This is a genomic window from Micromonospora sp. NPDC047467, assembly GCF_040643095.1.
Lineage (GTDB): Bacteria > Actinomycetota > Actinomycetes > Mycobacteriales > Micromonosporaceae > Micromonospora.
This window is the reverse complement of sequence record NZ_JBEYTO010000006.1, coordinates 114,141-472,033: the sequence shown is the minus strand read 5'-3', so window position 1 is coordinate 472,033 and position 357,893 is coordinate 114,141. Positions and strand designations below refer to the sequence as shown.

Genomic DNA, 357,893 nt, shown 5'->3' with positions numbered 1-357,893 from the left:
GGGGCGCCACAGCGGCTACTTTCATGTGTCGCGACGGCCCAAGCCCCCTCGCCCGCCGTGGTGGCGGTGGTGGGGTTACCCCCCGGCGGGCGGCGGGCCGGGCCCGCCGCCGACGACCAGTTAGATCTTGGCGACCTGGTTGAAGTTGAGCTCCACCGGGGTCTCGCGACCGAAGATCGACACCAGCACCTTGAGCTTCTGCTGGTCAGCGTTGATCTCGCTGATCGTGGCCGGCAGCGACGCGAACGCGCCGTCGGTGACGGTGACGGAGTCGCCGACCTCGAAGTCGAGGACCTTGATCTCCGGCTTCGCCTTCTTCTGCTCGGTCTCGACGGCCGGCGCCAGCCACTTCAGCACCTCGTCGAGGGAGAGCGGCGCGGGGCGGTCAGCCCGGTCGGTCGCTCCGACGAAACCGGTCACACCGGGGGTGTTACGGACACACGAGTACGACTCGGCGGTCAGCTCCATCCGGACCAGGATGTAGCCCGGGAAGACCTTGGCCTGGATCTGGGAACGCTTACCGTTCTTGACCTCGATCTCTTCCCGGGTCGGCACCTCGACCTGGTAGATGAAGTCCTCCATGTCGAGGCTCGTGATCCGGGTCTCGAGGTTGGTCTTCACCTTGTTCTCGTAGCCGGCGTACGAGTGCACCACGTACCAGTCACCCGGCGCGTAGCGCAGCTTCTGCCTCAGCTCGGCTACCGGGTCGTACTCCTCGTCCGGCGCAGGCTCGGTGGTGGGGAACTCCGGCTCGCTGGCGGCCTCAACCGACTCGTCACCAGCCGCCGTCGCGACGGTGGACTGCTCGTCCACCGGTCCGGCGGTCTCGTCGTACTCAGGCACGCTCGCTCACTTCCGTCACTATCGGCTCTGGAGGCAGCCGGTCAGTCCGAGTTGCCGAAGACAAACAGCACGACCTTGGCGAACCCGTAATCCAGCAGGGCAACGATCGTCAGCATTACCGCGACGAACGTCACCACGACCCCGGTGTAGGTCAGCAACTCCTTGCGCGTCGGCCAGATGACCTTACGCAGTTCGGCAACGACCTCGCGGAAAAACCGGGCGATGCGACCGAACACGCCCACCCGAGACGTTTCCGAGCGGGTGGTCGGCCGGCTGTCGGCCGACTCGGCCCGGGCGCGGGACCGCGTAGCGGTGCCCCCCCGGGAGACAGGCTCGTCCGCGCTGGAGTCGTCGTCGTCGTCGGCAACCTCGTCGACGATCTCGTCGTCCAGACGATCGTCGCCGTCGTCGTCGCCGCGCCGCTTGTTGTCGGCCACTTCGCCCTCCGTCGCGGAATCTCGGGTCGCACGCCGGGTGGCGTACGCGGCGCTGGTCACGCCGGCCGGGCCAAACCGTCCCGCGACGGGCCGCGGCCGGTGGATCAACCGGAGGGCCCGAATGCCTCGGAGCCACCCCGCCGATGCCACCACCACGGGCCGGACGCCGCCATCTCGGCGGCGCGACCCACGGGAACGGTCAGGCCTGAGGCGCAGGGGTGACAGGACTTGAACCTGCAGCCTGCGGTTTTGGAGACCGCTGCTCTGCCAATTGAGCTACACCCCTGTGCGGCAACACTCGCCCCACGCGGTCACAGACGACCGAGCAGGGGTCACTTGCCCCACGGCGGACCAGTGTACGGGTAGCCGCCCGACTTTCCCAACCGGTCTGCCCGCCACGCGTGGCGGACCAGAATCAGCGTGTCGTCCGGATGGTCGCCCGCGCCTGTGAGAGCACCTTCTCCCCCAGGCAGGTGGCCGTCACGTCGAGTCGGGTAAGGCCGTCCTCGGTCACCTCGCGGACCACCGCGGTCACCTCGATCTCGGTCCCCTCGTCGTCGTCGGGGACCACCACCGGCCGGGTGAACCGCACCCCGTACTCGACCACCGCGTCGGGCGCGCCGGCCCACTCGGCGACCGCCCGGCCGACCAGCGCCATCGTGAACATGCCGTGCGCGATCACCCCGGGCAGCCCCACCTTCGTGGCGACCCGGTCGCTCCAGTGGATCGGGTTGAAGTCACCCGAGGCACCCGCGTAGCGGACCAGATCCGCGCGGGTCACCCGGAACGTCTTGGCTGGCAGCTCCATCTCAGCCCTCCCCGCGTACGACGATCTTGGACCAGACGGCGACCACCGGCTCGCCGGCGACGGTGCTCACGTCGGTGCGGGTGGTCAGGAAGCCGTGCCCGCCCCGGGTGGTGACGTCCTCGACGGTGCTGACGCAGACCAGCTCGTCGCCGGCGACGACCGGCCGGGTGTACGCGAAACGCTGGTCACCGTGCACCACGCGGCTGTAGTCGACGCCCAGCGCCGGGTCCTCGACGATCTGCTGGCTCGCCGCCATCGTGATGAGCACCGGGAAGGTCGGCGGGGCGACCACGTCCGGGTGGCCCAGCGCCTGGGCCGCCGCCGGGTCATGGTGAGCCGGGTCGGTCGCGCCGATGGCGGTGGCGAACTCGCGGATCTTTTCTCGGCCCACCTGATAGGGGGCCGTCGGCGGATACGTCCGGCCGACGAAGGAAGGGTCCAGAGACATGCCGCGAACCTACACGCACAACACGATCGCCGACCTGGTCGGTCGACGACGGCAGAGCCGCGTCGTACCGGTCAGATCGGCGATCGGAAGAGCTTCGACGGTGGCCGGCGCGGAGCCGGCCACGGGTCAGCGGGTCTCGCGGTGAACGGTGTGCCGACCGTCGCGCGGGCAGAACTTCTTCAGCTCGATGCGGTCGGGGTCGTTCCGGCGGTTCTTGCGCGTGATGTAGTTGCGCTCCTTGCACTCCACACACGCCAAAGTGATCTTCGGCCGGACATCGGTAGCCTTCGCCACGGCGGAGTGCCTTCCTCGCTAACGGAAACAACTACGACGCGTCAGCCTAGACGCTGACAGCGCGGACATGCAAAGTGGGCGCCAGTGGCGCCCATCCCCACGACCACCGGGAACGAGCCCGGAAGACGAGAGTAGCGGTGGCCGGACTTGAACCGGCGACACAGCGATTATGAGCCGCTTGCTCTGCCATCTGAGCTACACCGCCGCGGTGGGTCCAGCTGAACCCTCGAGCCCCCTTACGGAATCGAACCGTAGACCTTCTCCTTACCATGGAGACGCTCTGCCGACTGAGCTAAGGGGGCCTGCGCGATATCCCCGTGGGGCGCGCAGAAGTAAGAGTACACGGCACCCGCCGGCAGGTGAAATCGGATCCCCGGTGATCCTCTACGCCCAGCTCAGGGCACGACACGAAGGCGCGGAAGCTCCGTGCCGGAGATCGTTTCCGGGTCGGCCTGGGCGCCGAACCAGGCCGCCAGCCGCTCGTACGGCAGCGGTCGGCTGAACAGGAAGCCCTGACCGATCTCACAGCCGATGTCCTGCAGAAGCTCCAGGGTCAGCTCGCTCTCCACGCCCTCGGCGACCACGGCCAGACCGAACTGCTGGGAGAGCGTCACCACCGCGTTGACGATCGCCAGGTCCCCCGGGTCGGTCGCCATGCCCTGCACGAAGGAACGGTCGACCTTCACCTCGTGCACCGGCAGCCGGCGCAGGTGGGCGAGCGACGAGTCACCGGTGCCGAAGTCGTCCACCGACAGCCGGACACCGAGATCGCGCAGCCGGTGCAGGGTCGGGATGGGCCGGTCGGTGCCGTCCAGCACCCCCGCCTCGGTGATCTCCAGTGTGAGGCGTTGCGCCGGCACCCCGTACTCGGTCAACAGCTCCTGCACCCGGTCCGGGAAGTGCTGGTCGGTGAGCGTACGGGCGGCGAGGTTGACCGCGATGTGCAGCGTCTGGTCGGCCTGGGCCCAGTCCCGGCTCCGCCGCAGCCCCTCGCGGAGCACCACCTCGGTGAGTCGGCTCAACTGGCCGGTGTGCTCGGCCACCGCGACGAAGTCCTCCGGAGCGACCGTGCCGTGCGTTGGATGCTCCCACCGGGCCAGGCACTCCACACCGACCAGTCGCCGGTCCCGCAAGGTCACCTTGGGCTGGAAGTAGACCTCCAGCTCGTCCTGGTCCAGTGCCCGGCGTAGGTCGCCGGCGAGGCCCAGCCGGCGCAACGACCGCGACTCCAGGGCAGGGTTGAACAGCTGCACGCTGCCCGGCACCGACTTGGCGGCGGTCGCCGCCAAATCGACCCGCAGCAACAGGGTCGCGGCATCGCTGCCATGATCCGGGTGTACGGCCACCCCGACGGCGGTGTTCACGTCGAGGGTGAGCGCGTCGAAGACCATTTCGTCGCGGATCTGGTCGCGCAGCTGGCCGGCCAGCTCCAACGCCGCCTCGGCGCTCTCCAGCCGCAGCGTCACCAGGAACTCGTCGCCGCCCACCCGACCGACCAGAGCCGACGACGGCGCGCTGGCCCGCAACCGGTTGGCGACCTCGACGAGGACCTTGTCACCGGCCGCGTGGCCGAGGGACTCGTTGACCTGGCGCAGCCCGTCGACGTCGAACAGTAGAAGCGCCACCACCTCGTCGGGCGCTCCGATCTTGACCGACTCGTCCAGCGCCCCGATGATCCGGCGCCGGTTGGGCAGCCGCGTCAGAGTGTCGTGGTACGCGTCGTGCCGCAGCCGGTCGACCAGCCGGGAATTCTCCAGCGCGACCGCCGCGTGCGCCGCCACCGTCTCGAAGATGGGGATGTCGCCGGGGGCGAAGTGCCCGATGTCGCTGAGCCGGTTCGCCACCTCCAGGGTGCCGATCACGGCCTGCCCGGAGCGCAGCGGCACCACGATCACGTCTTTGATCTCGCGGGCGCTGATCTCACGGCGTAGCGCGCTCTCGTCACCGAGCAGACGCCCCATCGACAACGTCTTCGCCAACTGCCGCGTCCGCTCCCGAAGGATCGCCGGGGTCGGAGCGACGTCCAGCAGCCCCGGCGTGTCGACCCGGGCCGTCAACAGCACCTCCGGATGCCGGCCCTGGGCGGGCAGCCAGAGGGTGGCCGACTCCGCCTGCATGAGGGCGCGTACCCGGTCGAGCAGAACGTCGGCCAGCGCCGCGTCGGCACCGCTGGTAGTGATCACTCGGGCCAGGTCGTACATCCCGGTCAGGGTGCGGTGCTGCCGGAAGAACTGGGCGTAGGACCGGTAGACCAGGGCGAGGGCGGCGAACAGCGCCCCCAGCAGCAACACCGACCACCAGGTGTTATGCAGTGCGATCAGCACGAGGAGACCAACAGACGCGTTGATCGAGGTGGTGAGGAACACCGACGGCGTGGTCCGCAGGGCCTCCCGGCCGGCCTGCCAGCCCTGCAGCAGGACATGGACGCCGACGACCGAGATGAGGCTGACCAGGGTGATGGTGTTGACCGCGAGGAAGAGGCTGCCCCACGTGCCGGGGCCGACGTCCTGCAGCGGCGGCAGCCGCAGGAGCAGCAGGCTCGCCAGCGACGTGGCGGCGGCGGCCTTGGCGACGTTGAACCAGAACTTCGCCGGTGGGAAGCGCTGCGAGGCGCTCCAGATCAACGAGGCGAGCGTGTAGATCAGGACCACGGTCAGCGGCGGCAGGAAGAACAACCCCACCACCAGTGGGATCTCGGTGAGCGTCACGCCCACCGACTGCCGGCGGACCACGAAGTTCAGCACCGGAATGCTGATGCCCGCCATCGCCAGGAATATCAGGAACGCCAGACCCCAGTCGCCGAACGGGTGGTCGGCGATGACGCTGATGGCGGTGCAGCAGAGGACGGCGATCAGAGCCAGCGGGCCAGTGATGAACCAAGCGTGGTCCGTGGACTTACGTCGTTGGTCACGCCTGGCCATACCGCTCCCTCGAAGAGACGCCGCCCGCTGGTGCTGCCCTCACGGGCGACGCCCTCGCGAGTTACCGGGAAGCGTCGACGCCCCAGACGACGTCACCCTGGCTCGCGCCCCAGACGACGTCACCCTGGCTCGCGCCCCAGACGACGTCACCGTCCTGGCCCACGCCCCAGACGACGTCACCGTCCTGGCCCGCGCCCCAGACGACGTCAGCCAACTGAGCCTTACCGCCGGACAACGAACCGGCGCCGAGTCCACCGAGGACGGCGGCGAGCAAGAGGAGCGAGCCGAGCAGCCGGCCCAGCCTTCGACCAGACATGTTTGCTCCTGTCGGGGAAGTGTCACAGGGATGGTGGAGATTCCACGATCGTGCCACACCGTCGGTACACAGAAAAGCGGTGAGGGCTGGACCGGTCCGAGCGTTTGCGAGGTTGCGACCTTCGGCCCACTCCACCTCGACAAGCTGGGCCAGATCAGGGCCCCTTCCTGCGACATCAGGGCTTCGCAGAGCGCTTGATGCGACCTTCGGCACAATTCGCCCGCACCACTGAGACACCCGCCAGCCTGATCGGACCGGGTTACTCTCCGTAGCTGTCGTGGCGGACTGGAAGCGCCCCGACGCGAACCCAGACATCGACCACCATACCTTCTATCCGGCTCGGCACAAGAAGACGAGAGTCCCCGGTTCAACCAGGGACGTGGATCTTGACAGCGACAGTCGCGGTGGCCTCAGTGGCAGTGGTGCTCGCCGCTGGCGGGCCCCGTGACACCCAGGTCGTCATCACGACCGGCCGCGAGGCGCGACCACTGCGACGTGGGCCGGCCGTCGAGCCGGAACTGGTCGCCGTCGGTCCGGAAGGGCTGCGGCCAGCCCTCCGGCGAGTCTTCCCAGACCTCCTGGCGACCGTAGACGGTCATATCGAGCAGGCCGTACGACGGCGCCATCGCCTCGACGCCCCGCCCGGTCGTCCAGTAGGTCTCGAACACCCGGTCGCCCTGGCGCAGGTAGCACACGTTCATACCGAAGCCACGCCCGGCGACGAGGGAGTCGAGCGACGCCTCGGGCACCGAATACCACGGCGCCTGCCAGCCCATGAAGTCCCGGTAGCGCAACGTCTCGTCGAACGGCCCCTGGCAGAAGACCGCGAACGTGACGTCGCGCGAGTGCAGGTAGGACAGTTCGTGCACGTGACCGGTGAAGAACGTGCAGCCCTCGCACTGGTCGGCGGCCGACCTGCCCGCGTGCCACATGTGGTACGTCGCGAGCAGTTGGGTCCTCCCCTCGAAGACGTCGAGCAGGGGCACCGGACCGTCGGCACCGGTCAGAAGGGCGGTCGGATCGACCTCGACCATCGGCAGCCGTCGGCGGGCCGCGGCGATGGCATCGCCCTCGCGCGTGTGCGCCCTCTCGCGGAGCCCGAGCTCGTCGAGCTGCTTCTGCCAGGTTTCGCGGTCGGTGAGCGGGGGTGTCGCAGGCTCGGTCATAGGGCCCCTCCTCGCATTTAAGGCTATGAGCCTAATAGCGACTGCTAGCATCGAGCAAGCAGGAAAGGGAGATGTCCCATGCCAATCCAGCGGGGCTATCGGCAGGCCTGCGGCGTCGCGCGCGGCCTCGACATCGTGGGCGAACGGTGGTCGCTGCTCGTGGTGCGCGAGCTGCTGCTCGGGCCGAAACGGTTCACCGACCTCCAGCAGGCGCTACCGCACGCCAGCCCGAACGCACTGTCCGACCGGCTGCGCGAGTTGGCCGACGCGGGCGTCCTACGCCGCCGGCAGCTACCTCCGCCCGGCAACGTGCGGGTCTACGAGCTGACCACCTGGGGTCGCGGTCTCGAGCCGATCGTGGTCGCGCTCGGCACCTGGGCACTGGCCGCTCCGCCCACCGCGGAACAGCTCTTCGTGAGCGCGGACAGCGCCATGCTGAGCATCCGCAGCTTTTATGTGCCAACGCCGGAGCAACCCGAGGTGACGCTCCGGATCGAACTTCGCGACCACGGTCCCGCCGGGGTGTTCGGCGTCCACCTCACATCGGCCGGCGCGGACATCACCGACGAGCCGCCCGACCAGCCGGGCGCCGCCCTGGCCACCACGACCGACGCACTCCTCGCCGCCTTCGGCAGCGACGACCTGGCCGGACTCGCCGCGGCCGGGGCCGTCATCAGCGGCGATCCCGAGGTCGTCCGCCGTCTCGTCGCGGGCATGCGTGTCCCGGCCCCGCAGAGACCGGCCGCCTGAGCGACTCCGCACAACTTGCCCCCCTCGCCGAGGGATTGAGCTGTCCATCGTCGCCGTGATCCTGGGATGGCTCGTCCTCCGCGAAGCCCGCACACCCGCGATCCTGGCCGGCGTCGTGCTGGTCCCGATCGGCGTCACACTCAACCGAAGGAGACCGGTCTGGGCGGCCCGTGCACACGCGGGCCGGCCAGGCCGGTTTCCTCCACCTGGTTGCCCCTCCTCCTACCAGGGGAGGTGACCCTCGGCGTCGAAGTAGCCACCGGTGGGGCCGTCGGGGCCAACCTGTGCCATGCGGACGATGATCTCGGCGCCCTGCTCAACGGTCTGGATGCCGGTGTTTCCGTTCAGGTCGGTCTTGGTGAAGCCGGGCTCGACCGCGTTGATCCGCATGTTCGGGAACGCCTTCGCGTACTGCACGGTGATCATGTTGACCGCGGTCTTCGACGCCGGGTAGGCGACCCCTGGGTAGGCGTACGTCGGGGTGCCCGCGTCGGTGACCCTGGCCAGCGAGGCCAAGCCGCTGCTGAGATTGACGATGACCGGGGCGGCCGAACGCCGCAGCAGCGGCAGGAACGCGTGGGTGACACGGACCGTGCCGAAGACGTTCGTCTCGAACGTCTCCCGCATCATGTCGGCGGTCACGTCCGCAGCGCCGATCACGACGTTGCCGGCACCCCTCCCCTCGATGCCCGCGTTGTTGATCAGTACGTCCAGCCCTCCATCAGCCTCGATGGCCTTCGCCGCGGCCTGCACGGACGCGTCGTCGGTGACGTCGAGCTGGACGGCCCGCGCGCCCAACTGCTCGGCGGCGCGGCGCCCGCGTTCCGCGTCCCGGCTGCCGACGTAGACGGTGTGACCCGCGGCGATGAGTCGACGGGCGGCCTCGAAGCCGAGTCCCTTGTTCGCTCCGGTGATCAGCGTTGTTGTCATGCCTCCAGGCTCCGGCCGGGCGGTGCGGTCGCCCAGTCGTCCCGTTTTCCTGGGACTGCCAGTACCAGGCAACACCACAACTGAACGGCGCACACTGGTGAGCATGACGGCGACGGAATTCGGGCAGGCGGTGCACCGCTGGCGCGACCGGGTCTCACCCGAGGCCGTCGGGCTGCCCGCTGGCGGGCACCGACGTACGGCCGGACTGCGCCGTGAGGAGTTTGCCCTGCTGGCCGGGATCTCCGTCGACTACATCACCCGCCTCGAACAGGGCCGCGCGTCCCATCCGTCGGCGCAGGTCGTCGAAGCCCTGGCCAGGGCCCTACGGCTGTCGGCAACCGAGCGCGCACACCTGTTTCGGCTGGCCGGACTGGCACCGCCGGGCCCGGAAACGGTGCCCGCCCACATCACCCCGAGCGTCCAGCGGCTGCTGGACAGGCTGACCGGGACACCCGTCGGCGTCTACGACGCGTCCTGGACGCTGCTGGTGGCCAATCCGCCGTACGCGGCGTTGATGGGCGATCCGTCCGGATGGCGTGGCAACGAACGCAACGCGGTGTGGCGGCATTTCCTCGGCCCGGGTACACGAGCCCGGCACACCCCGCAGTCCCTGCGAGCGTTCGAGACGGCGCTGGTTGCCGACCTACGTACGGCCGCGGGCAGCTATCCGGCCGACCAGCAGCTACGGCAACTGGTCGCGGAACTACGCGCGAACGACGACCGGTTCGCGACGTTGTGGGATTCCGGCACTGTCGGCCGTCACGAGGCCGCACGCAAGACCATCGACCATCCCCACGTCGGGCCCCTGACGCTGGACTGCGACGTGCTCACCGTCGCGAGCAGCGACCTGCGCATCATGATCTACACGGCCGAGCCCGACACCGAGGACGCCGACCGCCTCGCCCTGCTCACCGTGCTCGGCACCCAGGCACTGGTCGGATAGCTGCCCATGCGACCAGACCGCCGCTCTCTTCGGCGGGCTTCTCGGTTCAGAAGATGGCTGGCAGTGCCCGTTGCGCGGGAATACAACAATGGCCCTTAACTCGCGTTTCCGCAGGTCAAGGGCCTTGCCGTTCCCTGGTGGCGGGTAGAGGATTCGAACCTCTGAAGCTTTCGCGACGGATTTACAGTCCGCTCCCATTGGCCGCTCGGGCAACCCGCCAGGGCACCCCACCGCGTCGCAACGCGGCGGCGGAAGCAAGGATAGCGGCTCACCCCGGCACCGGTGCAACCGGGTACGGTCAGAGGGTCGTGCCGCTGGTCGGTGGCCGACGGCAGGCCCAGACCGCCGGACAGCAGGAGCAGACGAATGGCAGCGAACCCGTCTTTCGACATCGTGAGCAAGGTTGACCGCCAGGAGGTCGACAACGCCCTCCGTCAGGCGGAGAAGGAGCTCGCGACGCGGTTCGACTTCCGCGGCACGGGCGCGGAGATCTCCTGGTCGGGTGAGGAGGCGATCGGCCTTCAGGCGGAGACTGAGGAGCGGGTCCTCGCAGCCTTGGACGTGTTCAAGGAGAAGCTGGTCAAGCGGAACATCTCGTTGAAGTCGCTGGACGCTGGCGAGGCTCGCCCTTCCGGCAAGGTTTTCAAGATCGACTGCAAGGTGATCCAGGGCATCGAGACGGACAAGGCCAAAGCGATCGGCAAGAAGATCCGCGACGAGGGCCCGAAGGGCGTCCAGGCCCAGATCCAGGGCGACCAACTGCGGGTCACCGGCAAGAAGCGGGACGATCTCCAGGCGGTCATCTCGCTGCTCAAGGGCGAGGACTTCGGCGTCGCCCTCCAGTTCACCAACTACCGCTAGGCAGGTCGGCCGCCGTTTGCGGGCGGCCGACCCCCACGGTTCGATTCCCGACCGGGGCGGACTACAGCATGGTTGGAGCGGCGAGAGCGTCGCCGCACGGGCGAGACCGCACGGCACGCCGGCTCAACAATCCAGCGCCAGCATGATCGACAGTCGGCCAGGCTCGCTCAGTGGACGACCCGGTACCAGTGGGCGGTCTCGCCCGGGATCGGCACCAGTCGCACCTGGCCGCCGTCACCCGGATTGTCGAACATGTGCACTCCACCCCCGAGCAGCACTGGAGCGAAGAACACCAGGATCTCGTCGAGCAGCCCGGCCCGAAGGCACTGCATGCCGATGTCCGCGCCGAGGACGTTCACGTACCTGTCGCCGGCGGCCTCCTTGGCCTGTGCGACCGCGCTGTGCAGGTCGCCGACGAACGTGACGCCTGCGGGCGGCTCGACTGGCGGCCGGTGGGTGAGCACGAACACCGGCCCGTGGTACTGGCCGCCGAACGCGCCTTCACTGTCGGTGCCACGGTTCGGGTCGTCGCCGCCGAAGGTGCGGTTGCCGGCGAGGATCGCGCCGACGTTCGCCAGCAGTCGCTCCGCGGTCGGGTTCTCGCCCGCGAGGTGTTCGGTCAGCCACGACATGTCTCCGCCGGGGCCGGCGATGTAGCCGTCGAGCGACGCCGTCGCCGAGTACAGCAGCTTGGCCATGGTTCCCCCTTCGTCGGTGGCCAGTCTGGCGGACCGTCGACGGCCGGAGAAGTCGGAACAGGGGCACCGGGCACAGCGGCACCGACTGCGGTACGAGGCTTGCATCCGGTACCCGGGTACGGGCTTACCGTCGGATGGTGACCGACGAACACCCAGCGGCTAACGACTCGTGGGTTCCCGAGTCGTGCCGCCTACCCACCGTTGAGCGGCCCGTTCGCGTCGCCGAGTTCGATCGGTTCTTCACCACGGCCGTCCGGCGCGTCGACCGGCCGTCTGCACGGTGCCTGCGGCTACACCTGACCGGCACACCGGAGGTGGAACGCGTGGCGCGGGACCTGAGCGCCCGGGAGTCGGCGTGCTGCTCGTTCTTCACCTTCGAGATCACCCGGACCGCCCCGGACGCGGTGACCCTGGACGTGCGGGTGCCGGCGTCGCACGCCAGCATCCTCGACGCCCTCGCCAACCGCGTGCGACCCAACGGCACGGTCGACCCCAACGGCACCGTCGCGAAAACGGCAACATCGCGGATAACGGCACGGTCGCGCCCAACAGCACGCGCCCGCCCGACAGCACAGACGCAGCGGACCGGTCCTGGTTGCGGAGCGGCCAACTGGCCGACGCCGCGGGGGTCAACCCACAGACGCTGCGCTACTACGAGCGCCGTGGCCTGCTCCGAGCGCCACGGCGGTCGCCGGGCGGGCACCGGCTGTACCCGTCGGAGTCGGTCACCCGGCTGCGGGTCATCAAGACGGCACAACGGCTCGGCTTCACCCTCGACGAGGTGACCGACCTGCTCGACGCGGGCCGGCGTCGCCGTTCGGGTGCCGGCCTGTCGGCCCGTGTCACGGCGAAACTGGCCGAGGTGGAGGGCAGGTTGGCCGATCTCACGGCCGTCCGGGACACGCTGCGGGAGGCCATCTCGGCCGGCTGCGACGACCTGGTCGCCTGCGCCGGCAGCCCCTGCTGTCCGCTGCCCTTCGCAGAGGCCCTGCCAGCGGCCCTCGGGGGCGAGCCCAGGCGCGGCTGAGGTCGACTCGGGTTCCTGGATGTCGGGGCATCCCCGCGACGGGGACACCCCGACATCACGGACGTCGAGTCGATCAAGAGGCGGTCAGACGGTGACCGGCTCCTCGACGCGTACCGTCGAGGTTTCCGCGCGGGCGATCGGCCCGGCGGGCAGCGCGGCGACCGCGGCCGCGACGGCGACCGCCGCCCCGGCGAACACGAAGGCCCACGGCACGCCGCCGGCACCATCCACGATCAGGCCGGCCACCGCGCCGCCAGCGGCGCTCGCCGCCACGGCCACGGTGACCACCCAGGTGTACGCCTCGTTCAGCATGCCCGTCGGGGCGATCCGGCCGACCAGGGTGTTCTCCAGGGTCAGCGCGGGCGCGATGGTGGCCCCACCGACGACCAGCGCGACGCCCAGGGCCAGCGGCGTGGGCATCAGCGCGAACACCACGAACGAGCCGGCCACCGCGGCAAGCAGCAGCGCGAACTGTCGGGTCATGTTCGCCGCCGGCCGCCGGACGCCGAACCAGAACCCACCGACCGCGCTGCCGACCCCCCAGACCGCCAGCAGGATCCCGGCGAGGCTCTCCGGGTCGTCGGCGGTGGAGTTGCCGGCGTACGCCGGGACGGTCACACCGGCGGCGCCGAATGCGATGCCGAGGCCTGCCACGCAGAACAGCAGGGCCGGGAATCCGGCGACCCGCAGCGGGCCGAGCCCTCGGGCGTGGTGCTCGCGCGGGTGTGGGCGCCAGCCGCGCATGACCCGGCCCAGGGCCACGGCGGTGGTGCCCACCAGGGTGACCACTGCTGCCCCGATCAGCGCAGCGGCGGCGTCGGCGAAGATGACGAAACCGGCCACGAGCAGCGGGCCGAGCACGAAGACGATCTCGAACAGCGAGGTCTCGGCGGCCAGTGCGGTGTTGCGCAGGGCGTACCGGCCGGAGTTGACGCTGGTCAGCTCGTTCCAGGCGCCGCGGATGGCGGCGCTGAGCGGCGGGTACGTCGCACCGGCGATGCCAGCCGCCAGGTAGATGGCCGGTAGGGCGTCCTCGCCCGACCGGCTGGCCAGCAGCAGCCCGGTGAGCGCCAGCGGGTGGGCGACGGCGGTGACCAGCAGGACGGGGGTCGGGCCGACCCGGTCGGCGACCCGCCCGGCCACCGGGCTGAGCACGGCGCCGGCAATGGCGTAGGTCCCGCCCGCCACGGCGGCGAGGGCGTACCGCCCGGTCACCTGCTCGACCACCAGCAGCAGCGCCAGCGGCGTCATGCCGATCCCGAGCCGCCCGATGATGCCGGCGAGCAGCAGCATCGGCGCTCCGGGGATCCGCCAGACACCCAGGTACTGACGCAGCGCGGCCACCATGAACCTCCGAGGATGTAATGAGCGTAAGCCGTCATGACCCTAACGCCGCCGGTCGGCGGGCAGGAACCGGATATCGCCCGGGACACAGCACTCCGCCCGCGACCGGTGCGACCGGTCGCGGGCGGAGTACGGGAATCAGCGGGTCAGCGTTGGAACTGCACCGGCCCCGAGTTGGCGGCCATCTGCTCCAGCCGGGCGACCCGGTCCTCCATCTTCGGGTGGGTGGCGAAGAGCGCGGACATGCCACCACCCCGGAACGGGTTGGCGATCATGAGGTGCGCGGTGCTGGTGAGCTGGCCCTGGGCCGGCAACGGCCGACGTCGGGCCACCGCATCGATCTTGCGCAGGGCGCTGGCCAGGGCCAGCGGGTCACGGGTCAGCGCCGCACCCGAGGCGTCCGCCTGGAACTCGCGGCTCCGGCTGATCGCCAGCTGGATGATGCTGGCCGCGATCGGACCCAGGATCAGGGTGAGCAGCAACACAGCCGGGTTAGGTCGGTCCTCGTCGTCCCCGCCGCCCAGCGGAATGAAGAACGCGAGGTTCGCCAGCAGGGTGATGATGCTGGCCAGGCCGGCCGCCACGCTGGAGATCAGGATGTCCCGGTTGTAGACGTGTGACAGCTCGTGCCCGATCACACCGCGCAGCTCGCGGTAGTCGAGGATCTCGGTGATGCCCTGGGTCACGCAGACCGCCGCGTTCTGCGGGTTACGGCCCGTGGCGAACGCGTTGGGCTGCGCGGTCGGGCTGACGTACAGGCGCGGCATCGGCTGCTGCGCGTCGGCCGCCAGCTCCCGCACCATCCGGTACAGCTCGGGGAACTGCGCCTCGCTGACCGGTTGCGCCTTCATCGAGCGGAGTGCGAGCTTGTCGGAGTAGAAGTAGGAAACGCCGTTCATGGCCAAGGAAATGACGACAGCGATGACCAGGCCGCCACTGCCGCCGAACCAGTAGCCCACCACGAGGATCAGCGAGGTGAGCAGGCCGAGCAGCGCGGCGGTCTTCAGACGGTTGTGGTGCACGATCTCTCCTTCGGTGCACGGATCACCGGGATCCGCTGACCGGTTCAACAACCCGGTACCCACCAACCATCCATCTCAACGCTGAGAGTTCACTGAGACTGGATCCGCAGGTCAGGTCACCTGCCGGCCAGGTCGAGCACCAGTTGCGGTGCGACGCCGAGCACCACGGCGGCCACCGTCGTCACCGCCAGCACCACTGCCACCACACCCACCACCGGTACGGCCGCCGCGCCGCCACCGCTTGTCGGTGTGGCGAGGGGCGGCGGCGCCCAGAGCGCGGCGGTCACCCGCAGGTAGTAGGCCAACCCGATCACCGCGTTCAGCGCCACCACCAGCGCCAGCCAGGCAGCCCCGCCGTCCAGCAGCGACCGGACAACTGTCACCTTCGCGAACAGCCCGGCCAGGCCCGGCGGCAGGCCGGCCAGGCCCGCCAGCGCGAGACCGAGCGCCGCCCCCCGCCACGGGTGCCGGCGAGCCGCCCCGCGCAGGTCCTCCAGCGTGCCGCCGTCCGCCCCCACCGGGCGCAACGCGGTCACCGCGGCGAACGCCGCCAGCTCCAACACCACGAAGAAGACGGCGTACGCCATCGCGGCGGCGTACGCGGCGGACCGCGCCTCGTCCGTGCGGCCGGCGGCCAGCGCCAACGCGCCCAGCGGGGCGAGGATGTAGCCGGCCTGGGCCACCGACGACCAGGCGAGCAGCCGGACCGTACGCCTCTGGCGCAGCGCGACCAGGTTGCCGACGGTCATCGTGAGCACCGCCAGCAGGGCGAGCACCGGGCCGGTCTGGTCCGCCGGCAGCGCCCGCTGCACCACGGCCAGCAGCGCCACCAGGCCACCCAGCTTCGACGCCGTCGACAGGTACGCCGCCACCGGCAGCGGCGCCCCGTCGTAGGTGGCCGGGGCCCAGGCGTGGAACGGCACCGCCGCCACCTTGAACGCCAGCCCGAGCAGCAGCAACGCCACGGCGGCGGTGGTCAGCGGCAGCTCCCGCAGCTCCGACCGCTCGGCGAGCAGCGTGCCGAGCCGGTCCAGGTGCAGCCCGCCGGTCACCGCGTACAGCAGCGCCGCACCGAGCAGGGTCAGCGTGGTGGCCACCACACTGACCACGAAGAACGTCACCGCCGCCTCGGCACTGGCCAGGCTGCCCCGGCGCAGGCCGACCAGCACGTACAGCGGCAGGGTCAACGTCTCCAGGGCCACGATCAGGGTGATCAGGTCACCGGCCGCGCCGAGCACCACGCCACCGGTCATCGAGCAGGCGAGCAGGAAGCAGTACTCCCCCACCGGCGACCGCCCGGCCCGCAGCGCCGGCACCGACAACCCGAGCACACCGAGCGTGAGCAGCGCCACCGCCGCGCCGACCAGGGCCGCCCGCCCACCGAAGATCCAGGAGCAGTCGGCGCCGACACAGAACGTCTGCCGCTGCGCTCCCGCGCCGACCAGGGCCGAGCCGACGGCGGTGCCGGCCGCGCCGAGCGCGGCCACCACGATCGTCGCCGCCGGCCGGGCCAGCAGCAGGTCGATGACCAGCACGAGCACGGCGGTGCCAGCCGCCAGGTACGCCGGCAGCAGCGCCACGCTGTCCACGCTCTGCACGGCGGTCACTGAGCCACCTTCATTCGCGACTGCGGGGCTCGCAACACCGGCTCACTCCTCGCGCTCACGGGGAAACCACCGCGATCAGCGCGTCGACCGGCGCCTCGGCGACGCCCAGGACCAGCGCCGGGACCAGCCCGATGGCCAGCGCGAGCAGCACCAGCGGCGCCCACGCGGTCACCTCCGCGCCGGCCAGGCCGGGACCGACCCGGCCCACCGCCGGGCTCGGCCGGCCGTGGGTGACCTGACGCAACAACCGCAGGAAGTACGCGGCCGTGAGCGCGCCGCCGACCGCCGCCAGCACCCCGAGGGTGGTCCACAGCGGGCCGCCCACCTGCACCGCCGCGACCACCGCGAACGCCTCCCCCCAGAAGCCGGCCAGCCCCGGCAGGCCGAGCGAGGCGACCGCCGCGAACGCGAGCAGGCCAGCCAGCCGAGGTGCGGTCTCCCGTAGCCCGGACAACTCGGCGAGAGTGCCCGTGCCGGTACGGTCCTTCACCGCACCGGCCAGGAAGAACAACAGGCCGGTGATCACGCCGTGCGCGACGTTGCCGATCAACGCCGCCTGGATGCCGGTGGCGGTCAACGTGGCGACGCCCAGCAGCACGAAACCCATGTGCCCCACGCTGGAGTACGCGATGAGCCGCTTCACCTCCGTCTGCGCCAGGCAGACGAGCGAACCGACCAGGATGGCGGCGACGGCCAGCACGCCCAGCACGGGCGCCGCCCAGCGGGCACCCTCCGGCGCCACCCCCACCGCCACCCGGATCAGGCCGTAGGTGCCCATCTTCAGCAGCACCCCCGCCAGCACCACACTGCCCACGGTCGGGGCCTGCGTGTGCGCGTCGGGCAGCCACGAGTGCAACGGCCAGAGCGGGCTCTTCACCGCGAACGCCAGAGCGAGCAGCGTGAACGCCGCGAGCTGGGTGCCCCGGGACAGCCCGCCGCCACCGGTCAGCGCCACCACGTCGGCGGTGCCGGCGGCGGCGACCACGACGTACACGCCGACCAGCAGCAACACCGACCCGAACAGGGTGTAGAGCGCGAACTTGCGGGCCGCCCGACGCCGGTCCGCGCCACCCCAGCCGGCGATGATCGCGTACATCGGCAGCAGGACGACCTCGAAGAAGAGGAAGAACAGCACCAGGTCCAGAGCGAGGAAGGTGCCCAGGATGCCCACCTCGACCACCAGCAGCAACGCCACCAGCGCCCGACCGCTGCCGCCGTCGGGCACCCGCCACATCGTGTACCCGCAGCACAGCAGGGTGAGCAGCGCCGTCAACACCACCAGCGGCCAGGAGATGCCGTCGACGCCGAGGTGGAAGCGCAACTCCAGGCCGGGCACCCACGGCAGGTCCACCTGATGCCACGGGCGCACCGCGGGCGCGCCCGCCGACCAGGCGAACCACCCCCGCCCCCCGAAGACCAACGGCACCGCCGCCAGCAGGGTCAGCGCCGCCGCGACCGTGCCGACCAGCCGGGCCGCCCGGTCCCCAGGCGTCGCCGCCACCGCGACCGCGCCGAGCGCCGGCACCACCAGAACGGCGACCAGCAACACCTGCCCGAACGTCATCGGGTGACTCCAATCAGGGTCGCCGCCAGGCCGATCAGCAGCGCACCGGCCAGCACCCCGGCGGCGGCGCGGGGCAGCGCTGCGCGGTGCAGGGCTGCCAACCCGGCGCCCAGCCCGGACGCGACCCGCCCGCTGCCCTCGACCGCCCCGTCCACCACCGACTCGTCGCCGGTGCGCGCGGCGCGGGCGAGCGCCCGGATGGGGCGTACGACAAGGGTGTGTTGGACGTCGTCGAGCCGGAACGCGCGGGCGAAGACCGGCCGCAGCGGACCCAGCGCCGCCGCCGGGTCGGCGGCGGTGTCCCTCCGCCAGCCCAGCCAGACAAGCCCCGCCCCGACCAGCAGCAACACCAGCGGCAACAGCAGACCCGGCCCGATGTGGACCAGGCCGTCCTCGGCGCCCGCCACCGGCACGGTGGCGAAGCGCAGCCGGTTGGCGAACGCCCCGACGAACCCGGCCAGGCCGAGCAGCGCGGCCGGCACGGCCAGCAGCAGCACCGGCCACCGCATGACCGCCGGCGGGTCGTGTGGCCGGACCAGCGGCAGCCGCGGCTCGCCGAAGAAGGCCCGCAGCAGCAGCCGGCCGGCGTACCAGGCGGTGATCGCCACGCCGACCAGACCAGCCACCCAGACCAGCCAGCCCACCCACGACGGTGCCGGCCCGGTGCCCTCCCGGGCGGCCGACTCGGCGACCGCCAGCACGCCCTCCTTGCTCCAGAAACCGGCCAGCGGAGGCACCCCGACCAGCGCGCCCAGGCCCACCACCGTGCACCAGAACGTCACCGGCATGCTGCGACGCAGCCCGCCCATCTCCGACATCAGCGTGCTGCCCACCGCGTGGATCACCGCGCCGGCGGCGAGGAACAGCAGCGCCTTGAACGCCGCGTGGGTGAGCAGGTGGAACAGCGCCGCCGACGGCGAGCCGACCGCCAGCGCTCCAGTCATGTAGCCGAGTTGGGAGACGGTCGACCAGGCCAGCACACGCTTGAGGTCGTCCTGCGCGGTGGCGGCGAGCGCGCCGAGCAGCAGGGTGATCGAGCCGATGACCCCGAGCACGGTCAGCGTCACCGGCGCCGCCGTGAACAGCGGGTAGAGCCGGGTCACCGCGTACACCCCGGCGGCGACCATCGTCGCGGCATGGATCAACGCGGAGATCGGCGTCGGGCCGGCCATCGCGTCCGGCAGCCAGGTGTGCAGCGGGAACTGGGCGCTCTTGCCGGCCACCCCGGCGAGCAGCAGCAGACCGGCGGCGGTCAGGGTCGCGCCGCTGTGGTCGTGCGCGAGCACGTCGGCGATCCGGAAACTGCCCGCCGACACGCCGAGCAGCGCGATGCCGAGCAGGAAACCGACGTCACCGACCCGGGTCACGAGGAACGCCTTCATCGCGGCGGCCGGCGCGCCGGGCAGTCGGCGGTCGTGGGCGATGAGCAGGTACGAGCAGAGGCCCATCACCTCCCAGCCGACCAGCAGCATCACCAGGTCACCCGCGACCACCACCAGCAGCATGGCAGCGGTGAACAGGCTGATCTGCGCGGCGTACGGCGGGTAGCGGTGGTCGACGTCGATGTCGTCGTGTGGGCCTCGCCGCAGGTAGCCGATCGAGTAGACCTGCACGGCCAGGGCGACCGCGGTGACCGCGACGGCGACGAGCGCGGCGGCGCCGTCCAGCCGTACGCCGAGGGTCACCGTCAGCCCACCGAGGTCGATCCACGTCGTCGACGTCTCCGTCGGGGAGTCGACTGTGACGAGCAGCGCGACGGCCAGTGCCAGCGCGCCGGCAGCACCGGTCACGCCGAGCGCGACGGCCAACATCCGGGCGCGGTCGCCGCTCTCCGCACCGCCGGGATGACGCGGGGCCGGTGGCAGCAGCAGACCGACCAGACCGGCGACCAGCGGTACGGCGGGCAGCAGCGCCCCGAGCAGCCCGCTCACCGGCCCACCTCCGCGTCCCGGCCGGCGGTTGCCGGCTCCCGACCAGCGACGGCCTGCGGCGGGTCGGCGGGCTCGGACAGCGGCACCTCGTCCACCGCCACGGTCGTCCGCATCCGGTAGAGCTGTAGGACGATCGCCAACCCCACCCCGATCTCGGCGGCGGCGAGAACGATGACGAACAGCGCGAAGACCTGACCGGAGTGCGGCAGCACCGCGCGGGCCGTGGTGTCCGCGGTGACGAGGATGAGGTTCACCGCGTTGAGCATCAGCTCGACAGCCATCAGCACCAGCACGGCGTTGCGACGGCGCAGCACGCCGTACACGCCGAGACCGAACAGCAGCGCGGCGGTGACGTACGGGATGACCGGCCTCACCGGCGCCCCCCGGAGTCCACGTCGGCCGCCGTGCCGGTCGGCGCTGCCGTGCCATCGCGTTGCGGGCCCGGCCGGCCGATGTCCGGCCGGGACAGCACCACCGCACCGACCAGGGCTGACAGCAGCAGCACGGAGAGCACCTCGAACGGCAGCACCCAGGCCCCGAAGATCTGCTCCCCGAGCCGTTCTGCGGTGCCCGCGTCAGGCAGCGTGACGGTGCTCCAGCGGTACGCGTCGACCAACAGGACGGTCAGCCCCAGCCCCGCGCCACCACCGATCAACGCGGCCGGCCAGCCGGGCCGGTCCAGGTCGTCGGACGCGCCGATCGGAGCCCGGGTCAGCATCACCGCGAACAGCAGCAGCACCACCACCGCGCCCACGTAGATCAGCACCTGCACCCAGGCGACCAACTCGGCGCTGAGCACCAGGTAGTCGCCGGCCAACGCGCCCAGGCAGACCACCAGGTACAACCCGGCCCGGACGAGGTGTTTCGTGGTCACCACCAGCACGCCGGCACCGACCGCGACGGCGCCCAGGGCGAGCAGCAGCAGATCCGCGCCGGTCACCGAGCCGCCCTCCCGGCGCGATCCACCTTATGCGGTGTCACGACGCGGAGCCGGGCTCGGGGCGTACCGCCGGGGCGGTCGGACGCGCGGCGGCCTTGCGCGCGGCGGCGGTCTCCTCCTTGGCCGGCTCGCCGTTGGGGTCGTGCGCGGGCGGCGGCGGAACGGTGGCCATCCACTGGCCGAGGTGGTCCTTGTCGTGCAGCAGGTCCTTGATGTCGTACTCGGCGTACTCGAACTCGGGGGACCAGTAGAGCGCGTCGAACGGGCAGACCTCGATGCAGATGCCGCAGTACATGCAGAGGGAGAAGTCGATGTCGAACTTGTCGAGCACGTTGCGCTGGCGGGGGCGGGCGGCGCCGGGCACCGCCACCTCCTCCTTGTGCGAGTCGATGTAGATGCACCAGTCCGGACACTCGCGGGCGCAGAGCATGCAGACGGTGCAGTTCTCCTCCGACAACGCGATCACGCCGCGCGAACGGGGTGGCAACTCGGGGGCGACATCGGGGTACTGCTGGGTGGTCGAGCGGCTGGTCATCGTCTTGAGGGTGACCGCCAGCCCCTTTACCAGGCCAGAGCCGGGCAGGCCGCGCTCGCGGGCGTCACCGGCCGGGTCGCCGTGCTCGCTGGGGTCGGTCATGTCGACCATCCTGCCCTGTGGCCCCCGTGCGCGCGACCACCCCCCGCAGGTTGCGGCGGTACCGTGGTCGGTCGGGAGAACGAACGCGCTGGATCAGGCCCCGGGTCCGCTGACGACGGTCGGTGGGAGCATCTCGACGCCGAGCTGCTGGAGCAGCTGGAACAGCTCGTTGCAGCTCCACACCTCGACGATCCGGCCCGCCGTGTCGAAGCGCAGGAACGTCGCCCCGGAGTAGCTGACCACCTGCCCGGTCGGAGGCACCGGCCCGAACTGCCCCGCGTGGGTGCCGGCCGCCCGCCAGTGCACGGCCACCCGCTCACCCGCCGCCACCACGTCCACGATCTTGTAGCGCAGGTCCGGGAAGGCCGCCCGCCGCTCGCGGTGCCAGGCCAGGGTGGCCTCCGGGCCGGTGCCGCCCAGCCCCGGGCACTCGTCGGCGATCAACTCGTACGCCGACTCCTCCCGGCGGGCGTTCCACACATCGGCGATGAAGCGGCGCGCCGCCGCCTCCACATCCGTCATGACGGCAGGGTAGCCGGACTCAACGCATCAGCAGGTTGGAGATCAGCAAGGATGGGAACAGACACTGACTGACCAGGAGGGTGACGTGGGCGAGGAAGCAGGCGGCAAATACGTCGAGCCGGGCGGCGAGTTCACCCGGGACCAGCGGTACATCGCCACCCGGATCACCATGGACGGGCGGGACGGCTACCCGGTCGAGCCGGGCCGGTACCGGCTGGCCGTCAGCCGGGCCTGCCCATGGGCCAACCGCCTGATCATCGTGCGGCGGCTGCTCGGCCTGGAGGACGCCATCTCGATGGCGGTGGCCGGCCCGACCCACGACGCCCGGAGCTGGACCTTCGACCTCGACCCGGGCGGGCGCGACCCGGTGCTCGGCATCGAGCGCATCCAGGAGGCGTACTTCAATCGTTTCCCCGGCTACGAGCGCGGCATCACGGTGCCGGCGATCGTGGACGTGCCGACCGGGCAGGTGGTGACAAACGACTACGCGCAGATGAGCCTCGACCTGTCCACGCAGTGGACCGCGTACCACCGCGACGGCGCCCCGCAGCTCTACCCCGAGCACCTGCGGGCACAGATCGACGAGGTCAACGGCGTGGTGTTCGCCGACGTCAACAACGGCGTCTACCGGTGCGGCTTCGCCGGCAGCCAGGAGGCGTACGACAAGGCGTACCACCGGCTCTTCGACCGGCTGGACTGGTTGACCGCGCGGCTGACCGACCAGCGCTACCTGGTCGGCGACACCATCACCGAGGCCGACGTGCGGCTGTTCACCACCCTGGTCCGGTTCGACCCGGTCTACCACGGCCACTTCAAGTGCAACCGGCAGAAGCTGAACGAGATGCCGGTGCTGTGGGCGTACGCCCGGGACCTGTTCCAGACCCCCGGGTTCGGCGACACCATCGACTTCGACCACATCAAGCGGCACTACTACGAGGTGCACCGGGACATCAACCCGACCGGGATCGTCCCGCTCGGCCCCGACCTGTCCAACTGGCTCACCCCGCACGGTCGGGAAGCCCTCGGTGGCCGCCCCTTCGGTGACGGCACCCCGCCACCACCGCCGGCCGAGCCGGTCGACCCGGCGCACACCCCGCTGCGCTGAGCGGCAGGCGCACCCCGGCACCCCGAGCCCTCCCGCGATCTTGCACTTTGTGACGCCGATATGCCCTGTTGACCACATTCGTCGAGGCAGAAAGTGCAAGATCGACGCGGTGGGGGGTGGGTGGTGTGGGGCACGGGGCGCAGCGCGATCACCGGGCTCTACAGGGCGACGCGGACCGCCGCCGTGAGGACCAGCTGGGCGAGGGACGCCGGCACCAGCACCAGCCAGCAGAGCCGCTGGAGCTGGTCCTCACGCAGCCGGGGGTAGGACACCCGGAGCCAGATGATCACGAACGCCACGGCGAAGACCTTCAGCAGGGTCCAGAGCCAACCCAACTGATCGTCGGCGAACGGGCCGTGCCAGCCGCCGAGGAACAGCACGGTGGTCAACGCGGCGATCACCACGATGCCCACGTACTCGGCGAGCAGGAAGAACGCGAAGCGCAGACCCGTGTACTCGGTCATATACCCGAAGACCAGCTCCGAGTCGGCCACCGGCATGTCGAACGGCGGCCGACGGATCTCGGCCAGCCCGGCGACGAAGAAAATGATCATCGCGGGTGCCTGCCAGATGAGCCACCACGGCTGCCACGCCTCGACGATGCCGGACAGGCTGAGCGTGCCCGCCGCCATCGCCACCGACGCGGCGGCCAACACCAGCGGCAGCTCGTAGCCGAGCAACTGGGCGGCACCGCGCAGCCCACCGAGCAGGCTGTACTTGTTGGCCGACGCCCACGCCGACATGAGCACCGCCACCACACCGACGCCGACCACGGCCAGCACGAAGAACAGGCCGATGTCCAACGGTTGCCCGACCAGGTCGTTCGGGCCGAGCGGGATGACCAGCAGCACCAGCAGGTAGGGCACCAGCGCCACCGCCGGCGCCAGCCGGAACACCGCCCGGTCCGCCTCGCGCGGGGTGATGTCCTCCTTCTGCACGAACTTGACGCCGTCGGCCACGAGCTGCGCCCAGCCGTGGAAGCCGCCCGCGTACATCGGACCGAGCCGGCCCTGCATGTGCGCCATCACCTTGTGCTCGGCCTGGCCGACCAGCAGCGGCAGGGTGAGGAACGCGACCACCACGCCGCCGATCCGGAGCACCAACTCCACCCAGAGCGGCATCAGGCCGTACCCCCGTCGTGGTCGGTGCGGTCGTCGCGTCCCGCCGGGTCCGCGACCGGCTCGACGCCCGGCGCGGGCTTCTCGCCCGCGACCGCGCCGGACGCGGCCTTGTCGCTCGGGCCGGCGTCGAGGGCGGGCTTGTCAGGTGCGGCCGCGTCGGGCGCGGCCTTGTCGCTCGGGCCGGCGTCGAGGGCGGGCTTGTCGGCCGGGGCCGGGCCGTCGGCGGTGCCGGCGGCCCGGGGAGTACGCGCCGGACGGGCCCCCGGCGACGGCCGCGCGGGTCGCTCACCGGCGGGTCGGGCCGGGGTGCCGCCGCGCGGACCCTCCCCCACGCCGCCCGCGCCCGCAGGGGTGGGGACGGTCCCCCACTCGCCCGGAGCGGGCACGCCCGGCGGGCGGATCGGTCGACGGCCACCGCCGGCCTCCGACTCGCCCGGTTCCTTCGCACCCGGCCAGGGCTTGGCCACCCGGGAGGCGAGCACGAACTCCTTGCGCAGCGGATGACCCTCGAACTCCGGCGGCAGCAGCAGCGGTCGCAGCTCACCGTGGCCGTCGAAGCCGATGCCGAACATCTCGTGGGTCTCCCGCTCGTGCCACGAGGCACCCGGGTAGACGTCGACAACCGAGGCCACGATCGGCGCGCCGCGCGGCAACCGGGTGCGCAGCAGCACGCCGTGCCGCAGCCGGGTCGACCAGAGGTGCGCCACCACGTCGAAGCCCTCGGCCAGTTCGTCCACCGCCGACAGCCAGTCGAAGAAGTCGCAGGCCAGCTCGGTGTCGTCGCGTGCCGCGCGCACCGCGGCCAACCAGCTCGCCGGGGGTACGTCGACGGTGGCCCGGGCGTACCGCTGCCCGCCGGAGACCGACGGGGTCGCCTCGACCGGCGCGAGCAGCGCGACCAGCCGAGCGCCGAGGGCTTCGGGAGTCATGCCGCTGATCCTAGTGCGGGCTCGACCCACGCCGGTTGGTCGCCGATGCCCGACGATCTGCCGGCTTTGGGCGCGGCACAGCCCTCGGGCGGGAAGGATGGGGGCGTGCGCGCTGTGACTGTGAAACCCGGGGTCGCCAACTCGCTGCGCCTCGTCGAGGATCAGCCGGAGCCGGCTGCCGAGGAGGGCTCGGTCCTGGTCGAGGCGCTGGCGGTGGGGATCTGCGGCACCGACCACGAGATCATCTCCGGCGGGTACGGCGAGGCGCCGCCCGGCGCGGACCTCCTGGTCATCGGGCACGAGTCGCTGGGACGGGTGATCGAGGACCCGAGCGGCACCCTGCAAGCCGGTGACCTGGTGGCCGGAGTCGTCCGACACCCCGATCCGGTGCCCTGCCCGAACTGCGCAATCGGCGAGTGGGACATGTGCCGCAACGGGCAGTTCACCGAGCACGGCATCAAGGCGCTGCCCGGTTTCGCCCGCGACCGCTGGCGGATCGAACCCCGGTTCGCGGTCCGGCTCGACCCGGCGCTGGCCCAGGTCGGCGTGCTGCTGGAGCCGACAAGCGTGGTGGCCAAGGCGTGGGACCACATCGAGCGGATCGGGCACCGGGCCGAGTGGCAGCCGCAAACGGTCCTGGTGACCGGCGCCGGGCCGATCGGGCTGCTGGCCGCGCTGCTCGGCACGCAGCGCGGGCTCTCCGTCCACGTGTTGGACCGGGCGACGTCGGGGCCAAAGCCGCAGTTGGTCGCCGCGCTCGGCGCCACGTACCACACAGTGCCGGTCAACGATCTGCCCTTCGAGCCGGACGTCGTGGTCGAGTGCACCGGCGCGCCCACGGTGGTTCTCGACGTCATGTGCAAGGCGGCCCCGACAGGCATCGTCTGCCTGGCCGGGGTGTCCAGTGGTGGCCGGAAAATCGACTTCGACGCCGGGGCGCTCAATCGGGAGCTGGTGCTGGAGAACAACGTGGTGTTCGGCTCGGTGAACGCCAACCGGCGGCACTGGGACCTCGCCGCGCAGGCGCTCGCCCGCGCCGACCAGGTCTGGCTCAGCTCACTGATCACCCGTCGGGTGACGGTGGACAGGTACGCCGACGCGTACACCGCCGGTCCGGACGACATCAAGGTGGTGCTGGACTTCGCCTCCTGAACGGGCGGGCCGTCGGTCAGATGCCGGGCAGCCGCCCGTTGCGGAACAGGTCCACGAAGAGCTGGTGGTCCTGCCGGGCGCGCACCCCGTACGCGTGCGCGAAGTCCACCAGGTGGGTGACGAAGCCCGACTCGTCGGAGTCCACCGCGGCCACGATCGCCTCCTCGGTGGAGTAGTCCACCAGGTCGTGACTGGACTCGTCGTCGGCGACCGAGTGCATCCGGGCCACCGCCCGGCCCAGGTCGGCCAGGATTCCGGTCAGCTCCTCGGGCTCGTTGACGTCGGCCCAGTCCAGGTCGGCGGCGTACGGGGAGACCTCCGCGACGAGTTGGCCGGCCCCGTCCAACTCGGTGAAGCCCAGCCACGGGTCGGCGTGCGCCTGCAACGCCCGCTGCGACTCGGCGGTCCGGTGACCCTGGTGCCGGAAGTAGCCCCGCACCGACTCGTCGGTGCTGTACCGGGCCACCGCCGGCACCTGCGCCTGCTTCATGTAGATCACGACGTCGTTCTCCAGCGCCTGGGTGTGCCCCTCCAGCAGCAGGTTGTACGACGGCAGCCCGGCCGACCCGATGCCCACCCCCTTGCGCAGCACCACGTCCTTGATCCGCGCCGCCAGCGGGCGGGGCCGGCCCGAGGTGGCGGGCAGGGTGCCCAGATATTCCTCGAAGGCAGCGAGAACCTTGCTCCGGGTGTCACCGTCGACCTCGAAGACCCCGTCGCCGATCGAGAACCGGCGCTCGTAGTTGTCCACGGTGGTCTGCTCGGCGAGCAGGTCGACCCGCGTGTTGAGCCGGGCCTGCTGGAGTACCCGACGCAGCACTCCGTCGGCGTTGTCCAGGGTGATCGAGCCGATCGCGTCGTCCCCACCGGCGGCGATCGCCCGCAGTTCGGTCAGGTACGACCGGGCGAAGCCGGCCACCAGCTCACCGATCACCGTGTCGGAGAGCGCCTTGCTGTAGCCGAGCAACGCCACGCTGGCCGCGAACCGCCGCAGGTCCCAGGTGAACGGCCCGACGTACGCCTCGTCGAAGTCGTTGACGTTGAACACGAGCTGCCCGGAGGCGTTCATGTAGGTGCCGAAGTTCTCCGCGTGCAGGTCACCGTGGATCCACACCCGGCCGGTCCGCTCGTCGAGGAACCGGTCGTCGGCGAAGTCGCCGCGCTGGTCGGCGTAGAAGAGCGCGGCGCTGCCCCGGTAGAAGGCGAACGGCGACGCCGCCATCTTGCGGAACTTGCGGCGGAAGGCGGCCGGGTCCACCGCCATCGACGCCCCGAACTCCTCGGTGAGCACGTCGATGATGTGGGCGGACCGCTGGTCCACGGAGTTGCTCATGCTGCGCAGGCTAACCCCGCCCCGCCAGCCCGGGCGTCAACTCGCGGTGGGTGGGCGTACCGGCGGGGCGGTGAGCGAGTCGACGGAGCGCGGCGCGGCGGCTTCGCGGGGTGCGGTGTCCAGCGGCGCAGCGAGCACGTCGGGGCGGGCCACGCCACCGATGCCGGCCTGCTCCGCGGCGATCTTCTCCTGGAGGCGCAGGATGCCGTGCAGCAGCGCCTCCGGCCGGGGCGGGCAGCCGGGCACGTACACGTCGACCGGAATGAGCTGGTCGACGCCCTTGGTCACCGAGTACGAGTCCCAGTAGGGGCCACCGCAGTTGGAGCAGGCGCCGAAGGAGATGACGTACTTCGGCTCGGGCATCTGGTCGTAGAGCCGCTTGATCGCCGGGGCCATCTTGTCGGTGACCGTGCCGGAGACCACCATCAGGTCGGCCTGCCGGGGCCCGTGGGCGAACGGGATCACACCGAGCCGCATGAAGTCGTGCCGACCCATGCTGGTGGCGATGAACTCGATCGCGCAGCAGGCGAGACCAAAGTTGAACACCCAGAGCGAGTAGCGGCGCCCCCAGTTCAGCACGAACCGGATCGGCTCGCCGAGCACTGCCGGTAGCTGCACGACCGCCTCCCTCCTGTCCCCCACCGACAGTCAACCACAGCTCTCGGGCGCGACCCGGTGCCGGTGGGGACACGGACGTAAGCGGCGGAACAGTCGGATTCGCGGCAGGTCGGTGCGCAACCAGACCCGCTGCTGTGGAGTGTTACCGGCGCCCAGGGGCACCGGCCCGGGGGCGACGGGGAGGGGCAGTGACAGCAACGATGGGAGCCCGTGCCAACGAACCACCTGCGGCGCTGACCGCCAGGGGTCTGAACGCGGTGACGATCACCTTCGACGAGTTCTACCACGCGCACTTCCGGAGTATCACCGCCCAACTGTGCGCGTACACGGGGGATCTGGGTGGCGCTCAGGACCTGGCCCAGGAGGCGTTCTGTCGGGCGTTGGCCCGCTGGGACCGCCTCGTGCGGTACGACGATCCGGTGGCCTGGGTGCGGCGGGTCGCCTGGAACCTGGCCCGCAGCCGCTGGCGCCGGCTGCGTACCGCTCGCAACCACCTCATCCGGCAGCGACGGACCGAGGCCGAGGTGGACGGCCCCACACCGGACCGGGTGGCCATCGACGCGGCGCTCGCGAAGCTGCCCGCCAACCACCGTCGGGCCGTGATCCTGCACTACCTGGCCGACCTGTCGGTCCACCAGATCGCACTTCAGGAAGGCGTGGCCGAGGGCACCGTCAAGTCCTGGCTGCACCGTGGTCGGACCGCCCTGGCCGGACTGCTCGACGAGAACACCGAGGGGGTTTCCGATGTCTGATCTCGATCCTCGGCTGCGCGAGCGGTTCACCGTCTACCGCACCGATGTCACCACCCGCGTCGTCGGTCCCGGTCCCGACCAGGCCCGGCGCACCCTGCGCCGTCGTCGGCGGACGACGGCGGTGGCCGTTGCCGCGGCGGCCGTCGTCCTGGCGCTGGCACCGGTCGTCGCGAACGCCGCGCTCAACAGCGAGCGGAGGGCGCCGGTCCCGGCGGAGTCGGTCGACCCGACGGCCCCGCCGACGACGGAGCCGCTGCCGACGACGTCCCCCACCGAGTCACCGAGCTCGACACCCTCGACCGCTCCCAGCGCCCCGGACGGCCGGATCAGTCGGGCGCAACTGCTCGCCGCCCGCCTCGACCTGCCGGCCTGGCCGTCGGTCGCGCCGGACAGCTGCACCACCTCGAGGGTGCGACTGGCGACCAGTTCGAACAAGGACTACGTGCCGCTGCTCACCGACCTACCCGTGGGCCACGCCGACCTGGACGGTGACGGCGCCGACGAGACAGTCGCCGTCGTCGCCTGCCGCTACGGCGAGGCGTTGGCGAAGCAGGTCGTCGCCTTCGACCGAAACGACAGTGGGCAGATCGTGACACTCGGTCGCGTCGTCCGGACCACCGACGGGGTCGAGGACATCCGCGGCCTGAAGGTGAGCACCGCCGGTTCGATCGAGGTGCGGGTGGCCGATCTCCAACCGTGCTGTGACACCCCGGCGTACTGGGCCCAGGAACAGCTGCGCACGTACCGGTGGGAGGGTGACCGGTTCACCCAGACCGACGGTCCGACGAAGTTCGGAAAGGACCCCCGGCTCACCGACCTGCGATTGTCCATGACATACAAGCTGGGTGCGTTCGTCGAGTCCGACGCTCGGCAATATCTCACCACCGTCCTGACCGTCAAGAACGCCGGCTCCCACGACGCGGAGCGGATCATGCTCAGAGGATTGGGCCTGGGCGAGCCGACCGGCGGCGACTGGTCGACGTGTGGGAAGCCGCCGGCGTCGGACCCTGAGGGCTCCGGGTGCATGCTTCCCGGAGTACCTGCCGGTGAGAGTCGCCGGTACACGTTCCAGCAGTTGATTCCCGGAGGGGCGCGGCGGGAGGACATGGCGCCGCAGGTGGTCGCCGTCTCGCACTGGGACCGGCAGGACCGCAGGTGGCGCGACCTCGCACAGAACGACAACGGGGTGACCCTCGATCTCGGTTGAGAGCTGCTGGTGCCCCGCCCGTGAGGGCGGGGCACCGGCGGTTCGCGCGCCGGCCTACCAGGTGGGGCGTTGCAGCAACCCGACGAACTCCACAAGCAGCCGTTCGCGCAGCGCGGGCGCAGCGGCGTCGAGCAGGGTGTTCACCACAGCCATCCGGGCCGGCGTCGGCGCGTCCCCGGCACCGAGCCCGAGCCCGGCCGCGAGCCCGGCGACCACCTCGAGCGTGAGCGCGTCCGGTGTCAGCGACGTCGCAAGGGCCGTCAGTTCGGGCGGGAGCACGACCGGGCCCGCCGCACGGGCCGCGGCCACCGCGTCGGCCAGGTCCGGGCCGAACTCGGCCACCCGGGGAGCGACCGCGGCCGTCACCGTGAGGTGCACACTGGCCGGAAGGCCGGCGTACGACATCTGGGGCTGGGTGTGCCAGCCACGCGCGGTCAGCTCGTCGACCAGCACGAACAGGTCGGGGCCGCCCTCGGTCGCGGTGAAGCAGACCACGGTGGACTCCGGCTCGGCCATCAGCCGCAGGCCGTCGACGGCGCGGACGGCGTCGGCCAGGCCGGCGACCGCGTCCCGGGTGGCGGCGGTCAGTCGCAGGTAGCCGTCGTCGCCGAGGTGTCGCAGGGTGGCGTACGCGGCGGCGATCGGCCCGCCCGATCGAGTGGACGCGATCACCGGGTTGATCATGGTGTAGCCGGGCCAGTCGGCGTACGCGAAGTACTGCGGGGCGCGTAGCGCGGCGTCGCGGTGCAGCAGCACCGACACGCCCTTCGGCGCGTACGCGTACTTGTGCAGGTCCACCGAGATGGAGGTGACCCCGGGTACCGCGAAGTCGAACGCCGGCACCGGTGCGCCGAGGCGACGCAGGTACGGCAGGGTCCAGCCACCGAAGCACGCGTCGACGTGGCAGCGCACCCCGGCGTCGGCCGCCGCCGCCGCGATCTCCGCGACCGGGTCCACCACCCCGTGCGCGTACGACGGCGCGGAGCAGGCCACCAGCACCGTCTCCGGGCGGATCGCGGCGGCCATCGCGGCCGGGTCGGGGCGCAGCGTGTCCGGCGAGACGGGCACCACGTCCAGCGCCACCCGCAGGTAGTGCGCCGCCTTGGCGAATGCGGCGTGCCCGCTCGCCGGAACCACGATCCGGGGTGCGGTGATCTCCGAATGGGCGTCCCGGGCTGTCTTGACGGCGAGGATCAGTGACTCGGTGCCGCCGCTGGTGACGCTGCCGACCACGTCCGGCGCGGTCGTTCCCGGCCCGCCGCCGAGCACCCGCCCGGCAGCGCCGACCAGCGCGTTCTCCATGGCGAGCAGGGACGGGAACGCGGTCGGATCGAGCCCGTTGACGTGCGCGCTCTCCCGGTGCGCAGCCGCGGCGAGGTCGTCCAGCCCGGGCACCGCCGGGTCGTAGACGTACGCGAACAGCCGCCCCCCGTGCGTCGGCGCATCACCGGCCCGCAGTCCCCGAACCTCAGCAAGAGCAACCTCCGCAGCAACCCCGCCGGCGAACAAAGCCCCGCCCCCAACCCTGCTCTCGTCGATCATGGAGTCGTGGTGCCCTTCTTGTGATGGTCAGCGGCTTTCGTCCCCCACCACAACTCCTTGATCGACGCGGCGCTGGTTCGTGGCGGCGGCCAGGACGGCGGGGGTGAGGGTGTAGTGGCGTAGGAACAGGAGCGGCGGCGCTATCAGGAGGGCGGGCAGGATCGTGAAGCCGAGCAGGACGCCCAGCCTGGCCGTGTCGGACTGGGCCGCCGCCGTGCCGGTGTCGGAGGAGACATAGCCGGAGAGCTGGAGCACCAGCCCGTAGATGCCGGGGCCGAGGGCCAGGCCGAAGGTCTCCCCGGCGGTCCAGAGGCCGGTGAAGACACCGGCCTGCCGCCGGCCGGTGCGCGCCGTGTCGTACGCGATGCAGTCCGGCAGCATGGCAAGCGCGAACACCTGCTGACCGGCGTACCCGACGCCGATCACCGCGACCACCAGGTAGACGGCGACCGCTGGCAGCACCGGGGCGGCGACCAGGGCGAGCGCCCCGGCGGCGAGGATCAGCGCGGCGGCGATCAGCGCGGCCCGCTTGCCCAGCCGGGCGCCGACCCGGGACCAGAGCGGCATCACCAGCAGCGCCGGCCCGACGAAGCAGACGAACAGCAGGGTCGGGCCGCTCCGCTCGTCGCGCAGGATCTGCCCGGCGAAATAGTTGACCCCGGCGAGGATGGTCGCCACCCCGGCGGACTGCACCACGAAGCAGATCAGCAACGCCCGGAACGGCCGGTTGGCACTGGCCACGGCGAGTTGGGCGCGCAGTGTCGGCTCGCTGGCACCCACCACGCCGCCCGGCGCGGAGCGGGTGCCGAAGAACGCCCCGACGGCGCCGATGGCGATGAGCGCCGCCACGAACAGGCCCATCCACCGGTGCCCGGCCACCCCGTCCCCGCCGGCGGTCACCACCAGCGGGGCCACCGCGCCGGAGACCAGGATGGCCAGCGCCAGTACGGCGATCCGCCAGGTCATCAGCCGGGTGCGCTCGGTGTAGTCGTCGGTCATCTCGGCCGGCATCGCCACGTACGGCACCTGGAAGAAGGCGAACGCGGTGGCGGTCGCCAGGAAGGCGAACGCCACGTACGCGGCGGCAGCCGGGCCGTTGCCGAACGGCGCGGCGAAGATGGCCGCGAAGAGCACGGCGAGCGCGAGGCCCGCGACGAGCAGGTACGGCCGGCGGGCACCCCAGCGCGACCGGGTGCGGTCGGAGATCCGCCCGGCAACCGGGTTGACCAGAACGTCCCATGCCTTCGGCAGCAGCACCAGCAGGGCGGCCAGCCCGGCGGCCACGCCCAGCGTGTCGGTCAGGTAGGGCAACAGCAGCAGGCCGGGCACGGTGCCGAACGCACCGGTGGCCAGTGATCCGAGCGCGTAGCCGGCGTGCACCGGGCGGGGCAGCGGGCCACCGACCGGCGGGTCGACGGCTGGCGAGCCGGCAGCTTGCGGACCGACGGCGGGCGGGTCGACAGCACCCGGCGGCTGGTTCATGGGGCCGAATGTTACTCACGTTATGACGGTGGTCACATCCCCTCATCCGGCGACCAGCCCGCCGCCCGGATGTCCACGCCCTCGCCGCGCAACGGCGCTCCCTCGGCCCGCAGCCGCGCCCGCGCCTCCCGCTCGTGCCCCGGCGGCAGCCGGCCGGACGCGTTGACCACCCGGTGCCAGGGCACCGAGCCACCGTGCCGGGCCATGATGCTGCCCACCAGCCGGGGCGAGGTGCGTCCGGAGCGCTCGGCCAGGGCGTCGGCGACCCCGCCATACGACATCACCCGCCCCTGCGGGATCCGCTCAACCAGGTCGAGCACCGCCTCGACGTACTCGTCAGGTGTCACAATCGGCCACCATATGGGAAGGCCTCCGGGCGACGCGGCCGTGACCACGCAGAATGGTCGGGTGCGCGACGCAGTCACGACGGCCCGGCGGGTCGTCGTCAAGATCGGATCCTCCTCGTTGACCACCGCCACCGGCGGGCTGGCCGACGAGCGCGTCGACGCGTTGGTCGACACCCTCGGCCGGCTCACCGCCGAGGGGCGCGAGGTGGTGCTCGTGTCCTCCGGCGCGATCGCCGCCGGGCTCGCCCCACTCGGGCTGACCCGACGCCCGCGCGACCTGGCCACCCAGCAGGCCGCCGCCAGCGTCGGGCAGGGCCTGTTGATCGGCCGGTACGCCGCCAGCTTCGCCCGGCACGGCCGCACGGTCGGGCAGGTGCTGCTCACCGTCGACGACGTGACCCGGCGGGCGCACTACCGCAACGCGTACCGGACGCTGCGCAAGCTGCTCGACCTGCACGCGGTGCCGATCGTCAACGAGAACGACACGGTCGCCACCGACGAGATCCGGTTCGGCGACAACGACCGGCTGGCCGCCCTGGTGGCCGCGCTGGTGCACGCCGACCTGCTGCTGCTCCTCTCCGACGTGGACGCGCTCTGGACCGGCGACCCGGCCCGCCCGCAGTCGACCCGGATCACGGAGGTCCGCAGCGACGCGGACCTCGCCGGGGTCACCATCGGCGGCAGCGGCCGGTCCGGCGTCGGCACCGGTGGCATGGTGACCAAGGTCGAGGCGGCCCGGATCGCCACCGGCTTCGGCATCCCGGTGGTGCTCACCGCCGCCGACCTGGCCGCACCGGCGCTGGCCGGCGAACCGGTCGGCACCCTGTTCCACCCGCAGCGGCAGCGCCCGACGGCCCGGCTGTTCTGGCTGGCCCACGCCACCTCGCCACGGGGACGGCTGCACCTCGACCCGGGTGCGGTGGCCGCCGTCGTCGGTCGACGCAAGTCGCTGCTGCCCGCCGGCATCACCGCCGTGGACGGCACGTTCACCGCCGGCGACCCGGTGGACCTGGTCGACACCGCCGGCGCTCCGGTCGCCCGCGGGCTGGTCAACTACGACGCGGTGGAGCTGCCCGGGCTGCTCGGTCGCTCCACCTCCGAACTCGCCGCGGCGCTCGGCCCGGCGTACGAACGGGAGGTCGTCCACCGCGACGATCTCGTACTGCTGTAAGCAACGGCACACGTGAGGAGCGCAGGATGAGCGTCGTCGAGCAGGCGCGGCGAGCACGGGAAGCCGCCGCGACACTGGCCGTGTCCACCCGCACGGTCAAGGACGCCGCACTTGTCGCGATGGCCGACGCGCTTGTCACGCGTACCCCGGAGATCCTGACCGCGAACGAGTCGGACCTGGCGGCCGGTCGGGAGGCCGGGCTGAGCGCGGCCGTGTTGGACCGGCTCGCCCTCGACGCGGGCCGCGTGGCCGGCATCGCGGACGCGCTGCGCCAGATGGCCGCGCTGCCCGACCCGGTCGGCGAGGTGGTCCGGGGCTCGACCCTGCCCAACGGCCTGGAGCTGCGCCAGATCCGGGTGCCGTTCGGGGTGGTCGGCATCATCTACGAGGCACGCCCCAACGTGACAGTGGACGCCGCCGGGATCTGCCTGAAGTCCGGCAACGCGGCTCTGCTGCGCGGGTCGTCCTCGGCCGCGCACTCCAACGCCGCGCTGGTCGCGGTGCTGCGGGACGCCGTCGCCGGGGCCGGGCTGCCGGCCGACGCGGTGCAACTGCTCGACGCCAGCTCCCGCGAGTCGGTCAAGGAGCTGATGCGCGCCCGAGGGCTGGTCGACGTGTTGATCCCGCGCGGCGGCGCGTCGCTGATCCGCACGGTGGTCGAGGAGTCCACCGTGCCGGTGATCGAGACCGGGGTCGGCAACTGCCACGTCTACGTGGATGCCGCCGCCGACGTGGCGAAAGCCGTGGCGGTGACGCTGAACGCCAAGACCCAGCGGCTGTCCACCTGCAACACGGCCGAGTCGCTGCTGGTGCACGCCGGTGTCGCCGACGCGTTCCTGCCGCCGATGCTGGCCGCGTTCGCCGAGGCCGGGGTGACCGTGCACGGCTCCCCCGAGGTGGTCGCGTACTCCGCCGCCGTGGTGCTGGCCACCGACGAGGACTACGCCACCGAATACCTGTCCGCCGACATCTCCGTCGCGGTGGTCGACTCGCTGGACGCGGCGGTCGCACACATCCGGCGGTACGGCACCGGGCACACCGAGGCGATCCTCACCGACTCGGCGACCGCGGCCCGCGACTTCGTGGCCCGGGTGGACGCGGCGGCGGTGATGGTGAACGCCTCCACCCGGTTCACCGACGGGGGCGAGTTCGGGTTCGGCGCGGAGATCGGCATCTCCACGCAGAAGCTGCACGCCCGTGGCCCGATGGGCCTGCCCGAGCTGACCAGCACCAAGTACGTCGTCACCGGGGACGGTCACCTGCGCTAGCCGCAGCGGCGCACGTGCGGCCGGCTGCTCAGCCGGGCTCGGCGGCGGCTGCTCAGCCGGCGGTCTCGGCCAGCCCTGGCGGGCGCACGGCCTGGCGGGCGGGCGGCCCGGGGACCTGGCTGGCGGGTGGCCTGGCGACCTGGCTGGCGGGTGGCCTGGCGACTTGGCGGGGCGGCTTCTGGCCGGGCAGCGTCGCCGGGCGGCAGGCCCGGATCGCGGCCAGCGTGGAGTGCACGTCGAACTGGTGCCCGTCCGCGCTCTCCCAACCACCGTCGCTGCGCTGGGTCTCAGTCAGTCGCCGCAGGGCCCGCACCATGATCCAGTCCTGGAGGTCGATGCCGACCCGGCGCAGCGTTGCCGCCAGCCAGGCGACGTCGCCCGGTGACATCGTCGGCATGCGTTCGGCGAGCACCACCTGGATCCGCGCCGACTCCTGGAACATGTCCTGGCGGTGCAGGACGGCCGCGCTCAGCCAGCCGGCGGCGAGGAACGACGGCCAACTGCCGTCCGGTCGCAGCCGCGCGGCGATCGAATGGGCCGCCGCCTGCACCACTCCGGCGTACGCCCCGCCGACGCGGTAATCGAGCGGACCCGAGGCGCGGGCGTCCAGGCCGGCGACCGTGAGCCAGAAGCCGGCGTTGCCGGTGAGGAAGAGCTTGGCCTCCGGGTCGCCGGGGCGGGCCCACTCGGGAGCCGAGCCGACCAGCGAGGCATCCTCGTCCCAGCCGCCGTCGGCCTGCTGTCGGGACGCCAACCAGTCCAGTGCCCGGCGCGCGGCGGGACGGGCCAGCCCGCCCAGATCGTCCAACTCGGCGAGCCGGAAGCACGTGGCGTCGACCGAGGCGACCTCCCCGCCCCACGTCGCGGGCCAACCGCCGTCGGGCGCCTGGCCGACCTCAGCCGTCTCCAACACCTCCGGGGGCGGCGGCATACCGTTGCGCAGCCAGGAGAGGCGGGCGCGTTCCACCGCGTCCCCATGCGCCACGACGAACCCGATCGCGGCATTCAAGTCGACCACGGCAGTGACGCTACCTGCGCAGACGTCATACCGCCTCGGTGAATCGGCCAGCCCGGTATGGCTGCGACGCTTCGGTCACAGGGCTGCTCGGAGCCCTTCCGCGCCGATTTGCCGCGTTGTCGACGGCCCTGCCACGGCGACGCAGGCCGCCCGGTCGGTTTCGCCGTACCCGGGACCGCTCGGGGCGGCGGACACCACCGCCCCGAGCCAGCCGGTCAGTACGCGGGCAGCGCCGGGTCGATCTGCTTGATCCAGGAGAGCACGCCGCCCTGCACGTGCACGGCGTCGCGGAACCCGGCGGCCTTGAGCGCGGCGAGCGCCTCCGCCGAGCGGACACCGGACTTGCAGTGCAGCACGATCTGCCGGTCCTGCGGCAGCTTCGCCAGGGCCTCACCCGAGATGATGTCGCCCTTGGGGATCAGGGTGGCGCCGGGGATCCGGACGATCTCGTACTCGGCCGGCTCGCGCACGTCGACGAGGAAGATGTCCTTGCCGGCGTCCTGCCACTCCTTGAGCTCCAGGGCGGTGATGGTCGAGTCGACCGCCGCCTCCTGGGCCTCCTCGGAGACCGCGCCGCAGAAGTCCTCGTAGTCTTCCAGCAGGTCGGTGACCGTGGGGTTCTCGCCGCAGAGCGCGCAGTTCGGGTCCTTGCGGACCTTGATCTTGCGGTACTCCATCTCCAGGGCGTCGTAGACCATCAGGCGGCCGACCAGCGGTTCGCCGATGCCGGTGAGCAGCTTGATCGCCTCGTTCACCTGGATCGAACCGATCGACGCGCACAGCACACCGAGCACGCCGCCCTCGGCGCAGGAGGGGACCATGCCCGGCGGCGGCGGCTCCGGGTAGAGGCACCGGTAGCAGGGGCCGTGCTCGGCCCAGAACACCGACGCCTGGCCGTCGAAGCGGTAGATCGAGCCCCAGACGTACGGCTTGCCGAGCAGCACCGCCGCGTCGTTGACCATGTACCGGGTGGCGAAGTTGTCGGTGCCGTCCACGATCAGGTCGTACTGGGCGAAGATCTCCCGGACGTTCTCCCGGTCCAGCGAGGTGTTGTGGATCTCCACGTTGACCAGCGGGTTGATCTCGCGGATCGACGCGGCGGCGGACTCGGCCTTGGACCGGCCGATGTCGGACACACCGTGGATGACCTGGCGCTGCAGGTTCGATTCGTCGACGGTATCGAAGTCGATGATGCCGAGGGTGCCGACACCGGCTGCGGCGAGGTACAGCAGGGCGGGCGAGCCGAGGCCGCCAGCGCCGACACAGAGCACCCGGGCGTTCTTCAGCCGCTTCTGCCCGGCCACCCCGACGTCCGGGATGATCAGGTGGCGGGAGTAGCGGCGGATCTCGTCAACGGTCAGCTCGGCGGCGGGTTCGACGAGCGGGGGCAACGACACGGTGGACTCCCCGGAATCGGCGGCGTGAACCGCGCCATTGTTGCTCGCCGGACCCCCTCTCGGCCATGAGGGAGGACACGTGGCCCGCGATGCGGGAGCGGGAATAACCCAACCAGGTCGATCAGGGGACGATGTCGCCCCCATAGCGACGGCCGTCCACGTACGGCCAGGCGTTCGCCACGCAGCCCAGCAGCCCGTACGTCTGCTGCTGCATCACCGGGGCCGGCTCCCCCGGGCCCGGGCAGGCCTCGTGCTCCTCGCCGAACTCGTGGCCCACCTCGTGGTTGATCACATAGGTGCGGTACGTCTCCAGCGGGGCACCGTAGTCGGGCACCGCCTCCTGCCAGCGGGCAAGGTTGATGATGACCTGGCCCGGCAGCCGGCAGGACGTGTAGCGCTCGGTGGTCAACCCGCCCTCGGCGCACATCTGCTCGGAGGTGACCGGCGTGGCCAGGTAGATGGTGAAGTCGGCGGCGCCGGCGTCGGCCACCCGCTGCACCCGCAGCTCACCGGAGGCGATCCAGCTGCGCGGGTCGCCCAGCACCTCGTCGACCCTGGTGGCGAACGCGGCGGCGTCCTGGCCGGCGCCGCGTTCGACGACGACCCGGTAGCGGCGCAACGGCCCGTCCTCGCCGTGCACGGGCGTCTCGCCGTCGGCCGCGGTGAACCGGCCCGCGCCCACCGACGGATAACCGGTGGGTGCCGGATGGGCGCCCACCCCGCCGCCGTGGCCCATCCCGCCCTGGGTCTCCGCCGGCACCTCGGCCGGTGGCTCGCCGCCTCGGCCCAGTGTCACGCCGACCGCGGTGGCGAGCACGAGCACGCCGAGCAGCAGACTGCGGCGGCGTCGCCGACGCATACGGACGAGCGTGGGACGCACACTCCCGTACGCCGGTCGGCCCGATGGGTCGGGCGGCTCCGGTGGGCCGTAAGGGGACGACGGCGTCATGATGTCCAGCGTGCCAGATTATTCGGGCATTTCTCCGCTTTTACCGCTATTAACGCAAGACACCTGATGGAGGGCGATTTGCTAGCGGTTCAGAGTGGAGGGCCGGCGTAGCGCCGACCGTCGAGGTACGGCCACGGGTTGACCCGGCACCCCTTGAGGAAGAGCGTCTGCTGCATCATCACCGGCGCCGGTCGGCCCGCACCCGGGCAGCGCTCGTGCCGGTGGCCCAACTGGTGACCCACCTCGTGGTTGATTACGTACGTCCGATAGACCGAGAGCGGCACGCCCGCCGAGACGAAGTGCGGCACGGACAGCCGCCACCGATCCAGGTTGATGATCACCTGACCGGGCGCACGGCAGGACGTGTACGGCCGTCCGCCGACGGAGATGTTCACCCCACCGGCGGCACACATCCGGCCCGCCGTGCGGGCGGTCGCCAGATAGACCGTGAAGTCCCTGGCCGCGGCCCCCGGCACCTGCCGCAACCGCAGCCGGCCGCTGTCGACCCAACTGCCCGGACCGGTCAGCGCCGTCTCGACCGCCTGCCCGAACGCGGCAACGTCCTCGTTGCTGCCCGCCTCGACCGCCACCCGATAGGTGCGCAGCCCACCCGCACGACCCAGCACCGGGCCGGTGCGGTCGTCGTAACCGAACCGACCCGTCCCCGCGGTCGGCACCGCACCGGGCATCCGCAGCACCGGCGGCGGGCTCGACGGGGCCACGGCTGTCGCCGACGGTGACGGCTCCGCCGACGGTGACGGTGACGGCGGCAGCGGCCCGGCCACCAGCGGCGGCGGGCCGACCTCCTCGGCGGCCAGCCGATCGGGCTTCCTGCCCGGCCCCTCGGCGACCACGGTCACCGCAGCGACGACAGCCACCACCACCGCCACCAACTGGGCGATCAGCGCGAAGCGTCGGTGACGGCGAGCGGAACTGGGCATCCCGCTCAGCCTGCCAGATCAGGCCGCCGGCCGGCCTCCTCCGTTTCGGCGAGCAGACCGACCACCGCGCGGGCGACCAGCCGGGGCACCTCCAACTGCGCCACGTGGCCGACGCCGTTCAGCATCAGCAGCCGACTGTCCGGGATGACCCGGGCGGTCTGCGGCGCGACGCGCACGTCGACCAGGCGATCCTGCCGGCCACCCACCACCAGCGTCGGCGCGCGTACCGCCCCGGCGAGCCGCCACAGCGAGCCCGGCCCCGGCAGGTACGCCCGCAGGAAGCTGGAGACCAGCCCACGGAACGTCCGGACGTACGCGGCCGCGTAGTGCGCCGCCTGGTAGCGCACCCGGATCTCCTCCAACGCCTCGGCCCGGCGCTGGGCACAGATGCGGCTCAGGTCGGCGACGCACGCCTCCAACACCTGCTGGGCCATCACCTCGGGTGCGAGCTGGGTGAGGTGCCGCGCGACCAACCGCTCACCACCGGGAATGACCAGCACCGGCAGCATCCGACCCTGCAACGAACGCCGGAAGTCCAGAAACGGCAGCGCCGGAGAGATCAGGGTGAGCGTACGGACCAGGTCGGGCCGGAGCCCGGCCACCTGCACCGAGACAGCGCCGCCCAGCGAGTTGCCGAACAGGTGGACCGGCCCCCGACCGGAGTGCTCGATCCACCGGATGACCAGATCGGCGAAGGCCGGGATCGTGTAGCGGCGACCCGGTCCGCTACGACCGAACCCCGGCAGGTCGATGGCCTGACCGTCCAGACGGTCAGCGAGCAGCCCGGCCAGGTCCGTCCAGTTCTGTGACGAACCGCCCAGCCCGTGCACGTACAGCGCCGGCTCCGCGCCGACGGTCGTGGCGGGCGTGTCCCGCACGTACGTGACCACGCCGTCGAGGCGGACCTCCCGACCCGGCCACGGCGGCGGGACGGCGGCCTCGGGGAGGAGATGGTCCGGCCAGAGCGTCGCGCGCTTCATACCTCTAGTTTGCCCCGGACCACTCAGGACAGCAGCGCCTCCAGCCGACGGTTGACCGCCGCCAGCGTCGCCCGAACCACCGCCTGTCGCGGGTCGCCGGCGACCAGGGCCGAGCCGGCGAGCTGCTCGACCCAGCCCTCACAGACCAGCAGCACCACCACGGTGGCGACCTCGCAGTTGCCGAACGGCACCACCGCCGCGTGCTCGACGAAGCAGCGCCCGCGCTCGGCGTTCTCTGCGCCGCCGAGCAACTCGTCCACCGCTGCGGCGGCTGCTACCGCGCAGAGCCGCAGCACGTAGCCGTCCACCGCCGGCCCGGTCGCGTACCCGGCGGCGCTGTCGGCTCCGGCGAGCAGCCGGACCTCCACGTTGGCGTCCAGGCCAAAGGTGCTGACCTGCACATGGTCGATGACCACCCGCGGCCCCGGCGCGCCGCCGGTGTCCAGCGGGCGGGAGGGCGCCGACTCCGTCGTGGTCACCTGACCACCGGAGTACGACGTACCCGCCGTCGCCGGGCTGCCGGTGGCCGCACCGGCGGGCGCGGCCGAGACCGAGCCGGGCTCCTCCACTGTCGCCCGGCCCCGGTGCGGAGTGCCCGCCCGGCGTCGACGCGCGGCGTCCGACCCGGCCCACCGCTCCGGGTCAACCGGCGTGGCCTCGACCCGACCCCCCACCGGCCGACCGGCCGCCGATCCCTCGGTAGCCGGTCGCGCCTGCGCGGCGATGTCGCGAGGGTCGACGCCCGTGGGCACCGCGGCAGGCCGCTCGACGGAGCGGGGCTCGGCCGCGCGGCGGCGGATCGGTGGGGGCGGGGTGGTCGGCAGGCCGGGCACGTTCTGCGGGGCGGCGGCAAGCCCCATCCGCTCCTGGAGCAACCGCGCGACCTGCCGACTCACCTCGGCCGGGTCGGCCCCGTCAGCCAGGTCCAGTCGGAGGCTGTGCGCGCCGGCCGGGGTACGCCGCAGCGCGGCGTCGCGCACACCGGCCACCTCCCGTACGGCGTCCAGGATGGCGTTGACGTCGAACCCTTCGGGGCGCTCCCGCAGCGGTGCGGGTTCGTCGTCACGTCGCAGGTGGGTGGCGATGCGAGCGAGTTCGGGGGTTTCGGCGGGTGGCTCCACGGCTGGCGGCTCCGGCACGACGGGCACGTCCGGTTCCGCGGGGACGCGCTGCGGCAGCACCGCCGTCGTGTCCTGCCGTGGGCCGCCGTCGCTGGGGTCGGCCGGCGACGCCGGGTCGGGGGCGGACCGGCGAGCAGCGTAGGCGGGGGCGGACGCGGATGAGGGCCGGTCGTGACGCCCGGGCCCGCCGATGGCGGGAGCTGGGGCGGCACCGGCCAAGGGCGGCTGAGAGCCGGTGGGCAACGGACCGGTCGCCGAGGAGGCGGTGCGGGGCGGCTCGGCGAGGGGCGGACCGGGTGGCTCGGGAGTCGCCGGCCGGAGCCGGAACGGTGCGGCGGCCGGGCGCGCCTCCGGCCGGAGCGGGCCGGGCGACTCGCCGGCGTCGCTCGCGCGGGGGTCTGGCGGCCGGACAGCCGGCCAGGACGGCCGCTCGGTCGAGGTGGCGGGAATGCGCCCTTCAGACCAGTCGGGCCGCTCGGCACCCGAACTCGCCGGGGTCGTCGGCGATCCGCCTGCCCAGGAGGGCCGCTCCGCCGCTCGGACCGGCGGCGACGCGACCGGCGGCACGACCGGCGTCGGTGGCGCGTCGGTAAGCGTCGGGGGTGGGCCGGCGGGCGCCGGCGGCGGGTCGGTCGGCGCTGGCCTGTCGTCCGGCGCCGGGCCGGCCCAGGACGGCCGCATACCGGGAGGCGGGCTGATGGGCGTCGGGTCACCGGCCCAGGACGGCCGGGACGGCGGACCACTGATCGGCGCGGAGTCCGCACCCCCAGCCCACGACGGCCGAGACGGCGGGCCACTGGTCGGCGCCGAATCCGCGCCCCCAGCCCAGGAAGGTCGGGACGGCGGGCCACTGATCGGCGCCGAATCCGCACCCCCAGCCCAGGACGGCCGGTCGGCGGGTGGGCCGCTGGTGGGCGCGCGGCCGTCGGCCCAGGTGGGGCGCTCGGCGGCCGGCGACGGGCTGCGCGGCGACACGGGCGGGCCACTGGTCGGAGTGGGATCCGCGCCCTCTGCGCGGGGCGGCCGGTCGACCGGCGCGCTCGTCGGAGCCGGGGCGGCCCAGGACGGTCGCTCCCCGGGCGGCGCGCTGGTCCGTTCGGGTGCCGCCCCGCCGGCCCACGAGCGCCGCTCGACAGGCTCGGGTCGGGACGCTTGGGCAGGCGTGGTGGTCGCGGAGCCTTCGCCGGCCCAGGACGGCCGCGCGAGCGCGCCGGGCTCGGTCGCCGGGTCGTCCCGGGCCATGTCGTACGCCCGGTGCGGATCCACCCGCACCGGCTCGTACGGGCGGGGCTGGTCAGCCCGCACCGGCTCGTACGGCACGTTGGGCTCGGCGACCCATTCGGGCGTGGGCTCGTCCCGCGCCTGACGATCGGCCGGCTCACCATCCTGGCGAGACCAGGGCGGCGCCCATCCACTGCCCCGGCTCGGGTGGTTCCAGCTCGGCCCGGACCAGTCCGGTTCGATGGTCGCCGACTCCCCGGCCCGGTGCACGTCCCCGGCGGGGCGGTCGGGCACGGAGTCGTCGGCGTGCCCGGCTGACCGGTCCGGCTCGGCCGAAGCCTCGGGTGCCAGCGGCTCACGCCAGGCGCGCGGGGCGTCGGCGGCTGACCGTTCGCCGGTGGGCGCGCGGAGACCCGGCGGGACCTCGAAGCCCGAGGCGGCGGTGCCGACGGGCGGCACCTGGACGGCCGGCGGCGTCGAGGTGGGCAGCCCGGGATCGGCCCAGCGGGTGTTGCGCGGGCCGGCCGGATCGGCCGCGGAGTGCCGCGTCTGGTCGGTGTCGTCGGGTGCCTGCTCCGGCGGCGGTGCGGGCCGCTGGGCCGGCACCACCAGTCGGTCACCGGCCGCGTCGGGCCGGGCCTCGGCGGTCAGCCCGGGCGGCGCGCTCACCGGCGCGGGGCGGCCCGACGAAAGGTCGGCACCGGGATGGCGTACCCCATGGGTGTCGGCGTTGGCCTGCCCCACCCCGTTGGCCTCGGCGTCCGCGTGGACGCCGTTGGTGTGGTGGCCGTTGACGCGCGCCGGGGGCTCGGACTCGGCAGCGGACAAACCGCCCAGCGGGGCCGGCAGGTCGCCGTGCCTCGCGGAGGCGGCGCGCCAGCCGGACGCGGGGTCGGGCTGCCAGCGCGGCGCCTGCTCCCGGGCGTCCTCGCGCTCGGCGGCCCGGGACCACCCGCCCGCCGGGGGCACCCACCCGCCGCCGGAACGACCCGGGTCGTCGTGCTGACCCGTTCCGTCACCGTGCTCTCCCGGGATGGCGGCTCCGGGTTGCCCTGTTTCACTCACCGCGCGCTCCTTGGTCGCCCTCGCTGAGGCTACCGTGTGGGGAGAGTGGCGATAAGTTACAGCGGCGGGCCATTTCCACGACGCGGTCGCGGGCCGTCTCGGTCTGGGGGGAAAATGCCGGCTCGTACGGAGAACTCGGAGGATCCCATGACCGCAGTGGGGAACGGTGCACAAACCGCCGGCAGGCCCACCCGCCTGCCCCGCTCGGCGCGGCGTAAGCAGCTGCTCGCGGCCGCGCAGGAGGTGTTTGTCGCACAGGGCTACCACGCCGCGGCAATGGACGACATCGCCGAGCGGGCCGGGGTTTCCAAGCCGGTGCTCTACCAACACTTCCCGGGAAAGATGGAGCTCTACCTCGCCCTGCTGGACACGCACTGTGACGCGATCGTCGCCAAAGTGCAGGACGCGATGCACGGCACCAGCGACAACAAGGAGCGGGTCAGCGCGTCGGTTCGGGCGTACTTCGACTTCGTCGACCACGAGAGCGAGGCGTTCCGCCTCGTCTTCGAATCGGACCTGCGCAACGACCCGGCCGTGCGGCAGCGGGTCGAGCGGGTCGAGCAGGGCTGCATCGCGGCGATCACCGACACCATCATCTCGGACACCGGTGTGAGCCGGTCGCACGCCGAGCTGCTCGCCTCCGGCCTGGTGGGCGCGGCGGAGACGGCCGCGCAGTTCTGGCTGGCCCGGGGCCGGCAGGTGCCGAAGGCCGAGGCCGAGGCGTTGGTGGCGGCGTTGTCGTGGCGGGGCATCGCCAGCTTCCCGCTGCAAGGTGAGTCAGCCTGACCACTGCCCCGTTGATCGGATAGCCTTCGCAGGGCGGTTCTTTCGCCCCAGTTGAGGAGGCACAGTGGAGGTCAAGATCGGCGTGCAGTACGCGCCGCGCGAGCTGGTTCTGGACAGCGCGCAGTCGCCGGCCGAGATCGAGCAGATCGTGACCGACGCCTTCGCCGGCAATGGCGGCACGCTCTCCCTGACCGACGAGAAGGGCCGGCGGGTCATCGTTCCGGTCGAGAAGGTCGCCTACGTCGAGATCGCCGAGGCGTCGCCCCGATCGGTCGGTTTCACCGTCCGCTGACTGGTCCGGCCATCGCGGCAGGTCGGCGTCGCCCACCTGCCGCGGGCCGGGACCGCAGTGGTCAGTTGTTCAGCCCGGCGTTCGCCATCCGTGCGGTGTGCGCGGCGGTGAGTCTCCCGAAGAGCCCCGGCACGTCGACCCGGTCGCCGTGCGCGATCAGCGCGGTGAGTGCGGGCCGCTCGGCAGCGACGCGGCCAGCCTGGGACAACGCCTCACCGACCAGCCGCCGCGCCCACATGGAGAGCCGACCGGCCACCCGGGGGTCGGCGACTACGGCCACCCTGATCTCCGTGGCGGCGAACTCCGCATAGCGTGAGCCGTGCAGCACATCCAGCACCAGCGCCCGGTCGGGCTCGTCGAGGGCGTCAGCGATCTCCCGGATGAAGTCGTCGGTGATCGCGTCGCCGACGTACGCCTTGGTGACCGCCTCCGCCCAGTCCCGTGGCTCGGTCGAGTCGTGGTACGCCTGCAACGGCTCCACGTAGGGCGCCATCGCGTCCTGCGGTCGTACGCCGAGCGTGGTGAGCCGGTCGGCGAGCCGGCGGTAGTTGGCGATCTCGGCGGCTGCCATCTCGCTCAGCCCGGCACGGCGGTGCAGGTCAGGGGCCAGTCGGGCGTCGCCGGCCATCCGTTCGAAGGCGAGCAGTTCACCGAAGGCGACCAGGCCCAGCAGGTCGGCGACGGCGGGACCGGGGGTGGTCGGCGCGGACACGAGCGCAGGCTACCGTGCGGGCGCGGCCGGGTGGCCCGTGCGGGGCACGGAACGGCGTCGCAGAATGTGTGGCACAGGTCACAATTGTTGCCCCCGCGTGGCGGCTGGCCGCCCGGGAATCGGGACGTGAGGTTGCCTGTTCAGGTAGCATAGAGCAGTTGCCGTGGGCGCCGATCTGATCGAAGCTCAGCCCGCGGCGCGCGTGCGGCCCGGTCCGGCTCGGCAGTCTGCCCCCGACCGTGTGGCCCGCGTCATACCGAACGCGCCCTGAGGACATGACGGGGCGCACCCACGAGAGGGCACCCCCACATCCACATGAGCGAGCTGATTCAAGATCTGATGGACGGCCAGGAACTGGCACCCACCGCCCCGGTTCGGCCGGAGGCACCCACCTTCGCCGCACTCGGCGCCCGCGACGAGACCGTCGAGGCGCTGGCCGCGGCCGGCATCACCCGCGCGTTCGCCATCCAGGAGTACGCGATTCCGATCGCGCTGCGCGGCGTCGACCTCATCGGCCAGGCCCCCACCGGCACCGGCAAGACCCTCGGTTTCGGCGTCCCGCTGCTGGAGCGGGTCTTCGCGCCGAGCGAGGGCAGCGACGGCGTCCCCCAGGCGCTGGTCGTCGTTCCCACCCGTGAGCTGGGCATCCAGGTCGCCAAGGACCTGGCCGCCGCCGGCCGCACGCGCGGCGTCCGGGTGCTGCCGATCTACGGCGGCGTGGCGTACGAGCCGCAGATCGACGCGCTGCGCAAGGGCGTCGAGATCCTGGTCGGCACCCCCGGGCGACTGATGGACCTGCAGAAGCAGAAGCACCTCCGACTGGACCGGGTGCGCGCACTCGTCCTCGACGAGGCCGACCGGATGCTCGACCTGGGCTTCCTCGACGACGTCGAGAAGATCCTCGCGATGCTTCCGGAAGACCGGCAGACCATGCTCTTCTCGGCCACCATGCCGGACCCGATCGTCACCCTGTCCCGGCGCTTCCTGCGCCAGCCGATGACGATCCACGCCGGGCACACCGCCGAGACCGGCCCGTCGCCGCAGACCCAGCAGCTGGTCTACCGCACCCACTCGATGAACAAGGTCGAGGTGGTGGCGCGCATCCTCCAGGCGGAGGGGCGCGGGCTGACCATGATCTTCACGCGTACCAAGCGGGCCGCCGACCGGGTCGCCGAGGACCTCGACTTCCGCGGGTTCGCGGTCGCCGCGGTGCACGGCGACCTGGGCCAGGGCGCGCGGGAGCGGGCGCTGCGGGCCTTCCGGGCCGGCAAGATCGACATTCTGGTCGCCACCGACGTGGCAGCCCGAGGTCTGGACGTCACGGGCGTCACCCACGTGATCAACTACGACTGCCCGGAAGACCAGGACACCTACACCCACCGGATCGGCCGGACCGGCCGGGCCGGAGCGACGGGCGTCGCGGTGACCTTCGTCGACTGGGACGACATGCCCCGCTGGCGGATCATCGACAAGACCCTCGGTCTGGACATGCCCGAGCCGCCGGAGACGTACCACACGTCGCCGCACCTCTACACCGACCTGCACATCTCCACCGAGGTCAGCGGCACGCTGCCCACCGCCGAGCGCACCCGGGCCGGGCTGTCCGCCGAGATCGAGGAAGACCTGGGTGGGACGACCCGCTCCCGCCGGGGCGACAGCGGTGGTCGGGGGTCCCGACGCGGTGAGAGCCGGGGCGAGGGTCGGAGCGAGGGTCGGAGCGAGGGCCGAGGCGAGCGCCGTGGCCGGGGCGACGGCCGCCGCGACCGCACCGACGCCGGCACGCCGGCCGCCGAGGCACCCGTGGACACCGCCGGTGACGAAGCCACCCGTACCCCGCGCCGTCGGCGTCGCCGCCGGGCCGGCGAGCCGGTCGCAGGCGAGGCGACTGCGGTGATCTCCGCCGACACGGCACCGGCCGAGCCGGCGGCAGCCGCAGACGGCGAGCCGTCGAAGCCGCGTCGCCGCCGGCGCCGTCGTGCTGGCGGTTCCGGCGCGGGTACGCCGGCCGAGGCGACCGCAGACTGACACTCACCGATCCACTCGACATCCCCCGCACCGCCTGCGCGCGGTACGGGGGATGTTCCCTTCCCGCCCCACCTGCCGAAGATGGAACGATGCCGGAACCACTGGACGCCGCCCTGACCGAGGTCCGCACGCTGCTGCTCAACCCCACGCTGACCCGGGCAGTCGCCGCCGGGCGTCGACGGGGTCGCCGTCCCACGGTGATCCGGGCCGAGTTGCGGCCGGTGACGCTCAAGGCCGGGCCCCGGCTCCAGATCGCCACCACCGACGGCGCACGCCCGTACACCCGCAATGTCGCCCTCGGTCCGGAGTCGGCCGCGGCGGTCGACGAACTGCTGGCCGAGCCGTTCGGTAACTGGCACGTCGAGACGACCGACGCGACGCTCCAACTGCGAGTGACCAAGTCCGGCGAGGCGCAGGTGCACCGCGCGGCGACGGCCCGACCGGCGGAGACGCCGGGCGGGCACGACCGGGCGAAGGAGTACCTGCTGGACCCGGGCGATGCGATCTTCGCCGAGATCGGCGGCTCGGCGGCCAAGCGCCGCCAGGTGGACGCGTTCCTGCGGGCCCTGGCCGCGACCCTGCCCGACGAGCTGACCGGCCCGCTGCGGGTGGTGGACCTGGGCTGCGGCAACGCCTACCTGACCTTCGCCGCGTACCGCTACCTGTCCGGGCGAGGGCTCGACGTCGAGCTGATCGGTGTGGACGTCCGGGAGGACCAGCGACGGCGCAACACCGAACTGGCACAGCGACTGGGCTGGGCCGACAAGGTCAGCTTCGTGGCCGGGTCGATCGCCGACGCGGTCGTCGACCCCGCGCCGGATCTGGTGCTGGCGCTGCACGCCTGCGACACCGCCACCGACGAGGCGCTGGCCCGCGCGGTGCGCTGGGAGGCCCGCTGGGTGCTGGCCGCGCCGTGCTGCCATCACGACCTGGCGAAGCAGCTACGCGCCCAGCCCGCCCCGACGCCGTACGAGCTGCTGACCCGACAGGGCATCCTGCGCGAGCGCTTCGCCGACGTGCTCACCGACGCGCTGCGCGCCGGGCTGCTGCGGGTGCACGGCTACCGGGCCGAGGTGGTGGAGTTCGTGGACTCCCAGCACACCCCGCGCAACCTGCTGATCCGCGCCCGCCGCACCGGCACCGGCGCCACCGACCCCCAGCGTGCGGAGTACCGCGAGCTGGTCGACCAGTGGCGTGTCACACCCCGCCTGGAATCCCTGCTCGCTGCCGACGAGCCGCCCGTCGCCTAGCAGGTCCCGCGCACGACGGCTCAGCGTCGCCGGTCGCCGTTGCTGCTGCGACCGCCGGGGCCACGATCGAAGACCGACATTCGGTCCCCGGACCGCTGGCTGGCCCGGTCGTTCTCGGCCGGGATGGTCGGGAAGGGCACCACCTTGCCCGCGCTCTCGGCATTGCCAGCCGCAGCGAAGGCGTTCCACGAGATGTCGACGAGCAGCTTCTTCATCTCGGCGTGCCGGATGGCGGCGTTGTGCTGCAACGCCATCCGAGCGCCCAGCACCACTGCGACAAGCGTCGTGGTGATGGCGCCGGTGGCGGCCAGCACGTGTGCACCGGTCGCCGCGTCGGTGCGGAGCACCAGCAGCAGCAACCAGATCCAGAACCCGGCGGCGAAGACGCCGGCCTTGGCGACGAAGAAGAGACTCACCGCACCGGGTTGGTACGGCTGCGGGCGGCTCGGTTCAGCCATGGTGCTCCTCGGGCGGTGGTCCGATCGGAGGCGACAGGCGAACAAGCGCCCTGCCGGGACGGGCCCCGAGCCTAGTGGAGAACGACGATGATCGCTCGGTGCTGGCATCAGTACGGCGGGGCGACAGAGTCTCACCCATGGGACAGTTTGTGCGGTCAGTCAGTGGTTTCCGGCCGCGGGCGTATTACTCTCGTGAGGCACCATCCCAGTGCCCAGCCGGGAGGGAACAAACACACACGGATGGGATCCGCAGACGTCACACCGCAGATGGCCTTCGCCCGCTTCGTCCGTCGCGCTATCGATGACGCCCGCGACGAGCGCGGCTGGACCGTGACCGACCTCGCCTCGCACACGGGCGTGGGCCGATCGACCGTGTTCCGTTGGCTGGCCGGCGACTGGCAGGATTACCCCGAGCTGGCCAAGGTGCGCGGCTTCTGCGCCGCACTGGATCTGCCGGTGGCAGCCGCGTTCCGGGCGCTCGGGCTCCCCGACGCCGGGCCGGTGCCCCGACGACGCACCGACGACGGCCCGGTCGAGGCGGACGTCCGCGCCATCCTGGACCGGCTGGCCGACCCCACCGTCCCGGCCGAGGAGAAGCACCACATCCGCGACCTGCTCCGCTACCTAGCCCGCCGCCCCATCCGCCGCGCCGGCTAACCCCCCCCACCCCACCCCGCCTCACCCACCCTCACCGCGTCGATCATGAAGTTAGCGGCGGCGGTGTCGGCGAGTCGCGTCGCTAACTTCATGATCGACGCGGCGGGGGGCCCGGGAAGGCCTGGGGGTCAGGGGACTGTGAGGGTGAACTCTGCTGTGTGGACTTTGTTGGCTACCTGGAAGTCGAGGTAGAGGCGGTAGCGGCCGGGCCCGGGGGTGGTCAGCCAGAACTTCACCTGCCCGTCCACGAGTTCCGTTTCCGGGTGCACGTGCAGATAGCCGAGGTCACCCTCACGCAGCGCCACCAGGTGCCCGTACGCCCCGAGGTAGCGCTCCAGCGCCGCGACGCCGCCCGCACCCTCGATCCGGAAGGTGACCGGCACCGTCGCCCCGACCTGCGGGCTGCCCTGGTAGCCGACGGTGAACCCGTCCACCGTCGTCGAGGTGGCCGGCTCCGGCAGCGGACGCGGCTGGTAGCCGCCGGGCGCGACCAGATCCACGCCGAGGGTCACCGCAGCCTGGCCACCGTTGTCCGCGACCACGGTGAAATCGGCGTACGCCCGCCAGACGCCGGGCTGGGCGAGGGTCAACGGCACCGACCAGGTGCCGTCGGGCGCCATGGTCGGGTGCAGGTGCTGGTAGCCGGTGAGATCCCGGCGGACCACGATGAGGTGCATCGGCTTGTCGTGCACCACGGCGAAGCGGGTGACCGCTCGGCCCTGCGCATCCCGCACCTGGAAGCGCAGCCGCCCCTGCTGGCCGGCCGGGAACTCGCTGGCCAGCGGCGCGAACGTGTACCCGGCCGAGCTGATCGACAGGCCGGCGGGCTCGGTGCCCGCGCCCTGGTCGCTGCCCGTCACGGCACCGTGATCGTGGATGCCGGTGCCCGGCGGGTGGGTGTGGTCGGCGGTCGATGACATTCCGCCGGTGGCGACGGGGCTGTTGGTGTTCAGGCGACCGAGGCCGAAGCCGAGCAGCACGGCGAGCACCAGACCGCCGACCACCAGCGCCAGCCGGATCGTGCTCCGGTCCGGCGCGGCGGAGATCGAGTCAGGCACCGCCGTCGTCCAACACGCTGCCCGTCATGCCGGTGACGGCGTACGAGCGGGTGACGGAGTGCGGATCGGTCATGTCGCCCACGGTACCGCCGCTGCTGGCCAGCCCCGGTCGACGCCGCGACGGCGTGGCGACCGTCGCAATCCGCCCGCCCCGGGAACTTTTCCAGGATAGGGCTGCGACCCGTTCAGCCGGCCACCGCGAGGGCGAGGGGCAGCACGCCCGGCGCGCCGACCCGGCGCAGTGCCCGGCCCACCAGCGTCATCGTCCAGCCCGAGTCGACGAGGTCGTCGACGAGCAGCACCGGGCCGTCCAGCCCGGCCAGCGCGTCGGCCAGGTCGGCCGGCACGGTGAAGGTGTCGTGCAGCGCGCGTACCCGCTGGGCGCTGTTGCCGCGCGGCCCACCGGGGCCGCCCGGAGCAGCCGAGGCGACCTCGCCGAGCAGCGGCAGCCGACCCACGGCGGCGATCCGCTCGGCCAGCGAGCCGACCAGTTGGGGCCGTCGCCGGGATCCGACCGCGACCACCGCCACCGGACGGCGCGGCCACGGGTCGTCGCCGTGCGCCCACGCCTTGAGCACCTCCACCACGGCGCCGGCCACGTCGTCGGGCACCGGCGCGTCGGGCGCCTCCGGGCCGACCAGCTCGCGCAGCCGGCCACCCCAGCCCAGGTCGGAGAGACGCCCGACCGCGCGGCCCGGCAGTGCCTGCTCCGCCGGGGCGATCCGGCCCTTCAGGGGTACGCCCACCGCCTCCAAACCGGTCGGCCAGAGCTTCTTCGGCGCGATCTCCACGCCGGGGCGGCCCAGGAACGCCTGCGCGGCGGTGAGCGCGGCCGTCGACACGTCTGCGGAGAACAGCGGGTCGGCGCACCTGTCGCACCGGCCGCAGTCGGTCGCCCCGGTGTCGTCGAGGCGCTCCCGTAGATACCGCATCCGGCAGTCGGGCGTCGACGCGTACTCCCGCATGGCCTGTTGCTCGACGGTGCGCGCCTCGGCGACGCGGCGCAACCGGGCCTCGTCGTAGACCCAGGGCTCGCCGGTGGCGAGCCAGCCACCGCGCACCCGGCGGACCGCGCCGTCCACGTCGAGCACCTTGAGCATCAGCTCCAACCGGGCTCGGCGCAGGTCGACCAGGGGTTCGAGGGCCTGGGTGGAGAGCGGGCGGTCGGTGTGCAGGGCGGCCAGCACGGCCCGGACCTGCTGCTCGGGTGGGAACGCCAGCGAGGCGAAGTAGCGCCAGATCGCGGCGTCCTCGACGCCGGGCAGCAGCAGCACCTCGGCGTGCTCGACGGCGCGGCCGGCGCGGCCGACCTGCTGGTAGTACGCGATCGGGGACGGCGGCGCGCCGAGGTGGACGACGAAGCCCAGGTCGGGCTTGTCGAAGCCCATGCCCAGCGCGCTGGTGGCCACCAACGCCTTGATCTTGTTGTCGAGCAGGTCCTGCTCGGCGGCCCGCCGGTCGGCGTCGTCGGCCTGCCCGGTGTACGAGGCCACCGGGTAGCCCCGGGACCGCAGGAACTCGGTCGTCTCCCCCGCTGCCGCCACGGTCAGCGTGTAGACGATGCCCGAGCCGGGCAGCTCGTCCAGGTGGTCGGCGAGCCACGCCAGCCGGTGCGCCGGGGTGGGCAGGTCGAGGACACCGAGGCGCAGCGACTCGCGGTCCAGGGTGCCGCGCAGGACGAGGGCGTCGCCCAGCTGCTCGGCCACGTCCTGGGTGACCCGGGAGTTCGCGGTGGCGGTGGTGGCCAGCACCGGGGTGCGCTCCGGCAGCTCGGCGAGGAACGTGCGCAGCCGCCGGTAGTCCGGCCGGAAGTCATGCCCCCAGTCGGAGACGCAGTGCGCCTCGTCGACCACCAGCAGCCCGGTGGTCGCGGCCAGCTTCGGCAACACGCCGTCGCGGAAGTCCGGATTGTTGAGCCGCTCGGGGCTGATCAACAGCACGTCCACCGCGCCGGTCTGGATCTCGGCGGTGATGGCGTCCCACTCGTCGAGGTTCGCCGAGTTGATCGTGCGAGCGCGGATGCCGGCCCGCGCGGCCGCCTCCACCTGGTTACGCATCAGCGCCAGCAGCGGCGACACGATGACGGTCGGGCCGTGCTCGCCGCCGTGCTCGCTGTCGCGCAGCAGCGCGGTGGCCACGAAGTAGACCGCCGACTTGCCCCAACCGGTGCGCTGCACGCAGAGCACCCGCCGCCGGTCGACGACCAGCGCCTCGATGGCCCGCCACTGGTCCTCACGCAGCCGGGCGTGCTCACCGGCCAGCCGGCGCAGCACCGCCTCGGCCCGTTCCCGTACCGCCGCCCGCTCGTCGCCCATCCGGCATTTCTACCAGCGCCGTGCGTCAGAACCCCGGCCCGCACGGGAAGTGGCGGTCACGATCCGGTCGCTCGCGCCTCGTCGGCCAGCACGGCCGGGGGAAGGAAGAGCAGCAGGTCGCGCAGGGGTTCGGTGGCCGTGGGCGGCAGCAGGCAACGCGCGGCGAGTTCTTCCATCGAGGTGTACGGGCCGCGCAGCCACCGGTCCACCACGATCTGCCGGCACTGCTCGGGCGTCAGGCCGGGCAGGCCGGTGAGCACCTGCTCCGGAACCGCGTTGACGTCGACCAGGCCGCCGTCGTCGAAGGCCCGGGGAATGTCGGGCCGTCCGAGGCGCAGCTCACCGCGGGCCGCCGGGTGGTGGTAGAGCAGGTAGCGGGCGTGCTCACGACGGATGCGCCGCTCCTCCTCGGCGCGCTGCTTCGCGCTGCCGCCCAGGCTGCCGGTGATCGCCGCCCACAGCCCTCGGCTGAGCAGGATCACATGCACCGCGCCGAAGATCCAGGTGACGACGGCCAGCCCGAGGAACGTCACCGCCTCCAGGTCGGGCACCTCGGCGTCCGGGTGCTCGATGTCGAGCAGGGCCACCTCGATCACGAGAATCACCAGGTAGCCGATGCCGGCGACGGCGAGGCGCCAGCTACGCCGCCAGACCGCGTAGGCCAGGATCACCAGCCAGGTCAGGCAACCGAAGGAGAGCAGGACGAGCACCGTACCGGCGAGGGTGGCGATCCTGCTCGCCCAGCGCGGCGACTGCGGCCTCGGAGGCCGACCGTTGGCCACCGGCGGCGGGAGCAGGGCCGGCGGCGGATAGGTGACGCCGCTCGGGATGTGGCCCGACCCGGTCGGCGCTCCCCAGGCGACAGCGTTCGGAAACTGCGCCAACACGGTGTGCGGCCACACCGGCCCCGCCGCGGAGGGGGCGAACCCGCTGGCCGACGGGGCAGGCGACGTCGGCGGTTCCGAGGGCGGCTGCCGATCGTCCGACGACTTCGCCGGTGCCGTGAGCGTCGGATCGGAGCGGAGAATGCGCCGGTGCAGGTCCTGGAGGGCCTCGCCCGGCTCGATGCCGTACTCGTCCCGGAGCAGGCCGCCGAACTCCCGGTAGGCGGCGAGCGCCTCCGCCTGCCGGCCGCTGCGGTAAAGAGCGAGCATGAGCTGGCGCCGCAGCCGTTCCCGGACGGGGAATTCGGCCACCAACTCCCGCAGTTCCCCGATCATCTCGTGGTGCCGGCCGAGGTCCAGCGTCAGCTCGGCCCGGGTCTCCAGCGCCACGGCCCGCAACTCCACCAGCCGCTGCCGGGCGGCTTCGAAGGTCGGGCCGGTGAACCCGACGAACGGCTCCCCCTGCCACAGCTCCAGCGCTGCGGCCAACTCGCTCAGCGCCTCGACGGCACGCCCCTCGGCGCGCCACTGCCGGGCCCGGTGGATGCCCCGCTCGAAGCGGACGGCATCGAGCGCCTCCGGGCCGACCCGCAGCAGGTACCCGGCGTCGGTCAGGCTGAGCACCTGCCCCGGCGTACGCGGTGACCGGTCCGGCTCCAGCACCCTGCGCAACCCGGCGACGTACTTCTGCACCACGTTGGGGCCGTTCGCGGGTGGATCGTCCGGCCAGACCGCCTCGACGATCTGCCCCGTGGGCACCGGCCGGCCGGCGGAGAGCAGCAGCACGGCCAGCACCGCACGCTGCTTGCCGGGGCCGAGGTCGATCTCCCGGTCGGCGTACCAGGCCCGCTGAGGCCCGAGGATCTCGAAACGCAGCGTTCCTGACATGCGAGTTTCCGCTCCTGACACCCCCGTGAGCACCAGACGGCAGTGCCCGGCAGCCGGACGGCAGCATATCGGCAGCCGGGCCGCCGTGCCGGCGGGCAGCATCGGCGCCGGCAGAAGCCACGCATCGAGAAAGAGAAGTGTGATGACACAGGCAACGGGCACCGCCGGCACCATCCGACGGACGTTCGGCACGGTCGCCGCCGTGCTGGCCACGACCACCCTGCTCGCGGGTTGCGGGGCGAAGAGCGAGCCCGCAGCGGCGCCGCAGGACACCCCGGCCGCCAGCCCGAGTGCCAGCCCCAAGGAGGCGCTCCTGGAGGCCGTCCCCGACGGCACCGAAGGGACGTTCCGGTTCAGCGGCAAGGACGCGTCCAGCACGCTCACCGGTTTGATCGACCACGAGTCGAAGGCGTTCGAACTCAACACCACGCTGCCGCCGGACTCCGACGGTATCGCCGTGAAGATGTCGTTCCTCGTGATCGGGGACGAGACCTGGATGAAGGCGAAGTTCACCGGCCGTCCGGGCCTGCCGAAGCTCCCGGACAAGTGGATGAAGTTGGACCCCGCGAAGCTGACCGACGCCGCCTCCATCCCCACCTACGACGGCGCGGACCAGGGCAACGCCGGCCCGCTCATCCAGGCGGCCACGTCGGTGGAGGAGCAGAGCCCGGGACGGTACGTCGGGTTCATCGACGTGAGCGGCGGAGAGGCGGCGAAGGCGCTGGAGGACGATGCGGCGGCGGCGCTCGGCGAGGCGGCCAGGAAGGTGCCGTTCACCGCCGTGGTCGGCGCGGACAAGCACCTGGCCTCGCTGACGCTGAAGATCCCGGCCGCCGGCAAGGCGAAGGCGTACGACTACGTCGTCAACTACACCGACTACGGCAGCGCGCCGAAGATCAGCGTGCCGACCGGCGCCGCCACCACCAAGGCACCGGCCCTGGCGTACGAGTTGTTGAACGGCTGACCCACGACACAGGAGGGCGGCGGCCACACGGGGGGCCGCCGTCCCTGCGTCGTGTCTGGCGGGCTCAGCGGCCGAGGACCGAGCCCCCGTTGACGCCGAGGACCTGCCCGGTGACGTATCCGGCAGCCGGACTCGCCAGGTAGCGAACGGCCTCCGCGACATCGTCCGGCACTCCGGCCCGCCCGACCAGCGTCGCCGCCACCCGCTTCGCGTGCCCCTCGGCGGTCATCCGATCACCGAAGAACTCGGTCTCGGCGACGTACCCGGGGCTCACGACGTTGACCGTGATCTGCTCCGGGCCGAGCTGCGCCGCCAGGTCGTACGCCCAGCCGTGCAGTGCCGCCTTCGCCGCCGAGTACGGCCCACCACCGCCACGCTGGGCGGAGATCGAGCTGACCAGGATCACCCGGCCACCGGGTCGACGAAGGGCCGGCCGCAGCGCCTCGGTGAGCAGCACGGCGGTGAGGACGTTGGCGTCCAGGTTGGCCCTCCAGTACGCGGCGGTTCCGGCGAGCGTGCCGGTGTCCCCGGCGAGGTAGCCGCCGGCGTTGTTGACCACCACGTCGACCGGTCGGTCGCTGATCGCCGCGAGAACCCGACCGAGTTGGTCCGGGTCGGTCAGATCGGCGGTGACAGCGGAAACGGCGTCGGTACGACCACAGTCGACGGAGATCCGCGCAGCGGTATCCGTCAACACGTCCGCTCGCCGCCCGACGATCAGAACGTCGTACCCATCCCCCGCGAGCGCCCCCGCAACAGCCGCGCCAATCCCCGTCCCGCCCCCACTGACAACCGCAAGCCGCCCGCCCATCGCCCGCCCTCCCCATTGCCCGAAAACCCCATCGATCATGAAGTTATCGCCGTCGACGTCGGCGTGTCGCGGCTATAACTTCATGATCAACGGGGTTGGGGTGGGGGGCCTAGGGGCGGGGGGTTTGGCGGAGGGCGCGGGTTAGGTGGGTTAGGCGGGGGGTCAGGCTTGTCAGGCCGCCGGGGAAGAAGTAGACCGCCAGGATGAAGACCGTGCCGAGGACGAACAGCGGCTGGCTCAGCGGGCGGCTGAGGAAGGCCGGCAGGTTGTCCACCGCGTCGCTCGTGCCGAACGCGGTGAGCCGGTGGTCCAGGTACATGTAGAGGACGCCGCCGAGCACCGGCCCCCACCTGGTGCCCGGCCCGCCGAGCACCACCATGACCAGCAGCGACAGGGTCAGCTCGGAGGACGTGATGTGCGGCGACGCGCCGCCGACGATCAGGACGTAGACCACCCCGCCCGCCGACGCCAACCCGCCGGCCAGGGTGAACGCCACCAGCTTGTAGCGGTACGGGTCCAGCCCGAGCACCCCGATCCGCCGCTCGTCGTCACGCAGCCCGGCGAGCACCCTGCCGGTGGGTGAACCGCTCACCCTGTGCACCACGAAGACCGCCAGGGTCAGGTACGCGAGCGCCAGCCAGTACAGGTTGACCGTGTTGGTCACTCCCACCAGCCCGGCGGGCAGCCCGGACACGTCCAGTGGCAGGCCCTCCTCGCCGCCGGTGAGCCCGCCGAAGTCCCGCGCCACCAGGATCGCCCCGACCTGGGCGAAGGCCAGCGTCACCATGGCGAACGCGATGCCGACGGTACGCAGCGCCACCGCGCCGAGCAGCGCGGCGAGGATGGTGCCGCCGGTGACGGTCAGCAGCGCCGCCTGCCACAGCGGCAGGCCGGCCCGGGTGATGAGGATGTCGGTGCCGTACACACCGGCGGCGAAATAGAGCGCGTGCCCGAAGGAGAGCATCCCGGTCCGGCCGAAGAGCAGGTCGTACCCGGCGGCCAGCCCACCGAAGATCAGGCAGATGGCGAGGATCTGCAGGGTGCCGGGTGAGTTGACCGGCCCCTCGAAGATCCCCGGAAGGGAGATCGTCGAGTACGGCAGGATCGCCAGCACGACCAGCGCGACCAGCGGCAGGAACGGGCGGACCCGGTGCACACGGCTTGGTTTCGGCGCGGTGGGTGCCGGTGCCGGGGTTACGTCGAGGAGCGTCATGCCGTTGCCACCTTTCCGGCGATGCCCTGCGGGCGCAGCAGCAGCACCACGGCCAGCAGACCGACCACACAGATGTCGCCCAGCCCGGACGTGCCGTAGTAGTTGACGAACTGCTGCACCAGCCCGACGACGACCGCCGCGTACGCGGAGCCGACCACCGAGCCCATCCCGCCGATCACCACCACGATGAACGCGAAGATCAGCAACGAGCCGCCCTGCCCGGGCGAGACCGTGCCGAAGTAGACCCCGCCCAACGCACCGGCGAGCGCGGCAGCCGCCCCACCGATCGCGAAGACCAGGGTGAACGCCTTGCGGACGTCGATGCCCAGCGCGGTCACCATCTCCCGGTTCTCCACACCGGCCCGGATCACCAGGCCGTACCGGGTCCAGCGCAGGAACGCCAGGATCGCGCCGAGCACCAGCACCGCCGCGATGATCAGCAGCAGGCCGCCGTTGGGCACCTGCGCGCCGAGGATCCCGGTCACCTCCCGGGTCCAGTCCGGACGGGGGAACGGCCGGGCGTCCGCGCCCCAGGTGGCCTGCAACAGCGCCACCCCGGCCAGCGACAGGCCGACGGTGACCAGCACCTGTTCGATGGTGCGGGAGTAGAGCGGGCGGATCAGCACCAACTCGACCAGGATCGCCACCAGCGTGCCGGCGGCCACCCCGAAGGCGACCGCGAGCACGAAGCCGAACCCGTCGCCACCGGCACCCGGCAGATTGCCCGCCGCCCACCAGGTGCCGTACGCGCCCACACCGAGGAACAGCCCGTGCGCGAAGTTGAGCACGTCGGCCAGGCCGAAGACCAGGGACAACCCGGAGGCGACCAGGAAGTACAGCGCCGCCAGGCCGAGCCCGGTCAACGCCAACAGGATCACGGTCGCCATCAGCGTGCGTCCTTCCCGGCCACCGGGGCCCGGTCCGGCCCGGTCGGGCGGTGCGCCTCGCCGGCGCCCACCCCGAGCAGCGACTTCGTCAGCGCCGTCTCGAGCAGCAACTCGCGGGCGTCGCCGGTCCAGGCCACCTTGCCGGCGGCCAACACGACCGCGTCGCGGGCCAGCCGGCGTACCACTGCCAGGTTCTGCTCCACGAGCAGCACCGGCACCGACTCCGCGACCCGTTCCAGGACCTCGGCCACCTCGGTCACCACCTTCGGCGCCAACCCCTTGGTCGGCTCATCGACCAGCAGCAGCCGGTTGTCGTTGAGCAGCACCCGACCGATCGCGAGCATCTGCTGCTGGCCGCCGGAGAGCGAACCGGCCCGTTGCCGTCCGCGCCGGTCCAGCTCCGGAAAGAGCGCGAAAACCTTGTCGTACGCCGGGCTGGTGCCGCGCCGCTCGGCGAGCCGCAGGTTCTCGGCGACGGTGAGCCCGGCGAACACGCACCGGTCCTCGGGCACGTAGCCCAGCCCACCGCGGACCAGCCGGTGGGTGGGGCGGGACAGCAGGCTCTGCGCGCCCATCCGGATGACGCCGCGCACCTCCCCGGCGGGCGGGGTGAGGCCGACTATCGCGCGCAGCGTGGTGGTCTTGCCGACGCCGTTGCGGCCGAGCAGGACTGTCACGCCGGTCGGGGCGACCGTGAAGGACACCCCCTGGAGGATGTGCAGCCCGGAGATCCGGACCGACAGGTCCTCCACACTGAGAATCGGTTCCATCAGAGCGACTCCCCCAGATACGCCTCTTGGACCGTGGGGTTGGCCATCACCGTCTCCGGGGTGTCGCAGGCCAGCAGCGCGCCGTGGTGCATGACGGCGATGCGGTCAGCCAACTCCAGGATGACGTCCATGTGGTGTTCGACCATCAACACCGCCCGGCCGCTGTCCCCGGTCAACGACTTGATCACCGCGACCAGCTCGGGTACGTCCTCGGCACTGACACCGGCCATCGGCTCGTCCAGCAGCATCACCCGTGGTTCACCGGCGAGCAGCAGGGCGATCTCCAGCTTGCGTTTCTCGCCGTGGGCCAGGGTGCCGGCGAGCGCCGTACCCCGATGAGCGAGGCCGACCCGGTCGAGCGCCGCGTCGGCGGCGACGGCCACCTCTCGGTCGGCCGCCGCCCGCCGCCACAGTGCCATCGAGCCCCCGCGGTGCGCCTGCACAGCGAGCCGGACGTTCTCCCGCACGCTGAGCGAACCGAAGACCGAGGATGCCTGGAAGGTACGGCCCAGGCCGAGGCGTGCCCGCCGGTGCGGCGGGAGCGCCCCGATGTCCTGCCCGTCCAGGGTGATCCGGCCCTCCGTGGCCCGGCGCAGGCCAGTGATCAGGTTGAACAGTGAGGTCTTGCCGGCGCCGTTCGGCCCGATCACGCCCAGGAACTCCCCGGGCGCCAGGTCGAGGTAGACGCTGTCGACGATGGCGACCTCACCGATCCGCCAGGTCAGACCGCGGGTGGCGAGCATGGGTCAGCCCTTCATGGCCACGGCCGGCGGTGCCGACTCGTCACCGGTGAGGCTCTTCTGCGCGGTGGCCGTGAAGGCGGTGCCGCTGCCGGTCAGCTTGGCCTGGTACATCGGCTGGAGCAGTGCGTGGTCCGCCGCCCGGATGGTCATCTTGCCCTTGACCCCGTCGAAGCTCCAGCCCTCCAGGGCGGTCACCATCTTGTCGGCGTCGTCCCCGCCCTCCTGCACGGCGCGGACCACCATCTGGGCGGCGGCGAAGCCGTCCGGGTGGAACAGGTCGACGGTGCCGACCTTGGCCTTCAGCGCCTTGCTCGCCTCGGTGTCGCTGGCACCGTCGAAGTAGTGCGACAGGAAGGAGATCTTCGCGCCGGCCGCGCCGAACGTCGGCCAGGAGGCCCGGATGTCGAGGCCGGTGACGACCGTCGTGGACGAGAGCACGCCCTGCTGGTCGAGGGTCTGCCACATGGCCGGGGCGGTCGTGCCGGCCCAGGCGACGAAGAGCAGATCCGGCTTCGCGGTCTTGATCTGGCTGGCGAACGGCGTGAACTCGGTGGCACTGGCCGGCGCCCGGACGCTGCTGACGGTGGCGCCCGCGCCGCCGATGACCGCCTTGACGGCCGCCTCGTTGGCGTCGCCGAACGCGCCGTCCTGGGCGAAGACCACGACCTTCTTGCCGGTGGGGTCGCCGATGAACGACTTGGCGGTCACCACGTCCTGGTAGGACTGCCGGCCAGAGCGGAAGGTGTACTTGTTGGCGCCGGTCACCGCGTCGGTGGCGGCCGGCCCGGAGATGAACAGGACCTTGTTCTGCGCCGCGATCGGGGCGACCTGGAGCGCCACGCCGGAGGCGGTGGAACCGGCGATGATCTTCGTGCCCTTGCCGATCAGGTCCTTCGCGGCGGACACCGCCTTGGCGGGATCACCCGCGTCGTCGACCTCGGTCACCTCGATCGTGCGGTCACCGACCTTGCCGGTGCCCTGGGTGGCGAAGTCGAGCCCCGCCTTGAACCCTTCGATGTACTGCTTTCCGTAGCTGGCCAGTGCACCCGACTGGGAGTACACCAGGCCGACCTTGACCGGCGCGGCACTGTCGCCGCCGCCGGTGGCGGTGTCCTGCGGGCTGCCACAGGCCGTGGCGGCGAGCGCCGCGGCCATCATCGTGGCGGCGGAGAGGAACACCCGCCGCGTCGTCCGGACCGTCATTGCGACTCCACATGAGGACTCGGAGGGAGAGAACTTCTTCGTGACGGCTCACGCTAGAAGTGACGTCACCCACGAGCTATGTGGCGGAAACACACAAGTAACAGGAAGGGGGTGGCCGGCCCTGACAACACGGGCGCTGGGCACCGTGCCGCAGGGGGCCGCGATGGCCGCCACCTCCATGCTGGCGCGAATGCCGTGTCGCGTTCCGCCATCGCGTGCTCGATCGTGGATGTAGTGGCCTCGGGCGCACCCCGACACCGCTGTTTCCAGGATCGAGCGCGATCTTGAACCCGCTCGCGGACATGTCGCCGGCCCGGCGGACACCGGAATGAGCGTTCCCGCTCTCGGCGGGGTGCGGAAAAGGAAGATTGTCTGGTGCGCCGGTTCTTCCGCAACCCCGTGCGGCTGGTGCCGTTCGCCTTCCTGGTGCCGATCCTGCTCGGCACCGGGCTGCTGATGGCACGCTGGGCGACCGTCGACCACCAGCGACCGCCCCTGGTCACCGCGCTGTTCACCGCAACGTCGGCGGTGTCGGTCACCGGCATGGCGGTCACCGACACCCCCAACTACTGGTCCGGCTGGGGACTGCTGGTGATCACACTGCTCACCCAGCTCGGCGGTCTCGGCATCCTCACCGCAGCGGCGCTTGTCATCCTGGTGGTCTCCCGCCAGCTCGGGCTGCGCAACCGGCTGCTGGTGCAGGCCGAGACGGCGGAGTTCGGCATCGGTGACGTGGGCCGGTTGCTGCGCCGGATCGCGGTGACCGTCTTCGCCTGCGAGGCAGTGATGACCGCGGTGGTGGCCGGCCGGCTCTGGCTGGCCTACGACTACTCACCCGGGCGTGCCCTCTGGTCGGGCGTCTTCCATGCCGTCCAGGCGTTCAACAACGGGGGCTTCGCGCTCTACTCCGACGGCCTGCTGGCCTTCAGCCGCGACCCGTGGGTGTCGCTGCCGCTGGCGTTCGGCGCGATCGTCGGCGGGCTCGGGTTCCCGGCCCTGTTCGAGGCGGTCCGCGAGTGGCGTCAGCCGGCCCGCTGGGCGGTGGCGACCAAGCTGACCATCTGGGGCAGTGCCGTGCTGCTGCTGCTCGGCTTCGCCGGTCTGCTCGCCGCCGAGTGGACAAACGCCGAAACGATCGGCTCGTACGACGCCGGGGGCAAGGCGCTCGCGTCGTTCACCCAGATCGCGCTGAGCCGCACCGGCGGTTTCAGCGTGCTGGACATCAGCGCGTTGCAGGAGGAGAGCTACCCGCTGCTGATCGTGTTGATGTTCATCGGTGGTGGCAGCGCCAGCACGGCCGGCGGGATCAAGGTCTCCACCTTCTTCCTGCTCGGGTTCACCATCTGGGCGGAGCTGCGCGGCGAGCCCGACGTGACGGTCGGGCACCGCCGGGTGGCCACCGCCAGTCAGCGGCAGGCCATCACCGTGGCACTGCTCAGCGTCGCGCTGGTCACGGCCGGGACGATGGCGCTGCTGCTGCTCACCGAGGGCGTCCCCTTCGTCTCGGCCCTGTTCGAGATCACGTCCGCGTTCAGCACCACCGGTCTGACCGTCGGGCTGGCCGGCACGCTGCCGGCCAGCGGCCAACTGGCTCTGACCGTGCTGATGTTCATCGGTCGGGTCGGGCCGCTCACCCTCGGCTCGGCGATCGCCCTGAACACCCGGCATCGGCTCTACCGCTACCCCCAGGAGCAACCCGTTGTCGGCTAGCGATGAGGAGGGAACGAGGTGTCGGCTAGGCGTGCGGACGACGGCGGCGTCGTGGTGATCGGGCTGGGTCGGTTCGGCTCCCACCTGGCCGGGTCGCTGACCCGGATGAACCACGAGGTGCTGGCCATCGACCGGAGCCCGGAGCTGGTGCAGCGCTGGTCGGCGCAGCTCGACCGGGTGGTCCAGGCCGACGCGACCGAGCAGGGGGCGCTGGGGCAACTCGGCGTCGCCGGCTTCGGACGGGCCGTGGTGGCCATCGGGGCGTCGATGGAGGCCAGCGTGCTCACCGTGCTGGCGCTGGTCGAGCTGGGCGTGCCACAGGTCTGGGCGCGGGCCACCTCACAGAAGCACGCGAAGATCCTGTCATCGGTGGGCGCGCATCATGTGATCTTTCCGGAGGCGGAGACCGGCGAGCGGGTGGCGCACCTGATCGTCAGCCGGCTGCTCGACTTCGTCGAACTCGACGACGACTTCGCGATCGCCGCCGTCCGGGTGCCGGAGTCCCTGGTCGGTCGCACCCTGCTCGACCTGCGCCCGAACGACCGCTACGGCGTACGGGTGATCGGCGCCAAGATGCCGGGCGAGCGCTTCCAGTACGCGTCGGACAGCACCGCTCTCCCCCGGGACGGGGTGCTCGTCGTGGAGGGCGGGATCGACCAGGTGCAGCGGTTCGCAGGGCTCCGCTGAGGCTGCTCACTTCTTCCCGCCGCCCGGCCCCTTCCGTTCACCCTTTGTCACTTTTCCGCTTTTCCCGGGCCACCACCCGGCCCCTTCCCCTTGCCGGGCTTCTCGGGCTTCGGCGCGGCCTTCGGCGGCGCCTTGGGTGCGGTCTTCGTCGCGGCCTTCGCCGGAGTCTTCGCCTTGGGCGGCGACGTCTTGCTCGGCGGGGCGGTGGACGGTGCACTGCCGGCCACCCCGGAGACGCGTACCCCGCAGGTCGCGTCGCCGAGCCGGAACTCCACCGGCAGCGGGTTCGCCCCGCTGTACTTCCCCGTCAGGGTGAGCTTCTCGGCCGCACCCGGCGCCAGGGTGGCGCGCTGGGCCACGGGCCGGATCAGGACCGTGCTCCCCTGCTGGTCCACCGTGGTCGGCTCCGCCTTCGTCACCGTCTGCTGGCCCGGGAAGGTGAATTTCATCGTCCAGTCGCGCAGGTCGCGGTCGCCGGTGTTGGTCAGGGTCAGCTCGGCGGTGAAGTCCTTGCCGGAGTCCGTGCGCAGCGCGTACGCCACCTCGCACGGCGCGGCCTCCGGCAGGCCCATCCGAGCTTGGGTCGTGGGCCGCTCCTGCCCGTTGGCCGGGCTGCGCGAGGTGAGCCCCCACATCGCCCCGGTGACCGCGATCAGCCCGACGGCGGCCACCCCGGCCTCCACCCGCCGGCGCCGGCTCACCCGCCGGCCCCGGTTGCGGGTACGCGACAGCGGCAGCGCGTCCGTCTCCGCCGACCAGGGCAGGATCGTGGTGCCCGCGCTGGCCAGCGCGGCCGGATCCAGTGGGCCGGCCGGCGACACCGGCAGGGCCGCCAACATTCCGGCCGCCTCGGCCAGGGTCCGGGCCAGCTCGCCGGTGGCAGGCCGGTCGCCGGGCTGCTTGGCGAGGCAGCGGCGCACCAGGTCGGTCACCTCGTCGGGCAGCCCCGGCACCGTCGGCATCGGATCCGGGTCGCTGTACATGTGCGCCCGCAGCATCTGCGTGGTGGTGTTGGCCTCCCACGGCAGCCGGCCCGTGAGCATCCGGTAGAGCAGCAGCCCGACGGCGTACACGTCGGTGGCCGGGGAGACCTGGCCGTTGTCCAGCCGCTCCGGTGCGAGGTACGCGGGCGTGCCCAGCAGTGTGCCGTCCGGCCCCTTCTCGCTCTCCCCCACCAGCGCGGAGATGCCGAAGTCGACCACCTTGACGCCGGTAGGGGTGAGCATGACGTTGCCCGGTGTGACGTCGCGGTGCACCACGCCACGGCTGTGCGCGGTGGCCAGCGCCGAGCTGACCTCGGCACCGATGGTCACCGCCTCCCGCCACGGCAGCTGCCTCTCCCGGCCCAGCCGGGCGGCCAGCGAACCGCCGTCGACCAGCTCCATCACCACGTACGGCACGGTCAGCCCGACCTGCTGGGACTCGCCGTAGTCGTACACGTTGGTGATGTTCGGGTGGCACAGCCGCGCGGCGGCCTGCGCCTCGATCCGGATCCGGTGCCGGAAGGCCCGGTCGCTGGCCAGCCGGGAGGCCAGCACCTTCACCGCGACCTGGCGGCCGAGCACCTCGTCGTAGCCGCGCCAGACCACCGACATGCCGCCCGCGCCGAGCTGCTCGACCAGCCGGTACCGCTCATCGAGGAGTTGCGCACCGTTCCGATCCCCACCACCCATGGTGGCCGTTGTTGCCCGTACGCACCCGGACTACACCTGAAGGATCGGAATCGGTCACGAAGTTCACTCGTTCAGGCGGTCGCCAGCAGTTGGTCCACCGGGGCGTAGTCGTCGGTCAGCACGATCGCATCGCCGACGAAGTTCGTCAGCTCCGCGCCGGAGAGCAGGCTGACTGTCGGGTCAACCTGGTCCAGCCGGGCGCGGACGGCGGCCAGCGGCAGCGGCGCGTCGGAGCCGACGATGAGGAAGTTGCTGCCCCGCTCCTCGGCGAGCGCCTCCGGTGGGGCGATCAACGCGACGTGCGTGAACTCGGCGGCGACCGTGGCCAGTTCGGCGCGGATGAACCGCAGCGGCGGGTAGTCGATGACGTTCTGCACGTACACCCCGCCGGGGCGGGCCACCCGGCGGACCTCGGCGGCCATCTCCCGGGTGGCCAGGTGCCAGGGCACCACGAGGTGCCCGAACGCGTCGCCGACGACCAGGTCCCGGCTGTCCGACGGCTCGCCGGCCACCAGCATCCGGGCGTCACCCACCACCGCCCGCAGGTCCGGCCCTGGGCGTACGCCCAGTTCCCGCTCGCCCAGCTCGACGAGCCCGCCGTCGATCTCGAAGACGACGTTCTCGGTGCCCGGCCGGGTGGCGGTCAGGTAGGTCGGCACGGTGAACCCGCCGCCGCCCAGGTGCAGCGCGTCCAGCCGCTGCCCGGCCGGCGCGACCACGTCGGCGACCGCGCCGATCCACTTCGTGTACGCGTACTGCAGGTGTGTCGGGTCGGCCAGGTCCACGTACGAGTGCTGGGCCGAGTTGAGCAGCAGCGTCCGGCCGCTGGGCCGGTCCGGGTCCGCGGTCACCCGGGCGCAGTGGTACGCCGTCTCGATGTCGCACGGGTTCGGCGCGACGGTGCTCAGCCCCGCCCCGATCAGGCCGAGCACGGCCAGCGCGGCCCGGGTGCGGGCCGGGCCGGGCAGCTCGGTGGGCTCCTGCCGGCGCAGGTACCAGCCGAGGCCGAGGCCGACCAGCCCGAGCGCGATCGCCAGTGCCAGCAGGATGACCGTGCTGCGCAGTGCGGCGACCAGCACGAAGCCGGTGAGCAGGGTGGCGGTGATGCCGCCCAGGGTGCCGATGCCGGACAGCCGGCCGACCACCTGGCCGGTGCGGCGTAGGTCGGCGAGCTGGAGCTTCACGACCAGCGGGGTGACCGCGGCCAGCAGCGCCGCCGGCACGAACACGGCGAGCGCCACCAGGATCAGGATGCCGCTGGCCGCGCCGCCGCGCAGCACCTCACCGGCGTAGCGGACGACGGGCAGGGTGACCGCGGTGGCGATGCCGGCCAGCACCAGCGCCGGCGCCAGCAGACCACGTGGGTTGCGCCGGTCGGCCAGCCAACCACCGGACCACGCCCCGTACGCGATCGCGGCCAGCGCGATGCCGATGACCGAGCTGGTCACCTGGAGGGTCACCCCGACATAGGGGCCGACCAGGCGGAGTGCGACGGTTTCCAGCACCAGCACGGCGCCGCTGGAGAAGAAGACGAGGAACGCGGCCAGGCCGTTGGGCAGTGCCCGGCCGATGACCGGCGCAGACGGGGACGAGGGGGCCGGCGGGGCCGCTACGTCGGACGGTGGGGAGCTCATCGTCGCGATGGTACGCAGCGAAGCTGATGCTCCGGGTCAGTACATCGAGAGATGAACATGGTTCGTGTGGGACGCGGCGGGACTGCCGCTGCCACTGTAGGCACGCCACCCGGTGCCGGGATGCCAGATCTGCCTGTACCAGATCACGTAGAGCACGCCGAGCCGGTCGGCGTTGCGCACGTGCCAGGCGGCCAGGCTGTCCCCGTACGCCTTGTCGCCGCCTGTCGCGTTGCGATCCTCGAAGCCGTTCGTGGCTGCCGCGAAGTCGCAGGCCCGACCCTTCGGGTGCTCACCGCCGCCACCGCTGCGCTTGCAGGAGACGTGCCGCTTGTAGCCGGCGGCCTGGGTCTGCTTGAGCGCGTTGAGGGTGCGCGGGGTGATGCAGCCGGAGGTGGTCGGGTCCTTCACCGAGCAGGACTCCGACGGCCAGGATCCGTCGGAGTTGCGGGGCGCCGGCTTCGCCGAGGCGGAGCTGCCGCCGCTGAAACCGTTGCTGCTGCCCGAGCTGACCTCGGCGAGCGCCGCCTCGGCCTCCTTCTTCTTCTTCGCCATCACGGCGAGCTGTTTCTGCTGCTCGCGGACCTCGGTGTCGATGGCGACCTTGGCCTGCTGTGCCTGCTGCCGGGCGTCGACGAGATCACGCAGCCGCTTGCTGTCCCGCTGGGCCATCAGGTCGAGGTCGCTCGCGCGTTCCAGGAACGCCTGCGGCGTGGCGGTGTTGAGCAGCATCGACGCCGGGGTCAGCCGGCCGACACGGTACGACTGCGCGGCCACCTCGCCAACCTGGGCGGTGAGCCCGACCAGCCGAGCCTCGATCGTCGTCAGCTCACCGGTGAGCGCCGTCTGCCGGCGCTTGGAGTTGTCCAGTTTCGCCTTGGCCTCGATGTGCCCCTTGGCGGTCGACTCCAACGCGTCCCGCAGCTTCTTACTGCCGCCCTCGTCGGGCTCCGCGTACGCGGGCACGGCGGTGCCGCCGAGCAGCAGCGCGACGGCGGCGAGCATAGCGAGCAGGGCGCGGCGACCGAGCCGCGGGCTGAGCCTGGTCCTGGGCACCAAAGCGTCCTTCCGTCGACCGCCGGCCCCCGGTGAACCACTGTGCGGCGGCGTCCCCGCCGGCGCCGGTCGGCGGCCTGCTGGCGGAGACCGTCGGTCACGATACCGGACTGTAGGCCGGTGACCAGCCCCCGGAACTCCCTGCCGCACCGATGTCGACGGAGCGTCCCAACGCCGTCGCGCAGTGCGCGGATCAGGAGCCGAGAAGGGCTTCGTGGACCGCAGCCCAGACCTGCTCGTTCGCCGCGACGAGCAGACCCCGGCCGTCGTCGGCGGGGTGGTAGTCGACGCCGTCGAACCGGCGGGCGACGCCACCGGCCGCGCGGACCAGCAGGGTGCCCGGGGCATGGTCCCACGGCAGGGTGCGCCAGAAGAGGGCGAACTGCTGCTCACCGGTGAGGATGTCCAGATACTCCCGGCCGGCGCAGTGCTGGCCGGGCAGCAGCTCACCGAGCCGCCTGCCGCCGGCGCGGACCCGGTCCCGGGTCTCCGGCGGCAGGAACCGGGTCATCGCCGCGCCCCGCAGGTCGCCCACTTGTGGCACCGATGCGGCGCTGCCCACCGGCCGACCGTTGAGCAGGGTGCCGCCCTCGGCCCGGCCGGCGGCCAGCGTCTCGGCCAGCGGATCGAGGATCCAGCCGGCGGTCGGACGGCCGTCGGTCAGCAACGACACCATCAGGGCGAACGGGCGCCGACCGGCGGCGAAGTTGGCGGTGCCGTCGACCGGGTCGACCAGCCACACGTCCCCGCCGTCACGCAGGTGCCGCAGCAACCCCGGGTCGTCGGCGACGCCCTCCTCGCCGACGACCTTCGAGCCCGGCCGCAGCTGGCGCAGGCCGGCCGAGAGCAGTTCCTCGGCCCGGCGGTCGGCGACGGTGACGATCTCACCGGGCGCCTTCTCCGACACGTCAGACTCGTCAAGTTTGCGGAACAGCGGCAGCACGACCTGGTCGGCGGCCTCCAGGAGCAGGTCTCCGACGTCGTCGAGCAGGGTGTCAGCCACGCGGCGGCAACTTGACCACGCTGACGAAGAACTCGTCGATCTGGCGGACCACCGAGATGAAGCGTTCGAAATCCACCGGCTTGGTCACGTAGGCGTTGGCGTGCAGCTGGTAACTGCGCAGGATGTCCTCGTCGGCCTGCGAGGTGGTGAGCACGACCACCGGGATCCGGCGCAGTTCGTCGTCCTTCTTGATCTCTTCGAGCACCTCCCGGCCGTCCCGGCGGGGCAGGTTGAGGTCGAGCAGGATCAGGTCGGGCGCCACCGCGTCGGCGTACTGACCCTCCTGCCGCAGGTAGGCGAGCGCCTCGGCGCCGTCGGAGACGACGGTCAGCCGGTTGCGCAGCTTGTGCTCCTCGAACGCCTCCTGGGTCATCAACACGTCACCCGGATCGTCCTCCACGAGCAGGACCTCGATCGGGCTCTTGCCGTCCGCCGGCGCGGTCATCCCACCGTCTCCCTCATGTCACCCGTTCTACCGCTTTCCGGAGACCCGTCGGCCCGGTCCGGCCGGTCCGGCCCGGCGGACTGCTCCGGCGGGGCGGCCGGCGACTCGTCCGAGGGGGTCGTCTCCGCCGCGGCGATCGCCTCCGGCTGGTCCGCCGGGTCGGCGGCAACGGCCGCCTCCACGTCCTCGGGCCGCGCCGGCAGGGTGAACCGGATCGCCGTCCCCTCCGGCACATCGGTGTCCACCCACACCCGGCCACCGTGATATTCCACGATCTTCTTGACGATCGCCAACCCGATGCCGGTGCCCGGGTACGCGTCCTTCGAGTGCAGCCGCTGGAAGATCACGAAGATCTTGTCGGCGAACTCCGGCTCGATACCGATGCCGTTGTCCTGGCAGCTGACCTCCCACTCGCCGTCGACGAGGCGAGCCGAGATGTGCACCTTCGGCGGCACGTCCGGACGGCGGAACTTGATCGAGTTGCTGACCAGGTTCGCCAGCAGGTTGGTGAGCAGCGGCTCCTCACCCCGGATCACCGGCATCTCGGTCCAGGTCAGCTCGGCGTCGGCGTACTGCCGGGCAGCCTCGGTCTGACCGGCCACGTCACCCATCACCTTGTTCAGGTCGACGTCGACGAAGCCGGTGGTGAGCCGGCCGATCCGGGAGAACGCGAGCAGGTCGTTGATCAGGCGCTGCATCCGCTGCGCGCCGTCCACCGCGAAGGCGATGTACTGGTCGGCCCGCTCGTCGAGTTGCCCCGAGTAGCGGCGCTGGAGCAGTTGGCAGAAGCTGGCGACCTTTCGCAGCGGCTCCTGAAGGTCGTGCGAGGCCACGTACGCGAACTGCTCCAGGTCGCGGTTGGACCGGGTCAACTCCTCGGCCTGCTTCTGGAGCTGGCTGTTGACCCACTCGATGCGCTCGCGGGCCTCCCGCACCTCGGCCAGGTCGGAGGCGATCTTCTGGCGCATCGCGTCCACGTCCCTGCTGAGCTGGATGAACTCCGGCGGGCCGACGGCGGCGATGCGGTGCTGGTAGTCGCCCTCGGCGACCTCCCGGACCTGGCTGGCGAGCCCGATCAACGGCCGGATCACCATCCGGTCCAGGGACAGCAGCAGAATCGAGCCGGCGATGACCACCACCAGCGCGGCGACGATCAACAGCACGACCAGCAGGTTGCTGCTGCGGCGCACGTCTCCGGCGGACTGCTCCCGGGCGGTCAGGATCTCCTCCTGGAGATCGCCGACCGCGGACCGCAACTCGTCGAACTGCTGCCGGGCCTCGTCGGTGACCAACGCCTGGCCGGCGCTGGTGCCCCGCTCCTCGGTGGCGGTGATCACCGGCTCCGCCACCGACTGCCGCCACCGCTCGGTACGCTCCTCGACCACCCGCAGCTCCTGCCCGATCTGCGGGTAGTCGTCGAGCAGCGTCCGCATCGAGGCGATGGTGTCCCGCTCCTGGTCGAGCCCTTCCTGGTACGGGCCCAGGTCGGCCGGGTCACCGCTCACCGCGTACCCGCGGACTGCGGTCTCCTGGTCGAGCAGCGCGTTGAGCAGTTCCTGCGACTGCACCCGCAGCGGGGCGGTCTTGTTCAGGATCGCGTCGATCTGGGTGCGGTTGCGGGCGGCCACCGCCGCCTCCGCGCCGGCCAGGCCGATCAGCAGCAGGCCCACGACGACGAGCATGGTCATGACCCGGCGGCGCAGACTCCAGCCGCCGACCATCGGCTTCACCGGCCATCACCCCGGCTGACCAGCAGCATGGCCACGTCGTCGGCGAGCGGACCACCGTTGAGCTGCTCGGCCCGGCCCACCAGCCAGGCCGGCAGCTCGGGCAGCGGCACCTGGCGGTTGGCCGGCTCGTCGAGCAGCCCGCCCAGACCCGGCACGTCGAGCCGCTCGTCGCTCGCGCCCACCCGCCCCTCGATCAGGCCGTCGGTATACATCAACAGGGACCAGTCATCGGTGTCGAACTCCAGGTCGTAGGCGATCGGCCGGCGGGGGCGTACCCCCAGCAGCAGGCCACCGGGCGCGGGCACCGGGGTGACCCGGCCACCGGAGAGCAGCAGCGGCGGCGGGTGCCCGGCGAGCCGGACGGTGGCCCGGTTGGCGTCCAGGTCGAGCCGGGTGGTGGCCACCGTCGCGAAGATCTCCTGAAGCCGGCGCTCACTCATCAGCACCTGCTCCAGCGCGGGCAGCACCTCGTCGTCGGGCACCCCGGCGAGCACCAGGGCGCGCCAGGCAACCCGCAGCTCCACGCCGAGCGCGGCCTCGTCCACCCCGTGCCCGCAGACGTCCCCGACGATCAGGTCGAGACGGTCGGGATGGGTCTGCACCACATCGAAGAAGTCCCCACCGATCAGCGCGGCATGCCGGCCGGGTCGATAGAAGGTGTGCACGGCCACCTGGTCGGTCGTCATCAGCGGCTGGGGCAGCAGGCCACGTTCGAGTCGGGCCGACTCGGCCTGGCGCAGCTCGACCTCACGCAGCCGGCGGGCGTTGACGTCGGCGCGCTTGCGCTCCACCGCGTAGCGCAGCGCCCGGGTCAGCAGCACGCCGTCCACCTGACCCTTGACCAGGTAGTCCTGTGCGCCCTCGGCGACCGCCACGATGCCGAGATGTTCGTCGGAACGGCCGGTCAGGACGCAGACCGCCGCGCCGCTGGACATCTCCAGCACCTGGCGCAGCCCGTCCAGCCCCTGCGCGTCGGGCAGGCCCAGATCCAGCAGGACGCAGTCGACGTTCGTGATCTGCTGCCGCGCCTCGCTGAGGCTGGTGGCGACCAACAGGTCGATCATCGAGTTCGTCTCGGCGAGCAGCTCACCGACGAGGAAGGCGTCGCCCTCGTCGTCCTCCACCAGCAGCACCCGCAACCGCTCACCGGGCGGCAGGTTGGCGTGTCGCCCCAGGCCACCGTGCGGGTACGGCACGACGGGGGAACCGGCCAGGCCGGCTCCCCGCTGCGGCCGGGTCACCGCCGCGAGACGCGGGAGTTCGCTGGTGATGTCGGGCTCCTTCCGAGTGCCCCGCTGATCCTGTATTAGACAACGGTCGCACACAACACGACGGGCGCGGCACGGGCGGGGATGGGCCGGGTCACTGCTCGCCGACGGGCCGGCGATCGATGGACGTCCGGGTGTGCCGTCCCATGGTGGCGGAGGGCAGGATGGTGCCACCCCAGGCACCACCACCATCGAGGAGTTCCCGTGGGCGCACCCCCCACCCCTGCCACGGCGGGCACACCGGTCCGTCCGGGTCCGGGCGTACCCGCTGCCGATCGTGCGCTGGCCCGACCGCGCCGGCGGCTCGTGGCCGCCGCTGCGGCGCTGGTCGCGCTGGTCGCCGTCGGCGCCGGCAGCCTGCTCGACCTGCGCACCCCGGCCCCGGCGCCGGCCGACGCGCCGGCGGGTGAGTTCAGCGCCAGCCGGGCGTACGAGGACGTGCAGGTGATCGCCGCCCGGCCGCACGTCGCCGGCAGCCCGGCCAACGACCAGGTCCGCGCGCATCTTGAGCAGCGGCTACGCGGGCTGGGCCTGGAGACCGAGGTGCAGGACACCGTGGCACCGGAGGCGGGCCAGCTCAGCGGGGCGGCGGGCGGTGCGACCCTGGCCCGCGTCCGCAACGTGGTGGCCCGGCTGCCCGGCACCGACCCGACTGGCCGGGTCTTCCTGGTCTCGCACTACGACTCGGTGCAGACCGGGCCGGGTGGCAACGACGACGCGGCCGGCACCTCGACCATCCTGGAGGTGGCCCGCGCGCTGACCACCGGCCCCCGGCCCCGCAACGACATCGTCTTCGTGCTGACCGACGCCGAGGAGGCGTGCCTCTGCGGCGCGGCGGCGTTCGCCGCCAGCCATCCGCTCGCCGCCGACGGCGGGGTGGTGCTCAACCTGGAGGCGCGCGGGTCCACCGGGCCAGTGATCATGTTCGAGACGTCCCGGAACAACGCGAAGCTGGTGGACGTCTTCGGCCGGGCCGCCCCGCACCCGGTCGGCACCTCGTTCGCGGTGGAGATCTACCGGGCGCTGCCCAACGACACCGACTTCACCGCGTTCCTGGACCAGAAGTTCGTCGGGTTGAACTCGGCGTACATCGACGGCGGCGCGATCTACCACACGCCGCTGGACACCCCGGCGTCGATCGACCAGGGCAGCCTCCAGCAGCACGGGGACAACGCGCTGGGTCTGGCCCGGGAGTTCGGCCGCACCGACCTGACCGACCTGCGCTCCGGCCAGGACGCCACCTACTTCCCGGTCCCCGGCGGGCTGGTCCGCTATCCCGGCTGGCTCACCCTGCCGCTGGCCCTGCTGGCGGTGCTCGCGGTGGCCGCGCTGGGCTGGCTGACCCGCCGGAGTGGCCGGGCCAGCACCGGCCGGCTGGCCGCCGGGTTCGGGCTGGCCCTGGTGCCGATTGTGGCCGCGCCGGTCGCCGCGCAGCTGCTCTGGCTGGCGATCACCACGATCCGTCCGGGGTACGCCGAGCTGCTCGACCCGTACCGACCGATCTGGTATCGGTTGGCCGTGCTGGCGCTCGCCGCCGCCATCCTGTTCACCTGGTACGCGCTGACCCGCCGCCGGATCGGCCCGGCCGCGCTCGCGGTCGGCGGGCTGGCCTGGCTCGCCCTGCTCGGGGTGCTGCTCGCCGTGGCGGTGCCCGGCGGGGCGTACCTCACCACCCTGCCGGCCCTGGCCGGCGCCCTCGGCGGGCTGGTCGCGCTGCGGACCCGGCAGACCGGGCCGTGGCCCGTGGTGGCGGTGACCGCCGCCGCCGCAGTCGGTGTGGTCATCCTGCTGCCCACCGTGGTGCTGCTCTTCCCCGCGCTCGGCATGGCGATGGGCGGGGTCGCCGCGCTGGTCGCGGTGCTGCTCGGCCTGACCGCCCTGCCGGTGGTCGACCTGCTGCACCCGCAGGCCGGCGGCCAACGTGGGATGCGGGCGCTGCGGGCCCGGCGGCTCGCCGTGCTGCCGGCCGGTGCCGCCGCCCTGGCGGCGGTGGTGCTCGCCGGGGTCGGGCTGGTCGTGGACCGCTTCGACGCCGAGCACCCCGCGCCAACCCACCTGATGTACGCCATGGACGCCGGCACCGGCCAGGCCCGCTGGCTCAGCCACGAGAGCGGTCCGCAGCCGTGGACCGCCGGCTACGTGGACGGGTTGACAAGCGTCGAGGACGACTTCCCCGGGCTCGGCGACGGTGAGCTGCGGGCCGGGCCGGCGGCGGCGGCGAACCTGCCGGCGCCGAAGCTGGAGGTACTGGCCGACAGCACCTCCGGTGCCGAGCGCACGTTGCGGCTGCGGCTCACCCCGCAGCGGGCGGTCCGGCTCGCCACCCTGCACGTCGACGCGTCGACCGCCACGGTGCTGCGGGCCGAGGTCGCCGGCCGTTCGGTGCCGGTGGAGCCCCGGGAGGGGAAGTGGGGCTTCGGGCTGGTGTTCCACGCCCCACCGACAGAGGGCTTCGAGGTCACCCTGACCGTGCGCCCGAACGGCGGGCAGGTGGCGCTGCGGGCCATGGACGCGAGCGACGGGCTGGACGCGCTGCCCGGGTTCCGCCCCCGGCCGCCGGACGTCGGCGTCGTCGGGTCGCACAGCTCCGAGATGCTGGCCGTCGCCCGCACCTACCCCATCTGACGGACGGGCCGATGGTCCGGCGGGGGTTGCTCCCCGCCGGACCTGGTCAGTGCGGCGCGGCCGGGCCCAGGTCACTCGGGTCGGTGTTGCCACCGCAGATGATCACCGCCACCCGCTCCCCCGCCTGCGGCACGTACGCGCCACCGACCAACGCGGCCAGCGCGGTGGCACCGCCCAGCTCGGCGGCGACCCGCAGCTCCGACCAGAGCAGCCGGCGGGCCCGCACCAGATCCTCGTCGCGCACCAGGACCGACTCCACCGCGGTACGGCGAGCGGTGTCGAAGGCGATCTCGCCGATCCGCCGGGCACCCAACGAGTCCGTGGCGATGCCGCCCACCTCGATGTCGACCGGTCCGCCCGCCTTCAGAGCGGAGTGCAGCGTGGGGATCTGCTCGGGCTCGACGGCGACGACGCGTACCGACCCGTCGAACCAACTGGCGATGCCGGACACCAGACCGCCGCCGCCAACCGCCACCAGCACGGTGTCGATCCCGTCCACCTGCCGTTCCAGCTCCCGGCCGACGGTGCCCTGACCGGCCACCACCTCCGGCTGGTCGTACGCGTGCACGACCAACGCGCCGGTCTCGTCAGCCCGCTGGGTGCTCGCCGCCAACGCCTCGGCGTAGTGCTGACCCACCTGCCGCACCTGGGCACCCAGCCCAGCCAACCGCTGCACCTTGACCGGCGAGGAGGTCACCGGCACGAAGACCTCCGCCGGTACGCCCAGCGCGCGGGCCGCGTACGCGACCGCGAGGCCATGGTTGCCCCCAGAGGCGGCGATCACCCCCGCCGACGGCAGCGGCCCCTGGAGCATCCGGTTGAACGCGCCACGCGGCTTGAACGAGCCGGTGTGCTGGTGCAGCTCCAGCTTGAGGCTGAGCTGCCCGGGCACGCCCAGGTCAGCGCCGTCGACAGCGATCACCGGGGTTTCCCGGACCCGTCCCTGCACCAGCGCGGCAGCCGCCTCGACGTCGCTTCTGTTCACCATGGGAAACGCCCTTCACTACGACCGTCGTCGGTGATCATCCTAGGGAGCGTCGAGGAGGGCACCCTGGTCGGCGGCGCGCCGCAACCGGCGGTGCTCGGCGGTCACCACCCCCAACAGGGCCAGGTCGATCGCGACCACGGCGACCGCACTGAACTGGTTGACCGTGAAGTTGAAGATCTGCCCGAACAGCAGGTCGACGAGCAGGGCGAGCTTGAACAGTCGGAACGCGTCGAGCCGGCTCCGGCGCAGCAGCCACGCCGCCCGCAGACTGAGCACCGCTATGACCAGCGCGGTGGCGGTGACACCGACCACCGCGCCCCACTCGCGCTCCTGGTCCAGCTCTCCGGTCACTCCGTCCAGCAGCACCCCCACCACGATTAGCACCGGCTCCACCACCAGGTAGACCACCACCAGCCAGACCAGCCAGCGCTGCCGGGTCGCCCAGGCGGCGAGACGCCGGGCCCGGTCCGCCGCCCGCTGCCAGAACCGGACCGGGGGCGGCTCGCGTCGGGGCACCGCGTCCAGCAAATGCTCCACGGCCGCCTCGGCGGCAGGCCCGGTGCCCCGCACGAGACGCCGCACGTCCGCCCGGCGCCGGTCGGTCAGCCCGGCGGGCAGACCGCTGAGCACCACGTCCAGCGCGTTGGCCGTACGCTCGGCCGGGGTCAACTGCGATCGGCCGGTACGCCCACGTACCGCCTGGGTAAGCAGGACGAGCAGGGCGAACGCGACGTAGATGATGGCGGCGGCCGGAGCGTAGAAGTAGTCAGTGCCGGTGGTGACGAACTTGCCCACCTCGTCGATGAACAGGCCGAACCCGACGCCGCCGACGATCGCCCCGGCGGTGCGCGGCCCTTCGCCCAGAAAGACCAGCGGGATCCCCAGGCCGACCGCGAGCAGCAGGCCACCCCAGAGCACGTGCGCGATGTGCAGCCCGCCGCCGCCGAGCTGCGGATAGTCGGCAGCCTCCAGGTACGCCCGCACGGCCAGCACGGTGACCACGCCGGAGAGCACGAACGCCTGGAGATGGGACGCCGCCTCGACCGCCCGGGTCGGCAGCCGACGCACCAGCCAACCGACGCCGGGGCGGTGGCGCGAAGGTCCAGGAGACATGCTCCGAAACCTAGTAGCCACCCACTCCTCGCGGACGTGGTCCCGGTCGACCCGGCGACGCCAGCGCATCACGCCGAGGGCTGACGCTGCTCGCGCGATGTCGGATACTTCGGCCATGACGCTGTCAGCGCCACTCCCCGCCCTCGCCGAGACGGGCAGGGCCGACCCCGGCACCGCGTTCCTGGTGCTGGCCGGTCTCACGATGCTCACGGTGCTGGTGTCCCGCACCCGGATCCGCTCGTCGACCCTGGTGGGAACGCTGAGCGCGGTGCTGCCACTGGCCGTGTGCGACGTCCTCGCCGCGAGCCTCTGACCCCATCGGGTGGATGCTGGCCGTCAGCGCGATCAGGTAGCCACCTGACCACTGGCGGCGGAGAACGTCGCGCCCATCGCAACGTTCGCCAGCTCCGCGGGCAGACGAACGTCGACCCTCGGAAGCTAGATCGACTCTTACTTCGATCCGGTCTACGGAGATGGAAGATGGTGTCGCCGTCATGAACGCATTGCGCCTCCGGGGCTGGCTGTGGCCTACCCGGTGGCTAGCCGCCATGCCGCATAGGCAACCCCGATGAGCAGCGCGGCTGCTAACGCGAGCCGGAACAACGAAAGAGTTCCCGTCAACTCGCTATTCAGCGACTCCACCGTGCCGGGGAGCTCCGGTATCGAGGAAGGTCGGAATACCAACGCACCGACACGCCCCTCAGGCACCGGGAAGGAGTTCCGGACTCGTCGCCCCGAATTCCCGTTGCGACGCGGCACCCAAGCCACGACGTTAACGGCGCCGGCTGGAACTGCGACGTCGTACGGATCCCACCCAGGCAACCGATACTCGACGTCCTCCACTGCGACGATCGGCGCGACGTCGTCGGATAAGGCGTCGTCGTCGAGCCACCACTGCGGCTTGACCGGAATGACCCGCAGCACGCCTTGCCCCGATGCGATCGGAACCGTGACAGGAGCAGCCTCCTTCGCAGTCAGGTCGCGCACCACGTCCGGGCTGAGCGCCTTGTTGCGCACGAAGAACAACTTCGCGGCCAGGCTCGGCCCCAACACGGCCGTGAGAAGGAGCAGCGTGACGAGCAGCGCACCGCCGAACGCGAGATAGAACCCGATCATGGCCAACAGTCGGCCGACAAGCCAGCTATCGCGAAAGTGCTCGGCAAGCACCAAGAGGCCGATCGCCCACCCATCGAAGACGACGACAACGACCAGCATGTGGACGGCAGTGCTGGCGAGAGCCTTCGGATAGCGCCGGACGGCTTCCACGCCCTCGACCCTAACGACAGTCGACAACGCGCCCCGCGACCAGCAGCACAGTCGACCGCGGGCAGTAGGAGGCCAGGTCGAGCGAGTAGGGCACGAACTAATGCGCCGAGGTGTAGCTACTGTGCGCCTCCGGTGTTCTTCTTCTGCGCGGCCAGCAGCTCGCGGGCCTCGGCCAGCAGTTCGCGCAGCTCGTCGCGGTCGCGTCGGCTCCGCATGCGGCTGCGGTCCTGCGGGCTGGCGCGTCCCAGACCGAGAGCGTCGGCGGTCTCCTGAGACACACGCGTGCGGACCAGATTGCCGACGTGGTACCGGGTGGAGGTCTGGGTGGTCTTCCGCTCGTCGGGGCTGTAGCCAGCCTGGGCGTACAGCTCGCGTACGGCGTACCGGTACAACCCGGTGCGCCCGGTCCAGTCAGGGTCTCCGGACGTGGTCAGGTAGTGCTCGCGCAGGTCGACCATCTGCTCGGCGAGGTCGCGCAGCAGGATCGTGCGGCGCTCACCTGTGGTTTGACGCGCAGCACGGAGGATGCGCAGGATTTCGCGCTCGATCTGCTGCTTAGAGGCGGCCATATCGCTAGAATACGCGCGCGCGTGAGTGCAAAAGGCAACCGACAGCAGCGTAAACAGCCCCTGACCGCCTGCTGTCCCGGGGGTCACGTGGCAATGCGGGGCTGCTGCTGGACTCTCTGGTACTCCGCGAGGGTGCCGTCAGCGAGGGCCGCGCCGGCAATCCGCGGCTGTCATGGCCGGACACAGATCCGGCACAACCGAGCGCGAGTAGCGGCGCAATATGCCGGACGCTGACTCCGCTCGTGCGATGGCGGATACTTCCGCCATGACGCTGTCGCCCCCACGGTGGCCCGGCCTCGTTCGCATGGCCGACCCGCGCATCTCGTTCCTGGTTCTGATCGGCTGGTACGCGGCCGTCGTCGTGGCGTTCGGCCTGTTTCTCGGCACCCTTTCCGGGGCCGTCCCGGCGGACTGCGGCGAGGTGTGCGACTCGGAACGATCCCGGATGCTGCTCATCGGGCTCTACGTCGCCCTACCGGCGATGTTCCTCGCGTTGTTGGTCAGCCTGGCGTCGCTCGCGGTGCTCGCCTCCCGCACCCGGATCGGCTCGGCGGTCCTCGTGGGGACCCTGTCCGCAGTGGTGCCGCTGGCCGTGTGCGGACTCCTCACTTTCAGCCTCTGACCCGCCCGAGGTTCACGTCCGGTCGACAGGGCGTCGCTCCGTGGAGAGCGAGGTGGTGGGCCGCCTCGCGTCCTCCCCTCGGCGGTGCGCCTCCAAGTGCTCCCGTAACGCCGCCTGCCAGGCCTTACTCCCGGCCTCGTCGATCGGCCCGCCGCACCATCGGTGCGACCAGTCGGAGTAGTGCATGCCCTCATCGCCCGGGTGGATGCTGCCCATCAGCGCGTCCACGCCACGAACCGCTCGTACAACTCGGCCGGCGCCACCTCGGACAACTCCACAACGACGATGAAGAGCAGGCCACCGACGTACATGGAAAGGCCGATGCGGTCACGCGCGTACGCCTCGGCCAGGCGTACCCGCGCGGGGTGGCACGGCCAGGGCGGGTCAGCCGCACACGTCTGACAGTGCCACTGCGGCCGGCGCGGCAGGTGCTCCCCGTTCATCCGGCGATCCAGCGCTGACACCAACCGCTCAGCCTGGCTCGCACGTGCCATCTGGGGCACGCCGGCCATCACAGAGCTGCCCGCCCACCGGGACTGCCGTCCCGCGTCGTGATCCGACGCGCGCCGGACCTTTGCGGGTAGCAGGTCGCTGCTCCGGTTCGGTCCAACTGGACCAGATGCCGTCTGCGCCACCAGCGCTTGAATCGCTCCCGCATTGCCACCACGCCTCCCACCGATCACTGCGCGTGCTCGTCCCGTACACCGTGCGGCGGTACGCTCACATCGGTCGACGGGTTGCGCGTTGCCAGCCAGCGCCGGCAACCCGGCAACTCCGGCGGGAGGCGCGAGACATGCCAACATTCGGCGTCCGGATGCGGACAGCGCGGGAGGCGCGTGGGCTCAGCCTGGCCGCTCTTGCCGAGTTGCTGCCCGCCGACAAGGGGCACCTCTCCCGGCTTGAGAACGGCCGTCGCCGGCCCGGCGAGGATCTGGCCCGTCGGATCGACGACGTCCTCGCCGCTCGCGGGGAGCTGATCGCCTGCGCCGCCCTGGATGTCGCCGCCGCTACCGACACCAGGCCGTCGGAGACCGTCGAGCTGCTACATCGGATGCACGCCAGCGACACCGCCCCCGCCACCATCGAGACGTTGCAGGCGACCGTGACCGAGTTGTGCTGCCAGTACGGATGGCGCGACGCGAGGGAACTCCGCGCCGAAGGTCAGAGTTGGCTGCGTGAGGTCGCCCGGCTGCTGCAACGACCGACCGGCTTACGACAGCACCGCGAATTGCTGGTGTGCGCCGGCTGGTTGGCACTGTTGATCGGCTGTGTTGAATACGATCTCGGGATGCGCGCCAGCGCCGAGGCCACCCGTACTGCTGCCCGTCAACTCGGCGACGAAGCCGCTCACGCCGGCATCACCGGCTGGGCGTGGGAGATGACGGCCTGGTTCGCACTCACCCAGTCCCGCCACGAGGCGGCGTTGACCGCGGCCCGGGCCGGGCAGGAGGTTGCTGGGCGGCAGAGGGTGGCCGTGCAACTGGTCGCGCAGGAAGCCAAGGCGCTCGCACGGCTCGGCGATCTCCACGGTGCGCGGACGGCACTCGATTGTGGTCGGCGGCTCCTCGACGAACTCGGTGCACCAGAACGACCCGACAACCACTTCGAAGTCGATCCGGGCAAATGGTTGTTCTACGCGATGGACGCCTACCGGCTCGCTGAACACGACACTCTCGCCGAGCACTACGCCAACGAGGTCCTGCGTCTCGGCACCGGGCCGGACGGCATCGATCGGTCACCCATGCGGATGGCCGAAGCGAGGCTCACTCTCGCCGCCACAGCCCTGCGCGCTGGCGACCTGGACCGGGCCGTCGAGCAGGGGGTGACAGCGTTCGCCGCGTCTCGCCGGTCCCTGCCCTCGCTGCTGCTCGTCGCCGGCGAAGTGGACGTCGAACTCCACCGCCGTTACCCCCACGAGCAAGCCACCGCCGACTTCCACGACGCACTGAATGCTGTTCGATAGCCATTCGCTGATTCCACATCCGCCCGTTATGGTCCACGACATGCGGTTGGAGAAAGTCACGCCGAAAAACTACGAGGCGGCTCTCGAACTGTCGGTGCGCCCCGATCAGGAGGACCTCGTCGCGCCGGTGGTCAAGTCGCTCGCCGAGGCGTACGTCTTCGCATCGAACGCCTGGCCGAGGCTGATCTGTGACGGTGATCAGGTGGTCGGCTTTCTGATGGCCTTCCTGGACATCCAATGGAGCCACAATCCGGATGACCTGCGCTCCGGCCTCTGGCGGCTGAATATCGCGGCGGACGCCCAGGGAAAGGGTTACGGCCGATTCGCCGCCGAGGCCGTTTGCGCGGAGATCCGCGCGCGAGGCGGCACCCGCGCCTATGTCACCTGGGCTCCCCGGCCAGGAGGACCAGAGGAGTTCTACCTGAAACTGGGTTTCCGGCCGACCGGCGAGCAGAGCGGTGGTCAGACCGTCGGCGTGCTCGATCTATGACCTAAGCGGCAGTCCCGAGCCTGCGAACCGCAGCCCGACAGGGACCGCGGGACGTGGCGCGGCCGGGCAGAATGCCAGCCATGCGCCGCCTCGCAACCGTTCTCTGCCTGCTGACCGCCGCGGTGCCCACGGTGGCTGCCTGCGCGGAGCCACAGACCCGGCCCGGAGACGCCGCCCCGAGCGCGTCCGCCGTGTGGGGCACCTACGAGGCCGAGGTGAGCGGCGTGACGCCCGGTCCAGGTGCCCGGGAGGTGACCGTGCAGGTCAAGGCGCTCGCTGGTAACGATGGTTGCTCCCGCAACGTACGGGTCGGCTACCACACAGAAGAGAACGGCGTCATCTTCGCCAACATCGTGCAGGATTCGGCCGAGTCCGCCACCGTTGGCGCCTGCCCGACCTTCGAGCCCGCCGAGGTAACCCTCACGTCGGAGGAGCCGATCGGCAACCGCCCGCTCTCGCTCAACCAGAAGACGTGGGCGCTGAAGAACGGCGCCTACACCCGCTGTGACGAGAACCTGGGCTGCAACCCACCGAAGGACCGTTGCGATCCGACCTGGACGCGTGCGGCCGTACGGGGGATGGACGTGTCCCGCCACTCGCAGGGCCACGTCGAAGCCTGTGACGGAAACTGGTTGATCATGACCGTGCCCGACGACCCGACCGCGTGCGGCGCCGAGCCTCGCCCGGGGTGTGAGGCCAACACCGCCGTCCGGCGCTACTTCCTGCGCAACGAGCCGGCCGGATGGTCGACTGTCGCCCGGACCACGTCGGGTGGGTGCGACGCGGTCGTGAAAGCCGCACCCGCCTTCCCCCGGAAGCTCTGCGCCAACCTGGAACCGACGGCCCGGCTCGTCACCGTGGCACCGCCGCTGCCGTCAGGTCAGCCCGGCGGCTGAGTCCCTGATCGACACCGTCTCGCCGAGGCAGCCGCATCCGCGGCGCGACCGGTGGCACTCGTTGATCGGGTGGTTCATCAACCGATCAACGCGAGAGTGGTCGCCACCCCCGCCGCCGGGAGAGCTACTTCCAGCGGAAGTGGACGAAGAGGCGGCCGAAGTTCTTCGAATCCTTCTCCACCCGGTGGTAGAGCTGCTTGACGTCCTTCTGGTCGAGGAACCGCAGCACCCGCTTCTTGAGCTGGCCGGACCCCTTGCCAGGGATGATCTCGACGAGGGTGGCCTTCTTCGCCACCGCCTCGTCCATGATCCCGCGCAGCGCGCGGTCGATGTCCTGGCCCTTGTTGAAGATCTCGTGCAGGTCCAGCTTGAGCTTCATGCCGCAGCCCCCGGCCGGTCAGGTCCCATGCCCGCCATCCTAGGCATGCCCGGCGGGTGGCCCGCCGTACGACGAAGGGCGGCCCCGCAGGACCGCCCTTGTCGTCACCGTTTCACGCTCAGCGCGTGCCGCCCACGCGGGTCGACACCCGCTCCAGCGCGACCCGGTAGTCGTCGTTGGCCGCGTGCATCGCGGCGGCGATCCGCAGGTGCCGCAGCGCGTCCGAGTGCCGGTTCAGCCGCTCCAGCGTCCGGCCCAGCACGTGGTGCGCGTAGTGGTCGCTCGGGTCCCGGTCGACCAGCTCCCGGAGGTGCTCCTCGGCCCGGTTGAGCTGGGCCGATTGGAAGTACGCCCGGGCCAGCAGCTGCCGGACCGCCGCGTTGCCGGGTTCGGCGTCCACGATCGGCTCCAACAGTCGGGCCGCTCCGCTCGGGTCACCGGTCTCGAAGAACATGGTCGCCCGCCGGTAGTCCGCCAGAAGATCCATCTGCCCGCCTCCTCGGTCGCGCCGTCACCTTGTCCCGACGCTGGCACAACACCGGAGGTTTGGCGACTGTTCCCGGGGTCGAGATCCAGGCCACTTTGGCTCAGGTGCGGGCGTTGCGGCGGCCGGCGGACAGCTCCCAGGCACGGACGCCGCCGACGATCCCGGCGGTGTTCGGCACCACCACCACGTCATCACCCATCCGGGTCAACTGCTCGGGCCGGATCAGCCGCGAGTTGCCCCCGCCCAGATAGAGCCGGTCCCAGCGGAACACCGGGCGGAGCCCGTCCACCACCTGCCGGATGCGGCGGGACCAGAAGGCGTCGCCGAGCCGCCGGCGCTCCGGCTCACCCACGTACGTGTCGTAGGTGGTGCCCCACCGCACCGGCGCGTGGGACAGCTCCAGGTGCGGCGCGAGCAATCCTCCGTCGAAGAGGGCGCTGCCCAGCCCTGTCCCCAGGGTCAGCACCAGTTCGCAGCCGGTGCCGGCGACCACCCCGGCGCCGTGCACCTCGGCGTCGTTGAGCACCAGCGCCGGCACCCCGAACGCGTCGGCCAGCGCCCCTCGCGCGTCCCAGCCGGACCACTCGGCCAACAGGTCGGGGTCGACGCGGGTGCGAGGCCCGTTCCTGGTGACGTAGTGCGGGGTGGCCACCACCACTCCGTGCCGGATCATGCCGGGCATGCCGACGGTCAGGCGGTCCGCCGTCGGTAGCTGCCCGCCCAGGTCCAGCAGCGTCTGGACGAACAGCGCGGGCGGCAGCGGGTACGGGGTCGGCACCCGCAGCGGCCGTGCGCGCATCGTGCCGGCCTCGTCGAGTACGGACGCCTTGATGCCGCCGCCACCGCAGTCGATCGCCAGAGTGGTCACCACGCCGTTGAGTGTGCCCGCTGCCGTCGGTCCTCATGCGGGCAGCCGGATAGGCTGCCGTCCTGATGAGCGCCACGATGATCGTCAAGGACCTGGCCGCCGGGCACGGCGACCGCCCACTCTTCGCCGGACTGGACCTGGTGGTCGCCCCCGGCGACGTGGTCGGCCTGGTCGGGCCGAACGGCGCTGGCAAGTCGACGCTGCTGCGTACCCTCGCCGGGTTGTTGCCGGTGGAGGCCGGCAGCGTCCGACTCAGCCCGCCCACCGCGAGCGTCGGGCACCTGCCGCAGGAGCCGGAACGGCGACCGGGCGAGACGGTACGCGACTTCCTGGCCCGGCGGACCGGGGTGACCGCCGCGCAGGCCGCGTTGGACGCGGCGACCGAGGCGCTGACCGCCGGAGCCGCAGGTGCCGATGACGCGTACGCCGATGCCTTGGAGCGCTGGCTCGCCCTCGGCGGCGCGGATCTGGACGAACGCGCCGAGCAGGTCAGCGCCGACCTGGGGCTCGCGGTGGACCTGGACCACCCGACGACCGGGCTCTCCGGCGGTCAGGCCGCCCGCGCCGGGCTCGCGTCGCTGCTGCTCAGCCGCTACGACGTGTTCCTGCTCGACGAGCCGACCAACGACCTGGACCTGGCCGGGCTGGAACGGCTGGAGGAGTTCGTCACCGGGTTGCGCGCCGGCACGGTGCTGGTCAGCCACGACCGGGAGTTCCTGACCCGCACGGTGACCCGCGTGCTGGAGCTGGACCTGCCCCAGCAGCAGATCAACCAGTACGGCGGCGGCTACGCGGCCTACCTGGAGGAGCGCGAGGTGGCGCGCCGGCACGCCCGCGCGGACTTCGAGGAGTACGCCGACACCAAGGCCGGTCTGGAGGCGCGGGCCCGCACCCAGCGTGGCTGGATGGAGAAGGGCGTGAAGAACGCCCGGCGCAAGGCCACCGACAACGACAAGATCGGCCGCAAGTTCCGCAGCGAGGCCACCGAGAAGCAGGCCTCCAAGGCGAAGCAGACCGAGCGGCTGATCGAACGGCTCGACGTGGTCGAGGAGCCCCGCAAGGAGTGGGAGCTGCGCATGGAGATCGCCGCCGCGCCCCGCGCCGGCGCCGTCGTGGCCACGCTGCGAGGTGCGGTGGTACGTCGTGGCGGGTTCACCCTCGGCCCGATCGACCTCCAGATCGACTGGGCCGACCGGGTGGCGGTGACCGGGGCGAACGGCTCGGGCAAGTCCACCCTGCTGGCCGCGCTGCTGGGCCGGCTGCCGCTGGACGCGGGCACCGCCTCGCTCGGGCCGGGTGTGGTGGTCGGCGAGGTGGACCAGGCCCGAGGCCTGTTCCTCGGCGACGCGCCACTGATCGACGCGTTCCACGCGGCCGTACCCCACATGTCGCCGGCGGACGCGCGGACCCTGCTGGCCAAGTTCGGGCTGCGGGCGGCGCACGTGCCGCGCCCGGCGGCCACCCTCTCCCCCGGCGAGCGGACCCGGGCGGCGCTGGCCCTGCTCCAGGGCCGTGGGGTGAACCTGCTGGTGCTCGACGAGCCCACCAACCACCTGGACCTGCCCGCCATCGAGCAGCTCGAATCGGCGCTGGCCAGCTACCCCGGCACGCTGCTGTTGGTCACCCACGACCGGCGGATGCTGGCCGCCATCGAGACGAACCGCCGCCTGCGGGTCGACGCCGGGCGGATCGCCGAGGATTGATCCGTGCCCGCGGGCCAGCCCGGGGTGAGAATGACGCCATGCTCAAGTGGGAGTACGCGCTGCTGGTCCGCCGCCGTCAGGCCGCGACCACCGACCTCGGTTGGGAGGTCGTCTTCGTCTGGTACGGCCCGGACGGCTCGATGGTCGACGTGACGCCCTACGGCGACACCTCGCTGGCCCACCTGAACCGGGCCGGCGACCAGGGATGGGAACTGGTCGCCATGAGCGAGGACCCGTCCCTGCCCGGCAACCACGAACTGCACCGCTACCACCTCAAGCGGCCGAAGCCGGCCGACCCGCCGCCCCGGCAGCGAATGCGCGCCGGGGGCCGATCGGGCCGCCGCACCCTCTCCGGCTGACCTGCCGCACACCGTTCCGGCCGCCCGCCGAGCGCCCTGCCGCCCCGGCTCGATCCGCCGCACCCGGACGCGACTCACGGCTCACGGTTTGCGGCTCGTGGTTCACGGCTCGCGCCCAGGGCTCGGGGGTCGGGGGTCGGGGGTCGGGGGTCGGGGGTCGGGGGTCGGGGGTCGGGGGTCGGGGGTCATCGTCGGGCGTGATGTCTCTGAGACATTTTGATTACTCTCAGACATCACGCTCGCCGCAGTGTCCCCTCGGCCCTGCGACACGCCGACAGACCGGCACGCCGGCGCCGCGCACGAGTGGGGCATACCGGGCGCGGATGCGGGTAACGCGCGGCGGGAGGTGGCCCCAATGGTTGCATTGGCACAGACTCCGCCCTCGGCCGACCGGCTGCGGGCGATCGACGAGTTCCTCGCACAGGCGTGGGCGGACCAGGTCCGGAACGACGACCGGCTGCGCCCTCTGGCGGTCGAGGTGCGGTTCGACCGGGGGGTGGCCCACCTCAGTGGTGAGGTGGCCAAGCCCGACGACCTACGGCTGGTGCGGGATCTGGTGGGCCGGCTGGCCGGCGTCTACGGCGTCTGGTGTCGGGTCGGCGTCGGCGGGCGGGAGCCGGTGGTGGTGGACCTCGGCTGCGGGCCGACGAAGCAGTGGCAGGGCAACCTGGGGCTGGACATCTTCCCGGCGCCGGGCGTGGACGCGGTGGCGGACCTGTCCGGCTCTCTGCCGCTGGCCGACAACTCGGTGGACGTCCTCTTCGCCGTGCACATCCTGGAGCACCTGATCGACTTCCTGCCCCTCGTGGACGAGTGCCACCGGGTGCTTCGTCCGGGCGGCGTACTGCATGTGATGAGCCCGTGGTGGGGGCACGTCAACGCGGTGGCGGACCCGACCCACGTCCGGCTGATGGACGTGCAGACGTTCAAGGGGATCTGCCAGTTGAGGCCTCCGGGCACCCCGCGCTGGTATCCGCTGCACGCCGGCTGCGACGGCGCCTCCATCTTCGCCGACCTGACCCCGCTACCCCCCGACAAGGACCCGGCACCCCAGTCCCACCTGGCCCGCTTCTTCGACTAACCGCCGGCAGCGCGGTGGGTGGATTCGCGGATCTCCAGGCGGTACGGGGCTGACAGCTCCCGGGCGGGGGCGGCTCGGTCGCCGTCGAGGCGGTTGGCGAGCAGTTCGACGGCGAGACGCGCGATCCGCTCCTTGTCCGGCGCGATGGTGCTCAGCGTCGGAATCGAGAACCGGCCGTCCTCGATGTCGTCGAAGCCGACCACCGCCACGTCCCCGGGCACCCGCAGACCGGCCTCGTGCAGGGCGCGCAGGGCCCCCAGGGCGAGCGTGTCGTTGAAGCAGAACACGGCGTCGGGGCGTACCCCCGAGGTGAGCAGGCCGCGCATGGCGGCCGCGCCGTCCGCGCGGTGCCAGGCCGACGCGGGCGCCACCAGGGCTTCGTCGAAGTCGAGGCCGGCGGCGCGCAGCGCGTCGGCGTAGCCGGCGAGGCGCAGCCGGGCGCTGGCGCCCTCGTCGGTGCGCTGCGAGCCGATGGCCGCGATCCGGCGGTGGCCGAGCTGGATCAGGTGGTTGGTGATCTCCCGAGCGGCGGCCACGTTGTCGATGACCACGCGATCGGCCGGGCCGTGGTCGACCCGCTCGCCGAGCAGCACCATCGGGGCGCCGTCCAGGCCGGTCAGGTCCTCCGCGGTGAGCGCCAGCGGGCTGAAGATGAGCCCGTCGATGAGGTGATCGGTGATGCCGGAGGCGACCACCCGTTCCTGCTCGCGCCGGCCGCCGGTCTGGTCGATCAGCACCGTCCAGCCGTAGTCGGCGGCGGCGGTGACGACGTGGCGGGCCAGTTCGGCGAAGTACGGAATGTCCAGCTCCGGCACGGCCAGGGCGATGACACCCGTGCGCCCCTTGCGCAGGTGGCGAGCGGAGAGGTTCGGCCGGTAGTTGAGTTCGGCGATGGCCTGCTCGACCCTGGCCCGCGTGTCGGGCCGCACGTGGACATAGCCGTTCACCACGTTCGAGACGGTCTTCACCGACACGCCGGCCCGCTCGGCCACGTCCTTGAGCCTGTGTCGCACTCCGCAACCTCCCCGCTGTGACCCAGCGCACCATACCTGGGCACCAACCTCTTACAACGTTGCCTACAACGTTAAAAAGACGCCTGCGAGGGCACCTTCCCCACCGTCGGGATCGGCTGCCGGCGGCCGGCTCCCGGGAACCTCTTGCGCCGGCGACCCGGAGTGTGAAAATTTCCTTCCAGAGGCAAATAGGCAACGGCGAATCTTGCCGAACCTGTCGCCCAGAACACCGGGAGCCCCAACGAAGGGACACACCGCATGAAGGCACCTCGACTCGGAGCCGCCGGGCTGGTCGCGGCTCTGCTCGGCACGCTCGTCGCCGCCACCCCCGCCAGCGCCGCCACCCCCGCCAGCGCCGAGACCTCCACCGCCTGCGTCACCAACCCGGCCACGCCGAAACGGCAGTTCCGGGCGATGTGGATCTCGTCGGTCGTCAACATCGACTGGCCCAGCAAGGCATCTCAGAGCAGCCCGGACCGGATCGCCGCCCAGCAGACCGAGTACCGCGAACTGCTCGACCTCGCCGAGCGACTGCACCACAACGCCGTCGTGGTCCAGGTCCGGCCAACCGCGGACGCCCTCTGGCCCTCACCCCACGAGCCCTGGTCGGAGTACCTGACCGGCGTACGCGGACAGGACCCGGGCTGGGACCCGCTGGCCTTCCTCGTCGCCGAGGCACACCGCCGCAACCTGGAGTTCCACGCCTGGTTCAACCCGTACCGCGTCTCCATGCCGGCCCCCGGCGGTGCCGGCGCGGACCTCGCCCAACTCGCCCCGGGCCACCCGGCCCGACAGCATCCGGACTGGACCTTCGCGTACCCGCCGGCCGGCGTCGCCGGCAGCCGCCTCTACTACAACCCCGGCATTCCCGAGGTACGCGAGTTCGTCCAGACCGCGATGATGGACGCGGTTCGGCGGTACGACATCGACGGCGTGCACTTCGACGACTACTTCTACCCCTACCCCAGCGGCACCCACCAGGTGCCCGACGATGCCACGTTCGCCGCGTACAACCGGGGGTTCACCGACCGGGCGGACTGGCGGCGGGACAACATCAACCTGCTGATTCAGGAGATGAACGGCAAGATCAAGGCGGCGAAGCCGTGGGTGAAGTTCGGGGTCAGCCCGTTCGGCATCTGGCGCAACCAGACCGCCGACCCGCTCGGTTCGGACACCACCGGCAGCCAGTCGTACGACATCATCTCCGCCGACACCCGTAAGTGGATCAAGCAGGAGTGGATCGACTACGTGGTGCCGCAGCTCTACTGGTACATCGGCCAGTACCCGGCCGCCGACTACGCGCGACTGGTCCCGTGGTGGGCCGAGACGGTACGCGGCACCCGCGTGCAGCTCTACATCGGCCAGGCCGACTACAAGAGCGGCGACCCGGCGTACGGGCCGTTCTGGCAGAACCCACGCGAGCTGTCCGACCATCTGACGCTCAACCGGTCGTACCCCGAGGTGCAGGGCAACGTGCACTTCTCCGCCGTGCAGGTACGCGCCAACCGGCTCGGCGCCACCGACATCTACGCCGCCGAGCACTACTCCCGGCCGGCGCTGGTGCCGACCATGTCGCACCTGCCGGCCCGGCCACTGCTCTTCCCGGTGGTCACCAAGGCCGCCCGGGAGGCTGACGGCGTACGACTGACCTGGCGCCAGCCCGCCGACGGCGCCGGCCCACTGGGCACTGCCACCTCGTACGCGATCTACCGGTTCGACGGCACCACGCTGGCGGGCCGGTGCGGCATCGCCGACGCCGCGCACCTGATCGACACCGTTCGGGCCACGCCCGGGGCGCAGTCCTGGGTGGACACCTCGGCGGAGCCGGGCCGGCGCTACACCTACCAGGTGACCGCGCTGGACCGGTCCGCCAATGAGAGCCCGGCCAGCCCGCCGGCCTTCGTTCTGCGCTGACCGATCCGATCCTCGCCGGACTGCCCCGGGTGCCACGGCACCCGGGGCATTCGTCTGTTTCAACGCATGTCACCAATAGTTGGCGAGACGCATACCGACCAGTTGATCAGTTGATCGAAACTTATCGACACCCGGTAACCCGCCGGTAACTTCCCCGCTCACCCCCGCGGAGGTAACCCGTGCCCCGACGTCTCACCACCATGCTCGCCTCGGGCGCGCTCGCACTGCTCGCCACCATCGCCGTCGCCTCCCCCGCCGCCGCAGCCGTCACCCCCCAGCAGAAGCTGTCGGTGCTCTCCAGTTGGACGCAGACCAGCGCGTCCAGCTACAACTCGTGGAACAGCGCCCGGGTCAACCGGGCACCGTGGGCCGAGTACAACTTCAACTGGTCCACCGACTACTGCTCGTCCAGCCCGGACAACCCGCTCGGGTTCACCTTCAACCTGAGCTGCTACCGACACGACTTCGGCTACCGCAACTACAAGGCGGTCAGCCAGTTCCCCGCCAACAAGTCCCGCCTGGACAGCGCCTTCTACGAGGACCTGAAGCGGGTCTGCGCCACCTACAACGCGGTCGTCCGCCCGGCCTGCAACAGCCTGGCCTGGACCTACTACCAGGCGGTCAACATCTTCGGATCGGTGGCTGCCGTGCAGCAGGCCGACATCGACCGTGCCGCCCGGATGAAGGCCAAGGCCGAAGCCGCAGCCCGCGCCTAACCCCTTCGTCCGTTGATCATGAAGTTATTGCCCGTCCGCCCGGCGTGTCGCAGCAATAACTTCATGGTCAACGAGGGCGGGTGGGGATGGGCCGGGTTGGGATGGGTTGGGGTGGGGTGGGTTTGTTAGGCGCGCTCGGTTCTGGTGGCGGGGTGGCGGTCGGGGTCGGCGGGGCGGCGCGGTGTGGGCTGGGACAGGCCGGTGCTGAACCGGGTCGAATCCGCCGCCAGGTCCGGGTGTTCCACGTCGAGCGCCAGCGTGACCGCCTCGTCCAACCCCAACTCGGCACCCTCGCCGTACGCGTCGTCGAACGCCGCGTCACCCAACACCCCACGCAGCTCCGCCTGCTGGTCAGCCCAGTATTCGCCGTAAACTCCCGGCGTCCCCCGCATGCTCGACCGGGTCGCCTGCGCCGCCCCGAACAACCGGGCGGCGGTCGACCGTTCCCCGCTCAACGCACAGCGCACCGCGATCGCGTTCAACGTGTCGCAGGCTCGACCGTGGTAACCGTGGTACATCCGGGAACGCAACGCCACCAGCAGGTGCTCGTGCGCGGCGATCACGTCGCCCCGGGCCAACGCGACCATCCCCAGCAGCATGTCCACCGAACGCCGGCCCCGCTCCACCGGCCGCGCCGCCTCCACCGGGCGCGCCGCCCCCAGCAGTTCGGCGGCCTCCTCCAGCGCGCCGCGCCGCCACAGCAGCTGCGCCAGGCCGAACACCGCGAACAGCGCCTCGCCGACCACGTCCTGCTCGTGGGCCCAGTCGATGACCTCCCGGCACACCCGCTCGGCCTCGACGAACTGGCCCATGTCGACCAGCGGCGCCGCCCGGCCGGCGAGCACCCTCGCCAGCAGCCCGGCGTCACCAGCCTGCCGGGCCGCCGCCTCCGCCCGCTGTGAGTAGCGCAGTTCCTCGGCGAACTCCCCGTCGGCGCCCGCGTGCAGCGAATGCATGTGGTACGCCGCCGCCATCTCCGACTCCGGAATCCACTCGCCCGTCTCGGCGATCCGCCCGTACAGCCGGAACAGCCAGAGCCGACCCTCCCGGGCCAGCCCACGCTCGCGCCACCACTGGTCCAGGCCCCCGGCCAGCCGGAGACCGTCACGGGCGCTGCCACCGGTGGCGCACCACCGCAGCGCGGCCCGCAACTCGTCGGCCAGCGGGTCGAGGGTGTACAGCGACAGCGTCACCGGCCGACCGTCCGGCCCGAGGTGCGCGCGTTCAACCGCGTGCGCCGACCAGGCCACGTGCCGGTCCCGGGCCGCCTGTTCCTCACCCGCCTCGACCAGCCGCCGCGCGGCGTACGCCCGGATCGGATCGAGCATCCGGTACGAGCTGCCGGCGGCGCGCGGCTCGGCCAACACCATCGACTTGTCCACCAGCACCGACAGCGGATCCAGCGGGTCGTCGCCCAGCAGCCACTCCACCGTCGGCAAATCCACCGGCCCGGCGAACACCGCCAGCCACCGCAGCAGCCGCGCGGCCCGAGGGCCCAACGTCCGGTACGACCAGGTGACGGTGGCCTGCATGGTCAGGTGCCGTTCGGTGGCGGAGCGGTGCACCGCCCTGCTCGCCGGGGTGGGCGGTGGAGTCCCGATCGCCGCAGCCACCAGATCCACGGTGTCCTGCTGGTTACCCGACCAACCCCGCTCCACCGGCGGCGGCTCCGGGTCCGCACGGCCCGCGTCCAACGTTCCGAGCACGTCGTCCAGCCGCTCGGCGAGCTGACCCACGGAGAGCACCCGCAGCCGGGCCGCCGCCAACTCGATGGCGAGCGGCAACCCGTCCAACCGCTGCACCACCCGACGCAGATCGGCCGACTCGGACGCCTCCGGCTGCCGGCCGCCACGCGCCGCCGCCGTACGGTCCAGCAACAACGCCACCGCGTCGCTCTCCGCGCCGTCCGCCCGCGGGTCGACCGAGAGCGGCGGGATCCGCCACACGACCTCGCCGGGCAGGCTGAACGACTCGCGGCTGGTCGCCAGCACCCGCACGCCGCTCCCGCCGGAGAGCAACCGCGAGATGACCTCGGCGCAGGCGGACGGCTGCGTGTCGCAGGTGTCCAGCACGACGAGCATCCGGCGACCGGCCGCGTACTCGACCAGGGTGTCCAGCATGGGCCGGCCCGGCTCGGGCCGCAGGCCGAGCACCGCGGCGACGGCGAACGCCACCAACCCCGGGTCGGTCACCGTGGCGATGTCGACGAACCAGACCCCGTCCGGGTACGCCTCGACCACCCCACCAGCGACCTCCACGGCGAGCCGGGTCTTGCCCGCGCCGCCCGCACCCAGCACGGTGACCAGGCGGTGCTGCTCCACCAGCCGACCCAGCTCGGCCCGTTCGACCCTCCGGCCAACAAACGACGTCACCTGGGTCGGCAGGTTGTGCGCCACCGCGTCGGCGGTGCGAGGACGGGGGAACTGCCGCTCCAAGCCGGGCGCGACGAGCTGGAACAGCCGTTCCCGGTCGTCGAAGCCGCGCAGCCGGTGCAGGCCCAGGTCGAGCAGGGTGGCACCGGGCGGCAGCGGGTCGGCCCGGCGGGCGGTCGACGCCGAGCAGAGCACCTGCCCACCGTGCGCGGCTGCGGCCACCCGGGCAGCCCGGTGCACCTCGGGGCTGGCGTACTCACCGTCGCGCGGCTCGGCATAACCGGTGTGCAGGCCCATCCGCACCCGGGGGGCGGCCTCCTCGGTGGGCCAGTCGTGACTCGCCAACGCTCGCTGGGCGGTCAGGCACGCGGTCAGCGCCGCTGCCGCGTCGTCGAAGGCCAGGAAGAACGAGTCGCCCTCGGTCAGCAGCTCCGCGCCACCGGTGGCGGCCAGTGTGCGGCGCAGCAGCCGGCGGTGCTCGGCAAGCACCGGGCGGTAATCCGCGCCAAGCAGCTGGGCCAGTCGGGTCGAGCCCTCGATGTCGGTGAACACGAAGGTCACCCAACCGCTCGGGAGCTGGATCCGTGGCGACATGCGTGGAACCTCCGCCCGTGACGTCGGGTTCATGCTGCCTGAGTCCGAGCGGTCACGCATCGTGAGAACGGCCGGGCACGTGCCGCCTCAAGGTGCCACTCGGGCCCAATCCCGGCAAGGACAGGCCCACCTGTCGGCCGCGATCGGGGGAGATCAGCAGCCGCAGGCGCCGCCGCAGCAGCCACCACCGGCTGAAGCCGGTGCACCACCGGCGGGACCGCCGGCACCGCGGCCGGTGACTGAGACAGCAGAGAGCAGTTTGACCGTGTCGGCGTGACCCTGTGGGCAGGTCGCCGGCGCGCTGGCCGCCGCCATCGGGCGGTTGACCTCGAAAGTGTCGCCGCAGGCGCGGCAGCGGAACTCGTACCGGGGCATGACAACCAGGGTACGTGGACCTGACGCTCACCGGTGACATGAGTGATACTCGACGGGTGGTGGACGGCGAGGACAAGACGCGTGTGCAACCGCTGCGACCCGCCGCGCCGCTGGACGGACCGCTCCACGGTTCGGGAGCCGCACCGGATCCGGCAACCCGAAAGCTGCCCCGGCCTCGCCGACCCTGGTTGAGCGGCAGCAGAAAGGACGCGGCGGCCGGCCCGACCAGCGGGGCCGCCCCGACCGACGCCAGCGGGGCCGACACAACCGACGCCAACGTCGCCGGCTCCCCGACGGCCGACGCCCCTGCCGACGCTCCAAAGGCCGACCCGTCCGACAGCGGATCGGACGCCGCGACCCCGCCAACCATTCCGGGCGCCGAGACGTCAACCGCCGACACGAAGGCCGACGACGACAAGACGGCCGACACGAAAGCCAGTGACGCCAAGATGGGCGCCACGAAGGCTGCCGACGCCGAGAACAACGACGGGGCCGGCGAGGCGCGGGCTGTGCCTGCGGCGGGTGCCGCCGTGGCGGACCCTGCGGTGACCAAGGTGGACGGCGTCGCCGTCCCGGCAGCGCCCGCAGGCGGCCGGCGGCGGCGCGTGCCGTTCGCGCACGCGGTTCGCCTGCCACCGCCGCGCCAGGCAGCGGCGACCGCCGTCCGGGCGACCCGCGACTGGTCCCGCCGACCCAGCGGCCGACTCACCCTCCCCGGGCTCTTCCTGCTGGCTCTGGTAGCGGCGACCGCCGCGGCGGGTGCGCTACTCGTCCCGGCGACCATCCGCGCGCCCCGGCCCGTGGCGGCCGACGCCTCCGTCACGCCGACCGCACCCGTACCGCCGGCGATGCCGTCCGCGCTGCCCACCGGCCCACTGCCGACAGGGCCACTGCCGACCGCCCCGCTCCCCACCGGCCCGCTGCCAGGCGGCGGGCTGCCCACCGGTCCGGGCGCCGGGCTGCCGGGCGGCGGCGGTCGCCCCTCGGACGCCCTGGCAGGCTGGGCTCAGCAGGTCGGCGCCAAGGTCGGCATCCCCCCGGCCGCCATGCAGGCGTACGGGTACGCCGAGTGGGTGCTCGCCCAGACCAACCGCAGCTGCGCGCTGAGCTGGACCACGCTCGCCGCGATCGGCCAGGTCGAATCCGGGCACGGCTCGGCCAACGGCGCGCGGCTGGGACAGGACGGCAAGGCGCTGCCCGAAATCATCGGTCTTCCGCTGGACGGCAACGGCGGCCGGATGCGGATCATCGACACCGACCGCGGGTCCCTCGACAAGGACACCACCTACGACCGGGCGATCGGCCCGATGCAGTTCATCCCGACCACCTGGCAGGAAATCGGCGCGGACGCGGACAACGACGGCATCAAGGACCCGCACGACCTGGACGACGCCGCGCTGGCGGCCGGCAACTACCTGTGCAAGGGCGGCCGGAATCTCAGCATCCCGGGCGACTGGTGGAACGCGATCCTGTCGTACAACGACGTGCGCCGGTACGCCCAGGCCGTCTACGACACAGCGAACCGTTACGGACAGGCAAGCCGTACGTGAAGTGATCGTCCGCATACATTGGAGGTCTGGACACTTCCCCCCGGCAGCTGTTAGCGGCAAGCTAGACGGGTGATGGTGCGCGAGTGGGACCCTAGGACGGCGTCGTCCGCCGAGATCGCGTCGCTGCTGTCCACGCTGAACGCGGTTCTGGCGGCCGATCTTCCGCAGGACCCGCCGTGGCGGGAGACCTCCCTGCGGGAATACCTCGCCGAGGTGATGCCCGGTGAGCGACGGATCTCCTGGATCGCCCAGGCCGAGCCGACCGACCCGGACGATCCGGGCGCGGTCCTCGGGCAGGTCCACGTGCTGCTCCTCGGTGACATCGGCGTGATCGAAGTGCTGGTGCACCCGTCCGTGCGGCGCAGCGGTCTCGGCCGTGACCTGGTGTTGCGCGCCGCCCGCCGGGTCTACCAGGAGGGCTTCCAGTCGATCGGCGTCGAGGTGGTCGGTGACACGCCGGCGGTGGGCTTCTACGAGTCGCTCGGCTTCACCCGGGAGTACGTGGAGACGCGCAGCGTGCTCGACCTGGCTGCGGTCGACTGGGCCGAGTTGACCGAGATGGCCACCGGGATCGGGTCGGGCTACCAGCTGGAGTTCTTCCCCGGCGGGCCGCCGGACGACCTGATCGAGTCGTACGCGCGGGCCAAGGCCGAGGTGCGCGACGTGGACGACGGCGAGCTGCGCCCCAGTTCCTACGACCCCGAGCGGCTGCGGGACAGCCTGAACACCCTGCACCGCCGCGGCATGAAGCCGTACATCGTCCTGGCCCAGCACGAGCAGAGCGGCGAGGTGGCGGGCCTGACCGAGGTGGTGGTGCCGGCACAGCACCCGACCCGCGCCGACCAGTACGACACGATCGTCGTGCAGAGCCACCGGGGCTACGGCATCGACCGGGCGATCAAGGCACGGATGCTGCTGGAGCTGCGCTCCGCCGAGCCGGAGCTGGCCGAGGTGCAGACCTGGAACGCGCAGGCCAACGAGGCCATGCTCAAGGTCAACGCGGAGCTGGGCTACCGACCCGACCGGGACTGGTGTGAATACAGCGTCGACGTCGCGGAGCTGGTGCATCGGCTCGACCCGCCGCGCTGAGGAATTCACGAAACTGTCCAATGAGGGATGGACGGTGGACAGCCGCGCACCTTAACGTGCGTTGACTCCCATCCACCCATCGTGGAGGCCCTATGCGCCCGCGCCGCACCATAGCCGTGCTCGCGACCGCCACCGCCGCTGTGACCGTTTCGGCTCTCGGCGTCGCACCCACCGCGGCCAGCGCCGCGCCCACCGACCTTTTCATCTCCGAGTACGTCGAAGGCTCGTCGAACAACAAGGCGATCGAGCTGTTCAACGGCACCGGAGCCGCCGTCGACCTCACCGCTGGTGGCTACCAGCTCCAGCTCTACTTCAACGGCTCCACCACGGCCACCACCATCGCGTTGACCGGCAGCGTGGCCGCCGGGGACGCATTCGTGTTCGCCAGCGCCTCGGCCGGGGCCGCCATCCTCGCCCAGGCCGACCAGACCACCGGGGCGAGCCTGTTCAACGGTGACGACGCGATCGTGCTGCGGCGGGGCTCCACCGTGCTCGACTCGATCGGTCAGGTGGGCGTCGACCCGGGCACCGAATGGGGTGCCGGCGTCACCAGCACGGCCGACAACACCCTGCGCCGGCTGCCGACGGTGACCGCTGGTGACACCGACCCGTCGGACGCGTTCGACCCGCCCGCGCAGTGGGCCGGCTTCCCGGTCGACACGTTCGACGGGCTCGGCACGCACACCGTGGACGACGGTGGGCCGGTCGACGTGCCCGCCACGCTGACCTGCGGCGGGCCGCTGGTGACCGCCGCGGGAACGGCCGCGACCCGCGAGATCACCGCCACCGACCCCGACGACACGATCGTCGACCTGGCGGTGACCGCGGTCAGCCCGACCCCGGCCACCGGCTCGATCACCCGTACCGCGGTCACCCCGGCCGACGGGGTGGGCGGCACCGCCCGCGCCACGGTCGGCGCGAGCGCCGACCTCGCCGCCGGGGCGTACACCGTCACCGTCACCGCGACCGACGCGGGCGGCGGCAGCGCGAGCTGCGCGCTGGCCGTGCAGGTGACCCGGGAGTTGACCGTCGGCGAGGTGCAGGGCCCGACCACCGACGCCGAGTCCGGGCCGGCCGACCGGTCGCCGCTCGCGCCGGCGAGCGGCAACGGCACGAGCAGCACCATGTACGACGTACGCGGCGTGATCACCCAGTTGACCCTGGCGCGCACGTCGGCTGGGGCGGAGCAACACGGGTTCTTCCTGCAGAGCCGCACCGGTGACACCGACGGCGACCCGACCAGCTCCGACGGCATCTTCGTGTTCATGGGCACGTTCACGTCGTTGATCGGCGGCTACGTGCCGACGGTCGGCGACGAGGTGGTGCTGCGGGCCCGGGTGTCGGAGTATTTCAACTTCACCCAGCTCTCCGGGGCCTCGCTGGTCCGCAGGGTCGCCACCGGCCTGGACGTGGACTCCACGGTCGCGGTGACCGACGCGGTGCCGCCGGTCGAGCTGGCCGACGCGCAGCGCTTCTGGGAGCGGCACGAGGGCTCCCGGATGCGCGTACGCGCGGGCAGCGGCGCGGTGAGCGGCCGGGACGTCTTCTCGTCCACCGCCGACGCGGAGCTGTGGGTCGTCGACCGGGGCGACCCGCTGTTGGAGCGCACCGACCCGTACGCCCGGCGGGTCTTCCGGGACTCTCACCCGCTGGACAACGACCCGACCCGCCGTTTCGACGACGGCAACGGCCAGCGGGTGCTGCTGGGCAGCATGGGTGTGAAGGCCACCGCCGGGGACAGCACCGCGCTGCTCCCGCCGGCGCACACCTTCGACACGCTGCGCGCCGACGTGGTGGGCGGCGTCTACTACTCGTTCGAGAAGTACGGCGTGCAGGTCGAGCGGGCGGACTTCGCCGCCGGGGCCGACCCGTCGAAGAACAACCCTCCGAAGCCGGCCGACCGGTCGCAGGAGGTGGCGGTCGCCACCTACAACGTGGAGAACCTGTACGACTACCGCGACGACCCGTTCGACGGCTGCGACTTCGCCGGCAACTCCGGCTGCACCGGGGTCAGCCCGCCGTTCGACTACGTGCCGAGCAGCGAGGCGGACTATCGCGAGCACCTGGCCTCGCTCGCCGACCAGATCGCCAAGGACCTGCACGCACCCGATCTGATCCTGGTGCAGGAGGCCGAGGACCAGGACATCTGCACGGTGTCCGGGGCGGTGCTGGCCTGCGGTGACACCAACAACGCCGACGGCGCGCCGGACAGCGTCCAGGAGTTGGCGCTCGCGGTGGCGGCGGCCGGCGGGCCGGCGTACGCCGCCGCCTATGACCGGACCGGCGCGGACGCCCGCGGTATCACCTCGGCGTTCCTGTACCGCACCGACCGACTCTCGCTGGCGACCGCGACGGCGGGCGACCCGCTGCTGGGGTCGGCACCGACCGTCCAGTACCGCAGTGCGGGGCTGCCGGCCAACGCCGACGTGCAGAACCCGAAGGCGCTCAACGCGATGCTCCCCTCCGACGTGGACACCTCCACCGGCAAGGACGGGAACAACGTCTTCACCCGTGCTCCCCAGCTGGGCAAGTTCAGCGTGGCCGCGGCACCTGGCTCGACCGAGCGGTTCACCCTCTACGCGCTGAGCAACCACTACTCATCGGGCCCGGACAGCCGGATCGGGCAGCGTCGGGAGCAGGCGGCGTACGGTGCGGCGATCGTCACCGCCATCGAGGCGGCCGACGCACACGGGCGGGTGGTGTACGGCGGGGACCTGAACGTCTTCCCCCGTCCGGATGATCCGATCGCCACCGGTAGCCAGCCCACCCCGTCGGACCAACTCGCCCCGCTGTACGAGGCGGGTCTGCACAACCTGTGGGACAACCTCGTCGCTGACGTGCCGTCGTCCGCGTACTCGTACAGCTTCGAGGGGCAGGCGCAGACACTCGACCACCTGTTCGTGAACGACGCGCTCTACGGCGATCTGGTGCAGGTGCGGGCGGCGCACATCAACGCCGACTGGCCGGCGGAGTTCACCGGCGACGGGTCGCGCGGTTCCAGTGACCACGACCCGCAGGTGGCCCGGTTCCGGTCCCGAGCGTCGTTGACCGTTGCCGACGCGGCGGTGGTCGAGGGCAACCAGGGCACCCGGCAGCTCAATTTCACCGCCGCCGTGTCCCGGCCGCTGTCCCAGCCGGTGCTGCTCTGCGCCGCCACCGTCGGCCTGACGGCGCAGATCGGCTCGGACTTCGACCCGTACGCCGGTTGCCGGACCCTGGCCGCCGGGCAGACCTCGCTGACGTTCCCGGTGACCGTGCGCGGTGACCGGAAGCGGGAGTCGGACGAGAAGCTGACGCTGCTGGTGGCGGGTGTGCCCGGGTTGCGCCTGGCCGATCCGCTGGCGGTCGGCACCATCACCAACGACGACTGACCCTCAGGCACCGTGTCAGCGGCCCGTCGTCCAGGTTGACGCCTGCACGACGGGCCGCTCGCATGTGCCAGGTGAACCATGTCGGTCAGTAGTAGTCGTGGACTATCGGCGGAGGTGGTGCGCTGCGGTGCTGCGCCACCCGCACCTCCCACTGGCTGCGACGGCGTCGCGCCTCGCGATCCGCCGAGCTGCGGTGGTAGGTCTCCGGAGGTCGGGCCAGCCCGTAGATGTCCCCCCACCACTCCCCCGGCTCGGGGTCGAGGATGGTGTCGAGGTGCGAGGGATAACGGCGACCCGCGCCATCATGAACGTCCTCACGGTCGGCCATTGGTTGGATGATCCGGCCTTCCTGGTCCACGACGACCAGGTAGAGCCCGGCCGCGCCGAGGAGGCGCTCCAGCACGGCCAGGCTCGGCGTCAGGCTGCCCGCTTCGACCCGGCCCACCGTCGAGGGCGAGACCTTGGCGAAACGAGCCATCTGATGCTGACTCAGCCCCACGATTCGACGTGACCGGCGAACCAGACCGGCGATGGGAGACCGGCCGACGGTGGGACCGGGGGACGGAGGAGGATCGAGCGCCGACGCCATCCGCCCACCATGCCCGCGACGCCACCCGGGCTCAATCCCTGTGGATAAACCTGTGGACAACGTCCATGGGGTGCCGCGCCGGCCCGGGGCCAGTGCCACAGTTGGCGTCCTTTGCTCTGCTTCAACGGACGCAACAGTCCGATCCCAAAAGTGTTGCGTCCGTTGAAGCAGAGCAAAGGGGGCGCAACAGGGTACCGGGGTCTAGCGGGGTGGCCACTCGTGAGCGGCAGTCCGGGCCGAACCGTGCGGCCCTCTACCGGCTGCTCAGTAGCGCTGGCGGAGCAGACCGGCGGCCTCGACCGCCCAGTACGTGAGGGTGATCTGCGCGCCGGCCCGCTTGATCGAGGTGAGCGTCTCCAGCATCACCCGCTCCCGGTCGATCCAGCCGTTCGCGGCGGCTGCCTCGACCATCGCGTACTCCCCGGAGACCTGGTAGGCGGCGACCGGGACGTCCACCGCGGCCCGCACCGCCGACACCACGTCGAGGTACGGCAGCGCCGGCTTGACCATCACCAGGTCGGCGCCCTCGGCGACGTCCAGCGCCACCTCGCGCAGCGACTCGCGCAGGTTGGCCGGGTCCTGCTGGTAGGTGCGCCGGTCGCCCTCCAGCGCCGACTCCACCGCCTCCCGGAACGGGCCGTAGAAGGCCGAGGCGTACTTCGCGGCGTACGCCAGGACGGCCACGTCCTGGTGACCGGCCGCGTCGAGCGCCCGGCGGACCACGCCGACCTGGCCGTCCATCATCCCGGACGGCCCGACCATGCCGACCCCGGCGGCGGCCTGGGCCACCGCCATCTCGGCGTACGCGGCCAGGGTGGCGTCGTTGTCCACCTCACCGCCGGGGGTGAGCAGGCCGCAGTGCCCGTGCGAGGTGAACTCGTCCAGACACAGGTCGCTCATCACCACCGTGGCGTCGCCCACCTCGGCCACCACGTCTCGGATGGCGACGTTCAGGATGCCGTTCGGGTCGATGCCGCCGGAGCCGGTCGGATCACGCCGCTCGGGCACCCCGAAGAGCATGATCCCGCCGACACCGGCCTGGACCGCCTCGGTCGCCGCCTTGCGCAGCGAGTCCCGGGAGTGCTGGAGCACCCCCGGGAGCGATGCGATGGCCCGGGGCTCGGTCAGCCCCTCCTTGACGAACATCGGCACGACCAGCTCGGCCGGGTCGACCCGGGTCTCGGAGACCAGCCGGCGGATCGCCGGGGTGCGGCGCAGCCGGCGCGGCCGGATCTCGGGGTACGACATGGGAGGCCTCCTCGGACGGCTACCTGAAGCGCAGGGCGGTCGGCCCCTGCACCTTCGAGCCACGGCGCTGCTTGGCCGGCATGGCGGCCAGCTTCTCGCGCAACTCGACGGCGTAGGCGGCGAGCGCCTCCACCAGGTCGGGCACCGAGGCGTGCGGCGGCTGGACGTCGACCCGCAGGCCGAACTCCGTCGCGGTCTCCGCCGTCTTGGGCCCAATCACGGCAACAACGGTCCGCGCATGCGGCTTCCCGGCGATGCCGACCAGGTTCCGCACGGTGGAGGATGACGTGAACAGCACCGCGTCGAAACCGCCCGACTTGATGGCGTCCCGGATCTCGGCGGGCGGCGGCGCGGCCCGCACCGTCCGGTAGGCGGTCACGTCGTCGACCTCCCAGCCGCGCTCGGTGAGCCCGGCCGCGAGCGTCTCGGTGGCGATGTCGGCGCGCGGCAGCAGCACCCGGCCCACCGGGTCGAGGATCTCGTCGTGCGGCGAGAACTCGGCCAGCAGCCCCTCGGAGGACTGCTCCCCGGCGGGGATCAGCTCCGGCTGGATGCCGAACGCGCGGACCGCGTCCGCCGTGGCCTCACCGATGCAGGCGATCTTGACGCCACCGAAGTGCCGAGCGTCCAGCCCGTGCTCGGCGAACTTCTCCCAGACCGCGCGGACCGCGTTGACCGAGGTGAAGATCACCCAGGCGTACCGGCCGTCGACCAGACCCTTGACGGCCCGCTCCATCTGCGCCGGGGTGCGCGGCGGCTCGACCGCGATGGTCGGCACCTCACACGGGATCGCCCCGTACGCCCGCAGCCGGGCGCTCATCGCGCCGGCCTGCTCCTTGGTCCGCGGTACGAGCACCTTCCAGCCGTACAGCGGGCGGTTCTCCCACCAGCTCAGCTTGTCGCGCTGGCCCACGCCCACGCCCACGGTGAGCACGACCCGACCGGTGAAGCCGAGCGCGGCGGCCACGAAGCTGTCCACGGTCGACGTGGTCGTGTACTGGGTCTCGCCGGTGCCGTCGCCGGTCACCCCGACGCCCGTGGTGCCGTCGACCCCGGCGGCCAGCAGACCGTCCCGGACGGCGGCAAGGTCACCAGCGTCCACCGCGAGCGCGAGCGAGCCCCGGCCGACGGCTGCGGCCAGCGCCTCGAAGTCCAGCGCGGAGACGTCCTCGACGTCGGCGGCGGTACGCACGCCCGGCAGCGGAACACCCGCGTAGGTGGCCACGCCCTCGGCCTGGCCGACGCCGGGCACCACCTCGAAGTGGGCGGCAGTGCGGGCCACGGCCTGCACCTCCTTGACCACCGAGTCGTGGCCGAACGGGTCGCCGGCGACCAGGTGCACCGCGTTCAGCCCGGACCGGGCGGCGGAGATCAGCACCTTCGCCACGTCGCCCGGTGCGCCTTCGGCCGGCGTGAACTGGGCGTCCTCCCTGGCCTCGGCGCGGACGACGGCGAGCAGGGAATCTGGGACTCCCCGGTCGTAGATGACCTGGTCGGCGTCGACCAGGGCGTCGTGCGCCCGACGGGTCAGCAGGCCCGGGTCACCGGGGCCCGCCCCGACGAATGCGATACGGCCGACGGGCTTACGGGTGCGGGTCATTCTGTGCTCCCAAATTGCTGGGTCCCCGGGCCGGTGTGTCCTTCGTGGCCGAGGATCGAGTCGGCGCCGAGTTCGAGGAGTTCGGCGGCGAGTGCCTTACCGATCTCCGCCGCGTCGGCGGGCGTTCCGGTGCGGGACAGCCGAAGGTCACGAGTGCCATCCGGACTGATCACCGCCCCGCGCAGGTAAATCTCATCGCCGGCGTCACCTTCGGCGAGTTCCGCATAGGCGGCGACGGGTGCGCTGCACCCGGCCTCCAGCGTTGCCAGCAACGCGCGCTCCGCGATGACCGCGGCGTGCGACGGTGCGTGGTCGAGCAGCGCGAGCAACTCGACCAGGTCTTGATCGTCGACCCGGCACTCCACGGCCAGCGCGCCCTGGGCGGGTGCGGGCAGCATGAGCATCGGGTCCAACGTCTCGGTGATCACGTCGGCCCGGTCGAGGCGGGCCAGCCCGGCCCGCGCCAGTACGACGGCGTCGAGGTCGGCTTCGGGGCCGAGCACCCGGGACAGGCGGGTGTCCACGTTGCCGCGGATCGGGGTGACCTCCAGCTGCAGGCCGAGGGCGTGCAGTTGGGCGATGCGGCGCAGCGCGCCGGTGCCCACGGTGGCCCCGGGGGGCAACTCGGCGAGCGTCCGTCCGTCCCGGGCGATAAGCGCGTCGCGCGGATCCTGCCGGGCCGGCACCGCCGCGACGAGGAGCCCGCCGGGGACCGCGGTGGGCAGGTCCTTGTAGGAGTGCACCGCGAAGTCGATGGTCCGGGCGGTGAGCGCGTCGCGCAGCGCGGAGACGAACACCCCGACGCCGAGCCGGTGCACCGGCGCGTTGGACCGGTCGCCGGCGGTGACCACCTCGACCAGCTCGACCGGGCGGCCGGTGGCGGCGGTCAACGCCTCGGCGACCTGGCCGGACTGGGCCATCGCCAGGGCGCTGCCCCGGGTGCCGAGTCGCAGGGGGGCGGTCATCGGGCACCTCCGGTGGGCGGGGTGGGGTCGTCGGCGTCCACGCCGGCCGCCGGGTCGACGTTGGCGAACGTCACACCGAGGTCGGGGGTCATCACGTCGGGGACGGTGTCCACCGGTGAGGTCTGTGGCACCTGGAGGTCGAACAGCTCACGCAGCAGGGCCGCGTACTGGTCGCCGCCGGGCTCGGCGGCGAGCTGGCGGACCTTGACGGTGGGCTGGTGCAGCAGCCGCTGCACCACCCGGTGCACCGTGCGGGCCACCTCGGCCCGCAGGTCGTCGCCGAGGTCGGGGCGGCGCTGGGCCAGCCGGCGCAGCTCGGCGGTGACGACGTCGTCGGCCCTGCCGCGCAGCGCGGCCACGGTGGGTGCCACGTCGGCGCCGCGCAGCCAGGTGAGGAAGCTCTCCACCTCGCCGAGCACGATCCGCTCGACGGCGGCGGCGTCGGCCGCGGCCGGACCGTCGGCGAGCAGCGCCGCCATCCGGTCGATGTCGATCACCTCGACGCCGGGCAGCTCGGCGACGCCCTCCCCGACGTCACGCGGGACGGCCAGGTCGAGCAGGACCAGCGGGCCCCGGGCCGGGTCCCGCTCGGCCAGTGCGGCGCTGACCACCGCGCGGGTGAGGACCGGTTCGGTGGACGCGGTGGCGGCCACTACGATGTCCACTGTGGAGAGGGTGTCGGTCAGCTCGGCCATCGGCGCGGCGCCCGCCCCGTACGACTCGGCGAGCCGGACGGCCCGGTCGGCACCCCGGTTGGTGACCGTGAGCGGCCCGGCGCCCAGTCGCGACAGCGTGGCCACACCGAGCGATCCCATCGCGCCGGCACCGATCACCAGTGCGGGGCGGCCGGCGAGGTCGCCGTCGAAGTGCCCGGCGGCCAACTCCAGCGCGGCGGTGACCACGCTCTGGCCGGCCCGGTCGATGCCGGTCTCGGAGTGGGCCCGCTTGCCGACGCGCAGCGCCTGCTGCATCAGCTCGTGCAGCAGCCGGCCGGCCGAGTCGGCGCCGCTGGCCCAGTGGTACGCGTCACGCAACTGGCCGAGGATCTGCGCCTCGCCCACGACCATCGAGTCGAGCCCGCTGGCGACCCGGAAGACGTGGTCCACGGCGGCGGTGTCGTAGTGCACGTAGAGGTGGCTGGCGAGCGCCGACGGCGCGCTGCCGGCCTGCTCGGCCAGGACGGCGCAGATGTCGCCGAGCCCACCGTGGAAACCGGACACGGCGGCGTAGACCTCCACCCGGTTGCAGGTGGAGACGAGCACCGCCTCGCTCACGTACGGCTGGGCGACCAGGCGGTCGAGGGTTCGGGTGAGGTCGGCGGGGGGCACGGCCAGCTGCTCCAGCGTGGCGACCGGGGCGGTCCGGTAGGACGCGCCGACGACGAGCAGTTTCACGTGCCGATCGCCTCCTGGGTGTCGGTGGTCGCGAGCCCGCCCGGCAGGGCGGTGAGAGCGGACCCGCCGGTGGCGGGCAGCGCGGTCAGCGACGCCTTGCGGTGCTCGTGGAAAGACAAAATCTGCAGCTCGATGGCGAGGTCGACCTTGCGCACGTCGACCCCCTCCGGCACCGAGAGTACGCACGGCGCGAAGTTGAGGATGCTCGTCACGCCGACCGCGACCAGCTGGTCGGCGACGCTCTGTGCGGCGGCGGCCGGGGTGGCGATCACGCCGATCGCGACGGATTCCGCGGCGGCGACCGCCGGCAACTCGTCGACATGTCGGACAATCAGCCCGTTGATCTCTTCGCCGACGCGGGAGGGGTCGGCGTCGAGCAGCGCGACGATCCGGAAACCCCGGCCCGCGAAGCCGTCGTAGCCGGCCAGAGCGTGACCGAGATTACCCACGCCGACCAGGGCGACGGCACGACGTTGGGTGAGCCCGAGCACATACTCGATCTGCTCGATCAGCAGCGCGACGTCGTAGCCGACGCCCCGGGTGCCGTACGAGCCGAGGTGTGAGAGGTCCTTGCGGAGCTTGGCGGAGTTGACCCCGGCGGCGGCGGAGAGGCCCTCGCTGGAGACCGTCTCGTGGCCGGCGTCGGCGAGGTTGTGCAGCGCGCGCAGGTACTCCGGAAGCCGAGCGACGGTCGCCTCGGGGAGGTCCGGGAGCGTCGGTACGGCACCGGCGCGGCCGGACGCGCCTGGGTGACGGTGCTGACTCATGAGACTCCGTGCGGTGCGATCCTCGGCCAACGTCGCTGGTCGGCCGTTTGTGGACTCCCGCTGGCGACCGAGATTGCCGGCTGTGCTAGCAGGGCGCGTCGGAACTACAGAGTAGGCGCTTGTGAAGACGTGCACAAATCGCGATCTTGTCGCTCCGTGGCGCGACCCCACCAGCACCTCCTTTTCACAAGATCGATTCAGCAGCCGTCCGACCCTCGGCCGCCCGGGGCGATTATTGCTCAATCCCGACTTCTCTGACCAATCGCGCGCCGCGCGTCGCCAACCCGCTCGGACGCGTCGATCTTGCAGTTGCCGCCCCCGCATCATTCCCATACCGGGCGATTCGGCGACCACAAATGCAAGATCGACGCGTTGCGGGGGGTTGGGGTAGGGGCAGCACTACGGGAGAGAGGCGGGGTTTCGGGATGGGTGGGAGAACCCCAGATGCCTAGCCTTTTGGCATGACCACCGTTACTGCCACCAATGATCAACAAATGCTGGCGCCCAGCATCCCCCGGCAGCTGTTCGTCGACTCCCGGTACGTGCTGCTCGGTCTCCCCCTGGCGCTGGCCAGCTTCGTCGTCCTCGTCGTCGGCCTCGCGGTCGGCGTCGGCCTGGTGGTCACCGTGATCGGCCTGCCGATCCTCGCCGGCACCCTGTACGCCGCCCGCGGTCTGGCCGACATCGAGCGAATGCGGCTGTCCGCGGTGCTCCGGCAGCCCCGGATCCGGCCGCACTACCGGCAGCCCGAAGCGGGAGCGAACGCCTGGCGGCGAATCTTCGTACCGATCCGGGACGCCCAGTCCTGGCTCGACCTGGCACACGGCATCCTGCGCCTGATCGCGGCGTTGGGCACCTTCGTGGTGACCGTGGTCTGGTGGGCCGGAGCAATCGCCGGCTCGCTCTACTGGGCCTACGACTGGGCACTGCCCCGGGCGGACGCCGATGGCGACCAGGACCTGGCACAACTGCTCGGCCTGGGCGACTCGACCACCGCCCGGATCGGGCTGCACACCGCGCTCGGGGTGTTCTTCCTGATCACTTTGCCGATCGTGGTCCGGGGCTGCGCGCTGCTCCAGGCCAGCTTCGCCAAGGCCATGCTGACCGGGGTGGCCGAGATGCGCGACCGGATCACCGTGTTGGAGGAGCAAAAGCGGGCCGCCGTGTCCGCCGAGGCGTCCGCGCTGCGCCGGCTGGAACGTGACATCCACGACGGCCCCCAGCAGCGCCTGGTCCGGCTGGCGATGGACCTCAGCCGGGCTCGGATGCAGCTCGCCTCCGACCCGGAGGCCGCCGGCCGGACCATCGACGAGGCGGTCACCCAGACCCGGGACACCCTCGCCGAGCTGCGGGCGTTGTCCCGGGGCATCGCCCCGCCGATCCTGGTCGACCGTGGTCTGCCCAGCGCCCTGGCCGCGCTCGCCGGCCGCGGGCTGATCCCCATCGAGCTGGAGGTGGACCCGCAGCTCGGCACGGCGGGCGGGCGGCTCGACCCGGCGGTGGAGAACACCGCGTACTTCGTGGTGGCCGAGGCGCTGACCAACATCGCCAAGCACAGCCGGGCCACCGAGGCCGTGGTCGCCGTGACCCGGCAGGGCAGCCACCTCCAGGTGCGGGTGGGTGACGACGGACAGGGTGGCGCGCACCTGGCCAAGGGGCACGGGCTGGCCGGAATCGCCGACCGGGTGCGGGCTGCCGGCGGTGAGCTGGCCGTGGTCAGCCCGACCGGGGGGCCCACCGAGATCCGCGCGGAGCTGCCGCTGTGAGCGTGCCCGCACCGAGCCTGCGCGACAGGCCGGACATGGTAGACAGCACAACCATGCGCATTGTGATCGCCGACGACGCCGTCCTCCTCCGGGAAGGGCTGGTGCGGCTGCTGACTGAGAGCGGGCATCAGGTGGTGGCCGCCGTCGGGGATGGCGAGGCGCTGGTCGAGGCGGTGGTGGAGCACCGGCCGGACGTGTCGATCGTCGACGTCCGGATGCCGCCGACCCACACCGACGAGGGGCTGCGGGCGGCGGTGGAGGCCCGTCGGCTGGTGCCGCGTACGCCGATCCTGGTGCTCTCCCAGTACGTCGAGGTGTCGTACGCCGATGACCTGCTGGACACCACCGGCGGGTCCGGCGGCGGGATCGGCTACCTGCTCAAGGACCGGGTGGCCGCGATCGACGAGTTCCTGGACGCGCTGCGGCGGGTGGCGGCGGGCGGCACGGTGCTCGACCCGGAGGTGGTCGGCCAGCTCTTCGCCCGACGGCGCCGGGACGACCCGCTGCGCGAGCTGACGCCGCGCGAGCGGGAGGTGCTCTCCCTGATGGCCGAGGGGCGTTCGAACACGGCCATCGCCCGTGCCCTGGTGGTGAGCGACGGCGCGGTGGAGAAGCACGTGCGCAACATCTTCACCAAGCTCACGCTCCCACCGGACACCGAGCAGCACCGGCGGGTGCTGGCCGTCCTCACCTACCTGCGGAACTGACCTTCCCGGCGGCCAGGGCCACCGCGTCGGTGAGGGTGTCGGCGACCGGGTGGCCGGAGGCGCGCAGCCGCGCCGGGTCGGTGAAGCCGCCGGTGTAGAGCACCGCCCGGCCGCCGACCGCGAGGGCCGCGTCCGCGTCGTCGATGGAGTCGCCGATCAGCACCACCGATGCGCCGTCGACGCCCAGCTCGGTCAGGTGCCGCTGGAGCGACTCGGCCTTGGGTCCGCCGCCGACCGTGGCCCGCAGCCCGTCCACCCGGGTGAAGTGCCCGGTCAGCCCGTAGGTGTGCACGGTGGGCACCAGCTCCTCGTGGAACCACATGGACAGCAGGCTCTGGCTGCCCTCCCAGGTGGCCATCGCGGTCTGCGCGTCGGCGGCCAGCTCGCAGGTGGTCAGACCATTGCGGTACGCGTCGTGGAAGATCCGGTCCAGTCGGCCGAACGCCTCGGCGTCCACGGCCTTGCCGAGCACCTCGGCGTAGTAGTCGGCGATCGGGCGGCGGAACCGCGTCCGGTGCTCCTCGGGGGTGACCGTCGGCCCGCCGACGCTGGCGAACGCGGCGTTGGTGGCGGCCACCACCAGGCTGAGGTCGTTGAGCAGGGTGCCGTTCCAGTCCCACACCAGGTGGGGGTGCGCAGGGCTCATCCGAGCACCATAGGCACCATTCAGAGCTGAGGGGTGGTCAGGTCCCGCAGCAGTCGGTCCTCCTCCACCCGCCAGTAGCCGTGCTCCTTGCCGTCGAGCATCACCACCGGCAGCCGGTCGCCGTACTCCCGTTCCAGCTCCTGGTCGTCACTCACGTCCCACTCGACCCACTTGTCCCCGGTGACCGCCACCACCCGGTCGAGCGCCGCCTTGGCGTCGTCGCACAGGTGGCAGCCGGGCCGGGTGATCAGGGCGAGCCGGGCGTCAGTGGCCATCGGTTACCTCCGTGCGGGTGTCGGCGGATGCGGACGGGCCGGCTGGTGTCGCCGGCCGGAGCTGGGTCTTGCGTACCTTGCCGATCGCCGAGTGTGGCAGGGCATCGACGAACTCGACGGTGGTCGGGCACTTGAACCGGGCCAGGTTCCGTGCGCAGTGGGCGAGCAACTCCTCGCTTGTCACCGGTCGCCCCTGTGCCGGCACCACGTACGCCCGCACAGTCTCGCCGGTCCGCGGGTGCGGCACACCCAGTACCGCCGACTCGGCCACCCCGGGGTGCCCGGTGAGCACCAACTCGACCTCGTGCGGATAGACGTTGAACCCGTTGACCAGGATCAGCTCGCCGAGCCGGTCGACCAGGAAGAGGTCTCCGTCCTCGTCGGCGTACGCGATGTCGCCGGTGCTCCACCAGCCCTCGGCGTCCGGGCCGCCCCGACCGTCGGGCCAGTAGCCGGCGAAGAGGTTGGCGCCACGCACGACGATCTGCCCCGGGTCGGTGCCCGGCGCGACGTCGGAGATGTCCAGCTCATCCGGGTCGTCGTCGAGGACAGTCTGGCCGTCGCGCCACAGGTCCACCCCGTCCGGGCCGACCAGGCGCAGCCGCACGCCGGGCAGCGGCCGTCCGATCGAGCCGGCCTTGGTCTGCCCGCCGACCAGGGTCGAGGTGAGCACCGGCGCGGTCTCGGTGAGGCCGTACCCGATGTGCACCAGGTGGCCGGTGGCCTCGGCGAAGCGCGCCGCGACCGCGGGCTCCAGCGGCGCCGCGCCGCACACCGCCACCCGCACCGACGCGGTCGCCGCGCGGACCGTCGGCGCGTCGGCCCAGGTCAGAAACATCGACGGTACGCCCACCAGCACGCTCACCCGGTGTCGCGCGATCTCCTCCAGCCCCGCCTCCGGCCCCGGCTCGTCGAGCAGCACACCTGTCGCGCCATGGTGGACGACCGCGCCGAGCCCCGCGTTGAGCCCGTACGCGTGGAACAGCGGCAGGGCCAGCAGCACGGTGTCCGTGGAGCCGACGACCGGCGGGTCGATCCGGTCGACCTGTTCGTGGTTGGCCACCAGCGCGCCGTGGGAGAGCATCGCTCCCTTCGGGTGGCCCTCGGTGCCGGAGGTGTAGAGCAGTACGGCCAGGTCGCCGCCGCCTCGGTGTGGGCGCGACGGCGGTTCGGTCGCGTCGGCGGTGGGCGGTGTGCCGTACACGGCGGTGAGCGCGGGTAGCTCGGTGGCCACCTCGGCGACCAGGCTCCGGACCCGGTCGGTGCCGATCAGCACCGACGCGCCGGAGTCGGCCAGCACGTGGCGCAACTCCGGGGCGGTGAGGCCGGGGTTGACCGGGACAGCGACCAGCCCGGCCCGCAGGGCGCCGAGCCAGCCGATCACGAAGTCGGGGGTGTTGGGCAGCGCGATCGCGACGCGGGGCGGTGTGTCGCCCCGCTCGGTGTGCGGCGCGACGGCGGCCAGGCCGTGCGCGGCGGCGGTCACGGCAGCGTCCAGTTCGGACCAGCTGATGCTCCGGTCCCGCCAGTGCAGCGCGGGCCGGTCACCGTGGTCGTGGGCCGCCCGGTGGAGCCGGTCGGCGAGGTTCGGCGCGGAGTCTGCGGCTGCGTCCTGCACGGTGGTCGAGTCTGGCACAGCGGGCGGTGTCAGGCCACGCCCCGACAGGTGGGCGAAGGGCTGTCGCGAGTGCCGCTCAGGTCCCGCCAGCGGGACCACCCACTGTGCCGCCGGCGATGCGATCAAGTCCCCCTGATGGGACGATCGTCGACTCCGCCCGACGATTCGGCCGCGCCCTCGCCACCGCCAGGCGCGGAGGGTCAGGCGATCGGCCAATGTGCCCTCGAGCAGGGGATCATCGTGGAACACCGGCCCGACGGAAAGTCAACCGCACACGACGGACAACTGGTCCGCCGCCGGTGCGACACCGGCGGAAATACTTCCGCCCTGTGTAACGGACTTGCCACGCGCGGGTGACGTTGGCCCTATTATCACTCGGGTCGGCTCACCCCATTTGCCGTGAGTCGACACCCCTCAGCCCGAGGAGGCCCCCGTGCCTGTGAGCGCATTGGACCAGCACCTCAAGGGGAACTGCCGCCTGTCGGCACACCCCGGAACCGTCCTGCCCGACCGGATGCCCGGTCGGTCCACACTGATGGCCCGCAGACCGGCCCGTCCGGCGACCGACCGGACGGGGGCTGTGCGATGACCGCCTTCGGTTACGCGGAACGCCCGGTCGGCCTGACCGGTCAGACGACCCGCGCCCAGGTCAACGAACGTCCGGCGGCCCGCACGCCGCCGGACGACCAGCACAGCGCGGCCCAGCGGACCCGCAATCGCCCACACACCAACGAGCCGCCACCGAGACCGGCGGTTCCCGGCGGCAACGCGATGCCGACCGGTGGCCGGGTCGCCGCGCCGGCCCGCCCGACCATGCCGGCCCAGGGCCGTCGCGTCGGTGACACACCAGCGGTGACAAGCGATCCGGCGGCGGGCGAGACCGCGGTGATCCCGGCCGTCCAGGCCACCACCACGACCACCCCGACCACACCGACCGGCTTTCCCAGCCGACCGGACCCGTCCGACCCGGCCACCGAGGTCTGGACGCTGATCGAGCGGGCCCAGGCCGGCGAGTCCGAGGCGTTCGGCCTCATCTACGACCGGTACGTGGACACCGTGTTCCGGTTCGTCTACTTCCGGGTCGGCAACCGCCAACTCGCCGAGGACCTCACCTCGGACACCTTTCTGCGCGCTCTCAAGCGGATCGGCAGCTTCACCTGGCAGGGCCGCGACCTCGGCGCCTGGCTGGTGACCATCGCCCGCAACCTCGTCGCGGACCACTTCAAGTCCGGCCGGTACCGGCTGGAGGTCACCACCGGCGACGTGCTCGACGCCGACCGGGAGGACCGGGGTCCGGAGGGCAGCCCGGAGGCGGCGGTGGTCGAACACATCACCAACGTCGCGCTGCTCACCGCCGTGAAGCAGCTCAACCCGGAGCAGCAGGAGTGCATCGTGCTGCGGTTCCTCCAGGGCTTCTCGGTCGCCGAGACGGCACGTGCCATGGGCAAGAACGAGGGCGCCATCAAGGCACTCCAGTACCGGGCCGTACGGGCGCTGGCGCGGCTCCTGCCGGACGGCTTCCAGCCATAGGTTGTTCGGCGGGGCGGTCGGCACTGATCGGCGTTTGCGCAGCTCAGGGTTGGTCTCGTCCGGTGACGGCGATCACTTTCCGTGATTTCCGCCCCGCCCGGCCCGTAACCCGTGCCCGGTCCGCCGCGTTTCTCCGGGTGCGACCGGTGGTTGTCCCGGCAAGCCCGGGTCACCGAGGTCCGACCGGCACACCGGGCGGCACCTCACCTCCGTGGTGTCACACTGCCGCCCGGTCGCTGGCAACGACGGCGGCCGACCGGCCGTGACCAGCGAGAGGAGGTGCCAGCGGTGGACAACATCCTCTTCTCCCGCCGGCGCGCCGAGCGCTTCGCGCAGCTTCTCGACGAGGCCAACGGCGGCCGGCGGCACCACGTACGGTCCCGGGTGGACGGCCAACTGGCACCGCTCGTCGCGGTGGGCCAGCGGCTGAGCGTCGATCCGCCCACGACCGAGGTGGACCCTGACTTCCGCACCGGCCTGCGAGCGATGCTGCTCGCCACCGCCGAGCGCGAGGCGATGGCCACCGCCCCGGCGACCGCCGAGCCGGCCGCCAAGCGTCCCGCCGCCACGACCCGCGGGTCGCTGCTGCCGGCGGTCACCGCCCGACGCGCCCGCGCCCGGGGCGCGATCCTGATCGGCATCGCCGCTGGCGCCGTCGCCGTCTCCGGGATCTCCGCCGCCAGCGAGAACGCGGTGCCCGGCGACGCGCTCTACGGCATGAAGCGCTCGACCGAGCGAGCCCAGCTGGCCCTGGCCAGCTCGGACATCAGCCGGGGTCAGCTCTTCCTGGACTTCGCCCGGACCAGGCTCGGCGAGGCCGCCGAGCTGCGTGGCGACCCGATCGGCTACAGCGCCGTTCTCGACGACATGGACGCCGACACCCGGCAGGGCATCCGCCTGCTCACCACCGCCGCCGTGCAGCGCGCCGAGCCGAGCAGCCTGGACACCGTCAACGCCTTCGTCGCCAGCCAGCGCCGCGCGGTGAGCAACCTCCTCGACGGCGCTACCCGGGCAGACCGGGTCCGGACCCGGCGGTCATTGGAGCTGCTGGACACCGCCCGGGAGCGCTCGGACGCGCTGCGCGCCGCGATCGCCTGCGGCCTGCCTGCGCCGACCGGCAGCGACACACTCGGGCCCGCGCCGACCACCTGCCCCGGCGCCCGCTGATCCGCCGGAGCCCTCTACCGCACGTCCGACCGACCACGCCACAGTTCCCCGTGTGCGTGGTCGATCATCCGTGCCCGCCGGATACCCTCGCTGGAGGCATCCGTTGCACCTGGTCAGGAGGGGAGTCGCGTGGCGCGCAGCCGCAAGGTGACGGTCAGCACCGACGCCCAGGGTCACACCGCGGGTTGGGCGGAGACCGAACTGGCGCCGGTGACCCCACCCGCTCCGGACCCGACCGCCGCCGCCTTCTTCGACGTCGACAACACGATGATGCAGGGCGCGTCGATCTACTGGTTCGCTCGTGGGCTCGCCGCCCGGGACTACTTCACCACCGCCGACCTGGCGCGCTTCGCCTGGCAGCAGCTCCGGTTCCGGGTGCTCGCCCGGGAACACGCCGGTGACATGTCCCAGGCCAAGGAGGCCGCGCTGGCCTTCGTCGAGGGCTGGCGGGTCGACGACGTCGAACGGCTGTCGGAGGAGATCTTCGACGAGCTGATGGCACCTCGGATCTGGACCGGCACCCACCAGCTCGCCCAGCGCCACCTGGACGCCGGTCAGCGCGTCTGGCTGGTCAGCGCCGCCCCGGTGGAGATCGGCCGGGTGATCGCCACCCGGCTCGGCCTGACCGGTGCGATCGGCACGGTGGCCGAGGTGCGGGACGGGGCGTACACCGGGCGGTTGGTGGGCGACCTCATGCACGGGCCGGCGAAGGCCGAGGCGGTCACCCAGCTCGCCGCCGTTGAGGGGCTGGACCTGGCCCGCTGCGCGGCCTACAGCGACTCCGCGAACGACCTGCCCCTGCTCTCCGCGGTGGGCCGGGCGGTGGCGGTCAACCCGGACGGCACCCTGCTGCGGCAGGCCCGGCAGCACGGCTGGGAGGTACGGGACTTCCGCACCGGCCGCCGAGCCGTCAAGATCGCCGTGCCGTCGACGGCGGCAGCCGGCCTGGTCGCCGGGGCGGTGACCGCCGGCCTGGCGCTCCAGCGCCGCCGTCGCGCCGGCTGAGGCGTCGGCTCAGGGGCCGAACGGGTCGGGCCGCCGCTCCAACAGCGAGTGCAGCGTCTGCTGGATGGTCTCCCGCACCTGGTCGGCGAGGTTGAAGACCACCAGCGGGTCGTCCGCCGAGTCGGTCAGGTGCGCGGTCGGGATCGGCGGGCAGAACTCGATCAGCCACTTGCTGGGCAGCGGCACCATGCCCAGCGGCCCGAGCCACGGGAAGGTCGGCGTGACCGGGAAGTAGGGCAGCTTCAGCAGCCGCGCGAGGGGCTTGATGTCGGCGAGCATCGGATAGATCTCCTCGCCGCCGACGATGGCGACCGGCACGATCGGGGTGCCCGTCCGCAGCGCCGCCGAGACGAACCCGCCTCGACCGAACCGTTGCAGCTTGTACCGGTCGGCGTAGAGCTTGCCGATGCCCTTGAACCCCTCGGGGAACACGCCGACCAGGTCGCCGCCGCCGAGCAGCCGCTCGGCGTCCGGGTTGCAGGCCACCGTGCCGCCGGTCTTGCGGGCGATCTCCGACACCACCGGCATCCGGAAGACGAGGTCGGCGCCGAGCAGACGCAGGTAGCGGTGCGCCGGGTGCTTGTCGTGCAGCGCCGCAGAGAGGATCAGCGCGTCCAGCGCCACGGTGCCCGAATGGTTGCCGACCACCAGGCCCGGCCCGTCGACCGGCACGTGCTCCACACCGCTGACCTCGGTGCGGAACCAGTCCCGGTAGAGCAGCCGCAGCAGCGGGTGGAAGACCGCGTCGGTCAGCTCCGGGTCGAAGCCGAACTCGTCGACCTCGTACTCCCCGGACAGCCGGCGGCGCAGGAACGCCAGGCCGTTCGCGACCCGGCGGTCCCACGGGTCGCCCGGCCGGTCCGGCACCGCCGGACCGGTGCCCGGCGCGCCACCGACTGTCGTGCCGCTCTCGACCGAGGGCTCGTCGGTGGCTGCGGTGTCGACCTCGTCGGCCGGCGTCGAGGCCGGCGCGAACTGTGCCGCCGGTCGGTGCCCGTTGCGCCGCGCCGGCTCCACGTCCGGCACCAACCCCGGGGGTACGTCGAAACGCCCGTTGCCCGCCGGCTCGCGGCCCGTCTCCGGCCCGGTCACGACGACCGCTCCCGCACGGCGGCACGGACCTGCCGAATGCCGTCCAGGACGAACTGCTCGGCGGCGGCCAACTGATTCCGGCTGAGCACCACCCCGCCGTGGTGGGCGCGGATGAAGTCGTCGAACGCGGCGGCCGTGGAGCGGGGCGTGAAGCCGTACTCCTGCTCAAGCCGGGTGGTGTCGACGACCCGGCCGTGCACGAAGAGATCGACCTGGTCCAGGCCGTAGCCGCCGAAGCCCATGTTGCGCGCCAGCGCGGCGGCGCCGGATAGGCCCGGCTCCAGCACCGGCACGGCCACCCGGCCAGCCCGCCGGATCGCCTGGGACAGCGACAGCACACCCGGACCGGCGACGTTGTAGGTGCCCGGGTGGTCCTCGACGATCGACCGGTGCAGCACCTCCAACGCGTCGTCGAAGTGCAGGAACTGCAACCGGGGATCGCGGCCGAAGACGGTGGGCACGAACGGCTGCGAGAAGTAGCGGGTCAGCGTCGTGTCGGCGGTCGAGCCGATGAACGGGGCGAAGCGCAGCACCGTCGCGGTGACGTCGGGCCGGCGGCGCCGGAAGCCTCGGACGTACCCCTCAAGGTCGAGGATGTCGCGGCCGAAACCGCCGCGCGGCACCTCGCGCGGTTCGGTCTCCTCGGTGAAGACGGCCGGGTCCCGGAACGACACCCCGTACGCGGCGGTCGACGACCGGACCACGAGCTTGCGCAGCCGGGGCGCTCGCTGGCAGGCGGCGAGCAGTTGCATGGTGCCGATGACGTTCTGGTCCTTCATGGCCGACCGGCCACCGTGCTGCGGGTCCGGGGAACTGACCAGCGCGAGGTGCACCACCGCGTCGACGTCCAGGTCGGCGAGGAGCCCGCCGAGTGAGCCGGGATCGACGCGAACCCGTTCGACCCGGTCCAGCAGGTCGGTGAGTTCGGCGCCGGGCTCCGGCACGTCCACCCCGATGACCCGCTCGATACGCGGGTCGGCCGCCAGTCGCGCCGCCACGTGGGCGCCCAGGTACCGGCCGACGCCGGTGACGACGACAACCCCCGGAGCACCTGGGGTGCTACCGGGGGTCATCTGACGCACCTACGCCGGCAGGGGGGATCGAGCCGGGACGACCACGGCCTGATCACCTGAGCCTCCGGAAGTCGACAGTTAGGCAAGAGACGCCGAACGCCGGGCCGTGAGCCCGGCGGCGATCACTTGCCGAGACGGCGACGCTGGACGCGGGTCTTGCGCAGCAGCTTGCGGTGCTTCTTCTTAGCCATGCGCTTACGGCGCTTCTTGACCACCGAGCCCATACGACAGCCTTTCGATACAACGTGCGGGGCGGGCCGGATGACACCACGCAGGTGGCGACGGCGACCGCATGCGGACAACGGACCGGACCAGTCAGGGCGGCGGGGCGCACCGGTGGGTCTCGGTCGGGCTCCAGGGTAGCGGGAGAGCGTCAGCAGGACCAACGCGCCCCCGTCGACGCCCGTTACGTCGCACTCGATCAGGGAGCCGGTGGCTCAGGCGGTTTCCTGAAACGCGCCCCGGAGATATTCGTGCACGGCGTGCTCGGGCACCCGGAAGGACCGGCCGACCCGGACAGCGGTGAGCTCACCGCTGTGCACCAGGCGATAGACCGTCATCTTCGACACCCGCATGACCGTCGCGACCTCTGCGACGGTCAGGAACTTGACCTCCGACAGCCGTCCGTCGGACTGTGACCCGGCCATGGCTCACCGACCAATCCCATGCCCGGCGCGTGCCAACCCGACGGATGCTCCGGGCCGGGCGGCGACGCGCGTGTTATCAGTACGGTAGCGGGGCGGCTGTGACCGGCGCGATCCCTTCTTACAACTGATCATGTTTGGTTCGCCGGTTCACCCGATCCGTGCTCCCGGATTCTCCCCGCCTGGGTCCGTCGTCCGGTTGCGCCCGGGAGAGTCGTCCAAGGCGCTGGCCGGCGTTCCCGTCGCCGCTGTGTCGAGCGGCGGGCCGCGGAAGGCGCCCGGTGGCTCCGGCGGCGCCACCAGAGCCACCGGACGGGTGCCCCGGGCCGCTTCCGGACACGGACCGGGGCTCCGCGCTGGGAGCGGGGACCAGTGTCTCAGGTCGACCGTGATCAACGGACAGCGGTCGATCATGAAGCTCGACGGGGTCGTCGGCGACCGCCGCCGCCCGCTCGCGGCGCTGCCGGGCGGTCTCAGGCGGCGACAGCGCGCACGTACGCCACGCACTCGTCGTGCAACGTCGACCACGGCTCGTCGAACACCTGCTCGGCGGCGACGTCGAGGGCCTTGCGCTCGTGCACCACGGCCTTGAAGAAGGCGAGCAACTGGTCCGGCCCGAACCGGTCGACGAGGTGCCGGACGGCGAGATAGCCGACGCCGTAGCTGCCGCCGACCCGTTCGGCCGCGGCGTCGTCGGTGGGGGTGATCCCCTCCAACCGGCCGTCCCAGCTGCTACGGACCAGCTTGCGCACCTCGGCGAGCCCCTCGTACCGCTCGACCGGTTGACCTCCGGCACCGGCGAACTCGGCCAGGCCCTCGACCAGCCACCAGGTCGTCTTGCCCGGATAGCCACGCTCCGGCAGCGACGCGGCGTGGGTCAACTCGTGCCGGAGCAGGTCGTCGGTGCCGCTGCTCGGCAGACCGTCGGCGCTGAGCACCACCTCGTGGTGACCACCGCCGACGGTCACCGCGTAACCGCCAGTCCACTGTGGTCGGCCGCCGCCATACCAGCGCTGCCACTCGGTGCGGCCGGCGTAGAAGATGCGGTAGCGGTCCGGCGGCGAGCCCGCCACCGCGTACCCGTCGGCGACCCTGGCTGCCGCCTCGGCCTGGGCCAGCAGGCCGGGCAGCTTGCCGCGCAGCGCCGGTGTGGTGGCCACGATGGTCCGCTCGCCGACCGCCACGACCAGGTCGCTGATCTCCCACGGTCGGGTGCCGGTCTCGGCCGACTTGGACTCCTCCAGGGCGACCAGTCGGGGCTGGTCGCCGTTCTCCCGCCAGCGGGTGCCGATCAACACCGGGCTCGGCCGGCAGTCCGGCGCCACGAAGCAGTACTGGAAGCGCACCAGCAGCCGCCACTCGCCCGGCCGGCCGACGATCGGTGCGGGCAGGCCGCTCGGCTCGGCCCGCCAGACGGTGACCTTGAGTGCGCGCAGCGCGGCGAAGCGGCGGCGCAGGTCGGTGTGCGCGGCCGGGTCGGCGATGGCGAGGTAGGCATCCTGGTCACCACCGAGCAGCGCCGTGGACTGCCGCTGGAGCTGCGCGGTGATCCGGTCGGACAGCCCACGGGCGACAGCGGTCGCCGGGTCGTCGGTCGCCGAGGCGCCGGCCCGGCGGACGGTGGCCTGGTCGCCGGACTCCCGCACCACCCCGACGACCAGCAGCGCGGGCAGCCCGCAGCCCAGCAGCAGGACGACCACCACGAGCACCGTCCACAGCGGCCAGAGCCGCCGCGACGATGGCTGATGCACCCCGTCAGTCACCCGCCGAAGGTTACGACCATTCGGCCGATCGAACGAACCGCTACCAACCCCGACCCAACCCGTGGACCCCCCACCCCGCCTAGTCGCGCCGAACCCGGCTAGTCGTCACAGCCGTAGAGGGGGGGTTACTTCTTGGAGATCAGGGCACGGCCGAAGAAGACCAGGTTGGTCGGGCGCTCGGCGAGCCGGCGCATCAGGTAGCCGTACCACTGGTCGCCGTACGGGACGTACGTGCGCACGGTGTAGCCCTCGCCGGCCAACCGGGCCTGCTCCTCCGGGCGGATGCCGAAGAGCATCTGGAACTCGAAGCGCCCCGCCCCCCGGTCGAACCAGCGGGCCCGGTCCTCGCCGATCGCGATCATCCGGGGGTCGTGGGTGGCAAGCATCGGGTAGCCGTCGCCGGACATCAGGATGTTCATGCAGCGGACGTAGGACTTGTCCACCTCGCGAGCCGACTGGTACGCCACCGACTCCGGCTCCTTGTACGCGCCCTTGCACAGCCGCACCCGCGACCCCGCCGAGGACAGCTCCCGGCAGTCCGACTCGGTGCGACGCAGGTACGCCTGGAGGACCGCGCCGGTCGACGGGAAGTCCTTGCGCAGCTTGGCCAGCACCTCCAACGTCGAGTCGGTGGTGGTGTGGTCCTCCATGTCCAGGGTGACAGTGGTGCCCGCCGCGTCGGCCGCCGCGCAGATCGCCCGCGCGTTGTCGTACGCCAACTGCTCGTCGAACATCTGACCGAGGGCGGAGAGCTTCACGCTCACCTCGGCGGCCGGGGTGAGCCCCGCGCTGGCGAGCATCTTCAGCAGCTTGAGGTATTCGTCCCGGGTGGCGATGGCCTGCTCGGGGGTGACGGTGTCCTCGCCGAGGTGGTCGAGGGTGACAGCCAGGCCGTCGTCGATGAGCCCGCGGGTCGCGCGCAACGCATCGTCGGTGGCGGCGCCGGCGACGAACCGGCGAACGACATCCCGGGTGTACGGGGCGGTCGCGACGAGCCGCTCGACCTGGGATGACCGGGAGGCGGCGAGGATGACGGAACGGAGCATGAGCCGAGCGTATCGCCCCTGCCAGCACCCTCGCCGGGGGGCGGCCGAGGCCGCCGTTTCCCAGGTTGGGAGGGCCGTCGCGCGGCCGATCCGACAGCCGGGTGCTCAATCCGACGCCGGGGCGGGGTGACGCTGCTGGCGTCGATCGGCTACAACGATGCCGTGGACCAACGCCCCCGCCGCCGACTCCGGTCGGCCTCCGTGCAGCTTGGCGCCCTCACGGCCCTGGCGCTCGCCCTCTCCGGCTGCAACATGACCTCGGACGACGACGATGACGATGACTGCGCCCTCGGCCCGGTCGGCGGGGGCGGCACGGTCGCGCTGGCGATGCGCGTCCCCGACTCGGCCGCAGGTCGCACCGGCCCGGAGCCGACCACGACGGCCGTGCCCGAGCGCGGCGGCTTCGGCACCCACCTCGCCGCCTGCGGGGGTTGACGTGCGGCGCGTGTCCGTCACGCCACGGCCCGACTGGGACGCCACCATCCGGGCGCAAGGGCTGGTCTACGTCGACACCGAACTGCCCGACGGCGGGATCATGTCGTACTGGGACGAGACCGCCGCGTACGCCTTCGACCTCGACGAGGTGCTGCGCCTGGAGGAGGCCACCGAGGAACTGCACCGGATGTCGGTGGCCGCCGCCGAGCACGTGGTGGCGCAGCGCCGGTACGCCGAGTTCGGCATCCCGCAGTGGGCGGCCGAGGCGGTGGCCCGGTCCCTGCGCGAGGCGCCACCCACCCTCTACGGCCGTTTCGACCTGGCGTACGACGGCACCTGGCCCCCGAAGATGTTGGAGTACAACGCCGACACCCCCACCGCGCTGGTCGAGGCGAGCATCATCCAGTGGTTCTGGCTGGAGCAGACCCGCCCGGAGCTTGACCAGTGGAACAGCCTGCACGAGCGGCTGGTCGGCGCCTGGGCGAAGATCGGGGCCGGGCTGCACGAGCCCCGGGTCCACGTGCTCTGGTCGAACGAGGAGGAGTCCGGCGAGGACCACATGACCGCCGGTTACCTCGCCGAGACCGCCCGGCAGGCCGGCCTGAGCGTCGAGTTGCAGCCGATCCAGGAGATCGGCTGGGACGGCCGGCGCTTCGTCGACGCCGCGGACCGCCCGGTGACCACCTGCTTCAAGCTCTACCCGTGGGAGTGGATGCTGGCCGAGCCGTACGGGCCGCTGGCCCTTGCCCCGGGCACCCCGACCACCTGGATCGAGCCGGCCTGGAAGCTGCTGCTGTCCAACAAGGCGCTGCTCGCGGTCCTCTGGGAGCTGTACCCGGGTCACGACTACCTGCTCCCGGCGTACCTCGACTCGCCGCGCGGCATGACGGAGTACGTGGCGAAACCGCTGCTCGGCCGCGAGGGCGGATCGGTACGCATCGTGACGGCCGAAGAGGAGATCACCAACCCGGGGATCTACGGCGACGAGGGCTGGTGCTACCAGGAGTTCCGCGCGTTGCCGCAGTTCGCCGGTAATCGGATGGTGCTGGGCAGCTGGATCGTCGACGGCGAGTCGGCCGGTGTCGGGGTGCGGGAAAGCGCCAGCCTGATCACCGACGGTTACGCGCGGTTCCTGCCCCACTACATCGACGCGCCGCGCACCGCGTGAGTCGTCTACCGTTGGGGGCGTGAACTTCGACGCGTACGCCCGGACCGGCGTTGACCTGGTCAACGCCCGCCTGGACGACCTCGACGACCTGCGGGCCCTCTTCACCGACGACCATTCCTGGATGAGCGACGAGGTCGTGGAACGGGATGTGGCGATCTTCCGGCGGGCGCAGAAGCGGCTCCGGGACGTCTTCGAGTACGGCACCTCGGGGCGCGACGCCCAGGCGGTGACCGAACTGAACGCGCTGCTGGAGGCGTTCCCCGTCCAGCCGCGCATCTCCGGGCACGACTCCAGCGACTGGCACATGCACGTGACCAGCCGGGGCGCGTCGGTCAGCGCCGAATACCTGGCCGGCGCGGTCTGGGGGCTGTCGGTGTGGCTCTGCGAGTACGGCAGCGCCCGGTTCGGCGTCTGCGCCGACGAGCGGTGCGGCAACGTCTATCTGGACACGTCGTCCAACTGCTGCCGGCGGTTCTGCTCCGAGCGCTGCGCCACCCGCTCGCACGTGGCGGCGCACCGGGCTCGGAAGCGGGCCGCGATCGGCGAGCAGGTGACGGTCGCCCCGCAGCCGACGGCCGGCGCCGACTCGCTCACCCCGATCAGCTAGCCGCCGGCTGCCCGCCCCGGCCTACGCCGGGTCGGTGCGCCGACCGCGCGGACGCTCAGACGTCGACCGGGGACGGCGTGCTCAGGTGCTGGCGGGCGAACTCCAGCGCGGCGCGCAGATCCGCCTCGCGCACCGCGCGGCTCTTCGCGCCCCGCGTCGCCACCTCCACCGCCACCGAGCCGGTGAAGCCCCGCCCGGCCAGGGACGAGAGCAGCTCACCGCAGGGCTGGGTGCCACGCCCGGGCACCAGGTGCTCGTCGCGGCCCTCGCCGGTGCCGTCCCCGAGGTGCACGTGGACCAGACCGTCACCCATCCGGTCGGCCATCTCCAGCGGGTCGCTGTGCGAGGCCGCGCAGTGCGACAGATCCAGGGTGTACGACGCGTAGCCGGCGTCGGTGGGATCCCAGCCCGGCACGTACGGGACGAACTGACGACCCGCCATCCGTACCGGGTACATGTTCTCCACCGCGAGGTGCAGCCCGGTGAACTGGTCCGCGACCGTGGCGAGCCCGTCGACGAACCCGCGTGCGTAGTCGCGCTGCCAGGTGAACGGCGGGTGCACCACGACGGTCGGCGCCTCCAACGTCTCGGCCAGCTCGGCGGCCTTACGCAGTCGCTCCCACGGGTCCGGGCTCCACACCCGCTGGGTGACCAGCAGGCAGGGCGCGTGCACCGACAGCACCGGCACGCCGTAGTGCTCGGAGAGGCCGCGCAGCGCACCCGCGTCCTGGCTCACCACGTCGGTCCAGACCATCACCTCGACGCCGTCGTAGCCGAGCTGCGCGGCCAGTTGGAACGCCGCTGCGGTCGGCTCGGGAAAGACCGACGAGCTGGACAGGAGCACGGGAACGCGGGAAGTCACATCAGCCAGGGTAGCCCGGCTGTCACGGGACCATCAGGACGAGCATCGACAAAACGCCCGTAAGCAGACGCTGCCCTCACATCGGTGCGAGTTGATCGAGCCGGCGGAGGATGACGCCCTCGCGCAGGGCCCACGGGCAGATGTCCAGCGAGTCCAGGTCCAGCTTGCGCATCACCGCCTCGGCGACCACCGCGCCGGCCAACAACTGATGGGCCCGACCCGCGCTGACCCCCTCCAGCTCCATCAACTGGGCCGGCGGGATGTGCCGGATGAAGCCGATGACCTGCCGCAGCCCGGCGCGGGTCAGGCTGCGCCGCGCCCAGAGCCCGGCCCCCGACGGCGCCGCCCCGGCCAGTCGGGCCAGGGTGCGGAACGTCTTCGAGGTGGCCGCCGTCCGCTCCCAGCCCACCTGGGTCATCTGGTCGACCACCTTGTCCAGCCGGCCGTCCACGTACTCCCGCAGCTTGTCGACGGCCTCGGTGGTCGGCGGCGCCGCGCTGCCCGGGTCGACCCGGAGCCGCTCCCGGGTCAACCGGCCGGCCCCGAGCGGCAACGAGATCGCGACGTCCGGGTCCTCGTCGATCCCGGCGGCGATCTCCAGGGAGCCGCCGCCGATGTCGAGCACCAGCAGACGCCCGGCCGACCAGCCGAACCAACGCCGCACCGCCAGGAAGGTCATCCGCGCCTCGTCCGCGCCGGAGAGCACCTCCAGGCGTACGCCGGCCTCGTCGCGGACCCGGGCCAGGACGTCGGCGGCGTTGGTGGCGTCGCGGACCGCGGAGGTGGCGAACGCGATCAGGTCGTCGGCCTCCAGACCGGTGGCCGCAGCCCTGGCCATGCCGACCGCCTTGACCAGGCCGTCCGCACCCGCCTCGGTCAGCGCGCCGTCCGGGCCGATCTGCTCGGCGAGGCGGAGCACCACCTTCTCGGAGTGCGCCGGCCAGGGGTGCGCGCCGTGGTGCGCGTCGACCACCAGCAGGTGCACGGTGTTGGATCCGACGTCGAGGACACCCAGTCGCATGGTGAAGACACTAGGTGCAACATGTTTGCGCGGCTCGCCGGCCCATCAGGGACACCGGGCGTACGCTGGGCCGGGTGACGATGGAGCTCCGCGTGCTGGTGGACGATCCGGGCGACCCGCGCAGCCGCGAGGTGCCGCTGGACTTTCCCCGGGAGTGGATCGAGTTCGCCGATCCGGCCGACGACAACCACCTGATCCGGGCCGACCTGACCTGGCTGCTCTCCCGCTGGACCTGCATCTTCGGCCGGGGCTGCCACGGCATCATCGCCGGCCGGTCCGCCGACGGCTGCTGCTCGCACGGGGCGTTCTTCACCGACTCCGACGACGAGAAGCGCGTCCGCGCCGCCGTCAAGCTGCTCACCCCGTCGACCTGGCAGCATTTCCGGCGCGGGTTCAAGAACTGGACCGACGAGGACACGATCGACGGCAAGAACCCGGCGCGCCGCACCGCCACCCAGGGCGCGGACGGGCCGTGTGTCTTCCTCAACGACGCCGACTTTCCCGGCGGCGGTGGCTGCGCCCTGCACGGTCAGGCGCTGCGCGACGGGGTGCACCCGTTGGACTACAAGCCGGACGTCTGCTGGCAGTTGCCGATCCGGCGTGACCAGGACTGGGTCAAGCGGCCGGACAACTCGAAGGTGCTGGTCTCCACGCTCTCCGAGTTCGACCGGCGGGGCTGGGGTGCCGGCGGGCACGACCTGGACTGGTGGTGCACCTCCTCGACGGACGCGCACGTGGGCGCCGAGCCGATGTACCTGTCGTACGGGCCCGAGTTGACCGCGCTGATCGGTGCGGCGGCGTACGAGCGGCTGGCCGAGCTGTGCGCGGCCCGGGTGAAGCAGGGCATGATCGCCCCGCACCCCGCCGACGAACCCAGCTGAGGGCCGCCCGCGCGCGGCTGGAGGTAGGGGTCGTGAGCCTTTGGAGCTGAATCGCTGACGACATCAACGGATGATTCATCTGCGACATCAGCTCCAAAGACATCCCGCAAGCGCACGCCCCGCCGGTCGCACACGAACGGACGAGACCCCTGCGGATCACGGCTCGAACTTGTAGCCCAGCCCTCGGACGGTGACGATGAAGCGCGGCGCGGACGGCTCCGGCTCGATCTTGGAGCGCAGCCGCTTGACGTGCACGTCCAGCGTCTTGGTGTCACCGACGTAGTCGGCACCCCAGACCCGGTCGATGAGCTGGCCCCGGGTCAGCACCCGACCCGCGTTGCGCAGCAGCAGCTCCAGCAGCTCGAACTCCTTCAGCGGCAGCTGCACCGTCCCGCCCTCGACGGTGACCACGTGCCGCTCGATGTCCATCCGCACCGGGCCGGCGGCCAGCGTCGGGGTGCCGGAGTCGGCCACCTCCGGGCTCTGCCGTCGCAGCACCGCGCGGATCCGGGCGACCAGCTCCCGGGGCGAGTACGGCTTGGTGACGTAGTCGTCGGCACCGATCTCCAGGCCGACCACCTTGTCGATCTCGCTGTCCCTCGCGGTGACCATGATGATCGGCACGGCCGAACGCTGCCGGAGCTGCCGGCAGACCTCGGTCCCGGACATCTCGGGCAACATCAGGTCGAGCAGCACGATGTCGGCGCCGGTCCGGTCGAACTCGGTGAGGGCGTCGGTGCCGGTCGCGGCGACCGAAACCTCGAAGCCCTCCTTGCGGAGCATGTACGACAGGGCGTCGGAGAACGACTCCTCGTCCTCGACCACCAGAACGCGGCTCAACGGGGGGTTTCCTTTCATTGCTGTCAGACCTGCCGTAGCTCGGCCGGACCGGCCTCGATCCCAGCCGGCGGCAGTGTCGCCAGCAGGTCGTCCGGTGGACTTGCGGGCAGCCAGAGGGTGAACGTCGATCCACCCCCAAGAGTGCTCGACACCTCCACCCGACCGCCATGGTTGCTCGCGATGTGTTTCACGATGGCCAGGCCGAGCCCGGTGCCGCCGGTGGCACGCGAGCGGGCCTGGTCGGCCCGGTAGAACCGCTCGAACACCCGGCCCACGTCCGTCGGGGCGATACCGATGCCCTGGTCGGCGACCGCGATCTCGACGTGCTCGTCGCCACTGCGGAGGGTGACACGCACCGTGGTGCCCTCTTCCGAGTAGTTGATGGCGTTGTCCACCAGGTTCGCCACGGCCGTGGCGAGTTGGCTGTCGCTGCCGTAGGCGGTGAGCCCGCGCTCGCCGTCCACCGTCACCTCGACGTTCCGGGCGGCTGCCGTGGTGCGGGTCCGGTCGACCACCTCGGCGATCACCCAGTCGAGCGCGACGGGCTCCGGAGGCGGCTGCGGCTCGGCGCCCTGGAGCCGGGTCAGCTCCAGCAATTCCTGCACCAGTCGGCCCAGCCGGGTCGACTCGTGCTGGATCCGTTCGGCGAACCGGCGGGCGGCGACCAGGTCCTCGGAGAGGTCGGGCGCCGCGGCGCCGGCCGGCTCGGTGGCGTCCAGCAGCGCCTCGGCGAGCAGTTGGAGCGCCCCGATGGGGGTCTTCAACTCGTGGCTCACGTTTGCCACGAAGTCACGGCGTACCCGGGTCAGCCGGTGTGACTCGGTCACGTCGACAGCTTCCACCGCGATGAAGCCGTTGCCGATGCCCATGGCCCGCAGGTGCACGCCGAGCGGGTTCTCCCCCGCGCTGTCGCGGCCCCGGGGCAGGTCCAGCTCGATCTCGCGCCGCACGCCCGTGCGCCGCACCTGGCCGGCGAGGGTACGGATCAGCGGGTGAGCGGCGATCGAACCGGGGGCGCCGCCGGCACGCAGCAGACCCATCGCACGGGCCGCCGGGTTGATCAGCACGGGCACGTCGTTGTCGTCCAGGACCACGACACCGGCGCGGAGCGAATCGATCGTCCGTCGACCGAGCCCGGCCTGCTGCTCGTCGGTTATCGCGGGCCTCCCCCTGCTCCAGCGGGAGCTCACGCTCCCCGTCGACGTGGACCGGGCGTCACGCGCCGGCCGGATCCGGGGCAGCAGGAGGCCGGCGACCAGTCCGGCCACCAACACCACCGCCACCACGACCGCCACTGCCCACTCCACCCGGCGATCGTAGGGTCATTGTTAACCTGGCTACCACACATAACGGGACGAACCACCCTCACTTCCGAAACTGTTCACCCGCACGTCTGGCGTCGTTCATCGTGGTTCATCCGGGATCCGCCCACGCCCCCTACCGTTGGCGTCGCACCTGCTCAGCCCTCCCTGCTCAGCCCCCTGCGCCGGCACCCGTCGGCGGCGACCGACCACAGGACGTGATGATGCGCGACGAGTTCCGGGCCGACCTCCAGATCGTCAGCCAACTGCTGGTGGACATGGCGGAGGGCGTCCGCGCCGCCATGCGCCAGGCCACCCGGGCCCTGCTCACCGCCGACCGGCAGGCCGCCGAGACGGTCATCGAGCGGGACGCCGAGATCGACGACCTCTACCGGCACGTCGAGGAGCGGGTGTGTGACCTGCTCGCCCGGCAGGCACCGGTCGCCTCCGACCTGCGTGCCATGATCACCGCACTGCACGTGGCGGCCGACCTGGAGCGGATGGGCGACCTCGCCGAGCACGTGGCGAAGACCGCGCTGCGCCGGCACCCCTCCCCCGCCGTCCCGGCCGAGCTGCGGACGGTCTTCACCGAGATGTCCGAGATCGCCGACCGGATGGCCGTGAAGATCGGTTCGGTGCTGGCGAAGCCCGACGCCGACCTCGCCAGCGAACTGGACCACGACGACGACGCCATGGACGAGCTGCACAAGAACCTGTTCGCGGTGCTGCTCGGCGACGACTGGCCGTACGGGGTGGAGACCGCGATCGACGCCACCCTGCTGGGCCGCTACTACGAGCGCTTCGCCGACCACGCGGTCAACGCCGGCGAGCACGTGATCTACCTGATCACCGGCCAGAGCACCACCACCAGCTGATCCGCGTGCGAAAGGGCCCCCGGTCGACGCGTCACGCGATGACCGGGGGCCCTTTGCCGACGTGTCAGCGGCCCTGGTTGGCGACCGCCGCGGCGGCTTCCTTCGCTGCTGTGGGGTCGAGGTAGGTGCCGCCCAGGCTGAGCGGACGCAACTGCGGGTCGAGGTCGTAACGCAGCGGGATGCCGGTCGGGATGTTCAGCTTGGCGATCGCCTCGTCGGAGATCTGGTCGAGGTGCTTGACCAGGGCGCGCAGCGAGTTGCCGTGCGCGGCCACCAGCACCGTCCGGCCGGCCAGGATGTCCGGCACGATCGAGTCGTACCAGTAGGGCAGCATCCGGTGGACGACGTCCTTGAGGCACTCGGTGCGCGGCATCAGCTCGGTCGGCAGCAGCGCGTAGCGCGGGTCGCCCACCTGCGACCACTCGTCGCCGTCGGCGATCGGCGGCGGCGGGGTGTCGTACGACCGGCGCCAGAGCATGAACTGCTCCTCGCCGTACTCCTCCAGGGTCTGCTTCTTGTCCTTGCCCTGCAGTGCGCCGTAGTGCCGCTCGTTGAGCCGCCACGACCGGCGCACGGCGATCCAGTGCCGGTCGGCGGCGTTCAGCGCCAGCTCGGCGGTGCGGATCGCCCGGCGCATCACGCTGGTGTGCACGACGTCCGGCAGCAGGCTGTGCTCGCGCAGCAGCTCGCCGCCGCGCCGCGCCTCGCCCTCGCCCTTCTCGGTCAGGTCGACGTCGACCCAGCCGGTGAAGAGGTTCTTGGCGTTCCAGTCACTTTCGCCGTGCCGCAGCAGGACCAGCGTCCCGATGGTGGGCCCCTCGCTCGCAGTCATGCGGATCATCCTGCCTCAACCCGGCACCGGACACGCGGGCACCCGTCGTGACGACCGCCACGTGAAAAAGAAGGTGACCCGCCGATCGGGCCACCACTAGGGTCGTAAGGCGCAACAGTCACTTCGGTCATTACTTGCAAGCGGGGGCACGACGTGCGGACGATGCGGAACTGGTTCCGGGACACCACCGGCGGACTCCCCACCACCTTCTGGTACCTGTGGGCCGGCACCCTGATCAACCGGCTCGGCTCGTTCGTCCTCGTCTTCCTCGCCATCTACCTGACCCAGGAGCGCGGCTTCTCCGCCTCCCAGGCCGGCCTGGTGCTCGGGTTGTGGGGCGTCGGCGGCGCGGTCGGCACCACCGCCGGTGGCACCCTGGCCGACCGGTGGGGTCGCCGGCCGACGCTGCTCACCGCACATGTCGGCGCGGCCGTCATGATGGTCGCCCTCGGGTTGGCCCGGGACCTCTGGGCGGTGGCGCTGGGCGCGCTGCTGCTCGGCATGTTCGCCGAGGCGGCCCGGCCCGCGTTCGGGGCCATGATGATCGACGTGGTGCCGGCGAAGGACCGGCTGCGCGCGTTCTCGCTCAACTACTGGGCGATCAACCTGGGCTTCGCCTGCGCCGCCATCCTGGCCGGTCTCGCCGCGCAGGCCAACTACCTGCTGCTGTTCGTGGTCGACGCGGGGACCATGCTGGTCACCGCGCTGATCATCTTCGTCCGGGTGCCGGAGACCCGCCACGGCGGAGCGACAGTCGCGGCGGTCACGGCACCGCGCGGCGCCCTGCGCACGATCCTCAGCGACCGGGTCTTCCTCGGCTTCGTGGCCCTGAACCTGTTCGCCGCGCTGGTCTTCCTCCAGCACATTTCGATGCTGCCGATCGCCATGGGTGAGTCCGGCCTGAGCCCGGCCACCTACGGCTCGGTGATCGCGCTCAACGGCGTCCTGATCGTCGTCGGCCAACTCTTCGTGCCCCGGCTGATCCGGGGCCGGAGCCGCTCGCACGTGCTCGCGCTGGCCGCCGTGGTGATGGGGGTCGGGTTCGGGCTGACCGCATTCGCCGGCACCGCCTGGTTCTACGGGCTGACCGTGCTGATCTGGACGGTCGGCGAGATGCTGAACTCGCCGTCCAACTCCACCCTGATCGCCGAGTTGTCCCCGGCCGAGCTACGCGGCCGATACCAGGGCGTGTTCTCCCTGTCCTGGCAGATCGCCGGGGCCGGCGCGCCGATCCTCGGTGGCCTGGTCCGTGAGCACGCCGGCAACGCCTCCCTCTGGTTCGGCTGTGCCGCGCTCGGCGTGCTGACCGCGGTGGCCCACCTGGTGTCCGGCCCCGCCCGGGAGCGTCGGGCCGCCGAGCTACGCCGCTCCGGGGCGACGCTGGCACCGGTCGGCGCCCGGCCACCAGCACCACAGCCCGCCGAGTCGGCAGCCTGATCATGTGCGGCGCCGTGACGAACGGCCCATGATCAGGAAACCGACTGGCGCGACCGGGCCTGACTTCCTACCGTCCAGGGGAAACGGTTAGGAAGCTGAACTGTCGGGAGGTCGGGTGCGAGCCCTGCGGCACTGGTGGCACGACACCGCAGGCGGGCTCCCCGCCACCTTCTGGTACCTCTGGGCCGGCCTGCTCATCAACCGGGCCGGCGCGTTCGCGATGCTCTTCCTGCCGCTCTATCTCACCGACGCGCGGGGAGCCAGCGAGTCGCTGGCCGGCACGGTGGTCGGGGCGTACGGAGCGGGCGGCGCGGCCGGGGTGCTGCTCGGCGGGGTGCTGGCCGACCGCTGGGGCCGACGCGCCACCCTGCTCGCCGCCCACCTGGCCACCGCCGCCCTGATGGTGGCGCTCGCGTTCAGCCGCCCCCTGCTGCTGATCGCGGTGCTCTCCGCGCTGGTCGGCGTGGTGCACTCGATGCCCAGCCCGGCCTTTGTCGCGGCGATCGTCGACGTGGTGCCCGCAGAGCGTCGCTCGCGGGCGTTCAACCTCCAGTTCTGGGCGTTCAACCTGGGCATGGCGGTCGCCGCCCTGCTCGCCGGCGTCCTGGCCCAGGCGAGCTTCACCGCGCTGTTCCTCGTCGACGCGGGCGCCACACTGACCGCCGCCGCCGTCATCGGCTGGAAGGTTCCGGAGACGCTTCGCCGCACCGCTGACCTGCGCCCGCCCACCCCGTCGAGGGCGATCCGGCCCCGCCGGCCAGGCCTGCACACCGCGCTCACCGACCGGACCTTCCTGGTCTTCGTCGGGCTCACCTTCGTGCTGGCCGTCCTCACCATGCAGACGTCGACGATCATGCCGCTGGCCATGCGGGCGGACGGTCTGGGTCCCTCGGCGTACGGGGTGGTCGTGGCGCTCGGAGGCGCGATGATCGTGCTGGGGCAACTGTTCGTGCCCCGGCTGATCGACCGGCACCGCAAGCACGTCGTACTGGCGGTCTCCACGGCTCTGCTCGCGATCGGCTTCGGTGTGCTGGCCGTGGCCGACGGGCTGGGCGTCTATCTGGGCGCGGCAGTGGTCTGGACGGTCGGTTCGATGCTCGCCGCCCCACCCAACGCGCAGATCAACGCGGATCTGGCACCGCCGCAGCTACGCGCCCGGTACCAGTCGGTCTTCTACCTGACGTTCCCGGCGGCGGCGTTCGTCGCACCCACGCTGGGCGGAGTGAGCCTGCAACACCTCGGCCACCGGCACTGGCTGATCGTGGGCGGCCTGGGCCTGCTCGCCGCGCTCGGGCACCTGCTGGCCGGGCCGCCCCGGGAGCGGCACGTCGCCGCGCTGCGCCCGGTCGCCGACCGGGAGCCGGCGCCAGCCCTGGACCGGGTGCCGACCGCGTAAGCAAGGCGGTACGACACGCGCAAAGCGCCCACCATGTCCCTAAGGTCATGGTGGGCGCCCGCCGGTGGGGCCGGCGGCGGCGGGCAACACTCACCCCCGTAAGCATCGCCCGCTCACGCCGCCGGTCCAAACAGGTGGGCACCGTCCCCCAACGGTTAATCCACCCGTTCCCTCGCGCCTCGCCTGGTGCGCGGATCTGATCGATCCGCCGCTCCCCCGAACGTTTCCAAGCGTGGCGCGGTGCAATAAAGTTAGTTCGCCCGGATTCTGGGATCAACCCAAATGGGTTGTCTTGCCGATCACAACTGGCGAGTATCCCCAGTCAGGGCCTCGGTCGTTGGCAACAAGCGCGTACCCCTCCGGCATTCCCGTAAACACCTAGCCGTCCTCCCGATCGGGTGACTCGGTCCGGAAGAAGTTGCTCTGCCGGCCGTCGCGCATCTGCTCCTGATAGATCAGGTTCAGCCGCCGCAGATCGAACGTGTGGAACCACTGATCCCAGGTGATCTCACGAATCCGGCTGCTTTCGCGATATCCGGGGATGTTGAAGGTCAAAACACCCGCCCGACCGTCCCGCTCGGTGCCGGCGATGGTGGCAGGCTTCGCGCCACGCTCCCGAGCCCAGCGCTGGATCACCTCGTGGTTCGCGGTGATCAGACTCCGCCCCGGTCGCTCCGGCCGGTCCGCGATCGACGCGATCACCTGCGAACCGCTGACCGATCGCCCGGTGCCCCGTCCGGTCCGGATCCCACCGGCCGCCGTGCCACCGCTGGCCGGACGGCTCGCGGCAGCGCGCTTCGCGGGCGCCGCCCGCTTGGCCGCCGGCCGCGCCGGGGCCTTCTTCGCGGGTGCCTTCTTCGCCGGCGCCTTGCGCGCGGACGCGGTACGGGCCGTCGCCGTCGTACGCGCGGTGGCCGTCTTCTTCGCGGCGGTCGTCTTGCGCGCGGCGGTGGTCTTGCGCGCGGCGGTCGCCTTCGCCCCGGTCGTCGTCTTCCGGGCAGGAGCCGTCTTGCGCGCCGCCGTCGTCGTCTTCCGGGCGGCGACCGTCTTGCGCGCCGCCGTCGACTTACGCGCGGCGGTCGTCTTCTTCGCGGCGGCCCGCTTCGCGGGAGCGCTCTTGTTGGCCGGCGCGGCCTTCGCGCGGCTCGGCGCGGCCCTCGACGCCGACTTCTTCGTCGCGGCGGCACGACCGGCCGACGCCCTGCTGCCGGTGGCCCGACCGGCCGGGCCCGTGCTGCGCCGGCCCGCGCCGCCGCCCTCGGACCGCAGCGAGCGCACCAACTGTTTCACCAGGTCGGGCTTGCGCAGTGCGGAGATCCCGGAGACCCCGCGTTTGCGCAACTGACCGCGGATGTCGTCCACCCGCATCCGGGAGATCTCCGACTCGGAGACCCCGGGAGTACCCGGCGTCTGATTGCCGGCCTGCCGCTTGGTTGTGGTCGCAGTCCCGCCGCGACCTGAGCTGTTCCGCTGAGCCATGGGACGCTCCGCTCCTCGACACTCCGTCCTCGGCGCGCGGGGGTCCCTGTGCCGCACCGCGCGGTGCGGCATACCCGTCAGGAGCAGTCCGAACCACCGGCAACCGACCAGCTGGAATTTGAGCGGTCAGGCCGGGTCGGAGGCAGGCTTCAGGCCGGATCGGGACCGTTGCCGGACGGTTCGAAGAGGTGGGCGAAGGCGGCCAGGTTGGCGGTCGACTCGCCGCGCTTGACCCGCCACTCGTACTCCCGACGGATCGAGCTGCCGAAGCCGATCTCCAGCATCGTGTCGAAGGACTCGTCGGCGTACGTGAGAACGGCACCGAACAACCGGTCCAGCTCGTCGGCGTCCACACCAGCCGGGTTGACCCGCCCGGTCAGGTACACGTCGCCCACCGCGTCGGTGGAGAACGAGACGCCGTACATCCGGGCGTTGCGCTGCAACAGCCAGGCCCACAGTTCCTCGCGCCGCTCGTCGGGCTGGCGCATCACGAACGCCTCGATCCGCAGCGCGTGCTCCCCGACGATCAGATTGCAGATCGTCTTGAGCTTGTGAGTGCCCGGAAGGGTCACCGCGTACGAGCCGGGGCCGGTCGATTCCCAGGCCAGGTCACGCTCGGCACACACCGACTCGATCAGGGACGCGAGATCACTCTTCGGGCTCACCGGCCCCACTCTACGACCGGTCCGGTCGGCGCACCGGATGAGAAACCGGTGCCGTCGTCACCAGGAGCAGGACAGCGCGGGGTCGCCCGCCAGGTCGGCGGCGAGCCGTGCTCGGCGCGTGGCGATCGCCTCGCCGTAGACGTCGAGCAGGCCGGAGACGGTGCGGTCCCAGGAGAAGTGCCGGGCGTGCTGTTCGGCGCCCCGGGCCAGCACGGCCCTGCGGGCTCGGTCGGGAAGCAGGCGACCCAGAGCGCGGGCCCAGTCCACCGGGTCGTGCCCGTCGATGAGCACCCCGCTCACCTGGTCCCGCACGGCCGTGACCAGCCCGCCGACGGCGGCGGCCAGCACCGGCGTACCGCAGGCCTGTGCCTCCAGCGCGACCAGCCCGAAGGATTCGTTGTGCGACGGCACCGCGACCAGGTCGGCGGCCCGGTACAGGGCCGGCAGGTCGTCGCCGGTGCGCGGCGGCAGGAAGCGGACCCGGTCGGAGACCCCCAGCGTGCCGGCCAGCTCGATCAGTGCGGTCGGCCGGTCCAGGCCGCTGCCGCTCGGCCCACCACAGATCGCCACGGTCACCCGGTCGGCCAGGGCAGGGTCACGCTCGCGCAGCGCGGCGACCGCGCGGATCAGCACGTCCGGCGCCTTCAGCGGCTGGATCCGGCCGACGAAGGCCACCACGTACCCGTCGACCGGCAGCCCCAGCCGGCGACGGGCGGACCGGGCGGCCACGTACCTGTCACCCGGCGCGGGCCGGAACCGGGCCAGGTCGACGCCCGGCTGCACGACGGTGACCTGGGCGGGGTCGGCGTCGTACCGCTCGACCAGGTCGCGGGCCTCCACCCGGGTGTTGGCGACCAGCCGGTCCGCCTCCGCGACCACCTGCTCCTCGCCGATCACCCGGGCCTTGGGCTCCGGTCGGTCGTCGGCCGCGAGTTGGGCGTTCTTGACCTTCGCCAGGGTGTGCGCGGTGTGCACCAGCGGCACTCCCCAGCGCTCCTTGGCCAGCCAGCCGACCTGGCCGGAGAGCCAGTAGTGGGAGTGGATCAGGTCGTAGTGACCGGGCGGGCGGGAGGCCTCGGCGCGCAGCACCCCGGCGGTGAAGGCGCAGAGCTGGCCGGGCAACTCCTCCTTGGTCAGCCCTTCCAGAGGGCCGGAGGTGATGTGCCGAACCTGCACACCGGGAGCCATCTCGACCACCGGGGGGAGGTCACCGGAGGTGGCCCGGGTGAAGATCTCCACCTCGACGTTGGCCTCGGCGAGCCGCCGGGCGACTTCCAGGATGTAGACGTTCATCCCGCCGGCGTCGCCCGTGCCGGGCTGGTGCAGCGGGGACGTGTGCACCGACAGGGTGGCGATGCGGCGGGGCCGGGGCCACGGTTGGATACCTCGCTGACGACCGACACCGGTGTGCATTTCCGCCACGTCCGCTCCCTCTGCCACGGTTAATGCCGTCCCGCACGACCGGCGCTTCTCGGTCAACCGGTACGCCGGGTGTCATCTTCCCCACCGGACCACGGAAATTCGTCGGCGCGGGCCGCCGGGGTGACGGACCTCATCACGTCCGCCCCCGTCCTGCCCGTTCACGCTCACATCCACGCCCGCCCGGAACGAGTCGGACGGCCGAGACGACAATGATCCGATGACCTCTGTCGCCATCGTCACCGGAGCGTCCAGCGGGATCGGGGCGGCCACCGCTCGCCGGCTCGCCGCGGACGGTTTCCACGTACTCGCCGCCGCCCGCCGTACCGACCGGCTCGCCGATCTGGTCTCCGAGATCACCTCCGCCGGAGGTCAGGCCACCGCGGTGACCTGCGACGTCACCTCGGACGAGTCGGTGGCCGGGCTCGCCGAGGCGGCGGCGCGGGCACCCGGGCCGGTCACCCTGCTGGTCAACAACGCTGGCGGCGCTCGCGGCCTGGACCCGGTGGAGTCCGGTTCGATCGACGACTGGCAGTGGATGTACGACGTCAACGTGCTCGGCACGCTGCGGGTGACCCAGGCGCTGCTGCCCGCGCTGGAGGCGTCCGGCTCGGGGACCATCGTGGTGGTCTCCTCCACGGCCGGGCTGACCGTGTACGAGGGCGGCGGCGGTTACACCGCGGCGAAGCACGCGCAGACCGCCATCGCGGGAACGCTCCGGCTGGAGCTGTGCGGCCGGCCACTGCGGGTGATCGAGATCGACCCGGGCATGGTGAAGACCGACGAGTTCGGGCTGGTCCGGTTCGAGGGCGACGCGGACCGGGCCGCCGCCGTCTACGCCGGGGTGCCCGATCCGCTGGTCGCCGAGGACGTGGCGGACTGCATCGCCTGGTGCGCCACCCGGCCCGAGCATGTCAACGTGGACCGGCTGGTGGTCCGACCCCGGGCGCAGGCCGCGCAGCACAAGGTGCACCGCGTCAACCCGTGAGGCGTGGGCGGTGAGCCGGGACGGGAGGCCACGATGAGCGGGGCGGCGCGGCGTCGGCCACTCGGCGTGGTCACCCGGGGCACGACCAACCCGAACCGGCTCCGCCGGGTGGACAACTGGATCGTCGCCACCTGCGCCGACCGGCTGCGGGCCGCGGCGGACCCGCTGGTGGTCGATCTCGGCTTCGGTGCCACCCCGGTGACCGCCGTGGAGCTGCGGGCACGGTTGGCCGCCGGGGTCCGTCCGGACGTACGCCTGGTCGGGCTGGAGATCGACCCGGCCCGGGTGGCCGCCGCGACACCGGCCGCCGACCCGCCGGGCCTGACCTTCGCCCGGGGTGGCTTCGAGCTGGCCGGGCTCCGGCCGGTGCTGGTCCGCGCGTTCAACGTCCTGCGACAGTACGACGAGCGCGAGGTGCCCGACGCGTGGCGGACGATGACCGCCGCGCTCGCCCCGGGCGGTGCGCTCGTCGAGGGCACCTGTGACGAGCTGGGCCGGCTCGCGTGCTGGCTGCTGATCGACGCCAACGGTCCTCGGACGCTGACCCTGGCCGCGAAGCTCCCCACCCTGGGCAGCCCCGCCGAGCTGGCCGAACGGCTGCCGAAGGCACTGATCCACCGCAACGTTCCCGGTGAGCCGGTGTACGACCTGATCGGGGCGCTGGACGACGCCTGGCGGGCCGCCGCCCCCTACGCCCCCTTCGGTCCGCGCCAACGCTGGCTGAGATCGGTGACCCACCTGCGCGAGACGGGCTGGCCCATCCTCCACGGCCCGCGCCGCTGGCGTCACGGCGAGCTGACCCTCCCCTGGCCACCGTCCGGCTGACCGGACGGTCCCGCTGGCAAAGGCCGGCTGGTACGGCCCCGCTGGCACGGGTCGGCGGTGGTCAGAGGGCGCAGTTGATGAGGACCGGCTCGGGGTGCAGGGTCACGCCGAAGCGGGCGTGCACCGTGTCGCGGATGGTGTTGGCCAGGGTGAGCAGGTCGCTGGTGCTGGCCGTGCCGCTGCGGTTGGTGAGGGCGAGGGTGTGCTTGCCGGAGATGGCCGCGCCGCCTGGGCCGGGGTGCCCCTTCGTGAAGCCGGCCTTGTCGATCAGCCAGGCCGCGCTCACCTTGACCGTGTCGTCGCGCCCGGGCCAGGCGGGTGGCTCGCCCAGGTCGGTCGCGCGCTCCCGGAGCAGCTCGTACGTCGCCCGGTCGAGCACCGGGTTGGTGAAGAACGAGCCGACCGAGCGGGCGTCCGGATCGGTCGCGTCGAGCACCATGCCCTTGCCGGCGCGCAGTCGCAGCACCGCCGCCCGAGCGTCGGCCAGCGGCACCTGGTCGCCCACCTCGACACCGAGCGCCCGAGCCAGCTCGGCGTAGCGTACCGGCCCGGAGAGCGGTGACCTGGCCAGCCGGAAGTCGACCGACAGCACGATCCAGCGGGTCTGGTACTTGAAGATGCTGCCCCGGTAGGCGAACCCGCAGTCGACGGCCGGGATTGCCTGACGGGTGCCGGCGACCCGGTCGTACACCTCGACCCCGCTGATCGTCTCGGCGACCTCCTGGCCGTACGCGCCGACGTTCTGGATCGGGGTGGCGCCGGTCGAGCCGGGGATGCCGGAGAGGCATTCCAGACCGGCCCAGCCGTTGGCCACGGTGGCGGCGACCAGGTCGTCCCACGGCTCACCGGCTTCGACGCGTACCGTGACCGACCCGGCGTCCTCGGCGACGACCCGCAGGCCCCGGGAGCGCACCAGCACGACGGTGCCGGGAAAGCCGGCGTCACCGATCACCACGTTGCTGCCGCCGGCCAGGATCAGGACCGGCTCGCCCGCGAGCTGGACCGCCCGCACCAGCTCGTCGGCGTCGCTCGCTGCCACGATCCGCCGGGCCGGGCCGCCCATCCGCAGCGTGGTGTGGTTGGCCAGTGGACCAGGGATGGCACGATCGGCTTCGGTTGTCTGCTGGGCATGGGCGTCTGACACGTATCTCACCTTAGGCTGATGTGCAGCCGCAGCACCCACTGGTCGCTCGGCACCCCCGGGAGGATGGCGATGAGCAGACTGCAGGGCAGCAAGGATTTCTGGATCGGGGCGCTCCGGACCGAGGGTCCGGCCTTCGCCGCGGCGGTCGCCGAGGCACCGCCGGAGACACCCGTGCTGTCCTGTCCCGGCTGGACGGTCAATGATCTCACTCTGCACCTTGCCGGCATCTACCACTGGGTGTGTTCGTTTGCCGGGTCCGGCGAGACGAGCGCGCCGCCGGCCCGCCCGCAGCCGCCGGAGGTGGCGCCAGGGCTGAGCTCTCTCCAGTTCTGGCAGCAGGGGTACGACAAGCTGCTGACGCTCTTCGACGGGCTCGACCCGGAGGCGCCGGCGTGGAACTGGGCACCGCAGCCGAAGAGGGCGGGCTTCTGGCCGCGCCGGATGGCGCACGAGACGGCGGTGCACCGCTGGGACGCCCAGCTCGCCATCGGCGCTGGCGACCCGATCGAGGCCAAGCTGGCGGCCGACGGGGTGAGTGAGGTGCTGGACACCTGGCTGCCGTCGGGCCGGGGTCGGGTGCCGGGCGGCCAGTGGCACGGGGTGGTGCAGCTCGCGTCGACCGACGCGGACCAGCAGTGGTTCCTGCGGCTGCGCGGCGAGGGGGTGGCGCTGCTCGACACGGCGACCATCTTCGACCACGACGACCACCACGCCCGAGCGCAGGCCAGCGGCACCGCGAGCGACCTGCTGCTGGCGCTCTGGGGCCGGGTCAGCTTCGAGACGCTCGACGTGACCGGCGATTGCGCTCTGCTCGACGGCCTGCGTACCCGCTGACCTGGTAACGGGCCGATCCGGCTCGACGAGGGCGTCACCCCGACGGGGTGGCGCCCTCGTCGCGTATCCGGGGGTTGGTCAGAAGCCGAGAGAGCGCTCTCTTGACAGAGGGTCGAGGAGACACCACCCTGTCGTGAGAGCGCTCTCTTGGCTATCTGCCATCACCTGACCACCTTGAGAGAGGTCCATATCCCATGGCTGTCTTCCCACGCCGCCGCCTCGCCGCGGTGGCCGTCGCCGCCGCAACCGCCCTGCTCGTCACCGCCGGCTGCGGCGGTGGCGACGACGCCGAAGGAGACGGGCCGGTCACGCTGACCGTCGACGTCTTCGGCCAGTTCGGTTACGAAGAGCTCTACCAGGAGTACATGGCCGCGAACCCCGGCGTGAAGATCGTCGAGCGGGGCACCGGCACCAACCTCGACGAATACTCACCGAAGCTGACCCAGTGGCTCGCCGCCGGCCGGGGCGCCGGTGACGTGGTGGCCATCGAGGAAGGCCTCCTGGTCGAGTACAAGGCGAACCCCAACAACTTCGTCAACCTGCTGGACCACGGCGCCGCCGACCTCAAGGGCAACTTCCTGGAGTGGAAGTGGAACGCCGGCCTGACCGCCGACGGCAAGCAGCTCATCGGCCTCGGCACCGACGTCGGCGGCATCGCCATGTGCTACCGCAAGGACCTCTTCGAAAAGGCCGGCCTGCCCACCGCGCGGGACGAGGTCTCCAAGCTCTGGCCGACCTGGCAGGACTACATCGCCACCGGCGAACGGTTCGTCGCGGCCAAGACCGGGGCGTCCTTCCTCGACGCGGCCACCAACACGTTCAACACCATCCTGCTCCAGACCGCCGGTAACACCACCGGCTACAGCTACTACGACACCAGCGGCAACCTGGTCGTCGACAGCAACCCGGCCGTGCGGCAGGCCTGGGACACCACCATGGACATCGTCGACTCGGGCCTCTCCGGCAAGTACGGCTCCTGGTCGGAGGAGTGGGTGTCCGCCTTCAAGCAGTCGAAGTTCGCCACCATCGCCTGCCCCGCCTGGATGACCGGGGTCATCGAGAGCAACGCCGGCGCGGGCGCCCAGGGCAAGTGGGACATCGCCCAGGTGCCCGGCAACGGCGGCAACTGGGGCGGCTCGCACCTCGCCGTGCCCAAGCAGAGCAAGCACCAGGCCGAGGCGATCGAGCTGGCCAAGTTCCTGACCAGCGCCAAGGGCCAGATCGGCGCGTTCAAGGCGAAGGGTCCGCTGCCCTCCTCGCCGCAGGCGCTCGACGACCCGGCGATCTCGGGCGCGACCAACGCGTACTTCTCCGGTGCGCCGGTCGGCACGATCTTCGGCGCCGGCGCGAAGAGCCTCAAGCCGGTCTACATGGGCCCCAAGAACCAGGCCGTCCGTACCGAGGTGGAGAACGCCGTGCGGACCGTGGAGCTGGGCCAGCGCAACCCCGGGCAGGGCTGGACGGACGCGGTGACCAACGCCAAGAAGGCCGCCGCCAAGTAGCCCGAGCGTGCGGGCGGGCCCCCGGCCGCCGGAGGCCCGCCCGCACCGTGAGAGGAGTTCCCGGGCATGACCGTCCAGCTCGATCCCCGCCCGCCAGCCGTACCGGCAACCGGGCCCCACCGCCGATCGACGGGTCGGCTCAGCCGGCTCGACACCCGCTACTCGCCGTACCTCTACATCGCCCCGTTCTTCCTGCTCTTCGCGGTCTTCGGGGTCTACCCACTGGCGTACACCTTCTGGGTGTCGCTGCACGACTGGGACCTGCTCGGTTCCGACCACCCGTTCGTCGGCATGGAGAACTACACCCGGCTGCTCGCCGACGTCGACTTCTGGCACGCGCTGGTCAACACGCTGGGCATCTTCGTGATCTCCACCGTCCCGCAGTTGCTCGCCGCGCTCTGGCTGGCCAACCTGCTGAACCGGGGACTGCGCGCCCGCACCGGCTGGCGGATGGCGGTGCTCGTCCCGAACGTCACCTCCACCGCCGCCGTGGCGATCGTCTTCGGGGTGCTCTTCGGCCGCGAGTTCGGCATGATCAACTGGATGCTCGACCTGGTCGGGATCGACGCGATTGAGTGGAAATCCAACCGGTTCGCCTCCTGGGTGGCCATCTCCGCCATGGTCGACTGGCGGTGGACCGGCTACAACGCGCTGATCCTGCTCGCCGCGATGCAGGCCATCCCCCGCGACCTGTACGAGGCGGCGGCGATCGACGGCGCCAGCCGGGCCCGACAGTTCTGGTCGGTCACCGTGCCGATGCTCAAACCGACGATCCTCTTCTGCACCATCATCGCCACCATCGGCGGGTTGCAGCTCTTCACCGAGCCCCGAATGTTCAACTCCGGCACCAACCCGATCCGGGGCGGACCGCTGCGCGAGTCGCAGACCCTGACCATGTACATGTTCGAGAACGCCTTCGCGCCGCACTACAACTTCGGCTACGGCTCGGCGGTCGCCTGGCTGCTCTTCGCGCTCATAGCGGTCGTCGCGGCGGTCAACGTGCTGGTGCTGCGCCGGCTGGGCGGTTCCCGGCCGGGAGCCCGGAAGGGAGCCACCCGATGAGCCGACTCTGGCGGGCCAGCCCGCTCACCTACCTGGCCCTGGTGGTCGCCGCCGGCCTGTCGATCTTTCCGATCTGGTGGATGTTCGTCGTCGCCAGCCGCACCAACGACGCGATGGGCCAACTCCCACCCCCGATCACCCCCGGCGGCAACCTCGGCGCGAACATCTCCCGCCTCTTCGACAACACCGACGCGTACTTCCTTACCGGCCTGATCAACTCGACGGTCGTGGCCACCACCGTGACCGTATCCGTGGTGTTCTTCTCCAGCCTGGCCGGTTTCGCCTTCGCGAAGCTGCGGTTCCGGGGTCGCAACGCGCTGCTGCTGGTCATCATCGCGACGATGATGGTGCCGACCCAGCTCGGCGTGATTCCGCTCTACATGCTCATGAGCAAACTCCAGTGGAACGACCGGCTGCCCGCCGTGATCGTCCCGGTGCTGGTCACCGGGTTCGGCGTGTTCATGATGCGGCAGTACGCCGGCCAGGCGATCAGCGACGAACTGATCGAGGCCGCCCGAATGGACGGCTGCGGCACGGCCCGGGTCTGGTGGCACGTGGTGGTGCCCGCGCTGCGCCCGGCCGCCGCCGTGCTCGGTCTACTCACGTTCATGACCACCTGGAACGACTTCCTGTGGCCGTACGCTGTGCTGAACGACCCGGCGAACCCGACCGTGCAGCTCTCCCTGCGAGCGCTGTCGGACGGCTACTACCAGGACATGTCCCAGGTGTTCACCGGGACGGCCATCGCGACGCTACCCCTACTGCTGGTCTTCGTGCTGTTCGGCCGGCAGATCATCGGTGGGATCATGGAAGGTGCGGTCAAGGCGTGAACGAACTCCGGTTTCCCGAGCATTTCCTCTGGGGAGCGGCCACCGCCGCCTACCAGATCGAGGGCGCGGCCCGCGACGACGGACGCGGCCCGTCCATCTGGGACACCTTCAGCCGCACACCCGGCAAGGTCTACCAGGGTCACACCGGCGACGTCGCCTGCGACCACTACCACCGGTACGTCGACGACGTGGCGATCATGGCCGAGCTGGGGCTGCGGGCGTACCGGTTCTCGGTCGCCTGGCCCCGGATCCAGCCCGACGGCAGCGGCCCGGTCAACCCGCGCGGGCTGGACTTCTACGACCGGCTCACCGACACCCTCCTCGCCCGGGGGATCGACCCGATCGTCACCCTCTACCACTGGGACCTGCCGCAGGCCCTCGGCGACCGCGGTGGCTGGACCAACCGGGAGACCGCCGAGCACTTCGCCACGTACGCCACCGCCGTGTACGCCCGCCTCGGCGACCGGGTGGACGTGTGGACCACGCTCAACGAGCCGTGGTGCTCGGCGTACCTCGGCTACGGCAACGGGGTGCACGCCCCGGGCGAGCAGAACCCGGCGGCGGCGTTCACCGCCGTACACCATCTGCTGCTCGGGCACGGCCTGGCGGCGCGGGCGCTGCGGTCGGCCGGCGCACGCAGTGTGGGCATCACCCTCAACCCGGCCGACGTACGGCCGGCGGACCCGCAGAGCGCGGCCGACGCGGCCGCCGTCCGCCTCGTCGATGGCCTGCACAACCGGATCTTCCTGGACCCGCTGCTGGCCGGCGGCTACCCGGACGACGTACGGGAGCACGTGGCCCGCATCGTCGAGCCGACGTTCATCCGGGACGGCGACGAGAAGCTGATCGCCGCCCCGATCGACCTGCTCGGGATCAACTACTACGCACCCACCTACGTCGCCGGTCGACCCGACGGCGAGGGCAACGGCGCGTACCCGGGCACCGAGGGCGCGGTGCACTTCCTGCCGCCGGCCGGGCCGCTCACCGACATGGGTTGGATGATCGAGCCCGCCGGGCTGACCCGGCTCCTCGAACGGATCGCCACCGACTACCCCGGGGTGCCGCTCCTGATCACCGAGAACGGCGCGGCATTCCCCGACAAACCGGGCGTCGACCAGGCCGACGGGCCGGGACAGGTGATCGACACCGACCGGATCGCCTACCTCGACGGGCACCTGCGGGCCGCGCACGAAGCGATCTCCCGGGGCGTGGACCTGCGCGGCTATCTCGTATGGTCGTTCCTGGACAACTTCGAGTGGGCGGAGGGTTACCGCAAGCGGTTCGGGATCGTGCACGTCGACTACCTGACCCAGCGGCGCACACCGAAGGCCAGCGCCCGGTGGTACCAGGAGGTGATCTCCCGGAACGGGCTGTGACGAGCGGGGGTGGGGTCGCGATGACGACGGCGCAACGGCCGACGCTCGAGGCGGTGGCGGCACGGGCCGGGGTGTCCCGGGCCACCGTCTCCCGGGTGGTCAACGGCTCCACCACCGTCGCCCAACCCATCCGGGAGGCCGTCAACCGGGCCGTCGCCGAGCTGGGGTACGTGCCCAACCTGGCCGCCCGCAGCCTGGTCACCCAGCGCACCGACTCCATCGCCCTGGTCATGCCGGAGGCGGCCACCCGGGTCTTCTCCGACGACCAGGTGTTCCCCGGCATCATCCGCGGCGTCAGCCAGGAGTTGGAGGCCGCCGACAAGCAGCTCGTGCTGATGCTGGCCGGCTCCCCCGCCGGGCACCACCGGGTCGAACGGTTCACCACCGGCCGGCACGTCGACGGGGTGCTCTTCGCCTCGCTGCACGGCGCCGACCCGCTGCCCGGGACGCTGGCCCGGCTCGGCATTCCGGTGGTGTGCAGCGGCCGACCGCTCGGCGACGTGCCCGTGCCGTACGTGGACGTCGACCACGTCGGCGGTGTCACCGCCGCCGTACGCCACATGATCGACAACGGTCGCCGGCGGATCGCCACCATCGCCGGTCCACAGGACATGGTCGCCGGCATCGAACGGCTGAGCGGCTACCGGGAGGCGGTCACCGCCGCCGGGCTGCCCGAGCTGGTCGCCGTCGGCGACTTCACCCGGGAATCCGGTGCGGCGGCCATGCGCCGACTGCTCAGCGAGCACCCCGACGTGGACGGTGTGTTCGCCGCCTCCGACCTGATGGCGCACGCGGCCATGCGCGCACTGCGCGAGGCCGGCCGGCGGGTGCCCGAGGACGTGGCGGTGGTGGGCTTCGACGACATCGAAACCGCCGCGTACACCGAGCCGCCCCTGACCACCGTCCGGCAGCCGATCGTGGAGCTCGGCCGACGGATGACCCGGCAGCTGCTCCGGCTGGCCGCCGGCGAGACCATCGAGCAGGCGATCATGCTCCCCACCGAGCTGATCCTGCGCGACTCCGCCTGACCGCTTCGGCGCGCACGGCCATCGCACCGCCAACCCATACCGCCCACCCACATCCCCCGGCGCGCGCAGGCCAACTGTGCGTGACGCTCGTCCACCGCCCGGCTACCCCCTTCCCCGCCTTTGCTCTGCTTCAACGGACGCAACAGAGACGGATCGTCACCGCCGCTGTCGCTGCGGCGACCTCCTCCACCAGAAAACCCGCTGCTCAGCACGCTGTTGCGTGGGTTGAAGCAGAGCAAAGGCTGCGAGGGACGGCCGAGGACGGCTGGCGGTCGTTACACCGAGTGACGTCGGGCGGCTTGGACCCGTACGTGACGGACAGTGCCGCCGCGCGAGCCCTCGTGCCGCACGCCCGCGCGACGGTTAATCCATGGCGTCGCTCGCCGGTCGTCGTTAGCCTCGCCGACATGCCGGATGCTGTCGCGTTGCTGCACGTCCCCGCCCTCTCCAACGTCGCCGAGTACGCCTACGCGGCCACCGTCGCGCCACCCGCCCGCCTGGTCTTCACCGCCGGTGACAAACTTGTCGAGGTCGAAGCCGTAGCCGCCGTACGGACGGGGGCCTGACATGCGGATCCGCGTGGCACGGCCCGACGACGCGCCGGCCGTGGTGGCGCTACGGGCGACGGTGCACCCCTACCTGGTGCGCGGGGTCGAGTCCACCCGCAAGATGATCGCCGACCCGCCTCCCACCCCGGGCTGGACGGCGTTGGTGGCCGAGGCCGACGACCGGGTGGTCGGTTGGGTGTCCGCCGAACCCAACGGCCGAACCTCGACGGCGAACTTCGGTGACATCAACCTGCTGCACGTGCATCCGGAGCACCGGCGACGCGGTATCGGCAACGCGCTGCTGGCGGCAGCGACCGACCACCTTCGCCCGCTGGGAGTCCGCCGGGTGCGCGCCATGGCACAGCCGGACGCGCTGCCGTTCGCCCGCCAGCACGGCTTCGAGCCCAGCCGCGGGATGCGCTACTCCGCGCTCGACCTGGACCCGGTGCCCTCGTTCCCCGACCCACCCCCGGGCGTACGCCTGCGGCCGGTCGCCGAACTGGACCCACACGTGCTCTACGCGGCCGACGTGGTCTCGGCCCTTGACGAGCCGGGCGACGTGCCTGTCGACGCGATCAGCTACCAGATCTGGCAGAACGACGTCTGGGACAACCTCGGGCTGGACCGGACGGCCAGCACCGCCGCCGAGGTCGACGGCGAGGTGGCCGCCTTCAGCCTGGTCAAGCGGGACGGTGACCGGATGTGGTCGGACTACACCGGCAGCGTCCCGGCGTACCGGGGTCGCGGTCTGGCCCGGCTGGCCAAGACGGCGGCGCTGCACCGGGCCGCCGCCGCGGGTGTCCGCGTCGCGTACACCTCGAACGACGAGGCGAACGCGCCGATGCTGGCGATCAACGCCCGCCTGGGCTACCGGCCGGTCGCGGCCGAGTGGTCCTGCCTGGCCGACCTGACCGGGCCTTAGTCGCTGTCGCGATCGAGGTACGGGGTGAGGAACTCGCGGGCGAGGCTGGTCGCCGCGCGCAGGGGAAGCCCACCCTCGATCATCCGGCTCAGGGCGTAGACGATCGACTGGACCAGTTCGGCCATGCGGACCGGGTCCGAGGAGCCGTGGTCGGTGAGTGCGGCGCGCAGCGGGGCTTCCAGGCGGTCGTGCATGAGTTGGCTGGAGCTGGCGAGGATCTCGCTGCTGCCAGCCGACGCCAGCGCGCGAGCCAGCGCGTGATCGCCTCGGGCAACCAGTTGCAAGTTGGAATCCACGTACGCCTGGATCTTCTGCCCGGGCGTGGTGGCGGCGTCCATGCGCTTCTCGACGTACGCCGACCAGCGGGGAAACGTGTCGGTGACCAGGGCGTCGAACATGTCGGCGCGGGACTTGAAGTACGAGTAGACGCTGGATCGGGCGAGACCGGCGTGCTGGGCGACCTCGGCCAGGCCAGGGATCCGCTCGGGGTGTTGCGACAGCAGGGTGCGGGCGGCGTCGAGCAGCGCGGCGCGTTGGGACGCCCGGTGCTCGGCGACGGTCGAGGCCTGGATCTTCGGCACGCCGCCCCCCTTGTTCCGGACGGACGTGACCTGCCTGGTCCTGCGCCCGCACCCTGCCGTGGTCAGTCGCTGGCCGCGAGCTTGCCGTCGACCATCTCGTAAACGGTGTCACAGTACTGCAGCACATCGTGGTCGTGAGTGACCATGACCACCGCGACCGACCGCTGCCGGGCCTCGCGGGCCAGCAACTGCACGATCTCGTGGCTGCGTGCCCGGTCCAGCGCCGCCGTCGGTTCGTCGACCAACAGCACGCTGGGCTCGGTGACCAGTGCCCGGGCGATCCCGACACGTTGGCGTTCGCCGCCCGACATCTGGTGCGGACGCCGGTCGGCCTTGTCGGCCATGCCGACGTCCGCGAGCAGCTCCAGCGGGTCACGGCCGGACCGCTCCGACCGCGGCCCCAGCCGCAGGGGCAGCCGCAACTGGTCGGCGGCGGTCAGCGCGGGCAGCAGGTTGCCCGACTGGAACACGAACCCCACATGCTGGCGGCGCAGCTCCGTCCGCGTGCGACGGCTCGACACGGTCATGTCCTGACCGGCCACGGTGACGGTCCCCTGGTCGGGCCGGGCCAGGCCGCCGGCGACGGCGAGCAGACTGGACTTGCCCGCACCGGACGGACCGACGACCGCGGCGAGCTCACCGGGTCGCACCGTCAGGTTGACGTCGTCGAGCGCCTGCACGGTCTCGGCGGCGTTGCCGTGCCGCAGGAACACCGCGCGCATCACCAACCCGAGCCGCTCGGGCGCGTCGTCGGCAGGTGTGGTCGAAGCGGTCGGAGCGGGACGGCTACTCATCGGTTTCCTCCCAGAGCGGTGGCCGGGTCGACAGAGGTGATGCGGATGACCGCCGCGCCGGCTCCGAGCAGGCCGAGAACGACGAGGCCGACCCCGGCGGCGGAGATGCTCGGCATGCTCAACGCGAACGGGATGCCGCTGCCGGTGATGAGGGCACCGAGCGCGAGCCCGACCCCCACACCGACGGCGACAGCGGCCGCCAACAGCACGAACGCCTGCGTCAGCGCGTCCCGCAGCACCCAGCCGGTCGAGGCGCCCAGCGCCCGCAGGACGGCCACCTCGGGCTTGCGCTGGATCGCCCACACCGCGAAGAACGCTCCGGCCACCAGCGCCGAGATCGCGTACAGGAATCCCTGAATCAGCTGGAGGGTCGTCGTCTCGGCGGTGTATCCCGGCGAGGCGCCGTAGGACTCCTTCAGGGTCAGGCTCTCGGTGCCCGCCGCGGTGTCACCCGCGGCCAGGTCGACGGACTTCCCGTCGTCCGCGCGGACCGCCACCGCCGTGATCTCCGTCGCGGCACCCTGCGGCAGCTCCGTGCCGGGGGCGGTGCCGGACTTGATGGCCTGCCACGCCGCCAGCGGCACGTACGCCACGTCCACGTGCCCGAAGGTGTCCTGCTGCTCGGTGACGCCGACGACCCGCAACCGCGTGCCGAGCCGATCGATGGTGACGATGTCGCCCATCTGCAGCCCCGCGTCCAGCGCGGTGGGGCTCACCACGATGCCGTCCGCCGTTCCCAACCGCTCACCCTGACTGACCGAGGGCGACAGGAACGAGTCGGGCTTGACGCCGAACAGCGCCAGGTCGACCTCCGTTCCCCGATCGGTACGCGTGTTCACCAGCGTGTTGCCGAAGGGTGTCGCGTCCGCGACGCCCGGCTGGGCAGCCCACTCGTCCACCGCCGACAGGTCCACGACGCTGCGGGAGAACGCGGAGTCGCGCTGGACGTCCTGCTGGAAGGCGAATGACGTGACCGGCAGGTTCTGCAGCCCGGACACACCATCGCGGACCAACCCGACCGACAGCCCCGACAGCATCACCATCAACACGGCGATCAGCGCGATCACGGCGCCCATCAGAGCGAACCGCATCCGGGCAAAGTTCAGCTCACGAATCGCGAGGAACATCAGCGCCCGCCCTCGTGGATTGTCGACATCATGTCGGCATGTTATCAACACGCTGTCGACAAAGACGACGCCCCCGCTGTCACCCCCACCACACCAGAGCCTGCGGAAACAGCTGGCCGCAGACGCCCGACAGGCCGGTAGTGACCAGGCGGCACCACCGCCCGACGCCGTGATCAGGCGGCGTCGAGGACGTGGCGGGCCACGGCGTGGGTGTCCGTCCCGAACAGCACCAGGCGGGCCTCCTCGACCAGGATGATCTCCACGTCAGTTCTCCTCGACGGGCCGGCCGGTAGGCGGCGCGGACAGCGGGCCGTCGATCGGCTGGCCGAGCGAACGGCGGGTCAGCAGGGCGGCACCGGCCACCGCCGCCGGCATGACCAGCACGGCTCCCAGCGGGATCAGGAAGCAGAGGAAGACCGCCACCCCGAAGCCCAGCGCGGTGGGGCGGTCGGCCTTGAGGATCGCCCGGCGCTGCGGCAGCCGCATGCCCCGCCGGTAGAACGGCGCGCCGACCAGCTCGACGGCGAGGAACCAGCCGCCCACCGCCGCCCCGATCACCGGCACCACGGTCTGCCCCACCACCGGGATGAAACCAGCCAGGAAGAGCGGGATGCCGATCAGCGCGGCGAGCGCGACCAGGCGTACCGAGTCGGCGAGGCTGCGGCGCAGCGACGGCCAGAACGGCACCTCCACCTCGTTGGGCGTGCCGCCGTACCGCTGCTCCACCCGCTCGGAGATCTTCTCGTAGAACGGGTCGCCGATGACCAGGGTGACCGCCGTGAAGGTGAGCACCCCGACCAGCCCACCGAGGCCGAGGATGGCCAGCCCGGCGACCACCCGTGCCAGGCCGCGTGCGGTGCCCGACCAGTCGTCGGCGAACGGGGTGACCAGCGCGGCGAGGTTGTCCACGAAGTACACCAGGGTGGCGAACGCGCCGAGGAACAGCACGCCGGAGATCAGCGCCGGCACGACACCGAGCAGCATCAGACCGGGGCTGCGGACGTAGAGACCCAGCCCTCGCAGGAGCAGCCCCGCCCCGCCGAGGAAGCGTCCGACGACCCCGGTCACCGGGCTGGTGATTCTGCTGACGTCCACGATCGAGCAGCCTAACGAGCGGTCGTCGAATCCGCCGGGCGACCGCTAGCAGCGACACCCGCCGTACACATCAACCGCTTGACGGATGCATGCGATCAACCGGGGGCGTCGTGATCATCGCCGCCTGGTCGATCCGCTGCCGGCCCACCCCGACAACCCTTGAGGGGTACGAAGCCAGCGGCGGAAGGGCGGCGCGATGCCGGTCATCGAGGTGACCAGACTGCACAAGCGGTACGGCGATCTGGTGGCGGTGGACGACGTGTCGTTCACCGTGGAGGCCGGCGAGATCTTCGGCGTCCTCGGCCCGAACGGTGCCGGCAAGACCACCACCGTGGAGTGTGTCGCCGGGCTGCGCGTCCCCGACGGGGGCGGGGTGTCGGTCCTCGGACTCGACCCCCGCCGGGACGCGGCCCAGCTTCGGCAGCGGGTCGGGGTGCAGCTTCAGGAGAGCCAACTGCCGGACCGACTCCGGGTGGCTGAGGCCCTGGAGCTGTACGCCTCGTTCTACCGCGACCCGGCCGATCCGGCCGCGTTGATCGAGAAGCTGGGCCTCGGCGACAAGCGGAACACCGCGTACAAGAAACTCTCCGGCGGTCAGAAGCAGCGACTGTCCATCGCGCTGGCGCTGGTCGGCAACCCGGAGATCGCCATCCTCGACGAGCTGACCACGGGGCTGGACCCGCAGGCCCGACGGGACACCTGGGGCCTCATCGAGCAGGTCCGCGACAGTGGGGTGACGATCGTGCTGGTCACCCACTTCATGGAGGAGGCCGAGCGGCTCTGCGACCGGGTCGCGGTGATCGACAGGGGAAGGGTCGCGGCCCTGGACAGCCCCGCGGGCCTGGTGTCGAGTGTCGCTCCGGAGCAGCACGTCCGGTTCCGGCCGTCCGCCCCGATCGACGACCGGCTCCTCACCGACCTGCCAGAGGTTTCCGAGGTGCGGCGCACCGGCAGCCAGGTGGTGGTGACCGGCACCGGTGAGCTGCTGCACGCGGTCACCTCGGTGCTCGCCCGCAACCAGATCGTCGCCGCCGACCTGCGGCTGGAGCAGTCCACCCTCGACGACGCCTTCGTCGAGCTGACCGGGCACCGGCCCGCAGACTGAGAGGGAACCAGGATGCACGCCTTCCGCCAGATCCTGAGGATCGAGGCGCGGCTCTACCTGCGGGACCTGCCGACGCTGCTCACCACCGTCGGGCTGCCCACCCTGATCCTGGTGGTGATCGGCCTGATCCCCTCGCTCCGTGAGCCGGATCCGAACTTCGACGGGCAGACCTTCGTCGGCTACTTCGCTCCGTCGCTGCTGGTGGTCACGCTCGCCATGGTCGGGGTGAACGTCCTGCCCTCCGTCCTGGCCACCTACCGGGAACGCGGCGTGCTGCGCCGGCTGGCGACCACCCCGGCGAACCCGGCAGCCCTGCTCGCCGCTCAACTGGCGCTGGCCCTGACCGGCATCCTGGCCAGCGCGGTGCTGCTCATGCTGGTCGCCCGGCTGGCGTTCGGGGTGCCGCTCCCCCGGCACCCGCTCGGCTTCACCGTGGCCTTCGTGCTCGGCACGGCGGCGCTGCTGGCACTCGGTCTTCTGGTCGCCGCCGTGGCCCGGACGACGAGAGCGGCACAGGCCCTGGCCGTGCCACTGTTCCTGATCACCATGTTCTTCGGCGGGGTCTACCTTCCCCGGTTCCTGCTCCCGGACTTCGTGGCGCGGATCGGCGACTACACGCCACCGGGTGTGCAGGCGCTACTCGACGCCTGGACGGGCACTCCACCGCAGCCGTTGCACCTGGGGATAATGGCGGTGATCGCGGTGGCCGCCGGCACCGGCGCGGCGAAACTGTTCCGCTGGGAGTGAGCGGGGATTCGATGACCAGCAGCGGTGGGCACGACCGCCTGACCCACTGGCGAAAGCACGAGGCGAGCCTCTATCGGGTGTTTCCCTACGGTGGGCTGGCTCTGGGCACCCTGCTGGCCCTCGTCGCACCGGCACCCCGCAGTCTCGGGGTGATGCCCACCCTCGCCGTCACCGTGGCGGCCGGATGCTGGGTCGCCTGGTTCATCACCCTGCACCCCGGCTGGCAGAGCCGACTCAGGCCGATGGCGGTCTACTACGTCGGGCTGCTCACCTTCGCCGCCGCACTGGTGGCCGTCAGCCCGTGGTACGGCTTCTTCGCCTGGATCGGTTACATCCACGCCTTTCCGGTGCTGCCCAGGCGTTGGCGGATCGCCGGGGTGGTCGCCACGGCCGCCCTCATCGCCACTTCCCACGCCGGCGGTCTGACAGTGGCGATGTCGCACTGGCTGCTCTGGCTGCTGCTGGTGCTCTTCAACCTGGTGGTGGCCGGCTCGGTGAGCTGGTTCGCGATGGTCGCCGAACAGGAGGACGCCAAACGCCAGCGGTTGGTGGCCGAACTCGGCGAGGCCAACAGCCAACTCACCGAGACGGCCAGGGAGAACGCTGGACTGCACGCCCAACTGCTCACCCAGGCACGGGAGGCAGGTGTGCTGGACGAACGCCAACGGATGGCGCGGGAGATCCACGACACCCTGGCCCAGGGGTTGGCCGGCATCATCACTCAACTGGAGGCGGCCGAGCAGACCCGCGACCGGTCCGCCGACTGGCGCCGGCACGTCGACAACGCGCTCGCGCTGGCCCGGGAGAGCCTCACCGAGGCCCGCCGCTCGGTGCGGGCGGTCCGCCCCGAGTCGCTGGAGACAGCCCGGCTGCCGGACGCCCTCGTCGCGCTGGGCGGGCGCTGGTCGGCCCTGCACGGGGTACGCGCCGAGGTCGCCACCACCGGTACGCCCCGTCCGCTGCACCCGGAGATCGAGGTGACCCTGCTACGGGCCGCCCAGGAGGCGCTGGCCAACGTGGCCCGGCACGCCGCCGCCTCACGGGTCGGGCTGACCCTGTCGTACATGGCGGACGTGGTGACCCTGGACGTGCGCGACGACGGGACCGGCTTCGAGGTCACCGACCAGCCGGCGCCCCGGATGCCGACTGGCGGCTACGGGCTGGCCGCCATGCGGCAGCGGGTGACCCGGGTCGGTGGCGAGTTGGCCGTCGAGTCGGAGCCGGGCGGCGGCACCGCCATCTCGGCGTCCATCCCCGCGCTACCCGGAGGTGCCGGGTGACCACCCCGATACGACTGCTGATCGTCGACGACCATCCGGTGGTGCGGGACGGGCTGCGCGGCATGTTCACCGGCGACCCCGGTTTCGAGGTGGTGGGCGAGGCCGCCGACGGGGCCGAGGCGTTGGCCCTGGTCGCGACGCTCCGGCCGGACGTGGTGCTGATGGACCTGCGGATGCCCGGGATGGACGGGGTGACCGCCATCGGCCGGTTGGCCCGCTCCGGCAGCGCCGCCCGGGTGCTGGTGCTCACCACCTACGACACGGACGCGGACGTGCTGCCGGCGATCGAGGCCGGTGCCACCGGCTACCTGCTCAAGGACACGCCCCGTGAGGACCTGGTCCGCGCCGTCCGGTCCGCCGCGCGGGGCGAGTCGGTGCTCGCGCCGAGCGTCGCCGGCCGGCTGATGGGTCGGCTGCGCGCGCCCGTCGAAGAGCCGCTCAGCCAGCGTGAGCTGGAGGTGCTCACCCTGGTGGCCCGCGGCGCCTCCAACCGGGAGGCCGCCGCCCGGCTGTTCATCAGCGAGGCCACCGTCAAGACGCACCTGCTGCACCTGTACGCCAAGCTCGGCGTCAACGACCGCGCCGCCGCGGTGGCCACCGCGTACGACAGGGGGTTGCTGACCCCCGGCGGACGCTGAGCGGGGCCGGGCAGGATGGGCGGGTGCGCGCGTCCCGACTGATCTCGCTGTTGTTGCTGCTACAGGCGCGTGGGTCGATGACCGCGGGCGAGCTGGCGCGGGAGTTGGAGGTCTCCGAGCGGACCGTCTACCGGGACGTGTTGGCCCTCTCCGCCGCTGGCGTGCCGGTCTACGCCGATCGGGGTCGGGCCGGTGGCTACCGCCTGCTCGGCGGCTACCGGACCCGGCTGACCGGGCTGAACCGGGACGAGGCGGAGGCACTCTTCCTCGCCGGCCTGCCCGGACCGGCCGGCGACATGGGGCTCGCCGACGCGGTGGCCGCCGCCGAGCTGAAGGTGCTCGCCGCGCTGCCGCCGGCCCTGCGGGACGCCCCGGCCCGGGCCGGGCAGCGGTTCCACCTGGACGTGCCGGGCTGGTTCCGGGAGACCGGCCCGCCGCCGTGGTTGGCCGAGCTGGCCCGGGCGGTCTGGGCAGACCGTGTGGTGGAGGTGCGCTACCGACGCGGCGACCGGGAGGTGACCCGCCGGGTCCAGCCGTACGGGCTGATCCTCAAGAGTGGCGTCTGGTATCTGGTCGGCCGGGTCGGCGACGACACGCGCACCTACCGGGTCGACCGGGTCACCGGCGTCGAGGTGGGCGAGGAGCAGTTCGAGCGCGACGAGGGCTTCGACCTGGCCGGGCACTGGCGCGAGCAGGCCGGATCGTTCCTGCGGACCATGCTGCGGGCCGAGGTCACCGTCCGGCTCAGCCCCGCCGGCCTGCGCCAGCTCCGGCACCTGGTCGATGCCCCCTTCGTGTACGACGAGGTGGTGGCCGCCGCCGGCGCACCCGACGGGCAGGGCTGGGTGCTGGCCCGGTTGCCCGTCGAGTCCGTCGGGGTGGCGTACCATCAACTGTTGGGGCTCGGCCCCGAGGTGGAAGTCCTCGACCCACCCGAGCTGCGGGAGCTGTTCGCCGAGGCGGCCGGACGCCTCGGTGCGCTCTACCGGTAGCCGGTGACGTCCGCCGGCTTGCCCGCGTCGACCACCTCCACGATGTACCGGAAGCCCTCCGGTTGGCTGCCGTCGACGTCGGTGAACCCGTACACCTTGGAGAGCGTGCCGGCGTCGACGGACCTGCCGTTCCAGCGGGCCCTGCCCTCGTCGGCGGCGAGCGCGGCCACCGCGCGGCCGACGAAGGCCGGGGTCTCCGAGATGAGGAAGTTCGGGTCGGTGGCCGCCCCGTCGCGCCAGGTCGCCTCGGTCACGCCGAAGTGCTCCAGCATCGCCTCGGAGCGGATCCAGCCGGGGGTGAGCGCGACCGCTGTGCAGCCGTGCGGCTTCAGCTCGTGCGCCTGGCTGAAGGCGAGCCGGTTGACCGAGACCTTTGCCAGGTCGTAGAAGACCGAGAGTCGGTAGTTGTCGTCGTTGTACGCCTTGGTGCCATCACCCATCTCCACCACCAGCCCGCCGGGCTTGCGGATCAGCAGCGGCAGGGCGAAGTGGCTGGTGATGATGTGCGTGTCGATGGCCAGCCGCAGGGTACGGAAGCCGGCGTCCAGCGGCTGCTCCCAGACCGGCTTCTCCCAGGTGACCAGCGGGTCGCCGCCCCAGATGTCGTTGACCAGCACGTCGAGTTGGCCCTGCTCGGCGTCGATCCGGGCGACCAGGTCGCGGACCTGCTCGGGGACCAGGTGGTCGACCTGCACGGCGATGCCCGTGCCGCCGGCAGCGGTGACCAGCTCGGCGGTCTCCTCGATGGTCTCCGGCCGGTCCATCTCCGAGCGGCCGGCCCGGGTGCTGCGGCCGGTGGCGTACACGGTGGCTCCGGCCGCGCCGAGTTGGACGGCGATCTGCCGCCCGGCACCCCGGGTGGCGCCGGCGACGAGCGCGATCTTTCCGATTAGCGGTTGTGTCATGCCAACGACGTTGTCAGCAATACCTGACAACCGCCGTCCGAATTGCCGCGCCTGATGACATGACCGGGCGGCGTTACTCGTTCAGGAAGCCGGACACGCGCTCCCGCAGGTCGGCGCGGTCCGACCAGAGCACGCCCGGCCGGTCGTACACGTGCAGGGTGGCCTGGGGCAGCGCGGCGGCGAGCTGCTCGGCGACCTCGACCGGGTGCAGGTCGTCGCCCGCGCAGCCGATCACCAGCGCCGGCGCGGTGACGGCCGCCAGAGCGGCGGTGTCGCGCAGCGGCGCCTGCTCGGGCAGCGTGGCCAGGCCGTCGGACAGACCGTCGCGGAGCAGTTGGTCGAGTCGCTGCCGCAGGTACGCCCAGCCGGCCGGGGTGTTGCGGACCGCTGGGGGCAGCTCCAGCGAGACGACGTCGGCGACCGCCGACGCGTCCCCGCTCTCCACCGCCTCCAGCAGGGCGGTGAGGCGTTCCCGGGCGACCGGGCCGCGCGGCTGGTCGAGCACCGCGGGCAGGAAGAAGACCAGCTTCTCGAAGCGCTCCGGGCTCTCGGCCAGCAGCCGGCAGAGCGCGCCGGCACCGAGGCTCGCCCCGAACGCCCGGCTGGCGCTGCCCAGATCCGCGATGGCGCGCAGGTCCCGGGCGAGGTCCAGGTAGTTCCACGGGCCGGCCGGCGCTTCGGAGCGGCCGTGCCCACGGAACTGGAAGAAAACCTTGCGGCCGGTCACCCCGCTGCCGAACGGCCGGGTGGTGGCGATGCCGTTGCCCAGCCCGTGCGCGAACACGGTGACCGGATCACCGGTGCCGGTGACCAGTCGTTCCAGCCGGACGCCGTGCGGGGTGGCGACCAGCTCGGTCTCCGGCTCCGGCAACGCCGGTCGGCCGGTACGCGGCCCGCCCGGGCCGGGCCCCCAGGTGCGGGGACCACCGTCGGGCGGTGGCGGCCAACGGAAACCTCTCACCAGAACCCTTTGCCGTCACTGAGGTCGCGCAGACCGACCCGGACGTCGAGCAGGTAGATGAGCGCGGCGGCGATGCCGATCAGTCCGAAGAGGCTGATCGGGCCGAAGCCGAGCAGCGTCAACACGAGGCAGACCGCCAGGATGGCGATCCAGCCACCCTTGGGCAGCGTCCCGATGGCGGAGAAGCCGTCGGAGCGCTGCGTGACGGCGTGCACCAGCGCGACACCCTGGATGATCAGCGCGAAGACGAGCAGGATCAGCTCGATCACGTAACGGACTTCGAACGCGAAGAGCGGCGCGGCGTTTGCCATGCCGGCAAGCTTATGTCGAGGACCCCGGCTACGTCCGACAAGGACGCCGCCGGGGTCGTCGACACCACGAACTACTCGGCGGCCGGGCGGGTCCGCTTGGTGGCCCGGGGAAGCTTCGCCGACGGGGTCTCGGCCGGCTTGACGGCCTTCGCCCGAGTGGTCTTCTTGGCCACGGTCGGCTTGGCCACGGTCTTCTTGGCGACGGCCGGCTTGGCGTTGGCGATCTCGGCCACCTCGGCCGGGGTCGGCACCTCGGCCGGGGCCTTCACCTCGGCCGGGGTGGCGACAGCAGCCGGGGTGGTGGCCGCGGGCACGCCCTCGGTGGCCTCGATATCGGCGTTGACCGTCTCGGCGGCCTCCAGCACGCCGGCGCCGACGACCCGCTCACCCCGGGCGACGAGCGCGCCGTACGCGGCGAACGCCCGCTCCTGTGCGGCCTGGGCGCTGGCGACGACCACGGCGGCGTTGCGGGTCGCGGCGGCACGCAACTTGTCGAGGTCGGCGACCTCGCGCAGCTTGACCAGGTCGGCGGACTCGCGGAGCTTGGCCAGATCCAGCTCGGCCTGCGCGCGACCCCGCAGGGTCTCCGCGGTCTCGTTGGCGGTACGCAGCGTCTCGGTGGCCCTCTGGCGCAGCTCGAAGCCGGTCAGCACGGCCCGGCCGCCCAGGTCGGCGACGACCCGGGTGCCGAGGACACCGACCACGGCCGGCAGCTTGCGCAGGTGCTCCAGGGCCAGCTCACCGGCGCCTGCGGCGGCGTAGATCGGGGCGGGGATGCGGTTGGTCTTCGGCTCGGTCATGACGTCTCCTCCTCGGCCGTCTCGGCGGCCTTCTTCTCGGGGGTGTTGGTGCGGGTCGGGGCGGGGGCGGTGCCCGCCTCGGTGACGGCGACCGATTCGAGCACGGCCTCGGTCGGGGTGCCGCCTGCGGTGGTGGGGCCGGTGGCGGCCAGGTTGGCCACGTCGGCCGGCTGGTCGGCGACGTCGGTCGGGGTGGTCGCTCGGGCCGCGTCGGCGGTGGCCTCCGCGCGGGCGCCCTCGGCGGCGGCCTGGGCCTCGGCCAGCCGGGCGTTCTCCCGGCGGAAGGTCTCGTAGATCTGGCTGAGTGACTGCTTCTGGGCCATCGTCAGGTCGGGGTCCACCGCGATGGAGGCGAGCACCCCGTGGCCCTCCTTGTCGTCGAGCAGCCCGGCCCGCAGGTACATGGCCGGGGTGGAGACCCGCAGCGCGTTGGCCAGTTGCTGGAGCACCTCGGCGCTGGGCTTGCGGAGGCCGCGCTCGATCTGACTCAGGTATGGGTTGCTGACCCCCGCCTGCTCGGCGAGCTGCCTTAGCGAAATCTTGGCGTTGCGCCGCAGATCACGAATGAACCCGCCGACGTCGGGGAGGTCCTTTGGTGTGGCCATGGCCCTGACGCTAATCCGCCCTGCTAACTCCTGCAAGCAAAACGCTAACCAGAGTTAGCAACGTCTCAACATCCCGTTTGCGTGCCACTCGCACGTTCCGTACGGTCCGTCCCGTGGACAAGATCACAATCAACGGAGCAGCCATCGCCTACGACGAGGCCGGCACCGGCTCCCCCGTCGTACTCCTGCACGCCGGTATCGCCGACCGCCGGATGTGGCGGGGCGTGCTGCCCGCGCTCGCCGCCCACCACCGGGTGATCGTCCCCGACCTGCGCGGGTACGGAGACTCGGAGCTGCCGACGACGCCGTTCGCGCACCACGACGACGTGGCCGGCCTGCTCGACGCGCTCGACCTGCCCCGGGCAGCCCTGGTCGGCTGCTCCTTCGGCGGGTCGGTCGCCATCGACACCGCGCTGGCGTACCCGGACCGGGTGAGCGCGCTCGCGCTCTTCGGCACGGCGGTGTCCGGCAACGAGTGGTCCGAGGAGGCCAACGACCTCTGGGACGACCTCGTCGGCGAGGTCGACCCCGACGACTTCGCCGCCGGAGCGGCCGGCGAGGTGCGGTTCTGGGTGGTCGGCCCGACCCGCCAGCCGACCGACGTCGACCCCGACCTGATCACGTTCGCGCAGGAGATGGATCAGCGCGCGCTCGCCGCCGAGTTGGCGCTCGGCGCGGTGGAGGTGGGCGAGCTGGCGCCACCCGCGATCGGCCGCCTCGGCGAACTGCGGGTGCCCGTCCTGGTCACCGCAGGAGCGGCCGACGTGCCGGACATCCGCCGGCTCGCCGACCGGATCGCCGCCGAGGCGCCCGACGCGGTACGGCTGCCCGACGTGCCGGACGCCGCGCACCTGCTGCCCCTGGAGCGCCCCGAGCCGGTCAGCGCCGCCCTGCTCGACTTCCTGAGCTGACCGGCCCGGCCGGCCAGGAGCGGCTCGACCTGCTGACCGGCCCGAATCCGAGCCCACGGGGCGGGTGCTCATCCGCGAGCCACCGTCCCCGACAGCCCGGACCCGCCGCTCACCAGAGCGGACGGATCGCGCCGACCGGGACGCCGCCGCCGAAGAGCGGCACCTCGGCGTACTCGGCCAGCACGGGGGCGTCCACGCCGAGCCGGCGCAGCGCGGAGACCAGCACCGGCATCCGGGCCCGGTCGGCTCCGTCGTCGATCTTCAGGGCCACCGCGCCGACGCCCGGCACCCCCACCGCGATCACGCCCTCGGCGCCGACCTTGGCGAGCAGACCGGGGACGCCGCGCATCAACCGGGTGTCGTCGGCCTGGGTGCCGCCGACGATCTCCGGATGGGCACGCATCGCGTCGGCAACCGCGCGCGGCACCGAGCCGGGCTCGGCGTCGACCAGCCGGAGGTACGCGCCGGCCAGGCCGGTCAGCGACACCGCGAGCACCGGGGCGCCGCAGCCGTCCACCCCCACCGCCGCCGCCGGCTCGTCGGTGAACTCCTCGATGGCTGCCCGCAGGCGCTGCTGCAACGGGTGCTCCGGCCGCCAGTAGCCGTCCAGCGGCCACTCGGCGGCCTGGCAGGTCAGCATCATCCCGCTGTGCTTGCCCGAGCAGTTCATCTGCACCCGGGTCGGGCCGCCCCCGGCGCGCAGGACCGCCTCCCGGGCCGCGGCGCCGACCGGCAGATCGGGCGGGCAGTGCAGGGCCGAGGAGTCCAGCCCGGCCCGGTCCAGCAGGGCGTCGACCCGGGCCAGGTGGAAGGCCTCACCCGCGTGACTGGCGGAGACCAACGCCAGGTCGGCCGGGTCGGTCAGCGACAGGCCGGCACGGACCATCCCGATCGCCTGCATCGGCTTGCTGGCCGAACGGGGAAAGATCGGTGCGGTCACATCTCCGGCGGCGGCCACCGGCACCCCGGCGGCGTTCAGCACCACCACCGAGCCGCGGTGTACGCCCTCCACGAACCCGGACCGGACCACCTCGGCGAGCGGCACGCCGCCCTCGTACGTCTTCGTCACGGCTGGACGGTACCGACGGTCCGGGGTCGCCCGGCGGCGGGGTGACCAGGAGGTCCTCCGCCCGGGTGACAGGGGCCCAGGGCGGAGCCGCCCTTACACCAGCCGGGGCGTGGCGGGCCCTACAACCCGAGCAGCGCGCGGGCCTCGACGGTGGTCAGCGGCGGACGCTGGGCGAGCTGGGCGAAGGCGACCGCGCGGGCCACCAGTTGCATGTTGGACTCCACCGGGCGGCCCTTGGCGTACGTCACCGTGTCCTCCATGCCGACCCGCAGGTGCCCACCGGCCGACAGCGAGGCCAGCAGCACCGGGATCGTGCTGCGGCCGATGCCGGTGGCCGCGAACGTGGTGCCCTCGGGCAGGTCCCGCAGCATCCGGTGCGCCGCGACAAGCGTCTCGGTGGTGCCCGGCATGCCGCCCGGCACGCCCATCACGAAGTCGACGTGCACGTGCCCACCGGCCGGCAGCCCGTACTTGCCGAGCAGCCGCTGCAACGCGGCCAGGTGGCCGAGGTCGAAGATCTCGTACTCCGGCACGATCCCGCGTTCCTGCATGCGGGTGTGCAGGTCGACGATGAACTCCCAGCGGTTGAGGAAGACGTCGTCGCCGAAGTTGACCGTGCCCATGGTGCAGGAGGCCATGTCCGGGCGGGCGTCGAGCACGGCGAGCCGGGAGGCCTCCGGGTCGGTCACCGCGCCACCGGACGAGAGCTGCACGATCAGGTCGGTGCTCTCCCGCAGCGCCGCCACCGTGTCGGCCAGGCGCACCGGGTCGAGGGTCGGCCGCGCCGCGTCGTCGCGGATGTGGACGTGGATCACGGCAGCGCCGAGCGCCTCGCACTCCTTGGCGGTGAGCAGCAGCTCGTCCAGCGTCACCGGCAGCGCCGGCACCTCCGCCTTGGCCGACTCCGCGCCGGTCGGAGCCACCGTGATCAACGTCCCTGTCGTCATGCCGGCGATCCTAGACGGCCCGCTCAGGACGGGTCGATCGCCGCAGCGGTCTCGTTGATCAGCAAGGCGGCGTCGTCCGGAACGTTGCGCTTCAGCACGGCGAGCGCGACCTGACCCAACTCGTGGTGCAGCACGGCGGAGCCCACGAAACCCACCGCCCGGCCGTCGAGGGTCACCGGCGTACCGGCGGTCGGTGGCTGGTCGGTGGTCACCCCGTCCAGGTGCAGCAGCACCAGGCGGCGCGGTGGCCGGCCCATGTTGTGCACGCGGGCCACCGTCTCCTGGCCGCGATAGCAGCCCTTGTCCAGGTGCACCGCCGGGCCGATGAGGTCCACCTCGGCCGGGATGGTCCGGTGGTCGGTGTCCACCCCGACCCGAGGCTGCCGGGCGGCAACCCGGATCGCCTCGTACGCCCAGAGGCCGGCGACCGGCACGCCCGCGCCGCGCAGCTCCGCCACCACCTGCTCCATCGCCGACCGGGGCACCAGCAGGTCCACCCCGAGCAGGCCGCGCCGGGCCCAGCCGCCCGTCGGCAGCGGTCGGACGTCGTACCGCACGCCAGCCCGGGGCGGCACGGCGCCGGCGGCGAACTTCGGGCCGGGAACGGGAATCAGATCCGGGGCGGCCAGCCCGGTCACCCCGAGCGTGGCCAGGGCCTCCGGCGCCGCCGGCCCGACCAGCGACAGCAACGCCCGTTCGGCGGTGGCGTCCCGGGGCTCGACCTTGCTGAAGAACCGCATCTTCTCCAGATAGGTGAGCAGGCCCTCGGTCGCCCCTGGTTCGGTGTCCAGCCAGGTGGTCTCGCCGTCCTCGGCGACCAGCGCGTGCTGCTCGATGTGACCGTGCGGGGAGAGCACCAGCAACTCGGTGCCCTCTCCGGCGGCCAGCGTCGCCAGGTGCTGCGAGGTGATCGTGTGCAGCCAACTGGCCCGTTCCTCGCCGGGCACCGCGATGATCCCCCGGTGCGACCGGTCGACCAGGCCGACCTCGGTGTCGAGGACACGCTGCTCACGAAGCGGGTCGCCGTAGTGCGCGGCCACCCCCCGCACCCCGGCCGCCGCGTGCGCCGGCTCCGGCTGGTCGCGGCTGGCCTCGTCGATGCTCTCGACGGCCACTGCGCCCGCGATGTCGATCATGTCTGGTCCCCGTTCTCGCAGCGACCGCAGACGCCGAAGAGTGACACGTGCCCGATGTCCACCCGGAAACCCCGCTGCGCGGCCAACTGGTCGGCCAGCGGGCGGAGCAGCTCAGGTTCGATCTCGTCGATCGCGCCGCACTCACGGCAGACCAGGTGGACGTGTTGGTGCTCACCTGCGGCGTGATAGGTCGGCGAACCGTGCGAGAGGTGGGTGTGTGTCACCAGGCCGAGCCGTTCCAGCAGCTCCAGCGTGCGATAGATGGTGGTGATGTTGACGCCGGCGGCGACCTCCCGGACCGCGGTGTGCACCTGCTCCGGCGTGGCATGGCCCAGATCGAGCACCGCCTGGAGGACAAGCTGCCGCTGGGCCGTCAGCCGCAGCCCACGGGCCCGGAGCATTTCCGCGAGGGAAGATTCGGACACCGTCCGATCATAGTTCGGTTGTCACGGCTGTCTCCGCCGCGCGGCGGACCACCGCTACGCTCCACGGTCATGGCGATGTCGTCCGACGGGGAGATCGTGGCCGATCCGGCCGCCCGGATCGCCGTGCTCGGGCGCGGCCTGGTCCCGGCCACCGAGCCCGTCCTGCGCGGCGACGACCTCGGCGTCCTGCGCGGCGACGGGCTCTTCGAGACCATGCACCTGCGTCAGGGCCGGCCGTGGCTGCGCGACGAGCACCTGGCCCGGCTGGCCGCGTCGGCCGCCACCATCGAGCTGACCCTGCCCCCCACCGCCGAGCTGGTCGACCTGCTCGACGAGGTACGCGCGGGCTGGCCAACGCAGGTGGAGGGGGCACTCCGGCTGGTCTGCACCCGAGGCCCGGCCGGCGGCCCGCCGACGATCTACGCCACGCTCGACGAGGTGCCGACGTCGTCCCGGACGGCCCGACGGGAGGGGATCAGTGTCGCCACCCTGCCACTCGGGATGCCCGCCGACGCCCGCAACGGGCTGAGCTGGCTGCCGGCCGGGATCAAATCCACGTCGTACGCGGCCAACAGCGCCGCCCGCCGCTGGGCCGTCCGTGCCGGCGTGGACGACGTGCTCTGGATCTCCTCCGACGGCTACGCGCTGGAGGGCCCGACCGCCAACGTCGTGTGGCTCGCCGACGACACGCTCTGCACGGTGCCGGCCGCCACCACCGGCATCCTGCCCGGCACGACCATGGCCTGGCTGCTCGCCCACGCCGCCGAGCTGGGCCTGAGCGCCGCCGAGCGGATGGTCACCACGGCCGAGCTGCACGCGGCGGACGGCGTCTGGCTCACCTCATCGGTACGCGGGGCCGCCGAGGTCCACACGCTGGACGGGGTGCGTCGGGCTCCCTGCCCACGCACCCCCGCCCTACACGCCCTGCTGGGTTTCCCCGTCTAGTCAGCCGCCGACCCGGATGAGCCGGGCGGAGAGGTGCGGGCTGAGCGGCTGCCCCACCGCGGCCAACTCCTGGGCGTAGAGCAGCGCGCCCTCGACGATGCCGAAGAGGCGGTGCCCCCCGGTGACCTCCTTGGCGGTCGGCGACCGGACGACCGCGTCGGTGGCGAACTCGACCTGGGTGCCGGTGCGCTTGCCCAGGTGCAGCTCCATCACGCCGGTAGGGGTCGTGATCAGGGCCTCCAGCTCGTCGGTGGCTCGGCCGTCCACCATCACCGGCCGCCACCAGCCGACCTCACGCCCGGCCGGGCGGACCGGCCTGCTCTGCTCGTCGAGGATCCAGGCGCGGGACTCGTAGTGCAGGAACGGCCGGCCGTCGTGGCTGATCCGGATTTCCTGGGCGTAGTCGAAGTCCTCGATGGTGGGGTAGCCGCCCTTGCCCCGGCCACGCCAGAGGCCGATGTAGGGCAGCAGGCCGTCCAGCGCGGGGTGCAGCTTCGGCCCGACCCGTAGGTCGTGGCTCTCCTCGTACGGGTATTCCTCGACCGGCGGCGCGTTCAGCCACGGTGGCTGCAGCGGGTTCTCGTCGCTCACACTGCCACCTTCGCTCGCGACTGCGGGGCTCGCAAACCCGGCTCACTCCTCGCGCTCACCGTGCCACCTTCGCTCGCGACTGCGGGGCTCGCAAACCCGGCTCACTCCTCGCGCTCACCAGCGTCCTCTCGATATGCGTACGGCAAGGTACACGAGGCCACCGGCGAGCCCGCCCAGGCCGGCGACCAGCAGGCTGACGAACCCGATCTCGGTAACCATCCAACCCATCCTATGCTGTGCGTCATGGCCCGCTCTCTCGTCGTCAAGGCCACCGCGGGGGCGGACGCCCCGGAGCGGTGCGCGCAGGCGTTCACGGTCGCCGCCACGGCGGTCGCGGCCGGTGTGGACGTCTCGCTCTGGCTCACCGGGGAATCGACCTGGTTCGTGCTGCCCGGCCGCGCCCAGGAGTTCGAGCTGCCGCACTCCGCGCCGCTGGCCGAGCTGCTGCACGTCATCCTGACCAGTGGCCGGGTGACCGCCTGCACCCAGTGCGCGGCCCGCCGGGGGATCGGCCCGGACGACGTCCTTCCCGGTGTCCGGATCGCGGGCGCCGCGGCCTTCGTCGAAGAGGCCATGGCAGAGGGCGCGCAGGCACTGGTCTACTGACCACCAGCGCGCCACGGCGGGACAGGCCGGCGGAGTACGGATACCGGCCCGGCACCCCGGTCAGCTGCCTACGATTCGGAGGTGACCGAGGCGACGGAGAGGTTCTTCGAATCACTGCCGGCGCGTGCCCCTGCCATCCTGTGTGGCCTGGCCGACGGTGCCCTCCAGATCGATCTCAGCACCGGCCAGCAGACCGAGCAGTGGATGGTCCGGATGCAACCGGGCACGGTCCGGATCAGCCGCGAGCGGGGCCCGGCCGACGCCATCTGGTCCTGCGACGCGGCCCTGTTCGACCGGTTGATCACCGGGGAGGCCCAGGGAATCGCCGCGGTGCTGCGCAACGAGAGCACGTTCAGCGGCAACGTGGTGCTCTTCCTGGCCTTCCGCCGCTTCTTCCCGGACCCGCCGGGCACCCGCGACCCGCGTGAGGTGGCCCGAAAGGCAGCCGGGCGGCCGGCGTGAAGGATCTCGTCAGCATCCTGGACGGCAACACCTTCCTGGTCTGCGACCGGGCGGGCGACATCGAGCCGTCGTTCGACTTCCCCACCGGGCTGTTCTCCTTCGACACGCGCTTCCTGTCCAGCTGGGTGCTGACCCTGGACGGCCAGCGGCTGCACACCCTCTCGATGGACGACAGCGAGTCGTACCGGACGAAGTTCTTCCTGGCCCCCGGGCAACCCACGCACTACCTGGACGCCAAGGCGTCGGTGATCCGCAGCCGGTCGATCGGGGGCAGCTTCGAGGAGGAGCTGACCGTGCTGAACCACTCCGGCGATGAGCTCGAGTGCACCGTCCGGCTGGAGATGAGCAGTGACTTCGCCGACCTGTTCGAGATCAAGCACGCTCGGCAGAAGCAGGGCCACACGACGGTCTCGGTGACCGACAACGAGCTGCGGTTGACCTACCGGCGGGAGGCGTTCCACCGAGAGACACTCGTCAGCTCCAGCATGCCGGCGGAGGTCGACACCGCCGGGATGTCCTTCCGGATCCGAATCGGCCGCAAGGGCGAGTGGACCACCCGGCTACGCGTGTCCACCGTCGTCTACGGGGCGCGGGGCGAGGACATCCGGGCCACCCTGCCGTTCGGCGGCAGCCGCAGCGCGGACGCCATCCGCGCCGAGCAGCAGGAGCTGATCGACCGGGCACCGAAGCTCGGCTGCGACTGCGAGCCGCTGGCCGGGGCGTACCGGCGCAGCCTCAACGACCTGGCCGCCCTGCGCTACGAGTCGATCGCCCTGGGCGTACGGCTGATCGCCGCCGGGCTGCCCTGGTTCATGACCCTGTTCGGCCGGGACAGCATCTTCACCTCGTTGCAGGTGGTGCCGTTCCTGCCGGAGCTGATCCCACCGACCATCCTGATGCTGGCCGGCCTGCAGGGGCACCGGGTGGACGACTTTCGGGACGAGGAGCCCGGCAAGATCCTGCACGAGCTGCGGTACGGCGAAACCGCCGGCTTCGAGGAGCAACCGCACTCGCCGTACTACGGGTCGGCCGACTCGACTCCGCTGTTCGTGATCCTCATCGACGAGTACGAGCGCTGGACCGGCGACGCCGCGCTGGTCCGTCGGTTGGAGCCGCACGTGCGAGCGGCACTGGAGTGGATCGACACGTACGGCGACCTGCTCGGCACCGGCTATCTCTGGTACCAGACCCGCAACCCGGAGTCCGGCCTGCAGAACCAGTGCTGGAAGGACTCCTGGGACGCCATCTCGTACGCCGACGGCCAACTGCCCGGCTTTCCCCTGGCCACCTGCGAGTTGCAGGGCTACGCGTACGACGCGAAGATCCGGGCCGCCCGGTTGGCCCGGACGTTCTGGAACGACCCGGCGTACGCCGACCGGTTGGAGCAGGAGGCCGCCGCGCTGAAGCAGCGGTTCAACCACGATTTCTGGATCACCGAGCGGGGGTACTACGCGCTCGCGCTGGACGCCGACGGCCGGCAGGTCGACGCGCTGACGTCGAACATCGGGCACCTGCTGTGGAGCGGCATCGTGGACGAGTCCCGGGCCGGCAAGGTGGTCGAGCACCTGCTCGGGCCGCAGCTCTTCTCCGGCTGGGGGGTGCGGACCCTCGCCGAGGACCAGGGCCGGTACAACCCGATCGGCTACCACGTGGGCACCGTCTGGCCGTTCGACAACTCGATCATCGCCTGGGGCCTGTGGCGGTACGGCTACCGCAAGGAGGCCGGGCTGATCTGCGACGCGATGCTCGCGGCGTCCCGCTACTTCGGAGGGCGGCTTCCGGAGGCGTTCGCCGGCTACGCCCGCGATCTCACCGACTATCCGGTGGAGTATCCGACCGCGTGCAGCCCGCAGGCGTGGTCGACGGGCACGCCGCTGCTGTTGCTGCGGGTGATGCTGGGGCTGGAGCCACAGGGCGAGCATCTGATCATCGATCCGGCCGTGCCGCCGGGCATGGGCCGGATCGAGCTGCTGGACATTCCCGGCCGTTGGGGGCGGGTCGACGCGCTGGGCCGCAGCCGCGACCCGGATGAGGCGACGGACGGCTGACCGGGGCGTCTCGCCCTAGTCCGGGCAGCCGACGGTGGCGGCCAGGCGTACGACGTCCGGGCCGAGTTCGGCCAGCACTGTGACATCGCCGACGCGGTACGCGTACACCGGCGGGTTGTCCAGCAGTGGGGCGCCGCCGGCCAGCGGCGCGAGCGCGGCGGCCGGCGCGGGCGGGTCTAGCTCGGCGGACCGCGCGGTGCGGGCCAGCGCGCCACCCGGGCAGGGTGCGGTGACCAGCTCCGGCGCGGCATCGGCCGGCCGGTCGAGTGCCGTCAGCGCGGCGGTCAGGGCCGCGGCCTCCGGGCCGGCGGCGGTCGCGGGCGTCGGGGTGTAGCCGGAGCCCACCGGCCGGCAGCCGGTCTCGACGGTCAACCGGACCCGGCCGTCCCCGGTCGACCGGCCCCCGACGGCGACGAACTCGCCGGCGTCGGCGCGCAGCTCCGGGCCGTCCAGGCCGGGGCCGACCCCGGCTCGCCAGTTGGCCGGCAGCCGATCGGCGATCCCGGTCAGCACGGCCCGCTCGGTGCCGGCGGGCGCGAGCACACCGACCTCACGTCGCAGGGCGGCACCATCGGAGAGCGGGGTGACCCGACAGCCCGAGCGGATCCGGGCGGGACCAAGTTCGAGCAGCCCGGCCGGACCGGCCGCGCGGGCCAGTTCGCCGACCGCCCGGTCGACGATCGGACCGGCCTGGTCGAGGGTGCGCTGCTCGCGCACGGTCGGTGGGTCGTCGCGGACCGACGTCCAGGCGAGCCCGGCCAGCAGGACGGCCCACAGCACGGACGCGACCAGCAGCCAGTGCCGCCGACGCCGGGCGGGTGCCGGCGCGGCGGGACCGCTCGACGGGGCCCAACCCGTCTGGACAGCACCGCTCACCCGGTCATGGTGTCACGAGCGGTCCGCCGGCCCGGAGGCAGCGGTCGGTCGGCCACGGGGCACCGGGCCGTATTCGCCGCAAACGTCACTGACCAGGCACTTCCCGACGTTATCCATTGAGCACCGTCTGGCGCGCCCGTCCCGAACCGATCGGGACCCAACGTGGGGAGGAACAGTGCTCCGACCATCATCCTTGAGATCCACTCTCCGGCGAACAGCCGTGGCGTGCGCCGCGATCCTGCTGGGCCTCACCGCCCAACCCGCGGTCGCCGCCCAGCGAGAACCGGACCCGCAACCCGCGCCGGCCCGCGTGGACCAGCGACTGCTGCGCCAACTCGGCGCGACCGGCAGCGGGAGTTTCCTGGTCTACCTGCGGGACACCGCGCCGGTGGCCCGGACCGCGAAGCTCCGTGACGCGGACGACCGGGCCCGCGAGGTGCACCGGCTGCTCACCACGACCGCCGAGCGCACCCAGCACGATCTGCGGGCGCTGCTGACCGCCCGCCGGGCCCCGCACACCGCCTACTGGATCGCCAACGCGGTGCGCGTGACCGGCGACCGGAAGCTGGTCGACGAGATCGCCAAGCGACCCGAGGTGGCCCGGATCGAACCCACCCGCAGCTACCCGCTGCGGCGACCGACGCCGGCCGCCGGCAGCCGCGCCAGCGCCGACGGCGTCGAGTGGGGGCTGACCAACATCAACGCGCCCCAGGTCTGGAGCGACCTGGGCGACCGCGGCGAGGGCGTGGTGGTCGCCAGCATCGACAGCGGCGTCCAGTACGACCATCCCGCGCTGGTCGGGGCGTACCGGGGCAACCTCGGTGGCGGCGCCGTCGACCACGACCACAACTGGTACGACCCGGCCGGGGTGTGCCCGAGCCCGGCACCCTGCGACAACAACGGCCACGGCACCCACACCATGGGCACGATGGTCGGCGACGACGGCGCCGGCAACCAGATCGGCGTCGCCCCCGGCGCCCGGTGGATCGCCGCGAAGGGCTGCGAGGCGGACTCCTGCTCCGACGCCTCCCTGCTCGCCGCCGGCCAGTGGGTGCTGGCCCCCACCGACCTGAACGGGCAGAACCCCCGCCCCGACCTGCGGCCCGACGTGGTCAACAACTCCTGGGGCGGTGCCGGCGACGATCCGTGGTATCAGCAAACCATCGCGGCCTGGCGGGCCGCCGGCATGTTCCCCGTCTTCTCCTCCGGCAACGACGGCCCGGCCTGCGGCAGCGCCGGCTCCCCCGGCGACAACGCCGACGCGTACGCGGTCGGCTCGTACGACGTGCACAACGCGATCTCCGACTTCTCCGGCCGAGGCGACGCCACCGACCCGCAGTCGTACAAGCCGAACGTCGCAGCCCCGGGCAGCAACGTGCGCTCCAGCGTGCCGGGCAACTCCTACGCCGCCTTCGACGGCACCTCGATGGCCGCCCCACACGTCTCCGGCACCATCGCGCTGGTCTGGTCGGCGGCACCGGGTCTGAAGGGCGACATCGCCGCCACCGAGGAGTTGCTCGACCGGACCGCCCGCGACGTCGACGCCACCGCCTGCGGGGGCACCGCCGCCGACAACAACGTCTTCGGTGAGGGCCGACTCGACGCGTACGCGGCGGTGCGGGCCGCCCCGCGCGGCACGGTCGGACGGATCGCCGGCACCGTGACCGCGGTAGCCGGCGGCGACCCGATCGCCGGCGCGACAGTCGGCGACGGCAGCCGCAGCGTCACCACCGGCGCGGACGGCCGGTACGCGCTCACCGTGCCGGCCGGCGAGGCCACGGTCACCGTGAGCGCGTACGGCTACGCCGGGCAGTCGGCCACCGTCACCGTCACCGAGGGCAGCGCGGTCACCCGGGACTTCGCGCTTGTGGCAAGCCCGACGGTCACCGTCAGCGGCCGGGTCACCGACGGCTCGGGGCACGGCTGGCCGCTCTACGCCCGGGTCGAGGTCGCCGGCCGCCCCGGTGGGCCGGTCTTCACCGACCCGGTCAACGGCCGGTACTCGTTCACCGTGCCGGGCGGCACCACCTACCGGCTCACCGTGGCGGCCCGCCATCCCGGCTACCGCACGGTGACCCGGGACGTGGCCACCGGCACGCGGCCGGTGACTGCCGACATCGTCGTACCGGTCGAGCCGGCCTGCACGGCGGCCGGCTACGCCAGCAGCTTCGGCACGCCGGTGCTGGACGAGAGCTTCGACGGCACCGACCCGCCGGGCGGCTGGTCGGTGCGCAACCGCACCGGCGACGGCGGCTGGACCTTCAGCGACGAGGGCGAGCGCGGCAACCTCACCGGTGGCAGCGGTGCCTTCGCCATCGTGGACAGCGACCGCCTCGGCTCCGGTAAGAGGCAGGACACCGACCTGGTGACCCCGACGGTCGACCTGAGCGCAGTCCCGGCACCGGTGCTGCGTTTCCACAGCGACTGGCGGGCCGTCGGCGTCAGCGACGCGGCCGACGTGGACGTCTCCACCGACGGCGGCGACACCTGGACCACCGTCTGGCACCAGACCGACAGCCGGCGCGGACCGCGCGTCGAGGAGGTGCCGCTGGATCCGGCGGCCGGAGCCTCCACCGTCCAGGTCCGGTTCCGCTTCCACGGCGGCTTCGCCTGGTGGTGGGAGGTCGACGACGTGCAACTGGTCAACCGCGACTGCGCGCTGATACCCGGTGGGCTGGTGCTCGGTGTGACCACCGACCGCAACACCGGCACGCCGCTCAACGGGGTCACCGTGGTCAGCGCCGACCAGCCGGAGGATCGCGGGGTGTCGTCGGCGACGCCGGAGGACCCGGCCCTGCCGGACGGCTTCTACCAGCTCTTCTCCCGGCTGACCGGGGCGCACCCGTTCGCTGCCAGCCGATCCCCGTACCAGGAGGCGACGAAGAGGGTGACCGTGGTGGCCGACAGGGCCCGCCGGGCGGATCTCGCGCTGGCGGCCGGTCGGCTCACCGTCACCCCGGGCGGCGTCGAGTCGTACCAGCCGCACGGCAGCACCCGGACCACGAAGGTGACGGTGCGCAACACCGGAACGGCCCCGGCCGCCATTGACCTGGTGGAGCGCAACGGGCGGTTCGACCTGCTGTCCAGGGCGGGAGCACCGCTGCGGGAGCAGAAGATGAAGGGCATCAGCAAGGCCCGCACCGGCACCACGTACGGCGGGGCGAACACCGAGGCCAGGCCACGGGCGCAGGACGCCTGGGCCGGGATCGCCGACCTGCCGACAGCGGTCTACGACAACGCGGCGGCCAACCTGGACGGCAAGGTCTACTCCGTCGGCGGTGGCGGCGGCAGCGGCCAGGAACGCAAAGCATGGCGGTACGACCCCGACACCGACGTGTGGACGGCGCTGCCCGACCTGCCGACGGCCCGATCCAAGCCGGTCGCCGCAGCCGTGGGCGGCAAGCTGTACGTGATCGGCGGCTGGGGCGCCGACGACGAGACGGTCGCCTCGGTGGACGTGTTCGACCCGGCCACGAACAGCTGGAGCACGGTGGCCGGGGCGAGCAACCCGTTCCCGGTGGCGGCGGCCGGCGGCGCGGTGGCCGGCGGAAAGGCGTACCTGGTCGGTGGCTGCCTCGACAGCACCTGCACCGACTCGGACCGGCTCGTCGTCTTCGACCCGGCGACCGGTTCGTTCCAGACCGGCGCGGCCTACCCGCACCCGGTCTCCTGGCTCTCCTGCGGTGGGATCGGCAGCGCGGTGTACTGCGCGGGCGGCACCGGCGGCAGCGACTACACCGACGCCCACCGGTACGACCCGGCGGCGGACGCGTGGACCCGCCTGCCCAACCTGCCGGTCGACCTCTGGGGTTCGCAGCACACGGCCGCCGGCGGTCTGCTGGTGCTGGCCGGTGGCGTCACCGCGGCGTCGACCGCGGTGACCAACCGGACCATCGGGTACGACCCGGTGGCCGGGAGCTGGCGGGACCTGCCCAACGTCCAGTTCGGCCGCTACCGGGGCGCCGCCGCCTGCGGCGCGTACAAGATCGGCGGATCGCCGTCCTCCTTCGTGGGCTCCGCGGAGAGCGAGCGGATGGGCGGCCTGGACCTCTGCGCCGGGGAGGCCGACCTGCCGTGGCTCGCCACGACGCCGGCCAGCTTCACCCTGGCGCCGGGCGCGTCCCGGGCCGTCACCGTCACCCTGCGCGCCACCGCGGCGACGGAGGTGGCCCAGCCGGGCACCTACTCCGGCGAGTTGGGGATCGCGTCGAACACGCCCTATCCGGTGGCCGCGGTGCCGGTGACGATGCACGTGTCGCCGCCGGCCAGTTGGGGCAGGATCCAGGGCACCGTCACCGGCGTCACCTGCGGCGGAGCCACCGTGGGAGTCCCGGCGACGGTCCGGGTGAACCTGGTGGGCAGCACCACCGGCCACACCCTGACCGCCAACGCCCAGGGCCGGTACGTCTGGTGGCTGCCGAAAGGCCGGTACGAGGTGATCGTGGCGAAGGACGGCTGGGTGCCGCAGAGCCGGCGCACACGGATCGAGGCGGGCATCGTCAACACGCTCGACTTCGGCCTCGACCCGGCCTCGTCCTGCACGAGAGCCACCGGCATCTGACCCCTCCGAGACGACCGGGGCCGGTCACCCTTGATGGGTGACCGGCCCCGGTCGATCAGAGCAGTGGGTCAGGCGACGGTGACGGTGACCTCGTTGAGGCCCCGGCCGGCGGTGACGGCGGCGTCGCCGTTGCCGTGCCGGGAGAGCGCCCGCAGCGTCCAGGAGCCCGGCGCGGCGAAGAACCGGAACTGACCGGCCGCCGAGGTGACCACCTCGGCGGTGAACTCACCGGTCGAGTCCAGCAGCCGGACGTACGCACCCGGCACGACCTCGTCCGCCGCGGAGCGGACGATGCCCGTGATCACGGTTTCCTTCTCCAGGTCCAGGCTGGCCGGCAACGGCGCGGCCTGGTCCGGTGCGGCGCAACCCGCGGCGGTGGGAGCGGTCATCGTCAGGCCTCCCCGGGTTCGTCGCCGAGCGCCACCGGGACGCCGACCAGCGAGCCGTACTCGGTCCACGAGCCGTCGTAGTTCTTCACGTTGCGGTGACCGAGCAGCTCCTGCAGCACGAACCAGCTGTGCGAGGAACGCTCGCCGATCCGGCAGTACGCGATCGTCTCCTTGCCGTCGTCCAGCCCGGCGTCGGCGTAGATCTTGCGCAGCTCGTCGTCGGACTTGAACGTGCCGTCCTCGTTGGCCGCCTTGGACCACGGAACGCTGATCGCGGTCGGGATGTGACCGGCCCGCTGCGCCTGCTCCTGCGGCAGGTGGGCGGGGGCGAGCAGCCGGCCGGCGAACTCGTCGGGGCTGCGCACGTCGACCAGGTTCTTGGTGCCGATCGCGGCGACGACCTCATCGCGGAAGGCCCGGATGGAGGTGTCCGGCTCCTGCGCGACGTACTGCGTCGCCGGGCGGGAAACCGCGTCGGTGACCAGCGGGCGGGCGTCCAGCTCCCACTTCTTGCGACCGCCGTCGAGCAGCTTCACGTCGCCGTGGCCGTACAGCTTGAAGTACCAGTAGGCGTACGCCGCGAACCAGTTGTTGTTGCCGCCGTACAGGATGACGGTGTCGTCGTTGCTGATGCCCCGCTCGGAGAGCAGCGCCTCGAACTGGGTCTTGTTGACGAAGTCCCGGCGGACCTGGTCCTGCAGGTCGGTGCGCCAGTCGATCTTGACGGCGCCGGCGATGTGGCCGGTGTCGTAGGCCGAGGTGTCCTCGTCGACCTCGACGAAGACGACGCCCGGGGCGTCGAGGTTCTTCTCGGCCCACTCGGCCGAAACGAGTGCGGTGTCGCGACTCATCGAATCACTCCCTGGTGAATGGATGGTGAGCCAGCGCGCGGATGTCAATGGGTGAAGCTGTCGCAACGCGCGGGACCCAACGGAAGGACGGGATCACAGGTTCGTGCGACGGCGCCGCTGCCGGGCGTTTGGTGGGATCACCGGAGGGGTCGGGGACCCTGCATGCCGGTGGCCGCCTCAGGCGGCCGAAAACAGCCCCGCCGTCAGATGACGGGGCGACACAGGCAGGTGGCCACGCGGCACAGGTCGACCGCGCGCCGTTTGGTGAGGTGAGTCCCCATGGCCACGGAGCCTACCAGTGAGTGACCGGGCTGCCACAGAGCCGACCAGCATCCGGGAATCACCGGGGCCGCTGGGCCGTAGCAGCGTCCCGCCGCCGGAGGGCCTGACGCGCCACTCAGCCAACCGAGTTGATCGGCACGTCCTTCGCGTCGGCGGTGACGGCCAACCCTTCGGGCAACGGCCGGACCTCCCGGACCGCGAGCTGGAACGGCAGGTCGGGCAACGGGACGTCGACGGAGATGCCCTTGGCGTAGTTGTTCAGGATGGTGCGGGCCAGTGGCAGGTTGGGCAGGCCCTCGGCGTCCAGGTTGCTGAAGCGCAGGGCGACCGCGCCGCTCTCGGCGACGGTGACGTCCGCCGTGCCGCTGACCGTGAAGTTCTGACCGAGCACGTCGACCGGCGCGGTGACGGCGAGCTTGCCGCCCTGCTCGCCGAGGGTGAGCCCGGGCCGGTTCAGCAACGCGGCCAGGCTGTCGTAGCTGATCGTGCCGGTGCCGTTGACGGTGTCCGCGACGACGTCACCCTGCCCGGTGCGCAGCGTGTCCAGGGATGCCCGCACGTTGCGGGCGTCCACGTCCAACACCGGCAGACGTACGGCGTCGCCCTCGACCGAAGCCTGCACGTCCCGCAGCTTGATGGAGATCCGCTCGTAGCGGCCGTCGAGCACCTGGGTGAGGAACGGCGTCCCGCCGACCTCGACCTCGGGGGCGGCTGCCTGCGCGCCCTGCTTGCTGACCTCCTGGCTGACCCGGTCGGCGATGAGACGCTCGGCCACCCCGACCGCCACCCGGTCGGCGACCACCAGCAGGGCCGCCACCACCAGGAGCAGAACGACCAAACCGATGAGCAGCTTGCGACCGCGCCGCCGGGGCCGGGCCTCACCAGCCGGATACTCCTGGGCCACGACGCCTCCTGTCTCCGCCCGCCACGGCGGGCGGGGCGTCCGTACCGGTGCCGCAGCGCGGCGCCTCCGTTGGTACCCGACCGGCACCGCGCTCAACCGTTGCTCAGAGAAAGAGCATGCACATGGCGTACGCCGCAGGCGCGGCCAGCGCGAAGCCGCCGAGCGGCCCCTGCATGTGCCGGGCAACCCACATGGTGGGCAGCTCGCCGGCCATCAGGCGGCCCGCCTCCGCGTACCCCACGGCGAGGTCCGAGAGGACGGCCGTGACCGCCGCGACCAGACCGAGCACCGCGGCCCGGGTCGGCGTGAAGGGCGTCACCAGATAGCTCCCGAGCACCGCGCTGACCAGCGTGCCGGCCATCGCACCGGCCACCACACCAGCGGCGCCCCGAGGCACCTGCGGGGCCAGCCGGGGCCACGGCAGCACCGCGTCGGTCAGCCGGGCGACGGTCAGCGCCACCCCGCTCGCGGTCAGGCAGACGGTGATCGCCTGGGTGCCGGCCGGGATGCGGCTGAGCACGATCAGGGTGCCGAAGGCCACCACTCCGACCACGATGAGCAGCGTGGCGCCGAGTGAATCGGTGACCCGGACCCGGTCGACCCGACGGACCAGTTGACCGAGCACCGCGGCGAGGAATCCGCCGACGGCCAGGAAACCCAGTGGCGCCAGGCCGGCGACGTCGGTCTGCACGGCGGCGATGTCGACGGCTGCGGCGACCGCGGCGCTGATCCCACCGACCAGCAGCGGCGCCGGCGGGCGCATCGCCATCGCCCAAGCGAGAACGAACAGCAGTTGGACGCCGAAGATGATGAAGGCGAACGGCAGCCGGTGGCCCGGCCCCGACGTCTGCGCGCCGAGCACCAGACCGAGACCGAGCAGCGCGGCGAAGCCGGCGATGGTCAGCGCCAGCGAGCGGCGCACCTCGACCGCGGGTACGACCTCTTCCTCCGGCTCGTCGATCTCGTCCTCGGAGCGGCGGGCCGGCTCACCGGCGCGGCGGGCCCGGCGCGGCCCACCTCGTTCACGGCGTTCGGCGTCGGTGACGGCCGGCCCGGTGCGCGGCGCCGGTGGATGACCACGGGTCGGGGCGGCCGGACCCGAGCGGGGGCCGTCCGGCCACGATTCGCGGCCGGCGTCGGACGAGGTGGAGGGAAACACGCCCCGATCGTGCCAGACCGACCGCCCGACGCGGTGGTCCCGGGTTTCAGCAACGTTAAAACCTGCGCCACGATCAGGGGCAAGCTAGACAAACAGGAAATGGCCTGATGGTGCGGTCGAGGCGATCGGTTAGGCTCAAACGCGTTACCCGCCCGTCAGCGACGCCGGGACCACGCAATTTCTCAGCGCACTCCTTGGTGAGTGTGTCTGGTCGCGCGCGGCGATGCGCCGCCGGGACGGAGGTGATCGTGGAGATCCTGCTGCTGGTGACCGCACGTGCGGGGGAGCCGTCGGCTGTGCTGCCGGCACTCGACCTGTTGCCGCACTCGGTTCGCACCGCGCCGCGTGACGTCCGCACCCTGGTCGCCGGGCCCAGCCCGGACGCGGTGCTGGTCGACGCTCGATCGGAGTTGAGCGAGGCCCGGGCGACCTGCCGGATGCTGCACGCCACCGGGCTCGGCGTGCCGCTGGTCGCGGTGGTGACCGAGGCCGGCCTGATCGCGTTGAACGCCGACTGGGGCGTCGACGACGTCATCCTCGCCTCGGCCGGTCCCGCCGAGGTGGAGGCGCGACTGCGTCTGGCGGTCGGGCGTCTGAGCAACGCGACCGCTGGCGCCGGTGGTTCGATCCGCGCCGGTGAGCTGACCATCGACCCGGACACGTACGCGGCCAAGCTCAAGGGCCGCCCGCTCGACCTCACCTACAAGGAGTTCGAGCTGCTGAAGTTCCTGGCCCAGCACCCGGGTCGGGTGTTCACCCGGGACCAGTTGCTGCGCGAGGTGTGGGGTTACGACTACTTCGGCGGCACCCGGACGGTGGACGTGCACGTCCGGCGGCTGCGCGCCAAGCTCGGCTCGGAGTACGAGTCGATGATCGGCACCGTCCGCCAGGTGGGTTACAAGTTCGTTGTTCCGCCGTCGCGGTCGCTGCCCGAGCCGGAGCACGCGCCGCTGCCCGTCTGACCCCACGCCGCCCGGGGAGCGGGTCCCGCCCGGGACGATTTCCTATATGCCCTTTTTAGGCAGCTCGTCGGTTCTATTCTGACTGCCGGGTTTGTCGAAAAGGGGGCATCGGTGCGCGCAGGTTCCACGGGGGCGACGGGCCGGCGCGCCCGGTCGACCGGGCGGAAGCCGTGATTCGGGTCAACTCGACCGCGCGTGCGGCGGCGATCGTGACGGTGGTGGTGGTCGCACTGCTCAGCTCGGCGTACGTGCTGGGTCGCGCTCTCGTCCCCGACGAACCTCGACGGCACGCCACCGGCATCACCACCAGCGGCGACGACCCGCACTACGCCGACCAGCTTCCCAGCGACGAACCGAGCAGCACCCCGAGTGCCAGCCGCAGCGCCGGCCCCACCGAAGCCGGCCAGGACGGTTCGGGGCGGGACGCCAGCGGCGACAAGCTGTTCGGCGCGCACACCGGCACCGGCAACGCCCGGCTCGCGCTGACCTTCGACGACGGACCGGACCCGCGCTACACCCCGCAGGTCCTCGCCACGCTGCGCGAATACGGCGTCAAGGCCACGTTCTGCGTGGTGGGCGAGAACGCACAGGACCACCCGGACCTGATCCAGGCGATCGTGGCCGACGGGCACACCCTGTGCAACCACTCCTGGCACCACGACGTCTCCCTGGGCAACCGGTCGGCCGACCAGATCCGTGCCGACCTGCTGCGCACCAACGCGGCGATCCGGGCAGCGGTGCCGGAGGCGCCGATCGTCTGGTACCGACAGCCCGGCGGCGCCTGGACCTATCCCGTGGTGTCGGTGGCACAGCAGCTCGGCATGACCCCGCTGCACTGGTCGGTGGACCCGTCCGACTGGCAGGCGCCCGGTGCCGGCAAGATCGCGGCGACGGTGGCCACCCAGGTGGAGCCGGGCTCGGTGGTGCTGCTGCACGACGCGGGCGGCGACCGGCAGGGCACGGTCGACGCGCTGCGCCGGATCCTGCCGGACCTGAGCACGCGCTTCGAGTTGGAGGCGCTGCCCACCGACCCGACCTGAGCCGGGCGACAGCTTCGACGACAGGCGTCCTGCTGCTCGTCTCCTGCCATCCCGCAGGCCAAGGGCTTGGTGCGCTGCCTTTGGAGCTGATGTCGTAGACGATTCAGCCGCCAGGCGGGCGTTCGCTGTCCTGGATCCATCAGCCGGGCCGGTGATGTCGCAAACGGTTCAGCTCCATAGGCGTCGACAAGCACCGCACCCACCAGCGCCGACCGCAGCCTCCACCGACGACGGGCGCGGCTGTCTCGGCGACGGCTGAGGCTTAACTCGGCGACGGTCCGAGCGTCACGGCACCCAGCGGATACGGTGGCGGGATGAGCAGCGCGGAGCCGACCAGCGATCAGGTGACCCGGGCCGACCGGCTGGAGCCGGCGGAGATCGCCGACGTGCTGGCCCTGGCCCGCGCCGCAGGCGACACCGACGGCGCGGACCCGCTCGACGAGCACGTCCTGCTCCGGTTGCGCGACCCGGAGGCCAGGGCCGTACACCTGCTGGCCCGCGCCGACGACGGCGCCCTCACCGGGTACGCGCACCTGGACACCACCGACCCGGTCGGTGGGATCGGGGTGGAACTTGTGGTGCACCCCGGCTACCGGCGGCGAGGCACCGGTCGGGCGCTGGCCCGGGGCGTGCTCGCCTCGGCCACCGGGCCGCTGCGGGCGTGGGCGCACGGCGACCACCCCTCGGCGGCGGCGCTCGCCGTGGACCTTGGCTTCACCCGTGCCCGGGTGCTCTGGCAGCTACGCCGGCCGTTGGCCGTCTCGCTGGGCGAGCCGCGCCTGCCCGACGGCGTGGCGCTGCGCGCGTTCCGGCCGGGGGCGGACGACGCGGCGTGGCTGACCCTCAACGCCCGGGCCTTCGCCGAGCACCCCGAGCAGGGTCGGTGGACCCCGGAAGACCTGCGGGTCCGCCTCGCCGAGCCGTGGTTCGACCCAGCCGGCTTCCTGCTCGCCGAGGAGACCTCGACCGGCCGACTGCTCGGCTTCCACTGGACCAAGGTGCACGAGCGCCCGGGATCGGCCCGCATCGGTGAGGTGTACGTGCTCGGCGTGGAGCCGACCGCGCACGGCGGCGGGCTCGGCCGTGCGCTGACCACGGCGGGGCTGGCGTACCTGCGCGACAAGCGCGGCCTGGACCGAGTGATGCTCTACGTGGACGAGTCGAACGCCGGGGCGGTCGCGCTCTACGAGCGGCTGGGCTTCGCCCGCTGGTCCGCGCACATCAACTACCACCTCGGCTGAGCAGCAACGGGCACTGAAGTGCCCCGGTTCACTTAACGGACAACTCACCCTCAGCGAGCGGTCATCTCGAAGGCCGTACGTGTTCACCCTGCGTTCACTTGCGACCGGCGAACCGGCTACCTGGCACTTCTAACTTTCGTGTCAGCCGGTCACTGCCGGTCCTCGCGCCCCGGGATCGGGGCGCCAAGTCAGACGCGAAGGGAAACCCCTCAGGTGAAGCTCCAGCGGTACGGCGCTATCGTCGGCCTCGCTCTCGCCGCGACGCTCGGCCTCAGTGCATGCGGCTCGGACAACAACGAGCCCGCTCCCGGCGCAAGCGCTTCGGGCTCGACCGCCGCGGTCGACTGCGCTACCGGAACGCTGAACGCCCAGGGCTCGTCGGCGCAGAAGAACGCCATGGCCGAGTGGATCAAGGCGTACCAGCAGAAGTGCCAGGGCACCACGATCAACTACGAGCCGACTGGTTCTGGCGCCGGCATCCAGGCGTTCATCGCCGGGACCGCCGACTTCGCCGGCTCCGACTCCGCGCTCAAGCCGGAGGAGCAGCCGCAGGCCGACGCCAAGTGCGTCGACGGCAAGGCCATCCACCTGCCGATGGTGATCGGGCCGGTGGCCGTCGCCTACAACGTCAGCGGCGTGGACAACCTCCAGCTCAAGCCGGCCACCCTGGCGAAGATCTTCGCCGGCAAGGTCACCAAGTGGGACGACGCGGCCATCAAGGCCGACAACCCGGACGCCAAGCTCCCGGCGACCACCATCCAGACGGTCCACCGCTCGGACGAGTCGGGCACCACCGACAACTTCACCAAGTTCCTCTCCAAGACCGCCGAGGCCGACTGGACGCTTGGCAACGCCAAGGCCTGGAAGGGTCCGGGCGGCACCGGTGCCAAGGGCTCGGACGGCGTGGCCAGCCGCGTCAAGGGCGCCGAGGGCTCGATCGGCTACATGGAGTGGTCGTTCGCCGAGAACGCCGGCCTCAAGATGTCCAAGATCGGCAACGGTAACGGCGAGTTCGCCGCGCTGACCGCCGAGGCGGCCGGCAAGACCATCGCCGGGGCCAAGATCGAGGGCCAGGGCGACGACCTCAAGCTGTCGGTCGACTACAACACCAAGGAGGCCGGGGCCTACCCGATCGTCCTGGCGACGTACGAGATCGTCTGCGGCAAGGGCCTCGCGGCCGACAAGTTGAAGCTGGTCAAGGGTCTGCTGAGCTACGCCGCCAGCGCCGAGGGCCAGAACTCGCTGACCGACCTGGGCTACGCCCCGCTGCCGGAGACGGTTCGCACCAAGGTCGAGACCGCGGTCAAGAACCTCTCCTGACCCGACCCCACCACCTCAGCAACCGAATCGAGCGAGCAGATGGGTGAAACCCCTCACCGCTCGGCCGACGCCGGCGCCGGCGGGACGCGCGTGACCCAGAGTCGCGAGTGGCCCGCCGGTGCCTCGGCGCATGTGGCCGAGGCACCAGTCAGCACCCGTCCCCCGGGCGGTGGCGGGCTGGGCGGCGGCGGCGCGCTGCCGCGCAGCCGTAAGTTCGGCGCCGAGCGGGCTTTCCGCGGTCTCACCCTGGCCGCCGGCACCACCGTTCTGGTCATCATCGCCGCCATCGCGATCTTCCTGGTCGCGAAGGCGGTGCCGGCCCTGCGCGCCAACACCGAGAACTTCTGGTCCTACGAGGGCTGGTCGCCCAACGAGACAGAGCCGAAGTTCGGCATCGGCGCACTCGCCTTCGGCACCGTGCTCAGCTCGGCACTCGCGCTGCTCGTGGCGGTGCCGGTAGCGCTGGGCATCGCGCTCTACCTCTCGCACTACGCACCCCGCCGGCTGGGCACCGCGCTCGGCTTCCTGGTCGACCTGCTCGCCGCCGTGCCGAGCGTGGTCTTCGGTCTCTGGGGGCGGGACGTCTTCAGCAGCCCGGTCCGGGACTTCTCGGTCTGGCTCAACCAGCACTTCGGCTGGATCCCGCTCTTCGGCGGCGACGGCCCGTTCGGTGCCTCCGTCATGCTGGGCGCCCTGGTGCTCGCGATCATGGTGCTGCCGATCGTCACCTCGCTCTCCCGCGAGGTGTTCCTCCAGACGCCGACGGCGAACGAGGAGGCCGCCCTCGCCCTGGGCGCCACCCGCTGGGAGATGCTCCGCACGGCGGTGCTCCCCTACGGCCGCCCCGGCATCATCGCCGCGGTGATGCTCGGCCTGGGCCGCGCACTCGGCGAGACCATCGCGCTGGCGCTGACCCTCGGCATCACCTTCGGCATCTCGTTCAACCTGATCCAGAACGGCGGCAACACCATCGCCGCCAACATCGCCAACGCGTTCGGCGAGGCGAACGAGACCGGCCGGGGCGCGCTCATCGCCTCCGGCCTGGTGCTGTTCACCATCACGCTGATCGTCAACATCACGGCGCGGGCGATCATCTACCGCCGCCGGGAGTTCACGGAGTCGGCCGCATGACCACAACCGCCACCTCCCACCGCACCCGGCCGCCGGCCCAGCCCGACTCGCTGCGGGGTCGCCGACTGCCCTGGTACGCCGCTCCGGCCATCGCCGTCGCCGCCCTGGCGCTCTCCGCCGTGATCGTCTACGGCACCACCATCGGCGGCCCGGTCCTCGTGGTCGTCCTCGGCGCGATCCTCTACCTGGTCGGGCTCTTCGCCGCCGCCAACGCGGTCGAGGGGCGCCGGTCGGCCCGTAACCGCACCTGGAGCGCGCTGATCCACTCCGCGTTCGTGCTGGCGGTGCTGCCGCTCGTGTCGGTGGTCTGGACGCTGGTCAGCAAGGGTGCCGAGCGGCTGGACGCCAACTTCTTCCTGACCTCGATGAACAACATCGGGGCCCGCGACGCGAACGGCGGCGCGTACCACGCGATCGTCGGCACGCTGGAGCAGGTCGGCATCGCCACCCTGATCACCGTGCCGCTCGGCATCCTCTGCGCCATCTACATCGTCGAGTACGGCCGGGGCAGGTTCGCCTTCGCGATCCGGTTCTTCGTGGATGTCATGACCGGCATCCCGTCCATCGTCTCCGGCCTGTTCGTGCTGGCGTTCTGGGTGCTGATCGTGTCGCCGTGGTTCAACGACGGCCGGCCGAGCTTCTCCGGCTTCGCCGCCGCGCTCGCGCTGAGCGTGCTGATGCTGCCCACCATCGTCCGGTCCACCGAGGAGATGCTCCGCCTCGTTCCGGCGCCACTGCGCGAGGGCGCGTACGCGCTCGGCGTACCCAAGTGGAAGACCATCCTGCGGGTGGTCCTGCCGACGGCGCTGCCTGGCATCGTCACCGGCGTCATGCTCGCCGTCGCCCGCGCGGCCGGCGAGACGGCGCCGGTGCTGCTGGTCGCCGGCGGCGGCGCCGCGATCAACACCAACCCCTTCGAGAACAACCAGTCGTCGCTGTCCCTCTTCGTCTACCAGCAGGCCGGTGACGCGTCGAGGTACGCGCCGGCACGGGCGTGGACGGCGGCACTCACCCTGGTCGCCCTCGTGCTCATCCTGACGATCGCGGCGAAGCTGCTGGCCCGTCGCAACCGGCTCAGCCGATGAACCCCGGAGGTACCACCACCATGGCCAAGCGTGTCGAAGCCTCGAACGTCACCGCCTTCTACGGCGGCTTCAAGGCGATCGAGAACATCAACCTGACCGTCGAGCCGAAGACGGTCACCGCCCTGATCGGCCCGTCCGGCTGCGGCAAGTCGACCTTCCTGCGGTCCATCAACCGGATGCACGAGGTGCTGCCGGGTGCCCGGGTCGAGGGCAGCCTGACGATCGACGACCAGGACATCTACGACCGGGACGTGGACGTCACAGCGGTCCGGCGCATGATCGGCATGGTCTTCCAGCGGCCGAACCCGTTCCCCACCATGAGCATCTTCGAGAACGTGGTGGCCGGCCTCAAGCTCAACGGCGTCCGGAAGAAGTCGATCCTGGAGGACGCGGCCGAGAAGGCGCTGCGCTCGGCGAACCTGTGGGACGAGGTCAAGGACCGGCTGGGCAGGCCCGGCGCGGGCCTCTCCGGCGGTCAGCAGCAGCGGCTCTGCATCGCCCGGACCATCGCGGTCGAGCCGCAGGTCGTGCTGATGGACGAGCCGTGCTCGGCCCTGGACCCGATCTCCACGCTGGCCATCGAGGATCTGATGTTCCAGCTCAAGGACAAGTTCACGATCATCATCGTGACGCACAACATGCAGCAGGCCGCGCGGGTGTCGGACCGGACCGCCTTCTTCTCGATCGAGAAGACCGGCGACCCGGGCCGCCTCATCGAGTACGACAACACGCAGAAGATCTTCAGCAACCCGAGCGTGAAGAAGACCGAGGACTACATCACCGGCCGCTTCGGCTGAGCCGACCGCGACCGTCACCGGCGTCCCCGCCCTCCCGGCGTGGGCGCCGGTGCCGTATCCGGCCTCTCCGCCTCTCTCCGACGGCGGGCGGCGGGCGGCGGGCGGCGGGCGGCGGGCGGCGGGCGGCGGGCGGCGGGCGGCGGGCGGCGGGTCAGCCGAGCACGAAGCGGGGTTCGCCGTCGGGCGGCAGGTCCAGGCGTGGAGTGATCGGCGTGGCGGCGTCCCGGTCGGCCGCCGCCCGCGCCACCCCGGCCAGATCGCCGGCCGCCGCCACCTGGGCCAGCGTGACAAGGGTCGGCGGCAGCATGGTCAGCTCGCCCGCCTCGGCGCGGGCCAACGCGTCCGCCGGCCGGATCCACAGGGTGTGGTCGGCCTCGCCGGAGACGTCGCGGGTCCGCTGCCCCGCCGGCAGCAGGGCCACGAAGAAGTACGTGTCGAAGCGGCGCGGCTCGAACTCAGGGGTGACCCAGCGGCTCCACGGCAGCAGCAGGTCCGACCGAAGCGTGAGCTGACGGTCGGCGAGCAGAGCGGCGAAGCCCAGTCGGCGTCCCTCCAGGTCCTGCCGGGCCGCCTCCCAGTCGTCGCCGCTGACGTCGCCCACCACGGTCGTCGGGTCCGGGCCGGCGAGCAGCACGCCGGCCTCCTCGAAGACCTCGCGGGCAGCGGCGCAGACCACCGCCTGGGCGGCATCCGGGGCCACTCCCAGCCGGGCCGACCACTCGGTCGGCGCCGGGCCGGCCCAGTCCAGGTGCGCCTCGGAGTCGGAGCGGTCCACGCCGCCCCCGGGGAAGGCGTACATCCCGCCGAAGGTCATCGCGGCGACCCGGCGGATGACGTACACCTCGAAGTCTGTGTCGGTCGGACGCAGCAGCAGCACGGTGGCCGCGACCCGGGGCACCGCCGGGGCGACGCCCTCGGCCTGGAACCGGCGGGCGTGCTCGACCAGGGCGGCCGGGGCGGCGAAGCCGTCGCTGTCGATCGTCATGCCGCGAGCCTAGTTGCCGAAGACGCGGCGACCGGGGCGCGGCCAGCCATGATCGACTCCATATCGGCGATATCGCCTTATCCCGCCACCAGGACACCCCCACATCGCCGACACGGAGTTGATCAGGGGCACGCATCCCGGCAAGCGTGGCCGGCTGGCCGACGGTTCACCTGGCTCGGCTAGCGTTTCCGGCATGACTCGTTGGGGCATCCTGGCCACCGGCCACATCGCCAGCCGTTTCGCCGAAGACCTCCGGCTCGTGCCGGACGCCGAGTTGGTCGCCGTCGGCTCCCGCGCCGCCGAGAGCGCCCAGCGCTTCGCCGACACCTACGGCGCGAAGCACGCATACGGCTCCTGGGTGGAGTTGGCCGCCGATCCGGAGGTCGACGTGATCTACGTGGCCACTCCGCACGCCGCGCATCACGAGGCGGCGATGACCTGCCTGACCGCCGGGAAGGCGGTGCTGCTGGAGAAGCCGTTCACTCTCGACCTGGCCAGCAGCACCGAACTGGTGGACACTGCCCGCGCCGCCGGGGTCTTCCTGATGGAGGCCATGTGGATGCGGATGAATCCGATGATCCTGCGGGCGGTGCAGCTGATCGCGGACGGGGCGATCGGTACGGTGCGCGGCGTCCGGGCCGACTTCGGGGTCGCCGGGCCGTTCCCGCCGGAGCACCGGATGCGGTCCGTGGCACTGGGTGGGGGTGCCCTGCTCGACCTGGGGATCTACCCGATCAGCCTGGCCTACCTGCTGCTCGGTGTGCCGCAGCACATCCGGTCCTGGGCGAAGCTCGGCCCGGAGGGGACGGACGAGAACACCGGCATCCTGTTCGGCTACGACACCGGGGCCCTGGCCACGTTGAGCTGCGGCATGGTCGGGGCGAGTGAGCTGTCCGCCTCGATCACCGGCAGCACGGGCCGCATCGACCTGCCCGAGCCGTTCTTCCGGCCGGGGTCGCTGACCCTGCACCGCGACGGTGTCGAGCCGGAGACGATCTCCACCGAGGTCGTCGGCAACGGCTACCAGTACGAGGCGATCGAGGTGCAGCGCTGCCTGGCGGCCGGGCTGACCGAGAGCCCGATGGTGCCGCACTCCGCCACCCTTGAGGTGATGGCCCTGCTGGACACGGTGCGCGAACAGATCGGCGTCCGGTACGTGTGACGCGCCCGGCACCTGGCTGGGCAGGGAAAGGGCCCCTCGTCGCGTCGACGAGGGGCCCTTTCCCGAGCGGTGGTCAGCCGAAGAGCGGCCGGACCAGCAGGTAGGTGACGCAGGCGATCAGCGCGGCGGCCGGGAACGTGACGATCCAGGCGATCACGATGTTGCCGGCGACGTTCCAGCGGACCGCGGAGAGGCGCTTGGTCGCGCCCACGCCCATGATCGCCGAGGTGATGGTGTGGGTGGTGGAGATCGGCGCCTTCAGCACCAGGGCGTTGAAGTAGAGCACCGCGCTCGCCACCGTCTCGGCGGCGAAGCCCTCCGGCGGACCCAGGTCGATGATCTTACGACCGAGGGTACGGATGATCCGCCAACCGCCGGCGTAGGTGCCCAGGGCCAGCATCGTCGCCGAGGTCCAGAACACCCAGCCGGGGATGTGGCTCTTGTCGTCCTGGAAGCCGCCCGTGTAGAGGGCCAGAACCACGATGCCCATCGTCTTGGCGGCGTCCTGCATGCCGTGGCCGACCGACATGGCGGCCGCCGAGGCGGTCTGCGCCCAGCGGAAGCCCCGGTTGAGCTTGCCCGGCTGCCCCTTCCGGAACAGCCAGAGGATGGCCAGCATCAGCAGGTAACCGAGGGTGAGGCCGACGATCGGCGACAGCACCATCGGCAGGATGACCTTCTCGCCGATCGTGACCCACTGGACGATGCCGCCGGCCGACAGCAGGGTCGCGCCGACCAGACCGCCGAAGAGCGCGTGTGAGGACGACGATGGCAGGCCGAAGTACCAGGTGATCAGGTTCCAGGCGATCGCGCCGAGCACACCGGCGAAGACCACACCGAGGCTGGCCACCCCGGTGGGGAGGGTGACCAGGCCGTCGCCGACGGTCTTGGCCACCCCGGCACCGAAGTGGGCGCCGATGAAGTTGCCGACCGCGGCGAGCGCCAGGGCGATCCGGGGTGTCAGCGCCCGGGTGGAGACGCTTGTCGCGATCGCGTTGGCGGCGTCGTGGAAGCCGTTGGTGTAGTCGAACGCCAAGGCAACCGCGATCACCGCCAGTACGGCGATGAGTTCGGGAGACACCGGCTCAGGACTCCTTGACGGCGATGGTCTCGACCGTGTTGGCCACGTGCTCGAAGGCGTCGCAGGCGGCCTCCAGCTCGTCGGCGACCTCCTTCATCTTCAGCACCGTCAACGCGTCGTACTCACCGGAGAAGAGACGGACGAGTAGCTGCCGGTTGATCCGGTCGCCCTCGTTCTCCAGCCGGTTGCACTCGATCCAGTAGTCCTCGAGATCCTTCATCGACTTCAGCCGGGGCATCGCGTCGGCGGTCAGCTTGGCCTGCTGGTCGAGCACGTTGACCATCTCGTGCAGCTCGCGGGGCAGCGCCGGCAGCTCGGTCAGCCCGTACAGGTAGAGCAGGTCGCCGACCGCTTCCAGGTGGTCCATCACGTCGTCCAGCAGCGAGCCGAGCCGGTAGATGTCCTCCCGGTCGAACGGGGTGATGAAGGTCGAGTTGATCTTCTTGTACAACTCGTGGGTGATCTGGTCGCTGTCGTGCTCGACCTCGGTCAGCCGCTCGCTGACGGACTGCACGTCGACGCCGGGCAGGGCCAGTTCGTTGAGCAGTGCGGTGCCCCGGACCAGGTTCTGCGCGGCCCTGGTGAAGAGCTCGTAGAAGGCGCCCTCGGTGGGGCGGAAGGAAAACTTCACAGCACAGACCTCGTCGCGTCGGTGGAAGGTGGCGGCGTCCGTCGGCGTCCGCCCGGTGAATGCTAGGAAACGCCAGAACCGCGAATTCGGCGGCCCACCCCTGGTCAGACCACATTCATCGCTCGTTCATCTGCTGTTCATCTCTGGCGCCCCACCCGCACCCGCTCCCCCAGCAAGCAAGCGCTCCCGCTCGTGCGCGACGTCGAAATCGGCAGCCGGATACCCGAGAGCGAGCGTGTCGAACGTCTCACGCAACAGATGCGCCACCGCCCAGTCCCGGTACCACTTGCGGTCCGCCGGCACCACGAACCAGGGTGCGGCGTCCGTCGCGCACCGGCTCAGCGCCTCGGCGTACGCGGCCTGGTAGTCGTCCCAGCGGGACCGGGAGTCGACGTCCGACGGGTTGTACTTCCAGTGCTTGCGCGGGTCGGTGAGCCGCTCCAGCAGGCGCTTGCCCTGTTCGGCGTACGAGATGTGCAACATCACCTTCACCAGGGTCACCCCGTCGTCGACCAACTCCCGCTCGAAGGAGTTGATCTCGTCGTAACGGGCTCGCCAGGTGGCCTCCGGCACCAGCGAGCCGACCCGGGCGATCAGCACGTCCTCGTAGTGTGACCGGTTGAACATTCCGACGTACCCGGGCGGTGGCAGCGCCCGGCGGATCCGCCACAGGAAGTCGTGCCGCAACTCCTGCCGCGTCGGCGGACCGAATGACCGAATGTGCAGGCCCAGCGGGTTCATGGCACCGGCCACCCGCTTGATCGTGCCGTCCTTGCCCCCGCAGTCCATCGCCTGGAGGACCAGCAGCACCCGGTGCGCCGGGCGGTCCGAGGCGGCCTTGGCCATCGCGAAGAGCATCTCCTGCTGCCGGCCCAACTCGCCGCCGACCAGTTCGACCTGCTCGCGGGCCCAGGCCTTGCGGCGCTCGCCGGTCCTCTCGGTCGCCGGCAGGCCGGGGGCGGACCGGGGATCGATCGCAGCGAGGTCCACCGGCGCGGTGACCCGCAGCAACTCCCGCACGGACCCGCCGTCCGGCGCCACGATCTGCCCTTGCTGGGGTGCGCTCATCGTCGGATCATCGCCCACCCGGCGGCCTTCCGCCCGTCGAGGGTCGCCCATCCCACCGTCACCTGCGGGGCTGCCGGCACGTCCGGTTGGCGGGAGGATGGACGCGGGACACGTACCGACTGGGGAGGGTGGTGGGTCGTGCGGGACCTGGCGACGGAGTTCGAGGCCGAGCGGGGTCGCCTGCTCGCGGTGGCCCACCGGATGCTGGGCCGCCGCAGCGAGGCCGAGGACGCGGTGCAGGAGACCTGGTTGCGCTACGCCGGGGCCCTCGCCGACCCGGCGGCCCGCGGCGAGATCCGCGATCTCTCCGCGTGGCTGACGACCACCTGCGCCCGGATCTGCCTCGACGTGCTCCGCTCGGCGCGGGTCCGCCGCGAGGCGTACCCCGGGCAGTGGCTTCCGGAGCCGGTGGTGAGCCCTCTGGACTCCGGGCCACCGACCGACGGGTTCGCACCCGACCCCGCCGAGCGGGCGGTCCGCACCGACCAGGTCGGCACCGCACTGCTGGTCATGATGGAGCGGCTCGCGCCCGAGCAGCGGGTCGCGCTCGTGCTGCACGACGTGTTCGCGGTGCCGTTCGCCGGGGTCGCGGACGTGCTCGGCACCACCGAGGCCGCCGCCCGGCAGCTCGCCTCCCGGGCACGGCGGGCGGTCACCGCTCCGGACGCGCCTCGGCACACCGCCGATCCGGCCGAGCAGCGGCGCGTGCTCGAAGCGTTCGTGGCCGCCGCCGAGTCCGGCGAACTGGATCCGCTGCTGCGCGTGCTCGCGCCCGACGTGGTCCTCCTCGGCGACTCGGGCGGCCACTTCCCGGCGGCCCGCCGGCCGGTGGTCGGGGCGGACGCGGTGGGCCGCTTCACGCTCGGCCTGTTCGGTCGGGCCGGCCGGTACGCGCAGCGGGTGCGGTCCCGGCCGGTGCTGGTGGACGGCGTGCTCGGCCTACAGATGGAGACGGTCCACAGCGACGGTCGGCCGATCCGCATGATCGCCGCCTTCGCCGTGCACAAGGGCCGGATCACGGGCGTGTTCAACCAGCTCAACCCGGAGAAGCTCGTCGACCTGCCGCCGCTGGGCGACGACGACCCGTGGCCGCCGCGCTGGTGAGCCGGGCTCAGACCACCAGAGCCAACCATTTGCGGTACGAGGTGGCGAACGGCTCGGTGCCGTCGCCGAGCGCTCCGAACAGCCACCGGGCGGCCGCCTCGGCCTCGACGACCACGTCCTGCGGGTAGCCGAAGAGGGCCCGGTGCTCGGCGAACTCGTCCTCGTCGAGCAACTCCACCAGGCCGGTGGCCCGGCGACGGACGACATCCAGGTCCAGGTCGATCAGGTGGACCGTGTCGTCGGACTCCCAGCGGGCCGGGGTGGCGATGTCGCAGTAGACCTCGCTGGTGCGCGGCGGCGGGTTGAACATGCACGTCCACCAGGCGTGGTGCGGCACCAGCAGGACGAAGGGGATCTTCTCCACCGACGGCCGGCCGTGGTAGACCGACTCGGTGCCGAAGGGGACACCGAGCCAGATGCCCAGGTCGTCCTCGGCGAGGCGACGGGCCGGGTAGTCACGGTGCGCGCTGCCGTCGTACTTGCGGTAGATCACTCGGACCACGTCGCTCGGCATGATTCGCACCCTAACCGATACTGCCCACGCGTCGTAGTGCTGCCGTAACCGGACGGCTGGCACCGAACCGACCTGCGGGTCGGCTGTGCGCCACGCGGGCGGATGGGCGCAGCCGGTGTCGGCCGCGACGGGTACCGTCGCACGGTGACTCCGCCCCGCACCGCCACCGGTTCCGCCACCCCGTCGGCCCGTGGCGGGAGCCGGCGGCGGGGTGCCCGGCCCAGCGGCACGGAGCTGCTCGCGGCGGCGGTCGGCGCGGTCCCCGGCGGCGCGGCGCGCCCCGGCCAGCAGCAGATGACCACCGCGATCGAGGAGTGCGTGACCAGCGGCGAGCACCTGCTCGTCCAGGCGGGCACCGGCACCGGTAAGTCGCTGGCCTATCTGGCACCGGCGCTCACCGTGGACGGCCCGGTGGTGGTCTCCACGGCCACCCTGGCGTTGCAGTCCCAGCTCGTCGACCACGACCTGCCCCGGCTGGCCGACGCGGTCGAGCCGCTGCTCGGCCGCCGACCCACGTTCGCGGTGCTCAAGGGCCGCCACCACTACCTCTGCCTGGCCCGACTGGACAATTCCACCGAGGACGAGCCGGAGGACACCCTCTTCGACGCCCCGGCCGCCCGACCCGGCGGCGGGACGAAATGGCTGGGCGAGGCGGGTCGGCTGGGCAAGCAGATCGAGCGGCTGCGCGGCTGGGCCGAAAAGACCGCCACCGGCGACCGCGACGAGCTGGATCCGGGGGTCGACGACCAGGCCTGGCGGCTGGTGTCGATGCCGGCCCGCGAGTGTGTCGGGGCGACCCGCTGCCCGTTCGGCGCGGAGTGCTTCGCCGAGGCGTCCCGGGCCCGCGCCCGCGAGGCTGACATCGTGGTGACCAACCACAGCCTTCTCGCGGTCGACATGCTGGCCGACCGGCACATCGTCCCGCCACACAAGCTGCTCATCGTCGACGAGGCGCACGAGCTGGCCGACCGGGTCTCCTCGGCGGCCCAGGCCGAGCTGGTGCCGGAGCTGATCGACCGGTCCACCCGACGCGCCCGCCCGCTGCTGCGGCCGGAGACCGCCGAATCGCTCACCGCCGCCGGCGACGCGCTCGCCGTCGGGCTGGCCGAGGTGCCGGCCGGGCGGCTTACCGCCGGGCTGCCGGCGCCGCTGCGGGAGGCGTGCACCCTGCTCGACGCGGCCACCCGCGCCGCCCTGGACTCGATCGGCGACGTCAAGTCCGACGATCCCGACCCGGTCCGCAAGCAGCAGGCCAAGGCCGCGTTGGACGACCTCTCCACCACCACCCAGCGGCTACTGGAAGAGGCCGACCACGACGTGGCCTGGGTGGAGAAGAACGACAGCGGCAGCCGCCGAGCCCTGGTGGTCGCGCCGCTGTCGGTCGCCGGCACCCTCGCCACCCACCTGTACGACGAACGCACCGTGGTCGCCACGTCGGCCACCCTGGCGCTCGGCGGCCGGTTCGACACGGTGGCCCGCGCCCTCGGCCTGGACGCGCCCCCGCCCGCGCCGCCGTCTCCGGCCTCCGCCGCGCTGGCCGCCCGCACCGCGCCGGGCCGCCCGGCCGCCGAGGCGCCCGGCCGCCGGCTGGCCGGCGACACCAACCCGGGGGCGATCGTGCCGGCCACCGAGGGACCGGGCTGGCGGTCACTGGACGTGGGGTCGCCCTTCGACTACGCCCGGCAGGGCATCCTGTACGTCGCTGCGCACCTGCCCCGGCCCAGCGTCTCCGGGCTCCCAGAGGCCGCCGGGGAGGAGCTGCTCGGGCTCGTCGAGGCGCTCGGTGGGCGTACTCTCGGGCTCTTCTCATCCAGGCGGGCCGCGCAGCAGGCGGCGGAGTTGCTGCGCGCACGGACCGACCTGCCGGTGCTGTTGCAGGGCGAAGAGGCGTTGCCGCTGCTGGTCCGCCGGTTCCGCGAGGAGCGCACCAGCTGCCTGTTCGGGGTGATGTCGCTCTGGCAGGGGGTGGACGTGCCAGGCGACGCCTGCCAGCTCGTCGTCATCGACCGACTGCCCTTCCCCCGCCCGGACGAACCGCTGGCGGCTGCCCGCGCGGCGGCCGTGGACGCGGGTGGCGGCTCCGGCTTCGCGGCGGTCAGCGTGCCGATCGCGGCGGTCCGGCTGGCGCAGGGCGTCGGCCGGCTGATCCGGGCGACCGGCGACCGGGGCGTGGTCGCGGTGCTCGACTCCCGGCTGGAGACAGCCCGGGGCTACGGGCCGTTCCTGCGTCGCTCACTGCCGCCGTTCTGGTACACGACCCGCCCCGAGGTCGCCCGCGGCGCCCTGGAACGCCTCGCCGGCTCCTGACGCCCCCCTGCCCCACGCAGCGCCGCGACGCGGGCGCGGTGCGTCAGGGGGCTTGTGCGGCGACTACGACGGCGTCCGGTGGGGTGTCCGGCACCGTGCGGGCCGCCAGTCGGCGCACTGCCGTGTTCAACACGGCGATCAGTGGCACCGAGACCAGCGCACCGGTGATGCCGGCGAGCACCACGCCAGCGGCGATACCGATGATCACCGCGAGCGGGTGGATGGCCACCGCCCGACCCATGATCAGCGGCTGGAGTACGTGCCCCTCCACCTGCTGCACACCGATCACGGCGCCCAGGATGATCAGCGCGGTGACCGGGCCGCTGTCGACCAGCGCCACCAGGACCGCCACGCCGCCGGAGAGCGCCGCGCCGACGATCGGGATGAACGCGCCGAGGAACACCAGCGCCGCGAGCGGGAACGCGAACGGGACGTCGAAGATGACCAGGAAGATGCCGATGCCGACCGCGTCGATGAAGGCCACCAGCACGGTCGCGCGGACGTACGCGACAAGGGTCTGCCAGGAGGCGCGGCCCGCGTCGTCGACCTTCCAGCGGGCGGCCACCGGCAGCAGCCGTACGAGGAACCGCCAGATCCGGCTGCCGTCGCGCAGGAAGAAGAACGTGGCGAAGAGGACCAGCAGCGTGCCGGTCAGCACCTCCGCAAGCGTCGCGGCGGTGCTCAGCGCGCCGCTGGTGAACTTCGAGGTGTTGTCGTTGATCCAGCCCTGCGCCTCGGTGATGTAGCGGTCGAGCTGGTTGTCGGAGAGGTGCAGGGGGCCGGTCTTCAACCAGTTCTGGATCTGCCGGACGCCCTCGGAGGACTTCGCGCTCAGCTCCGGCACACCCTGGATGAACTCGTTGACCACCAGGGTCAGCGTGCCGACGACCCCCGCCAGACCGCCGACCAGCACCACCGCCGTGGCCAGCGACCGGGGCAGCCGGGCCCGCAGCAGCCAGCCGACGGCCGGCGCGAGCAGCGCCGACAGCAGCAGCGCGATGGCCAGCGGGATGATCACAATCTTGACCGTGCCGACGATCCGGAGCAGCGCCCAGGCGACCACCCCGATCACGATCAGCCGCCAGCACCAGGCGGCGGCGATCCGCAGCCCGTGCGGCACGTCGGCGTCGTCCCGACTGGATGTCGACGTGTGCAGGTCCACCGGAGGCTCCGCGCCGACGACCGTGGCCGTCGGCGGGGCGACGGGCCCCGGCACGGCGGGCGAGGCCAGCCCGGGCGTCTCCGGCGCGTCACTCGGCTTCTGCTGGCCGGTGTGTACCGACTCCCGGGTCGACTGGTAGGCGCGGCGCAGCCGCCCGCGTACCCGCTCGAAGCGGCTCAAGCGCACCTCCTGGCAGAAGAATCAGCCCGCCCACGGCGAGAGGTCGGACAGCGCACGTCCGTTCCCGACACACTAGGGCAGTTCCGCCACACAATGCCCCAGCCACCTCGGGCGTAACCACCGGCAGCCGGTCACCGGCGACACGGTAGCGTCTCCCCGTGACCGCCGACCAGGATTTCGACGCCGGCCTGCCGATCCGCCTGCTGCACGACCGCGTGCTGGTACGCATGGACGGCAGCGAGGGCGAGCGGCGCTCCACCGCCGGCATCGTCATCCCGGCGACCGCCGCCGTCGGCAAGCGCCTGGCGTGGGCCACCGCCGTCGGCGTGGGGCCGAACGTCCGCGCCATCGTCTCCGGCGACCGGGTGCTCTTCGACCCCGACGACCGGTCCGAGGTCGAGCTGCACGGCCGCGGGTACGTGCTGCTGCGGGAGCGCGACGTGCACGCCGTGGCGGCCGAGCGGATCGAGAACAACTCCACCGGCCTCTACCTCTAGGACGCGCCTCCCGGGTCACCGGCGGCGGCGCGTGCCGTTTGCCCGGCCGCACGGCGGGAAGCCAGCCGGCGACCGTGGCCCTGGGGAGGGACGATGCCGGTATTCGTTAAGAAGCTGCTGACCTGGGGCAGTGTCGCGTTCCTGATCTACTTCATGGCGTTCCGGCCGGACGGCGCCGCGCAGATGTTCAAGGCGATCGGGGCCATGCTGGTGGCGATGGCCCAGGGGCTCGGTGACTTCCTCACCACCCTGATGACCTGAGCCCCGCCCCACCAACCGCCGTCAGGGGTGACCGGGCGGCCAGGGCGTCGCGGGGCGCACGCCGTGCCAGCCGGGCGGCGCATAGCCCATCGGGGGCGGCGGCGGGGCCAGCACCACCGGAATCGGCACCACCGGCTCGTCGGGTGCGGTCACCGGACGCTGCGTACCGTCCGGGAAGCGCAGGTGGTAGCGGCTACCGTCCCAGACCCCCACCGGAGCCTGCGGGTCCCGACCCACGAAGAACGACCGGTACGCCGTGATCGCCTCCAGCAGTTGCCGCTCCTCGGCAGCGGTCCGCTCCAGGTCGGCGGGCTTGCGGTCCAGGCCGCGAAGCGTCCCGTCGCGCAGCAGCGCCAGCCGGGTGGCGCTGAACTGGTACCCCCGCATCGCCCGTACACCGGCGTCCCCGGCGACCCGGCGCGCCCAGCTGCGGGCGGCGTGCCGACGGCCGAGGCTGCTCAGCGCGGCCACCTCGGGTGGGCTCAGCCAGCCGGCGCGTACGTAGTCCGGGAGTCTCCGTTCGGTGAGCCGGCCCTCCCACGCGCGCAGCCACAGCGCGAGCCCCACCATGCCGAAGAAGACCGGGACCATCAGGCCGAGGAAGCCGTACAACATGATCACTGCTTCGCCGGTGGCCTGGGTCAGCGTGGGCAGCAGGTTCCAGGTGCCGTGCAACATCATCGCCAGCAACAGCCCGGCGACGGGGGCGAGCACCCGGACCCGACGGTCGGCCGTTCGGGCCGCGATGCCCAGCCCCACACCGGCCATCGAGGTGAAGAGCGGATGGGCGAACCCGAACAGGAGGATCCGGACGATGAAGATGGCGATGACCTGTTGGGTGCCGGTCGCCGGGCCGTACCGGTCGGCGCCTGCCGCGTAGCCGTACCCGCCCAGGTAGAGGATGTTCTCCACCATGGCGAAGCCGACCGCGGAGAGCCCGCAGTAGACCAGCCCGTCGGTGATCCCGGACCACTCCCGGCGGCGGAACACCAGCAGCAGGATCGGGCCGAGGGCCTTGGTCAACTCCTCGATGAACGGTGCCACCAGCACCCCGGTGAGCGCTGTCGGCAGACCCCAGTCGGCGAACCGGGCGGCCGAGAACTCGTTCACGGTGAGCGAGGCAGCGGTGGAGACGAATGCTCCCCAGCCGAAGCAGAAGATCAGGTACTTCAGTGGTTCCGGTTCGTACCGGTCCAGCCAGAGGAAGCAGGCGACAAGCACCGGCACCGGCAGGATCGCGGCAACGACCCCGACCAACAGCGCCTGTACGCCGAGCGACTGGCCGAGCGTGAAGACCATGAACAGCGCGCACGCGGCGATGAGCAACACCACCCCGGCCAGCACCAGGAACCGTCGCCAGCCCAGTCGGCGCAGCGGCATCCGGGGCGTCTCGCCGGCGGGCGGGGCCGCGGGCGTCGACGACGGCAGGGGTGCACCGGGCGGGGTGTCGGCCATGCGGTCAGCGTAGCCATCCGGTGCCGACTGATCCGGTCGCATCCACAGCCGCTATGCTTTCCGCAGGTCACGAGCGCCAGCGTCAAACCCCGGTTTGCTGGCCGGCAACCCTCGTCAGTTCGCGGTGGGGTGCCCCGGGTGATGACCGGGCCCAGCCCGATCGGCGTGCTGGGCAAGCGCGGACCCCGTCCCGACATCACGCCCGGGGTCCCTGACCCCGGAGGTTCCGGCGTGCCCGTCACCCTCGTACCCTCGCTGCCCACGATCGCCGCGCCCGCTCCGGCGGCGCCGCTCGACGTGCTCGGCGTACCCGGCGAAATCAACCTGGACTACGCGGCCACCGCGCCGTGCGCGCGGGCCGCGGCCGACGCGGTGACCGAGCTGCTGCCCTGGTACGCGAGCGTGCACCGGGGCGCTGGCGCGCTGTCGCGCCGTTGCACGCTGGGCTACGAGCGAGCCCGGCAGACGGTCGGCGACTTCTTCGGCGCCCGTGCCGACGATCACGTGATCTTCACCCGGAACACCACCGACGCGCTCAACCTGCTGGCTCGGGCCCTGCCCGCCGGCGCGACGGTGGTCACCTTCGCCGGCGAGCACCACGCCAACCTGCTGCCGTGGCCGCGCGGCTCGGTCCGGCTGCCGGTGCCCACCGACCCGGCCGAGGCGGTACGCGCCCTCGCCGCCGCCCTCACCGAGCTGCGCCGGAACAGCAACCCGGCGCTGCCGGTGCTGGTCGCGGTGACCGGTGCCAGCAACGTGACCGGGGAGCGGTGGCCGGTCGCCGAGCTGGCGCGGGTGGCCCACCGGCACGGTGCCCGGATTGTCCTCGACGCCGCGCAGCTCGCCCCGCACGCCCCGGTCGACCTGCTCACGCTCGATGTGGACTACCTGGCCGTCTCCGGCCACAAGCTGTACGCCCCGTTCGGCACGGGCGTGCTCATCGGCCGATCGGACTGGCTGGACGCCGCCGCGCCCTACCTGGCCGGTGGCGGCGCGACCAGCCACGTCGGGCCGGCCACCCACGACGTGGCCTGGACGACCGGCCCGGCACGGCACGAGGGTGGCACACCGAACCTGTTGGGCGCGGTGGCGCTGGCGGCGGTGTGTGAGGCGCTGGGCGACGCCGACCGGGCCGCGCTGGCCGCCGACGAGCAGGCTCTGCTTGCCCGGCTGCGCGCCGGCATCGCCGCCCTGCCGCACGTGGTGGAGTTGCGCACCTTCGGCCCGGACGCGCCACGGGTCGGCATCGTCTCGTTCGTGGTCGCCGGCCGGGACTCCGCGGAGGTGGCCGCCCGGCTGGCCGCCGAGCACCGGATCGGCGTACGGGACGGGTTGTTCTGTGCCCACCCGTTGGCCCGGCGGCTGCTCGCCGAGGCGGCGGGACGTACCGGCCGGCGGGATCTTCCGCCCACCGCGTTGCGCGCCAGCATCGGCCTGGGCAGCACCGCGGCCCAGGTGGACCGGCTGCTCGCGGCGCTTGCCACGCTGGGCTGAGCGCTCAGCCGATGGGCGGCGCGGTGGGCGGCTTCGGCGCCTCGCCCGGCTCGGCCGGCTCACCGACCGGCCTCTCCTGCTCCCCGAATGCGGTGCGGATCCACCGGTTCGCCTCCTCCTGCTCGATCCCGGAGGCCACCAGCAGGTCACTCGCCGTCGTCCGGATCTGGGCGACCACCACGCTGCCCGAGAAGCCGACCCCGGCGCCGTACGCCCGGCCGGCCTCGCTGACCGCCCGCAGCGACCGCTCCCGTGCCTTCTGTGGCTCCTGGCCCGCCGCGAACTCCTGTTTGAGCAGCCGGACCGCCTCGGCGAGGTGCGCGATCCCGTCCGGCATCGGGTCCGGTACGGGCTCCTCATCCTCGATCAGCGTGACGGACCGGCGGATCAGCGTGCCGGTGTTGCGCATCGCCCGGTCGATCGGATCGGCCGCCTCCGCGTAGTGGGTCAGTTCGCCGCGGCGGTGCCAGCGGGCCGGGGAGAGGGTGGCCGTCTCCTTCGCGCCCTCGATCGCCTCGGCCAGGGTGGCCAACTCCTCCTTGTTGTTGCGCATCCGGTCCAGTGCCCGCTGGATGGCGTCGCGGTCCCGTTTGCGCAGCCCGTCGGCGGCGGCGTCGAGCTGGTCGGCGAGCAGGTCCAGCGCCGGCCGGACGGCCCGATTGATCACCCGCAGCGGGTTCAACGGCAGCAGCACCGCCGTCACCAGCAGCGCGACCCCGCCGCCGAGGAACGCGTCGATGAAGCGCGGGATCTCCAGATCCTCCGTGGAAGGGCTCAGCGTCACGATCAGCACCGCCGTGGCCGCCGCCTGGATGACGATGGCCACGCTGGCCCCGGCGAAGATGGTGAGCAGGATCGCCACCGTGACCACCAGGCCGAGCTGCCACGCCCCGGTGCCGAGCAGGTAGACCAGGACGTCGCCGATCGCCACCCCGATCGCCACTCCGAGGATCAGCTCCACGGTCCGGCGGAATCGTTGCCCGACCGACGCGGCCAGGGTGCCGACCGCGGAGATCGGCCCGAAGACCGGCTGCGGGTTGCCGAGCAGCTTGTGCGAGATCAGGTACGCCAGCCCGGCGGCCAGCCCGGCCTGGACGGCCAGCCCACCGGCCATCCGTACCCGGTGCAGCCGGTCGTGCAGGGTGGCCCGCCCGCGGTGGCGCAGCTCCTCGGTAGCCTCGGCGATGCGCGCGCCGTCGACGTCCACCAGTCCTTCCCGCAACGGGGCACGGCGCACCATCGGTGGTTTCTTGTCGCGGGCCGCTGCCATGGGCGCGACTACCCGAGGCGAGCCCGCTGAATCCTCCCGCCCCACGCGCACGGGACGAATGCGGCAGACTCGGGCGGTGACCGACCTGCTGGACCGGTGGCGGGCGGCAGCCCGGGGTGCCGGGGTGACGCTCGACGATGCCGCGACCCGGGCCGGGGAGCACCTGCTCACCCGGTGGCGGGAGCCGCACCGGCGCTACCACACCGTGGCGCACCTGACCGCCGTACTCGACGTGGTGGACGGGCACGCCGCGCTGGCCGACCGGCCCGACCTGGTCCGCCTGGCCGGCTGGTGCCACGACGCGATCTACGACCCGCGGGCGCCCGGCGACACCAACGAACGGGACAGCGCCGCGCTGGCCGAGAGCCTGCTCACCAGGCTCGGGGTGCCGGCGACCGCGGTGGCCGAGGTGCGCCGGCTCGTGCTGCTCACCGCCGGGCACGCGGTGCCGACGGACGATCGGGACGGCGCCCTGCTCTGCGACGCGGACCTCGCCGTGCTGGCCGCGCCGCCGGCCGCCTACGACCGCTACGCGGCGGCCATCCGGCAGGAGTACGCGCACGTGCCCGAGCCGGCCTTCCGGACGGGTCGGGCCGGCGTGCTCACCGCGCTGCTGGCGCTGCCCGCGCTGTTCCGGCTGCCCCCTCTCGCCGACCGATGGGAGCAGCCGGCCCGGGACAACCTGCGCCGGGAGCTGGCCAGCCTCAGCGGGCCGTCGACGCTCGCGGGCTGACCAGGTGCTTCGGGCGGCGCAGGCCGGCGTCGCGGAGCAACCGGACCAGCTCCCGGCTCGGCACCACCCGGGCTCCGAGCCACACCGCCGCCGCGAACCGGTCGGCCGGGATGTCGTAGTGGTCGCGGTCGAAGCCGCGCCGGGGTGCGCCCAGCGCCTCGGCGAAGGCGTGCAGCTCGGCGTAGGAGACGTCGCTGATCAGGTGTGACCAGAGCCGGCCGCGCCACGGCCAGGCTGGCCGGTCCAGGTAGAGCATGTGCCCAAGTTAGCCCGCAGAGTCGATCATGTTGATGATCGGCGGCCGGCGACCTAGCCTCGGCTGCATGGCCCCCACCGGACTCCTCGACGACCTGCGCGCCGCGCTGGGCGAGAACGCCGTGCTCACCGACCCGGATCTGCTGCGCATGCACGAGCGGGACGAGGCCGACCTCTGCGCCGCCGGCACTCCTCTGGTGGTGACCCGCCCGACCAGCACGGAACAGGTGGTCGCGGTGGTGCGGGCGGCGGCGCGGCACGGCGTACCGGTGGTGCCGCAGGGTGCGCGGACCGGGCTGGCCGGCGCGGCGAACGCGGTGGACGGCGCGGTGGTGCTCAGCACCGTCGCGATGAACGAGATCCGGGAGATCGACCCGGTGAGCCGGATCGCGGTGGTCCAGCCGGGTGTGGTCAATGCGACGCTGGCGGCGGCGGTGGCCAAGCAGGGGCTCTGGTACCCGCCGGACCCCGGCTCCTGGGAGTCGTCCACCATCGGCGGCAACGTGGCCACCAACGCCGGGGGCATGTGCTGCGTCAAGTACGGGGTGACCACCGAGTACGTGCTCGGCCTGGAGGTGGTGCTCGCCTCCGGCGAGGTGCTGCGCACCGGCCGGCGTACCGCCAAGGGGGTGGCCGGCTACGACCTGACGCGGCTCTTCGTCGGCTCGGAGGGCACCCTCGGGGTGATCACGGAGGTGACGGTGGCGCTGCGCCCCGCCCCGGCCGAATCGCTGACCCTGGTCGCCGTCTTCCCGTCCACGGCGGCTGCCGGCGCGGCGGTGGCGGAGATCGCCGCACAGGGTCTCAGCCCCAGCCTGCTGGAGTTGCTGGACCAGACCCACCTGCGGGCGATCGAGGCGTACCAACCGATGGGGTTGCGGACCGACGCGCAGGCCCTGCTGCTGGCCGCCGCCGACACCGGCAGCCGGGCGGCCGACGACCTGGCCGGCCTGGCCGAGGTGTGCGAGGCCGCCGGCGCCGACGAGGTCTACGCGGCCACCGACGCGGTGGAGGCGGCGGCGTTGTTGCAGGCCCGACGGTTGGCCCACCCGGCGATGGAGAAGTTCGCCGCCGACGCGTACCCGGGCGGCAATGGTGGCCTGGTGATCGACGACGTGGCGGTGCCGCGCGGCGCGCTCGCCGCGCTGCTGGACGGGGTGGCCCGGATCGCGGCGGAGTGCGAGGTGCCGATCGGCGTGGTGGGGCACGCCGGGGACGGCAACATGCACCCGAACATCGTCGTCGACCGGGCCGACCCGGCGAGCGTGGAGCGGGGCCGGCGGGCGTTCGACGAGATCATGCGGCTCGGCCTGGACCTGGGCGGCACCTGCACCGGCGAGCATGGGGTCGGGCTGCTCAAGCGGGACTGGCTGGCCCGGGAGATCGGCCCGGTCGGCGTCCGGGTGCACCAGGCGATCAAGTCGGCGCTCGACCCGGCCGGCCTGCTCAACCCCGGCAAGGTGCTCTGACCCGAGGGCTCTGGTCAGCCCTCGATCTCGGCCGGGGTTGCCTGGGTGAGCAGCAGCAGGATCTCCCCCGCAACCGCCGTCCGCTCCTCACCCGGGCAGTCCTGTGAGGTGACCAGCCCGGAGGACGTGAGCAGGCTGGACGTCAGGGCGTCGATGCAGGTCGCCCGGTACCGCCGGACCTGGTCGGTCTCGTTGGCCAGCGCCGGGTCGGCCAGCAGCACCTGAAGCCGTTCGGTCAACTCCGGGGCGAGCCTGCCCCGGGAGGTGACCCCGTCACCGGCACAGTCGAGGCACTGCCAACTGCCGTCCCGTTGGACGCTCAGGGTGCGCATCGGGCCGTCCGCGCCGAGCCGTTGCAGCAGGCTGACCTGACCCACGGCGATCGTGGTCGGAATCTCGGGCTCCGACCCGCCCGCTGCCGCACCGGCTGGTGGTTGCGCGGCCGGCTCCACAGACGCATCCCGGTCGAGCGGCGCGCAACCGGTCAGGGCGCTGGCGAGCACCGCAGCGAGAAGGAGAGCGAGCGGGCGGGAGTGCGCGCGGTAAGGCACGCGCGGAACCTACCCCACCGTAGGTAGCGTCCGAAACCACCATTCGGGGGGGTATCGTTAGTTACCCCTTGGTAACGTATTTTTCATCACCGAGCGGACGGACGCAACTCAGCCTGATCGTCTTCGTCACCCCGGTCCGCGGCGTAACCCCGAACGTCCGGAGCGCCCAGTCGGGCCGCGTCCGCCGCCGCGTCGTCCGGCATCAACTGGGACTGCCGCTCCGCCTCCACCCGCACGCGGTAGTGCTCGACCTCGCGGGCCCGGGTCGCCGCGTCCCAACCGAGCACCGCGCCCATCAGCTCGGCGGCGTGCTCCGCCGATTCCAGGCCACGGTGACTGGTCTCGAAGGAGATCCGGGTCCGCCGGGTCAGCACGTCCTCCAGGTGCAGCGCACCCTCGGCCCGCGCCGCGTACGCGACCTCGGCGGCCAGGTATTCCGGAGCCCCGGCCAGAGGCGAGCCGAGCAGCGGATCGGCGTCGATCATCGCGAGCAGGTCCAGCGTGAGGCTGCCGTACCGCTCTAGCAGGTGCTCCAGCACGCCCACCGGCACACCGTGCCGACGGGCCAGGTCGGCACGGTCCCGCCACAGCGCCGGATAGCCGTCCGCGCCGAGCAACGGCAGGTCGGCGGTACGCGACGCGCGGGCGCCACCCAACCGACGCACCGCCCGGTCGACCACGTCCGAGGCCATCACCCGGTACGTCGTGTACTTGCCGCCGGCGACCAGCAGCAGCCCCAGCATCGGCTCGAACACGGCGTGCTCGCGCGAGAGCTTCGAGGTGGAGTCGGCCTCGCCGGCCAGCAACGGGCGCAGCCCGGCGTAGACGCCCTCGATGTCGGCGGTGGTCAACGGCCGGTCCAGCACGGTGTTGACCTGCTGCAACAGATAGTCGATGTCGCTGGCCGAGGCCGCCGGGTGGGATCTGTCCAGGCGCCAGTCGGTGTCCGTGGTGCCGATGATCCAGTGCCCGCCCCACGGGATGACGAAGAGCACCGAACGCGCCGTACGCAGGATGAGCCCCGTCTCACCGGTGATCGCCGAGCGCGGCACCACCAGGTGCACCCCCTTCGAGGCGCGCACCCGGATGCCGGGCCGCAGCCCCACGTCGTTGAGCATCCGGGACATGTCGTCGCTCCACACACCGGTGGCGGCGATCACCGTGCGGGCCTGCACCTCGAACTCGGCGTCCGGGGACCCGGCCGGCGCCTCCAGGTCGCGAACCCGGACGCCGGTGACCTCCCGCGCCTGCCGGATCAGCCCCACAGCGCGGGTGCTGCTGACCACCGTGGCGCCGAGGCTGGCCGCGGTGCGGGCCAGGGTGACCACCAGTCGGGCGTCGTCGACCTGCCCGTCGTAGTAGCGGATCGCCCCGGCCAGCGCGTCGGCCCGCAGGCTCGGGAAGATCCGCCGAGCCCCCTCCCGGGTCAGGTGCCGGTGCAGCGGCATGCCCCGGCCGCCACCGAATAGACCGGCGAAGGCGTCGTAGGTGGCCACACCTGCGCCGTAGTACGAGCGGCGGAAGATCCGGGCGGGTAGGTCCCGCAGACCCCGACCCGCCGGCAGCGGCACCAGGAATGGCACCGGGCGAACCAGGTGCGGCGCGAGTCGGGTCGCCAGCAGACCCCGCTCGGTCAGCGCTTCGTGGACCAGATGGAACTCCAACTGCTCCAGGTAGCGCAGCCCACCGTGGATGAGCTTGCTGGACCGGCTCGAGGTGCCCGAGGCGAGATCGCGGGCCTCGACCAGGGCCACCTTCAGCCCTCGGGACGCGGCGTCCAGAGCGGCACCGGCACCTGTCACGCCGCCCCCGATGACCAGCACGTCGAAGCGCTCGGCACGCAGTCGGCGCAGGTCGGAGGCACGGCGGACCGGCGAGAGCTGGCCGGCGACGGCTCGGGAGACATTCGGATCACGCACCTGTCCACCGTAGCCGCCATGGTCACCGGTCGACATGCGGCGCTCGCCCCGTACTGTGCGAGTCATGCAGGTCGGCTCTACGTCACCCGCTGGTCAACCACCGCCCCACCAGCCGTGGGCCACGGCCCGGGCCAACCCGTGGCCGGTGGTCGCGGCCGTCCTGGCCGGCGGCTGGACGGTGGCGGTCACCGTCGTCGCCCAGTCCGGTGGCTGGCTCACCGACCAGGTGCTGCTGAGCTTCGGGCGAGACCGGGTCGGCTGGCTCTGGCCGGTGCTGGGCCTGTTCACCGCCGCGCTGGTGGGCACTCCCGCCGTGCTGCTGGCCTTACTGCCCCGCTCGGCCGCCGTCCGGGCCACCGGGCGGGCCTGGCTGGGCGCGGCACTCACGCTCGCGGTGCTGACGCTGGTGCGGATCGTGCCGCCGGTGCACCACGAGGCGTACCTGGCCGTGCTGGCCGGCGCGACGGCGCTCACGACGCTCGTCCTACGCTGGTGGGCACGCCGGTCGGCGTCCACCCGCTCGGGCGTCGGCAGCAGGCCGGGCCCCGACGCCGCAGCCGAGGGCGCGCCCGACAGCGGCGGCGGGGCTGCGCCCGACAGTGCCGGCGGCGGCGGGGCGACCGGGGCCGTCGGCGCTCCGGAGCCGGCCGGGCGCGGGCGGGCGATGCGCCGACCCGTGCCGCTGCTCGCGGTCGCCGCCGGGCTCGCGCTCCTGCTGCCCTGGGCCTGGCTCGGCGCGCTCGGCGGGCTGTTGGAGACCGCGCTCGCGGCGCTGGCCGCCGCCGCCCTGGGCGTGCTGGCGGCGACACTGCTGGACGCCACCTTCTGGTCCCGGTTCGCGATCGGCCGGCCGCCCCGCCCGGCCCGGTTGGTGCTGGTCGGTGGCCTGGTCGCCGGGGTGGCGCTGCTGCTGCTCGCCGCCGGTGTCGGCGAGTCCGGCGCACAACTGCCCGCCCTGCTGACGCTGCCACCGGCGGGTTTCGCGCTGGCCGCCCTCTGGGCCGCGATCCTGCGGCCGACATCCGGGGCGGCGACGGACGCCTCCCGTACCGGCCGGGCCGCGACCGGGTGGCTAGTCGGCCTGGCCGTGCTCGGACCGCTGGCGTTCACCGACCCGGAAGAGATCACCCTGCTGCTGGTCGGCACCCGCGACGTGCCGTTCTGGGTGGCGGTCGCCGCCGGTGCCGGGCTCGCCGTCGCGGTCCTGGTCGCCATCGGGTACGGGGTGTTGCTGGCCCGACCGGCGGCGCGGACGCCGAGCCGTCGGGTGGCCGCGTTGACGGCGGCGGTGCTGCTGGTGACGGCGGTCGTCGTCGACGTCGGGCCGGGACAACCCGGGCTGCACGGCGAGCGGCTGCTGGTGGTGCTGCGGGAGCAGGCCGACCTGACCGGTCTGCCGGCCGGCACACCCGGGCAGGCCGGACGCGACGCCCGGGCGGCCGAGGTCTACCGGCGGCTCGTGGCCACCGCCGAGCGGAGCCAGGCCGACCTGCGCCGGGACGTGACCCGGCTACGACTCGACCCGGTGCCGTACTACCTGGTGAACGCGGTCGAGGTGGACGGCGGCCCGTTCGTGCGGGCCTGGCTGGCGCGTCGGCCCGAGGTGGCCCGGGTGCTGGTCAGCCAGCGCCTGCGGCCACTGCCCGCCCCGGCGGGGCAGACCCGGGGCACCGCGCCGGCACCCACCGGCCCGGAGTGGAACATCCGGCAGATCGGCGCCGACCGCGTCTGGTCACAGCTCGGGGTGACCGGAGCGGGCATCGTGGTAGGCAGCTCCGACTCCGGAGTGGACGGAGGCCACCCGACGCTGCGGGCCGGGTTCCGCGGCGGGGACGACTCCTGGTACGACCCGTGGAACGGCACCCGCGCCCCGAACGACCAGGGCGGGCACGGCACCCACACGGTCGGAAGCGCGGTCGGACGGGACGGCATCGGGGTGGCGCCGGACGCGCAGTGGGTGGGTTGCGTCAACCTGGACCGCAACCTGGGCAGCCCCGGGCACTACCTGGAGTGCCTCCAGTTCATGCTGGCCCCCTTCCCGACCGGAGGTGACCCGTTCACCGACGGCCGGCCGGAGCGCGCCCCGCAGGTGCTGACCAACTCGTGGGGCTGCCCGCCGATCGAGGGCTGCGACCCGGTCGCGCTGCTGCCGGCCAGCACGGCTCTGGATGCCGCCGGGATCTTCGTGGTCGCCGCCGCCGGCAACACCGGCCCGTGGTGCGGGTCGATCGACGACCCGCCCGCGCCGTACTCGAACGTGCTGACCGTGGGCGCGGTCGACGCGCAGCGGCGGGTGGCCGAGTTCTCCTCGCGCGGTCCGGTGCCGGGCAGTGCGGGCAAACCGGACCTGCTGGCACCGGGGGTGGGTGTGGTGTCGGCGATGCCGGGCGGCGGGTACGCCGCACTGGACGGCACCTCGATGGCGACCCCGCAGGTCGCCGGAGTGGTCGCGCTGATGTGGTCAGCGAACCCGGCGCTCGTCGGTGACCTGCCCCGGACCCGGCAGATCCTGCGGGACACCGCCACATCGGCCGAGCCGACCTACAGCTCCCGCGACCCGGCCGACGCCTGTGGCGGCCCGGCCAACGTCACCGGCGCGGGCCAGGTCGACGCCTACGCCGCCGTCCAGGCCGCCCGGCGATAGGCGGGACGTCGTTTCGGCTCGATGGGCGGGAGCGCGGCTCGGCACACGGTGATCTAGGGTCGGCCACCATGGACGTCGAGATCACCGTCACCGAGCTGACCCCCGACCTGGTTTCCACCGTGGTACGGCTCTGCGTGCGGGCTCTCGACCTGCCCGAGGACGCCGCCGAGGCCGCTGCCATCGTGGACGTGCTCTGGCCCCGGGCCGCCGCCGACCGTCCGGTGGCCGCGCTTGGCGCGTACCGGGATGCTGATCTGGTCGGGGTTCTGCTCTGCTCGGTGTCGTCGAGCGACCCGTCCACCGGGCACGTCGATCTGGTCGCGGTGCTGCCCGACCAGCGTCGCCGGGGTGTCGGCCGGACGCTGCTGGCTCGGGCCGAGCGGGTGCTCGCCGAGCGCGGCGTGACCGAGGTGCTGCTGGCCGGCAACCCGCCGTACTACGCGTGGCCGGGCATCGACGTCCGCTACACGGCGGCGGTCTGCACCGCTCTCGCGCTGGGCTACCGGCAGGACCGGACCGCCTGGAACATGACCGCCGACCTGTCGTACGACGGGTCGCCGGCGCTGCGGTCCACCGAGGCGGCGGAGCGGCGGCTGGCCGATCAGGGCATCACCGTACGCCGGGCGGTGCCAGCGGACCTGCCGGCGTTGACCGCGTTCGCCCGGTCCGCCTTCGGTGGCACGTGGGACGGCGAGTTGGCCGGGTCGGTGGGTCGCGAGGGCGCCGGTTGCCACCTCGCGGAGCGAGCCGGTGAGGTGCTGGGTTTCGCCGCGTACGGGTCGTCCCGACCGAGCTGGTTCGGGCCGATGGGCACCGCGCCGGCCGCCGAGGGTTCGGGCATCGGTGGGGTGCTGCTGCGGCGCTGCCTGCGTGACCAGCGGGCGGCGGGGCTGGACCGGGCTCAGATCGGCTGGGTGGGGCCGGTGCCGTTCTACTCGGGCAGCGCGAGTGCCCGGATCGAGCGGGTCTTCTTCCTGTACCGGCGGACACTCCATGTCGATTAAAGGGCGAACGGGACATAGACCCAGATAACGCGTTCGCCCCGCATCGATCATCGACGCCCCCTACCGTTTCGGTAGAGGAGGCAGCCATGACCACGGATGATGACCAGACCGAGGACGGCCCGCCGATCACCTGGAAGCCGGTCGCTGAACTCCCCGGTCAACTGCCGTTCGACCGACTCGACTACGGCGACGCCGAGCAACTGGCCGAGATGACCACCGACGGCACGTCGGTGGTCGAGGAGTCGCAGGAGATGGTGGACGCGCCGATCCAACTGCCTCCGCCGTACGACCAGGCGAAGAAACGGCGCAACCAGCGCCCACTGCCCACCTGACGACGAACGGGGCGGACCGCGTCAGCGGCCCGCCCCGTTCTGTGTCGGACTGGACTCAGAAGTCCATCTCTCCGCCACCCGGGCCAGCCGGGGCAGCCGGGTTCTTCTCCGGCTTGTCCGCGACAACAGCCTCGGTGGTGAGGAAGAGCGCCGCGATGGAGGCGGCGTTCTGCAGCGCCGAGCGCGTCACCTTGGCCGGGTCGATGATGCCCGCGGCCAGCAGGTCGACGTACTCGCCGTTGGCGGCGTTGAGGCCGTGACCCGCTTCGAGGTTACGGACCTTCTCCACCACGACGCCGCCCTCAAGGCCGGCGTTGACGGCGATCTGCCGCAGCGGGGCGTCCAGCGCGACCTTGACGATGTTGGCACCGGTCGCCTCGTCGCCGACCAGGTCCAGCTTGTCGAAGGCGGTCTTGCCGGCCTGCACCAGCGCGACGCCACCACCCGGGACGATGCCCTCCTCGACGGCCGCCTTCGCGTTGCGAACGGCGTCCTCGATGCGGTGCTTGCGCTCCTTGAGCTCGACCTCGGTGGCCGCGCCGACCTTGATCACCGCGACGCCACCGGCCAGCTTGGCCAGCCGCTCCTGCAGCTTCTCGCGGTCGTAGTCGGAGTCGCTCTTGTCGATCTCGGCCCGGATCTGGTTGACCCGACCCTGGATCTGCTCGGCGTCGCCGGCACCGTCGACGATGGTGGTCTCGTCCTTGGTCACCACGACCTTGCGGGCGCGGCCCAGCATGTCGACGCCGACGGCGTCGAGCTTGAGGCCGACCTCCTCGCTGATGACCTGGCCGCCGGTGAGGATGGCGATGTCGGCGAGCATGGCCTTGCGGCGGTCACCGAAGCCCGGCGCCTTGACGGCGACCGACTTGAAGGTGCCCCGGACCTTGTTGACGACCAGGGTGGCCAGGGCCTCGCCCTCGATGTCCTCGGCGATGATCAGCAGCGGCTTGCCCGACTGCATGACCTTCTCCAGGATCGGGAGCAGGTCCTTGACCGACGCGATCTTGCTGTTGACGATCAGGAGGTAGGGGTCGTCGAAGACGGCCTCCATGCGCTCCGGGTCGGTCATGAAGTAGGCCGAGATGTAGCCCTTGTCGAAGCGCATGCCCTCGGTGAGCTCCAGCTCCAGCCCGAAGGTGTTGCTCTCCTCGACGGTGATGACGCCTTCCTTGCCGACCTTGTCCATCGCCTCGGCGATGATCTCGCCGACGGTGCTGTCACCAGCGGAGATGGAGGCGGTGGAGGCGATCTGCTCCTTGGTCTCGACGTCCTTGGCGAGCTTGGACAGCTCCTCCGAGACGCTCGCGACCGCAGCCTCGATGCCCCGCTTCAGGGCCATCGGGTTGGCGCCAGCGGCCACGTTGCGCAGGCCCTCGCGCACCAGGGCCTGAGCCAGGACGGTCGCCGTCGTCGTGCCGTCACCGGCAACGTCGTCGGTCTTCTTGGCGACCTCCTTGACCAGCTCGGCGCCGATCTTCTCGTACGGGTCCTCGAGCTCGATCTCCTTGGCGATGCTCACACCATCGTTGGTGATGGTGGGGGCACCCCACTTCTTCTCGAGCACGACGTTGCGGCCCTTGGGGCCGAGGGTCACCTTTACGGCGTCAGCGAGCTGGTTCATGCCTCGCTCGAGGCCACGGCGAGCCTCTTCGTCGAACGCGATCATCTTGGCCATACGGCGTTGTCCTCCTGGACACTCACGGGCCACCCGAGATGTGTGCCCCGGATGGGCCGCCTGGTGTACGCACCTTGGGACGTCGCCACCTGGCGACGACGACGTCCTTCGGCCGGGCCGGATAGCCCGCGACGACCGGCCATGCCACCCCGGCGTCTCCACGCCGGTGCAACCTGGCCCCACCGTCCCGACCATTGGCACTCACGGTATGCGAGTGCCAATGACTTGTTTAGCACTCTCCCCTGCCGAGTGCAAGCACGATGGGGGCGCTCAGCCGAGTTCCGCCGCCAGTCCGGCGCTGTTCACCGGTGCCTCATGGGCCCGCTGCTCGGTGTACGTGACCAGCAGGCCGACCAACTGGACGAGGTGGGCCGGCAGGACCAGCACCGCGGTGACGCCGATCACGGCCACCGCCACGACCGCGGCGCCCGGCGACGCCAGCGGGTCCGGGCCCAGCGCCACGATGCCCAGCGACTCCAGGAAGCCGCCCATCATGCTGCCGACGATCACCACCCCGGCCACCAGCGCCACCCGGCCGAGCAGCAGCCCGAGCCGGTCGTGGAACATCCGGAACGACCGGCCGATCGGGTTGCGCCGTTCGAAGAGGTAGACCGGGCCGGCCATGCTCAGCGCGAACGCCAGGTAGATGCCCGGCAGCAGGCAGAAACAGACACCTACGCCGACGAGCACGCTGATCAGCAGAGTCCAGCCCCACAGACCGAGCGCCCGGCGCACGCCGTACCGCAGCGCCGCGTCGATGCTGGCCGGCCGGCCAGCGGCCTGCTGCGTGATCACCCAACTGCCGGCGGCCCACCCCACCGCCTGCACCAGACCAAAGAGCAGGCTGCCGCCGATCAGTGCCACGAGAAGGGTTGCCATGTCGACGGCGAAGTTGTCCGGCAGCCCGGCCGCCGGGTCCAGATCGGCCTGCGCCTCCCAGCCGGCCGACGGGTCCACGGCCAGCGAGATGACCGAGAGGACCGCCGACGGCAGCACCTGGGTGAGCAGCAGGATCGGCACCAACTGCCGCCAACCCCGACGCAGCGCGCCGTTGACCCGATTGAGCCAGCCGTAGATTCCGGCACCGGGCGGAGTGACCAGGGGATCGTTGGGGTCGAGGCCGTGACCCGGCGGGTACCAGCCGACCGGTGGCCCCGGATACCACGGCTGCCCGCCGTACGGACCCACCCCGGGCGGGTAGCCGCCGGTGGGCGGGAAGACCCAGCCCTGCTGCTGCGGCGGCCCCCAACCACCCTGCGCCGGATCCCAACCGGGCGGCGGACCGGAGGGCGCGCCCGGCGGCATGCCCGGCGGCGGACCGAAGTGCGTGCCCGGCGGCATGCCGGGGGCCGCGCCGGAGGCAGGCGGCGTGCCGGGCGAGGTCGGGTCGGACGGACCCGGCTCCCCCGGCCCGAGGGGTGGGGTGGGCGGGGGTGGCTGGTCGGTCATGAACCCTCCTCAGCATCGGCTGGACGGTTCACGATCTTCCCGGGTGGGCGTCACCACCACAGCCCCGACCCTCCGACGACCGGAGGCGATTCACCGGCCGGCCGGCCGAGAATTTCAGGCGACGACGCGGACGTGCTCCGCCTGCGGACCCTTCTGACCTTGGGCGATCTCGAACTCAACCCGCTGACCGTCGTCCAGCGCCTTGTAACCGTCCATCTCGATCGCGGAGAAGTGGACGAACACGTCCTGACCGCCGTCGACGGCGATGAAGCCGTAGCCCTTTTCGGCGTTGAACCACTTCACGGTGCCCTGTGCCACGGTGCACTTCCTCACTCTGCGCGGCGTTGCCTGGCCCCGGCGCACGGCAGGGCCGAACGCCTTCCGACCACCGCTTCACCGATCGACGTCGACCGCTGAAATGGGTGACCGAAATCGCACGCTACACGAGGAGTGACGGCCGCGCACTACCGCAAATCGGGCACATCACGGGCGGCATCGAGCGCGTTTCCGACAGCAGGAGCCATCCCCTGTTTTCGATCAAAGCAATCCATGCTCATAACTACCGGCGCGCTGCGGACGGCGCTGCGGCACCTGTCGCCTCGTGTCGCCCGCGACGATCCCGCCCTGGCGACCAGGTTGCGGAACAGACGCAGGCGCGCAGCGGAGGCGCGTACCTCGACGACGCGATCGAGGACGTCGAAACCGTCGTCCACCCCTGTGATAGGCATGCGGGCATGACCACCGATCCAGGCCTCCGGCCGACGAAGATCCGTCGGGTACGCCCGGAGGACGCCGCCCGGATGCGGGCGCTGCGCCTGGAGATGCTCGCCGACGCACCGCTGGCCTTTCTGGAGACCGTGGCCCAGGCCGCGGCGCTCTCCCACGCCGAGTACGCCGCCCGGGTCGCGTACACCTCGCTCGGGCCCAACAGGGCGCAGTTCATCGCCGACCCGGGCGGCCGGCTGGTCGGGCACGCCGGTGGCACAGTCGCCCCGAACGAGCCCGAGCTGACCGTCATCTACGCCGTGTACGTCACCCCGGCCCGGCGGGGCAGCGGGCTGCTCGGCGAGCTGATCGACGAGGTGGCAGCCTGGTCCCGAGCCTGTGGCCGGCCGGAGCTGATGCTGGAGGTGGTGGTCGGCAACGACCGCGCCTACCGCGCCTACCAGCGGCTGGGCTTCACCGACACCGGCGTACGCGTCCCACACCCCACGGTCCCGGCACTGACCGAGCTGCAAATGCGCCGACCGGCCTAGAGCTGCTGCCCAAGAGCCGGCAGCGCCCCGACCAGCGTGCCCACGAAGGGTTTCCGGGGCGGCCCGACCCGCGCGGGGATCAAGCCTGACCGCCCGGAGTGGGTCGGGCTGCCCCGGAAACCCCGACCGCAGCCAGAATCAGACGTGCCGCCGAGACTGCACGATCCGGAAGCGGTTCGAGACGTAGGCGCCGTCGGTAAGCGCCGAGTTGGCCGCCGCGTTGGCACCGCTGCCGTGGAAGTCGGAGAAGGCCGCCGACTGGTTGACGAAGACCCCGCCGGTCAGGTTGCAGGACAGGTGCACCCCGACCTCGACCGCCACCGCCTCGGCGGCGTCGAGCACCGCCTCGTCCGTCGAGTAGACCCCCGCGGTGAGCGCGCCCTTCTCGCCGACGGTCCGGCGCATCAACTCCAGGCTGTGCGCGGTGGAGTCGGTGGCGATGGCGAACGAGATCGGCCCGAACCACTCCCGGCCGTAGGTGTCCGCGTCGTCCGCGGCCAGCTTCACGATCGTCGGGGTACGCACCACCGCGTCGGCGTACGCCGGGTGTGCCACGGCCCGCGACTCCAGCACCGGCGCGCCGACCTTGGTCACCTCGGCCAGCCGCTCCAGCACCCCGTCGTTGACGATGGCGCCGGTCAGCTCGACGCCCCGGGCCGGGTCGGCGGTCAGCTTGCCGACCGCCGCGGCGATCCCGCCGGCCACCTCGTCGAAGCTCTTGTGCCCCTGGTCGGTCTCGATACCGCCGGCCGGGATGAGGATGTTCTGCGAGGTGGTGCACATCTGACCGCTGTAGAGGGTCAGCGTGAACCCGAGGTTGCGGCACATGCCGGCGAAGTCGTCGGTGGAGTCGATCACCACCGTGTTCAGTCCGGCCTTCTCGGTGTAGACGGCCGCCTGCCGGGCGTGCGTCTCCAGCCAGTCGCCGTACTCGGTGGAGCCGGTGAAGTCGACGATCTTCACGGACCGGTGCAGTGCCAGGTCACTGGCGAGCTTCTCGCCGGGCGCCTCGGCGGCCAGCAGGATCAGGTTCGGGTCGAAACCGGCCTCGGCGAGGACCTCCCGGGCGTACTTCACAGTGACGGCCAGGGGCAGCACCGCGCGCGGGTGCGGCTTGACGATCACCGGGTTGCCGGTGACCAGCGAGGCGAACAGCCCCGGGTACGAGTTCCAGGTCGGGAAGGTGTTGCAGCCGATCACCAGCGCCACTCCACGGGGCACCACGTGGAAGGTCTTGGTCATCCGCAGCGGGTCGCCCTTGCCGGCGGGCTTCTCCCAGCCCGCCGTGCCCGGGTGCCGGGTCATCTCGGCGTACCCGTACGCCAGCGCCTCCAACGCCCGGTCCAGCGCGTGCGCGCCGCCGGCCTGGAAGGCCATCACGAACGCCTGCCCGCTGGTGAACTGCACCGCGTTGGCCAGCTCGAAGATGTTCTTGTGCAGCCGGTCGAGGATCTCCAGGCAGACGCCCACCCGGGCCTGCGGGCCGGCGTCGCGCCACGCCGGCAGCGCGGCGGAGGCGGCGGCGATCAGCTCGTCGGGGGTGGCGTGCGGATAGCGCACCGCCAGCTCCACACCGAACGGGCTCGCCTCGGTGGCGATCCGCCCGCCCGTGCCCGGCTGGTCGAGAGGAAAGTCGCCACCCAGGTACGCCTCGAAGGCGGCCTTGCCGTCGGCGGCGGCGGTCTCGCCGTACACCCGGGGGCTGGGCGATTCGGGGTACGCGGACCAGTAGCCCCGCTCCGTGATCGCGGTCAGCGCGCGGTTGAGGGTGTCGGCGTGCCTGTCGTACAGGGGCTGCGGGGTCTCCGTCATGCCCGCCATCATGCCTGAGGACGGTCCGCGAGCAGTAGCGCCAATGCCCGGCAGAGACGCATGCCTGAGAACGGTCCGCGAGCAGTAGCGCCAATGCCCGGCAGAGACGCATGCCTGAGGACATCGCAGGAGCAGTAGCGCCGATTGCTCGTCAGAGGGTGAGCTGCCAGTTGTTCCAGGAGTCCACCGGGCGGAAGCCGAGCCGCTCGTTGATCGCGATCATGTAGCTGTTGCTGGCCGCGTTGAAGGTGTCGATGACCCGTACCGCCGGTTCGTGGGTGAGCAGGTGATGCAAATTTTCGATCTTGGCGAGCAGGCCGAGCCGGTGCCCCCGGTGAGCCGGATCGACGATGGTGATCTGCTGGAAGGCGTGCCAGTCCGCGCTGGCACCCACGTCCAGCAGAGTCCAGGCGACCAGCCGGCCGGACTCCTCATGCCGCACCCCGAGGTGGTAGCGCCGCCGACCCCGGGCCTCCAACGCCCGCTCGGTGCCCCGGATTCGCTCGGCGTCCACCTGCTCCGGCTCCCACTGCACGTCCCCCATCGGCGCGTCCATGAGCAGCCGGCCGTCCAGGTAGGCGATGTCCGCCAGGTACTCCGGCGGGGTCGCACCCTGCCAGGTGACCGACCGGTACCCCTCGGCCAGGGCGTGTGCCTCGGCCAGCGCCGACCTCAGCGCGACCCGGTCGACGGTGTCGACCGCCAGCCGGCGACGCACCTCGACCAGCGCGGCCTGGGCTCCGGTCATGGCGGCGAACGCATCACCGGCGCCCGTGCGGGCCGGGCCGTCGGGGAGCGCGCGGACGGACATTCCGACCACCCGCTTGCGTCCGTGCTCGCGGAGCAGGCGCACCCCGTACTCGTGCAGTGCCCGGCCGACGCCGCGACGCCGCAGCTCGGGATGCACCGTCAGCTCGACGGACGCGTTGTCGGTGTTGTCGAGTCGGGGCAGATCCAGTTGGAGGTAGCCGGCCGGCACGCCATCCAGCCGGGCCAGCGCCCAGAGCGACTCGGTGCCGGGCATCGGCGTGTGGAAGAGCGCGTCGAAGCGACGGCGACAGAACGGCGGGAGATACGGCAGGTCGACGTCGTTGGCCGCCGCGCCAATCCGGTACGCCTGGTCGATCGCGGCCCGGTCGGAGCCGTCGAACGACACGATCGTGATGCTCATGCCGGCGAGCCTGGCACCCGGAAAAGCGATCGGGCCACCGAATTAATCCGGTGGCCCGATCGAACGTGGTCGGGAGGGACACTCGCACAACGCCTCCGGCGTTGGGTCGCAAGAACTTCAAAAGTCTCCGGCGAAATGCCCTCCCGCACGGAGCATCTTGCGCCGTCCGGTTCCTGCCGTCAAGTCCGCAGCGGCGGGTTTTCCACACTCACCGCGAAAAGCCAGTTACCCGGCGGATCGACCCGATCCCCCGTCCGGGCGATCCCCCCTCCCCCGCCCGACCCGCCCTGGCCCGACCCCGGCCCACCCGGCCCGGCCCGGCGCATGACCCACTCCATATCGCCGATGTTGCGGTTTCCGAGGAGGCGGATACCGCCATGTCGGCGAAACGGAGTCGATCACGCCAGCACGTGGCCGGTAAGCGACCGGCGACGAGTGAGGCGCGGGCGGGCGGGCAGGCCGGCGGGCCGGCGAGGGGAACCGAGGGTGGGGAGGGGTTGGGGACGGGGGCGCGTCAGCCGAGGAGGCCGGCGTCGCGGGCGGCGCGCAGCGAGGGCTTGATGTGGTGTGTCGGGCCGACCTGACCGGCCACCGCGTCGATGGTCTTCAGGCCCTCGCCGGTGTTGAAGATGACCGTCTCCGCCGTCGGGTCGAGCCGACCGGACTCGACAAGCTTCCGCAGCACCGCCACCGTCACCCCACCAGCGGTTTCGGCGAAGACACCTGTGGTGCGGGCCAGCAGCCGGATGCCGGCGCGGATCTCGTCGTCGTCGACGTACTCCATCCAGCCGCCGGTACGACGGACCGCCTCCAACGCGTAGAGGCCGGCGGCCGGGTCACCGATGTTGAGCGACTTGGCGATGCCGGTCGGCTTGACCGGCGTGATCGTGTCGGTCTCGGCGTGCAGGGCCGAGGCGATCGGGTTGCAGCCGGCCGACTGGGCGCCGAAGACCTTCCAGCCGCCGGCCGGTGCCTCGACCAGCCCGATCTCGACCAGCTCGGAGAACGCCTTGTCAATCTTGGTGAGCAGCTCGCCGCTGGCCATCGGGATGACCACCTGGGCCGGGATCCGCCAGCCGAGCTGCTCGGCCACCTCGTAGCCGAGGGTCTTGGAGCCCTCCGCGTAGTACGGCCGGACGTTGACGTTGACGAATGCAGTGTCCTCGAACTCGTCGGTCTCGACCAGTTCGCCGCAGAGCCGGTTGACGTCGTCGTACGAGCCGTCGATGGCGACCAGTTCACCGCCGTAGACGGCCGTGGTGATGACCTTGCCCTGCTCGAGGTCGCTGGGGATGAAGACCACCGAGGGGGTGCCGGCGCGGGCGGCGTGCGCGGCCACCGAGTTGGCCAGGTTGCCGGTGGACGCGCAGGCGAACCGGCTGAAGCCGAGCGCCTTCGCCGCGGTGAGCGCCACCGAGACGACCCGGTCCTTGAACGAGTGGGTGGGGTTGGCGCTGTCGTCCTTGACCCAGAGCGGCGCGGTGATGCCCAGCTCGGCGGCGAGATGCGGGGCCGCCACCAGCGGGGTCAGCCCCGGGTCGAGGGTGACCCGGGTGGCCGGGTCCTGACCTGCGGGCAGCAGCGCGGCGTACCGCCAGATGTTCTTCGGGCCGGCCTCGATCTGCTCGCGGGTGACCGTGGCCAGGGCAGCGGTGTCGTAATCGACCTCCAGCGGGCCGAAACACTCGTAGCAGGCGTGCTGGGCGGCGAGCGGGTAGCGGGCCGAACAGGCGCGACAGACCAGGGCGCGGGCGGGGCTGGTGGAGGTGTCGATGCCGGAGGCGGCGAGGGTCGACGTCATGTCGGGGAGTCCTCTCATCTTTCCCCGCATCGCACGGTGCGGCAGGGACGGAATTGGCACCTGCCCCGCAGGTCGCTCAGCGGTGAGCGCGCAGGGTGGTTGCCGGGGCGTCGTCGGGCCGTATCCCTCAGCCCCTCTGGATGAGGTATTCAGTTGTGCCGTCGAGTCTAGGCACCGCCGGCCGTCGCATCCAGCGCGGATCCCACGCTGTGAGCTAGTCGACCAGGTCAGGGCGGGTGGTCAGCGGGCGGTCACCGCCATCGGATCGACCACCGCGACCGAGTCGGTGACCGCCGCCGGCCGGGGCGGTGCCGAGGGCCGGGTGCGCGTGGCGAGGTTCGCCGCGACCAGAGCGGCGATGGTGATGGCGGCCCCGACCAGCTCGACCGGCTCCGGCCGGTAGCCGCGGGCGATCTGCACCACGAAGGTGACCACCGGCACCAGGTTCATGAACAGGGCGGCGTTGGCGGAACCGAGTCGCTGCACACCGGTGTTCCACGCGAGCGCCGCGATGACGGCGGCGACGATCACGGCGTACGCCAACTGCGGGGTGACCGCCACGAGGTCGGCGGCGGCCGGCACGTGCTGCCACCCGACGGCGTCGGCGCCGATGCTCACGGCCAGCATGGCGGCCGTGCCGGTGACCGCCGTCAGGGTGGTGAAGCGCAGCGGCGACCAGGCGCCGAACCGGCTGGCACCGTGGGTGTAGATCGCCCAGCCGAGCACCGCGCCGATCATCATGAGCCCGCCGAGACCGAACTGGCCGAGACCGGCCAGGCTCCCGCGGGTGATCACCAGGCCGACTCCGAGGAGCGCCACCAGGGAGAGGGCCAGCAAGAGCGGCGTTGGGCGTACGCCGTCGCGGACCCAGCGGACCAGTTGGGTGATCACGGGGGTGGTGGCCACGAAGAGGGCGATCTGTTGCGGGGCGGCATGGTCGAGAGCCAGGCTGGTGAGCAGGTTGAAGCCGGCGAAGCCGATCACGCCGAGCGCCACCACCTCGACCGTCCGACCGCCCAGCCGCAGCGCGGTCGCGCCCTCCCGGAGCAGCAGGATGGCGACCAGGATGACGGCGGCCAGCAGGTACCGGACGGTGGTCAGGTTGAGCGGGTCCACCCGGGTCAGCGCGGTAGCCAGGATCGGGAACATCGCGCCCCAGCTGAGCACGGCGAGCAGCGGATAGGCGGCGGCACGGGATCGCATCGTCAGCTCCAATGTTCGAGTATCTTCGAACCAACGGCACCGACCATAGGAGCTGGTTCGAGGATTGTCGAACAACGGTTACACTGGTCACGTGGAGCTGCACGAACCGGACCTGACCGCCGTACCGGTCACCGCGGTGTTGGCCGCGCTCGCCGACGACGTGCGCCTACAGATCGTGCGAGCACTCGCCGAGGGCGGCGAGCACGCCTGCAACACCTTCGAGATCGGCGTCTCCAAGGCGACCCGCAGCCACCACCTGAAGGTGCTGCGCGAGGCCGGCATCACCCGCACCCGGGCCGCCGGCACCAGCCGCTACGTCCGCCTCCGCCGTGACGAGCTGAACAAGCTCTACCCCGGCCTCCTGGACGCCGTTCTCACCCCCCGCCCGCCAGCCTGACGCCGCGCTGCCCTCGCCCGCCAGCCTGACGCCACTCTCGTTCGCCGGCCTGACGCCACGCTGCCCCCACCCGCCAGCGCACTCGCCGCGCCACCCACGCCGCCGGCCTGACGCCGCGCGCCCCTGCCCGCCAGCGCACTCGTCGCGCTGCCCTCGCCGCCGGCCTGACGCCGCGTCGCCCCGCCCGTCAGCACGCTCGTAGCGCCGGGCAGGTGGGACATGTCACCGGCGCACGCTATGGAGCTGAATCGTCTGCGACATCAGCAAAGGAATGACCCCTCGCCAGGCGCGCTGCCGGAGCCGCCCCATCGAGGCTCCGGCAGCGCGCGGCACGTGTGCGGTCAGACGGGTACGGAGCTGGGCTCGGCCGACGAGGCAGGTGCTGGCGCCGATGGAGAATCGGCGCGACGCCCGACGAGCAGCGTGTCGAGCGCCCAGGAGCCCGGCCCGAGCGCCGCGACCAGCAGGAACGACCAACAGAAGAGCGCCGAGAGCTCACCGCCGTTGTGCAGCGGCAGCAGGCCCTCAGGCTGATGCACGACGAAGTAGGCGTACGCCATCGAGCCAGACGCGAGAAGCGCGGCGGGTCGGGTGAAGAGCCCGACCAGCACCAGCGCGCCGCAGACCAGCTGGATCAGCGCTGCCCACCAGCCCGGCCAGGTGCCGAAGGGTATCGCCTTGCCGGTCATGGGGTTGCCGCCGAACAACCCGAAGATCGAGGACAGGCCATGCAACGCGAACAGCAGGCCGGTCACGATGCGGAACAGGGACAGGATCGGCCCGCCGAGCCGAGACAAGTTCATGAGACCTCCATCGACAGAGATAGATACCCGTCAATGATGAGGCAGGAAGGGATTGAAGTATATAAATTCCTTGCTAGTGGGAAGATCCTGGCCGAAAACATCTCGGAAAAGTGTTCGCGGCCGAGAGCCTTCCTAGCGGCAGATGCGTGGCACCCACGCCCCGCCAGCTGCACCTATGCAAGAACTTGAGCTGCACGCCCCACCAACTTGGCGTCGTGGGAGCGCTCCCGAACTTTAAGATACAGCCTGTTCAGTTGCCCGTACAGCTTGTTGAACTGCCCATCGCGCCGACCCGCGCCCGCCTCGACTCACCACGGCCGGCTTGTCGTCGTCACCCCACAGCACAGAATCAACCCGTGCCTCGCCATGGCCGCCGCGACCGGCCTGTCCGGGCAAACCAGCGCGGGCTGCGTCCACCCGCCGATCCGCCAACTCCCCCCGACCGACATGCGGGCCGCTACGGCTCGCAGACCCTGCGCATGCATGGTCAACTCCATATCCCCGATATTGGGGTGACCAGGTCGCGGGATGCCGCAATGTCGGCGAAATGGAGTGGATCAACAGACGGCGATAGGCGAGCAGGCGGGCGATGTCGCGAACGATTCAGCTCCAAAGGCACGCCAGGAGGGCCCGGACAGGCGGGCGGCAGGCAGCCGGCAGGCCAGGCAGCGGCGGGCAAGCCGGGCCGCAGAGGGACCTCGGGCAGGCCGGGCCGCGGAGGGATGCCGGGCCCTGGAGGGATGCCGGGCCGTGGGCAGTGGTGGGACGTCGACATGAGCGATGATCAGCGGATGATCTCGCACGACAGGGCAGCGCGGCGACGCATCGGCGCGGCGCTCGCGGTGGTTCTCCTGCTCGGCGCCTGCACTCCTGGCGACCATCGGGGCCAGGGCGGGGACGGCCGGACCGCACCGAGCCCGTCGGCGAGCGGCGACCCGCTGGCCGAATGCCCGGAATCCGGCATCCGGATCCGGGCAACCGGCGGAGACGCGGCCATGGGCCTACGTGCCCTCGGCCTGGAGCTGGTGAACTGCGGCGAGCAGCCCTATCGACTCAACGGCTACCCGGGGTTGCAGGTGCTGGACGAGGAGCGCCAGCCGATCGTTCTGCGGGTGGTCAACGGTGCGAAGGACATCACGATGGGCTTCGACCAGCCGCCCCACGAGGTCACGCTGCGAACCGGTGAGCGGGCCACCGCCGTGGTGCTCTGGCGCAACCTGGTCACGGATTCGACAGTCGTGGCGACCAATGGGGCGTACCTGATGGTCGCGCCCGCTGCCGGGCAGCCGGCCCAGGAAGTCGACCCGGAGGGGCCGATCGACCTGGGTAACACCGGCCGGATCGGCGTCAGCGCCTGGAAGAAGGCCGAGCCGTCGACGCCAGCGCCGACGCGGCCGGCCCCGCCGCCGGCGCCGAGCGCGGTGCCGTCCTCGGTGAGCCCACCCGACAGCCGGCTGTGAGACCGGCCGGCAACGAGATCAGCCGGCTATGACGTGATGTCCTTGCGGGTGAAACGCCAGAACGCCAACCCCCAGAACAGCGTCGCGTAGCTGATCGCGGAGATGCATCCGCGTACCACGTCGTCGGTCTGCACAGGGGTGGAGAGCAGCCCCAGCCAGGCCGTGCTGAAGTGGGTGGGCAGGAAGTCACGCACCGCGCCCAGGGCGGTGATCTGGTCCAGGATGCTGGACAGGATCCAGAGCAGCACCGCACCACCGACCGCGCCCAACGCGGCGTCCGTCGTCACCGACAGCAGGAACGCCAGCCCGGCCACCACCAGCAGGACGACCGCCAGATAGCCGAGCACGGCCAGCAACCGGAGCAGCCCCTCGGTGGGTTCCAGCTCGGCGGCGACCGTGCTGCGCAGCGGCGACCAGCCGTAGCGCAGGGTGCCGGCGAGCAGGGCGGTGCCGGCCAGCAGAAGCAGAGCCAATCCCGAGTACGCGAGCGCGACCACCAGCTTCACCGCCAGCAGCCGGGCGCGGGGCACCGGGATCGCCAGCAGGTAGCGCAGACTTCCCCAGCTCGCCTCACTGGCCACCGTGTCGCCGCAGAACAGCGCGACGACCACCACCAGCAGGAACGACGCCGACACGAAGATCGAGAACAGGGTGAAGTTGAGCCCACCGGAGGTGGCCAACTCGACCAGGCTGGAGAACTCGTTGCGGCCGTTGTCGTCGTCGCCGCCCGAGTCGAACTGGAACGCGATCAGGATGATCAGCGGCAGCAGCACCATGAACCCGAGCGCCAGCTGGGTCCGCCGCCGGGACGCCTGCCGGCGGAACTCCGCCGCGAACGGCATGGTGGCCGACGGCCGGTAACCGCGGGCCGCACCGGCCGGGTCGGTCACGCCCAGCGGCGTGTCGACGGAAGAGCCAGCCATCACCGGTCACCGCTTCCCCGAGAGTTCTCGCCCACCAGGGCGAGGAACGCGTCCTCCAGGCGGCGCCGGGGCACCACCCGGTCCACTCCGATGCCGGCGCGCACCAGCTCGGCCACCACCTCGCTGCGGGCCGTGCCGTTGGTGTCGACCACCAACTGCCCGTCGCTCTCCGGCAGCACCCGTACGCCGTGCAGGCCGTCCAGCACCGCCCGCGCCGCCGCCGGGTCGCTGACGTCGAACAGCACGCTCGGCGACTCGCCCACGATCTCCTCCACCGGCCCGGACGCCACGATCCGACCCTTGTTCACCACCACCGCGTGCGTGCAGGTCTGCTCCACCTCGGCCAGCAGGTGGCTGGAGACCAGCACCGCGCGGCCGTCCGTGGCGTACCGCTGGAGCACCCGGCGCATCTCGGCGATCTGCGGCGGGTCGAGCCCGTCGGTCGGTTCGTCCAACACCAGCAGCTCGGGCAGCCCGAGCATGGCCTGGGCGATGGCGAGCCGCTGACGCATACCGTGGCTGTAGTTCTTGATCTTCCGGTGCACCGAGTCGCCCAGTCCGGCGATCTCCAGCGCCGCGTCGAAGTGCGCGTCCTCCGCCGGGCGCCCGGTGGCCTTCCAGTACGCCTTCAGGTTGTCCAGCCCGGAGAGGTGCGGCAGGAAACCGGGCCCCTCCACCAGCGCGCCGATCCGGGAGAGCACCGGCGAGCCGGGCACCAGCCGACGACCGAAGACGTAGATCTCGCCTGCGGTCGGCTGGGTCAGCCCCATCAGCACCCGCAGTGTGGTGGTCTTACCGGCACCGTTCGGGCCGAGCAGGCCCACCACCTGACCCGGGTGCACCTCGAAGTCGACGTTCGACACTGCCACGAAGCCGTCCGCGTACTCCTTGCGCAGTGCGCGCACGGCCAGCGGCGTGTCCGCGTACTCCGGATGCACCGAACGGTCCTGGCGGCGGTGCCGGCGGCGGACCACGGCGACGACCACGACGAGCCCGATCGCGATGGCGGCGAGCAGGCCGGCGAGCACCCAGCGCCACACGGTCGCGGCGGTGGGGATCGGCTCGCCGCTGATCGTGGGCAGGCTGACCGCGCCGTCCGCCGCCACCGTGTAGACGGTGGGCTGGGCCGGCGTGGTGTACGCCTGGTCGGAGGTGGCGACCACCAGGCGCAGCCGGTGCCCGGCCTCGACGCGGTGGACGATCCCGGGCAGTGTCACGGTGACCGGGCGGGCGTCCTGCACCCGCTGCGGCAGGCCGGTGAGGCGGACCGGGGCGACCAGCCCGTTCGGCAGGGTGGCCGCGCCGTCCTTGTCGACGTCGTAGAGCTTGACGAAGAGCACCGCCTCACCCGTCGGCGACGCGGCCCGCAGGGTGACGGTGGGCGCGCCCGCCACGTCCACCGCGTCGGTCAGCGGCGTCGACTCGAACCGGGCGTGCTGGCCGGGCACGTCGCCGGCCACTCCGCCGAGCAGCGAGGCGAGCCCACCGGCGAACGGGATCGAGGAGATGGCCGCCGGGTTGCCGTTCGGCGGGTTCGCGATCGACTGGGCCGGGCCGGCGACCGTGATCTCGCGGCGGCTGTCGCCGCCCAGGCCCGGGTAGTCGGCGGTACGGAAGCCGGTGGCGACCAGACCCCGGTCGAGGGCGTCGAAGCCAGCGATGCGCGACCAGGTGAAGTCGTCGCCGGGCGCGTCGCCCTCGCCCTTGACGTAGTGGTCGAGCCACTGGACGGTCAGGAACTTCACCCGGTCCGAATCCGAACTCGGGCCGGCGCCGCCGTCGTGGCCGCCGGTGAACCAGGCGACCCGCACCGGGGTGCCGGCGGCGGCGATGCCCTTCGCGTTGGCGTCGGCCTCGCCGAGCGGGAAGAGGGTGTCCGCCTCGCCCTGCACCAGCAGCGTGGGCGCCTTGATCCGGTCCAGCACGCCCGCCGGGCTGGAACGGCGAAGCAGGTCCACGGCGGCCTGGTCGGCCTGGCCGGTGGTGGCGATCCGCAGGTACGCGGCGCACACGTCGGCGGCGAACCGACCACAGGACGGGTCGGCCGCGCCGGCCGGAGCCCCACCGGGACCGGTGCCCGGGCCGGCGCCCGGCCCCGGGCTGGGCGGGCCGGCCGACTCCGGTGCGCCCTGCGGCTGCTCGGAGGTGCCGCCGGAGATCCCGGCCGGGCCGGAACCCACGTTGCCACCCCCGCCGAAGAACAGGCCGGCCCAGCCCTTCTTGAACACGCCCTCGGTCGGCTCCCGGCCGGTGCTCTCCGGCAGGAACGCACGCGACAGGTCGTTCCAAGTGATCATGGGGACGATCGCGTCCACCCGGGGGTCCTGGGCGGCCAGCAGCAGCGCCAGCCCACCGCCGTACGAGCCGCCGACCACGCCCACCTTCGGGTCGCCGGGGGCGTCGGTTCGCACCTCGGGCCGGGCGGCCAGCCAGTCCAGCAGCCGCTCGGCGTCGCGCACCTCGTAGTCCGGGCTGTCCAGGTGGATCTCGCCGCCGCTGCGGCCGAAGCCCCGCGCGGTCCAGGTGAGCACCGCGTACCCGCGCCCGGCGAACTCCTTCGCGTCGGAGCGCACCGACTCCTTGGTGCCGCCGAACCCGTGCGCCAGCAGCACCGCCGGCACCTTCCGACCGGACGACGCCTCGGCCGGCAGGTAGAAAGTGGTGTCCAGGTCGACGGGCTCGTCACCGGACGGTCCGGAGCGGACGGTGAGCATCGCGCTCTGGGTGCGTACGCCCGATTCCCGTGGCCACACCGCCCAGGTGACGGCGGCGGCCAGCAGCACGACGACCGCCGCCGCGGCGATCACGCGACGGCGGGTGGGCAGGGCACGCCGGAACCACGCGGCCGGCGATGGCGATCTCATGCGGCACACGGTACGGCCCACAGCCTGAGCGCTGGCTGAGATCCGCCGTACGTCCGTCCGGTTGCCCCGATCGGTGATCGGGTGGGGTGCGACCGCCCATCGTCCGGCGCGTGCCAGTGAGTTGAGTTCGGATCCTGTGAATTCCGATCTTCCTCAGATATCCACCTCGATCCCTTCATGTCACACCCGCCAATGCCACACAGCGTGTCGACAACCCGGACGAATGGTGACATCGCTCGAACTGACGCGAACCTGACTCGCTGGCAGCGGCTCCACCCCGGCAGCGTCGATTAGTTTTCCGGTCCGGCGGACGGGACTCGTCGGCGACCCGCAACCGCGTCGATCCCCCACCCGACGCCGGAGGAGACACACCATGACAGTCCCCGCGCCGCGGGTCCGTCGACGGACGTCCATGATGGGTCGGCTGCTGCCGCTGCTGCTCGTCGCCGCGCTACTGGCACCGTTGGGTCTGCTGCTCGCCCAGAGCTGGCGGCACACCGGCGACGAACGGGACCTGACCGCCCGGGAACGGCTCGGCGTGCAGTACCTGCGCGCCCTCGCCCCGGTCACCGAGGCGCTGGTGGAGGCCCAGTCGGCGGCGGTCAGCGGCCGGCCCGTCCCCGGCGAGCCGCTGACCCGCGCGGTCGAGCAGGCCGCCACCGTGGACGCTCGCATCGGCGCCGAACTGCGGAGCCAGGAGCGCTGGGCCGGTCTCCGGGCCAAACTGGAGGCGCTGCGCGACCGCAGCCCCGCCGACCCGGAATCCGCCTACACCGCGTACGGCGAGGTCACCGACCTGCTGCTCGACCTGCACGACAAGGTGCGGGCGAGCTCCGGGCTCATCCGTGATCAGGGCGCCGACTCGTACTTCCTCCAGGACAGCGCCGGCGAGGAGTTGCCCGAGGCGGTGGTGGCCGCCGGCCGGCTCGCCGACCTGGGCACGCTCGCCAGCCGCCGGCCGGCCGCCGAACGACCCCGCAGCATGGTCGAACTGACCAGCCTGCGGGTGTCCGCCCTCGGCCCCGCCAACGACGTGGTGGACAACCTGCGCGCGGCGGTGGACAGCTCGGAGAGCACCGACCTGGGCGCGAACGTGCTGACCCCACTGGACGCCTACCAGCGGTCGGTGGAGGCGCTGGCCGCGTACTCGGCCCCGGCCCCCGACACCGGCGTGGTGGACCAGGGCCAACTGGCCGCAGCCGCGCTCAACTCGCGCAACGCCGCCCGGCAGCTCCAGCCGGTCATCCTCGGCGAGCTGGACGCCCTGCTCGTCGAACGGATCGACGGGCTGGACCGGGAGCGTTGGGTCACCGCCGGGGCCGGGACCGTCGCCCTGCTGCTGCTGGCCTGGCTCGCCACGCTGCTGATCGCCGCCGGTCGTCGGGCCCGACGCCGGGCGGCCGTGCTGCCCTCCGCGGACGTGGACAGCCCCGGCACCCCGCCACCGGGCGACCTCTGGCATCCGTCGGGTGGCACGGGTAGACCCGCCGACCAGCGACCGCTGCAACCCGTCGGCGCGGCCCAGAACCCGGAGATCGCGCACTGGGGGCCATTCGATGCTTCTCGGTAGGCTCCGGATCCGCGGCAAGCTCGCGCTCCTCGTGGTGATCCCCCTGCTCAGCATGGTCGGCCTCGCCGTGCCCGTGGTGCTCGACCGGGTGGCGGCCGCGCAACGCGCCAGTGACATCACCGACCGGGTACGGCTCGCCAGCCAGGTCGGCAGCCTGGTCCAGGACCTCCAGCAGGAGCGCGTCCTCTCGGTCGGCTTCCTCCTCGGTCGGGTCGAACGCTCCGAACTGATCCGCAAGTCCGTCGACGTGGACGACCGGGTGACCGACCTGCGGTTCGGAGGCGGCGAGGCGCTGACCGACGAGGTCGATCGTGCCCTCGACGGGGTGTCCGGCCTCATCGACCTGCGCACGGCGGTGCTGGCCGGGACCGCGAACCCGGGCCAGGTGATGGACGGGTTCGGGCCCGTCAACACCGCGATGATCGAATCGCTCCGGTTGACGATCGGCGTGGACACCGACACGTTGACCGGCCGCCAGGTGCTCGCCCTGGACGGGCTGCTGCGCGCCGACGAAGGTCTGGGTGCGTGCGCCACGCTGAGCGTGGTGGTGAAGGCGACCGGCACACCGCAGGCCAGCGCCCGGTACGTGGCGTGCGTCGCCGCCCTCCAGGTGGACAGCCGGCGCTTCCGCAGCCTGATCACACCCGAGCAGCTCAAGGTGGCCCTGCTCCTCGACTCGGCGGTCGCCGCGCGGACCAGCGCCGACTTCCTGGTGACAAGTGCCCGGGACCCGGACGGCGCGGTCCGCGACGTGCCGCTGGAGGTGCTCTTCCCCTCGGTCCGCTCGATGATCCGGCTCGGCCAGTTCGTCGAGAAGAAGCTGGTCGCCGACGTACTCGCCGAGGTCACCGCCGAACAACGGCGGGCGCTGACCGCCGCGTACCTGGTCGGCGGCGCGGCGGCGCTGATCCTGGCGCTGGTGGTGCTGCTGAGCGCGGCGGTCGCGCGGACGGTTGCCCGGCCACTGACCCGGCTCACCCGCTCCGCCGACCGGGTCGCCCGAGTCGCCGAGGCCGAGTTGGTCCGGGTCACCGACGACGAGGCGGAGAGCACCCAGTCGGTCCGGTTGGAGCCGGTGGACATTCGAGCCAACGACGAGATCGGCGACCTGGCCCGGGCCTTCGACCGGGTGCAGAACACGGCGGCCCAACTGGTCGAGCGGCAGATCGCGGGCCGGCGCAACGTGGCGCAGATGTTCGGCCACGTCGGGCGGCGTACCCAGAACCTGGTGGGTCGGCAGATCGCGCTGATCGACCGGCTGGAGCAGCAGGAGGCCGACCCGGGTCGCCTGGAGCACCTGTACCGGCTCGACCACATCTCCAGCCGGTTGCGGCGCAACGCCGGCAGCCTGGTGGTGCTCTCCGGTTCGGCCGGAGCCGACGCGCACACCGCGCCGGTGCCGCTGGCGGACGTGGTCCGGCTGGCGCTCGGTGAGATCGAGGACTACACCCGGGTGGACGTGCAGGTGCCGCCCGGCATCGCAGCCGCGCCAGCGGTCGTCGGCGACCTCGTCCTGGCGCTGGCCGAGCTGATGGAGAACGCCACAGTGTTCTCCCCGCCGCACACCCGGGTGCTGGTGGCCGGTGAGGCCTCCGACGCCGGTGCCAGGATCACCGTGGTGGACCGCGGCATCGGCATGACCGAGCAGCGGCTGTTCGAGGAGAACGCCCGCCTCACCCGACGGGAACGCCTCGACCTGGCGCCGACCGAGGTGCTCGGCCTCTTCGTGGTGAGCCGGTTGGCCCGACGCCACGGCTGGGCGGTGAACCTGACCGCCACCGTGGGCGGCGGGGTGACCGCACAGGTGGAGATCCCGTCGGCGTCGCTGGTGCTGCGCCGCGCCGACCGGGCCGGGGCCACCGTGGCCCGGGCCGCGGTGCCGGACCGGAGTCGACGCCCGTCCGCCGCCATCGACTCGGCTCCGAGTGCCCGCTCCAGCGCCGTCGTCGCCGCGCCGGCCAGCCTCGACACGGACCTGCTCAGCCGGGCCACCCGCAGCCTGGAGTCCGGCCAGTCCTGGGACGCGTTCGGTGCCCGGGAGCCAGCCGACACGGCGGCCACCGTCGACGCGGCACACGCCCCGACGGCCCTGACGGATACCAACGCCGGGCTGCCCCGGCGGCCGGCCCGGGGAACGGCGGGCGTCGGGCAGCCGCGCACGGCCACCGCCCTGGAGAGCCGGGAGCCGTCCGGCACCCCCACCGGCCCTCGGGTCCGGCAACGGGTGCCCGGGGCCAGCCTCGCCGCCGCCGGCACGCCGGTCGGGCCGGTCGACGCCACCAGCGCGGACCCGACCGCCGCCCGCGCGCTGGTCGAGGCGTTCCAGGCCGGTGTACGCCGGGCCGAGCAGACCGTCACCATCGACCTGCCCGCCACGCCGGACAGCACCGACCCCCTGGTGGTTCACACCGTCGGCCCGACGGAGGCCACACTGGACCGTCCCCACCTCAGCCGCCGGGTGCCCGGAGCGAACCTCACGGTCACCCCGCCCTGCCCGCCGACCAGCCCGCACCCCGGCGACCCGGCCGAGGTCCGCAACCTCATCACCGAGTTCGAGGCGGGCGTCGCCCGCGCCCTCCGTGAAGTCAGCCCAGACCGCCGGAACGAAGAAGGATCATCACGGTGACCAGCCCCTTCCTGCACGAGAACGTCGACCACCAGAGCCAGCCCGCCGCCGGGGACCTCAGCCCCGAGGCTCGCACCTTCAACTGGCTGCTCGACTCGTTCACCTCCAGCACCGCCGGGGTGCTGGAGGCGATCGCCGTCTCCTCGGACGGGCTGCTGATGGCCATGTCGGCCATCAAGGACCGGTCCAACGCCGAGCGACTGGCCGCCGTGGTCTCCGGCATGACCAGCCTCGCTGGCGGGGCGGCCAGTTGGTACGCGCTCGGCGGCCTGAACCGGGTGATCGTCGACATGGCCGACGGCTACCTGTTGATCAGCGCGATCAGCAGCGGTTCCGTGCTCGGCGTCGTCGCCGACCGGTCGGCCAACCTGGGCACCGTCGCGTACGAGATGACGCTCTTCGCGGGGCGGGCCGGTGGGGCGCTCACCCCGCGGCTGATCGTCGAGCTGAAGAACGCCGTCCAGCAATGACCCCGGAGGTCGCCGGCGAGGATCCGGACCCGGAGCCGCGGGTCCGGATCCGCCCCTACCTGCGCACGCCGCACCCGGGTGGGGGCGGCACGCCGGCGGCGCCGGAGCCGGAGCCGGAGGACGGCCGTCCGGCGGGTCCACGACCGTTCGTGCTCACCTCCGGACGGGTGGAGAGCGTGGACCCGGCGATCGGGCTGGAGACGCAGGTGACCCTGCGCGCCGACGACGGTCGGTGGACCGGCACGTCGACCGCCCTGCTGGCGCCGGAGCTTCAGGCGATCATCGCGCTCTGCGCCGAGCCGATCTCCGTGGCCGAGTTGTCGGCCCGGACCCGGCTGCACTTCGGCGTGACCCGGGTGCTGGTCGGCGACCTGCGGGCCGCCGGGCACCTGGACGTGCACGTCACCGACGGCAACGACGCCTTCAACCCCGACCTCATCCTGCGAGTGATTGATGGACTTCGTGCGATCTCCTGAATGGCCGGTCGCCCCGATCGGGGGGCTCGCCGGCAACAGCGCCGCCGCCCGTTACGGCACGCCGCCGGGCACCGACCCGGCGCTCGGGCGCCCCGGCCCGCCGCCGACCGCGCCGCCACCGCCCTACCGGCCCCAGGCGGGTGCCGGGCCGACGCCGCCGTCCGGCCGGCCGCCGGTGGCGCCACCGGTACCGGTCAAGATCCTCGTTGCCGGCGGGTTCGGGGTGGGTAAGACCACCACCGTGGGGGCGATCTCCGAAATCGCTCCGCTGACCACCGAGGCCGAGATGACCAGCGCGGGGATCGGCGTGGACGATCCGGGCATCCGCTCGACCAAGACCACCACGACGGTGGCGATGGATTTCGGTTGCGTGACCATCGACCGCAGTCTGAAGCTCTACCTGTTCGGTACGCCGGGGCAGGCCCGGTTCGGCTTCATGTGGGACGACCTGGCCCGGGGCGCGCTCGGCGCGCTGGTGGTGGTCGACAGCTCACGGCTCGACGACTGCTTCCCGGCGATCGACTTCTTCGAGCAGGCCGGTTTGCCGTTCGTGGTCGGCGTCAACGCGTTCGACGGGCGGCTGGCCCTGGAGTTGAGCGAGATCCGCTGGGCGCTGGCCATCGGTGACCACGTGCCGTTGGTGCAGTTCGATGCCCGGGATCGACTCTCGGTGCGGGACGCCCTGTTGGTCGTCCTGGACCGCGCGTTGGACCGGGCGACCCGAGACAGGTAGGGCCTGAGCCGACCGGCTCCGGCCGTGGCGGGAAGGGGTGATCTGGTGAGGGGCGACCTGGACGAGACGCTGGCCCGACTGGCCCGGCGCGAGGAAGCGCTGCGCCGGCGGACCAGCGATCGTGACGACACCGCACCGCCGCCGGCTCCGGTCGGTGGCCCGGAGCACAGCTCGGGCGGGCGCGCCGACGCCCACAACGCCGGGCCGGGCCGCCACGACGCGCGACACGCTGGCCGGGACGACCCCGCCGACGTCGCCGGGTGGGGTCCGGTCGAGGCCGTGGCCGAGGCAGTCCGCGAGGTCGTCGGCGCTCACCCCGGGCTCGCGGTGACCGTGCACGTCGAACACGACGGTCGGACGTACCCGCTGCGGGTCCACTGGGACGGCCAGGACGTCACGGTCGGCCCGGAACCGTCGGCGGCCCCGGTGGATCCTCCGCCGGCCTGGCCGCTGTCCGGCCGGACGGTGGCGGGCTGGACGCCCGGCCCGGACGGGTTGACGCCGGACCCGGCGGCCCGCCTGGCGGAGCTGATCCGGCGGGACCCGACGCTGCTGGACGAGCTGGATCCGCGGCGCTGATCGCCGAGACTGGCCGTCGGCGGCTACGGTCGGGCGGTGGCGCAACCCGACCTGACTCTGATCGCGAGCCTGCGGCCCGCGGCGCTGGATGCCCGACGGGGCATCGTACGGCTGCACCCGGAGGCGCTGACGGCGCTGGGGCTGCGCCCCGGCGACCCGGTCCGGTTGGCCGGCCGGCGGGAGACCGCCGGGATCGTCGCGGCGGCCGGAGCGGGAGCGAGCAGTGCCCTGCTGTACGCCGACGACCTGACCCTGGGCAACCTGGGGCTGCGTGACGGCGGCCAGGTGCGGGTGTCGCCGGTGCCGCTGACCCCGGCGGGCCGGGTCACCCTGGCCGGGCCGGTGGAGGTGGTCGCGGCGGTCAGCCCGGAGATGCTCCGACTGGCCCTGCTGGGCAAGGTGCTCACCGCCGGCGATGACGTGTCGCTACTGCCACAGGACGTGCTGCCGGACGCCTCGGTGCGCAGCCTGGTCGAGGCGGCCCGCCGCAGCCTCTCCACCACGATCGGCTTCGCCTGGACGAGCACCCTGCTCAGCGTGGTCGCCGTCGAGCCGTCCGCCGGGTCGCTGGTCACCATGGACACCCTGGCCGGCTGGGAGCACGGCCGCGCCACCCACGGCCCGGCCGCCGGCCGGCTCTCCGCCCCGGCCGATGTCGCCCCGGCCCGGCGGGGCGCGACAGCTCCCCCGCCGGAGGCGGCCGTCGACGCCCTCGACGTGACCGACGCGCCCGACGTGGACGAGCTGCCCGGGCTGCGGGCCCAGGCCGAGGAGCTGACCGAGCTGCTGGACCTCGGCTTCCACCATCGGGAGGTGCTGGGCCGGCTGGGCACCACCATCTCGCTGGGCGTGCTGATCGGCGGGCCGGCCGGCTCCGGCAAGTCGGCGCTGGTCCGGGCCGTCGCGGCCCGGGTGGGTGCCCGCGTACACCCGCTGTGGGCGCCCGAGGTGGCCGCGTTGAGCAACCAGGCCGCCGCCGACCGGCTGCGGGCCACGGCGACGGCGGCCCGCGCCGCCGGGCCGGCGGTGCTGCTGGTCACCGACCTGGAGGCGCTCGCCCCGGCGGACGAGCCCGGCCCGCTGGCGACGGTGTTCCGGCAGGTGCTCGCGGAGAGCGTCCGGGCTGGCGTCGCCGTGGTCTGCACCACCAGCCGGCCGGAGGCGGTCGACCCGGCGCTGCGCGCACCCGACCTGCTGTCGCTGCGGATCAGCATCCCGCTGCCCGACCCGGCGCTGCGCCGCGAGCAACTCGGCGTGCTGACCCGGCAGGTGCCGCTCGCCGACGACGTCCGGCTGGACGAGGTGGCCGGGCGTACCCCCGGGTTCGTCGCGGCGGATCTGGCCGCGCTGGTCCGGGAGGCCGGGGTACGCGCCGCGCTGCGACAGAAGTCCGCCGAGACGCCGACGGTGTCGATGGCCGACTTCACCGCTGCCCTGGAGGTGGTCCGGCCCACGACGATGGCCGCGTCGACTCTGGAGCTGGCCTCGGTGACTCTGGAGGACGTCGGTGGCCTGGACGAGGTCAAGCAGACGTTGACCGAGTCGGTGCTCTGGCCGCTGACCTACCCGGACACCTTCGCCCGCCTCGGCGTGCAACCGCCGCGCGGTGTGCTGCTCTACGGCCCGCCCGGCTGCGGCAAGACGTACCTGGTGACAGCCCTGGCCGGGACGGGACGGGCGAACGTGCTCTCGGTCAAGGGCGCGGAGTTGCTCTCCAAGTGGGTGGGCGAGAGCGAACGCGCCGTACGGGAGTTGTTCCGCCGTGCCCGCGAGGCGGCGCCGACGCTGATCTTCCTGGACGAGATGGACGCGCTGGCACCGGTACGCGGCCAGGCCACCGACGGGGGCACCACCGACCGGGTGGTCGCCGCGCTGCTCACCGAACTGGACGGGGTGGAGACCCTGCGCAACGTGGTGGTCATCGGCGCGACGAACCGGCCGGACCTGGTCGACCCGGCGCTGCTGCGACCGGGCCGGTTGGGGCGGCTGATCTACGTGCCGCCGCCGGACGGGGCGGCACGCGCGGAGATTTTGCGGGCCGCCTCCCGACACGTGCCGCTCGCGCCGGACGTCGACCTGGCCGCCCTCGGCGAGGAGCTGACCGGCTTCTCGGCGGCGGACTGCGCGGCGCTGGTCCGGGAGGCGGCGCTCGCGGCGATGCGGGAGTCGCTGGCCGCCGCCACCGTCACCGCCGCGCACGTGGCCACCGCGCGGGATCGGGTCCGCCCGTCGCTGGACCCGGCCCAGGTGGCCTGGCTCGCCGGGTACGCGGCCGAGCGGGCGTGACCGGCTCGGCGGGTCACACGGGCTGTCAGAGCGCGGGTGGCGTCGAATCGAGGCAGATCTCGGCGTACACCTTCCCGCCGTCCTCGCGCAGTTTCGCACCACACTTCTCAAGTACGGCGACCGCGCCCGCATTGTCCCGCGTGGTCTCGGCCACCACGAACCGCATGCCGGCCCCGGCGGCGGCGTTGAGCAACCCGCGCAGGGCGGCCGCGCCGATCCCCTGCCCGCGCGCCGAGCGGCCCAGCCAGATGCCGGTCTCCACCGTGCCGGGATCGTCACAGCGAGTCATCCGGACCATTCCCAGCACCTCGCCGCCGACGAGGATGGCGTACATCTGCGAGCCGGTCGGGCCGTCCAGGCCGCCGAAGCTTGCCCGGTGGTAATCCCGGAACGCTTCCCGGCGGGCGAGCGACCAACCGGCGGGAGCCTCGACCGGGGGCATCACGTCATCGGGTTCGGCTTCAGCAGCCGCTACTGAGAGCAACGACTCGAGGTTCCGCTCGTCCACCGGCTCCAGCCGGACCGCACCTGGCACGTGCCGCAGTCTGCCGTCCTCATCGGCCGAAGTCCACCCCATTGGGCTTGCACTGGCGGTCCGGCCACCGGTACCGGCCGGTCGGACGCTTGAGTGTTCCTCCTCACGCTCCGTCGTCACCCGTCGGGATGGCCCGATGCTCAGGCGGTCAGCCCGAACTCACAGAACACCACCGACGCGTCGTCGGTGGACTTGTGCCGGCGCAGCCGATCCGGGTGGTCGCGCTCGGCGACCCGGACCCGGTCGAGCAGCGCCGCCGGCCCGTCGGCGCTCAACTGGTCCATGAGCCCCGGCCAGTCGGTCAGCCCGAACTGCTCGACCGCGCTGGACGCGCCGTCGCTGAGCAGCGCCGCCCGCCGCAGAGCCCTCGGGCCCTGCCGGGGCGCCGACCCGGTCACCGCGTGGAAGGCCGCGTCGGGGTCGGCCGCCGCGACCCAGTAGCCGTGGGTGCGGTTCATCCGCTCCCGCTGTACGCCGACCGCGTGCCGGAACCGGGTGACCGGGTCCGACGCCCCGGCCGGCACCATGGCGACCGTCTGCCGCAGCTCGGCCATCGCCACGTCCAGCCGATCGTCGGTGACCACGCTGATGTGCCCGCCCTCGTCGAGCACCAGCGGGCTGTCGCAGAGCACCAGGTAGTCCACCTGGTCGCCGCAGTCGCGCAGCAGGCACACGGTGCTGGACGGGGTGCCGGGATGGTCGAGGTCGCACTGCCCGCCGTGGTCGGCGCGGACGGCGAGGATGGCCGCGGCCAGGTTGCTGGTCAGGCGGGCCGCCGGACGCACCGCCTCGGCCACCGCGATCCGGGCGGCCAGGTGCCGGACGTACCACTCCGGCCCGTGCACACAGCCGGTGTCGAAGCCCTCCGGCACTGTCGCGCCGTCCAGGACGCCGACCAGCGGGCCGAACTGGAAGACGAGATCTTCGTTGACCGGGCGACCGGGGGCCGGCGCGGACGCGGAACGGACCCGCATCACCGGCGCCGACCCCGCCTGGCCGAACGGGTCACCGCTGCCGGATGTCGTCGACGGCGGCATGCGCCTGCCCCTGTACCTGTCCGGCGGAGGACCGGCCCTGCTCCCGGACTGCCGACATCCCCTGTTCGGCGGACGACCGCACCGACTGCGCCGCCTGCTGCGCGGGCTCCCGCATGTTGTCCCGGACCTGGTGGCCCACCTGGCTCGCCTGTTCGCGCAGCTCACCGGAGTGTTCGCTCACCATGCTGCGGGCCCGGCCGGCCAACTGCCGCTCCCGCCCGCTCGGCGGGACCAGGGACGCGGCCAACAGCCCGACCCCGAAGGCGACCACCCCTGCCGCGAGTGGGTTGCCCTGCGCCTCGTCGCGTACCGAGCTGGCCATGTGCGACATCCGCTCGCTGGACTGCTGAGCATTGTGGCTCGTGCTGCCCATCACCTTCTCCTTCGCTCGGGTGAGCGCGCCGCGGGCCTCGCCCACGCGGTCACCGGCGATCCGACGCGGGTTCACCCTGTCGGTCAGCGCGTCGACATCATTGCTCAACTCGTTGCGGGTCGTCTCGATCTCCCGCCGGATCCGATCCGGATCACTGGACATGATCTGCTCCCTCGCGACTCGATCATCGACCCCGCAGGGCATTCGGCAATTCCTGTGCGCTCTGCTTCGTCCGTGGCAGCACGGCACGCAATCGGCGCACCTGGGCTCGGGCGTTGATGAAGAGGCCACCGGCGATGGCTGCCCAGATGATCGCCACGATCAGCGCCGCCCAGCCCTGGTCCATCGTGTTGGAAAGCCCCCACCACGCGGCGTACGAGACGAACAGCACGGCCAGGAACCCGGCCAGCCCCGCCCCGCCGAACATGCCACCGGCCTTTCCGGCCTGACTCGCCTCCTCGCGCAGCTCGGCCTTGGCCAGCTCGACCTCCTTGCGCACGAGCGTGGAGAAATCCCGGGTCACGTCGCCCAGCAGGTCGCCAACCGATGCCTGGGCCCGCTCCTTCTCCGGGGCGCTCACGGTGCCACCCCGCCCGGCAGGTCACGCTCCGGCCGACCGACCGGCGAGACGTTCTGTGCCCGCGCCACTCCGCTGTACGGCTGGTCGGGCTGCTGCTGCCCGGCGCCGGCCGCCTGTCCCTGTGGAGGCGGTGGGCCGCCGGACATCTCCACGCCGCCACTGGCGGTCAGGCCACGAGTGAGCCGCCCGACCAGCAGCCCTGCCACCGCCGCGCCGGCGAGGAAGGTGCCCGGATGCTGTCGGGCGTACGTACGCACGTCGTCCAGCACCTCACCGGGCTCCCGTCCGTCAAGCCAACCGGCGGCGCGTTGAGCGGCGTCAGCCGCCCGGCGGACCGCCTGGCCGGCCAGCCCGGAGTCGCCGTCGCGTTCGGCCATCGAGTTGAGCCCCTGGCCCAGGTCACGCAGACCGTCGGCGGCCCTCTGCTGTTGCGACCGGGCCTGATCACGAAGCTGGTTGGTGGCCTCCCCGGTCAGGTGCCGGGCCTGCTGACGCGCCTCGGCCGCTACCTGCCCACCCTGCTTAGCCGCGGTGTGGGCAACCTGGCCGCCGGCCTGTGCGGCCTGGTGTCCGACCCGGGACGCCTCCTGCCGAGCCTGCTGGCCACTGCCGGTCGCACCCTGCGATGGCCGGCTCGGGTTGGCACCCGTCATGACCCCTCCCCCCGTCAGACCGCAGCCGCCTGAGCGGCGGCTCCGTGTTCGGGGTGCCTACCCGTCGTGCCTGGCGACATTCTCTGATCGGCGACGGCGGACCGGGCACCGAGGACGCGGGCCCTCAGGCGGGCAGGTTCGGGACGGGCACGACGACGTCATCACTGCGGGTGCATGGAAGGCCCGGCTCCGCCGGTCAGCGGCGGCGGTTGCGGGCGCGCGACGAGCGCAGCCGGCGGAGCCGGCCGATCAGCACGGGGTCGGCCGCGAGCGCGGCCGGATTGTCCAACAATCCGTTGAGCAGCTGGTAGTAGCGCGTCGAGGAGACCCCGAAAGTGTCCCGGACGGCCTGTTCCTTGGCCCCGGCGTGCCGCCACCACTGCTGCTCGAACGCGAGGATCGCCCGTTCGCGCGTGGTCAGTCCCACGGGCGGCGCGGTGGGCTCGGCCACGTCTTCGTCGTCCGGACCGATGTCGTCGGTGCTCTCGACGGGCGGCGCCGGCCGGGGGGTCGGGACGCTCGGCGCGCGGCCGCCGGTCGCCTCGTCCGCACGAGCGTCGGTGGACGGCTCGGGGGCGGCCGGGGCGGCGTCGGCGGGCATGGCGCTCAGCCTAACCAGGGATGACCAAGGTCGCAGCAGCCGGCACGGCCGGCCCGCACGTCGGAAGACCCGACGGCCGGACCGGCCGCGCCGTTGTCGCTCGTTGCCGTGTCGATGCCGGTCAGGAGATGTCGCGCCGCCGCATCGTCCAGAGCGCCGCCCCGAGGATCACCACCAGGCCGACGGAGAGCAGGACGGACGACTGCTGCCAGGTGATGTCCAGCGTGGCCGGATTGCACTCGCCGTAGTAGGTCGCGTTGCAGGCGTTCCAGTCCTCCAGGGTGACCTTCTTGGTCATCCACGCGATGGCGTACGTGGGCAGCAGCCACGCCTCGGCGAAGCGCACGTTCGCCATCGTCAGCAGGATGCCCAGCCCGAACTGGCCGACCACCATCAGCGCGACGACACCGCCGAGGGCCATCGCGGTGTGTCGTCCCAGCGAGGCCAGCGCGAACCCGATGGTGGTGATCACCAGCACCAGTGCCACGCCGCGCAGACCGGTCAGGGCGAACGACTGCCACGCCCCGGAGGTCATGTTGTCGGTGCTGCCCCGCAGCGTCGCGACGGCCCAGAACCCGGCGAACCAGAGCACTGCGGCGGGCAGCGTCACCGCCAGAATGCCGGTGAGCAGCGCGGCCAGCTTGGTGAGCAGCACGGTGAGCCGCTTCGGCCGCCAGAGCAGCAGGTTCATCATGCCGCCGTTGCTCCACTCGGCACCGATGAAGGACGCGCCGACCACGAACCCGACCAGCGCGAGGATTGCCGCGAACGGGATCAGCGTCTCGTCGAACGTCTTCCGGAAGTCGAACGACGACGGCAGGAACCACTTCGCGTCGATCTGGTCGCGGGTCGGCGGCGTGATCACCGAGCAGTCGTCGGGGTAGCGGCCGTCGTTCGGCGTGCCGGCCGTTTTGGCCTGCTCGCACGCGGTGCGCTCCTGCTCGCTCCAGCGCACCTGCTCCTGGTGCTGCTGGTCGGCCTGGCGTTCGGCCTTGGCGAGCTGACCGGCATCGATCTTCTGGTTGGTGAAGAAGACACCGACCACCACAGCGGCCAGCACCAGCAGGCCGAGCAGCGACATGTAGCGGGTGAAGCGCCGCTTGGCGAGCCGGCGCAGCTCCGTACGATAGAGGCTCACGCGCCCCACCCTCCTGCGGCGGTGCCGGGCTGGCCCGTCCCACCGACCTTCGTGGACTCGTCGACCTGCCGGTGCTGGCCGGGGACCGGCGCGGTGGCGGTCAGTTCGAGGAAGACACTCTCCAGATCGACCGCGATCGGGGCCAACTCGCTGACGTAGAGGTTCTGCTCGGCGAGCAGCCGGGTGATCGTGGCCGGCTTGTCGACGCCGGCCAGCATCAGGTGGTCCGGGTGCCCGGTGACCCGGACGCCGGCCCGGGTGAGCGCCTCGGTCGCGGCCGGCAGGTCGCTGACCGCTTCCAGCCGGATCCGGACCGCGCCGGACGAGTGCTGGGCGAGCACCTCGTCGACCGGGCCGAAGGCGACCCGTCGACCGAGCGAGATGATGGTGACCGAGTCGCAGATCAGTTGGATCTCGCCGAGGATGTGGCTGGACAGCACCACGGTCATCCCGGATTCGGCGAGCGTCCGCATCAGGGTTCGCATCTCCCGGATGCCGCCCGGGTCGAGGCCGTTGGCCGGCTCGTCGAGGATGAGCAGCTTCGGGTTCTTCAGCAGGGCGGAGGCGACGGCGAGCCGCTGCTTCATGCCCAGCGAGTACGTCTTGACCCGCTCGCCGGCCCGGTCGCGCAGCCCGACGAGCGCCAGCACCTCGTCGACCCGTGTCTGCGGCACCTCGCCCGCACCGGCCAGCAGGGACAGCGTGTCCCGGGCCGAGAAGTGCGGGAAGAACTGCGGGCTCTCCACGATCGCGCCGACCTGGCCGGCGACGGTGGGCAGCGCGTCGGGCACCTCGTGACCGAGCAGCGCCATCCGGCCGCCGTCGGGCCGGATCAGGCCGAGCAGTGTGCGCAGCGTGGTCGTCTTACCGGACCCGTTGGGGCCCAGGAAGCCGTGCACCTGCCCTGCCTCGACCCGCATGTCGAAGCCGTCGAGTGCGTTGCGGGTGCCGCGCCGACGACTCTTGTACGTCTTACGTAGACCTTCGATCTCCAGGACAGCTGGCAAGCTGCACCTCCCCGATGGGTGGGCGTGACAGCCGACACCATACGCGGTATGCAGGAGGGTGCAATACTCGGTATACACCGACGCGCCGATCGATGTGTTTCATCGACGGAACGTGACCGGTCAGGCGCAGACGACCTGCACGCCGGCCGCGCGGAACGCCTCCACCACCTCCGGCGCGGCGCCGGAGTCAGTGACCAGCGTCTCGACCCGCTCGACCGGGCAGATCCGGGCGAAGGCGTGACCGCCCAACTTGGACGAATCCGCAATTATCACGACTCGCTTCGCGCGGGCCACCATCAAGTTGTTCATGGCCGCCTCGCCCTCGTGGTGGGCGGCTGCGCCGAGCTGCGGATCGATCGCGTCCACGCCGAGCAGGGCGACGTCCAGCGTCACCTCGCGCAGCAGCGCCCCGCCCAGCGGGCCGACCAGCTCGAACGACTTCGGGCGTACCACCCCGCCAGCCACCACGACCTTCATCCGGGACCGCACGAGCAGTTCGTTGGCGATGTTCAACGCGTTGGTCACGACGGTGAGCTGGGCACCCTCGGCACTGGTGTTCAGGTCCGGTCGTACGGCCAGCGCCCGCGCCACCTCGGTGCTGGTGGTGCCGCCGTTCAGGCCGACGACCGTGCCGGGCGTGACGAGCGCGGCGGCGGCGGTGCCGATCCGCTGCTTCTCGGCCGAATGCTTGGCGGTCTTGTAGCGCAGCGGCAGGTCGTACGAGACACCGTTGGCGACCGCCCCACCCCGGGTCCGGGTGATCATCTGCTGCTGGGCGAGCTGGTCGAAGTCACGCCGGATGGTGGCCTGGGAGACGTCCAGCCGTTCGGCGGCCGCCTCGACGCTGACCCGGCCGTTGTCGGTCAGCATCTCCAGCAGGGCGTTCCATCTGGCGTAGCGGTCCACCGCGGGGGCCCTCCCAGTGACTGCACGAACGGTGATTGATTGCGTGCACACTAGTGCGCGAAACTGGGTCGGCGCAAAAGACTGGACTGCGCGATCGGCCAGTCGGTTGCCACGGCCACCCCGGTTCGCGCAGAATAACGCGCGAAATACGGGTGTAACGAGCCGTATTGCGCACAGGTCGGCCTGCGAGGAGTTTCCCATGACGTACGTGGACGCGGAGATCGCGAGCCAACCCGACTGCTGGCGGGAAGCCGCCCGACTGTCGAGCGAGGTACACGGCGACCTTCCGCGCCCCGGCGAGCGGGTCGCCGTCGTCGGTTGCGGCACGTCGTGGTTCATGGCGATGGCGTACGCCTCCCGGCGCGAACAGGCCGGCCAGGGCGAGACCGACGCGTTCCAGGCGTCCGAGTTCCCCGCCGGCCGCCGCTACGACCGGCTGATCGCCATCACCCGCTCCGGCACCACCACCGAGGTGCTGGAACTGCTCGCCGCGCTGCGCGGGCAGACGCCCACCACCGTCATCGTCGGCGACCCGGCGTCCCCGGCGGTCGAGCTGGCCACCGCCGCGGTGACGATGCCCTTCGCCGACGAGCGGTCGGTCGTGCAGACCCGCTTCGCGACCACCGCGCTGGCCCTGCTGCGGGCCCACCTCGGTGACCCGGTGACCGCACTCGCCGCCGACGCGGAGGTTGCGGTGCGCTCCCCGTTGCCGATCGACCCGGCCTCCATCGAGCAGGTCACCTTCCTCGGTCGGGGGTGGACGGTCGGCCTGGCCCAGGAGGCCGCGCTGAAGTGCCGCGAGGCGGCCACCTTCTGGGCCGAGGCGTACCCGGCCATGGACTACCGGCACGGCCCCATCTCGGTCGCCGCCCCCGGCCGGCTGGTCTGGGCCTTCGGCGAGCTGCCCGACGGGCTGCCCGAGGACGTGGCGGCCACCGGCGCGGCCTTCGTGCACAGCCGTACGCACGGCTGGCGCACGGCGCTCGGCAGCTGGTCGGCAGGCCGCACCCCGGTCGACCCGATGGCCGACCTGATCCTGGCCCAGCGCTTCGCCGTCGCGCTGGCGACGAGCCGCGGCCTCGACCCGGACGCGCCCCGGCACCTCAGCCGGTCCGTGGTGCTGGCGTGAGCGCGAGGAGTGAGCCGGGTTTGCGAGCCCCGCAGTCGCGAACCAGGATGGCGCCGTGAGCGCGAGGAGTGAGCCGGGTTTGCGAGCCCCGCAGTCGCGAACCGGGATAACGCCGTGAGTGACGGCGCCGACCGGGTGGTCGTTGCGCTGGACGTCGGCGGCACCGGCATGAAGTGCGCGCTGGTCCGGCCGGACGGCGTGGCCGTACGCACCGAGCGACACCCCACCGACGCCGCCCGCGGCCCGGCTGCCGTGGTCGACACCATCCTCGACGTCGCCGAAGGGCTGGCCGCCAAGGCGCGTGCCGACGGGCTCACCCCGGTCGCGGTCGGCATCGCCGTTCCCGGGGTCGTGGACGAGGCGCGCGGGGTCGCGGTCTGGTCGGCGAATGTGGGCTTCCGGGACGTACCCCTGCGGGACCTGGTGGCGACGCGCCTCGGCCTGCCCACGGCGCTCGGCCACGACGTGCGCGCCGGGGGTCTCGCCGAGGCCCGGCTCGGCGCCGGGCGCGGCACCGGCCACGTGCTCTTCGTGGCGATCGGCACCGGCATCGCCGCCGCGCACGTCGTCGACGGCGTGGCCTCCGTCGGCGCACACGGTGCGGCCGGGGAGATCGGCCACATCCTGGTACGCCCCGGCGGCCCGCGCTGCGGCTGCGGGCGGCCCGGCTGCCTGGAGGCGGTGGCCTCGGCCGCCGCGATCGGCCGTCGGTACGCGGAGCTGGCCGGCGGAACACCCGACCCGGCGGTGACGGCGGCCGTGGTGGCCGAACGGGCGGCGGCCGGCGAACCCCTCGCCGGGCAGGTATGGCGGGAGGCGGTCGACGCGCTCGCCGACGGCCTGGCCAGCGGGCAGGCGCTGTTCGACGTGGCGATGATCGTGCTCGGCGGCGGCCTGGCCCAGGCCGGGGACCTGCTCTTCGGCCCCCTGCGGGTGGCGATGCACGATCGGATGACCTTCCACCGGGAGCCGCGGCTGGTCGCGGCGGCCCTCGACGACGAGGCCGGCTGCCTCGGCGCTGCCCTGCTCGCCCTGGACGCCCTGGACGCCGCCGGCGTCGGTGACCATCAGGAGGAACGATGACGGCACGGGTGAACGGCCGAGTGGTGAGCCCGACCGGTGTGATCCGGCAGGGCTGCGTCGAGTGGGACGGTGACCGGATCACCGCCGTGGCCGAGTATCCGTCGGTCCGCGACGGGCACTGGATCCTGCCCGGCTTCGTCGACATGCACACGCACGGCGGCGGCGGGCACACCTTCACCACCGGGGACGCCGACCAGGCCCGCGCGGCGGCCGGCTTCCACCTGGCGCACGGCACCACCACCCTGCTGGCCAGCCTGGTCAGCTCACCGTTCACGGTGATGCGGGCGGCCACCGAGGCGTTCGCGCCGCTGGTCGACGAGGGTGTGCTGGCGGGTGTCCACTTCGAAGGCCCGTACCTCTCGGATGCCCGCTGCGGCGCGCAGAACCCGGAGCACCTCCGCGACCCGTCCACCGACGAACTGGCCGAACTGATCGAACTGGGCCGGGGCGCGATCCGGATGGTCACCCTCGCCCCCGAGCGCGACGGAGCGCTGGAGGCGATCAAGCTGCTCACCGCCCAGCGCGTGGTGGCCGCCGTGGGCCACACCGACGCCACCTACGAGCAGACCCGCGCGGCGATCGCCGCTGGCGCGAGCGTGGGTACGCATCTGTTCAACGGCATGCGGCCGGTGCACCACCGTGAGCCGGGGCCGGTGGTGGCCCTGCTCGACGCGCCCACCGTGATCTGTGAGCTGGTCGCCGACGGGGTGCACCTGCACGACGGCATCCTGACCTTCGCCACGGCGACCGTCGGCCCCGACCGGGCGGCGCTGATCACCGACGCGATGGCCGCCGCCGGGATGGCCGACGGCGAGTACGAGTTGGGTGGCCAGGCCGTCACCGTGGCCGACGGGGTGGCCCGGCTCGCCCGCGACGGCGCGATCGCCGGCAGCACCCTGACCATGGACGCAGCGCTGCGGCACGCCGTGGACGCCGGCATCCCGATGGCCGACGCAGCTCGGATGGTAGCCACTACCCCGGCGCGGGCCATCGGCCTGGGCGACCAGGTGGGTGCCCTTCAAGTCGGCCTCCGCGCCGACCTGGTGGTGCTGGACGAGGACCTGAACGTGGTTCGAGTGCTGCGCGGCGGCTCCTGGGTGGAGTAAGGCTCGGCCAGCCGCTCCACGCGCGCCCGTGTGCAGCGGCTGCGGCGGCGTCGGTGGCTGCGTCGGTGTCGGTGGCTACAGCGGCGTCGGTCACCGACGCCGGCCCGGCCGACCTGACATGTGGTTCGCGGGCCCTTTGGAGCTGAATCGCTTACGACATCACGCCCTCAGCCCTTCAGTCCTCAGCCCTTCAGTCCAGCCCTTCAACGACCAGCAGCAGCCGAGGGGCGCTGGGTATTGGCGCTGCCGTGGGCCGTGGGCACTGGGCACTGGGCGATGGCTATTGGGCGCAGGCTGGTGTGCCTGGGCGTGGGCCGCCAACCTGTCGGCCAGCAGCCAGCGGCCAGCAGCCAGCAGCCAGCAGCCAGCGGCCAGCGGCCAGCGGCCAGCGGCTGAATCGTTTGCGACATCAGCTCCAAAGGCAGCGACAGGTGCGGGTGGAGGCGAGCCCGGCCACGTGCCGCGAGCGGCTGCTGATCGCCGAGGGCTGGCTGCCCTACCGACCACACCCCACCCGGCCACGCGAGCACCTGACAAACGGGACCACCGCAAGCACCCGACGGCCGGAACCGCAGCAGCACCCGACCGGGTGCCAGGGACGGGCACGGCACGACTGTGCCGGGTCAACTGATGGCGGTGACCTCGACGCCGAGGACGGCCTGTTCGTCGGGGCGGTGCACCAGCACATCGGCCAGGTACGACTGGACCGCGTGGCGCATCCCGACGTCCCGGCCGGCCTGCTCGGAGAGCAGCCACTTGTGCTCGATGATCTGCGCGAACAGTTCCTGCGGCTCCAGCTTCCGCCGCAGGTGCGCGGGTACGGCCCGGACCACCGGCTCGAAGACCTCGGTGAGCCAGCGGTGCGCCGCCTGCTGTTCGTCGATCAGGTCACTCTCCGCCCGGTAGGCGTCCAGGTCGTTGAGCAGCTTGCGGGCCTGGTTCTCCTCGGCGTCCAGGCCGGTCAGCCGCAGGAGCCGCCGGGTGTGGTAGCCGGCGTCGACCACCTTCGGGCGGACCAGGTAACGCCCGTCCTCGATGCTCGACATGGCGACCTCGGCCACGTCGAAACCCAACTCGTTGAGGCGGCGGATCCGGCCCTCGATGTCGTGCCGGGCCTCCCGCTCGATCGCCTGCTCATAGGTGATCTCGTGCCAGAGCCGCTCGTACCGCTGCACGACCTCCTCACAGACCACCTCCGGGTCGATGGACTCGTGCAGCAGGCCGGCGGCCTGCAGGTCCAGCGCCTCGCCGAAGATGTTCACCCGGGCGATCTCCAGGTCCTCGCCGCGCTGCCCGTTGGAGAGCGAGTTGTGCAGGGCGCCCGTCTCCGCGTCGACCAGGTAGGCGGCGAACGCGCCCGCGTCGCGGCGGAACAGCGTGTTGGACAGCGAGCAGTCGCCCCAGAAGAAGCCGGTCAGGTGCATCCGCACGATCAGGGCGGCGAGCGCGTCGAGCAGCCGGCTCATCGTCTCGGGCCGCAGGGTGTGCGAGAAGAGCGCCCGGTACGGCAGCGAGAACTGCAGGTGCCGGGTGATCAGCACCGATTCGAGGGGTTCCCCGTCATCTGTCTGCCGGTCGGCGACGACCGCCACCGCCTCCACCGACGGGAAGTCGATCCGCTCCAGGGCCCGCAGCAGGTCGTACTCCCGCTCGGCGATCCGCTCGCGGGTCTCCTTGAACGCGTAGACATACTCGCCGAGCCGGACGAACCGGACGATGTGTCGGGAGATGCCCTGCGGCAGGGCCACCAGGTGCTGGGCAGGCCACTCCTCCAGCGGTGTCGACCAGGGCAGGTCGAGCAGCGCCGGGTCAACGAGGGCAGAGGTGATCCGCACGGGCACAAGCATGACGGGTCGCCCCCGCATCCGCCTCACATCGTGGTTGGGCCCACAGCACCCAAGGACAGGCGACCACGGCCGCCCCGGCCCGCGCCGGTCCGGCCGCACCGGAGGCCGGTAGCGTGGTGCCGTGCTCAAACCCACGGGGGTACGACGTGAGCTGCGGCTGCGTCCGGTCCGGCCGGCCGGCTGGTGGTTCGATGCGCTGCTGCTGATCGGGTTCGGCGCGTTGACCCTGGCCCTCGCCGCAGGCGCGTTGCTCGGCCTGGACCTCGCGGTCCGGGAATGGGCCTACGCCCACCACCCGGCACCGATCTACTGGACCGCGCGGGTGTTCAATTTCCTGGGGCAGGGTGGCTGGCTGCTGATGCCGCTCTCCGGGGCGCTCGCCGTGGCAGTGGCCTGGCGGGCCCGCACAGTCCGGCCGCTGCTGCTGGTGGCGGGGGCGTTCGTGCTCCTTTATCTGACGGTCGGGCCGCTCAAGGTTCTGACCGACCGGGCCGCACCCAGCTCCGATCTGCCGCCGACCCAGTCGGTTCGGATCTTCAACGACCTGCCGCCCACCGAGTACGACCTGTCCTACCCGTCTGGGCATGTCGCCAACGCGATCGTCTGGTACGGCGTGATGGCCGTACTGCTGACCGCGTTGACGGCGGGGCGACTGCACCCGACGGTGCGCCGACTGATCCGCTTCGCCCCGCCAGCGATCCTGCTGATCACCACGACCTACCTGAACTTCCACTGGCTCACCGACGGTGTCGCGGCCCTGCTGCTGGGGCTCTTCCTGGACCGGCTGCTGCACCGGGTGCCCTGGGATGAGCTGCCTCTCCCCGGTCGGCTACGCGAGTGGGACCGGCCGTTCACCTCGTACCCCTAGGGTTTCGGCCCGTGGACCAACTGACGCGGCGGCTCGGCGTACCCGATGCGGTTGTCATCGGGTTGGGCTCGATGCTCGGCGCGGGCGTCTTCGTGGTCTTCGGCCCGGCCGCGGCGGCGGCCGGCGGTGCCGGCCTGCTGCCGGCGCTGGTGCTGGCCGGGTTCATCGCCTACTGCAACGCGACCAGTTCGGCGCGGCTGGCGGCTCGCTACCCGGAGTCCGGTGGGACCTACGTCTACGGTCGGGAGCGTCTCGGGCCGTTCGCCGGATTCGTGGCCGGCTGGGGCTTCGTGGTCGGCAAGACGGCGAGCTGCGCGGCCATGGCGTTGACAATCGGGGCGTACCTGTGGCCAGGGCAGGCCCGGCTTGTCGCGGTCGGCGCGGTGCTCGCGGTGACCGCGGTGAACCTGCGCGGCATCGGTAAGACGGCCACCGCCACGAAGGCCCTGGTGGCGGTGGTGCTCGCGGTGCTGGCCCTGGTCGCGGTCGTCGGCGTCGGTGGAGGCGGTCTGGATCTGGACCGGCTCGGTGACTCCGGCGGGTCGAGTCGGGGTGTGCTCACCGCCGCCGGGCTGCTGTTCTTCGCCTTCGCCGGGTACGCGCGGATCGCCACGCTCGGCGAGGAGGTGCGCGACCCGCAGCGGACCATCCCCAGGGCCGTGCCGCTGGCGCTCGGGGCGGTGCTCGTGATCTACCTGGTGCTGGCCGTGGTGACGCTCGGCGTGCTCGGCGCCGACCGGCTGGCCGACTCCGCAGCGCCCCTGGTCGACGTGGTGACCGCCGCCGGACTGCCCGGTCTGGCCTGGGTGGTCCGCGCCGGGGCCACGATCGCCGTCGTCGGGGTGCTGCTCTCCCTGGTCGCCGGGGTCGGCCGGACCACGCTCGCGATGGCCCGCCGACGCGACCTGCCCGGCGCGTTGGCCGCCGTGCACCAGGTGCACCAGGTGCCGCACCGCGCCGAACTGGCCGTCGCCGCCGTGGTGATCGTGGTGGTGCTGCTCGGCGACGTCCGCGAGGCGATCGGGTTCTCCAGTTGCACAGTGCTCGTCTACTACGCGATCACCAACGCTGCGGCGCTGACCCTGGGCCGGGACCCGGACCGGTGGCTGCCGGTCCGGGTCCTCGCCGGCCTGGGCCTGGTCGGCTGCCTGCTGCTCGCGGTCAACCTGCCGCTGGGCAGCGTCGTCGCGGGCTTCGGCGTGCTGGCCGCCGGCGCCGCCGGGTACGCGCTGCGCCCCGCCCGCCGCAGACCGGAGTAGGCCAACGACGGCCAGGGTCAGCGACTCAGCCGTTGGTAGCGGCGCACCGCCAGCGGCGCGAACACCGCGACCAGGAGCACCGGCCACGCCACCGCCAACAGCAGGGGTCGGACCCAGGATGCGGAAACGCATGACACTGATTGTCGCTCAGTGTCGGCCGGGTCCGGTTGCCCGGCTCCGGTCGGCAGGTGGTGTCGTCGACCGGTCAGGTGGGCCGCGTCGCGGTGGAGTCCGGCTTGTTGCCGACGTCCGGGTCGCTCGGTTCCACAGCGCGCGGCCTGACCGCCGCGCCCCGAGCCGGCGGTACGGCACCGTCGGCCGGCGACAACGGAACCGGCACCGGGTGAACCGCGCCGGCCGCCGAGGCGGCGACCTCCTGGTCGGTTGGCACCGACCTGGTGACGGTGGCCGGCAGCGTGGGCGGGGCGCACTGCCGGGTCAGCCAGTCCAGGCCGTGTCGGCGGGCGACCACGGTGAGCCGGTCACCCGCGAAGATCACCTGCCGGGGGTCGAGGTCCTTCCACCAGACCGTCCTGCCCCCGCCGGCCGGGGTCCGGGCGATCAGCCGGACCTGCCCGTCCCGGCTGACCGTGCCCAGTGGACGGCCGTCCAGCGCGGAACCGGCGGCGACCGGCACCTCGGCGACCGGCAGCGCATGCCGGTCGACCGGGATGGTGGTGATCACCGCGCGTTCGGTGAGCGCTCCGATGAAGGCCGGGGCAGCCAGGTAGGAGACCGACCGGGACACCCCGAGAGCGAAGGTCTCCTCCACCCGTTCGGCGAGGTCACCGTCGAAGAGCCGCAACACCACCCGCAGGTCGGCACGGAGATCACGGGCAGCGAGCGCCGCCTCCAGGTTGGCCACGTCGTCGGTGGACGCCACCACCAACGCCTGGCAGTCGGCCACCGACGCGGCGACAAGCGTCTCCGGCAGCGCGGCGTCGCCGACGATCAGCGGCACCTCCAGTTGACGGGCCAGGGCGGCGCCACGTGGCTCCGGAACCTTGTCGATGGCCACCACCTCGACGCCGTACTCACGCAGTTGCGCCATCACGCGCGTGCCGACGTTGCCCAGGCCGATCACCACCACGTGCCCGGCCCGGGCCGGCTGCTGCCGGCCGGTGTGCAGGGCGAGCCGGGCGTTGACGATGCCGTCCACCACCACGGCGGTGATCAACGGGATCAGCGCGAGCCCGGCCAGGTTGAGCACCACCTGCATGACCTGCGCGTCCGCCGGCTTGCCGGTGTCCGGGTCGGCGCCGCTGAGTGTGGTGACAAGCGTCAAATACAGCGCCTCCAACGGGGAGACGTCCTCGGCACGGGAGATGAGCGCCCCCAGCACCGCGATCAGCGCGAGCACCAGCATCACCGCGATGCCGATCTTGCGGGTGGCGAAGCCGCGTGCCGCCCGCATCAGCACCGCGACCGGGCGGCGCCGCCGACGGGCCCGGACCAGCCGGCGGGCGGCCACCTCGGTGCCGGGCGGCTGACCGGTCGCCTCGGCCAACACCAGGTCCGCGCCGGCCTGCTCGGCCGGCAGCAGCTCGACACCGTGCTCCTCGCTGAGGTGGGCCAACGCGCACACCACGTCCTGCGGCCGGACGTCGGCCCGCCGGGCCACCCGCAGCGTCTTGTCCCGATGTTGGAAGGAGCTGGGGTCGACTTCGCCGAGCGCGGCGGCCACGAACGCCGGCGCGGCCATCTCGGCGTCGGAGAGCACCTCGACCGGCGCCTTGAGCAGTTTGCGTACGCCGTCGGCGAGGGTGCCGTTGAACATCCGCAGCACCTGGCGGACCCGCTGGTCGACGGCCTGGGCGCAGAGCGCGGCGTGCAGGTTGCCCACGTCGTCCTGGTGCAGCAGTGCCAGCCCGGCCGCCCCGGCCAGGCCGGCGGTCTCGAAGGTGGCCACGTCCAGCCGGTCGGAGCGGACCACCCGGACCCCGCGCAGCGCGGCCACGTCCGGCCCGTCGCTGGGGTAGCGCTCCGGCACCACCACGGTCACCCGGGCCCCGCCGACGGGCAGCTCGGATTCGAGGATCGCGCGGGCCACGTAGTAGGCGAGCGAGTCCCGGCCACAGATCACGTAGTGGGGGCGCGGATCCCCGGCGGACCGTAGCCGCCAGTTCCACTCGACCGCCCGTCGCGCCCGGTCCCGCCACGGCTCCGCCATGTCCGGATCGTAGTCAGCACGACCACGCTGGGCGACCCCGTCCGGATCATCCCACCTCAGGAATGCCGGCCCGGGCGGCGGGTAGAGCAGCGACATGCAGACCTTCCTCCCGTACCCGGACTTCCTGGCCAGCGCCCGCGTGCTGGACCAGAAGCGGCTGGGCAAGCAGCGGGTGGAGGCCATCCAGGTGCTGCGCGGGCTGACCCGGCCCGGGTACGGCTGGCGCAACCACCCGGCGGTGAAGATGTGGGCCGGGTACGAAGAGGCGCTCACCCGCTACGGGCTGGACATGTGCGCGGTCTGGACCGAGCCGGGTCGGGCCGACACGTGCGCCGCCACGCTGACCGTCGACCTGGCCGCCGCCTGCGGGGCCGGGGTCGTACGCACGCAGGACGAGCTGGCCTCCGCCAGTGAGCTGCCACCGTGGCTGGGCCGCGACGACCTGCACGTCAGCCACCGCGCGTCGCTGCTGCGCAAGGACCCGGCGCACTACGGCCCGATCTTCGGTCCCGACGTGCCGACGGACCTGGAGTACGTCTGGCCGGCCTCCGACAGAGCGCGCCGTTGCCTCCCGTAGGGGAGACTGGCCGTAAGGGAGGTGCCCGTGGCGCTGTCGCAAGTGGTGGGTCGGCTCATCGGCGTACGTCAGCATGAGGTGGACCCGGGCGGCGACGGCGCGGACCGCGTGCCGCGACCGGTCGCGGCGGTGGTGGTGGGCGGCGGCATCGCCGGCATGTCGGCGGCGGTCGTGCTGGCCGAGCGGGGCGTGGCGGTGACGGTGCTGGAGGCCGCGCCGACGCTCGGCGGTCGGCTCGGCGCGTGGCCGGAGGCGCTCGCCGACGGCAGCCAGCAGAACGAGCATGGTTTTCACGCGTTCTTCCGTCAGTACTACAACTGGCGTTCCATCCTCCGTCGCGTCGACCCCGGCCTGGGCTTCCTCAAGCCGATTCCGGGCTATCCGATCCTCAGCGAGCAGTGGCCGACGGAGGAGTTCGGCAAGTTGCCGCCGGCACCGCCGGCGAACCTGTTGGCGCTGCTGCTGCGCAGCCCCAGCCTGCGCCTGGCCGACCTGCGGTCGATGGACCGGGACGCCGCGCTGCCGCTGCTCAGCTACGACCCGGTGCGCACCTACGCCGAGCTGGACGACTCCACCGCCGACGAGTTGCTGGCCTCGCTGCGGCTGCCGGACCGGGCGCGGGCCATGCTGTTCGAGGTCTTCTCGCACTCGTTCTTCAACCACGAGGCGGAGATGTCGGCCGCCGAGATGGTCGCCCAGTTCCACTTCTATCTGCTCGGCAACCCGGAGGGGCTGGCCTTCGACTGCCCCGATGAGGACTACGCGACGGCGATCTGGGAGCCGCTGACCCGACACGTGGAGAAGCACGGCGGCCGGGTGCTGACCGGGTCCGCCGCGACAGGTGTGCACCGCGACGCCGACGGCTGGCGGGTGACGACCACCGACGGCGGCAGTCACGCGGCGGGCCACGTGGTGCTGGCCGTGGATCCGCCGGCCCTGGCGGCACTGGTGGCGGCCTCCCCCGACCTGGTCGGGCAGGCACCGGAACTGGTGGCGCGGATGCCCGCGTTCGGCACGCCCGGGCCGCCGTACGCCGTGGCCCGGTTCTGGTGCGACGGGGACGTGTCCGCCGAGCGGGCGGTGTTCAGCGGCGTGTCCCGGCAGCCCACATTGGATTCGGTGACGCTCTATCACCGGCTGGAGAACGAGTCGCGGCGCTGGGCGCGGCAGGCCGGCGGGTCGGTCATCGAGCTGCACGCCTACGCCTGCGAGCCCGACGTGCCGGCCGACGAGCTGGCCGAGCGGATGCGCCGCGAGCTGGTGACGCTCTGGCCGGAGGCCGCCGACCTGCGGGTCCGCGAGGTGCGCGCCCGGGTGGAGGCGCAGGCGCCGGCGTTCACGCCGGGCAGCCACGCCTGGCGTCCGGGGGTACGCACCGACGCGACAGGCCTCTACCTGGCCGGCGACGGCATCGCCACGGACTTCCCGAGCGCCCTGATGGAACGCTCGGCGGCGACCGGGATCATCGCCGCGAACCACATCCTGCGCGCGGAGGGCGGCGCGACCGAGCCGGTACGGTCCATCCGGCCCCGAGGGCTGCTGGCCGGGCGATCGAAATACGTTGCCCCTCTCTCCCCTGCCGACCTACCGTGATCGCGCAAGGTCAACCACCGCCGCGGGAGCAGATCATGACGATGTCGCACGTCACCACCGTGCCGTCGTCCGTGCTGCTGCCCGGCGGCGGTTGCCGAGCGGAAGGTCCCCGGGCGGGCCGGCCCGACTGACGCGTACCCGAACGCGCTGAGCCGCCTCGTCCGACAGCCGGACCGGGCGGCTCTTCGCCGTCCGGAGCAGTCCGCCCCTGGAAGGAGATCCCGGTGGACGCCGTCCTCGTCATCAACGCCGACCTCGGCCCGCTGCACCGGGTCACCGTTCAACACGCCATCCGGATGCTCTGCCGCCGGGTGGCCGAGATCCACGAGGCGGAGCCGGACCAGGTGATCGGTGTCTTCCCGATGCCCCGGGTGGTGCGGCTGGTCCGCTACGTGGTCACCCGGTGGCGGTTCAGCGCCGGGCCGGCCTGGTCCCGGGCTGGCGTGCTGCGCCGCGACGACCGGTGCTGCGCGTACTGCGGTGGTCCGGCGTCGACCATCGACCACATCCTGCCCCGCTCGCGGGGCGGCCGGAACACCTGGCGGAACACCACCGCCGCCTGCTACGGCTGCAACCAGCGCAAGGGTGACCGGACGCCGGCGGAGGCGGGCATGCCGCTGCGCCGGGAGCCGGTGAACCCGGGCTGGGCGGCGCTGGCCGGGCGGTGACGGACCGGGCCGGCGGGAACGGGGGGCCGCGTCTGGGGTACGTCCCCGGCGCGGCACCCGCCGGCCCCCGGTCAGGCGGCGCGTTCCTTGACCTTCGGCTTCGGGCGGCCGTTGGCGCAGTGCACCCGGATCTCGCTGCGATGCTCGGCCGAGGTCAGCTCGACCTGGACCCGCTTCGCCGGGCCGGGGTCGTACGGCTGCGCCCGGTAGCCCGGGGCGGGGGTCACCGCGAGCACCTCAGGCCCCACCCCGACGCAGCGAACAGCGACGGTTCCGCCCTGAGCGTTCACGTTCACGCCCGCCAGCACGGTAGGTGTGGGTGTGGGCGTGACCCGGGTCGGGTTCGGTCGCGGGGTGCTGGCCGCCGGGCTCGGGACGGACGGGCCGCCCGCCCCGACGGTTGGGCCGGATGGCGAGCTGGACGGGGTGCTCCCGGCCGAGCGTGCGGTGGCAGGGCGAGAGTCGGTCGGGTCAGGCTGCGGCAGCCCAACCGCGGTGGCGCCGCCCGGGCCGGCGCTGGTTCCCGGGGTGGCCGCATCACGCTCACGGGTGCCAGAATCGCCCAGCGAACCGGCCATCGCCATCGCCGCGACCACCGCGCCGCCGACCGCCAGCACCGCCCGCCGCCGACGCCAGGACCGCGGCCGGGCCGTAGTGACCACCCCGACTGTCGCACCACCGACCGGCCCGGTGGAACGGGCATCCCCGTCGCCACCGGGCGAGCACGGACCAACGGCCACCCCACTGGCACCGGCGGTCCGGTCGAGGCCGGTATCCGGCTTGGGGGCAGGGCCCGGATCGACGTGCGGCTCACCGGCGCCGGCGATCGGGTCGGGGCTGATGTCCGGCTCTGGCGCCGCACCGACGGCAGCGGGATCGGACGTGGCTGACGCCGCGCTGGCGGCGGAGCGCAGGATCCGCGCCGCCTCTACGGCCGGCGGCCGGTCGGCCGGGTCGTGAGCCAGGCACCAGCGGCCGAGCCGCTGGATCTCGGCCCCGTGGATGTCGGGCAGCGGGTCCGGCTCGACCTGCGTGGACGCGCGGAGCATCCCGGCCTGCGCCTCGGCGGCCCAGGGCAGCCGACCGGTGAGCACCCGGTGCAGGAGCAGGCCGAGGGCGTACACATCGGAGGCCGGCAGCACCTCGCCGGCCGCCAGCCGCTCCGGCGCGAGGTAGGCCGGTGTGCCGAGCAACCGCCCCTCGAAGTCGACCTCCGGGTCGCCGATGGCGGCCGCGATGCCGAAGTCGAGCATCTTCGCACCGGCGGGGGTGAGCATCACGTTGCCCGGCTTGATGTCGCGGTGCACCAGCCCTTGGGCGTGTGCGGCCGCGAGCGCAGACGCCACCTCGGCGCAGATCCGCAACCCGGCGCGGGGCGGCAGCGGCCCTGCGTTCAGTCGTTGTTCGAGGGTGTGGCCGTCGAGCAGTTCCAGCACCACGAACGGCACCACTACACCGTCGAGCGGCGACTCACCGTAGTCGTAGACGTTTGTGACGTGCGGATGCGACAACCGGGCTGCCGCCTTGGCCTCGGCCCGGATCCGCCGCCTGCCGTGGGCGCCCGAGACGACAAGCACCTTCACCGCCACGTCCCGTTCGAGCACCTCGTCGTACGCCCGGTGCACCGCGGACATACCGCCACTGCCGAGACGCTCCAGGAGCCGGTAGCGGCCCGCAAGCAACCGATCACGCTGCACGACCGACAGCCTGCCGTACGACCCGGAGCCGACACCACCCGGGATCGAGGTTTCACAATGCGTGGAATCGGCGCCCGTCACAGCCGTCCCAATCCGGATACCCGTGGTTGTCCGCCCGCCAAACGCGCAGCCGCCGGCCGGCTCAGCCGCACCGGCAGGTACCCACCCACGCTCCCTTTGCTCTGCTTCAACCCACGCAACACTGATGGCGCGTAAGTGTTGCGTGGGTTGAAGCAGAGCAAAGGACCTGCGGTGTAGGTGGTCCGGCGGGCCGCCAGGCCCCGGCGGCCAGCGGGCCGACGGGTCGACGGGTCAGCGGGTCGACGGCCAGCAGGTCGGCTGCTGACGGTCCGGCGAGGCCTGGCCGTCGGAACTGACGTCCCAGCACCTGACGCGGCAGCCTGAGCGATCAGACCTCGGTCGGCGCTTGCCAGGCGAAGCGGGGGGTACGGCGCTCGGCCGCGGCCGCCACCCCTTCCCGGGCCTCGCCGCTGCTGGCCACCTTCCGGTGCCACCAGGCGATTCGTGCCGGCCCGGCCCGGTCGTCGACGATCTCCTTGGCTGCGGCGACGCTCAGCGGCGAGCGCTGGGCGATCGTGGCGGTGAGTTCGTCCACCCGTGCGGCGAACCGGTCTGCGGGCAGCACCTCGTCGACCAAGCCGATCCGCAGGGCGCGCTCGGTGTCGATCAGCTCGGCGGTGAACAACAGGTGCTTGGCGGCGGACGGGCCGACCAGCCGGGCCAGCCGGCGGGTCGTCGGCGCGGGATAGACCAGGCCGAGCCGGGCCGGCGGTACGCCGAAGCGGGCGTCGGCGGCGGCGATCCGCAGATCGCAGGCGACGGCGAGCTGGCAGCCACCGCCGACGCAGGCTCCCCGGATGGCCGCCACTGTCGGCTTGGCGAAGCTGGCCAGCCGCTCCTCGGCGGCCACCGCGATGCTGGCGTCGCCCGCCTCCAGGAGCTCGGCCAGGTCACCGAGGTCCGCACCGGCGCAGAAGGCGTCACCCGCGCCGGTGAGCACCAGCGCCCGTACGTCGGGGTCGGGCTCCAGCCGGTCGAGCAGCTCGGGCAGCTGCCGCCACATGGCTGCCGTCATCGCGTTGCGGCGGGCCGGGTTGTGGATCACCACTGTCGCCACCGGCCCGGTCACCTCGACGGTCAACTCCGCGTCCGACACGTCCGCCCCTCTCCGCGCCAGCGTCCGACGCCGCTGATCCGACCCACCGACACGCGGCGGTCAGGCGACCATAACGGCGCGGACCCGGCGACCACCCGTGAGGGGGTGGCCGCCGGGCCCGGCGTCGATCAGCTCAGGTCAGGAGACGGTGAGCGCCGTGTCGTCGACCACGAAGGACGTCTGCAGCGAGGAGTCCTCGGTGCCGGTGAACCTCAGGCTGACGGTCTGACCGGCGTACGCGGCCAGGGAGAAGGACTTCTGGCTGTAGCTGGTGCCCTTGTTCAGGTTCGAGTAGGTCGCCAGCGTCGCCAGCACCGTTCCGCTCGAGTTGAGCACCTGCACGGTGAGCTTGTCGTACGCGACGCTGGTGGTCGTCTCGGCCGAGTTGACGTACAGCCAGAAGCTGAGGGCGTACGACGAGCAGCCGGCCGGCAGGCTCACCGACTGGGCGAGCGTCTCGGTGCGGGTGCTGCCATACCCGTTCAGCCACGCCTTGTACGACCCGGTGCGGGCCGGGCGGGTGCTGGAGTTGGTGATGACGCCGGAGCTGGCCGTCCAGCCGGTCGCGCCGGACTCGAAGCCCGGGTTGGCCAGCTTCTGACCCGGCGCGGTGCAGCCGCCACCGGTGCCGTTCACGGTCAGCGAGTACGTGGCGCTGCGGGTGACCGCGCCGGCACCGTTGACGGTGATCGAGTAGGTGCCGGGCGGGGTGCTCGCCGAGGTGCTGATGGTGAGGGTGGACGAGCCGCCCGAGGTCACCGAAGCGGGGCTGAACGCGGCGGTGGCCCCGCTGGGCAGGCCGGACGCGGAGAACGTCACGGTCTGCGCCGTACCGCTGGTGGTGGCGGTCGCCACTGTGGTGGAGACCGAGCTGCCCGGGTTGACCGATCCGGCGGTCGGTGAGAGCGCCACCGAGAAGTCGTTGCCGGTCGAGCAGGTGGCGTCGTTGCCCGCCACGTTCACAGCGGTCCAGGCGGCCTGCACGGCCTTGTACTCGGTGGAGCAGCTGCCGTACAGGTCGGTGGCCGCCCGCAGGGTGTAGGCGCGGGCGGTGTTCGCCGGGTTGCTGGTGTTGACGTACGACGTGTTGGAGGTGAAGTACACGTCCAGCGCGCGGTACCAGATCTTCTCGGCCTTGGCCCGGCCGATGCCGGTCACCCCGGGAGCCGAGCCGCAGACCGGCGAGGTGCCGTACGACGTGGCGCCGGTGCCCTCGGCGAGGTTGAAGAAGAAGTGGTTGGCGACGCCGGAGGAGTAGTGCACGTCCTTGTTCCGGGTGCTGGTGGACCAGCAGCTGTCGGACGAGCCGTCCAGCGACGGGTTGTACATGTAGCGCAGCGGCGTACCGTTGCCATTGATGTTGATCTTCTCACCGACCTGGTAGTCGCCCGGGTCGCTCGGCGCAGCGGCGTAGAACTCCACCATGTTGCCGAAGATGTCGCTCGTGGCCTCGTTGAGGCCACCGGACTCGCCGGAGTAGACCAGGCCGGCCAGCGCCTCGGTGACACCGTGGCTCATCTCGTGCCCAGCCACGTCCAGCGAGACGAGGGGGCGGGAGTTGCTGGAGCCGTCACCGTAGGTCATCTGGGCGCCGTCCCAGAAGGCGTTGACGTAGTTGTTGCCGTAGTGCACCCGGCTCGGCACGCCGTTGCCGTTGCCGAAGATCCCGTTGCGGCCGTGCACGTTCTTGAAGTAGTCGAACGTCTTCGCGGCACCGAAGTGCGCGTCGACGGCGGCCGACTGCCGGTTGGACGTGGCGCCGTTGCCCCAGGCGTTGTCGGCGTCGGTGAACGTGGTGCAGGTGGACGTGCCGTTGTTCATGTCGCAGGTACGGCCGTTGCCGCGCGCCGGGTCGATCATCTGGTACGTGCTGCCGGAGAGCGTCGTGTCGATGCTGACCGAGCCGCTGTAGACGCCCTGGCCGCTGCCGACCACCGACTCGATCTCGTCGTACGACCCCACTGCCGCGCCGGTGACGGCGTCGGTGATGACGTGCAGCCGGGACGGGGTCTGCCCGTCGGGCTGCCAGCCGCTGACCACCGTCTCCCAGGCGAGTCGACCCTTGCCGGAGCTGGCGTCGACGAACAGCTCGGGTGCGCCTACCGATTCCGCCTTGCCGGTGAACTCGGCGCGGGCGGCCTTCTTGGCCGCGTCGGCGGTGACCTTGGCCGTGGTGGCGACGGTCAGCGGTGCGGCGAGTCCGACCGAACTGCCGGCGTAGGTGCCGTTGGGAGCGGTGTGGATGACGAAGTCACCGCCGTACACCCGAAGGCCGTGGTAGGTCCGGGTGTAACGGGTGTGCGCCGCGCCGGAGGCGTCCACCTTGGTGCTCTGCACCTGGTAGGACTCGGCGCTCGAACCCTGGACTGCGCCGGGGTTCGTTCGCAGGACGGTCGCCGCCTGTGCCGCGGCGGAGACGCCCGGCGCGGGGGCGGTGGGTGGGGCCGCTTGTGCCGCGGTGGCGACACAGGTCAGCAGGCCGCTGGTGAGCAGCGCTGCGCTGACGGCGGCGACGGATCGTTTCACGTGCCCTCCTGGAAGGAGAAAGAGTGTGACGGGGGTAGTCACGCATGTAGATATAGCCATGTGTCGACGAAAAGAGAAGGGCTGAACCGTTCCCAGACATCGACATTGGCCGAACGGATGAGTGCCTTGACAAGGGAACCAACGGCCCGCATCGCGCGTCCGACGGACATGAGACCCGCCTCGACAGCCGGTGCCACGATCGCGCTCCTGGCCGTTTTCCTGGTCGGCTGCACCAGCACCGACCAGGCCGACACCTCGCAGGCCCAGCCGTCGGCCACCGCCGACGGCACCTCGGCCACTGCCGTTCCGCCGTCCGCTGTCCCCGCCACCCCGGCACCCACGCCGACCGCCTCCGGCGCCACCGACAGCTCGCCCGCGCGCGTGCTCCTGTTCCGCTCCGGCGGCTTCGCCGGACGCGGCGACCAGGTGACCGTCGAGCCGGACGGCCGGTGGACGGCGGTGGACCGGGCCGGCAGCCGGCGTACCGGCCAACTCGACCCCGCCGACCTCGGCCGGCTACGCGGGCTCGCCGCCGACCCCCGGCTGACCACCGAGGGCCGCCAGGACACCAGAACGACCAGTTGCTCGGACGCGTTCAGCTACCGGCTGACCGTCGGCACCATCGAGACCGGGTACGTCGACTGCCCCGCCGACCCCGCACCGCCGCCGGCCACCCGGGCGCTTGTCGAACTGCTGCTCCGGGCCACCGACTAACGCCCGGCCCTCAGACCAGATAGTCCTCAGGCAGGCCGGTGCCACGCAGCTCCGGCGGCAGATGCGCCACGTCGTTGACGGCGATCAGGTTCGGTGGCCCCGCCAGGCCGTACCGGATCACGGTCAACCCCGCGTTGTGCGAGTTCAACCCCAGCCACCGCCGCTCCGGCGCGTCCAGCGCGTGCCGGACCAGCCAGCCGATCAGAAAGGCGTGCGTCACCACCAGCTCACGGACCGGCTCACCGCCGGCGGCACCCTCGGAATCGTCCGCCGGCACGGCGAAGCGCCGCACCGCCGCCGCCGTCACCCGCGGCCCGTCGGCCCGCTCGGCCGCCGAGAACCGGCCCAGAAACTCGGCGTACGCCGACGGTAGGCCGGCCGGATCCGTGTCGTGCGGGAGGTGGTCACCGGCCAGCTCCGACGCGTACACCGGAACCCCGGGCAGCGACGCGGCGACCAGCTCGGCGGTCTGCGCGGCCCGGCGCAGCGGCCCGTGGTGGACGGCAGCGAACGAGCGGCCCCGTAGCCGCTCGCCGAGCAACGTGGCCTGTCGCCGGCCCCGCTCCGACAGGCCGGTGTCCGGCTCGCCGGGACCGGTCAGGTCCTGCTCGGCGTGCCGGGCCAGGTACAGCAGTCGCGTCCGCACGCTTCCCATCCCAGCACGCCGAAGGGCGCGGGATTGACCCGCGCCCTTCGGTCTCGGTAGCCGGCTCAGTCCACCCGGCCGGCCGCCGCCCGCGCGAAGGTGACCGACACCCACAGCCAACCGGCCGTCACCGCCAGACCAAAGGCCACCATGACGGCCGGAGACGGACGGACCATCAGCGCCACCCAGGCCATCGCGAAGAAGACCCCCGTCGCCAGGCTCAACGCGGCCCGTCCGCGCGCCTCATGGCGGCCTGCCCGACGTGCCGCCACCACTGTCGCGACGATCAGCGACACGAAGGCGACCGCCGCCACCAGGAAGTGCAGGCCACCGTGCCAGCTGATCTGGCCGGCACCCCGGGGCGTGCCCGCCGGGAACCCGTCGGCCGGGTCGGCGCTGAAGATCCCCGCCCCGATGCAGCCTGGGTCATCGGTCCACCCCTACGCCCGGGGGAACATCTGGCCGATGCGGATCCGGTTGCCGAACGGGTCGCGGATGCCGAAGTCGATGCCGTACGGGCGCTCGGTCGGCTCGTCGGTGATCTCGACGCCCTTCGCCACGAGATCCTCGTACGTCTTGTGGGCGTCGTCGGTGGTCATGAAGAGGTACCCACCCAGGGCACCCTTGGTGAGCAGCTCCCGGACCTGCTCGGCGGTGGCCGGGTCCAGCGCCGGCGGCCCCGGCTTCTCCAGCAGGATCTCGCGCTCCGGGTCGCCGGGCAGGTTGACCGTCAACCAGCGCATGAAGCCGAGATCCTGATCGGTGTTGATCTCCATGCCGAGCTTGTTGACGTAAAAGTCAAGCGCCTCGTCCTGGTCGAGGACGTAGATCTGGGAGCGGCTGATCGCGTTCATCGTCATGCCCATGACGCTAGACGTCGCCCCTGACCTGCTGCTTATCCAAAACCGCTTGGTCTCGTCCAGGCCTTGGTGAAGCAGGACGGCACGTTCGTCGGTGCGACGTGGCGACGCCGAAAATCCGAGGGCGACTCGCCGACGATCTGTCGGAACGTCCGGCTGAACGTGCCCAGGCTGCCGAAGCCGACCGCGTAGCAGACGTCGGTGACGTCCCGGTCGGTCTCCACCAGCAGCGCCATCGCCCGCTCCATCCGGCGCCGCTGGAGGTAGCGGTGCGGAGTCTCGCCGAACGTCGCCCGGAACGTCCGGATGAAATGCGCCTCGGAGACGTGCGCGATCCGGGCCAGCGCCGGGATGTCCAACGGCTGGGCGTACGCCCGGTCCATCGCGTCCCGGGCACGCAGCATCGCCCGGTTCGACGCCTCCGCCGCGCGACTCATCGACCCCTCCCGCTCGGCTCGTTGCCCGGCCCAGGCTACCGCCCGGCCTGGCCAGCGCAGGGGGTCAGCTGACCTCGGGCGGGTTGCTGGGTACGCGCGGACAGCGGTTGCGGCGGCATTCAGCGCTGCGCGTATGCGCCGGTGACCCGGCCGGTGAAGCCACCGGCGGCCACGATCAGAGCAGCGACGCCGAGCACGGCGCCGAGCAGCACCGTGCTGTGCACGCCGTGGCTCGGTAGCGCGAGGCCAGCGACCAGGGCACCGCCGGTGATGCCGACGTTGACCGCGGCAGAGACGGTGGCGGCGGCGAGGTCGGAGCGCCCGGGCGCCACCTGCAGCACGACGCCACCGAGCACCGCGGTGAACGCCGCGAAGGCCAGTCCCGCCAGAGCGAGCAGGCCCACGGCGGCCGCCGGCCGGTGGCCGATCACGTACAGCCCGAGCAGTGCCACCGACTGCAGCGCGATGGTCGCGACCAGGGCGAGCCACGGGCCGCGGTCCACCACCGCTCCGACAGCGAGGATCCCGAGCACGCTGGCAACACCGCGCACCAGCAGGATGACCCCGACCGACGAGGCGGGGAAACCGCTGACCTCGGTGACGAAGAGGGCGACATAGGTGTAGGCGGCGATTGCACCGGCGGTCGTCAGGATGGCCACCGCCACCAGCAGCCAGAAGCGGTAGGCGTCGGGTGTCGCGCCCCGGGCGGCGTGCCCCTGCCCGGGCGGCGTCGACGGCAGGAGCGAGGCCACCGTGACGAGCACGATCGCGCCGAGTCCGGCCACCGCCAGGAACGACACACGCCAGCCAGCGCGTTCGCCCAGCCAGGTGCCCGCCGGCACCCCCAGGACCAGAGCGACGCTGCCGCCGGCGAACACGATCGCGACCACCCGCCCGCGTAGACCGGGTCGGAACAGCTCGGCCGCGGCCGGCACCACCACCGCCCAGAACAACGCATGGGTCGCCGCGGTCGCCATCCTGGCCGCCAGCAGCAGCGCGAACGTGCTCGCGAACACCGTGATCGCGGTGCTGACGACGAAACCGGCCAGGAGCGCCGACAGGAGTAGCCGGCGAGGAATTCTCCTGGCCAGCGCCGTCAACGGGATCGAGGCGACAACGACCACCGCGCCGTACGCGGTGACGAGCGTGCCCACTTGCGACGGCGGGACGGCGAGGTCCGCGGCCATCGGGAGCAGCAGGCCGATCGGCAGCGCTTCGGCGGTGGTGTAGAGGAAGGTCCCGCCGGACAAGCCGATCAATGCTCCCACTGCTCGCCCGCGACCCATCCATCCCCCAACTGTTTCCGTCTAAATCCCGTACAGTAGAAACACGCTAGTGGCGACCCCGACAGAGGGTCAACTGGTAAAGTGGACTTTGATGGAAACAGTCGAGGACGTCACGCGGATGCACCTGGTGGGCGGCAACCTCGCCCTGGACTTCATCAACACCCGCACCGGTCCACCCGCCGGGCCCTCCGACGACGACGTGCTCACGGGCTATCCGGAGCTGGTCGCCTGGGGCGTGTACGCGGGCGCCCTCACCGAATCGGAGGCGACAGCGCTACGCCGGCTGTCTCACGACGATCCAGACGGCGCTCGCGCTGCCTTCTCACGAACGCTGGGCACCCGCGACTACCTCGACGACATATTCCGGTCGCTGGCCGCTGGAGCAGCTCCGGGCACGCCTGCGCTGGCCCGACTGCGGGACGACGAGGCGGACGCGCTCGGCCACGCGCAGCTTGAGGTCGGGAGCACGTTCACGTGGGTCTGGCGAGATGACCACACGCTTGCCCGGCCTCTACGGCCAGTGGTGCACGCAGCGGTCCACCTGCTCACCGCGGGGGCGCTGAACCGGATCAAGGGATGCGGAGGCTGCCGCTTCATCTTCAACGACGAGAGCAAGAACCGCAGTCGCCGCTGGTGCAGCATGGATGACTGCGGAACTGCCGAGAAGATGCGCCGCTACGTCGCCGCCCGGCGCACCCGTGCGACGCGGTGAACGCCCGCTCTAGCCCGGCCGCCACGACGGCGGGGAACCTGGCATCATGCCTGGAGCGCCAGCCGACCCCCGGTCAGGCGGATGCCCCAAAAGGTGCCACATCACGATGAGTGTTACCCAACAACGCACTCCCCGGGTCGAGTCCCTGACCGGGCTGCGCTGGTTCGCCGCGTTCGCGGTGTTCCTGTTCCACGCGAACCAGATCATCAAGCTGCCAACGGTCTACGACATCAAACTCGGCGACTTCTTCCGGTTCGGCGATGCCGGGGTCACGTTCTTCTATGTTCTCTCGGGCTTCGTACTTACCTGGTCGTTCTCCCCCACGGTGGGCACCGGGACGTTCTACTGGCGCCGGCTCGCCCGGGTCTGGCCCGCACTCGCGGTCAGCACCGTCATCGCCTGGGTGGCCTTCGACCAGGTCTGGCACGACTCCTGGAAGCGCACCCTGCTGAGTCTGTCGCTGGCCGAGGCGTGGTTCCCTCCGGCGGACCATCTCGTCGCCAACCCCGTGGCGTGGTCGGTCTCCTGCGAGGCCTTCTTCTACCTGCTCTTCCCGTTCGTCATCCGGCCGCTCCTGCGGCTGCGGCTGCCGGCGCTCGCGATCCTCGCCGCCGCCGGCCTGGTCATCGAATGGGCCTACTGGTTCATCGTGCAGGATTTCATCGACCCGAAGCAGTACTGGATCCAGCTCTCCTGGTACCTGCGCTTCCCGCCGATCCGGTTCATCGAGTTCCTGCTGGGAATGATCGCCGCTGCCGCGCTGCTCCGCGGCTGGCGGCCCAGAATCAACCTGTGGCTCGCCCTGTCGTCGGTGCCGGCATCGGTGCTGTTCCTGTGGTGGGGCGCACGGCAGGGCTGGTGGGGCCCGCACTGGTCGCAGCAGGGCCTGATTCCCGCCTGCGTGCTGGTGGTGCTCGCTGCGGCGATCCGCGACCTCTCCGGGCGGCCCTCGGTCTTCCGGAGCAAGCCGCTGGTCTCCCTCGGCGCGTGGTCCTACGCCTTCTACCTGGTCCACCTGTCGCTCATGTACTGGCTGATGGGCACGGTGGACGGCAGCCCCGCGAACTGGGCGAACCTCAAGGTCCTCCTGGTGTGGGCGGTGATGGGCATCGCCCTGGCGTGGGCCTGCTACCGGTGGATCGAACACCCGGTGGAGAGATCCCTGCGCCGCCTCTACCCGCGCCGCGTCACGTCCGCCCCGCAGGAGGTCGGTCCGCAGGAGGTTGCTCGGCACGAGACCGCGCCGCAGGAGACCGGTACACAGGAGTCCGTTGCGGTGCCCCGGCAGCGTCCCGAGGCCGTCCTCGCCGGGGATGGTGGTGCCCAGCCCCAGACCCAGGAAAATGCCGTCCTGACCGGGCATGATCCCCAACCTGAGGAGGTCGCGCCCGGCACCTACCGGAGCGTGCACAGCCACATTCCATGACCCGGTACGCGGTCGGCCGGTTGCTGTCAGCCGGCCGACCCGCAGCTTTCGCCGATCGGGAGAGCCTGATGGAATTGGAGCCCCCGGCCGGGATCGAACCGGCGACATCTCGCTTACAAGTTCTGGGCGCTCCGTCCGAGCCTGTCCGCGCACGTCTCTGACGCCGGCCGCTGATCTGCCGCCCTCCGTCTCCGACCTGCCACGTGGCTGTGCAGCGCGTACATGCGGCCCGCCGGGAGCGGCTAGCGGAAGCGTGGGCTGAAAGCGTCTCGCCATAGCATGATGTCGAGATCGACTTGCGGCACTTTCCACTCGAAATATGCCATATAGCGTGCTGGCTGCAAGCAGATTAGGCCCAGGAAGATTACCGATGGCCAGATCGGCCACAGGCGGTCAAAATCGATAATGACCAGGGGCAAGCTCACCAAGGCTGATCTCAAGTACCACACGGCGAGGCGATAGGGAAGTGTCGTTCGGGCGCGCTGGGTCACGACACCGAAATCGCTCGTCTCCGGCTCAGACACGGCAGCAGAGTAGCGCCCCCTCGACGGTCCTCGGCCCGTCGAGTGCACTGAACCTGACCGGCGCTGACCGCTACATCGGGCACGCTGCGGGCACGGCTGGCTGAGCGCCTACGCTGCTGCCCGTGGAAGGCATCGGGGCTGGGGTCATGTTCCTGTGTGGCGCGCTGGGTTGCCTATTCGTCTGCCTCATGCTGTGCGCCGTCGCTGCGTCATGGGCCACTCGGCCCGAACACAAGCGCTGACCGTACAGCGTGACCTGGCCATTGCCCGGCACGCCGACATGCGGTCACCCTGGCCTACCCCGACGAATTTCGGCGTCGTGCGGCTGGCTGTAGGCCTGGAAGAGGGCGGCCCCAAGGTGTGTGATGACTACGATTGGCGGAAGTGACCGACTACGCCGGGCGCTGACGGCTGCCGGAGATCCTGTTGCTGTCAATCACCGCGCTCCCGGTCCTGCGGTCCGGGGAAGCGCCTGGTGGATATGGAGCCCCCGGCCGGGATCGAACCGGCGACATCTCGCTTACAAGGCGAGTGCTCTGGCCAGCTGAGCTACAGGGGCGCGTGCGTCGAGGTCAGCATAGCGACTGACGTCCGAATATCCCGCTCGCGAGGGCTCCCGAGCACGGGAAACGTCATGAACCCGACGTCCGTACGCCGGGGTGCGGTGTCGATTGATGTCTGACCGTGCCCGAGTGACCGGAATGCCGGGCCGCTGGCTCACTTCCGACGACCCCTCACCTTGGCAGCGGGGTGAAACCCGTTTACGGTGCAGTGACACGGATGACGATCAGCCGCCCCGGCGGCGACCCGTCGCCCGCTGACCGGTACGGGTACGTGCCGGTCGCTCCTTCACTCGGATCGTCCGGCACGTTCCTGCCGGTGAAAGGAAGCCGCTTCACCATGGCTACGGTCACCTATTCCAAGGCGTCCCGGGTATACCCGGGGCAAGAGCGTCCCGCCGTCAACGAGCTGGACCTCGAGATCGGCGACGGCGAGTTCCTCGTCCTCGTGGGCCCCTCCGGTTGTGGCAAGTCCACCAGCCTGCGGATGCTCGCCGGCCTGGAGGACGTCGACGCCGGCTCGATCTACATCGACCAGCGCGACGTCACCCACCTCCCCCCGAAGGCCCGCGACATCGCGATGGTCTTCCAGAACTACGCCCTCTACCCGCACATGACGGTGTACGAGAACATGGCGTTCGCCCTCAAGCTGCGCAAGACCTCCAAGTCGGAGATCGACCGGCGGGTCAAGGAGGCGGCCGGGCTGCTCCAGCTGGAGGAGTACCTGAGCCGCAAGCCGAAGGCGCTCTCCGGTGGTCAGCGTCAGCGTGTCGCGATGGGCCGGGCGATCGTCCGCGAGCCGCAGGTCTTCCTCATGGACGAGCCGCTGTCGAACCTCGACGCCAAGCTCCGTGTGCAGACCCGTACCCAGATCGCTTCCCTCCAGGCCAAGCTGGGCGTCACCACGGTCTACGTGACGCACGACCAGGTCGAGGCCATGACCATGGGTCACCGGGTCGCGGTGCTGCTCGACGGTGTTCTCCAGCAGGTCGACACCCCCCGGGCGCTCTACGACACCCCGGCCAACGTCTTCGTGGCCGGCTTCATGGGCTCTCCCGCCATGAACATCAAGACCGTTCCGCTGAACGAGCGGGGCGCCGAGTTCGCCGAGCTGCACATCCCGCTGACCCGGGAGCAGGTCGAGGCGGCCCGCGCCGAGGGTGGCGACGGCAAGGTGACCGTGGGCTTCCGCCCGGAGGACTGCGAGCTGGTCAGCCCGACCGAGGGCGGCATGCCGGTCGTGGTCGAGCTGGTCGAGGACCTCGGCTCGGACGCCAACGTCTACGGCCACGCCGCTCTGGGTGGCAACTCGGAGCGCTTCGTCGTCCGCACCGACCGGCGCAACATGCCGAACATGGGTGACACCGTGTTCGTCAAGCCGACCGCCGGCCGCAGCCACGTCTTCCACGCCGCCACCGGCAGCCGGATCTGACGTAACGCCGTACCGAATAGGGGTGGTCCGCTTCGGCGGGCCGCCCCTTTCGTCGTACCGACGGCACACCTAGACACACGACGAGGCCCCTCCCGGCAACCGGGAAGGGCCTCGTCGACGTTGTTACAGCTCGACCGAGCGGCGGCGGGACACCTCGGCGAGGGTGACCGCAGCGGCCACGCTGGCGTTGAGCGACTCCACCTCGGAGATCATCGGGATGCTGACGGTCAGGTCGCAGGTCTCCCCGACGAGGCGGGACAGCCCGCGCCCCTCGGAGCCGACCACGACCACCAGCGGGCCGACGGCGGCCTCCAGGTCGTACAGGTCGGTGTCGCCGTCGGCGTCCAGGCCGACCACCATGAAGCCGGCGTCCCGGCATGCCTTCAACGACCGGGTCAGGTTGGTGACCTGGGCCACCGGCACCCGCGCGGCCGCGCCGGCACTGGTCCGCCAGGCGGTCGCCGTGATCCCGGCGGCCCGCCGCTCGGGTACGAAGACACCCTGCGCACCGAACGCGGCGGCCGAACGGATCACGGCACCCAGGTTGCGCGGGTCGGTGACCCCGTCCAGCGCGACCAGGAGCGGCGCCGGCTGCTCCAGGGCCGCGGCAACCATGTCCTCGAAGGGCTGGTACGCGAACGGCGGCACCTGCAACCCGACACCCTGGTGCAGCACTCCCCCGGTCATCCGGTCCAGCTCAGCCCGGCTGATGTCCAGGATGGCGATGCCCCGGTCGGCGGCGGTCCGGAGGATCTCGTTGATCCGGTCGTCCGCGTCGAGGCCCTGAGCCGTGTAGAGCGCCGTCGCCGGCACCAGGGCGCGCAGCGCCTCCAGCACCGGGTTGCGCCCGACCAGCAGCTCCGGCGTGTCCTTCGAAGGGTTGGACTTGCGCCCCGGCGCGACCCGAGGACCAGACCGACCACCGGCGCCACCCCGGCCTGCGGCACCACCGCGACCGCCGGCACCAGACCGACCGGCCGGTACGCCCCGACCGCCGCCCCTGCCCCAGGTGGTGTCCTTGCTGCCCGGCTGACCGATCTTCGGGGCACGCCCCTCCTCGGCCGCCGCCCGGCGCTCCTTGTCCTGCTTCCAGGCGGTGCGCTGGGGCAGCTTCTCGGTGCCCGAATATCCCTTGTGCCACGGCCGCTCGTCGGCGGGCAGGGTACGCCCCCGCCCGGTGAGCGAGTCCTTGTTCTTGCCGCCGGAGCCCTTGGGGGCACCCGCCTTCGACGTCAGTCGCCGGCCACGGCGCTGCGAGTTGCCGGCCATCAGTCCTGCTCTCCAATAGTCCAACGGGGGCCCTGGGGGGTGTCCTCGACCACCACGCCGGCCAGCTTGAGCTGGTCACGTACCGCGTCGGCGGCGGTCCAGTCCTTGCGGCCCCGGGCCTGCGCACGCTGCTCCAGGGCCAGCGCGATCAGGGAGTCCACCACGGCACGCAGATCATTCGAACTGCCGCCACCGGTCCAGGCGGCGTCGAGGGGGTCGATCCCGAGGATATCCAGCATCGCCCGGACCGCGGCCAGGGTGGTGCGGACGGTCACATCATCGCCGACGCTCAGGGCGGTGTTGCCGTCCCGGAGGTGCTGCTGTAGCACGGCCAGGGCGGCGGAGGTGTTGAGGTCGTCGTCCATGGCCGCGACGAAGCCGGCCGGCAGCTCGCCGAACTGCCCGGCGCCCACCCGCTCGGCGGCCCGCTGCACGAAGCCCTCGATCCGCCGGTACGCGGTGGCCGCGTCGCGCAGCGAGTCCTCCGAGTAGTCGATCACCGAGCGGTAGTGGGCGGCGGCGTAGTAGTAGCGCAGCTCCACCGGCCGCACCCCGAGCGAGTCCACGTACGCCAGGTCCAGTGCGTTGCCGGCGGACTTGCCCATCTTGGCCCCGCCGATGCTGAGCAGCCCGTGATGCACCCAGTAACGGGCGAACGGGAGCCCGGCCGCCTGGGACTGGGCGATCTCGTTCTCGTGGTGCGGAAACGTCAGGTCCAGCCCGCCGCCGTGGATGTCGAACTCCGGGCCAAGGTAGCGCCAGCACATCGCCGAGCACTCGATGTGCCAGCCCGGGCGACCCAGCCCCCACGGCGACGGCCAGTAGGCGTCCGCCGGCTCGTCCGGCTTGGCGCCCTTCCAGAGCGCGAAGTCGCGTGGGTCCCGTTTGCCCCGGTCGGGGGCGTCACCGGCTGACTGCATCGCGTCCGGGGACTGACCCGACAACGACCCGTACGGTGGCCAGGACGCCACATCGAAGTAGACGTCGCCGGAGCCGTCGGTCGCCGGGTACGCGTGCCCGTCCGCGATCAACTTCGTGATCAGCTCGTGCATCTCGGGGATGTGCCCGGTGGCGCGCGGCTCATAGGTGGGTGCCAGCACGTTCAACGCCCGGTACGACTCGGTGAGGATCCGCTCGTTCGCGTACGCGATCGACCAGAACGGCCGGCCCTGCTCCCCCGCCTTGACCAGAATCTTGTCGTCGATGTCGGTCAGGTTGCGGATGAACGTAACCTCGTAACCGGCGGACAGCAGCCAGCGGCGCAGCACGTCATAGTTGACGCCGGAACGAAGATGGCCGATGTGCGGCGGCGCCTGAAGGGTGAGACCACACAGGTAGACCCCCACCTTGCCGGCTTCCCGCGGGACGAAGTCCCGCACCGATCGGGTGGCGGTGTCATACAGGCGTAGCGTCACCGTACAAGGGTAGCCGTCCGTGTCTGTCCGGGTCCGGCGGTGCCGGGTCGTACGCTGCCAGGCGTGGATGCGACCGCACGCCCCGGTGAGCCCCCCGCCCACCCCACCGGCCCAGCCAAGGCAGCCGCCGGGCAGGCCGACGCGGTCCCGCCGTCCGACAGGGGCACCAGGCGAGCCGGCACAGCAACCGGGCGGCCCGACACGCCAGCCGACGCGGTCCCCGGTCGAGCTGGGGAGATGGCGCAGACGCTGGACCGGGGATTGCGGCTGTTGCACCTGGTCGCCGACGCGCCGGGCGGGCTGACCGTCACCGAGGCGGCGGCCCGGCTCGGCATCGGCCGGGCGGCCGTCTACCGGCTGGTGGGTCCGCTGACCGGGCACGGCATGTTACGGCGCGACAGCGACGGCCGGCTCCGCCTCGGTGTCGGCGTGCTGCACCTGGCCCGACGGGCACAGCCGCTGCTCGCCGAGGGGGCGCTGCCCGCGCTGCGCCGGCTCGCCGAGCAGGCCGGCGCGACCGCGCACCTGACCGTGGTCGAGGGCGGGGAGGGCGTCGCCCTGGCGGTGGTCGAGCCGAGCTGGACGTCGTTCCACGTCGCGTACCGGACGGGAGCACGGCACCCGCTGGACCGGGGCGCGGCGGGCCGGGCCATCCTGGGCGGTCGGGCCGGGGTGGCTGACCCGGTGATCAGTAGCGGAGAGTTGCAGGCTGGGGCGTACGGGGTGGCCGCGCCGGTGCTCGGCGTACCCGGGCTGGAGGCGAGCGTCGGCGTGGTAGCGCTCGCCCCGCTGGACGTCGACACGATCGGCCCCCAGGTCCTCGCCGCCGCCACAACCATCGCCACCACCCTCCGCTGACCCCCGCACGCTCGCCGAGGCTGATCAACTCCACATCGCCGACATTGCGGCATCCCTGCCGATCGATAGCGCCACGTCGCCGACATGGTGATGATCTCGACGTATAGCACTCCGATCTGGTGCTCGGCAGTCATCCACAGGCACCGGACGCGTGACCGCCGGGCACTGTCCACAGGGGTATCGGACGCCAGGCCGGGGGTCGGAGTCTGGCCGCATGCCTCCTCGCCCCCACCGGCCTCCCGCCCTCGCCTGGCAGGTCTTCCGCGGATCCGACGTGATCCGACGGGGCCTGGTCACGAGACATCAGCTGCGCGGCTCGTCCTGGGTCCGCCTCCGCCACGACGTGTACGCCGATGCCCGCCTCGATCGTGACCACGGGCTAGCCGCCCAGGCGGCAATGTTGCGGCTGCCGGCCGGGTCGTTGATCGCTGGGCCCTCCTCGGCCTACCTGCATGGCATCGAGCACGCCGCCGGCTTCGAGGACGACGTGCACGTTCTGGTGCCGAGGGCCGCCCGGGTCGACTCTCAGCGGGGCCTACGCGTACACCTGGTCGGTGCCGGCGTTCCGGTGCCCACGGGGCTTGACGTGAGTGCGGGCCTACCGCCGATGACGGCCCCTCCCGACACGCGGAGCAACCCCACACTCCGGCGAACGGATCCGTCCTCCGCAGCGTGGGAGACGGCGGCCTGGTCTGACCCACTGCGTGCGGTCGCCATCGTCGACTCGCTGCTCGCGAGCGGTTTGACCACCCGGGCTGGGCTCACCGCCGTCGGCACCGCCAACGCGGACCGGCCAGGCGGCCGGCGCGCGTGCTGGATCTTCGATTTGGCCGATCCGGGTGCGCAGTCGCCACCCGAGTCGCAGCTACGGGTACGTCTGGTGCTGGGCGGGCTACCCCGGCCGGTTGCCCAGCACCCGATCCAGTTGGCTGGCGGGCTCGTGCTGCATCCCGATCTGGCCTGGCCCGAGTTCCGGGTGGCCGTGGAGTACGACGGTCGATGGCACGCTGATCCGGAGCAACTGCACCGCGACCGTCGACGGCTCAACCTGCTCGTCGGCGCGGGCTGGTTGGTGTTGCACGTGACCAGCCGGCGGCTGCAGAACGAGTTCCCGGCGGTGCTGAGTGAAGTTCGATCGGCCCTGATCTCCCGTGGCTGGCGCAGGTGATCACCGCCGGATCTGATCCACACCAGTTCGCCGACATGGCGGCATCACACGACGCGGATACCGCAATGTCGGCGATCTGGAGTCGATCATGGGCGCGGAACACCCGGCAGCGCCCAGGACACCGACAAGGCCCAGGACACCGACAGGCCCTGGACGCCGACAAGGCCCTGGACGCCGACAGGCCCAGGACCCCGGCAAGGCCCTGGACGCCGACAAGGCCCGGCCGACGATTGTCGGCCGGGCCTTGAGGTGGTGTGTTACGGGCGGGCGTTGGGCTTGAGCGGGGTCTTCACCGCCGCGTAGGCGTCGACGATCCCGTAGCCGTAGAAGCCGTTGAAGTTGACCCCACCGGCGCAGTAGGCGTCGTAGGTCTCGTCCCGGCCCTCATTGCGGTACTGCTGGAGCCGCGGCTCCGGGCAGGCACGCTCCGTGGCCGTCCGGTAGAGGTGCTGCTCGACCAGGTCCGGCGACATGCCGAAGCCGCCCCGGCGCTCCGGCTTGCCGTGCCGGCTGACGATCAGCGCGGCGACGCCGGCGGCGTGCGGGGACGCCATCGAGGTGCCCTGGAGGTAGGTGTAGTAGCCGCACTCACCGTTGGCCTTGCACTGCTTGAAGACCGACTCCTCGAAGCCGGCGACGATGTTGCCGTCCGCGTCGACCGAGCCTTCCTCCTGGAGCACGTGCTTCGGGTACGTCGAGAGGATCATGTTGGCGTCGGTGCGGAACGTGTCGGTGCCGAAGCCGTCCCGGAACCAGCCGCCCGGCGCGGCCACCGAGATCTGCTCGGTGCCGTAGTTGGAGAAGTCCGACTTCTTGCCGGACGGGCCGACCGACGACACCCCGATGACGTGCGGGCCTTCGACGGGCAGGTCCCAGCAGCTGTTGTTGTCGATCGGCCGGGGGTACGGGGCGGTCCCACCGTAGTTCGGGCTGCCGGTGTCGGTACGCGGCGCACCCAGGTCCATGTTGCTGTTGCCCAGCGCGCCGACCAGGGTGACGCCGTTGTTGTGGGCGAAGACCAGGGCCCGCTTCATGGCCTTGATGGTGGCCCGCTGCGCGGCCTGGTTCTCCGGGGAGTCGGCCGGGTTGGCGGTGCAGTTGAAGAGCCACGGGTCGACGTAGAACGACATGTTGACCACGTCGATCCCGGACCGGCCGGCGTGCACCAGCGCGTTGACGACCGGGTCGAGGAAGAAGTAGCCGGAGTCCTGGCCACCCTTCAGCTCGACCAGCGAGACGTTCGGCGCGACACCGGAGAGGCCGAAGCCGTTCGCGGCGGCACCGATGGTGCCCGCCACGTGGGTGCCGTGTCCGCCGTCGTCGGTGCCGACCGGGTCGAGGCAGCTCGGCACCTCGCAGGGGCCGTCCACGTCGACCAGGTCGGGCGCGAAGTTGCGCGACAGCGCCCAGTTGAAGTTCGGCGCGATGTCCGGGTTGCTGGCGTCGATGCCGGTGTCGAGCACGCCGACGGTCACCCGGCGGTCACCCGGCTCGGTCTTGCGGGCCTGGTCGGCCCGGATCATCTTGAGGCCCCACAGCTTGTCGTCGAGCGGGTCCAGCTTGGCGCCCTTCTTGGGCCCCTTGCCGGCGGCCTTGATGGCGGCCGTCAGGTGTTCCTGCTCGACGCGGTCCAGCTTCGGCTTGTGGCCGATCGCCTTCTGCGGGGCGGCGCCGACCAGCGCCGGGGCAGCGGTCGCCCTGGCCGCGAAGTCAGCCCGATCGCTGGTCACCTGGAACATCCCGACCTCGTCGGACCGGGACACCACCGTGCCGCCGGCTGCCCGGATGGCGGCGACCGCGGTGTCGGCGGCGACGCCGTCCTCGGCGACGACGGTGAAGGTTCGGGAACTGGTCGGCGCGGCGCTGGCTGGTACGCCCAGCCCCGCAGCCGTAAGTGCCAGCACTGCCGCGGTTGCGACGGCGCTGACGGTGAAGCGCTTGCTCACCACATCAGATCCTCTCGTTGAGGGACGTGGCAGCCATCACACAACACCCGGCAGGATTCCGCCAGATGAGCGCCCGTTATGGCGGTGAATCTCTACCTGATCCGTCCAGGTGGGCGGGCACTCCACCTGGATCGACGGGCACCGCTGGATGATCGTCCGTCAGCGCCGGCAGGTCGGCGAGCCCGGCAGGTCGGCGACCATGCCAGGCAGGTCAGCGAGCACGGCAGGCAGGTCAGCGAGCACGGCAGGCAGGTCGGCCATCGTGGACACTTCGGCGTCGGGCACGAATCCGTCCGGGCGTGGCCGGCCGGCCCGGTTCAGCCACACCGAGCGGAGGCCGGCCCGTCGGGGTGCGACGACATCGTGCACCCACGAGTCACCGACGTACACGATCTGCCGGGCCGGGACTCCGGCCGCCTCGACCACCGCCGCGTAGAACTGCGGGGCTGGCTTCTTGGGCAGGCCGTTCTCGTGCGCGTACACCTCGAAGGCGAACTCACCGGCGAGCCCGCAGCGTTCGGCGCGGCTGTTGCCGTTGGTGGCGAAGCCCAGCGTGTACCGGGCGCGCAGCGTGGCCATCGCCGGCAACACGTCCGGGAAGGGGCGGGTGAGGGCGAACCGGCGGGCGAAGAAAAGGGCGGCGATCTCGTCCAGGTGTTCCTCCAGCCCGGCGCGGGCCAGCGATCGGGCCAGCGCGGCGCGGCGGATTTCCATCACCGGGGCGGCGCTCAGGTCACCGAAGACCGCGCCCCAGTCCGACTCCAACTCGGCGAGGGTCACTCCGGCGGCGGCCGGGGTGCGCCGCCGCATCTCGTCGAGGACGGCCACCAGCCCGCCGGTCACCGCCGGGCTCAGGTCCAGCAGGGTCTCGTCGGCGTCGAAGACGACGGTGGTCAGCATGGTGCCCACTGTCTCACCGCGCGTTGACCGCCAGCGCGGGCTCGGGCGCCACGGACGCCGGTGTCGACGGCGTTCCGCGCAGCTCGTCGAGGCGGACCAGGGCGACCCCGGCGATGATCAGCACACCGCCGAACAGCTGCCAGGCGGTCGGCAGTTCGTTGAGGAACAGCCAGGCGATCAGCACCGCGAACAGCACCTCGGTCAGCCCGACGAACGACGACAACCGGGCGCCGAGGATCCGGGTGCCGGCGATCCCGGCGAGGTACGCGACCACGGCGGCGACCAGGGAGAGCCCGGCGATGGGCAGCAGCCAACTGGTGCGTTGCCCGGCGAAGGTGACCTCGCCGAACGTGGCGCGCAGCGGCAGCAGGCCGGTCAGCCCGACGAGGAGCAGCACGACGGCGCCGACGGCCATTCCGCCGCTGGCCATGGCGACGGAGGGCAGCCGGGGGTCGACACGGCCGGCGAGCACGAAGTAGCCGGCCAGGCCGAAGGCGGCACCCAGCCCCCAGAGGACGCCCACGGGGTGGAAGCTGGTGGTGCCGGTGAGGTCCAGCACGAACGCCAGCCCACACAGGGCGGCCATCGAACCGGCCACCGTGAGCTGGCGAGGGCGCTGCCCGTGCCGCAGCCACATCCAGACCACGACGAGAATGATGCCGAGGTACTCCAGCAGGAGCGCGACGCCGACCGGCAGGTAACGCACGGCGTTGAAGAAGCACACCTGGGCCACGGCAACCCCGAGCAGCCCGAACAACCCGACCGCTGTCATGTTGCTCCGCAGCACGTGCCATCTGCCCCGCAGGGACAGCACGGCGGGGATCGCCAGCACCAGGGCGGCGATGCCGACGCGGCAGATCACCGCGGCCTCGGCCGACCAGCCGGCGTCGATGAGCGAGCGCGCGAAGGTGCCCGAGGTGGCGAACGTGACCGCGGAGAGCAGTGCCAGCGCGGCGCCGGCGGCGGGTCGTGGGTGCATCTCGCGCTCCTCGGGAAGACACAATGTCATGAGCAAACTATCCTTGTGCCGATGACGCTAGGTGCCACCTGTGACAGGAATCAAGTTGCTGTTCGCTCATGACACCGAATATTCGTTGATCGCCGCCGCCGCGCTGGTCAACACCTCGGGCCGCGACGGGGAGCTACTGCCCGACGTCGCCGCGCTGAACGACTACTTCATCCGGCACTCCTACAGCGGGCGGCACGAGTGCACCGACGCCGAGCTGCACGCCGTCCGGGCGCTGCGGCCCCGGCTGCGGCGCATCTGGCACGCCGATCCGGCCGAGGTCGTCGCCGTGATCAACGACCTGCTGCTGGAACACCGGGCGTTGCCGCAGCTCATCCGGCACGACGACGAGCCGTACCATTTGCACGCTGTGCCCCTCGACGCACCGCTGGCCACGCGGATGGCGGTGGAGGCGGCGATGGCGATGGCCGACCTGGTCCGGATGGACGAGCTGAGCCGACTGCGGATCTGCGACTACCCGGACTGCGGCAACGTGGTCGTCGACCTGTCCCGCAACCGGTCGCGGCGGTTCTGCGACGCCGGCTGCGGCAACCGGGCGGCGGTGACCGCCTACCGCGCCCGTCGGGCCGCCGACCGCTCCTGAGCCGCGGCCCACTCCTGCGCCCACACCTCGTACTCCACCTCGCCATGCTCGGTCCCCGGAATCGGGTCGTCCCACTCCAGGTGGAAGGTCCGCACGTGGCGCAGCCCCGCCTTCGCCAGCACCCGCCGGGACCGGTCGTTGACCGCCATCGTCTCGGCCCACACCCGACGCACACCCACGACGTCGAAGGCGTACCGCACCAGCGCCCGGGAACCCTCGGTGGCCAGGCCACGCCCCCACGTCGCGCGCCGCAGTCGGTAGCCCAACTCGGCCTCGCCTCCGTCGCCCGACGGGTCGAGCGCGAACCAGCCCAGGAACTCGCCGGTCGCCCGGTCGAGCGCCGCCCAGCGGCCCAGCCCGGGGTGCCTGTCGTACTGGGCCAGCAGCCTCGGCAACTGCTCGTCGCGGACCGTCGCCAGCCCCGTGGCGACGCCACCGGTCAGGAACCGCATCACCTCGGGGTCGCTGTCCAACTCGACCAGCGCGTCCACGTCGGCCCTGGTCAGCCGCCGCAGCCGCAACCGCTCGGTCGCCGCCGGCAGACCGGCGCCATCCGCACCCATGGCCGGATCATCCCGCCCGCGCCGCGATGCCGTCGAGCCGATTTCCGCGCCGCGCGAGGTGGTCGCGTCAGCGCGGGGGCGCGGCCACGAAGAGCCGCCAGGAGTACGCGTCGACGGCGAGCACGGGTCCGTCCGGGTCCTTGCTGTCGCGCACCCCGACCACCTCCCCCAGGTTCGTAGCCACCTCGACACAGTTGGCGTCCTGGTTGCTGCGGCTGCTCTTGTGCCATCGAGCGTCGGTCAACTCCACGACTCGGCCACCTCGCTCATCAACTCGATGGACGCCTGCGGGGGCAGGGCTTCGCCCAAGGTAGCCTCCCAGACCCGCTGCAACCGCGCCAGATCCGCAGGCTGGTCCAGCTCCTGGCCACGGACCTGACTGTCCAGATAGGCCAGCTCTGTGCCATCGGGCAGGGTGGCAAGCGCGAACTGCCCGCCGAGCCCCGGGTACTCCTCGGCCGATCGCGGCACCACGTGCAGTCGGACCCGAGGGTGCCCGGTGGCGATGCCCACCAGGTGCAGCGTCTGGTCGCGCATCACCTTCCGCCCGCCCACCCGTCGGCGCAACACCGCCTCGTCCAGCACCGCCACGATGTGCGGCGACCGCTCACTGTGCAGCACCTCCTGGCGGTCCATCCGATCGGCCAGTCGCCGTGCGACCTCCTCGGCATCGAGCAGGTCGCCCGCCTCGAAGACCGCCCGCGCGTAGGCCTCGGTCTGGAACAGCCCCGGAACGTAGCGGGGCTCGTACCACCGGACCGTGCGCGCCTGCTCAAGAATCGCCTGCCAGCCGCGCAGCCACGGTTGCGCCCGGTCCAGGCTGACCAGCTCGGTGGACATGCGGCCGAAGAGGCCGCCGGTGTCCAGGGCACGGTCGACGAGTTCCAGGTATTTGCCGGTGGGCGGCTGCTGGCCCAACTCGACGGCGCTGACCATCGACGCCGAGTAGCTGACCGCCTTGGCCAGCTCCTCCTGACTCCAACCCCGCCGGGCTCGCGCCCGACGAAGCTCCGCGATCAGGAACGCCGCCGCCGTCATCTGCCCATCGGCCATGCCTGCCGCCCTCCACCTCGCCGACGATCAACTCCAGTCGGCCGCCAGCGGCGGTCCCGCCTGCAACAGGGCAGCCACGACAGGTCGACCAGACCCTTCCGACCGTAGCCGCCTGATCACCAGACTGTGAAGCGCGACACCGCCGCCCGTCCCCCGGGTCTGTCGGCGCCGCCCGGGACCGCCCGCTCCCCCGGTCGGGCGGTCCCACCCCAGACCAGGCCGACCGGCCCCGCAAGATCGTGCTCGATCGTGGAAGTAGTGCGGTCCCGGCGGACGGAGACCACTACATCCAGGATCGAGCACGATCTTGGCGGCGGCGGGTCATGCCGCAGCCAGGACCGAGCCCGATCTTGGCTGCGGCAGGTGATGCCGCAGCCAGGAACGAGCGCGATCTTGGCTGCGGCGGGGTGATGACGCAAACGATTCAGCTCCAAAGGAAGGCCGCACCATGACCCGGAGCGCCCCGGACGACCGCGCCACCATCCCACGTCGACCGCACCTGCCACTGCGCCCGCTCTGGCTCTGCCGGGTCTGCGCCGCGCCATGGCCGTGCCCGGTCGCCCGGCTCACCCTGCGCCAGGAGTACGCGCACGACCGGATCGCGTTGAGCATCTACCTGTGCACGGTCCTGCACGACGCGGCCGCCGACCTGTACCGGCTCAACCCGCACGACGGCCCGGACCCCGCCGCGCTCTACGCGCGCTTCCTCGGCTGGGCGGCACCCCGCGGCGACCCGCAGGTCAGGGGTGAGTCATCCGAAGCAGGTCGAGCGCCTCGTCGAGCTGGGTCTCAGTGAGCTTGCCGGAGTCGACGTGACCTCGGGAGATCACCACCTCTCGGATGGAGGTCTGCTTGGCCAGCGCCTCCTTGGCGATCGACGCGGCCTCGTCGTACCCGAGGTGGCGGTTCAGCGGGGTGACGATCGACGGCGACCCCTCGGCGTACGCCAGGCAGACCTCGGCGTCCGCGACCAGGCCGGCCACCAGGCGGTCGGCGAACAGCCGACTCGCAGCGGCCAGCAGCCGGATCGACTCCAGCAGGTTGCGGCCCATCACCGGGAGCATCACGTTCAGCTCGAAGTCGCCCTGCGAGCCGGCGAAGCCGACCGTCGCGTCGTTGCCGATCACCTGGGCGCAGACCTGCCGCATCGCCTCGGCGACCACCGGGTTGACCTTGCCCGGCATGATCGACGAGCCGGGCTGGAGGTCGGGGATGCGCAGCTCCCGCAGCCCCGCCCGGGGGCCGGAGCCCATCCAGCGGATGTCATTGGCGATCTTGTAGAGACCCACGGCCACGGTGCGCAACTGCCCCGAGGTCTCCACCAGCGCGTCCCGGGCGCCCTGCGCCTCGAAGTGGTTGCGCGCCTCGCTCAGCGGCAGCCCGGTCGACTCCCGCAGCCTGCCGATGACGGCGGCGGCGAAGCCGAGCGGGGTGTTGATCCCGGTGCCCACCGCGGTGCCGCCCAGCGGCAGCTCGGCCAGTCGGGGCAGCGACGCCTCCAGCCGCTCCACGCCATAGCGGACCTGTGCCGCGTACCCGCCGAACTCCTGCCCGAGGGTGACCGGCGTGGCGTCCATCAGGTGGGTACGGCCGGCCTTGACCACCGTCTCGAACTCCGCCGCCTTGCCCTCCAACGCGGCGGCGAGGTGGGTCAGCGACGGCAGCAGGTCCTCCACGATGAACTGCGTGGCAGCCAGGTGGATCGAGGACGGGAACACGTCGTTGCTGGACTGTGAGGCGTTGACGTGGTCGTTCGGGTGCACCGGCCCGCCCAGTTCCCGGCTCGCCAGGGTGGCGATCACCTCGTTGGCGTTCATGTTGGACGACGTTCCGGAGCCGGTCTGGAACACGTCGATCGGGAACTGGTCGTCGTAACCGCCGTCGGCCACGTGCGCGGCGGCGGCGGCGATCGCGGCGGCCACGTTCGCGTCGATCACACCAAGCTCGCCGTTGACCTCGGCCGCCGCGCCCTTGATCTGGGCGAGCGCCTTGATCTGCGCCGGTTCGATACCCCGACCGGAGATGGGAAAGTTCTGCACCGCGCGCTGGGTCTGCGCCCGCCACAGCGCCTCGGCGGGCACCTCCACCTCGCCCATCGAGTCTCGTTCGATCCGGTAACCCGTCGCCTCTGGAGTCGTCACGCGTACCATCCTGCCGCGCCACCTGCCACTGTGCAGGGAAAGTGGCGCGGCCCTCAGCCCAACTCGGCCGAGAGCCGCTCCACCTCGCGCGATCTGGCGACGCGTACCTGTCGGGTCAGCGGCGGCCGACGGTGAGCACCGGCTTGGTGACCTCGGCGAAGAAGTCGTTGCCCTTGTCGTCGACCACGATGAAGGCCGGGAAGTCCTCCACCTCGATCTTCCAGACCGCCTCCATGCCCAGCTCGGCGTATTCGAGCACCTCGACGTGCCGGATGCAGTCCTGGGCGAGGCGGGCGGCGGGGCCGCCGATCGAGCCGAGGTAGAAGCCGCCGTGCTGCTGGCAGGAGCGGGTCACCTGACCCGACCGGTTGCCCTTGGCCAGCATCACCTGCGAGCCGCCGGCGGCCTGGAACTTCTCCACGTAGGCGTCCATCCGGCCGGCGGTGGTCGGGCCGAACGAGCCGGAAGCGTACCCCTCGGGGGTCTTCGCCGGGCCGGCGTAGTAGACCGCGTGGTCGCGCAGGTACTGCGGCATCGGCTCGCCGGCGTCCAGCCGCTCGGCGATCTTGGCGTGGGCGATGTCGCGGGCCACCACGAGCGGGCCGGACAGGGACAGGCGGGTCTTCACCGGGTACTTGGACAACTCGGCGCGGATCTCGTCCATCGGCCGGTTCAGGTCGACCCGGACGACCGTCTCGGCGTCGAGCGAGTCGTCGGTGACATCGGGCAGGAAACGCGCCGGGTCGGTCTCCAGGCGCTCCAGCCAGACGCCCGACGGGGTGATCTTGGCGACGGCCTGGCGGTCCGCCGAGCAGGAGACGGCGATCGCCACCGGGCAGGAGGCACCGTGCCGGGGCAGCCGGACCACCCGTACGTCGTGGCAGAAGTACCGGCCGCCGAACTGGGCACCGATGCCGAAGTTGCGGGTCAGCTCCAGCACCTCCGCCTCCAGCTCGATGTCGCGGAAGCCGTGCGCGCTCATCGACCCGGAGGTGGGCAGCGCGTCAAGGTACTTGGCGCTGGCGTACTTCGCGGTCTTCAGCGCGTACTCGGCGGAGGTGCCGCCGATGACGACGGCCAGGTGGTACGGCGGGCAGGCGGCGGTGCCGATCAGCCGCAGCTTCTCCTCCAGGAACTGCATCATCCGCGTCGGGTTGAGCAGCGCCTTGGTCTCCTGGTAGAGGTACGACTTGTTGGCCGAACCGCCGCCCTTGGCCATGAACAGGAATTTGTACGCGTCGGGGTGCCCGTCCGGGTCCTCGGCGTACAGGTCCACCTGGGCGGGCAGGTTGCTGCCGGTGTTGCGCTCATCCCACATGGTCAGCGGGGCGAGCTGGGAGTAGCGCAGGTTCAGCCGCGTGTACGCCTGGTAGACGCCCCGGGAGATGGCCTCGGCGTCCGTCCCGTCGGTCAGCACGTGCCGGCCGCGCTTGCCCATCACGATCGCGGTGCCGGTGTCCTGGCACATCGGCAGCACCCCACCGGCGGCGATGTTGGCGTTGCGCAGCAGGTCCAGCGCGACGAACCGGTCGTTCGGCGACGCGGCCGGATCGTCGATGATGGCGCGGAGCTGGGCCAGGTGCGCCGGGCGTAGGAAGTGCGCGATGTCGTGCATCGCCTCGGCGGTCAGCGCGGTCAGCGCGGCCGGGTCGACGGTGAGGAACCGGCGACCTCCGGGGCCGTGCACGACGTCCACGCCCTCGTCGGTGATCAGGCGGTATTCCGTCTGATCAGGGCCGGTCGGCAGCAGGGGGGCGTACGAGAATGCAGCGGCACTGCTCATGAGCGGCAAGCCTAGGGCAGACCGGTCGATCATTCCCACCCGCCGGGCTGCTGCTGGGACGACGCTCTCATCCGCCGAGCCCGTCAGCCGTCCTTGCCGCCGCCGGGCTCGGGGCAGAGTTCCCCCTTCGGCCCGCAGTCACCGTTGTTGCCCGACCCGGGGCCGGTGCCACCCGGGCCGGTGCCACCCGGACCGGGGATTCCGCTGTCGCCGGGCGACGCCGGAGTGCTCCCGGTGCCCCCGGTGGCCCCGAAGCGGACGTACCCGATCTCCCGCCCCTCGCCGATGATCATGCCTTGCGATCCGACCGCGAGGGCGTTCGCGGAGGTGCGCAGCATGGCCAGTTCCCGGCCGCTGCGCGGGTCCACGGCGACCAACCGGGACGGCTTCTCATCGCCGAGCACCGCCGCGTACGGGGTGAGCGCGGCACCGGACTTGGCGCTGGCGGGCCGGGTCCACAGGACCCGGTCGGTGCCGAGCTCACGGGACACCACCGAACGCTTGTCGGCGCTCCGGAACACCGCGTACCGGTCGTCGACCGCGATCAGCCTGGTGGCCGCTTCGCCGACCCAGAGCAGCCGCCCGTCGTACCCGTCGATGACCGCCTCACGGCCGTCCGCGCCGACCCCGATCAGGACGTTCCGGGCGCCCTGCGGGTCCTCGCGCTGCACGCAGCCGGCGGTGTCGGCGGTCCGCAGGTTGACCCCGGCCCGCTGCCACGCCTCCTGCCCGGTCGCCGGGTCCCGGGCGGAGATGGCGTAGTAGCAGGTGCCGTCCTGGGAGCGGGCGGCGATCCGCAACATCCGGCCGCCCACCACGGAGAGCCGCTCCTCCCGACCCGGTTCGACGTTCTGCAGCACCCGCCCGGTGGCGGTGTCCACGACGTGCACGCGGCCGTCGACCGGGAAGCCGAGCAGCGGTGGCACCGGCTCCGGCCCGGCCACCCCGTCGTCGATGCGGGTGGCGGTCAGCCGGCGGGTGCCCCGCAGGCCCGGGTTGTCGGCGAGCAGGCCGCTGTGCACCCCGGGCAGGAACGCCGTCCAGAGTGGCTTGGTGCCGCGCGGGTCCCAGGCGCTCAGGGTGCAGTCGGTGGCGTCCGTGCAGCGGGCATCCAACAGAAGATTGCGGTACGTCCACACGGCGACCGCGTCGTCGTCGCGCCGCCGGGTCGCCCCCGTGGTCGGGTCGAGCAGCTCGTACCCCTTGACCAGGAGCTTGCCCACGGCGACGACCGGGTCGCGGTCACCGCCGGCGACCGCCGACCAGTCCGCCTTGCGCTCCCAGAGCTGGGCGCCGGTGGCCAGGCTGCGGGCCTCGACCCGGGTGCGCTGCTCGACCACGACGGCGTCGCCGGCGATGGTCACGCTGCGCGGAGTGCCGCCGACCCGCTGCTGCCAGACCATGTCCGAATCGGAGATGGGTTCGCTGCGGTCCACCCAGTCCCACAGGCCTGGAAAAGGGTTCCACACCCCGGTGGCGGCGAGGGCGACGACCACGGCGAGGCCGAGCAGCAGCCCACCGCGCACGCTCCCCTTCGCCACACCGCACACCGTAGCCACGATCACGGATCTTCCGTACGCCCGCGCCGCCGTGTCGCCGCGCTTTCTGGGCCCGGAGGTGTTAAAGCCGCCGGGTGGTCACCTCGCGTCGGCGCGGACGGCGCTGCGCACCAGCGGCAGGGTGCGGTAGGGGATCTGCTCGGCGAGCGCGATGATGGTCGATGCTCGGGTGATCCCGGCCGAGGAGACGATCGAGTCGATGACCCGTTGCAGGTCGGTGTTGGAGCGGGCCACGATCCGGCAGAGCACGTCGCTGGAGCCGGTGATGGTGTGCGCCTCCAGCACCTCGGGGATCGCGGCCAGGTGGGCGGTGACCGGGTCGTGGCCGTGCCGCTGACTGATCTCCAGGGTGACGAAGCTGGTCACCCCGAACCCGATCGCGGCCGGTGAGATCTCCGGGCCGAAGCCACCGATGACGCCCCGGTCGACCAGCTTGTCCAGCCGGGCCTGCACGGTGCCCCGGGCCACGCCGAGGCGGCGGGAGCACTCCAACACCCCGATCCGCGGCTCCTCGGTGAGCAGTTCGACCAACCGCACATCGAGCGCGTCGAGCTGTACAGCCTGCTCACCGTTCATGGGTTCAGACCATACCGAATGCACAACCTGACCAGCATTTCCACCAACAGTTGCCCAGCCGGGGTCGACACCGCGATCCTCGCCACAAGAGGACACCACGGCGGCCCACGAGGCCGGCCGGTACGCGAGGGAGGCCACCATGACCCAGGCGATCGACCGACCCAAGTCGACCGAGGACGTCGACGTCGACCGGCTCGTCGGCGCAGTCGACCACGACATCAGTCACGACCCGTTCCCGGTGCGGGGCCTCGACCACCTGCACTTCCTGGTCGGCAACGCCAAGCAGGCCGCGCACTACTACTCCACGGCGTTCGGCATGACCTGCGTGGCGTACCGCGGGCCCGAGCAGGGCTACCGCGACCACGCCCAGTACGTGCTGACCAGCGGATCGGCCCGGTTCGTCCTGACCGGCGCGGTGCGCCCGGACGCCGACGGCGCCGAGCACGTGGCACGGCACAGCGACGGCATCAGCGACATCGCGTTGGAGGTGCCGGACGTCGACGCCGCGTACGCGCACGCCGTCGCGCAGGGCGCCACCGGCGTCGTCGAGCCGCACGAGGTGAGCGACGAGCACGGCACCGTCCGGATGGCCGCCATCGCCGCGTACGGCGACACCCGGCACACGCTCGTCGACCGGTCCCGCTACACCGGCCCGTTCCTGCCCGGCTTCGTGGCCCGCGGCCCGATCGTGGACCGGCAGCCGATGATCGACGCCGGCATCCAGCCGAAGCGGTTCTTCCAGGCCGTCGACCACGTGGTCGGCAACGTGGAGCTGGGCCGGATGGACGAGTGGGTCGAGTTCTACAAGCGGGTGATGGGCTTCTCCAACATGGCGGAGTTCATCGGCGACGACATCGCCACCGACTACTCGGCGCTGATGAGCAAGGTCGTCGCGAACGGCACCCGCAAGGTGAAGTTCCCGCTCAACGAGCCGGCGATCGCCCGCAAGAAGTCGCAGATCGACGAGTACCTGGAGTTCTACCAGGGCCCGGGTGCCCAGCACGTCGCCGTCGCCACCAACGACATCCTGGCCAGCGTCGACGCGATGCGGGCCGCCGGTGTGGAGTTCCTCGACACCCCGGACTCGTACTACGAGGACCCGGAACTGCGCGCCCGCATCGGCAACGTACGGGTGCCGATCGAGGAGCTGAAGGCCCGCAAGATCCTGGTCGACCGGGACGAGGACGGCTACCTGCTCCAGATCTTCACCAAGCCGGTGCAGGACCGCCCGACGGTCTTCTTCGAGCTGATCGAGCGGCACGGCTCGCTCGGCTTCGGCAAGGGCAACTTCAAGGCGCTCTTCCAGGCCATCGAGCGAGAGCAGGAAGCGCGCGGCAACCTGTAACACTTGCGAGCGTGACGCAGCCTCCGACGTACCCGACGCCGCCGGCCGGTGGGCCCCCGCCCGCCGCCGGCGGCGCGCCGCCGCCGCCCGGACAGATCCCCCAGGGGTACGCCGTGCCGCCGCAGTACGCCCCGCCCGGGTACGCCCCGCCGCACTGGTACGCCGGGCCACCCCGCCCGGTGGGCCCGCCGCCGCCGACGCTGAGCCCGGCTGGGCAGCCACTGGCCAGCTTCGGCGACCGGCTGCTGGCCTGGATGATCGACACGGCGCTGGCGACTGTCGTGTCGCTGATGCTGTTCATGCCGATCTTCCTGGTCCTCTGGTGGCGGATGTTCACCGAGATGACCCAGACCAACCCGGACGGCACTCTCGTGGAGCCCGACCCGCGCACCTTCTTCGTCAGCTTCTTCCTGCCGATCCTGCTGCTCCAGTTCGGTCTGTTCGTCGTGCTGCTCGGTCTCTACTGGCTCTACCACGTGGAGTACCTCAAGCGCGGCGGCCAGACGCTCGGCAAGAAGATCATGAAGCTGCGCGTGGTGCCGCTCGACCCGACCCGCACGCTCGACCGGCGGATGGCCGGCCGACGGTGGCTCGTGCAGTACCTGGCGTCCTCGCTGGTTCCGGGCATGAGCTACGCCGACGGGTTCTGGCAGCTCTGGGACAAGCCCTGGCAGCAGTGCCTCCACGACAAGTTCGCCGGAACGGTCGTCGTTAAGGTTGCCTCGTGAGTGTGCAACCAGGCTGGTACGTCGACCCGGCCGACCCTGAAACCCGGCGGTACTGGGACGGTGAGGGTTGGCTCGGCGCGCCCATCCCCGTCGACGCCACCCCGCCGGACGGGCCGCCCCCGGCCGAGCCGCCGCCCGTACCGGTCACCCCGGCCGCACCCGCCGCAGCCAACGGGGTGACCAACCCACCGGGCTGGCCACCGCACTCCGGTTCGGCACCGCACCCCGGGCAGGGCCCGCAGACAGGTCAGGCCCCGGGCTGGACGCCCCAGGCCGGTCCGCCCGGCTGGACACCGCCAGGTGCGCCGCCCGGCTGGACGCCGCAGACAGGTCAGGCCCCGGGCTGGACGCCCCAGGCCGGTCCGTCGGGCTGGGCACCGCCAGGTGCGCCGCCCGGCTGGACGCCGCAGGCCGGTCCGCCGGGCTGGACACCGCCGGGCGCGCCGCCCGGCTGGCCCGGACAGCCGCCCGAGCCGCGCCCGCACGGGCTGCCGCTGGCCGGCTACGGCCGCCGGTTCACCGCCCGGCTGATCGACTTCGGCATCGTGTTCGCACTGAACGCGGTGGTCAACGGCTGGTTCGTCTGGCGATGGCTGGAGGAGCTTCTGCCGTACTGGCGGGAGGCCTTCCGGCGCGGCATGGAGGGCAACACCTCCACCGAGGGGCTGCCGCCGATCAGCGAGCAGGCCGGGCTCCTCCAGGTGGTGATCGTGGTGATCGCCGCGGCGCTCTGGCTGGCGTACGAGGTGCCCTCGATGGCCACCAACGGGCAGACCTTCGGCAAGCGGATCATGCGGATCCGCGCGGTGCCGATCGCCGCCGACCAGCCGTTGGGCTTCGGTCGGGCGTTCAGCCGGTGGAGCACGATGGGCCTGCCCACCCTGCTCTGGTACTGCGCCGGCCTCGGCCTGGTGCTGCAACTGGTCGGCGCCCTCTCCCCGCTCTTCGACCATCCGCTCCGCCGAGCGCTGCACGACAAGCGCGCACAGACGGTGGTCGTCCAACTCCCCGACCCCACCGAGTCCACCACCACTGACGACCACCCCCAGCCCACGGGAGACACCCCATGACGGACTCCGGACGCCACGAGCCGGCGCTGCGACTGACCCGCGCCGACCTGGACGCGCTGCCCAACTACGTTCCCGGGCGCAGCCCGGCCGACCTGGCGCGCGAGCTGGGTCTGCCGGAGGCGATCAAGCTGGCCAGCAACGAGGTGCCGTACGGGCCGCTGCCGGGCGTGGTGGAGGCGGTCACCGAGGCGATCACCGCCTCGCACCGCTACCCGGACATGGGCGTCGTGGCGCTGCGCGACGCGCTCGCCGAGCGGTACGGGGTGGACGCCGACCGGATCGCCACCGGCTGCGGGTCGGTGGCGCTCGCCGAGCACCTGGTCCGGGCCACCTGCCTGCCCGGCGACGAGGTGCTCTACTCATGGCGGTCGTTCGAGGCGTACCCGATCATCGCGGCGACAAGCGGCGCGACAAGCGTGCGGGTGCCCAACGACGCCGGGCACGGGCACGACCTGGCGGCCATGGCGGCGGCGGTGACCGACCGGACCCGGATGATCCTGGTCTGCAACCCGAACAACCCCACGGGCACGGCGGTACGCCGGGCCGAGCTGGACCGGTTCCTCGACGCGGTGCCCGACGACGTGCTGGTGGTCATCGACGAGGCATACCGGGAGTTCGTCACCGACCCCGAGGTGCCGAACGGGCTCGACTACCTGGACCGGCCGAACGTGGCGGTGCTGCGCACGCTGTCCAAGGCGTGGGGGCTGGCCGGTCTGCGGATCGGCTGGCTGGTGGCCCAGCCGGTGGTGGCGTCGGCGATCCGCAAGGTGGCGACCCCGTTCTCCACCAGCACGGCCGCCCAGGCCGGGGCGCTCGCCGCGCTGACCCAGGTCGCGGAGATGGAGCGCCGCTGCGCGCTGGTCATCGCCGAACGGGACCGGGTCACCGAGGCGCTGCGCAAGTTCGTGCCCGACGTGCCGACCAGCCAGGCCAACTTCGTCTGGCTGCCGCTGGGCGACCGGGCCGTGGCCTTCGGCAAGTCGTGCGAGGCGCGCGGAGTGATCGTCCGACCGTTCCCCGGTGACGGCGTCCGGGTCACCATCGGCACGCCGGCCGAGAACGACGCCCTCCTGGCGGCTGCGGAGGCGGCACTGACCTGAAGTAGTTGACCATCTTGTGACATAAGAGCTGTTTGTCCTGTTCTGCGTCGTTTATGCCCTACCTTCCGAAGTAAGCCGGCGTGCCGAGGACGCACGCCGGCTCACTTCGAGAAAACGGGGTAACGAACAGTGCGTACTGCCAAGATCTGTCTCGCCGGGGCCGCTGCCGCCGCGATGGTGGGCTTCCTCGCCACGCCCGCCGCCGCCGCGCCCGACGACACGACGGACACCACCTTCGAGGTCCTCGCCGGCACGCTCGACGTCGTCGCGCCGGCCACCGCCGACCTGGGCACTGGTGCCCCCGGTGGCACCATCACCGGCCAGCTCGGCACCGTGACGGTCGACGACTCCCGGGCCGCCGACGACGCGTCCTGGGTCGCGTCGGTGACGGCGTCGGTCTTCCAGACCGGCACTGGCTCCCCGCCGGAGACCGTCCTCCCGGAGGAGATCGACTACTGGTCCGGCGCGGCGACGGCGACCACCGGCACCGGCACCTTCACGCCGGGTCAGCCCACCGCCGGCGACGCGGCGCCGCTGGACAGCGTCACCCCGCTCACCGCGTTCACCCACGCTGGCGGGACCGGCGGCAACACCGCCAGCTGGAACCCCACCCTGGTGGTCAACGTCCCGCTGGACAGCATCGCGGGCGAGTACACCGGCACGGTGACACATTCGGTGGCGTAGCCGCCGGGGGCGGTCGACCATCGCGGTCGCGCTCGCCCTGTTCTGCCTCGCCGGTCCGGGTCTGTCGACCCGGGCCGGCGCGGCCGAGCCGGGAACGGGGTCGGACGAGGGCAGCATCGGGATCCGGTTGCTGGAAGCCCCGACCGACCGCCGCACCGATCCCCGGGCGCTGCGCTACATCGTCGACCACCTCCCGCCGGGCACCACCATCAAGCGGCAACTGCTGATCGCCAATCGCACCGGCGAAACTCGTCGCATCGACGTTTATCCGGCGGCGGCCACCCTGGAGGGTTCGGCGTTCCGCTTCGGCGAGGGACGCGCGACAAACGAGCTGACCTCATGGATCACCCTCGACCACCCGACCGTGGAGGTGCAGCCGTGGGGCGAGACCCGGGTCCAGGCGACCATCACGGTGCCGCCACCCGCCTCGCGCGGCGAGCGGTACGGGGTGCTCTGGGCGTCCACCGCGTCCGCGCCCCGGACCGGCGGGGAGATCACCCAGGTCCATCGGGTCGGCGTCCGGATGTACCTCGACATCGGCCCCGGCGGCGAACCGGCCTCCGACTTCTCGATCGGAGAGCTACGCCCGGCTCGCAGCCCCGAGGGTGAACCGTCGGTGACCGTCCAGGTCGCCAACACCGGCGGTCGCGCCCTCGACCTGACCGGGACGGTCACCCTGAGCGATGGGCCGGCCGGCAGCCGGGCCGGTCCCTTCCCGGTCGGGCAGGGCGTCACGCTTGCGCCCGGTGGCTCCGGGCAGGTCGTCGCTCGACTCCCCGCCGAGTTGCCCAACGGCCCCTGGAAGATGGAGGTGAACCTGGAGAGCGGGTTGGTGAAGCGCAGCGTCACCGCGCAGATCCAGTTCCCCGACGCGGGTCAGGTCGGAGAGCGGGGCAGCGTCGTCTCCCGGATGATCTCCGGCTGGGCCGTGGGCGCAGCCGTCGCGGGCCTGCTGTTGATCACCGGCCTCGGGGTGCTGGCCCGCCGATCGCGCCATTCCGGTCGGCCTCCCATCCGCAGGCCGCGGGAGCGGATCCCGGCCGGGCGCTGATGCCGGCCGCCACCGGCGGCGGCGCAGGCCATCAGACCGGCCGCCTCCGGCGGGCGGCGAGCCAGCCGACAAGGAGCAGAGCCCCGCCCAGCCCGGCGAGCAGCAGCGCCGACCCTCCGGAACCGGTGACCGGCAGCTGACCACCGTGGCTGGGCGTGGGCGTCGGTGGTGTCGGCGTGGGGGCGGGTGGCGTCGGGGTCGGCGACGCCGGCACGATCTCGAAGGTGACGCCGTCGTCCGTCGACCGCTCGGCCCACGCGGCGCTGAGCCCACGCGCCGAAGCGAAGTCTGCGGTAAGCGTCGGCGAAACCGCCAGCGTGAGGCTCGCGGTGGCGGCGAGCGCGCTGCCCACGAGGTAGTTGGCTGCCGTCCGACCCATGCGCCGACCCCTTCCCACGGAAACCTGGACCGTGAGAAACATACCCTTTTTGGACAAAGGGTATGACCAGGTGCTGAAACCCCGCGATCAGGTGGCGGCCAGGATCACGGCCTCGGCGGTCAGGTAGTAGCGCTGGTCGTCACCCTCCGGGTCGACCGGCTTCCGGAGCCGCTCCACCGCGACGTAGCCGTCCTCGGCTAACACCGCCCCGGGCGCCCAGCCCGTTCCGTCGGACCCGACATTGAGAGAGAAGCGGGACAACTGCGCGCCGGTCGCCGGATCCAGCGTCACCAGGTCGTTCACCTCGGTCAGCAGGTGCACCCGGCCGGGCTGCACCGCGAGCACCCGCGCCGTTCCGAGCCCCGGCGACCGCCACAGCTCGGTGCCGTCACGCGCCGAGCGACCCACCGCCGCCCCGTCGACCACGGCGACGGCCTGCTCGCCGGCCAGCGTGGCACCGGCCGGGTCCAGCGCCGGAGCGGGAAGCGGCTCGCCCTCGCCCAGCAGCCAGCCCCGACCACCCGCGTCCCCGGGCCCGGCGGTCCGCAGCCCGGAGCACGCCGAGTGGCCGGTACGGCAACCCAGCGGAGTCGCCACCAATCCGTCCGAGCCACCCGGCGGTCGCCACCGCGTACCCACCGCGCCCGTCGCCGCGTCCCGGAACTCGACAGTGGCCGGCCCCGCGCAGCTGTCCAGGCCGATCAACTGCCCGGATGCCGTGGTGCCGACGTCACGGCGGCAGTCGCCGGGCAGGTCGACCCGCCACAACTCCCGGCCGCCGGCCACCTCCACCCCGCGTGCCTCGGTGTCGCCGGTGACCACCAGCACCGTCCGGCCGTCCGCGAGGTCGGTGAGGTAGAGCCCGCGAGGATCCCAGACGATGGCGGCCCCGGTCCGCCGGACCACCGCCGCGCTCTCGGCGGGCACCGGACCCTCGGCCCGCCACCGCACCCGGCCGGTGGGCGCGTCGAGCGCGACCACCTGACCGTCGGACCAGCGGCTGATCACCGTGCTGCCGCTGGCCACCACCGCGGTCAGCTCCGCCGGCCAACGCCGGTACGACCAGTAGGGGGTGGTGCGGTGCCGCCCGTCGACCGGACGGTCGGCATAGACCTGGCGGTGTGCGGCGTACACCCGCAGCCTCTCGTCCACGATCAGCGGGGCGACCGGCAGCCGACCGACCACACCGACGGGCGGTTGGGCCGCGGCCGGGTAGTCACCCGTCGCCACCGTGCTCACCTCGGCCGGCGCGAGCACCCGGTGCACGATGATCGCGGTGGCCGCCGTGGCGAGCAACGCCACCACCGCCAGCACGAGCCGTCGCCGGCCCCTCGGGAACCCCATGCCGCACCTCCGCCCGGCACCCTACCCAGCGGAACTGGTCAGACCCCGGTCAGGTCGCGTCGGCCACTGTCGCACTTAGTGCGGGCTGGGCGCCGGTCAGGCCGCTTCGACCGAGCCGGCCACACCCGCCGCCACGGCCAGGTCGGCGAGATCACGCCGGAGCGCCACCTCGACCGCCCTGGCGGCGAGCCCGCCGAGCAGCAGCGCCACCACGCGACCGTACGGGTCGGTCGGCACCGCCTCCTGAGTGATGGTGATCGCCGTGCGAGCCCGGCCGCGACGGCGGACCTGTCGCAGGCTCCAGGTGATCCGGTATTCCGCGCCGGCACCGGAGGAACACAGCACCAGTCGCTGCGGGGCGAGGGCCTCCACCACCAGGAACTCCTCGGTGAGCGTGCCACCGCCCGGCTGGACGCGCTCCTCACGCCAGGCGGTGCCCGGCCCGAACGGGCCCGGGGTGAGCAGCTCGACCGGGCCGACAGCCGTCGGCCGCGCCGCCCGGCCGGGCAGGTCGGTCAGCAGACGCCAGACATCGACAGCGTGTGCATCGATGAGCCCGGAAACCGTCACCGTCGACATGCCACCCTCCCGTGTCGTCGACGGTACGCGCGGTGAGGGCCGGACGAGGCCCCCGGGACGGAATTTCCACCACCCGGAGGCCACGCTGTCCGTTTCGGCAGTCGCTTGGCACCGGTCGTCGACCGGTGCCGGCGCGCCGGTCAGCGTTCGAAACGACCGCCCCGGATGGCGCCGATGAACGCCGTCCACCCCGGCGGGCTGACGGTCAGTGTGGGACCGGCCTGGTCCTTGGAGTCGCGGACCCCGACAACGCCGAGGACGTCGACCAGGTTGTCCGCCACCTCCACGCAGAGCCCCTGGTCGTTCGAGCGGCTGCTGGTCCGCCAGATCGCTCCCGCAAGATCGTGCATCGTGATTACCTCCGTGTGCGATGGGATTGCCCCACCGCTGACAGGCGGGCTAAGGCCCGACCGTGCCGGTCGACGGGGCAACATGATCCGCGTCAACCAACGGGGTAAGCAGGCTTGGTGATCGCACAGCCGGTGCGATCACGAGTCCCGCCGATGAGACGGCCCGACGGACCGCGTGTCCGACCCGCGCCAGGGCGGGTGGAAGCGCCCGACTCAGCGAGCCGGGCGGATCGTTCCGGTGACCTCACCGAGGGCGATGGTGGTGCCGTCCGGGCCAGGGGCCGTGGCCGTGATGGTCACCGTGTCGCCGTCGACGAGGAAGGTGCGGCTCTCGGTGCCGACCTTCGCCGGCTCCGCCCCACCCCAGGTCAGCTCCAGGAACGAGCCGACCTGCGAACGGTCGGGGCCGGAGACGGTGCCCGAGGCGTACAGGTCGCCGGTGCGCAGGGACGCGCCGTTGACGGTGAGGTGCGCCAACTGCTGGGCCGGCGTCCAGTACATGCCGGCGAACGGCGGCTCACTGACCCGTTCGCCATTCCATTCGACGGCGAGCCGGAGGTCCAGACCCAGGTGCGGCACATCGCGCAGGTAGTCGACCACCGGCGGGTCCTGGTCGGGTGCCGGCACGAAGGCGTCGGCCAGCGCGTCCAGCGGCGTCACCCAGGCCGAGACCGAGGTGGCGAAGGACTTGCCGAGGAACGGGCCGAGCGGCTGGTACTCCCACGCCTGGATGTCCCGGGCCGACCAGTCGTTGACCAGCACCACGCCGAACACGTGGTCGGCGAAGTCGTCGACGGAGACTCGCGCGCCCAGCGGGCTGGGCACACCGACCACGAAACCGACCTCGGCCTCGATGTCGAGGCGTACCGACGGGCCGGTGACCGGACCCTCGGCAGAGGCGCGCTGACCGGTCGGCCGGATCACCGGCGTGCCGGAGACGACGACCGTGCCGGCCCGCCCGTGGTAGCCGATCGGCAGGTGCTTCCAGTTGGGCAGCAGCGGCGGTTGACCGGGGCGGAAGATCTGGCCGACGTTCGAGGCGTGGTGCTCGGAGGAGTAGAAGTCGACGTAGTCCGCCACCTCGATCGGGAGCAGCAACTCCACGTCGGCCAGGGGCACCAGCAGCGGCTCCACCGCCGGCCGGTGCGCCGGGTCGGTCAGCAGCTCGGTGATCCGCTGCCGCACCGACGTCCACTGGGGACGACCGAGCGCCATGAAGTCGTTGAGGGTGGGCCGGCCCAACGTGCCTGCGGCCAGCACCAGCTCGGCGGCCTCCGCGCCGGCCAGGTCGAGCACCCATGACCCGATCCGTACGCCGATCCGCGCCTGACCCCCATCGGACCGGAACACCCCGTACGGCAGGTTCGTCACCCCGTACGGCGAACCGTCAACGCCGGTCACCCAGGTCATGCGTCGTAGCCCCCGTTCACCAGCCCCAGCTGGATCAGATCGGTCAGTGGTTCCAGAATGCTGCACGAGCCGAAGCCGACCCAGAGTGGACGCGGCGCGTCCCGCCACGCGTTGACGCGCTCCAGCAGCGGGCGCGGGTCGAGCACGGCCAGCAGTTCGGCGACCGCGCCGACGCTCTCACCACCGGCGGCGGCGAGCGTCGCGGCCAGCACGTTGGCGTAGCCGTGGTGGGTGAAGCCGGTCTCCGGATCGAGGTGCCGGACCGCCTGGTGCAGCCCTGCGGTGAGCTTGAACGGCAGGCCACGGTCCCGGCAGGCGCAGATCACCGCGGCCAGTTCGGCCGGGGTGGGGAACAGTTCGGCGGCCAGTCCGCCGGTGCGGAACTTGGCCGCGATCGGCAGGCCGTCGGCACGGGCGGCGGCGAGGGCGTCCAACGCGCCCATCAGCCCGAAGGTCAGCGGCAGTTCGGCGTAGACGGCCTCCACGCCCGGTAGCGCGTCGGTCAGCCGCAGCAACTCGGCGATGCCGGGCAGCGGGTCCTCGCCGCGCTTGGCGACCGCCACCTCGACCTGACGCGCGGTGACACCGTCCGGGGCGAGAAACGACAGGGCGAACGGCAGGTTCCCGATCCCGGTGTCACCGATCACGCCGACCACCAGGCCCTCGCCGGGGTCGATGAGACCGCTCAGCTCACCGGCGGCCACGTCCGAGGCGGGGATCAGCAGCGGGCCGACCAGGTCGGCGTACCAGGCGGCACGGTGCTGGCGGTGGGCGGCCAGGGCGTCGTGCAGCGCGGCACTGCCCGGAGGGAAGACAGCGGCGTCGTCCACCAGGCCGTGGAGGAGTGCGGGCACCTGCGTTGACACGGAACAAGAATGTACGGGACGCTACGAGGAACGGACAACAGCGTCCGATTATCGGACGCCTTCGGCCGGTGAACGGGATATATCGGGAGGCGAGATGCCGTACTACCGCAGCGTCGGCGAGGTGCCGCGCAAGCGCCACACCCAGTTCCGCCAGCCCGACGGCAGCCTCTACGCCGAGGAGCTGATGGGTCAGGAGGGCTTCTCGTCCGACTCGTCCCTGCTCTACCACCGGCACGCGCCCACCGCGATCCTGGCCGCCGACGAGTTCACCCCGCCCGCGTTCACCCGGGCTCCGAACCTGCCGCTCAAGCCCCGCCACCTGCGCACCCACAAGCTCGACGCCGGTGGCGCCGACCCGATCCTCGGCCGGCAGTACCTGCTCGCCAACGACGACGTCCGCATCGGGTACGTCCTCGCCGACCGGCCCTCACCGCTGTTCCGCGACGCCACCGGCGACCACTGCCTCTACGTCGAGGCGGGCACGCTGCGGGTCGAGTCGCCGTTCGGTGTGCTGGAGGCGATCGAGGGCGACTACGTCATCATCCCCACCTCGACCATTCACCGGCTGGTGCCCACCGGCGACCAGCCCGTGCGGCTGCTCACCGTCGAGGCGTCCGGGCACATCGGGCCGCCCAAGCGCTACCTCTCCGTGCGCGGCCAGTTCCTGGAGCACTCGCCGTACTGCGAGCGCGACGTCCGCGGCCCGGACGCACCGCTGCTCGTCGACGGCGAGGAGGTCGAGGTGCTGGTCCGCCACCGACGCGGTTGGACCCGCCACGTCTACGCGAACCACCCGTTCGACGTGGTCGGCTGGGACGGTCACCTCTACCCGTGGGCGTTCTCCATCCACGACTTCGAGCCGATCACCGGCCGCATCCACCAGCCACCGCCGGTGCACCAGACGTTCCAGGGGCCCAACTTCGTCATCTGCTCATTCGTGCCCCGCAAGGTCGACTACCACCCGCAGTCGATCCCGGTGCCGTACAACCACCACAACGTCGACTCCGACGAGATGCTCTTCTACACCGGCGGCAACTACGAGGCCCGGCGCGGCTCCGGCATCGAGCAGGGTTCGATCTCGCTGCACCCGTCCGGGTTCACCCACGGCCCCCAGCCGGGTGCCGCCGAGCGGTCCATCGGCGCGGAATACTTCGACGAGTTGGCCGTCATGGTCGACACCTTCCGCCCACTGGACCTCTGCGACGCGGCCCGCACCTGCGAGGACGAGGGGTACGCCTGGACGTGGGCGCGTCGCGCCTGACTCAGGAGCGGACGGCCGTGCGGGTGAAGATGGCGAACTCGGCGATGGTGGTGGTGGCGATGGCCAGCACCAGCGGCCACGGCGAGCCGACCACCGCGTACGCCAGCAGCAGCACCGGCGCGGCGGCCACCGCGTAGACCGCCAGGGCCAGCGCCCGGTCCGAGTGCAGGAGGCTGGGCAGGATGGTCCGGGTCAGCCCCGGCAGCCGGGCCGCGAGCTGCCAGACCACGATCCCGCCGGTGAGCGCGGCGAGGACCGCGAGGACGCGGGAGAACCCGTCGTTCGCGGCAGCCGCGAACGCCACCACCACCGCGGCCACCAGCGACCAGCCGGCGCCGTAGAGCACCAGGCGGTGCAGCCCGTAGGCGATGGTCCGCCCCGAGTCCATCCGCTTCGGGCTGATCGTGGCCGCCTCGGCGAGGTGCTCCAGCGCCACCGACCAGCGGCGCTGCTCCAGCCGGATGACACCCACGTCCTGCCCGACGTCGGCGAGGCGCGGGTCGAGCCGCAGCGCCTCCCCGTAGGCCCGCTCGGCCAGGTCGAACAGCTCCAGCCGGGCGGCGACCAGGCCGAGCACCAGATGCGCCTGCGGCTCCTGGGGCGCCAACTCGACCCCTCGCCAGGCCGCGTTCAGCGCCGGCTGGCCGTTGCGTGAGTCGGCCAGGATCGCCGCCGCGCTGCGTTGGGCGTACGCGTCGGCGGGGCCGAGCGCCAGCAGACGGTCGGCGGTCGCGGCGGACTCGCCGTAGCGCTCCAGGTCGGCCAGCGCCATGGCCCGGACCACCAACGGCGGCAGCGCCTCCGGAGCGGCGGCCACGGCCGCGTCGGCAGCGGTGAGCGCGTCGGCCGGCCGGCCCGCTGCCAGGTGCACCCGGGCGAGCATGGTGAGCGCCTCCGGATCCGCGGGCTTCAACGCGAGCCCGTAGGTCAGCTCCGTGGCAGCCTCGTCGTGGCGGCCGAGCTCGGCAAGGAGCTGAGCCCGGTCGAGGTAGCCGTCGGCGGCGGAACGGTCAGGCGTGGGTTCGCTGGACATCGCGGCGAGCCTAGGCGGCTGGCGCGTCGTACACCAGGGCCACCGCGATGCCGGTCAGCCCTTCCTCGCGGCCGGTGAAACCGAGCCCGTCGGTGGTCGCGGCCGAGAGGGTGACCGTGGCGCCGACGGCCGCCGAGAGCACCTGCTCGGCCTCCGCACGACGCCGGCCGATCTTGGGCCGATTGCCGATGACCTGCACGGACACGTTGCCGATCTCCAGGCCGGCGGTGCGCACCCGGCGGGCGGTCTCGGTCAGCAGGGCAACGCCTGACGCGCCCTCCCACTCCGGCTCGCCCACCCCGAAGGTGGAGCCGAGATCGCCGAGACCGGCAGCGGAGAGCAGGGCGTTGCAGGCGGCGTGCGCGGCGACGTCCGCGTCCGAGTGCCCGGCGAGGCCGTCCTGGTCGGGCCAGAGCAGGCCAGCCACCCAGCAGGGACGGCCGGGCTCGAAGGCGTGGACGTCGGTCCCGATGGCTACCCGAGGAACGATCATGAACCGAGGGTACGCGTCAACCAGCGGAAGTGAGCAGATGCTCCGCGAGAGCCAGATCGAACGGGCGGGTGATCTTCAGGGCGTACTCCGAGCCGGGCACGCAGCTCACGGTGACGCCCTGCTTCTCGACCAGCCCGGCGTCGTCGGTGAGCGCGTCGCCGGCGGCGGCGTGCGCGGCGGTCAGCACGGCCCGGCGGAAGCCCTGCGGGGTCTGCACGGCACGTAGGGCGGACCGGTCGACGGTGCCGAGCACCACCTCGCCGGCACCGACCTCCTTGATCGTGTCGACGACCGGCAGGACGGGGATCACCGCGTCCCGACCTTCGCGGACGGCCGCCGCGACGGACTCGACCAACTCCGGTGGGGTCAACGCGCGGGCGGCGTCGTGCACCAGGACGATCGTCGGGCCGGCGGGCACGGCCGCCAACGCGGCGGCCACCGACGCCTGCCGCTCCGCGCCACCCGGCACCACGATCACCGGCGCCACCGGGGCCAGCAGTTCACGGACGGCCGCCACCTCGGCCGACGGCGCGGCCACCACGATCGTGTGCACCGAGACGGCGGCGGCCAGCCGACGCACGGCGTGCACCAACAACGGTTCGCCGGCGAGCAGGCGCAGCGCCTTGGGTCGGCCGGGGCCGAGCCGTACGCCGGCACCCGCCGCAGGCACGAGGACCGCGACGTCACCGCGCGGATTGAGCTGCGCGGTCACGTCGCGGTCCTCGGTGGTTTCTTCGCTCGGAAGTGGGTACGACGATGCTGTGGACTAGGCCTCGGTGAGGACCTTGTCGAGCAGCGTCTCCGCCTCGTCCTTGGTGCTCTTCTCCGCCAGCGCGACCTCGCCGACGAGAATGTCACGGGCCTTGGCGAGCATCCGCTTCTCGCCCGCGGAAAGGCCCCGCTCCCGCTCCCGGCGCCACAGGTCGCGAACGACCTCGGCGACCTTCAGCGGGTTTCCGGAGGCCAGCTTTTCCAGGTTGGCCTTGTAACGCCGCGACCAGTTGGTCGGCTCCTCGGTGTGCGGAGCCCGGAGAACGTCGAAGACCTTGCCGAGGCCCTCTTCGCCAACCACCTCGCGGACACCCACGATCTCGGCATTCTCGGCCGGCACCCGGACCGTCAGGTCACCCTGCGCGACCCTCAGGACGAGATATTGCTTAGGCTCGCCCTTGATGACCCGAGTCTCGATTGCCTCGATGAGTGCGGCCCCGTGGTGGGGGTAGACAACGGTCTCGCCGACACTGAAAACCATAGGTTCGAAACCCCTTTCGCTGTGTCTAGGGTAACACGGTCAGGCAACGATGTCTCACCGATGTCCTGACCGTTGGCGCAGCTCAGGGGCCCTGTGAGAGGTCTTTCTTCAGCTTGACAGGCAGTCAAACCGATGATTCGAACACACTCCGTAACCTGCGGATAACTTCCCGGTACGGGTGAACAGAACGTCGAGATCAAGGGCTATGCGCTCATCCCATGGTATCCCGCCCGGCGGGACTGCGCCCAGATGTAGCGGGAGGCGGCCCTGGTGCGGGACCCTGGAGTCCGAGCAACACTCCGCTCTCGAGACGCTTCCAGGGGGTCCGATGGGCAAGCCGGACGCAGAGGGCCACGGACCGTCCGACGGCCTACCTGACCTGCCACCCGAGTGGGGCCGCGTCGTGGTCCCCGACGACGCCTCGGCGCTCGCCAGCGAGGCCGCCCGGGTTCGCCGCGAGCTGCGCCGGGCCGCCGGTCAGCACGCCGGGCACCGGGCCCTCGCCCTGCCGCTGCTGGTGCTGCTGGTGGCGGTGCTCACCACGCTGGCCGGCCTGCTCGCCGTGACCTGGCCGCGCGCCAACCGGAGCACCGACCGGCCCGCCCCGACCCCGTACGCGCCACCCCTGACCGTCGCCGGGCGGGCGCTACCCGCGCTCGACCTCGTCGACGCCGCCCAGGCGCCCGTGCCGCTGCGCGGCCTGCTCCCAGCCATGATCATCCTGGTGGACGGCTGCCCCTGCCCCGAGCGGGTCGGCCAGGCCGTGGCCGCAGCTCCGGACGGGGTCGCCGTGATCACCGTGGCCGGGGGGCGGACGGTCGCGGCCACGCCACCGGCCGGTGGAAATGTCCGGGCGTTGGCCGACCCCGCTGGCGGGCTGCGCTCGTTCCTGGGCCAACCGGCCCGCCCCGGCACGCTTACCGCGCTCCTGGTCGACCGCACGGGCGTGGTGACCCGGGTGCTGCCCGACCTCGGGCCGGTCGAGACGTACCAGAAGGAACTGACCGCCCTCGCCGCCTGACCGGCGCTCAGGGCAGCGCGACGAGTTGCGCCTGGACGTCGATGGGCCGCTCACCCGCCGTCGACAGCGACACCCGGATCGGCCCGCCAGTGGGGAACACCTCGGCCGTGGCGATCGTGCCGTCGCAGTCGATGCGGGACGGGCCGGTCATATCGGCTCCGGTGACCGCCACCACGAGGGTGCCGGGCCGGGTGCACCGGTACTGAAGAAGGTGCCGGACGCCATCGTCGGCGGACTGCCGGGTCACGCCCCGCCCCGAGGTGAGTTCCTTCCGCTCCCGCCAGATTGTCGCCTTGAACATCGGCAGGTCACCCGATCGGAAGCTGTCGCCCGGCGTGCCCTCGACGTCGGTGATCATGCCGGTCGCCGGGTCGATCACCACTCTCGGCCTGGTCTGCACCTCGCTGACCTCACCCGTCTCGGGATCGATCCGCACCCGCACCGGCCCATCCGGCGTCCCGGAGGCCAGGACACGTTCCAACGCGGTGCTGACGGTCGGCTGCTCACTCGGCTCGGCCGTCGAAGGACGAGCCGAGCCTTCGGTCGGGTGGGGAGCGGCGGCCCGCCACCACCAGCCGCCGACCACCAGGGCGGCCACCACCACCCCGGCCAGCACCGCGGACCGCAGCCGGTGGCTCACCTCCGCATCCATGTGGGTGAGCGTACCGGCCGGGGTCGCGGTCGATCAGCCCTGTCGATCGAGCAGGGCGGCGTACAGGGTGAGGCCCGGACCGAACGCCAACATGACGATCCGGCTCGGGGCCGTCGTCGCGCGAGCCAGCCGGTCCAGGATCAGCAGCACGGTCGGCGAGGAGCAGTTGCCGTGCTCGTCGAGCGTCGCCCAGGACGCGGCCAGCGCCTGCGGCGGCAGGGCGAGCTCCCGCTCGACCACGTTGAGGATCCGGGGGCCGCCCGGGTGTACGGCCCAACCGTCCACCTCGGAGCTGGTGCCGTCGTGCCGGGCCAGCAGATCGTCCACCAGCGCGCGAACATGCCGGGAGAGCACCTGCGGCACCTTCGGCGACAGCCCCATCCGGAAACCGGCGTCGGTGACGTCCCAGGTCATGTGGTCGGCCGTCGAGGTGTCGGTGACCGAGGTGACCTCGCGCAACGCGTACCCCGGGCCACCCGGCACCACCACGGCGGCGACCGCGGCGTCCGAGAAGAGCGCGTGCGAGACGATCTGCTGGGTGTCCACCCGGGCGCTGGACGGCTGGATGTGCAGGCTGGTCAACTCCGCGCAGAGCAGCAGCGCCGGCCGGCCCCGAGCGGTGACGAAGTCACTCGCCGCGCCCAACCCGGGCAGTGCCGCATAGCAGCCCATGTGGCCGACGAACATCCGCTGGGTGCTCGGCGACATCCCCAGGTCCCGAGCGAGCAGGATGTCCAGCCCCGGGGTGGCGTACCCGGTGCAGGAACAGACGATGAACATGCCCACGTCGCCGGCGTCCAACCCGGCGGCCGTCAGCGCGCGCCCGACCGCCTCCTTGCCCAGCGGCAGCGCCTCCACCTGGTAGCGGCGCATCCGCCGTTCGGTCGGCCACTCCGAGACGTCCTCCAGGAGGGGGTTGACCGCGGCCTGGCGCCGGGTCACCCCGGAGTTCGCGAAGATCCGCTGGGCCAACGACCGGGTGGTGCCGGAGAAGTGCCGGGAGAAGAAGCCCTCCCACAACTCGTCCTGCGAAGCGGACGGCGGCTGCGCCGTCCCGAGCCCCGCGATCACTGGTACGGGCACGATCCCCACCTCTCGTCAGACGCTGTCCTCCCCCTGGACGTCCCACCGGCCACCTCGGCCGGCCCGATCCCCGCGCGAGAACCGCAAGGCCGGCTCACCAACGCGGTGCCGATCCGTCACGGTCCGGATCGCCGCCCAACGCGGCGATGCCCAGCCAGTCGGCGCAGACGTCCGACGTGGCGGGGTGCAGTGAGCCGCAGCGGGCGTCCCGGTAGAGCCGCTCCAACGGATGGCCGCGCCGGGTCGCCGAGGTGCCCGCCGCCTCCAGCACCGACGCCGCCACCTCGGCGGCCGTCGTGCCGGCGAGCAGCTTCGCCCGCCACACCCAGCGGTTGGTCTCCTCGTCGCCCGGTGCGTCGTCCACCCGGCGGGCCGCCTCGGCCACCACCAACTGGGCCGCCGCCGTCGCCGCGTCCGCCCGGCCCAGCCGCGCCCGCACCGCCGGCAGGCCGGCCAGGTTGCGGGCGTTGAGATGCTCGGCCGCCGCGTCGATCGCCGCGCGGGCCACCCCCACGTACACGGCGGCGTAACTGGCCACCAGCCAGTGCGGCATCAACTGGGCGACCACCAGGGCCAGCCCCTCCACCCCGCCCAGCAACCGGTCGGACGGCACCGTGACGTCCAGGTGCAGGTCGTGCGAGGAGGTGGCGCGCATCCCGAGCGCGTCCCAGGTCGGCTCGACCGTCAGACCATCGCCGGCCGGCACCAGGAACTGCGAGACCACCGACTGGTCGGCCGAGCTGCGCGCGGCCACCAGGTAACCGTCGGCGTGCCCGGCACCGGAGCAGAAGGTCTTGCTGCCCTTGAGGTGCCAGCCCTCGTCGGTCGCCTCGTAGACCGTGCTCAGCTGGGACAGCCGAGCACCGGCGCCCCGCTCGCTCATCGCCACCGCGTACCAGGAGCCCTGCGCCGCAGCGGTGAGCAGCCGGTCCCGGGCGGCCAGCGCCTCGTCCGGCACACCGAGCGCCTCGGCCAACTCCTCGGTGACCGCGCCCAACGCGCCGGTGACCGAGGCGTGCATGTTGAACACCAGGGCGGTCGCGCCGTTGCCCCGGGCAAGCTCAGTGGCCACTGCCGCGTACTCGGCGAAGGTGGCACCCAGGCCCCCCAACGCGCGGGGCACCATCAACCCGAACAGGCCAGCCTCCCGCAGGTCACGGAAGTCCTCGACCGGAAAGGAGCCGTCCCGGTCGTGCTCCGCCGCCCGCGCGGCGAACCGCGGCGCCAACCGGCGGGCCGCCTCAAGCGCGTGCACCGTCATATCGCCCCCTCCTCGGCGTCCCTTACCCCCGCCACGACCCGACTATCCGTTACGGACCCCCCGGCCCTGGTACAACACGGCGGTGGACCGGGTCGGAACGATGCGCGGGGCACGGCCGGTGCGCGCCACACCCGACGCCCGGGTCCCCCGAGCCCGGCGCAGCAGCCAGGCGACCAGGCCGCCGACCTGCGGCCGGATGCCCCTCAGCCGCAACTCGACACCGTGCCGGGCGCACTCGACGACCAACGCACGAGCGTCCACGAACAACCGTGGATCGTGGATGCCGCGCGGCACCGCGGGCAGCCGCTCGGCGATCCGCACCGCGACCAGCCGAGCCAGCGCCGTGTCGTTAAGGGTGTCCAGCACCAGCAGGCCACCCGGACGCAGCAGCCGGCACGCCTCGGCCACCGCGCGCCGCCAGTCCGGCACATGCTCCAGCAGCTCACCGGCCGAGACCACGTCGGCGCAACCGTCGGGGAGCGGCACCGCGGTGGCATCGCCCTGCACCACCCGCACCCCGCGCTCGGCGGCCTGCACCAGCGCCGAGCGGGTCAGGTCCACACCGACATGGCGGTAACCCTTGCCGGCCAGGTGCGGCGCGAGCAGCCCGGCACCGCAGCCCAGGTCGACCAGGATCGCGTCGGGGCGGCCGGCCGGCGGCACCAGCGCCGCGCGGGCCTCGGCCAACCAGTGCAACATCGCGAACGCGCCATCCGGCCGCCACCACTCACCGGCCAGGTCGTCGTACTGGCGCGGGTCGTTGCGCGGCAGCACCCGGGGACCGGTGGACGCCGCGGCCGCAGCCACGTCTCGCATGGAAACGAGCGTGGCACGACTGCTCGGTAACGACCAGACTTCCCTTATGTCGTCCAGGGTGTTAGGGCTGGTCAGAGCGAGCCATCCGGAACCGGCCGCAGCGGTGACCACGGTGGCCGGTCTGCTCGCCTGGGGAGTGGGGCACCGACCGGCGGGAATCGTCTCGGTGGTGCTCGCCGTGCTGGCCAGCCAGCTCGCCGTCGGCTGGACCAACGACGCGCTGGACGCCGAACGGGACGCCACTGTGGGGCGTACCGACAAGCCGGTCGCCGCCGGCGCGGTGGGCCGACGCGCCACGGCCTGGGCTGCGGCGGCGGCCGCGGTGGCCTGCCCGCTGCTGGCGCTGACCACGAACCCCACGGCGGCGTTCTGGCTCACGGTCGCCCTGGTCTCCGCGCTGCTCTACGACTGGCCGCTCAAGGCCACCGCCTTCTCGGTGCTGCCATACGCCGTCTCCTTCGGCGCGCTGCCCGCCTTCGTGGTGCTGGGGCTGCCCGGCGAGCCGACCCCGCCGGCCTGGCTGCTGGTCGCGGCGGCCTGCCTGGGGGCCGGCGCGCACTTCGCCAACGTGCTGCCCGACCTCGCCGACGACGCCCGGACCGGGGTGCGCGGCCTGCCTCACCGACTCGGCGCGGCCGGCAGCCGGGCGGCCGCGGCGGGGCTGCTCCTCGCCGCGACCGCGACCCTGGTCCTGGGGCCACCCGGGCCGCCGTCGGCAGTCGGCCTGGCGGCGGTCGGCACGGCCGCCGTGGTGCCGCCACTGAGTTGGTACGCCGGACGCTCGGCGGCCCGCGCCGGCCGGCGGCCGGTGTCCGCTTTCCGGGCGGTGATGCTGGTGGCCCTCATCGACGTGGTTCTGCTGGTGGCGAGCGGCCGGGTGGTGTGAGAGGCACCCAAGAAGGTGGCATTGCCGGGTCCGTGTGCGGGCCTCGATCAGCTCCAACTACCCTGGAGCGCGGTCTGCGCGGGTAGGGCCACCATGCCCGGCGTGCGGCCGGGTGGGGATCGTAACGAGGAGGACCGACGTGACGCGCTCGATCAGGGGATCCCGGCGGGCGGCCCTGTTGCTGTCCGGTATTGCGGCTGCCAGCCTGCTGGTGTCCGGATGCGGCACCGGTCAGGTCGCCGAGACCGCGTTGAAGGAGCCGTCGATCCAGGGCGTCAACCTCACGACCCCCAACGGCGCCTACGCGGTACGCGGCCTGCTGATCGACTACCCCGGCACCGAGGGCTACCGCGCCGGCCAGGACGCGCCGCTCAACGCCGTGATCTACAACGACTCGAAGAGCACCGTGACGGTCACCGTCACCACCGAGAGCGCCCGCGAGGTGGTGATCTCGGGCGGTTCGGCGAGCCCGTCGCCCTCCGCCGAGGCTTCGGCCTCCGCCAGCCCGTCGGCCTCCGAATCCGGCTCGGCCAGCCCGTCGGCGACCCCGTCCGGCACCGGGTCGTCGTCGGCCACCCCGTCCGCGCCGGAGTCGGCGCGGGCATCGGGTTCGGCCAGCCCCGCCGCGCCGGGCCAGCCGGCCCGGATCGAGCTGGCACCGCAGAGCTACCTCCAGCTCAACTCCGAGGCCACCAGTCAGCTCCGGCTGATCGGCCTGAAGGAGGCGCTGCGCAGCGGGCAGAACGTCGTCGTGACGTTCGACTTCGGCAACGGCAACACGGTCACCAGCCCGGTGCCGATCGCGGTGCCGCTCACCGCGCCGCCGGTCCCCTCGCCGATCATCGAGCGCCTCGGCGGCCACGACGAGGGCGACACGACCCACGAGTGACCGACCTGCGCATCGACAGACACCCCGGCGTGGTGACCACCACGCCGGGGTGTTTTCGTCGCACGGGAAGGCTAGCGTCCTGATGTGACCACCTCCCGATCGACGTCGCCACGCGGCGGCACGGCCGGTGCCGCCCGCGGCCGGTCCGCCGCCCGCGAGCCGCGCCCGGCCTACGAGTGCGACGCCTGCGGGCACCAGCCCCCCAAATGGGTGGGGCGCTGCCCAGAGTGCGGCGAGTGGGGCTCGGTGGTCGAGTCCACGGTGACCGGCCCGACCGTCTCCGGTCGGGTGGTCAGCTCCCGGATGCCGGCCGAGCCGGCCCGGCCGATCGCCACCATCAGCGCCGCTCCGGCCCGCGCCCGGCCCACCGGCGTGAGCGAGCTCGACCGGGTGCTCGGCGGCGGGCTGGTCCCCGGGGCGGTGGTGCTGCTCGCTGGCGAGCCCGGCGTGGGCAAGTCGACCCTCCTGCTGGATGTGGCGCAGCAGTGGGCGGTCGGCGCCGGCAGCCCCTCGCTGGTGGTCAGCGGGGAAGAGTCGGTCAGTCAGGTGCGGTTGCGCGCCGAGCGGATGGGCACCCTGCACGACCAGCTCTACCTGGCGGCCGAGAGCGATCTGGCGGCGGTGCTCGGGCACCTCGACGCGGTCAAGCCCGGTCTGCTGGTGCTCGACTCGGTGCAGACCATCTCCACCACCGGCACCGAAGGGGTGCCCGGTGGGGTGACGCAGGTCCGCGCGGTCACCTCCGCGCTGGTCTCGGTCGCCAAGGAACGCGGCATCGCCACCGTGCTGGTTGGGCACGTCACCAAGGACGGCCAGGTGGCCGGGCCCCGGGTGCTGGAGCACCTGGTCGACGTGGTGCTGCACTTCGAGGGCGACAAGCACTCCTCGCTGCGCTTGGTGCGCGGCGTCAAGAACCGGTTCGGCGCGGCCGACGAGGTCGGCTGCTTCGAGATGCACGAGGGTGGCATCAGCAGCCTGGCCGACCCGTCCGGTCTGTTCCTGACCCGCTACTCGGAGCCGGTCCCCGGCACCTGCGTGACGGTGGCGATGGAGGGGCGACGGGCACTGGTCACCGAGGTGCAGGCGCTGATCGGCGCGACGGTGGCCGGCTCGCCCCGCCGTACGGTCTCCGGCCTCGACTCGGCCCGCCTCGCCATGGTGCTCGCGGTGCTGCAACGGCGCACCGAGCGGTTGACGCTGCACGACCGGGAGGTCTTCGCGGCCACCGTGGGCGGCATCCGGGTGGTGGAGCCGGCGGCCGACCTGGCCGTCGCGTTGGCGGTCGCGTCCGGCGGGCTCAACCTGGCGATCGCGCCGCACCTCGTGGCGATCGGCGAGGTGGGCCTGACCGGTGAGGTGCGCCGGGTCGGTGCGGTGCCCCGCCGGCTGGCCGAGGCGGCCCGACTGGGGTTCAAGGTCGCCCTGGTTCCGCCGGGTTGCGGCCCGACCAGCACCGGCGCCGGGCCCGAGCAGATGCGAGTGACCGAGGTCACTGACGTCCGCTCGGCACTGCACCATGCGGCTCGCGCGTCCGCCGAGTGACCCACCGTGCCGACGCGGACGGCCATACCGGACACCACGGCGCCAGCGGAAATGCTCGGAAGGGGCAGCATCGTGACACATCACAGTAACCACGACAGCACCCACCGCACGGCAGTCCGTAGACTGTGCCCGTGCCGATCGACCGCGACACCACCAAGCCTGCCGGCGCGCCACCCCAGGCCCGCACCGGCGCTGTGGGCTCGCCAGCCCGCCCGATCAGCGTGAGCGTCACCGCCGCCGCCGGCAGCGCCGGCGACCCGCTGCGGGCCAACCTTGCCCTGATGGCACCCGGCACCGCGCTGCGGGACGGGTTGGAGCGCATCCTGCGCGGGCGTACGGGCGCGCTCATCGTGCTCGGTTACGACAAGGTCGTCGAGGGCCTCTGCACCGGCGGCTTCCCGCTGGACGTGGAGTTCTCCGCGACCCGGGTCCGCGAGCTGTGCAAGATGGATGGTGCGGTGGTGCTGTCCAGCGACGGCACCCGCATCGTCCGGGCGGCCGTGCACCTGATGCCCGACCCGTCCATCCCGACCGAGGAGTCAGGCACCCGGCACCGCACCGCCGAGCGGGTGGCACGGCAGACCGGCTACCCGGTCATCTCGGTCAGCCAGTCCATGCGGATCATCAGCCTCTACGTCAACGGTCAGCGGCACGTGCTCGACGACTCGGCGGCGATCCTGTCCCGGGCCAACCAGGCGCTCGCCACCCTGGAGCGCTACAAGCTCCGGCTGGACGAGGTCTCCGGCACGCTGTCCGCCCTCGAGATAGAGGATCTGGTCACCGTACGGGACGCGGTGGCGGTGGTGCAGCGACTGGAGATGGTCCGCCGGATCGCCGACGAGATCGCCGGTTACGTGGTCGAGTTGGGCACCGACGGCCGACTGCTCGCCCTCCAGCTCGACGAGCTGATGGCCGGCGTGGACGCCGACCGCACGCTTGTCATCCGGGACTACCTGCCGGTCGGCCGCAAGTCCCGCACCCTGGATGAGGCGCTGGTCGAGCTCGACCTGCTCGGTGCCACCGAGCTCATCGACCTGGTGTCGGTCGCCAAGGCGATCGGCTACCCGGCCGCCTCTGATGCGCTGGACGCCGCCGTCAGCCCACGTGGCTTCCGGCTGCTGGCCAAGGTGCCCCGCCTGCCGGTGGCCGTGGTCGACCGCCTGGTGCTGCACTTCGGCAGCCTCCAGCGGTTGCTAGGCGCGACCGTGGAGGATCTGCAGGCCGTCGAGGGGGTGGGCGACGCCCGCGCCCGGGGCGTCCGGGAGGGGCTGTCCCGGCTCGCCGAGGCATCCATCCTGGAGCGGTACGTCTGATCCGGCTCAGCCGGTAATGGTGATCTTCACGGGTGCGCTGAGCTTGGTGCCGACCCGGGCGAACGCCTGGTACGTCCCCGCCTGCGGGAACGGGCCAGCGGCCAGCCCACTGCCGTCGCACCGGGTGGCGTCCCGCCCGTTCCAACCCACCTGGTAGGAGCGCTCGAAGTTCGGCGTGAAGGTCTGCACGTCCGAGCCCTGGACCTTGCCGCAGGTGTCCGAGGACCACACCTTCTCGGCACCGGACTTGATGAAGATCTCTTGGAGGTCGGCGCCGACGTTGCGGCTGCACGTCCGGTCCGACGTGTTCTTGATCTTCAACTGGAGGTCGACCACCGCCCCGCGCTGCACCGAGGTCGGCCGCGCCACCGCTGTCACACTGATCTCCGCGTCGGTGCAGGTGCTGTCGTCCGCCGAGCCGGCGGATCCTGGCGGCGGGTTGTTGCTGGTGATCTCGGGGGCCGGCTCCGTGGTCTCAGGAGCGGCGGACCCGGACGCAGACGGAACCCCGGTCTGCGGTGTCAGCACCGGCCCGGCCGGCCCCGGGCTCGCGGTTGACGGGCTCACGGTCGGCGTCGGCGTAGCCCCCGCCTCCGTTCGCCCGCCCGAGCGACCCGAGCCGGTGCAGGAATAGAGCAGGACAATCAGGAAGAGAAGCCCCGCTCCGAGTACGACGGCGCGACGCCGCCAGTACACGGCGGGTGGCAGGGGGCCGACCGTCAGACGCATGATGCCCCCCACCGTAGCCGCGCCGCACCCACCAGCCCGGCACGACGCGCCGTAACGCCACCCCGACGACCCAACAACCCTCTACTAGGGACGGAGGCGGCGATCGCCCGCGGCCCGATCAGAGGTAGACCTTTCGCTGGTAGACGGCATGTGCGCCGGCCACCCGGTCCAGGAAGAGCAGACCGGCGCAGTGGTCGATCTCGTGCTGCAACGCCCGCGCCTCGAAACCGTCGGTCACCAACCGCACCGCCGCGCCGCTGCCCGGCAGATCACCCTCCACGACCAGCCGGCTGGCCCGTTTCACGTCCCCGGTCAGGTCCGGCACCGACATGCAGCCCTCCCGGCCCGGCTTCCACCTCGTCGCCTCGACGACCCGGGCGTTGCAGAGCACGAACGTGCCGTGCACGGTGACCGCCTTCGGATGCCCGGTCACGTCGACGGCGAAGACCCGAGCGCCCACGCCGATCTGCGGCGCGGCCAAGCCCACGCAGCCCGGCGAGACCCGCATGGTGGCCACCAGATCGGCGGCCAGCCGGACGGTCTCCTCGGCCGTCGGATCGACGTCACCCCCGGCCTGGCTCAACACCGGGTGCGGGGCCGACACGACGGCCCGCACCTCACCCGGCACCGCCAACGACTCCGGTGTCCAGTCACCCAGGCCGGCGTACGCCTCGACGTCCGGACCGCTCCGTTCGCCGCTCACAGCAGGTCCGGGTCTGCCGGCCGGAGTGTGACCTCCACGCCCAGTTCGGCGGCCGTCCGGTGCAGCCGGTCGGCCAGCGTGTCCGCGACACCGGCCGGCAACTCGACCTCAGCCAGCACCACGTAGAGCGAACCCGCCAACCGGGTGCTCAGGTCGGTGACGTTTCCACCGGCGTCCACCAGCACCCGGGTCATGGCCGCGACGATGCCCATCCGGTCCGACCCGTGCACCGCCATCACGTAAGGCTCTCCGACTGGGGCAACCTCACCGTCTGGCGTGACCGCGCGTACGGTCGCCAGCAGCTGCCCCTCGGCGGCCAGCGCCTCCAGCGCCGCCTCGACCTCGGCGGCGGCCGGCCCGGTGCAGATGAGGGTCATCGCGAAATGCCCCCGCAGGCGGGTCATCGTGCTGTCGGTGAGGTTCGCGCCCAACCGGGCCAGGACCTCGGCGACGTCGGCCACGATGCCCGGCCGGTCACGGCCGATGACGGTGATCGCGAGCTCGTTCATCCGCGCATTCTGCCCGATCCGCCCACCATCGCGTCGACACCCCGCCCGAGCCGCCCATCCAGCGGGAACACATCGCGTGACATCATCGACGGCGCCATGACTCAACCCGATTTCGCCGCCCTGGTCAGCCGATGGTTCCAGCAGCACGCCCGCGACCTGCCGTGGCGCGAGCCCGGGGTCACACCGTGGGCCATCCTGGTCAGCGAGGTCATGCTCCAGCAGACACCGGTGGTCCGGGTCGTCCCGGCCTGGCACGCCTGGCTGGCCCGCTGGCCGGAGCCGGCCGCGCTGGCTGCGGACACACCCGCCGAGGCCATCCGGATGTGGGGACGCCTCGGCTACCCCCGTCGGGCCGTCCGGCTGCGGGAGTGCGCGGTCGCGATCGTGCAGCGGCACGGCGGCCAGGTGCCGGACCGGCTGGAGCAGCTCCTGGCGCTGCCCGGGGTGGGCACGTACACGGCTCGGGCGGTGGCCGCGTTCGCGTACGGGCAGCGGCATCCGGTGGTCGACACCAACGTACGGCGGGTGGTCAGCCGGGCCGTGGCCGGCGAACCGGACGCCGGGCCGGTCACCCGCCCGGCCGACCTGGTCGCCACCGAGGAGTTGCTCCCGACGGAGCCGGCCGCGGCTGCGCTGGCCAGCGCCGGGTTCATGGAGCTGGGCGCGGTGATCTGCACGGCCCGGTCGCCGCGCTGCCCGGCCTGCCCGGTCGAGTCGGTCTGCGCGTGGCGGGCCTCCGGGCAGGCGGCGCCGGCCGGGCCGACCCGCCGCCCCCAGCGGTACGCGGGCACCGATCGGCAGGTACGCGGACTGTTGCTCGGGGTGCTCCGGGAGACCACCGGGCCGGTCCCACACCAGCGGCTCGACCAGGTCTGGACCGATGACGTGCAGCGCGCCCGCGCCCTGGCCGGCCTCGTGCAGGACGGCCTGGTCGAACCGGTCGGCGCCGACTCCTTCCGCCTGGCCGGAGACGGCCCGTCCCTCCCGACCGCCGACCTCACCACCTGACCCGCCGAACCCTTCGGCGCGCCCCCGCCGGCCGCTGCGGCGCAGGCCTTGATTCGGCGCGCCCCCGCCGGCCGCTGGGGCGCAGGCCTTGATCGACTCCATATCGCCGATATCGGGGTTTCCCGGGGGCAGGACACCGCCATGTCGCCGATACGGAGTCGATCACCGCACGAGGCGCACGGCGCCTCCGAGGTGTTAGCCGCGCATGGTGAGCGGACAGCGCAAAAGGCGGGGCCCGGTGGCTTGCGCCACCAGACCCCGCCCTCTTGCTGCTGGTTGAGCTACTCGTCCGCGCCTGCGGCGGCGGTGCCACCGAGGTCGGCCGGCACGGCGTCCGGAACCTCGACCGGCTTCTCCGCGCCCCGGAAGACGAGCTTGGACTTGTCGATGTCGTTCGGGTCGCCTTCGCAGTCCACCACGACGATCTGACCGGGGGTCAGCTCGTTGAACAGGATCCGCTCGGAGAGGTTGTCCTCGATGTCGCGCTGGATCGTGCGACGAAGCGGACGGGCACCGAGCACCGGGTCGAAGCCCTTCAGCGCCAGGTACTTCTTGGCGTTGTCGGTCAGCTCCAGACCCATGTCCTTGTTGTGCAGCTGCGTCTCGATCCGCCGGATCATGATGTCCACGATCGAGAGGATCTCGTTCTGCCGCAGCTGGTGGAAGACGATGGTGTCGTCGATCCGGTTGAGGAACTCAGGCCGGAAGTGCTGCTTGAGCTCGTCGTTGACCTTCTGCTTCATCCGGTCGTAGTTGGACTCGGAGTCCTCCGACTGCTGGAAGCCCAGCGACACGGCCTTGGCCACGTCGCGGGTGCCCAGGTTGGTGGTCAGGATGATGACCGTGTTCTTGAAGTCCACGATCCGACCCTGACCGTCGGTGAGCCGACCGTCCTCCAGGATCTGCAGGAGCGTGTTGAACACGTCCGGGTGGGCCTTCTCGATCTCGTCGAAGAGGACCACCGAGAACGGCCGACGACGCACCTTCTCGGTCAGCTGCCCGCCCTCGTCGTAGCCGACGTAACCGGGAGGGGCACCCACCAGCCGGGAGACCGTGTAGCGGTCGTGGAACTCGGACATGTCCAGCTGGATGAGGGCGTCCTCGCTGCCGAACAGGAACTCGGCGAGCGCCTTGGACAGCTCGGTCTTACCGACACCGGACGGGCCGGCGAAGATGAATGAGCCCGACGGGCGCTTCGGGTCCTTCAGGCCGGCCCGGGTACGCCGGATCGCCTTCGAGACCGCCTTGACCGCGTCCTCCTGGCCGATGACGCGCTTGTGCAGCTCGTCCTCCATGCGCAGCAGGCGCGAGGTCTCCTCCTCGGTCAGCTTGTAGACCGGGATGCCCGTCCAGTTGCCGAGCACCTCGGCGATCTGCTCGTCGTCGACCTCGCTGACGACGTCCAGGTCACCGGCCTTCCACTCCTTCTCCCGCTGCGCCTTCTGACCAAGGAGCTGCTTCTCCTTGTCACGCAGCTGGGCGGCGCGCTCGAAGTCCTGCGCGTCGATCGCGGACTCCTTGTCGCGACGCACCTGGGCGATGCGCTCGTCGAAGTCACGCAGGTCTGGCGGCGCGGTCATCCGACGGATCCGCATCCGGGCACCGGCCTCGTCGATCAGGTCGATCGCCTTGTCCGGCAGGAAGCGGTCGGAGATGTACCTGTCGGCCAGCGTCGCGGCAGCCACGAGAGCGGCGTCGGTGATGCTCACCCGGTGGTGCGCCTCGTAGCGGTCGCGCAGGCCCTTGAGGATCTCGATGGTGTGGGCCAGCGACGGCTCACCCACCTGGATCGGCTGGAATCGACGCTCAAGCGCGGCGTCCTTCTCCAGGTGCTTGCGGTATTCGTCGAGCGTGGTGGCGCCGATGGTCTGCAGCTCACCACGGGCCAGCATCGGCTTGAGGATGCTCGCCGCGTCGATCGCGCCCTCGGCGGCACCCGCACCCACCAGGGTGTGGATCTCGTCGATGAACAGGATGATGTCGCCGCGCGTGCGGATCTCCTTGAGCACCTTCTTGAGGCGCTCCTCGAAGTCACCGCGGTAGCGGGAACCAGCGACCAGCGCACCGAGGTCGAGCGTGTAGAGCTGCTTGTCCTTCAGAGTCTCGGGCACCTCGCCCTTGATGATCTTCTGGGAAAGCCCCTCCACCACGGCGGTCTTACCGACGCCGGGCTCACCGATCAGGACCGGGTTGTTCTTGGTACGGCGGGAGAGCACCTGCATGACCCGCTCGATTTCCTTCTCGCGCCCGATGACCGGGTCGAGCTTGCCCTCGCGGGCGGCCTGGGTCAGGTTACGGCCGAACTGGTCCAGCACCAGGCTGGTCGACGGCGCGGCCTCACCCGGGGCGGCGCCAGCGGCGGCCGGCTCCTTGCCCTGGTAGCCGGAGAGGAGCTGGATCACCTGCTGGCGGACCCGGTTGAGGTCGGCGCCGAGCTTGACCAGCACCTGGGCGGCGACGCCCTCACCCTCGCGGATCAGACCGAGCAGGATGTGCTCCGTGCCGATGTAGTTGTGCCCGAGCTGCAGCGCCTCGCGCAGCGACAGCTCCAGCACCTTCTTGGCCCGCGGCGTGAACGGGATGTGCCCGCTCGGCGCCTGCTGGCCCTGGCCGATGATCTCCTCGACCTGCTGGCGGACGCCCTCCAGGGAGATGCCGAGGCTCTCCAGGGCTTTAGCCGCGACGCCTTCACCTTCGTGGATCAGGCCCAGCAGGATGTGTTCCGTACCGATGTAGTTGTGGTTGAGCATCCGGGCCTCTTCTTGGGCCAGGACGACAACCCGTCGCGCTCGGTCGGTGAACCGCTCGAACATGCCCTCGTGCTCCTCACGTGCCGTGCGCCTTGATGGTCAAGATCTTGGCGGGGCCGGTGCACGAACGTCCAGGACGGGCGTCCGTGCCTCCTTACTCTATCGTCGCTGACCGACTCAGCTGAGGTCGTGTGTCTCTGCTCTGGGTCAGTTCCACGTCGTTTTACACAACCGTCCGCGCTCAGGAGGTGTTCCGGTACCCCTGTCGCTACGCGCAGAGCGAAATCCGACCGGCGCGACAGAAGCCCTCTCCCGGCCCTCGGAGCGTCTCCGGGGCCCTGCGGAGGGCGGACCGGCGCCGGCGACGAGCACCACGCGCGGCCCTCAGGGAGTTATCCACAGGCTGTGGATTTCCACTCCACTGGTTGTGGACAACGTCGGTCCGGCCCGAAAGCTTCCCCGGGCCGCGAACCCGGCCGGCACCGCCGGGCCCGTCCCTTCACACGGCGACGCCGGCCCGGAGAATCTCCGGCCCGGCGTCGGTGTCGCCCTCGGTGGCCGCCGGCCACCAATTGCTGAACGGATCAGCGCTTGGCGTGATACTCGTCGACGATCTCCTGCGGGATACGACCCCGATCCGAGATGTCCTTGCCGGCCTTCTTGGCCCACTCCCGGATCGCCTTGTTCTGCTCCCGGTCGGCGGTCGCGCCACCCCTGCCGCGGGCAGCCCGTCCACCGATCACCACGCCACCGCGACCCACCTTGGTGCCCGCGCCGACGTACGGCGCGAATACGTCGCGCAATTTCGCGGCGTTGACACCGGACAGGTCGATCTCGTACTGAACGCCGTCGAGCGCGAACTTGACGGTCTCGTCAGCGTCCCCGCCGTCCAGGTCATCGACCAGCTTGTGAATGATTTGCTTGGCCACGTCCCACATTCCTTTCAAGCAGGGTGCCCTGCTAACGAGAGCACAATAACCCCCGCACTGCTCGCCTCGTCAATGGGATGCGGTTCCGACTCGCTGAGAGCCAGCTGTGACTACTCCGGGCGGACCAGCGGGAAGAGGATCGTTTCCCGAATTCCGAGGCCCGTCAGGGCCATCAACAGCCGGTCGATTCCCATTCCCATACCGCCCGCCGGCGGCATTCCGTACTCCATCGCCCGGAGAAAGTCCTCATCGAGACGCATCGCCTCGTCGTCGCCTCGGGCGGCGAGCTGCGCCTGGGCCAGCAGCCGTTCCCGCTGCACCACCGGGTCGACCAGCTCGGAGTACGCGGTGCCCAGCTCGAAGCCGAGCACGTAGAGGTCCCACTTCTCCGCCAGGCCCGGCTCGGTGCGGTGCGCCCGGGTCAGCGGGCTGGTCTCCTCCGGGTAGTCCCGAACGAAGGTGGGCGCCTCCAGGCCGGGCACGACCAGTTCCTCGAACAGTTCCTCGGCCAGCTTGCCCGGGCCCCACTTCGGGTCGACGGCCAATCCCACCTTGTCGGCATACTCCACCAGACGGGACCGTTCGGTGCGGACCGTGACCTCCTCGCCGAGCGCCTCTGAAAGGACTCCGAAGAGTGTCACCGAGCGCCACTCGCCGCCGAGGTCGAACTCACGCCCGTCCGCGTGGGTCACCACGGTCGAGCCGCCGACCGCGATCGCCGCCTGTTGCACGAGATTGCGGGTCAACTCGGCCATCGTGTCGTAGTCGCCGTACGCCTGGTAGGTCTCCAGCATCGCGAACTCGGGCGAGTGCGAAGAGTCGACGCCCTCATTACGGAAGTTGCGGTTGATCTCGAAGACGCGATCGACGCCGCCGACCACGGCGCGCTTGAGAAACAGTTCCGGGGCGATTCGCAGATACAGATCCGTACTCAACGCATTGCTGTGGGTCACGAACGGTCGGGCCGCTGCTCCACCATGCAACAGTTGTAGCATCGGCGTTTCCACCTCGATGTAACCCTGCCCGTGCAGTGAATCGCGGAGACTGCGCACCGCCGCGGCGCGGGTACGGACCATCTGCCGGGCCTGCGGCCGGACGATCAGGTCGACGTAGCGCTGCCGGACCCGGGCCTCCTCGGAGAGCGGCTTGTGCGCCACCGGCAGTGGCCGCAGCGCCTTGGCGGTCATGTCCCACCGCTCGGCCAGCACGGACAACTCACCCCGGCGGCTGGTGATCACCTCACCGGTCACGCCGACGTGGTCACCGAGGTCGACCAGGCGCTTCCAGGCCTCCAGCCGCTCCGGCCCGACCCGGTCCAGGGAGAGCATCGCCTGCAACTCGGTGCCGTCACCGTCGCGCAGGGTCGCGAAGCAGAGCTTTCCGGTGTTGCGTACGAAGATCACCCGGCCCGTGACCGAGACCTGGTCGCCGGTCGCGGTGTCCGTGGCCAGGTCGGCGTACTTCGCGCGGATCTCGGCGAGGGTGGTCGTCCGGGAGAAACCGACCGGGTACGGCTCGATGCCCTCGGCGAGCATCCGGTCCCGCTTCTCCCGGCGGACCTTCATCTGCTCGGGAAGGTCGTCGGCGGGGTCCACTGGCACGGCGTTCTGCTCGCTCACGGCACGCTTCCTCGTCACGAAAGATTACGGGGGGTCAGGCCCGAGCGTACTCAAGCGTTCCGGGGGTCGTTACCGGATAACCTGCCCGCCATGGTCGATCACACTCACGCCCTCTCCTTTGGCGCTGCGGCGAGCGATTACGACCGGTTTCGACCCCGTTATCCGGAAGCGGCGGTCCGCTGGGCACTTGATGGGTTGAGCGACGCCCGGGTGGTCGACCTGGGCGCGGGCACGGGCATCCTGACCCGCGCCCTGCTGGCCCTCGGCCATGAGGTCGTACCCGTCGAGCCAGATCCGGGGATGCGAGCGCAACTCGCGGACGCCACGCCGGGCACGACGGCGCTCGCGGGCAGCGCCGAGGCCGTGCCGCTGCCCGACGGCGCGGCGGACGCGGTGCTGGTCGGCACGGCCTACCACTGGTTCGACCGGGAGCCCGCGCACGCCGAGATCGCCCGCGTACTCCGGCCCGGCGGCGCCTTCGCGCCGATCTGGAACGTCCGGGACGACCGGCTCGACTGGGTGGCGGAGCTGAGCCGGATCGCCCACATCGGGGAGAAGTCCGCCAACCTGATCGAGAGCTACACCGACTTCGGCCCGGCCTTCGACGCCATCGAGCTCGGCGAGTTCACCCACCGCACCACGCTCACCCCCGACGGGGTGCTCGGGATGATCCGCACCCGCTCGTACTGGCTCACCGCGTCCAGCACGGACCGGCAGCGGGTCGAGCGGGAGCTGCGGCACCTCCTGGACAGCCACCCGGACCTGGCCGGTCGGGAGGCCGTCGAGCTGCCATACCGCACGATCGTCCTGCGCGCCCGGCGGCGCTGAGCCCCACCGGCGTCAGAGATTGCGGTCGTAGACCATCCGCAGACCGATCAGCGTGATCATCGGCTCGTGGTGGGTGATGCTGTGGCACTCGTTGATCACCAGGGAGGCGAGGCCGCCGGTGGCGATCACCGCCTTCACCTCACCCAACTCCTCGGTCATCCGCTCGACGATCCGATCCACCTGGCCGGCGAAGCCGAAGTACAGGCCGGATTGGAGGCACTCCACGGTGTTCTTGCCGATCACCGAGCGGGGCTTGGTCGCCTCGACCTTGCGCAGCTGGGCGGCCCGGGCGGCCAGCGCGTCGAAGGAGATCTCGATGCCCGGGGCGAACGCCCCTCCGAGGAACTCGCCCCGACCGCTGATCACGTCGAAGTTGGTTGTCGTGCCGAAGTCCACCACGATCGACGGCCCGCCGTAGAGGGTGTACGCGGCAAGCGTGTTCACCACCCGGTCGGCGCCCACCTCCTTCGGGTTGTCGATCGCCAACTGCACACCCGTCCGCACCCCGGGCTCGACGATCACGCTCGGCACGTCGGCGTAGTAACGGCCGAGCATGGTCCGCAGCGACCGCAGCGCGGCCGGCACCGTGGAGCAGGCGGCCACGCCGGTGATCTCGACGTTGTCCGCGGCGAGCAGGCCCCGGAACTTCAGGCCCAGCTCGTCCGCCGTCGAGCGGGCATCGGTCTTGATCCGCCAGGAGTGCACCAGCTTGTCGCCGTCGAAGGTCGCCAGCACGGTGTTGGTGTTTCCGATGTCGATGCAGAGCAGCACGCACGCAGCCTAGACAACTATTCCGTGCGCAGGTCCAGCGCGATGTCCAGGATCGGCGACGAATGGGTCAGCGCACCCACCGAGAGGAAGTCGACGCCGGTGGCCGCGTACCGGCTGGCCACCTCAAGGGTCAGCCCGCCGGTCGCCTCCAGCTCCGCCCGGTCACCCACCGCGGTCACCGCCTCGGCCAGCACCTCCGGCGTCATGTTGTCGCAGAGCAGGAACGCCGCACCGGCCTCCACCGCCTCCACCGCCTCGGCGACCGTTGTCACCTCGACCTGCACCGGCACCTCCGGGAACGCCTCCCGGACCCGCCGGTACGCCGCGGTGATGCCCCCGGCCGCCAGCTTGTGGTTGTCCTTGATCATGGCGACGTCGTAGAGGCCCATCCGCTTGTTGGTGCCCCCACCGGCCCGCACCGCGTACTTCTCCAGCGCCCGCAGCCCCGGCGTCGTCTTGCGGGTGTCCAGCACCATCGCCTTCGTGCCCGCGAGGGCGTCCGCCCAGGCGCGGGTGTGGGTGGCCACCCCGGACATCCGGCAGAGCAGGTTGAGCGCCGTCCGCTCGGCCGTCAACAGCAGCCGGGTCGGGCCGGTCACCGTCGCCAGCACGTCGCTGCGGGCCACCCGCTCACCGTCGCGGGCCAACTGCGACACCTCGACGGTACGCCCGAACCCGGTCACCTCGCCGACCAGCTCGAACACGGCGGCGGCCACGGCCAACCCGGCCAGCACACCGTCCGCGCGAGCCACCAGGTCGGCGGTGTCGCTCTGCTCCGCCGGGATGGTCGCCACGCTTGTGACGTCGAGGAAATCCGGCCCCAGATCCTCGACCAGCGTGTTCTCGATCACCTGCCGTACCTGTGCCGGATCCAGTCCAGCCGCCCGCAACGCCGCCTGCGTCGACTCTGTCATGAACGTCCCTCCCATTGCTGCGTCAACCCGCCCTGCGCCCCGACCGCCCCGACCAGATGGCCCAGCCACCGCTCGTCGGCCGTCGGGAAGTCCTCCCGCCAGTGGCATCCCCGCGTCTCGGTGCGCGCGTACGCGGCGGCCACCAGCGTCGACGCCACCGTGAGCAGGTTGGTCGCCTCCCAGTCGGCCGTCCGCGGCCGGCCCCGGGCAACGCCCAGCTCGGTCAGCGTCCCCGCCGTCTCGGCCAGCGTCGCGGCGGAGCGGAGCACCCCGGCTCCCCGCGTCATGGCCCGTTGCAGGGTCGGCGTCGCCTCGGCCGGCAGCACCCAGCCCTCGCCCCCGCGCCAGGCGCCGGTGTCCGCCGGCTGAACCTGCTCGGGCAGGCCGGCGGCGATGTCCTCGGCGATTCGCCGGGAGAAGACCAGGCCCTCCAGCAGCGAGTTGCTGGCCAGCCGGTTCGCACCGTGCACACCCGTGCAGGCGACCTCGCCGCAGGCGTACAGGCCGGGGATGGAGGTGCGGCCGCGCAGGTCGGTGCGGACGCCGCCGGACGCGTAGTGCGCGGCCGGCGCCACCGGGATCAGGTCGGTGGCCGGGTCCACGCCGATCGCCAGGCAGGACGCCACGATGGTCGGGAACCGCCCGGCCAGGAAGGCCCCACCCAGGTGCCGGGCATCGAGGAAGACGTGGTCCGCGCCGTTGGCCAGCAGCACCCGGTGGATGCCCTTGGCCACCACGTCCCGGGGAGCCAGCTCGGCCAACTCGTGCTGGCCCACCATGAACCGTTTGCCGTCGGAGTCCACCAGGTACGCGCCCTCGCCGCGCAGCGCCTCGGAGACGAGCGGCTGCTGCGCGTGCCCGGCGCCGGGCACCCCCGCACCAGGCGGGGTGATCAGGGCGGTCGGGTGGAACTGGACGAACTCGACGTCGGTCACCGCCGCGCCGGCCCGCATCGCCAGCGCCACGCCGTCGCCGGTGGAGACCGCCGGGTTGGTGGTGGCCGCGAAGACCTGCCCCATTCCCCCGGTGGCCAGGACCACCGCACGGGCCAGCAGCGCGCCGACACCGTCCTCGCTGCCCTCGCCCAGCACGTGCAGGGTGATCCCGCAGGCCGGGCCGAGGCCGTCCGGGCCGTCGCCTGGCGCTCGCAACAGGTCCAGCACCAGCGCGTGCTCCACCAGCCGGATCCACGGGTCGCGCTGCACCGCCGCGTGCAGGGCCCGCTGCACCTCGGCGCCTGTCGCGTCGCCACCGGCGTGCACGATCCGATCCGCCCGGTGGCCGCCCTCGCGGGTCAGCATCAGCGAGCCGTCGGGGTGGCGGTCGAACTCGGCGCCGATCCGGATCAGCTCCCGCAGCCGGGTCGGGCCCTCCTCGACCAGTGCCCGGACCGCCGCCGGGTCGCAGAGCCCCACCCCGGCGATCTCGGTGTCCCGGGCGTGCGCCGCCGGGGTGTCCGCCGGGTCGAGCACGGCCGCGATGCCACCCTGCGCCCACCGGGTCGAGCCGTCGTCAATGTTGACCTTGGTGACGACCGTGACGTGCAGACCCGCCTCACGCAGATGCAGCGCGGCGGTCAACCCGGCCACCCCGGAGCCCACGACGATCACGTCGGTGGTCTCCACCCAGCCGGGCGCGGGAGCGGCCAGCTTCGGGGGCAGGGCCGGCAGATCGACGGTCGGAAGGTCCATCCCCCCAGTCAACCCGAACCATCCTCGCTCGGGGGCGACGGGGGCGGGACGAGTGGTTTGGGCTACCCCGTCCGACGGCGGCAGCGCCGCGCCGACCGGCGGGCCCCGGTCACTTCGTCCGGACCGGCAGGCCAGCCGGGCCGACGCCCCGCAGCGAGGCGGTCACCGTACGGTCGCTGAGCCACAGGTAGCAGCGGACACCCCGATCACCGACCCGCCAGCGCCCCGCACCCGGCGGACGCACCACCACGCCGCTGCGGAACCGCAGGTGGACGTCGTTCGGGACGCCGACGTACCGGCCGAGGACGCTGCGGCACCCGTCGTAGAGCGGCACCCAGTCGGCGTCCTTGGCCGGGTACGGCTTGTCCGGTGCACGCCACACCCCGACGAACTCGGCGTCGTGCTGCGTGCCGCACTCCACCGGCACCAGCGTTCGCACACCCGCGCCTGCCCCGCCACGGGTCTGCTGACAGCCCAACCGCAGCCCGGAGGCCACCTTCAACGCGTCCCGCAGACTGCCCGACCGGACCACGACCGTGGCCGCCGCCTCGACCGTTGTCAGCTCGGTGAGGTCACACCGGAACCAGCGGGAGCCGGCCGCCCAGCCCGGCCCGGACGGCAACGCCACCGACAACCGCAGCCGCCCGGCCCGCCAGTCGTCGCCCACGTACCCGGAGGCCCGGCTGTCGCACTCGGCGAACGCGCCGCGCAGCTCCGTCGACCCGTTGGCCGGGGCTGCGGCCTGCTCGGCCGGGAACGCCCCCACGTGCACGGTCTCCACCCGGTGCGGGCCGGCGCAGTCGATCGGCTGATAGCTGGCCAGGGTGATCACCTCGGCGAAGTCGGCGGCCTGGCACACACCGGCGGCCGGCGTGAACGCCGTGGCCGGCGGCAGCGCCGCCCAGTCGTCGGTCAGGTCGCCGTCCAGGTCACCGGGCGCGGCACAGCCCACCAGCAGCACCGCCGAGACGGCAGAGGCGAACAGGGTCGTCATGGCACGGCGCATCGCGGCCTCCCCCAGCCACCGACCATCTTCCGACGGCGTGCCAAGGGTAACCGGAAATGACCTTCCGGTGACAGACCGGAATCGCGCCGCGTGGGATCAGACGCCGGACACGGCCAGCGGGCTGGGCACCGGGTCGCCGGCCGTGCCCGGGGCCGCCGCAGCCGGGTCGGCACCCAACTCGACGACCCGGTTGTCGGCGTCCACGTGCACCACCCGGGGCCGGTACGACCGGGCCTCGGCGTCGTCCATCTGCCCGTACGAGATCAGGATGACCAGGTCACCGGGGTGTACGAGGTGGGCGGCGGCACCGTTGATGCCGATCACGCCGCTGCCCCGCTCACCCGGGATCACGTACGTCTCCAGCCGGGCGCCGTTGGTGACGTCCACGATCGCGACCTGCTCGCCGGGGAGCAGGTCGGCAGCGTCGAGCAGGTCCTCGTCCACCGTCACCGAGCCGACGTAGTGCAGGTCCGCCTGGGTCACCGTAGCGCGGTGGATCTTCGACTTGAGCATGGTCCGCAGCATCGGGGCTGGCCTTTCGGGGAAAGTGGTGGAGGGCGCGGCCGGTTCAGGGGCGCGGGGCGAGGTGAATGGCCGCGTTGTCGATCAACCGGGTGCTGCCCACCCACGCGGCGATCACCAGCCGCGCCGGCCCGGACACCGGCCCCGGCTCCAGGTCGGGATCGGTGAGCACCAGGTAGTCGAGCTGAGCACCGGGCGTACCGGTGCCGAAGGCTGCGTGCGCGGCGGTGAGCACCGCCCCCGCGTCCTGGCCGTCGTCGGCGGCCCGGCCGCCAGCCCGCAGCGCGGCGGAGAGGCTCAGCGCCGCCGCCCGCTCGGCCTCGCTCAGGTAGCGGTTGCGGCTGGACAGCGCCAACCCGTCCGGCTCCCGGACGGTCGGTACGCCCACCACCTCGACCGGCACGTCCAGATCCCGCACCATCCGCCGGACCAGGGTGAGCTGCTGATAGTCCTTCTCGCCGAAGAACGCCAGATCCGGCCGGGTGAGCTGGAGCAGCTTGAGCACCACGGTGAGCACACCGTGGAAGAAGCCGGGGCGACTGGCACCCTCCAACTCCGCGCCGAGCGGTCCCGGGTCGAGACGCACCCGGGGCTGGCCGTCCGGATACATGTCGGCCACCGACGGGGCGAAGACCAGGTCGGCCCCGGCCCGCCGGCACACCTCCAGGTCCTCCTCGAAGGCGCGCGGATAGCGGTCGAAGTCCTCGTTCGGCCCGAACTGCAGCGGGTTCACGAAGATCGTCACCAGCACGTGGTCGGCCCGTTCCCGGGCCGCGCGCAGCAGCGTCTCGTGCCCGGAGTGCAGGGCGCCCATGGTCATCACCACGCCGACCGTGCCCTTCAGCCCGGCCCGGGCCTCGGCCAACTCGGCCCGCGTGTGCACAACCTGCGTCATGCCGCCACCCCCCGATCGCTGTCAGCCAGCACACCCAGCAGCGATTGCGCGTCCACCGGCCGCAGCCGGCCGGCGGCGATCGCCCGGTCGGCGGTACGCCGGGCCAACGCCAGATATGCGGGAACAGACTCCGGCGCGGTGGCCGCCAGCCGGGCCAGGTGCCGCTCGACCGTGCCGGCGTCGCCCCGGGAGACCGGGCCGGTCAGCGCGTCGTCGCCGAGCCGCAGCGCGTTCTCCAGGGCGGCCCGCAGCAGCGGGGCGAGCACCTTCTCCGGCCGGGCCACCCCGGCGTCACGCAGCCGGTCGGTCGCCTCGTTCACCAGGGTCACCAGGTGGTTCGCGCCGTGTGCCAGCGCGGCGTGGTACAGCGGGCGGTCCGTCTCGGCCACCCACTCGGGCACGCCACCCAGGTCGGCGACCAGCCGGGCCGCCAGCGGGCGCAGCTCGGCCGGGGCGGTCACCCCGTACGAGATGCCGGCCAGCCGGGCCAGGTCGTCCGGCGTACCGGTGAAGGTCATGGCCGGGTGCAGGGCGAGCGGGCGGGCGCCGACCGCTGCGGCCGGGGCCAGCACGGCCAGCCCGTGCGCGCCGGAGGTGTGCGCGACCACCTGGCCCGGACGCAGCGCGCCCCGCTCGGCGAGGTCGGCGACCACGCCGGCCAACACGTCGTCCGGCACGGCGATCAACAGCAGGTCGGCGGCAGCGTCGGCGACGGCGTCCACCGGACGGCGGGGCACCTCGGGCAGCAGCAGGGCGAGCCGGGCGCGACTGGCCCCGGAGCGGCCGGCCACGGCCACCACCCGGTGCCCGGCGGCGACGAGGGCCGCGCCCAGCACGGCACCGACCCGGCCGGCGCCGACGACGCCCACGGTGAGCAGACGGGAGGTGACGGGGGCGCCGGTGACGGCGCGGTCCCACGGTGCGGCGGGCCCAAGCTGGGCGGCCGGACGCGGGCGCAACGGTGCGCTCATGGCGACGATCCAGTCCTCGAGAAGGGGTACCGGTCGATCGCAAGTATGCTCCCGCGCCGCAGAGCCCAAACAGGATGTGTGAAAACCTTCACCACCCCGCGCGGGCTCTCGTCACCGCCTCCCCGGGGGCGACGTGATCGCGCGCAGCTCGGCGGCCACCTCGGCGATCAGGTCGGCGAGCGAGGCGTCACTGCCGGGCGCGACCCAGCGGGCGTACGCGACCCGGAAGACCGTGACACCCGACTCGGTGGCCAGGGTGGCCGTGGTCTCGTCGAGGCCCTTGGCTCGCAGGGCGGTGGTGACCGCGGCCACCAGCGAGCCCATCTTCCGCAGTTCGCGTTCCTGCAGCTCCGGGCTGCTCTCGATGATGGCCTGTCGCGCCCGGACCAGTTCGAGGCGGTCGACGAAGACCTCCTCCGCCATCCGTTCGAAGGCGGCGATGACCACCTCGAATGGGCCGGCGTCCGTCTCGGCCACCGTCTTGGCCAGGACCTCCTCCAGGTGCCCGCTGCCACTGAAGAGGGCCTCGCGCTTGTCCCCGAAGAGCCGGTAGAAGGTGCGCTTGTCGAGGCCGGCACGGCCGGCGATGTCGGCGACGGTGGTCTGTTCGAAGCCGCGCTCGCGGAACAGCTCGAAGGCGGCCGCCTCCAGGCGGCCACGCGCGTCCGGTTGCCAGCGGGCCATGCGGCGATGGTATCCGATGTCACACCGCGACATTATTTCCGGCGCGATGTCGCGTGGTGACATCAGGCGAGGTACGGTGATGTCGCAATGTGACATCGGCACTCACGAAGGAACCACCATGCGCGTATTCGTCACCGGCGCCTCCGGCCATGTCGGCTCGGCAGTCGTACCGGAACTGCTCTCCGCCGGACACGAGGTTGTCGGTCTGGCCCGCTCCGACGCGTCCGCAGCCGCGATCGAGAAGATCGGCGCTCAGGCACGCCGCGGCGATCTTTACGACCTCGACGTGCTCCGCGAAGAGGCAGCCGCCTCCGACGGGGTGATCCATCTGGCGTTCCGCCACGACCTCATGATCAACGGCGACCTGGCCGGCGCCGCCTCGGCTGACCTGGACGCCCTCACGGCACTCGCCGACGGCCTGGCCGGCTCCGGCAAACCCCTGGTCGGCACGGGCGGGACGGCCATGCTCGTGATGGGCGGCATCGTCGGCCGCCCCGGCACCGAACGCGACACCTTCCCGGGCGGCGGCTACCGGATCGACGCGGAGAACTTCGTGGCCGGCCTCGCCTCGCGCGGGGTGCGCTCCTCCATCATCCGGCTCGCGCCCACGGTGCACAGTTCGCTCGACCGCTACGGCTTCATCAACATCATCATCGCGGCGGCCCGGCGGAACGGGTACGCCGCGTACGTCGGCGAGGGCACCAACCGGTGGCCGGCCGTGCACACGCTCGACGCAGCCCAGCTCTACCGGCTCGCCCTGGAGAAGGCCCCGGCCGGTGTGCGCCTGCACGGAGCTGCCGACGAGGGAGTCCCCTTCCGGCAGATCGCCGCCGCCATCGGCCGCAACCTCGACCTCCCGGTCCGGAGCATCAGCCCCGACGAGGCGAACGACTACTTCGGCTTCCTCGGGCAGTTCGCGCAGATGGACAATCCCACGTCGTCCGCGATCACGCGCGAACTGCTGGGCTGGACCCCTGCCCACCCCGGCCTGATCGCCGACCTGCACGAAGGGCACTACTTCCGGGCATGAGCCACGACGGCGGCGCGGCGGGGATCGGAGTCGCACCGGGACGGTGGCCGTAGGGTCGGCACGGTGATGCCCCCTGAACTCGGAGCGAGCTGATGCCGATCCCGTGGCGGGACGCGATGAGCCTGGCCCTCTACGGGCCGGACGGCTTCTTCGTGGCCGGCACCGGGCCGGCCGACCACTTCCGGACCAGCGTGCACGCCTCCCCGGCCTTCGCCAGGGCGCTGCTCCGCCTTCTCGCGCAGGTCGACGCCGCCCTCGGCCATCCTGACCGGCTCGACGTTGTCGACGTGGGCGCTGGGCGCGGGGAGCTTCTGCATGGCCTGCTGCGATCCATCGAAGACGCCGCCGGGCTCGCGGTGGGGGTTTCCGGGGCCGCAGCCGGTCGGTCCCCCGACGCTCCGTCGTCCGTCGCTGGTCGTGCGTCGCTCGCGGAGCGCGTCCGGTTCACAGCGGTCGAGTACGCGGCCCGCCCCGAACACCTGCCCGAGGAGATCGAGTGGGTCTCCGAGATTCCTGCGGGGATCAACGGTCTGTTGATCGCTACCGAGTGGCTGGACAACGTCCCGCTGGACGTGGCCGTGCACACGCCCGATGGCTGGCGGTACCTGCTGGTCGACCCCGACAGTGGTGCTGAGACGGTTGGTGAGCTGGTCAGTTCCGCTGATCGCGAATGGCTCACGACCTGGTGGCCCTCAACTGACGCGACACGCGAAACCCCGCACAGCGGCCACCGAGCAGAGATCGGCAGACCACGGGACGATGCCTGGGCAGCAGCGGTGAAGAGCGTCGAACGTGGGTTGGCGGTGGCCGTGGACTACGGGCACCTGCGGGACAGCCGGCCGGTGGACGGGACGTTGACCGGGTACCAGAGTGGACGACAGGTGCCGCCGGTGCCGGACGGGACAAGGGACGTGACCGCGCACGTGGCCATGGACTCGGTCGCCTCCGCCGGCGCGGCGGTCGCCCGGTGCGCGTACTCCCTGGTCTCACAGCGGGAGGCGCTGCGGGCGCTCGGGGCCGACGGCGGCCGACCCCCGCTGAGTCTGGCCGGCACCGACCCGGCCGGGTACGTGCGGGCGCTGGCCGCCGCGTCGGCGGTGGCCGAGCTGACCGACCCGGCCGGGCTCGGCGGCCACTGGTGGCTGCGCCAACCGGTCGGCATCGGGCTCGGGCCGGCCGTGGCACGATGACGGGCATGACCACCGACGCCGGGGACCTTCGTGAACTGACCGTCGGCACCGGGGCCGGCCTGGTCGCCGGGACCGGCGGTGAGCAGCTCGGCACCGACATGGTGCTGAACATCGGCCCGCAGCACCCGTCGACACACGGCGTGTTGCGGCTCAAGCTGGTGCTGGACGGCGAACGGGTGATCGCCTGCGAACCGATCGTCGGCTACATGCACCGGGGGGCCGAGAAGCTCTTCGAGGTACGCGACTACCGGCAGATCATCGTGCTGGCCAACCGGCACGACTGGCTCTCGGCGTTCTCCAACGAGCTGGGCGTGGTGCTCGCCGTGGAACGCCTGATGGGCATGGAGGTGCCGGAGCGCGCCACCTGGCTGCGGATGGCCCTCGCGGAGCTGAACCGGGTGCTCAACCACCTGATGTTCCTCGGCTCCTACCCCCTGGAGATCGGCGCGATCACGCCGATGTTCTATTCGTTCCGGGAACGGGAGACCATCCAGGCGGTGATGGAGGAGGTCTCCGGCGGCCGGATCCACTACATGTTCAACCGGGTGGGCGGCCTGAAGGAGGAGGTGCCCTACGGCTGGACGGGCCGTGCGCGGGCGGCGATCGGCGAGGTACGTCGACGGCTGCCCGACCTGGACAACCTGATCCGGCGCAACGAGATCTTCATGGCCCGCACCGTGGGGGTCGGTGTGCTGTCCGCAGCCGACGCCGCCGCGTTCGGCGCGTCCGGGCCGGTGGCTCGGGCCTCCGGCCTCGATCTGGACCTGCGCCGCGACGACCCCTACCTGGCCTACGACGAGCTGGACGTTCCGGTGGTGACGAAGACCGCCGGGGACTGTCACGCTCGCTTCGAGGTGCTGCTCGACCAGGTGTACGTGTCACTGGACCTCGCCGAGCGGTGCCTGGACCGGGTGGACCAGCTCACCGGGCCGATCAACACGCGGCTGCCCAAGGTGCTGAAGGCCCCGGAGGGGCACACCTACGCGTGGACCGAGAACCCGCTCGGCATCAACGGCTACTACCTGGTGTCCCGGGGCGAGAAGACGCCCTGGCGGTTGAAGCTGCGCACCGCGTCGTACGCCAATGTGCAGGCGCTGGCCACCCTGCTCCCCGGCTGCCTCGTACCGGACCTGATCGCGATCCTCGGCTCGATGTTCTTCGTGGTCGGCGACATCGACAAGTAACCCGGGCGGGTCAGCGCCAGCGGTCGGTGGTCGGGGCGCCCCCGGCACGTGGCACGTCGTCCTGCGGTGGATAGCCGTACCGTTCCTCGACCCGCCGTCGTCCGGCCCGCTCGGGCGCGGGTTCCGCCCCGTGGCCGCGCTGGCGCGGCGGGTGCCACTCGTCCGGCACGGGCACCCCACCCGCCGGCAGCGCCGGCCGTCCCTCCGGCTCGGCCCGGTGGTACGACTCGCGCTCGTCATGCCGGCGCGGGTCCTCGTGCCGACGCGGGTCCTCGTGGCGGCGCGGGTCCTCGTGGCGGACAGAGGCCCAGCGGTCGGCCACCCGATACTCGGTGCCCGTGCTGTCGGCGTGCACCTCGGCCCGGCGCTCACCGACGTGCAGTTCACGGCCGGTGTCATCGTCGCGGACGGCCGCCCACCGGTCACCGGCCCGCAACTGCGACCAGTACTCGCCGGTGTCGTCCGCCCGCAGGGCCGGACCGGATTGCGGCACGCCGGCGCTGCCCCGCTCCGGCTCGTGCGGCGGGGACCAGCCGCGGTCGTCGCGCTGGGACCGGGCACCCCAGGCGGGCTCCTCGGGCTGGGCGTACGCGTCGCGCGGGTCGGTCCACTGCGGGTCGTCGCGGCGGGCCGTCCAGCCCGGCTCGTCGGCTCCGAGGTCGGGCCCGTCCCGGTCCGGCCGGGTCGACTCGCCACGGGTCACGGGCTGTGCGCCCCAGGGACGGTCGTCAGCGGGGCGGGCGCGGTCGTGGGCAGGGCGGGCGCGGGCGCGGTCGGGACGGGCGCGGTCGTCGTCGTGCGCGGATCGGGGGTTCTCCGGGTCGCCCCACGAACGGTCGGCCGCCCGGGCACCTCCCTGGGGACCGGCACCGCGCGGGGTCCATTCCTGCGCCGGAGGGGCCCACTGGCCGGTGTACCCGCTGCCATAGCGTCCGTCCGGCTCGGCCTGCCCGCCATCGACCACGGTGTGCCGGGTGGTGACGTGGACGGTCTCGGTGTGCCGGACCACGCCGACCGGCCGGTGCACCGGCTCGGGACGGTCGTGCTCGCGGGGTCGGTCGTGCTCGCGGGGGCCGGGGATCGAGCCGAACCCGGTCGCCCGTGGCTCGGCGCCGTACAGCCCGGCGGCGGGCGGCTCGGGCCCGGCGTCCACGACCGCGTGGCTGCGGTACGCCGGCTCGTCGTCGTCGGCGCGCTCGGGGCCGCCCCAGCGCGCGGCGGCGTCGTCCGGGCCCGACACCCGAGCACGTGCGGCCGGCGCGTCGCCGGGAACCGGGACCCGACTGCGGGCGGCCGGGGCCTGGCCGACAGGTTCGACAGCCGGCACCCGCGCACGACCGGCACCGGCCGGCTCTGCCGCCGGGGCAGCACCGGCCAGGGCGGCGCCGGTGGCGTCGAGGCGGCGGCGGACCGCGACGATCCCCTCCTGGGCCCGCTGCGCCTGGTCGAGCGCCTGATTGCCACGCTGGGCGGCGGCGACGATCTCGGCGCGCAACTCCCGCCGTAGCTCGTCGATCTCGTCCAGCAACTCGTCGGCCCGCGCCGAGGCCTCGGCACCGTCGGGCCGCAACGCGATGGAGAGGCCGATCAGCATCACCGCCAGGATGGCGAGCACCGCCGCGACGCGCAGCGGGCCGTTACCGTCCGCGACCAGCAGGATCAGCGCAGCCAGCGGGGCCAGGCCCACGCCGACCCAGAAGAGGACGGTCAGCAGCAGCGGTTGACGCCGGGCGTCGGGGGTGGCCGGGGCTGGCATGGATGTGCAGCCTACCCACGATGTCCACTAGATGGAACGGGCTCCCCGACGTACGACGCCCCCGTCCCGGGGCGGGACGGGGGCGTCGTCAGCACGCCGAAAGTGGGTTCAGCTGGTGGCGAAGGCGCCGTCCGAGGAGAAGATCAGACCCACGCTGATCTTGCCCTCACGCAGCGCGTTCTTGGTCAGCGGCCCGCCCTGGTCGAGCGAGGAGAACGAGCCCACCGAGAGCCCGTACGTCTTCTCCAGGCCCGGCTTGCAGAACGGACGCTGCTGGCACTCCGGCGGCCCACCCAGCACGGTCGCGCTGCCGGAGCACTTCGCGGCGAACTCGGAGAGGGTCCGCACGCCGTACTTGTCGGCGAAGGCCTGGGTGACCGCGAAGGCGTTCTGGTCCTGCGCGGCGGCGGGGGCACCGAACGTGAGGCCCACCTTGTCACCCTCGGCCTTGAGCGCGGTCACCGTCGTGTTGATGTCGGGTGAGGAGACCGGCTGGGCGTTCGGGCCGTTGGCCTTGGTGTTGAGGAACTCGGCCATGGTCGCCGCGTACTCCGGGATGACCTGGACCTCGCCCTTCTCCAGCGCCGGCTCGTAGAGCTCCCGGTTGCCGATCTGCTGCACCTTGACCTGGTAGCCGGCCGCGGTGAGCGCGATCCGGTACAGCTCGGCCAGCGTCTGGCTCTCGGCGAAGTTGCCGGCGCCCACCGTGATCTCGCCGCCCGGGCCCTTGGCGATGCCCGCCGTGACGTTGTTGGCGGCGGCGAACTCCTCCGCGGCGACCTTGGGGGTCTTGCGGTCGTCGTTGACGGCCTTGTTGAGCTGGACCAGCTTCGGCGTGTCGAGCGCCGCGGAAACCTTGTCCAGTGCGGCGATCAGCTGCGGGTTGGCCGCCTTGCTGTTGACCGCCGGGATGACGTTGTCGGAGTTCTGGAGCTTCTTGTCGTCCTCCAGTGCCACGAGCTGCTGGCCGGCGACCGGGGCGCACCCGGCGCCGGACGCGCTCGGCTGCGGCGCGTCGGTGCCGGACGAACCGGCGTCACCGCAGCCGGTGAGGAGCGCTGCCCCGGCGACGGCGCCGATCGCGCCCATCGCCAGACGTGTACGTGCGCGCATGTGCCCGCCTTCCGTGTCCCGGCGCGACCCGTCCCGGGCCGGCCGCGTGTCCGACGGGCGATCCTGACTGACGGCCGCCCGCGACTATCCACCCAACATGGTCCGCAACCGACCGACAACTTGAAATGGGCATCGTCACCGCATCGTCACCGAACGTCCCGCCGCCGGTCGCCGCTTCGCCGTCCGCTCACCCGGACGGGCCACCGGCGGGCGGGCGTCAGGCCCGGCCGGTGGCGTCGGCGGGCAGGGGCCGCCCGGCGCGCTGTCGCCCACGCCGCAGGGGACGGGGGGTGACCAGCCGTTCGACGATGCCGAGGAGCAGCTCGGCCAGCAACGCGAGCCCGGCCACCAGCACACCACCGGCCAGGATCTGGCCGCCGCCGGCCGCGATGCTCAGCCCGAACCCGGTACGAATGATCTCGCCGAGCCCGCCGCCGTTGACGAACGAGGCCAGCGCGGCGGTGGCAATCACCTGCACGGCGGCGGTCCGGAAGCCGGCCGCCAGGTAGGGCACCGCGAGCGGCAGCTCCACCCGGCGCAGCAACTGCCCGCCGGACAGACCCATCCCGCGGGCGGCGTCGCGCGCCTCCGCGTCCGCCTGACGTACGCCGGTGTAGGCGTTGGCCAGCAGCGGCGGGACCGCGAAGACGGCCAACGCCACCACCACCGGGGTACGGCCGAACCCGAGGAAGGTCAGCGGCAGGATGGTCAGCAACGCCAGGGTGGGGATGGCCAGGGTGGCATTGGACACCAGCACCACCAGGCCGCCGCCTCGCCCGGCGTGCCCGAGCCAGAGCCCGACCGGCCAGGCCACCAGGCAGCCGAGCGCGACCGCGGCGGCGGAGATCACCAGGTGCTCGCCGAGGCGGTCCAGGATGCCGCCAGGGTTGGTCCAGTTCAGGGGGTCGTTGAGCCAGAGCACCGCCTGGTGCACCGGGTTCGCCGCCGCGCTCACCGGGCACCTCGGACAGACCAGGGGGTGATCAGCCGGCCGATGAGGACCAGCAGCAGGTCCAGCAACACCGCGAGCGCCACGCAGAGCACCGTGCCGGTCATGATCTCGGCCTTGTAGAGGTTGTTCTGAAAACCGGCGAAGATCAGCTGGCCGAGCCCGCCGTGCCCCACCAGCACCCCGACGGTCACCAGCGCGACAGTCGAGACGGTGGCCAGTCGCAGCCCGGTCAGGATGCCCGGGATCGCCAGCGGCAGATCGATCCGGAAGAGCCGTCTCCACCGGCCGTAGCCCATGCCCTCGGCGGCCTCGCCGACCTCCGGCGGCACCTGGTTGAGCCCGGCCACCACGTTGCGGACGATCAGCAGCAGCGCGTACAGGACCAACCCGACCAGCACGGTGGTGGTCCCGGTGCCCAGGTACGGCGCGATGAACGCGAACAGCGCCAGCGACGGAATGGTGTAGATCACGCCGGTGACGCCGAGAATCGGGCCGGCCAGCGGGCGCACCCAGTACGCGAGCACCGACAACGGCAGGGCGATCAGCACCGCGATCAGCACCGCGCGCCCGGTGAGGGAGGCGTGTTCACGCAAGGCGGCGACGATCGTGTCAGAGTTGTCCCGCACGTACTGCCAGGAGAACCAGGGGTTACCCGGGTCGGCCCGGTAGCTCAGGCGGAAGGACATACGTGGACGTTACCCCGGAGGCCCCCGGCGCGGCCGAATCCCCTCGCGCGGCGTCGATCTCCCTACAGGGCATCCAGAAGCGTTACCCGAACGGCACTGACGCCGTCCGCGAACTCAGCCTGGAGGTCAAGGCCGGCGAGTTGGTGGTGCTGATCGGGCCGTCCGGCTGCGGCAAGTCGACAGTGCTCCGCATGATCAACCGCCTGATCGAGCCGACCGCCGGCCGGATCACGCTCGGCGACGAGGACGTCACGGACGTCGACCCGGTGCGGCTACGCCGCCGGATCGGCTACGTGATCCAGAACGTCGGCCTCTTTCCACATCAGACGGTCCGGGCGAACGTCGCCACCGTGCCGGGCCTGCTCCGCTGGTCCCGCGAGCGGACCCGGACCCGGGTCGACCAACTGCTCGACCTGGTCGGGTTGGACCCGGCCCAGTTCGGCGGTCGCTACCCGCACGAGCTGTCAGGCGGTCAACGGCAGCGCGTCGGTGTGGCCCGCGCGCTCGCCGCCGACCCGGTGGTGCTGCTGATGGACGAACCGTTCTCGGCCGTGGACCCGATCGTCCGGGCCCGACTCCAGGAGGAGTTCCTCCGCCTCCAGGCCGAAGTCCGCAAGACGATCGTGCTGGTCACCCACGACCTCGACGAGGCGGTCCGGCTCGGCGACCGGATCGCGGTGCTCTCCGAGGGCGGGCACCTGGAGCAGTACGACACGCCTGCCGCCCTGCTCGGCTCGCCCGCAACCCCCTTCGTACGCGAGTTCGTCGGCGCCGACCGCGGCATCCGCCGGCTGGCCGTCACCCCGCTCGACCGGGACGCGCTGGAGCCGGTGCCCGGCGACGTCGACCTGCCCACCGTGCCGCTGGACGGCACCGCGTACGACGCGCTGGCGGTGTTGCTCACCTCGGGACACGACCGGCTCGTGGTGACCGACGCCGGCCGACCGGTGGGGGCTCTCAGTCGGCAGCGCCTGCTCGACCTCGGCCGGTCGACGGGCTGACCGGTCGGGTCAGGCACGACCGCCGAGGCTCGCGGTGCCGATGATCCAGCCGGTGAGGAAGCCGTAACCGGCACCGGCGCTGGCGTCCCGCAGCGCGCCGAGCAGCGACGGGTCCGGGCCGAGCAGCGCCGCCAGCACGGCGGCGAGCCCACCGGCGAGCACGTACGCGGCCCAGCCGGAGAAGAACTGGCTGATCGAGCCGGGCACCCGGGCCACCTGCGCGGCCGGCAGCAGGTAGAGCAGGGTCACCGCGAGGACCACCAGCAGAACGGCCCGCAGGTTGGCGGCGAACAATCCGCCGGCCTGCCCGTCAGCGTCCAGCAGCCAGGCCGGCCACGCGAGCAGGCGCAGGTAGAAGCCACCGGCCGAGTCCGGGCTGGTAAGCGTGTTGGCGGCCCAACCGGTGTACGCCGGGCTGCCGCAGATGCCGACCAGCAGCAGCACGGCGAGCGCGCCGGTGCCGGCGGCCGTGCCGTAGCGGCTGACCGGGCCGGAGCGGCTGACGAGTCCCCTGATCCGCCCAGGCCCCGAACCGGCCGGTCGGGCGGACCTGGGCTGCCCCGGACGGCTCAGTGCTTCAGCAGGTAGTCGATGAAGGCGGCCCGCAGCAGCGGCGCCGACTCCTCGTAACCGTGACCGGTCAGCTCCCGCCACAACGCGTTGGCCTCGTCGATGGTCGGGCCGATCGAGTTCGGTGCGCCGTCCAGCACCGTCGCCTCGTCCGCGTTCGGCAGGCGCCGCAGCACCGACCAGTAGAAGCCCACGTCGCGACGCTCCCGGGCCCGGGCGAAGGCCCGCTCCCGCAACTCCTCGGTGGACAGCGCGTCGAGTTCCTCGAACGAGGATCCGCCCCCGGTGGCGGCAGGTGTGTCGGTCATGTCGCCGAGCCTAACGCTCGAGATCACCTTCGGCTCGACGGACGGCGCGGCTCACCGGTCGTTGGCGTCCCAGCGGCGCGGGCCGTCCTCCCAACGCGGGTCACGCCACGGGTCGACAGGTTGCGGCGCGGGCGGCGTCGGCAACGTCGGGGGCCAGTTGTCGGCCGGCTGCGCCTGGGGCACCGACCAGCCCGTGCTGATCGCGCCGTCGCCGACCGGCTCGGGCGTGTCGACGCTGCCTGGGCGGGGCCGCCCGAACCTCTCGACCAGCCGGGTCACCGCCAGCCCGACGCCGAACGCCACACCACCGACCGCCCAGACACTCACCGTCCAGTCGCGCTCCGGCGCGTACGCCAGGAAGACGGTGACCAGGCTGACCGCCAGCACGGTGCCGAACACCCCGCCCCGGCGGCCGTACGCGCTGGTGCCGCCGAGCAGGGACACCCCGACCGCCAGCACGGTCCACTCCAGCCCGGAGTTGGGTGTGACCGGCCCGGGGTTGTTGGCGGCGAGCAGGATGCCGGCGAGCGCGGCCAGCACGGTGGAGCCGACCAGCGCGACCGCGGTGACCACGGCGGCCAACGCACCCCGACGACGGGCCGGATCGGCGACCGGTCGGTACCGGCCGACCAGCTTCCGGATCGACCGGATCGCGCCGAACAGCCCGCCGAGGACCGCGACGGCGGCGAAGCCGGCGAAGAGGTAGCCGGCCGTCCGCGAGGGCTCGTAGTCCCCCTGCACCAGCACCGGCGCCGAACGGCGTTCGATGTACACCACCACACCGGCGGCTCCCGCCAGGCTGGCCGCCCAGCCGGGCACCTGCAGCACCACCACGGCCAGCGCCAGCACGAGCCCGCCCAGCGCGGCGACCACGACGGCCGACCCCACGGACGCCATCAGGCCCCGGTCGCCCTGCTCCGCGTAGTGCAGCGCGGCGGCGACCGCGACCGGCCCGATGATCAGGTTCGGGGCGGCGGTGCGCAGGCTCAGGCCGGCGGCGATAGCGAGCAGGCCGAGCCCGACCGCGTTGACCAGGAGTGTGCGCAGGGCGGCGCCGCGCAGCACATCCGGGTCGGCCCGCCAGAGCAGCCAGCCCAGGGCGACCAGGCTGGCCAGCAACAGGAATTCCCAGCCCACGTGCACGCCGATGCGGTCCCGGCCGGGCTCACCGTGGGTGGGGTCGTCGAAAACGTTCTCCAGGACGGCGGCGGGAACCCCTGACGAGGGTTCGATCGGCCGGTCCCGGCCCGCTTCTTCGTACCCCATGGCGCCGCCTCCCCAGTCGCCGGCCGTCCTCGGTCCGGCGCACGGACGGATCGGGGGCGGCCATTGCTCTCCGATCGCAGGCACCGTACCCGCGCCCGGAGCCGGACGTAACCCCTCGGCTCAGCGCTGACCCGGGCGGCTCTCGCGCTGGTCGGGCTCGTGGTCGTCCGGGCGCTCCGGCACCCGGCAGGATCGCTCCAGCCAGAGCGCGACGCCGACCAGCGCCAGCGACGCCAGCAGCCCGCCGCCGGCGGCCGGCCGGTCCTCCGACGCGGCACGAGTGGGCTCGATGAAGAGCCAGCCGCTGAGCCCGGCATAGAAACCGGCGAAGATGGCGCCGGCCAGCGCCGACGCCTTGGCCAACACCACGAACCGGGCAACCATCAACGGGTTGACCGGATCCCGGCCGGGCTTGCGGTCGATGCGGCCACGGGTGTTGATGGCGGCGTACGCCTCCAGCACGGCGAGCGCGGCCAGTGCCGCCACCGGCAGCCAGGGCAGTTTGGGGAAGCCGCGGTAGAAGGAACTGATCAGCAGCCAGGCCACTGCCGCCGCGGCGAGGGCCGCCACGACCAGTGTCGAGATGCGGGTGGGGCCCATCCGTGACCGGTCCGGGCCCGGCCCCCCGCCCGGTGGTGGGGACTTCGCCTGCGTCATGCCGGCCGGCTCCACTGGGTCATGCCGTCGACTCTAACGCCAGTTCGGGCCGGGGACGCAGTTCCAGCGCGTCGTCGGCTGCGGGGCCGGCGGTTAGCAGGTCGGTCAGCCAACCATGGCCGGGCAACCGTCCGTAGGGCTGGATGTCGATCCACGGCCGCAGCACGAACGCCCGCAGGTGCGCCCGGGGGTGCGGCAGGATCAGCTCCTCCTCGTCGCTGAGCACCGGCTCGCCGTCGTCGCCCCAGACCGCGATCACGTCCACGTCGAGGGTGCGCGGCCCGAACCGCCGCTGCGGGTCACGGACCCGCCCGGCCGCGCTCTCCGCGGCCCGCGCCCGCTCCAGCCAGTCGCGCGGGCTGGCGGCGTCGTCCTGGGCCAGCACCACCGCGTTGAGGTACGCGGGCTGGTCGGCGTCTCCCCACGGTGGAGTCTCGTACACGCCGGAGACCAGGAGCACGGCGTCGCCGAGCGTGGCGACGGCTGTACGCAGGTGGTCGAGCCGGTCGCCCAGGTTGCTGCCGAGCGACAGCACGGCCCGGGTCACCGGGTACGCGCCCGGGTCATGGTGACAGCCACGTCGGTGAACGTGTGCGGCACCGGCGCCTCCGGCTTGTGCACGGTGACCGTGGCGGCGCTGACCCGCTCGTCGGCCAGGCAGACCGCGAGCAGCCGGTCCGCGAGGGTCTCGATCAGGTTGACCGGCTCGCCGGTCACCACCGCGACCAGCCGCTCGGCCAACTCGCCGTAGTGGACCGTCGCGGCGACGTCATCGCTGGCGGCGGCCGGTGCCAGGTCCAACTCGAGGACGGCGTCGACCACGAAGTCCTGCCCCTGTTCCCGCTCGAAGTCGTACACCCCGTGCCGGCCGCGGGCCCGCAGGCCGGTCAGCTGAATGCGGTCGGTCATCGCTTCCCCTCTCGCCGGCCGGCCACCCGGCCGGTCGGTGCTGCGGCTGCCGGGTCTGCCCGACGTACGCCGGCGCGTCCGGCATTGCGGACGTGCACCCGCCGTGGACCGCTCACTCGGACCGCCCCTGACCGGCCCAGGCGGGGACCAGGCGCGGGCTGCCGGTGGCGGCCCAGACCGCCAGCGCGTCGGCGGTGGCCCGCACGTCGTGCACGCGTACCCCCCAGGCACCGGCCGCGACGGCCAGCACGCTCGTGGCGACGGTGGCCGCCTCCCGCTGCGCCGTGGGTCGCGGCGTGCCGTCGCCGGCCGCGAGCAGCCGCCCGAGGTACGACTTGCGGCTGGCCCCGAAGAGCAGTGGGTACCCGAGTTCCAGCAGCTCCGGCAGGCGGGCGCTGAGCTCCCAGTTGTGCGTGGCCGTCTTGGCGAAGCCGAGGCCGGGGTCGATGACGATGCGGTCGGCGGCCACCCCCGCGGCCAGTGCGGCGTCGATCCGCTGGCCCAGTTCGGCCCGGACGTCGGCCACCACGTCGGTGTAGCTGGCCAACTCGCCCATCTGCTGGGAGTGGCCACGCCAGTGCATCAGCACCCAGGGGCAGCCGGCGTCGCGGACCACCCGGGCCATGTCGGGGTCGGCCAGCCCGCCGGAGACGTCGTTGACCACCGCCGCGCCGGCCTCCAACGCGGCTTCGGCCACGGTTGCGCGGCTGGTGTCGATGCTGACCGGCACACCGGCGGCGGCCAGCTCGCGGATGACCGGCAGGACCCGGCCGGCCTCGGTCGCCGCGTCGATCCGCTCGGCGCCGGGGCGGGTCGACTCGCCACCGATGTCGACCAGGTGCGCCCCGGCGTCACGCAGACGCACGCCGTGTCCGACGGCGGCGTCGAGGTCGGCGTACCGTCCGCCGTCGGAGAAGGAGTCCGGCGTGACGTTGAGGACGCCCATCACCACGGGGCCCGGAGCCCGTACCAGATCGGTCACGACTAGACGGTACCGGTCGTGGCGGCGGCGCCCACCGGCCCGGGTGGCCCTCGAACCAACACCCCTGACGTGCACATTGGAACAGGTGTACGATCGGTCTTTCGGGCAGAATCAGGCAGCCCCCTCGCGCTTGTCGCAATCCAGGGCGGCCCGTACGCTTTGGAATTGGCCAGCATCGAGATGGCGAAGCCTGGAGGGGAGGGCCGAAGCGGGGAAAACCGCCCAAAGCTCGCCACTCTCCGTGGTGAGTAACGAACGCAGGGTCGACAGCGCTGCGCCCTGTGAGCAATTTCCCGCCAGGCTTGCCTACTGCACCGCCGCGGCACGGCCGGCCGCGATATGGGGAGGTTTCCAGTGATCGCCTTCGAGCTCATGGAGACGGCGTCGTCCGGCGTCGCCCACGCGCTCTCCACCCTGGCGTCAGCTCCGCTCGCGGAGCCGGCACCGAAGGGGATCGACACCAATGGTGTGGTCACCTTCTTCGCCAGCAAGATCGCGCCGATCCTGCTCGCCGTGCTGGGCGTCATCTTCATCGGCCGAGCCAGCCGCGGCGAGATATCCAAGGTGCTGACGAGCTCCGCCATCGCCATCGTCGGGTTGGCCTTCATCGCCGGCGCGGCCACGCTCTTCTTCGTCGGCGATTACCTGATCGACCTCATCTTCGAATAGGCGCGTTCACCAGATGCGGCTGCGCACCGACGACGACATCTACCGGGCCCGCCTGGTCTACCTCGGGCCGCCCGGCTACACCCTTCCGGTCCACCTGCCCTACGCCCAGTACGGGCTCTTCATGCTGCTCGTCCCCCTCTACATGTTCATCCACTGGCTGTTCACGTTGACGGTCGAGCTCTTCCCAGCCTGGGAGATCGCGCTCGCCATCGTGACCACGTCGTTCATCTTCCGGCACGTCGACCCCGATCGGCCGGCGCGGGTGGTCATCCGCACCGCGCTGACCGACTGGCGACGCACCCGGGAGCCGGCGATCGAGCAGCGCGACCCGCGCCTGGTCGGCAGCCGGATCAGGATCCGGGAGGAGCTGGCATGACCGGGCGTACGCCGATCGGTTTGGCACACGTTGTGGGTGAGGCTGCCGCATGAATCGCTCTTCCACGCCGGGCTCCCCGGCCGGCCGCCCGGTCGTACCGGCCAGTCACCGTGCGCAGTCATTCGACTACAACGAGGCCGAGGATGAGGTGGCGCTCGATCCCGCGCTGGTGGCCTCCCCTGGTCACGGCGCGGTCGGCGTCTTCCAGGCCCCTCGGCCGGTCAACCGCCGCACGCCACCCGCCGAGCCCACCGCCGTGTCGGCCGGCGAGAACGCCGACATCGACTCACCGTTCCTGGATCTCTTCGGCGCGTCCCGGCCCGGCTCGGCACGGGCCGTGACGGCCGGCCCCGCCACCCGGGAGCAGCCGGCAGTTCCACAGCAGTCCGCCCTGGGGCCAGCGCCCACCCGACCGGCTCAGCGGGTGCCGGACCGCGCACCCGAACTGGAAGCACCGTGGACCCCCGACGACGAGCCCGGCGGCCGGCCCGTCGAGCCGTGGCGCGGGGGTGCGAGCCCGGCCATCGAGTCCCGGGTGCCACACCAGGCCGGCGACCGGCTGCCCCTGCCCCGCCCGCCGGCCGCGCCCGACCCGGTCACGGGCCACACGTCGACCTCGGCCACCACCAACCCCGCCACCCCGATCGACCGGTCGACGGCACCGCCAGGCGGGCCCGGCGCAGCACCGCCGATGCGGGCACCGGCAGGCCCGGCCGAGGTGACGGCCGCCGAGCGGCCGGCCCTGGAGCGGCCAACGCGGCGGGTCTCCGCGACCGACACGGCCCGACCCAGGTCCGCCGGCACCGAGCCGACCGGGCGGGATGTCGCCGCCCCCCGACAGCGGTCCGCCAACCGCCAGGACCGACCGATCCGACCGACCCGGGTCCGCGCACCGAAGATCAAGTTCGGTGACCGGGATCCGTCGGTCGAGCTGGCCATCACCGAGATCGCCGGCCACCTGACCTTCACCCCGAACACGGTCACCGCCTGGTATTGGCTGCCCGAGGTCCGCTGGGCCTTCCGTCCGGACGCCGAACGCGAGGCGCTGCTGTCGGCGATCTCCGAGCAGTACGCGGGCCTGGCCGGCTTCCGGCTGCACCTGCGCCGCACCACCCGGCCCTTCCCCGCCGACGAGTGGGCGCGCACCATCGACGCGCACACCCCGGCGCCGCTCGCCGACGTACCCGGCACCACCGGTTGGGCCGATCACCTGGTCGCCGCCCAGCGGCACCTGATGTCGGTCAACCACGCCGAGGGGCAGACCTACCTGGGCGTCACCTTCGCCCGCCGGTCCCTCGGCGACTCGCTCACCGAGCGGTTGCTGCGCACCTTCGGCCGGGGCACCGCTGACGGTGAACGCCGCAAGCTGGGCCGCACCGTGGAGCAGTTCGACGAGGTGCTCGGCGCGTTCGGCATGCGCGGCCGGCGGGTCACCGCCCAGGAGTTGGAGTGGCTGCTCTACCGCTCGGTGGCACTCTGCATGGCACCGCCGGGTCGGCTCTCCCCGGTCACCGACGGGCGCTGGGAACGCGGCGACCTGCTCGCCCTGACCGAGCAGGTCGAGCGCTACCGCACCCCGTACGGCTCGACCGTGAAGCTGGTCAACCGGATGACCGGCGAGGAACGACACGTCGCGGTGCTCGCCGTCGGCCGGATGGAGCCGCTGGAGATCCCGGAACGACACGAGCCCTGGCTGCACTTCCACGAGCGGCTGCCCTGGCCGATGGAGATCTCCACCCGGGTCGACATCCTCGGCTCCGGCGACTCCTTCCGTAATCTCGAACACCGGCTGCGGATGATCCGCTCCCAGCAGCTCGACTACGCCGAGCACGGCATCGACGCACCACCGGAGCTGGAACGGCTCGCCAAGCGGGCGCTGGTGATCGGCGACGAGATGACCACCGGGCTGCCCGTCGACTCGGCCCGCGCCCACGGCTGGCACCGGATCGCGGTCGGCGGCCGGACCAGGGAGGAGTGCCTGGAGCGGGCCCGCCGGCTCATCCAGCTCTACTCCCGCGAGCTGCGCATTTCGCTTCAGCACCCCAAGAACCAGGACTGGCTGGCCCGCGAGTTCATCCCCGGCGAGCCGATCGCCAACACCGGCTACGTCCGCCGGATGCCAGTCCCGCTGCTCGCCGCCGCGCTCCCGCAGGCCGCCTCCAACGTGGGCGACCGGCGCGGCGACCTGATCGGCCGGACCGCCGGCACCTGCCGCCGCCCGGTCTTCCTCGACCTGCACTTCCCCATGGAGGTCCGCGAACGCTCCGGGCTCGCGGTCTTCGTGGCCGAGCCGGGCGGTGGCAAGTCCACCCTGCTCGGCGCCCTGGGTTATCTGGCCGCCCGCCGAGGCGTCCAGGTGACCCTGCTCGACCCGTCCGGGCCGCTCGCCCGGCTCTGCGCCATGCCCGAGCTGCGGCCGTACTCCCGGGTGTTGAATTTGACCGGCTCGGAGCACGGCACCCTGGCCCCCTACTCGCTCATCCCCACGCCCCTGCGCAGCGAGTTCGCGGCCGGGGCCGCCGGTGACCGGGAGTTCGAGATCGCGGTCTCCAACGCTCGCGCCGAGCGGCGGATGCTGGTCCAGGACATCTGCATGATGCTGGTGCCACCGCAGGTGGCCCGCGAGGCGTCGACGGCCACCCTGTTCCGGCACGCGGTCCGGCAGGTTCCCGCCGAGGAGACGTCCACCCTGGACGACGTGGTGAGCTGCCTCGGCCGGCTCGACGACGATGCCGGCAAGGAGTTGGCCAACCTCCTGCTGGACACCGCGGAGATGCCGCTGGCCATGCTCTTCTTCGGCCGGCCACCGGAGGGCCTGCTCGGCGCCGACGCGGCGCTCACCGTAATCACCATGGCCGGGCTGCGACTGCCCGACCTCAAGATCGAACGAGAGTACTGGTCGGCCGAGGAGGCGCTCGCCCTGCCGATGCTGCACACCGCGCACCGGCTCGCCGTCCGGCGCTGCTACGGCGGGTCGATGTCGTCGCGCAAGCTCGTCGGCCTCGACGAGGCGCACTTCATGGAGGGCTGGCGCTCCGGGCGTTCGTTCCTCGTCCGCCTCGCCCGGGACTCCCGCAAGTGGAACCTCGCCGCACTGGTCGCCTCGCAGAACCCGCGCGACATCCTCGGCCTCGACGTGCAGAACCTCGTCTCCACCGTCTTCGTCGGCCGGATCGCCGAGGACGCCGAGATCGCCTCCGAAGCGCTACGGCTACTGCGGGTGCCGGTCAACGACGGGTACGAGGCCACCCTCGCCTCGCTCTCCGCCGCCGACACCAACTCGGCCAGCCGGCTCGGCTTCCGCGAGTTCGTGATGCGCGACGTCGACGGCCGCGTGCAGAAGGTCCGGGTCGACGTCTCGTACGTCGACGGTCTGCTGGACCACCTCGACACGACGCCCGCCGCGATCGCCGCGGCGGCCGGAGTTCTGCCGAGCATCCCCCTGCCGGATCTGGAGGCGTGACATGGCGAGGGCCCGGGCACGGATCGCGTCGTTCCTGCTCGCCCTCGGCGTACTGGCCGGGGCCTCGCTCACCTGGCCACTGATCGGCGCGGAGGCGGCAGCCGCCGCGCCGCCCGCCGCCCAGGCCCGCGCCGACCTCTGCACGACCCCGGAGTGGCAGGCCGATTTCCGGGCCTGCGTGGCAAAACTCCAGGCGGTCAGCGAAGACGAGATCACCTGCCGCAACGCCCCGACCCCCGGCGCACCGGACTCCGGCCTCGCCGGCTGGTTCGCCGCCGCGCCACCGTCCGAGGCCGCGAACGGGGTGGCCGGCCGGTACAGCCTCTACGGATACGCGGGTTACAGCTACAACACCTACGACATCGGTGGTGGCTGCGCTTCGAGCGTGCTGCATCCGGACTACAAGTTCACCACCACGATCGCAAACGGCGAGTTCATGGCCGCGACGGCCATCATCGGGGCGTCGAACGCGCTCAGAGAGCGCGCCTGGGACCCCGGCTCGATGTGGGGTTGGGCCGACCCCCTGGTGAACACTGCCACCAAGGCCGTCTACGAGAAGGTATTCAGCGTCTTCGGGATTGTCACGCTGTGCGTTGTAGGGCTCTACCTACTCTGGCGGTCCCGTCAGTCGGACATGAGCAACGCTATGACAACTGCCGGTTGGGCTCTACTGGTGATGGTTGCGGTCACCGCGCTGGCCGCCTGGCCGGTGAAGTCGGCGAACATCGCCGATGGTGCGCTCGTCACCGGTCTCGGGGTGGTGCACGACGCGGTAGGCCCGCAGGCGAAGGAACCGGCACCTGGCCGCTGCATCGATGATGACCGGTGCAAAGACCTCAGGACCCCTGCTGTCCGAGCCAGCGACACCGCTACCGAGACCATGCTCTACCGGAACTGGCTGCGGGGAGTGCTCGGCTCGGCCGACAGTGAGACCGCCCGCAAGTACGGCCCCGCGCTCTACGACGCGAAGTCGCTGTCCTGGGATGAGGTCGAGAAGCTGCGCGCCAACCCGGCCACCCGCGAGGCGACGATTAAGGCAAAGCAGCAGCAGTGGGCGCGGGTGGCCCAGCAGATCCAGACCGAGGATCCGGAGGCGTACGAGTACCTCCAGGGAGTTCGCGACATGGACCGGGTCGGCGCGGGATTCATCGCGGTGTTGGCCTCGATCCTCTTCGCCATGTTCGACCTGACGGCGTCGCTGCTGGTGCTGCTGGGCTTCCTGATCTTCCGATGGGCGGTGATCGCGGCGCCCATTCTGGGCACCGTCGGGCTGCTCCGACCGGCCAGCGCCGGGTTGCGGCGGCTGGCGAACGCGGTGGTCGCCGCGGTCTTCAACATCGCCATCTTCGGCACCGGGGCAGCCATCTACCTGTTCGCCGTCGACCTGATCATGAGTACGCCCACCCTGCCGGGCTGGCTCCAGGTGGTGCTGGTCTGGCTCTGCGGAGTGGTCGGCTGGCTGCTGCTGCGCCCATACCGGCGGATCACCCAACTGGGCGGTAAGGACAGCAGCGAGGCGGTCAGCTCGGCCGGGTCCTGGCACCGTCGGTTCTTCCGGGACATGCGGGTCGCGGCGCGGCTCGATGTCGCGGAGCCGGGCGGCACGGCGGAGCCGGTGGGTGGACGCCGTCGATCGCCCGACGCGGCGCAGACCCGGCTGCGTCCGGAGGCGCGCAGGGAAGACCCTGTGCCGACACCTACCGCCCCCGTTGACGGCCGACGCGCCGACAGCGGACGGCCGGACGGTCAGGAACGCGCCGACGAGACGCCGACAACGGAGACGGGCGGCCGGCGCCGTCCGGTCCCGCCCCAACCTCGGCGGCGGCAGCCGGCGACCTGGACCGAACCGGACGTGCCGGCCGAGAATCCGTCGTTCGTGGTCTACCGGCCGGGCTCCACCGAGCGTGCACCGGACCGCACCGGACCGCGGGTGCGCTCAGAGGCTCGGTGACGGTGATGCGGCGGGCTCTGGAGTTCCTCTTCACCCGGGCGCTGCGGTCCCGGCTGGGGGTGGCGCTGGTGATCGCGGTGCTCGTCTTCGGCGTGATCGGGGCGGCCCGTCTGGCCTCCGGTCCACTCGACCCGGCGGACGGTCTGAGCAGCCGACCGAACCGGCCGATCGCCACAGTGGACCCGAAGGCCGGTGACGATGGTGTGCTCTCCACCGAGGCTCCACCGTCACCGGTCACCGCGGCGGGTGCCCCTACACCGGAGCAGACCGCTGACCGGTTCGCTGCGGCCTGGCTCGGCCGGCCCGGGATGACCGCCGAGGAGTGGCATGCCGGCCTGCGGCCGTTGTCGACGTCGGCGCTGACCGAGAAGCTGGCCGGCGCCGACCCCGGCGGGGTTCCGGCCGAGGAGGTGACCGGCCCATCGTCGGTGCGAGCGCGCACCGAGACGTTCGTCGAGGTGCTGCTGCCGCTCGACAGCGGTCGGCTCCGGCTCGAGCTGGTCACCGCCGACGGTGGCTGGCTGGTCGACGTCGTGGATTGGGAGCGGCCGTGACCACCGGCCGCGCTGCCACCGCTGTTCGCCGACCGCTGCGGGTCGGCGTGATCGCGAGCGTTCTCACCGGTGTGCTGCTCCTGCTCTGCTGTACCGGCGGCACGGCGGCGTTCTTCCTCAGTGGGCTCGGCGGCGACGCTGACAGCGGGGACACCCAGGCCGGTTGGGGCTGTGGTCCGATCCGTCCGGTGGATATCGCCGGTGAGCTGCCACGGTTCGCCGAGTACGGCGACGCGCAGGTCCGCAACGCCGCGATCATCATCAAGGTTGGCCAGGACATGGCAGTGCCCTCGCGTGGCTGGGTGATCGCGCTGGCCACCGCCATGCAGGAATCCGCCCTGCGCAACCTGGCGAACACCAGCGTGCCCGAGTCTCTCGCCCTGCCGCACGAGGGTGTCGGTGCCGACCACGACTCGCTAGGCCTGTTCCAGCAGCGGCCGGGGTGGGGCACGGTCGCCGAACGGATGACCCCCGCCTACACGGCCCGCAAGTTCTACGAGAAGCTCGTCAAGGTACGGAGCTGGCAGCGCAGGCCGCTGACCGTGGTGGCACAGCAGGTCCAGATCAGCGCCTATCCGGACGCGTACGCCAAGCACGAGGAACTGGCCAGCAAGATCGTGGATGCCCTGGCCGGCGGCGCGGCCCGCACCGTCGAGATCAACGGCAAGGCGGTCTGCAACGCGGCCGAGCGCGGTGAGATCGCCGCCTCCGGCTGGACCGCGCCGATCCCCGGCGACGTCGGCTCCGGTTTCCGGACCGCCGAGCGGCCCAGCCACAACGGGGTCGACATCGGTGCGGCCAAGGGCACCGATATCCGTGCCGCGGCCGCTGGTCGGGTGCTGGTCGCCCGCTGCGACCCCGACGACCGTGGGCGGCAGAGCTGCGACGTGGACGGATACCCCGACAAGGGCGGCTGCGGGTGGTTCGTCGACATGCTGCACGCTGGCGGCTACATCACCCGGTACTGCCACATGGTGAGCCGTCCCCGGGTCACACCCGATCAGATCGTGCCGGCTGGCGAGGTCATCGGGCAGGTCGGGAGCAGCGGCAACTCGTCCGGCCCACACCTGCACTTCGAGGTGCACCTGCGCAACGACCGGTCCAGCCGGGGCGCGATCGATCCGGTCCCGTTCATGCGCGCGCGGGGTGCTCCGCTGCGCGCCGTCGAGTGAGGCCACCACGGGCATGACCGGACCGTTGCCGGACCCGTTCGCCGACCAGCCCGACTGGGCGCCACGGCCACCCCGCCCGCTGACCATCGTCTCCGCGATCGAGCCCGTGGAGTTGCGCGGGCGGCGGGTGGTGGTGGGCCTGCCAGGGCTGGGCTGGCGCGGTGACCTGCGCGCCGACGACCGGGTGGTGCAGGGCGCCCGAACCTACGTGCCGGTGATTCCGGAGCACGAGTGGTACCGGGCCGAGGCCGACCAGGTCGAGGTGTTCGCGCCGCTGATGCCCGTGGAGCGGGTCTGGGTGGAGACGGTCGGTGAACGACCCGTGCCGGACAGCACCCGGGGCACCGGCATCCGGCTGGTCTCACTGGACGGCCCATCCCACCGGTCACCCACCCCCGTCTTCGAGGCGGACGCGGTCACCGGACGCCGGGTGGTACACGTCGAGGGCGGAGTGGAACATCGGGACATGCGGGCGGTCACCGAGACCTACTCGGGCGCCGAGGGCGACATCTGCGTGCGGATCACCCCCGAGGTCGAGTGGTACCGCTGGGCCTGGCGCGGCCAGTCCCCCACTACCCTGGAGGTCCCAGTTCATCTGCTGTGGATCGAGTGACAGTCAGCTGACTTTGGTGCCAGCGCATACACGCCAGTCCTCCAGCTTTTGGACCTCGAACTGCCACGTATCCGTCAGGCTTTGCTGAATGCCATCTACGGTGGCGCTACGCCGGAGGACCGTCACGACGGAGGCAGCATTGCCCTGGCGCTTGATTTCGAGGTCGCCCCAGCTGACCAAAATAGTTACGTCAAGATCCTGCTCACGTGCAATTAGGTCGGCTCGTAGCGAGCGAAGTGGTTCCAGTTGCGCGCCGCCCTCGCAGGTGAATAGGTCGGCCCTCGCGTCGTTGCGGTCTACCAGGAACGCACGCAGGTAGTTGTCCACGACCACGTCGGGCGCGCTGCGATCCGGGGCAGCGGCGCGGTTGTACCAGACGAAGCCGGTGATGGCAGCGCCCATGCCGAGCAGGGCGAGCACCCCTCCGACCACGGTGAGCACGGTCCGCAACCTGCGGCGTGGCGGCTGCGGCGCCGGTGCGGCCGGGGCCGGCGGCAGCTGCTCGGACGGCGTCCGCTGGGCCGGTACGCGGGAGACCTGGGAACCGGCGGGGGGCTGCACTGATTCCACCTCCTGACGTTAACGGCTGGATGCTCCGGAGCCAATGCCTCAGATCGAGCGGATCGTGACGGACCCCTCCCCACTGGTGAGATCCGCGACAACACCGGCGCACCGCCGTGGCACCTCCCGAAGGTGCGGCCTCGGCTGGGATACCGTCTCTGCTCAGGGAGGGGTTGCCAACCTCGGGTAGAGGGGGTGGGACGCGGTGGCCGGTCCGAAGGCACGCACGAACCGCGCCGCAGCGCTGCACCGCCGGGCCGCAGCTGTCGTGACCGCCGCCGCCGGCATCCTCGACGAGACCCGCCCGGCCCCCGCTGACCAGCGCCGCCAGTACGAGTTGGCCGACCGTCTGCGGGTGGTTGCCGGGCGGCTGGCGCCGGGTTGGTCTGGTGCCGCCCTGGATTCGCTGACCGTGGACTCTCCGGCGGGTGATGGCCCGCCGCCGTTTGTGCGGGTGGGTACGGCGGCGCCGTTGGACGATGCCCGTTTCCCCGCGCTGGTGCCGCTGGTCGGCACGGGGCACCTGAGTGTGGACACCGATGCCCGGGAGCCGCGGGTGGCGGGGTTGCTCCGGGCCGTGCTGCTGCGGTTGCTGGGTGCGGCCCCTGCCGGTGCGCTGCTGGTGCGCGCGGTGGACGCCACGGGTGACGTGCTCAGCCCGTTCGGCGCGTTGGGCGATGCCGGTCTGTTGCCGCCGCCGGCGGTGGACGTGGCGGGTTTGCGCGCGGTGCTGACCGAGGCGGAGCAGTGGGTGACCCCGGGGGCGAGTGGGCGACGTCGGCACGACCGGACGCTGCTGTTGGTGGTCGCGGCCCTGCCGGAGCTGACCGGCCCGACGGACCTGGCACGGATTGAGGCGTTGGCGGAGCAGGGTCCGGCCGCTGGGCTGCACCTGGTGGTGGCCGGGTGGCCTCCCGCCGGTCCGTACGCGACCCGGGCACCGCTGCCGCGGGCCACCCCGTTGGTGTTGCGCAACGCGTACGCGCTGCTTGGCGACCCGCCGGGGACGTCCTTCGCGAGCCCGGGTGCCGAGCCGCCGGGCGGGTTGAACTCGCCGGTCTTCGTCGAGGCGGACCCTCCGGCCGACCTGGTCGACGCGGTCTGTCGCCGGCTGGCCGAGCAGGTGGAGGCGGGTTCCCGGTTAGGGCTGGCGAGTCTGCTGCCGGCGACGGGTGAGCGGCTCTGGGAGGCGGATTCGGCGGACGGGCTGACCACGATGGTCGGCGACGCCGGGGGCCGGCCGGTGCCGCTGGGCTTCACGGAGCTGACCCCGCACTGGCTGGTGAGTGGCCGGTCCGGGGCGGGGCGTGCGGCGTTCCTGACCACGGCGCTGCTCGGGTTGGTCGCCCGGTATGGCCCGGACGACCTCGCCCTCTATCTGGCGGACCTCGGGGATGGCGAGTCCTTCGTGGAGTTCCTCCAGACCGAGCGGGACCGGTCCTGGATCCCGCAGGTGCGGGCGGCCGCGATGGCTGCCGACCGGGAGTACGTCCGGGATCTGCTCGAACAGTTGACGACCGAGGTGCAGCGCCGGGCGGAGGCGGGCGGGCGGGCCGGTGGTCAGCGCTTCGCCGAGCTGCGCCAGCACCAGCCGCTGCCCCGGATCGTCTGTGTGTTGGACAATCTGCCGCTGGTCTTCGCCGAACGGGACCGGCTGGCCGCCGAGGTGGCCGCCCGCCTGGACGGGCTGGCCCGGACCGGTCGGGCGTACGGCGTACACCTGGTGCTGGCCGGGGCCGGCGAGCTGGGGTTGAGCGCCCGGTCGGACGCCGGGCACCGGGATTCGGTGCTCGGGCAGTTTCCGGTGCGGGTGGCGCTGCCGGGTGGCAGCCCTGTCCTGGAGCCGACGAACGACTCGGCGGCCGGCCTGCCGGTCGGCAGCGCGGTGGTGAACACCGCCGGCGGGCTCGGCGGTCCCCGGGGCGCGATCCGTGGTCACGAACGGCTGATCCACCACCCCGATCCGCAGGACCATCCGGAGGTGGTGGAGCGGCTGCGGCACGAGCTGTTCGCCGCCCGGCCGGCGGCGTCGGCACCGCCGGTGGTGTTCGCCGGGTATGCCAGGCCGCTGCTGGGCAACGATCCGCGCCACCGCGCTGCGCTGGCGGGGCAGGCGCACGGGCCGGCGGCCCTGCTCGGCCGGGCCGTGGACGTGGCCCGCACGACGGTTGCCGTACCACTGGGGCCGGCGGCCGGCCGTAACCTCGCGGTGCTGGGGTCGGGTTCGGCGGCGGGTGGGTTGCTGGCGACGGCGGCCCGGAGCACCGCGGCCCATCACCCGCCGGGCACCGCCCGTTTCCTGCTGGCGGCACCGGACCCGGGGGCCCGACCACTGGTGGAGACGCTGACGGCCGAGCTGGCCGCCCGTCACCCGGCCTGCATGGTGGACCTGCCGACGCTGCTCGCGGATCCGGACGACGACCTGCCGACGTACCTGGTGGTCTTCGGGTTGGATCGACCCGGGCCTCGGGAGCTGCCGGCGGACCGGCTGCGTGCGCTGCTGCGGGACGGGCCGCCGGCCGGCCGGCACCTGTTGGGCTGGTGGCGGGCGGTGCCGCCGTTCGCCGCGCTGCTGGAGCCGGAGGGCGAGGTGGACAAGCTCGCCGCCGTCGCGGTGCTGGATGTGCCGACCGCGCAGCTCGCCGCCGTCTTCGGCCGGCCGGTGGAGTGGCGGTCGCGCCCCGACCGGGTGACGCTCTGGGATGGTCCGGACGAGCGGGGCACGGTCCTGGTGCCGTTCGCCGACGAGGCGGGGTGATCCGGTGGTGCGCGCGGGAGGTGCGGGGATGAGCTCGGAGGCGACGGTGACCGGGCCGGGCCGCCAGCGGACGGCCGGGCCGGACGATGCGGTCACGCGGTCGGGCCCGGAGCCGGCCAACGCGTGGGCGGAGTACCTCGCGGCGGCGCGTCAGCTGGACGGTGTGCGTCGCGGCGCGGCCGCGGCTGCTGGCGAGCAGGCCCGCTCGGCGGAGGCCGCTCGGGAGGAGCTGACGGTGGTCCGCACCGGGCTGGCGAGCCAGCAGGAACGGCTGCGGGAGCTGGGCGTACCGGCGATCTCGCTGATGCCGTCGCCGCCGGAGCTGACCGAGGCGGCCCGGTCGATGGCCGGCGGCCCCGCGGCCGTGCTGGCGGCGTTGCGGGCCGCACGCGGCCGGGCCGAGGCGGCGGACGCGGCGCTGGCCGCGCGCCGCGGGCTCCGGCCGGGCTCCTGGCCCGCACGGGCGCGGAACCTTCTGGTGTACGGGCCGCTGGCGCTGCTGGTGCCTCTGATCCAGGTGATCGTGTACGCGTTGACCGGGCCGGGTCCGGCGAGTGTGGCGGCGCTGATCTGCGGGCTGCCGATGCCGGCTGTCGCGTTCGTCGCCGGTTGGGTGGGCATCGGGCGGTCGTTCCGCGCTGGCCCGGGCGAGCGGCTGGACCGGACGGTGCGCTTCGGCGCGCTGGTCTGCCTGGTGCCGGCGGTGCTGGTCACGGCGGGCCTGCTGCTGGCCCTGCTGGCCGGCTGACCCGCTGCGGCTGCTTCGGAAAAGGGGCGGGAAACGGAACGGCCGGCCGTCCCGAGAGGGGGTCGGCCGGCCGTGGTGCGTACGGGTCAGCGAGGGATGATCAACGCCATCGCCTCGGCCCGTGACTTGGAGTCCGTCTGTAGGATCCCGCGCACCGCCGAGGTGATGGTCTTGGCACCGGACTTCTGGATGCCGCGCATCGCCATGCACATGTGCTCGCACTCCAGCACGACGACGACGCCCCGCGGGGCGAGTTTGCTCATCAGCAGGTCGGCGACCTGCGAGGTGAGTCGTTCCTGCACCTGCGGCCGGCGGGCGTAGACCTCGACCAGTCGGGCCAGCTTGGACAGGCCGGTGATCCGCCCGTCCGGGCCGGGGATGTAGCCGATGTGCGCGCTGCCGCGGAACGGCAGCAGGTGGTGCTCGCAGAGGCTCATCACGTCGATGTCCCGAACGATCACGAGCTCTTCGTGGTTGGCCTCGAAGGTGGTGCTGAGGACCTGGGCCGGGTCGACCCGCAGACCGGCGAAGAGCTCGGCGTACGCGCGGGCGACGCGGGCCGGGGTCTGCTGGAGCCCGTCACGATCCGGGTCCTCGCCGACCGCGATCAGGATCTCCCGGACCGCCTTCTCGATCCGGCCGAGGTCGACAGCGTCCTCGACCGGGCGGCCACTCAGCCTGCCGCTGATGAGTCGGGCGGCCACGTAGTCCAACGCGTCGTCGCCGTCGGGTTCGGTCGCGGAGACGGCCAGCTCCCGGTGAGGGGAGCTGGCCGTCGGGTCGTTGCTCAGTGCGTACCGTCCGAGTTGTTGGACGGCGTGCCGCCACCAACGGACGCCTGCGCGCCGTCAGCCTGGGCCTGCGCCTTGAGCTTGTCCTTCTCCGCAGGGGTGAGCACGGGCGGCTCGGTGGACGGCTGGCGCTTGCCGAAGCCGTTGTACGGCGCCAGCGGCGGGCGCTTGACCACCCGGGCGCAGATCCGCGCCATGTCGGCCGTGGAGAGGGTCTCCTTCTCCATCAGCTCCAGCACGATGTTGTCCAGGACGTCCCGGTATTCCACCAGGATCTCCCAGGCCTCGTCGTGCGCCAGCTCGACCAGCGCCCGCATCTCGCCGTCGATCTCGGCGGCCACCGAGTCCGAGTAGTCCCGCTCGTGGCCCATGTTGCGGCCGAGGAACGGCTCGTCCCCGCTGGTGCCGTACTTGATCGCGCCGAGCTTGGAGCTCATGCCGTACTGGGTGATCATCGCGCGGGCCAGTTGGGTGGCCTTCTCGATGTCGTTGCCGGCACCGGTGGTGGGCTCGTGGAAGACCAACTCCTCAGCGGCCCGGCCGCCCAGCGCGTACGCCAGGGTGTCGATCATTTCGGCGCGGGTCTGGGTGTACTTGTCTTCGGTCGGCAGCACCAGGGTGTGGCCCAGCGAGCGGCCACGGGACAGGATCGTCACCTTGTGCACCGGCGCGGCGTGCGGCAGCGCCCAGGCGACCAGCGCGTGCCCACCCTCGTGGTACGCGGTGATCTTCTTTTCCTGGTCGCTCATCACCCGGGTCCGACGCTGCGGACCGGCGATCACCCGGTCGATCGACTCTTCCAGCGAGTCGTTGGTGATCGCCCGCTGGTCCTTGCGGGCGGTGAGCAGGGCCGACTCGTTGATCACGTTGGCCAGGTCGGCGCCGCTGAAGCCCGGGGTACGCCGTGCCACCGCGTCGAGGTCGACGTCGGGGGTGAACGGCTTGCCCTTGGCGTGCACCCGCAGGATGGCCTTGCGGCCCTCCATGTCGGGGGCGTCCACCGGGATCTGCCTGTCGAACCGGCCCGGGCGCAGCAGCGCCGGGTCGAGGATGTCCGGCCGGTTGGTGGCCGCGATCAGGATGACCCCGCCCTTGGTGTCGAAGCCGTCCATCTCGACGAGCAGCTGGTTGAGCGTCTGCTCCCGCTCGTCGTGGCCGCCGCCCATGCCAGCGCCACGGTGCCGGCCGACGGCGTCGATCTCATCGACGAAGACGATCGCCGGGGCGTTGGTCTTGGCCTGCTCGAAGAGGTCACGGACCCGGCTGGCGCCGACACCGACGAACATCTCGACGAAGTCGGAGCCGGAGATGGAGTAGAAGGGCACTCCGGCCTCGCCGGCGACCGCGCGGGCCAGCAGCGTCTTGCCGGTGCCGGGCGGGCCGAACAGCAGCACGCCCTTCGGGATCTTGGCGCCCAGGGCCTGGTACTTCGCAGGGTTCTGCAGGAAGTCCTTGATCTCGTGCAGCTCCTCGACGGCCTCCTCGGCACCCGCGACGTCCGCGAAGGTCGTCTTCGGAGTGTCCTTGGTGATCATCTTCGCCTTGGACTTGCCGAAGTTGAGCACCCGGGAGCCGCCGCCCTGCATCTGCGACATGAAGAACAGCAGCAGGAGCACGAGCAGCGCGATCGGCAGCAGGTTGACCAGCAGGCTCACCCAGATGCTGTCCGACGAGACCTCGGTGTCGGCCGGGCCGGTGACCCGGTTGGCCGCCTTGGCGTCCAGCACCTCGTTCCAGATCTGGTCGCCAGCCTGGTACGGGAACTGAGCCTCGATCTTGTCGGTCTCGGTCTTGCCGAACTTCGCCTTCTCGGCCAGGTCGAGCTGGAGCGTCTGCTCCTTGTCCTGGAAGACGACCTTGTTGATCTTGGCGGTGTGGAGCTGGTCGAGCGCAACGGAAGTGTCCACGCGGTGGTAGCTGGGACCACTGGTGAACAGCTGACTGAGCACAACGGCGCCGAGGATGACCAGGATGATCCAGACCACCGGTCGGCGGAAGAAACGCGTACGTTCCATACTGTTGTCGAGCGCCAAGGCGCCCGCATCCTCCTGATCGACGTCCTGACCGTCTGATGGTGTCGCCGCGCTGGGCGGCGGCCGGAGCCGCCGTGCGGGCCGGCCTCGACCCCGAGACGCGAAAACTGCCGCGCCGCGGTCATTCGACGGTACACCGTGTACGCGACGAGCGAGCTTGCGAGCCCCGCACTCGGCGCACCATTGCCATCGACGACGGGCACCGTGGGCGGCCTCGCCAGCCCCGCATCGAAGTCGTACGGCGGGTCCGGGCAGAAACCGGCGTGGCGGGAATTTCGGCCCGACCACCCGAACGCCCGGTCACGCGGTCGAGGGGCCGAGCGCGAGGGTACTTTCGCGCCACCGGGCTCCACGGTAGCCGGAAGAACTGAGAGCGCGCTGAACGTCGGCTTGACGAGCACCGATGCGAGTTGCCCTCACACCGTGGGTGACCCGGACCGGCCAACCTCAGGACCGGGCGTAGACCTCAGGCTTGAGCACCCCGACGTAGGGCAACTCCCGGTAACGCTCCCCGAAGTCCAGGCCGTACCCGACCACGAACTCGGTGGGGATGTCGAAGCCGACGTACTTCACCGGGACCGGCACCTTGACGGCGTCAGGCTTGCGGAACAGCGCGACCACCTCGACGCTCGCCGCCGAGCGGGACTCCAGGTAGCGCAGCAGCCAGGAGAGCGTCAGCCCGGAGTCGACGATGTCCTCGACGACCACGACGTGCCGGCCGGCGATGTCCCGGTCCAGGTCCTTGAGGATGCGGACCACCCCGGAGGAGGTGGTGCCCTGGCCGTAGGAGGAGATGGCCATGAAGTCGAGTTCGGCCGGGGGGCCGTTGCGGCCCAACGCTCGAGCGAAGTCCGCCATGAACATCACCGCGCCCTTGAGCACGCAGACCAGCAGCAGTCCGTCACCCACGTGGGCGTAGTCGGCGGAGACCTGCTTGGCCAGCTCGGCCGTCTTCTCGC

The 357,893-nt window shown here is 72.1% G+C and carries 334 protein-coding genes, 5 tRNA genes, 5 pseudogenes and 2 riboswitches (1 of these 346 only partly in view); of the genes and pseudogenes, 136 read left to right on the top strand and 208 right to left on the bottom strand.

The window, feature by feature from the left end; all coding sequences use genetic code 11:
- Window positions 1-120: 120 nt before the first annotated feature.
- The 11 genes from nusG to ABZ780_RS19865 form a co-directional block, all read right to left on the bottom strand.
- Window positions 121-843, bottom strand: coding sequence for a transcription termination/antitermination protein NusG (gene nusG, locus ABZ780_RS19915; RefSeq protein ID WP_354854322.1), 723 nt, complete (start codon window positions 841-843; stop codon window positions 121-123).
- A gap of 41 nt (window positions 844-884) precedes the next feature.
- Window positions 885-1,280 carry a preprotein translocase subunit SecE gene (gene secE / locus ABZ780_RS19910; protein WP_357010696.1) on the bottom strand — a complete coding sequence of 132 codons (396 nt, stop codon included), beginning with the start codon at window positions 1,278-1,280 and terminating at the stop codon, window positions 885-887.
- 213 nt (window positions 1,281-1,493) lie between these two features.
- Window positions 1,494-1,566, bottom strand: a tRNA-Trp gene (locus tag ABZ780_RS19905).
- 129 nt (window positions 1,567-1,695) lie between these two features.
- A complete protein-coding gene (locus ABZ780_RS19900; protein ID WP_357010694.1) occupies window positions 1,696-2,088 on the bottom strand; it encodes a MaoC family dehydratase in 393 nt (130 codons plus the stop codon).
- A gap of 1 nt (window position 2,089) precedes the next feature.
- The gene (locus ABZ780_RS19895; protein WP_357010692.1) at window positions 2,090-2,536 is read right to left on the bottom strand and encodes a MaoC family dehydratase N-terminal domain-containing protein; all 447 of its coding nucleotides are present in this window, start codon (window positions 2,534-2,536) and stop codon (window positions 2,090-2,092) included.
- A gap of 126 nt (window positions 2,537-2,662) precedes the next feature.
- A complete protein-coding gene (gene rpmG / locus ABZ780_RS19890; RefSeq protein ID WP_007073056.1) occupies window positions 2,663-2,830 on the bottom strand; it encodes a 50S ribosomal protein L33 in 168 nt (55 codons plus the stop codon).
- A gap of 132 nt (window positions 2,831-2,962) precedes the next feature.
- Window positions 2,963-3,035: transfer RNA gene (locus ABZ780_RS19885), tRNA-Met, on the bottom strand.
- 24 nt (window positions 3,036-3,059) lie between these two features.
- Window positions 3,060-3,132, bottom strand: a tRNA-Thr gene (locus ABZ780_RS19880).
- Between the two features lie 93 nt (window positions 3,133-3,225).
- Window positions 3,226-5,751, bottom strand: a complete 2,526-nt coding sequence (locus ABZ780_RS19875; RefSeq protein WP_357010690.1) for a bifunctional diguanylate cyclase/phosphodiesterase — start codon at window positions 5,749-5,751, stop codon at window positions 3,226-3,228.
- 61 nt (window positions 5,752-5,812) lie between these two features.
- Window positions 5,813-6,067 (bottom strand): hypothetical protein, encoded by a 255-nt coding sequence (locus ABZ780_RS19870; RefSeq protein WP_357010688.1) that lies wholly within the window; start codon window positions 6,065-6,067, stop codon window positions 5,813-5,815.
- A gap of 410 nt (window positions 6,068-6,477) precedes the next feature.
- A complete protein-coding gene (locus tag ABZ780_RS19865; RefSeq protein ID WP_357010686.1) occupies window positions 6,478-7,233 on the bottom strand; it encodes a DUF899 family protein in 756 nt (251 codons plus the stop codon).
- Between the two features lie 78 nt (window positions 7,234-7,311).
- On the opposite strand from ABZ780_RS19865, the gene ABZ780_RS19860 reads away from it, so the two are divergent.
- Window positions 7,312-7,983, top strand: coding sequence for a helix-turn-helix domain-containing protein (locus ABZ780_RS19860; RefSeq protein ID WP_357486922.1), 672 nt, complete (start codon window positions 7,312-7,314; stop codon window positions 7,981-7,983).
- Between the two features lie 222 nt (window positions 7,984-8,205).
- Here ABZ780_RS19860 and ABZ780_RS19855 read toward each other — a convergent pair whose 3' ends face one another.
- Window positions 8,206-8,913: an SDR family NAD(P)-dependent oxidoreductase gene (locus ABZ780_RS19855; RefSeq protein ID WP_357486920.1), complete on the bottom strand. Its 708-nt coding sequence runs from the start codon at window positions 8,911-8,913 to the stop codon at window positions 8,206-8,208.
- A 103-nt stretch (window positions 8,914-9,016) separates the two neighbouring features.
- Between ABZ780_RS19855 and ABZ780_RS19850 the strand changes: the two genes are divergently transcribed.
- Entirely contained in the window at window positions 9,017-9,856 is an 840-nt protein-coding gene (locus ABZ780_RS19850) for a helix-turn-helix transcriptional regulator (RefSeq protein ID WP_357486918.1), read from the top strand.
- 135 nt (window positions 9,857-9,991) lie between these two features.
- Here the strand turns inward: ABZ780_RS19850 and ABZ780_RS19845 are convergent.
- Window positions 9,992-10,075: transfer RNA gene (locus ABZ780_RS19845), tRNA-Tyr, on the bottom strand.
- A gap of 147 nt (window positions 10,076-10,222) precedes the next feature.
- Here ABZ780_RS19845 and ABZ780_RS19840 point away from each other — a divergent pair.
- On the top strand, window positions 10,223-10,717 hold the full coding sequence (locus ABZ780_RS19840) for a YajQ family cyclic di-GMP-binding protein (protein ID WP_357010674.1): 495 nt from the start codon (window positions 10,223-10,225) through the stop codon (window positions 10,715-10,717).
- A gap of 167 nt (window positions 10,718-10,884) precedes the next feature.
- Here the strand turns inward: ABZ780_RS19840 and ABZ780_RS19835 are convergent, their stop codons facing one another.
- The gene (locus tag ABZ780_RS19835; RefSeq protein WP_357010669.1) at window positions 10,885-11,415 is read right to left on the bottom strand and encodes a dihydrofolate reductase family protein; all 531 of its coding nucleotides are present in this window, start codon (window positions 11,413-11,415) and stop codon (window positions 10,885-10,887) included.
- A 595-nt stretch (window positions 11,416-12,010) separates the two neighbouring features.
- On the opposite strand from ABZ780_RS19835, the gene ABZ780_RS19830 reads away from it, so the two are divergent.
- Window positions 12,011-12,442 (top strand): MerR family transcriptional regulator, encoded by a 432-nt coding sequence (locus tag ABZ780_RS19830; protein WP_357486916.1) that lies wholly within the window; start codon window positions 12,011-12,013, stop codon window positions 12,440-12,442.
- An 84-nt stretch (window positions 12,443-12,526) separates the two neighbouring features.
- Here the strand turns inward: ABZ780_RS19830 and ABZ780_RS19825 are convergent, their stop codons facing one another.
- From ABZ780_RS19825 to ABZ780_RS19785, 9 genes are all read right to left on the bottom strand, one after another.
- On the bottom strand, window positions 12,527-13,786 hold the full coding sequence (locus ABZ780_RS19825; RefSeq protein ID WP_357486914.1) for an MFS transporter: 1,260 nt from the start codon (window positions 13,784-13,786) through the stop codon (window positions 12,527-12,529).
- Between the two features lie 146 nt (window positions 13,787-13,932).
- Window positions 13,933-14,808, bottom strand: a complete 876-nt coding sequence (gene htpX, locus ABZ780_RS19820) for a zinc metalloprotease HtpX (protein WP_357010661.1) — start codon at window positions 14,806-14,808, stop codon at window positions 13,933-13,935.
- A 116-nt stretch (window positions 14,809-14,924) separates the two neighbouring features.
- Window positions 14,925-16,415 carry a proton-conducting transporter membrane subunit gene (locus tag ABZ780_RS19815; RefSeq protein ID WP_357486913.1) on the bottom strand — a complete coding sequence of 497 codons (1,491 nt, stop codon included), beginning with the start codon at window positions 16,413-16,415 and terminating at the stop codon, window positions 14,925-14,927.
- A 55-nt stretch (window positions 16,416-16,470) separates the two neighbouring features.
- On the bottom strand, window positions 16,471-17,979 hold the full coding sequence (locus tag ABZ780_RS19810) for an NADH-quinone oxidoreductase subunit M (RefSeq protein WP_357486912.1): 1,509 nt from the start codon (window positions 17,977-17,979) through the stop codon (window positions 16,471-16,473).
- Window positions 17,976-19,910, bottom strand: coding sequence for an NADH-quinone oxidoreductase subunit L (locus ABZ780_RS19805; RefSeq protein ID WP_357486910.1), 1,935 nt, complete (start codon window positions 19,908-19,910; stop codon window positions 17,976-17,978). The genes ABZ780_RS19810 and ABZ780_RS19805 overlap by 4 nt, the downstream gene beginning before the upstream one ends.
- Window positions 19,907-20,284 (bottom strand): NADH-quinone oxidoreductase subunit NuoK, encoded by a 378-nt coding sequence (gene nuoK / locus ABZ780_RS19800; RefSeq protein WP_357010651.1) that lies wholly within the window; start codon window positions 20,282-20,284, stop codon window positions 19,907-19,909. Before nuoK ends, ABZ780_RS19805 begins: the two co-directional genes overlap by 4 nt.
- On the bottom strand, window positions 20,281-20,850 hold the full coding sequence (locus tag ABZ780_RS19795; protein ID WP_357010648.1) for an NADH-quinone oxidoreductase subunit J: 570 nt from the start codon (window positions 20,848-20,850) through the stop codon (window positions 20,281-20,283). Before ABZ780_RS19795 ends, nuoK begins: the two co-directional genes overlap by 4 nt.
- A gap of 37 nt (window positions 20,851-20,887) precedes the next feature.
- A complete protein-coding gene (locus ABZ780_RS19790) occupies window positions 20,888-21,496 on the bottom strand; it encodes an NADH-quinone oxidoreductase subunit I (RefSeq protein WP_357486908.1) in 609 nt (202 codons plus the stop codon).
- A gap of 84 nt (window positions 21,497-21,580) precedes the next feature.
- On the bottom strand, window positions 21,581-22,009 hold the full coding sequence (locus ABZ780_RS19785) for an ester cyclase (RefSeq protein ID WP_357010642.1): 429 nt from the start codon (window positions 22,007-22,009) through the stop codon (window positions 21,581-21,583).
- An 85-nt stretch (window positions 22,010-22,094) separates the two neighbouring features.
- On the opposite strand from ABZ780_RS19785, the gene ABZ780_RS19780 reads away from it, so the two are divergent.
- Window positions 22,095-23,114, top strand: a complete 1,020-nt coding sequence (locus ABZ780_RS19780; protein ID WP_357010640.1) for a glutathione S-transferase C-terminal domain-containing protein — start codon at window positions 22,095-22,097, stop codon at window positions 23,112-23,114.
- A gap of 158 nt (window positions 23,115-23,272) precedes the next feature.
- Here ABZ780_RS19780 and nuoH read toward each other — a convergent pair whose 3' ends face one another.
- Both nuoH and ABZ780_RS19770 read right to left on the bottom strand, forming a co-directional pair.
- On the bottom strand, window positions 23,273-24,235 hold the full coding sequence (gene nuoH, locus ABZ780_RS19775) for an NADH-quinone oxidoreductase subunit NuoH (protein ID WP_357010638.1): 963 nt from the start codon (window positions 24,233-24,235) through the stop codon (window positions 23,273-23,275).
- Between the two features lie 362 nt (window positions 24,236-24,597).
- Window positions 24,598-25,164, bottom strand: a pseudogene (locus ABZ780_RS19770) (NADH-quinone oxidoreductase subunit C); the annotation flags it as partial.
- A 105-nt stretch (window positions 25,165-25,269) separates the two neighbouring features.
- On the opposite strand from ABZ780_RS19770, the gene ABZ780_RS19765 reads away from it, so the two are divergent.
- A complete protein-coding gene (locus ABZ780_RS19765; RefSeq protein ID WP_357010636.1) occupies window positions 25,270-26,316 on the top strand; it encodes a glucose 1-dehydrogenase in 1,047 nt (348 codons plus the stop codon).
- Window positions 26,317-26,332: 16 nt separating this feature from the next.
- Here the strand turns inward: ABZ780_RS19765 and ABZ780_RS19760 are convergent, their stop codons facing one another.
- Together ABZ780_RS19760 and ABZ780_RS19755 are read right to left on the bottom strand one after the other, a co-directional pair.
- Entirely contained in the window at window positions 26,333-27,649 is a 1,317-nt protein-coding gene (locus tag ABZ780_RS19760; RefSeq protein WP_357010633.1) for a DUF2252 domain-containing protein, read from the bottom strand.
- A gap of 36 nt (window positions 27,650-27,685) precedes the next feature.
- Window positions 27,686-28,267, bottom strand: coding sequence for an NADH-quinone oxidoreductase subunit B family protein (locus ABZ780_RS19755; protein WP_357010629.1), 582 nt, complete (start codon window positions 28,265-28,267; stop codon window positions 27,686-27,688).
- Between the two features lie 188 nt (window positions 28,268-28,455).
- Between ABZ780_RS19755 and ABZ780_RS19750 the strand changes: the two genes are divergently transcribed.
- Both ABZ780_RS19750 and ABZ780_RS19745 read left to right on the top strand, forming a co-directional pair.
- Window positions 28,456-29,019, top strand: coding sequence for a SigE family RNA polymerase sigma factor (locus ABZ780_RS19750; protein ID WP_357010626.1), 564 nt, complete (start codon window positions 28,456-28,458; stop codon window positions 29,017-29,019).
- Entirely contained in the window at window positions 29,012-30,226 is a 1,215-nt protein-coding gene (locus ABZ780_RS19745; RefSeq protein WP_357486906.1) for a hypothetical protein, read from the top strand. The genes ABZ780_RS19750 and ABZ780_RS19745 overlap by 8 nt, the downstream gene beginning before the upstream one ends.
- Before the next feature lie 54 nt (window positions 30,227-30,280).
- Here the strand turns inward: ABZ780_RS19745 and ABZ780_RS19740 are convergent, their stop codons facing one another.
- Genes ABZ780_RS19740 through ABZ780_RS19730 form a run of 3 tightly spaced genes read right to left on the bottom strand, consistent with a single transcriptional unit; the run spans window position 30,281 to window position 33,597 of the window.
- Complete coding sequence (locus ABZ780_RS19740) at window positions 30,281-31,768, bottom strand: aminotransferase class V-fold PLP-dependent enzyme (protein WP_357486904.1); 1,488 nt, start codon at window positions 31,766-31,768, stop codon at window positions 30,281-30,283.
- Between the two features lie 27 nt (window positions 31,769-31,795).
- The gene (locus ABZ780_RS19735; protein WP_357486902.1) at window positions 31,796-33,250 is read right to left on the bottom strand and encodes an MFS transporter; all 1,455 of its coding nucleotides are present in this window, start codon (window positions 33,248-33,250) and stop codon (window positions 31,796-31,798) included.
- Window positions 33,251-33,282: 32 nt separating this feature from the next.
- Entirely contained in the window at window positions 33,283-33,597 is a 315-nt protein-coding gene (locus ABZ780_RS19730) for an MGMT family protein (RefSeq protein ID WP_357010614.1), read from the bottom strand.
- A gap of 61 nt (window positions 33,598-33,658) precedes the next feature.
- On the opposite strand from ABZ780_RS19730, the gene proB reads away from it, so the two are divergent.
- Together proB and ABZ780_RS19720 are read left to right on the top strand one after the other, a co-directional pair.
- The gene (proB, locus tag ABZ780_RS19725) at window positions 33,659-34,768 is read left to right on the top strand and encodes a glutamate 5-kinase (RefSeq protein ID WP_357486899.1); all 1,110 of its coding nucleotides are present in this window, start codon (window positions 33,659-33,661) and stop codon (window positions 34,766-34,768) included.
- A 26-nt stretch (window positions 34,769-34,794) separates the two neighbouring features.
- A complete protein-coding gene (locus tag ABZ780_RS19720; protein WP_357486897.1) occupies window positions 34,795-36,036 on the top strand; it encodes a glutamate-5-semialdehyde dehydrogenase in 1,242 nt (413 codons plus the stop codon).
- Between the two features lie 199 nt (window positions 36,037-36,235).
- Here ABZ780_RS19720 and ABZ780_RS19715 read toward each other — a convergent pair.
- The 6 genes and pseudogenes from ABZ780_RS19715 to ABZ780_RS19690 form a co-directional block, all read right to left on the bottom strand.
- A pseudogene (locus ABZ780_RS19715) lies at window positions 36,236-37,054 on the bottom strand (prenyltransferase/squalene oxidase repeat-containing protein); the annotation flags it as partial.
- A gap of 215 nt (window positions 37,055-37,269) precedes the next feature.
- Window positions 37,270-38,518 (bottom strand): annotated as a pseudogene (moeZ, locus tag ABZ780_RS19710) (adenylyltransferase/sulfurtransferase MoeZ).
- A gap of 54 nt (window positions 38,519-38,572) precedes the next feature.
- Window positions 38,573-39,310, bottom strand: coding sequence for a DUF3152 domain-containing protein (locus ABZ780_RS19705; protein ID WP_357486895.1), 738 nt, complete (start codon window positions 39,308-39,310; stop codon window positions 38,573-38,575).
- Between the two features lie 179 nt (window positions 39,311-39,489).
- Entirely contained in the window at window positions 39,490-40,341 is an 852-nt protein-coding gene (locus tag ABZ780_RS19700) for a DUF3152 domain-containing protein (RefSeq protein ID WP_357486893.1), read from the bottom strand.
- A gap of 5 nt (window positions 40,342-40,346) precedes the next feature.
- Window positions 40,347-41,321 (bottom strand): alpha/beta hydrolase, encoded by a 975-nt coding sequence (locus ABZ780_RS19695; RefSeq protein WP_357010597.1) that lies wholly within the window; start codon window positions 41,319-41,321, stop codon window positions 40,347-40,349.
- 23 nt (window positions 41,322-41,344) lie between these two features.
- Entirely contained in the window at window positions 41,345-43,141 is a 1,797-nt protein-coding gene (locus tag ABZ780_RS19690; protein ID WP_357486939.1) for a hypothetical protein, read from the bottom strand.
- Window positions 43,142-44,875: 1,734 nt separating this feature from the next.
- Here ABZ780_RS19690 and ABZ780_RS19685 point away from each other — a divergent pair.
- Complete coding sequence (locus ABZ780_RS19685) at window positions 44,876-45,514, top strand: TetR/AcrR family transcriptional regulator (protein ID WP_053654060.1); 639 nt, start codon at window positions 44,876-44,878, stop codon at window positions 45,512-45,514.
- A 64-nt stretch (window positions 45,515-45,578) separates the two neighbouring features.
- The gene (locus ABZ780_RS19680) at window positions 45,579-45,806 is read left to right on the top strand and encodes a DUF3107 domain-containing protein (RefSeq protein ID WP_110563159.1); all 228 of its coding nucleotides are present in this window, start codon (window positions 45,579-45,581) and stop codon (window positions 45,804-45,806) included.
- 61 nt (window positions 45,807-45,867) lie between these two features.
- Here ABZ780_RS19680 and ABZ780_RS19675 read toward each other — a convergent pair whose 3' ends face one another.
- Window positions 45,868-46,518, bottom strand: coding sequence for a ferritin-like fold-containing protein (locus tag ABZ780_RS19675; RefSeq protein ID WP_357486891.1), 651 nt, complete (start codon window positions 46,516-46,518; stop codon window positions 45,868-45,870).
- 315 nt (window positions 46,519-46,833) lie between these two features.
- On the opposite strand from ABZ780_RS19675, the gene ABZ780_RS19670 reads away from it, so the two are divergent.
- A complete protein-coding gene (locus tag ABZ780_RS19670) occupies window positions 46,834-48,543 on the top strand; it encodes a DEAD/DEAH box helicase (protein ID WP_357010591.1) in 1,710 nt (569 codons plus the stop codon).
- An 89-nt stretch (window positions 48,544-48,632) separates the two neighbouring features.
- Window positions 48,633-49,793 carry an SAM-dependent methyltransferase gene (locus ABZ780_RS19665; RefSeq protein WP_357010588.1) on the top strand — a complete coding sequence of 387 codons (1,161 nt, stop codon included), beginning with the start codon at window positions 48,633-48,635 and terminating at the stop codon, window positions 49,791-49,793.
- Between the two features lie 20 nt (window positions 49,794-49,813).
- Here the strand turns inward: ABZ780_RS19665 and ABZ780_RS19660 are convergent, their stop codons facing one another.
- A complete protein-coding gene (locus tag ABZ780_RS19660; RefSeq protein ID WP_357010585.1) occupies window positions 49,814-50,251 on the bottom strand; it encodes a hypothetical protein in 438 nt (145 codons plus the stop codon).
- Window positions 50,252-50,491: 240 nt separating this feature from the next.
- On the opposite strand from ABZ780_RS19660, the gene ABZ780_RS19655 reads away from it, so the two are divergent.
- Complete coding sequence (locus ABZ780_RS19655; RefSeq protein ID WP_357010582.1) at window positions 50,492-50,908, top strand: helix-turn-helix transcriptional regulator; 417 nt, start codon at window positions 50,492-50,494, stop codon at window positions 50,906-50,908.
- A gap of 128 nt (window positions 50,909-51,036) precedes the next feature.
- Here the strand turns inward: ABZ780_RS19655 and ABZ780_RS19650 are convergent, their stop codons facing one another.
- From ABZ780_RS19650 to ABZ780_RS19640, 3 genes are all read right to left on the bottom strand, one after another.
- The gene (locus ABZ780_RS19650) at window positions 51,037-51,966 is read right to left on the bottom strand and encodes a hypothetical protein (protein ID WP_357010579.1); all 930 of its coding nucleotides are present in this window, start codon (window positions 51,964-51,966) and stop codon (window positions 51,037-51,039) included.
- A 185-nt stretch (window positions 51,967-52,151) separates the two neighbouring features.
- Window positions 52,152-54,281: a DEAD/DEAH box helicase gene (locus ABZ780_RS19645; RefSeq protein ID WP_357010576.1), complete on the bottom strand. Its 2,130-nt coding sequence runs from the start codon at window positions 54,279-54,281 to the stop codon at window positions 52,152-52,154.
- Between the two features lie 56 nt (window positions 54,282-54,337).
- Window positions 54,338-56,053, bottom strand: coding sequence for a BTAD domain-containing putative transcriptional regulator (locus ABZ780_RS19640; protein ID WP_357010573.1), 1,716 nt, complete (start codon window positions 56,051-56,053; stop codon window positions 54,338-54,340).
- Window positions 56,054-56,195: 142 nt separating this feature from the next.
- Between ABZ780_RS19640 and ABZ780_RS19635 the strand changes: the two genes are divergently transcribed.
- Window positions 56,196-57,017 carry a hypothetical protein gene (locus tag ABZ780_RS19635; protein ID WP_357010571.1) on the top strand — a complete coding sequence of 274 codons (822 nt, stop codon included), beginning with the start codon at window positions 56,196-56,198 and terminating at the stop codon, window positions 57,015-57,017.
- A 64-nt stretch (window positions 57,018-57,081) separates the two neighbouring features.
- Here the strand turns inward: ABZ780_RS19635 and ABZ780_RS19630 are convergent, their stop codons facing one another.
- The 6 genes from ABZ780_RS19630 to ABZ780_RS19605 all read right to left on the bottom strand — a co-directional run bounded on the left by ABZ780_RS19630 (window position 57,082) and on the right by ABZ780_RS19605 (window position 62,644).
- Entirely contained in the window at window positions 57,082-57,828 is a 747-nt protein-coding gene (locus ABZ780_RS19630) for an SDR family oxidoreductase (RefSeq protein ID WP_357010568.1), read from the bottom strand.
- A 109-nt stretch (window positions 57,829-57,937) separates the two neighbouring features.
- Window positions 57,938-59,041 (bottom strand): branched-chain amino acid ABC transporter permease, encoded by a 1,104-nt coding sequence (locus ABZ780_RS19625; protein WP_357010566.1) that lies wholly within the window; start codon window positions 59,039-59,041, stop codon window positions 57,938-57,940.
- The gene (locus tag ABZ780_RS19620) at window positions 59,038-59,928 is read right to left on the bottom strand and encodes a branched-chain amino acid ABC transporter permease (protein WP_357486890.1); all 891 of its coding nucleotides are present in this window, start codon (window positions 59,926-59,928) and stop codon (window positions 59,038-59,040) included. Before ABZ780_RS19620 ends, ABZ780_RS19625 begins: the two co-directional genes overlap by 4 nt.
- On the bottom strand, window positions 59,928-60,698 hold the full coding sequence (locus ABZ780_RS19615; protein ID WP_357486888.1) for an ABC transporter ATP-binding protein: 771 nt from the start codon (window positions 60,696-60,698) through the stop codon (window positions 59,928-59,930). The genes ABZ780_RS19620 and ABZ780_RS19615 overlap by 1 nt, the downstream gene beginning before the upstream one ends.
- Window positions 60,698-61,441: an ABC transporter ATP-binding protein gene (locus tag ABZ780_RS19610; protein WP_357486886.1), complete on the bottom strand. Its 744-nt coding sequence runs from the start codon at window positions 61,439-61,441 to the stop codon at window positions 60,698-60,700. Before ABZ780_RS19610 ends, ABZ780_RS19615 begins: the two co-directional genes overlap by 1 nt.
- Before the next feature lie 3 nt (window positions 61,442-61,444).
- Window positions 61,445-62,644 carry a substrate-binding domain-containing protein gene (locus ABZ780_RS19605; RefSeq protein WP_357010557.1) on the bottom strand — a complete coding sequence of 400 codons (1,200 nt, stop codon included), beginning with the start codon at window positions 62,642-62,644 and terminating at the stop codon, window positions 61,445-61,447.
- Between the two features lie 375 nt (window positions 62,645-63,019).
- Here ABZ780_RS19605 and ABZ780_RS19600 point away from each other — a divergent pair, with 375 nt between their 5' ends.
- Together ABZ780_RS19600 and ABZ780_RS19595 are read left to right on the top strand one after the other, a co-directional pair.
- Window positions 63,020-64,354, top strand: coding sequence for a potassium transporter TrkG (locus ABZ780_RS19600; RefSeq protein ID WP_357486885.1), 1,335 nt, complete (start codon window positions 63,020-63,022; stop codon window positions 64,352-64,354).
- 18 nt (window positions 64,355-64,372) lie between these two features.
- The gene (locus ABZ780_RS19595; protein WP_357010551.1) at window positions 64,373-65,041 is read left to right on the top strand and encodes a TrkA family potassium uptake protein; all 669 of its coding nucleotides are present in this window, start codon (window positions 64,373-64,375) and stop codon (window positions 65,039-65,041) included.
- A 47-nt stretch (window positions 65,042-65,088) separates the two neighbouring features.
- Here the strand turns inward: ABZ780_RS19595 and ABZ780_RS19590 are convergent, their stop codons facing one another.
- The 7 genes from ABZ780_RS19590 to ABZ780_RS19560 form a co-directional block, all read right to left on the bottom strand.
- The gene (locus ABZ780_RS19590) at window positions 65,089-66,714 is read right to left on the bottom strand and encodes a serine/threonine-protein kinase (RefSeq protein ID WP_357486883.1); all 1,626 of its coding nucleotides are present in this window, start codon (window positions 66,712-66,714) and stop codon (window positions 65,089-65,091) included.
- Between the two features lie 71 nt (window positions 66,715-66,785).
- The gene (locus tag ABZ780_RS19585) at window positions 66,786-68,348 is read right to left on the bottom strand and encodes a fused MFS/spermidine synthase (RefSeq protein WP_357486881.1); all 1,563 of its coding nucleotides are present in this window, start codon (window positions 68,346-68,348) and stop codon (window positions 66,786-66,788) included.
- Window positions 68,349-68,384: 36 nt separating this feature from the next.
- On the bottom strand, window positions 68,385-69,350 hold the full coding sequence (locus ABZ780_RS19580) for a hypothetical protein (protein WP_357486937.1): 966 nt from the start codon (window positions 69,348-69,350) through the stop codon (window positions 68,385-68,387).
- Between the two features lie 244 nt (window positions 69,351-69,594).
- Entirely contained in the window at window positions 69,595-70,404 is an 810-nt protein-coding gene (locus ABZ780_RS19575; RefSeq protein WP_357486879.1) for an inositol monophosphatase, read from the bottom strand.
- Entirely contained in the window at window positions 70,397-70,849 is a 453-nt protein-coding gene (locus tag ABZ780_RS19570) for a response regulator (protein WP_357486877.1), read from the bottom strand. Before ABZ780_RS19570 ends, ABZ780_RS19575 begins: the two co-directional genes overlap by 8 nt.
- Window positions 70,846-72,570 (bottom strand): ATP-binding protein, encoded by a 1,725-nt coding sequence (locus ABZ780_RS19565; protein WP_357010736.1) that lies wholly within the window; start codon window positions 72,568-72,570, stop codon window positions 70,846-70,848. The genes ABZ780_RS19570 and ABZ780_RS19565 overlap by 4 nt, the downstream gene beginning before the upstream one ends.
- Before the next feature lie 5 nt (window positions 72,571-72,575).
- Window positions 72,576-73,820 (bottom strand): fused response regulator/phosphatase, encoded by a 1,245-nt coding sequence (locus ABZ780_RS19560; RefSeq protein ID WP_357010543.1) that lies wholly within the window; start codon window positions 73,818-73,820, stop codon window positions 72,576-72,578.
- A gap of 333 nt (window positions 73,821-74,153) precedes the next feature.
- On the opposite strand from ABZ780_RS19560, the gene ABZ780_RS19555 reads away from it, so the two are divergent.
- Window positions 74,154-76,472, top strand: coding sequence for a M28 family peptidase (locus tag ABZ780_RS19555; RefSeq protein ID WP_357010734.1), 2,319 nt, complete (start codon window positions 74,154-74,156; stop codon window positions 76,470-76,472).
- A 46-nt stretch (window positions 76,473-76,518) separates the two neighbouring features.
- On the opposite strand, the gene ABZ780_RS19550 is transcribed toward ABZ780_RS19555, so the two are convergent.
- Window positions 76,519-77,460 carry a threonine/serine dehydratase gene (locus ABZ780_RS19550; protein ID WP_357486876.1) on the bottom strand — a complete coding sequence of 314 codons (942 nt, stop codon included), beginning with the start codon at window positions 77,458-77,460 and terminating at the stop codon, window positions 76,519-76,521.
- A 39-nt stretch (window positions 77,461-77,499) separates the two neighbouring features.
- Entirely contained in the window at window positions 77,500-78,519 is a 1,020-nt protein-coding gene (locus tag ABZ780_RS19545) for a hypothetical protein (protein ID WP_357486935.1), read from the bottom strand.
- A gap of 169 nt (window positions 78,520-78,688) precedes the next feature.
- On the opposite strand from ABZ780_RS19545, the gene ABZ780_RS19540 reads away from it, so the two are divergent.
- Window positions 78,689-78,886, top strand: a complete 198-nt coding sequence (locus ABZ780_RS19540; protein ID WP_357010538.1) for a hypothetical protein — start codon at window positions 78,689-78,691, stop codon at window positions 78,884-78,886.
- Window positions 78,887-79,101: 215 nt separating this feature from the next.
- On the opposite strand, the gene ABZ780_RS19535 is transcribed toward ABZ780_RS19540, so the two are convergent.
- On the bottom strand, window positions 79,102-79,839 hold the full coding sequence (locus ABZ780_RS19535) for a hypothetical protein (protein ID WP_357010536.1): 738 nt from the start codon (window positions 79,837-79,839) through the stop codon (window positions 79,102-79,104).
- A gap of 116 nt (window positions 79,840-79,955) precedes the next feature.
- Window positions 79,956-80,408, bottom strand: coding sequence for a hypothetical protein (locus ABZ780_RS19530; RefSeq protein ID WP_357010533.1), 453 nt, complete (start codon window positions 80,406-80,408; stop codon window positions 79,956-79,958).
- Between the two features lie 265 nt (window positions 80,409-80,673).
- Between ABZ780_RS19530 and ABZ780_RS19525 the strand changes: the two genes are divergently transcribed.
- Window positions 80,674-81,030 carry a hypothetical protein gene (locus tag ABZ780_RS19525; RefSeq protein WP_357010531.1) on the top strand — a complete coding sequence of 119 codons (357 nt, stop codon included), beginning with the start codon at window positions 80,674-80,676 and terminating at the stop codon, window positions 81,028-81,030.
- Between the two features lie 215 nt (window positions 81,031-81,245).
- Here the strand turns inward: ABZ780_RS19525 and ABZ780_RS19520 are convergent, their stop codons facing one another.
- Window positions 81,246-81,473 (bottom strand): hypothetical protein, encoded by a 228-nt coding sequence (locus ABZ780_RS19520; RefSeq protein ID WP_357010528.1) that lies wholly within the window; start codon window positions 81,471-81,473, stop codon window positions 81,246-81,248.
- Window positions 81,474-81,823: 350 nt separating this feature from the next.
- Between ABZ780_RS19520 and ABZ780_RS19515 the strand changes: the two genes are divergently transcribed.
- The 3 genes from ABZ780_RS19515 (at window position 81,824) to ABZ780_RS19505 (ending at window position 84,379) form a co-directional block, all read left to right on the top strand.
- Window positions 81,824-82,993: a helix-turn-helix domain-containing protein gene (locus ABZ780_RS19515; RefSeq protein ID WP_357010525.1), complete on the top strand. Its 1,170-nt coding sequence runs from the start codon at window positions 81,824-81,826 to the stop codon at window positions 82,991-82,993.
- Between the two features lie 40 nt (window positions 82,994-83,033).
- Window positions 83,034-83,483 carry a GNAT family N-acetyltransferase gene (locus ABZ780_RS19510; RefSeq protein WP_357010523.1) on the top strand — a complete coding sequence of 150 codons (450 nt, stop codon included), beginning with the start codon at window positions 83,034-83,036 and terminating at the stop codon, window positions 83,481-83,483.
- A gap of 80 nt (window positions 83,484-83,563) precedes the next feature.
- A complete protein-coding gene (locus ABZ780_RS19505) occupies window positions 83,564-84,379 on the top strand; it encodes a hypothetical protein (protein ID WP_357010521.1) in 816 nt (271 codons plus the stop codon).
- A 124-nt stretch (window positions 84,380-84,503) separates the two neighbouring features.
- Here ABZ780_RS19505 and ABZ780_RS19500 read toward each other — a convergent pair whose 3' ends face one another.
- From ABZ780_RS19500 to ABZ780_RS19490, 3 genes are all read right to left on the bottom strand, one after another.
- Window positions 84,504-84,758 carry a Smr/MutS family protein gene (locus ABZ780_RS19500; protein ID WP_007465523.1) on the bottom strand — a complete coding sequence of 85 codons (255 nt, stop codon included), beginning with the start codon at window positions 84,756-84,758 and terminating at the stop codon, window positions 84,504-84,506.
- 118 nt (window positions 84,759-84,876) lie between these two features.
- Window positions 84,877-85,245 carry a tetratricopeptide repeat protein gene (locus ABZ780_RS19495; protein ID WP_357010477.1) on the bottom strand — a complete coding sequence of 123 codons (369 nt, stop codon included), beginning with the start codon at window positions 85,243-85,245 and terminating at the stop codon, window positions 84,877-84,879.
- A 100-nt stretch (window positions 85,246-85,345) separates the two neighbouring features.
- Window positions 85,346-86,116, bottom strand: a complete 771-nt coding sequence (locus tag ABZ780_RS19490; RefSeq protein ID WP_357010474.1) for an ROK family protein — start codon at window positions 86,114-86,116, stop codon at window positions 85,346-85,348.
- Window positions 86,117-86,178: 62 nt separating this feature from the next.
- Here ABZ780_RS19490 and ABZ780_RS19485 point away from each other — a divergent pair, with 62 nt between their 5' ends.
- From ABZ780_RS19485 to ABZ780_RS19475, 3 genes and pseudogenes are all read left to right on the top strand, one after another.
- The gene (locus ABZ780_RS19485) at window positions 86,179-87,816 is read left to right on the top strand and encodes an ABC-F family ATP-binding cassette domain-containing protein (RefSeq protein ID WP_357010471.1); all 1,638 of its coding nucleotides are present in this window, start codon (window positions 86,179-86,181) and stop codon (window positions 87,814-87,816) included.
- A 38-nt stretch (window positions 87,817-87,854) separates the two neighbouring features.
- Window positions 87,855-88,100: pseudogene (locus ABZ780_RS19480) on the top strand (hypothetical protein); the annotation flags it as partial.
- 430 nt (window positions 88,101-88,530) lie between these two features.
- Complete coding sequence (locus ABZ780_RS19475; protein ID WP_357010469.1) at window positions 88,531-89,256, top strand: methyltransferase domain-containing protein; 726 nt, start codon at window positions 88,531-88,533, stop codon at window positions 89,254-89,256.
- Here ABZ780_RS19475 and ABZ780_RS19470 read toward each other — a convergent pair.
- Window positions 89,253-90,269 carry a LacI family DNA-binding transcriptional regulator gene (locus ABZ780_RS19470; RefSeq protein ID WP_357486874.1) on the bottom strand — a complete coding sequence of 339 codons (1,017 nt, stop codon included), beginning with the start codon at window positions 90,267-90,269 and terminating at the stop codon, window positions 89,253-89,255. The genes ABZ780_RS19475 and ABZ780_RS19470 overlap by 4 nt on opposite strands.
- Window positions 90,270-90,527: 258 nt before the next feature.
- Here ABZ780_RS19470 and ABZ780_RS19465 point away from each other — a divergent pair, with 258 nt between their 5' ends.
- Window positions 90,528-92,183 carry a family 10 glycosylhydrolase gene (locus ABZ780_RS19465; RefSeq protein WP_357486872.1) on the top strand — a complete coding sequence of 552 codons (1,656 nt, stop codon included), beginning with the start codon at window positions 90,528-90,530 and terminating at the stop codon, window positions 92,181-92,183.
- A 179-nt stretch (window positions 92,184-92,362) separates the two neighbouring features.
- Window positions 92,363-92,899, top strand: coding sequence for a phospholipase (locus tag ABZ780_RS19460; protein ID WP_357010460.1), 537 nt, complete (start codon window positions 92,363-92,365; stop codon window positions 92,897-92,899).
- A gap of 125 nt (window positions 92,900-93,024) precedes the next feature.
- Here the strand turns inward: ABZ780_RS19460 and ABZ780_RS19455 are convergent, their stop codons facing one another.
- Both ABZ780_RS19455 and ABZ780_RS19450 read right to left on the bottom strand, forming a co-directional pair.
- Complete coding sequence (locus tag ABZ780_RS19455) at window positions 93,025-95,865, bottom strand: adenylate/guanylate cyclase domain-containing protein (protein ID WP_357486870.1); 2,841 nt, start codon at window positions 95,863-95,865, stop codon at window positions 93,025-93,027.
- Between the two features lie 153 nt (window positions 95,866-96,018).
- Window positions 96,019-96,240: a zinc ribbon domain-containing protein gene (locus tag ABZ780_RS19450; RefSeq protein ID WP_357010454.1), complete on the bottom strand. Its 222-nt coding sequence runs from the start codon at window positions 96,238-96,240 to the stop codon at window positions 96,019-96,021.
- 38 nt (window positions 96,241-96,278) lie between these two features.
- On the opposite strand from ABZ780_RS19450, the gene ABZ780_RS19445 reads away from it, so the two are divergent.
- The 3 genes from ABZ780_RS19445 (at window position 96,279) to ABZ780_RS19435 (ending at window position 102,250) form a co-directional block, all read left to right on the top strand.
- A complete protein-coding gene (locus ABZ780_RS19445; protein WP_357486868.1) occupies window positions 96,279-97,790 on the top strand; it encodes a lytic murein transglycosylase in 1,512 nt (503 codons plus the stop codon).
- A gap of 72 nt (window positions 97,791-97,862) precedes the next feature.
- Window positions 97,863-98,879, top strand: coding sequence for a GNAT family N-acetyltransferase (locus ABZ780_RS19440; protein ID WP_357010728.1), 1,017 nt, complete (start codon window positions 97,863-97,865; stop codon window positions 98,877-98,879).
- 92 nt (window positions 98,880-98,971) lie between these two features.
- Window positions 98,972-102,250, top strand: coding sequence for a lamin tail domain-containing protein (locus tag ABZ780_RS19435; RefSeq protein ID WP_357486866.1), 3,279 nt, complete (start codon window positions 98,972-98,974; stop codon window positions 102,248-102,250).
- A gap of 85 nt (window positions 102,251-102,335) precedes the next feature.
- On the opposite strand, the gene ABZ780_RS19430 is transcribed toward ABZ780_RS19435, so the two are convergent.
- The 6 genes from ABZ780_RS19430 to ABZ780_RS19405 form a co-directional block, all read right to left on the bottom strand.
- A complete protein-coding gene (locus ABZ780_RS19430) occupies window positions 102,336-102,773 on the bottom strand; it encodes a helix-turn-helix transcriptional regulator (protein WP_357010726.1) in 438 nt (145 codons plus the stop codon).
- Window positions 102,774-103,103: 330 nt separating this feature from the next.
- Window positions 103,104-104,087 (bottom strand): porphobilinogen synthase, encoded by a 984-nt coding sequence (gene hemB, locus ABZ780_RS19425; protein WP_357010445.1) that lies wholly within the window; start codon window positions 104,085-104,087, stop codon window positions 103,104-103,106.
- A gap of 19 nt (window positions 104,088-104,106) precedes the next feature.
- Complete coding sequence (locus tag ABZ780_RS19420) at window positions 104,107-105,687, bottom strand: uroporphyrinogen-III synthase (protein WP_357010443.1); 1,581 nt, start codon at window positions 105,685-105,687, stop codon at window positions 104,107-104,109.
- The gene (gene hemC / locus ABZ780_RS19415; protein ID WP_357486864.1) at window positions 105,684-106,652 is read right to left on the bottom strand and encodes a hydroxymethylbilane synthase; all 969 of its coding nucleotides are present in this window, start codon (window positions 106,650-106,652) and stop codon (window positions 105,684-105,686) included. The genes ABZ780_RS19420 and hemC overlap by 4 nt, the downstream gene beginning before the upstream one ends.
- Window positions 106,649-108,046, bottom strand: a complete 1,398-nt coding sequence (locus ABZ780_RS19410) for a glutamyl-tRNA reductase (protein ID WP_357486863.1) — start codon at window positions 108,044-108,046, stop codon at window positions 106,649-106,651. The genes hemC and ABZ780_RS19410 overlap by 4 nt, the downstream gene beginning before the upstream one ends.
- Window positions 108,043-108,813, bottom strand: a complete 771-nt coding sequence (locus ABZ780_RS19405) for a redox-sensing transcriptional repressor Rex (protein ID WP_357010435.1) — start codon at window positions 108,811-108,813, stop codon at window positions 108,043-108,045. The genes ABZ780_RS19410 and ABZ780_RS19405 overlap by 4 nt, the downstream gene beginning before the upstream one ends.
- Before the next feature lie 461 nt (window positions 108,814-109,274).
- On the opposite strand from ABZ780_RS19405, the gene ABZ780_RS19400 reads away from it, so the two are divergent.
- On the top strand, window positions 109,275-110,579 hold the full coding sequence (locus ABZ780_RS19400) for a sensor histidine kinase (RefSeq protein WP_357010433.1): 1,305 nt from the start codon (window positions 109,275-109,277) through the stop codon (window positions 110,577-110,579).
- Between the two features lie 53 nt (window positions 110,580-110,632).
- Window positions 110,633-111,286 (top strand): response regulator transcription factor, encoded by a 654-nt coding sequence (locus ABZ780_RS19395; RefSeq protein ID WP_357010431.1) that lies wholly within the window; start codon window positions 110,633-110,635, stop codon window positions 111,284-111,286.
- Here the strand turns inward: ABZ780_RS19395 and ABZ780_RS19390 are convergent.
- Genes ABZ780_RS19390 through ABZ780_RS19380 form a run of 3 tightly spaced genes read right to left on the bottom strand, consistent with a single transcriptional unit; the run spans window position 111,267 to window position 113,825 of the window.
- Window positions 111,267-111,932, bottom strand: a complete 666-nt coding sequence (locus ABZ780_RS19390) for an HAD hydrolase-like protein (RefSeq protein ID WP_357486862.1) — start codon at window positions 111,930-111,932, stop codon at window positions 111,267-111,269. The two genes, ABZ780_RS19395 and ABZ780_RS19390, sit on opposite strands and share 20 nt — an antisense overlap.
- Before the next feature lie 20 nt (window positions 111,933-111,952).
- Window positions 111,953-112,207, bottom strand: coding sequence for a glutaredoxin family protein (locus ABZ780_RS19385; RefSeq protein ID WP_357010425.1), 255 nt, complete (start codon window positions 112,205-112,207; stop codon window positions 111,953-111,955).
- Window positions 112,197-113,825 carry an AMP-binding protein gene (locus tag ABZ780_RS19380; RefSeq protein ID WP_357486860.1) on the bottom strand — a complete coding sequence of 543 codons (1,629 nt, stop codon included), beginning with the start codon at window positions 113,823-113,825 and terminating at the stop codon, window positions 112,197-112,199. Before ABZ780_RS19380 ends, ABZ780_RS19385 begins: the two co-directional genes overlap by 11 nt.
- A 585-nt stretch (window positions 113,826-114,410) precedes the next feature.
- Between ABZ780_RS19380 and ABZ780_RS19375 the strand changes: the two genes are divergently transcribed.
- From ABZ780_RS19375 to ABZ780_RS19365, 3 genes are all read left to right on the top strand, one after another.
- Window positions 114,411-115,355, top strand: coding sequence for an ECF subfamily RNA polymerase sigma factor, BldN family (locus ABZ780_RS19375; RefSeq protein ID WP_357010420.1), 945 nt, complete (start codon window positions 114,411-114,413; stop codon window positions 115,353-115,355).
- Between the two features lie 288 nt (window positions 115,356-115,643).
- Window positions 115,644-116,522: a DUF5667 domain-containing protein gene (locus ABZ780_RS19370; protein WP_357010417.1), complete on the top strand. Its 879-nt coding sequence runs from the start codon at window positions 115,644-115,646 to the stop codon at window positions 116,520-116,522.
- A gap of 129 nt (window positions 116,523-116,651) precedes the next feature.
- Complete coding sequence (locus ABZ780_RS19365; RefSeq protein WP_357010414.1) at window positions 116,652-117,527, top strand: HAD-IB family hydrolase; 876 nt, start codon at window positions 116,652-116,654, stop codon at window positions 117,525-117,527.
- Between the two features lie 9 nt (window positions 117,528-117,536).
- Here ABZ780_RS19365 and ABZ780_RS19360 read toward each other — a convergent pair whose 3' ends face one another.
- The 7 genes and pseudogenes from ABZ780_RS19360 to ABZ780_RS19330 form a co-directional block, all read right to left on the bottom strand.
- Complete coding sequence (locus ABZ780_RS19360) at window positions 117,537-118,394, bottom strand: lysophospholipid acyltransferase family protein (RefSeq protein WP_357010724.1); 858 nt, start codon at window positions 118,392-118,394, stop codon at window positions 117,537-117,539.
- Window positions 118,395-118,615: 221 nt separating this feature from the next.
- Window positions 118,616-119,692: an NAD-dependent epimerase/dehydratase family protein gene (locus ABZ780_RS19355; protein ID WP_357010411.1), complete on the bottom strand. Its 1,077-nt coding sequence runs from the start codon at window positions 119,690-119,692 to the stop codon at window positions 118,616-118,618.
- A 122-nt stretch (window positions 119,693-119,814) separates the two neighbouring features.
- Window positions 119,815-119,916 (bottom strand): AURKAIP1/COX24 domain-containing protein, encoded by a 102-nt coding sequence (locus ABZ780_RS19350; RefSeq protein WP_007465623.1) that lies wholly within the window; start codon window positions 119,914-119,916, stop codon window positions 119,815-119,817.
- A 213-nt stretch (window positions 119,917-120,129) separates the two neighbouring features.
- Window positions 120,130-120,339 (bottom strand): helix-turn-helix domain-containing protein, encoded by a 210-nt coding sequence (locus tag ABZ780_RS19345; RefSeq protein WP_007465625.1) that lies wholly within the window; start codon window positions 120,337-120,339, stop codon window positions 120,130-120,132.
- A gap of 271 nt (window positions 120,340-120,610) precedes the next feature.
- Window positions 120,611-120,775 (bottom strand): annotated as a pseudogene (locus ABZ780_RS19340) (ABC transporter ATP-binding protein); the annotation flags it as partial.
- 34 nt (window positions 120,776-120,809) lie between these two features.
- Window positions 120,810-122,099 (bottom strand): hypothetical protein, encoded by a 1,290-nt coding sequence (locus ABZ780_RS19335; protein WP_357486858.1) that lies wholly within the window; start codon window positions 122,097-122,099, stop codon window positions 120,810-120,812.
- Window positions 122,100-122,224: 125 nt separating this feature from the next.
- Entirely contained in the window at window positions 122,225-123,145 is a 921-nt protein-coding gene (locus tag ABZ780_RS19330; protein WP_357010406.1) for a proline dehydrogenase family protein, read from the bottom strand.
- Between the two features lie 126 nt (window positions 123,146-123,271).
- On the opposite strand from ABZ780_RS19330, the gene ABZ780_RS19325 reads away from it, so the two are divergent.
- Genes ABZ780_RS19325 through ABZ780_RS19315 form a run of 3 tightly spaced genes read left to right on the top strand, consistent with a single transcriptional unit; the run spans window position 123,272 to window position 125,355 of the window.
- Window positions 123,272-123,580: a hypothetical protein gene (locus ABZ780_RS19325; RefSeq protein WP_357010403.1), complete on the top strand. Its 309-nt coding sequence runs from the start codon at window positions 123,272-123,274 to the stop codon at window positions 123,578-123,580.
- 1 nt (window position 123,581) lies between these two features.
- Window positions 123,582-124,748, top strand: a complete 1,167-nt coding sequence (locus ABZ780_RS19320) for a glutathionylspermidine synthase family protein (protein WP_357010400.1) — start codon at window positions 123,582-123,584, stop codon at window positions 124,746-124,748.
- 19 nt (window positions 124,749-124,767) lie between these two features.
- Window positions 124,768-125,355, top strand: a complete 588-nt coding sequence (locus ABZ780_RS19315; protein ID WP_357010397.1) for a CGNR zinc finger domain-containing protein — start codon at window positions 124,768-124,770, stop codon at window positions 125,353-125,355.
- Between the two features lie 55 nt (window positions 125,356-125,410).
- Here ABZ780_RS19315 and ABZ780_RS19310 read toward each other — a convergent pair whose 3' ends face one another.
- Both ABZ780_RS19310 and ABZ780_RS19305 read right to left on the bottom strand, forming a co-directional pair.
- On the bottom strand, window positions 125,411-126,217 hold the full coding sequence (locus ABZ780_RS19310) for a sugar phosphate isomerase/epimerase (protein WP_357010394.1): 807 nt from the start codon (window positions 126,215-126,217) through the stop codon (window positions 125,411-125,413).
- Window positions 126,218-126,293: 76 nt separating this feature from the next.
- Complete coding sequence (locus ABZ780_RS19305) at window positions 126,294-127,238, bottom strand: Ppx/GppA phosphatase family protein (RefSeq protein ID WP_357010391.1); 945 nt, start codon at window positions 127,236-127,238, stop codon at window positions 126,294-126,296.
- 80 nt (window positions 127,239-127,318) lie between these two features.
- Between ABZ780_RS19305 and ABZ780_RS19300 the strand changes: the two genes are divergently transcribed.
- Window positions 127,319-128,119: a hypothetical protein gene (locus ABZ780_RS19300; RefSeq protein WP_357010722.1), complete on the top strand. Its 801-nt coding sequence runs from the start codon at window positions 127,319-127,321 to the stop codon at window positions 128,117-128,119.
- Window positions 128,120-128,275: 156 nt separating this feature from the next.
- Here ABZ780_RS19300 and ABZ780_RS19295 read toward each other — a convergent pair whose 3' ends face one another.
- Complete coding sequence (locus ABZ780_RS19295; RefSeq protein ID WP_357010388.1) at window positions 128,276-128,959, bottom strand: response regulator transcription factor; 684 nt, start codon at window positions 128,957-128,959, stop codon at window positions 128,276-128,278.
- Between the two features lie 23 nt (window positions 128,960-128,982).
- Window positions 128,983-130,266: an ATP-binding protein gene (locus ABZ780_RS19290; RefSeq protein ID WP_357010385.1), complete on the bottom strand. Its 1,284-nt coding sequence runs from the start codon at window positions 130,264-130,266 to the stop codon at window positions 128,983-128,985.
- Window positions 130,267-130,484: 218 nt separating this feature from the next.
- On the opposite strand from ABZ780_RS19290, the gene phoU reads away from it, so the two are divergent.
- Window positions 130,485-131,135, top strand: a complete 651-nt coding sequence (gene phoU, locus ABZ780_RS19285; protein WP_357010382.1) for a phosphate signaling complex protein PhoU — start codon at window positions 130,485-130,487, stop codon at window positions 131,133-131,135.
- Between the two features lie 64 nt (window positions 131,136-131,199).
- Here the strand turns inward: phoU and ABZ780_RS19280 are convergent, their stop codons facing one another.
- Complete coding sequence (locus tag ABZ780_RS19280) at window positions 131,200-131,967, bottom strand: phosphoglyceromutase (protein WP_357010379.1); 768 nt, start codon at window positions 131,965-131,967, stop codon at window positions 131,200-131,202.
- 153 nt (window positions 131,968-132,120) lie between these two features.
- Between ABZ780_RS19280 and ABZ780_RS19275 the strand changes: the two genes are divergently transcribed.
- Both ABZ780_RS19275 and ABZ780_RS19270 read left to right on the top strand, forming a co-directional pair.
- The gene (locus ABZ780_RS19275; protein WP_357486855.1) at window positions 132,121-133,404 is read left to right on the top strand and encodes an MFS transporter; all 1,284 of its coding nucleotides are present in this window, start codon (window positions 132,121-132,123) and stop codon (window positions 133,402-133,404) included.
- A gap of 115 nt (window positions 133,405-133,519) precedes the next feature.
- Window positions 133,520-134,800: an MFS transporter gene (locus ABZ780_RS19270; RefSeq protein ID WP_357486853.1), complete on the top strand. Its 1,281-nt coding sequence runs from the start codon at window positions 133,520-133,522 to the stop codon at window positions 134,798-134,800.
- A gap of 378 nt (window positions 134,801-135,178) precedes the next feature.
- Here ABZ780_RS19270 and ABZ780_RS19265 read toward each other — a convergent pair whose 3' ends face one another.
- From ABZ780_RS19265 to mshA, 3 genes are all read right to left on the bottom strand, one after another.
- A complete protein-coding gene (locus tag ABZ780_RS19265; protein ID WP_357486851.1) occupies window positions 135,179-136,168 on the bottom strand; it encodes a hypothetical protein in 990 nt (329 codons plus the stop codon).
- Window positions 136,169-136,428: 260 nt separating this feature from the next.
- Window positions 136,429-136,944, bottom strand: a complete 516-nt coding sequence (locus ABZ780_RS19260) for a YbjN domain-containing protein (RefSeq protein ID WP_357486849.1) — start codon at window positions 136,942-136,944, stop codon at window positions 136,429-136,431.
- Window positions 136,945-137,001: 57 nt separating this feature from the next.
- The gene (mshA, locus tag ABZ780_RS19255) at window positions 137,002-138,366 is read right to left on the bottom strand and encodes a D-inositol-3-phosphate glycosyltransferase (protein WP_357010369.1); all 1,365 of its coding nucleotides are present in this window, start codon (window positions 138,364-138,366) and stop codon (window positions 137,002-137,004) included.
- Window positions 138,367-138,583: 217 nt separating this feature from the next.
- Here mshA and ABZ780_RS19250 point away from each other — a divergent pair, with 217 nt between their 5' ends.
- Both ABZ780_RS19250 and ABZ780_RS19245 read left to right on the top strand, forming a co-directional pair.
- Window positions 138,584-139,351: an SDR family oxidoreductase gene (locus ABZ780_RS19250; protein ID WP_357010366.1), complete on the top strand. Its 768-nt coding sequence runs from the start codon at window positions 138,584-138,586 to the stop codon at window positions 139,349-139,351.
- Between the two features lie 33 nt (window positions 139,352-139,384).
- Complete coding sequence (locus ABZ780_RS19245; RefSeq protein WP_357010363.1) at window positions 139,385-140,176, top strand: class I SAM-dependent methyltransferase; 792 nt, start codon at window positions 139,385-139,387, stop codon at window positions 140,174-140,176.
- Window positions 140,177-140,237: 61 nt separating this feature from the next.
- Here the strand turns inward: ABZ780_RS19245 and ABZ780_RS19240 are convergent, their stop codons facing one another.
- Window positions 140,238-141,320: a UDP-N-acetylmuramate dehydrogenase gene (locus ABZ780_RS19240; RefSeq protein ID WP_357486847.1), complete on the bottom strand. Its 1,083-nt coding sequence runs from the start codon at window positions 141,318-141,320 to the stop codon at window positions 140,238-140,240.
- A gap of 69 nt (window positions 141,321-141,389) precedes the next feature.
- On the opposite strand from ABZ780_RS19240, the gene ABZ780_RS19235 reads away from it, so the two are divergent.
- The 8 genes from ABZ780_RS19235 to ABZ780_RS19200 all read left to right on the top strand — a co-directional run bounded on the left by ABZ780_RS19235 (window position 141,390) and on the right by ABZ780_RS19200 (window position 149,422).
- Complete coding sequence (locus ABZ780_RS19235) at window positions 141,390-142,154, top strand: maleylpyruvate isomerase family mycothiol-dependent enzyme (protein ID WP_357486845.1); 765 nt, start codon at window positions 141,390-141,392, stop codon at window positions 142,152-142,154.
- A 194-nt stretch (window positions 142,155-142,348) separates the two neighbouring features.
- Window positions 142,349-143,656: an extracellular solute-binding protein gene (locus ABZ780_RS19230; RefSeq protein WP_357010355.1), complete on the top strand. Its 1,308-nt coding sequence runs from the start codon at window positions 142,349-142,351 to the stop codon at window positions 143,654-143,656.
- 66 nt (window positions 143,657-143,722) lie between these two features.
- On the top strand, window positions 143,723-144,718 hold the full coding sequence (locus ABZ780_RS19225) for a sugar ABC transporter permease (RefSeq protein ID WP_357486843.1): 996 nt from the start codon (window positions 143,723-143,725) through the stop codon (window positions 144,716-144,718).
- Window positions 144,715-145,548, top strand: coding sequence for a carbohydrate ABC transporter permease (locus ABZ780_RS19220; RefSeq protein WP_357010349.1), 834 nt, complete (start codon window positions 144,715-144,717; stop codon window positions 145,546-145,548). The genes ABZ780_RS19225 and ABZ780_RS19220 overlap by 4 nt, the downstream gene beginning before the upstream one ends.
- Window positions 145,545-146,924, top strand: coding sequence for a GH1 family beta-glucosidase (locus tag ABZ780_RS19215; RefSeq protein ID WP_357486841.1), 1,380 nt, complete (start codon window positions 145,545-145,547; stop codon window positions 146,922-146,924). The genes ABZ780_RS19220 and ABZ780_RS19215 overlap by 4 nt, the downstream gene beginning before the upstream one ends.
- Window positions 146,925-146,944: 20 nt before the next feature.
- Window positions 146,945-147,952: a LacI family DNA-binding transcriptional regulator gene (locus ABZ780_RS19210; RefSeq protein ID WP_357010344.1), complete on the top strand. Its 1,008-nt coding sequence runs from the start codon at window positions 146,945-146,947 to the stop codon at window positions 147,950-147,952.
- A 407-nt stretch (window positions 147,953-148,359) separates the two neighbouring features.
- Window positions 148,360-148,518 (top strand): hypothetical protein, encoded by a 159-nt coding sequence (locus ABZ780_RS19205; RefSeq protein ID WP_357486839.1) that lies wholly within the window; start codon window positions 148,360-148,362, stop codon window positions 148,516-148,518.
- 1 nt (window position 148,519) lies between these two features.
- On the top strand, window positions 148,520-149,422 hold the full coding sequence (locus tag ABZ780_RS19200) for a GNAT family N-acetyltransferase (protein ID WP_357486837.1): 903 nt from the start codon (window positions 148,520-148,522) through the stop codon (window positions 149,420-149,422).
- On the opposite strand, the gene ABZ780_RS19195 is transcribed toward ABZ780_RS19200, so the two are convergent.
- The 4 genes from ABZ780_RS19195 to ABZ780_RS19180 all read right to left on the bottom strand — a co-directional run bounded on the left by ABZ780_RS19195 (window position 149,419) and on the right by ABZ780_RS19180 (window position 153,019).
- The gene (locus tag ABZ780_RS19195; protein ID WP_357486835.1) at window positions 149,419-150,003 is read right to left on the bottom strand and encodes a TetR/AcrR family transcriptional regulator; all 585 of its coding nucleotides are present in this window, start codon (window positions 150,001-150,003) and stop codon (window positions 149,419-149,421) included. The two genes, ABZ780_RS19200 and ABZ780_RS19195, sit on opposite strands and share 4 nt — an antisense overlap.
- A 62-nt stretch (window positions 150,004-150,065) precedes the next feature.
- A complete protein-coding gene (locus ABZ780_RS19190) occupies window positions 150,066-150,797 on the bottom strand; it encodes an ABC transporter ATP-binding protein (RefSeq protein WP_357010334.1) in 732 nt (243 codons plus the stop codon).
- A complete protein-coding gene (locus ABZ780_RS19185; protein ID WP_357486833.1) occupies window positions 150,794-151,924 on the bottom strand; it encodes an ABC transporter permease in 1,131 nt (376 codons plus the stop codon). The genes ABZ780_RS19190 and ABZ780_RS19185 overlap by 4 nt, the downstream gene beginning before the upstream one ends.
- Before the next feature lie 264 nt (window positions 151,925-152,188).
- Window positions 152,189-153,019, bottom strand: a complete 831-nt coding sequence (locus ABZ780_RS19180; protein WP_357486831.1) for an EI24 domain-containing protein — start codon at window positions 153,017-153,019, stop codon at window positions 152,189-152,191.
- 196 nt (window positions 153,020-153,215) lie between these two features.
- On the opposite strand from ABZ780_RS19180, the gene ABZ780_RS19175 reads away from it, so the two are divergent.
- From ABZ780_RS19175 to ABZ780_RS19155, 5 genes are read left to right on the top strand one after another with little or no spacing between them, the layout of a single operon-like run.
- Window positions 153,216-154,124, top strand: a complete 909-nt coding sequence (locus ABZ780_RS19175) for an ABC transporter ATP-binding protein (RefSeq protein ID WP_357010327.1) — start codon at window positions 153,216-153,218, stop codon at window positions 154,122-154,124.
- A 12-nt stretch (window positions 154,125-154,136) separates the two neighbouring features.
- Window positions 154,137-154,871 (top strand): ABC transporter permease, encoded by a 735-nt coding sequence (locus ABZ780_RS19170; RefSeq protein WP_357010324.1) that lies wholly within the window; start codon window positions 154,137-154,139, stop codon window positions 154,869-154,871.
- 11 nt (window positions 154,872-154,882) lie between these two features.
- A complete protein-coding gene (locus tag ABZ780_RS19165) occupies window positions 154,883-156,151 on the top strand; it encodes a sensor histidine kinase (protein WP_357486829.1) in 1,269 nt (422 codons plus the stop codon).
- Window positions 156,148-156,789 (top strand): response regulator transcription factor, encoded by a 642-nt coding sequence (locus ABZ780_RS19160; protein WP_357486828.1) that lies wholly within the window; start codon window positions 156,148-156,150, stop codon window positions 156,787-156,789. Before ABZ780_RS19165 ends, ABZ780_RS19160 begins: the two co-directional genes overlap by 4 nt.
- 23 nt (window positions 156,790-156,812) lie before the next feature.
- Window positions 156,813-157,781 (top strand): YafY family protein, encoded by a 969-nt coding sequence (locus tag ABZ780_RS19155; RefSeq protein ID WP_357486826.1) that lies wholly within the window; start codon window positions 156,813-156,815, stop codon window positions 157,779-157,781.
- Here ABZ780_RS19155 and ABZ780_RS19150 read toward each other — a convergent pair.
- The 5 genes from ABZ780_RS19150 to ABZ780_RS19130 form a co-directional block, all read right to left on the bottom strand.
- Complete coding sequence (locus ABZ780_RS19150; protein ID WP_357486824.1) at window positions 157,772-158,686, bottom strand: SDR family oxidoreductase; 915 nt, start codon at window positions 158,684-158,686, stop codon at window positions 157,772-157,774. The genes ABZ780_RS19155 and ABZ780_RS19150 overlap by 10 nt on opposite strands.
- Before the next feature lie 73 nt (window positions 158,687-158,759).
- Window positions 158,760-159,647: an alpha/beta hydrolase gene (locus tag ABZ780_RS19145; protein WP_357486822.1), complete on the bottom strand. Its 888-nt coding sequence runs from the start codon at window positions 159,645-159,647 to the stop codon at window positions 158,760-158,762.
- Window positions 159,644-159,958, bottom strand: coding sequence for a DUF2516 family protein (locus tag ABZ780_RS19140; RefSeq protein ID WP_357010307.1), 315 nt, complete (start codon window positions 159,956-159,958; stop codon window positions 159,644-159,646). The genes ABZ780_RS19145 and ABZ780_RS19140 overlap by 4 nt, the downstream gene beginning before the upstream one ends.
- A 71-nt stretch (window positions 159,959-160,029) precedes the next feature.
- The gene (locus ABZ780_RS19135) at window positions 160,030-160,758 is read right to left on the bottom strand and encodes a hypothetical protein (protein WP_357486820.1); all 729 of its coding nucleotides are present in this window, start codon (window positions 160,756-160,758) and stop codon (window positions 160,030-160,032) included.
- Entirely contained in the window at window positions 160,755-161,363 is a 609-nt protein-coding gene (locus tag ABZ780_RS19130) for a helix-turn-helix transcriptional regulator (RefSeq protein ID WP_357010302.1), read from the bottom strand. Before ABZ780_RS19130 ends, ABZ780_RS19135 begins: the two co-directional genes overlap by 4 nt.
- Before the next feature lie 113 nt (window positions 161,364-161,476).
- Here ABZ780_RS19130 and ABZ780_RS19125 point away from each other — a divergent pair, with 113 nt between their 5' ends.
- Window positions 161,477-162,274, top strand: a complete 798-nt coding sequence (locus ABZ780_RS19125) for an alpha/beta hydrolase (protein ID WP_357010300.1) — start codon at window positions 161,477-161,479, stop codon at window positions 162,272-162,274.
- A gap of 109 nt (window positions 162,275-162,383) precedes the next feature.
- On the opposite strand, the gene ABZ780_RS19120 is transcribed toward ABZ780_RS19125, so the two are convergent.
- The 4 genes from ABZ780_RS19120 to ABZ780_RS19105 form a co-directional block, all read right to left on the bottom strand.
- On the bottom strand, window positions 162,384-163,343 hold the full coding sequence (locus tag ABZ780_RS19120; protein WP_357486818.1) for an asparaginase: 960 nt from the start codon (window positions 163,341-163,343) through the stop codon (window positions 162,384-162,386).
- Between the two features lie 119 nt (window positions 163,344-163,462).
- Window positions 163,463-164,290, bottom strand: a complete 828-nt coding sequence (locus tag ABZ780_RS19115; protein ID WP_357010294.1) for a 3-keto-5-aminohexanoate cleavage protein — start codon at window positions 164,288-164,290, stop codon at window positions 163,463-163,465.
- A 23-nt stretch (window positions 164,291-164,313) separates the two neighbouring features.
- Entirely contained in the window at window positions 164,314-165,426 is a 1,113-nt protein-coding gene (locus ABZ780_RS19110; RefSeq protein WP_357486816.1) for a folate-binding protein, read from the bottom strand.
- Window positions 165,423-165,851 (bottom strand): Fur family transcriptional regulator, encoded by a 429-nt coding sequence (locus tag ABZ780_RS19105; protein WP_357010288.1) that lies wholly within the window; start codon window positions 165,849-165,851, stop codon window positions 165,423-165,425. The genes ABZ780_RS19110 and ABZ780_RS19105 overlap by 4 nt, the downstream gene beginning before the upstream one ends.
- A gap of 69 nt (window positions 165,852-165,920) precedes the next feature.
- On the opposite strand from ABZ780_RS19105, the gene ABZ780_RS19100 reads away from it, so the two are divergent.
- Complete coding sequence (locus tag ABZ780_RS19100; protein WP_357486815.1) at window positions 165,921-166,796, top strand: aminotransferase class IV; 876 nt, start codon at window positions 165,921-165,923, stop codon at window positions 166,794-166,796.
- On the opposite strand, the gene ABZ780_RS19095 is transcribed toward ABZ780_RS19100, so the two are convergent.
- Both ABZ780_RS19095 and mtfM read right to left on the bottom strand, forming a co-directional pair.
- Entirely contained in the window at window positions 166,797-167,387 is a 591-nt protein-coding gene (locus ABZ780_RS19095) for an FABP family protein (RefSeq protein ID WP_357010283.1), read from the bottom strand.
- A 114-nt stretch (window positions 167,388-167,501) separates the two neighbouring features.
- The gene (gene mtfM / locus ABZ780_RS19090; protein ID WP_030327764.1) at window positions 167,502-167,606 is read right to left on the bottom strand and encodes a small membrane protein MtfM; all 105 of its coding nucleotides are present in this window, start codon (window positions 167,604-167,606) and stop codon (window positions 167,502-167,504) included.
- Window positions 167,607-167,618: 12 nt separating this feature from the next.
- Between mtfM and ABZ780_RS19085 the strand changes: the two genes are divergently transcribed.
- The 3 genes from ABZ780_RS19085 to ABZ780_RS19075 all read left to right on the top strand — a co-directional run bounded on the left by ABZ780_RS19085 (window position 167,619) and on the right by ABZ780_RS19075 (window position 170,503).
- Complete coding sequence (locus ABZ780_RS19085) at window positions 167,619-167,993, top strand: DsrE family protein (RefSeq protein WP_357010280.1); 375 nt, start codon at window positions 167,619-167,621, stop codon at window positions 167,991-167,993.
- An 81-nt stretch (window positions 167,994-168,074) separates the two neighbouring features.
- Window positions 168,075-168,455 (top strand): SCP2 sterol-binding domain-containing protein, encoded by a 381-nt coding sequence (locus ABZ780_RS19080; protein ID WP_357486813.1) that lies wholly within the window; start codon window positions 168,075-168,077, stop codon window positions 168,453-168,455.
- Window positions 168,452-170,503 (top strand): glycogen debranching N-terminal domain-containing protein, encoded by a 2,052-nt coding sequence (locus ABZ780_RS19075; RefSeq protein ID WP_357010274.1) that lies wholly within the window; start codon window positions 168,452-168,454, stop codon window positions 170,501-170,503. Before ABZ780_RS19080 ends, ABZ780_RS19075 begins: the two co-directional genes overlap by 4 nt.
- A 15-nt stretch (window positions 170,504-170,518) precedes the next feature.
- Here the strand turns inward: ABZ780_RS19075 and ABZ780_RS19070 are convergent, their stop codons facing one another.
- A complete protein-coding gene (locus tag ABZ780_RS19070) occupies window positions 170,519-171,379 on the bottom strand; it encodes a hypothetical protein (protein WP_357486812.1) in 861 nt (286 codons plus the stop codon).
- Window positions 171,380-171,554: 175 nt separating this feature from the next.
- On the opposite strand from ABZ780_RS19070, the gene ABZ780_RS19065 reads away from it, so the two are divergent.
- A complete protein-coding gene (locus tag ABZ780_RS19065; protein WP_357486810.1) occupies window positions 171,555-175,940 on the top strand; it encodes a S8 family serine peptidase in 4,386 nt (1,461 codons plus the stop codon).
- Window positions 175,941-176,008: 68 nt separating this feature from the next.
- On the opposite strand, the gene ABZ780_RS19060 is transcribed toward ABZ780_RS19065, so the two are convergent.
- The 5 genes from ABZ780_RS19060 to ABZ780_RS19040 form a co-directional block, all read right to left on the bottom strand.
- Window positions 176,009-176,329 carry a DUF1416 domain-containing protein gene (locus tag ABZ780_RS19060; protein ID WP_357010265.1) on the bottom strand — a complete coding sequence of 107 codons (321 nt, stop codon included), beginning with the start codon at window positions 176,327-176,329 and terminating at the stop codon, window positions 176,009-176,011.
- Window positions 176,330-176,331: 2 nt separating this feature from the next.
- Window positions 176,332-177,180 (bottom strand): sulfurtransferase, encoded by an 849-nt coding sequence (locus ABZ780_RS19055; protein WP_357486808.1) that lies wholly within the window; start codon window positions 177,178-177,180, stop codon window positions 176,332-176,334.
- 203 nt (window positions 177,181-177,383) lie between these two features.
- Window positions 177,384-177,461, bottom strand: coding sequence for an Ms5788A family Cys-rich leader peptide (locus ABZ780_RS19050; RefSeq protein WP_310503780.1), 78 nt, complete (start codon window positions 177,459-177,461; stop codon window positions 177,384-177,386).
- Between the two features lie 116 nt (window positions 177,462-177,577).
- Window positions 177,578-178,366: a DUF2993 domain-containing protein gene (locus ABZ780_RS19045; protein WP_357010260.1), complete on the bottom strand. Its 789-nt coding sequence runs from the start codon at window positions 178,364-178,366 to the stop codon at window positions 177,578-177,580.
- Window positions 178,367-178,469: 103 nt separating this feature from the next.
- Window positions 178,470-179,525 carry a hypothetical protein gene (locus ABZ780_RS19040; protein WP_357486806.1) on the bottom strand — a complete coding sequence of 352 codons (1,056 nt, stop codon included), beginning with the start codon at window positions 179,523-179,525 and terminating at the stop codon, window positions 178,470-178,472.
- Window positions 179,526-179,767: 242 nt separating this feature from the next.
- Between ABZ780_RS19040 and ABZ780_RS19035 the strand changes: the two genes are divergently transcribed.
- From ABZ780_RS19035 to pstB, 7 genes are all read left to right on the top strand, one after another.
- Window positions 179,768-180,487, top strand: a complete 720-nt coding sequence (locus tag ABZ780_RS19035; RefSeq protein ID WP_357010255.1) for a response regulator transcription factor — start codon at window positions 179,768-179,770, stop codon at window positions 180,485-180,487.
- Window positions 180,488-180,657: 170 nt separating this feature from the next.
- Window positions 180,658-181,527, top strand: coding sequence for a polysaccharide deacetylase family protein (locus ABZ780_RS19030; RefSeq protein ID WP_357486804.1), 870 nt, complete (start codon window positions 180,658-180,660; stop codon window positions 181,525-181,527).
- Between the two features lie 314 nt (window positions 181,528-181,841).
- Window positions 181,842-182,768, top strand: a complete 927-nt coding sequence (gene mshD, locus ABZ780_RS19025) for a mycothiol synthase (RefSeq protein ID WP_357010250.1) — start codon at window positions 181,842-181,844, stop codon at window positions 182,766-182,768.
- Between the two features lie 213 nt (window positions 182,769-182,981).
- Window positions 182,982-184,088 carry a phosphate ABC transporter substrate-binding protein PstS gene (pstS, locus tag ABZ780_RS19020; RefSeq protein ID WP_357010248.1) on the top strand — a complete coding sequence of 369 codons (1,107 nt, stop codon included), beginning with the start codon at window positions 182,982-182,984 and terminating at the stop codon, window positions 184,086-184,088.
- A 39-nt stretch (window positions 184,089-184,127) separates the two neighbouring features.
- Window positions 184,128-185,219 (top strand): phosphate ABC transporter permease subunit PstC, encoded by a 1,092-nt coding sequence (pstC, locus tag ABZ780_RS19015; RefSeq protein ID WP_357010245.1) that lies wholly within the window; start codon window positions 184,128-184,130, stop codon window positions 185,217-185,219.
- Complete coding sequence (gene pstA / locus ABZ780_RS19010; RefSeq protein WP_357010242.1) at window positions 185,216-186,304, top strand: phosphate ABC transporter permease PstA; 1,089 nt, start codon at window positions 185,216-185,218, stop codon at window positions 186,302-186,304. The genes pstC and pstA overlap by 4 nt, the downstream gene beginning before the upstream one ends.
- 20 nt (window positions 186,305-186,324) lie before the next feature.
- A complete protein-coding gene (gene pstB / locus ABZ780_RS19005; RefSeq protein WP_357010239.1) occupies window positions 186,325-187,101 on the top strand; it encodes a phosphate ABC transporter ATP-binding protein PstB in 777 nt (258 codons plus the stop codon).
- Window positions 187,102-187,252: 151 nt separating this feature from the next.
- Here the strand turns inward: pstB and ABZ780_RS19000 are convergent, their stop codons facing one another.
- Window positions 187,253-188,086, bottom strand: a complete 834-nt coding sequence (locus ABZ780_RS19000) for an NUDIX hydrolase (RefSeq protein ID WP_357010236.1) — start codon at window positions 188,084-188,086, stop codon at window positions 187,253-187,255.
- 193 nt (window positions 188,087-188,279) lie between these two features.
- On the opposite strand from ABZ780_RS19000, the gene ABZ780_RS18995 reads away from it, so the two are divergent.
- The gene (locus tag ABZ780_RS18995) at window positions 188,280-189,248 is read left to right on the top strand and encodes a Gfo/Idh/MocA family oxidoreductase (RefSeq protein WP_357486802.1); all 969 of its coding nucleotides are present in this window, start codon (window positions 188,280-188,282) and stop codon (window positions 189,246-189,248) included.
- A 73-nt stretch (window positions 189,249-189,321) separates the two neighbouring features.
- Here ABZ780_RS18995 and ABZ780_RS18990 read toward each other — a convergent pair whose 3' ends face one another.
- From ABZ780_RS18990 to ABZ780_RS18980, 3 genes are all read right to left on the bottom strand, one after another.
- Window positions 189,322-190,329, bottom strand: coding sequence for an inorganic phosphate transporter (locus tag ABZ780_RS18990; protein ID WP_357010231.1), 1,008 nt, complete (start codon window positions 190,327-190,329; stop codon window positions 189,322-189,324).
- Between the two features lie 4 nt (window positions 190,330-190,333).
- Window positions 190,334-190,960, bottom strand: a complete 627-nt coding sequence (locus ABZ780_RS18985) for a DUF47 family protein (protein WP_030327784.1) — start codon at window positions 190,958-190,960, stop codon at window positions 190,334-190,336.
- A 126-nt stretch (window positions 190,961-191,086) separates the two neighbouring features.
- A complete protein-coding gene (locus ABZ780_RS18980; protein WP_357486801.1) occupies window positions 191,087-192,028 on the bottom strand; it encodes a PPK2 family polyphosphate kinase in 942 nt (313 codons plus the stop codon).
- Between the two features lie 138 nt (window positions 192,029-192,166).
- Here ABZ780_RS18980 and sigJ point away from each other — a divergent pair, with 138 nt between their 5' ends.
- Window positions 192,167-193,132 carry an RNA polymerase sigma factor SigJ gene (sigJ, locus tag ABZ780_RS18975; RefSeq protein ID WP_357486799.1) on the top strand — a complete coding sequence of 322 codons (966 nt, stop codon included), beginning with the start codon at window positions 192,167-192,169 and terminating at the stop codon, window positions 193,130-193,132.
- Between the two features lie 7 nt (window positions 193,133-193,139).
- On the opposite strand, the gene ABZ780_RS18970 is transcribed toward sigJ, so the two are convergent.
- Entirely contained in the window at window positions 193,140-193,646 is a 507-nt protein-coding gene (locus ABZ780_RS18970) for a DUF402 domain-containing protein (protein ID WP_357010223.1), read from the bottom strand.
- A 102-nt stretch (window positions 193,647-193,748) separates the two neighbouring features.
- On the opposite strand from ABZ780_RS18970, the gene ABZ780_RS18965 reads away from it, so the two are divergent.
- Window positions 193,749-195,953, top strand: a complete 2,205-nt coding sequence (locus ABZ780_RS18965) for an ATP-dependent DNA helicase (RefSeq protein WP_357486798.1) — start codon at window positions 193,749-193,751, stop codon at window positions 195,951-195,953.
- Between the two features lie 43 nt (window positions 195,954-195,996).
- On the opposite strand, the gene ABZ780_RS18960 is transcribed toward ABZ780_RS18965, so the two are convergent.
- Window positions 195,997-197,301 (bottom strand): AI-2E family transporter, encoded by a 1,305-nt coding sequence (locus ABZ780_RS18960; RefSeq protein ID WP_357010217.1) that lies wholly within the window; start codon window positions 197,299-197,301, stop codon window positions 195,997-195,999.
- 152 nt (window positions 197,302-197,453) lie between these two features.
- On the opposite strand from ABZ780_RS18960, the gene ABZ780_RS18955 reads away from it, so the two are divergent.
- Window positions 197,454-197,792: a co-chaperone GroES gene (locus ABZ780_RS18955; RefSeq protein WP_357010215.1), complete on the top strand. Its 339-nt coding sequence runs from the start codon at window positions 197,454-197,456 to the stop codon at window positions 197,790-197,792.
- Between the two features lie 93 nt (window positions 197,793-197,885).
- Window positions 197,886-198,053: a hypothetical protein gene (locus ABZ780_RS18950; RefSeq protein WP_357010212.1), complete on the top strand. Its 168-nt coding sequence runs from the start codon at window positions 197,886-197,888 to the stop codon at window positions 198,051-198,053.
- Window positions 198,054-198,074: 21 nt separating this feature from the next.
- Here the strand turns inward: ABZ780_RS18950 and ABZ780_RS18945 are convergent, their stop codons facing one another.
- Window positions 198,075-199,550 carry a PrsW family intramembrane metalloprotease gene (locus ABZ780_RS18945; protein ID WP_357010210.1) on the bottom strand — a complete coding sequence of 492 codons (1,476 nt, stop codon included), beginning with the start codon at window positions 199,548-199,550 and terminating at the stop codon, window positions 198,075-198,077.
- Between the two features lie 23 nt (window positions 199,551-199,573).
- Window positions 199,574-199,693: riboswitch (SAM riboswitch) on the top strand.
- Window positions 199,694-199,739: 46 nt separating this feature from the next.
- Between ABZ780_RS18945 and ABZ780_RS18940 the strand changes: the two genes are divergently transcribed.
- Window positions 199,740-201,002 carry an aminotransferase class V-fold PLP-dependent enzyme gene (locus ABZ780_RS18940; protein ID WP_357486796.1) on the top strand — a complete coding sequence of 421 codons (1,263 nt, stop codon included), beginning with the start codon at window positions 199,740-199,742 and terminating at the stop codon, window positions 201,000-201,002.
- Between the two features lie 4 nt (window positions 201,003-201,006).
- On the opposite strand, the gene ABZ780_RS18935 is transcribed toward ABZ780_RS18940, so the two are convergent.
- Complete coding sequence (locus tag ABZ780_RS18935; RefSeq protein WP_357486934.1) at window positions 201,007-202,242, bottom strand: FUSC family protein; 1,236 nt, start codon at window positions 202,240-202,242, stop codon at window positions 201,007-201,009.
- Window positions 202,243-202,348: 106 nt separating this feature from the next.
- Here ABZ780_RS18935 and ABZ780_RS18930 point away from each other — a divergent pair, with 106 nt between their 5' ends.
- Window positions 202,349-203,005: a metal-dependent phosphohydrolase gene (locus tag ABZ780_RS18930; RefSeq protein WP_357486795.1), complete on the top strand. Its 657-nt coding sequence runs from the start codon at window positions 202,349-202,351 to the stop codon at window positions 203,003-203,005.
- Here ABZ780_RS18930 and ABZ780_RS18925 read toward each other — a convergent pair.
- Entirely contained in the window at window positions 202,977-203,261 is a 285-nt protein-coding gene (locus ABZ780_RS18925) for a DUF4031 domain-containing protein (RefSeq protein ID WP_357010202.1), read from the bottom strand. The two genes, ABZ780_RS18930 and ABZ780_RS18925, sit on opposite strands and share 29 nt — an antisense overlap.
- 67 nt (window positions 203,262-203,328) lie before the next feature.
- Between ABZ780_RS18925 and ABZ780_RS18920 the strand changes: the two genes are divergently transcribed.
- Window positions 203,329-204,729: an FAD-linked oxidase C-terminal domain-containing protein gene (locus ABZ780_RS18920; protein WP_357010199.1), complete on the top strand. Its 1,401-nt coding sequence runs from the start codon at window positions 203,329-203,331 to the stop codon at window positions 204,727-204,729.
- 14 nt (window positions 204,730-204,743) lie between these two features.
- Here the strand turns inward: ABZ780_RS18920 and ABZ780_RS18915 are convergent, their stop codons facing one another.
- Together ABZ780_RS18915 and ABZ780_RS18910 are read right to left on the bottom strand one after the other, a co-directional pair.
- The gene (locus tag ABZ780_RS18915) at window positions 204,744-205,280 is read right to left on the bottom strand and encodes a hypothetical protein (RefSeq protein ID WP_357486793.1); all 537 of its coding nucleotides are present in this window, start codon (window positions 205,278-205,280) and stop codon (window positions 204,744-204,746) included.
- 86 nt (window positions 205,281-205,366) lie between these two features.
- Window positions 205,367-207,235, bottom strand: a complete 1,869-nt coding sequence (locus ABZ780_RS18910; protein WP_357486932.1) for a glycerol-3-phosphate dehydrogenase/oxidase — start codon at window positions 207,233-207,235, stop codon at window positions 205,367-205,369.
- A 28-nt stretch (window positions 207,236-207,263) separates the two neighbouring features.
- Here ABZ780_RS18910 and ABZ780_RS18905 point away from each other — a divergent pair, with 28 nt between their 5' ends.
- The 3 genes from ABZ780_RS18905 (at window position 207,264) to ABZ780_RS18895 (ending at window position 211,179) form a co-directional block, all read left to right on the top strand.
- Window positions 207,264-209,843 (top strand): S8 family serine peptidase, encoded by a 2,580-nt coding sequence (locus tag ABZ780_RS18905; RefSeq protein WP_357486791.1) that lies wholly within the window; start codon window positions 207,264-207,266, stop codon window positions 209,841-209,843.
- A 68-nt stretch (window positions 209,844-209,911) separates the two neighbouring features.
- Window positions 209,912-210,847, top strand: a complete 936-nt coding sequence (locus ABZ780_RS18900) for a GNAT family N-acetyltransferase (RefSeq protein WP_357486789.1) — start codon at window positions 209,912-209,914, stop codon at window positions 210,845-210,847.
- A gap of 86 nt (window positions 210,848-210,933) precedes the next feature.
- Window positions 210,934-211,179 carry a hypothetical protein gene (locus ABZ780_RS18895; protein ID WP_357010188.1) on the top strand — a complete coding sequence of 82 codons (246 nt, stop codon included), beginning with the start codon at window positions 210,934-210,936 and terminating at the stop codon, window positions 211,177-211,179.
- Between the two features lie 55 nt (window positions 211,180-211,234).
- Here the strand turns inward: ABZ780_RS18895 and groL are convergent, their stop codons facing one another.
- The 3 genes from groL to ABZ780_RS18880 form a co-directional block, all read right to left on the bottom strand.
- Window positions 211,235-212,857 (bottom strand): chaperonin GroEL, encoded by a 1,623-nt coding sequence (gene groL / locus ABZ780_RS18890; RefSeq protein WP_357010185.1) that lies wholly within the window; start codon window positions 212,855-212,857, stop codon window positions 211,235-211,237.
- A 270-nt stretch (window positions 212,858-213,127) separates the two neighbouring features.
- The gene (locus ABZ780_RS18885; RefSeq protein WP_357486787.1) at window positions 213,128-214,306 is read right to left on the bottom strand and encodes a hypothetical protein; all 1,179 of its coding nucleotides are present in this window, start codon (window positions 214,304-214,306) and stop codon (window positions 213,128-213,130) included.
- 114 nt (window positions 214,307-214,420) lie between these two features.
- The gene (locus ABZ780_RS18880; protein ID WP_053654337.1) at window positions 214,421-214,624 is read right to left on the bottom strand and encodes a cold-shock protein; all 204 of its coding nucleotides are present in this window, start codon (window positions 214,622-214,624) and stop codon (window positions 214,421-214,423) included.
- A gap of 416 nt (window positions 214,625-215,040) precedes the next feature.
- On the opposite strand from ABZ780_RS18880, the gene ABZ780_RS18875 reads away from it, so the two are divergent.
- Window positions 215,041-215,562, top strand: a complete 522-nt coding sequence (locus tag ABZ780_RS18875; protein ID WP_357486786.1) for a GNAT family N-acetyltransferase — start codon at window positions 215,041-215,043, stop codon at window positions 215,560-215,562.
- A gap of 138 nt (window positions 215,563-215,700) precedes the next feature.
- On the opposite strand, the gene paaN is transcribed toward ABZ780_RS18875, so the two are convergent.
- The 4 genes from paaN to ABZ780_RS18855 form a co-directional block, all read right to left on the bottom strand.
- Window positions 215,701-217,374: a phenylacetic acid degradation protein PaaN gene (paaN, locus tag ABZ780_RS18870; RefSeq protein ID WP_357486784.1), complete on the bottom strand. Its 1,674-nt coding sequence runs from the start codon at window positions 217,372-217,374 to the stop codon at window positions 215,701-215,703.
- A gap of 151 nt (window positions 217,375-217,525) precedes the next feature.
- Window positions 217,526-218,545: a GNAT family N-acetyltransferase gene (locus tag ABZ780_RS18865; protein WP_357486782.1), complete on the bottom strand. Its 1,020-nt coding sequence runs from the start codon at window positions 218,543-218,545 to the stop codon at window positions 217,526-217,528.
- A 514-nt stretch (window positions 218,546-219,059) separates the two neighbouring features.
- The gene (gene thrC / locus ABZ780_RS18860) at window positions 219,060-220,346 is read right to left on the bottom strand and encodes a threonine synthase (protein WP_357486781.1); all 1,287 of its coding nucleotides are present in this window, start codon (window positions 220,344-220,346) and stop codon (window positions 219,060-219,062) included.
- 11 nt (window positions 220,347-220,357) lie between these two features.
- Window positions 220,358-220,493: riboswitch (SAM riboswitch) on the bottom strand.
- A gap of 93 nt (window positions 220,494-220,586) precedes the next feature.
- The gene (locus tag ABZ780_RS18855; RefSeq protein ID WP_357486779.1) at window positions 220,587-221,549 is read right to left on the bottom strand and encodes a DMT family transporter; all 963 of its coding nucleotides are present in this window, start codon (window positions 221,547-221,549) and stop codon (window positions 220,587-220,589) included.
- Between the two features lie 91 nt (window positions 221,550-221,640).
- Here ABZ780_RS18855 and ABZ780_RS18850 point away from each other — a divergent pair, with 91 nt between their 5' ends.
- Window positions 221,641-221,946 (top strand): metalloregulator ArsR/SmtB family transcription factor, encoded by a 306-nt coding sequence (locus tag ABZ780_RS18850; protein WP_357486777.1) that lies wholly within the window; start codon window positions 221,641-221,643, stop codon window positions 221,944-221,946.
- A gap of 341 nt (window positions 221,947-222,287) precedes the next feature.
- Here the strand turns inward: ABZ780_RS18850 and ABZ780_RS18845 are convergent, their stop codons facing one another.
- Entirely contained in the window at window positions 222,288-222,749 is a 462-nt protein-coding gene (locus ABZ780_RS18845; protein WP_357010165.1) for a DoxX family protein, read from the bottom strand.
- A 773-nt stretch (window positions 222,750-223,522) separates the two neighbouring features.
- Here ABZ780_RS18845 and ABZ780_RS18840 point away from each other — a divergent pair.
- Window positions 223,523-224,209, top strand: coding sequence for a DUF4232 domain-containing protein (locus ABZ780_RS18840; RefSeq protein WP_357010162.1), 687 nt, complete (start codon window positions 223,523-223,525; stop codon window positions 224,207-224,209).
- 26 nt (window positions 224,210-224,235) lie between these two features.
- On the opposite strand, the gene ABZ780_RS18835 is transcribed toward ABZ780_RS18840, so the two are convergent.
- Together ABZ780_RS18835 and ABZ780_RS18830 are read right to left on the bottom strand one after the other, a co-directional pair.
- On the bottom strand, window positions 224,236-225,132 hold the full coding sequence (locus ABZ780_RS18835) for an ABC transporter permease subunit (protein WP_357010160.1): 897 nt from the start codon (window positions 225,130-225,132) through the stop codon (window positions 224,236-224,238).
- Complete coding sequence (locus tag ABZ780_RS18830) at window positions 225,132-227,996, bottom strand: alpha/beta fold hydrolase (RefSeq protein ID WP_357010158.1); 2,865 nt, start codon at window positions 227,994-227,996, stop codon at window positions 225,132-225,134. The genes ABZ780_RS18835 and ABZ780_RS18830 overlap by 1 nt, the downstream gene beginning before the upstream one ends.
- Before the next feature lie 373 nt (window positions 227,997-228,369).
- Between ABZ780_RS18830 and ABZ780_RS18825 the strand changes: the two genes are divergently transcribed.
- Genes ABZ780_RS18825 through ABZ780_RS18795 form a run of 7 tightly spaced genes read left to right on the top strand, consistent with a single transcriptional unit; the run spans window position 228,370 to window position 236,736 of the window.
- Window positions 228,370-229,566, top strand: a complete 1,197-nt coding sequence (locus tag ABZ780_RS18825) for a hypothetical protein (protein WP_357010154.1) — start codon at window positions 228,370-228,372, stop codon at window positions 229,564-229,566.
- On the top strand, window positions 229,553-232,192 hold the full coding sequence (locus ABZ780_RS18820) for a nitrate- and nitrite sensing domain-containing protein (RefSeq protein ID WP_357010151.1): 2,640 nt from the start codon (window positions 229,553-229,555) through the stop codon (window positions 232,190-232,192). Before ABZ780_RS18825 ends, ABZ780_RS18820 begins: the two co-directional genes overlap by 14 nt.
- Window positions 232,189-232,662 carry a roadblock/LC7 domain-containing protein gene (locus tag ABZ780_RS18815; protein ID WP_357010148.1) on the top strand — a complete coding sequence of 158 codons (474 nt, stop codon included), beginning with the start codon at window positions 232,189-232,191 and terminating at the stop codon, window positions 232,660-232,662. The genes ABZ780_RS18820 and ABZ780_RS18815 overlap by 4 nt, the downstream gene beginning before the upstream one ends.
- The gene (locus tag ABZ780_RS18810; protein WP_357010145.1) at window positions 232,659-233,138 is read left to right on the top strand and encodes a DUF742 domain-containing protein; all 480 of its coding nucleotides are present in this window, start codon (window positions 232,659-232,661) and stop codon (window positions 233,136-233,138) included. Before ABZ780_RS18815 ends, ABZ780_RS18810 begins: the two co-directional genes overlap by 4 nt.
- Window positions 233,116-233,871, top strand: coding sequence for an ATP/GTP-binding protein (locus ABZ780_RS18805; RefSeq protein ID WP_357010142.1), 756 nt, complete (start codon window positions 233,116-233,118; stop codon window positions 233,869-233,871). The genes ABZ780_RS18810 and ABZ780_RS18805 overlap by 23 nt, the downstream gene beginning before the upstream one ends.
- A 45-nt stretch (window positions 233,872-233,916) precedes the next feature.
- Complete coding sequence (locus ABZ780_RS18800) at window positions 233,917-234,450, top strand: hypothetical protein (RefSeq protein WP_357010140.1); 534 nt, start codon at window positions 233,917-233,919, stop codon at window positions 234,448-234,450.
- Window positions 234,451-234,486: 36 nt separating this feature from the next.
- Window positions 234,487-236,736 carry an AAA family ATPase gene (locus tag ABZ780_RS18795; RefSeq protein ID WP_357010137.1) on the top strand — a complete coding sequence of 750 codons (2,250 nt, stop codon included), beginning with the start codon at window positions 234,487-234,489 and terminating at the stop codon, window positions 236,734-236,736.
- A gap of 25 nt (window positions 236,737-236,761) precedes the next feature.
- On the opposite strand, the gene ABZ780_RS18790 is transcribed toward ABZ780_RS18795, so the two are convergent.
- From ABZ780_RS18790 to ABZ780_RS18750, 9 genes are all read right to left on the bottom strand, one after another.
- Window positions 236,762-237,271 (bottom strand): GNAT family N-acetyltransferase, encoded by a 510-nt coding sequence (locus ABZ780_RS18790; protein ID WP_357010134.1) that lies wholly within the window; start codon window positions 237,269-237,271, stop codon window positions 236,762-236,764.
- A 140-nt stretch (window positions 237,272-237,411) separates the two neighbouring features.
- Window positions 237,412-238,308, bottom strand: coding sequence for a hypothetical protein (locus ABZ780_RS18785; RefSeq protein ID WP_357010131.1), 897 nt, complete (start codon window positions 238,306-238,308; stop codon window positions 237,412-237,414).
- Window positions 238,277-238,843, bottom strand: a complete 567-nt coding sequence (locus tag ABZ780_RS18780) for a DUF3618 domain-containing protein (RefSeq protein WP_357010128.1) — start codon at window positions 238,841-238,843, stop codon at window positions 238,277-238,279. Before ABZ780_RS18780 ends, ABZ780_RS18785 begins: the two co-directional genes overlap by 32 nt.
- Before the next feature lie 22 nt (window positions 238,844-238,865).
- The gene (locus ABZ780_RS18775) at window positions 238,866-239,261 is read right to left on the bottom strand and encodes a phage holin family protein (protein ID WP_357010125.1); all 396 of its coding nucleotides are present in this window, start codon (window positions 239,259-239,261) and stop codon (window positions 238,866-238,868) included.
- Window positions 239,258-239,914 carry a hypothetical protein gene (locus tag ABZ780_RS18770; protein ID WP_357010122.1) on the bottom strand — a complete coding sequence of 219 codons (657 nt, stop codon included), beginning with the start codon at window positions 239,912-239,914 and terminating at the stop codon, window positions 239,258-239,260. The genes ABZ780_RS18775 and ABZ780_RS18770 overlap by 4 nt, the downstream gene beginning before the upstream one ends.
- Before the next feature lie 196 nt (window positions 239,915-240,110).
- Window positions 240,111-240,515, bottom strand: a complete 405-nt coding sequence (locus ABZ780_RS18765; protein ID WP_357486775.1) for a DUF3263 domain-containing protein — start codon at window positions 240,513-240,515, stop codon at window positions 240,111-240,113.
- 121 nt (window positions 240,516-240,636) lie between these two features.
- Complete coding sequence (locus ABZ780_RS18760; protein ID WP_357010118.1) at window positions 240,637-241,653, bottom strand: ABC transporter permease subunit; 1,017 nt, start codon at window positions 241,651-241,653, stop codon at window positions 240,637-240,639.
- Window positions 241,650-242,660: an ATP-binding cassette domain-containing protein gene (locus tag ABZ780_RS18755; protein ID WP_357010116.1), complete on the bottom strand. Its 1,011-nt coding sequence runs from the start codon at window positions 242,658-242,660 to the stop codon at window positions 241,650-241,652. The genes ABZ780_RS18760 and ABZ780_RS18755 overlap by 4 nt, the downstream gene beginning before the upstream one ends.
- Window positions 242,661-242,780: 120 nt before the next feature.
- Window positions 242,781-243,566: a DeoR/GlpR family DNA-binding transcription regulator gene (locus ABZ780_RS18750; RefSeq protein ID WP_357010114.1), complete on the bottom strand. Its 786-nt coding sequence runs from the start codon at window positions 243,564-243,566 to the stop codon at window positions 242,781-242,783.
- Window positions 243,567-243,765: 199 nt separating this feature from the next.
- On the opposite strand from ABZ780_RS18750, the gene ABZ780_RS18745 reads away from it, so the two are divergent.
- The 3 genes from ABZ780_RS18745 to nagA all read left to right on the top strand — a co-directional run bounded on the left by ABZ780_RS18745 (window position 243,766) and on the right by nagA (window position 246,884).
- Window positions 243,766-244,695: a sugar isomerase gene (locus ABZ780_RS18745; protein WP_357010111.1), complete on the top strand. Its 930-nt coding sequence runs from the start codon at window positions 243,766-243,768 to the stop codon at window positions 244,693-244,695.
- A gap of 114 nt (window positions 244,696-244,809) precedes the next feature.
- Complete coding sequence (locus ABZ780_RS18740) at window positions 244,810-245,778, top strand: ROK family protein (RefSeq protein WP_357010109.1); 969 nt, start codon at window positions 244,810-244,812, stop codon at window positions 245,776-245,778.
- Entirely contained in the window at window positions 245,775-246,884 is a 1,110-nt protein-coding gene (nagA, locus tag ABZ780_RS18735; RefSeq protein ID WP_357010107.1) for an N-acetylglucosamine-6-phosphate deacetylase, read from the top strand. The genes ABZ780_RS18740 and nagA overlap by 4 nt, the downstream gene beginning before the upstream one ends.
- A 623-nt stretch (window positions 246,885-247,507) precedes the next feature.
- Here nagA and ABZ780_RS18730 read toward each other — a convergent pair.
- The gene (locus tag ABZ780_RS18730) at window positions 247,508-248,731 is read right to left on the bottom strand and encodes a DUF4032 domain-containing protein (protein ID WP_357010104.1); all 1,224 of its coding nucleotides are present in this window, start codon (window positions 248,729-248,731) and stop codon (window positions 247,508-247,510) included.
- A 121-nt stretch (window positions 248,732-248,852) separates the two neighbouring features.
- Here ABZ780_RS18730 and ABZ780_RS18725 point away from each other — a divergent pair, with 121 nt between their 5' ends.
- Together ABZ780_RS18725 and ABZ780_RS18720 are read left to right on the top strand one after the other, a co-directional pair.
- Entirely contained in the window at window positions 248,853-249,599 is a 747-nt protein-coding gene (locus ABZ780_RS18725) for a phosphatase PAP2 family protein (protein WP_357010101.1), read from the top strand.
- Window positions 249,600-249,610: 11 nt separating this feature from the next.
- Window positions 249,611-250,858 (top strand): APC family permease, encoded by a 1,248-nt coding sequence (locus ABZ780_RS18720; RefSeq protein ID WP_357010098.1) that lies wholly within the window; start codon window positions 249,611-249,613, stop codon window positions 250,856-250,858.
- Window positions 250,859-251,063: 205 nt separating this feature from the next.
- Here ABZ780_RS18720 and ABZ780_RS18715 read toward each other — a convergent pair whose 3' ends face one another.
- A complete protein-coding gene (locus ABZ780_RS18715) occupies window positions 251,064-253,028 on the bottom strand; it encodes an NAD-binding protein (protein WP_357010095.1) in 1,965 nt (654 codons plus the stop codon).
- A gap of 94 nt (window positions 253,029-253,122) precedes the next feature.
- Between ABZ780_RS18715 and ABZ780_RS18710 the strand changes: the two genes are divergently transcribed.
- The 3 genes from ABZ780_RS18710 (at window position 253,123) to ABZ780_RS18700 (ending at window position 255,866) form a co-directional block, all read left to right on the top strand.
- Window positions 253,123-253,605 (top strand): MSMEG_6728 family protein, encoded by a 483-nt coding sequence (locus tag ABZ780_RS18710; RefSeq protein WP_357486773.1) that lies wholly within the window; start codon window positions 253,123-253,125, stop codon window positions 253,603-253,605.
- A gap of 27 nt (window positions 253,606-253,632) precedes the next feature.
- Window positions 253,633-255,198, top strand: coding sequence for an FAD-dependent oxidoreductase (locus tag ABZ780_RS18705; protein WP_357010090.1), 1,566 nt, complete (start codon window positions 253,633-253,635; stop codon window positions 255,196-255,198).
- Between the two features lie 224 nt (window positions 255,199-255,422).
- The gene (locus ABZ780_RS18700) at window positions 255,423-255,866 is read left to right on the top strand and encodes an HNH endonuclease (protein WP_357010087.1); all 444 of its coding nucleotides are present in this window, start codon (window positions 255,423-255,425) and stop codon (window positions 255,864-255,866) included.
- Between the two features lie 71 nt (window positions 255,867-255,937).
- Here ABZ780_RS18700 and ABZ780_RS18695 read toward each other — a convergent pair whose 3' ends face one another.
- The 3 genes from ABZ780_RS18695 to ABZ780_RS18685 all read right to left on the bottom strand — a co-directional run bounded on the left by ABZ780_RS18695 (window position 255,938) and on the right by ABZ780_RS18685 (window position 261,266).
- Window positions 255,938-257,563, bottom strand: a complete 1,626-nt coding sequence (locus ABZ780_RS18695) for a serine/threonine-protein kinase (protein ID WP_357010085.1) — start codon at window positions 257,561-257,563, stop codon at window positions 255,938-255,940.
- A 409-nt stretch (window positions 257,564-257,972) separates the two neighbouring features.
- Window positions 257,973-258,740 carry an enoyl-CoA hydratase/isomerase family protein gene (locus ABZ780_RS18690; protein ID WP_357010083.1) on the bottom strand — a complete coding sequence of 256 codons (768 nt, stop codon included), beginning with the start codon at window positions 258,738-258,740 and terminating at the stop codon, window positions 257,973-257,975.
- 138 nt (window positions 258,741-258,878) lie between these two features.
- Window positions 258,879-261,266 carry a M4 family metallopeptidase gene (locus tag ABZ780_RS18685; protein WP_357010080.1) on the bottom strand — a complete coding sequence of 796 codons (2,388 nt, stop codon included), beginning with the start codon at window positions 261,264-261,266 and terminating at the stop codon, window positions 258,879-258,881.
- 168 nt (window positions 261,267-261,434) lie between these two features.
- Here ABZ780_RS18685 and ABZ780_RS18680 point away from each other — a divergent pair, with 168 nt between their 5' ends.
- A complete protein-coding gene (locus ABZ780_RS18680) occupies window positions 261,435-261,980 on the top strand; it encodes a hypothetical protein (protein WP_357010077.1) in 546 nt (181 codons plus the stop codon).
- Window positions 261,981-261,990: 10 nt separating this feature from the next.
- Here ABZ780_RS18680 and ABZ780_RS18675 read toward each other — a convergent pair whose 3' ends face one another.
- The 5 genes from ABZ780_RS18675 to ABZ780_RS18655 all read right to left on the bottom strand — a co-directional run bounded on the left by ABZ780_RS18675 (window position 261,991) and on the right by ABZ780_RS18655 (window position 265,173).
- Window positions 261,991-262,635, bottom strand: coding sequence for a histidine phosphatase family protein (locus ABZ780_RS18675; RefSeq protein ID WP_357010074.1), 645 nt, complete (start codon window positions 262,633-262,635; stop codon window positions 261,991-261,993).
- A 56-nt stretch (window positions 262,636-262,691) separates the two neighbouring features.
- The gene (locus ABZ780_RS18670; protein ID WP_357010718.1) at window positions 262,692-263,042 is read right to left on the bottom strand and encodes a DUF998 domain-containing protein; all 351 of its coding nucleotides are present in this window, start codon (window positions 263,040-263,042) and stop codon (window positions 262,692-262,694) included.
- A 24-nt stretch (window positions 263,043-263,066) separates the two neighbouring features.
- On the bottom strand, window positions 263,067-263,486 hold the full coding sequence (locus tag ABZ780_RS18665; protein WP_357010071.1) for a VOC family protein: 420 nt from the start codon (window positions 263,484-263,486) through the stop codon (window positions 263,067-263,069).
- Window positions 263,487-263,521: 35 nt separating this feature from the next.
- Window positions 263,522-263,923 (bottom strand): AraC family transcriptional regulator, encoded by a 402-nt coding sequence (locus tag ABZ780_RS18660; RefSeq protein ID WP_357010068.1) that lies wholly within the window; start codon window positions 263,921-263,923, stop codon window positions 263,522-263,524.
- Between the two features lie 119 nt (window positions 263,924-264,042).
- Entirely contained in the window at window positions 264,043-265,173 is a 1,131-nt protein-coding gene (locus ABZ780_RS18655) for an MFS transporter (RefSeq protein ID WP_357010065.1), read from the bottom strand.
- 127 nt (window positions 265,174-265,300) lie between these two features.
- On the opposite strand from ABZ780_RS18655, the gene ABZ780_RS18650 reads away from it, so the two are divergent.
- Together ABZ780_RS18650 and ABZ780_RS18645 are read left to right on the top strand one after the other, a co-directional pair.
- Complete coding sequence (locus tag ABZ780_RS18650) at window positions 265,301-265,921, top strand: ABATE domain-containing protein (RefSeq protein ID WP_357010062.1); 621 nt, start codon at window positions 265,301-265,303, stop codon at window positions 265,919-265,921.
- Window positions 265,922-266,027: 106 nt separating this feature from the next.
- On the top strand, window positions 266,028-267,347 hold the full coding sequence (locus ABZ780_RS18645) for an acyltransferase (RefSeq protein ID WP_357010059.1): 1,320 nt from the start codon (window positions 266,028-266,030) through the stop codon (window positions 267,345-267,347).
- Window positions 267,348-267,589: 242 nt separating this feature from the next.
- Here ABZ780_RS18645 and ABZ780_RS18640 read toward each other — a convergent pair whose 3' ends face one another.
- Both ABZ780_RS18640 and ABZ780_RS18635 read right to left on the bottom strand, forming a co-directional pair.
- On the bottom strand, window positions 267,590-267,871 hold the full coding sequence (locus ABZ780_RS18640) for a hypothetical protein (RefSeq protein ID WP_357010056.1): 282 nt from the start codon (window positions 267,869-267,871) through the stop codon (window positions 267,590-267,592).
- A gap of 482 nt (window positions 267,872-268,353) precedes the next feature.
- A tRNA-Thr gene (locus ABZ780_RS18635) sits at window positions 268,354-268,430 on the bottom strand.
- Between the two features lie 341 nt (window positions 268,431-268,771).
- Here ABZ780_RS18635 and ugpC point away from each other — a divergent pair.
- Entirely contained in the window at window positions 268,772-269,863 is a 1,092-nt protein-coding gene (ugpC, locus tag ABZ780_RS18630; protein WP_357010716.1) for a sn-glycerol-3-phosphate ABC transporter ATP-binding protein UgpC, read from the top strand.
- Between the two features lie 123 nt (window positions 269,864-269,986).
- Here the strand turns inward: ugpC and rlmB are convergent, their stop codons facing one another.
- On the bottom strand, window positions 269,987-271,132 hold the full coding sequence (gene rlmB, locus ABZ780_RS18625; protein WP_357010053.1) for a 23S rRNA (guanosine(2251)-2'-O)-methyltransferase RlmB: 1,146 nt from the start codon (window positions 271,130-271,132) through the stop codon (window positions 269,987-269,989).
- The gene (cysS, locus tag ABZ780_RS18620; protein WP_357010050.1) at window positions 271,132-272,547 is read right to left on the bottom strand and encodes a cysteine--tRNA ligase; all 1,416 of its coding nucleotides are present in this window, start codon (window positions 272,545-272,547) and stop codon (window positions 271,132-271,134) included. Before cysS ends, rlmB begins: the two co-directional genes overlap by 1 nt.
- Before the next feature lie 63 nt (window positions 272,548-272,610).
- On the opposite strand from cysS, the gene ABZ780_RS18615 reads away from it, so the two are divergent.
- A complete protein-coding gene (locus tag ABZ780_RS18615; protein ID WP_357010048.1) occupies window positions 272,611-273,405 on the top strand; it encodes a helix-turn-helix domain-containing protein in 795 nt (264 codons plus the stop codon).
- Between the two features lie 274 nt (window positions 273,406-273,679).
- Entirely contained in the window at window positions 273,680-274,573 is an 894-nt protein-coding gene (locus ABZ780_RS18610) for a DUF559 domain-containing protein (protein WP_357010045.1), read from the top strand.
- Window positions 274,574-274,830: 257 nt separating this feature from the next.
- Here the strand turns inward: ABZ780_RS18610 and ABZ780_RS18605 are convergent, their stop codons facing one another.
- The 3 genes from ABZ780_RS18605 to ABZ780_RS18595 form a co-directional block, all read right to left on the bottom strand.
- Entirely contained in the window at window positions 274,831-276,519 is a 1,689-nt protein-coding gene (locus ABZ780_RS18605; protein ID WP_357010042.1) for a S8 family serine peptidase, read from the bottom strand.
- A gap of 159 nt (window positions 276,520-276,678) precedes the next feature.
- Entirely contained in the window at window positions 276,679-277,419 is a 741-nt protein-coding gene (locus ABZ780_RS18600; protein ID WP_357010039.1) for an HAD family hydrolase, read from the bottom strand.
- 13 nt (window positions 277,420-277,432) lie between these two features.
- Window positions 277,433-278,398, bottom strand: a complete 966-nt coding sequence (locus ABZ780_RS18595; RefSeq protein WP_357010036.1) for a DMT family transporter — start codon at window positions 278,396-278,398, stop codon at window positions 277,433-277,435.
- Between the two features lie 85 nt (window positions 278,399-278,483).
- Between ABZ780_RS18595 and ABZ780_RS18590 the strand changes: the two genes are divergently transcribed.
- Window positions 278,484-279,029: a CGNR zinc finger domain-containing protein gene (locus ABZ780_RS18590; protein WP_357010714.1), complete on the top strand. Its 546-nt coding sequence runs from the start codon at window positions 278,484-278,486 to the stop codon at window positions 279,027-279,029.
- On the opposite strand, the gene ABZ780_RS18585 is transcribed toward ABZ780_RS18590, so the two are convergent.
- The 3 genes from ABZ780_RS18585 to ABZ780_RS18575 form a co-directional block, all read right to left on the bottom strand.
- Entirely contained in the window at window positions 278,996-279,592 is a 597-nt protein-coding gene (locus ABZ780_RS18585) for a GNAT family N-acetyltransferase (protein ID WP_357010033.1), read from the bottom strand. The genes ABZ780_RS18590 and ABZ780_RS18585 overlap by 34 nt on opposite strands.
- Before the next feature lie 67 nt (window positions 279,593-279,659).
- Window positions 279,660-279,842, bottom strand: coding sequence for a DUF397 domain-containing protein (locus tag ABZ780_RS18580; protein WP_357010030.1), 183 nt, complete (start codon window positions 279,840-279,842; stop codon window positions 279,660-279,662).
- Window positions 279,833-280,645 carry a helix-turn-helix transcriptional regulator gene (locus tag ABZ780_RS18575; protein WP_357010027.1) on the bottom strand — a complete coding sequence of 271 codons (813 nt, stop codon included), beginning with the start codon at window positions 280,643-280,645 and terminating at the stop codon, window positions 279,833-279,835. The genes ABZ780_RS18580 and ABZ780_RS18575 overlap by 10 nt, the downstream gene beginning before the upstream one ends.
- Window positions 280,646-281,093: 448 nt before the next feature.
- Between ABZ780_RS18575 and ABZ780_RS18570 the strand changes: the two genes are divergently transcribed.
- On the top strand, window positions 281,094-281,441 hold the full coding sequence (locus tag ABZ780_RS18570; protein WP_357010024.1) for a hypothetical protein: 348 nt from the start codon (window positions 281,094-281,096) through the stop codon (window positions 281,439-281,441).
- Here the strand turns inward: ABZ780_RS18570 and ABZ780_RS18565 are convergent.
- The 4 genes from ABZ780_RS18565 to ABZ780_RS18550 all read right to left on the bottom strand — a co-directional run bounded on the left by ABZ780_RS18565 (window position 281,386) and on the right by ABZ780_RS18550 (window position 286,704).
- Window positions 281,386-282,795 carry a class II fumarate hydratase gene (locus ABZ780_RS18565; RefSeq protein WP_357010021.1) on the bottom strand — a complete coding sequence of 470 codons (1,410 nt, stop codon included), beginning with the start codon at window positions 282,793-282,795 and terminating at the stop codon, window positions 281,386-281,388. The genes ABZ780_RS18570 and ABZ780_RS18565 overlap by 56 nt on opposite strands.
- 106 nt (window positions 282,796-282,901) lie before the next feature.
- A complete protein-coding gene (locus ABZ780_RS18560; RefSeq protein ID WP_357010018.1) occupies window positions 282,902-284,569 on the bottom strand; it encodes a fumarate hydratase in 1,668 nt (555 codons plus the stop codon).
- A gap of 83 nt (window positions 284,570-284,652) precedes the next feature.
- Complete coding sequence (locus ABZ780_RS18555; protein ID WP_357010015.1) at window positions 284,653-286,110, bottom strand: PQQ-binding-like beta-propeller repeat protein; 1,458 nt, start codon at window positions 286,108-286,110, stop codon at window positions 284,653-284,655.
- A 96-nt stretch (window positions 286,111-286,206) separates the two neighbouring features.
- Entirely contained in the window at window positions 286,207-286,704 is a 498-nt protein-coding gene (locus ABZ780_RS18550) for an Lrp/AsnC family transcriptional regulator (RefSeq protein ID WP_357010012.1), read from the bottom strand.
- Between the two features lie 139 nt (window positions 286,705-286,843).
- Here ABZ780_RS18550 and hppD point away from each other — a divergent pair, with 139 nt between their 5' ends.
- From hppD to ABZ780_RS18520, 6 genes are all read left to right on the top strand, one after another.
- Window positions 286,844-288,049, top strand: a complete 1,206-nt coding sequence (gene hppD / locus ABZ780_RS18545) for a 4-hydroxyphenylpyruvate dioxygenase (protein WP_357010009.1) — start codon at window positions 286,844-286,846, stop codon at window positions 288,047-288,049.
- 11 nt (window positions 288,050-288,060) lie between these two features.
- Window positions 288,061-288,777 carry an RDD family protein gene (locus tag ABZ780_RS18540; RefSeq protein ID WP_357010007.1) on the top strand — a complete coding sequence of 239 codons (717 nt, stop codon included), beginning with the start codon at window positions 288,061-288,063 and terminating at the stop codon, window positions 288,775-288,777.
- Entirely contained in the window at window positions 288,774-289,847 is a 1,074-nt protein-coding gene (locus tag ABZ780_RS18535; RefSeq protein ID WP_357010004.1) for an RDD family protein, read from the top strand. The genes ABZ780_RS18540 and ABZ780_RS18535 overlap by 4 nt, the downstream gene beginning before the upstream one ends.
- The gene (gene hisC, locus ABZ780_RS18530; RefSeq protein WP_357010001.1) at window positions 289,844-290,947 is read left to right on the top strand and encodes a histidinol-phosphate transaminase; all 1,104 of its coding nucleotides are present in this window, start codon (window positions 289,844-289,846) and stop codon (window positions 290,945-290,947) included. The genes ABZ780_RS18535 and hisC overlap by 4 nt, the downstream gene beginning before the upstream one ends.
- Before the next feature lie 129 nt (window positions 290,948-291,076).
- A complete protein-coding gene (locus tag ABZ780_RS18525; RefSeq protein WP_357009998.1) occupies window positions 291,077-291,631 on the top strand; it encodes a hypothetical protein in 555 nt (184 codons plus the stop codon).
- 127 nt (window positions 291,632-291,758) lie between these two features.
- Window positions 291,759-292,682, top strand: coding sequence for a hypothetical protein (locus ABZ780_RS18520; RefSeq protein WP_357009996.1), 924 nt, complete (start codon window positions 291,759-291,761; stop codon window positions 292,680-292,682).
- A 31-nt stretch (window positions 292,683-292,713) separates the two neighbouring features.
- Here ABZ780_RS18520 and ABZ780_RS18515 read toward each other — a convergent pair whose 3' ends face one another.
- From ABZ780_RS18515 to ABZ780_RS18490, 6 genes are all read right to left on the bottom strand, one after another.
- The gene (locus ABZ780_RS18515; RefSeq protein WP_357009993.1) at window positions 292,714-293,061 is read right to left on the bottom strand and encodes an LPXTG cell wall anchor domain-containing protein; all 348 of its coding nucleotides are present in this window, start codon (window positions 293,059-293,061) and stop codon (window positions 292,714-292,716) included.
- An 87-nt stretch (window positions 293,062-293,148) separates the two neighbouring features.
- A complete protein-coding gene (locus ABZ780_RS18510) occupies window positions 293,149-294,405 on the bottom strand; it encodes a PQQ-binding-like beta-propeller repeat protein (protein ID WP_357009990.1) in 1,257 nt (418 codons plus the stop codon).
- A 96-nt stretch (window positions 294,406-294,501) separates the two neighbouring features.
- Window positions 294,502-294,984 carry an SRPBCC family protein gene (locus tag ABZ780_RS18505; protein ID WP_357009987.1) on the bottom strand — a complete coding sequence of 161 codons (483 nt, stop codon included), beginning with the start codon at window positions 294,982-294,984 and terminating at the stop codon, window positions 294,502-294,504.
- Between the two features lie 140 nt (window positions 294,985-295,124).
- A complete protein-coding gene (locus ABZ780_RS18500) occupies window positions 295,125-295,334 on the bottom strand; it encodes a DUF397 domain-containing protein (protein WP_357009984.1) in 210 nt (69 codons plus the stop codon).
- Window positions 295,335-295,547: 213 nt separating this feature from the next.
- Entirely contained in the window at window positions 295,548-296,744 is a 1,197-nt protein-coding gene (gene fahA / locus ABZ780_RS18495) for a fumarylacetoacetase (RefSeq protein WP_357009981.1), read from the bottom strand.
- The gene (locus tag ABZ780_RS18490) at window positions 296,741-297,610 is read right to left on the bottom strand and encodes a hypothetical protein (RefSeq protein ID WP_357009978.1); all 870 of its coding nucleotides are present in this window, start codon (window positions 297,608-297,610) and stop codon (window positions 296,741-296,743) included. The genes fahA and ABZ780_RS18490 overlap by 4 nt, the downstream gene beginning before the upstream one ends.
- A 94-nt stretch (window positions 297,611-297,704) precedes the next feature.
- Here ABZ780_RS18490 and ABZ780_RS18485 point away from each other — a divergent pair, with 94 nt between their 5' ends.
- Window positions 297,705-298,871: a homogentisate 1,2-dioxygenase domain-containing protein gene (locus ABZ780_RS18485; protein WP_357009974.1), complete on the top strand. Its 1,167-nt coding sequence runs from the start codon at window positions 297,705-297,707 to the stop codon at window positions 298,869-298,871.
- Between the two features lies 1 nt (window position 298,872).
- Here the strand turns inward: ABZ780_RS18485 and ABZ780_RS18480 are convergent, their stop codons facing one another.
- The 4 genes from ABZ780_RS18480 to ABZ780_RS18465 are packed head-to-tail and all read right to left on the bottom strand — an operon-like array spanning window position 298,873 to window position 301,649.
- The gene (locus ABZ780_RS18480) at window positions 298,873-299,904 is read right to left on the bottom strand and encodes a tetratricopeptide repeat protein (protein WP_357009971.1); all 1,032 of its coding nucleotides are present in this window, start codon (window positions 299,902-299,904) and stop codon (window positions 298,873-298,875) included.
- A 10-nt stretch (window positions 299,905-299,914) separates the two neighbouring features.
- Window positions 299,915-300,397 (bottom strand): 2-C-methyl-D-erythritol 2,4-cyclodiphosphate synthase, encoded by a 483-nt coding sequence (gene ispF, locus ABZ780_RS18475; RefSeq protein WP_357009968.1) that lies wholly within the window; start codon window positions 300,395-300,397, stop codon window positions 299,915-299,917.
- A 16-nt stretch (window positions 300,398-300,413) separates the two neighbouring features.
- Window positions 300,414-301,109 (bottom strand): 2-C-methyl-D-erythritol 4-phosphate cytidylyltransferase, encoded by a 696-nt coding sequence (gene ispD, locus ABZ780_RS18470; protein WP_357009965.1) that lies wholly within the window; start codon window positions 301,107-301,109, stop codon window positions 300,414-300,416.
- 54 nt (window positions 301,110-301,163) lie between these two features.
- Window positions 301,164-301,649 carry a CarD family transcriptional regulator gene (locus ABZ780_RS18465; RefSeq protein WP_007073334.1) on the bottom strand — a complete coding sequence of 162 codons (486 nt, stop codon included), beginning with the start codon at window positions 301,647-301,649 and terminating at the stop codon, window positions 301,164-301,166.
- A gap of 328 nt (window positions 301,650-301,977) precedes the next feature.
- Between ABZ780_RS18465 and ABZ780_RS18460 the strand changes: the two genes are divergently transcribed.
- The gene (locus ABZ780_RS18460) at window positions 301,978-302,670 is read left to right on the top strand and encodes a hypothetical protein (protein WP_357009962.1); all 693 of its coding nucleotides are present in this window, start codon (window positions 301,978-301,980) and stop codon (window positions 302,668-302,670) included.
- Window positions 302,671-302,677: 7 nt separating this feature from the next.
- On the opposite strand, the gene ABZ780_RS18455 is transcribed toward ABZ780_RS18460, so the two are convergent.
- The 4 genes from ABZ780_RS18455 to ABZ780_RS18440 all read right to left on the bottom strand — a co-directional run bounded on the left by ABZ780_RS18455 (window position 302,678) and on the right by ABZ780_RS18440 (window position 306,482).
- Window positions 302,678-303,322 (bottom strand): hypothetical protein, encoded by a 645-nt coding sequence (locus ABZ780_RS18455; protein WP_357486771.1) that lies wholly within the window; start codon window positions 303,320-303,322, stop codon window positions 302,678-302,680.
- 33 nt (window positions 303,323-303,355) lie between these two features.
- The gene (locus ABZ780_RS18450; RefSeq protein WP_357486769.1) at window positions 303,356-304,405 is read right to left on the bottom strand and encodes a type III polyketide synthase; all 1,050 of its coding nucleotides are present in this window, start codon (window positions 304,403-304,405) and stop codon (window positions 303,356-303,358) included.
- 94 nt (window positions 304,406-304,499) lie between these two features.
- Window positions 304,500-305,666, bottom strand: coding sequence for an acyl-CoA dehydrogenase family protein (locus tag ABZ780_RS18445; RefSeq protein ID WP_357009954.1), 1,167 nt, complete (start codon window positions 305,664-305,666; stop codon window positions 304,500-304,502).
- A gap of 42 nt (window positions 305,667-305,708) precedes the next feature.
- Window positions 305,709-306,482, bottom strand: a complete 774-nt coding sequence (locus ABZ780_RS18440; protein ID WP_357486767.1) for a methyltransferase domain-containing protein — start codon at window positions 306,480-306,482, stop codon at window positions 305,709-305,711.
- Between the two features lie 46 nt (window positions 306,483-306,528).
- On the opposite strand from ABZ780_RS18440, the gene ABZ780_RS18435 reads away from it, so the two are divergent.
- The 4 genes from ABZ780_RS18435 (at window position 306,529) to disA (ending at window position 311,112) form a co-directional block, all read left to right on the top strand.
- Window positions 306,529-307,368, top strand: coding sequence for a UbiA family prenyltransferase (locus tag ABZ780_RS18435; RefSeq protein WP_357486766.1), 840 nt, complete (start codon window positions 306,529-306,531; stop codon window positions 307,366-307,368).
- A 139-nt stretch (window positions 307,369-307,507) separates the two neighbouring features.
- A complete protein-coding gene (locus tag ABZ780_RS18430; protein WP_357486764.1) occupies window positions 307,508-308,257 on the top strand; it encodes a hypothetical protein in 750 nt (249 codons plus the stop codon).
- Window positions 308,258-308,341: 84 nt separating this feature from the next.
- Window positions 308,342-309,799, top strand: a complete 1,458-nt coding sequence (gene radA, locus ABZ780_RS18425) for a DNA repair protein RadA (protein ID WP_357009942.1) — start codon at window positions 308,342-308,344, stop codon at window positions 309,797-309,799.
- A 131-nt stretch (window positions 309,800-309,930) separates the two neighbouring features.
- Window positions 309,931-311,112, top strand: coding sequence for a DNA integrity scanning diadenylate cyclase DisA (gene disA, locus ABZ780_RS18420; protein ID WP_007466050.1), 1,182 nt, complete (start codon window positions 309,931-309,933; stop codon window positions 311,110-311,112).
- A 6-nt stretch (window positions 311,113-311,118) separates the two neighbouring features.
- Here disA and ABZ780_RS18415 read toward each other — a convergent pair whose 3' ends face one another.
- The 3 genes from ABZ780_RS18415 to ABZ780_RS18405 form a co-directional block, all read right to left on the bottom strand.
- Window positions 311,119-311,841, bottom strand: coding sequence for a hypothetical protein (locus ABZ780_RS18415; RefSeq protein ID WP_357486762.1), 723 nt, complete (start codon window positions 311,839-311,841; stop codon window positions 311,119-311,121).
- Between the two features lie 118 nt (window positions 311,842-311,959).
- Complete coding sequence (locus ABZ780_RS18410) at window positions 311,960-312,544, bottom strand: peptide deformylase (protein ID WP_357486761.1); 585 nt, start codon at window positions 312,542-312,544, stop codon at window positions 311,960-311,962.
- Complete coding sequence (locus tag ABZ780_RS18405; RefSeq protein ID WP_357009933.1) at window positions 312,541-313,053, bottom strand: ACT domain-containing protein; 513 nt, start codon at window positions 313,051-313,053, stop codon at window positions 312,541-312,543. Before ABZ780_RS18405 ends, ABZ780_RS18410 begins: the two co-directional genes overlap by 4 nt.
- Window positions 313,054-313,149: 96 nt before the next feature.
- Here ABZ780_RS18405 and ABZ780_RS18400 point away from each other — a divergent pair, with 96 nt between their 5' ends.
- Window positions 313,150-314,061: an A/G-specific adenine glycosylase gene (locus ABZ780_RS18400; protein WP_357486759.1), complete on the top strand. Its 912-nt coding sequence runs from the start codon at window positions 313,150-313,152 to the stop codon at window positions 314,059-314,061.
- 281 nt (window positions 314,062-314,342) lie between these two features.
- Here ABZ780_RS18400 and ABZ780_RS18395 read toward each other — a convergent pair whose 3' ends face one another.
- From ABZ780_RS18395 to lysS, 3 genes are all read right to left on the bottom strand, one after another.
- The gene (locus tag ABZ780_RS18395; protein WP_357009928.1) at window positions 314,343-316,874 is read right to left on the bottom strand and encodes an ATP-dependent Clp protease ATP-binding subunit; all 2,532 of its coding nucleotides are present in this window, start codon (window positions 316,872-316,874) and stop codon (window positions 314,343-314,345) included.
- A gap of 521 nt (window positions 316,875-317,395) precedes the next feature.
- Window positions 317,396-317,740: an Lsr2 family protein gene (locus ABZ780_RS18390; RefSeq protein WP_357009926.1), complete on the bottom strand. Its 345-nt coding sequence runs from the start codon at window positions 317,738-317,740 to the stop codon at window positions 317,396-317,398.
- 110 nt (window positions 317,741-317,850) lie between these two features.
- Entirely contained in the window at window positions 317,851-319,359 is a 1,509-nt protein-coding gene (gene lysS / locus ABZ780_RS18385; protein WP_357009923.1) for a lysine--tRNA ligase, read from the bottom strand.
- Window positions 319,360-319,449: 90 nt separating this feature from the next.
- Between lysS and ABZ780_RS18380 the strand changes: the two genes are divergently transcribed.
- A complete protein-coding gene (locus ABZ780_RS18380; protein ID WP_357486757.1) occupies window positions 319,450-320,187 on the top strand; it encodes a class I SAM-dependent methyltransferase in 738 nt (245 codons plus the stop codon).
- A 12-nt stretch (window positions 320,188-320,199) separates the two neighbouring features.
- Here the strand turns inward: ABZ780_RS18380 and ABZ780_RS18375 are convergent, their stop codons facing one another.
- The 8 genes from ABZ780_RS18375 to ABZ780_RS18340 form a co-directional block, all read right to left on the bottom strand.
- Complete coding sequence (locus ABZ780_RS18375) at window positions 320,200-320,958, bottom strand: type III pantothenate kinase (RefSeq protein ID WP_357009917.1); 759 nt, start codon at window positions 320,956-320,958, stop codon at window positions 320,200-320,202.
- A 17-nt stretch (window positions 320,959-320,975) separates the two neighbouring features.
- Window positions 320,976-321,872, bottom strand: coding sequence for a carboxylating nicotinate-nucleotide diphosphorylase (gene nadC / locus ABZ780_RS18370; RefSeq protein ID WP_357486756.1), 897 nt, complete (start codon window positions 321,870-321,872; stop codon window positions 320,976-320,978).
- Window positions 321,869-323,563, bottom strand: coding sequence for an L-aspartate oxidase (locus tag ABZ780_RS18365; RefSeq protein ID WP_357486754.1), 1,695 nt, complete (start codon window positions 323,561-323,563; stop codon window positions 321,869-321,871). Before ABZ780_RS18365 ends, nadC begins: the two co-directional genes overlap by 4 nt.
- Window positions 323,564-323,672: 109 nt before the next feature.
- Window positions 323,673-324,569, bottom strand: coding sequence for a septum formation family protein (locus ABZ780_RS18360; RefSeq protein ID WP_357486752.1), 897 nt, complete (start codon window positions 324,567-324,569; stop codon window positions 323,673-323,675).
- Window positions 324,570-324,665: 96 nt separating this feature from the next.
- Entirely contained in the window at window positions 324,666-325,094 is a 429-nt protein-coding gene (panD, locus tag ABZ780_RS18355; protein ID WP_357486750.1) for an aspartate 1-decarboxylase, read from the bottom strand.
- Window positions 325,095-325,137: 43 nt separating this feature from the next.
- Window positions 325,138-325,986, bottom strand: a complete 849-nt coding sequence (gene panC, locus ABZ780_RS18350; RefSeq protein WP_357486748.1) for a pantoate--beta-alanine ligase — start codon at window positions 325,984-325,986, stop codon at window positions 325,138-325,140.
- Window positions 325,983-326,957 (bottom strand): Rossmann-like and DUF2520 domain-containing protein, encoded by a 975-nt coding sequence (locus ABZ780_RS18345; protein WP_357486746.1) that lies wholly within the window; start codon window positions 326,955-326,957, stop codon window positions 325,983-325,985. The genes panC and ABZ780_RS18345 overlap by 4 nt, the downstream gene beginning before the upstream one ends.
- 111 nt (window positions 326,958-327,068) lie before the next feature.
- Window positions 327,069-327,641, bottom strand: coding sequence for a TetR family transcriptional regulator (locus tag ABZ780_RS18340; protein ID WP_357486744.1), 573 nt, complete (start codon window positions 327,639-327,641; stop codon window positions 327,069-327,071).
- Window positions 327,642-327,759: 118 nt separating this feature from the next.
- Here ABZ780_RS18340 and ABZ780_RS18335 point away from each other — a divergent pair, with 118 nt between their 5' ends.
- From ABZ780_RS18335 to ABZ780_RS18325, 3 genes are all read left to right on the top strand, one after another.
- On the top strand, window positions 327,760-328,671 hold the full coding sequence (locus ABZ780_RS18335) for an SDR family oxidoreductase (protein WP_357486742.1): 912 nt from the start codon (window positions 327,760-327,762) through the stop codon (window positions 328,669-328,671).
- A gap of 92 nt (window positions 328,672-328,763) precedes the next feature.
- Entirely contained in the window at window positions 328,764-329,861 is a 1,098-nt protein-coding gene (locus ABZ780_RS18330) for an SAM-dependent methyltransferase (RefSeq protein WP_357486740.1), read from the top strand.
- Window positions 329,858-331,045 carry an NADH-quinone oxidoreductase subunit D gene (locus ABZ780_RS18325; RefSeq protein WP_357009888.1) on the top strand — a complete coding sequence of 396 codons (1,188 nt, stop codon included), beginning with the start codon at window positions 329,858-329,860 and terminating at the stop codon, window positions 331,043-331,045. Before ABZ780_RS18330 ends, ABZ780_RS18325 begins: the two co-directional genes overlap by 4 nt.
- Before the next feature lie 10 nt (window positions 331,046-331,055).
- Here the strand turns inward: ABZ780_RS18325 and ABZ780_RS18320 are convergent, their stop codons facing one another.
- The 4 genes from ABZ780_RS18320 to ABZ780_RS18305 form a co-directional block, all read right to left on the bottom strand.
- Window positions 331,056-332,801 (bottom strand): hypothetical protein, encoded by a 1,746-nt coding sequence (locus tag ABZ780_RS18320; RefSeq protein ID WP_357486738.1) that lies wholly within the window; start codon window positions 332,799-332,801, stop codon window positions 331,056-331,058.
- A 108-nt stretch (window positions 332,802-332,909) separates the two neighbouring features.
- Complete coding sequence (locus tag ABZ780_RS18315; RefSeq protein WP_357486736.1) at window positions 332,910-333,914, bottom strand: glycine betaine ABC transporter substrate-binding protein; 1,005 nt, start codon at window positions 333,912-333,914, stop codon at window positions 332,910-332,912.
- A gap of 217 nt (window positions 333,915-334,131) precedes the next feature.
- Complete coding sequence (locus ABZ780_RS18310) at window positions 334,132-334,869, bottom strand: ABC transporter permease subunit (protein ID WP_357009879.1); 738 nt, start codon at window positions 334,867-334,869, stop codon at window positions 334,132-334,134.
- Window positions 334,866-335,552: an ABC transporter permease gene (locus ABZ780_RS18305; protein ID WP_357009876.1), complete on the bottom strand. Its 687-nt coding sequence runs from the start codon at window positions 335,550-335,552 to the stop codon at window positions 334,866-334,868. The genes ABZ780_RS18310 and ABZ780_RS18305 overlap by 4 nt, the downstream gene beginning before the upstream one ends.
- 2 nt (window positions 335,553-335,554) lie before the next feature.
- Between ABZ780_RS18305 and ABZ780_RS18300 the strand changes: the two genes are divergently transcribed.
- Entirely contained in the window at window positions 335,555-336,553 is a 999-nt protein-coding gene (locus ABZ780_RS18300; protein WP_357486734.1) for an ATP-binding cassette domain-containing protein, read from the top strand.
- A gap of 9 nt (window positions 336,554-336,562) precedes the next feature.
- Here ABZ780_RS18300 and ABZ780_RS18295 read toward each other — a convergent pair whose 3' ends face one another.
- The 7 genes from ABZ780_RS18295 to folP form a co-directional block, all read right to left on the bottom strand.
- Window positions 336,563-336,997, bottom strand: coding sequence for a hypothetical protein (locus ABZ780_RS18295; protein WP_357009871.1), 435 nt, complete (start codon window positions 336,995-336,997; stop codon window positions 336,563-336,565).
- A 125-nt stretch (window positions 336,998-337,122) separates the two neighbouring features.
- Window positions 337,123-337,431: a hypothetical protein gene (locus tag ABZ780_RS18290; protein ID WP_357009868.1), complete on the bottom strand. Its 309-nt coding sequence runs from the start codon at window positions 337,429-337,431 to the stop codon at window positions 337,123-337,125.
- A gap of 51 nt (window positions 337,432-337,482) precedes the next feature.
- Window positions 337,483-338,697, bottom strand: coding sequence for an ABC transporter permease (locus tag ABZ780_RS18285; protein ID WP_357009865.1), 1,215 nt, complete (start codon window positions 338,695-338,697; stop codon window positions 337,483-337,485).
- 120 nt (window positions 338,698-338,817) lie between these two features.
- A complete protein-coding gene (locus ABZ780_RS18280) occupies window positions 338,818-339,354 on the bottom strand; it encodes a DUF3180 domain-containing protein (protein ID WP_357486733.1) in 537 nt (178 codons plus the stop codon).
- 19 nt (window positions 339,355-339,373) lie between these two features.
- Complete coding sequence (gene folK / locus ABZ780_RS18275; protein ID WP_357486731.1) at window positions 339,374-339,901, bottom strand: 2-amino-4-hydroxy-6-hydroxymethyldihydropteridine diphosphokinase; 528 nt, start codon at window positions 339,899-339,901, stop codon at window positions 339,374-339,376.
- The gene (gene folB / locus ABZ780_RS18270; RefSeq protein ID WP_357009859.1) at window positions 339,898-340,263 is read right to left on the bottom strand and encodes a dihydroneopterin aldolase; all 366 of its coding nucleotides are present in this window, start codon (window positions 340,261-340,263) and stop codon (window positions 339,898-339,900) included. Before folB ends, folK begins: the two co-directional genes overlap by 4 nt.
- A 112-nt stretch (window positions 340,264-340,375) precedes the next feature.
- On the bottom strand, window positions 340,376-341,245 hold the full coding sequence (gene folP / locus ABZ780_RS18265; RefSeq protein ID WP_357486729.1) for a dihydropteroate synthase: 870 nt from the start codon (window positions 341,243-341,245) through the stop codon (window positions 340,376-340,378).
- Between the two features lie 354 nt (window positions 341,246-341,599).
- Between folP and ABZ780_RS18260 the strand changes: the two genes are divergently transcribed.
- Genes ABZ780_RS18260 through ABZ780_RS18230 form a run of 7 tightly spaced genes read left to right on the top strand, consistent with a single transcriptional unit; the run spans window position 341,600 to window position 350,043 of the window.
- Entirely contained in the window at window positions 341,600-341,914 is a 315-nt protein-coding gene (locus ABZ780_RS18260; RefSeq protein ID WP_053654780.1) for a hypothetical protein, read from the top strand.
- Window positions 341,915-341,927: 13 nt separating this feature from the next.
- Window positions 341,928-342,290 carry a hypothetical protein gene (locus ABZ780_RS18255; protein WP_007466101.1) on the top strand — a complete coding sequence of 121 codons (363 nt, stop codon included), beginning with the start codon at window positions 341,928-341,930 and terminating at the stop codon, window positions 342,288-342,290.
- A 49-nt stretch (window positions 342,291-342,339) separates the two neighbouring features.
- The gene (locus ABZ780_RS18250) at window positions 342,340-345,753 is read left to right on the top strand and encodes an ATP-binding protein (RefSeq protein WP_357486728.1); all 3,414 of its coding nucleotides are present in this window, start codon (window positions 342,340-342,342) and stop codon (window positions 345,751-345,753) included.
- 1 nt (window position 345,754) lies between these two features.
- Window positions 345,755-347,704, top strand: a complete 1,950-nt coding sequence (locus tag ABZ780_RS18245; RefSeq protein WP_357486726.1) for an MFS transporter — start codon at window positions 345,755-345,757, stop codon at window positions 347,702-347,704.
- Window positions 347,701-348,258 (top strand): hypothetical protein, encoded by a 558-nt coding sequence (locus ABZ780_RS18240; RefSeq protein ID WP_357486725.1) that lies wholly within the window; start codon window positions 347,701-347,703, stop codon window positions 348,256-348,258. The genes ABZ780_RS18245 and ABZ780_RS18240 overlap by 4 nt, the downstream gene beginning before the upstream one ends.
- Window positions 348,255-349,430, top strand: a complete 1,176-nt coding sequence (locus ABZ780_RS18235; protein ID WP_357486723.1) for a M23 family metallopeptidase — start codon at window positions 348,255-348,257, stop codon at window positions 349,428-349,430. Before ABZ780_RS18240 ends, ABZ780_RS18235 begins: the two co-directional genes overlap by 4 nt.
- A 13-nt stretch (window positions 349,431-349,443) precedes the next feature.
- On the top strand, window positions 349,444-350,043 hold the full coding sequence (locus tag ABZ780_RS18230) for a hypothetical protein (RefSeq protein WP_357009842.1): 600 nt from the start codon (window positions 349,444-349,446) through the stop codon (window positions 350,041-350,043).
- Window positions 350,044-350,046: 3 nt separating this feature from the next.
- On the opposite strand, the gene ABZ780_RS18225 is transcribed toward ABZ780_RS18230, so the two are convergent.
- Window positions 350,047-350,604, bottom strand: coding sequence for a hypothetical protein (locus ABZ780_RS18225; RefSeq protein WP_357486930.1), 558 nt, complete (start codon window positions 350,602-350,604; stop codon window positions 350,047-350,049).
- A gap of 205 nt (window positions 350,605-350,809) precedes the next feature.
- Between ABZ780_RS18225 and ABZ780_RS18220 the strand changes: the two genes are divergently transcribed.
- On the top strand, window positions 350,810-353,362 hold the full coding sequence (locus ABZ780_RS18220) for an FtsK/SpoIIIE domain-containing protein (RefSeq protein ID WP_357486721.1): 2,553 nt from the start codon (window positions 350,810-350,812) through the stop codon (window positions 353,360-353,362).
- A 28-nt stretch (window positions 353,363-353,390) separates the two neighbouring features.
- Entirely contained in the window at window positions 353,391-354,110 is a 720-nt protein-coding gene (locus ABZ780_RS18215) for a hypothetical protein (protein ID WP_357486719.1), read from the top strand.
- 86 nt (window positions 354,111-354,196) lie between these two features.
- On the opposite strand, the gene folE is transcribed toward ABZ780_RS18215, so the two are convergent.
- The 3 genes from folE to hpt form a co-directional block, all read right to left on the bottom strand.
- Window positions 354,197-354,862 carry a GTP cyclohydrolase I FolE gene (gene folE, locus ABZ780_RS18210; protein WP_357010712.1) on the bottom strand — a complete coding sequence of 222 codons (666 nt, stop codon included), beginning with the start codon at window positions 354,860-354,862 and terminating at the stop codon, window positions 354,197-354,199.
- Between the two features lie 35 nt (window positions 354,863-354,897).
- Window positions 354,898-356,916, bottom strand: coding sequence for an ATP-dependent zinc metalloprotease FtsH (gene ftsH, locus ABZ780_RS18205; protein ID WP_357009830.1), 2,019 nt, complete (start codon window positions 356,914-356,916; stop codon window positions 354,898-354,900).
- Between the two features lie 465 nt (window positions 356,917-357,381).
- Window positions 357,382-357,893, bottom strand: partial view of a hypoxanthine phosphoribosyltransferase gene (hpt, locus tag ABZ780_RS18200; protein ID WP_030328005.1) — the 3' portion only. 64 nt of this gene lie beyond the right edge of the window; 512 of the gene's 576 nt are visible here — the last part of the coding sequence; the start codon falls outside the window, past its right edge; its stop codon occupies window positions 357,382-357,384.

Coding starts and splice junctions, on each gene's coding strand:
- ABZ780_RS18855 (WP_357486779.1), bottom strand. CDS start 221,549: ATGCGATCCCGTGCCGCCGCCTATCCGCTGCTCGCCGTGCTCAGCTGG.
- folB (WP_357009859.1), bottom strand. CDS start 340,263: ATGACCGACCGCATTCAGCTGACCGGCCTGCGGGCCCGCGGCCGGCAC.
- ABZ780_RS18885 (WP_357486787.1), bottom strand. CDS start 214,306: ATGACCGACCAGCCACCCCCGCCCACCCCACCCCTCGGGCCGGGGGAG.
- ABZ780_RS19900 (WP_357010694.1), bottom strand. CDS start 2,088: ATGGAGCTGCCAGCCAAGACGTTCCGGGTGACCCGCGCGGATCTGGTC.
- ABZ780_RS18865 (WP_357486782.1), bottom strand. CDS start 218,545: ATGAGCATCACGATCGTGTCGTTCGACGGCTCCGACCGGGCCGCGATC.
- ABZ780_RS18810 (WP_357010145.1), top strand. CDS start 232,659: ATGACCCCGGAGGTCGCCGGCGAGGATCCGGACCCGGAGCCGCGGGTC.
- ABZ780_RS18665 (WP_357010071.1), bottom strand. CDS start 263,486: ATGACGATGAACGCGATCAGCCGCTCCCAGATCTACGTCCTCGACCAG.
- ABZ780_RS18505 (WP_357009987.1), bottom strand. CDS start 294,984: ATGTCGACGGTGACGGTTTCCGGGCTCATCGATGCACACGCTGTCGAT.
- ABZ780_RS18570 (WP_357010024.1), top strand. CDS start 281,094: ATGACCCGGAGCGCCCCGGACGACCGCGCCACCATCCCACGTCGACCG.
- ABZ780_RS19520 (WP_357010528.1), bottom strand. CDS start 81,473: ATGAACGGGGAGCACCTGCCGCGCCGGCCGCAGTGGCACTGTCAGACG.
- nagA (WP_357010107.1), top strand. CDS start 245,775: ATGACGGCACGGGTGAACGGCCGAGTGGTGAGCCCGACCGGTGTGATC.
- ABZ780_RS18645 (WP_357010059.1), top strand. CDS start 266,028: ATGAGTGTTACCCAACAACGCACTCCCCGGGTCGAGTCCCTGACCGGG.
- ABZ780_RS19385 (WP_357010425.1), bottom strand. CDS start 112,207: ATGGCCACTGACGCCCGGCTCGCCCTGATCACCCGGCCCGGCTGCCAC.
- nadC (WP_357486756.1), bottom strand. CDS start 321,872: ATGACAGAGTCGACGCAGGCGGCGTTGCGGGCGGCTGGACTGGATCCG.
- ABZ780_RS19395 (WP_357010431.1), top strand. CDS start 110,633: ATGCGCATTGTGATCGCCGACGACGCCGTCCTCCTCCGGGAAGGGCTG.
- ABZ780_RS19550 (WP_357486876.1), bottom strand. CDS start 77,460: ATGGTGAACAGAAGCGACGTCGAGGCGGCTGCCGCGCTGGTGCAGGGA.
- ABZ780_RS19505 (WP_357010521.1), top strand. CDS start 83,564: ATGCGCCGCCTCGCAACCGTTCTCTGCCTGCTGACCGCCGCGGTGCCC.
- paaN (WP_357486784.1), bottom strand. CDS start 217,374: ATGACGGAGACCCCGCAGCCCCTGTACGACAGGCACGCCGACACCCTC.
- ABZ780_RS19000 (WP_357010236.1), bottom strand. CDS start 188,086: ATGACGATCGACAGCGACGGCTTCGCCGCCCCGGCCGCCCTGGTCGAG.
- ABZ780_RS19400 (WP_357010433.1), top strand. CDS start 109,275: ATGACCACCGTTACTGCCACCAATGATCAACAAATGCTGGCGCCCAGC.
- ABZ780_RS19620 (WP_357486890.1), bottom strand. CDS start 59,928: ATGGCGACCGTGATCCTGTTGGCGTTGACCGGGCTCGGCCTGGCGGCG.
- ABZ780_RS18980 (WP_357486801.1), bottom strand. CDS start 192,028: ATGAGCGCACCCCAGCAAGGGCAGATCGTGGCGCCGGACGGCGGGTCC.
- ABZ780_RS19605 (WP_357010557.1), bottom strand. CDS start 62,644: ATGACGGTCCGGACGACGCGGCGGGTGTTCCTCTCCGCCGCCACGATG.
- ABZ780_RS19150 (WP_357486824.1), bottom strand. CDS start 158,686: ATGACACAACCGCTAATCGGAAAGATCGCGCTCGTCGCCGGCGCCACC.
- ABZ780_RS18405 (WP_357009933.1), bottom strand. CDS start 313,053: ATGAACGAGCTCGCGATCACCGTCATCGGCCGTGACCGGCCGGGCATC.
- ABZ780_RS18455 (WP_357486771.1), bottom strand. CDS start 303,322: ATGGATGCGGAGGTGAGCCACCGGCTGCGGTCCGCGGTGCTGGCCGGG.
- hppD (WP_357010009.1), top strand. CDS start 286,844: ATGACCCAGGCGATCGACCGACCCAAGTCGACCGAGGACGTCGACGTC.
- ABZ780_RS19665 (WP_357010588.1), top strand. CDS start 48,633: ATGCCGGAACCACTGGACGCCGCCCTGACCGAGGTCCGCACGCTGCTG.
- ABZ780_RS18250 (WP_357486728.1), top strand. CDS start 342,340: ATGAATCGCTCTTCCACGCCGGGCTCCCCGGCCGGCCGCCCGGTCGTA.
- ABZ780_RS18285 (WP_357009865.1), bottom strand. CDS start 338,697: ATGGGGTACGAAGAAGCGGGCCGGGACCGGCCGATCGAACCCTCGTCA.
- ABZ780_RS18330 (WP_357486740.1), top strand. CDS start 328,764: ATGCCGATCCCGTGGCGGGACGCGATGAGCCTGGCCCTCTACGGGCCG.
- nuoH (WP_357010638.1), bottom strand. CDS start 24,235: ATGCCGCTCTGGGTGGAGTTGGTGCTCCGGATCGGCGGCGTGGTGGTC.
- ABZ780_RS19170 (WP_357010324.1), top strand. CDS start 154,137: ATGCACGCCTTCCGCCAGATCCTGAGGATCGAGGCGCGGCTCTACCTG.
- ABZ780_RS18335 (WP_357486742.1), top strand. CDS start 327,760: ATGCGCGTATTCGTCACCGGCGCCTCCGGCCATGTCGGCTCGGCAGTC.
- ABZ780_RS18660 (WP_357010068.1), bottom strand. CDS start 263,923: ATGAGTCGCGCGGCGGAGGCGTCGAACCGGGCGATGCTGCGTGCCCGG.
- ABZ780_RS18945 (WP_357010210.1), bottom strand. CDS start 199,550: ATGCGACCGGATCAGTCGGCACCGGATGGCTACGCTGACCGCATGGCC.
- ABZ780_RS19185 (WP_357486833.1), bottom strand. CDS start 151,924: ATGTTCCTCGCGATTCGTGAGCTGAACTTTGCCCGGATGCGGTTCGCT.
- ABZ780_RS18485 (WP_357009974.1), top strand. CDS start 297,705: ATGCCGTACTACCGCAGCGTCGGCGAGGTGCCGCGCAAGCGCCACACC.
- ABZ780_RS19610 (WP_357486886.1), bottom strand. CDS start 61,441: ATGCTCGCCACCCGCGGTCTGACCTGGCGGATCGGTGAGGTCGCCATC.
- ABZ780_RS18500 (WP_357009984.1), bottom strand. CDS start 295,334: ATGCACGATCTTGCGGGAGCGATCTGGCGGACCAGCAGCCGCTCGAAC.
- ABZ780_RS19205 (WP_357486839.1), top strand. CDS start 148,360: ATGCCGGATGCTGTCGCGTTGCTGCACGTCCCCGCCCTCTCCAACGTC.
- ABZ780_RS18780 (WP_357010128.1), bottom strand. CDS start 238,843: ATGTCCAGTGATCCGGATCGGATCCGGCGGGAGATCGAGACGACCCGC.
- ABZ780_RS19455 (WP_357486870.1), bottom strand. CDS start 95,865: ATGTCGCCACGGATCCAGCTCCCGAGCGGTTGGGTGACCTTCGTGTTC.
- ABZ780_RS18255 (WP_007466101.1), top strand. CDS start 341,928: ATGCGGCTGCGCACCGACGACGACATCTACCGGGCCCGCCTGGTCTAC.
- ABZ780_RS19135 (WP_357486820.1), bottom strand. CDS start 160,758: ATGACCGAGCCGAAGACCAACCGCATCCCCGCCCCGATCTACGCCGCC.
- phoU (WP_357010382.1), top strand. CDS start 130,485: ATGCGCGACGAGTTCCGGGCCGACCTCCAGATCGTCAGCCAACTGCTG.
- ABZ780_RS19720 (WP_357486897.1), top strand. CDS start 34,795: ATGAGCGTCGTCGAGCAGGCGCGGCGAGCACGGGAAGCCGCCGCGACA.
- ABZ780_RS19435 (WP_357486866.1), top strand. CDS start 98,972: ATGCGCCCGCGCCGCACCATAGCCGTGCTCGCGACCGCCACCGCCGCT.
- ABZ780_RS19495 (WP_357010477.1), bottom strand. CDS start 85,245: ATGGATCTTCTGGCGGACTACCGGCGGGCGACCATGTTCTTCGAGACC.
- ABZ780_RS18965 (WP_357486798.1), top strand. CDS start 193,749: ATGGGCGCAGCCGGTGTCGGCCGCGACGGGTACCGTCGCACGGTGACT.
- ABZ780_RS19835 (WP_357010669.1), bottom strand. CDS start 11,415: ATGGCCAAGCTGCTGTACTCGGCGACGGCGTCGCTCGACGGCTACATC.
- ABZ780_RS18415 (WP_357486762.1), bottom strand. CDS start 311,841: ATGCGTCTGACGGTCGGCCCCCTGCCACCCGCCGTGTACTGGCGGCGT.
- ABZ780_RS19280 (WP_357010379.1), bottom strand. CDS start 131,967: ATGACTGCGAGCGAGGGGCCCACCATCGGGACGCTGGTCCTGCTGCGG.
- ABZ780_RS19140 (WP_357010307.1), bottom strand. CDS start 159,958: ATGGCAAACGCCGCGCCGCTCTTCGCGTTCGAAGTCCGTTACGTGATC.
- ABZ780_RS19060 (WP_357010265.1), bottom strand. CDS start 176,329: ATGACCGCTCCCACCGCCGCGGGTTGCGCCGCACCGGACCAGGCCGCG.
- ABZ780_RS19840 (WP_357010674.1), top strand. CDS start 10,223: ATGGCAGCGAACCCGTCTTTCGACATCGTGAGCAAGGTTGACCGCCAG.
- ABZ780_RS18290 (WP_357009868.1), bottom strand. CDS start 337,431: ATGACCGACACACCTGCCGCCACCGGGGGCGGATCCTCGTTCGAGGAA.
- ABZ780_RS19485 (WP_357010471.1), top strand. CDS start 86,179: ATGAGCGCCACGATGATCGTCAAGGACCTGGCCGCCGGGCACGGCGAC.
- ABZ780_RS19745 (WP_357486906.1), top strand. CDS start 29,012: ATGTCTGATCTCGATCCTCGGCTGCGCGAGCGGTTCACCGTCTACCGC.
- ABZ780_RS18340 (WP_357486744.1), bottom strand. CDS start 327,641: ATGGCCCGCTGGCAACCGGACGCGCGTGGCCGCCTGGAGGCGGCCGCC.
- ABZ780_RS19445 (WP_357486868.1), top strand. CDS start 96,279: ATGAGTGATACTCGACGGGTGGTGGACGGCGAGGACAAGACGCGTGTG.
- ABZ780_RS19050 (WP_310503780.1), bottom strand. CDS start 177,461: ATGGGGACTCACCTCACCAAACGGCGCGCGGTCGACCTGTGCCGCGTG.
- ABZ780_RS18835 (WP_357010160.1), bottom strand. CDS start 225,132: ATGGCTGGCTCTTCCGTCGACACGCCGCTGGGCGTGACCGACCCGGCC.
- ABZ780_RS18730 (WP_357010104.1), bottom strand. CDS start 248,731: ATGCTTGTGCCCGTGCGGATCACCTCTGCCCTCGTTGACCCGGCGCTG.
- ABZ780_RS19625 (WP_357010566.1), bottom strand. CDS start 59,041: ATGACGCTCCTCGACGTAACCCCGGCACCGGCACCCACCGCGCCGAAA.
- ABZ780_RS19870 (WP_357010688.1), bottom strand. CDS start 6,067: ATGTCTGGTCGAAGGCTGGGCCGGCTGCTCGGCTCGCTCCTCTTGCTC.
- ABZ780_RS19210 (WP_357010344.1), top strand. CDS start 146,945: ATGACGACGGCGCAACGGCCGACGCTCGAGGCGGTGGCGGCACGGGCC.
- ABZ780_RS19655 (WP_357010582.1), top strand. CDS start 50,492: ATGGGATCCGCAGACGTCACACCGCAGATGGCCTTCGCCCGCTTCGTC.
- panC (WP_357486748.1), bottom strand. CDS start 325,986: ATGACGCAGGTTGTGCACACGCGGGCCGAGTTGGCCGAGGCCCGGGCC.
- ABZ780_RS19200 (WP_357486837.1), top strand. CDS start 148,520: ATGCGGATCCGCGTGGCACGGCCCGACGACGCGCCGGCCGTGGTGGCG.
- pstB (WP_357010239.1), top strand. CDS start 186,325: ATGGCCAAGCGTGTCGAAGCCTCGAACGTCACCGCCTTCTACGGCGGC.
- ABZ780_RS19475 (WP_357010469.1), top strand. CDS start 88,531: ATGGTTGCATTGGCACAGACTCCGCCCTCGGCCGACCGGCTGCGGGCG.
- ispF (WP_357009968.1), bottom strand. CDS start 300,397: ATGATCGTTCCTCGGGTAGCCATCGGGACCGACGTCCACGCCTTCGAG.
- ABZ780_RS18510 (WP_357009990.1), bottom strand. CDS start 294,405: ATGGGGTTCCCGAGGGGCCGGCGACGGCTCGTGCTGGCGGTGGTGGCG.
- ABZ780_RS18400 (WP_357486759.1), top strand. CDS start 313,150: ATGACTCAACCCGATTTCGCCGCCCTGGTCAGCCGATGGTTCCAGCAG.
- ABZ780_RS19190 (WP_357010334.1), bottom strand. CDS start 150,797: ATGAGTAGCCGTCCCGCTCCGACCGCTTCGACCACACCTGCCGACGAC.
- ABZ780_RS19235 (WP_357486845.1), top strand. CDS start 141,390: ATGAGCAGACTGCAGGGCAGCAAGGATTTCTGGATCGGGGCGCTCCGG.
- ABZ780_RS18600 (WP_357010039.1), bottom strand. CDS start 277,419: ATGCTGACCACCGTCGTCTTCGACGCCGACGAGACCCTGCTGGACCTG.
- ABZ780_RS19760 (WP_357010633.1), bottom strand. CDS start 27,649: ATGAGCAACTCCGTGGACCAGCGGTCCGCCCACATCATCGACGTGCTC.
- ABZ780_RS19330 (WP_357010406.1), bottom strand. CDS start 123,145: ATGCTCCGTTCCGTCATCCTCGCCGCCTCCCGGTCATCCCAGGTCGAG.
- ABZ780_RS19865 (WP_357010686.1), bottom strand. CDS start 7,233: ATGACCGAGCCTGCGACACCCCCGCTCACCGACCGCGAAACCTGGCAG.
- ABZ780_RS19640 (WP_357010573.1), bottom strand. CDS start 56,053: ATGTCAGGAACGCTGCGTTTCGAGATCCTCGGGCCTCAGCGGGCCTGG.
- ABZ780_RS18380 (WP_357486757.1), top strand. CDS start 319,450: ATGGTCGATCACACTCACGCCCTCTCCTTTGGCGCTGCGGCGAGCGAT.
- ABZ780_RS19245 (WP_357010363.1), top strand. CDS start 139,385: ATGAGCGGGGCGGCGCGGCGTCGGCCACTCGGCGTGGTCACCCGGGGC.
- ABZ780_RS18995 (WP_357486802.1), top strand. CDS start 188,280: ATGACTCGTTGGGGCATCCTGGCCACCGGCCACATCGCCAGCCGTTTC.
- groL (WP_357010185.1), bottom strand. CDS start 212,857: ATGGCCAAGATGATCGCGTTCGACGAAGAGGCTCGCCGTGGCCTCGAG.
- ABZ780_RS18280 (WP_357486733.1), bottom strand. CDS start 339,354: ATGACGCAGGCGAAGTCCCCACCACCGGGCGGGGGGCCGGGCCCGGAC.
- ABZ780_RS19510 (WP_357010523.1), top strand. CDS start 83,034: ATGCGGTTGGAGAAAGTCACGCCGAAAAACTACGAGGCGGCTCTCGAA.
- ABZ780_RS19515 (WP_357010525.1), top strand. CDS start 81,824: ATGCCAACATTCGGCGTCCGGATGCGGACAGCGCGGGAGGCGCGTGGG.
- ABZ780_RS19540 (WP_357010538.1), top strand. CDS start 78,689: ATGACGCTGTCAGCGCCACTCCCCGCCCTCGCCGAGACGGGCAGGGCC.
- ABZ780_RS19085 (WP_357010280.1), top strand. CDS start 167,619: ATGCTGTGCGTCATGGCCCGCTCTCTCGTCGTCAAGGCCACCGCGGGG.
- ABZ780_RS19375 (WP_357010420.1), top strand. CDS start 114,411: ATGACCGCCTTCGGTTACGCGGAACGCCCGGTCGGCCTGACCGGTCAG.
- ABZ780_RS19670 (WP_357010591.1), top strand. CDS start 46,834: ATGAGCGAGCTGATTCAAGATCTGATGGACGGCCAGGAACTGGCACCC.
- ABZ780_RS18585 (WP_357010033.1), bottom strand. CDS start 279,592: ATGGGTGCGGATGGCGCCGGTCTGCCGGCGGCGACCGAGCGGTTGCGG.
- hemB (WP_357010445.1), bottom strand. CDS start 104,087: ATGTCGTACCCCGAGATCCGGCCGCGCCGGCTGCGCCGCACCCCGGCG.
- ABZ780_RS19615 (WP_357486888.1), bottom strand. CDS start 60,698: ATGGAACCGATTCTCAGTGTGGAGGACCTGTCGGTCCGGATCTCCGGG.
- ABZ780_RS19695 (WP_357010597.1), bottom strand. CDS start 41,321: ATGAAGCGCGCGACGCTCTGGCCGGACCATCTCCTCCCCGAGGCCGCC.
- ABZ780_RS19465 (WP_357486872.1), top strand. CDS start 90,528: ATGAAGGCACCTCGACTCGGAGCCGCCGGGCTGGTCGCGGCTCTGCTC.
- ABZ780_RS18925 (WP_357010202.1), bottom strand. CDS start 203,261: ATGCTCTACCTGGACCGGCCAGCCTGGCCGTGGCGCGGCCGGCTCTGG.
- ABZ780_RS18395 (WP_357009928.1), bottom strand. CDS start 316,874: ATGTTCGAGCGGTTCACCGACCGAGCGCGACGGGTTGTCGTCCTGGCC.
- ABZ780_RS18575 (WP_357010027.1), bottom strand. CDS start 280,645: ATGGCCGATGGGCAGATGACGGCGGCGGCGTTCCTGATCGCGGAGCTT.
- ABZ780_RS18895 (WP_357010188.1), top strand. CDS start 210,934: ATGACCACGGATGATGACCAGACCGAGGACGGCCCGCCGATCACCTGG.
- ABZ780_RS18215 (WP_357486719.1), top strand. CDS start 353,391: ATGAGCTCGGAGGCGACGGTGACCGGGCCGGGCCGCCAGCGGACGGCC.
- ABZ780_RS19855 (WP_357486920.1), bottom strand. CDS start 8,913: ATGACAACAACGCTGATCACCGGAGCGAACAAGGGACTCGGCTTCGAG.
- ABZ780_RS19810 (WP_357486912.1), bottom strand. CDS start 17,979: ATGACGTTCGGGCAGGTGTTGCTGGTCGCCGTTCTGGTGGTGCCGGCG.
- ABZ780_RS18595 (WP_357010036.1), bottom strand. CDS start 278,398: ATGCACCCACGACCCGCCGCCGGCGCCGCGCTGGCACTGCTCTCCGCG.
- ABZ780_RS18325 (WP_357009888.1), top strand. CDS start 329,858: ATGACGGGCATGACCACCGACGCCGGGGACCTTCGTGAACTGACCGTC.
- ABZ780_RS18920 (WP_357010199.1), top strand. CDS start 203,329: ATGGCCCCCACCGGACTCCTCGACGACCTGCGCGCCGCGCTGGGCGAG.
- ABZ780_RS19645 (WP_357010576.1), bottom strand. CDS start 54,281: ATGGGCGACGAGCGGGCGGCGGTACGGGAACGGGCCGAGGCGGTGCTG.
- ABZ780_RS18650 (WP_357010062.1), top strand. CDS start 265,301: ATGGAAACAGTCGAGGACGTCACGCGGATGCACCTGGTGGGCGGCAAC.
- ABZ780_RS19635 (WP_357010571.1), top strand. CDS start 56,196: ATGACACAGGCAACGGGCACCGCCGGCACCATCCGACGGACGTTCGGC.
- ABZ780_RS19500 (WP_007465523.1), bottom strand. CDS start 84,758: ATGAAGCTCAAGCTGGACCTGCACGAGATCTTCAACAAGGGCCAGGAC.
- ABZ780_RS18825 (WP_357010154.1), top strand. CDS start 228,370: ATGACAGTCCCCGCGCCGCGGGTCCGTCGACGGACGTCCATGATGGGT.
- ABZ780_RS18550 (WP_357010012.1), bottom strand. CDS start 286,704: ATGAACGGTGAGCAGGCTGTACAGCTCGACGCGCTCGATGTGCGGTTG.
- ABZ780_RS19590 (WP_357486883.1), bottom strand. CDS start 66,714: ATGGGTGGTGGGGATCGGAACGGTGCGCAACTCCTCGATGAGCGGTAC.
- ABZ780_RS18875 (WP_357486786.1), top strand. CDS start 215,041: ATGACCACCGATCCAGGCCTCCGGCCGACGAAGATCCGTCGGGTACGC.
- ABZ780_RS19705 (WP_357486895.1), bottom strand. CDS start 39,310: ATGCGTCGGCGACGCCGCCGCAGTCTGCTGCTCGGCGTGCTCGTGCTC.
- ABZ780_RS19055 (WP_357486808.1), bottom strand. CDS start 177,180: ATGAGTCGCGACACCGCACTCGTTTCGGCCGAGTGGGCCGAGAAGAAC.
- ABZ780_RS18840 (WP_357010162.1), top strand. CDS start 223,523: ATGAGCGATGATCAGCGGATGATCTCGCACGACAGGGCAGCGCGGCGA.
- ABZ780_RS19130 (WP_357010302.1), bottom strand. CDS start 161,363: ATGGCCACACCAAAGGACCTCCCCGACGTCGGCGGGTTCATTCGTGAT.
- ABZ780_RS18680 (WP_357010077.1), top strand. CDS start 261,435: ATGAGACCCGCCTCGACAGCCGGTGCCACGATCGCGCTCCTGGCCGTT.
- ABZ780_RS18445 (WP_357009954.1), bottom strand. CDS start 305,666: ATGACGGTGCACGCGCTTGAGGCGGCCCGCCGGTTGGCGCCGCGGTTC.
- ABZ780_RS19660 (WP_357010585.1), bottom strand. CDS start 50,251: ATGGCTGAACCGAGCCGCCCGCAGCCGTACCAACCCGGTGCGGTGAGT.
- ABZ780_RS19785 (WP_357010642.1), bottom strand. CDS start 22,009: ATGACGGATGTGGAGGCGGCGGCGCGCCGCTTCATCGCCGATGTGTGG.
- ABZ780_RS19580 (WP_357486937.1), bottom strand. CDS start 69,350: ATGCTCGCCGCCGTCGCGCTGCTGCTCGGCGGCACCGCCGTGCCCGCG.
- ABZ780_RS19630 (WP_357010568.1), bottom strand. CDS start 57,828: ATGGGCGGGCGGCTTGCGGTTGTCAGTGGGGGCGGGACGGGGATTGGC.
- ABZ780_RS18905 (WP_357486791.1), top strand. CDS start 207,264: ATGCAGGTCGGCTCTACGTCACCCGCTGGTCAACCACCGCCCCACCAG.
- ABZ780_RS19850 (WP_357486918.1), top strand. CDS start 9,017: ATGACGGCGACGGAATTCGGGCAGGCGGTGCACCGCTGGCGCGACCGG.
- ABZ780_RS18365 (WP_357486754.1), bottom strand. CDS start 323,563: ATGGACCTTCCGACCGTCGATCTGCCGGCCCTGCCCCCGAAGCTGGCC.
- ABZ780_RS19740 (WP_357486904.1), bottom strand. CDS start 31,768: ATGATCGACGAGAGCAGGGTTGGGGGCGGGGCTTTGTTCGCCGGCGGG.
- ABZ780_RS18320 (WP_357486738.1), bottom strand. CDS start 332,801: ATGCCAGCCCCGGCCACCCCCGACGCCCGGCGTCAACCGCTGCTGCTG.
- ABZ780_RS19420 (WP_357010443.1), bottom strand. CDS start 105,687: ATGACCCGCACCCGTAAGCCCGTCGGCCGTATCGCATTCGTCGGGGCG.
- ABZ780_RS19265 (WP_357486851.1), bottom strand. CDS start 136,168: ATGCGGGTGGACGACATCCGCGGTCAGTTGCGCAAACGCGGGGTCTCC.
- ABZ780_RS19345 (WP_007465625.1), bottom strand. CDS start 120,339: ATGGCCGGGTCACAGTCCGACGGACGGCTGTCGGAGGTCAAGTTCCTG.
- ABZ780_RS18820 (WP_357010151.1), top strand. CDS start 229,553: ATGCTTCTCGGTAGGCTCCGGATCCGCGGCAAGCTCGCGCTCCTCGTG.
- ABZ780_RS19790 (WP_357486908.1), bottom strand. CDS start 21,496: ATGGTCGACATGACCGACCCCAGCGAGCACGGCGACCCGGCCGGTGAC.
- ABZ780_RS18745 (WP_357010111.1), top strand. CDS start 243,766: ATGACGTACGTGGACGCGGAGATCGCGAGCCAACCCGACTGCTGGCGG.
- ABZ780_RS18970 (WP_357010223.1), bottom strand. CDS start 193,646: ATGCCGAGCGACGTGGTCCGAGTGATCTACCGCAAGTACGACGGCAGC.
- ABZ780_RS19230 (WP_357010355.1), top strand. CDS start 142,349: ATGGCTGTCTTCCCACGCCGCCGCCTCGCCGCGGTGGCCGTCGCCGCC.
- ABZ780_RS19530 (WP_357010533.1), bottom strand. CDS start 80,408: ATGGCCGCCTCTAAGCAGCAGATCGAGCGCGAAATCCTGCGCATCCTC.
- thrC (WP_357486781.1), bottom strand. CDS start 220,346: ATGACGTCGACCCTCGCCGCCTCCGGCATCGACACCTCCACCAGCCCC.
- ABZ780_RS18830 (WP_357010158.1), bottom strand. CDS start 227,996: ATGAGATCGCCATCGCCGGCCGCGTGGTTCCGGCGTGCCCTGCCCACC.
- ABZ780_RS18805 (WP_357010142.1), top strand. CDS start 233,116: ATGGACTTCGTGCGATCTCCTGAATGGCCGGTCGCCCCGATCGGGGGG.
- ABZ780_RS19700 (WP_357486893.1), bottom strand. CDS start 40,341: ATGCCCAGTTCCGCTCGCCGTCACCGACGCTTCGCGCTGATCGCCCAG.
- ABZ780_RS18465 (WP_007073334.1), bottom strand. CDS start 301,649: ATGGTTTTCAGTGTCGGCGAGACCGTTGTCTACCCCCACCACGGGGCC.
- fahA (WP_357009981.1), bottom strand. CDS start 296,744: ATGACCTGGGTGACCGGCGTTGACGGTTCGCCGTACGGGGTGACGAAC.
- ABZ780_RS18230 (WP_357009842.1), top strand. CDS start 349,444: ATGACCGGACCGTTGCCGGACCCGTTCGCCGACCAGCCCGACTGGGCG.
- ABZ780_RS18935 (WP_357486934.1), bottom strand. CDS start 202,242: ATGGTGCGCCGTGCCCCGTTGCGGGAAGGACTGGTGGACGTCGACGGC.
- ABZ780_RS18305 (WP_357009876.1), bottom strand. CDS start 335,552: ATGTCCTTCCGCCTGAGCTACCGGGCCGACCCGGGTAACCCCTGGTTC.
- ABZ780_RS19570 (WP_357486877.1), bottom strand. CDS start 70,849: ATGACCGCGCCGGCGGACGGCAAGAGCCCGATCGAGGTCCTGCTCGTG.
- ABZ780_RS18560 (WP_357010018.1), bottom strand. CDS start 284,569: ATGAGCAGTGCCGCTGCATTCTCGTACGCCCCCCTGCTGCCGACCGGC.
- ABZ780_RS18765 (WP_357486775.1), bottom strand. CDS start 240,515: ATGCCCGCCGACGCCGCCCCGGCCGCCCCCGAGCCGTCCACCGACGCT.
- ABZ780_RS19735 (WP_357486902.1), bottom strand. CDS start 33,250: ATGAACCAGCCGCCGGGTGCTGTCGACCCGCCCGCCGTCGGTCCGCAA.
- ABZ780_RS19300 (WP_357010722.1), top strand. CDS start 127,319: ATGGAGCTCCGCGTGCTGGTGGACGATCCGGGCGACCCGCGCAGCCGC.
- ABZ780_RS19250 (WP_357010366.1), top strand. CDS start 138,584: ATGACCTCTGTCGCCATCGTCACCGGAGCGTCCAGCGGGATCGGGGCG.
- ABZ780_RS18460 (WP_357009962.1), top strand. CDS start 301,978: ATGGGCAAGCCGGACGCAGAGGGCCACGGACCGTCCGACGGCCTACCT.
- ABZ780_RS19440 (WP_357010728.1), top strand. CDS start 97,863: ATGGTGCGCGAGTGGGACCCTAGGACGGCGTCGTCCGCCGAGATCGCG.
- ABZ780_RS19875 (WP_357010690.1), bottom strand. CDS start 5,751: ATGGCCAGGCGTGACCAACGACGTAAGTCCACGGACCACGCTTGGTTC.
- rlmB (WP_357010053.1), bottom strand. CDS start 271,132: ATGGCCGGCAACTCGCAGCGCCGTGGCCGGCGACTGACGTCGAAGGCG.
- mtfM (WP_030327764.1), bottom strand. CDS start 167,606: ATGGTTACCGAGATCGGGTTCGTCAGCCTGCTGGTCGCCGGCCTGGGC.
- ABZ780_RS19115 (WP_357010294.1), bottom strand. CDS start 164,290: ATGACGACAGGGACGTTGATCACGGTGGCTCCGACCGGCGCGGAGTCG.
- ABZ780_RS18565 (WP_357010021.1), bottom strand. CDS start 282,795: ATGGTACGCGTGACGACTCCAGAGGCGACGGGTTACCGGATCGAACGA.
- ABZ780_RS19220 (WP_357010349.1), top strand. CDS start 144,715: ATGAGCCGACTCTGGCGGGCCAGCCCGCTCACCTACCTGGCCCTGGTG.
- pstC (WP_357010245.1), top strand. CDS start 184,128: ATGGGTGAAACCCCTCACCGCTCGGCCGACGCCGGCGCCGGCGGGACG.
- ABZ780_RS19355 (WP_357010411.1), bottom strand. CDS start 119,692: ATGACCCCCGGTAGCACCCCAGGTGCTCCGGGGGTTGTCGTCGTCACC.
- ABZ780_RS19565 (WP_357010736.1), bottom strand. CDS start 72,570: ATGGTCGGCGGCTGGAGTCTGCGCCGCCGGGTCATGACCATGCTCGTC.
- ABZ780_RS18360 (WP_357486752.1), bottom strand. CDS start 324,569: ATGCGCCGTGCCATGACGACCCTGTTCGCCTCTGCCGTCTCGGCGGTG.
- ABZ780_RS19390 (WP_357486862.1), bottom strand. CDS start 111,932: ATGAGCCCTGCGCACCCCCACCTGGTGTGGGACTGGAACGGCACCCTG.
- ABZ780_RS18710 (WP_357486773.1), top strand. CDS start 253,123: ATGCAGACCTTCCTCCCGTACCCGGACTTCCTGGCCAGCGCCCGCGTG.
- ABZ780_RS19525 (WP_357010531.1), top strand. CDS start 80,674: ATGACGCTGTCGCCCCCACGGTGGCCCGGCCTCGTTCGCATGGCCGAC.
- panD (WP_357486750.1), bottom strand. CDS start 325,094: ATGCTGCGGACCATGCTCAAGTCGAAGATCCACCGCGCTACGGTGACC.
- hisC (WP_357010001.1), top strand. CDS start 289,844: ATGACGGACTCCGGACGCCACGAGCCGGCGCTGCGACTGACCCGCGCC.
- ABZ780_RS19585 (WP_357486881.1), bottom strand. CDS start 68,348: ATGAGCTCCCCACCGTCCGACGTAGCGGCCCCGCCGGCCCCCTCGTCC.
- ABZ780_RS18950 (WP_357010212.1), top strand. CDS start 197,886: ATGCCGGTATTCGTTAAGAAGCTGCTGACCTGGGGCAGTGTCGCGTTC.
- ABZ780_RS19165 (WP_357486829.1), top strand. CDS start 154,883: ATGACCAGCAGCGGTGGGCACGACCGCCTGACCCACTGGCGAAAGCAC.
- ABZ780_RS19305 (WP_357010391.1), bottom strand. CDS start 127,238: ATGCGACTGGGTGTCCTCGACGTCGGATCCAACACCGTGCACCTGCTG.
- hemC (WP_357486864.1), bottom strand. CDS start 106,652: ATGACCGCCCCCCTGCGACTCGGCACCCGGGGCAGCGCCCTGGCGATG.
- ABZ780_RS18715 (WP_357010095.1), bottom strand. CDS start 253,028: ATGGCGGAGCCGTGGCGGGACCGGGCGCGACGGGCGGTCGAGTGGAAC.
- ABZ780_RS18440 (WP_357486767.1), bottom strand. CDS start 306,482: ATGCGAGACGTGGCTGCGGCCGCGGCGTCCACCGGTCCCCGGGTGCTG.
- ABZ780_RS18245 (WP_357486726.1), top strand. CDS start 345,755: ATGGCGAGGGCCCGGGCACGGATCGCGTCGTTCCTGCTCGCCCTCGGC.
- ABZ780_RS18910 (WP_357486932.1), bottom strand. CDS start 207,235: ATGTCGACCGGTGACCATGGCGGCTACGGTGGACAGGTGCGTGATCCG.
- mshD (WP_357010250.1), top strand. CDS start 181,842: ATGAGCAGCGCGGAGCCGACCAGCGATCAGGTGACCCGGGCCGACCGG.
- ABZ780_RS18515 (WP_357009993.1), bottom strand. CDS start 293,061: ATGGGTCGGACGGCAGCCAACTACCTCGTGGGCAGCGCGCTCGCCGCC.
- ABZ780_RS19175 (WP_357010327.1), top strand. CDS start 153,216: ATGCCGGTCATCGAGGTGACCAGACTGCACAAGCGGTACGGCGATCTG.
- ABZ780_RS18785 (WP_357010131.1), bottom strand. CDS start 238,308: ATGCCGCCGTCGACGACATCCGGCAGCGGTGACCCGTTCGGCCAGGCG.
- ugpC (WP_357010716.1), top strand. CDS start 268,772: ATGGCTACGGTCACCTATTCCAAGGCGTCCCGGGTATACCCGGGGCAA.
- ABZ780_RS19110 (WP_357486816.1), bottom strand. CDS start 165,426: ATGATCGACATCGCGGGCGCAGTGGCCGTCGAGAGCATCGACGAGGCC.
- ABZ780_RS19100 (WP_357486815.1), top strand. CDS start 165,921: ATGGCGATGTCGTCCGACGGGGAGATCGTGGCCGATCCGGCCGCCCGG.
- ABZ780_RS18435 (WP_357486766.1), top strand. CDS start 306,529: ATGTCGTCCAGGGTGTTAGGGCTGGTCAGAGCGAGCCATCCGGAACCG.
- ABZ780_RS18315 (WP_357486736.1), bottom strand. CDS start 333,914: ATGCGCGCACGTACACGTCTGGCGATGGGCGCGATCGGCGCCGTCGCC.
- ABZ780_RS19860 (WP_357486922.1), top strand. CDS start 7,312: ATGCCAATCCAGCGGGGCTATCGGCAGGCCTGCGGCGTCGCGCGCGGC.
- ABZ780_RS18675 (WP_357010074.1), bottom strand. CDS start 262,635: ATGGGAAGCGTGCGGACGCGACTGCTGTACCTGGCCCGGCACGCCGAG.
- ABZ780_RS18345 (WP_357486746.1), bottom strand. CDS start 326,957: ATGAGCGCACCGTTGCGCCCGCGTCCGGCCGCCCAGCTTGGGCCCGCC.
- ABZ780_RS19405 (WP_357010435.1), bottom strand. CDS start 108,813: ATGAGTCAGCACCGTCACCCAGGCGCGTCCGGCCGCGCCGGTGCCGTA.
- ABZ780_RS19685 (WP_053654060.1), top strand. CDS start 44,876: ATGACCGCAGTGGGGAACGGTGCACAAACCGCCGGCAGGCCCACCCGC.
- pstA (WP_357010242.1), top strand. CDS start 185,216: ATGACCACAACCGCCACCTCCCACCGCACCCGGCCGCCGGCCCAGCCC.
- ABZ780_RS19350 (WP_007465623.1), bottom strand. CDS start 119,916: ATGGGCTCGGTGGTCAAGAAGCGCCGTAAGCGCATGGCTAAGAAGAAG.
- ftsH (WP_357009830.1), bottom strand. CDS start 356,916: ATGGAACGTACGCGTTTCTTCCGCCGACCGGTGGTCTGGATCATCCTG.
- ABZ780_RS19895 (WP_357010692.1), bottom strand. CDS start 2,536: ATGTCTCTGGACCCTTCCTTCGTCGGCCGGACGTATCCGCCGACGGCC.
- ABZ780_RS19450 (WP_357010454.1), bottom strand. CDS start 96,240: ATGCCCCGGTACGAGTTCCGCTGCCGCGCCTGCGGCGACACTTTCGAG.
- ABZ780_RS18845 (WP_357010165.1), bottom strand. CDS start 222,749: ATGAACTTGTCTCGGCTCGGCGGGCCGATCCTGTCCCTGTTCCGCATC.
- ABZ780_RS18770 (WP_357010122.1), bottom strand. CDS start 239,914: ATGACGGGTGCCAACCCGAGCCGGCCATCGCAGGGTGCGACCGGCAGT.
- ABZ780_RS18900 (WP_357486789.1), top strand. CDS start 209,912: ATGGACGTCGAGATCACCGTCACCGAGCTGACCCCCGACCTGGTTTCC.
- ABZ780_RS19225 (WP_357486843.1), top strand. CDS start 143,723: ATGACCGTCCAGCTCGATCCCCGCCCGCCAGCCGTACCGGCAACCGGG.
- ABZ780_RS18480 (WP_357009971.1), bottom strand. CDS start 299,904: ATGTCCAGCGAACCCACGCCTGACCGTTCCGCCGCCGACGGCTACCTC.